392 protein-coding genes, 5 tRNA genes, 7 rRNA genes, 9 pseudogenes and 1 riboswitch (2 of these 414 only partly in view) are annotated in these 461,373 nt (G+C 60.4%); of the genes and pseudogenes, 227 read left to right on the forward strand and 186 right to left on the reverse strand.

From position 1 onward, the window contains the following. Positions 1 to 285, reverse strand: the beginning of a protein-coding gene (locus tag DKB71_RS01050; RefSeq protein WP_323609113.1) for a hypothetical protein. The gene continues 309 nt to the left of window position 1, outside the view; 285 of the gene's 594 nt are visible here — the first part of the coding sequence; its start codon is at positions 283 to 285; its stop codon lies beyond the left edge, outside the window. Further along, positions 251 to 991 carry an SURF1 family protein gene (locus DKB71_RS01055; protein ID WP_408599402.1) on the reverse strand — a complete coding sequence of 247 codons (741 nt, stop codon included), beginning with the start codon at positions 989 to 991 and terminating at the stop codon, positions 251 to 253. Before DKB71_RS01055 ends, DKB71_RS01050 begins: the two co-directional genes overlap by 35 nt. A 70-nt stretch (positions 992 to 1,061) precedes the next feature. Here DKB71_RS01055 and DKB71_RS01060 point away from each other — a divergent pair, with 70 nt between their 5' ends. Next, positions 1,062 to 1,265 (forward strand): twin transmembrane helix small protein, encoded by a 204-nt coding sequence (locus DKB71_RS01060; RefSeq protein WP_075947087.1) that lies wholly within the window; start codon positions 1,062 to 1,064, stop codon positions 1,263 to 1,265. Between the two features lie 76 nt (positions 1,266 to 1,341). On the opposite strand, the gene DKB71_RS01065 is transcribed toward DKB71_RS01060, so the two are convergent. From DKB71_RS01065 to coxB, 4 genes are all read right to left on the reverse strand, one after another. Then, the gene (locus DKB71_RS01065; protein WP_408599403.1) at positions 1,342 to 2,229 is read right to left on the reverse strand and encodes a cytochrome c oxidase subunit 3; all 888 of its coding nucleotides are present in this window, start codon (positions 2,227 to 2,229) and stop codon (positions 1,342 to 1,344) included. A gap of 25 nt (positions 2,230 to 2,254) precedes the next feature. Further along, positions 2,255 to 2,806: a cytochrome c oxidase assembly protein gene (locus DKB71_RS01070; RefSeq protein WP_034149469.1), complete on the reverse strand. Its 552-nt coding sequence runs from the start codon at positions 2,804 to 2,806 to the stop codon at positions 2,255 to 2,257. A gap of 126 nt (positions 2,807 to 2,932) precedes the next feature. Then, positions 2,933 to 4,531, reverse strand: coding sequence for a cytochrome c oxidase subunit I (gene ctaD / locus DKB71_RS01075; protein ID WP_274073841.1), 1,599 nt, complete (start codon positions 4,529 to 4,531; stop codon positions 2,933 to 2,935). Between the two features lie 82 nt (positions 4,532 to 4,613). Further along, positions 4,614 to 5,741: a cytochrome c oxidase subunit II gene (coxB, locus tag DKB71_RS01080; RefSeq protein ID WP_274073842.1), complete on the reverse strand. Its 1,128-nt coding sequence runs from the start codon at positions 5,739 to 5,741 to the stop codon at positions 4,614 to 4,616. Positions 5,742 to 6,111: 370 nt separating this feature from the next. Between coxB and DKB71_RS01085 the strand changes: the two genes are divergently transcribed. Continuing rightward, complete coding sequence (locus DKB71_RS01085) at positions 6,112 to 6,762, forward strand: hypothetical protein (RefSeq protein ID WP_323609111.1); 651 nt, start codon at positions 6,112 to 6,114, stop codon at positions 6,760 to 6,762. 101 nt (positions 6,763 to 6,863) lie between these two features. On the opposite strand, the gene DKB71_RS01090 is transcribed toward DKB71_RS01085, so the two are convergent. The 5 genes from DKB71_RS01090 to prlC form a co-directional block, all read right to left on the reverse strand. After that, positions 6,864 to 8,390, reverse strand: a complete 1,527-nt coding sequence (locus DKB71_RS01090) for a SulP family inorganic anion transporter (RefSeq protein ID WP_406592533.1) — start codon at positions 8,388 to 8,390, stop codon at positions 6,864 to 6,866. A gap of 90 nt (positions 8,391 to 8,480) precedes the next feature. Next, positions 8,481 to 9,212 (reverse strand): carbonic anhydrase, encoded by a 732-nt coding sequence (locus DKB71_RS01095; protein WP_046818688.1) that lies wholly within the window; start codon positions 9,210 to 9,212, stop codon positions 8,481 to 8,483. Positions 9,213 to 9,453: 241 nt separating this feature from the next. Then, the gene (locus DKB71_RS01100) at positions 9,454 to 10,512 is read right to left on the reverse strand and encodes a PA0069 family radical SAM protein (protein ID WP_408599404.1); all 1,059 of its coding nucleotides are present in this window, start codon (positions 10,510 to 10,512) and stop codon (positions 9,454 to 9,456) included. 113 nt (positions 10,513 to 10,625) lie between these two features. Further along, complete coding sequence (locus DKB71_RS01105; RefSeq protein ID WP_046818691.1) at positions 10,626 to 10,913, reverse strand: YheV family putative zinc ribbon protein; 288 nt, start codon at positions 10,911 to 10,913, stop codon at positions 10,626 to 10,628. Then, positions 10,910 to 12,961 (reverse strand): oligopeptidase A, encoded by a 2,052-nt coding sequence (gene prlC, locus DKB71_RS01110; protein WP_408599405.1) that lies wholly within the window; start codon positions 12,959 to 12,961, stop codon positions 10,910 to 10,912. Before prlC ends, DKB71_RS01105 begins: the two co-directional genes overlap by 4 nt. Positions 12,962 to 13,050: 89 nt before the next feature. Here prlC and DKB71_RS01115 point away from each other — a divergent pair, with 89 nt between their 5' ends. Both DKB71_RS01115 and DKB71_RS01120 read left to right on the forward strand, forming a co-directional pair. Continuing rightward, positions 13,051 to 13,596, forward strand: coding sequence for a gamma carbonic anhydrase family protein (locus tag DKB71_RS01115; protein WP_408599406.1), 546 nt, complete (start codon positions 13,051 to 13,053; stop codon positions 13,594 to 13,596). A 28-nt stretch (positions 13,597 to 13,624) separates the two neighbouring features. Next, positions 13,625 to 14,275, forward strand: a complete 651-nt coding sequence (locus DKB71_RS01120) for an HAD family hydrolase (RefSeq protein WP_408599407.1) — start codon at positions 13,625 to 13,627, stop codon at positions 14,273 to 14,275. Positions 14,276 to 14,384: 109 nt separating this feature from the next. On the opposite strand, the gene DKB71_RS01125 is transcribed toward DKB71_RS01120, so the two are convergent. Then, positions 14,385 to 15,461 (reverse strand): aminopeptidase, encoded by a 1,077-nt coding sequence (locus DKB71_RS01125; protein WP_408599408.1) that lies wholly within the window; start codon positions 15,459 to 15,461, stop codon positions 14,385 to 14,387. A 59-nt stretch (positions 15,462 to 15,520) separates the two neighbouring features. Here DKB71_RS01125 and DKB71_RS01130 point away from each other — a divergent pair, with 59 nt between their 5' ends. Together DKB71_RS01130 and DKB71_RS01135 are read left to right on the forward strand one after the other, a co-directional pair. Next, entirely contained in the window at positions 15,521 to 15,943 is a 423-nt protein-coding gene (locus tag DKB71_RS01130; protein ID WP_408599409.1) for a hypothetical protein, read from the forward strand. A 40-nt stretch (positions 15,944 to 15,983) separates the two neighbouring features. Beyond that, the gene (locus DKB71_RS01135) at positions 15,984 to 16,403 is read left to right on the forward strand and encodes a hypothetical protein (protein WP_323609105.1); all 420 of its coding nucleotides are present in this window, start codon (positions 15,984 to 15,986) and stop codon (positions 16,401 to 16,403) included. Between the two features lie 6 nt (positions 16,404 to 16,409). Here the strand turns inward: DKB71_RS01135 and DKB71_RS01140 are convergent, their stop codons facing one another. Continuing rightward, positions 16,410 to 16,643, reverse strand: a complete 234-nt coding sequence (locus tag DKB71_RS01140; protein ID WP_408599410.1) for a DUF1161 domain-containing protein — start codon at positions 16,641 to 16,643, stop codon at positions 16,410 to 16,412. Between the two features lie 146 nt (positions 16,644 to 16,789). After that, positions 16,790 to 17,221 carry an OsmC family protein gene (locus tag DKB71_RS01145; RefSeq protein ID WP_274073853.1) on the reverse strand — a complete coding sequence of 144 codons (432 nt, stop codon included), beginning with the start codon at positions 17,219 to 17,221 and terminating at the stop codon, positions 16,790 to 16,792. 240 nt (positions 17,222 to 17,461) lie between these two features. Here DKB71_RS01145 and DKB71_RS01150 point away from each other — a divergent pair, with 240 nt between their 5' ends. Continuing rightward, entirely contained in the window at positions 17,462 to 18,463 is a 1,002-nt protein-coding gene (locus tag DKB71_RS01150; RefSeq protein WP_274073854.1) for an LLM class flavin-dependent oxidoreductase, read from the forward strand. Between the two features lie 77 nt (positions 18,464 to 18,540). Here DKB71_RS01150 and DKB71_RS01155 read toward each other — a convergent pair whose 3' ends face one another. Then, the gene (locus DKB71_RS01155; RefSeq protein ID WP_408599411.1) at positions 18,541 to 18,765 is read right to left on the reverse strand and encodes a DUF1161 domain-containing protein; all 225 of its coding nucleotides are present in this window, start codon (positions 18,763 to 18,765) and stop codon (positions 18,541 to 18,543) included. 121 nt (positions 18,766 to 18,886) lie between these two features. Beyond that, on the reverse strand, positions 18,887 to 19,102 hold the full coding sequence (locus DKB71_RS01160) for a dodecin (RefSeq protein ID WP_010465710.1): 216 nt from the start codon (positions 19,100 to 19,102) through the stop codon (positions 18,887 to 18,889). Between the two features lie 157 nt (positions 19,103 to 19,259). On the opposite strand from DKB71_RS01160, the gene DKB71_RS01165 reads away from it, so the two are divergent. Next, positions 19,260 to 19,586, forward strand: coding sequence for a YqjD family protein (locus DKB71_RS01165; protein ID WP_077185133.1), 327 nt, complete (start codon positions 19,260 to 19,262; stop codon positions 19,584 to 19,586). On the opposite strand, the gene DKB71_RS01170 is transcribed toward DKB71_RS01165, so the two are convergent. Further along, positions 19,559 to 20,476 (reverse strand): LysR family transcriptional regulator, encoded by a 918-nt coding sequence (locus DKB71_RS01170; RefSeq protein WP_274073856.1) that lies wholly within the window; start codon positions 20,474 to 20,476, stop codon positions 19,559 to 19,561. The two genes, DKB71_RS01165 and DKB71_RS01170, sit on opposite strands and share 28 nt — an antisense overlap. Before the next feature lie 114 nt (positions 20,477 to 20,590). Here DKB71_RS01170 and trpB point away from each other — a divergent pair, with 114 nt between their 5' ends. From trpB to DKB71_RS01185, 3 genes are all read left to right on the forward strand, one after another. Continuing rightward, entirely contained in the window at positions 20,591 to 21,826 is a 1,236-nt protein-coding gene (gene trpB, locus DKB71_RS01175; RefSeq protein WP_323609102.1) for a tryptophan synthase subunit beta, read from the forward strand. Next, a complete protein-coding gene (gene trpA / locus DKB71_RS01180) occupies positions 21,826 to 22,638 on the forward strand; it encodes a tryptophan synthase subunit alpha (RefSeq protein ID WP_408599412.1) in 813 nt (270 codons plus the stop codon). Before trpB ends, trpA begins: the two co-directional genes overlap by 1 nt. Before the next feature lie 121 nt (positions 22,639 to 22,759). Next, entirely contained in the window at positions 22,760 to 23,206 is a 447-nt protein-coding gene (locus DKB71_RS01185; RefSeq protein ID WP_274073859.1) for an anti-virulence regulator CigR family protein, read from the forward strand. A 68-nt stretch (positions 23,207 to 23,274) separates the two neighbouring features. Here DKB71_RS01185 and DKB71_RS01190 read toward each other — a convergent pair whose 3' ends face one another. From DKB71_RS01190 to DKB71_RS01235, 10 genes are all read right to left on the reverse strand, one after another. Next, on the reverse strand, positions 23,275 to 25,236 hold the full coding sequence (locus DKB71_RS01190; protein ID WP_408599413.1) for a DUF4105 domain-containing protein: 1,962 nt from the start codon (positions 25,234 to 25,236) through the stop codon (positions 23,275 to 23,277). Next, a complete protein-coding gene (locus DKB71_RS01195) occupies positions 25,233 to 25,553 on the reverse strand; it encodes a DUF2388 domain-containing protein (RefSeq protein WP_020798084.1) in 321 nt (106 codons plus the stop codon). The genes DKB71_RS01190 and DKB71_RS01195 overlap by 4 nt, the downstream gene beginning before the upstream one ends. 28 nt (positions 25,554 to 25,581) lie before the next feature. Continuing rightward, entirely contained in the window at positions 25,582 to 25,899 is a 318-nt protein-coding gene (locus DKB71_RS01200) for a DUF2388 domain-containing protein (protein WP_274073861.1), read from the reverse strand. A gap of 107 nt (positions 25,900 to 26,006) precedes the next feature. Continuing rightward, on the reverse strand, positions 26,007 to 26,324 hold the full coding sequence (locus DKB71_RS01205; protein ID WP_274073862.1) for a DUF2388 domain-containing protein: 318 nt from the start codon (positions 26,322 to 26,324) through the stop codon (positions 26,007 to 26,009). Between the two features lie 337 nt (positions 26,325 to 26,661). Next, positions 26,662 to 26,877 carry a DUF1127 domain-containing protein gene (locus DKB71_RS01210; RefSeq protein ID WP_007902752.1) on the reverse strand — a complete coding sequence of 72 codons (216 nt, stop codon included), beginning with the start codon at positions 26,875 to 26,877 and terminating at the stop codon, positions 26,662 to 26,664. Positions 26,878 to 27,196: 319 nt separating this feature from the next. Further along, positions 27,197 to 28,690, reverse strand: coding sequence for an acetyl-CoA hydrolase/transferase family protein (locus DKB71_RS01215; RefSeq protein ID WP_323609099.1), 1,494 nt, complete (start codon positions 28,688 to 28,690; stop codon positions 27,197 to 27,199). Between the two features lie 215 nt (positions 28,691 to 28,905). Beyond that, a complete protein-coding gene (locus tag DKB71_RS01220) occupies positions 28,906 to 30,339 on the reverse strand; it encodes an NAD(P)(+) transhydrogenase (Re/Si-specific) subunit beta (protein WP_408599414.1) in 1,434 nt (477 codons plus the stop codon). Then, on the reverse strand, positions 30,336 to 30,692 hold the full coding sequence (locus tag DKB71_RS01225) for an NAD(P) transhydrogenase subunit alpha (protein ID WP_008064823.1): 357 nt from the start codon (positions 30,690 to 30,692) through the stop codon (positions 30,336 to 30,338). Before DKB71_RS01225 ends, DKB71_RS01220 begins: the two co-directional genes overlap by 4 nt. A gap of 11 nt (positions 30,693 to 30,703) precedes the next feature. Further along, on the reverse strand, positions 30,704 to 31,825 hold the full coding sequence (locus DKB71_RS01230; RefSeq protein WP_046818713.1) for a Re/Si-specific NAD(P)(+) transhydrogenase subunit alpha: 1,122 nt from the start codon (positions 31,823 to 31,825) through the stop codon (positions 30,704 to 30,706). Between the two features lie 434 nt (positions 31,826 to 32,259). Then, positions 32,260 to 33,159, reverse strand: a complete 900-nt coding sequence (locus DKB71_RS01235) for a LysR family transcriptional regulator (protein ID WP_408599415.1) — start codon at positions 33,157 to 33,159, stop codon at positions 32,260 to 32,262. A 158-nt stretch (positions 33,160 to 33,317) separates the two neighbouring features. Between DKB71_RS01235 and DKB71_RS01240 the strand changes: the two genes are divergently transcribed. The 11 genes from DKB71_RS01240 (at position 33,318) to rrf (DKB71_RS01290) (ending at position 47,172) form a co-directional block, all read left to right on the forward strand. After that, positions 33,318 to 34,499: an acyl-CoA dehydrogenase gene (locus tag DKB71_RS01240; RefSeq protein WP_008064832.1), complete on the forward strand. Its 1,182-nt coding sequence runs from the start codon at positions 33,318 to 33,320 to the stop codon at positions 34,497 to 34,499. A gap of 12 nt (positions 34,500 to 34,511) precedes the next feature. Further along, positions 34,512 to 35,732: a CaiB/BaiF CoA-transferase family protein gene (locus tag DKB71_RS01245; protein ID WP_274073866.1), complete on the forward strand. Its 1,221-nt coding sequence runs from the start codon at positions 34,512 to 34,514 to the stop codon at positions 35,730 to 35,732. A 580-nt stretch (positions 35,733 to 36,312) separates the two neighbouring features. Beyond that, positions 36,313 to 37,849: ribosomal RNA gene (locus DKB71_RS01250) — 16S ribosomal RNA — on the forward strand. An 80-nt stretch (positions 37,850 to 37,929) separates the two neighbouring features. After that, positions 37,930 to 38,006: transfer RNA gene (locus DKB71_RS01255), tRNA-Ile, on the forward strand. Positions 38,007 to 38,016: 10 nt separating this feature from the next. After that, positions 38,017 to 38,092: transfer RNA gene (locus tag DKB71_RS01260), tRNA-Ala, on the forward strand. 238 nt (positions 38,093 to 38,330) lie between these two features. Next, a 23S ribosomal RNA gene (locus DKB71_RS01265) occupies positions 38,331 to 41,224 on the forward strand. 154 nt (positions 41,225 to 41,378) lie between these two features. Then, a 5S ribosomal RNA gene (rrf, locus tag DKB71_RS01270) occupies positions 41,379 to 41,494 on the forward strand. A 481-nt stretch (positions 41,495 to 41,975) separates the two neighbouring features. Next, a 16S ribosomal RNA gene (locus DKB71_RS01275) occupies positions 41,976 to 43,512 on the forward strand. 276 nt (positions 43,513 to 43,788) lie between these two features. After that, positions 43,789 to 46,682, forward strand: a 23S ribosomal RNA gene (locus tag DKB71_RS01280). Positions 46,683 to 46,832: 150 nt separating this feature from the next. Beyond that, a 5S ribosomal RNA gene (gene rrf, locus DKB71_RS01285) occupies positions 46,833 to 46,948 on the forward strand. 108 nt (positions 46,949 to 47,056) lie between these two features. Further along, positions 47,057 to 47,172: ribosomal RNA gene (gene rrf / locus DKB71_RS01290) — 5S ribosomal RNA — on the forward strand. The 16S, 23S and 5S rRNA genes sit together here with 2 tRNA genes alongside, the layout of an rRNA operon. Positions 47,173 to 47,242: 70 nt before the next feature. Here the strand turns inward: rrf (DKB71_RS01290) and DKB71_RS01295 are convergent. Next, entirely contained in the window at positions 47,243 to 47,950 is a 708-nt protein-coding gene (locus tag DKB71_RS01295) for a GntR family transcriptional regulator (RefSeq protein ID WP_274074995.1), read from the reverse strand. 194 nt (positions 47,951 to 48,144) lie between these two features. Here DKB71_RS01295 and lapG point away from each other — a divergent pair, with 194 nt between their 5' ends. Together lapG and lapD are read left to right on the forward strand one after the other, a co-directional pair. Then, complete coding sequence (lapG, locus tag DKB71_RS01300) at positions 48,145 to 48,837, forward strand: cysteine protease LapG (protein WP_408599416.1); 693 nt, start codon at positions 48,145 to 48,147, stop codon at positions 48,835 to 48,837. Positions 48,838 to 48,851: 14 nt separating this feature from the next. Then, positions 48,852 to 50,798: a cyclic di-GMP receptor LapD gene (gene lapD, locus DKB71_RS01305; RefSeq protein ID WP_408599417.1), complete on the forward strand. Its 1,947-nt coding sequence runs from the start codon at positions 48,852 to 48,854 to the stop codon at positions 50,796 to 50,798. 63 nt (positions 50,799 to 50,861) lie between these two features. Here lapD and DKB71_RS01310 read toward each other — a convergent pair whose 3' ends face one another. Next, positions 50,862 to 51,227, reverse strand: a complete 366-nt coding sequence (locus DKB71_RS01310) for a tryptophan synthase subunit beta (RefSeq protein ID WP_408599418.1) — start codon at positions 51,225 to 51,227, stop codon at positions 50,862 to 50,864. 577 nt (positions 51,228 to 51,804) lie between these two features. Here DKB71_RS01310 and bcsQ point away from each other — a divergent pair. From bcsQ to DKB71_RS01395, 17 genes are all read left to right on the forward strand, one after another. Further along, positions 51,805 to 52,938 carry a cellulose biosynthesis protein BcsQ gene (bcsQ, locus tag DKB71_RS01315; RefSeq protein WP_408599419.1) on the forward strand — a complete coding sequence of 378 codons (1,134 nt, stop codon included), beginning with the start codon at positions 51,805 to 51,807 and terminating at the stop codon, positions 52,936 to 52,938. Next, positions 52,935 to 55,157, forward strand: a complete 2,223-nt coding sequence (gene bcsA, locus DKB71_RS01320) for a UDP-forming cellulose synthase catalytic subunit (RefSeq protein WP_408599420.1) — start codon at positions 52,935 to 52,937, stop codon at positions 55,155 to 55,157. Before bcsQ ends, bcsA begins: the two co-directional genes overlap by 4 nt. Further along, positions 55,157 to 57,430: a cellulose biosynthesis cyclic di-GMP-binding regulatory protein BcsB gene (gene bcsB, locus DKB71_RS01325; protein WP_408599421.1), complete on the forward strand. Its 2,274-nt coding sequence runs from the start codon at positions 55,157 to 55,159 to the stop codon at positions 57,428 to 57,430. Before bcsA ends, bcsB begins: the two co-directional genes overlap by 1 nt. A 7-nt stretch (positions 57,431 to 57,437) precedes the next feature. Next, positions 57,438 to 58,679, forward strand: coding sequence for a cellulose synthase complex periplasmic endoglucanase BcsZ (gene bcsZ, locus DKB71_RS01330; RefSeq protein ID WP_408599422.1), 1,242 nt, complete (start codon positions 57,438 to 57,440; stop codon positions 58,677 to 58,679). Then, complete coding sequence (locus DKB71_RS01335; protein ID WP_408599423.1) at positions 58,655 to 62,581, forward strand: cellulose synthase subunit BcsC-related outer membrane protein; 3,927 nt, start codon at positions 58,655 to 58,657, stop codon at positions 62,579 to 62,581. The genes bcsZ and DKB71_RS01335 overlap by 25 nt, the downstream gene beginning before the upstream one ends. Before the next feature lie 15 nt (positions 62,582 to 62,596). Further along, entirely contained in the window at positions 62,597 to 63,265 is a 669-nt protein-coding gene (locus DKB71_RS01340; protein ID WP_274075003.1) for an SGNH/GDSL hydrolase family protein, read from the forward strand. After that, positions 63,265 to 63,933 carry an alginate O-acetyltransferase AlgF gene (locus DKB71_RS01345; protein ID WP_408599424.1) on the forward strand — a complete coding sequence of 223 codons (669 nt, stop codon included), beginning with the start codon at positions 63,265 to 63,267 and terminating at the stop codon, positions 63,931 to 63,933. The genes DKB71_RS01340 and DKB71_RS01345 overlap by 1 nt, the downstream gene beginning before the upstream one ends. Before the next feature lie 18 nt (positions 63,934 to 63,951). Continuing rightward, positions 63,952 to 65,349 (forward strand): MBOAT family O-acyltransferase, encoded by a 1,398-nt coding sequence (locus DKB71_RS01350; protein WP_408599425.1) that lies wholly within the window; start codon positions 63,952 to 63,954, stop codon positions 65,347 to 65,349. An 11-nt stretch (positions 65,350 to 65,360) separates the two neighbouring features. Beyond that, positions 65,361 to 66,506 (forward strand): alginate O-acetyltransferase AlgX-related protein, encoded by a 1,146-nt coding sequence (locus DKB71_RS01355; RefSeq protein ID WP_408599426.1) that lies wholly within the window; start codon positions 65,361 to 65,363, stop codon positions 66,504 to 66,506. A 240-nt stretch (positions 66,507 to 66,746) separates the two neighbouring features. After that, positions 66,747 to 67,634 (forward strand): TauD/TfdA dioxygenase family protein, encoded by an 888-nt coding sequence (locus DKB71_RS01360; RefSeq protein WP_408599427.1) that lies wholly within the window; start codon positions 66,747 to 66,749, stop codon positions 67,632 to 67,634. 18 nt (positions 67,635 to 67,652) lie between these two features. Continuing rightward, a complete protein-coding gene (locus tag DKB71_RS01365) occupies positions 67,653 to 68,678 on the forward strand; it encodes an ABC transporter substrate-binding protein (RefSeq protein ID WP_408599428.1) in 1,026 nt (341 codons plus the stop codon). A 5-nt stretch (positions 68,679 to 68,683) separates the two neighbouring features. Beyond that, positions 68,684 to 69,544 (forward strand): ABC transporter ATP-binding protein, encoded by an 861-nt coding sequence (locus DKB71_RS01370; protein ID WP_323608097.1) that lies wholly within the window; start codon positions 68,684 to 68,686, stop codon positions 69,542 to 69,544. 21 nt (positions 69,545 to 69,565) lie between these two features. Beyond that, positions 69,566 to 70,432: an ABC transporter permease gene (locus DKB71_RS01375; RefSeq protein WP_323608096.1), complete on the forward strand. Its 867-nt coding sequence runs from the start codon at positions 69,566 to 69,568 to the stop codon at positions 70,430 to 70,432. A gap of 58 nt (positions 70,433 to 70,490) precedes the next feature. Further along, a complete protein-coding gene (locus DKB71_RS01380; RefSeq protein ID WP_408599429.1) occupies positions 70,491 to 71,414 on the forward strand; it encodes a LysR family transcriptional regulator in 924 nt (307 codons plus the stop codon). Positions 71,415 to 71,609: 195 nt separating this feature from the next. Continuing rightward, positions 71,610 to 73,145: an MFS transporter gene (locus DKB71_RS01385; protein ID WP_408599430.1), complete on the forward strand. Its 1,536-nt coding sequence runs from the start codon at positions 71,610 to 71,612 to the stop codon at positions 73,143 to 73,145. Between the two features lie 26 nt (positions 73,146 to 73,171). Further along, complete coding sequence (locus tag DKB71_RS01390) at positions 73,172 to 74,236, forward strand: HlyD family secretion protein (RefSeq protein ID WP_408599431.1); 1,065 nt, start codon at positions 73,172 to 73,174, stop codon at positions 74,234 to 74,236. Next, complete coding sequence (locus DKB71_RS01395) at positions 74,233 to 75,726, forward strand: efflux transporter outer membrane subunit (RefSeq protein ID WP_408599432.1); 1,494 nt, start codon at positions 74,233 to 74,235, stop codon at positions 75,724 to 75,726. The genes DKB71_RS01390 and DKB71_RS01395 overlap by 4 nt, the downstream gene beginning before the upstream one ends. 1 nt (position 75,727) lies before the next feature. On the opposite strand, the gene DKB71_RS01400 is transcribed toward DKB71_RS01395, so the two are convergent. Beyond that, positions 75,728 to 76,486 (reverse strand): slipin family protein, encoded by a 759-nt coding sequence (locus tag DKB71_RS01400; protein WP_033042424.1) that lies wholly within the window; start codon positions 76,484 to 76,486, stop codon positions 75,728 to 75,730. Positions 76,487 to 76,488: 2 nt separating this feature from the next. Continuing rightward, positions 76,489 to 77,022 carry an NfeD family protein gene (locus tag DKB71_RS01405; RefSeq protein WP_408599433.1) on the reverse strand — a complete coding sequence of 178 codons (534 nt, stop codon included), beginning with the start codon at positions 77,020 to 77,022 and terminating at the stop codon, positions 76,489 to 76,491. A gap of 196 nt (positions 77,023 to 77,218) precedes the next feature. Between DKB71_RS01405 and DKB71_RS01410 the strand changes: the two genes are divergently transcribed. Beyond that, positions 77,219 to 77,680 carry an aminoacyl-tRNA deacylase gene (locus tag DKB71_RS01410; protein ID WP_408599434.1) on the forward strand — a complete coding sequence of 154 codons (462 nt, stop codon included), beginning with the start codon at positions 77,219 to 77,221 and terminating at the stop codon, positions 77,678 to 77,680. 130 nt (positions 77,681 to 77,810) lie between these two features. Then, complete coding sequence (locus DKB71_RS01415) at positions 77,811 to 78,056, forward strand: DUF2789 domain-containing protein (protein ID WP_274075020.1); 246 nt, start codon at positions 77,811 to 77,813, stop codon at positions 78,054 to 78,056. Between the two features lie 4 nt (positions 78,057 to 78,060). Here DKB71_RS01415 and DKB71_RS01420 read toward each other — a convergent pair whose 3' ends face one another. Next, on the reverse strand, positions 78,061 to 78,342 hold the full coding sequence (locus tag DKB71_RS01420) for a type II toxin-antitoxin system RelE/ParE family toxin (RefSeq protein ID WP_408599435.1): 282 nt from the start codon (positions 78,340 to 78,342) through the stop codon (positions 78,061 to 78,063). Then, entirely contained in the window at positions 78,339 to 78,617 is a 279-nt protein-coding gene (locus tag DKB71_RS01425; RefSeq protein ID WP_323626496.1) for an antitoxin of toxin-antitoxin stability system, read from the reverse strand. Before DKB71_RS01425 ends, DKB71_RS01420 begins: the two co-directional genes overlap by 4 nt. 198 nt (positions 78,618 to 78,815) lie before the next feature. Between DKB71_RS01425 and DKB71_RS01430 the strand changes: the two genes are divergently transcribed. From DKB71_RS01430 to DKB71_RS01460, 7 genes are all read left to right on the forward strand, one after another. Continuing rightward, complete coding sequence (locus tag DKB71_RS01430; RefSeq protein ID WP_274075021.1) at positions 78,816 to 79,244, forward strand: MarR family winged helix-turn-helix transcriptional regulator; 429 nt, start codon at positions 78,816 to 78,818, stop codon at positions 79,242 to 79,244. Then, positions 79,241 to 81,313, forward strand: a complete 2,073-nt coding sequence (locus DKB71_RS01435; RefSeq protein WP_408599436.1) for an FUSC family protein — start codon at positions 79,241 to 79,243, stop codon at positions 81,311 to 81,313. The genes DKB71_RS01430 and DKB71_RS01435 overlap by 4 nt, the downstream gene beginning before the upstream one ends. Continuing rightward, the gene (locus DKB71_RS01440) at positions 81,310 to 81,519 is read left to right on the forward strand and encodes a DUF1656 domain-containing protein (protein WP_093227920.1); all 210 of its coding nucleotides are present in this window, start codon (positions 81,310 to 81,312) and stop codon (positions 81,517 to 81,519) included. Before DKB71_RS01435 ends, DKB71_RS01440 begins: the two co-directional genes overlap by 4 nt. After that, complete coding sequence (locus DKB71_RS01445; protein WP_408599437.1) at positions 81,516 to 82,403, forward strand: efflux RND transporter periplasmic adaptor subunit; 888 nt, start codon at positions 81,516 to 81,518, stop codon at positions 82,401 to 82,403. The genes DKB71_RS01440 and DKB71_RS01445 overlap by 4 nt, the downstream gene beginning before the upstream one ends. Further along, the gene (locus DKB71_RS01450; protein ID WP_408599438.1) at positions 82,400 to 83,848 is read left to right on the forward strand and encodes an efflux transporter outer membrane subunit; all 1,449 of its coding nucleotides are present in this window, start codon (positions 82,400 to 82,402) and stop codon (positions 83,846 to 83,848) included. Before DKB71_RS01445 ends, DKB71_RS01450 begins: the two co-directional genes overlap by 4 nt. A 92-nt stretch (positions 83,849 to 83,940) precedes the next feature. Next, the gene (locus DKB71_RS01455) at positions 83,941 to 84,576 is read left to right on the forward strand and encodes an NADH:ubiquinone oxidoreductase subunit N (RefSeq protein ID WP_408599439.1); all 636 of its coding nucleotides are present in this window, start codon (positions 83,941 to 83,943) and stop codon (positions 84,574 to 84,576) included. Positions 84,577 to 84,830: 254 nt separating this feature from the next. After that, complete coding sequence (locus DKB71_RS01460) at positions 84,831 to 86,342, forward strand: YdgA family protein (protein WP_408599440.1); 1,512 nt, start codon at positions 84,831 to 84,833, stop codon at positions 86,340 to 86,342. Between the two features lie 96 nt (positions 86,343 to 86,438). On the opposite strand, the gene DKB71_RS01465 is transcribed toward DKB71_RS01460, so the two are convergent. Continuing rightward, entirely contained in the window at positions 86,439 to 87,959 is a 1,521-nt protein-coding gene (locus tag DKB71_RS01465; RefSeq protein WP_408599441.1) for an FAD-dependent oxidoreductase, read from the reverse strand. A 140-nt stretch (positions 87,960 to 88,099) separates the two neighbouring features. On the opposite strand from DKB71_RS01465, the gene DKB71_RS01470 reads away from it, so the two are divergent. From DKB71_RS01470 to DKB71_RS01490, 5 genes are all read left to right on the forward strand, one after another. After that, positions 88,100 to 88,663 carry a YbhB/YbcL family Raf kinase inhibitor-like protein gene (locus DKB71_RS01470; RefSeq protein WP_408599442.1) on the forward strand — a complete coding sequence of 188 codons (564 nt, stop codon included), beginning with the start codon at positions 88,100 to 88,102 and terminating at the stop codon, positions 88,661 to 88,663. Between the two features lie 87 nt (positions 88,664 to 88,750). Beyond that, on the forward strand, positions 88,751 to 90,463 hold the full coding sequence (locus DKB71_RS01475; RefSeq protein WP_408599443.1) for a vWA domain-containing protein: 1,713 nt from the start codon (positions 88,751 to 88,753) through the stop codon (positions 90,461 to 90,463). A 29-nt stretch (positions 90,464 to 90,492) separates the two neighbouring features. Continuing rightward, positions 90,493 to 91,074: an RNA polymerase sigma factor gene (locus tag DKB71_RS01480; protein WP_408601050.1), complete on the forward strand. Its 582-nt coding sequence runs from the start codon at positions 90,493 to 90,495 to the stop codon at positions 91,072 to 91,074. Further along, a complete protein-coding gene (locus DKB71_RS01485) occupies positions 91,071 to 91,685 on the forward strand; it encodes a hypothetical protein (protein WP_408599444.1) in 615 nt (204 codons plus the stop codon). The genes DKB71_RS01480 and DKB71_RS01485 overlap by 4 nt, the downstream gene beginning before the upstream one ends. 20 nt (positions 91,686 to 91,705) lie before the next feature. Continuing rightward, a complete protein-coding gene (locus tag DKB71_RS01490; protein ID WP_408599445.1) occupies positions 91,706 to 91,975 on the forward strand; it encodes a hypothetical protein in 270 nt (89 codons plus the stop codon). A gap of 78 nt (positions 91,976 to 92,053) precedes the next feature. On the opposite strand, the gene DKB71_RS01495 is transcribed toward DKB71_RS01490, so the two are convergent. Continuing rightward, positions 92,054 to 92,130: transfer RNA gene (locus tag DKB71_RS01495), tRNA-Arg, on the reverse strand. A gap of 348 nt (positions 92,131 to 92,478) precedes the next feature. On the opposite strand from DKB71_RS01495, the gene gabD reads away from it, so the two are divergent. The 3 genes from gabD (at position 92,479) to DKB71_RS01510 (ending at position 96,751) form a co-directional block, all read left to right on the forward strand. Beyond that, the gene (gene gabD / locus DKB71_RS01500) at positions 92,479 to 93,921 is read left to right on the forward strand and encodes an NADP-dependent succinate-semialdehyde dehydrogenase (protein WP_046815380.1); all 1,443 of its coding nucleotides are present in this window, start codon (positions 92,479 to 92,481) and stop codon (positions 93,919 to 93,921) included. Between the two features lie 200 nt (positions 93,922 to 94,121). Continuing rightward, positions 94,122 to 95,399, forward strand: a complete 1,278-nt coding sequence (gabT, locus tag DKB71_RS01505) for a 4-aminobutyrate--2-oxoglutarate transaminase (RefSeq protein ID WP_274075035.1) — start codon at positions 94,122 to 94,124, stop codon at positions 95,397 to 95,399. 137 nt (positions 95,400 to 95,536) lie between these two features. Further along, the gene (locus tag DKB71_RS01510) at positions 95,537 to 96,751 is read left to right on the forward strand and encodes an HDOD domain-containing protein (RefSeq protein WP_408599446.1); all 1,215 of its coding nucleotides are present in this window, start codon (positions 95,537 to 95,539) and stop codon (positions 96,749 to 96,751) included. Positions 96,752 to 96,860: 109 nt separating this feature from the next. On the opposite strand, the gene DKB71_RS01515 is transcribed toward DKB71_RS01510, so the two are convergent. Together DKB71_RS01515 and desA are read right to left on the reverse strand one after the other, a co-directional pair. Continuing rightward, positions 96,861 to 97,847, reverse strand: coding sequence for a GGDEF domain-containing protein (locus DKB71_RS01515; protein WP_408599447.1), 987 nt, complete (start codon positions 97,845 to 97,847; stop codon positions 96,861 to 96,863). A gap of 148 nt (positions 97,848 to 97,995) precedes the next feature. Then, positions 97,996 to 99,180: a delta-9 fatty acid desaturase DesA gene (gene desA, locus DKB71_RS01520; RefSeq protein ID WP_408599448.1), complete on the reverse strand. Its 1,185-nt coding sequence runs from the start codon at positions 99,178 to 99,180 to the stop codon at positions 97,996 to 97,998. Between the two features lie 146 nt (positions 99,181 to 99,326). Here desA and dibA point away from each other — a divergent pair, with 146 nt between their 5' ends. The 6 genes from dibA (at position 99,327) to DKB71_RS01550 (ending at position 105,448) form a co-directional block, all read left to right on the forward strand. Then, positions 99,327 to 101,246 carry a phosphodiesterase DibA gene (gene dibA, locus DKB71_RS01525; RefSeq protein ID WP_408599449.1) on the forward strand — a complete coding sequence of 640 codons (1,920 nt, stop codon included), beginning with the start codon at positions 99,327 to 99,329 and terminating at the stop codon, positions 101,244 to 101,246. 157 nt (positions 101,247 to 101,403) lie between these two features. Then, a complete protein-coding gene (oscA, locus tag DKB71_RS01530) occupies positions 101,404 to 101,586 on the forward strand; it encodes a sulfur starvation response protein OscA (protein ID WP_274075040.1) in 183 nt (60 codons plus the stop codon). Positions 101,587 to 101,667: 81 nt separating this feature from the next. Beyond that, positions 101,668 to 102,681: a sulfate ABC transporter substrate-binding protein gene (locus tag DKB71_RS01535; RefSeq protein ID WP_408599450.1), complete on the forward strand. Its 1,014-nt coding sequence runs from the start codon at positions 101,668 to 101,670 to the stop codon at positions 102,679 to 102,681. 69 nt (positions 102,682 to 102,750) lie between these two features. Beyond that, a complete protein-coding gene (gene cysT, locus DKB71_RS01540) occupies positions 102,751 to 103,569 on the forward strand; it encodes a sulfate ABC transporter permease subunit CysT (RefSeq protein ID WP_034148416.1) in 819 nt (272 codons plus the stop codon). Positions 103,570 to 103,582: 13 nt separating this feature from the next. Then, a complete protein-coding gene (gene cysW / locus DKB71_RS01545) occupies positions 103,583 to 104,455 on the forward strand; it encodes a sulfate ABC transporter permease subunit CysW (RefSeq protein WP_274075042.1) in 873 nt (290 codons plus the stop codon). Between the two features lie 3 nt (positions 104,456 to 104,458). Beyond that, positions 104,459 to 105,448: a sulfate/molybdate ABC transporter ATP-binding protein gene (locus DKB71_RS01550; RefSeq protein WP_274075043.1), complete on the forward strand. Its 990-nt coding sequence runs from the start codon at positions 104,459 to 104,461 to the stop codon at positions 105,446 to 105,448. An 89-nt stretch (positions 105,449 to 105,537) separates the two neighbouring features. Here the strand turns inward: DKB71_RS01550 and DKB71_RS01555 are convergent, their stop codons facing one another. Then, on the reverse strand, positions 105,538 to 106,059 hold the full coding sequence (locus DKB71_RS01555) for a DUF962 domain-containing protein (RefSeq protein ID WP_408599451.1): 522 nt from the start codon (positions 106,057 to 106,059) through the stop codon (positions 105,538 to 105,540). A gap of 84 nt (positions 106,060 to 106,143) precedes the next feature. Here DKB71_RS01555 and DKB71_RS01560 point away from each other — a divergent pair, with 84 nt between their 5' ends. The 4 genes from DKB71_RS01560 (at position 106,144) to DKB71_RS01575 (ending at position 108,839) form a co-directional block, all read left to right on the forward strand. Next, complete coding sequence (locus DKB71_RS01560; RefSeq protein WP_408599452.1) at positions 106,144 to 106,830, forward strand: Crp/Fnr family transcriptional regulator; 687 nt, start codon at positions 106,144 to 106,146, stop codon at positions 106,828 to 106,830. Positions 106,831 to 106,887: 57 nt separating this feature from the next. Then, the gene (locus DKB71_RS01565) at positions 106,888 to 107,253 is read left to right on the forward strand and encodes a response regulator (protein ID WP_323626516.1); all 366 of its coding nucleotides are present in this window, start codon (positions 106,888 to 106,890) and stop codon (positions 107,251 to 107,253) included. Positions 107,254 to 107,365: 112 nt separating this feature from the next. Beyond that, complete coding sequence (locus DKB71_RS01570) at positions 107,366 to 107,614, forward strand: helix-turn-helix transcriptional regulator (RefSeq protein ID WP_323608078.1); 249 nt, start codon at positions 107,366 to 107,368, stop codon at positions 107,612 to 107,614. Next, complete coding sequence (locus tag DKB71_RS01575) at positions 107,607 to 108,839, forward strand: type II toxin-antitoxin system HipA family toxin (RefSeq protein WP_408599453.1); 1,233 nt, start codon at positions 107,607 to 107,609, stop codon at positions 108,837 to 108,839. The genes DKB71_RS01570 and DKB71_RS01575 overlap by 8 nt, the downstream gene beginning before the upstream one ends. Here the strand turns inward: DKB71_RS01575 and DKB71_RS01580 are convergent, their stop codons facing one another. Next, a complete protein-coding gene (locus DKB71_RS01580; protein WP_408599454.1) occupies positions 108,840 to 109,844 on the reverse strand; it encodes an AraC family transcriptional regulator in 1,005 nt (334 codons plus the stop codon). It lies immediately after the preceding gene. A gap of 100 nt (positions 109,845 to 109,944) precedes the next feature. Between DKB71_RS01580 and DKB71_RS01585 the strand changes: the two genes are divergently transcribed. Then, a complete protein-coding gene (locus tag DKB71_RS01585) occupies positions 109,945 to 111,018 on the forward strand; it encodes a fatty acid desaturase (protein ID WP_408599455.1) in 1,074 nt (357 codons plus the stop codon). A 132-nt stretch (positions 111,019 to 111,150) separates the two neighbouring features. Here the strand turns inward: DKB71_RS01585 and DKB71_RS01590 are convergent, their stop codons facing one another. Genes DKB71_RS01590 through DKB71_RS01600 form a run of 3 tightly spaced genes read right to left on the reverse strand, consistent with a single transcriptional unit; the run spans position 111,151 to position 115,186 of the window. Next, positions 111,151 to 112,761 carry an arylsulfatase gene (locus DKB71_RS01590; protein ID WP_408599456.1) on the reverse strand — a complete coding sequence of 537 codons (1,611 nt, stop codon included), beginning with the start codon at positions 112,759 to 112,761 and terminating at the stop codon, positions 111,151 to 111,153. A 14-nt stretch (positions 112,762 to 112,775) separates the two neighbouring features. Further along, a complete protein-coding gene (locus DKB71_RS01595) occupies positions 112,776 to 113,591 on the reverse strand; it encodes an ABC transporter ATP-binding protein (protein ID WP_408599457.1) in 816 nt (271 codons plus the stop codon). Beyond that, complete coding sequence (locus tag DKB71_RS01600; protein ID WP_408599458.1) at positions 113,588 to 115,186, reverse strand: ABC transporter permease; 1,599 nt, start codon at positions 115,184 to 115,186, stop codon at positions 113,588 to 113,590. Before DKB71_RS01600 ends, DKB71_RS01595 begins: the two co-directional genes overlap by 4 nt. A 397-nt stretch (positions 115,187 to 115,583) precedes the next feature. On the opposite strand from DKB71_RS01600, the gene DKB71_RS01605 reads away from it, so the two are divergent. After that, the gene (locus tag DKB71_RS01605) at positions 115,584 to 116,597 is read left to right on the forward strand and encodes an ABC transporter substrate-binding protein (protein ID WP_274075054.1); all 1,014 of its coding nucleotides are present in this window, start codon (positions 115,584 to 115,586) and stop codon (positions 116,595 to 116,597) included. Between the two features lie 95 nt (positions 116,598 to 116,692). On the opposite strand, the gene DKB71_RS01610 is transcribed toward DKB71_RS01605, so the two are convergent. Then, the gene (locus DKB71_RS01610; RefSeq protein ID WP_408599459.1) at positions 116,693 to 117,613 is read right to left on the reverse strand and encodes a LysR family transcriptional regulator; all 921 of its coding nucleotides are present in this window, start codon (positions 117,611 to 117,613) and stop codon (positions 116,693 to 116,695) included. Positions 117,614 to 117,796: 183 nt separating this feature from the next. Here DKB71_RS01610 and DKB71_RS01615 point away from each other — a divergent pair, with 183 nt between their 5' ends. Further along, positions 117,797 to 118,717, forward strand: coding sequence for a TauD/TfdA dioxygenase family protein (locus tag DKB71_RS01615; RefSeq protein WP_408599460.1), 921 nt, complete (start codon positions 117,797 to 117,799; stop codon positions 118,715 to 118,717). Positions 118,718 to 118,804: 87 nt separating this feature from the next. On the opposite strand, the gene DKB71_RS01620 is transcribed toward DKB71_RS01615, so the two are convergent. Together DKB71_RS01620 and DKB71_RS01625 are read right to left on the reverse strand one after the other, a co-directional pair. After that, positions 118,805 to 120,421, reverse strand: a complete 1,617-nt coding sequence (locus DKB71_RS01620) for an alkaline phosphatase family protein (RefSeq protein WP_408599461.1) — start codon at positions 120,419 to 120,421, stop codon at positions 118,805 to 118,807. A 195-nt stretch (positions 120,422 to 120,616) separates the two neighbouring features. Continuing rightward, a complete protein-coding gene (locus DKB71_RS01625) occupies positions 120,617 to 121,561 on the reverse strand; it encodes a LysR family transcriptional regulator (protein ID WP_323608071.1) in 945 nt (314 codons plus the stop codon). A 165-nt stretch (positions 121,562 to 121,726) separates the two neighbouring features. On the opposite strand from DKB71_RS01625, the gene DKB71_RS01630 reads away from it, so the two are divergent. The 8 genes from DKB71_RS01630 (at position 121,727) to DKB71_RS01665 (ending at position 130,403) form a co-directional block, all read left to right on the forward strand. Further along, positions 121,727 to 124,093, forward strand: a complete 2,367-nt coding sequence (locus DKB71_RS01630; RefSeq protein ID WP_408599462.1) for a TonB-dependent receptor — start codon at positions 121,727 to 121,729, stop codon at positions 124,091 to 124,093. A gap of 262 nt (positions 124,094 to 124,355) precedes the next feature. After that, entirely contained in the window at positions 124,356 to 125,168 is an 813-nt protein-coding gene (locus DKB71_RS01635; RefSeq protein WP_408599463.1) for an energy transducer TonB, read from the forward strand. 44 nt (positions 125,169 to 125,212) lie between these two features. Next, positions 125,213 to 125,938: a MotA/TolQ/ExbB proton channel family protein gene (locus DKB71_RS01640; protein WP_274075061.1), complete on the forward strand. Its 726-nt coding sequence runs from the start codon at positions 125,213 to 125,215 to the stop codon at positions 125,936 to 125,938. A gap of 1 nt (position 125,939) precedes the next feature. Then, a complete protein-coding gene (locus tag DKB71_RS01645) occupies positions 125,940 to 126,341 on the forward strand; it encodes an ExbD/TolR family protein (RefSeq protein WP_408599464.1) in 402 nt (133 codons plus the stop codon). A gap of 264 nt (positions 126,342 to 126,605) precedes the next feature. Beyond that, positions 126,606 to 127,187, forward strand: a complete 582-nt coding sequence (locus DKB71_RS01650) for an alpha/beta hydrolase (RefSeq protein WP_408599465.1) — start codon at positions 126,606 to 126,608, stop codon at positions 127,185 to 127,187. 56 nt (positions 127,188 to 127,243) lie between these two features. Then, the gene (locus tag DKB71_RS01655) at positions 127,244 to 128,167 is read left to right on the forward strand and encodes a sigma 54-interacting transcriptional regulator (RefSeq protein WP_408599466.1); all 924 of its coding nucleotides are present in this window, start codon (positions 127,244 to 127,246) and stop codon (positions 128,165 to 128,167) included. Positions 128,168 to 128,418: 251 nt separating this feature from the next. Beyond that, positions 128,419 to 129,201 (forward strand): MetQ/NlpA family ABC transporter substrate-binding protein, encoded by a 783-nt coding sequence (locus tag DKB71_RS01660; protein WP_274075063.1) that lies wholly within the window; start codon positions 128,419 to 128,421, stop codon positions 129,199 to 129,201. A 224-nt stretch (positions 129,202 to 129,425) separates the two neighbouring features. Then, entirely contained in the window at positions 129,426 to 130,403 is a 978-nt protein-coding gene (locus DKB71_RS01665; protein ID WP_408599467.1) for an RHS repeat-associated core domain-containing protein, read from the forward strand. A gap of 24 nt (positions 130,404 to 130,427) precedes the next feature. Here DKB71_RS01665 and DKB71_RS01670 read toward each other — a convergent pair whose 3' ends face one another. Further along, on the reverse strand, positions 130,428 to 131,624 hold the full coding sequence (locus DKB71_RS01670) for an AAA family ATPase (RefSeq protein WP_408599468.1): 1,197 nt from the start codon (positions 131,622 to 131,624) through the stop codon (positions 130,428 to 130,430). 190 nt (positions 131,625 to 131,814) lie between these two features. Between DKB71_RS01670 and DKB71_RS01675 the strand changes: the two genes are divergently transcribed. Genes DKB71_RS01675 through DKB71_RS01685 form a run of 3 tightly spaced genes read left to right on the forward strand, consistent with a single transcriptional unit; the run spans position 131,815 to position 137,032 of the window. Next, a complete protein-coding gene (locus tag DKB71_RS01675) occupies positions 131,815 to 132,918 on the forward strand; it encodes an efflux RND transporter periplasmic adaptor subunit (protein ID WP_274075066.1) in 1,104 nt (367 codons plus the stop codon). Beyond that, positions 132,915 to 133,982, forward strand: a complete 1,068-nt coding sequence (locus tag DKB71_RS01680; protein ID WP_323626534.1) for an efflux RND transporter periplasmic adaptor subunit — start codon at positions 132,915 to 132,917, stop codon at positions 133,980 to 133,982. Before DKB71_RS01675 ends, DKB71_RS01680 begins: the two co-directional genes overlap by 4 nt. Continuing rightward, positions 133,979 to 137,032, forward strand: coding sequence for an efflux RND transporter permease subunit (locus tag DKB71_RS01685; protein ID WP_408599469.1), 3,054 nt, complete (start codon positions 133,979 to 133,981; stop codon positions 137,030 to 137,032). The genes DKB71_RS01680 and DKB71_RS01685 overlap by 4 nt, the downstream gene beginning before the upstream one ends. A 138-nt stretch (positions 137,033 to 137,170) precedes the next feature. Here the strand turns inward: DKB71_RS01685 and DKB71_RS01690 are convergent, their stop codons facing one another. From DKB71_RS01690 to DKB71_RS01745, 12 genes are all read right to left on the reverse strand, one after another. Then, positions 137,171 to 137,803: a class I SAM-dependent methyltransferase gene (locus DKB71_RS01690; protein ID WP_408599470.1), complete on the reverse strand. Its 633-nt coding sequence runs from the start codon at positions 137,801 to 137,803 to the stop codon at positions 137,171 to 137,173. A gap of 453 nt (positions 137,804 to 138,256) precedes the next feature. Further along, entirely contained in the window at positions 138,257 to 138,901 is a 645-nt protein-coding gene (locus DKB71_RS01695; protein ID WP_323606558.1) for a methionine ABC transporter permease, read from the reverse strand. Continuing rightward, the gene (locus DKB71_RS01700) at positions 138,891 to 140,012 is read right to left on the reverse strand and encodes a methionine ABC transporter ATP-binding protein (protein ID WP_408599471.1); all 1,122 of its coding nucleotides are present in this window, start codon (positions 140,010 to 140,012) and stop codon (positions 138,891 to 138,893) included. The genes DKB71_RS01695 and DKB71_RS01700 overlap by 11 nt, the downstream gene beginning before the upstream one ends. Before the next feature lie 2 nt (positions 140,013 to 140,014). Then, positions 140,015 to 140,824: a MetQ/NlpA family ABC transporter substrate-binding protein gene (locus DKB71_RS01705; protein WP_408599472.1), complete on the reverse strand. Its 810-nt coding sequence runs from the start codon at positions 140,822 to 140,824 to the stop codon at positions 140,015 to 140,017. Positions 140,825 to 140,942: 118 nt separating this feature from the next. Beyond that, a complete protein-coding gene (locus DKB71_RS01710; RefSeq protein ID WP_408599473.1) occupies positions 140,943 to 142,310 on the reverse strand; it encodes an LLM class flavin-dependent oxidoreductase in 1,368 nt (455 codons plus the stop codon). Continuing rightward, on the reverse strand, positions 142,310 to 143,503 hold the full coding sequence (locus DKB71_RS01715) for an SfnB family sulfur acquisition oxidoreductase (protein WP_408599474.1): 1,194 nt from the start codon (positions 143,501 to 143,503) through the stop codon (positions 142,310 to 142,312). The genes DKB71_RS01710 and DKB71_RS01715 overlap by 1 nt, the downstream gene beginning before the upstream one ends. A gap of 23 nt (positions 143,504 to 143,526) precedes the next feature. After that, positions 143,527 to 144,768: an SfnB family sulfur acquisition oxidoreductase gene (locus tag DKB71_RS01720; RefSeq protein ID WP_408599475.1), complete on the reverse strand. Its 1,242-nt coding sequence runs from the start codon at positions 144,766 to 144,768 to the stop codon at positions 143,527 to 143,529. Between the two features lie 219 nt (positions 144,769 to 144,987). After that, positions 144,988 to 145,749 (reverse strand): hypothetical protein, encoded by a 762-nt coding sequence (locus tag DKB71_RS01725; protein ID WP_323626544.1) that lies wholly within the window; start codon positions 145,747 to 145,749, stop codon positions 144,988 to 144,990. A 454-nt stretch (positions 145,750 to 146,203) separates the two neighbouring features. Next, positions 146,204 to 146,959 (reverse strand): L-cystine ABC transporter ATP-binding protein TcyN, encoded by a 756-nt coding sequence (gene tcyN, locus DKB71_RS01730; RefSeq protein ID WP_408599476.1) that lies wholly within the window; start codon positions 146,957 to 146,959, stop codon positions 146,204 to 146,206. A 4-nt stretch (positions 146,960 to 146,963) separates the two neighbouring features. After that, a complete protein-coding gene (gene tcyL, locus DKB71_RS01735; protein ID WP_274075077.1) occupies positions 146,964 to 147,629 on the reverse strand; it encodes a cystine ABC transporter permease in 666 nt (221 codons plus the stop codon). Continuing rightward, positions 147,629 to 148,429 carry a cystine ABC transporter substrate-binding protein gene (tcyJ, locus tag DKB71_RS01740; RefSeq protein ID WP_077186170.1) on the reverse strand — a complete coding sequence of 267 codons (801 nt, stop codon included), beginning with the start codon at positions 148,427 to 148,429 and terminating at the stop codon, positions 147,629 to 147,631. The genes tcyL and tcyJ overlap by 1 nt, the downstream gene beginning before the upstream one ends. 289 nt (positions 148,430 to 148,718) lie before the next feature. After that, entirely contained in the window at positions 148,719 to 149,711 is a 993-nt protein-coding gene (locus DKB71_RS01745; protein WP_274075079.1) for a D-cysteine desulfhydrase, read from the reverse strand. A 190-nt stretch (positions 149,712 to 149,901) separates the two neighbouring features. Between DKB71_RS01745 and epsC the strand changes: the two genes are divergently transcribed. Beyond that, on the forward strand, positions 149,902 to 150,828 hold the full coding sequence (gene epsC, locus DKB71_RS01750) for a serine O-acetyltransferase EpsC (protein WP_046815348.1): 927 nt from the start codon (positions 149,902 to 149,904) through the stop codon (positions 150,826 to 150,828). Between the two features lie 305 nt (positions 150,829 to 151,133). Further along, a complete protein-coding gene (gene betT, locus DKB71_RS01755) occupies positions 151,134 to 153,089 on the forward strand; it encodes a choline transporter BetT (protein ID WP_406591438.1) in 1,956 nt (651 codons plus the stop codon). 6 nt (positions 153,090 to 153,095) lie between these two features. On the opposite strand, the gene DKB71_RS01760 is transcribed toward betT, so the two are convergent. Then, positions 153,096 to 153,356, reverse strand: a complete 261-nt coding sequence (locus DKB71_RS01760) for a hypothetical protein (RefSeq protein ID WP_274075080.1) — start codon at positions 153,354 to 153,356, stop codon at positions 153,096 to 153,098. Between the two features lie 224 nt (positions 153,357 to 153,580). Here DKB71_RS01760 and DKB71_RS01765 point away from each other — a divergent pair. Together DKB71_RS01765 and mgrA are read left to right on the forward strand one after the other, a co-directional pair. Continuing rightward, a pseudogene (locus tag DKB71_RS01765) lies at positions 153,581 to 153,805 on the forward strand (LysR substrate-binding domain-containing protein); the annotation flags it as partial. 125 nt (positions 153,806 to 153,930) lie between these two features. Next, the gene (mgrA, locus tag DKB71_RS01770) at positions 153,931 to 154,968 is read left to right on the forward strand and encodes an L-glyceraldehyde 3-phosphate reductase (RefSeq protein ID WP_274075081.1); all 1,038 of its coding nucleotides are present in this window, start codon (positions 153,931 to 153,933) and stop codon (positions 154,966 to 154,968) included. Between the two features lie 87 nt (positions 154,969 to 155,055). Here mgrA and tauD read toward each other — a convergent pair. The 7 genes and pseudogenes from tauD to DKB71_RS01805 all read right to left on the reverse strand — a co-directional run. Further along, positions 155,056 to 155,895, reverse strand: a pseudogene (gene tauD / locus DKB71_RS01775) (taurine dioxygenase); the annotation flags it as partial. A 125-nt stretch (positions 155,896 to 156,020) separates the two neighbouring features. After that, on the reverse strand, positions 156,021 to 156,854 hold the full coding sequence (gene tauC, locus DKB71_RS01780; RefSeq protein WP_323606549.1) for a taurine ABC transporter permease TauC: 834 nt from the start codon (positions 156,852 to 156,854) through the stop codon (positions 156,021 to 156,023). Further along, positions 156,851 to 157,645: a taurine ABC transporter ATP-binding subunit gene (gene tauB, locus DKB71_RS01785; protein ID WP_408599477.1), complete on the reverse strand. Its 795-nt coding sequence runs from the start codon at positions 157,643 to 157,645 to the stop codon at positions 156,851 to 156,853. Before tauB ends, tauC begins: the two co-directional genes overlap by 4 nt. Before the next feature lie 16 nt (positions 157,646 to 157,661). Continuing rightward, a complete protein-coding gene (gene tauA, locus DKB71_RS01790; RefSeq protein ID WP_323606547.1) occupies positions 157,662 to 158,639 on the reverse strand; it encodes a taurine ABC transporter substrate-binding protein in 978 nt (325 codons plus the stop codon). A 219-nt stretch (positions 158,640 to 158,858) separates the two neighbouring features. Then, the gene (gshA, locus tag DKB71_RS01795; RefSeq protein WP_408599478.1) at positions 158,859 to 160,442 is read right to left on the reverse strand and encodes a glutamate--cysteine ligase; all 1,584 of its coding nucleotides are present in this window, start codon (positions 160,440 to 160,442) and stop codon (positions 158,859 to 158,861) included. Positions 160,443 to 160,699: 257 nt separating this feature from the next. Then, a complete protein-coding gene (locus tag DKB71_RS01800; RefSeq protein WP_274075087.1) occupies positions 160,700 to 161,083 on the reverse strand; it encodes a PaaI family thioesterase in 384 nt (127 codons plus the stop codon). Next, a complete protein-coding gene (locus DKB71_RS01805) occupies positions 161,083 to 163,407 on the reverse strand; it encodes a Tex family protein (protein ID WP_408599479.1) in 2,325 nt (774 codons plus the stop codon). The genes DKB71_RS01800 and DKB71_RS01805 overlap by 1 nt, the downstream gene beginning before the upstream one ends. Positions 163,408 to 163,767: 360 nt before the next feature. Between DKB71_RS01805 and ompR the strand changes: the two genes are divergently transcribed. Next, on the forward strand, positions 163,768 to 164,508 hold the full coding sequence (ompR, locus tag DKB71_RS01810; protein ID WP_218441155.1) for a two-component system response regulator OmpR: 741 nt from the start codon (positions 163,768 to 163,770) through the stop codon (positions 164,506 to 164,508). A gap of 116 nt (positions 164,509 to 164,624) precedes the next feature. Continuing rightward, on the forward strand, positions 164,625 to 165,938 hold the full coding sequence (locus tag DKB71_RS01815) for an ATP-binding protein (protein ID WP_274075089.1): 1,314 nt from the start codon (positions 164,625 to 164,627) through the stop codon (positions 165,936 to 165,938). A gap of 154 nt (positions 165,939 to 166,092) precedes the next feature. On the opposite strand, the gene rimK is transcribed toward DKB71_RS01815, so the two are convergent. Both rimK and DKB71_RS01825 read right to left on the reverse strand, forming a co-directional pair. Beyond that, entirely contained in the window at positions 166,093 to 166,998 is a 906-nt protein-coding gene (rimK, locus tag DKB71_RS01820) for a 30S ribosomal protein S6--L-glutamate ligase (RefSeq protein WP_034148478.1), read from the reverse strand. After that, complete coding sequence (locus tag DKB71_RS01825) at positions 166,995 to 167,456, reverse strand: ATP-dependent zinc protease (RefSeq protein WP_178134291.1); 462 nt, start codon at positions 167,454 to 167,456, stop codon at positions 166,995 to 166,997. The genes rimK and DKB71_RS01825 overlap by 4 nt, the downstream gene beginning before the upstream one ends. Before the next feature lie 233 nt (positions 167,457 to 167,689). Here DKB71_RS01825 and DKB71_RS01830 point away from each other — a divergent pair, with 233 nt between their 5' ends. From DKB71_RS01830 to DKB71_RS01840, 3 genes are all read left to right on the forward strand, one after another. Next, the gene (locus DKB71_RS01830) at positions 167,690 to 168,094 is read left to right on the forward strand and encodes an RNA-binding S4 domain-containing protein (protein ID WP_274075090.1); all 405 of its coding nucleotides are present in this window, start codon (positions 167,690 to 167,692) and stop codon (positions 168,092 to 168,094) included. 214 nt (positions 168,095 to 168,308) lie between these two features. After that, the gene (hslO, locus tag DKB71_RS01835) at positions 168,309 to 169,211 is read left to right on the forward strand and encodes an Hsp33 family molecular chaperone HslO (protein ID WP_274075091.1); all 903 of its coding nucleotides are present in this window, start codon (positions 168,309 to 168,311) and stop codon (positions 169,209 to 169,211) included. A 179-nt stretch (positions 169,212 to 169,390) separates the two neighbouring features. Then, positions 169,391 to 170,932 carry a phosphoenolpyruvate carboxykinase gene (locus DKB71_RS01840; RefSeq protein WP_323606545.1) on the forward strand — a complete coding sequence of 514 codons (1,542 nt, stop codon included), beginning with the start codon at positions 169,391 to 169,393 and terminating at the stop codon, positions 170,930 to 170,932. Between the two features lie 60 nt (positions 170,933 to 170,992). Here the strand turns inward: DKB71_RS01840 and DKB71_RS01845 are convergent, their stop codons facing one another. From DKB71_RS01845 to DKB71_RS01865, 5 genes and pseudogenes are all read right to left on the reverse strand, one after another. Next, positions 170,993 to 171,847, reverse strand: coding sequence for an EamA family transporter (locus DKB71_RS01845; protein WP_408601051.1), 855 nt, complete (start codon positions 171,845 to 171,847; stop codon positions 170,993 to 170,995). 43 nt (positions 171,848 to 171,890) lie between these two features. Beyond that, positions 171,891 to 172,085 (reverse strand): annotated as a pseudogene (locus DKB71_RS01850) (hypothetical protein); the annotation flags it as partial. 233 nt (positions 172,086 to 172,318) lie between these two features. After that, entirely contained in the window at positions 172,319 to 172,606 is a 288-nt protein-coding gene (locus DKB71_RS01855; RefSeq protein WP_274075093.1) for a DNA-binding transcriptional regulator, read from the reverse strand. Positions 172,607 to 172,608: 2 nt separating this feature from the next. Then, a complete protein-coding gene (locus DKB71_RS01860; RefSeq protein WP_274075177.1) occupies positions 172,609 to 172,923 on the reverse strand; it encodes a type II toxin-antitoxin system RelE/ParE family toxin in 315 nt (104 codons plus the stop codon). A gap of 87 nt (positions 172,924 to 173,010) precedes the next feature. Continuing rightward, positions 173,011 to 173,301, reverse strand: a complete 291-nt coding sequence (locus DKB71_RS01865; protein ID WP_274075094.1) for a hypothetical protein — start codon at positions 173,299 to 173,301, stop codon at positions 173,011 to 173,013. A 344-nt stretch (positions 173,302 to 173,645) separates the two neighbouring features. Between DKB71_RS01865 and DKB71_RS01870 the strand changes: the two genes are divergently transcribed. From DKB71_RS01870 to DKB71_RS01880, 3 genes are all read left to right on the forward strand, one after another. Beyond that, complete coding sequence (locus DKB71_RS01870) at positions 173,646 to 175,574, forward strand: ATP-dependent DNA helicase RecQ (RefSeq protein ID WP_408599480.1); 1,929 nt, start codon at positions 173,646 to 173,648, stop codon at positions 175,572 to 175,574. Positions 175,575 to 175,692: 118 nt separating this feature from the next. After that, positions 175,693 to 176,919, forward strand: coding sequence for a 3-hydroxyacyl-CoA dehydrogenase NAD-binding domain-containing protein (locus DKB71_RS01875; RefSeq protein ID WP_408599481.1), 1,227 nt, complete (start codon positions 175,693 to 175,695; stop codon positions 176,917 to 176,919). 146 nt (positions 176,920 to 177,065) lie between these two features. After that, positions 177,066 to 177,485, forward strand: a complete 420-nt coding sequence (locus DKB71_RS01880; protein ID WP_408599482.1) for an acyl-CoA thioesterase — start codon at positions 177,066 to 177,068, stop codon at positions 177,483 to 177,485. 70 nt (positions 177,486 to 177,555) lie between these two features. Here DKB71_RS01880 and DKB71_RS01885 read toward each other — a convergent pair whose 3' ends face one another. The 4 genes from DKB71_RS01885 to DKB71_RS01900 form a co-directional block, all read right to left on the reverse strand. Then, positions 177,556 to 178,053: a glycine zipper domain-containing protein gene (locus DKB71_RS01885; RefSeq protein ID WP_274075098.1), complete on the reverse strand. Its 498-nt coding sequence runs from the start codon at positions 178,051 to 178,053 to the stop codon at positions 177,556 to 177,558. Between the two features lie 355 nt (positions 178,054 to 178,408). Continuing rightward, complete coding sequence (locus DKB71_RS01890) at positions 178,409 to 180,757, reverse strand: FdhF/YdeP family oxidoreductase (RefSeq protein WP_408599483.1); 2,349 nt, start codon at positions 180,755 to 180,757, stop codon at positions 178,409 to 178,411. Then, a complete protein-coding gene (fdhD, locus tag DKB71_RS01895) occupies positions 180,754 to 181,593 on the reverse strand; it encodes a formate dehydrogenase accessory sulfurtransferase FdhD (RefSeq protein ID WP_408599484.1) in 840 nt (279 codons plus the stop codon). Before fdhD ends, DKB71_RS01890 begins: the two co-directional genes overlap by 4 nt. Before the next feature lie 92 nt (positions 181,594 to 181,685). Beyond that, positions 181,686 to 182,573, reverse strand: a complete 888-nt coding sequence (locus DKB71_RS01900) for a LysR family transcriptional regulator (protein ID WP_408599485.1) — start codon at positions 182,571 to 182,573, stop codon at positions 181,686 to 181,688. A 128-nt stretch (positions 182,574 to 182,701) separates the two neighbouring features. Between DKB71_RS01900 and lysM the strand changes: the two genes are divergently transcribed. After that, on the forward strand, positions 182,702 to 183,151 hold the full coding sequence (lysM, locus tag DKB71_RS01905) for a peptidoglycan-binding protein LysM (RefSeq protein WP_274075102.1): 450 nt from the start codon (positions 182,702 to 182,704) through the stop codon (positions 183,149 to 183,151). Between the two features lie 99 nt (positions 183,152 to 183,250). Here the strand turns inward: lysM and yrfG are convergent, their stop codons facing one another. Then, positions 183,251 to 183,913 carry a GMP/IMP nucleotidase gene (gene yrfG / locus DKB71_RS01910; protein WP_408599486.1) on the reverse strand — a complete coding sequence of 221 codons (663 nt, stop codon included), beginning with the start codon at positions 183,911 to 183,913 and terminating at the stop codon, positions 183,251 to 183,253. A 90-nt stretch (positions 183,914 to 184,003) separates the two neighbouring features. On the opposite strand from yrfG, the gene nudE reads away from it, so the two are divergent. Both nudE and cysQ read left to right on the forward strand, forming a co-directional pair. Next, positions 184,004 to 184,570 carry an ADP compounds hydrolase NudE gene (nudE, locus tag DKB71_RS01915; protein WP_274075104.1) on the forward strand — a complete coding sequence of 189 codons (567 nt, stop codon included), beginning with the start codon at positions 184,004 to 184,006 and terminating at the stop codon, positions 184,568 to 184,570. Further along, positions 184,567 to 185,394 (forward strand): 3'(2'),5'-bisphosphate nucleotidase CysQ, encoded by an 828-nt coding sequence (gene cysQ, locus DKB71_RS01920; protein ID WP_408599487.1) that lies wholly within the window; start codon positions 184,567 to 184,569, stop codon positions 185,392 to 185,394. The genes nudE and cysQ overlap by 4 nt, the downstream gene beginning before the upstream one ends. Before the next feature lie 63 nt (positions 185,395 to 185,457). On the opposite strand, the gene DKB71_RS01925 is transcribed toward cysQ, so the two are convergent. From DKB71_RS01925 to rfbC, 4 genes are all read right to left on the reverse strand, one after another. After that, on the reverse strand, positions 185,458 to 185,913 hold the full coding sequence (locus DKB71_RS01925) for a YiiD C-terminal domain-containing protein (protein WP_274075106.1): 456 nt from the start codon (positions 185,911 to 185,913) through the stop codon (positions 185,458 to 185,460). A gap of 40 nt (positions 185,914 to 185,953) precedes the next feature. Further along, entirely contained in the window at positions 185,954 to 187,348 is a 1,395-nt protein-coding gene (locus DKB71_RS01930; protein WP_274075107.1) for a sigma-54 dependent transcriptional regulator, read from the reverse strand. After that, positions 187,345 to 189,153, reverse strand: coding sequence for an ATP-binding protein (locus tag DKB71_RS01935; RefSeq protein ID WP_408599488.1), 1,809 nt, complete (start codon positions 189,151 to 189,153; stop codon positions 187,345 to 187,347). Before DKB71_RS01935 ends, DKB71_RS01930 begins: the two co-directional genes overlap by 4 nt. Before the next feature lie 82 nt (positions 189,154 to 189,235). After that, positions 189,236 to 189,784: a dTDP-4-dehydrorhamnose 3,5-epimerase gene (rfbC, locus tag DKB71_RS01940; RefSeq protein ID WP_408599489.1), complete on the reverse strand. Its 549-nt coding sequence runs from the start codon at positions 189,782 to 189,784 to the stop codon at positions 189,236 to 189,238. Positions 189,785 to 189,970: 186 nt separating this feature from the next. On the opposite strand from rfbC, the gene DKB71_RS01945 reads away from it, so the two are divergent. From DKB71_RS01945 to ltrA, 5 genes are all read left to right on the forward strand, one after another. Next, the gene (locus tag DKB71_RS01945) at positions 189,971 to 192,883 is read left to right on the forward strand and encodes an aminotransferase (RefSeq protein ID WP_408599490.1); all 2,913 of its coding nucleotides are present in this window, start codon (positions 189,971 to 189,973) and stop codon (positions 192,881 to 192,883) included. A gap of 265 nt (positions 192,884 to 193,148) precedes the next feature. Beyond that, the gene (gene aguB / locus DKB71_RS01950) at positions 193,149 to 194,027 is read left to right on the forward strand and encodes an N-carbamoylputrescine amidase (RefSeq protein WP_046815314.1); all 879 of its coding nucleotides are present in this window, start codon (positions 193,149 to 193,151) and stop codon (positions 194,025 to 194,027) included. A gap of 5 nt (positions 194,028 to 194,032) precedes the next feature. Continuing rightward, positions 194,033 to 195,139 carry an agmatine deiminase gene (gene aguA, locus DKB71_RS01955; RefSeq protein WP_408599491.1) on the forward strand — a complete coding sequence of 369 codons (1,107 nt, stop codon included), beginning with the start codon at positions 194,033 to 194,035 and terminating at the stop codon, positions 195,137 to 195,139. Positions 195,140 to 195,385: 246 nt separating this feature from the next. Beyond that, complete coding sequence (locus tag DKB71_RS01960; RefSeq protein ID WP_274075112.1) at positions 195,386 to 195,598, forward strand: hypothetical protein; 213 nt, start codon at positions 195,386 to 195,388, stop codon at positions 195,596 to 195,598. Positions 195,599 to 196,085: 487 nt separating this feature from the next. After that, complete coding sequence (gene ltrA, locus DKB71_RS01965; RefSeq protein WP_408599492.1) at positions 196,086 to 197,507, forward strand: group II intron reverse transcriptase/maturase; 1,422 nt, start codon at positions 196,086 to 196,088, stop codon at positions 197,505 to 197,507. Positions 197,508 to 197,712: 205 nt separating this feature from the next. On the opposite strand, the gene DKB71_RS01970 is transcribed toward ltrA, so the two are convergent. Further along, entirely contained in the window at positions 197,713 to 199,806 is a 2,094-nt protein-coding gene (locus DKB71_RS01970) for a TonB-dependent receptor (RefSeq protein WP_408599493.1), read from the reverse strand. Between the two features lie 443 nt (positions 199,807 to 200,249). Between DKB71_RS01970 and DKB71_RS01975 the strand changes: the two genes are divergently transcribed. Continuing rightward, positions 200,250 to 201,536: an OprD family porin gene (locus DKB71_RS01975; RefSeq protein ID WP_274075114.1), complete on the forward strand. Its 1,287-nt coding sequence runs from the start codon at positions 200,250 to 200,252 to the stop codon at positions 201,534 to 201,536. 236 nt (positions 201,537 to 201,772) lie between these two features. Here DKB71_RS01975 and DKB71_RS01980 read toward each other — a convergent pair whose 3' ends face one another. Continuing rightward, entirely contained in the window at positions 201,773 to 203,104 is a 1,332-nt protein-coding gene (locus DKB71_RS01980; protein ID WP_408599494.1) for an IS4 family transposase, read from the reverse strand. Between the two features lie 451 nt (positions 203,105 to 203,555). Here DKB71_RS01980 and DKB71_RS01985 point away from each other — a divergent pair, with 451 nt between their 5' ends. From DKB71_RS01985 to DKB71_RS01995, 3 genes are read left to right on the forward strand one after another with little or no spacing between them, the layout of a single operon-like run. Then, a complete protein-coding gene (locus DKB71_RS01985; RefSeq protein WP_056852134.1) occupies positions 203,556 to 203,774 on the forward strand; it encodes a 4-oxalocrotonate tautomerase family protein in 219 nt (72 codons plus the stop codon). Further along, a complete protein-coding gene (locus DKB71_RS01990) occupies positions 203,771 to 204,415 on the forward strand; it encodes a DsbA family oxidoreductase (RefSeq protein WP_408599495.1) in 645 nt (214 codons plus the stop codon). Before DKB71_RS01985 ends, DKB71_RS01990 begins: the two co-directional genes overlap by 4 nt. Before the next feature lie 42 nt (positions 204,416 to 204,457). After that, complete coding sequence (locus tag DKB71_RS01995) at positions 204,458 to 205,168, forward strand: SDR family oxidoreductase (RefSeq protein WP_323606531.1); 711 nt, start codon at positions 204,458 to 204,460, stop codon at positions 205,166 to 205,168. A gap of 89 nt (positions 205,169 to 205,257) precedes the next feature. On the opposite strand, the gene DKB71_RS02000 is transcribed toward DKB71_RS01995, so the two are convergent. From DKB71_RS02000 to DKB71_RS02030, 7 genes are all read right to left on the reverse strand, one after another. Beyond that, the gene (locus tag DKB71_RS02000; RefSeq protein WP_408599496.1) at positions 205,258 to 206,262 is read right to left on the reverse strand and encodes an Abi family protein; all 1,005 of its coding nucleotides are present in this window, start codon (positions 206,260 to 206,262) and stop codon (positions 205,258 to 205,260) included. 229 nt (positions 206,263 to 206,491) lie between these two features. Continuing rightward, positions 206,492 to 206,567: transfer RNA gene (locus DKB71_RS02005), tRNA-Thr, on the reverse strand. Between the two features lie 396 nt (positions 206,568 to 206,963). After that, on the reverse strand, positions 206,964 to 208,193 hold the full coding sequence (locus tag DKB71_RS02010) for a methyltransferase (RefSeq protein ID WP_408599497.1): 1,230 nt from the start codon (positions 208,191 to 208,193) through the stop codon (positions 206,964 to 206,966). Next, a complete protein-coding gene (locus DKB71_RS02015; RefSeq protein ID WP_274075128.1) occupies positions 208,174 to 208,863 on the reverse strand; it encodes an ABC transporter permease in 690 nt (229 codons plus the stop codon). The genes DKB71_RS02010 and DKB71_RS02015 overlap by 20 nt, the downstream gene beginning before the upstream one ends. Further along, a complete protein-coding gene (locus tag DKB71_RS02020) occupies positions 208,860 to 209,555 on the reverse strand; it encodes an ABC transporter permease (protein ID WP_046815302.1) in 696 nt (231 codons plus the stop codon). Before DKB71_RS02020 ends, DKB71_RS02015 begins: the two co-directional genes overlap by 4 nt. A 72-nt stretch (positions 209,556 to 209,627) precedes the next feature. Beyond that, positions 209,628 to 210,374 carry an ABC transporter substrate-binding protein gene (locus DKB71_RS02025; RefSeq protein WP_274075129.1) on the reverse strand — a complete coding sequence of 249 codons (747 nt, stop codon included), beginning with the start codon at positions 210,372 to 210,374 and terminating at the stop codon, positions 209,628 to 209,630. 13 nt (positions 210,375 to 210,387) lie between these two features. Further along, on the reverse strand, positions 210,388 to 211,161 hold the full coding sequence (locus tag DKB71_RS02030) for an ABC transporter ATP-binding protein (RefSeq protein WP_007972784.1): 774 nt from the start codon (positions 211,159 to 211,161) through the stop codon (positions 210,388 to 210,390). A gap of 563 nt (positions 211,162 to 211,724) precedes the next feature. On the opposite strand from DKB71_RS02030, the gene gabP reads away from it, so the two are divergent. Next, positions 211,725 to 213,116: a GABA permease gene (gene gabP, locus DKB71_RS02035; protein WP_408599498.1), complete on the forward strand. Its 1,392-nt coding sequence runs from the start codon at positions 211,725 to 211,727 to the stop codon at positions 213,114 to 213,116. A 77-nt stretch (positions 213,117 to 213,193) separates the two neighbouring features. Here gabP and vapC read toward each other — a convergent pair whose 3' ends face one another. From vapC to DKB71_RS02065, 6 genes are all read right to left on the reverse strand, one after another. After that, positions 213,194 to 213,601 carry a tRNA(fMet)-specific endonuclease VapC gene (gene vapC / locus DKB71_RS02040; RefSeq protein ID WP_408599499.1) on the reverse strand — a complete coding sequence of 136 codons (408 nt, stop codon included), beginning with the start codon at positions 213,599 to 213,601 and terminating at the stop codon, positions 213,194 to 213,196. Further along, positions 213,601 to 213,831, reverse strand: coding sequence for a type II toxin-antitoxin system VapB family antitoxin (gene vapB, locus DKB71_RS02045; protein ID WP_274075132.1), 231 nt, complete (start codon positions 213,829 to 213,831; stop codon positions 213,601 to 213,603). The genes vapC and vapB overlap by 1 nt, the downstream gene beginning before the upstream one ends. A 169-nt stretch (positions 213,832 to 214,000) precedes the next feature. Continuing rightward, positions 214,001 to 214,453, reverse strand: coding sequence for a hypothetical protein (locus DKB71_RS02050; protein WP_274075133.1), 453 nt, complete (start codon positions 214,451 to 214,453; stop codon positions 214,001 to 214,003). Between the two features lie 6 nt (positions 214,454 to 214,459). After that, positions 214,460 to 214,876 carry a hypothetical protein gene (locus tag DKB71_RS02055; protein ID WP_274075134.1) on the reverse strand — a complete coding sequence of 139 codons (417 nt, stop codon included), beginning with the start codon at positions 214,874 to 214,876 and terminating at the stop codon, positions 214,460 to 214,462. 38 nt (positions 214,877 to 214,914) lie between these two features. Continuing rightward, positions 214,915 to 215,877, reverse strand: a complete 963-nt coding sequence (locus DKB71_RS02060; protein ID WP_408599500.1) for an alpha/beta fold hydrolase — start codon at positions 215,875 to 215,877, stop codon at positions 214,915 to 214,917. 62 nt (positions 215,878 to 215,939) lie between these two features. After that, a complete protein-coding gene (locus DKB71_RS02065; RefSeq protein ID WP_408601053.1) occupies positions 215,940 to 216,992 on the reverse strand; it encodes a YhcG family protein in 1,053 nt (350 codons plus the stop codon). Between the two features lie 238 nt (positions 216,993 to 217,230). Between DKB71_RS02065 and DKB71_RS02070 the strand changes: the two genes are divergently transcribed. Then, a complete protein-coding gene (locus DKB71_RS02070; protein ID WP_323606519.1) occupies positions 217,231 to 217,680 on the forward strand; it encodes a carboxypeptidase regulatory-like domain-containing protein in 450 nt (149 codons plus the stop codon). Positions 217,681 to 217,826: 146 nt separating this feature from the next. Here DKB71_RS02070 and DKB71_RS02075 read toward each other — a convergent pair whose 3' ends face one another. Beyond that, positions 217,827 to 218,264: a hypothetical protein gene (locus tag DKB71_RS02075; protein ID WP_408599501.1), complete on the reverse strand. Its 438-nt coding sequence runs from the start codon at positions 218,262 to 218,264 to the stop codon at positions 217,827 to 217,829. 328 nt (positions 218,265 to 218,592) lie between these two features. Beyond that, positions 218,593 to 218,787, reverse strand: a pseudogene (locus DKB71_RS02080) (TSUP family transporter); the annotation flags it as partial. A 423-nt stretch (positions 218,788 to 219,210) separates the two neighbouring features. Between DKB71_RS02080 and DKB71_RS02085 the strand changes: the two are divergent. From DKB71_RS02085 to DKB71_RS02100, 4 genes are all read left to right on the forward strand, one after another. Then, the gene (locus tag DKB71_RS02085) at positions 219,211 to 220,701 is read left to right on the forward strand and encodes an aldehyde dehydrogenase (RefSeq protein WP_408599502.1); all 1,491 of its coding nucleotides are present in this window, start codon (positions 219,211 to 219,213) and stop codon (positions 220,699 to 220,701) included. A 268-nt stretch (positions 220,702 to 220,969) separates the two neighbouring features. Then, the gene (locus DKB71_RS02090; RefSeq protein ID WP_274075141.1) at positions 220,970 to 221,767 is read left to right on the forward strand and encodes a helix-turn-helix transcriptional regulator; all 798 of its coding nucleotides are present in this window, start codon (positions 220,970 to 220,972) and stop codon (positions 221,765 to 221,767) included. Positions 221,768 to 221,815: 48 nt separating this feature from the next. After that, entirely contained in the window at positions 221,816 to 223,198 is a 1,383-nt protein-coding gene (locus DKB71_RS02095) for an aspartate aminotransferase family protein (protein ID WP_323626204.1), read from the forward strand. 172 nt (positions 223,199 to 223,370) lie between these two features. After that, complete coding sequence (locus DKB71_RS02100; RefSeq protein ID WP_406591941.1) at positions 223,371 to 224,750, forward strand: APC family permease; 1,380 nt, start codon at positions 223,371 to 223,373, stop codon at positions 224,748 to 224,750. A gap of 162 nt (positions 224,751 to 224,912) precedes the next feature. Here the strand turns inward: DKB71_RS02100 and DKB71_RS02105 are convergent. The 4 genes from DKB71_RS02105 to DKB71_RS02120 all read right to left on the reverse strand — a co-directional run bounded on the left by DKB71_RS02105 (position 224,913) and on the right by DKB71_RS02120 (position 228,650). Next, positions 224,913 to 224,988: transfer RNA gene (locus tag DKB71_RS02105), tRNA-Phe, on the reverse strand. A gap of 103 nt (positions 224,989 to 225,091) precedes the next feature. Beyond that, positions 225,092 to 225,364 (reverse strand): oxidative damage protection protein, encoded by a 273-nt coding sequence (locus DKB71_RS02110; RefSeq protein WP_008024947.1) that lies wholly within the window; start codon positions 225,362 to 225,364, stop codon positions 225,092 to 225,094. Beyond that, positions 225,361 to 226,428 (reverse strand): A/G-specific adenine glycosylase, encoded by a 1,068-nt coding sequence (gene mutY, locus DKB71_RS02115; protein WP_408599503.1) that lies wholly within the window; start codon positions 226,426 to 226,428, stop codon positions 225,361 to 225,363. The genes DKB71_RS02110 and mutY overlap by 4 nt, the downstream gene beginning before the upstream one ends. Next, complete coding sequence (locus DKB71_RS02120; protein WP_408599504.1) at positions 226,425 to 228,650, reverse strand: AsmA family protein; 2,226 nt, start codon at positions 228,648 to 228,650, stop codon at positions 226,425 to 226,427. The genes mutY and DKB71_RS02120 overlap by 4 nt, the downstream gene beginning before the upstream one ends. Before the next feature lie 401 nt (positions 228,651 to 229,051). Here DKB71_RS02120 and DKB71_RS02125 point away from each other — a divergent pair, with 401 nt between their 5' ends. From DKB71_RS02125 to DKB71_RS02155, 7 genes are all read left to right on the forward strand, one after another. Next, positions 229,052 to 230,716, forward strand: coding sequence for an OFA family MFS transporter (locus tag DKB71_RS02125; RefSeq protein WP_408599505.1), 1,665 nt, complete (start codon positions 229,052 to 229,054; stop codon positions 230,714 to 230,716). A 269-nt stretch (positions 230,717 to 230,985) separates the two neighbouring features. Beyond that, positions 230,986 to 231,579, forward strand: a complete 594-nt coding sequence (hisB, locus tag DKB71_RS02130) for an imidazoleglycerol-phosphate dehydratase HisB (protein ID WP_007939452.1) — start codon at positions 230,986 to 230,988, stop codon at positions 231,577 to 231,579. Beyond that, positions 231,579 to 232,217 (forward strand): imidazole glycerol phosphate synthase subunit HisH, encoded by a 639-nt coding sequence (gene hisH, locus DKB71_RS02135; RefSeq protein WP_077186145.1) that lies wholly within the window; start codon positions 231,579 to 231,581, stop codon positions 232,215 to 232,217. Before hisB ends, hisH begins: the two co-directional genes overlap by 1 nt. Then, entirely contained in the window at positions 232,218 to 232,475 is a 258-nt protein-coding gene (locus DKB71_RS02140; protein WP_095077943.1) for a DUF2164 domain-containing protein, read from the forward strand. It begins immediately after the preceding gene. A 42-nt stretch (positions 232,476 to 232,517) separates the two neighbouring features. Beyond that, on the forward strand, positions 232,518 to 233,255 hold the full coding sequence (gene hisA / locus DKB71_RS02145; RefSeq protein WP_408599506.1) for a 1-(5-phosphoribosyl)-5-[(5-phosphoribosylamino)methylideneamino]imidazole-4-carboxamide isomerase: 738 nt from the start codon (positions 232,518 to 232,520) through the stop codon (positions 233,253 to 233,255). Positions 233,256 to 233,264: 9 nt separating this feature from the next. Beyond that, positions 233,265 to 234,035, forward strand: coding sequence for an imidazole glycerol phosphate synthase subunit HisF (gene hisF / locus DKB71_RS02150; RefSeq protein ID WP_007897430.1), 771 nt, complete (start codon positions 233,265 to 233,267; stop codon positions 234,033 to 234,035). A 78-nt stretch (positions 234,036 to 234,113) separates the two neighbouring features. Continuing rightward, positions 234,114 to 234,869 (forward strand): ABC transporter substrate-binding protein, encoded by a 756-nt coding sequence (locus DKB71_RS02155; RefSeq protein WP_274075149.1) that lies wholly within the window; start codon positions 234,114 to 234,116, stop codon positions 234,867 to 234,869. 51 nt (positions 234,870 to 234,920) lie between these two features. On the opposite strand, the gene DKB71_RS02160 is transcribed toward DKB71_RS02155, so the two are convergent. From DKB71_RS02160 to gpmI, 4 genes are all read right to left on the reverse strand, one after another. Then, positions 234,921 to 235,688 carry a divergent polysaccharide deacetylase family protein gene (locus tag DKB71_RS02160; protein ID WP_274075150.1) on the reverse strand — a complete coding sequence of 256 codons (768 nt, stop codon included), beginning with the start codon at positions 235,686 to 235,688 and terminating at the stop codon, positions 234,921 to 234,923. Between the two features lies 1 nt (position 235,689). Further along, a complete protein-coding gene (locus DKB71_RS02165; protein WP_274075151.1) occupies positions 235,690 to 237,009 on the reverse strand; it encodes a S41 family peptidase in 1,320 nt (439 codons plus the stop codon). A 34-nt stretch (positions 237,010 to 237,043) separates the two neighbouring features. Further along, positions 237,044 to 238,339 (reverse strand): murein hydrolase activator EnvC, encoded by a 1,296-nt coding sequence (locus tag DKB71_RS02170; RefSeq protein ID WP_323606511.1) that lies wholly within the window; start codon positions 238,337 to 238,339, stop codon positions 237,044 to 237,046. 231 nt (positions 238,340 to 238,570) lie between these two features. Then, entirely contained in the window at positions 238,571 to 240,100 is a 1,530-nt protein-coding gene (gpmI, locus tag DKB71_RS02175; protein ID WP_274075153.1) for a 2,3-bisphosphoglycerate-independent phosphoglycerate mutase, read from the reverse strand. 153 nt (positions 240,101 to 240,253) lie between these two features. On the opposite strand from gpmI, the gene DKB71_RS02180 reads away from it, so the two are divergent. Genes DKB71_RS02180 through secB form a run of 3 tightly spaced genes read left to right on the forward strand, consistent with a single transcriptional unit; the run spans position 240,254 to position 241,452 of the window. Further along, on the forward strand, positions 240,254 to 240,667 hold the full coding sequence (locus DKB71_RS02180) for a rhodanese-like domain-containing protein (protein WP_274075154.1): 414 nt from the start codon (positions 240,254 to 240,256) through the stop codon (positions 240,665 to 240,667). A 1-nt stretch (position 240,668) separates the two neighbouring features. Next, the gene (gene grxC / locus DKB71_RS02185) at positions 240,669 to 240,923 is read left to right on the forward strand and encodes a glutaredoxin 3 (protein ID WP_008058538.1); all 255 of its coding nucleotides are present in this window, start codon (positions 240,669 to 240,671) and stop codon (positions 240,921 to 240,923) included. A gap of 43 nt (positions 240,924 to 240,966) precedes the next feature. Next, entirely contained in the window at positions 240,967 to 241,452 is a 486-nt protein-coding gene (secB, locus tag DKB71_RS02190) for a protein-export chaperone SecB (RefSeq protein WP_274075155.1), read from the forward strand. 131 nt (positions 241,453 to 241,583) lie between these two features. Here secB and DKB71_RS02195 read toward each other — a convergent pair whose 3' ends face one another. Continuing rightward, entirely contained in the window at positions 241,584 to 242,039 is a 456-nt protein-coding gene (locus tag DKB71_RS02195) for a tRNA (cytidine(34)-2'-O)-methyltransferase (RefSeq protein ID WP_408599507.1), read from the reverse strand. Between DKB71_RS02195 and DKB71_RS02200 the strand changes: the two genes are divergently transcribed. Beyond that, positions 242,038 to 242,478: a hypothetical protein gene (locus tag DKB71_RS02200; protein ID WP_408599508.1), complete on the forward strand. Its 441-nt coding sequence runs from the start codon at positions 242,038 to 242,040 to the stop codon at positions 242,476 to 242,478. The two genes, DKB71_RS02195 and DKB71_RS02200, sit on opposite strands and share 2 nt — an antisense overlap. A gap of 538 nt (positions 242,479 to 243,016) precedes the next feature. On the opposite strand, the gene ntrC is transcribed toward DKB71_RS02200, so the two are convergent. From ntrC to glnA, 4 genes and pseudogenes are all read right to left on the reverse strand, one after another. Then, positions 243,017 to 244,453 (reverse strand): nitrogen regulation protein NR(I), encoded by a 1,437-nt coding sequence (ntrC, locus tag DKB71_RS02205; RefSeq protein ID WP_274075158.1) that lies wholly within the window; start codon positions 244,451 to 244,453, stop codon positions 243,017 to 243,019. Further along, positions 244,450 to 245,535 carry a nitrogen regulation protein NR(II) gene (glnL, locus tag DKB71_RS02210; RefSeq protein WP_274075159.1) on the reverse strand — a complete coding sequence of 362 codons (1,086 nt, stop codon included), beginning with the start codon at positions 245,533 to 245,535 and terminating at the stop codon, positions 244,450 to 244,452. The genes ntrC and glnL overlap by 4 nt, the downstream gene beginning before the upstream one ends. A 242-nt stretch (positions 245,536 to 245,777) precedes the next feature. Continuing rightward, a pseudogene (locus DKB71_RS02215) lies at positions 245,778 to 246,286 on the reverse strand (DUF4124 domain-containing protein). 221 nt (positions 246,287 to 246,507) lie between these two features. Then, positions 246,508 to 247,914, reverse strand: coding sequence for a glutamate--ammonia ligase (gene glnA, locus DKB71_RS02220; RefSeq protein WP_274075161.1), 1,407 nt, complete (start codon positions 247,912 to 247,914; stop codon positions 246,508 to 246,510). Between the two features lie 328 nt (positions 247,915 to 248,242). Here glnA and thiI point away from each other — a divergent pair, with 328 nt between their 5' ends. Together thiI and typA are read left to right on the forward strand one after the other, a co-directional pair. Continuing rightward, the gene (gene thiI, locus DKB71_RS02225) at positions 248,243 to 249,697 is read left to right on the forward strand and encodes a tRNA uracil 4-sulfurtransferase ThiI (protein ID WP_274075162.1); all 1,455 of its coding nucleotides are present in this window, start codon (positions 248,243 to 248,245) and stop codon (positions 249,695 to 249,697) included. Positions 249,698 to 249,836: 139 nt separating this feature from the next. Beyond that, positions 249,837 to 251,657 (forward strand): translational GTPase TypA, encoded by a 1,821-nt coding sequence (gene typA, locus DKB71_RS02230; RefSeq protein WP_274075163.1) that lies wholly within the window; start codon positions 249,837 to 249,839, stop codon positions 251,655 to 251,657. 195 nt (positions 251,658 to 251,852) lie between these two features. On the opposite strand, the gene DKB71_RS02235 is transcribed toward typA, so the two are convergent. After that, positions 251,853 to 252,290, reverse strand: a complete 438-nt coding sequence (locus DKB71_RS02235) for a YkgJ family cysteine cluster protein (RefSeq protein WP_323606506.1) — start codon at positions 252,288 to 252,290, stop codon at positions 251,853 to 251,855. Between the two features lie 257 nt (positions 252,291 to 252,547). On the opposite strand from DKB71_RS02235, the gene DKB71_RS02240 reads away from it, so the two are divergent. The 3 genes from DKB71_RS02240 (at position 252,548) to DKB71_RS02250 (ending at position 259,657) form a co-directional block, all read left to right on the forward strand. After that, positions 252,548 to 254,998: a glycogen/starch/alpha-glucan phosphorylase gene (locus tag DKB71_RS02240; protein WP_274075165.1), complete on the forward strand. Its 2,451-nt coding sequence runs from the start codon at positions 252,548 to 252,550 to the stop codon at positions 254,996 to 254,998. A gap of 139 nt (positions 254,999 to 255,137) precedes the next feature. Beyond that, positions 255,138 to 258,299, forward strand: coding sequence for a DUF2339 domain-containing protein (locus DKB71_RS02245; RefSeq protein ID WP_408599509.1), 3,162 nt, complete (start codon positions 255,138 to 255,140; stop codon positions 258,297 to 258,299). Next, positions 258,296 to 259,657 carry a DUF3999 domain-containing protein gene (locus DKB71_RS02250; protein WP_408599510.1) on the forward strand — a complete coding sequence of 454 codons (1,362 nt, stop codon included), beginning with the start codon at positions 258,296 to 258,298 and terminating at the stop codon, positions 259,655 to 259,657. The genes DKB71_RS02245 and DKB71_RS02250 overlap by 4 nt, the downstream gene beginning before the upstream one ends. Positions 259,658 to 259,761: 104 nt before the next feature. Here the strand turns inward: DKB71_RS02250 and DKB71_RS02255 are convergent, their stop codons facing one another. After that, a complete protein-coding gene (locus DKB71_RS02255) occupies positions 259,762 to 260,724 on the reverse strand; it encodes an IS110 family transposase (protein WP_408597243.1) in 963 nt (320 codons plus the stop codon). 406 nt (positions 260,725 to 261,130) lie between these two features. Between DKB71_RS02255 and DKB71_RS02260 the strand changes: the two genes are divergently transcribed. Both DKB71_RS02260 and DKB71_RS02265 read left to right on the forward strand, forming a co-directional pair. After that, entirely contained in the window at positions 261,131 to 262,141 is a 1,011-nt protein-coding gene (locus tag DKB71_RS02260) for a class 1 fructose-bisphosphatase (protein ID WP_015093094.1), read from the forward strand. Between the two features lie 3 nt (positions 262,142 to 262,144). After that, positions 262,145 to 262,747, forward strand: coding sequence for a DUF924 family protein (locus DKB71_RS02265; RefSeq protein ID WP_274075168.1), 603 nt, complete (start codon positions 262,145 to 262,147; stop codon positions 262,745 to 262,747). 7 nt (positions 262,748 to 262,754) lie between these two features. Here DKB71_RS02265 and DKB71_RS02270 read toward each other — a convergent pair whose 3' ends face one another. The 4 genes and pseudogenes from DKB71_RS02270 to DKB71_RS02285 all read right to left on the reverse strand — a co-directional run. After that, positions 262,755 to 263,087: a type II toxin-antitoxin system RelE/ParE family toxin gene (locus DKB71_RS02270; protein ID WP_408599511.1), complete on the reverse strand. Its 333-nt coding sequence runs from the start codon at positions 263,085 to 263,087 to the stop codon at positions 262,755 to 262,757. Beyond that, the gene (locus DKB71_RS02275) at positions 263,084 to 263,356 is read right to left on the reverse strand and encodes a type II toxin-antitoxin system Phd/YefM family antitoxin (RefSeq protein ID WP_408599512.1); all 273 of its coding nucleotides are present in this window, start codon (positions 263,354 to 263,356) and stop codon (positions 263,084 to 263,086) included. The genes DKB71_RS02270 and DKB71_RS02275 overlap by 4 nt, the downstream gene beginning before the upstream one ends. A gap of 193 nt (positions 263,357 to 263,549) precedes the next feature. After that, complete coding sequence (locus DKB71_RS02280) at positions 263,550 to 264,314, reverse strand: methyl-accepting chemotaxis protein (protein ID WP_408601054.1); 765 nt, start codon at positions 264,312 to 264,314, stop codon at positions 263,550 to 263,552. A 93-nt stretch (positions 264,315 to 264,407) separates the two neighbouring features. Beyond that, positions 264,408 to 265,583, reverse strand: a pseudogene (locus DKB71_RS02285) (cache domain-containing protein); the annotation flags it as partial. 138 nt (positions 265,584 to 265,721) lie between these two features. Between DKB71_RS02285 and DKB71_RS02290 the strand changes: the two are divergent. Both DKB71_RS02290 and DKB71_RS02295 read left to right on the forward strand, forming a co-directional pair. Further along, a complete protein-coding gene (locus DKB71_RS02290) occupies positions 265,722 to 265,976 on the forward strand; it encodes a lipoprotein (RefSeq protein ID WP_046815262.1) in 255 nt (84 codons plus the stop codon). 31 nt (positions 265,977 to 266,007) lie between these two features. Continuing rightward, entirely contained in the window at positions 266,008 to 266,577 is a 570-nt protein-coding gene (locus DKB71_RS02295; RefSeq protein ID WP_274075170.1) for a lipocalin family protein, read from the forward strand. An 81-nt stretch (positions 266,578 to 266,658) separates the two neighbouring features. Here the strand turns inward: DKB71_RS02295 and DKB71_RS02300 are convergent, their stop codons facing one another. Beyond that, positions 266,659 to 268,023 carry a formimidoylglutamate deiminase gene (locus DKB71_RS02300; protein ID WP_408599513.1) on the reverse strand — a complete coding sequence of 455 codons (1,365 nt, stop codon included), beginning with the start codon at positions 268,021 to 268,023 and terminating at the stop codon, positions 266,659 to 266,661. A gap of 146 nt (positions 268,024 to 268,169) precedes the next feature. Here DKB71_RS02300 and hutC point away from each other — a divergent pair, with 146 nt between their 5' ends. The 15 genes from hutC to mdoH all read left to right on the forward strand — a co-directional run bounded on the left by hutC (position 268,170) and on the right by mdoH (position 287,737). Next, a complete protein-coding gene (gene hutC, locus DKB71_RS02305; RefSeq protein WP_170948611.1) occupies positions 268,170 to 268,880 on the forward strand; it encodes a histidine utilization repressor in 711 nt (236 codons plus the stop codon). After that, positions 268,877 to 269,446 carry a HutD family protein gene (locus tag DKB71_RS02310; protein ID WP_408599514.1) on the forward strand — a complete coding sequence of 190 codons (570 nt, stop codon included), beginning with the start codon at positions 268,877 to 268,879 and terminating at the stop codon, positions 269,444 to 269,446. The genes hutC and DKB71_RS02310 overlap by 4 nt, the downstream gene beginning before the upstream one ends. Before the next feature lie 495 nt (positions 269,447 to 269,941). Next, positions 269,942 to 271,609, forward strand: coding sequence for a urocanate hydratase (gene hutU, locus DKB71_RS02315; protein WP_408599515.1), 1,668 nt, complete (start codon positions 269,942 to 269,944; stop codon positions 271,607 to 271,609). A 147-nt stretch (positions 271,610 to 271,756) separates the two neighbouring features. Beyond that, positions 271,757 to 273,226, forward strand: coding sequence for a purine-cytosine permease family protein (locus DKB71_RS02320; protein ID WP_408599516.1), 1,470 nt, complete (start codon positions 271,757 to 271,759; stop codon positions 273,224 to 273,226). 69 nt (positions 273,227 to 273,295) lie between these two features. After that, positions 273,296 to 274,264 (forward strand): ABC transporter substrate-binding protein, encoded by a 969-nt coding sequence (locus DKB71_RS02325; protein ID WP_408599517.1) that lies wholly within the window; start codon positions 273,296 to 273,298, stop codon positions 274,262 to 274,264. Positions 274,265 to 274,334: 70 nt separating this feature from the next. Next, positions 274,335 to 275,186, forward strand: coding sequence for a proline/glycine betaine ABC transporter permease (locus tag DKB71_RS02330; RefSeq protein ID WP_007989253.1), 852 nt, complete (start codon positions 274,335 to 274,337; stop codon positions 275,184 to 275,186). Continuing rightward, on the forward strand, positions 275,183 to 276,013 hold the full coding sequence (locus tag DKB71_RS02335; RefSeq protein WP_052760638.1) for a glycine betaine/L-proline ABC transporter ATP-binding protein: 831 nt from the start codon (positions 275,183 to 275,185) through the stop codon (positions 276,011 to 276,013). The genes DKB71_RS02330 and DKB71_RS02335 overlap by 4 nt, the downstream gene beginning before the upstream one ends. A gap of 132 nt (positions 276,014 to 276,145) precedes the next feature. After that, the gene (gene hutH / locus DKB71_RS02340; protein ID WP_408599518.1) at positions 276,146 to 277,669 is read left to right on the forward strand and encodes a histidine ammonia-lyase; all 1,524 of its coding nucleotides are present in this window, start codon (positions 276,146 to 276,148) and stop codon (positions 277,667 to 277,669) included. 111 nt (positions 277,670 to 277,780) lie between these two features. Then, positions 277,781 to 279,319, forward strand: a complete 1,539-nt coding sequence (gene hutH, locus DKB71_RS02345; RefSeq protein WP_408599519.1) for a histidine ammonia-lyase — start codon at positions 277,781 to 277,783, stop codon at positions 279,317 to 279,319. A gap of 99 nt (positions 279,320 to 279,418) precedes the next feature. Further along, on the forward strand, positions 279,419 to 280,624 hold the full coding sequence (gene hutI, locus DKB71_RS02350; protein ID WP_408599520.1) for an imidazolonepropionase: 1,206 nt from the start codon (positions 279,419 to 279,421) through the stop codon (positions 280,622 to 280,624). A gap of 10 nt (positions 280,625 to 280,634) precedes the next feature. Beyond that, the gene (gene hutG, locus DKB71_RS02355) at positions 280,635 to 281,438 is read left to right on the forward strand and encodes an N-formylglutamate deformylase (RefSeq protein ID WP_274076125.1); all 804 of its coding nucleotides are present in this window, start codon (positions 280,635 to 280,637) and stop codon (positions 281,436 to 281,438) included. 192 nt (positions 281,439 to 281,630) lie between these two features. After that, positions 281,631 to 282,602: a prolyl aminopeptidase gene (pip, locus tag DKB71_RS02360; RefSeq protein WP_274076124.1), complete on the forward strand. Its 972-nt coding sequence runs from the start codon at positions 281,631 to 281,633 to the stop codon at positions 282,600 to 282,602. Continuing rightward, positions 282,599 to 283,036 carry a D-aminoacyl-tRNA deacylase gene (gene dtd, locus DKB71_RS02365; RefSeq protein ID WP_408599521.1) on the forward strand — a complete coding sequence of 146 codons (438 nt, stop codon included), beginning with the start codon at positions 282,599 to 282,601 and terminating at the stop codon, positions 283,034 to 283,036. The genes pip and dtd overlap by 4 nt, the downstream gene beginning before the upstream one ends. A gap of 320 nt (positions 283,037 to 283,356) precedes the next feature. After that, positions 283,357 to 285,174 carry a glucan biosynthesis protein G gene (locus DKB71_RS02370; protein ID WP_408599522.1) on the forward strand — a complete coding sequence of 606 codons (1,818 nt, stop codon included), beginning with the start codon at positions 283,357 to 283,359 and terminating at the stop codon, positions 285,172 to 285,174. Next, positions 285,167 to 287,737, forward strand: a complete 2,571-nt coding sequence (mdoH, locus tag DKB71_RS02375; RefSeq protein WP_274076122.1) for a glucans biosynthesis glucosyltransferase MdoH — start codon at positions 285,167 to 285,169, stop codon at positions 287,735 to 287,737. Before DKB71_RS02370 ends, mdoH begins: the two co-directional genes overlap by 8 nt. Positions 287,738 to 287,866: 129 nt before the next feature. On the opposite strand, the gene DKB71_RS02380 is transcribed toward mdoH, so the two are convergent. Beyond that, a complete protein-coding gene (locus DKB71_RS02380; RefSeq protein WP_408599523.1) occupies positions 287,867 to 292,291 on the reverse strand; it encodes a phosphatidylinositol-specific phospholipase C domain-containing protein in 4,425 nt (1,474 codons plus the stop codon). A 130-nt stretch (positions 292,292 to 292,421) separates the two neighbouring features. Here DKB71_RS02380 and DKB71_RS02385 point away from each other — a divergent pair, with 130 nt between their 5' ends. Further along, positions 292,422 to 292,571, forward strand: coding sequence for a hypothetical protein (locus DKB71_RS02385; protein WP_408601188.1), 150 nt, complete (start codon positions 292,422 to 292,424; stop codon positions 292,569 to 292,571). A gap of 120 nt (positions 292,572 to 292,691) precedes the next feature. Here DKB71_RS02385 and DKB71_RS02390 read toward each other — a convergent pair whose 3' ends face one another. From DKB71_RS02390 to ubiE, 11 genes and pseudogenes are all read right to left on the reverse strand, one after another. Then, on the reverse strand, positions 292,692 to 293,555 hold the full coding sequence (locus tag DKB71_RS02390; protein WP_408601055.1) for a methyl-accepting chemotaxis protein: 864 nt from the start codon (positions 293,553 to 293,555) through the stop codon (positions 292,692 to 292,694). After that, positions 293,547 to 294,608: pseudogene (locus DKB71_RS02395) on the reverse strand (methyl-accepting chemotaxis protein); the annotation flags it as partial. The gene DKB71_RS02390 and the pseudogene DKB71_RS02395, both read right to left, overlap by 9 nt. Before the next feature lie 179 nt (positions 294,609 to 294,787). Next, entirely contained in the window at positions 294,788 to 295,495 is a 708-nt protein-coding gene (locus DKB71_RS02400) for a 16S rRNA (uracil(1498)-N(3))-methyltransferase (RefSeq protein ID WP_274076118.1), read from the reverse strand. Then, positions 295,492 to 296,286 (reverse strand): twin-arginine translocase subunit TatC, encoded by a 795-nt coding sequence (gene tatC, locus DKB71_RS02405; RefSeq protein ID WP_046816936.1) that lies wholly within the window; start codon positions 296,284 to 296,286, stop codon positions 295,492 to 295,494. Before tatC ends, DKB71_RS02400 begins: the two co-directional genes overlap by 4 nt. Beyond that, positions 296,283 to 296,708, reverse strand: a complete 426-nt coding sequence (gene tatB, locus DKB71_RS02410) for a Sec-independent protein translocase protein TatB (protein WP_274076116.1) — start codon at positions 296,706 to 296,708, stop codon at positions 296,283 to 296,285. The genes tatC and tatB overlap by 4 nt, the downstream gene beginning before the upstream one ends. 10 nt (positions 296,709 to 296,718) lie before the next feature. Continuing rightward, the gene (locus DKB71_RS02415) at positions 296,719 to 296,991 is read right to left on the reverse strand and encodes a twin-arginine translocase TatA/TatE family subunit (protein WP_046816938.1); all 273 of its coding nucleotides are present in this window, start codon (positions 296,989 to 296,991) and stop codon (positions 296,719 to 296,721) included. 25 nt (positions 296,992 to 297,016) lie between these two features. After that, a complete protein-coding gene (locus tag DKB71_RS02420) occupies positions 297,017 to 297,349 on the reverse strand; it encodes a phosphoribosyl-ATP diphosphatase (RefSeq protein WP_007899279.1) in 333 nt (110 codons plus the stop codon). After that, entirely contained in the window at positions 297,342 to 297,743 is a 402-nt protein-coding gene (gene hisI / locus DKB71_RS02425; RefSeq protein WP_160390647.1) for a phosphoribosyl-AMP cyclohydrolase, read from the reverse strand. The genes DKB71_RS02420 and hisI overlap by 8 nt, the downstream gene beginning before the upstream one ends. 80 nt (positions 297,744 to 297,823) lie before the next feature. Continuing rightward, positions 297,824 to 299,428: a ubiquinone biosynthesis regulatory protein kinase UbiB gene (ubiB, locus tag DKB71_RS02430; RefSeq protein ID WP_408599524.1), complete on the reverse strand. Its 1,605-nt coding sequence runs from the start codon at positions 299,426 to 299,428 to the stop codon at positions 297,824 to 297,826. Next, entirely contained in the window at positions 299,425 to 300,048 is a 624-nt protein-coding gene (locus DKB71_RS02435; protein WP_323606491.1) for an SCP2 domain-containing protein, read from the reverse strand. The genes ubiB and DKB71_RS02435 overlap by 4 nt, the downstream gene beginning before the upstream one ends. After that, entirely contained in the window at positions 300,048 to 300,818 is a 771-nt protein-coding gene (gene ubiE / locus DKB71_RS02440; protein WP_033045331.1) for a bifunctional demethylmenaquinone methyltransferase/2-methoxy-6-polyprenyl-1,4-benzoquinol methylase UbiE, read from the reverse strand. The genes DKB71_RS02435 and ubiE overlap by 1 nt, the downstream gene beginning before the upstream one ends. A 155-nt stretch (positions 300,819 to 300,973) precedes the next feature. Between ubiE and DKB71_RS02445 the strand changes: the two genes are divergently transcribed. The 3 genes from DKB71_RS02445 (at position 300,974) to DKB71_RS02455 (ending at position 302,767) form a co-directional block, all read left to right on the forward strand. Continuing rightward, on the forward strand, positions 300,974 to 301,249 hold the full coding sequence (locus DKB71_RS02445; RefSeq protein WP_408599525.1) for a polyhydroxyalkanoic acid system family protein: 276 nt from the start codon (positions 300,974 to 300,976) through the stop codon (positions 301,247 to 301,249). A gap of 245 nt (positions 301,250 to 301,494) precedes the next feature. Then, complete coding sequence (locus tag DKB71_RS02450) at positions 301,495 to 301,917, forward strand: phasin family protein (protein ID WP_274076110.1); 423 nt, start codon at positions 301,495 to 301,497, stop codon at positions 301,915 to 301,917. 10 nt (positions 301,918 to 301,927) lie between these two features. Next, on the forward strand, positions 301,928 to 302,767 hold the full coding sequence (locus tag DKB71_RS02455) for a phasin family protein (RefSeq protein ID WP_408599526.1): 840 nt from the start codon (positions 301,928 to 301,930) through the stop codon (positions 302,765 to 302,767). Positions 302,768 to 302,855: 88 nt separating this feature from the next. On the opposite strand, the gene DKB71_RS02460 is transcribed toward DKB71_RS02455, so the two are convergent. The 10 genes from DKB71_RS02460 to DKB71_RS02505 form a co-directional block, all read right to left on the reverse strand. Next, positions 302,856 to 303,476 carry a TetR/AcrR family transcriptional regulator gene (locus DKB71_RS02460; RefSeq protein ID WP_274076108.1) on the reverse strand — a complete coding sequence of 207 codons (621 nt, stop codon included), beginning with the start codon at positions 303,474 to 303,476 and terminating at the stop codon, positions 302,856 to 302,858. Positions 303,477 to 303,533: 57 nt separating this feature from the next. After that, on the reverse strand, positions 303,534 to 305,216 hold the full coding sequence (gene phaC / locus DKB71_RS02465; protein ID WP_274076107.1) for a class II poly(R)-hydroxyalkanoic acid synthase: 1,683 nt from the start codon (positions 305,214 to 305,216) through the stop codon (positions 303,534 to 303,536). A gap of 129 nt (positions 305,217 to 305,345) precedes the next feature. Further along, complete coding sequence (gene phaZ / locus DKB71_RS02470; RefSeq protein WP_274076106.1) at positions 305,346 to 306,197, reverse strand: poly(3-hydroxyalkanoate) depolymerase; 852 nt, start codon at positions 306,195 to 306,197, stop codon at positions 305,346 to 305,348. A gap of 141 nt (positions 306,198 to 306,338) precedes the next feature. Further along, complete coding sequence (phaC, locus tag DKB71_RS02475) at positions 306,339 to 308,018, reverse strand: class II poly(R)-hydroxyalkanoic acid synthase (protein ID WP_274076105.1); 1,680 nt, start codon at positions 308,016 to 308,018, stop codon at positions 306,339 to 306,341. 256 nt (positions 308,019 to 308,274) lie between these two features. After that, a complete protein-coding gene (locus DKB71_RS02480) occupies positions 308,275 to 308,652 on the reverse strand; it encodes a gamma-butyrobetaine hydroxylase-like domain-containing protein (RefSeq protein WP_046816950.1) in 378 nt (125 codons plus the stop codon). A 154-nt stretch (positions 308,653 to 308,806) separates the two neighbouring features. Beyond that, positions 308,807 to 310,144: an HslU--HslV peptidase ATPase subunit gene (gene hslU, locus DKB71_RS02485; protein WP_274076104.1), complete on the reverse strand. Its 1,338-nt coding sequence runs from the start codon at positions 310,142 to 310,144 to the stop codon at positions 308,807 to 308,809. Positions 310,145 to 310,198: 54 nt separating this feature from the next. Further along, entirely contained in the window at positions 310,199 to 310,729 is a 531-nt protein-coding gene (hslV, locus tag DKB71_RS02490) for an ATP-dependent protease subunit HslV (RefSeq protein WP_408599527.1), read from the reverse strand. A gap of 226 nt (positions 310,730 to 310,955) precedes the next feature. After that, positions 310,956 to 311,663 (reverse strand): SPOR domain-containing protein, encoded by a 708-nt coding sequence (locus DKB71_RS02495; RefSeq protein ID WP_046816952.1) that lies wholly within the window; start codon positions 311,661 to 311,663, stop codon positions 310,956 to 310,958. A 1-nt stretch (position 311,664) separates the two neighbouring features. After that, entirely contained in the window at positions 311,665 to 313,401 is a 1,737-nt protein-coding gene (gene argS, locus DKB71_RS02500) for an arginine--tRNA ligase (RefSeq protein ID WP_323626172.1), read from the reverse strand. 238 nt (positions 313,402 to 313,639) lie between these two features. Beyond that, complete coding sequence (locus tag DKB71_RS02505) at positions 313,640 to 315,859, reverse strand: primosomal protein N' (RefSeq protein ID WP_408599528.1); 2,220 nt, start codon at positions 315,857 to 315,859, stop codon at positions 313,640 to 313,642. Between the two features lie 200 nt (positions 315,860 to 316,059). On the opposite strand from DKB71_RS02505, the gene rpmE reads away from it, so the two are divergent. Together rpmE and DKB71_RS02515 are read left to right on the forward strand one after the other, a co-directional pair. Further along, the gene (rpmE, locus tag DKB71_RS02510) at positions 316,060 to 316,278 is read left to right on the forward strand and encodes a 50S ribosomal protein L31 (protein WP_008047849.1); all 219 of its coding nucleotides are present in this window, start codon (positions 316,060 to 316,062) and stop codon (positions 316,276 to 316,278) included. A gap of 286 nt (positions 316,279 to 316,564) precedes the next feature. After that, positions 316,565 to 317,833, forward strand: a complete 1,269-nt coding sequence (locus tag DKB71_RS02515) for a malic enzyme-like NAD(P)-binding protein (protein WP_323606487.1) — start codon at positions 316,565 to 316,567, stop codon at positions 317,831 to 317,833. A 224-nt stretch (positions 317,834 to 318,057) separates the two neighbouring features. Here the strand turns inward: DKB71_RS02515 and DKB71_RS02520 are convergent, their stop codons facing one another. Then, entirely contained in the window at positions 318,058 to 320,499 is a 2,442-nt protein-coding gene (locus DKB71_RS02520) for a penicillin-binding protein 1A (RefSeq protein ID WP_408599529.1), read from the reverse strand. Positions 320,500 to 320,713: 214 nt separating this feature from the next. Here DKB71_RS02520 and DKB71_RS02525 point away from each other — a divergent pair, with 214 nt between their 5' ends. From DKB71_RS02525 to gspM, 23 genes are all read left to right on the forward strand, one after another. Beyond that, positions 320,714 to 321,775, forward strand: coding sequence for a pilus assembly protein PilM (locus DKB71_RS02525; protein ID WP_408599530.1), 1,062 nt, complete (start codon positions 320,714 to 320,716; stop codon positions 321,773 to 321,775). Further along, positions 321,775 to 322,341: a PilN domain-containing protein gene (locus DKB71_RS02530; RefSeq protein WP_408599531.1), complete on the forward strand. Its 567-nt coding sequence runs from the start codon at positions 321,775 to 321,777 to the stop codon at positions 322,339 to 322,341. Before DKB71_RS02525 ends, DKB71_RS02530 begins: the two co-directional genes overlap by 1 nt. Next, complete coding sequence (locus tag DKB71_RS02535; protein ID WP_408599532.1) at positions 322,338 to 322,958, forward strand: type 4a pilus biogenesis protein PilO; 621 nt, start codon at positions 322,338 to 322,340, stop codon at positions 322,956 to 322,958. The genes DKB71_RS02530 and DKB71_RS02535 overlap by 4 nt, the downstream gene beginning before the upstream one ends. Further along, entirely contained in the window at positions 322,958 to 323,482 is a 525-nt protein-coding gene (locus tag DKB71_RS02540; RefSeq protein ID WP_408599533.1) for a pilus assembly protein PilP, read from the forward strand. The genes DKB71_RS02535 and DKB71_RS02540 overlap by 1 nt, the downstream gene beginning before the upstream one ends. A 13-nt stretch (positions 323,483 to 323,495) precedes the next feature. Further along, the gene (gene pilQ, locus DKB71_RS02545; protein ID WP_408599534.1) at positions 323,496 to 325,541 is read left to right on the forward strand and encodes a type IV pilus secretin PilQ; all 2,046 of its coding nucleotides are present in this window, start codon (positions 323,496 to 323,498) and stop codon (positions 325,539 to 325,541) included. Positions 325,542 to 325,545: 4 nt separating this feature from the next. Next, on the forward strand, positions 325,546 to 326,064 hold the full coding sequence (gene aroK, locus DKB71_RS02550) for a shikimate kinase AroK (RefSeq protein WP_032831512.1): 519 nt from the start codon (positions 325,546 to 325,548) through the stop codon (positions 326,062 to 326,064). 150 nt (positions 326,065 to 326,214) lie between these two features. Further along, entirely contained in the window at positions 326,215 to 327,315 is a 1,101-nt protein-coding gene (gene aroB / locus DKB71_RS02555; protein ID WP_408599535.1) for a 3-dehydroquinate synthase, read from the forward strand. 10 nt (positions 327,316 to 327,325) lie between these two features. Next, a complete protein-coding gene (locus DKB71_RS02560) occupies positions 327,326 to 328,909 on the forward strand; it encodes an SPOR domain-containing protein (protein ID WP_408599536.1) in 1,584 nt (527 codons plus the stop codon). Between the two features lie 349 nt (positions 328,910 to 329,258). Continuing rightward, the gene (gltB, locus tag DKB71_RS02565) at positions 329,259 to 333,704 is read left to right on the forward strand and encodes a glutamate synthase large subunit (RefSeq protein ID WP_406592752.1); all 4,446 of its coding nucleotides are present in this window, start codon (positions 329,259 to 329,261) and stop codon (positions 333,702 to 333,704) included. A 32-nt stretch (positions 333,705 to 333,736) separates the two neighbouring features. Further along, entirely contained in the window at positions 333,737 to 335,155 is a 1,419-nt protein-coding gene (locus DKB71_RS02570; RefSeq protein WP_175389976.1) for an FAD-dependent oxidoreductase, read from the forward strand. Between the two features lie 253 nt (positions 335,156 to 335,408). After that, entirely contained in the window at positions 335,409 to 336,476 is a 1,068-nt protein-coding gene (gene hemE, locus DKB71_RS02575) for a uroporphyrinogen decarboxylase (protein WP_408599537.1), read from the forward strand. Between the two features lie 289 nt (positions 336,477 to 336,765). After that, positions 336,766 to 338,238, forward strand: coding sequence for an N-acetylglucosamine-binding protein GbpA (gbpA, locus tag DKB71_RS02580; protein ID WP_408599538.1), 1,473 nt, complete (start codon positions 336,766 to 336,768; stop codon positions 338,236 to 338,238). A gap of 129 nt (positions 338,239 to 338,367) precedes the next feature. Then, positions 338,368 to 338,865 carry a type II secretion system protein N gene (locus tag DKB71_RS02585; RefSeq protein ID WP_408599539.1) on the forward strand — a complete coding sequence of 166 codons (498 nt, stop codon included), beginning with the start codon at positions 338,368 to 338,370 and terminating at the stop codon, positions 338,863 to 338,865. Between the two features lie 8 nt (positions 338,866 to 338,873). After that, complete coding sequence (gene gspD / locus DKB71_RS02590) at positions 338,874 to 340,802, forward strand: type II secretion system secretin GspD (RefSeq protein WP_408599540.1); 1,929 nt, start codon at positions 338,874 to 338,876, stop codon at positions 340,800 to 340,802. Next, the gene (gene gspE, locus DKB71_RS02595; protein ID WP_408599541.1) at positions 340,799 to 342,256 is read left to right on the forward strand and encodes a type II secretion system ATPase GspE; all 1,458 of its coding nucleotides are present in this window, start codon (positions 340,799 to 340,801) and stop codon (positions 342,254 to 342,256) included. The genes gspD and gspE overlap by 4 nt, the downstream gene beginning before the upstream one ends. A 3-nt stretch (positions 342,257 to 342,259) precedes the next feature. Continuing rightward, entirely contained in the window at positions 342,260 to 343,459 is a 1,200-nt protein-coding gene (gspF, locus tag DKB71_RS02600) for a type II secretion system inner membrane protein GspF (RefSeq protein WP_408599542.1), read from the forward strand. Positions 343,460 to 343,462: 3 nt separating this feature from the next. Further along, positions 343,463 to 343,912, forward strand: coding sequence for a type II secretion system major pseudopilin GspG (gspG, locus tag DKB71_RS02605; RefSeq protein ID WP_408599543.1), 450 nt, complete (start codon positions 343,463 to 343,465; stop codon positions 343,910 to 343,912). 3 nt (positions 343,913 to 343,915) lie between these two features. After that, positions 343,916 to 344,383 (forward strand): type II secretion system minor pseudopilin GspH, encoded by a 468-nt coding sequence (gene gspH, locus DKB71_RS02610; RefSeq protein WP_408599544.1) that lies wholly within the window; start codon positions 343,916 to 343,918, stop codon positions 344,381 to 344,383. Next, positions 344,376 to 344,750: a type II secretion system minor pseudopilin GspI gene (gene gspI, locus DKB71_RS02615; protein WP_408599545.1), complete on the forward strand. Its 375-nt coding sequence runs from the start codon at positions 344,376 to 344,378 to the stop codon at positions 344,748 to 344,750. Before gspH ends, gspI begins: the two co-directional genes overlap by 8 nt. Next, positions 344,743 to 345,285 carry a type II secretion system minor pseudopilin GspJ gene (gene gspJ, locus DKB71_RS02620; RefSeq protein ID WP_408599546.1) on the forward strand — a complete coding sequence of 181 codons (543 nt, stop codon included), beginning with the start codon at positions 344,743 to 344,745 and terminating at the stop codon, positions 345,283 to 345,285. The genes gspI and gspJ overlap by 8 nt, the downstream gene beginning before the upstream one ends. Beyond that, positions 345,282 to 346,112 (forward strand): general secretion pathway protein GspK, encoded by an 831-nt coding sequence (locus DKB71_RS02625; RefSeq protein WP_408599547.1) that lies wholly within the window; start codon positions 345,282 to 345,284, stop codon positions 346,110 to 346,112. Before gspJ ends, DKB71_RS02625 begins: the two co-directional genes overlap by 4 nt. Next, the gene (gspL, locus tag DKB71_RS02630; RefSeq protein WP_408599548.1) at positions 346,109 to 347,215 is read left to right on the forward strand and encodes a type II secretion system protein GspL; all 1,107 of its coding nucleotides are present in this window, start codon (positions 346,109 to 346,111) and stop codon (positions 347,213 to 347,215) included. Before DKB71_RS02625 ends, gspL begins: the two co-directional genes overlap by 4 nt. Beyond that, positions 347,212 to 347,673, forward strand: a complete 462-nt coding sequence (gene gspM, locus DKB71_RS02635; protein WP_408599549.1) for a type II secretion system protein GspM — start codon at positions 347,212 to 347,214, stop codon at positions 347,671 to 347,673. Before gspL ends, gspM begins: the two co-directional genes overlap by 4 nt. Here the strand turns inward: gspM and DKB71_RS02640 are convergent. Further along, positions 347,666 to 348,946, reverse strand: coding sequence for an MFS transporter (locus DKB71_RS02640; protein WP_274076077.1), 1,281 nt, complete (start codon positions 348,944 to 348,946; stop codon positions 347,666 to 347,668). The two genes, gspM and DKB71_RS02640, sit on opposite strands and share 8 nt — an antisense overlap. A gap of 119 nt (positions 348,947 to 349,065) precedes the next feature. Between DKB71_RS02640 and DKB71_RS02645 the strand changes: the two genes are divergently transcribed. Together DKB71_RS02645 and DKB71_RS02650 are read left to right on the forward strand one after the other, a co-directional pair. Further along, on the forward strand, positions 349,066 to 349,962 hold the full coding sequence (locus tag DKB71_RS02645; RefSeq protein ID WP_323626152.1) for a LysR substrate-binding domain-containing protein: 897 nt from the start codon (positions 349,066 to 349,068) through the stop codon (positions 349,960 to 349,962). 455 nt (positions 349,963 to 350,417) lie between these two features. Continuing rightward, on the forward strand, positions 350,418 to 350,681 hold the full coding sequence (locus tag DKB71_RS02650; RefSeq protein ID WP_323606470.1) for a DUF6124 family protein: 264 nt from the start codon (positions 350,418 to 350,420) through the stop codon (positions 350,679 to 350,681). A gap of 105 nt (positions 350,682 to 350,786) precedes the next feature. Here DKB71_RS02650 and DKB71_RS02655 read toward each other — a convergent pair whose 3' ends face one another. The 19 genes from DKB71_RS02655 to DKB71_RS02745 are packed head-to-tail and all read right to left on the reverse strand — an operon-like array spanning position 350,787 to position 368,168. After that, on the reverse strand, positions 350,787 to 352,013 hold the full coding sequence (locus tag DKB71_RS02655) for a beta-ketoacyl-ACP synthase (protein ID WP_046819927.1): 1,227 nt from the start codon (positions 352,011 to 352,013) through the stop codon (positions 350,787 to 350,789). After that, entirely contained in the window at positions 352,013 to 352,741 is a 729-nt protein-coding gene (fabG, locus tag DKB71_RS02660) for a 3-oxoacyl-ACP reductase FabG (RefSeq protein ID WP_323606468.1), read from the reverse strand. The genes DKB71_RS02655 and fabG overlap by 1 nt, the downstream gene beginning before the upstream one ends. After that, positions 352,738 to 353,199, reverse strand: a complete 462-nt coding sequence (locus tag DKB71_RS02665) for a hotdog family protein (protein WP_274076072.1) — start codon at positions 353,197 to 353,199, stop codon at positions 352,738 to 352,740. Before DKB71_RS02665 ends, fabG begins: the two co-directional genes overlap by 4 nt. Continuing rightward, on the reverse strand, positions 353,196 to 354,392 hold the full coding sequence (locus tag DKB71_RS02670; protein ID WP_408599550.1) for a beta-ketoacyl-[acyl-carrier-protein] synthase family protein: 1,197 nt from the start codon (positions 354,390 to 354,392) through the stop codon (positions 353,196 to 353,198). The genes DKB71_RS02665 and DKB71_RS02670 overlap by 4 nt, the downstream gene beginning before the upstream one ends. Beyond that, complete coding sequence (locus DKB71_RS02675; RefSeq protein WP_408599551.1) at positions 354,389 to 354,871, reverse strand: hypothetical protein; 483 nt, start codon at positions 354,869 to 354,871, stop codon at positions 354,389 to 354,391. Before DKB71_RS02675 ends, DKB71_RS02670 begins: the two co-directional genes overlap by 4 nt. 37 nt (positions 354,872 to 354,908) lie before the next feature. Further along, positions 354,909 to 356,156 carry an NAD(P)/FAD-dependent oxidoreductase gene (locus DKB71_RS02680; RefSeq protein WP_408599552.1) on the reverse strand — a complete coding sequence of 416 codons (1,248 nt, stop codon included), beginning with the start codon at positions 356,154 to 356,156 and terminating at the stop codon, positions 354,909 to 354,911. Then, positions 356,143 to 357,303 carry a sodium:proton antiporter gene (locus tag DKB71_RS02685; RefSeq protein WP_408599553.1) on the reverse strand — a complete coding sequence of 387 codons (1,161 nt, stop codon included), beginning with the start codon at positions 357,301 to 357,303 and terminating at the stop codon, positions 356,143 to 356,145. The genes DKB71_RS02680 and DKB71_RS02685 overlap by 14 nt, the downstream gene beginning before the upstream one ends. Beyond that, entirely contained in the window at positions 357,300 to 359,639 is a 2,340-nt protein-coding gene (locus DKB71_RS02690) for an MMPL family transporter (protein ID WP_408599554.1), read from the reverse strand. The genes DKB71_RS02685 and DKB71_RS02690 overlap by 4 nt, the downstream gene beginning before the upstream one ends. Next, a complete protein-coding gene (locus DKB71_RS02695; protein WP_323606462.1) occupies positions 359,623 to 360,315 on the reverse strand; it encodes an outer membrane lipoprotein carrier protein LolA in 693 nt (230 codons plus the stop codon). Before DKB71_RS02695 ends, DKB71_RS02690 begins: the two co-directional genes overlap by 17 nt. Next, positions 360,312 to 360,737 carry a thioesterase family protein gene (locus DKB71_RS02700; RefSeq protein ID WP_274076065.1) on the reverse strand — a complete coding sequence of 142 codons (426 nt, stop codon included), beginning with the start codon at positions 360,735 to 360,737 and terminating at the stop codon, positions 360,312 to 360,314. Before DKB71_RS02700 ends, DKB71_RS02695 begins: the two co-directional genes overlap by 4 nt. Beyond that, entirely contained in the window at positions 360,730 to 362,274 is a 1,545-nt protein-coding gene (gene hutH, locus DKB71_RS02705) for a histidine ammonia-lyase (protein WP_408599555.1), read from the reverse strand. The genes DKB71_RS02700 and hutH (DKB71_RS02705) overlap by 8 nt, the downstream gene beginning before the upstream one ends. Continuing rightward, positions 362,255 to 363,196, reverse strand: coding sequence for a glycosyl transferase (locus DKB71_RS02710; RefSeq protein WP_408599556.1), 942 nt, complete (start codon positions 363,194 to 363,196; stop codon positions 362,255 to 362,257). Before DKB71_RS02710 ends, hutH (DKB71_RS02705) begins: the two co-directional genes overlap by 20 nt. Continuing rightward, complete coding sequence (locus DKB71_RS02715) at positions 363,193 to 363,927, reverse strand: glycosyltransferase family 2 protein (protein WP_408599557.1); 735 nt, start codon at positions 363,925 to 363,927, stop codon at positions 363,193 to 363,195. Before DKB71_RS02715 ends, DKB71_RS02710 begins: the two co-directional genes overlap by 4 nt. Beyond that, entirely contained in the window at positions 363,920 to 365,599 is a 1,680-nt protein-coding gene (locus DKB71_RS02720) for an AMP-binding protein (protein WP_408599558.1), read from the reverse strand. The genes DKB71_RS02715 and DKB71_RS02720 overlap by 8 nt, the downstream gene beginning before the upstream one ends. Further along, positions 365,596 to 366,141 (reverse strand): hypothetical protein, encoded by a 546-nt coding sequence (locus tag DKB71_RS02725; protein WP_274076060.1) that lies wholly within the window; start codon positions 366,139 to 366,141, stop codon positions 365,596 to 365,598. The genes DKB71_RS02720 and DKB71_RS02725 overlap by 4 nt, the downstream gene beginning before the upstream one ends. After that, entirely contained in the window at positions 366,138 to 366,392 is a 255-nt protein-coding gene (locus DKB71_RS02730; protein ID WP_046819912.1) for an acyl carrier protein, read from the reverse strand. Before DKB71_RS02730 ends, DKB71_RS02725 begins: the two co-directional genes overlap by 4 nt. A 9-nt stretch (positions 366,393 to 366,401) precedes the next feature. Beyond that, a complete protein-coding gene (locus DKB71_RS02735) occupies positions 366,402 to 366,677 on the reverse strand; it encodes a phosphopantetheine-binding protein (RefSeq protein WP_408599559.1) in 276 nt (91 codons plus the stop codon). Further along, a complete protein-coding gene (locus DKB71_RS02740; protein WP_274076058.1) occupies positions 366,655 to 367,467 on the reverse strand; it encodes a 1-acyl-sn-glycerol-3-phosphate acyltransferase in 813 nt (270 codons plus the stop codon). Before DKB71_RS02740 ends, DKB71_RS02735 begins: the two co-directional genes overlap by 23 nt. Next, positions 367,443 to 368,168 (reverse strand): beta-ketoacyl synthase chain length factor, encoded by a 726-nt coding sequence (locus DKB71_RS02745; protein WP_274076057.1) that lies wholly within the window; start codon positions 368,166 to 368,168, stop codon positions 367,443 to 367,445. Before DKB71_RS02745 ends, DKB71_RS02740 begins: the two co-directional genes overlap by 25 nt. 354 nt (positions 368,169 to 368,522) lie before the next feature. On the opposite strand from DKB71_RS02745, the gene DKB71_RS02750 reads away from it, so the two are divergent. Then, positions 368,523 to 369,293 (forward strand): ParA family protein, encoded by a 771-nt coding sequence (locus tag DKB71_RS02750; RefSeq protein WP_274076056.1) that lies wholly within the window; start codon positions 368,523 to 368,525, stop codon positions 369,291 to 369,293. Between the two features lie 98 nt (positions 369,294 to 369,391). Here the strand turns inward: DKB71_RS02750 and trxC are convergent, their stop codons facing one another. Beyond that, positions 369,392 to 369,826 carry a thioredoxin TrxC gene (gene trxC / locus DKB71_RS02755; protein ID WP_323626713.1) on the reverse strand — a complete coding sequence of 145 codons (435 nt, stop codon included), beginning with the start codon at positions 369,824 to 369,826 and terminating at the stop codon, positions 369,392 to 369,394. Positions 369,827 to 370,021: 195 nt separating this feature from the next. On the opposite strand from trxC, the pseudogene DKB71_RS02760 reads away from it, so the two are divergent. Continuing rightward, positions 370,022 to 370,316: pseudogene (locus tag DKB71_RS02760) on the forward strand (type II toxin-antitoxin system HigB family toxin). Continuing rightward, positions 370,313 to 370,714, forward strand: coding sequence for a type II toxin-antitoxin system HigA family antitoxin (locus DKB71_RS02765; protein WP_274076053.1), 402 nt, complete (start codon positions 370,313 to 370,315; stop codon positions 370,712 to 370,714). Before DKB71_RS02760 ends, DKB71_RS02765 begins: the two are co-directional and overlap by 4 nt. Positions 370,715 to 370,720: 6 nt before the next feature. Here the strand turns inward: DKB71_RS02765 and selO are convergent, their stop codons facing one another. The 3 genes from selO to DKB71_RS02780 are packed head-to-tail and all read right to left on the reverse strand — an operon-like array spanning position 370,721 to position 377,360. Further along, a complete protein-coding gene (gene selO / locus DKB71_RS02770) occupies positions 370,721 to 372,184 on the reverse strand; it encodes a protein adenylyltransferase SelO (protein WP_408599560.1) in 1,464 nt (487 codons plus the stop codon). A 48-nt stretch (positions 372,185 to 372,232) separates the two neighbouring features. Continuing rightward, positions 372,233 to 375,583, reverse strand: a complete 3,351-nt coding sequence (gene mscK, locus DKB71_RS02775) for a mechanosensitive channel MscK (RefSeq protein WP_408599561.1) — start codon at positions 375,581 to 375,583, stop codon at positions 372,233 to 372,235. 34 nt (positions 375,584 to 375,617) lie between these two features. After that, on the reverse strand, positions 375,618 to 377,360 hold the full coding sequence (locus DKB71_RS02780; RefSeq protein ID WP_323606454.1) for a potassium/proton antiporter: 1,743 nt from the start codon (positions 377,358 to 377,360) through the stop codon (positions 375,618 to 375,620). 300 nt (positions 377,361 to 377,660) lie between these two features. Here DKB71_RS02780 and DKB71_RS02785 point away from each other — a divergent pair, with 300 nt between their 5' ends. The 4 genes and pseudogenes from DKB71_RS02785 to DKB71_RS02800 all read left to right on the forward strand — a co-directional run bounded on the left by DKB71_RS02785 (position 377,661) and on the right by DKB71_RS02800 (position 380,225). Continuing rightward, positions 377,661 to 377,891 (forward strand): hypothetical protein, encoded by a 231-nt coding sequence (locus DKB71_RS02785; RefSeq protein ID WP_046819963.1) that lies wholly within the window; start codon positions 377,661 to 377,663, stop codon positions 377,889 to 377,891. Continuing rightward, the gene (locus DKB71_RS02790) at positions 377,888 to 378,187 is read left to right on the forward strand and encodes a cell division protein ZapA (RefSeq protein WP_046819903.1); all 300 of its coding nucleotides are present in this window, start codon (positions 377,888 to 377,890) and stop codon (positions 378,185 to 378,187) included. The genes DKB71_RS02785 and DKB71_RS02790 overlap by 4 nt, the downstream gene beginning before the upstream one ends. Before the next feature lie 145 nt (positions 378,188 to 378,332). Beyond that, positions 378,333 to 379,361: pseudogene (locus DKB71_RS02795) on the forward strand (cache domain-containing protein); the annotation flags it as partial. 132 nt (positions 379,362 to 379,493) lie between these two features. Continuing rightward, positions 379,494 to 380,225, forward strand: coding sequence for a methyl-accepting chemotaxis protein (locus tag DKB71_RS02800; protein ID WP_408601056.1), 732 nt, complete (start codon positions 379,494 to 379,496; stop codon positions 380,223 to 380,225). A gap of 115 nt (positions 380,226 to 380,340) precedes the next feature. On the opposite strand, the gene DKB71_RS02805 is transcribed toward DKB71_RS02800, so the two are convergent. Continuing rightward, a complete protein-coding gene (locus tag DKB71_RS02805; protein ID WP_406591494.1) occupies positions 380,341 to 382,143 on the reverse strand; it encodes an acyl-CoA dehydrogenase in 1,803 nt (600 codons plus the stop codon). 260 nt (positions 382,144 to 382,403) lie between these two features. Next, complete coding sequence (gene putA, locus DKB71_RS02810; protein ID WP_408599562.1) at positions 382,404 to 386,354, reverse strand: trifunctional transcriptional regulator/proline dehydrogenase/L-glutamate gamma-semialdehyde dehydrogenase; 3,951 nt, start codon at positions 386,352 to 386,354, stop codon at positions 382,404 to 382,406. A 462-nt stretch (positions 386,355 to 386,816) separates the two neighbouring features. Between putA and putP the strand changes: the two genes are divergently transcribed. The 4 genes from putP to DKB71_RS02830 all read left to right on the forward strand — a co-directional run bounded on the left by putP (position 386,817) and on the right by DKB71_RS02830 (position 391,949). Continuing rightward, entirely contained in the window at positions 386,817 to 388,301 is a 1,485-nt protein-coding gene (gene putP, locus DKB71_RS02815) for a sodium/proline symporter PutP (protein WP_274076046.1), read from the forward strand. A gap of 288 nt (positions 388,302 to 388,589) precedes the next feature. Beyond that, positions 388,590 to 390,002 (forward strand): PAAR domain-containing protein, encoded by a 1,413-nt coding sequence (locus tag DKB71_RS02820; RefSeq protein WP_408599563.1) that lies wholly within the window; start codon positions 388,590 to 388,592, stop codon positions 390,000 to 390,002. Continuing rightward, complete coding sequence (locus DKB71_RS02825; protein ID WP_408599564.1) at positions 389,999 to 390,382, forward strand: hypothetical protein; 384 nt, start codon at positions 389,999 to 390,001, stop codon at positions 390,380 to 390,382. The genes DKB71_RS02820 and DKB71_RS02825 overlap by 4 nt, the downstream gene beginning before the upstream one ends. A 730-nt stretch (positions 390,383 to 391,112) precedes the next feature. Next, a complete protein-coding gene (locus DKB71_RS02830; protein WP_408599565.1) occupies positions 391,113 to 391,949 on the forward strand; it encodes a 23S rRNA (adenine(2030)-N(6))-methyltransferase RlmJ in 837 nt (278 codons plus the stop codon). Between the two features lie 110 nt (positions 391,950 to 392,059). On the opposite strand, the gene msrA is transcribed toward DKB71_RS02830, so the two are convergent. The 5 genes from msrA to aceE form a co-directional block, all read right to left on the reverse strand. Beyond that, positions 392,060 to 392,707 (reverse strand): peptide-methionine (S)-S-oxide reductase MsrA, encoded by a 648-nt coding sequence (msrA, locus tag DKB71_RS02835; RefSeq protein WP_323608930.1) that lies wholly within the window; start codon positions 392,705 to 392,707, stop codon positions 392,060 to 392,062. Between the two features lie 62 nt (positions 392,708 to 392,769). After that, positions 392,770 to 395,463, reverse strand: coding sequence for a putative bifunctional diguanylate cyclase/phosphodiesterase (locus tag DKB71_RS02840; protein WP_408599566.1), 2,694 nt, complete (start codon positions 395,461 to 395,463; stop codon positions 392,770 to 392,772). 263 nt (positions 395,464 to 395,726) lie between these two features. Further along, complete coding sequence (locus DKB71_RS02845) at positions 395,727 to 397,112, reverse strand: alkaline phosphatase D family protein (protein WP_408599567.1); 1,386 nt, start codon at positions 397,110 to 397,112, stop codon at positions 395,727 to 395,729. Positions 397,113 to 397,375: 263 nt separating this feature from the next. After that, positions 397,376 to 399,343, reverse strand: a complete 1,968-nt coding sequence (gene aceF / locus DKB71_RS02850) for a dihydrolipoyllysine-residue acetyltransferase (RefSeq protein ID WP_408599568.1) — start codon at positions 399,341 to 399,343, stop codon at positions 397,376 to 397,378. 11 nt (positions 399,344 to 399,354) lie between these two features. After that, entirely contained in the window at positions 399,355 to 402,000 is a 2,646-nt protein-coding gene (aceE, locus tag DKB71_RS02855; RefSeq protein ID WP_323626723.1) for a pyruvate dehydrogenase (acetyl-transferring), homodimeric type, read from the reverse strand. Between the two features lie 383 nt (positions 402,001 to 402,383). On the opposite strand from aceE, the gene glnE reads away from it, so the two are divergent. From glnE to DKB71_RS02935, 16 genes are all read left to right on the forward strand, one after another. After that, a complete protein-coding gene (glnE, locus tag DKB71_RS02860; protein ID WP_408599569.1) occupies positions 402,384 to 405,323 on the forward strand; it encodes a bifunctional [glutamate--ammonia ligase]-adenylyl-L-tyrosine phosphorylase/[glutamate--ammonia-ligase] adenylyltransferase in 2,940 nt (979 codons plus the stop codon). Between the two features lie 306 nt (positions 405,324 to 405,629). After that, positions 405,630 to 406,664, forward strand: coding sequence for a lipopolysaccharide heptosyltransferase II (gene waaF / locus DKB71_RS02865; RefSeq protein WP_274076037.1), 1,035 nt, complete (start codon positions 405,630 to 405,632; stop codon positions 406,662 to 406,664). A gap of 1 nt (position 406,665) precedes the next feature. Further along, the gene (gene waaC, locus DKB71_RS02870; protein ID WP_408599570.1) at positions 406,666 to 407,727 is read left to right on the forward strand and encodes a lipopolysaccharide heptosyltransferase I; all 1,062 of its coding nucleotides are present in this window, start codon (positions 406,666 to 406,668) and stop codon (positions 407,725 to 407,727) included. Further along, positions 407,727 to 408,848, forward strand: a complete 1,122-nt coding sequence (locus tag DKB71_RS02875; protein ID WP_408599571.1) for a glycosyltransferase family 4 protein — start codon at positions 407,727 to 407,729, stop codon at positions 408,846 to 408,848. Before waaC ends, DKB71_RS02875 begins: the two co-directional genes overlap by 1 nt. Next, positions 408,849 to 409,655 (forward strand): lipopolysaccharide core heptose(I) kinase RfaP, encoded by an 807-nt coding sequence (rfaP, locus tag DKB71_RS02880; protein WP_274076034.1) that lies wholly within the window; start codon positions 408,849 to 408,851, stop codon positions 409,653 to 409,655. After that, complete coding sequence (locus tag DKB71_RS02885; RefSeq protein WP_408599572.1) at positions 409,655 to 410,389, forward strand: lipopolysaccharide kinase InaA family protein; 735 nt, start codon at positions 409,655 to 409,657, stop codon at positions 410,387 to 410,389. Before rfaP ends, DKB71_RS02885 begins: the two co-directional genes overlap by 1 nt. Next, complete coding sequence (locus tag DKB71_RS02890) at positions 410,386 to 411,138, forward strand: lipopolysaccharide kinase InaA family protein (RefSeq protein WP_408599573.1); 753 nt, start codon at positions 410,386 to 410,388, stop codon at positions 411,136 to 411,138. The genes DKB71_RS02885 and DKB71_RS02890 overlap by 4 nt, the downstream gene beginning before the upstream one ends. Next, positions 411,138 to 412,589, forward strand: coding sequence for a lipopolysaccharide kinase InaA family protein (locus DKB71_RS02895; RefSeq protein ID WP_408599574.1), 1,452 nt, complete (start codon positions 411,138 to 411,140; stop codon positions 412,587 to 412,589). The genes DKB71_RS02890 and DKB71_RS02895 overlap by 1 nt, the downstream gene beginning before the upstream one ends. Positions 412,590 to 412,807: 218 nt before the next feature. Further along, the gene (locus DKB71_RS02900; RefSeq protein WP_408599575.1) at positions 412,808 to 413,143 is read left to right on the forward strand and encodes a YceK/YidQ family lipoprotein; all 336 of its coding nucleotides are present in this window, start codon (positions 412,808 to 412,810) and stop codon (positions 413,141 to 413,143) included. 130 nt (positions 413,144 to 413,273) lie between these two features. Beyond that, positions 413,274 to 415,031, forward strand: a complete 1,758-nt coding sequence (locus DKB71_RS02905) for a carbamoyltransferase (RefSeq protein ID WP_408599576.1) — start codon at positions 413,274 to 413,276, stop codon at positions 415,029 to 415,031. Then, on the forward strand, positions 415,015 to 416,145 hold the full coding sequence (locus DKB71_RS02910; RefSeq protein ID WP_323608921.1) for a glycosyltransferase: 1,131 nt from the start codon (positions 415,015 to 415,017) through the stop codon (positions 416,143 to 416,145). Before DKB71_RS02905 ends, DKB71_RS02910 begins: the two co-directional genes overlap by 17 nt. Continuing rightward, a complete protein-coding gene (locus tag DKB71_RS02915; protein WP_408599577.1) occupies positions 416,145 to 417,041 on the forward strand; it encodes an antimicrobial resistance protein Mig-14 in 897 nt (298 codons plus the stop codon). The genes DKB71_RS02910 and DKB71_RS02915 overlap by 1 nt, the downstream gene beginning before the upstream one ends. Before the next feature lie 8 nt (positions 417,042 to 417,049). Continuing rightward, positions 417,050 to 418,450 carry a PIG-L deacetylase family protein gene (locus DKB71_RS02920; protein ID WP_408599578.1) on the forward strand — a complete coding sequence of 467 codons (1,401 nt, stop codon included), beginning with the start codon at positions 417,050 to 417,052 and terminating at the stop codon, positions 418,448 to 418,450. A gap of 85 nt (positions 418,451 to 418,535) precedes the next feature. Beyond that, on the forward strand, positions 418,536 to 419,492 hold the full coding sequence (locus tag DKB71_RS02925; RefSeq protein WP_323608919.1) for a glycosyltransferase: 957 nt from the start codon (positions 418,536 to 418,538) through the stop codon (positions 419,490 to 419,492). A gap of 55 nt (positions 419,493 to 419,547) precedes the next feature. Further along, positions 419,548 to 420,309, forward strand: coding sequence for a glycosyltransferase family 2 protein (locus DKB71_RS02930; protein ID WP_408599579.1), 762 nt, complete (start codon positions 419,548 to 419,550; stop codon positions 420,307 to 420,309). Positions 420,310 to 420,357: 48 nt separating this feature from the next. Next, the gene (locus tag DKB71_RS02935) at positions 420,358 to 421,452 is read left to right on the forward strand and encodes a glycosyltransferase (RefSeq protein ID WP_408599580.1); all 1,095 of its coding nucleotides are present in this window, start codon (positions 420,358 to 420,360) and stop codon (positions 421,450 to 421,452) included. Here DKB71_RS02935 and DKB71_RS02940 read toward each other — a convergent pair. Then, positions 421,447 to 422,052 (reverse strand): toluene tolerance protein, encoded by a 606-nt coding sequence (locus tag DKB71_RS02940; RefSeq protein ID WP_274076131.1) that lies wholly within the window; start codon positions 422,050 to 422,052, stop codon positions 421,447 to 421,449. The genes DKB71_RS02935 and DKB71_RS02940 overlap by 6 nt on opposite strands. 110 nt (positions 422,053 to 422,162) lie before the next feature. Here DKB71_RS02940 and DKB71_RS02945 point away from each other — a divergent pair, with 110 nt between their 5' ends. The 3 genes from DKB71_RS02945 to hldE all read left to right on the forward strand — a co-directional run bounded on the left by DKB71_RS02945 (position 422,163) and on the right by hldE (position 426,780). Next, positions 422,163 to 423,335 (forward strand): O-antigen ligase family protein, encoded by a 1,173-nt coding sequence (locus DKB71_RS02945; protein ID WP_408599581.1) that lies wholly within the window; start codon positions 422,163 to 422,165, stop codon positions 423,333 to 423,335. Between the two features lie 15 nt (positions 423,336 to 423,350). Beyond that, positions 423,351 to 425,156, forward strand: coding sequence for a lipid A export permease/ATP-binding protein MsbA (msbA, locus tag DKB71_RS02950; protein WP_274076021.1), 1,806 nt, complete (start codon positions 423,351 to 423,353; stop codon positions 425,154 to 425,156). A gap of 199 nt (positions 425,157 to 425,355) precedes the next feature. Then, positions 425,356 to 426,780, forward strand: a complete 1,425-nt coding sequence (gene hldE / locus DKB71_RS02955; protein WP_274076020.1) for a bifunctional D-glycero-beta-D-manno-heptose-7-phosphate kinase/D-glycero-beta-D-manno-heptose 1-phosphate adenylyltransferase HldE — start codon at positions 425,356 to 425,358, stop codon at positions 426,778 to 426,780. 69 nt (positions 426,781 to 426,849) lie between these two features. On the opposite strand, the gene DKB71_RS02960 is transcribed toward hldE, so the two are convergent. The 4 genes from DKB71_RS02960 to DKB71_RS02975 all read right to left on the reverse strand — a co-directional run bounded on the left by DKB71_RS02960 (position 426,850) and on the right by DKB71_RS02975 (position 430,350). Further along, a complete protein-coding gene (locus DKB71_RS02960; RefSeq protein ID WP_274076019.1) occupies positions 426,850 to 427,818 on the reverse strand; it encodes a metal ABC transporter ATPase in 969 nt (322 codons plus the stop codon). Between the two features lie 33 nt (positions 427,819 to 427,851). Next, positions 427,852 to 428,664 carry an aldo/keto reductase gene (locus DKB71_RS02965; protein WP_408599582.1) on the reverse strand — a complete coding sequence of 271 codons (813 nt, stop codon included), beginning with the start codon at positions 428,662 to 428,664 and terminating at the stop codon, positions 427,852 to 427,854. Then, on the reverse strand, positions 428,661 to 429,836 hold the full coding sequence (locus DKB71_RS02970; protein WP_408599583.1) for an NAD(P)/FAD-dependent oxidoreductase: 1,176 nt from the start codon (positions 429,834 to 429,836) through the stop codon (positions 428,661 to 428,663). The genes DKB71_RS02965 and DKB71_RS02970 overlap by 4 nt, the downstream gene beginning before the upstream one ends. Before the next feature lie 181 nt (positions 429,837 to 430,017). Then, a complete protein-coding gene (locus tag DKB71_RS02975; RefSeq protein ID WP_008004867.1) occupies positions 430,018 to 430,350 on the reverse strand; it encodes a multidrug efflux SMR transporter in 333 nt (110 codons plus the stop codon). A gap of 103 nt (positions 430,351 to 430,453) precedes the next feature. Here DKB71_RS02975 and DKB71_RS02980 point away from each other — a divergent pair, with 103 nt between their 5' ends. After that, on the forward strand, positions 430,454 to 431,368 hold the full coding sequence (locus DKB71_RS02980; RefSeq protein ID WP_274076016.1) for a LysR family transcriptional regulator: 915 nt from the start codon (positions 430,454 to 430,456) through the stop codon (positions 431,366 to 431,368). Continuing rightward, the gene (gene waaA, locus DKB71_RS02985; protein WP_408599584.1) at positions 431,361 to 432,638 is read left to right on the forward strand and encodes a lipid IV(A) 3-deoxy-D-manno-octulosonic acid transferase; all 1,278 of its coding nucleotides are present in this window, start codon (positions 431,361 to 431,363) and stop codon (positions 432,636 to 432,638) included. Before DKB71_RS02980 ends, waaA begins: the two co-directional genes overlap by 8 nt. 84 nt (positions 432,639 to 432,722) lie before the next feature. On the opposite strand, the gene DKB71_RS02990 is transcribed toward waaA, so the two are convergent. Continuing rightward, positions 432,723 to 434,156, reverse strand: a complete 1,434-nt coding sequence (locus tag DKB71_RS02990; protein ID WP_408599585.1) for a TolC family outer membrane protein — start codon at positions 434,154 to 434,156, stop codon at positions 432,723 to 432,725. A gap of 205 nt (positions 434,157 to 434,361) precedes the next feature. Continuing rightward, positions 434,362 to 434,467: riboswitch (TPP riboswitch) on the forward strand. A 164-nt stretch (positions 434,468 to 434,631) separates the two neighbouring features. On the opposite strand from DKB71_RS02990, the gene thiC reads away from it, so the two are divergent. Together thiC and cytX are read left to right on the forward strand one after the other, a co-directional pair. Next, entirely contained in the window at positions 434,632 to 436,521 is a 1,890-nt protein-coding gene (gene thiC, locus DKB71_RS02995; protein ID WP_034148712.1) for a phosphomethylpyrimidine synthase ThiC, read from the forward strand. A 186-nt stretch (positions 436,522 to 436,707) separates the two neighbouring features. Then, on the forward strand, positions 436,708 to 438,000 hold the full coding sequence (gene cytX, locus DKB71_RS03000; RefSeq protein WP_408599586.1) for a putative hydroxymethylpyrimidine transporter CytX: 1,293 nt from the start codon (positions 436,708 to 436,710) through the stop codon (positions 437,998 to 438,000). On the opposite strand, the gene DKB71_RS03005 is transcribed toward cytX, so the two are convergent. Then, a complete protein-coding gene (locus DKB71_RS03005) occupies positions 437,969 to 438,715 on the reverse strand; it encodes an RsiV family protein (protein WP_323608915.1) in 747 nt (248 codons plus the stop codon). The genes cytX and DKB71_RS03005 overlap by 32 nt on opposite strands. A gap of 207 nt (positions 438,716 to 438,922) precedes the next feature. Here DKB71_RS03005 and DKB71_RS03010 point away from each other — a divergent pair, with 207 nt between their 5' ends. The 9 genes from DKB71_RS03010 to DKB71_RS03050 all read left to right on the forward strand — a co-directional run bounded on the left by DKB71_RS03010 (position 438,923) and on the right by DKB71_RS03050 (position 448,332). Further along, positions 438,923 to 439,540 (forward strand): NUDIX domain-containing protein, encoded by a 618-nt coding sequence (locus tag DKB71_RS03010; protein WP_323626742.1) that lies wholly within the window; start codon positions 438,923 to 438,925, stop codon positions 439,538 to 439,540. After that, positions 439,531 to 439,983 (forward strand): DUF1249 domain-containing protein, encoded by a 453-nt coding sequence (locus DKB71_RS03015; RefSeq protein WP_008063540.1) that lies wholly within the window; start codon positions 439,531 to 439,533, stop codon positions 439,981 to 439,983. Before DKB71_RS03010 ends, DKB71_RS03015 begins: the two co-directional genes overlap by 10 nt. Positions 439,984 to 440,086: 103 nt before the next feature. After that, a complete protein-coding gene (gene cpdA, locus DKB71_RS03020; RefSeq protein ID WP_274076010.1) occupies positions 440,087 to 440,902 on the forward strand; it encodes a 3',5'-cyclic-AMP phosphodiesterase in 816 nt (271 codons plus the stop codon). A 195-nt stretch (positions 440,903 to 441,097) separates the two neighbouring features. After that, positions 441,098 to 441,706, forward strand: coding sequence for a YqiA/YcfP family alpha/beta fold hydrolase (locus DKB71_RS03025; RefSeq protein ID WP_323626744.1), 609 nt, complete (start codon positions 441,098 to 441,100; stop codon positions 441,704 to 441,706). A 43-nt stretch (positions 441,707 to 441,749) separates the two neighbouring features. Continuing rightward, complete coding sequence (parE, locus tag DKB71_RS03030; RefSeq protein WP_274076780.1) at positions 441,750 to 443,657, forward strand: DNA topoisomerase IV subunit B; 1,908 nt, start codon at positions 441,750 to 441,752, stop codon at positions 443,655 to 443,657. Next, positions 443,657 to 444,646, forward strand: coding sequence for an esterase-like activity of phytase family protein (locus DKB71_RS03035; RefSeq protein WP_408599587.1), 990 nt, complete (start codon positions 443,657 to 443,659; stop codon positions 444,644 to 444,646). The genes parE and DKB71_RS03035 overlap by 1 nt, the downstream gene beginning before the upstream one ends. Beyond that, on the forward strand, positions 444,643 to 445,167 hold the full coding sequence (locus DKB71_RS03040; protein ID WP_046819858.1) for a TIGR02281 family clan AA aspartic protease: 525 nt from the start codon (positions 444,643 to 444,645) through the stop codon (positions 445,165 to 445,167). The genes DKB71_RS03035 and DKB71_RS03040 overlap by 4 nt, the downstream gene beginning before the upstream one ends. 7 nt (positions 445,168 to 445,174) lie before the next feature. Continuing rightward, positions 445,175 to 447,442 carry a DNA topoisomerase IV subunit A gene (parC, locus tag DKB71_RS03045; RefSeq protein ID WP_408599588.1) on the forward strand — a complete coding sequence of 756 codons (2,268 nt, stop codon included), beginning with the start codon at positions 445,175 to 445,177 and terminating at the stop codon, positions 447,440 to 447,442. Between the two features lie 176 nt (positions 447,443 to 447,618). Next, a complete protein-coding gene (locus tag DKB71_RS03050) occupies positions 447,619 to 448,332 on the forward strand; it encodes a membrane integrity-associated transporter subunit PqiC (protein ID WP_408599589.1) in 714 nt (237 codons plus the stop codon). 248 nt (positions 448,333 to 448,580) lie between these two features. On the opposite strand, the gene DKB71_RS03055 is transcribed toward DKB71_RS03050, so the two are convergent. Further along, positions 448,581 to 450,095: an AhpA/YtjB family protein gene (locus DKB71_RS03055; RefSeq protein ID WP_408599590.1), complete on the reverse strand. Its 1,515-nt coding sequence runs from the start codon at positions 450,093 to 450,095 to the stop codon at positions 448,581 to 448,583. A gap of 135 nt (positions 450,096 to 450,230) precedes the next feature. Here DKB71_RS03055 and serB point away from each other — a divergent pair, with 135 nt between their 5' ends. After that, the gene (serB, locus tag DKB71_RS03060; RefSeq protein ID WP_408599591.1) at positions 450,231 to 451,445 is read left to right on the forward strand and encodes a phosphoserine phosphatase SerB; all 1,215 of its coding nucleotides are present in this window, start codon (positions 450,231 to 450,233) and stop codon (positions 451,443 to 451,445) included. 122 nt (positions 451,446 to 451,567) lie between these two features. Here the strand turns inward: serB and asd are convergent, their stop codons facing one another. The 3 genes from asd to DKB71_RS03075 are packed head-to-tail and all read right to left on the reverse strand — an operon-like array spanning position 451,568 to position 454,843. Beyond that, positions 451,568 to 452,428 (reverse strand): archaetidylserine decarboxylase, encoded by an 861-nt coding sequence (asd, locus tag DKB71_RS03065; RefSeq protein ID WP_408599592.1) that lies wholly within the window; start codon positions 452,426 to 452,428, stop codon positions 451,568 to 451,570. An 18-nt stretch (positions 452,429 to 452,446) separates the two neighbouring features. Further along, positions 452,447 to 453,262, reverse strand: a complete 816-nt coding sequence (gene rhdA / locus DKB71_RS03070; protein ID WP_323607464.1) for a thiosulfate sulfurtransferase — start codon at positions 453,260 to 453,262, stop codon at positions 452,447 to 452,449. 42 nt (positions 453,263 to 453,304) lie between these two features. After that, entirely contained in the window at positions 453,305 to 454,843 is a 1,539-nt protein-coding gene (locus DKB71_RS03075; RefSeq protein WP_408599593.1) for an HDOD domain-containing protein, read from the reverse strand. A 166-nt stretch (positions 454,844 to 455,009) separates the two neighbouring features. Between DKB71_RS03075 and motA the strand changes: the two genes are divergently transcribed. Continuing rightward, the gene (gene motA / locus DKB71_RS03080) at positions 455,010 to 455,861 is read left to right on the forward strand and encodes a flagellar motor stator protein MotA (protein ID WP_008063575.1); all 852 of its coding nucleotides are present in this window, start codon (positions 455,010 to 455,012) and stop codon (positions 455,859 to 455,861) included. 3 nt (positions 455,862 to 455,864) lie between these two features. Continuing rightward, a complete protein-coding gene (gene motB, locus DKB71_RS03085; RefSeq protein ID WP_408599594.1) occupies positions 455,865 to 456,887 on the forward strand; it encodes a flagellar motor protein MotB in 1,023 nt (340 codons plus the stop codon). Positions 456,888 to 457,064: 177 nt separating this feature from the next. Here motB and rsgA read toward each other — a convergent pair whose 3' ends face one another. Next, on the reverse strand, positions 457,065 to 458,096 hold the full coding sequence (gene rsgA / locus DKB71_RS03090) for a small ribosomal subunit biogenesis GTPase RsgA (protein WP_008064125.1): 1,032 nt from the start codon (positions 458,094 to 458,096) through the stop codon (positions 457,065 to 457,067). A gap of 107 nt (positions 458,097 to 458,203) precedes the next feature. On the opposite strand from rsgA, the gene orn reads away from it, so the two are divergent. After that, the gene (gene orn / locus DKB71_RS03095; protein WP_179057346.1) at positions 458,204 to 458,746 is read left to right on the forward strand and encodes an oligoribonuclease; all 543 of its coding nucleotides are present in this window, start codon (positions 458,204 to 458,206) and stop codon (positions 458,744 to 458,746) included. Positions 458,747 to 458,945: 199 nt separating this feature from the next. Further along, positions 458,946 to 459,557 (forward strand): trimeric intracellular cation channel family protein, encoded by a 612-nt coding sequence (locus tag DKB71_RS03100; RefSeq protein WP_274076794.1) that lies wholly within the window; start codon positions 458,946 to 458,948, stop codon positions 459,555 to 459,557. Here the strand turns inward: DKB71_RS03100 and queG are convergent. After that, positions 459,539 to 460,618 carry a tRNA epoxyqueuosine(34) reductase QueG gene (gene queG / locus DKB71_RS03105; RefSeq protein WP_408599595.1) on the reverse strand — a complete coding sequence of 360 codons (1,080 nt, stop codon included), beginning with the start codon at positions 460,616 to 460,618 and terminating at the stop codon, positions 459,539 to 459,541. The two genes, DKB71_RS03100 and queG, sit on opposite strands and share 19 nt — an antisense overlap. A gap of 63 nt (positions 460,619 to 460,681) precedes the next feature. Between queG and DKB71_RS03110 the strand changes: the two genes are divergently transcribed. After that, positions 460,682 to 461,373: the beginning of an NAD(P)H-hydrate dehydratase gene (locus DKB71_RS03110; protein WP_408599596.1), read on the forward strand. Its footprint extends 808 nt past the window's final position; only the first 692 of its 1,500 coding nucleotides appear in the window; it begins with the start codon at positions 460,682 to 460,684; its stop codon lies off the right edge, out of view.

A 461,373-nucleotide genomic window follows, 5' to 3' on the forward strand; every position in this document is an offset into this window, starting at 1 on the left:
TTGCTGACAGTCCACCGCACACTCCTTGGGTGCGGTCACCAGCAACTGCCAGCGTTGTTCATCGGCCTGCACGCCAAGGTTGGCGCGGGTCTGGCCGTTGCCGATCAGTTCGCCGTGGTAACTGCGACCCTCCGGCACCCAGAACTGCAGTTTGTACATGCCGGTGGCGAGGATCATCGGACCGATCACCCCGAGCACAATCAGCAGCAGTTGCAGGCGACCCTTGCGCCGACTCGCCGGCGTTTTGGCCTCAGACATGCTGGGTGGATTCATGGCCGCTCCCATGGTGTTTCTCCTTTGCGTTGTGCCAGCCGAGGTAGAGGTAAAGGCCGAACAGGGCGATCGCCAGGGCGAACCACTGCACGGCATAAGCGAGGTGTTTTTCCGGGCCCATGGCCACGACTGGCCAATCGGCCTGGTACGTGGCGGGTCCGGTTTCTGCGCGTAATTCGTAGGCGTAGCCTTCGCGGTCCAGGGCTTTCCAGAGAGCGTTCGGATCAATGGCCGTCAGCAGTTTTGGCCAGGTACGGGTATTGGGGTCAGCGTGGAGCTGGAAAGTGGCGCCGGGAGGCACGTAGACCCAGGCGTCGAGACTCAAGAGGGTGTCGGGCGTCGCGAATTGCGGCGGTGTACGGCGGTCCGGCCACGGCAGCCAGCCGCGGTTGACCAGCAGCCACAGCCCGGTGGCTTGATCGTGAAACGGTTGCAACAATTCGACCCCGACCTTGCCATCGCGCTGGCGGTTATCCAGCAACAGGCTGTGGCTGGCGTCGAACTGGCCGTGCAGGTGAACCCGGCGGAAGGCCGGATCTGCGGTGTGTTGCAGCTCGGTGCTGGCCATCGGTTCGGCGGCCCGGCGCTCGGCGTAGCTTTGCAGCAGCGCGCTTTTCTCCGCGCCCCGACTCAATTGCCAGAACCCGAGCGACACCAGCAGCGGCAGCAACAGCGCCACCACCAGTGTCGGAATGATGCCCGGCCGAAAGCGCTTCATGGCCTGGCCAGAAAGTCGGTCGTCGCGATAGCTATACTCAAGTGCATCGCTTGTCCCCCGGAGTCCCACCATGCTCAAAACAGCCATCGTCCTGATGCTGATTGCCACGGTTGTCAGCCTGTTCAGCGGCCTGTTTTTTCTGGTCAAGGACGACAGCAGTTCGAACCGCCTCGTCATTGCCTTGAGTGTTCGTGTCGCGCTGGCCGCCATTACCGTCGGCTTGATCGCCTGGGGTTTTTTCAGCGGCCAGCTGGTTTCCCATGCCCCCTGGTAGTTGTAGGAGCGAGCTTGCTCGCGAAGGTATTTCAGTCGAAATCAACGTGTCTGACACACCTTCGCGAGCAAGGCTCCTACAGCACATAGACGAAAACGAACAGCCCGATCCACACCACATCCACGAAGTGCCAGTACCAACTCGCAGCCTCGAAGGCAAACTGGTGCTCGTTGTCGAAGTGTCCACGCATGACCCGCATCAGCATCACGAACAGGATGATGGTGCCGATCGTCACATGCGCGCCGTGAAACCCCGTGAGCATGAAGAACGTGGCGCCGTAGATGCCTGAACCCAGGGTCAGGCCCAGTTCATGGTAGGCATGGATGTACTCTTCGGCCTGGAAGCCGAGGAAGGCACAGCCCAGCAGCACGGTGAGCGCCAGCCAGATTTTCAGCGCGCCGCGATGGCCCTTTTTCAAGGCATGGTGGGCGATGGTCACGGTCACGCTGGAGCTCACCAGCAAAATGGTGTTGAGCAGCGGCAGGCCCCAGGGGCTGATGACTTCCTTGGGCGGCGGAAAGAGTTTGGAGTCCGGGTTATTCAGCAGCGGCCAGGTGAACTGAAAATTCGGCCAGAGCATATGAGCCAGGCCTTTGGCGCCTTCGCCGCCGAGTGCCGGGCCGGACACATGGCGCACATAAAACAGCGCGCCGAAAAAGGCGATGAAGAACATCACCTCCGAGAAAATGAACCAGCTCATGCCCCAGCGGAACGAGCGATCCATCTGCGCGCTGTACAACCCGCTGCGACTTTCCTTGATCACCGTACCGAACCAGCCAAAGAGCATGTAGGCCAGCAGCAGGCCGCCAACGAAAAAGATCAGTGGCCCGTGAGATTCCGGCCGCGCCGCTTTCAGATCGTTGAACCAGGTGGCCAGGCCGAGCACTGTGACGAACATCCCGACCGTGGCGATGATCGGCCATTTGCTCTGGGCCGGAACGTAATAATGTTCATGAGTTGCCATTTATTGTTCTCCTTATCGGGCACGCTCAACCGCCAGTATTGACTGCGACCGGTGGATGTCGGGCGGTGATATCGAACAGCGTGTAGGACAGCGTCAGGTGCTTCACATCCTTGGGCATGTCACGATCAACGATGAAACGTACCGGCATCTCGATCCGTTGACCGGGCTGCAGCACTTGTTGGGTAAAGCAGAAGCATTCGGTCTTGTGGAAGTACGCCGCTGCCGCGCTGGGCGCGATGCTCGGTACCGCCTGGGCGCTCATCGGCTTGTCGGTGGGGTTGTGCGCGATGAAGATCATCTCGTTCACCGCCCCGGGGTTGGCCGTCAATTCATCGTGCTTGGGATAGAAATCCCAGGACATGTCGGCGGAATTGGTCGACAGGAACTGCACGCGAACCTGCCGCGAGGTATCGACCGTCTGTTCGCCCTCATACTGCCCGGCGGTCTTGCCATTGATGCCGAATGCCTTGCACATCACGTCGTAGATCGGCACCAGGGCAAAGCCGAAGACAAACATCGCTACCACCACGAGCAATAGGCGAGTGACGAGCTTCTTCATCGAAATTGAGTCAGCCATGGTTCCAAACCTCAACACAAACCAATGTGGGAGCGGGCTTGCTCGCGAAGCAGGCACTGCGGTTCAACAGGCAAACCGCGTTATCGTTCTTCGCGAGCAAGCCCGCTCCCACAAAGGGCAAGGTGTTCATTTCACTTCCGGCGGCGTGGTGAAGGTGTGATACGGCGCCGGCGACGGGATGCTCCATTCCAGACCCTCAGCCCCATCCCACGGTTTGGCCGGTGCTGGCGGGCCGCCGCGGATGGTCTTGATCACGATGAACAGGAAGAAAATCTGCGTGGCGCCGAACATGAAGGCGCCGATCGACGACACCATGTTGAAGTCGGCGAATTGCAGGTTGTAGTCCGGAATCCGCCGCGGCATGCCTGCCAACCCTACGAAGTGCATCGGGAAGAAGGCCATGTTCATGCCGATGAACGACAGCCAGAAATGCAGCTTGCCGAGGGTTTCGTCGTACATGTGACCGGTCCATTTCGGCATCCAGTAGTAGGCCGAGGCGAAGATCCCGAAGATGGCGCCGGGCACCAGTACGTAGTGGAAGTGAGCGACCACGAAGTAGGTGTCCTGGTACTGGAAATCCGCGGGTGCGATGGCCAGCATCAGCCCCGAGAAACCGCCGATGGAGAACAGGATCACGAACGCCACGGCAAACAGCATGGGCGTTTCGAAGGTCAGCGAGCCTTGCCACATGGTACTGGCCCAGTTGAACACCTTGACCCCGGTGGGCACCGCGATCAGCAAGGTGGCGTACATGAAGAACAGCTCGCCCACCAGTGGAATGCCGACCACGAACATGTGGTGCGCCCAGACGATGAACGACAGGAACGCGATACTCGCCGTGGCGTAGACCATCGAGGTGTAGCCGAACAATGGCTTGCGCGAAAAAGCCGGAATGATCGAGCTGACGGCACCGAAGGCCGGCAGGATCATGATGTACACCTCGGGGTGGCCGAAGAACCAGAACACGTGCTGGAACAGCACGGGGTCACCGCCGCCAGCGGCACTGAAAAAACTGGTGCCGAAGTGAATGTCCATCAGCATCATCGTCACGCATCCGGCCAGTACCGGCATCACCGCGATCAGCAGGAACGCGGTGATCAGCCAGGTCCAGACGAACAGCGGCATTTTCATCAGCGTCATGCCGGGGGCGCGCAGATTGAGAATGGTCGCGATCACGTTGATCGCCCCCATGATCGAACTGATCCCCATCAAGTGGATGGCGAAGATGAAGAACGTCACGCTTTCCGGTGCGTAGGTCGTCGACAGTGGCGCGTAGAACGTCCAGCCGAAGTTGGGTCCGCCACCCGGGGTGAACAGGGTCGAAACCAGCAGGATGAACGCCGCCGGCAACAGCCAGAAGCTGAAGTTGTTCATCCGCGGCAGCGCCATGTCGGGTGCGCCGATCATCAGCGGGACCATCCAGTTGGCGAGGCCGACAAAGGCCGGCATCACCGCACCGAAGACCATCACCAGGCCGTGCATGGTGGTCATCTGGTTAAAAAATTCCGGCTGGACGATCTGCAGCCCTGGCTGGAACAGTTCGGCGCGGATCACCATCGCGAACGAGCCGCCCAGCAGGAACATGGAGAACGCAAACCACAGGTACAGCGTACCGATGTCCTTGTGGTTGGTGGTCAGCACCCAGCGCATCAGGCCTTTGGCAGGGCCGTGGGCGTGGTCGTGGGCCGCGCCGGTATGAACATGGTCATCGACTACAACAGTCATGTCCTGTCTCCTGCAAACAGATGAGCTGGGCAGGCCGGGGCGCGATGCCCCGACCGATTCCTTGGGTGCGCAATAGACCGGGTCATTTGCTTTCCGCCTGTTTCAGCTCCAGCACTTCTTTAGGGGTGACCATGTCGCCCTTATTGTTGCCCCAGGCGTTACGCTCGTAGGTCACGACCGCTGCGATATCGACTTCCGACAGTTGCTTGCCGAACGCCGCCATGGCGGTACCAGGCTTGCCGTGGAAGACAATGCTCAGGTGATCCTTGATGGGTCCGGTGGCGATTTTCGAGCCCTTGAGTGCCGGGAACATCGGCGGCAGCCCTTGACCCTCGGCCTGGTGACAGGCCACGCAGGCGGTGTGATAGACCTTGTCGCCGCGCTCCTTGAGCTCGTCGAGGGTCCATTCCTTGCTGGTCAGCTCCTTGAGTTGTGCGGCTTCAGCCTTGCGCTCGCCCAGCCATTTTTCGTAGTCGGCCTTTTCCTTGACCTCGACCACGATCGGCATGAACCCGTGGTCCTTGCCGCACAGCTCGGCGCATTGACCGCGGTAGATGCCGGGTTTTTCGACACGGGTCCAGGCTTCATTGACGAACCCCGGGATCGCATCGCGCTTGACCGCGAAGGCCGGCACCCACCAGGAGTGGATCACGTCGGCGGAGGTCACCAGGAAGCGCACCTTGGCGCCGATCGGCAGCACCAGGGGCTTGTCGACCTCGAGCAGGTAGTGCTCGGTCTTGGCTTCCTTGTTGTGGATCTGATCGGCGGGAGTGGCCAGGTTGCTGAAGAACTCGACGTCCTGGCCGAGGTATTTGTAGTGCCATTTCCACTGATAGCCGGTGACCTGGATATCGATATCCGGCTCACTGGCGTCGTACATCTTGATCAGGGTGGCGGTCGCCGGAACCGCCATGGCCACCAGGATCACGAAGGGCACGATGGTCCAGAGGATTTCGACGGTGGTACTTTCATGAAATTTTGCCGCCACCTGCCCGGTTGAGCGGCGATGGAGGATCATCGACCAGAACATGGCGCCAAAGACGATGATGCCGATCACTACACAGATCCAGAAAATGGTCATGTGCAGGTCAAACACAGCGTGACTGATTTCAGTCGCTCCAGGCGCCATATTCACAGTCCAGGCCGCTTGCGCCTGACTGAAAATCGACCACAACAGGAGGCCCATCCAGACATGTGGATGTCGCATCATTGCGGGTTCCCCTTATCGTTCTTGTTATCCCGCCGGCTTTCACCTGCGGCAAGGGAGCGGCTGCATCAGACTACGAACTTGAATCGCCGGGCCTTGCTGCAGTGCAGTCGGGCGTCATCAGCTAACTCCATTCCAACCCGAGTATAGACAGCGACTCCCACCTCGCAATGTGCTGGCGTAAATCAACTGAAACAGCATTAACTTGCGTTGCAGGGCACGAATGGAGAAGGATGCAGACGAGTGGTGGCAAACCGATATAACGGAGGCGTCTCAAGGATGAAATAATTATGACAAATGCGTCTTAGCATTTTTCGTAAGCCAGCTAAGTTATGTCTTCCCTATTTCATTGCCTTTGTTTCCTGGAGTTTTCATGAACACCGCCGCATTGCGCGAGCAGATCCAACAAGCCCAACAACACGAAGCCGAGACCGGCCTGCTGACGCGTCAACTCGAAACCAAGCTGCCTCATTTGCACCCGGCTATCCAATTGCCGGAAGCGGACGCCAACGGCGTGCTGACGCGTTTTGTCGCCGCTTACATCGACGAAGTTCCGGATCTGCTGGATGCAGCCAATGAAGTTGCCAGGGAAGCGGGCATCGAGTCACAGATCAAACCGGTGCTGAAAATCGCCGAGCAGTACTTCCTCCAGCCGCCAGCGATCATGGCAGGGCACGTCGGGCTCGACAGCCTGCTGGACGAAGCCTATCTGGCACACCGGTTCGTCGAAGAGGTCAACGACCTGTACATCAAGCATCTTGGCCAGCCACTGATCCCCTTGGACATGACTGTCGCCAACCTGATTGCTCATCAATTGATCGGTGAGGAATTTGCCAACCAACTTGATGAAGCTGTGCATCACGCCATCGACGAGATGCTTAACGAAGAGAGCTTTGCGCTGGAGTCGGTGGAGGCCTACCGCGAGAAACTCAGCAGTCCGGACACCGGCGCTGCCTGGAAGCGCTGGCCGTGCATGTCCCGACGCCTGGGCGTGGGCCTGGAGCTGGATCAGCCCGTCGCCTGACTCCATCCCCTGCAGGAGCCGGCTTGCTGGCGATCCAGACGACACGGTCTGCCTGACACACCGCGTCGCCTGGATCGCCAGCAAACCGGCTCCTGCAAGTTTCAGGTGGTGGAGCCTACGCCGGTGTTGGTCCGCACCCGCCCTTCCAACCTGCGTTTCAACCCCCGCGCCTCAATCAGCAGCCTTGACCCTTTGGCCGCATTCGCCCGACCCCATTCTTCCAGCAACTCCAGGCACGAGTGATCGATGTAGCTCAAGTTATTGAGCGGCACATGCACCGTCGCACCCGCTGGAATGCTGCCCAGTACCTGCGTCAACGCCGGCACTTTGAGAAAAGTCGCCGCACCCACCAGGCGCAGCTCCATTTCCCCGTCCTGCGCCAAGTCGATCAGGCTGATCTTCAGGCGCGAGGCTTTCAACGCCAGTTTCACCAGGGTCAAGCCGAAGCCGACCAGCACGCCTGTCAACAGGTCAGTGAAGATGATCGCCAGTGCCGTCGCGGCATACGTGAACATCGGCATGCGACCATAGCGACCCAAACCGCGAAATGCCTTGAGATCGACCAGCTTGAAACCCGTGTACACCAACACACCGGCCAGGCTCGCTACCGGAATGCTTTGCAGCACGCTCGACAGCAACATCACGAACGCCAGGAGCCACAACCCGTGGAAAATCGTCGAGTAGCGCGTGGTGGCACCGGCCTGGACGTTGGCCGAACTGCGGACGATCACCCCGGTCATGGGCAATGCACCGAGCAATCCGCAAAGCATGTTGCCGACGCCCTGGGCAGACAGTTCGCGATCGAAGTCCGAACGTTGGCCACTGTGCATGCGGTCGACCGCGGCGGCGGACAGCAGGGTTTCGGCGCTGGCGATGAAGGCTACCGCGAACGCCGCGATCAGCAGCGTGGGGTCCGCCAGGTTCAGCAAATCCGCAGGTTTCAGCCAGTCGATGGCTTCGGCCAGGTTGGCCGGCACTTCCACCCGTTTGACTTGCAGCGCCAGGACCAGGCTGGCGACGGTGGCAAGCCCTACGCCGAGCAGCGCACCTGGGACGAAGCGCAGGGAATGAGGGCGCAGCTTTTCCCACAGCCACATCACGGCGATCGTTCCCAGACCGAGCAACCCGGCCTGCCAGCCAAAGGAGGGCAGCGCCTGAGCGACGGCGGCCGGGAAGGCTGCCAGGTTATCCAGCCCCGAGGGCTTGGGCGTGGCGTCCAGCATCACGTGTATCTGTGACAGGACGATCAACACCCCGATCCCGGCGAGCATGCCGTAGACCACGGCGGGTGCTGTCACGCGAAACCAGCACCCCAGTTTCAGCCGACCGGCGACCAGTTGCAGAAAGCCCGCCAACAGCAGGATCGGCCCGAGCATGGCCACACCATGCTGGCGAACCAGTTCGAACACCAGCACCGCCAGGCCTGCCGCCGGGCCGCTGACTTGCAATGGCGAGCCGGCCAGCCAGCCGACCACCAGTCCACCGATGATCCCGGTGATCAGGCCTTTGGCCGGTGGCAGTCCCGAAGCGATGGCGATGCCCATGCACAGGGGCAGGGCGACCAGAAACACAACCACCGAAGCCAACAGCTCCCGTGGCAGCACAGCTTTAAGTTGCGCAGCACGCATGATGATTCTCCCGAAGATTTCTTCAGGCATGGCGAAGCCAGGCTGCCTGATCGGCAGCCTCGGCTGAACCACACGGGTATTTAGGAGGATTTAGAAGCGCGCTTTGGGCGTCGCGACCGGAATAGGCAGGCTGCCATTGAGCGGCAGGAAACAACCCTTGTCGGCGTCGTAGGCTTTTATTTCGCTGGTTTCGATGTTGTAGACCCAACCGTGGATGAACAACTGACCATTGGCCATGCGTGAAGCCACCGAGGGGTGCGTGCGCAAGTGTTGCAACTGGGCGATCACATTTTCCTCGGTGAGGATGTGCATGCTTTCGTTTTCATCGGCGCAGTTGCAGTTTTCCTGGACCATGGTCTTGGCCACTTCGGCATGCCGCAGCCAAGCTTTGACCGTGGGCATCTTTTCCAGGCTCTGCGGGTTGAGTACCGCGCGCATGGCGCCGCAATCGGAGTGCCCGCAAATGATGATGTGGTGCACTCCCAGAGCCAGCACCGCGTACTCGATGGCCGTGGAAACGCCGCCGTTCATTTGCCCATAAGGTGGCACGACGTTGCCGACGTTGCGGGTCACGAACAGGTCGCCGGGGGCGCTGTGGGTAATTAGTTCGGGAACGATGCGCGAGTCGGCGCAGGCGATGAACATGGCGCGCGGGCGCTGGGCCGTGGCGAGTTTCTTGAAGAGTTCTTCCTGTTGCGGAAAGATCTCATGATGAAAATGCAAAAAGCCGTCAACGATATGCTGCAGCGCTGCATCGGCGGTTTCCGCCTCGGGTTGGGCAGAAGCCGACGCAGCCAACGGCTGTTTATCCTTGTCACTCATGATTCATCCTCTTTGGCGGAGTCAGGGATAATCCCGTTTTGTCCGGTGTGAAGCCAGTGGCTGTTTAAAAAACATCCAGGTCGTGAAGCTCGACCCGTCAGTCACTCGATGAACAAGGTAGCCCTCGAATCTTAACTCAAACTGAAAAAACCGCTCTAGAACCTGTGTTCCAGGTCACAAAAAACGTGACTGGCCCATGATGTGCGCGTGTTCCCCGTAATCAACCATAGGCCAATTGTCCTCAAATCAGCGACATTTGGCGACCGGGCGGACAAAAGGCTTCGCAGTCCAGGTTGAAACCCTCCCGATGGTTGAGCCCCAGGCGCTTGATGGCCTTGGCAAAACGTTGGGCCAACAGATCGGCAAAGGGACCTTCACCGCGCATGCGGGCGCCGAAGCGACTGTCGTATAGCTCGCCGCCTCGGGTCTGGCGAATCAGGCTCAGGACATGCGCCGCCCGTTGCGGATAGTGGGCAGCCAGCCATTCTTCGAACAGCGGCGCGACTTCCAGGGGCAGGCGCAACATCATGTAGGCGGCGCTCTGTGCCCCGGCCGCATGGGCCTCTGTGAGCAGGTTTTCGATTTCGCTGTCGTTGATCATCGGAATCATCGGTGAACACAGCACGCCCACCGGAACCCCGGCTTCGCGCAACACCCGGATTGCCCGCAGCCGGGCCTTGGGCGCCGCAGCACGGGGTTCGAGGATGCGTTTGAGTTCGTCGTCCAGCGTGGTCAGGCTGATCATCACCGCCACCAGCCGTTGTCGGGCCAGTTCGGCCAGCAGGTCCAGGTCGCGCAGAATCAACGAGCCTTTGGTCACGATTGTCACCGGATGACGGTAGCGCAGCAGCACTTCGAGGGTTTGGCGGGTGATCTTGTACTCACGCTCGATGGGCTGGTAAGGGTCGGTGTTGGACCCCAGGTTGACGGGGGCACACTGGTAGCCACGCCTGGAAAGCTGTTCCTCCAGTATGTCCGCAGCATTGGTCTTGGCGATCAGCTTCGTCTCGAAATCCAGGCCTGGCGACATGTCCCAATAGGCGTGACTGGGTCGCGCATAACAGTAGATGCACCCGTGCTCGCAGCCGCGATAAGGGTTGATCGATCGGTCGAAGGGCAGGTCCGGTGAGTTGTTGCGGGTGATGATGGTTTTCGCAGTCTCGATGGACACCTCGGTGCCTTGGGTCATCGGCGCTTCCTGAAACCAGCCGTCGTCCTCGGCCACCGAACGATGGGGGGCGAAGCGATTGTGCGGGTTGGTCGCGGTGCCGCGACCGCGAGGGGGCAAGGGCGTGTTCATGGGGATAGCTCGCATGCTGTATGTCTATACAGTATACGGCGAAGGCTTGAGTGACCAGTGCCGTTTGGCAGCTTCTCCCACGGCATTGCGCCGTGGAAGATGGCGCTTTCTACTCAGTGCTGTTCGTCAGGCTTTTTCTTCAGTTTCGGATTCGGAAAAAACTGCACCGCCTGAACCTTGGTGTCCGCAGGCTTGAGCGCGGATGTGTTGACCCGAGTGCCCAGTTCCTTGGGAACGGACAGACCTTGTTCATTCAGCGTATCGGAATAACCGCAGGCCACGCACTCGCGATGCGGTACATCGTCTTCACTCCACATCATCAATTTGTCCGGCTCGCTGCAGGCCGGGCAGACCGCGCCGGCGATAAAGCGTCGTTTGGTAATCACGGGACCCTCACTCATGCTGCCGCGCCCTCACTCAGGCCGCTGTGGCGCAAGAGTGCGTCAATCGAAGGCTCACGACCACGGAAGTCGACGAACAGCACCATTGGCTCCTGGGAACCGCCGCGCGCCAGGATGGCTTCACGGAACGCCCGGCCGGTATCGGCATTGAGCACACCTTCTTCCTCGAATTTCGAGAACGCATCGGCCGAGAGCACTTCAGCCCATTTGTAGCTGTAGTAGCCCGCCGCGTAACCGCCGGCGAAAATGTGCGCGAAGCTGTTAGGGAAACGGTTGTAGGCCGGAGGGCGCATTACCGAGACCTCGTCGCGCACGCCTTCAAGCACTTGCAGCACGCGGCGACCGTCACCGTGGGTGGCGTGCAGTTCGAAGTCGAACAGCGAGAATTCCAGTTGGCGGACCATCATCAGGCCGGACTGGAAGTTTTTCGCCGCGAGCATTTTCTGCAGCAGGTCCTGGGGCAGTGGTTCACCGGTTTCATAGTGACCGGAGATCAACGCCAGCCCCTCGGGCTCCCAGCACCAGTTTTCCATGAATTGGCTTGGCAGCTCGACCGCATCCCAGGCCACGCCGTTGATGCCGGACACGCCGGCATGTTCGACGCGGGTCAGCAGGTGATGCAGGCCATGACCGAACTCGTGGAACAGGGTGGTGACTTCATCGTGGGTCAGCAGCGCAGGCTTGCCGCTGTCGGCCGGCGTGAAGTTGCACACCAGGTTGGCCACCGGGCTCTGCAGCACGCCCTCGGCGGTGCGACGACGATCACGGGCACCGTCCATCCAGGCACCACCGCGTTTGTTGGCGCGGGCGTACAGGTCGAAGAAGAAACGGCCGACGTGCTGGCCGTTTTCCTTGATTTCGAACAGGCGGACATCCGGGTGCCAGGAATCAAATCCTTTTTGCTCGGCGATCTCGATGCCGTACAGACGCTGAACGATGGCGAACAGCCCACTGAGCACCTTGTCGATCGGGAAGTAGGCGCGCAGGGCTTCCTGGGCAACGCTGTAACGCTGCTCGCGAAGTTTTTCGCCATAGAAGCCGCTGTCCCAGCTTTGCAGGTCCGGGCAGCCCTGTTCGGCGGCGTAAGCCTTGAGCTGTTCCAGGTCCTGGGCGGCGAACGGTTTGCTGCGCTTGGCCAGGTCGCGCAGGAAACTCAGTACCTGATCGCTGGATTCAGCCATTTTGGTGGCCAGGCTCAGTTCCGAGAAACTGGCGAAACCCAGGAGTTTTGCCAGTTCCTGACGCAGGTCGAGGATTTCCTGCATGACCGGGCCGTTATCATTCTGGCCGGCATTCGGGCCCTGGTCCGACGCGCGGGTGCAGTAGGCGGCGTAGACTTCCTCGCGCAGGGCGCGGTCGTGGGCGTAGGTCATCACCGCGTAGTAGCTCGGGAATTCCAGGGTGATCAGCCAGCCATCGAGGTCCTTGGCTTGCGCGGCGGCGGCCATTTGCGCCTTGGCCGAATCGGTCAGGCCGGCGAGTGCGGCCTCGTCGGTGATGTGCTTGGTCCAGGCCTGGGTAGCATCCAGCAGCTGGTTGGAGAAGCGGCTGCCCAGCTCCGACAGTTTGCTTTGCACCTGGGCGTAACGTTTCTGCTCGGCTTCCGGCAGGTCGATACCCGATAGACGGAAATCGCGCAGGGCGTGTTCCAGGATAGTTTTCTGCGCTACGTCGAAACCGCCTGCTTCCGGGCTGTTGGCCAGGGCCTCATAGGCCTGGAACAGTTCACGGTTCTGGCCCATTTCGGTGGAGTAGGCGCTCAACGCCGGCAGGCAAGCCTCGTAGGCTTCGCGCAGTTCGGCACTGTTGCACACGGCATTCAAGTGGCTGACCGGACTCCAGGCCGCACCCAGGCGGTCGTTGAGCTCGTCCATTGCCAGCACCAGCCCGGCCCAGGTCGGTTGTTTGCCCTGGGTCTTGAGGATCTCGATAATGGCGGCGCGGTTGTCAGCCAGGATCTGTTCAATGGCCGGTTGCACGTGCTCGGCACGGATCGCGGAGAACGGCGGCAGGTCGTAGGACTGCAAAAGAGGGTTGTTCACGCTCACGGTTGGCACCTTGGCTGGAAGAAACATGCAGCCATCTTAATTACAATCGACGCTCACCGCAGCTATCAGCAACAGAGAGAAATCCTATCGTGAACCTTCGCAAGTACCAGAATCACACGCCATTGCTCGGCAAGGGCGCTTTTGTCGACGGCTCGGCGGTGGTGATCGGCGATGTCGAGATCGGTGAAGACAGCTCCGTTTGGCCCCTTACGGTGATCCGCGGCGACATGCACCGCATCCGCATCGGTGCGCGCACCAGCGTGCAGGATGGCTGCGTACTGCACATCACCCATGCCGGGCCGTTCAACCCCGATGGCTTCCCGTTGCTGATCGGCGATGACGTGACCATCGCCCACAAAGTCATGCTGCATGGCTGCACCGTGGGCAGCCGGGTGCTGATCGGCATGGGCAGTATCGTCATGGACGGTGCGGTGATCGCCGACGACGTCATCATCGGTGCCGGTAGCCTGGTACCCCCGGGTAAACGCCTGGACAGCGGTTTCCTGTATGTGGGCAGCCCGGTGAAACAGATCCGGCCGCTGACCGACAAGGAACAGGCCTTTTTCACCTACAGCGCGGCGAACTACGTGAAGCTCAAGGACCTGCATCTGGCCGAAGGCTACGACCGGATCTGAAACGTCTCGCTATTGCCCAGGAATTTTCATGCATTACCAAACCGTACTGTTCGACCTTGATGGCACCCTGACCGACCCACGCGAAGGCATTACCCGTTCGATTCAGTTTGCCCTGGGCAAGCTGGGCATCGATGAGCCCGACCTGACCAAACTCGAGCACTTCATCGGCCCGCCCTTGTTACAGGCCTTCATGCAGTTCTATGACTTCGACGAGGCCAGGGCCTGGGAGGCGGTGAACTTCTATCGTGAACGCTTCAAGGTCACCGGGCTGTACGAAAATCGCGTATTCGACGGGGTCACGCCGTTGTTGGAAATGCTTGGCGGGCAAGGGCGACAGCTGTACATCGCGACCTCCAAGCCTTGGGTTTTCGCCCGGGAAATCGCTCGGCATTTCGACTTCGCCAGACACTTCAAGGTGATCTACGGCAGCGAACTGGACGGCACCCGGACTAACAAGGTCGAACTGATTGCCCATCTGGTGGCCGAAGAGGGCCTGGATCCGGCCAATACCCTGATGATTGGCGACCGCAAGCACGACCTGATTGGTGCGCGCAGCAATGGGCTGGATGTGGCGGCTGTTGGGTATGGGTTTGGCAGTCGGGAAGAGTTAAGCGCAGAAGCGCCGACCTATCATTTTGAAACGCTGGATGAGATGCATCAGGCGTTTTTGCAGCGTTGATCAGAACGCCTTCGCGGGCAAGCCCGCTCCCACAGGGTATTGCGTCGTCGACACCAATTACTGTGTGAGCGGGCTTGCCCGCGAAGAGGACCTCACCGCCACCGAGGATTCAGGATCCAGCCAACTCCTTCAACGCCGTCTTGCGCTCATCGACCGGCAACGCCCCCAACTTCTTGACCTGCGCATAAAACCTCACCCAATCCCCGCCCTCTTGCCTGAACAACGCCGCAAAGGCCGGCACCCACTGGTCATACAGGCCAAACGGCAGCAACCGCGCATTGTTCATCGGCGCATTGATCCACGCGTCATAACGTTTGTCCCCGGCCCATTGGCTGTCACGCAGCTGTCGGTATTCGCTGCGCAGGCGCTCGAATTCCGCTGCTTTTCGCTGGCGCATTTGCTCAGGCGGCAGCGGCAGGCCGTACAAGTTTTCCAGCCGGGTGCGGGTATCCAGCACCAGCGCAATGAACTGCTCCCGTTGTTGCGACAGCAAGGTGCTGTCCGGCGGCAGGCCCCGAAACGCCCGCCATTGGCGGGTGCCTTCCTGCTCGACGAAGGTGGCGAATGACTCGTTGAACTCAGTGTCGTCCTTCACATAAACGCGCTGGTGCGCGAGCTCATGAAAGATCAGCGTGGCCAGGCGCTCATCGCCCCAGCCCATCATGGAGTTCATGATCGGGTCGTTGAACCAGCCCAAGGTCGAATAGGCCTCCACGCCGCCGATGGACACGTCCATGCCTTGCAGGCGTTGCACTGCCGCCTCGCCGCGAGCCGCGCCCTGGCTGTAGTAGCCGCGATAGGCCACGCAACCGGCGATGGGGAAGCAGTGGTTTTGCGGTTTCAGGGAAAATTCCGGGGTGACAAACACGTTCCAGACGACATAGGGGCGGCCAATGTCGGCATACAAGCGGTAACTCTGATTGTCCGGCAGGTGCAGTTGCTGGCTGGCGAAGGTACGGGCCCTTTGTGATTGGGCCAGGTGCGTACGCAATTTCTGATCGCGCTGTGGATCGGAAATTACCCGGGCAACGGGCTCCCGTGCCCGCAGCAGTTGCAGCTGGCCACTCGCCAACTGACTGTAGTAGCTGATGCTGGAACAACCGTTGAGTAACAAAAACAACACACCCGGAAACAAAATGCGTAAAACGCGATCAAGTAACCCATGGCTTCGACGCGGCCTGATCAAAATAAAAAATCCCTGGAGAGTCTGCTCGCAAGACTATCCCGCTTGACTGGAGCTCCGCTATGCGCAAGTTGATGCTGACGGGAGGCCTGCTGACGCTGGCCGGTTGTGCCGGATTCGGATTACCTCACCATGATCCGACGCAAGCCTGGATCGATCTGGAATCCCATCACGAAGACTCGGCCCTGGTGGCGCTGGAGGTGGACAACAAAGCAGCCACCGACAAGCGCTATTTCGAGGTTCAACCCGGCAGCCATGAGCTGACCGTTCGCTACCAGTTCCCGGTCCAGCCCACCAATATCGGCCCCAATGCGGAACCGCTGTGGCGTGACTGCCAGATGAATGTGAAATTCAGCGACTTCAATGCGGGCGAGCGCTACCAGCTGCAAGCGGGGAATATCGGCTTCCGGCCATGGGCCAAGCTTTATGATCAGCAGCGAAAAGTGATTGGCCAGGGCACACCGGCGGGCTGCCAACGAACCTGATCGGCGCTATTCTGAGTATCCCGACATTGGGACATTCATCATGCGCAGGATGATGCTGTTACTCGCCGCAAGTGCAGTGGCCGGCTGTTCGTCGCCGATGCCGGCGGCCAATCCCAATATGGCGTGGGTCGACTTCTCTACGCCATTCCCCAACGATAAATTGCTGATGGGCGAGCGATTGGATAACCAGCGCTTGCGCGACGGACGATTTTTCCAGGTCACTCCCGGTAGCCATGTGCTCACCGTGCGCTTCGATTTCGAGGTGCCAGGCGGGGGCTCGGACTTGTTCGGCGGCTCCACCGAGCGGCTGTGCTACATGATCATCAAATACGATCATTTCGAAGCCGGTCAGCGATATCTGCTGCAAGCCCGCTCCATGGCGTTCACCCCTGAAGCACGCCTCTATAACGCCAAGCGCGAGATCGTCGCCGAAGACAGCCAGGTCAATTGTGTGCCGTAGGAGCGGTCAGCGGTCATTCTTCTGGTAGATGATTTTTTTGGAGCTGCCGTCGCACGAGCCTACGACCATGTTCTGATCGTGCACTTCGTCATTGGTCACGATTTCCAGGGTATAGGACGTCACCCCCCGGGCCTGGATCTTGGCTTCGATTTCGGCCTTGAGTTCTTCACAAGGTTTGGGTGCCGCCAGGGCCGAAGTGGCCAGGGCGCAACAGATAACCGCCAAGGCAAAACGTTTCATGGTTGAAGCTCCTTCAGGCAGCGCGCACAGGTCATGCGTTTTTGCTGCTGTCATTTATTCGACCACAGTTTTGCCCGGCAAATCTTACATAACGCAAAAAAGATCGCAGCCTTCGGCAGCTCCTACAGGGCTGCGATCTTTTGGATTCAACTGACTAAAGTCGCATCCAGGCTGATTTTCGCGTTCAGCACCTTGGATACCGGGCAGCCCTCCTTGGCCTTGTTGCTCAACTCATCGAATTGCGCCTGGCTCGCGCCGGGGATTTTTGCCTTGAGAATCAATTTCACCGCCGTGATTGCAAAACCACCCTCTACTTGATCCAGGGTCACTTCGGCGTTGGTGTCGATGCTGTCGGCCTTGAGGCCGGCGTCGCCGAGAATCATGGAAAACGCCATCGAGAAACAGCCCGCGTGGGCTGCGCCGATCAACTCTTCCGGGTTGGTGCCCTTGCCGCCTTCAAAGCGGGCCTTGAAGCCATACGGCGCGTCCCTGAGCACACCGGTTTCGGTGGAAATCGAGCCGATGCCGGTTTTCAGATCGCCTTCCCAGTGGGCCGATGCTTTCTTTGTGATAGCCATGCCTGTCTCCTCAAGATCCGGCGCGAAGCGTCGCGCCGTTGTGGTTTCGTTCGCTAGGGTTCTGAGGATAGACCGGGCAGCAAAGTTCAGCGCATCTGATCGCAGCGTCATTTTGTCAGTAAATTTCTCTGTGCTATTGAATCTCGGGTATATGCCCTCATTGCATGAAACACGCTTATGGATTCGGCAGGTTTTCGTTTGTATCAAGAAACCTGCGCCCTCAATTGGAGAAGCAGGTTCATGAAACGACTGTCCGATATCAAGTTTTCGACCCTCGATCTGGTACCCGTTCGGGAGAACGGCAGCGCCGCGCAATCGTTGCGCAACTCGCTGGACCTGGCGCAGCACGTCGAGAAATTCGGCTATAACCGCTTTTGGGTGGCCGAACACCACAACATGGACGGCATTGCCAGTTCCGCGACCTCCGTGCTGCTCGGCTATCTGGCCGGTGGTACCTCGACCATTCGTGTCGGTTCTGGCGGGATAATGCTGCCCAACCACGCGCCACTGGTGATCGCCGAACAATTCGGCACGCTGGAAAGCCTGTATCCGGGGCGCATTGACCTGGGGCTGGGCCGTGCGCCTGGTTCCGACCAGATGACTGCCCGCGCACTGCGCCGCGAGCGCTCCGGCAGTGCCGACGACTTCCCGGAAGACGTGGCCGAACTGGTGCGTTATCTTGGCCCACGCACACCGGACCAGCGCATCATCGCGATGCCGGGCACCGGCACCAATGTTCCGATCTGGCTGCTGGGCTCAAGCCTGTTCAGTGCGCAGCTGGCAGGCGAACGCGGTTTGCCCTATGCCTTCGCCTCGCATTTCGCTCCGCGCTTCATGCATGAGGCTATTCGTGTCTACCGCAATCATTTCAAACCTTCGGCCGTGCTGGACAAGCCTTACGTGATGCTTGGCGTGCCGCTGGTGGCCGCCGACACGGATGAACAGGCCGACTATCTGGCGACCTCGGTGTTCCAGCGCATTCTCGCCCTGATGCGTGGCCAGAGCCTGGTGCAACGTCCGCCGGTGAAAACCATGGACGGGCTATGGCTGCCTCATGAGAAGGAAGCCGTCAGTGATTTCCTGGGGCTGGCGATGATCGGCAGCCCGCAAAAAATCCGCGCCAGGCTGGAAGTGCTGATCGAGCAGACCCAAGCCGACGAGCTGATTTTCACCTGCGACCTGTACGAACACGCGGACCGTCTGCATTCCTATGAGCTACTGGCGCAGGTCATGAAGGGCTGAGCAAGCTAACCGCAAAAAGCCGACGCGATGGCGTCGGCTTTTTGCTAGCAATTGGTTGGGGCCACCGTTTGTCGGGGCTATCGCTTGTAGACTATTTCCTTGCTGCCCTTCTCGCAGGTGCCAACGATTTTTCCGCCAGACGCACTGCCTTTATCGACAATTTCCAGCGAATAACCGGAAACGCCCTTGGCATCGAGCCTTGCCGCGATCTCGGCTTTCAATTCTTCGCAGGACTTGCCGCCTTCAGCGAAGGCAGTACCCGCCAGGCTCAACAAGCCTACCGCCAAAATAAACTTCTTCATCGGTCGCATTCTCTGGTCGGATCAAAAAAAGGCATCCAGCCATTGGCCGGAAACGCATCTAGCGCATTGCCATTCCCTATGGCACTCGGCCAGCGCGCAAGTTCAGAAGACTAGACAAACCTCAACTGCTGGCAATCCGGAACCCGACCTTGAGCGTCACCTGGAAGTGCGCAGCCTTGCCGTCCTTGATGTGTCCGCGGGTTTCGGTCACTTCAAACCATTCCAAGTGCTTGATACTTTTGTTGGCTTCGGCCAAGGCGTTGTTGATCGCGTCTTCGATACTGCTGGTGGATGAGCCGACGAGTTCGACTTTCTTATAGGTGTGATGGTCAGTCATGGCGTTCTCCTTAGGGTGTGAATTACAGCCTAGCAGTGATTTTCCGTCTTACTGCCTTCGGTCGGTGCGACATGGATGCTCACATTTACTGCACTTTCTCGAGTCCCTGAAGTCCCAACCAACACACGCCACTCATCAACAATGCAGGAGAGCCACCATGGCCAACAGCTCGTTACGTAAAGCCTCATTGCAAAGCATGGAAGCGGAGATCGAGAGTCTGCTCAAATCCTTGGAAAGCCTGAAGGACGACGCCTCGGACGAGTCGCGTAAAACCCTAAAGGTGTTGAAAGGCAATGCGGAGAACGCTTTGAGGCATTCGCGCCATCTGCTCACCGATGCCTATGAAGAGGTCAAGGTCAAAACCCGTGAGACCGGCATTGCCACTCGGGACTACGCGCAGGAGCACCCTTGGACGACTGCCGGGGTTGCTGTCGGTGCGCTGGGCCTGCTGGCGGCCTACCTGCTGTTTAAACGCGGGGAATGATCGGTCTGGCGCAGCTCATTCTTGAGCCATTGCGCCAGTTGCCTGGCGCGCCCGTCCGCGGCGCGCTTGGGTAACCACAAGGCCAGGTGAGCGGGGGTTTCACAAAATCCCCATGGGGCAACCAGGCGACCCGCCTTCAAATCCTCGGCCACCAACGGCTCGGGGGCGATCGCCACGCCCAGCCCGGCCACGGCTGCTTCCAGCAAATAATACAGATGTTCGAACCCCTGACCGTACTTCAACGCCTTGGCGTCGAGGTCGCTTTGCTGCGCCCAACTGGGCCAGGCTTGCGGACGCGAAGTGGTGTGCAGCAACGATTCAGTGAGCAGCGCCTGGGCCGGCGCCGTTTGCAGGCGCTCATATCCGGCGAACCGTGGGCTCATGACCGGGCCGATCCGTTCGCTGGCCAATTCGAAGACCTGCATGTCCGCGGGCCAGGGTGGCTCGGCAAACACCAGCAGGGCGTCCAGCCCCGGGCGACGGGGATCGAGATCGCCTTCACCGGCTGACAGGTGCAGGCGCAGGTCGGGCAGGTCGGCGTTCAGCCGTCCCAGACGCGGTATGAACCAGCGCGCCAGCAGGCTTCCCGAGCAGCCGAGGACGAACGGCGCATCCGCGGTGCTTTGCGTGAGTTCGGCGCACACGCTGCGCAAGCGCTCGAACGCTTCGCCGCTGGCGTCACGCAAACGCATGCCGGCATCTGTGAGTTTCAGGCCGCGCCCGTCCTTGATGAACAGACTCACGCCGAGGTGTTCTTCAAGCACTTTCAGCTGCCGGCTGACCGCGCCATGGGTGACGTGCAGCTGTTCGGCAGCCTGACTGACGCTGTTCAGGCGGGCCGTGGCTTCGAAGGCGCGCAGGGCGTTCAACGGTGGGAGGTCGTGGCTCATTTGATCTGTGAGTTTTCCTGACAGGTTGCAGCGATCTTATCGGTTTTCAGCCCGGGGCGTCAGGGGGTAGAGTGGTGCCCATTGTATTCCTACGCAATTCAACTGGAGCGCCCCATGACCCAGACTAATCTGCGCAACGGCCCTGACGCCAACGGCCTGTTTGGCGCGTTCGGCGGCCGTTATGTTGCCGAAACCCTGATGCCGTTGATCCTCGACCTGGCTCGTGAATACGAAGCGGCCAAGGAAGATCCTGCCTTCAAGGAAGAGCTGGCCTACTTCCAGCGCGATTACGTCGGTCGTCCGAGCCCGCTTTATTTCGCCGAGCGCCTGACCGAATTCTGTGGCGGCGCAAAGATCTATCTCAAGCGTGAAGAGCTCAACCACACCGGCGCGCACAAGATCAACAACTGCATCGGCCAGATCCTGCTGGCGCGGCGCATGGGCAAGAAACGCATCATCGCCGAAACCGGCGCCGGCATGCACGGCGTGGCGACGGCCACCGTGGCCGCGCGTTTCGGCCTGGACTGCGTGATCTACATGGGCACCACCGACATCGAACGCCAGCAGGCCAACGTGTTCCGCATGAAGCTGCTGGGCGCCGAAGTGATCCCGGTGGTGGCCGGTACCGGCACCCTGAAGGATGCGATGAACGAAGCCCTGCGCGACTGGGTGACCAACGTCGACAGCACCTTCTACCTGATCGGCACCGTGGCCGGTCCGCACCCTTACCCGGCGATGGTTCGCGACTTCCAGGCCGTGATCGGCAAGGAAACCCGTGACCAGCTGCAAGCCCAGGAAGGCCGCCTGCCCGACAGCCTGGTGGCGTGCATCGGTGGTGGTTCCAACGCCATGGGCCTGTTCCACCCGTTCCTGGACGACAAGAGCGTCGAGATCATCGGCGTGGAAGCGGCCGGCTACGGCATCGAGACCGGCAAGCACGCGGCCAGCCTGAACGGCGGCGTACCGGGTGTACTGCACGGCAACCGCACCTTCCTGTTGCAGGATGACGATGGCCAGATCATCGACGCCCACTCGATCTCCGCTGGCCTCGACTACCCGGGCATCGGCCCGGAACACGCCTGGTTGCATGACATCGGCCGTGTCCAGTACACCTCGGTGACCGACGACGAAGCACTCGCGGCCTTCCACCAGTGCTGCCGCCTGGAAGGAATCATTCCTGCCCTGGAAAGCGCCCATGCCCTGGCTGAAGTGTTCAAGCGCGCGCCGACCCTGCCCAAGGATCACCTGATGGTGGTCAACCTGTCTGGCCGTGGCGACAAGGACATGCAGACCGTGATGCACCACATGGAACACTCTCAACAAGAGCCATCCAAGCAGGAGAAACACTGATGAGCCGCCTGCAAACGCGTTTTGCCGAACTCAAGGAACAGAATCGCGCAGCTTTGGTGACTTTCGTTACCGCTGGCGACCCGGGCTATGACACCTCCCTGGCGATCCTCAAGGGCCTGCCAGCAGCGGGCGCCGACGTGATCGAGCTGGGCATGCCCTTCACCGATCCGATGGCTGACGGCCCGGCGATCCAGCTGGCCAACATCCGTGCCCTGGAGGCCAAGCAGAACCTGGCGAAAACCCTGGAAATGGTTCGTGAGTTCCGCAGGGACAACAACGAAACGCCCCTGGTGCTGATGGGCTACTTCAACCCGATCCACAAATTCGGCGTGCCGCGGTTCATTGCCGAGGCGAAAGAGGCGGGTGTCGACGGCTTGATCGTGGTCGACATGCCTCCCGAGCATAACGGTGAACTGTGCGACCCGGCCCAGGCCGCGGGCATCGATTTCATCCGCCTGACCACACCGACCACCGATGATGTGCGTCTGCCAACCGTCCTCAACGGCAGTTCCGGGTTTGTGTACTACGTGTCGGTGGCCGGTGTGACCGGTGCGGGCGCGGCAACCCTGGAGCACGTCGAAGAAGCGGTGGCGCGTCTGCGTCGCCATACCGACCTGCCGATCAGCATCGGTTTCGGCATCCGCACGCCGGAGCAAGCGGCGAACATCGCGCGCCTGGCGGATGGCGTGGTCGTGGGTTCGGCGTTGATCGATCAGATCGCCAATGCCACGACTGCGGAGCAAGCGGTTGATGGCGTTTTGAGCCTGTGCTCGGCGTTGGCCGATGGCGTGCGTAAGGCCCGTGTCAGCTGAAGGTAAAGTTCCTGATACAGAGGAATTAGAGCCTCCCAACACAGACTAACCAGCAAGACCGAGGGCTTCAGGACCATGTTCTGAAGCCCTTTTTGCTGCAGGTGTTCTGAGGAAAGACCCAATGAAAATGCCGAAACGTCTGATTGCCAGCCTGGGTGTGCTGATGCTCAGTGCCACCCCGTTGCTGCACGCCAGCGCCGATCAGCGCGACGATCATGACCACGGCGGCCCGCAACAGGGCCATTACGATAACCGTGACAATGACCATCGTGGCGGGCAGGACAATCATCGCGGTGGGCCGCCTCCTCGGGACTTTGCCCCGGTGCGTCAGACGATTCATGACCAGCGCGAGTATTTCGTCCGTGGTGCGCCGTTGCCACCAGGCATTCATCTGGAGCGTGGCCGGCCGCTGCCCCGTGGTTATTACGGAGAACGCCTGGATAACAGGGCGTTGGAGCGACTGCCGTATTACCCGGGTTACGAATGGCGTCGTGCGGGCGGGGATGTTGTGCTGATTGCTGCGGGTACGGGGATTGTCTACGAGGTGTTGCAGGGCGTTTTGTATTGATGGGGCCAGCGTGAAAAGATCGCAGCCTTCGGCAGCTCCAGGAGGCTGCGATCTTTGCTTTTATGACCTCAAGGCAACTCCAATCCACCCGATGCCTTGTGCAACTTGCGCAAATGTTCGCCAATCTGTCTCACGTTGGCTTCGTTGGCCGCCATTTCCGCTGCACGGTCTGGATCGAGCAGTGCCCTGACTTCCTTGTCCAGATCTCCGGTCAACGCCTGAAGCTGCTTCTGCCGCAGGCTGGTTTCCGATTCCAGGCGTTGCCATTCAGCAGGTTGCGGCAGGCCATAACCGCCGCTGCCGAGCAGTTCCGCCGGGCGACTGAGGAAACCGCTGTTGTCGAGAATTTGCCTTAGTGTCGCGTTGGCTTTGTCCATTCCGCCGTTTTTCAGCTCACGGGCCCCAAGGTAACGTTGTTTCACCTCATCCTGGGCCAGGAGCAACTGCTGGCGATAGCTTGCCTGCTCGAGCAAGAGCAAGGCCGCGCTGGTGCGCAAGTCTGCCTGATCGAACCATTGGCGGCGCTCTGCTGCAGTCAGGGACAACCAGTCTTCGACCTTTTCCTGTTTGATCGGCAGGCGCTTTCTCAACACCTCGAACATCGCTTGATAGCGATCGCGGAAAGAGTCGAAGCGATAACCCAGGCGAAGGGCTTCACGCGGGTCGTCCAGCACGCTGGTATCCGCCAGCCCGCGGCCCTTCAACACTTCCAGCAAGCCATTGGGCATGATGTTGTCCAGGGCAACCAGTTTTGAGTTGTTGGTGCCCCCACGCAGCAGCTTCAGCTCTTCCACGGCGCAGTTGTTCGACAGGAAGAAGTAGTTGCCGTCGTAACTCCAGTGCATCTCGGCGGCACGCTCCACCACGTTTTCAATCTCGTCACGCGACAGGTTCAGTGGCACGGAGGCGAGGCTGCGCAACTCGGTCTTGGTGTATTCGTCGATCACCTGGGCCAGTGGCAACACGAACAGGCGGGACGGGTATTTACCCACCAGGCCATCCCAACTCGATAGCTGCACGTCGCCCACGAATGCGCGGTAGGACAGTACCAGGTGCTGGTCCAGGTCCAGGCGGCAATCCGGCCCGCGGGGTCTGCCCGGGGCGCAGATCACCAGGCGCAACATGCTGTGGCCCCAACGGCTGACCCAGTTCTGGTTGGCCTCTGCCAGCAAGTAGTCGACGGCGTAGACCCGCTCCGGATCGACCTGGCCCAGGGGGGTCTTGGCGAAGTCATTGCCGGCGTTGAGGAATGCGAAGGTCCTGGCGCAATCGCCTTTGGCGGCGGGAGCCCAGCCGAAGTGCTCCTTGTAGTAGCGGTACAGCGCCGGGCGACGACAGGCGTAGCTCGGGTCGAGGAGGAAATACTCCATGTTGACCGCGACGAATTCCTTCGGGCTGCTGATCTCGTAGATGTCCGGGCTGCGGGCGATCTGGCGGTTGTGCTGTTCGCGCTCGCCACGCCGGCCAACGTATTGCTGCCAACCGGCGAGGTCGAGCAGGCGCGGGTCATCACTGAGTGTGAAGCGCCGGCCCGATTGGCCACGGCATTGGTCGGGAATGCCCACCAGCCCCGAGCTGCTCTCCTGGCGGGTGCAGCGTTGAATCAACGTGCGTTCCGACGTAGGCCACAAGCGCGAGCGGTCATAAATGTGAGTCAGCTCGTGCAACACCGTGGCCAGCAGTTCCCGGCGCACAGTGCCATGGGGGCGATTGGTTTTTTTGCTCGCCGCACTGCCGTCGGTGAGGCTGGCCAGCAGTTTGCGATTCAGGTCGAGTTCGGATACCGGCGACGCCTGGCCATAGGCATCGCTGCGCATGTCATCGGTCCAGCCGACATCGATGCGCCGATCGAGTTGCTCGATGAACCGCGGCGGCAATGCCTGCATGGCTTCATCAAGCAACGCCTGGCTGGCCTGTTGTTGCGCGGGGCTCAGGCCTTCGGTCTTGAGGTGCAGTTCGAGGTCGGCGTGGGCCGTGCTGCCAAACAGCAGCACGACCCCGGCCAACAGCAAGGCAGCTGGCGACCTCACAGTGCGAGGATGGCTTCGGCGAGATCCTGGTCACTGGCATCGCGGGCTTCCGGAACGCGAGTGCGCAACAAATTGAGAGCGGATTCCAGGTGCGCGCCACGAATATCGCCGTTGCTGGCGACGAAGCTCGCAGCATCGTCCTGGGCTTCGCGGACGATTTTCGAGTCGCGGATCGACGTCGTCGTGTCGGAAGTGAAGTCCAGTGTGCGCTGGGTGGCACGAATGAGGATGTTGCTGGTGGCAACCAGGGTTTGGGCCTGGGCCACATCAGCCAACAACAGCAGGCCAAGGGTGGCAACAATCAGCGGGTTACGCATGGAACGACTCCGGAGGAACTTGGGATAACTATTGGACGAGAATTGCCTGTGCCAGTTCAAGGTCGCTGGCATGAAGTTTTGGCTGGGCGTGGCGCAGGTAAGACAAGGCCGATTCCAGTCGTACGCCTCTCATTTGACCATCACTGGCGACGAATGCCGCGGCATCATCCCGGGCGGCGAGCAACAGTTTATGGTCGAAGGGGGCAGAGGTCACCAGGCTTGAGGCATAACTGCTGGCCACAATGCCCTGGGTAGACAGGTTGAACGCATCGAAGGCATGGGCCGCCCCTGAGTAGCTGGCTGCAAGAAATACTGGGGTTATCAACAGATTTGAAAGAAAACGCATGAGACTCGACAGTTGAAAGTGAGTCCCAAGGCTAGCGCAAGGCCCGGGCTAGAGCCAGCGCGGAAACATTGGGACACGGCATGCGTGTCCCACATCAAGGCAAACGCTTAGATGGTCAGGATGGCCTGGGCCAATTGTGCGTCTGTTGCGTTCAGCTGTGGAGCCTGATGGCGAATGTGATCGAGTGCGCTTTCCAGTTTTACCCCACGGATGCTGCCTTCGCTGGCGACGAAGCTGGCAGCGTCGTCACGGGCCGCGAGCACGATCTTGTCATCCTTGAACGAAGACGTGATGTCGGAAGTCGCGTCGGAGGTGGCTTTGAGTGCACCGACAACGGCATCGGTCGTCACGATGAAGCTGGTGGCGTGGGCATTGGCCGCCACGGCAAGCAGGGCTGCAGCGCTGAGCAGACGAAGACGGGACATGGTGTAACTCCTTTGGATGAGACGATAAAGAGGTGGTGCAGTGTCTGATGATCAGACGCCAGACACTCGGGGGGCGCCACGTTCTGGCTTGATATTAGGCCTGAGCAGGACGTTTCGAACAGCCTATAAGAGAAAAGGTTGCTGGAAATCAGTTTGAACGGATGAAAAACTGGTTGCTCAACTGTATCGGTGTAATCGATAAATGAGAAAACTGTACTGGTTATGCGTTAACAGCCGGTGAAACGACAAAGCCCGTCGTGGTTTCCCACGACGGGCTTTGCTTGTTCAATTCGGGTTGCTGGCGGTGGACCCTGAGGTCAGAGCCAGCGACGCTAACTTAGCGCCAGAACGGCTTGCTCAGCTCTTCGTAGCGTTGTGCTTCGCTAATCCCGGCGTCAGCCAGCAGACGCGAATCCAGGCGAGCCAGCTGGTGGCGGCTGGAGATGCGGCGCTGCCACAGCATCAGGTTGGCGATAACGCGCAAAGGCATGGAAGCCTGGGTTTTTGCAGCGGTGTCTTCGAAGAACAGTTCGGAACTGAGTGTACGTTCCATGGTTTACATCCTTCCGCTTATGGCGGGATTAGGTAGTGGCTTGACTGGTGCCCATGATCCTCTCGTTTGCCTAGTCTCTGTAGATACAGTTCATCTGTATTGTGAGAGCTCAGTTAACTGTTTATAGGGGGTGTACTGGTCGAAAATGAGGCAACTGTACCTGTCTGCTCTATTGTGGTGCAATATTGGTGATTTGAGGGGGTGGTGTAGGAAAATTCGGTAGGAAATGACCGGTACAGCAGTACAGTTTTTGTCGGGATTCTGTTCGGCAACGGCAAGCTGACGAAACTGTGTTTGCGTCAGCTGCCATCTGTATCAATTACACGGCGATCATTCTTCCGGTTTCTTCCAGGTTCATGTGCCAGCTCAGTGCATCACGCAGGATATGCGGGGTGTGCCCGCCGATTGCGCAGGCCGCCGTGAAGTAGTCGTTCAGGGCCTGGCGGTAATCCGGGTGTACGCAGTTGTCGATGATGACGCGCGCCCGCTCCCGGGGTGCCAGGCCACGCAGGTCCGCCAGGCCGACCTCGGTGACGAGGATGTCGACGTCATGTTCCGTGTGGTCAACGTGGCTGACCATCGGAACCACGCTGGAAATCGCCCCGCCCTTGGCGATCGACTTGGTCACGAAGATGGCCAGGTGGGCGTTGCGCGCGAAGTCGCCCGAGCCGCCGATGCCGTTCATCATCCGCGTGCCGCAGACGTGGGTGGAGTTGACGTTGCCATAGATATCGAACTCAAGGGCGGTGTTGATGCCAATGATGCCGAGGCGACGGACCACTTCAGGGTGGTTGGAAATTTCCTGGGGACGCAGGACCAGTTTGTCCTTGTAGCGCTCCAGGTTGCCGAACACGTCAGCGTTGCGCCGGCTCGACAAGGTGATCGAACTGCCGGATGCAAAGCTCAGTTTGCCGGCATCGATCAGGTCGAACGTCGAGTCCTGCAGGACCTCGGAGTACATGGTCAGGTCTTCGAACGGCGAATCGATCAGGCCGCACATCACCGAGTTGGCGATGGTGCCGATACCGGCTTGCAACGGGCCGAGCTTGTTGGTCATGCGCCCGGCGCTGACTTCCTGCTTGAAGAAGTCGATCAGGTGATCGGCGATCGCCTGGGTATCCACATCCGGCGGCAGCACGGTGGACGGTGAGTCGGACTGGTTGGTGACCACGATGGCGACGATCTTTTCCGGCGGAATCGGGATGGCGCTGCTGCCAATGCGATCGTCGACCTTGACCAGGGGAATCGGCGTACGAGTCGGACGATAGGTCGGGATATAGATGTCGTGCAGGCCTTCGAGGTTCGGGTTGTGCGCCAGGTTGATCTCGACGATGACGTGCTTGGCGAAAATCGCGAAACTGGCCGAGTTGCCCACGGACGTAGTCGGCACGATATGGCCTTGCTCGGTAATGGCCACGGCTTCGATCACCGCGATGTCCGGCAACTTCAGTTGCTGATTGCGCAATTGCTCGACGGTTTCCGAGAGGTGCTGGTCGATGAACATCACCTCGCCGGCGTTGATCGCCTTGCGCAGGGTGCTGTCCACCTGGAACGGCATGCGTCGTGACAATACGCCGGCCTCGGTGAGTTGTTTGTCGAGGTCGTTGCCCAGGCTGGCGCCGGTCATCAGGCTGATCTTCAGCGGAGTGACCTTGGCCCGTTCGGCCAATGCGTGGGGTACGGCCTTGGCTTCGCCGGCGCGGGTGAAGCCGCTCATGCCGACGGTCATGCCGTCCTCAATCAGAGCGGCAGCCTCGGCGGCGCTCATCACTTTATCCAACAACGAAGGCAGGCGAATACGGTCACGGTACATGAATTGTTATCTCGGGCAACGGGTAGCAGGATGTCCAGTCTAGAGAATTTGTTGATGCCCTGTCCCGCTACCAAGGTCGCAAACGAGGCGTCTATTCCGGCACTTCCAGACAAAACACCATTACCGTTTCGGTAACAAAGCGGCCCTTTTCCCGACGATTAACGCAAACAAAAACGCCCCGACGAGTCGGGGCGTTGTGGTATTGCCAAGCGGTCTTACTCGACGGCTTTAACCATGTCTTCGATGACTTTCTTGGCGTCGCCGAACACCATCATGGTCTTGTCCAGGTAGAACAGTTCGTTGTCCAGGCCGGCGTAGCCGCTGGCCATCGAGCGCTTGTTGACGATGATGGTCTTGGCCTTGAACGCTTCGAGGATCGGCATGCCGGCAATCGGCGATTTCGGATCGTTCTTCGCGGCAGGGTTGACCACGTCGTTGGCACCCAGCACCAGCACCACGTCGGCCTGGCCGAACTCGGAGTTGATGTCGTCCATCTCGAACACCTGGTCGTAAGGCACTTCGGCCTCGGCCAGCAGGACGTTCATGTGGCCGGGCATACGACCGGCGACCGGGTGGATCGCGTACTTCACGGTCACGCCGCGATGGGTCAACTTCTCGGTCAGTTCCTTCAGTGCGTGCTGTGCCCGTGCTACCGCCAGGCCGTAACCCGGAACGATGATCACGGTGTCGGCGTTGGTCAGCAGGAAGGTCGCGTCGTCAGCCGAACCGGATTTCACCGGACGGGCTTCCTTGGCGCCTGCAGGACCTGCGTCGGCAGTATTGCCGAAGCCGCCAAGCAGTACGTTGAAGAAGGAGCGGTTCATCGCCTTGCACATGATGTACGAGAGGATCGCACCGGACGAGCCCACCAGGGAGCCTGCAATGATCAGCATCGAGTTGTTCAGCGAGAAGCCGATACCCGCTGCCGCCCAGCCGGAGTAGCTGTTGAGCATGGATACGACCACTGGCATGTCCGCGCCACCGATCGGGATGATGATCAGCACACCCATGATGAAGGCCAGGGCCAGCATCAAGGCGAAGGCGCTGAGGTCTCCGGTCAACATGAAGGTGATGCCCAGGCCGAGTGTCGCCAGTCCCAGCACGAGGTTCAGTTTGTGTTGACCGGTGAACTGTACGGGTGCGCCCTGGAACAGGCGGAACTTGTACTTGCCCGACAGTTTGCCGAAGGCGATTACCGAACCGGAGAAAGTGATCGCACCAATGGCGGCACCGAGGAACAGCTCCAGGCGGTTACCGGCCGGGATCGCGTCACCCAGCTGCGCAACGATACCCAGCGACTGCGGCTCGACTACCGCCGCAATGGCGATGAACACCGCTGCCAGGCCGATCATGCTGTGCATGAAGGCGACCAGCTCGGGCATCTTGGTCATTTCAACGCGTTTGGCCATGATCGTACCGACAGTGCCGCCGATCAGCAGGCCGACGATCACGTAGACGATACCGTCGTGGGCCAGCTCAGCACCGAGCTTGTAGATCAGGCCGACCGTGGTGAGGATTGCCAGGCCCATGCCGAGCATGCCGAACAGGTTGCCGCGACGCGACGTGGTGGGGTGCGAGAGTCCCTTGAGCGCCTGGATGAAGCAGACCGAGGCGATCAAATACAGGGAAGTAACCAGGTTCATGCTCATGCTTGCTGCACCTCAGCCTTGATTGCTTCGGCCTTGGCTGCCGGAGCCTTTGCTGGAGCCGCTTTCTTCTTGAACATTTCCAGCATGCGCCGGGTGACCAGGAAGCCACCGAACACGTTGACCGCGGCCAGGGCCACGGCCAGGGTGCCCATGGTCTTGCCCAGCGGGGTCACGGTGAGGGCGGCAGCGAGCATGGCGCCGACGATGACGATGGCCGAGATCGCGTTGGTCACGGCCATCAGTGGGGTGTGCAGTGCAGGCGTCACGTTCCAGACCACGTGGTAGCCGACATAGATGGCCAGCACGAAGATGATCAGGTTGTAGATACCGTGAGAGATCAGCATGTCTTCCATTGTTTTTATCCTCAGCCGTTCTTGCGCACGATCTGGCCGTCGCGGCACATCAGGCACGCGGCGACGATATCGTCTTCAAGGTTGATCACCAGTTGTCCTTCTTTATCGAACAACAGTTTCATGAAGTCCAGCAGGTTGCGTGCATACAGGGCCGAAGCATCGGCGCCTACGGCGGCAGCCAGGTTGGTCGGGCCAACGATGGTCACGCCGTTTTCGACGACCACCTGATCGGCCACGGTCAAAGGGCAGTTGCCACCCTGGGCTGCGGCGAGGTCGATGACCACCGAGCCGGGTTTCATCTGCGCCACGGTTTCCGCGCTGAGTAGTGTCGGTGCCTTGCGACCCGGAATCAGTGCCGTGGTGATGACGATGTCAGCCTGCTTGGCGCGCTCGTGCACGGCCACGGCCTGACGCTGCATCCAGCTGGCCGGCATCGGGCGGGCGTAACCGCCGACACCGACGGCGCATTCACGTTCTTCATCGGTCTCGTAAGGCACGTCGACGAACTTGGCGCCCAGGGATTCGATCTGCTCCTTCACCGCAGGACGCACGTCGGACGCTTCGATCACCGCGCCCAGGCGCTTGGCCGTGGCAATGGCCTGCAATCCGGCAACACCGGCGCCGAGAATCAGCACCCGCGCCGCTTTCACGGTGCCCGCAGCGGTCATCAGCATCGGCATGAAGCGCGGATAATGATGAGCGGCCAGCAATACGGCTTTATAGCCGGCGATGTTGGCTTGCGAGGACAACACATCCAGGCTCTGGGCGCGGGAGGTGCGAGGTGCGGCCTCCAGGGCAAAGGCGGTAATGCCGCACTCGGCCATCTTGGCGATGGTTTCGTTGTTGAACGGATTGAGCATCCCCACCACAACGGTGCCGCTCTTTATCAGCGCAAGCTCGCTGTCGCTGGGGGCGACGACCTTCAAAATCAGCTCTGCACCAAATGCCTCACTGGCGCTGCCAATGGTTGCGCCGGCAGCTTCATAGGCACTGTCGACAACGCTGGCATTGACGCCGGCGCCGCTTTGTACAGTGACCTTGTGACCCTGGCCGATCAGCTTCTTGATGGTTTCGGGGGTTGCAGCAACCCGTGTTTCACCGGTCTGGGTTTCGAGAGGAACACCAATGTGCACGTCAAATCTCCTGCGTGATCTTATTGAGTAAACCCATGCACTACGGATGGTGCGGCTGGGGCGGCCGATCAGCACGACCCCGCTAAATTCAGGCGGGGCGCGGCATTTTGCAGGCGAACTTTGTGCCCTTCAAGGGATTATGACGGGTGACGGAAAATTAACTACAAGTCACCCCGTGACCGAATGTCGCAACCAAACGGCTCAATCCCGTCTAGGCCGTGCCTTTCGTGGATTCTGGGGCCAATCCAACAAATTACACATCGGCCATATGAATGATGCGACATGGTGATGAAATAGTGGCGCAAAGCCGCGTCGTCAGGCGCTTGTGGCACGTTTGTACTGCTTGGTTTTACAGTTTTCCTCCATGCGACAAATACTTATATCTGTAGGGTTTTAATTTTTCTGACTACGAGGTCAGATAATTGCCCGGGGCCTTATCCTTCAAGGCTGTAGCCATGGGCCTGAGTTACCAGCCAGTCCCGAAAAGCCCTTAAAGACGCCGATTCGACCTTTCTCTCCGGAATCATCAGGTAATAGGCCTTGATACTGGAGAGTGCCTGGGGGTTGGCGATCACCAGGCGCGCCTCGGCCAGTTCGCGCTGAATCAGGAACGGCGGGATCAGCGCAATCCCCATGTCGTGCATCGCGGCCTGGGCCAGCATGGAGAATAGCTCGTAGCGCGGCCCTGTCATGTCCCGCGGCACATTCAGGTGCTGAGAGGCGAACCATTGGCGCCAGGCATAGGGGCGGGTGGTCTGTTGCAGTAGGGGCAGGTCGGCGATTTCGGCGGGTGTCAGGACATTCTTGTTGCCCAGCAGGGTAGGGCTGCACACGGGCATCGGGTTTTCACCCATCAACCTGTGGGATTCAGTACCCGACCAATCCGCATCACCGAAATAGATCGCGGCGTCGAAATCGGTGTCGGCAAACAGGAATGGGCGCGTGCGGTTGGTCAGGTTGACCGTCACTTCCGGGTGTTTGTGTTGAAAGTCCTTGAGCCTGGGCAGCAGCCACTGGGTGCCGAAGGTCGGAACCACGGCCAGTTCGATTACGTTGGCGCCCTGCTGGCCCATCACGGACAAAGTGTCGCGCTCGACCGCATCGAGTTGAGTGGCCACCCGGCGACTGTAGGAAAGGCCCGCCTCCGTCAGCTTGACCCCGCGCCGGGAGCGTCGGAACAGTTCCACGCTGAGGAACTCCTCGAGGCTGGCGATCTGTCGGCAAATGGCCCCTTGGGTCAGCGAAAGCTCCTGGGCGGCCTTGGTGAAGCTTTCATGGCGTGCGGCCGCCTCGAAGCTGATCAGGGCCGTTGTGCTGGGTATTTTCCTGCGCATGTACGTCAACCTCACTAATACATCGCCTTGAAAGGGATTTGCGACGTTTCGGAGTGAGAAATTAGCACAACAGTATGCGAAATCCTCGTTTGCCCAAGCGTCGAACCCGGCCTAGGATCACTGCACGTTATTTGACCCTGTTTCGAGAGGACACACTCATGGCCGGTAAAGCTAGCTTCAACTGGATCGATCCCCTGCTGCTGGATCAACAGCTCACCGAAGAAGAGCGCATGATCCGCGACACCGCTGCGCAGTTCGCCCAGCAGAGTCTCGCGCCGCGCGTGCTTGAAGCTTTCCGCCATGAAAAGACCGACCCGGCGATCTTCCGCGAAATGGGTGAAGTGGGCCTGTTGGGCGCAACCATCCCGGAACAGTACGGCGGCAGTGGCCTGAACTATGTCAGCTACGGCCTGATCGCCCGTGAAGTCGAGCGTGTCGACTCCGGCTACCGCTCGATGATGAGTGTGCAGTCCTCGCTGGTGATGGTGCCGATCAATGAATTCGGTACCGAAGCGCAGAAACAGAAATACCTGCCAAAACTGGCGTCGGGCGAGTGGATCGGCTGCTTCGGCCTGACCGAGCCTAACCATGGCTCCGATCCAGGTGCGATGATCACCCGTGCTCGCAAAGTGGAAGGCGGCTACAGCCTGACCGGCAGCAAGATGTGGATCACCAACAGCCCGATCGCCGATGTGTTCGTGGTCTGGGGCAAGGACGATGCCGGCGACATCCGTGGCTTCGTGCTGGAAAAGGGCTGGAAAGGCCTGAGCGCCCCTGCGATTCACGGCAAGGTTGGCCTGCGTGCTTCGATCACCGGTGAAATCGTCATGGACAACGTGTTCGTTCCGGAAGAAAACATCTTCCCTGACGTCCGTGGTCTGAAGGGCCCTTTCACCTGCCTGAACTCGGCCCGTTACGGCATCTCCTGGGGCGCACTGGGTGCCGCCGAGTTCTGCTGGCACACCGCGCGTCAATACACCCTGGATCGTCAGCAGTTCGGTCGCCCATTGGCCGCCACCCAGCTGATCCAGAAGAAACTGGCCGACATGCAGACCGAAATTACCCTGGCGCTGCAAGGCTGCCTGCGTCTGGGTCGCATGAAGGACGAAGGTACTGCGGCGGTTGAAATTACCTCGATGATGAAGCGCAACTCCTGCGGCAAGTCCCTGGATATCGCGCGCATGGCCCGCGACATGCTGGGCGGCAACGGTATCTCGGACGAGTTCGGGGTCGCCCGCCATCTGGTCAACCTGGAAGTGGTGAATACCTATGAGGGTACGCATGACGTCCACGCGCTGATCCTCGGTCGCGCGCAGACCGGCATCCAGGCGTTCTATTAATAGGAGAACGTTATGGGCGCGCTTTCGCATCTACGGGTACTGGATTTATCGCGGGTGCTGGCCGGGCCGTGGTCCGGGCAGATCCTCGCCGACCTTGGCGCCGAAGTGATCAAGGTCGAGCGTCCGGGCAATGGCGATGACACGCGCGCCTGGGGCCCGCCGTTCCTCAAGGACGCCTATGGCGAGAACACCAGCGAGGCCGCCTATTACCTGTCGGCCAACCGCAACAAGCAATCGGTCACCATCGACTTCACGCGCCCTGAGGGACAGAAGCTGGTGCGTGAGTTGGCGGCCAGGTCGGACATCCTGATCGAGAATTTCAAGGTCGGCGGCCTGGCGGCCTACGGTCTGGACTATGAGTCGCTGAAGGCGATCAATCCTGAACTGATTTATTGCTCGATTACCGGTTTTGGGCAAACCGGTCCTTACGCCAAGCGTGCGGGTTATGACTTCATGATCCAGGGCCTGGGTGGCCTGATGAGCCTGACGGGTCGACCTGAAGGCGAAGAGGGAGCCGGTCCGGTCAAGGTTGGCGTGGCGCTGACGGATATTCTCACCGGACTCTATTCCACGGTTGCCATTTTGGCGGCGCTTGCGCATCGAGACCACGATGGTGGCGGGCAGCATATCGATATGGCGTTGCTGGATGTCCAGGTCGCGTGCCTGGCCAACCAGGCGATGAATTACCTGACAACGGGCAATGCGCCAAAGCGTCTGGGTAATGCTCATCCGAACATCGTGCCTTACCAGGACTTTCCTACTGCAGATGGCGATTTCATCCTGACTGTCGGCAACGATGGGCAGTTTCGCAAATTTGCCGAAGTGGCGGGGCAGCCCCAGTGGGCCGATGATCCGCGTTTTGCGACCAACAAGCTGCGGGTGGCAAACCGGGCGGTGCTGATTCCCCTGATCCGCCAGGCTACGGTGTTCAAGACGACCGCTGAGTGGGTTGCTCAGTTGGAGCAGGCCGGTGTGCCGTGCGGCCCTATCAATGATCTGGCGCAGATGTTTGAAGACCCACAGGTCAAGGCGCGCGGGTTGGCGATCGAGTTGCCCCACGCCCTGGCTGGCATGGTGCCGCAGGTGGCCAGTCCGATTCGGTTGTCCGAGACGCCGGTGGAGTACCGGTATGCGCCGCCTTTGCTGGGCGAGCATACGCTGGAGGTTCTGCAGCGGGTGCTCGGCCTGGAGGCTGGGGCCGTGTCTGCTTTGAAGGCTTCGGGCGTTCTCTGATGGCGCTTTTCTATATAGAGGAGCGTTTGTCTTTCTAGATAGGGTTCAATCAGGGCGTTTTGGCGCCTCCTGCAAGTTATTGATAGAACGCCGGAATCAATGCTTGACGGCAGATTCTGGAAGCCTATAATTCGCCCCACTTCCGGCGCAGTCGAAACGGAAAACTCCTTGGTAAACAACGAGTTAAGCAGTTTTGACAGCAGGTTGCTTCAGTTCATCGAAGCCAAGAGGAAGTTAAAAAGAGGTGTTGACAGCAGCGTGTAACGCTGTAGAATTCGCCTCCCGCTGATGAGAGATCTGAAGCGCAAGTGGTTGAAGTTGTTAAGGATTCCTTGAAAACTTCTGAAAAATACCACTTGACAGCAAATGAGGCTGCTGTAGAATGCGCGCCTCGGTTGAGACGAAAGATCTTAACCAACCGCTCTTTAACAACTGAATCAAGCAATTCGTGTGGGTGCTTGTGGAGTCAGACTGCTAGTCAACAGATTATCAGCATCACAAGTTACTCCGCGAGAAATCAAAGATGTAACCAACGATTGCTGAGCCAAGTTTAGGGTTTTCTCAAAACCCAAAGATGTTTGAACTGAAGAGTTTGATCATGGCTCAGATTGAACGCTGGCGGCAGGCCTAACACATGCAAGTCGAGCGGATGAAGAGAGCTTGCTCTCTGATTCAGCGGCGGACGGGTGAGTAATGCCTAGGAATCTGCCTGGTAGTGGGGGACAACGTCTCGAAAGGGACGCTAATACCGCATACGTCCTACGGGAGAAAGCAGGGGACCTTCGGGCCTTGCGCTATCAGATGAGCCTAGGTCGGATTAGCTAGTTGGTGAGGTAATGGCTCACCAAGGCGACGATCCGTAACTGGTCTGAGAGGATGATCAGTCACACTGGAACTGAGACACGGTCCAGACTCCTACGGGAGGCAGCAGTGGGGAATATTGGACAATGGGCGAAAGCCTGATCCAGCCATGCCGCGTGTGTGAAGAAGGTCTTCGGATTGTAAAGCACTTTAAGTTGGGAGGAAGGGTTGTAGATTAATACTCTGCAATTTTGACGTTACCGACAGAATAAGCACCGGCTAACTCTGTGCCAGCAGCCGCGGTAATACAGAGGGTGCAAGCGTTAATCGGAATTACTGGGCGTAAAGCGCGCGTAGGTGGTTTGTTAAGTTGGATGTGAAAGCCCCGGGCTCAACCTGGGAACTGCATTCAAAACTGACAAGCTAGAGTATGGTAGAGGGTGGTGGAATTTCCTGTGTAGCGGTGAAATGCGTAGATATAGGAAGGAACACCAGTGGCGAAGGCGACCACCTGGACTGATACTGACACTGAGGTGCGAAAGCGTGGGGAGCAAACAGGATTAGATACCCTGGTAGTCCACGCCGTAAACGATGTCAACTAGCCGTTGGGAGCCTTGAGCTCTTAGTGGCGCAGCTAACGCATTAAGTTGACCGCCTGGGGAGTACGGCCGCAAGGTTAAAACTCAAATGAATTGACGGGGGCCCGCACAAGCGGTGGAGCATGTGGTTTAATTCGAAGCAACGCGAAGAACCTTACCAGGCCTTGACATCCAATGAACTTTCCAGAGATGGATTGGTGCCTTCGGGAACATTGAGACAGGTGCTGCATGGCTGTCGTCAGCTCGTGTCGTGAGATGTTGGGTTAAGTCCCGTAACGAGCGCAACCCTTGTCCTTAGTTACCAGCACGTAATGGTGGGCACTCTAAGGAGACTGCCGGTGACAAACCGGAGGAAGGTGGGGATGACGTCAAGTCATCATGGCCCTTACGGCCTGGGCTACACACGTGCTACAATGGTCGGTACAGAGGGTTGCCAAGCCGCGAGGTGGAGCTAATCCCACAAAACCGATCGTAGTCCGGATCGCAGTCTGCAACTCGACTGCGTGAAGTCGGAATCGCTAGTAATCGCGAATCAGAATGTCGCGGTGAATACGTTCCCGGGCCTTGTACACACCGCCCGTCACACCATGGGAGTGGGTTGCACCAGAAGTAGCTAGTCTAACCTTCGGGAGGACGGTTACCACGGTGTGATTCATGACTGGGGTGAAGTCGTAACAAGGTAGCCGTAGGGGAACCTGCGGCTGGATCACCTCCTTAATCGACGACTCAGCTGCACCATGAGCTCCCACACGAATTGCTTGATTCATTGAAGAAGACGATAGAAGCAGCTCGAAATTGGGTCTGTAGCTCAGTTGGTTAGAGCGCACCCCTGATAAGGGTGAGGTCGGCAGTTCGAATCTGCCCAGACCCACCAATTTTGTTATGGGGCCATAGCTCAGCTGGGAGAGCGCCTGCCTTGCACGCAGGAGGTCAGCGGTTCGATCCCGCTTGGCTCCACCATAACCTGCTTCGAAGTTTGAGAGTTTAGAAATGAATATTCTGCAATGAATATTGATTTCTAGTCTTTTGATTAGATCGTTCTTTAAAAATTTGGGTATGTGATAGAAAGATAGACTGAACGTTACTTTCACTGGTAACGGATCAGGCTAAGGTAAAATTTGTGAGTTGCTCTTTGAGCACAATCGAATTTTCGGCGAATGTCGTCTTCATAGTATAACCAGATTGCTTGGGGTTATATGGTCAAGTGAAGAAGCGCATACGGTGGATGCCTTGGCAGTCAGAGGCGATGAAAGACGTGGTAGCCTGCGAAAAGCTTCGGGGAGTCGGCAAACAGACTTTGATCCGGAGATGTCTGAATGGGGGAACCCAGCCATCATAAGATGGTTATCTTGTACTGAATACATAGGTGCAAGAGGCGAACCAGGGGAACTGAAACATCTAAGTACCCTGAGGAAAAGAAATCAACCGAGATTCCCTTAGTAGTGGCGAGCGAACGGGGACTAGCCCTTAAGTGGCTTTGAGATTAGCGGAACGCTCTGGAAAGTGCGGCCATAGTGGGTGATAGCCCTGTACGCGAAAATCTCTTAGTCATGAAATCGAGTAGGACGGAGCACGAGAAACTTTGTCTGAATATGGGGGGACCATCCTCCAAGGCTAAATACTACTGACTGACCGATAGTGAACTAGTACCGTGAGGGAAAGGCGAAAAGAACCCCGGAGAGGGGAGTGAAATAGATCCTGAAACCGTATGCGTACAAGCAGTGGGAGCAGACTTTGTTCTGTGACTGCGTACCTTTTGTATAATGGGTCAGCGACTTATTTTCAGTGGCGAGCTTAACCGAATAGGGGAGGCGTAGCGAAAGCGAGTCTTAATAGGGCGTCTAGTCGCTGGGAATAGACCCGAAACCGGGCGATCTATCCATGGGCAGGTTGAAGGTTAGGTAACACTGACTGGAGGACCGAACCGACTACCGTTGAAAAGTTAGCGGATGACCTGTGGATCGGAGTGAAAGGCTAATCAAGCTCGGAGATAGCTGGTTCTCCTCGAAAGCTATTTAGGTAGCGCCTCATGTATCACTGTAGGGGGTAGAGCACTGTTTCGGCTAGGGGGTCATCCCGACTTACCAAACCGATGCAAACTCCGAATACCTACAAGTGCCGAGCATGGGAGACACACGGCGGGTGCTAACGTCCGTCGTGAAAAGGGAAACAACCCAGACCGTCAGCTAAGGTCCCAAAGTTATGGTTAAGTGGGAAACGATGTGGGAAGGCTTAGACAGCTAGGAGGTTGGCTTAGAAGCAGCCACCCTTTAAAGAAAGCGTAATAGCTCACTAGTCGAGTCGGCCTGCGCGGAAGATGTAACGGGGCTCAAACCATACACCGAAGCTACGGGTATCATCTTCGGATGATGCGGTAGAGGAGCGTTCTGTAAGCCTGTGAAGGTGAGTTGAGAAGCTTGCTGGAGGTATCAGAAGTGCGAATGCTGACATGAGTAACGACAATGGGTGTGAAAAACACCCACGCCGAAAGACCAAGGTTTCCTGCGCAACGTTAATCGACGCAGGGTTAGTCGGTCCCTAAGGCGAGGCTGAAAAGCGTAGTCGATGGAAAACAGGTTAATATTCCTGTACTTCTGGTTATTGCGATGGAGGGACGGAGAAGGCTAGGCCAGCTTGGCGTTGGTTGTCCAAGTTTAAGGTGGTAGGCTGGAATCTTAGGTAAATCCGGGATTTCAAGGCCGAGAGCTGATGACGAGTGTTCTTTTAGAACACGAAGTGGTTGATGCCATGCTTCCAAGAAAAGCTTCTAAGCTTCAGGTAACCAGGAACCGTACCCCAAACCGACACAGGTGGTTGGGTAGAGAATACCAAGGCGCTTGAGAGAACTCGGGTGAAGGAACTAGGCAAAATGGCACCGTAACTTCGGGAGAAGGTGCGCCGGTGAGGGTGAAGCACTTGCTGCGTAAGCCCACGCCGGTCGAAGATACCAGGCCGCTGCGACTGTTTATTAAAAACACAGCACTCTGCAAACACGAAAGTGGACGTATAGGGTGTGACGCCTGCCCGGTGCCGGAAGGTTAATTGATGGGGTTAGCTAACGCGAAGCTCTTGATCGAAGCCCCGGTAAACGGCGGCCGTAACTATAACGGTCCTAAGGTAGCGAAATTCCTTGTCGGGTAAGTTCCGACCTGCACGAATGGCGTAACGATGGCGGCGCTGTCTCCACCCGAGACTCAGTGAAATTGAAATCGCTGTGAAGATGCAGTGTATCCGCGGCTAGACGGAAAGACCCCGTGAACCTTTACTATAGCTTTGCACTGGACTTTGAATTTGCTTGTGTAGGATAGGTGGGAGGCTTTGAAGCGTGGACGCCAGTTCGCGTGGAGCCATCCTTGAAATACCACCCTGGCAACTTTGAGGTTCTAACTCAGGTCCGTTATCCGGATCGAGGACAGTGTATGGTGGGTAGTTTGACTGGGGCGGTCTCCTCCTAAAGAGTAACGGAGGAGTACGAAGGTGCGCTCAGACCGGTCGGAAATCGGTCGTAGAGTATAAAGGCAAAAGCGCGCTTGACTGCGAGACAGACACGTCGAGCAGGTACGAAAGTAGGTCTTAGTGATCCGGTGGTTCTGTATGGAAGGGCCATCGCTCAACGGATAAAAGGTACTCCGGGGATAACAGGCTGATACCGCCCAAGAGTTCATATCGACGGCGGTGTTTGGCACCTCGATGTCGGCTCATCACATCCTGGGGCTGAAGCCGGTCCCAAGGGTATGGCTGTTCGCCATTTAAAGTGGTACGCGAGCTGGGTTTAGAACGTCGTGAGACAGTTCGGTCCCTATCTGCCGTGGACGTTTGAGATTTGAGAGGGGCTGCTCCTAGTACGAGAGGACCGGAGTGGACGAACCTCTGGTGTTCCGGTTGTCACGCCAGTGGCATTGCCGGGTAGCTATGTTCGGAATAGATAACCGCTGAAAGCATCTAAGCGGGAAACTAGCCTCAAGATGAGATCTCACTGGGACCTTGAGTCCCCTGAAGGGCCGTCGAAGACTACGACGTTGATAGGTTGGGTGTGTAAGCGCTGTGAGGCGTTGAGCTAACCAATACTAATTGCCCGTGAGGCTTGACCATATAACACCCAAGCAATTTGCGAACTCGAGAGAGGCCAGATTGCGGTGTGTGAAGACGAAAGAACCGAAAGTTCGAGATACTCACAAAACACCAGCTGTCACATACCCAATTTGCTGAAGCGAGGCCAACCGGCCACGACTCAGTACCCGAATTTCTTGACGACCATAGAGCGTTGGAACCACCTGATCCCATCCCGAACTCAGAAGTGAAACGATGCATCGCCGATGGTAGTGTGGGGTTTCCCCATGTGAGAGTAGGTCATCGTCAAGATTAAATTCCAAAACCCCTATCTGCGTGTGCAGGTAGGGGTTTTGTTTTTATATAAGTACAGGCTTTGTAAAAAGCATGTGCTGCTAACCAAGTCGTTTACCTGGTTAGTGCTTCGGTTTCTCGAACAAAAGAAGCAGGAATTAAGGTGTTGACAGCAGCGTGTAACGCTGTAGAATTCGCCTCCCGCTGACGAGAGATCTGAAGCGCAAGTGGTTGAAGTTGTTAAGGATTCCTTGAAAACTTCTGAAAAATACCGCTTGACAGCAAATGAGGCTGCTGTAGAATGCGCGCCTCGGTTGAGACGAAAGATCTTAACCAACCGCTCTTTAACAACTGAATCAAGCAATTCGTGTGGGTGCTTGTGGAGTCAGACTGCTAGTCAACAGATTATCAGCATCACAAGTTACTCCGCGAGAAATCAAAGATGTAACCAACGATTGCTGAGCCAAGTTTAGGGTTTTCTCAAAACCCAAAGATGTTTGAACTGAAGAGTTTGATCATGGCTCAGATTGAACGCTGGCGGCAGGCCTAACACATGCAAGTCGAGCGGATGAAGAGAGCTTGCTCTCTGATTCAGCGGCGGACGGGTGAGTAATGCCTAGGAATCTGCCTGGTAGTGGGGGACAACGTCTCGAAAGGGACGCTAATACCGCATACGTCCTACGGGAGAAAGCAGGGGACCTTCGGGCCTTGCGCTATCAGATGAGCCTAGGTCGGATTAGCTAGTTGGTGAGGTAATGGCTCACCAAGGCGACGATCCGTAACTGGTCTGAGAGGATGATCAGTCACACTGGAACTGAGACACGGTCCAGACTCCTACGGGAGGCAGCAGTGGGGAATATTGGACAATGGGCGAAAGCCTGATCCAGCCATGCCGCGTGTGTGAAGAAGGTCTTCGGATTGTAAAGCACTTTAAGTTGGGAGGAAGGGCAGTAAATTAATACTTTGCTGTTTTGACGTTACCGACAGAATAAGCACCGGCTAACTCTGTGCCAGCAGCCGCGGTAATACAGAGGGTGCAAGCGTTAATCGGAATTACTGGGCGTAAAGCGCGCGTAGGTGGTTTGTTAAGTTGGATGTGAAAGCCCCGGGCTCAACCTGGGAACTGCATTCAAAACTGACAAGCTAGAGTATGGTAGAGGGTGGTGGAATTTCCTGTGTAGCGGTGAAATGCGTAGATATAGGAAGGAACACCAGTGGCGAAGGCGACCACCTGGACTGATACTGACACTGAGGTGCGAAAGCGTGGGGAGCAAACAGGATTAGATACCCTGGTAGTCCACGCCGTAAACGATGTCAACTAGCCGTTGGGAGCCTTGAGCTCTTAGTGGCGCAGCTAACGCATTAAGTTGACCGCCTGGGGAGTACGGCCGCAAGGTTAAAACTCAAATGAATTGACGGGGGCCCGCACAAGCGGTGGAGCATGTGGTTTAATTCGAAGCAACGCGAAGAACCTTACCAGGCCTTGACATCCAATGAACTTTCCAGAGATGGATTGGTGCCTTCGGGAACATTGAGACAGGTGCTGCATGGCTGTCGTCAGCTCGTGTCGTGAGATGTTGGGTTAAGTCCCGTAACGAGCGCAACCCTTGTCCTTAGTTACCAGCACGTAATGGTGGGCACTCTAAGGAGACTGCCGGTGACAAACCGGAGGAAGGTGGGGATGACGTCAAGTCATCATGGCCCTTACGGCCTGGGCTACACACGTGCTACAATGGTCGGTACAGAGGGTTGCCAAGCCGCGAGGTGGAGCTAATCCCATAAAACCGATCGTAGTCCGGATCGCAGTCTGCAACTCGACTGCGTGAAGTCGGAATCGCTAGTAATCGCGAATCAGAATGTCGCGGTGAATACGTTCCCGGGCCTTGTACACACCGCCCGTCACACCATGGGAGTGGGTTGCACCAGAAGTAGCTAGTCTAACCTTCGGGAGGACGGTTACCACGGTGTGATTCATGACTGGGGTGAAGTCGTAACAAGGTAGCCGTAGGGGAACCTGCGGCTGGATCACCTCCTTAATCGACGACTCAGCTGCTCCATGAGCTCCCACACGAATTGCTTGATTCATGCGTTTGTAAAAGTGCAGAGCTAAATATTCGATTCGAATACTTAGCTCTGATCTTTTTCAGAACCGTTCTTTAAAAATTTGGGTATGTGATAGAAAGATAGACTGAACGTTACTTTCACTGGTAACGGATCAGGCTAAGGTAAAATTTGTGAGTTGCTCTTAGAGCACAATCGAATTTTCGGCGAATGTCGTCTTCATAGTATAACCAGATTGCTTGGGGTTATATGGTCAAGTGAAGAAGCGCATACGGTGGATGCCTTGGCAGTCAGAGGCGATGAAAGACGTGGTAGCCTGCGAAAAGCTTCGGGGAGTCGGCAAACAGACTTTGATCCGGAGATGTCTGAATGGGGGAACCCAGCCATCATAAGATGGTTATCTTGTACTGAATACATAGGTGCAAGAGGCGAACCAGGGGAACTGAAACATCTAAGTACCCTGAGGAAAAGAAATCAACCGAGATTCCCTTAGTAGTGGCGAGCGAACGGGGACTAGCCCTTAAGTGGCTTTGAGATTAGCGGAACGCTCTGGAAAGTGCGGCCATAGTGGGTGATAGCCCTGTACGCGAAAATCTCTTAGTCATGAAATCGAGTAGGACGGAGCACGAGAAACTTTGTCTGAATATGGGGGGACCATCCTCCAAGGCTAAATACTACTGACTGACCGATAGTGAACTAGTACCGTGAGGGAAAGGCGAAAAGAACCCCGGAGAGGGGAGTGAAATAGATCCTGAAACCGTATGCGTACAAGCAGTGGGAGCAGACTTTGTTCTGTGACTGCGTACCTTTTGTATAATGGGTCAGCGACTTATTTTCAGTGGCGAGCTTAACCGAATAGGGGAGGCGTAGCGAAAGCGAGTCTTAATAGGGCGTCTAGTCGCTGGGAATAGACCCGAAACCGGGCGATCTATCCATGGGCAGGTTGAAGGTTAGGTAACACTGACTGGAGGACCGAACCGACTACCGTTGAAAAGTTAGCGGATGACCTGTGGATCGGAGTGAAAGGCTAATCAAGCTCGGAGATAGCTGGTTCTCCTCGAAAGCTATTTAGGTAGCGCCTCATGTATCACTGTAGGGGGTAGAGCACTGTTTCGGCTAGGGGGTCATCCCGACTTACCAAACCGATGCAAACTCCGAATACCTACAAGTGCCGAGCATGGGAGACACACGGCGGGTGCTAACGTCCGTCGTGAAAAGGGAAACAACCCAGACCGTCAGCTAAGGTCCCAAAGTTATGGTTAAGTGGGAAACGATGTGGGAAGGCTTAGACAGCTAGGAGGTTGGCTTAGAAGCAGCCACCCTTTAAAGAAAGCGTAATAGCTCACTAGTCGAGTCGGCCTGCGCGGAAGATGTAACGGGGCTCAAACCATACACCGAAGCTACGGGTATCATCTTCGGATGATGCGGTAGAGGAGCGTTCTGTAAGCCTGTGAAGGTGAGTTGAGAAGCTTGCTGGAGGTATCAGAAGTGCGAATGCTGACATGAGTAACGACAATGGGTGTGAAAAACACCCACGCCGAAAGACCAAGGTTTCCTGCGCAACGTTAATCGACGCAGGGTTAGTCGGTCCCTAAGGCGAGGCTGAAAAGCGTAGTCGATGGAAAACAGGTTAATATTCCTGTACTTCTGGTTATTGCGATGGAGGGACGGAGAAGGCTAGGCCAGCTTGGCGTTGGTTGTCCAAGTTTAAGGTGGTAGGCTGGAATCTTAGGTAAATCCGGGATTTCAAGGCCGAGAGCTGATGACGAGTGTTCTTTTAGAACACGAAGTGGTTGATGCCATGCTTCCAAGAAAAGCTTCTAAGCTTCAGGTAACCAGGAACCGTACCCCAAACCGACACAGGTGGTTGGGTAGAGAATACCAAGGCGCTTGAGAGAACTCGGGTGAAGGAACTAGGCAAAATGGCACCGTAACTTCGGGAGAAGGTGCGCCGGTGAGGGTGAAGCACTTGCTGCGTAAGCCCACGCCGGTCGAAGATACCAGGCCGCTGCGACTGTTTATTAAAAACACAGCACTCTGCAAACACGAAAGTGGACGTATAGGGTGTGACGCCTGCCCGGTGCCGGAAGGTTAATTGATGGGGTTAGCTAACGCGAAGCTCTTGATCGAAGCCCCGGTAAACGGCGGCCGTAACTATAACGGTCCTAAGGTAGCGAAATTCCTTGTCGGGTAAGTTCCGACCTGCACGAATGGCGTAACGATGGCGGCGCTGTCTCCACCCGAGACTCAGTGAAATTGAAATCGCTGTGAAGATGCAGTGTATCCGCGGCTAGACGGAAAGACCCCGTGAACCTTTACTATAGCTTTGCACTGGACTTTGAATTTGCTTGTGTAGGATAGGTGGGAGGCTTTGAAGCGTGGACGCCAGTTCGCGTGGAGCCATCCTTGAAATACCACCCTGGCAACTTTGAGGTTCTAACTCAGGTCCGTTATCCGGATCGAGGACAGTGTATGGTGGGTAGTTTGACTGGGGCGGTCTCCTCCTAAAGAGTAACGGAGGAGTACGAAGGTGCGCTCAGACCGGTCGGAAATCGGTCGTAGAGTATAAAGGCAAAAGCGCGCTTGACTGCGAGACAGACACGTCGAGCAGGTACGAAAGTAGGTCTTAGTGATCCGGTGGTTCTGTATGGAAGGGCCATCGCTCAACGGATAAAAGGTACTCCGGGGATAACAGGCTGATACCGCCCAAGAGTTCATATCGACGGCGGTGTTTGGCACCTCGATGTCGGCTCATCACATCCTGGGGCTGAAGCCGGTCCCAAGGGTATGGCTGTTCGCCATTTAAAGTGGTACGCGAGCTGGGTTTAGAACGTCGTGAGACAGTTCGGTCCCTATCTGCCGTGGACGTTTGAGATTTGAGAGGGGCTGCTCCTAGTACGAGAGGACCGGAGTGGACGAACCTCTGGTGTTCCGGTTGTCACGCCAGTGGCATTGCCGGGTAGCTATGTTCGGAATAGATAACCGCTGAAAGCATCTAAGCGGGAAACTAGCCTCAAGATGAGATCTCACTGGGACCTTGAGTCCCCTGAAGGGCCGTCGAAGACTACGACGTTGATAGGTTGGGTGTGTAAGCGCTGTGAGGCGTTGAGCTAACCAATACTAATTGCCCGTGAGGCTTGACCATATAACACCCAAGCAATTTGACTACTCGAAAGAGCATCAGATTGCGGTGTGTGAAGACGAAAGAACCGAAAGTTCGAAATACTCACAAAACACCTGGCTGTCACATACCCAATTTGCTGAAACGTTGAAAAACGGTTCAGTACCCGAATTTCTTGACGACCATAGAGCGTTGGAACCACCTGATCCCATCCCGAACTCAGAAGTGAAACGATGCATCGCCGATGGTAGTGTGGGGTTTCCCCATGTGAGAGTAGGTCATCGTCAAGATTAAATTCCAAAACCCCTATCTGCGTATGCAGGTAGGGGTTTTGTCTATTAGTAGAAACATCAAGAATTCGCTGGCACGTCGTAATGACGAACTGGCACACAGAATTTCTTGACGACCATAGAGCGTTGGAACCACCTGATCCCATCCCGAACTCAGAAGTGAAACGATGCATCGCCGATGGTAGTGTGGGGTTTCCCCATGTGAGAGTAGGTCATCGTCAAGATTGAATTCCGAAACCCCTGTCTGCTAACGCAGACAGGGGTTTTGTCGTTCTGGGCCTGCCGTTGCCTTTGCTACGAGGTTTTTTTGTTCTGGGCTTCTGGACTGGCGAGGTACCGGGTGATGACCTCGACCCCGCGATTGAGATGGTTGACCAGCAATTGCACCGATCCTTCGACATCCCGCGCGTCGGCCGCCCGCCACAAGGCCCGGTGATCTTCCTGGGACAACTTGCCCAGGCCCATCGCTTCGAGGTTGAAGCGCAGGAAGCGCTCTTCTTCGTTCAGTCCGTCCTCTACCAGTTTCAGTAACCGGCGATTAGGTGCCCTGCTGTAGAGCGACATATGGAAGAGGCGATTGAGCCGGCCGATTTCGGTATAGTCCTGTTCCGTCTCCAGCTCGTCGATATAGCGCGCGGCCTGTTCGAGATCCGCCGCCTCAAGCAACGGCACCGATAAACGTAGGGCTTCGGACTCCAGTAAAATCCTTAGGGCGTAGGTTTCCGCGGCATCGCCCTGGACGAGCGGGGCAACCACAGCGCCTTTATGGGCGATCACGTTGAGCAATGCCTGGGCTTCCAGTTGGCGCAACGCTTCGCGCACCGGCATGCGGCTGACCCCGAAGAGATCGGCCAGATCCTGCTGGCGCAGTGCGATGCCACACGGCAGGCGACCGTCCAGAATGGCCGAGCGCAAGGTTTCTTCGATCACCGAGCGCGCCAGGTGCGCGGGAATCGGCCCGTTGACCTTGATACTGCTGAGGGGGTTGGGCTTTTGTGTCACTACTACGCACCCTGATTGACTGAAGTTTTGGATCCAATTGACACTAGTGACTGCCTGACGGCTTGTCAAACGCCCCATCAGAGCGTCTTTCCCTTAGTTTAGCGTGCCGTCAGTGATCTCAGTGTGCCATTATTTTTTCCCGAGCTAACCTACACCTTCACTCGATTCCACCTGACTACCCTGGATGCCTCGCCTTGGCGGTACGTTTTCCGATATCCCGGATCTTGCGCTGCTCGTGCGGCGCCTTGCTGCTGGCCGGGGTGCTGCTGGGCGGTGTGCATGCCGATTGGGACTTTTCCCTGATCAGTGCTCGGGCGCAGGCATTGTACGGATCTTTGGGCGAAGGTCAGCAGCGCATAGATGCGTGGCAGCACATGTTGGCTACGCAGAATCAAGTTGGCGAGCTGGAACAGCTCAACGTGATCAACCGCTTTTTCAACAAACAACTGCGTTACGTCGAAGACATCGACCTGTGGCATCAGGTCGATTACTGGGAAACACCCGTCGAAGCCTTGTGGAAAGGCGCCGGTGATTGCGAAGACTACGCAATCGCCAAATATTTCAGTCTGCGCCACCTTGGCGTTTCCAGTGACAAGCTGCGCATCACGTACGTAAAGGCGCTGAGCCTGAATCGCGCGCACATGGTGCTGACCTACTACTCAAGCCCGGAAGCCGAACCGCTGGTGCTCGACAGCCTTGTCGACTCGATCAGGCCAGCCAGCCAGAGAAAGGATTTGCTGCCGGTCTACGCTTTCAACGCAGAAGGGTTGTGGTTACCGGGGGCCAAGGGCAATCAGAAGGTCGGGGACACCAAGCGTTTGTCCCGTTGGCAGGATGTGCTGAAAAAAATGCAGGCCGAAGGATTCCCGGTCGAGACGACTAACTAGGAGCACGCCCACAGATGTCTTTGTTCAAACAGCTTTTGATCGCTATCTGTCTGTTCCTGGTCGTCGCCTTCACCGGCAGCTTCATGGTCAGCCTGGAAAGCTCGCGCTCCCAGTACGTCAACCAGCTGCGTTCCCACGCCCAGGATGCGGCGACGGCGCTGGCGTTGTCACTGACGCCCAATATCGACGACCCGGCGATGACCGAATTGCTGGTCAGCTCGATCTTTGACAGCGGTTATTACGCCAGCATCCGTGTGGTCGATTTATCCAACGACAAGACCCTGATCGAACGCAGCGGCATTGCGGCCGATACCCGGGTGCCTGACTGGTTCGTCAAACTGATTGGCCTGGAGCCTGCCGGGGGCGATGCGATAGTCAGTCGCGGTTGGGTACAGGCCGCACGGGTCGAGGTGGTCAGTCACCCGATGTTCGCGCTGGCCAAGTTGTGGCAAAGCGCGTTGGGCAGCTTGGGGTGGTTGCTGTTCTGTGGCGTGGTCAGCGCGATACTGGGCGCGCTGTTGCTGCGTCGGCAATTGAAGCCCCTCGATTACATGGTCCGGCAGTCCCACGCCATTGCCCGCCGCGAGTTTCTCAGCCTGCCGCAATTGCCGCGCACGCCGGAACTGCGTCGCGTGGTGCAGGCCATGAACCAGATGGTCGAGAAGCTCAAGGCGCTGTTTCAGGAGCAGGCCGAACGCAGTGAAAAGCTGCGGGTCGAGTCCTATCAGGACAACCTGACCGGCTTGGCCAACCGACGTTACTTCGAGATGCAACTGAATGCACGGGTGAGCAATCCCGAGCAGGCCAGCTCCGGTTACTTGCTGCTGTTGCGAGTCAAGGATCTGGCCGGGTTGAACCAGCGGCTGGGCGGCCAGCGCACGGATGCGTTGCTCCAGGCGGTTGGTCAGCAGTTGTCCCGCGAGTGCGCCAGATATCCGGAAACAACCAACCTGGTCACACGGATTCGTGGCGGCGAATTCGCCGTTCTGGCCCCAGGCCTGGTGCGTGAAGAAGCGGTGCAACTGGCGCAGCACCTCGACACGGCCTTGGCCAGTCTGTACGCGACCGGTGCTACTGACGTCCCCTCTGTAGCGGCGATCGGGCTGGCGCCCTTTATTCATGGCGACGCCCCGCAAGCCGTACTCGGGCTGGCGGATCAGGCATTGGCGCAGGCCGAAGGCCAGACCGATTCGAACTGGGTCTGCCTCGATCACAGGGCCCCGACCCATGTCGGCGACGACCATCATGCCTGGCACAACCTGCTGGATCAGGCCTTGGAGCAACGACGATTCAAGTTGTTTTTCCAGCCCGTGGTGGCCAGTCAGGACACGCAACTGGTACTGCACTACAAAGTGCTTTCCCGCCTGATCGACGACCAGGGCGAGAGCATCCCTGCCGGACGTTTCTTGCCGTGGCTGGAACGGTTCGGCTGGGCGGCGCGACTGGACCGGCTGATGCTGGAACTGGTACTGGAGCAGATGGACTCACACGAAGAGACACTGGCGCTGAACCTCTCGTCGGCAACTTTGGAAAATCCGCAGGCGCTGACTGCGCTCTTCGAAACGCTGCGTTCGCACTCCAACCTGGGGCCGCGACTGACCCTGGAGATCGGCGAAGAGCAATTGCCGGAGCAAGCCAGTCTCGAAGAGCTGACCCGGCGTTTGCGAGCGCTCGGGTTCTCCTTGAGCCTGCAGCATTTCGGTGGGCGCTTCAGCATGATCGGCAACCTGGCGCGCTTGGGGTTGGCCTACTTGAAGATCGACGGTAGCTACATCCGTGCGATTGATCAGGAGCGCGACAAACGCCTGTTCATCGAAGCCGTCCAGCGAGCGGCCCATAGCATTGATCTGCCGTTGATTGCCGAGCGGGTCGAGACGCAAGGGGAGTTGGCGGTGCTTAGCGAGATGGGCGTGTACGGCGTTCAGGGACGGTTGGTGGGCGAGCCCAAGCCTTGGCAATAGGGTAATCGCAAAGGTTGCAGCCTTCGCACACCTGTAGCTGCCGAAGGCTGCGATCCCCGGATGTCAGATAAACCCTTCCTCATCATCCTCAACCAGATTACTCAACCCGCCCAACGCCTCACGGGCGTGGAAGCGGTCCATGAGTTTGGTCTGCGCGGGCCCTGGCAGGTCCGTGACGAGGATCACGCCTTTGCTGATCAGCACGGCGATCAAGTCGTCGAGTACCCGGATCATTTCCAGGTCGCTCTGGCGCAGTTGCTTGAGCTGTTTGATTTGCAGCAGTTGTTTGTGGCTGGTGGCCATGACTTCATTGGCGAACCAGGCCTGGAGGTCAGGGTGGTCGGCCGGCAGCGTTTCCGTGGATTCGGCGTAGGCTTCGGCTTCCACGCGCAGCAGTCGGCCGTCTGTATTGCGTTGCACGTAGAACATCGAGCATCCCTCAGAAGTGAGCCGCGTCATGCTGTCAGCAGCATAGTCAACATCTACCCAGTAGAGGGCGTTCGTCATATCCATGGCGCCAACAATTGCACTTACAGTCGTCGCGGGCAGGTCATTGCCGGCAGATCATCGCCAAGTAATAACTAAGACATTGATTTAGAACATATATTTTTGAGTTTGAAGCAAACATGCTTGTAACCATAGTTCATATGGTCCGCGAATTGCTTAGTTTAGTTGAAATAGTTACAGGTGCCGTCCATCTACCGGTCTGCCACCTGGCGCAAATGATGTGCGCACCGGTAATGCTTGCTGGATAATCGCGCGCCGCCGTTCGGGGCCTTGTATTCAGTTGCTTGCGTTGCAGTTCGGCTGTCGGGAATGCGCAGGACGCGCCAAATAAATAAAGCACCTTTTCGTCAATTTTATGGCGATAAAAAAGGTTTTTTTAATCGCGTTCAACTATTACAATTGCGGCATTCAAATTATTGACGATGTCATTTTGATGCTCGCCTCGATGAACCCTCGAGCTACGTGCTCCCTTATGTGCCAGCGCCTCGGATAGTCTTTTATGAATCGTACAGACGATATATCGAACCTGTTCAACAGGTTCGGGGCAAGTGCGGACAGTTATCTCGAGTTCGGCAGCCATTTCGACTACAAGGAAAAGCCGTTGACGCTGGTGCCGGCTGCGCCTGCACCTGTAGCTGAAGTTGATCAGCCTGATGAGCAATACGAGCGCGCTGCAGCCGATGCCACAAATGGCATGGAGACGCCGTTGGTGCCGGCTGATTCTGCGCAGCCTGCTGCGCCGCTTCGCCATTTGCTGGCCGAAGTCGCCCTGGCACGTCAGGCCGAAGCGCAAGCACGTAATGAAGAGGCACTGCGCCAGGCGCTGCCCCATGGTCGTCCGGCCAAGACCAGGGCGCATGTCATTGCGGTGATATCGGCCAAGGGAGGCGTTGGCAAAAGCACCCTCGCCTCTGCGCTGACCACTGCATTGCGCCTGGAGGGCGGGCGGACACTGGCCATCGACCTCGATCCGCAAAACGCGTTGCAATACCACTTGGGTGCCGAGCCGGATGTGGCAGGAATGGCCTACGCCAGCCTCAAGGGTGAGGACTGGAAGTCACTGCTGCTGGCCGGCTCTGCGGGTTCGTTGCTGCTGCCCTACGGTTCGGTGACCGAGGACGAGCGCCGTACGCTGGAGCGCTATCTGGAAAACGATCGTTACTGGCTGGCTGGCCAGTTGGCGAGCATGGACCTGAGCGAAAACGACGTGGTGATTCTCGACACGCCACCGGGTCGTACGTCCTACCTGACGCAAGCCTTGATGGTGGCTGATCAGGTGCTGGTCGTCGCCACCGCCGATGCGGCCTGTTTCGTCACGCTGGACCAGATGGAGCGTTTGCTGGAAGAGCGCGGCGCCCGGGGCCAGGCGCCGCTGTGCAATTACGTGATCAATCAGTTCGACAGCGATCGCCTGTTCTGCCGGGACATGCACGAAGTGCTCAAGCGCCGCCTCGGCTCGCGGCTGCTGGGTGTCGTGGCGCTCGATCATGCCATTGGCGAAGCCCTTGCTTATGGTGAAAACCCGCTGCTGCAGGCCGAGTCCTCCCAGGCTTGCCGCGACATGCTGATGCTGACTGACAGGGTCAAAACGCAGTTGAATGCCATGGCCGTTGCAGAGTCATACGCCTCGTGATCAACACCACCGCTCCAGATACAGCCGCTCCCTCCCGTTCGCAGCGCTGGGCACAATCGCTCTCCGATCGCCTGGACAGCCTGCCAGCGACGTTGCGTCGGGCGCTGACCGTGAGCGTGACGCTGTTCTGCGGGCTGTTGGCCGTGTTCATCATTACGGTGCCGTTCGACCTGTATTCGCAGTGCTTCTTTGCCCTCGGCTGCTTCATCGCTGCGATGGTACTGCGCAAGATTCCCGGACGCCTGAACGTGCTGATGCTCATCGGGCTATCACTGACCGCTTCCCTGCGCTACATATACTGGCGACTCACTTCCACCCTCGGGTTCGAGGGCTGGGTCGACATGCTGTTCGGCTACGGCCTGGTCCTGGCCGAGCTGTACGCGATGATCGTGCTGGTGTTCGGCTATGTGCAAACCGCCTGGCCGCTGCGACGCAAACCAGTATTGATGAGCGGACCGCCGAGCGAGTGGCCGACGGTCGATGTGTTCATCCCGTCGTATAACGAAACCCTCGACATTGTGAAGGTCACCATCTTCGCCGCCCAGGCCATCGACTGGCCCCAGGACAAACTGCGCGTGCATGTGCTTGACGACGGTCGCCGCGAAGACTTCCGCGAGTTCTGCGAACAGATCGGCGTGAATTACATCGTTCGTGACAACAACCGCCACGCCAAGGCAGGCAACCTGAACGAAGCGCTCAAGGTCACCAGTGGCGAGTTCGTGACCATTTTCGACGCCGACCACGTGCCGACCCGTTCTTTCCTCCAGGTGTGTGTCGGCTGGTTCATCAAGGACCCGAAGCTGGCGATGCTGCAGACGCCGCACTTCTTTTTCTCGCCGGACCCCTTCGAGAAGAACCTCAATACCTTCCGTTCCGTGCCGAACGAAGGCGAGTTGTTCTACGGTCTGGTGCAGGACGGCAACGACCTGTGGAACGCGACGTTCTTCTGCGGCTCGTGTGCGGTGATCCGTCGTGCACCTTTGCTGGAAGTCGGTGGCGTGGCCGTCGAGACCGTCACCGAAGATGCCCACACCGCGCTCAAGCTCAACCGCGCCGGTTATAACACCGCCTACCTGGCCATTCCCCAGGCGGCGGGCCTGGCGACGGAAAGCCTGTCGCGCCACATCAGCCAGCGAATTCGCTGGGCACGTGGCATGGCGCAGATATTTCGCACCGACAACCCGTTGCTCGGCAAAGGCCTGAGCATGGGCCAGCGCCTGTGTTACCTGAACGCGATGTTGCACTTTTTCTACGGGCTGCCACGCCTGGCGTTCCTGACCGCGCCGCTGGCATTCCTGTTTTTCGATGCACAGATTTTCCACGCCTCGGCGTTGATGATCACCGCGTACGTATTGCCGCACATTCTTCACGCCAGCCTGACCAACTCCAGTATCCAGGGACGGTTCCGCCACTCGTTCTGGAACGAGGTCTACGAGACGGTGCTGGCCTGGTACATCATGGGCCCGGTACTGATGGCGCTGGTCAACCCCAAGTTCGGTGGCTTCAACGTGACCGACAAGGGCGGAGTGATCGACAAGAAGTACTTCGAATGGAAACTGGCCCGGCCCTACATCGTGCTGTTGCTCTTGAACGCCGCTGGCCTGATCTATGGCGGGATACGCCTGATGGAGGGTGCCGAAGGCGCCACCACCACGATCCTGATCAACCTGGCGTGGACCGTCTACAACCTCATCATCACCAGCGCCTCGGTGGCGGTGGCCAGCGAAACCCGTCAGGTGCGTTCCGAACCACGGGTGGCGGCGGTCCTGCCGATGCGCCTGACCCGTGCCGATGGCACCGTGATCGAGGGCGTGACCCAGGACTTCTCGCAAAAAGGCCTGGGCTTTCGTTTGCCTGATGGCATCGAGATTCCCAAGGGCGAGCGGGTGCAGATTTCGCTGTTTCGCAAGCAACAGCTGAGCGTGTTCCCGGCCGTCATCGTCTTCAGTCGCGGGGATCTGTTGGGGGCGCAATTCGACCAGTTGACCCTGCGCCAGCAAAGCGAGCTGATACGCCTGACGTTCTCCCGCGCCGATACCTGGGCTTCGACCTGGGGCAATGGCCAGGTCGATACGCCCCTGGCCGCCTTGCGCGATGTCAGCGGCATTGCCCTTCGCGGTATCTACGAACTCTTCAAAGCAACGGTCATGGAAGTGCGGAACCTTTTCCGCCGTCGCCACGTCTCCCCGTCCACCCTGGAAAATGTTTTGGACAAGTGATGAACTCGAAGTCTTTCGCTTTCGGTAGCCTGCGCGCGCCCCGCCGCGCACTGGTACGCATGACGTGCGCGTTGCTGGCAATGGGTGGTAGTGCGACGGCATTCGCCGAGATCGCGCCAGTGGATGCGGCGCCGGGCGCCAATGGCTATAGCGTGACGCTCAAGCAACTGGGCCGCAATTATCCGATGAGCTTGCGCGGCGTGGAGTCCACCGACAGCGTCAACTTCGATGTGCGTGCCGATTCCATCGTGACCGGCGCCAGGCTGAAACTGCAATACACCTATTCGCCGGCACTGCTGGCCGACCTGTCGCAGATCAACGTCATCGTCAACGATGAAGTGGCCGCGAGCCTGCCGTTGCCCAAGGAAAACGCCGGTCAACTGCAAACCCACGAAGTCACCATCCCGCCGCAGCTGATCACCGAGTTCAACCGCTTGAGCCTGCAATTCGTCGGTCACTACACCATGAGTTGCGAAGACCCGACGCATTCCAGCCTGTGGGCGAAGATCAGCAACGCCACCGAGCTGAGCATCGAAGTGTCGCCGCTGGCGCTGCCGAACGATCTGTCGATCTTGCCGTTGCCATTCTTCGATCGCCGCGATGCGCGCACCCTGGGCCTGCCATTCGTGTTCGCCGCAGCGCCCGACAACACCACCCTGGAAGCGGCTGGCGCCCTGTCGTCTTGGTTCGGTGCCCAGGCCAGTTACCGCGGGGCGAAGTTCTCTACTCACATCAACCAGATCCCGGCCCACGGCAATGCCGTGGTGCTGCTCAGCGGTCCCGATGCGTTGCAGATCGGCGGGCTGAGCCTGCCGGCGGCCAAGGGCCCGACCCTGAGCTTGATGGCCAACCCCAATGACGAGAATGGCAAGTTGCTGGTGATCACCGGCCGCGATGCCGCCGAACTGAAGACGGCGACCACCGCGCTGGTGCTCGGCAGTCAGGCGCTTTCGGGCAGCAGCGTGGTGATCGATCGACTCGACAGCGTGCAGTCGCGCAAGCCTTACGATGCCCCGAACTGGCTGCCCAGCGATCGCCCGGTCAAGCTCGGCGAGCTGCTGCCGGCCAAGCAATTCAACGTATCGGGCTACAACCCGGGCGACATCACCGTACCGTTGAATTTCCCGCCGGACTTGTTCACCTGGCGTGATGAAGGTGCGCCGTTGAACGTGAAATACCGCTACACGCCGCAAGAGAAGTCGAGCAATTCGTCGTTCATCGTCAGCTTCAACGATGGCTTGATCCAGTCGCAGAACCTGCTGCCCCAGGACAAGCTGGAAAACAGCGTGTTGAAAACCCTCAAGCTCAACGACGACAGCCTCAACCGCGAAACCCGCGTGCGCCTGCCGTTGAACTCGGTGGCCCTGCAATCGCGACTGCAACTGCGCTTCATGTTCGACTACATCAAGCAGGGGGAATGTGGCGACATCATCATCGACAACATGCGCGGCAGCGTCGATCCGGAATCGACCCTGGACCTGAGCGGCTACGACCACTTCATGGCCATGCCGAACCTGGGCGTGTTCAAGGACGCGGGCTTCCCGTTCACCCGTCTGGCTGACCTGTCGCAGACCGCCGTGATCCTGCCGGACAACGCTGGCGCTGCCGAGCTGGATGCCTACCTGACCGTGCTCGGCCGCTTCGGCCAGTCCACCGGTTATCCGGCCACTGGCGTGCTGGTGGCGCAAGCGGCGCAGGTTCAAGCGGTGGCGGATAAAGACTTGCTGGTGCTTGCTTCCGGTAACAACCAACCATTGCTGACCCAGTGGGCCGATCGCCTGCCGGCGACCGATAGCGGCGACCAACAGAGCTTTCACCTGTCTGACTTGCCGATGCGCGTACGCGACTGGTTCAGCCCCGACCCGGAAGCGAACCAGCGCAAGGCACGGTTGGCCATGGCCTTCTCCGGCGGCGCGCGCAGCACTTACCTGACAGGTTTCGAATCGCCGCTCAAAAGCGGTCGCAGCGTCGTGGTAATCGCCAGCGGCCAACCGCAAGGCCTGGCTGAAGCGACCAATGCCCTGATCGGCGGCGAGGATTACACCCAGTCCATCCAGGGCAGCCTGGTGGTAGTGCGTGGCAAAACCATCGAGCCACTGGTGGCGGACGAGCAGTACTACGTCGGCGAACTGGGCCCGTTCAAACGCCTGGAATGGATGCTCTCGCGTCATGTCGGTTTGACGCTGCTGCTGACCGGCCTCGGTGTGGTGTTGCTCAGTTGTCTGGCCTATCTGGCGCTGCGGTCCCGTGCCAAACAGCGGTTGAGCGACTGAGAACACCATGAGAAACCACAGGACCCCTGGATGCAATTCTGCCCAACAGCGCCGCTGGCGCCGGGCCGTGCTTTGGCTGGCTGGCACGCTGGCGACCTTGAGCCTGACACCGGCCATGGCTGACGAGGTCGCGTGCAAAAGCGCCGATTGGCCGCTGTGGCAAACCTACGCCACGCGTTTCGTGCAGAACGACGGTCGCCTGCTGGAGTCCAGCGTCGAAGCCAATCACAGCACCTCCGAAGGCCAGTCCTACGGCATGCTGTTCGCGCTGATTGGCAACGACCGCGAGCGTTTCGATGCCTTGTGGAAATGGACCGCCGCCAACATGGCCGGCGCCGATGTCGGCAACCGTCTGCCAGGCTGGTTGTGGGGCCAGGGCAAGGACGGCAAATGGCAGTTGCAGGACGCCAACTCGGCGTCCGATTCTGACCTGTGGATTGCCTACTCGCTGCTCGAAGCGGCGCGGCTGTGGCAGCGCCCGGACTACCGCGAAGACGCCCTGCGCCTGCTCAGGAACATTGAAAGCAACCTGGTGGTGAGCCTGCCGGGGCTAGGCAAAATGGTCCTCCCCGGCCCCGAGGGTTTCACTCAGCCCGATCATCTGTGGCGCCTTAACCCGAGCTATTTGCCGCTGCCGTTGCTACGCCGACTGGCCAAGGAAGCACCGAGCGGGCCGTGGAAGGAAATCGCCGAAAATACCGTAAAAATGGTCAGTGCCTCCAGCCCGAAAGGCTATGTGGCGGACTGGATCGGCTATCGCGCAACCGCGCCGAAAGCCGGTCTGTTTGTGGTTGATCCGGTCAAAGGCGAGCTGGGCAGTTACGACGCGATTCGCGTCTACCTGTGGGCCGGCATGACGCCCAGGACCGACCCGTTGGCGGCACCGCTGCTGGCACGCCTGGACGGCATGTCGAACAGCACGGCTTCCACCGGTATTCCTCCGGAAAAAGTCCAGGTCATCAGCGGTGCGCTCGAAGGGCAGGGCCCGTTCGGGTACTCTGCCGCACTGATCCCGTACTTCCAGGCCAAGGGCCAACCCTGGCTGGCCGAGCAGCAGCAACGTCGGGCCGAAACGGCTTTGAACGCGGCGCTGGCAAAAGCCGATGGCGAACATGTCGAACCGCTGTACTACAACGCCATGCTTAGTCTGTTCGCACTCGGCTGGGCTGAAAAACGCTATCAGTTTCGTGATGACGGAACACTCAAACTGACTTGGGAGACGTCATGCACCCGCGCCGTCACACGCTAGCCATCGGTATTCTCGCCACCCTCATCGGCACCGCCGCCCACGCCGAAACCAGCGATGCGCAAATGCGCCTGGTGGAGCAGGGCCAATATTGGCAGGCCCGGGATAACGCTGCGCGTGCGTCAGAAGCTTGGGAGAAAGTGCTGCGCCTGGACCCCAACCAGATCGACGCGCTGTATGGCATGGGTCTGATCGGCGTCAAACAGGACAAACCGCGACAGGCGCAGCAGTATCTGGCGCGGTTGCAGGCGTTGTCGCCGCGACCCTGGCAGGCTGCGCAACTTGAGCAGGACATCGCCCTGACCGATCCGCAGAACATTGCGCTGCTGGACGAAGCCCGGCGTCTGGCCGACGGCGACCAGCGTGACAAGGCCACTGAAGTGTTCCGCCAATTGTTTGCCGGCCGCACGCCTGAAGGCAAGATCGGTCGCGAGTTCTACACCAACCTGGCTTTCAATGATGCAGGCTGGCCCGAGGCGCGCAAAGGCCTTGAGCGCTTGCTGCGGGAAACGCCGAATGACTCGATTGTCGCGCTGTTTTTGGCCAAGCATCTGGTGCGTCATGAAGACAGCCGCGCGGAAGGTATCCGGGCCCTGGCCAAACTGTCGACCCGTACCGATATCGCCGGTGACGCCGATGAGAGCTGGCGCCTGGCGCTGGTGTGGATGGGGCCGCCGAATGCCTCGCAAGTGCCGTTATTCGATGACTTCCTGAAAGTACATCCCGAAGACCAGGAAATCCGCGACCTGCTCAACAAAGGCAAGTCGCAGTCGACCACTGCCGGTGCGCCGGTGTGGCAGCAGGATCCGCTGGTGGCGCGAGGGCTGCAAGCGCTGGAGAAGGGTGACCAGGCCGGCGCCGAACAAGCCTTCGCCGCGCGCCTGAAAAGCAAACCCGACGACGCCGATGCCCTGGGTGGCCTTGGCGTCGTGCGTCAGCAACAAAACCGTTTCGGCGAAGCCGAGCAGTTGCTCAACCGGGCCATCGCCAATGGCGGCACACGCTGGAAGCCGGCATTGGATAACGTGCGTTATTGGGCGCTGCTGCAACAGGCCCGCGACCAGGCCAGGACGCAACCGGCCAAGGCGCAAGCCAGCATCGCCCAGGCCATGCGCCTGAACCCGAACGGCGTCGATGCGCGCCTGGCCCTGGCCGACATTCAGGCCCAGGCCGGCCAACTGGACGCCGCGCAAGCCAACTATCGCCAGGTGCTGAATGTGCAGCGCGGTAACCCGCAGGCCGTTCAAGGCCTGGTCAATGTGCTGGCGCAAACCGGTCAGGCCGATGAAGCCCTGCGCCTGCTCGACACCCTGACCCCGGCCCAGCAGGCCGAAATGGGCGGCGGCGCTCGCCTGCGTGCCTTGCGTTCCACGCAGGCGGCCAAACTGGCCGAACAGCGCGGTGATAACCGCGCGGCACAACAAGCCCTGGTGCAAGCCATCCAGGACGACCCGGACAACGTCTGGACCCGTTTCGACCTGGCGCGTTTGTACCTCAAGGCCGGCGAGCCGCAAAAGGCTCGCGACCTGATCGACAGCTATCTGAAAAGCCATCCGACCCACATCGACGCGCTCTACACCAGTGCCTTGCTCTCGGTGGAAATGGAGCAGTGGAACGCCGCGCAAGCAACCATCAGCCGTATACCGGCCGAGCGCCGCACCGCGGATATGAATCAGTTGGCCGACCAGATCACTCTCACGGTGCAGATCAAACTGGCGGCCAGCATCGCCAAGCGTGGCCAACGCCAGGAAGCCCTGGCCTTGCTCGATCGCTTGCAGCCGGTGGCCAGCCGCACGCCTGACGGCATGGCGACCCTGGCTGCGGCCTATGTCGATGCCGGCGACTCGGCACATGCGCAGCAAATGATGCGCAACGTCATCGCCCAGACGCCGACGCCATCCGCGGACCTGATGTTGCAATACGCCAACCTGTTGCTCAAGACCGACGACGACGCTCAGGTCAACTCGATCCTGCACGGCTTGCAAAACCAGCCGATGAGCGTGGCCACGCGCAAACGCTTCGATGACGTGCTGTATCAGTACCGCATTCGCCAGGCCGATATCCTGCGTGAAAATGGCGATCTGGCGGCTGCCTACGATACGTTGGCACCGGCGCTGGCTTCGCGTCCGGGGGACGCGGGCGCCGTCTCGGCACTGGCGCGCATGTACGCCAGCAACGGCGACAATGCCAAGGCGTTCGAGCTGTACAAGCCGTTGTTGCAGCGTCAGCCCAACGACCCGCAGATTTTACTGAACGCCGCTGACGCGGCGGTTCAAGCCCACGACAATGGCTACGCCGAGCGTGCGCTGGAACAGTTCCTGAAACTGGAAACCTACGACCCGCAATCGCTGACCGAAGCGGCGCGGATCTACCGCAGCATGGGCAAGTCCAGCCAGGCCACCGAGTTGCTGCGCAAGGCGGTTGCCATTGAGCAGAGCGAACAGAAACGCAGCCTGACGGCTCAGGCCAATAGCCTGAACGTCGCCCCGAACCCGTTCGTGGGTTTGCCGGGCCAGCGCAACCAGGTGAGCCGAGTACCGGTGGACGCGATTCCCGCCCCGGCACAGGCACAGCTTGATGCAGCCGCGCCGGTCATGGTCGCCAGCGATGCGGCACTGCCGGCCGATGCCTATCCGGGCCAGGCCCAGCCACGCATGGCTGCTGGTGCGCGAACCCAGGCGTTGCCGGCGGGGCGCTTTGCCGGTGCCGGCGGTAACCCGTTCGCGCCTCAGGCCACGGTCAATGTCGCGGTGGACCAAGCCAGTTCCGCCCAGCGCGCGCTGGACAACATCCTGCAGGAGCGCAGCGGCTACGTGACCCAGGGCGTCACCATCCGCAGCAATGACAGCGAGTCGGGCATGAGCAAAATGACCGACGTTGAAACGCCGCTGGAGATCAACGTGCCGTCGGGCGAGAACCGCTACGCCGTGCGCGTGACCCCGGTATCGCTGAATGCCGGCAGTGTCGACAGCGATTCGGCCAGCCGTTTCGGTGGTGGATCATCCGCCGACGGCGCCGGTTCCCAGCGTGACAAAGGCGTGGGCCTGAGCGTGGCCTATGCCCGCCCGGATGAAGGCATCAAGGCCGATGTCGGCACAACGCCAATGGGCTTCAAGTACAGCACCGCCGCTGGTGGCGTGAGCGTGGACCGGCCGTTCGCCGACAACTCGAACGTGCGTTATGGCGTCAGTGTTTCCAGGCGTCCGGTGACGGACAGCGTGACTTCGTTCGCTGGCACCACCGACGACCGCACCGGTCAGTCGTGGGGCGGCGTGACGGCCAACGGCGGGCGGGCTCAGCTCAGCTATGACGATCAGCAGGTCGGCACCTACGGCTACGGTTCGTGGCACAAGTTGCTCGGCCACAACGTCGAATCCAACAGCCGCACCGAACTGGGCGGTGGCGTGTATTGGTATCTGCAAAACGCCGAAGACAGCAAGCTGACCCTGGGCCTGAGTGCCACCGGCCTGAGCTTCGAGAACAACCAGGATTTCTTCACCTACGGCCATGGCGGTTACTTCAGCCCGCAAAGCTACTTCGCCTTGGGCGTGCCGGTGACCTGGTCGCAGCGCACCGACCGGTTTTCCTATCAGGTCAAGGGTTCGGTGGGCGTGCAGTACTTCGATCAGGACGCGGCGGATTACTTCCCGAACGACAAAGACCTGCAAGCTGCCAACAACCAGCGCTACAAAGGCCAGAACAAGACCGGCGTGGGCTACAGCCTGAGCGGTGCAGGCGAATACAAATTCGGTTCGAACTTTTTCCTCGGTGGCAATCTCGGCCTGGACAACGCCCAGGACTACAAGCAATTCACCGGGGCCATGTACCTGCGTTACATGTTCGAAGACATGAACGGCTCGATGGAGCTGCCGGTCAGCCCCTACCGCTCCCCTTATTCCAACTGATTCCTGGAGACTTAAATGCCTTCTTCCGTTCTTGCCGGTATGACCCTTCTCGTACTCGGTGAAAGTCACATGAGCCTGGCGGACCACCTTATGGAACCGCTGCAAGCCAACCTGACCCAGCAGGGCGCAATCGTACATTCGATCGGCGCGTGCGGCGCCAGTGCCGGCGACTGGCTGATCACCAAGAAAGTCGATTGTGGCGCCGAGCAGAAAGGCGACGGCAAGATCGTCATCAAGGGGCGCGAAGCCACCACCACGCCGATCAAGGACCTGATCGCCGCCGACAAGCCTGACCTCGTCGTGCTGGTCATCGGCGATACCATGGCTTCCTACGATAAACCGGTATTCCCGAAAGCCTGGGCCTGGCAGAACGTGACCGCCCTGGCCAAGGAGATCACCGCCAACGGTGCCAAGTGCGCGTGGGTCGGCCCGGCGTGGGGCAAGGAGGGCGGGATGTACAAGAAGAACGATACGCGTACCAAGCTGATGTCGGCGTTCCTGGCGAGCAACGTGGCGCCTTGCACCTACATCGACTCGCTAACGCTCTCCAAGCCAGGTGAGTGGGTGACCACCGACGGCCAGCATTTCACCGTGGCCGGATACAAGTCCTGGGCCAACGCCATCGGTGGCGCACTGGCAAAACTGCCGGCCGATGCGGTCAGCAACAAGGGAGCCAAGCAGTGATGCGTGCCCTGTCTGCGGTATGCGCCCTGGCGGCGCTGGTTTGCAGCGCCAACGCCGTGGCGGCAGAGTTCGCCCTGTACCCCACCGGCCCCAGCGAAGACGCGGCGTTCATCCGTTTCGTCAACGCCGGCAACGCGCCGCTGGATGTGATCGCCCAGGCCGGCCAGCCGCCGATGCGCCTGGAAGCGGCGCAAGCGGTGTCGCTGTTTTTCCCGGTACAGGCGAGCAGCCCGGTCAAGGGCACCCTGGTCAGCGGCGCTCAGAAACTGGCCATGGACCTGAAAATCGAACCCGGCGAATTTGTCACCGTAGTTGCGCTGCCCGACGGCGCCGACATCAAGCAGGTCGCCGTGCGCGAGCAGCCTGACGACTTCAACGGCTTGAAAGCGTCGTTGGCGTTCTTCAACGTCGACGCCGCTTGTGCCGATGCCAGCCTGCGTCCTGCGGGGCGTAGCGCCGACCTGTTCAAGGCGGTGCCGCTCGACAGCCTGCAGCGTCGTTCGATCAACCCGGTGAGCCTGTCGGTGCAGCTGGTCTGTGCGAACGCCAATGTCGGTGCGCCGCTGGACCTGGGCGAACTGAAGGCGGGTGAGCGTTACAGCGTGCTGCTGGTGCCGTCGGCCAACGGCCCGCGTTTATTGAACGCCACGGACACCTTGTCCCACTGATCGGATTTTGCCGCTGCCATGGTCTTCGCCTCACTCGAGTTCCTGACGCTGTTCCTGCCGGCCTTTCTGCTGGTGTATGCCCTGGCCAGACCGGCCTGGCGCAACGTCATCCTGCTGATCGGCAGCTGGCTGTTCTATGGCTGGCTGAGCCCGCTGTTCCTGAGCTTGCACGTGGTGTTGACCATCGTCGCCTGGGTTGGCGGCCTGCTGGTGGACCGTGCACGCGAGGGTTCCAAGGGGCGAGTGAGGTTGTTGATTGCGTTGATCGTGTTCAACACGGCGGTGCTGTGCTGGTACAAGTACGCCAACATCCTGGCCCTGACCTGGAATGACCTGATCACTTACTACGGCGCCATGCCGCTGGAGTGGCAACGAGTGGCGTTGCCGGCGGGGTTGTCGTTCATCGTGTTGCAAGCGATCTCCTACCTGGTGGACGTGCACCGCCACACGGTGCCGGTGGAGCGCAGCTTCATCAATTACGCGACCTACATTTCGATGTTCGGCCACTCGATTGCCGGGCCGATCATTCGTTATGACTGGGTGCGCCGCGAGCTGACCCAGCGATATTTCAATTGGCAGAATTTCTCCCTGGGCGCGCGCCGTTTCATGATCGGCATGTGCATGAAGGTGCTGGTGGCGGACACCCTGTCGCCGCTGGTGGACGTGGCGTTCCATCTGGAAAACCCGTCCTTCGTCGACGCCTGGATCGGCTGCCTGGCTTACTCGCTGCAACTGTTTTTCGACTTCGCCGGCTACAGCGCCATGGCTATAGGCCTGGGCCTGATGCTGGGCTTTCACTTTCCGGAAAACTTCAACCGGCCGTACCTGGCCAGCAGCATCCAGGACTTCTGGCGGCGCTGGCACTTGTCGCTGTCGAGTTGGCTGCGCGACTACCTGTACATCGCCCTTGGCGGTAATCGCAACGGCGCGTGGAAGACCTATCGCAACCTGTTCCTGACCATGGCCATCGCCGGTCTGTGGCACGGCGGTGACAGCTGGAACTACCTGTTGTGGGGCTCGGCGCACGGCATTGCCTTGTGCGTCGATCGCTTGTGGTCGCGCTCCAGCCTGCCGAGCATTCCGCCGCTGCTGTCGCACACATTGACGCTGCTGTTCGTGTTCCTGGCCTGGACCTTGTTCCGCGCTCCGGATTTCCATTCGGCATTGACGATGTATGCCGGACAGTTCGGCCTGCACGGGTTCGCATTGGGTGATGCGCTGGCGGTGACCTTGCGTCCGGTCCACGGCATCGCGGCGCTGCTCGGTGTGCTGTACATCGTTGCACCGGTGCTGCAAAGCCGCTTTGAGCAGCGCTTTGTCGGCCATGCGTTGTTTGCACCGATGCTGGGTTTCCTGCTCGCGTTCGCGTTGGTCGCGAGCCGTGAGTCTGTGCCCTTCCTGTACTTCCAGTTCTGATGACCGCGCCCATGACTTCCTTGTCCAACATCCCGGCCCAATCCAGCGCAGTGACCGCCCCTGTCAGCAAGGCATCGGGTGTCTTTTTCGTGGCTTTCCTGGCGCTGGGATTCGTCTCCTGCACCTGGCTGCTGTTGAGCGGCAAAGTCGAGATGCTGCCGCCCAGGTTGACGCTCGATGAGGCGCTGCACGGCGAGGTCACCCACAAGGTCGCCAAGCAGCTGTCGAAGGCTGCCGTGCCGGAACAGGCCGCGGACCTGGAACGTGGCGCCAGTTGGCTGTTGCTCGGCGATACCGGCCCGCGTGTGCGTTCCGGCTGCCCGGGCTGGCTGTTCCTGACCGACGAGATGCGCATCAATCGTCACGCTCAAGCCAACGCCGAGACCAAGGCGGGTGTGGTGCGAGAAGTCCAGAAACGCCTGGCCAGTCGTGGCATCAAGCTGCTGGTGGCGGTGGTGCCGGACAAGAGCCGCATCGCCAGTGCGCAACTGTGCGACCTGCGCCGACCGCTGCAGTTGCAGCAGCGTGCGGTGGCGTGGGTCGATGGCTTGAACAAGGCCGGCGTCGCCGCGATCGATCTCGCCCCGAACTTGCAACCCCTGGGTGCCGACGCCTACCTGCGCACCGATACCCACTGGAGCGAAACCGGTTCCGCGGCGGCGGCCAGGGCGGTGGCCAGGCAGGTACAATCCCTGGGCATCAGTGCCACGCCACACAAAGAATTCGAGGTGAAGGTCCAGGACCCGGCTCGCCGTCCTGGCGACCTGGTACGGTTGGCCGGGCTCGAGTGGCTGCCGGTGACCTGGCAACCGCAGCCGGAAACTGTCGCTGCCACCCAGATCTCCGAGAAAGCTGGCGATGCGCAAAGCGGCGGAGGCGATAATCTCGATGACCTGTTCGGCGATGACAATTTGCCGAACGTGGCGTTGATCGGTACTTCGTTCTCGCGCAATTCCAACTTCACCGGTTTCCTGCAACAGGCACTGGGCGCGCCGATTGGTAACTTTGCCAAGGACGGAGGTGAGTTCGCAGGTGGCGCCAATGGTTATTTCGATAATCCGGCGTTCAAACAGACTCCGCCGAAGCTGGTGATCTGGGAGATTCCCGAGCGGGATTTGCAGACGCCTTACAGTGAAGTCATCGACTGGGCCAAATAAACCGGTGAGGCTGATGGCCTCATCGCTGGCAAGCCAGCTCCTACAGGGATTATGGCTCAGCGGGAAAAGCCATATAGTTATTCTTTAACGGTATTTAAATTAGTCTTCTTATATCTATAAAGTTAATTCCCTGCGTACCTGCCGACCAATCGGCGCGCCGCACGACACGAACCAACACGACATCCGTGAGTTTCTGATCGACGCGCGCGCCCTTGAGCGTGCCGTGCGTGGGAGTGATTTATGTCTGCAGCTTCAGCATCGCCAAGCATCGCGCCACAATTCTTCGAAATCCGCCCGTTCAGCGGCGCGGTGGGTGCCGAAATCATCGGTCTCGATTTGTCCCGCCCGGTCAACGAGCAGGACTTCGCACGCATTCACCGTGCGCACCTGGATCATCACGTGGTGGTGTTCCGCGACCAACGCATTACCCCCGAGCAGCAAATCGATTTCAGCCGCCGTTTTGGCGTGTTGCAGATCCATGTGCTCAAGCAATTCCTGCTGGCCGGGCACCCGGAAATCCTCATCGTTTCCAATATCATCGAGAACGGCCAATCCATCGGCCTGGGAGATGCCGGCAAGTTCTGGCACTCCGATCTTTCCTATAAGGAACTGCCAAGCCTGGGCTCGATGCTGCATGCCCAGGAACTGCCGTCCGAAGGCGGCGACACCCTGTTCGCCGACATGCACAAAGCCTGGGACAACCTGCCCGAGGCGCTGCGCAAGGCCGTCGAAGGGCGCTCGGCCGCGCACTCCTACACGGCGCGCTACAGCGAGACCAAATTCGAAGGCAACTGGCGCCCGACCCTGACCCCTGAACAACTGGCGCAAGTCGCCGAAGTCATCCACCCGGTCGTGCGCACCCACCCGGAAAACGGCCGCAAGGCGTTGTTCGTCAGCGAGGGTTTCACCACCCGCATCGTTGGCTTGCCGGAAGACGAGAGCAAGCAATTGCTCGACGAGCTCTACGCCCACAGCGTGTTGCCGCAAAACATCTACCGCCATCAGTGGCAGCCCCATGACCTGGTGTTCTGGGACAACCGTTCGCTGATCCACCTCGCCGCCGGATGTCCCAGCCATCTGCGCCGCAAGTTGTATCGCACCACCATCCAGGGCGACGCGCCTTTCTGATTTGCCGGAGATTTGACCATGTCCAAACGTCTACCCTTTGCACCGCTGGCCACGGCCCTCGGCCTGGGTTTCAGCCTGATCGCCGGCAGCCTGGTGGCACCGACCGTGGCCCACGCCGAAGGTGAAATCCGCATCGCCGAACAATTCGGCATCGTCTACCTGCTGCTCAACGTGGTGCGCGACCAGAACCTGATCGAGAAGTACGGCAAGCAGGAAGGCATCGACATCAAGGTCGACTGGACCCAGCTCTCCGGTGGCGCGGCGGTCAACGATGCGCTGCTCTCCGGCTCGATCGACATTGCCGGTGCCGGCGTCGGTCCGCTGCTGACCATCTGGGACCGCACCCACGGCAAGCAGAACGTCAAGGCCGTGGCCTCCCTGGGCAACTTCCCGTACTACCTGGTGAGCAACAATCCCAAGGTCAAGACCATCGCCGATTTCACCGAGAAGGACCGCATTGCGGTGCCGGCCGTGGGCGTGTCGGTGCAGTCGCGCTTCCTGCAATACGCGGCCGCCAAGCAGTGGGGTGACAAGGAATTCAATCGCCTCGACAAGTACACCATCGCCGTCCCTCACCCTGATGCCACGGCCGCATTGATCGCCGGCGGCACCGAGTTGAGCGGGCACTTCTCCAACCCGCCGTTCCAGGATCAGGCGCTGACCAACCCGAACGTGCACGTGGTGCTCAACACCTATGACCTGCTCGGCCCGAACTCGCCGACGGTGCTGTTTGCCACCGAGAAATTCCGTGAGGAAAACCCGAAGACCTACAAGGCCTTCATCGATGCGCTGACCGAAGCCGCGCAATTCGCGCAAAACGATAAAGGCGCTGCGGCGGACACTTTCATCCGCGTCACCAAGGCCAAGATCGACCGCGCCGAACTGCTGAAAATCATCGACAACCCGCAGTTCGAATTCAGCGTCACGCCGAAAAATACCTACCCGCTGGCCGAGTTCCTCTACCGTGTGGGCGCGATCAAAAACAAACCGGATTCGTGGAAGGACTACTTTTTCCAGGATGCCAAACCGCTGCAAGGGAGCTGACCGACATGAACGCCCCCTTGCAAGGCCACACGGTCAGCAAACCGATCGCCGCAGCCCAGGCGCTGTTGTCGGTCGATAACGTCAGCCTGGAGTACCGCACGCCCCAGCGGGTCGTGCGGGCCACCCACCAGGTCAGCTTCGAGGTCGATCCGGCGGACCGTTTTGTCCTGCTCGGGCCGTCCGGTTGCGGCAAGTCGACATTGCTCAAGGCCGCTGCGGGATTCATCCAGCCAGTCGAAGGCGAGATCCGCCTTCAGGGTCAGCGCGTCGATGCGCCGGGGCCGGACCGCATTGTCGTGTTCCAGGAATTCGATCAACTGCCGCCGTGGAAAACCGTCAAACAGAACGTGATGTTTCCGCTGCTGGCCTCGAAAACCCTCAAGCGTAAAGAGGCCGAAGAGCGGGCGCTGCACTACCTGGAAAAGGTCGGCCTGGCGGCATTTGCCGACGCCTATCCCCATACCCTGTCGGGCGGCATGAAGGCGCGCGTTGCCATCGCCCGGGCGCTGGCGATGCAGCCGAAAATCCTCCTGATGGACGAACCCTTCGCCGCGCTCGACGCCCTGACCCGACGCAAGATGCAGGAAGAATTGCTGCTGCTCTGGGAGGAGGTGCGCTTCACGCTGCTGTTCGTCACTCACTCCATCGAAGAGGCGTTGGTGGTGGGCAACCGCATCCTGTTGCTTTCGCCACATCCGGGTCGGGTGCGGGCGGAAGTCCACAGTCATCAATACGATCTACACAGCCTTGGCGGCGTGGCTTTTCAGGAATCTGCGCGGCGCATTCACAGGTTGTTGTTCGATGAAGGCCAGTCACCGGAGACCGAGCGCGAGCTGGATTTCGCTGACATCCGCATCGCTTATTGAGCCGTTTGAGAGGAGGGCCCGATGAGCCATTTATCATCTGCGCGTGAAGAATTCGAAACCGTTTTGCAGCCACTGACCAGCGTACCGCTGGAGCGTGAATTACCGCTCGGCCAACGCCTGTGGCAACAGGGCTGGCTGCGCAAAAGCCTAATCCTGATTCTGCTTGCCGTACTCTGGGAGGCCACTGCGCGTTACACGAACAACGACTTGCTGTTGCCGAGTTTTGTGCAGACCGCTCATGCGCTGTATGACGGCCTGCTCAGCGGTGAGTTGCTGGGCAAGGTGTGGATTTCCCTGGTGGTGCTGCTCAAGGGCTACCTGATCGGCATTGTCCTGGCGTTTGCCCTGACGACGCTGGCGGTATCGACCCAATTCGGTCGCGACCTGCTCAGCACCCTGACCTCGATGTTCAACCCATTGCCGGCGATTGCGCTGCTGCCGCTGGCGCTGCTGTGGTTTGGCCTTGGGCAGAACAGTCTGATCTTCGTGCTGGTGCATTCCGTGCTCTGGGCCCTGGCGCTCAATACTTACGCAGGCTTTCTCGGCGTTTCGGAAACCCTGCGCATGGCCGGACGCAACTACGGCCTCAAGGGCATGCGCTTCGTGCTGTTCATCCTGATTCCCGCGGCACTGCCGTCGATCCTCGCCGGGCTGAAAATCGGCTGGGCTTTTGCGTGGCGTACGTTGATCGCCGCCGAGTTGGTGTTTGGTGCGACCAGTGGCAAGGGTGGGTTGGGGTGGTACATCTTTCAGAATCGTAATGAGCTGTATACGGACAAAGTGTTTGCCGGGTTGGCGGTGGTGATTCTGATTGGGTTGCTGGTGGAGAATCTGGTGTTTGATTCGTTGGAAAGGGTGACGGTGAAGCGGTGGGGGATGCAGCGCTGATCTTTTGATCTGCTAGCATTGCGCCTGAATCAATCCTGATCAGGCACGAGTGCTCGCCATGCAACTACCGGATATGAACCTGTTGGTCGCCCTCGACGCCCTTCTCGACGAGGGCAGCGTGGTAGGCGCGGCGCGGCGGATGAACCTCAGCCCCGCAGCCATGAGTCGTACGTTGACGCGCATCCGCGAGGCCATTGGCGATCCGATACTGGTGCGTGCCGGCCGGGGGCTGGTGCCGACGCCGAAGGCGCAGGAATTGCGCGAACAGGTGCGCGATGTGGTGGAGCAGGCCGCGCAGTTGTTCCACTCGGCCAGGGTGGTGGATCTGGGCAGTTTGCGGCGGCGCTTCAGTATCCGCGCCAATGACTTTTTCATCGGCATCTACGGCGGCAAGCTGTTCGATACCGTGGAGCGTCAGGCCCCGCATTGCGAATTGCGTTTTGCGCCAGAGGGCGATGGCGATGATGAGGCCTTGCGCGAGGGGCGCATCGATCTGAGCGTCAGCAACAACCGGCCGTTGATGCCGGAAGTGAAGGTGCAGAACCTGTTTTCCACGCAGTTTGTCGGCCTGGTGCGCGAGGACCATCCATTGCTCGATGAGGAGATTACTGCCGAGCGTTTTGCAGGGTTTCCCCACATCAGTATGTCCCGCCGCGGTATCGCTCGAGGGCCGATCGATGCGGCACTCAACGCCCTGGGCCTGGAGCGCCGGGTAGCGGTGATCGCCCCGAGTTTCCACGCGGCGATGTTCGCCTTGCCCGATTCCGACCTGATTCTGCCGGTGCCCAGGGAGACGTTATTGAGCGTCCGTCGACTGGGGCTGAAGTTGCGCTCGTTCACCCTGCCAATCCCGTTGCCCACCATCGTGCTCAACCAGGCCTGGCATCCTCGTTTCGACAATGACCCGGCTCACCGTTGGCTGCGCGAAACCCTGAAAACCTGCTGTGACGAGACGTGGCTGGCGGCGCAACCGGTCCTGTAGGAGCGAGCTTGCTCGCGATAGCGGTGGGTCAGACGACTTCATTGTTGTCTGACACGCCCTCTTCGCGAGCAAGCCCGCTCCCACAGGTTATTTATCGTTGCGTCTAGCGCACTTATAACCTGTCGATAAGTCAGTTTTCGTCAGGTCTCGACCTTTTTAGAATGCTCCGATGTTCAAATACCGGAGCTCGCTGTAATGACTTCCCTCACGGTCACGGCCCCTATCGCCGCGGCCAGCCCGACGGCCGCCGCGCCACAGGTTTTTGGTCCGCGGATCATCATCGGCCTGGTGGGCGTATTGCTCGCCGTGCTGGTGTCGGGCTTGAACGAAATGGTGACCAAGGTAGCCCTGGCCGACATCCGTGGAGCCTTGGCCATTGGTTACGACGAAGGCACCTGGCTGGTCGCCAGCTACGCCGCGACCTCGGTAGCCGCCATGGCCTTCGCGCCGTGGTGCGCGGTGACGCTTTCGCTGCGGCGCTTCACCCTGTGTGCCATCGGTGCCTTCACCCTGCTGGGCGTGTTGTGCCCGTTGGCGCCGAACTACGAAAGCCTGTTGGTCCTGCGTACGCTGCAAGGCCTTGCCGGTGGCGCGCTGCCGCCGATGCTGATGACCGTCGCCCTGCGTTTTCTGCCAGCCAACGTCAAGCTGTACGGACTGGCCGGTTATGCCCTCACTGCCACCTTCGGACCCGGACTGGGCACGCCGCTGGCCGGGCTATGGAGCGAGTACGTCGGCTGGCAGTGGACCTTTTGGCAGATCGTCGCGCCGTGCCTGATCGCCATGGTTGCCGTGGCCTATGGCATCCCCCAGGACCCGCTGCGCCTGGAGCGCTTCAAGCAGTTCAACTGGCGTGGTCTGCTCCTGGGTTTTCCGGCGATCTGCATGCTGGTGATCGGCCTCCTGCAGGGCAATCGGCTGGACTGGTTCGAGTCGAGCCTGATCTGCGGATTGCTGGTGGTCGGTACGCTGTTGCTGGTGGCGTTTCTGATCAACGAGTGGTCGCAGCCAATTCCGTTTTTCAAACTGCAGATGCTCGGCATCCGCAACCTGTCGTTCGCCCTGATCACCCTGGCCGGCGTGCTGGTGGTGTTGCTGGCGGTGGTGATCATTCCGTCCAGCTATCTGGCGCAGGTCCAGGGTTATCGCCCGGTGCAGACCGCGCCCATCACCCTGTTGGCAGCGCTTCCGCAGTTGATCGCGCTGCCGTTGGTGGCGGCGCTGTGCAACCTGCGCTGGGTCGATTGCCGCTGGGTGCTGGGGATCGGCCTGAGCATGCTGGTGTTGTCCTGCATCGGCGGTTCGCAGCTGACCTCGGTGTGGATTCGCGACGAATTCTATGCCCTGCAACTGCTACAGATCTTCGGCCAACCGATGTCGGTGCTGCCATTGCTGATGCTCTCGACCGGCAGCATCAGTCCCATGGACGGCCCCTTCGCGTCGTCCTGGTTCAACACCGTCAAAGGCCTGGCGGCGGTGATCGCCACCGGCGTGCTGGAAACCCTGACCACGCATCGCCTGCACTTTCACTCGACCATGCTGGTGGACCGCCTCGGTAATTCGCCCCTGGTCGACAGCGACACCCCGGGCCTTGCCCACCGCCTGCATGAGCAGGCCGTGGTGCTGGCCGCCGCGGATCTTTACCTGTGCATGGCTGGCGTCGCAGTGGCGCTGATCCTGCTGATTTTCTGGCTGCCGACGCGGATCTATCCGCCCCGTGCGCCGACTTGAACGCATCACTGAAACAGAAGGTTTTCATGACGACTCAATCCAAGCAAAAAGTAGCCGTTGGCGTCTGCGTCGTGATCGCGACGGGCGTCCTGATTTATCTGCTGGCGCCCGGCCTGTTCGGCCAGCGCACGCAGCAGAGCACCAATGATGCCTATGTCTCGGCCGACTACACGCTGGTGGTGCCCCGCGTTGCCGGGTTCATCAAGCAAGTGCTGGTGGAAGACAACCAACAGGTCAAGGCCGGGCAGTTGCTGGCGCTGATCGATGACCGCGACCTGCGCGCCGCCGCCGAAGCGGCCGCCGCCGAAGCCGTGATGGCCCAGGCACAACTGGAAAATGCCCGGGCGACGCTTGAGCGTCAGGCTTCGGTGATCGCCCAGGCGCAGGCACAGGTGGTGTCCGCCAAGGCGGAAATGGCCTTCGCGCAACATGAACTGGACCGTTACAACCACCTGGCCGGGGTCGGGGCCGGCACGGTGCAGAACGCTCAACAAGCGCGCACGCGGATCGACCAGGCCGGTGCCCGGTTGACCAATGTCACGGCGGTGCTGGCGGCGGAGCGCAAGCAGGTGGACATACTCACCGCCCAACGTGATGGGGCGGAGGGTGGTTTGAAACGGGCGCAGGCCAAGCTTGAAATCGCCAGTTACGAGCTGTCTTACACACGGATCACCGCGCCGCAGGACGGCATGGTCGGTGAGCGCGCGGTGCGGGTCGGCGCCTATGTCACGCCAGGCAGCAAACTGCTCGCGGTGGTACCGCTGGCGCAGGCCTACGTGGTGGCCAATTTCCAGGAAACCCAACTGACGAATGTGCAACCGGGGCAGGACGTGCAGGTGCATGTCGACACCTTTGGCGGCGCAACCTTGAACGGGCGGGTCGAGAGCATCGCACCGGCTACCGGGGTGACTTTTGCTTCGGTCAAACCGGATAACGCCACTGGCAACTTCACCAAGGTAGTGCAGCGGATTCCGGTGAAGATCGTGCTGGAGCCGGGACAGGCCCTGGCTGCGCAGTTGCGGGTGGGGATGTCGGTGGAGGCGAGTATCGATACGGCCAGCGTCAAGGCTAATGAGGTTGTTCAGCGATGAAGATGTTCGTTGAATGTGCCGACGATTCGACTTGCTCGCGAAGAGGTCATCCGTCTCGACTTACCTTTTGCGCCTTGCTCGTGATCAGTCTCTCAGCCTGCACCGTCGGCCCTGACTTCCAAAAACCACAGGCGCAGCAAGTCACCGATTGGTCGAAACCATCAAAAGTTGCCGCCAGCCAAGCCACCGCCGAAACGATGAACGAACGCTGGTGGCAAGTGTTCAACGATCCGAAACTCTCGGCCCTCACTCAGCGCGCCCTGACCGACAACCTCGACCTGAAGCTCGCCAGCAGCCGCTTGCAGCAAAGCCGTGCGGTGCGCCAGGTGGTGACGGCCGATCGTTATCCCACCAGCGCCGTCGGCGGCAGTTACGCCCGTAAACGCAACAGCGGCGAAGGCCTGAGCGACCCGTCTGGACATGACGGCAACTCCGCGTTCAACCTGTGGGATGCGGGGTTCTCCGCCTCCTGGGAGCTGGATTTCTGGGGCAGGGTACGTCGCGAAACCGAAGCCGCCGATGCCACCCTGGAAGTGGCGGAAAACGACCGTCGCGGCGTGCTGTTGTCGCTGCTGGCCGAAACCGCCCAGGACTACATTCAACTGCGCGGTGTGCAGAATACCCGCGCCGTCAACGAACAGAACCTCGACGTCGCCCGCCATAGCCTGAAGCTGTCGCAACTGCGCCTGGCCGACGGCGTCGCAACTGACCTCGATGTCGCCGAAGCGGCCGCCCAGGTCGCGACCATCGAATCGCGCCTGCCAGCACTGGAGCAACGCCAGGCCCAACTGATCAACGCCCTGAGCCTGTTGATGGGCGAACCGCCCCAAGCGCTGGCGGCCGAGTTATCCGCCGACGCGCCGGTGCCGCAAACCCCGCGCCAGGTCGCCATCGGCCTGCCGTCGCAACTGGCCGAGCGCCGCCCGGATATCCGCCAGGCCGAAGCCCGCCTGCATGCCGCGACCGCGAGCATCGGCGTTGCCAAGGGTGATTTCTACCCGCGCATTACTCTGTCAGGCAGTGTCGGTTCGCAAGCGATGCAACTGAGCGATTTCGGTTCCTGGGGTTCACGCACCTTCGGCATCGGCCCGCAGTTCAGCCTGCCGCTATTCGACGGCGGCCGTCTGCGCGGCGTGCTGGATTTACGCGAGGCCCAGCAACAGGAAGCAGCCATCGCTTACCAGCAAACCGTGTTGCGCGCCTGGCATGAAATCGACGACCAATTGAGCGCCTTCAACGCCAGCCAACTGCGCCGCGACAGCCTCGCCGAAGCGGTGCGCCAGAACCGGATCGCCCTGCAAACCGCGCAACGGCAATACGTCGAGGGCGTGGTGGACTTCGTCAACGTACTCACCGTGCAAGGCGCCTTGCTGGCGACTCAGGAGCAGTGGGTGGAGAGCTCCACCGGTGTTTCGCTGGCGGCGGTCGGGTTGTACAAGGCGCTGGGTGGCGGGTGGGAATCGGTTTATCCGCTGGCGGCGCAACGCTGAGTCAGGGTTTGGCCGACAGATCCGCCATGCCCTTGAGCAATTCGATCGGCAACGGAAAGACGATGGTCGAGCTCTTGTCCCCGGCGATCGAGCTCAGCGTCTGCATGTAGCGCAGCTGCATGGCGCCGGGCTGGCGGCCGAGCATTTCGGCGGCCTGCATGAGTTTTTCCGAAGCCTGCAATTCGCCTTCAGCGTGGATCACTTTGGCCCGGCGTTCGCGCTCCGCCTCTGCCTGTCTGGCGATGGCGCGGATCATCGATTCGTTGAGGTCGACGTGCTTGATTTCGACGTTGGCCACCTTGATGCCCCAGGCGTCGGTCTGGGCGTCGAGGACTTGCTGGATGTCGATGTTCAGCCGTTCGCGCTCGGCCAGCAGTTCATCAAGTTCGTGTTTGCCGAGCACCGCGCGCAAGGTGGTTTGCGCCAGTTGGCTGGTGGCCATGAGAAAATCTTCGACCTGAATGATCGCCTTCTGCGGATCGAGCACGCGGAAGTACAGCACGGCGTTGACCTTGACCGAGACGTTGTCGCGGGTGATCACATCCTGCGGCGGGACGTCGAGGACGATGGTGCGCAAGTCGACGCGGACCATTTGCTGGATCACCGGAATCAGCAGGATCAGGCCGGGGCCCTTGACCTGCCAGAAGCGTCCGAGCTGGAACACCACCCCGCGCTCGTACTCGCGCAGGATGCGGAACGTCGCCCCCGCCAGTGCGATCAGCAGTAGCAGCAGCGCGACAAAACCGATTTGCAGACCCATGACTAACCTCCAACCGTTACCGCGTCAGCCGCGGCCACTTCCAGCAACAATCCCTTGCGCGCCACCACCCGGACCTTTTGCCCGATCTGCAATGACTGGGTGCTCGCTACCTGCCAACGTTCGCCCTGCAAATGTACCCAGCCCAGGCAGGCATCGCCGGCCTGCAATGCCAGCACCGGGGTAACGCTGCCCAGCAGTCCGGCATCGCCGCTGACGGTATGACGCGGCCGGGTCTTCAGGGCGCGGATCAGCAGGAATATCAGCAACAGTGCGCTGATCAGGCCCAGGCCGATCATCAACGGCACGGGCAATTCGGCATTGGTCAGGATCACCGCGCCGATCACGAACATCACGATCCCGCCCAGACCGATCACGCCGTAGTTGGGCAGGGCCGCCTCGGCGATCAGGAACGCGATACCGAAGGTGATCAGCCAGATCCCCGCGGGGTTGGAAGCGGGCAGTCCGGCGGTGTCCGCGGCGATGGCGGATCCGCTTAATGCCAACAGCAATGCAACGGCACAACAGCGAGTGTTCACGTGACCCTCCGGGAGAGTCGCAGGTGGTTCTGTATACAGTCTAGTTGAGGCACTGATTGTATGAATTTTGCCCAGTTGTAAACCTGCCCGATGGGCGGATTTCCCGCTGGTTTGCCCCGGCGGGCCTAGACTTTTACTACGTACAAAAATGTTAACCATCGTCCGCCAGGCGTTATTGCGGACTCCGAGGTGCATCATGCGTATGGCAAGAACCGTGCAGAGAAGCCTGGACCAGGCTCAATGCGAATATGACATCGTCACCCATCCACACTCGGCCAGCAGCCTCGAAACCGCGCGGGTCGCGGGTATTCCCGCGGAACGGATGGCCAAGTCGGTGATCCTCGACGACCACCACGGGCATTACCTGATGGCCCTGCTGCCTGCCAGCCGTCACCTGGACTTGAGCAAAGTGCGCAGCACCGGTGAATGGCAGGTGTCCCGGGAAAGCAATCTGCCGCACCTGTTCGACGACTGCGAACGCGGCGCCGTGCCTGCCCTGGGCGAAGCCTATGGCCTGGACGTGGTCATCGACCCACTGCTGACCCGGCAGAAAGACATCTATCTGGAAGCCGGCAACCACATCAACCTGTTGCATATGGACATGCCGCAATTCCTGAAAATGGTGCCGCATGCGGAGGTGCGGGAGTTGAGTCATTGAATTTTGCGCAGTCAGTCACATCGCCTTCGCGGGCAAGCCACGCTCCTACAAGGTGACGCGTTCCCCTGTAGGAGCGAGCTTGCTCGCGATTGACCGCGCAGCGGTCACCTAAACCACCCAGGAGCCAGACATGGAAAACCCAACCCACAGCCTTCCCTCCCTGTTCAAACAACTCGGCCTTCCCGACGACGCCGAGAACATCGACAAATTCATCGCCACCCACTCACCGCTCAAACCGGACTTGCACCTGGCGGATGCTTTTTTCTGGAGCCCGAGCCAGGCGGATCTGTTGCGCAATGAAATCCTGGATGATGCCGATTGGGCGGAGGTGGTGGATCAGTTGAATGTGATGCTGAGAAAGGGGCGGGGGGTATAGGGATTCAATTCTCTGGCGGCCACTGTCGAGATGTGTGAACCAGGGCAAGTATCCAGATTGCATTCACCGCTTGCTCATAAACGATGCGATAGCTCTGATGTGGAATCAGCTCGCGAGTGCCTGCAATGATTCCCGCGGGGCCGCTTTCCGGGTATTGGGCTAGTTGGGACATCGCATCGCTGAAGCGGTTATCCATTTCGATGGCTGTTTTAGGGTTAACGGTGTGCAGGTAATCCCAGATGTCCGCACGATCCTGTGCTGCTTCTCGCGTCCAGATTATTTTCATTCTTGTATGGCTGCCCGTCCACGCCTGGAGGCGAATTCTGCTTCCACTTCATCGTTCGTCAGGCCGTCGCCTCTGCTCATCGAAACACGAGCGATGTCCACCTTGCGCTGCAGGAATGCTTCGTACTCACGGGAGTCTCGTTGCGTTTGAACAAACTGGCGCATCATTTCCCGAACGATTTGCGAGGCAGGGCGATGAGCGGCCTCTGCTTCGGCCATGAATTGTTCGCGCAACTCCGATTCGAGCTTCATTGTGAAAACGGCTTGCTTTGACATGGCTGTCTCCTTAAATATGTAATGAAAAAGTATATACGTTAGTAGTACTTTGTCTGACTCCATTTGGGCCGTCCTACGACAGATGGCAACCAATTTGTTTCAAAACTTGACTGAAAATCCCCTCCAATGGCATATTGATAGTTAGCAAACTAACAGTGTGTATTGACCCTCGTGCCGAATTCCCTCGACGCTCTCCAGATGAACATCAGCAGCACCATGGTGGTGGCCGCGCGGCATTGGCGCAAAATCTGCCAGGCCACGCTGGCCAACTATGGAATTTCTGAAGCCTGTGCCGTCCCGCTGCTGATGATCGGGCGCCTGGGGGAGGGTGTGCGGCAGGTGACAGTGGCGCAGGCGGCGGGAATGGAAAGCCCGTCCCTGGTGCGATTGCTTGATCAGCTGTGCCATGGCGGCTACGTCTGCCGCACCGAAGACGCCCAGGATCGTCGCGCCAAATGCCTGAGCCTCACCGATAGCGGTCGCATTCTGGTGCAAACCGTCGAGGTCGAACTGGTTCGATTGCGCAATGAGGTGCTCGAAGGTATCGATCCGCGAGATCTGGAAGCCACTCTACGGGTATTGAAGGCCTTTGAAGCGGCCGGGCAACCATCGGACGACAACCCTTGAACGGCTTTTTTTCCGGTTTCCCCCCAGCGCGGGACTGGTTCTACGGCGTACGCACCTTCGCGGCCTCGATGATCGCGCTGTATATCGCCCTGCTCATGCAAATGCCGCGTCCTTATTGGGCGATGGCCACGGTGTATATCGTTTCCAGCCCGTTTGTGGGGCCGACCAGCTCCAAGGCACTGTACCGTGCGGTCGGCACTTTTCTGGGTGCCGCTGCGGCTGTCCTGTTCGTGCCGATGTTCGTGCAGAGCCCTTATGTGCTGGTGGTGGTCATCGCGCTGTGGACCGGGACCCTGCTGTTCCTGTCCATGCATTTGCGCACCGCCAACAATTACGCCTTGATGCTGGCCGGCTACACCTTGCCGTTGATCGCCCTGCCGGTGGTGAATAACCCGTTGGCGGTGTGGGACGTGGCCGAAGCGCGCACCGAGGAAATTTTCCTGGGCATCGCCGTCGCCGCGGTGGTTGGCGCCATGTTCTGGCCGCGACGGTTGGCCCCGGTGTTCAACGACTCGGTGAGCAAATGGTTTGCCGACGCGTCGATCTACAGCGCGCGCTTTCTCGACCGCAATGTGCAGCCCGAGGAAGTCAGCGCGTTGCGCAGCTCGATGGTGGCCACGTTCAATACCCTTGAACTGATGATCGGCCAGTTGCCCCACGAAGGCGCGCGGCCACAAACGGTGCGCAACACCAAGGAGTTGCGCGGGCGGATGATTCACCTGTTGCCGGTGATCGATGCCCTCGACGATGCACTCTACGCGCTGGAAAGACGCACCCCCGAGCTGGTGGACAAGTTCGCGCCCTTGCTCGCCGCCGCCACCGAATGGCTCGAGCACCAGGACGCTGACATCGAGCGCTGGCAAGCCCTCAAAGACCAGCTCGAAGCACTGCAACCCAGCGCCGAAGTGCTGGATGATCGCAAGCAGCTGCTGTTCTCCAACGCCATTTATCGCCTCGGCGAATGGGTCGATCTGTGGCAGGACTGCCGCAGCCTGCAACACGCGATCGAGTGCGAAAGCCAGGACAGTTGGCGCGCGGTCTATCGGCATTGGCGCCTGGGGCGCCTGACCCCCTTCCTCGATCGTGGCCTGATGCTCTATTCCGCCGCCTCCACCGTCGTTGCGATCATTGTCGCCTCGGTGCTGTGGATTCTGCTGGGCTGGACCGACGGCGGCGCGGCGGTGATCCTGGCGGCCGTGGCGTGCAGCTTCTTTGCTTCGATGGACGACCCGGCACCGCAGATCTACCGGTTCTTTTTCTGGACGGCGATGTCGGTGGTGTTCGCCAGCCTCTACCTGTTTCTCGTCCTGCCCAACCTGCATGACTTCCCGATGCTGGTGCTGGCATTCGCCGTGCCGTTCATCTGCATCGGCACCCTGACGGTCAAGCCACAGTTTTATCTGGGCATGCTGCTGACGTTGGTCAACACCTCGTCGTTCATCAGTATCCAGGGCGCGTACGACGCGGACTTCCTCAGCTTCGCCAACTCCAACCTGGCAGGCCCCGTCGGCTTGCTGTTTGCATTCGTCTGGACCCTGATCGCCCGGCCATTCGGGGCCGAGCTGGCGGCCAAGCGCCTGACCCGTTTCGCCTGGCGCGACATTGTCAGCCTCACCGAGCCGGCCAGCCTGGCCGATCACCGGCGCCTGGGCGTGCAGGTACTGGATCGATTGATGCAACATTTGCCGCGGCTGGCCGTGACCGGCCAGGACACCGGCATCGCCTTGCGCGAAGTCAGGGTGGCACTGAACCTGCTGGACCTGCTGGCCTACACGCCGCGGGTTCAGGGTGCACCGCAGGCGTTGCTGCATCAGGTGGTGGCCGAGGTTGGCGAATACTTCACGGCCTGTCTCAAGGCCGGTGAACGCCTGCCGGCACCGAGCCCGTTACTGATGACCCTCGACCGCACCCGCCGAGCCTTGGCCAGCGCGCCGGATGAGCAAACCCGCCTGCACCTGCTGCACGCCCTCAGCGGCTTGCGCCTGGCGTTGTTGCCCGGCGTCGAATTCGTTGGTTCTGCCGAGTCTGAAGAACCGCTTCCCCACGGCATCGATGGAGCGCCTTTATGATCGGTGATCTGGATATCAGTGGGGTGTTCCTGCCCACGCTGCTGGTGCTGATGGGCATTACCTATGTGGTGTACCTGCTGGTACACGGGGTGCTGACGCGCCTGCACTTTTACCGTCTGGTCTGGCACCGGGCATTGTTCAACGTGGCCCTCTACGCCCTGCTGCTGGGCGCCGTGGACTCACTCAGCCGATACCTGATGACATGAAAAAACCGTTTTTAACCCTCGGCCGCGTGGTCCTGACGCTGCTGATCGTCACCTTCGCCGTGGTCGTGGTCTGGCGCATGGTGATGTACTACATGTTCGCGCCCTGGACTCGCGACGGACACATTCGTGCCGACATCGTGCAGATCGCGCCGGATGTGTCGGGGCTGATCCAACAAGTGCAGGTGCGCGACAACCAGTTGGTCAAGCGCGGCCAGGTGCTGTTCAGCATCGATCAGGACCGCTTCAAACTGGCCTTGCGCCAGGCGAAAGCGGCGGTCGCCGATCGCGAGGAAACCCTGGCCCAGGCCCAGCGCGAAGCCAAGCGTAACAGGGGGCTTGGCAATCTGGTGCCGGGCGAGCAACTGGAGGAAAGCCAGTCGCGGGTGGCCCGCGCCCAGGTGGCGTTGATGGAAGCCCAGGTCGCCGTCGACAGCGCGCAACTTAACCTTGATCGCTCGGTGATCCGCAGCCCCGTAGACGGCTACGTCAACGACCGCGCGCCGCGCACCCAGGAATTCGTCAGTGCCGGGCGGCCGGTGTTGTCGGTGGTGGATAGCAATTCTTTCCATATCGACGGCTATTTCGAAGAAACCAAGCTCAACGGCATCCACATCGGCCAAAGCGTCGACATCCGGGTGATCGGCGACAACGCGCGGCTGCGCGGCCATGTGGAAAGCATTGTGGCCGGCATCGAAGATCGCGACCGCACCAGTGGCAACAACCTGCTGCCCAACGTCAATCCGGCCTTCAGCTGGGTGCGGTTGGCCCAGCGGATTCCGGTGCGTATCGCGTTCGATGACGTCCCTGAGGATTTCCGCATGATCGCCGGGCGCACCGCCACGGTATCGATCATCGACGACCAGAAACGGGAGCCCGCGTTATGAGCAAGGCCTCGGGTTTGGCGATCGCCGGATTAGGCTTGCTGTTGTCGGCGTGTCAGGTGGTCGGTCCGGATTATCACTTGCCGGACGAAGCCGCCATCCATCGTGAAGACCTGCAGGGCGAACTGGCGGTGAACGGCAAGCCGGTGGTTTCGGCGCCGGTGCCTGGCGATTGGTGGCGCCTGTATCATGACCCGCGGCTTGACCAGTTGGTGCAGCAGGCCTTGGCCTCCAACACGGATCTGCGCGTAGCGGCCGCCAGCCTGCTGCGGGCGCGCGCTCAGGTCGACCAGGCCGAAGCAGCGGGCGGCTGGAGCGGTGGGGTGAAAATGGGCGCCCAGCGCTTGCAGGAGTCCGGTGAAGCGTTCCTGCTGCCGGAGAAGGTGCCGGTGGCCAACATCGGCGATATCGGCATCAGTGCGTCCTACCAATTCGACCTGTTCGGCACCTTGCAGCGCGGCATCGAAGCGGCCAAGGCCAATGCCGATGCGACCCAGGCGGCGGCCGATACGGCGCGCATCACCCTGGTGGCCGATGTGGTCCGGGCCTACACCCAGGTGTGCGCGGCCAACGAGGAACGGGAAATCGCCCAGCATTCCCTCGACCTGCAAGCCCAGAGCACCACACTCATCCAGCGATTGCGCGATGCCGGGCGTGGTGACGAAACCCAGGTCACCCGTTCGCAAACCCAATTCAAATCCTTGCGTGCCGACATGCCGCGCTATGAAGCGGCGCGGCAGGCCGGGCTGTTCCGCCTGTCGATGCTGCTGGCCAAACCGCTGGATCAACTACCGGCTGGCACCGACAGCTGCGCCGAACTGCCAAAAATCGCGCAATTGTTGCCGGTGGGTGATGGTGCATCGCTGCTCAAGCGCCGCCCCGACATCCGCCAGGCCGAACGTCGACTGGCGGCCGCGACCGCCGGTATCGGTATCGCTACTGGTGAGCTGTACCCGGACATCCGCATCGGCGCGACCATCGGCACGGTCGGTATCCTGGAAAACCTCGGCGAGCCGTCCACCAACCGCTGGGGTTTCGGTCCGTCGCTGACCTGGAACGTGCCGACCAACGACGCCCGGGCACGCATTCGCGAGGCTGAGGCGGTGACCCAGGCCACGCTTGCACACTTCGATGGCGTGGTGCTCAACGCGATTCGTGAAACCCAGACCGGTCTGGCCCAGTACTCCGCCTTGCTGCAACGCCGTGAGGCCCTGGCGGACGCCGAGCAGTCGGCGAAGCTGGCCGCAGACCAGACCCATCGCTTCTTCCAGGCCGGCCGTGCGTCGTTCCTGGCGGATCTGCAGGCGACCCGCACCTACACCGACGTCACCGCGCAACTGGCCGCCGCCAACACTCAGGTGGCCATCAGCCAGATCGATTTGTTCCTCGCCCTGGGCGGCGGTTGGGAAAGCGGACGAACGCAAGCGTCGAACTCCGGCAAACCCTGAGGCCGTTGCTATGCTTTGAAGTGTCGAAAGGGCGTTCGTGCAAAGCGCCCTCGATTCGCACAAGGCATGCGCAGGTCATGGGGAAACCAATAATGAAAAACCCTTATGCTCTCGGCTTCTGGTGCGCCGTTGTGGCGTTGGTGCTGCTCACGGCCACCTATTTCTACGGCATCATGCTGGCCCACCAGATCGACACGGCGCTGACGTTCCTCGACAGCGCCGCACTGTTGATTGCCGTAATGTCCATCGCGGTGGTGGCCTGGGCCTCGGTCCAGGGGCAACGAGTCAAGAAAAGACAGCTTGAACAAGGCAAGACCCTGGTGATGATCTGGGACACCAAGGTGGCGCTACGGCGTGTCGAATCAGTGTTCGATCGGTATTTCTGGGGCAGCTACTGGCAACCTGGCAGGACTTTCCAGGAAGTGATGGGGGAGCTCACGGGCACGCCGTTGGAAAAAAGCCTCGAGATCTTGAAAAAACAATGCCTGGAGCTGGACAAACAAGTGGCCGACGACGGTCGCCATTGGCTCAATAATGCCCGCGAGCTGGCTGACGTCGCCACGGCCATGGCCCGCGAGCGCTATCAACTGGACTTCTGCGACCCGCGCGAGGAAGTGACGGGTGGGGCGGTGATCAATCGGGATTTCGAGGTGCTGATCTATACATGGACGGCGCGGTTGAAAACCTTTGATCATCAGCTTGATGAGATTGAAGTGCAGTATTCCTGATTCAGTGTTGGCGGGACAGACGCCTTCGCTGGCAAGCCAGCTCCTACAGGTATTAAGTGATCCTTGTAGGAGCTGGCTTGCCAGCGAAGGCGATCTTGTGTTCGCCAAGACACTTTTTCACCGTTAACCATTGGGCTGCCCTGCATGCCTGATGCTAACCTGCACCCCACTTTCAGCGCAGTCGTGACCGCCACCCGTCAAGGGTTCAGGGAAGACGACCACACCTTCAACAACGGACATTGAACAGGTCATTCATGAATAAATCAGCAGGCGTGCTCCTGGGAATCGTTGTCGCCATTGGTGCAATCAGCGCCGGCGGCGCCTGGTTCACCGGCACCAAGATCGAAGGTGTGCTCAACACCTCCCTGGCGGATGCCAACAAGCAGTTGCAGGCCGCCATGGTCGGTTACAAAGGCACCGCCTCGCTGGAGCTGGTATCCCTGGAACGCCATGTCTTCAGCAGCACGGCGCATTATCGCCTCAAGGGAGAGGGCGAAATGTTCGGCGAGGCCCCGGTCGAATTGCTGTTTGTCGACCACATCGAACACGGCCCGCTGCCGTTCTCGCGCCTGGTATCGCTGAAGTGGTTGCCGGTCATGGCCACCAGTCACTATGAACTGGAAAAGACCCCGCTCACGGAAAAATGGTTCGCCGCCACCAAGGACGCTTCGCCGCTCAAGGGGGTGGTCAACATAGGCTACGACAATTCCACCAACGGCACGCTTGAATTGCTGCCGCTGGAAACTGCACTGGATGACAAGTCCAGCCTGAAGTTTTCCGGTCTGAAAGTTGACGTCGCGGCCAGCGCCCAGGCGCAGAAGGTCAAGGCCGACGGCTACATGGACAGCCTGAAGCTGACCACCGTCGCCGAAGACCAGACACCGGTGCAGGTCGAATTGAGTGGTCTGACCCTGGCCAGCAACCTGGCAAAAAGCACCTACGGTTATTACACCGGCGATAACACCGTCGAGCTGAGCAACAGCAAAACCACCTTCGGCCCCAAGCAGTCAGTGCTGGGTTTGAAGAATTTTGAAATGAAGAACCACACCGAGGAATCGGGTACCAGCGCTTCCGGGCGTGCCGATTACAAGATTGCCGAAGTGTCCCTGAACGGCAAGGCCGTGGGTTCGGCCCAGCTGGCCATGAGCCTGAAGAACCTCGACATCCCGGCGACGTTGTCGCTGATGCAGATCTACCAGACAAAATTGCAACCCTATGAGCAGGCCGCCGCCGAAGCTGCCGAGGCCGGTCAACCGGTTCCTGAGCTGAAGTTGACCGAAGCGGAAGAGGCGCAGCTTAAAACCGGTCTGGAACAATTGCTGGCGGCCGGCCCGCAGGTGGCCCTGGAGAACCTGTCGTTCAATACTGCCAATGGCGAAAGCCGCGCCAACCTGGTGCTGAACCTGACCAAGCCGCAGTCCATCGACTTGCCCGCCGACCAGTTGGTCCGCCAGATGATCGCGTTGCTGGACGTCAACCTGAAAGTGTCCAAGCCGATGCTCGTCGACATCCTCACCGTGCAGTCGCAAATCGACGGCCAGACCGACGCCAAGCTCGTTGCCGATCAGGCCACTGCCACCGCCGATATGTTCAGCAGCATGGCGGTCGGCTCGCAGCTGGCAAAACTGGACAACAACAACGTCGTCAGCAAACTGCATTACGCCAATAACCAGGTGGAATTCAACGGCCAGAAAATGACCGTCGAGGAGTTTGTCGGCTTCGTGATGAGCAAATTCGCTGGCCCAGGCGTAGCCCAGGAGCCATAAGAACCCTGTAGGAGCTGCCGAAGGCTGCGATCTTTTGATTTTGGTATCGCCGAAGATCAAAAGATCGCAGCCTTCGGCAGCTCCTACAGGTCCGATTCAACCGCGAATCAACCGCCACGCCTCGTCCACGGGCAACGGCTGCTTCATGCGTTCGGCGAGCATCGCCATCGTGCGCTCTTCCTCACAGGCCACCGCCGCCGTCACCACACCGTTTTTTCCAAACAGGCCGATAAAGGGCGGGTTGTTCGGATCACCCTTGAACTCGACTTCATCCCAGCCTTGCGCATGGCCGAGGTAGTCATAGTTCTTGCCAAAGTGCCAGGTCCAGAAGTACGGCACATCGAGGTAATGTTCATCACCACCGAGCATGTTCGCCGCCGCGATTCGCGCCTGTTGTTGCGCCAGACGCCAGTGTTCGATGCGTTGCGGCTGACCGTTGAGGGGGAAGGTAGCGATATCGCCAGCGGCCCATAGCCCGTCGGTCACGCGCATTCCGCCGTCAACCAGCAACGACTGATCCTTTTCCTTCGGTAGATCGGCAAACGCCACGGTCGCCGGGGTAACGCCAATCCCAACCAGCACCAGGTCTGCCGGTACACGCTGACCATTATCCAGCCGCACGGCTTCGACTCGCGTTGTTCCTTCGATCTGCACGGCTTCGCCCGCCGTTCGGTACACCACGCCGTTAGCCTCATGCAGGGCCAGGATCGCCTTGCCGACGCTGTCGCCGAACTGTTTGGCAAAAGGCACCGGTTGCCGGGCCAGGATCGTGACGTCCAGACCGTATTGACGCAGGGCTGAAGCGGATTCCATGGCGATGAAGCTGTCGCCGATGATCACTGCGCGCTGACCGGGTTTGGCGCTATCCAGGATCCGACGGGCATGGTCCCTGGAGCGTAATACGAAGACCTGCGGCAGATCGGCGCCGGGTAACTCCAGTGGCTTGGGAATGCCTCCTGTGGCCAGCAACGCAGCGTCATATTCGAGTGACTGGCCGTCGGCCAATTGCATTGCCCGGTTTTCAGCATCCAGGCTCGTTACTTGCGCGTTGATCCGCTCGATGCGTTGCTCGCCGTAGAACGCTTCATCGCGCAAGGCGGGGACTTCATCCGGTGGAGTCTGCCCGGCGATCACGAATTTGCTCAGCACCGTGCGGTCATAACCCGCCGTTTCGCGGTCGATCAGCAGCACCCGGCCACCAAATCCTTTTTCCCGCAGGGCCGATGCCGCCGCCGTGCCCGCGGCACCCGCACCTACAATCACAAAGACGCGTTCGTCATCGGCCGGTGGGGTGTGGGCGTCCTGCAGCGGTTGATCGCCCACCCAGACTTCGTCGTCACGCACTTCGAGAGGGTAACGCTTGAGGCTGTCCAGGGCGGGCGGCTCGCACAACCCGCCGTCCTCGATCCGAAACTGCGCCTTGTGCCACGGGCAAGTCAGCCGGCCATTACAGAATGCGCCTTCGGCCAGGGGCGCCCCGGCGTGCGGGCATTCGCCTTGATAGGCGCGTAATTGATCGCCGACTTTCAGCAGTAGGATCTTGCTGTCCTGAACGCTGACTTCCAGGCCACGGTCTTCGGGTATATCGGCGGCACGGGCAACGCGATGCAGGGTCATGATTGCTCTCCAGACCGGCGTTTCAATTAAGAGTCTGGCGCTTGACTCGAGGTTCATCCAATTCCCACTGCCACCGCGCGAACGGTCCGGCTATAGTTTGCTCGCCGACCTCGGCCCCACCCGCACAAGGTGCTCCCGGTATGACCCGATTGACCTCTCTGACCCCTTGGCTGGCGGCCGCAGCAGTCGCCCTTTGCGTGCAATTTCCGGCACAGGCGGCCCAGGAGCGTTTCACCCTGAACATCCCAGGCGTCTCGGATGACCGACTGTTCACCGCGGCCGCCGCCAGCGATGCCCAGGGGTGCGGTGGGCACAACGTCTCGCCAGCGCTGAACTGGAACGCCGGCCCTGCAGGCACGCTCAGCTACGCCATCGTCATGCACGACCCGGACGGGCAAAAAGGCCAGGGCGTCGATCATTGGGTGCATTACGGCATCAAGGCCGGCACCCACCAGATTGCGGCGGGTGTCGGCGCCAAGTCCGCGTTCGAGGGCGTGAGTGGCACCAACAGCAAAGGCACGACAGGGTACGTCGGCCCTTGCCCACCGGTTGGCGACAGCGCACATCACTACATCATCCAGCTCTTCGCCCTGGACCTGGCCCCGGATGCCCTGCCGGCCGGCCTGACGCGCACCCAGTTGCTGGAAAAAATCAAAGGTCACGTACTGAGAAACAGCAGCGTGGTACGGCGCTACCACCGCTGAAGATTTTTTAGCGCGGGTTAACCCCAACCGTTCGGGCTGTCCGTCTCACAGGATGAATGGATCAATTTCCTCCTGAGGTCAGCCCCCATGTCCCTCCCTCTGCATGTTCTTCGTCCGCTCGCCCAGGGTTTCGCCGCCGGGCTGTTGCTGGCCGTTGCTGGTTGCGGTGTGTCGTCCAAACCCGATTCCGCCTCTGTGTCATCGCCGGCCCAGGCCGAGTTGAAAACCGAATCGTCGGTGCAACACGAACTGCTCGACGCTGACGCCTCGATGAGCAAGCGCAATGTCAGACCCGCACCGATGGCCGGCTTCGCGCCGATGCCTGCGGGCGAGGCTTATCCACAGGGATATCGCGACGAACAGCGCGAGCAGTACCAGGCCCTGGCAGATAACCCCATCCACAGCGTCACCGAAACACCGGTCTCGACCTTCAGCGCCGACGTCGACACCGGTGCTTACGCCAACGTCCGCCGTTTGCTCAACCAGGGGCGATTGCCACCGGAAGGAGCGGTGCGGCTGGAAGAGATGGTCAATTACTTCCCTTACGACTACGCCTTGCCCACCGATGGCTCGCCCTTCGGCGTGACCACCGAGCTGGCGGCCTCACCCTGGAACCCGCATACGCGCCTGTTGCGCATCGGCATCAAGGCCTCGGACCTTGCGGTCCCGGAACTGGCCCCGGCGAACCTGGTGTTCCTGGTGGACGTGTCCGGCTCGATGGATCGCCGCGAGGGCCTGCCGCTGGTCAAAAGCACCCTGAAACTGTTGGTCGATCAACTGCGCGATCAGGATCGGGTGTCGTTGGTGGTCTACGCCGGGGAATCGCGCGTGGTACTCGAGCCCACTTCCGGACGGGAAAAAGCGAAGATTCGTACAGCCATCGAGCAATTGACTGCAGGCGGTTCAACCGCCGGAGCCTCGGGCATCGAACTGGCTTATCAACAGGCGCAACAGGCGTTTATCCCCAAGGGCATCAACCGCGTTCTATTGGCCACTGACGGTGACTTCAACGTTGGAGTCAGCGACTTCGACAGCCTCAAACAAATGGCTGTGGATAAACGCAAGACGGGTGTATCTCTGACCACCCTGGGTTTCGGTGTGGATAACTACAATGAACACCTGATGGAACAACTAGCCGATGCCGGCGATGGCAACTACGCCTACATCGACAACCTGCGTGAGGCGCGCAAGGTGCTGGTGGATCAACTCGGCTCGACCCTTGCCGTCGTGGCAAAAAACGTCAAGCTGCAAGTGGAGTTCAACCCCGCGCAAGTCAGCGAGTATCGCCTGCTGGGTTATGAAAACCGTGCGTTGAAACGTGAGGACTTCAGCAATGACAAGGTCGATGCCGGTGAAATCGGTGCAGGACATACCGTGACTGCGTTGTACGAAATTGTCCCCAAGGGTGAGAAGGGCTGGCTGGAACCGCTGCGCTACGCTCAACCGGGCGCCGCTATTGCTGAAAAGCATGGCGAATTGGCGATGCTGCGGGTGCGTTATCAGTTGCCGGAAGGTGGGAAAAGTCGCTTGATCGAACGCCCGATCGTTGATTCCCCGATTGGCAAAGCAAGCGATGACCTGCGCTTTGCTGCAGCAGTGGCTGCTTTTTCCCAACAGCTCAAGGACGGACGCTACACCGGCGAGTTCAGCCTCAAGGACACCGAAGCGCTGGCCCACGGCGCCCGGGGCGATGACCGTTTCGGCCTGCGCAGCGAGTTCGTGCAATTGGTGGAACTGGCGCAGAGCCTGCGCACCACCACCGCGTCGAATCCAACTGCCACTGACCGACGGATTGAATAGTGAGCCGATTGAAGGGGTTCATCAGCCAGCTGTTTGCGCCCGCAAGCAGCACCGAGGCCAGCAGCGACGAAGCGCTGCTGGCCCGTTATCGCGAGGGCGACGGCGCGGCGTTCGAGATTCTGTACGCGCGCCACCGCCAGGGTTTGTACCGATTTCTGCTGGGGTTGAGCGGCAGGGCGGAACTCGCCGAGGAGGTCTATCAGGAAACCTGGCTGAGCCTGATCCGCAGCGGCAGTCAGCCACAAGGTCGGGCGACTTTTCGTACCTGGCTCTACCAGATTGCCCGCAACCGCTTGATCGATCACTGGCGCAAACACGGCGTCCATCAGCCGCTGCACGACAGCTATGACGAACAAGCCCATGCCCTGCCCGATGACACAACCGATCCCGAGCAACTGCTGAGCCTGAGCCGTGACAGCCAGCGTCTGGAGGCCGCCTTGCAAGCCTTGCCCGCCGACCAGCGCGAAGTGTTCCTGCTGCGTGCCTACAGCGATCTCGATTTGCCGCAGATCGCCACCCTCACCGAAACACCGCTGGAAACCGTCAAGAGCCGCTTGCGTTACGCCCAGCAAAAACTGCGTCGGCTGCTGGCCGAGGAGGTACTGACATGACTGACGCCAAGCACACAACGGACCGAACGCTAGAACATTACCGCGAGCAGGCCACCGGCGAACCCCCGGCGCATCTCGACGCGTCGATCCTGGCCGCCGCGCGCAGCGCAGTGCCTGCACCGAAGCCAGGCCTGTGGCAACGCTGGCTTCGCGCCTGCCAGCAACCCCGCTGGCAAGTGGCATTCGCCAGCCTGGTCGGCATCGCACTGATGCTCTCAATGGTCCAGCGCACGCCTGAGCAAGTGCCCAGCTACGACTTCGCGCCCGCAGCACCGGTCGCCAAACAGGAAGCCGAACCAGCACCGCCAGCACAGGCCCGTTCCCTCAAAGCCCCGGCTGGCGCGCTCTCCGCACCGGCCCCCGCCGCACCAATGGCGGAATCGGCAGCCCCGGCACAAGCAGAATCCTTCAGCGCCGACATGGCGGACGAAGCCAAGTCCAGCAAGCGCGCCGCGCCCCCGGTGAAATCCCTGGATGAGCAGTTGCGCGAAGTGCTGCACCTGCAAAAAACCGGGCACAAGCAAGCCGCCGACAAACTGCTGGCCGACCTGCACAAACGCTTTCCCGAAGAAAACCTCAGCGCCCGACTCAAGGATCTGCAGAAAAACTGATCGGCCCAACGCTCGACGATTTGGCATCAAGGCCCGAAAGCGCGCACTATCGGGCCATAGTCGATGCGTTGGAGGATGCCGTGACAAAAAAAATCGACCGCATCGCCCAAATGCTCAACTGCCCGGAAAAGGGCGAGGAATTACGGCGGGCAATTACCGAGAGCCGTAAGGATTTTCTGCTGAATCAGCAGGAAGAGGGTAATGCTGAGGAAGAAGACGTTCTTGAAGAGGAAGAATTCGAGGACGACGAGGATGATGAATACGACGAGTTTGATTGGACGACAGAATGAAAAAACCGCTTAGGCGGTTTTTTTGACCCACAAAAAAGCCCCAGACCCTACGGCCTGAGGCTTTCTCGTTTTTACGTATGGTGCACCAGGCGGGATTCGAACCCACGACCCCTGCCTTCGGAGGGCAGTACTCTATCCAGCTGAGCTACTGGTGCAGCGGGCGCCATGATACTCATATGCGTTGCAGGCGTCCATGCTGCTGAATCGCCTGTGTTTTTTTAAAGCGTAACCTGCGTTTGCTACGTTGATCAGAAATTTGCAGCAAAAAAGAGGTTTTCGTTCTTTTTTTCGAACGGCCTATTGTCCTTTACCCCCTTTGATCCTAGGATTCGTTTGAGATTTCAAACGCTCTTGTCTGGGTGCTGAACCGCACGATTTGAATCAGTGCGCTATTTATGTGCTTCAGCCCGGTGAATGATTTCCCTGACGGCAGCCTACTGAGGCGCCTTTCTACAATCATAATTTGCTCCGCGCCTGTCGCGGTGCTGTTAAGGAAAGCCGACATGCAGCTTAAAGACACCCAGTTGTTCCGCCAGCAAGCCTTCATCGATGGCGCTTGGGTTGATGCGGACAATGGTCAGACGATCAAGGTCAACAACCCGGCAACGGGCGAAATTCTGGGCACCGTGCCGAAAATGGGCGCTGCCGAAACCCGCCGTGCAATCGAAGCCGCTGACAAAGCGCTGCCGGCCTGGCGTGCACTGACCGCCAAAGAACGTGCGAACAAGCTGCGTCGCTGGTACGAGCTGATCATCGAGAACCAGGACGACCTGGCTCGCCTGATGACCCTGGAGCAGGGCAAGCCATTGGCCGAAGCCAAGGGCGAAATCGTTTACGCCGCATCGTTCATCGAGTGGTTCGCCGAAGAAGCCAAGCGCATCTACGGTGACGTGATTCCGGGCCACCAGCCAGACAAGCGCCTGATCGTGATCAAGCAGCCTATCGGCGTGACCGCTGCCATCACCCCGTGGAACTTCCCGGCTGCCATGATCACCCGTAAAGCCGGCCCGGCCCTGGCCGCCGGTTGCACCATGGTGCTCAAGCCTGCTTCGCAAACTCCGTTCTCCGCGTTCGCCCTGGCTGAACTGGCCCAGCGTGCCGGCATCCCGGCTGGCGTGTTCAGCGTGGTGTCCGGCAGCGCCGGCGACATCGGCAGCGAGCTGACCAGCAACCCGATCGTGCGCAAGCTCTCCTTCACCGGTTCGACCGAAATCGGTCGCCAGCTGATGTCGGAATGCGCCAAGGACATCAAGAAAGTGTCCCTGGAACTGGGCGGCAACGCGCCGTTCATCGTGTTCGACGACGCGGACCTGGATAAGGCCGTCGAAGGCGCGATCATTTCCAAATACCGCAACAACGGCCAGACCTGCGTCTGCGCCAACCGCCTGTATATTCAGGATTCGGTCTACGACGCGTTCGCCGAGAAACTGAAAGTGGCCGTGGCCAAGCTGAAGATCGGTAACGGTCTGGAAGACGGCACCACCACTGGTCCGCTGATCGACGAAAAAGCCGTGGCCAAGGTGCAGGAACACATCGCCGACGCCGTTGCCAAAGGCGCCACCGTGCTGTCCGGCGGCAAATCGATGGAAGGCAACTTCTTCGAGCCGACCATTCTGACCAACGTGCCGAACAACGCGGCCGTGGCCAAGGAAGAAACCTTCGGCCCACTGGCGCCGCTGTTCCGCTTCAAAGACGAAGCCGACGTGATCGCGATGTCCAACGACACCGAGTTCGGCCTGGCCTCGTACTTCTATGCTCGCGACCTGGGTCGTGTGTTCCGTGTGGCTGAAGCCTTGGAATACGGCATGGTTGGCGTCAACACCGGGCTGATCTCCAACGAAGTCGCGCCGTTCGGCGGTATCAAGGCCTCGGGCCTGGGCCGTGAAGGCTCCAAGTACGGCATCGAAGATTACCTGGAAATCAAATACCTCTGCCTGGGCATCTAAGCTCGAGGGCATAAGCCCGGCAAGGCATTGCTTCAAGCGCAAAGGGCACGAGAGCGCTGTCCCTTTGCGCTGCTTCAAACCGGAATTTTCTCTGTGGTCGGGAAAGCTGTGGCAGTCGATCATCGCATGCTGCCTCAGTTACCTCCCCACCGCTTAATCCTTGAACCACGCCGACCGATGAGCGGCGAATGAGGAATGTAATGAGCAAGACTAACGCTGATTTGATGGCCCGCCGTACCAATGCAGTTCCACGTGGTGTTGGCCAGATTCACCCGATTTTCGCCGAGTCGGCGAAGAACGCGACCGTGACCGACGTTGAAGGTCGTGAGTTCATCGACTTCGCTGGCGGTATCGCTGTACTGAACACCGGCCACGTGCACCCGAAAATCATCGCGGCCGTGACCGAGCAGCTGAACAAGCTGACCCACACCTGCTTCCAGGTACTGGCTTACGAACCGTACGTAGAAGTGTGCGAAAAAATCAACGCCAAGGTGCCTGGTGATTTCGCCAAGAAAACCCTGCTGGTCACCACCGGCTCCGAAGCCGTGGAAAACTCGATCAAGATCGCCCGTGCCGCCACTGGCCGTGCCGGCGTGATCGCGTTCACCGGCGCTTACCACGGTCGCACCATGATGACCCTGGGCCTGACCGGTAAAGTCGTGCCTTACTCGGCCGGCATGGGCCTGATGCCAGGCGGCATCTTCCGCGCGCTGTACCCGAACGAACTGCACGGTGTAAGCATCGACGACTCGATCGCTTCCATCGAACGCATCTTCAAGAACGATGCCGAGCCGAAAGACATCGCCGCGATCATCATCGAGCCGGTTCAGGGCGAAGGTGGTTTCTACGTCGCGCCGAAAGAATTCATGAAGCGTCTGCGTGCCCTGTGCGACCAGCACGGCATCCTGCTGATCGCTGACGAAGTACAGACTGGCGCTGGCCGTACCGGTACGTTCTTCGCCATGGAACAGATGGGCGTTGCTGCCGACCTGACCACCTTCGCCAAATCCATCGCTGGCGGCTTCCCGCTGGCCGGTGTGTGCGGCAAGGCCGAATACATGGACGCCATCGCTCCAGGCGGCCTGGGCGGCACCTACGCCGGTAGCCCGATCGCTTGCGCCGCGGCCCTGGCCGTGATGGAAGTGTTCGAAGAAGAGCACCTGCTGGACCGCTGCAAGGCAGTCGGCGAGCGTCTGGTGACTGGCCTGAAAGCCATCCAGGCCAAGTACCCGGTGATCGGTGAAGTGCGTGCCCTGGGCGCGATGATCGCGGTCGAGCTGTTCGAAAACGGCGACAGCCACAAGCCGAACGCTGCAGCTGTAGCGTCCGTTGTGGCCAAGGCTCGCGACAAGGGCCTGATCCTGCTGTCCTGCGGCACCTACGGCAACGTTCTGCGCGTTCTGGTACCGCTGACTTCGCCTGACGAGCAACTGGACAAAGGCCTGGCGATCATCGAAGAGTGCTTCTCCGAGCTCTGATCACCGAGTGTGACCTGCTTCACAGAAAACCCGCTTCGGCGGGTTTTTTCATACCCCCGAAAACACAACCCGCGTATTAGCGCTGTATCCGGTGGCCGGCTTTGGCTTAAGGTTCACGGATTGCCAGGGAGAGCTGTATGACAGTCGTCATTTTACCCGCGATTCCGCGAGTGTTGATCGCCGAGGCCGACCCCTGGTCCCGCGATCTGCTCAAGGAAGTGTTGTTGAACGTTCGCTGCGATGCACGGCTGGATTTGTGTGCCGATGGTCAGCAGGCGCTGGAGTTGCTGGCGTCAAACCCTTACGACCTGGTCATCGCCGACTGGGAGTTGCCAGGCGTCGATGGCCTGAATGTGTTGCGCAGCGTGCGTCAGCGCAAGCGCAATCCACCGTTGCCGTTCATTCTGATGAGCAGCCGCAACGACAGTGCGAGCGTGCGTGAGGCCTTGCCGCTGGCCCCTGCTGCTTACCTGACCAAACCCTTGAACATGGCCAGCCTGACCCAGCGCCTGCAGGTGTTGCTGCTCAACGCTGGGGAAGAGGTGTCGTGCGAAGTGCCGGCGCTGGCGCCAGGCATGACCTTGCCGGTGTTCCTTGAGCGCCGCCGCGAGCTGGCGGAGGGCGCGCCGCTGATGACTGACGTGCAAGTGGCGGTCAAGCGCAGCCTCAACCCCAACGGCCTGGATTTGACGGTGCTGGAAGACGAGATCCGCACCGATCCGCAAGTCACCGCCGTGCTGATCGCCGCCGCCAACAGCGCCGCCCAACACCATGGCACCGCCGTGCAGACCCTGTCCCAGGCCCTGCACCGGTTGGGCACCGGGCAAAGCATGAACCTGATCCTGGGCCTGACGCTCAAGCGCAGTGCTCGGCTCAGCGATCCGCAGCTGGCGGACTATGCCGAGCGTTACTGGGGTTTGTCGCTGCACACCGCCGAGTACGCGCGAACGCTGGCGCGCTTGCTGGATCTGGACCAGGCGCGTTGCTACTGCGCCGGCATGCTGCATCGACTGGGCGACCTGGCGTTGTTGCGCTGTTTGCAGGAATGGAAACAGGCCGGTGGCGAACTCGACGAGCAGGAGCAAGTGGGCGAGGCATTGGCCGAGTTCAGTGCCGCCTACGGTTCGGCGTTGCGCACCCGCTGGCGTCTGCCGTTGGAGCTGCGACAGCTGATTGCAGCCGCTTACCAGCTCGGTGGCGGGGTTTACTCCCGTGAAGCCCTGGTGATGAACATGGCGGCGCAATTGGCGCGCCTGAACGAGCATGAGGGCCTTGAGACGCTGGCCAATAGCCGGACGGCGCGGTTGCTGAAGATCGGCTTGCCGGAGTTGGTAAGGATGCGCAAAAAATAAGGCTTACACCGCCCTTTGTAGGAGCTGGCTTGCCAGCGAATCCAGACAGCGCGGTGAGTCAGGTACGCCGCTTTCGCTGGCAAGCCAGCTCCTACAGGGACCGTGCCGTTCAGGCGGTGATGATGCGATTCTTGCCCTGGCGCTTGGCCTCGTACATTGCCGCATCCGCCCGGGCAAACAGGTTTTCCACGCTTTCATCCTCGGCCGTCAGGCTGGTCAGGCCCTGGCTGACGGTGATGCCGAACGTTTGGCCATCATGGGTGAAGCTCAAGCCCTGAATCTCCCGCTGCACGCGCTCGGCCACTTGCAGGGCCATCTGCGGCGTGCAACCGGGGAACACCGCGGCGAATTCCTCGCCGCCAATGCGCCCGAACAGATCACCGCGGCGCAGCGCTGCACGGCCGCTGTCGGCAATGTGCTGCAGCACGTTGTCGCCTTCCTGGTGGCCATAGGTGTCGTTGATGACCTTGAAATCATCGATGTCCAGCATGAGAAACGACAGCGGCGTGCCCTGTTGTCGCGCCTGTTCGAATTCCTGCTCGGCGCCTTCGAAGAAATGCCGGCGGTTGCTGCTGCGGGTCAGGGCGTCGGTGGTCGCCAGCCGTTGCAGTTCGGACTCCAGTTGCTTCTTGTCGGTGATGTCTTCGGCGATGCCGACAATGATCACCGGCTGACCAGGCTCGGCCTGACGGTTGATGAAGCACTTGTCGCTGAGCCAGCGCAGCTGCCCGTCGGCGGTCATGATCCGGTATTCGCGGTCTTCGACGGCACCCTTGACCAGCACGTCCGCCAGGCTGCGCTCGGCGTACTCGAGGTCGTCGGGGTAAATGCTGTCGCGCCATTGGTTGTAGTCGGCCAGCAGCAGGTCGGCGCTGCGGCCGAAAATCCGTTCATAGGCAGGGCTGACATACAGCACCTGGCGGGTTTCCCAGTTGAATGCCCACAGCACCGCGTTGACGCTCACCAGCAAGGTGCTGAACAGCTGTTCACGCTCGCTCAGGCGCGCCACCTCACCTTGGGCGTGCATCAGCGCCATCAGGGTTTGCGCGGCCTCGGGCCACTGCACAGGGGATGAGTCTTGCTGATTGTTGACCATCGACACAAATCTCAAAGGGCGTGCGTCGCTCCAGGTTCGAAGCGGCCACGTTCAAGCCCGCCAGGATGGCGAAGTGTCTTTGAGATAAGGGATTTGTAGCGAAGTTCCGAAGGGTGCGCCCTGCTAAAGGGCGCACCGATCAACGGTGTCAGGCAGCGCTTGGGCGCAGGGAATAGGTCTTCAACTGATCGGCAAAGTCACGCAGGGATTGAATCCCGCTGGCTTCCGCTTCGTGTATCCAATCCTTGATGGCGGCCAGCATGTCGTGGCCATTTGAGCTGGTCTTGACCCAGATCTGCTGCAAGGCCAGGCGTTTCTCGTAGATGACCTTCAGCGCCTGGCTGTGCTCGAGCATGGTCTGGATACGAACGTGGTGCTTGTCGTCCAGCAGGCTGGTTTCCCGCGAGAGCAGACGCTTGGCACGGTGGAACTGGTGGCGGACCGAATGATCGACCTTTTCCAGTTCCTGCTTGACCAGCGGCCCGATCACCAGCTTGCGGTACTGGGCCATGATCTGGAAGCGGTTGTTGAGGATCGCCATGGCGGTGTCCATGTCCAGGTTGCCCTTGCCTTCGACACGGTGGGCAATCGGCGCGACCCTCTGGACCTTGGCCAGGCGCAGGAAGCTGAACACCTGGATCCAGGCCCAGCCCAGGTCGAACTCCCACTTCTTCACCGACAGTTTTGCCGAGTTAGGGTAGGTGTGATGGTTGTTATGCAGCTCTTCACCACCGATCAGGATGCCCCAGGGCACCAGGTTGGTCGCTGCATCGCGACACTCGAAGTTGCGGTAGCCGACGGCATGGCCCAGGCCATTGACCACGCCGGCGGCCCACACCGGGATCCACATCATCTGGATGGCCCAGATGGTGATGCCGATGGTGCCGAACAGCAGCAGGTCGATAACGCCCATGATCGCCACGCCCAGCAGTGGGAAGCGGGTGTAGACGTTGCGTTCGATCCAGTCATCGGGGCAGTTCTTGCCGTAGATGCGCAGGGTCTCGGGGTTTTCCGCTTCGGCGCGGTACAACTCGGCGCCTTTGCGCAGAACGGTGGACAAGCCCTTGATCACCGGGCTGTGCGGATCGTCGACGGTTTCGCACTTGGCGTGATGCTTGCGATGGATGGCGGTCCACTCGCGAGTGTTCTGCGCCGTGGTCAGCCACAGCCAGAAGCGGAAGAAATGTTTCAGGCCAGCATTCAGCTCAAGCGAGCGATGGGCTGAGTAACGGTGCAGATAGACCGTGACGCCGATGATCGTGACGTGGGTCATCAGCAAGGTGACTGCCACCAGAGACCAGGGCGACAAGCCGAGAAAACCTTGGTACCACATAGGCTATTGGGCCCTCGAAAAAGAAAAAACAGCCGATGCATTATCACCAAGCGGACAGATAAAACCAGTCGCCCTTTCAGATAAGAGTGGCAGGATGTGTCTTTAAACTATAATCCCGACTTTTTCGTAGGGACATGGACAGCCTTATGTCTGCCAGTTATCGCGATGCCGTGCGTGCAGCGCTGCTCTACCTGCTGATTTCCGTCATCTGGATGCTGTTCAGTGGTTATTTATTGAGCAGTTTATTCGATAACTCGGCCGAGCGCTTACGCTGGCAACTGATCAACGGTTATGCCTGGGTGGTGGTGAGCGCCGGCTTGATCTTCATGGTCCGGACGCGATTGTTGCGTTGCCTGAGTGTCGACGCGAAATTGCCCGAACGAAGTGAAGACCGCGAGCGTCTGCGCCAGGCGGCCGCCGTGTTCGATTGCACCCGTGAAGGCGTGTTGGTCACCGATCACCAGGGGCTGATCGTGCATGTGAACCGCGCCTTCATGGCGATCACCGGCTATCAGCTTGAAGAAGTGCTGGGGCATCAACCCAGTCTGTTCAAGTCAGGGCATCATCCACCGGCCTTCTATCAGGCGATGTTCGCCACCCTCAACAGCGTCGGCGAGTGGAGCGGCGAAATCTGGAACCGGCGCAAAAGCGGCGAAATCTATCCGCAATGGCAGACCATTCGCATGATTCACGACGACCTGGGGCGTTGCAGTCATTTCGTGGCGGTATTTTCCGATATCAGCGCCATCAAGGACTCGGAAAACGAACTGAGGCACCTAGCCCATCACGATCCGCTTACCGGCCTGCCCAATCGCCTGCTGTTCACCGACCGTGCCACGCATGCCTTGGCGTCGGCGCAGATCCACAAGCGGGGTTGCGCGTTGCTGATGATCGATCTGGATCACTTCGTGATGATCAACGACAGCCTTGGGCACTCGATCGGTGACCAAGTACTCAAGGCGGTGGCCGAACGCCTGACTGCGATGCTCGACCCCGCAATCACCTTGGCGCGCCTGGGTGGTGATGAGTTCGCCGTGCTGGCCGAGAGCTGTCCGCAATTGATGCAGGCCGCGGCGCTGGCCCAGCGGATCATCGAGGGCCTCAAGGAGCCTTTCGATATCCATGGGCATCGGCTGTTCATCAACGCCAGCATCGGTATCAGCCTGTTCCCCAGTGACGCCTTGAGTGCCGAGCAGTTATTGCGCAACGCCGACTCGGCGCTGTTCAAGGCCAAGAGCGGCGGGCGTGATGGCTATGCCCTTTACACCGAAGCTTTGACGGCCCAGGCCCGGCAGCGGGTCGAGACCGCTTCTGAACTGCGCAGGGCCCTTGAACAAGACGAGCTGCGGGTGTTTTACCAGCCAGTTCACGATCTCAAGAGTGGTCGCCTGGTCGGCGTCGAGGCGCTGGTGCGCTGGGAGCATCCGCAGCGCGGCCTGGTGTCTCCGGCGCAATTCATCCCGGTGGCCGAACGAACCGGGCTTATCGCCCGAATCGATGCCTGGGTGATGCGCCAGGCCTGCCAGCAGATGTGCCAGTGGCAACAGGCGGGCGTGAAGCTGTCGTTTGTCGCGGTGAATGTTTCATCGCGACTATTCGCCGGCCGCGAGCTGTACCAGCAAGTGGCGCAGGTGCTGCGCGAAACCGGCCTGGACCCGGACTGCCTGGAGCTGGAAGTCACCGAGAGCGCGGTGATGGAAGATCCGGAGGTCGCGCTTGAGCACATGCACCGGCTACGGGAGTTGGGTGTGCGGCTGGCCATCGATGATTTCGGCACCGGTTATTCGTCGCTGTTGCGGCTCAAGCGCTTGCCGGTACAGAAACTCAAGATCGACCAGGGTTTTGTCGCCGGATTGCCGAGGGACGAGGACGACGCAGCCATTGTGCGGGTCATCATCGCCCTGGCACAGAGCATGGGCCTGCAGGTGCAAGCCGAGGGCATCGAGCAGGTCGAACAGGCGGCGTTTCTGCTCGAGCATGGCAGTGATCTGGGGCAGGGTTACTGGTTTGGGCGGCCGGTGCCGGCGATGCAGCTGGATTGGACCAAGATTCCAAAAAACTGCTAAATCCACGCAAACCCTTGTCCCGCCAAATAATGTCTTCTGGTTATATAAACATTCTTAAATAGTCTTTTTAAGAATATCCGCGCCTCTCTACTATTGGTCTCACGCCGCAAGCAGTGCCGCCACTGCCAGGCAACCTCTCAGTTGAAGGAGCAGCACCATGAGCGCATCTCTGCGTAGCGTTGACGGCCAGGACGAAGCAACCATCCTGCGCGAAATCCAGAGCGCCCTGCGCGATCTGCGTTTTGGCGCGGTGGAAATCACCGTGCACAACGCCCAGGTGGTCCAAATCGAACGCAAGGAAAAATTCCGCTTGCAGCAACCGGGCAACAAACCTGCCTGAAGCGATTTTTTGAGCCGACACCGCGATCCCAGAAATCCATAAGAAATAGCCAACACAATTAGAATTCCAGGAGCTTTCACCATGTCGTCGATTCGCCATTTCGCTTTGGCCGCCCTGGCCAGCGCCCTGTTTGCCGGTTCTGCGGTCGCCAAGGATTACGAACTGCTCAACGTGTCGTACGACCCGACCCGCGAGCTCTACCAGGATTACAACGCTGAATTCGTCAATTTCTGGAAGAAAACTAATCCCGGCGACAGCGTGAAAATCCAGCAATCCCATGGTGGCTCGGGCAAACAGGGCCGGGCGGTGATCGACGGCCTGCGCGCCGACGTGGTGACCCTGGCCCTGGCTGGTGACATCGACGAAATCGCCAAACTCGGCAAGACCCTGCCGGCTGATTGGCAGAAGCGTTTGCCGGAAGCCAGCACGCCGTACACTTCGACCATCGTGTTCCTGGTGCGCAAGGGCAACCCTAAAGGCATCAAGGACTGGGGCGACCTGGTCAAGAACGACGTGTCGGTGATCACCCCGAACCCGAAAACCTCAGGCGGTGCGCGCTGGAACTTCCTCGCTGCTTGGGCCTACGGCCTGAAAGCCAACGGTGGTGACGAAGCCAAGGCCAAGGAATATGTGCAAACCCTGTTCAAGCATGTGCCTGTGCTGGACACCGGTGCTCGCGGTTCGACCATTACCTTCGTCAATAACGGTCAGGGTGACGTGTTGCTGGCCTGGGAAAACGAAGCGTTCCTGGCCCTGAAAGAAGATGGCGGCGCCGACAAGTTCGAAATCGTCGTGCCTTCTCTGTCTATCCTTGCCGAGCCGCCAGTGGCCGTGGTCGACAAGAACGCCGAGAAGAAGGGCAACGAGCAGATCGCCGAGGCCTACCTCAAGCACCTGTACAGCCCGGCGGGCCAGGAAATTGCGGCGAAAAACTTCTATCGTCCACGGGACAAGGAAGTCGCCTCGAAATACGTCCAGCAGTTCCCGAAACTGGACCTGGTGACCATCGACAAAGACTTCGGTGGCTGGAAAACCGCGCAGCCGAAATTCTTCAACGACGGCGGCGTATTCGACCAGATCTACCAGGCGCAGTAATCTTAAATAGCCATCAAGGAGCCTCGAATCGCGATTCGAGGCTTTGTGCGTTCTCAACCAGGGACTTTTATGTCGCGTCGTATCTCCCCCGTCATACCCGGCTTCGGGCTGACGCTGGGCTACACCTTGGTGTACCTCAGCCTGATTGTGCTCATACCACTGGCGGCGATGTTCGTGCATGCCGCTCAACTCACCTGGGATCAGTTCTGGGCAATCATCTCGGCGCCAAGGGTGCTGGCGGCGTTGAAGCTGAGCTTCGGCACCGCCCTGTACGCGGCGATCATCAACGGCATCATCGGCACGCTGCTGGCCTGGGTGCTGGTGCGCTATACCTTCCCGGGACGCAAAATCATCGATGCGATGATCGATTTGCCGTTCGCATTGCCCACCGCCGTGGCCGGTATTGCGCTCACCGCGCTGTATACGCCAACCGGCCTGGTGGGTCAGTTTGCAGCGGATCTGGGTTTCAAGATCGCCTACACCCCCCTGGGCATCACCCTTGCCCTCACTTTTGTGACACTTCCATTCGTAGTACGTACCGTACAGCCCGTGCTGGCCGATATTCCCCGTGAAGTGGAAGAAGCGGCGGCGTGCCTGGGTGCAAAACCGTTGCAGGTGTTCCGTCATATCCTGGTACCGGCCCTGTTGCCGGCCTGGTTGACCGGTTTCGCCCTGGCCTTTGCCCGCGGGGTCGGCGAGTACGGTTCGGTGATTTTCATCGCCGGCAACATGCCGATGAAAACCGAGATCCTGCCGCTGCTGATCATGGTCAAGCTGGACCAGTACGATTACACCGGCGCTACCTCCATTGGTGTACTGATGCTGGTGGTTTCCTTCATTCTGTTGCTGCTGATCAACTTGCTGCAGCGGCGCATCGAAACCCCATAAGGAGGCGCGAACAATGTCCCAATCGTCTATTGCTGCCGCCTCTTCGGCCAACGCTGCCCGCCGTGGCAGTGCGACCTCGCGGCGAATCCTGATCGGCCTTGGCTGGCTGATTTTTGCGCTGTTCCTGTTGCTGCCGCTGTTCATCGTGGTGTCCCAGGGTTTGAAAAACGGCCTGGGTGCGTTCTTCACCGCGATCTTCGAACCCGACGCACTGTCGGCGCTGAAGCTGACGTTGATTGCCGTACTGATTTCGGTGCCGTTGAACCTGGTGTTCGGCGTCAGTGCCGCGTGGTGCGTGAGCAAGTACTCGTTCCGCGGCAAGAGCATGCTGGTGACCCTGATCGACCTGCCGTTCTCGGTATCGCCGGTGATCGCCGGCCTGGTCTATGTGTTGATGTTCGGCGCCCAGGGCCTGTTCGGCCCGTGGTTGCAGGACCACGACATCCAGATCGTCTTCGCCTTGCCAGGCATCGTGCTGGCGACGATATTCGTCACCGTGCCGTTCGTGGCCCGTGAGCTGATCCCGCTGATGCAGGAGCAGGGCACCCAGGAAGAGGAGGCCGCGCGCTTGCTCGGGGCCAATGGCTGGCAGATGTTCTGGCACGTCACCGTACCCAACATCAAATGGGGCCTGATCTACGGCGTGGTGCTCTGTACCGCGCGGGCCATGGGGGAATTCGGTGCGGTGTCGGTGGTTTCCGGGCACATTCGCGGGGTGACCAACACCTTGCCGCTGCACGTCGAGATCCTCTACAACGAATACAACCACGTGGCCGCGTTCGCCGTGGCGAGCCTGTTGCTGATCCTGGCGCTCTTCATCCTGCTGCTCAAGCAGTGGAGCGAAAACCGTATCAACCGCCTGCGCGCCAGCGCCGCGGAGGAATAATTCATGTCGATCGAAGTGCGTAACGTCAGCAAGAATTTCAATGCGTTCAAGGCCCTGGACAACATCAGCCTGGACATCCAGAGCGGCGAACTGGTCGCGCTGCTCGGCCCGTCGGGCTGCGGCAAGACCACGTTGCTGCGGATCATCGCCGGCCTGGAAACCCCGGACCAGGGCAATATCGTGTTCCACGGCGAAGACGTTTCCGGCCACGACGTGCGTGATCGCAACGTCGGTTTCGTGTTCCAGCACTACGCTTTGTTCCGCCACATGACGGTGTTCGACAACGTCGCGTTCGGCTTGCGCATGAAGCCGAAAAACCAGCGCCCGAGCGAAAGCCAGATCGCGACCAAGGTGCACGAACTGCTGAACATGGTGCAGCTGGATTGGCTGTCGGATCGTTATCCGGAACAACTGTCCGGTGGCCAGCGTCAGCGTATCGCCCTGGCCCGTGCCCTGGCGGTGGAGCCGAAAGTGCTGCTGCTCGACGAACCCTTCGGCGCCCTCGACGCCAAGGTTCGTAAAGAGCTGCGTCGCTGGTTGGCGCGTCTGCACGAAGACATCAACCTGACGTCCGTTTTCGTGACCCACGACCAGGAAGAAGCGATGGAAGTCGCCGACCGCATCGTGGTGATGAACAAGGGCGTGATCGAGCAGATCGGCGCACCGGGTGACGTCTACGAAAATCCGGCCAGCGATTTCGTTTATCACTTCCTCGGTGATTCGAACCGTCTGCACCTGGGCGAAGACAATCATGTGCTGTTCCGTCCGCACGAGGTGTCGCTGTCGCGCCATGAACTGGAAGATCACCACGCCGCGCAAGTGCGCGATATCCGTCCGTTGGGTGCGACGACGCGGGTGACGCTGAAGGTCGAAGGCCAGAGTGATCTGATCGAAGCCGAAGTGGTCAAGGATCACGACAGCCTGATCGGGTTGGCCAAGGGCGAGACGCTGTTCTTCAAGCCGAAGGTCTGGCAGAAGGTCGCCAACCTCTGACCTGTAGGAGCTGGCTTGCCAGCGATCAACGATGACGCGGTGTGTCATACACACCGCTTTCGCCGGCAAGCCAGCTCCTACAGATCCGCTCAGGCCGCCGCTTTGTTTGGATTGACCCGCACACCCCCCGCCCGCGCCTCGATCTGCTCTTTCAGCTCATGCCGCAACCCGAGCAAAAACGCCAACTCCACCACCACAAACAACGGCCCGACGATCAACCCTGTCACATCATCGACAAACGCCGGTTTGCGCCCTTCATAATGGTGGCCAACAAACTGGATCGCCCAGCCAATCACAAACATCGCCACGCCGCTGCTCAGCCAGACCAGCGTGCTTTGCTGCGCCAGCACCTGGCCTGCCCAAATGCTCAGCCCCAGCAACACCGTCATCAACACCCCGAGACGCAACTCCAGGCGCAGGTAGAACCACGCCGACGCCAGCGCCACCAGTATCGCCGGTGAAAGCCAACCCCCGGCCCATTGCGGACGGGACAGTAACACCGCCACCGCCACCACAATCAATGGGATACCCACGAAATGCGTGGCGATGTTGCGCGGGTCACGGTGGTAGGCGGCGTATTGACTGAGATGGTCAACGAGGCTTTTTTTCATTGTTGTTCCTCCTGTAGGGTGCACGATCATGCCTTGGGGCCATTCATTGCTCTGTCAGCCAGGCGACAATCTCTAGGAGTTTTCATGGATATGCAGGTCTGGCGTCCACGCCTGCTGCGCGGCCAGTGGTTCAGCCATTTGCCTGCTTCCCTACAGGATAGTCTGCTGGACGCTGCCAGGGTGCGGCGCTTATCAGCCGGTCAGCGCCTGTTCCAGCGCGGCGATCAGCCCTGTGGCCTGTACGCGGTGCTCGAAGGCGCGGTGCGTATAGGCGCCGTGAACGAGCAGGGCAAAGAGGCGTTGCTGAGCCTGGTGGAAGCGCCGCACTGGTTTGGGGAAATCTGCCTGTTCGATGGCCAGGCGCGTACCCACGACGCCTTTGGACTGGGCCCGTGCACGCTGTTGCACATACCGCATATCGCCCTGCTCACGTTGCTCGATGAACAGCCGGTGTACTGGCGGCAACTGGCGCTGCTGATGAGTCAGAAACTGCGCCTGACCTTCATCAATCTCGAACAGCTGAGCCTGATGCCGGCCCCGGTGCGGCTGGCCCATCGCTTGTTGATGATCGCCGAAGGGTACGGCGAAATCGACGAACCACGCCGCGTCCTGCAGTTGCCGCAGGAGCAGCTTGCTTCGATGTTGTCGCTGTCACGGCAGACCACCAACCAGATCCTCAAGGATTTGCAGGGGCAGGGGATATTGAATCTGGGGTATGGCGAAATTGAAATCCTCGATGTTCAGCGGTTGCGGGCGTTAGTTGCCGTTTAATGGTGGGCTTTACCGGCAAACGCGCCTAGCCTGTCGGAACGACAATCGAGGTGTGCCATGCGTGTATTGCTAGTGGAAGACGAACCCGAGACCGCCAAACTCCTGGCCAATGGCCTGAGCGAAGCGAGCTATGCGGTGGATGTGGCAGTCAACGGTATGGACGGCCGGCGCTTCATCGAGGCGGGCGAGTATGAGCTGATCATCCTCGACGTCATGCTGCCGGGGCTCAATGGTTGGCAGTTGCTGCAACAGATCCGCAAGCTCGGTGAGACCCCAGTGCTCCTGCTCACTACCAAGGATGGTATCGAGGATCGCCTGCGCGGCTTGGAGTTGCACGAGGATGATTACCTGCTCAAGCCCTTTGCCGTGAGTGAACTGGTGGCGCGGGTGCGCAAGTTGTTGCGGCGGGGTCAGGGACGCTGAAGTTTTCAGGCGCTGTAAAAAGCCAGCTGGACTTAGTCTTTAAACTGCACTAAATACAATGCATATTCCACATTTCGTGGTGCTTTGCACGGTATACGATGCAGGTCGATAAATGGAAAACCTTGGTGAACTGATCCGCTCACTGCGTAAAGAGCAAAAGCTTTCCCAGCAGGCGCTGGGAAAACAGTACGGAATGAGCCGCTCCACGATTTCTGGAATCGAGAACAACACGATCTCCGAAATCGGTCTGCGCAAGGTTGAGGCGATCCTCAACGGGTTCGGCTATGAGCTCATCGCCGTGCCTCGTCAGGCGCAGCGTCCAACGCTGGACTCTCTGAAGAAGGCAAACTTCCATGGCTGAGCCGCAGGAGCAGGACCGGCTATATATCAGTGTCTCGGAAGCCGTGGCCGGCACGCTCGGGCGTGGTCAGTCGCGCAGTGATTCGGTTTTTACCTATGCCGACAGCACGCAGGAAGAAAACGCGGTTTCGTTGACCATGCCGGCTCGTCTCGAAAGCTACACGTGGGAACAAGGTGTTCCGCCAATTTTCGAAATGAACTTGCCAGAGGGAGCTCTGCGCGAAGAGTTGGTTCGTCGTTTCAGTAAAGCGGTCAGGGGTTTCGATGACTTTACAATGCTGGCGATTGTTGGCCCGTACCAGCTTGGTCGAGTGGGCATTGCAAACGCGCAGGATGCGAGCGACCGTCCACCTGAAACCAGCCTCGCGGACCTGCTGGTTCACGACGGTGCGCAAGGTTTGTTCGATGATCTATTGCGCACGTATGGCCAATACTCGGGCGTTTCCGGCGTGCAGCCGAAGGTGCTTGTCCGTGACAGTGCGACGACTGTCGACCGGTTGATTCATCGAGGCGCGACGCACCTGGTCAAGTCCTTCCGGCCCGAGGAATACCCTGAGCTTGCGGCCAACGAGTATTTTTGCATGCGGGCCGCCTTGCATTCAGGCCTTGAAGTTCCGAAGTTCGAACTCAGCGAGCATGGCAAATTCCTGGTCGTCGAACGTTTCGATCTGAATGAGCGAGGTTACCTGGGGTTCGAGGATTTCTGCGTCCTGAATGCCTGGCCTTCGAAGGCTAAATACGATGGTTCATACGAAGGTGCAGCAAGGCAGATAAGGGCATTCGTCTCCCCGCCATTGCTCAACCACGCGTTGGAGTCTTTTTTCAAGATTGTTGCGCTCTCGTCCGGCCTGAAAAATGGCGATGCTCACCTCAAGAACTTCGGTGTGCTGTACGAGGATTGTGGTACGGATGCGCAAATCAACCTCGCTCCCGCCTACGACATCGTGACCACTTCGGTCTACATCAAGAACGACAGTATGGCGTTGTTGCTGGGGGGGTCGAAAGCATGGCCCAAGTACAAGATGCTGATGCGCTTTGGCCGCTCGGCCTGCAATCTTACCGAAGGGAGCTGTCATGAACTATTGCAGCAAGTCGCCCATGGCATGGACGTGGCGATGACCGAAATGGCGGCTCACATCAAGGGCAATCGCGATTTCGCGAGCATTGGCGAAGCGCTGACGGAACAGTGGAAATCAGGCATGGCGCGCAGCCTCGTGAAGAGCTGATCAGCGCAACCCATCGCGAAACTGCCCCGGCGTCATCCCCGTCCAGCGCTTGAACGCGCGGCTGAAACTGCTGGTATCGGCAAACCCCAGCAAGTAGCTGATTTCGCTCAACGAGCATTGCGGATCGCGCAGGTGCAGCAACGCCAGGTTTTCGCGGCTTTCGTTGAGCAGCGTATCGAACCGACAACCCTCATCCGCCAGGTGCCGTTGCAGGCTGCGCAGGCTCAGGTGCAGTGCCTTGGCGATGTGTTCGGCACTGGGTTCGCCTTCCGGCAGTTGCTCTTCGATGGCGTCGCGGACCTTGCGCTCCCAGGTCAGCGGCTTGAGTTGCGCCAGGGTGCGGTTGAGCACGGCTTCGTTGTGTTCGGCCAGTTCCGGGTTGGCGTCGTCCAGGTGACTGTCAAAATCCGCCAGCGCGAACTCCAACCGATCCTCCCCGGTGGCGAAATACACCGGTGAGCGAAAGACCTTGTGCCATTGATGCGGGTCCGCCGGCTCGGGACGACGCAAGTACACCGCCAGCGGTGCATAGTCGCGGCCCAGGCGGTTGCGGCAGGTGCGCACATAAATCGCCACGAAGGCGTCGATGGCCTCATAGGCCGGGGCCGGATTGCCTGGCGGAATCCTCAGGTGGAAACAGTAGCGGTCTTCGCCGCGGGTCAGTTCCAGTTCCAGGGCGTCACTGACCACCTGGTGATAACGCACGATGCGTTCGAAGACTTCCCGCAGGCTGCCGCTGGCCACCAGCGCATACCCGAGTGCGTGAAAGGTGGTGGGGCTGACGAAGCGCGAGACGCGCAGGCCGATCGCCGGGTCGCCGCTGACTTGCACCGCGATTTCCCACAGGCGCGTGGTTCCGGACAACGGATAACGCGCGTTGGGGTCGTCCATCAGTTGCGGGTCCAGCCCGGCTTGCTGGCACAGGGCAGTGCTGTCGAGGCCCAGGGCGTCGAGTTGCTTGCGCAGGGCGCGGGTCCAGCTGGCGAGGGAGGTGGGTTCGGTCATGCTGATTGGCGCTTCCGGTCAACAGGTTGGCGTTCTCGGCTACCGCTCCAGGCGTATGAAGCGGGCAGGATGCGAACATCAATAACCAGAGGATGGAAGCATGCAAGGTACTTCTGCAAGTCCCCAGCGACTGAATGCTGCTCAGCGATCAGCGCATATTCGCGAAGTGGTGCTGGCCAAGGGTGTCGAACTGCGCCAGCGCTACCCGGTTCTCAAGCATCAGGACGCCTTGGGCGCAGGCATTCTGGCCTTCGCCCTGGCCGGCATGATCGGTTCGGCGGTGCTCTACATCGAGGGTTACATGGCGTGGTGGGTGTGCTTGCTGCTCAATGCTTTTTTCGCTTCCTTGACCCACGAACTCGAGCACGACCTGATTCACAGCATGTACTTTCGCAAGCAGCGGGTGCCGCACAACCTGATGATGGGGCTGGTCTGGCTGGCGCGTCCGAGCACAATCAATCCATGGATTCGTCGTCACCTGCACCTCAATCACCACAAGGTGTCCGGCACCGAGACCGACATGGAAGAACGCGCCATCACCAACGGCGAGCCTTGGGGTTTCGCGCGGTTGTTGATGATTGGCGACAACATGATGTCGTCGTTCATTCGCATGCTGCGGGCCAGGACCTGGGCGCAAAAGTTCAGCATCATCCACCGCACCCTGAAAGTCTACGCGCCACTGGCGCTGATGCATTGGGGCGCGTGGTACGTGTTTCTCGGCTTCCACGCCGCGAACGGCATCGCCTACCTGATGGGCACGCCGATCGAGTGGTCGGCAACCACGCTGTCGGTGATGAACGTGATCGATATCGCCGCGGTGGTGATCATCGGCCCGAACGTTTTGCGCACGTTCTGCCTGCACTTCATCAGCTCCAACATGCACTACTACGGCGACATCGAGCCGGGCAACGTGATGCAGCAGTGCCAGGTGCTGAACGCCTGGTGGCTGTGGCCGTTGCAGGCGTTCTGCTTCAACTTCGGCAGCAGCCATGGGATTCATCACTTTGTGGTGAAGGAACCGTTCTACATCCGCCAGTTGACCGTGCCGGTGGCGCATAAGGTGATGCGTGAGATGGGGGTGCGGTTCAATGATTTCGGGACGTTTGCGCGGGCGAACCGGTTTGTGCGTAAGGATGTTGCAGCGCGAGAAGAGGTGCGTGCGGCGCAGGCTTAATGGTTGACTGAGAGGACGCCTTCGCGAGCAAGCCCGCTCCCACAGTGGATCTTCAGCGTTCGCAAAATTTGTGAACAACCGAGATCAAGTGTGGGAGCGGGCTTGCTCGCGAAGAGGCCGGTTGAGGCAACCTCAATCCGGCTGAAACGGCGACTCACTCAGTATCACCCCGGTCTCATCCACATAGTTCTGCCAATGCTCGATCAACAGGTTGAGCTTGGCAGGCTGACTCAACGCCAGGTCATGAATCTCCCCCGGATCGCTGCCCAGATCATAAAGCTGCCAGGTCGCCGGCCCCACCGGCCCCGGGATGTAGACGGCTTTCCATTGCCCCTGGCGAATCGCCCGCCGCCCGAACAACTCCCAACCCGTCACGGTGTGCTCGTCATGCACTTGCGTCGTTTCGCCCGATAGAAACCCCAGCCACGACTTGCCGCGCAACGGCGCCACTGGCTTGCCGCGCCATTGCTTGCCCGGATGACGCACCCCGGCGAGGTCGAGAATGGTCGGCGTGATGTCCATCACAGTGCCGAACCCATGGCTGATCTGCCCCTTGAGCGGCAGTTGCGGGTAGTGCACCAGCGCGGGTACCCGAATCCCGCCTTCGGTGGTGAACGCCTTGAACAGCCGCGAAGGCGCGGTCGCCACTTGCGCCCAGTTCGGCCCGTACCAGACGTAGGAATTGGCGCGGCCGATGTTGTCCAGGCTGTTGTCGTAATGCTGGTTGAGGTAGGTCATCAGTTCAGGGCCGAACTTCGGGAAGGCTTCCAGCAGCGCACCTTCGGCGCCGTTATCGGACATGAACAGGATGAACGTGTTGTCCAGTTGGCCCTGGTTACGCAGGTAGTCGACGACGCGACCGATGTTCCAGTCCATGCGCTCGACCATCGCCGCATACACCTCCATGGCCCGTGCGGAAATCTGCCGTTGTTCGTCGCTCAAGGCGTCCCATTGCGCGCTGAGCTGGATCAGCGGATGCGGCTCGACATCCGCCTCGATCAGCCCCAGGGCCTTGAGTTTTTCCAGGCGCTCCAGGCGCAACACTTCGGGACCGGCGTCATAGCGGTCGCGGTATTTCTCGACCACCTCCGCAGGCGCTTGCAACGGCCAGTGAGGCGCGGAAAACGGCAGGTAAGCGAAGAACGGCCGGGTTTGATCGCGCTCCTTGAGGTATTGCAGCAGCTTGTCGCCGAAGGCATCGGAGGAATAGAAATCCTTCGGCAGTTCGTCGATGAATTTATCGTCTTCGATGTACAGCGCCGGGGTGGATTTCAACAGGCCCGGCGTGTGTTCGTCATAGGTCGGTTCGAAACCGTAATGGTTGGCGGCTCCCGGCAGCAGCGAGAACGAACGCTCGAAACCACGGGCATGGGGCGCCAGTTCGGCGGTCAGGCCCAGGTGCCATTTGCCGCTCATCAACGTCTGGTAACCGGCCTCGCGCAGCAGCTCGGGCAAGGCGGCGACGCGATCGTTCAGGTAGCCCTCGTAACCAGGCTTGCCGATCAGGTCCGGGGTCAGGGCTTCGGCCATGGTGCCGATGCCGGCGATGTGGTGATCGGTGCCGGTCAGCAGCATCGAACGCGTCGGCGAGCAGGTCGGTGCAGTGTGGAAATCGGTCAGGCGCAGGCCGTTGTTGGCCAGGGCATCGAGGTTCGGCGTGGCGATCTCGCCGCCGAATGCGCCGATATCGGAAAAGCCCAGGTCATCGGCCAGGATCACCAGAAAGTTGGGACGTTGCGGCATCAAGAATCTCCTGTTCAGCAGGCAATGAAAGACAGTGGCAAATCACGCACCTGCACCGGCACAGGCGGTTGGTAGTGATCGTCGCTGATGAGTTCGTGCAGCAGCTCTTCGCGCAGCTGGTGGAAGTCGAAACTGCTGCGCAGGCGCGGATGGGGCAGGGCGATGTCGACCACTTTTTTGATGCGCCCGGGACGCGGCTCCATCACCACCACGCGGTCGGCGAGGAAAATCGCTTCCTCGACATCGTGGGTGACCAGAATCGTGGTGATTTTTGCCCGCGCGCGGATCGCCAGCAGTTCGTCCTGCATCTGCTGGCGGGTCAGGGCATCGAGGGCGCCGAAGGGTTCGTCCAGCAGCAGAATCCGTGGGCTGGCCACCAGGCCGCGAGCGATCGCCACCCGTTGCGCCATGCCGCCGGAGAGCTGGTGTGGATAAGCGCGGCTGAAGTCGCGCAGGCCCACCAGGTCAATGAAATCGCTGATGCGCTTGTGCTTTTGCTCAGCACTCAACGGCTCGTTGACCAGGCCCAGGCCGATGTTGTCGGCCACCGTCAGCCAGGGGAACAGGCGGTGCTCCTGAAAGACGATGCCGCGTTCGCCGCCGATGCCGGTGACGGCTTGGCCGTCGACGCTGATCTGCCCACGAAACTGCGTATCGAGGCCCACCAGCAGCCGCAGCAACGTGGATTTTCCACAGCCGCTGGAGCCGACAATCGCGACGAATTCGCCCTCGGCAATGTCCAGGTTGAATTCGCGGATGGCCTCCAGTTCAAAGCCGTCGACGTCGAAGGTTTTGCCTACGTGGTTGAAGCTGACGATGGGTGCGTTCATGCGTGTCTCCAGCGGGTGGCACGGGTTTCGAGGCGTTGGCCAATGAGGTTGAGCAGGGCGCCGGTGAGGCCGACCAGCAACATGCCGGCCATGATCAGGTCCATGCGCAGCAGTTGTTGGGCGCCGATCATCTGGCTGCCGATGCCGCCGTTGGACGGCATGAAATATTCGGCGCCGATGGTGCCCAGCCAGGCGTAGATCAGGCTCAGCCTCAGGCCGGCGAAAATCCCTGGCGCTGCGCCCGGCAGAACCAGGCGGGCGAGGCGTTGCCGCAGATTCAGACGCAGCACTCGGGCGGCCTCGTTCAGTTGTGGCGAGAGGTTGGCGACGCTGCGTTGGGTGGCGATGAACAACGGGAAAAACGCGGCGAGGGCGACGAAGACCCACTTGGCGAGTCCCCCAAGGCCGAACCAGGCGGTGAGCAGCGGCACCCAGGCGAAAATCGCGATCTGGCGCAGCGCTGCGAGGGTTGGGCCGAGGACTCGTTCACTGGTGCGAGAAAGTCCGAGTAGCAAGCCCAGCGCAAAACCGAGGCCGCCGCCGAGCAATAGACCGCCAAGGGTGCGCCCCAGGCTCAGCGCCATGCCGCTGATCAGCGTGCCGTCGAGTAACCCGTCCCAAGTGGTCTCCAGCACTGTCAGCGGGCTGATCAGAATGTTGGCGTCCACCCATTGCTGATTCGTCGCCAGTTGCCACAGCAGTAGCAACACCAGCGGCAGCAACCAGGGCTGCAGGCGTTGCCAACCTTGATATTTAGGGCCACGGCGGATTTCGGCCGTTGCCGGATGCGGCCAGTGCACCAGTTTTTTGTCCAGCAGGCCGATGCCGCGATCCATGGCCACGCCGATCAAGCCGATCACCACGATGCACACAAACACGATGTCGAGCATGAACAACTGCCGCGCCCAGACCATCAGGTAACCGATGCCTTCGCTGGAGGCGAGCAGTTCGACGGCGAGCAATGAGGTCCAGCCAGCGGCCAGTGCCAGGCGCACACCGGCCATGAACGCCGGCAAGGCGGCGGGCAGCACCAGGCGGCGGATCAACAGCCGTGGCGGCAGGCGCAGCACTGCGGCTGCTTCCCGCAATTTGGGTTGTGCATCACGTACGCCCACCAACGTGTGCAGGGTCACCGGCACCACGATGGCCTTGATCAGCACCACCAGTTTCAACACTTCGCCGATGCCGAAAAACACCATGAACAGTGGAATCCAAGCCAGCGTCGGGACTTGCGCCAACCCGGCGAATGTCGGGAACACCAGGCGTTCCAGTGTGCGGCTGAAACCCAGCGCCGCGCCCAATATCGCACCCGCCGTGATCCCCGCCAGCAGCCCCCAGAACAGACGTTGCAGGCTGATCCACAGATGGCTCCACAGCTCGCCGTGGGACAATTCCAGCGCGCTGTTCCAGACCAGCGAAGGCGGCGGCAGGATCTGTTCACTCATCCACTGATTGCGGCTGGCCAGCCACCACAGTGCGAACAGGCTCAGGGGCAGCAGCCAAGGCAACAGGCGTTGGTTCAGTGTTGGCCATAACCGCCGGCCGTTGAGCGGCGGCGCTGCCAGCGGCAGGCTGAGAAGGGAAACACGGGCCATGAACGACCTCCGTTGTCGGGTTGCAATACGGCCTGCCTTTTGTGGGAACGGGCTTGCTCGCGAAGACGGCGTGTCAGGCAATGACGTATCGATTGATCCATCGCCTTCGCGAGCAAGCCCGCTCCCACAGGGTTTTAGGTTGTATGCAAAATTGTTCTATAAAAATTCAAATCAATTCTATTGGGAGATAAGCAAGGCCATTTAAGGCCTCCAGCCAATACGCATCCAATGCATTCGAAGAATATTTTCGATGCTGGTCATGCATACCGCTCCAGGCGCCCCGTACTCGCTCGCTTAGGCCTAAAAGATATAAAAATGTGAATTTATAGTATTTAAGTGCAGGTCACGATTCAGCCTACTTTCAGCTCCTCAACGCCGTCGCCCAGGAGCCGCACCCATGAACATTCCCTTCAAACGCGTCATCAGCCTGATCGCCGTACCGGCCCTGGCGGGCTTGCTGGCGTTCACCGCCCAGGCCGCCGAACTCAAGGAAATCCGCATCGCCGTACCCGACCTCAGCGCCGGCACTCAACACAGTGCAGGCGGCGTGGTGGACGTGCTGCGCGATCAACAGATCTACGAAAAGGCCTTTGCCGACCAGGGCATCAAGATTCAGTGGAATTTCTTCAAGGGCGCGGGCCCGGTGATCAACGAAGCCTTCGCCAACGATCAGGTCGATCTGGCGTACCTGGGCGACCTGGCGGCGATCATCGGCAAGTCCAATGGCCTGGATACCCGGGTGCTGAGTGCCTCGGCGCGCGGGGTCAAGCATTACCTCGGCGTGGTGCCGGGTTCGGGGATCAAGACCCTGCAGGACCTCAAGGGTAAACGCGTGGCGATCTTTCGCGGCACCGCCAGCCAGTTGTCGTTCGATGCGGCGCTGGCCAGCCAGGGGTTGAGCGAGAAGGATCTGAAAGTCATCAACCTGGATTTCAACGCTGCGGTTGCGGCACTCGCCGCCAAACAGATCGATGCGTCGTGGGGTGGTTCAAGTTTGACGGCGTTGCAAGCCAAGGGCTTGGCCGAGTTGCCGTTGAACACCAAGGATCTTGGCGGCGCGGGCAGTGTTCAGGCCGTATTGGTGGGCAACGGCAAGTTTGTCGACGAGCATCCCGAGGTGGTGACGAAATTGCTCAAGGCCCAGCAGCAAGCGGTGCAATGGCTGACCCAGGACAGCAACAAGGAGGCGTACATTCAGTTGGTGTCGGGGCTGGCGAGTTATCCATCGGTGATTCTGACCGAGGATTTGAAGGACCAGAATTTGAGCGAGGTTTTCCCGTCGACCCTGGATCCGGTGTTCCTGGGTAAATTGCAGGATGCGGTGGATCTGGCTTCGCAGCAGAAGCTGATTCGCAAGGCGTTCAAGGTGAGCGATTGGGTGGCGCCTGAGTTGGCTGCGGCCAAGCTCTGAATCGTTGGTGTCAGAGCCGACGCCTTCGCTGGCAAGCCAGTTCCTGCAGGGATCGCCGCGTCCTTGTAGGAGCTGGCTTGCCAGCGATGAGGCCATCAAACCGCGACTGCGATCTCCTGCTTGTCCACGGCAACCAGCATCTCGATCATCGCCCGCGCCGCCGGCGACAACCTGAACCCTGTGCGACTGACAATCCCGCACCGGGCATTCATGCTTTCGATGTTCTGCGGCAGATTGCGCCAGTGCAACAGCACCAGCGAACCCTGGGCAATGTCCTCGACGAATGCTTCCTCTGTGCCCACCCCAATCGCGTTCGACTGCAGCACGATTTTCACCAGTGCCGGGAAATGCTCGGTCTCGATGGTCGGGGAAAAATCCATGCGCCCACTGAGGTTCGCCAGTAGTTTGCGGATGCCCGGTGGGATAAGCGTGGTCGCCAGCGGGTAGTAGAACATGTCGTTGGTCGACAGGCTTTCCTTGGCCAACAGCGGATGCCCGGGACGGCAGAAAAACACCCCGCGCTTGGGGGTCAGGGCCTGGGTCTGGAAGTTCGGGTCGGCTTCGAAATGGCGGATGTCGGCGATGAAGAATTCGATCTCTTCGCGGCTCAGCGCGCGGCTGAGTTTTTCCCAGTTATCCACTTCGAAACAGGTGCGCACTTTCGGGTGTGCGTTGATGAATTGCGCCACCGCATCCGGCACCAGTTTCACCGCCGGGGCGGGTCCGCAACCGAAGCGCAACTCACCGGCATCAAGCTTGGTCATCTGCGTCACTTCGGCGCTGAGCAATGCCGCGCCTTGCACCAGGCTGCGAGCATGTTGCAACACCACCAGGCCTTCGGGTGTCGGGCGCAGATCCTTGTTGCCACGGTCTACCAGCACGCAGCCGAACTCTTGCTCCAGCCCCTGGATGCTGCGGCTGAACGCCGGTTGAGTGATGCCCATGGCGTCCGCCGCACGGACGAAACTGCGGTGTTCGTTGAGGGCGATGAAGTAGCGCAACTGGCGAAGATCCATATGCTTTCCCGGCATCCTAAAAATAGCTCGAAGGCATTTGCGACGAGGGTTGGTTGAGGTTTTAAATGCAAGCTCTTATTCCGTCAACGAAGCATGTGAATATCTATTAGAGCTAAAGAGAATATAGATAGAGCGTTGTTTCGCTGCCGCTCAACCGTCAGCAGTCCGATCGAGGGTCTACCCATGAGCAATGCCGCTTTAGCCGTAAAACCCGCTGTTCACGCGCTTGAAATCCATCCGGTGGCCGGTCGGATCGGTGCCGAAATTCGTGGCGTGAAGCTCTCCGGTGAACTGGATGCCAGCACCGTCGAAGCGATCCAGCAGGCGCTGGTGCAGTACAAAGTGATCTTCTTCCGCGAGCAGACCCACCTCGACGATCAGAGTCAGGAAGCTTTCGCCCATCTACTCGGCGAACCCGTGGCCCACCCAACCGTGCCGGTGCGCGACGGCACCCGTTTTCTGCTGGAACTGGACGGCGCCCAAGGCCAGCGCGCCAGCTCCTGGCACACCGACGTGACCTTCGTCGACGCCTATCCAAAAGCCTCGATCCTGCGCTCGGTGGTGGCACCGGCTTTCGGTGGCGACACCGTGTGGGCCAACACCGCCACGGCCTACAACGAACTGGCGCCGGAGCTGCGCGAGCTGGCGGACAAACTCGTGGCGGTGCACAGCAACGAGTACGACTACGCAGGCGCCAAGCCAGACGTGTCAGAGGAGAAGCTGGAGCGCTACCGCAAGATCTTCACTTCGACCGTCTACGAGACCGAGCACCCGGTGGTGCGCGTGCACCCGATCAGCGGCGAGAAAAGCTTGCTGCTGGGACATTTCGTCAAGCGCATCAAGGGTTACTCCCAGGCCGATTCGGCGCACCTGTTCGGCCTGTTGCAAAGCCACGTCATCCGCCAGGAAAACACCGTGCGCTGGCGCTGGCAGGTCGGTGATGTGGCGATCTGGGATAACCGCTCCACCCAGCATTACGCGGTGGATGACTATGGCACCCAGGACCGCGTGGTGCGGCGTGTGACGCTCAAGGGGGAGGTGCCGGTGGGGGTGGCGGGGCAGCGTAGTCAGACTATCAAAGGGGCTGAAATCTCGGGCGTCTGATCTTGCCTCTTCGCGAGCAAGCCCGCTCCCACATTCGTCCTGCGTACACGGATCAAGTGTGGGAGCGGGCTTACTCGCGAAGCTCTTTCACCACACGCCGATCTGCACCATTTTCTCGGTTTCCGGCTCACCGTAGCGAAACCGCTGCCCACGCAAATCAATCTCCTGATGACTGATGGTCGTGCGCCGCTTCAACCCACGCACCCACTCAAACAAATACCCCGCATGCTCCTCCCGAACCGAGGCATACGCCGGGTCGGCACCCAGGTCCCGTAATTCCTGCGGATCATTGAGCAGGTCGAACAGTTGCGATCGAAAGCCGTCATACGCCAGGTATTTCCAGCGCTCGCTGCGCACCATGGTCATGCGGCAACGGTCGATGGGTTGCTGCAGCCGCTCCCGGGCAGGTGCCTGAAAGGCGTAGTCGTATTCGCTGATCGCAAAGCGGCGCCAGTCGGTTTGCACGCCGTGCAACAGGGGGATCAGCGAGCGTCCTTCAAGGCGATGCTCGGCACCTGGCAAGCCCAGCGCCTCGAGGAAGGTAGGCAGTGCATCGATGGTTTCCACCAGTCGCTCGTCCACCGAACCACGCGTGGCGTCCGCCGTCGGGCGCGGGTCGCGCACGATCAGCGGAACGCCCACCGCCGGCTCCAGCAGAAACTCTTTTTCCCCCAGGTAGTGATCGCCAAGAAAATCGCCGTGGTCGCTGGTGAATACGATCAGGGTGTCGTCCCAACGACCGCTGCTCTGGAGAAAATCGAACAGCCGCCCGAGCTGGTCATCGACCTGCTTGATCAGGCCCATGTACGTCGGGATCACGTTCAAGCGCACTTCATCCCGGGAGAAATTCAGGCTCTCCTCGTGCTGGCGAAACGCGTTGTACACCGGGTGATCACTGGCCTCGCCCTGCGCTGCACGCACCGGCTCTATCACCTGTTCTGCGCCATACAGCGCGTGATAGGGCGCAGGGGCGATGTAGGGCCAGTGGGGTTTTATGTACGACAGGTGCAGGCACCACGGCTGCTCGCCCTGTTCGGCAATGAAGTCGAGGGCGCGGTCGGTGGTGTAGACGGTCTCCGAATGCTGCTCCGGTACGCGCGCCGGCAGATGGGCGTTGCGCATTTTCCAGCCGCTGAGGATTTCGCCCTGTTCGCCTGCGGCCGCGTTGGCCCAGTCGTGCCACGGGTTGCGCCCGGTAAACCCAAGGTCGCGCAGATGGTGGGTGTAGGGCGCGGATTCGCGTTTGTCATCGAACAACGGGTCGTCGGGGAAGATCCCGTCATGACGGAAAAATGGCTCGAAGCCGACTTCGTTCAGGACCGAAGCCTGGTCGCCGAGCGGGTCGATGGCCAGCCGCTGCAAGGCATCGAGATTGGGCGTGGCGTGGGTCTTGCCCACCAGCGCGGTACGTATGCCATGGGGCCGCAGGTAGTCTCCGATGGTCAGTTCTTCCAGCGGCAAGGGCACGGCGTTCCAGGCGACCTGATGGCTGCTGACATAGCGCCCGGTGTAGGCCGACATCCGCGACGGGCCGCAGATGGTGCCTTGGGTGTAGGCACGACTGAAACGCACGCCGGCGGCGGCCAGGCGATCGATGTTGGGGGTGTGCAAGTGCGGATGGCCGTAGCACGACAGGTAATCGCGGCGCAGTTGATCGCACATGATGTACAGCACGTTGCGCACGGGGTTTGGGGTGTTTGGCATGGGGTTCACCGATCGAAAGACAGGCGAGGTTTTTCGCTGTTGGGGCGGGGTTGAGGCAAGTGCGTTTGGGGAATGGTTTTCATGCAGTGAATGCATCTTTGCCTGGGCTGACACCTTCGCGAGCAAGCCCGCTCCCACAATGGATCGGTGTACACCAGCCCCTGTAGGAGCTGGCTTGCCAGCGATGAGGCCAGATCAGACAGCGAAATTCTCCAGCGAACACACTTCATCATCCTGCGCATCAATCTCCTTGATCTGCGCAATCATCGCCTCCGCCAGCGGTGACAACCGATACCCCGCGCGACTGACAATCCCATAGCGGGTGTACAGCTCCTCCAGGTCATCGGCCAGCCCGTCGACCTTCAAGCGCACCAACTCACCCTTGGCATTATGCAGCGCATCCGAATACTCGCCGACGATGCCAATCGCATCCGAGCGCAGCACCACACCGAGCAGGCTGTAGCTGTTTTCGCATTCCACATTGGGTGTGAAATCCGGCCGGCCGCTCAGGTCGACGATGACTTTGCGCAGGTTCGGCGGGCGGATGGTCACGGCCATTGGGTAGCTCATCAATTCGGCGGCGCTGACACTTTCGCGAGCGGCCAGGGGGTGCCCGGCGCGGCAGCAGAAATGCCATTTTCGCGGGCGCAGGCGTTGGGTCAGGTAGTCCGGGTCGGCCTCGAACTGCCGGGTGTCGGCGACGAAAAATTCGAACTCTTCACTCAGCAGGCGCTTGCTCAGGCTTTGCCAGTCATCCACCTGGAATTGCACCCGCGCCTTGGGGTAGCGACCGATGAAGCTGCCGATCGCCCGCGGGATCAATCCCGCCGCGGGCGCCGGGCCGCAACCGAAGCGCAACTCGCCGGCCTCCAGGCCGTTGAACTGGCTGATCTCGTTGGCCATCTGCTGCGCGCCGCTGACCAACCGCCGCGCGTGTTCGAGCAATACCTGACCCTGTTTGGTCGGCGCCAGGTCCTTGCGCCCGCGATCCACCAACTGACAGCCGACGCTGTGCTCCAGCGCCTGGATGCTGCGGCTGAACGCCGACTGCGACAGGTTCACCGCCACGGCGCCCGCGACGAAGCTGCGCTGATCGGCGAGGGCGATGAAGTGGCGGAGCTGGCGCAAGTCGATATGCATTTTTCACATTAAAAATATCGGGGAAATGCATTGGATATGCATTAGGTCGACTCCTTATAAAGGCAATCTCTTATGCAGTAAATCTTCGTAAAAACATAAATAAATAACTTTAAAGAATATGCACTGCTGAAAAGTCGCTGTGTGTTTTTGACCAGGAGCCGCCTCATGAGTCCGTTGAACCTAACGTCACCCCTCACCCCCCGACGGCTCAAACGCCTGCCCCTGGCTCTGCTGCTGGCGGGGAGCGCCAGTTGGACCCAAGGCTACGCAGCCGAGACTGCCACCCCGCAAGAGGCTACTACGAAAGCCGCGTCGGCCAAGGCCGATGGCGCTCAACTGGAAACCGTGACCGTGACCACCCGCCGTCGCGAAGAAAGCTCGCAGGATGTACCGACGCCCATGAGCGTGGTCAGCGGCCAGGTGCTGGAAACCCAGCGGGTCTATCGCATCCAGGATCTGCAGCAACTGGTCCCTAGCGTCAATGTCGCCTACATGCATGCGCGCCAGTCCAGCGTGTCGATCCGTGGCCTGGGCAACAACCCGGCCAGCGATGGCCTGGAAGGCAGCGTCGGGCTGTACATCGACAACGTCTACCTCGGTCGGCCGGGCATGGCGGTGTTCGACTTGATGGACATCGAGCAGCTTGAGGTGCTGCGCGGTCCGCAAGGCACCTTGTTCGGCAAGAACACCACCGCGGGCGTGATCAACATCAGCACGCGGGCGCCGTCATTCACACCAGAGCGCAGCATCGAAAGCTCGGTGGGCGAGGACGGTTACTTCCAGACCAAGGGCACGATTTCGGGGCCGTTGAATGATGAACTGGCGGGTCGATTTTCCGCTTACCGCACCCGCAGCGATGGCGACATCAAGAACGAGTACGACGGCCACGACCTGAACGGCGGCTCACGCGATGGCTTTCGTGGCCAGTTGCTGTTCAAGCCGAACGAGTCGTTCAACCTGCGCTGGATTGGTGATTACAACGAAGAGGATTCCAGCGCCGGCACCCGCGTGTTGTACAACACCGGACCGACCATCAATGGCGTCAACCTTTACCAGAATCGGGCCAACGCGGCGGGCGCCACGCTGGTCGATGGCACCCATCGCAAGGTCAACCTGAACAACGACCAGCACGTCACCGTGCATCAGGGCGGCACGTCGGTCGAGGCCAACTGGACGCTGCCGAGCGACTTCACCCTGACCTCGATCAGCGCCTACCGCTGGTGGAATTTCACTCCGCGCAACGATGACGGCCTGAACGTAACCGCCTTCTACAACGCTGGCGTTTCGGTGGAGGATAAGCAGTATTCCCAGGAGTTTCGCCTGGCCTCGCCCACCGGCGGATTCTTCGATTATGTGCTCGGCGCCTATTACTTCGGCTCCAACCTGGATAACAAATCCTTTACCTACAACGGACCGCAAGCGGACATCTGGAATGGCACGCCCGCGGGTGCACTGGCCAACGTCACCAGCATCGGCAAAGGCCACATCCAGACCGACAGCTTCGCCCTGTTTGCCCAAGGCACCTGGCACCTCAGCGATCGGCTGGAATTCACCGCTGGTGTGCGCGGCACCTACGAAGAGAAAAGCGCCTGGGTCGACCGCAATGCGCCAGTGGGTGGCGCGGCGGTGGCTGGCGCGGCAGCGGCGGTCAGACAAGGTCGTGCCGGGGCATACGACTCCGGCGATTTGAACCAGTACAGCTCCAGCCCCTCGGGTCTGCTGAACCTCAGCTATCACTTCAGCGATAGCCTGCTCGGCTACGCCACGCTGTCCCACGGCGAGAAATCCGGTGGGGTCAACCTGGCCGTGGGCACTGCCCCGGTCGCCGGCGCCGACTCGCTGCTGATCGGCACCGAGCGCGCCAACAACGCCGAACTCGGCTTCAAAAGCACTCTCTGGGACCGTCGCCTGCAGCTCAACGCCAACGTCTTCTGGACCCAGGTCAACGGCTACCAGACCAACGCCTACGACGACGTCAACCGCGTGCAATACCTGACCAACGCCGGTTCCGTGCGCTCCCGTGGCGTGGAATTCGACAGCACGCTGATCCCGTTGCGCGGCCTGACGTTGAACATCAACGGCTCCTACAACGACGTCAGCTACCTCTCCTACAAGGATGCGCCGTGCCCGCCGGAAGTCAGCCTGGCGCCAGGCGCCCCGGCCTCTTGCGATCTCACCGGCCACCAGGTGGTCGGTGCTTCGAAATGGATCGGCAACGCCAACGGCGAATACAAATGGAACCTGGGTAACGGCTTCGAGGAGTACGTCACCGCCAGCTATGCGTTCCGCTCCAAAGCGGTGGGCACGGTGGAGGATTCGCACTTCGGCCAGATCCCGAGCTACGCCGTGGTCAACCTGTCCACCGGCCTGCGTGGCGACTTCAAGCAGGGCCAGTGGGACGTCTCGCTGTGGCTGAAAAACGCCTTCGACAAAACCTATTACACCACCCTCTGGACCGGTGCCAACGGCGGTTACGAAGGTTTGCTCGGGACACCACGGACCTTGGGTGTGACTGGTCGCTACGACTTCTGATGCGCCGAAAACCATGCCTTGGGGGAATATTTTCAATGCCTGAAAAGCATGTGTTTTCGGCCGCCTGGCCGCAGCCCTTGCGCGACAAGGCCTGCAACGAATCGAGCTTTTTTCATATTCGTTTTAGGTCTAGCTATAACTTCAAATATTACTTTCAGAGATAAGCGTCTCACTCAATGATTAACCCGTCGATACGTCGTTCGGGGGAACGTCGGGTTCGTCGTATCGGGTAATTCGCAAAAAGACCGCAGGGAGTAAATCAATGGGCAATGTCCAGAACGCCGCCAGCGCACACGAGGTGCTTTGGCGCCAGGCGCCAGGTGGTGAGTTGGTCGACCTCGGGCGGGTTCACCGCGTGCCTTTGGGCCAGCTGCGTTTGCAGCGTGCGCCCAAGGGCGTCCTGAGCCGACGCGAAGCGATCCTGCTCGGTGTGCTGGCATTGCTGGTGCACGGCGCGGTGATTTACTGGGTCAATCAGCAGCCGACCAAGGCATTGCCGATCGTGCCGCCGGAAATTCCACCGATGACCATCGAGTTTTCGCGTCCGGCACCGCCAGCGGTTGAGCCGCCTCCGCCGCCACCACCACCTCCGCCAGCGGTGGTCGAACCGCCACCCCCCGTGGTGGATGAGCTGGCGGCCAAACCGGCGCCAAAACCGATTCCCAAGCCAAAGCCCGTGGTCAAGCCAGTACCTAAACCTGCGCCCAAGGCAGTCGAGCAACCGCCCGCACCGCCACAACCGGCTACTCCGGTTGCAGCACCGGCACCGCCCGCGCCACCCGCGCCAGCGCCTGTGACGCCTGCCTCGGCCAACGCCGCGTACCTGAAAAACCCGGCGCCGGAATATCCGTCGCTGGCCCAGCGTCGCGGTTGGGAAGGCACGGTGTTGTTACGAGTACATGTTCTCGCCAGCGGCAAGCCCGGCGAGATACAGATTCAGAAGAGCAGCGGCCGCGAGGCCCTCGACGAGGCCGCCCTGAGTGCCGTCAAACGCTGGAGTTTCGTGCCCGCCAAGCAGGGTGACGTGGCCCAGGACGGCTGGGTCAGCGTGCCCATAGATTTCAAGATTCATTAAACCGACACCTATTTAGCGCGAAACGTTTACATGAGGAATTCACCATGACGTTATTGGCATCTCCACTCGAATCCATCGAAAGCGCGGTGATCTGGCTGCTGGTGGTTTTTTCTGTCGCCACTTGGGGCCTGGCGTTGCTCAAGGGTGTGCAGTTCGGTCGCCTCAAGGCCCAGGATCGAAAGTTTCACAAGCAGTTCTGGGCCGCCTCCAGTCTTGATTCGGCCGCGGAATTGGCCGAAACCCAACCCGGCGCAGCGGCGCGGGTGGCGCAGGCCGGTTACGCGGCGATCCAGGTAGGCGAGGCGCCACACGCAGCGGACTTGAGCCAGGCGATCAATCATCAGGATCGCCTTGAGCGGGCCTTGCGTCAGCAGATCGTGCGCGAGCGCCGTTCCCTGGAAACCGGGTTGGCGGTGGTCGCGAGTATTGGTAGTACGTCTCCGTTCATTGGGTTGTTCGGAACGGTGTGGGGAATCATGGAGGCGTTGAAGGGCATCAGCGCGGCGGGCTCGGCGAGCCTGGAAACGGTGGCCGGGCCGATCGGTGCAGCCTTGGTGGCTACTGGTGTGGGGATCGCCGTCGCAGTACCGGCGGTGTTGGTTTACAACTACTTCTTGCGCCGTTTGAAGCTGACGGCGGCGGACCTCGACGACTTTGCCCACGACTTCTACAGCCTGGCGCAGAAGAGTTCGTTCCGCGTGTTGATCCACCCGACGGCGCACAAAGGCGCGGCATCGGGTAACGCGCAGAAAGTGAAGGAGGCGTCCTGATATGGCCTTCTCCACGCAAGACAGTGATGAGGTGCTGAGCGAGATCAACGTGACACCGCTGGTGGACGTGATGCTGGTGCTGCTGGTGGTGTTCATCGTCACCGCGCCGCTGCTGACCAACGCGATCCCGATCAACCTGCCCAAGACCGAAGCCGTGGCGCCGGTGGAGCAGAAGGACTCGCTGGTGGTGAGCATCGACGGGGCCGGCAAGCTGTTTATCAACAAGGATGAAATCCAGCCCGATTTGCTGGAATTCAATCTACAAGCGGCCAAGGCCAAGGACCCGGAGGTTCGAGTGCAATTGCAGGCCGACGACGGGGTGAATTACGGCGAAGTGGCACGGGCCATGGCGTCCATTGAGCGGGCAGGTATTACCAAGTTGTCGGTGATCACCGCGCGCTGAAAGATTTTCGATTTTCCGGGGCCGTCTCCTTGGCAGGGTGCGGCCCTTTTTTTATTTCTGTCAAACACATCACCCCTGTAGGAGCTGGCTTGCCAGCGAAAGCGGTGTGTCAGGCAAGTCGCCTTCGCTGGCAAGCCAGCTCCTACAGTTGAGCGCGGCTCATATTCTATATAGGTCTTAATAAATATCTTCTTATTCCTTAACGAATATAAATCCCGTCCCTATACTCGATCAGGAACAGACACGCAGCAGGAGAGCTCCCCCATGCGCAACGAATCCATTCGCTACCTGATTGTGCCGGGCTGGCAAGGATCGCCGGAAGATCATTGGCAAAGCCACTGGCAGAACAGCCTGCCGAACAGCGCACGGGTGGAGCAGGCCGACTGGCTGACGCCGCGTCGAGAAGACTGGGTGGCGGCACTGGCCGAAGCGATTGCCGCCGACAGTACCCCGGTGATCCTGATCGCCCACAGTCTTGGCTGCATCACCGTCGCGCATTGGGCGGCAACCGCACCTGTGCAGTTTCTGCGTCAGGTACGTGGCGCCCTGCTGGTCGCGCCGGCGGACGTCGAGCGCCCGGCCTGCGCGCCGGCCCTGCGCAATTTCGCACCGATCCCAACCGACCTGCTGCCCTTCCCCAGCCAGGTCGTCAGCTCTGACAACGACAGCGCCGTCAGCGCGCCGCGGGCTGTGGAACTGGCGCGTAACTGGGGCGCGGAAGCGGGAATCCTGGCGGGTGCCGGGCACATCAATGTGAAGTCGGGTCATCAGCGTTGGGAGCACGGTTTTGCCTATCTCTATCGTCTGCAAAACCGCATGGAACACCACGCCCTGCGCCGCGCCTGACCCTTTCGTCTTTTTCAACGCCCCCGTCCTTTGGCGGATTTGGGCGGGAGCCTGCCATGAGTTTTGAAACCTTCGGCCAGCCGCTGCTGACCTTTCCCGACGCGGAAAAAAGTCCCCTGAGCATCCGCGCCAAGGCGCTGGTATTCGTCGATCCGCGTTCGCGGCAACTGCGCCAGGAGCTGGAGCAACTGGCGCCGCGCTCGATCTCGGTGCTGATCCGTGGGGAAACCGGCAGCGGCAAGGAATTGCTGGCGCGGCACATCCATCGCGCCAGTGATCGCGGTGGATTGTTCGTCTCGGTCAACTGCGGGGCAATCAGCCCGACCTACGCCGATGCCGAATTGTTCGGTTATGCCGCCGGCAGTTTCAGCGGCACGGCCAGCAGTCGCGCCGGTTGGTTCGGTTCGGCGAACGGCGGCACTTTGTATCTGGATGAAATCGGCGACCTGCCGCTGCCGATCCAGATCAAATTGCTCGCCGCCCTGGAAAACCACGAAGTGACCCGCGTTGGTGCGCATCAACCGAGCCCGGTGGACGTGCGCCTGGTCGCCGCCACCAGCATCGACCTGGCCCAGGCGGTTGCCGCCGGAAAATTCCATGAGCGGCTCTACCACTATCTCAGCGAAGGCCAGCTCGAACTGCCGGCCCTGCGCGAGCGGGTGGGTGACATCCTGTCCCTGGCCGAATATTTCCTCGGCATCTACAGCCAGCGCCTGGACCTGCCAGTGCCACTGATCAGCGAGGCCGCACAAGCGGTACTTGAGAGACACAGCTGGCCGGGCAATACCCGGGAGCTGGAAAACGTCATTCACTTTGCGCTGTTGGTGAGTACCGGTGACGAGATCCTGCCGGAGCATTTGAATTTGCCTGATGAAGGTTTGGCGCAAATCGAACGGCAACTCCGACAGATTCTTGGCAACGGCTCCGTCGCCGAAATAGAAGCCTTGAAACAACTCCTGAAACACTCCGCCCTCCTGTAGGAGCAAGCTTGCTCGCGATTGGGCTTACGCGGTTTTTCTGGTCGGACGCCATCGCTGGCAAGCCAGCTCCTACAGTTGAATGTGTGGGCCAGAGCTGTATGAACAAAATGGAATATGAAAGTGAATAAAAGATATTGTTCGGGAATAAAAAATCCCGGTATTGTCCGCGTCACGCCAGCGATAGCACTTCACTGGCACCTAAATATCTAGCCGTCGCCACAAGCGACCGTGATTTTCGATAAGGACACTGCATGAAAAAGGTTCTGTTGTTCACCGCACTGGCGGCTGCCCTGACTGCGGGCCTGGCCCAGGCTGGCGAGAAACTGGTGGTGGCGGCGACCCCGGTTCCACACGCCGAGATTCTTGAGCTGATCAAGCCGACCCTCGCCAAAGAAGGCGTGGACCTGGAAATCAAAGTCTTCACCGACTACGTTCAACCGAACGTTCAGGTCGACCAGAAGCGTCTGGACGCCAACTACTTCCAGACCCTGCCATACCTGAAAAGCTTCAATGAAGGAAAAGGCACCAACCTGGTCACCGTGATCGGTGTTCACGTTGAACCGTTCGGTGGCTACTCGAAGAAAGTCAAAACCCTGGCCGAGCTCAAGGACGGCGCGACCATTGCCATCCCTAACGAGGGCAGCAACAGCGGCCGTGCCCTGATCCTGCTGCAGAAGGCTGGCCTGATCGAGTTGAAAGACCCGAAAAACGCCGTGTCCACGCCAAAAGACATCGCCAAGAACCCGCACAACTTCAAGTTCAAGGAGCTTGAGTCGGCCATGTTGCCGCGTGTGCTGGATCAGGTCGACCTGGACATGATCAACACCAACTACGCACTGGAAGCGGGCCTGAACCCGGCCAAGGACGCGCTGATCATTGAAGGTCCGGATTCGCCATACGTGAACTTCCTGGTAGCCCGTCCAGACAACAAGGACAGCGCCGCCATCCAGAAATTGGCCAAGGCCCTGACCAGCCCGGAAGTGAAAGCATTCATCGAGAAGAAGTACAGCGGCGCGGTACTGCCAGCGTTCTGATTCACCAGGTAAACCTCTTCAAGGTTTGCAACGCCGACGGCTGATAGAGCGTCGGCGTTTTTTATCTTCCCACGCTCTGCGTGGGAATGCCTCCAGTCGCAGAGCGTGGGAACGATCCAAGTGCGTAACCGCACATTAAAACCACTCGGCACCTAGCAGTTCTGCTAGGTGCCCGAGGCTCAGGTATGGGTGCAAGATTGGCCTTCGACCAGGAGGCTCCCGCGATGACAGCTGTACCTACCCCTATGTGTCGGTATCACTATGACGCGCTGGACCAGATCACAGGGCTCGAGTGCGCCGACCAGGCCAGCGTGCAACGCTTCTATCGTCATCAGCATCTGGTAACGGAAAGGCAGGGACAGACCAGTCATTCTGTATTTCAGCAAGGCGAGCAACTGCTCGCCTTGCAATCGAGCGAGAACGACACCCTCAAGAGCCAGTTGCTGGCCACCGATCAACAGCGCTCCGTTTTGCAGCTGATTGATTCGGTGGGGCCGTTGCCACAGGTCTACACAGCTTATGGTCATCATCGGGTGGAAAGCGGTCTGAGCAGTCTTCTCGGCTTTAACGGCGAACGTCTTGACCCGGTGACCGGGTATTATTTGCTGGGTAACGGGCATCGGGCGTTCAACCCGGTGCTGATGCGTTTCAACAGCCATGACCGGCTGAGTCCGTTTGGGCAGGGCGAGTTGAATTCGTATGCGTATTGTTTGGGGGATCCGGTGAATCTCAGTGATCCGACGGGGCGGTTTGCCGAAATAGGCCGATTGATCGCAAGCATGATGAGTGTGTTGAATGTGCGACTGGGCATGTCCCGTCCCATCCCCGCCTATAACTTGGCCAAGGATGCCTTGAGATTGGGTGCATTGAGAAAATTACCGGCCAGACAGGCCTTTGCGGCAGCGAGCACGGTGACGGCCAGTAACGCGATACTCACCACAGGTCTGGTGGGGGTTGCAAGTGCCGCTGTGGCAATCGCCGATAAACCTGAGGCAGGCGCAATACTGGGGTATGTCACTTTAGGGCTGACAACGTTGGCGTTAGCATCGAGAGTGGGGACTTATTGGGCTGTGAAAAAGCCCGGGACTGAAGCTGCCTTGATGAGTTTTGTGACGAACAAGGGGCGGGTGCCTTCGAGCTCTATCGAGCTCCTTGCGCAGCAACCAGCTCCCAGAGCGGCCAACATTCGTCGCTCTATCTGAAGGCACATCAGAAAGGTTGGCCGGTCAATCCGGCCAATACCAGGCCGGCTCATCCAGCATCCGCTGCCCCACAATCCCGGTTTGCCCGAGATTCTTCTCCAGCACGATGCAATTGCATTCAGGATCTTCCTGCAACGCCGAAATCAACCGCCGCGCATGGGAAACCACCCACACCTGACACTGTGCGGACGCGCGGATGATCAAGCGCGCCAGCGCCGGCAGCAGATCCGGATGCAGGCTGGTTTCAGGTTCGTTCAGCACCATCAGTGTCGGCGGCCTGGGCGTCAGCAGCGCCGCCACCAGCAGCAAATACCGCAAGGTGCCGTCCGACAGCTCGGCTGCCGACAACGGTCGCAACAGTCCTTCCTGATAAAACTCGATAGCAAAACGCCCGCCGGCCAGCGGCTCGATGTGCAGGCGCGCGCCGGGAAAGGCGTCGCTGATCGCGTTGCGCAATGCCTCGGGGTCGCCGATTTCGATGATGGTCTGCAACGCCGCCGCCAGGTCTCTGCCGTCCTGGTGCAGCACCGGGGTGCGGGTGCCCAGTTGTGGCTGACGCACCGGGGCGTCCGCGTCGCTGCGAAAGTGATCGTAGAAGCGCCAGCGGCGGATGAACTCGCGCATTTCCAGCACTTCTGGCGAGGTACGCAGGCTGCCGACCTGATCGAACAGGCTGTCGAAATTTGGCGTGTGTTGAGCCAGCACGTCCCAACTGCGGTTGGCCCGAGCGCGGATCAGCGGCCCGTCGCGATCCACCAGCAGGCTCGCTGGCCGATAGAACGGCCCGGCCCACAGGCACTCGCGTTTGATCTGCGGGTCGAGGCTGAACCGCGACGGAATAGGCGTACTGTGCCCGGGCAGCATGAAGTGACCGTTGGAGTCGGGCAGCCCCAGGCTGATCGAGTAACCGAAGTCTTCCCCGGAGAATCCCAGCCGCAGGCGCTTCACGCCCCGTGGCACGGTCGCCTCGATCGGCACTTCGCCATTGCGCATGCGCCGGCTGATGGTTTCCGGGCCCGCCCAGAAGGTCGAATGCAGTCCCCCCTCGCGGGCCAATGCATTGACCACGCCGCCCTGGGCGGTTTCCGCCAGCAGGCGCAGCGCGCGGTAGAGATTGGATTTGCCACTGCCGTTGGGGCCCGTAATCAGGTTCAGCCGGCCCAGCGGAATCACCAGTTTATTGATCGAGCGGTAATTGGCCACCGCGAGGGTTTTTAGCATGAAGGACGTTCCCTGTGACCTTGTAGGAGCTGCCGCAGGCTGCGATCTTTTGATCTTTATCATTCAAACGCAAAAGATCGCAGCCTGCGGCAGCTCCTGCAGTGGAAATGATGATTATTGCGTAGGCGAAGATTAAACCCTGTTCTAAGCTGACAGACGAATCGCGCCCGTTAAACGCAAAGGAGTCTGCATGGCTGTTCCCGGATTGAAAATTGCGCTTGGCTTGAGCCTCCTGGCTTTGCTGAGTGCTTGCGACAAAGAAAAGCCGGTCGAGAAGGATCGGCCACGGGTTTTCGTGCAGGAGGTCAAGCTGGCCGACTACGCCGTCAACATCACGTTGACCGGCGATGTCCAGGCCCGGGTGCAAACCGAGCTGTCGTTCCGCGTCGGGGGCAAGATCATCCAGCGTACCGTGGATGTCGGCGACCGGGTTTCGGCCAGGCAGGTGCTCGCCAGGCTCGATCCCAAGGACCTGCAGACCAACGTGGATTCGGCCCAGGCACAGGTCGTCGCCGAGCAGGCGAAGGTCAAACAGAACGCCGCCGCCTTCGTGCGCCAGCAAAAACTCTTGCCCAAGGGCTATACCAGCCAAAGCGAATACGATTCCGCCCAGGCGGCCTTGCGCAGCACCCAAAGCTCGCTGGCGGCGGCCCAGGCGCAACTGGCCAACGCCCGTGAACAGCTGAGCTACACCGCGTTGATTGCCGACGCGCCGGGCGTGATAACAGCACGCCAGGCCGAGGTTGGCCAGGTGGTGCAGGCCACGGTACCGATTTTCAGCCTGGCCCGGGACGGCGACCGCGATGCGGTGTTCAACGTCTACGAATCGCTGCTGGCCGAGCCGCCGTCGGATCGAGCGGTGGTGGTGAGCCTGCTGGATAACCCGGCGATCAAGACCACCGGGACCGTGCGCGAAGTGACCCCGGCCGTCTCCGAGCAAACCGGCACGGTGCAGGTCAAGGTCACCCTCGACGCCTTGCCGCCAGGCATGCAGTTGGGTTCGGTGGTGAGTGCCACCGCCAATACCCGGGGCAAATCCGCCGTGGAGCTGCCGTGGTCGGCGCTGACCAAAAATATCAGCCAGCCGGCGGTGTGGCTGGTGGATGGCGAAGGCAAGGCGCAACTGCACAACGTCACGGTGGGCCGCTACCTGACCGGTAAAGTCATCATCAGCGCCGGGCTCACCGGCGGTGAAAAAGTCGTGATCGCCGGGGGCCAGTTGCTGCACCCCGGTGTGAAGGTGGAAATCGCCGAAGACACCTACAAGGACCTGACTGCGGGGGCTCAGCCATGAAGCGCCTGCTACTGGTGTTCGCCAGTGTGATGCTGGCGGCCTGCTCGAAAGAAGAACCCGCTCCGGAGCCAGTGCGTCCGGTGCTGTCCATCAAGGTCAAAGCCCTCGACGAGGAAAACCTGGGGCGATTCGCTGGCAGCATCCAGGCCCGCTATGAAAGCAACATCGGCTTCCGCGTGCCGGGGCGCATTGCCAGTCGCAGCGTCGATGTCGGTGCCGAAGTCGAAAAAGGTGCCTTGCTCGCCACGCTCGACCCCACCGACCAGCAGAACCAGTTGCGTTCGGCCGAAGGCGACCTGGCGAGTATCCAGGCGCAGCTCATCAATGCCCAGGCCAGCGCCCGACGCCAGCAACAACTGTTCGATCGCGGGGTGGGCTCACAGGCGCAACTCGACAGTGCAATTACCGATCTGAAAACCACACAGGCCTCGCTCGACCAGGCCAAGGCCGCGGTCAGCCAGGCCAGGGATCAGCTCAACTACGTTGAGTTGCGCTCCGATCACAAGGCCGTGGTCACGGCGTGGGCTGCCGAAGCCGGGCAAGTCGTCACCGCGGGCCAGCAGGTGGTGACCCTGGCGCAGCCGGACATCAAGGAAGCGGTGATTGACTTGCCCGACACCCTGATCGAGCAGTTGCCCGCCGACGTGGTGTTTCAGGTCGCCTCGCAACTGAACCCGAGCATTACCACCACGGCCACCGTGCGTGAAATCGAGCCCCAGGCCGAAAGCGCAACGCGCACACGCCGCGCGCGCCTGACGCTGACCGAGACGCCGCCCGCATTTCGTCTCGGCACGGCGATCAGCGTGACCTTGAAGAGCGCGGTCAAGCCGCGCATCGAACTGCCCCTGAGCGCATTGCAGGAGGTCGACGGTAAAAACCGCGTCTGGGTCATCGATGCGCAGACGCAAACCGTTTCCCCACGGGATGTCAGCATCGTCAGCCGCACGGACAGCACGGTGGTGCTGGCCAACGATATCAAGGCCGGCGAGCGAGTGGTCAGTGCCGGTGTGAACAGCCTCAAGCCGGGGCAAAAAGTGAAAGTCGACGAGGGCAGCCCACAATGAAAGGGAGTTTCAACTTATCCGAATGGGCCCTCAAGCATCAGTCGTTCGTCTGGTATTTGATGTTTGTCTCACTGTTGATGGGCGTGTTTTCGTACCTCAACCTGGGACGCGAGGAAGACCCGTCGTTCACCATCAAGACCATGGTGATCCAGACCCGCTGGCCGGGTGCGAACCAGGAAGAAACCCTCAAGCAGGTCACCGACCGTATCGAGAAAAAACTCGAAGAGCTTGATTCCCTCGACTACGTGAAAAGCTACACCCGTCCCGGCGAATCCACGGTCTACGTGTACTTGCGCGACACCACCAAGGCCAAGGACATTCCGGAAATCTGGTACCAGGTGCGCAAGAAGATCGGCGACATTCGCTACTCGTTTCCCCAGGGCATCCAGGGCCCGTCGTTCAACGACGAGTTCGGCGACGTGTTCGGTTCGATCTACGCCTTTACCGCCGACGGCCTGTCGCTGCGCCAGTTGCGCGACTACGTCGAGCAGGCGCGCGCCGATATCCGCGGTGTGCCGGGCTTGGGCAAGATCGAAATGGTCGGCCAGCAGGACGAAGTGCTCTACCTGAATTTCTCGACGCGCAAACTGGCGGCGCTGGGTATCGACGAACAGCAAGTCGTACAAAGCCTGCAGACCCAGAACGCGGTGACCCCGGCCGGGGTCATCGAAGCCGGGCCCGAGCGGATTTCCGTGCGCACGTCCGGGCAGTTCATTTCCGAGAAGGATCTGGCCAACGTCAATTTGCGCCTTAATGATCGCTTTTATCGCCTGGCCGACATTGCCGACATCCAGCGTGGCTACGTCGACCCGTCGACGCCGGAGTTTCGCTTCAATGGCCAACCCGCCATTGGCCTGGCCATTGCCATGCAAACGGGCGGCAACATCCAGGACTTCGGCAAGGCCCTGCACCAGCGCATCAGCGAGCTGACGGCCAATCTGCCGGTGGGCGTCGGCGTGCACAACGTGTCCGATCAGTCTGTGGTGGTGGAAGCCGCCGTTGGCGGGTTCACCAGTGCCTTGTTCGAAGCCGTGGTGATCGTGCTGGTGGTCAGCTTCATCAGCCTCGGCGTACGCGCCGGCCTGGTGGTGGCGTGCTCGATCCCGCTGGTACTGGCGATGGTGTTTGTGTTCATGGAATACAGCGGCATCACCATGCAGCGGATTTCCCTCGGTGCGCTGATCATCGCGTTGGGCCTGTTGGTGGATGACGCAATGATCACGGTCGAGATGATGGTCTCGCGCCTGGAATTGGGCGAAACCAAGGAGCAGGCCGCGACCTTTGCCTACACCTCGACCGCGTTCCCGATGCTTACCGGCACCCTGGTGACGGTGGCGGGTTTTGTCCCCATCGGCCTCAATGGCAGCTCGGCCGGTGAATACACCTTCACCCTGTTTGCGGTGATCGCCGTGGCCATGATGGTCTCGTGGGTGGTGGCGGTGCTGTTCGCCCCGGTGATCGGCGTGCACATCCTCAGCGTCAATGTTAAGCCGCACTCGGCCGAGCCAGGGCGCTTGGGGCGGGCCTTCAATAGCGGCCTGCTGTGGAGCATGCGCAATCGCTGGTTGGCGATTGGCATCACCATGCTGATATTCGCCTTGTCGGTTGTCGGCATGCGCTTTGTGCAGAACCAGTTCTTCCCGGCCTCGGATCGTCCGGAAATCCTGGTGGACCTGAACCTGCCGCAAAACGCCTCCATCGATGAAACCCGCAAAGCCGTGGACAAGCTGGAAGCAACCCTCAAGGGCGACCCCGACATCGTGCGCTGGAGTACCTACATCGGCCAGGGCGCGATTCGTTTCTACCTGCCCCTCGACCAGCAACTGCAGAACCCTTACTACGCACAGCTGGTGATCGTCGCCAAGGACTTCGAGACGCGCACAGCCCTCAGCGATCGCCTGCGTGAGCGCCTGCGCAAAGACTTCGTCGGCATCGGCAGTTTCGTCCAGGCACTGGAGATGGGCCCGCCCGTGGGGCGGCCGATCCAGTACCGCGTCAGCGGCCCGGACATCGACCAGGTGCGCAAGCACGCCATCGACCTGGCGACCGTGCTGGACAAGAACCCGCACATCGGCGAGATCATTTACGACTGGAACGAGCCCGGCAAGGTGCTACGCATCGACATCGCCCAGGACAAGGCGCGCCAGCTTGGCTTGTCGTCCGAAGACGTGGCGAACCTGATGAACAGTATCGTCAGCGGTTCCACGGTGACCCAGGTCGACGACGACATCTACCTGATCAACGTGGTCGGGCGCGCGGTGGACGCCGAACGGGGTTCGCCGGAAACCCTGCAGAACCTGCAGATCCTCACCCCGGGCGGCACCTCGATTCCGCTGCTGGCGTTTGCCACCGTGCGTTACGAGCTGGAGCAACCGCTGGTGTGGCGTCGCGACCGCAAGCCGACGATCACCATCAAGACCGCGGTGATCGGTGATATCCAGCCCACTGACCTGGTGAAACTGCTCAAACCGGACATCGACACATTCGCCGCCGCGTTGCCGGCGGGGTACAAGGTCGCCACGGGCGGTACGGTGGAGGAGAGCGCCAAGGCCCAGGGGCCGATCAACCAGGTCGTGCCGTTGATGGTGTTCCTGATGGCCACCTTCCTGATGATCCAGCTGCACAGCGTGCAGAAGATGTTCCTGGTGGCCAGCGTCGCGCCGCTGGGCCTGATCGGCGTGGTGCTGGCGCTGGTGCCGACCGGCACGCCGATGGGCTTCGTGGCGATCCTCGGTATCCTGGCGCTGATCGGCATCATCATCCGCAACTCGGTGATCCTGGTGACCCAGATCGACGCGTTCGTGGCGCAAGGGTCGTCACCCTGGGATGCCGTGGTGGAAGCCACCGAACATCGTCGCCGGCCGATCCTGCTGACCGCCGCGGCGGCGAGCCTGGGCATGATCCCGATCGCCCGGGAGGTGTTCTGGGGGCCGATGGCCTACGCGATGATCGGCGGGATCATAGTCGCCACCTTGCTGACGCTGCTGTTTTTGCCGGCGCTGTATGTGGCCTGGTACAGGATCCAAGAGCCGAAGAAAGAAGTGCAGTAAGGCGAGCGCTGCGCGCTCTATTCGCGAGCAAGCCCGCTCCCACACTGGATCTTCATTGAACACAGATTTTGTGTACACAAAGATCCAATGTGGGAGCGGGCTTGCTCGCGAAAGCGCCAGTACAGACCCCGCCAATGGTCAGTCTTGAATCTTGCGCCACACACTCGCCAACCAAGGCTGCTGCTCCCGCGGCAGCCCCGCCGGCCGGTAGTAATGCTCCAGCTCCACAAACCCCGCCTCGGTCAGCAACTGCTGCCACGCCTGAAGATCGTGATACGCCCCATACCGCGGCCCGTTCCAGCCTTCCTGATTCTCGCCACGGGGATTGGAACTGAACAACACACCCTTCGGCTTCAACGCCGCACTCAGCTCCTTCAACACCCGAGGCAACTCCTGGCGCGGGATATGAAACAGCACCGCATTGGCAAAAATCCCGTCGAAACGCTCGTCCGGCAAATCCAGCTTCAGGAAGTCCTGCTGCCAGACTTCGCAACCGCTGTCCTCCCGGGCCATCTGCGCAAACTTCTCCGATCCGTCGAGCCCGACCGCCGTGTGGCCCATGCGCGTAAAGGTCTGCAAGTCGCGACCGGGACCGCAGCCAAAATCGAGAATGTCGAACGGCGCCTTGCCCTGAATGTGTCGCAACAGCGCATCAATGTTCTGACTGACATCGTGATCGCGGGTGCCTTCGCGGAAACCTTCGGCTACCGAGTTGTAGTGGCCCAGGGTGATGGACGTGATCTGCTCGAGGTCGTCGGGGGTCTGTTTCATGGTCGGCTGCGCAGGCAATAGGGATTTGCCGAATATACGCCATCAAGCCTGGGGCTGCTGCGCAGCCATTCGCTGGCAAGCCAGCTCCTACAATGGATCGCGTCGGTCATCTGCAGGAGCTGGCTTGCCAGCGAAGGTGCCCCACGCACAGCCACCATATTCCGCATGCGGCAAAGTGCCGACATGAGCATGGAAACGCTATGCGCCTATTGTTCCGGGCTACTAAACCAGATCACTGATGAGCAGTGACGGACCGAGACTAACCACGGAATTTGGCAGGCGCAAGCGAGCGGAATAATCTAGGAAACGTCCTGCAAAGGAAAGGGATTTAGCCTTCAGAATTGCCGATTTTCTTGTACGAAATATCGCCAAGATCGCAGCCTTCGGCAGCTCCTACAGGGTGCACACATTCCCTGTAGGAGCTGCCGAAGGCTGCGATCTTTTGATCTTGATCTAGCGTTTGTTCAACCCCCGAGCCAACCTATCCCCACCCAACTGAATCACCGCCACCAACGCCACCAGCAACACAATCACCGTCAGCATGATCTGACTGTCAAACCGCTGATACCCATACCGATACGCAATATCCCCCAAGCCACCCGCACCGATCGCCCCGGCCATGGCCGATGAGTTGATCATCGTCACCAGCGTGATGGTGAAGCCCCCGACTATCCCCGGCAGCGCCTCAGGCAACAGCACATGCCAGACGATATGCCCACGTCGGCAGCCCATGGCCTGCGCCGCTTCGATCAAACCATGATCGACCTCGCGCAGGCTGACCTCGGCGATGCGTGCAAAGAACGGCGTGGCAGCGATCGTCAACGGCACCACCGCCGCCCACACGCCATAGGTGGTACCGACGATCAACCGGGTGAACGGGATCAACGCCACCATCAGGATCAGGAACGGAATCGAGCGGAACAGGTTCACGAAGGCACCCAGTGCGCGGTTCAGCGCCGGGGCTTCGTAGATGCCGCCCTTGGAGCTGGTGACCAGGACTACCGCCAGCGGAATCCCCGCCAGCAGTGCGATCAACGACGACACGCCAACCATCAGGAAGGTGTCGATGAAGCCTTGCAGCAAGCGATCAAACCACATAACCCAACACCTCTACCTGTTGCGCCCAGTTGCCGGCGCGATGACGCAGTTCATCGGCTCCGAGAGGCGAGCCGGTGACCGCCAGCAGCAGTTGCCCCAACGCATGCCCCTGAATCCGTTCCACACCGCCCTGTAACAGACGCACGCGGCCACCGAGTGCAGCGAACAGCGCGGCAAGGTCTGGTTCGGCATGGGCCGTTCCGGTGAATTGCAGGCGCAGCACCACGGCATCCTCCGAAGACTGCGCTTGTTGATGCAGGCGGCTTTGCAGCTCGGGCGGCAGGGCGTGCTGCAGTGGCGCGAGCAAGGTCCTGCTGACCTCATGCTGCGGGTTGCCGAAGACTTCCCAGACCGGGCCTTGCTCGACGATTTGTCCATGTTCCAGGACCACCACGCGATCGCAGATCTCGCGGATCACCGCCATTTCGTGGGTGATCAGGATGATGGTCAGGCCCAGGCGCTGATTGATCTCGCGCAGCAGGCCGAGGATCGATTGGGTGGTCTCCGGGTCCAGTGCCGAAGTGGCTTCGTCGCACAGCAAAATCGCCGGGTCATGCACTAGCGCGCGGGCGATGCCGACGCGCTGTTTCTGCCCGCCGGAAAGCTGCGCCGGGTAAGCCTTGTGTTTGCCCTGTAGGCCGACCATTTCCAGCAGTTCACGCACCTTCTGCTCGCGTTTTTCCTTCGGCACTCCGGCGACTTTCAGCGGCAACTCGACGTTCTGCCAGACGGTCTTGGCCGACATCAGGTTGAAGTGCTGGAAGATCATGCCGATGCGCCGACGCAACGCCACCAAACGGTCTTCGTCGAACTCGCCAATGTCCACCTGATCGATCAGCACGCGACCCGAAGTCGGTTGTTCGAGGCGGTTGATGGTGCGGATCAGCGACGACTTGCCGGCGCCGCTGCGGCCGATGATGCCGAACACCTCACCGCGCTGGATCGCCAGGTCGATGCCTTGCAGCGCCGCCACCGGTCCTTGCTTGCCGTCGTAGGTTTTACCCAGGCCGATGAAGCGCACATGGGCCCGATTGAGTGCCGGGTGCAGTTCGGTCTGGTCAGCATTCTTGAGCGCTGGAATGTCCAGTCGCCGTTGCGTGGCTGCCGTCATGCTCAGCTCTCCCAGCCGGCTTGGTAGAGCTTGCCGTGGGCTTTATCCAGGGCTGCGCGAACGGCCGGCGAGTGTTGGTAGATGTCGACGAACTTGATCAGGCGCGGGTCGGTTTTGCTTTTCGGCTGGATCACGAACTGGATCACGTATTCCTTGTGGTCGAGGCCGTCGAACAGCAGGGCGGAGCCGGCGTCGAAGGTTTTCGCCAGGCGGATGTAGGCCGGGTAGCCCTGTACCAGATCAGCGTCGTCATAGGCGCGCACCAGTTGCACGGCTTCGACTTGCAGGATCTTGATGTTCTTCGGGTTGGCGATGATGTCTTCTTCGGTGGCCTTGTAGCCGACACCCGGTTTGAGCGTGATCAAGCCGGCCTTGGCCAACAGCTGCAAGCCACGGCCGCTGTTGATCGGGTCGTTGGCGATGGCCACGCTGGCGCCTTGCGGCAGTTCGTCGAAGCTTTTGTATTTCTTCGAGTAGAGGCCGACGTTGTTGATGATCCCCGGGGCGAAGGGCACCAGGTCAAAGCCGGAGGCGTTCCTGGCGTTTTCCAGGAAGGGGATGTGCTGGAAGTAGTTCACGTCGATGTCGCCGGCAGCGAGGCTGACGTTGGGCGCGATCCAGTCGGTGAACTCTACGAGTTCGACTTTCAGGCCTTGTTTGCCGGCTTCTGCTACCGCCGCTTCCAGGGGAATGGCGAAGGCGGCGGTGGTGCCGATCTTCAGTGGGGCGTCGGCGGCGAACACTGCGCAGCTGAACAGGCCGAGGGCCAGGGCCAGTGCTTTGACTGGGTTAGAGAGGTGGTTCTTGGTCATGATGGTTTTTCCAGTCAGTGCATGAATTTGGGGTGTTTATCAGGGCCTCTTCGCGAGCAAGCCCGCTCCCACAGGGGATTGCATTTCAAATGTGGGAGCGGGCTTGCTCGCGAAGCTTTTAGCGTCGAAACGCCGATCCGGTGTGTTGCTCAGGCAAATGCGCCTCGCCATGAAACAGCTTTTCGCGCAAGGACCCGTTGTCATAGGCGGTCTTGTACGACCCGCGCCGTTGCAGCTCCGGAATCACCAGCTCAATGAAATCCACATAGCTTTCCGGCGTGACGATCCGCGTCAGGTTGAAACCGTCCAGGCCGGTTTCGGCGATCCACGATTCCAGCTCATCGGCCACTTGTTCAGGCGAGCCGACCACGGTGATGTAGCGTCCGCCGAGGGCGTGTTGGTCGAGCAATTTGCGTCGGGTCCAGTCGTTGTTCTGCAGGTTTTTGGTGGCGGACTGGATCGCGTTGCTCTTGACGTACTGGATCGGTTCGTCGATGGCGTACTCGGAAAAGTCGATCCCGGTGGAGGCCGAAAAATGCGCCACTCCCGCCTCGGCGCTGGCGTAGCTCAGGTATTCGGCGTGCTTGGCCCAAGCGAGTTCTTCAGTCGCGCCAACGATCACGTTCAAGCCCATGAACACCTTGATGTCCTCGGGATTGCGCCCGGCCTCGACGGCGCTGGCGCGGACCTTGTCCACCTGTACCTTGGTCGACGCCTTTGTCTGCCCGCTGATGAACACGCATTCGGCATGCCGCCCGGCGAACAGCAATCCGCGATCGGAACTGCCAGCCTGGAACAGCACCGGGGTGCGCTGCGGCGAGGGTTCGCACAGGTGATAACCCTCCACCTGATAGAACTCGCCCTTGTGCTCGACCTTGTGCACTTTTTCCGGTTGCGCGTAGATCCGTTGCTGCGCATCGTTGAGCACCGCGCCGTTTTCCCAGCTGCCTTCCCAGAGTTTGTAGAGCACTTGCAGGTATTCATCGGCCTGGTCGTAGCGGCGGTCATGCTCGACCTGTTCGCTCAGGCCCATGGCCTTGGCGGCGCTGTCGAGGTAGCCGGTGACGATGTTCCAGCCCACCCGACCGCGGCTCAGGTGATCCAGGGTCGACATGCGCCGGGCGAACAGGTACGGCGGTTCGTAGGTGAGGTTGGCAGTGAGGCCGAAACCGAGGTTTCTGGTCACGGCAGCCATCGCCGAGACCAGCAGCAGCGGGTCGTTGACCGGCAGCTGGATCGACTCTTTGAGCGGCACGTCCACCGAGTTCTGGTACACGTCGTAGACGCCGACGATGTCGGCGATGTCGGCGATGAACAAGCCGTCGAACAACCCGCGCTCGAGCAGTTGCGCCAGTTCGGTCCAGTATTCGATCGTTTTGTACTGGGTCGAGGTGTCCCGCGGATGCGTCCACAGGCCATGGTTTATGTGCCCGATGCAGTTCATGTTGAACGCGTTGAGCAGGATCTTCTTTTTCGCGTCGGCCATCAGATGGTCCCCCGCAGCGGCGGGTTTTCATCGTTGAGGTAGTAGTTGCCGACCGCGTGGTACTTCCAGCGCACCGGGTCGTGCAGTGTGTGCACCCGGGCATTGCGCCAGTGGCGATCCAGGCCGTGCTCGACCAGCGTGGCCTGGCTGCCGGCCAGTTCGAACAAGGTAGTGCCGGCGGCGAGGGAGATTTCGGTGCTGATGGCCCGGGCTTCGGCGACGGCAATCGACGCGGCGGCGACGCTTTCGGCGTTGGTGTCGGCCTGTGCCTTGTCGAGGAATTCCCCGGCGCGCTCCAGCAAGGCTTCGGTGGCGTGCAGGCGAATGCTCAAGTGCCCGAAGCTCTTGATGGTCAGCGGGTCGTCGGTGGCTTTTTCATGGGTGGCGTCGATCCACGGCCTGGTCTTGGTGCGCACGAAATGCAGCGCATCTTCATAGGCCGCGCGGGCGATGCCGGTGTCGATGGCGGCATGGAGAATCTGCGCCAGCGGGCCGACCGGGGTCGGGCGCTCGAACGCGCTTTGAAACGGGATCACGTCTTCGGCGGCAACAAAGACATCTTCGAACACCACTGAACCGCTGCCGGTGGTGCGCTGGCCGAAGCCGCTCCAGTCGTCGATCACGGTCAGGCCTTTGCTGTCGCGCGGGACGAACGCCAGTTGCTGCACGCCGTTTTCATCGATCACGGAGGTCGGGATGCGCTGCGCGTAGATCGCGCCGGTGGCGTAGAACTTGCGACCGTTGATGCGATAGCCGTCACCATCGCGAGTCAGGCGGGTGACGCGGTCGTGGGCGGTTTTGGTACCCAGTTCGGCAAGGGCATTGCCGAATCGCTGACCGGCCAGTACTTCGGCGTACAGACGTTTTTTCTGCTCATCGCTGCCGTTCACACGCAGCACTTCCAGCGCGTAGAAATGGTTCTGCGGGATTTGCCCGAGGGAGCCATCCGCCTGGGCGATCAGGGCGATGACCTTGGCCAGGGTGACGTTGGAAACGCCGGCGCCGCCGTATTCCTTGGGCACGCTGATGCCCCACAGGCCCGAGCGGGAAAACACTTCCAGCTCCGGGTGTGGCAAACGGCGTTCGCGGTCGCGCAGGGCGCTGTCGCGTTGGAAATCTTCGGCCAGGTCGCTGGCGACGATCAGGGCTTGCTCATCGCTGGTGATGACCGCGACGTGTTGAGAAAGGGTCATGTGTTTCTCCAGATGTCTGGTCGTCAGATCCAGGAATGGCGAGCGGGCAAAGTGCCGTTCAGGTAATAGGCACCCACCGCGTGATATTTCCAGCGCACCGGGTCGTGCAGGGTGTGCACCCGGGCGTTGCGCCAGTGGCGGTCGAGGTTGAATTCGGCGAGGGTGGCGCGGCTGCCGGCCAGCTCGAAGAGCTTTTCGCTGGCCTGTAACGAGATTTCGGTGGTCAGCACTTTGGCTTCGGCCACGGCAATCGAGGCGCGGGCGGCAGACTCGGCGGTGAGCGGCGCGGCGCTCACCTGGTCGAGCACCTGCCCGGCCTTGCGCAACAGTGCTTCGGCGGCGTGCAATTCGATTTTCAGCTTGCCGATGTCGGCGATCACGTACAGGTCATCGCTGGCCCGTTCGACGTTGGCGTCGACCCATGGTCGGGAGCGGGTTTTCACGAACTCGATAGCGTCATCAATGGCGCCCCGGGCGATGCCGGCATCGATGGCGGCCTGGATCAATTGCGAAACCGCACCCTGGGTATTGGGCGTTTCGTTGATCTTCCAGTTATCCACCACCAGCTCGGCGTCGACCCGCACGTTGTTGAGCAAAATGGTGCCGCTGGCGGTGGTGCGCTGGCCGAAACCGGACCAGTCATCGACGATGCGCAGCCCCGGCGTACCGCGACGGACGAAGGCCAGCACCTGCTTGCCATCGTCGTTGAGCGCCTTGACCGCGACCCAGTGCGCGAACAGCGCGCCGGTGGAATAGAACTTCTGCCCGTTGAGGACAAAACCATCGCCGTCGGCGCTTATGCGCGCCTTGAGTTCCAGGGTGTTTTTAGCACCGCGTTCCGGCCCGGCATTGCCGATTCGCCAGCCTTCCAGGACGCTCTTGAACAGCTGTTTTTTCTGCGCCTCGGTGGCGCTGCCGAGCACCAGGTTGAGAATGCCGAACTGGTTCTGCGGAATCTGCCCCAGGGCCGGGTCCACCGCGGAAATGATCGCGAACACCTCGGCCAGGGTGACGAATGAAACCTGCGGGCCGCCGTACTCGCGGGGAATGGCGATGCTGCCCAAGCCGCTTCGGGTGAATTGTTCGATTTCCGACCACGGCAGCTTGCGCTGCTGGTCGCGCCGGGCAGCCTGCAGGCGAGCGACTTGCGCCAGCTCATGGGCGGCCTTGATGGCCTGGGCATCGTTGCGCAGCACGTGCGCGGGCAACAACAAGGGGGCGATGTCCAGGTCACTCTGGACGATTGCATCAGCCAGACTGGACATCAGTGCCACTCCTTGGCTACACGCAATGCCCTGGCGATCTGCACTGGGGTGATTGTGTTCCGGACCATACCTACCTACCTCACATCTCATGGAAACACCGCGGGGTGCGGCGAACGAAAACAAGAATGTCCGGTGGTCCGGTCTATATACCCTAAACGTGTATAAATGTTTTTTGAACTAACTTTTAGGAATATGCATAGAAGGTCAAGCTGCGCCTCATCACTTTCGTCGTTCGGCGGCTTTGAGGTGTTCTTTTTTCGGCACCTTGAGATAGGGATTGGCACAACCAATCTTCAACGCCCGTGCTGGCGCCCAGCGCGAATTGTTGCCGACACGATCAAGGATGCAGTAAGTCACCTCCAGGCGCAGGTCTTCGCCGGCTTCGAGAATGATCGCCGGTGGCACCCAGATCTGAATCGGCTGGCCCACATCACTCTCCTTGAGTGGCGGCAAATCCATGCGGGCATCGCCCCAGCGCAGGGTGATTTCGTCATCGGCGGCCATGTTCAGGTACGGCTCGATAGTGACTGGCACGCCGCGCTTGATCTGGTTGGGATTCACCCCCTGCCGGCAAATCGTTCCGGGAAGTTTTACCGGTGCCAGGCTCTGGTTCTCGTCGCCAGTCAGCGCAGTAGGCTGTCCACCGGGGCACTCGAGTTTTGACTGCAGCCGCCGGGCGGGCGATACGATCGGCGCCTGCCCTATTTGCATGATTCGATAGTGAACGCGAGAAGCGCCACTGGCGATAAAGCTCTCGGGTACCCGTAGCTGAACGGGTTGGCCGATCTCATTGGCCTTCAGGGCCCTCGAGGCGACGTAGCAGTTGTCCCAGAACAGTTCGATCAGGTCGCCTTCGTCCATCCCGGGGTAGGGTGGCACCTCGATCAGCAAGTGCGCGGCCGAGGCGAGGTTGATCCCGGCCTTGTGGGACTGCGCCAGTGTCGGCGCGGCAAGTTCGATTTTGTTTGAGGTGCATGTCATGGAAGTCTCCTTGATGTTTTGCAATGAAGTCCGTTTCGGAAAACAACAGCAAAACCGTTCATTACTTTGATTTGAAATAATGATTTGGCGTGATCAGTGCCGCTGGCAGGAGACTAGATAAGAGTGTGCTGGAGTCAGTGTCAATAGAGTGGACTAGTTAAATGAAGTGTTGGGTGTTATTCAGAAAACTCCTACGCGTTGAAGTTAATAAGCCGTTCCGATGAGTCGACTTTACCTGCTCAAGGCGCCGTTTTATGAGGGGCTGGCGCATTATATGGGTTCACGATGCGCTTGGATGTCCAGTCGGCAAAACTGTTGCGCAATACATATATGTATCGAGTGCGCTGACAAGATGTGCTTGTCGTGCACGTACATTTAATTATGTAAGAGTAAGAGTTTGGTGCGGGGAGGGTGGCACTTCCATCCATGGAAGTTGACCGATGTTACGAGAGGTTTAGTTGTGGGCGTTGTTCAGGAACTTGCTGAGAAACTGTTTCGTGCGTTCTTCCTTGGGGTTGGCAAACAACGCCTTCGCTTCGCCTTGTTCGACGATCACGCCCTTGTCGAAAAACACCACACGATTGGCCACGTCGCGGGCAAACCCCATTTCGTGGGTGACGATGACCATGGTGCGATTCTCCTCGGCCAGGCTGCGAATGGTCGACAGGACTTCGCCCACCAGCTCCGGGTCGAGCGCCGAGGTCGGTTCATCGAACAGGATCACTTCCGGCTCCATCGCCAGCGCGCGGGCGATCGCCACACGCTGTTGCTGACCACCGGAAAGGCGGCGCGGGTAAGCGTCTTCCTTGCCTGCCAGGCCGACCCTGGCCAACAGCTTTTTACCCAGGGCAACGGCCTCGGCGTGCGCGATCTTCCTGACGATGATCGGGCCTTCGATGACGTTTTCCAGGGCGGTGCGGTGGGGGAACAGGTTGAAGTTCTGGAACACGAAGCCCACGTGCTGGCGCAAACGGCGCACCAGGCTCTGTTGCTGGTTAAGCGGGCGGCTGGTATCGATCTCGATGTCGCCGACCTTGATCCGGCCGCTGGTGGGTTCTTCGAGGAAGTTCAGGCAGCGCAGGAAGGTGGTCTTGCCCGAGCCGCTTGGCCCGATGATCGCCACGACCTCGCCTTCCTTCACTTGCAGATCGATGCCGTTGAGCACCACTTGACCCTTGAACTGCTTTGTCAGTTTTTCCACGACAATCATGGGGTCAGGACTCCTGGTCGTGCCGGTTGACCCGTGCTTCCAGCTGGTTCTGCAGGTGCGACAGCACCGTAGCCAGGACCCAGTAGATCAGCGCGGCGGCAAGGTACATGGTGAAGACTTCAAAGGTACGGGCGGTGATCAGCTGCGCCTGGCGGAACAGTTCCGGCACCTGAATGGTGGCCGCCAGCGCGGTGTCCTTGACCAGTGAAATGAAGCTGTTGCCCAGTGGCGGCAATGCGGTGCGCATCGCCTGCGGCAGGATGGCCCGGCGCAGGGTTTGCGCGCGGGTCATGCCGATACTGGCAGCAGCTTCCCACTGGCCGCGCTCGATGGAACTGATCGCCGAACGCAGGATTTCACAGGCGTAGGCGGCCATGTTCAGCGAGAAGCCGATCAGGGCCGCCGGCAGCGGGTCGAGTTCCATGCCCAATTGCGGCAGGCCGTAATAGATCACGAACAGTTGCACCAGCAACGGCGTACCGCGAAAGAACGACACGTAGATGCGGGCGATCCAGCTGATCAGCTTGAAGCGCGACAGGCGCATCAGTGCCAGGCCGAAGCCCATCACCAGGCCGAAGAACATCCCGCCCAGGCTCAAGATGACCGTGTAGTAGGCCCCCTTGAGCAGGAAGGGCAGGGAGTCCAGTGCGAGTTGAAAAGCTTCTTCCATTATTGAGTGACGTCAGCGCTGAAGTATTTTTCCGAAAGCTTTTTCAGCGTGCCGTCGGCGCGCAGCTTATCGATCGCCTTGTTCACGGCTGCCAGCAGTTCAGGCTCGCCTTTGCGCAGGGCAATGCCGGCCTCCTGGCGGGAGAACGCTTCACCGGCAGCGGTGGTGTCCTTGGCTTTCTTGGCGTATTCCAGCGCGGCCAGACGGTCGATCAGGATGGCGTCGATACGGCCGACACGCAGGTCCTGGAACTTGGTCGGATCGTCTTCATAGGTGCGCACGTCAGCGGTCGGCACGTTGGCCTTGACCCATTGCTCGTAGTTGGTGCCCAGGCCCACGCCGACTTTCTTGCCACCCAGGTCGGCCGCGGACTTGATGTTCAGCTCGGCGGCTTTCTTGGTCAGTACCAGCGCCTGGATCCCGGAAACGGTGTAGGGCTCGGAGAAGTCATACTTCTTCTTGCGCTCTTCGGAGATGGTCACCTGGTTGATCACCGCGTCCAGGCGCTTGGATTCCAGTGCCGCGAGGATGCCGTCCCATTTGGTCGGTTGCAGCTTGACCTTCACACCCAGCTCTTTGGCCAGGGCTTCGGAGAATTCGACTTCGAAGCCGGTCAGTTTGCCGTCGGCGTCGACGAAGCTGAACGGTGGGTAGGTGCCTTCCAGGCCGACGTTGATCACGCCTTTGTCCTTGATTTGTTGCAGTTGCTCACCGGCCACTGCCTGGCCAATCAGGCCGGCACTGAGGGCCAGGCCCAGCGAACCCACCAGCAGATTTCGACGTAGTGCGGAAAAATTCATGACAAGCCCCTGTGTTTTCTTATGGAAGACGCTTAAGGAAAGTTGGCAAATTCGGGATTTGGACGACTGCGATATCCTGCCCTAAAGCAGCGTATGCGTCTCGTTGCAAATTCGCCTGCGGCGTGACTATATGATGGTGCTTTTAGATTAGAAAGTAATAAATTCTATTTTTATTATTTCTTAAAGGAATATGCATTGTTTGGTGAAAGATCGCAGCCTTCGGCAGCTCCTACATGATCGGCGTACCCTGTAGGAGCTGCCGAAGGCTGCGATCTTTTGATCTTGGTTCTTACAAGAAGCTCGTATAGGCAAACAACGCCGGCGCCCCGCCGGTGTGCAGGAAGATGATCGGGCCCTCATCGAAACGTGAACGTCCGATCCCGTCCAACAAACCCGCCATGGCCTTGCCAGTGTAGACCGGGTCCAGTAACAGGCCTTCCTGGCCGGCCAGCAGCTTCACCGCTGCCAGCGTCCCGGCATTGGGCTCGCCGTAACGTGGCGAGAAATACTCGTCCCACAACTCGACCTTGAAACTCTCCGGCAGCGTCACCCCCAGCAACTCGGCGGTACGCTCGGCCAGGCCCTGGACCTTTGGCCGCTGGTCTTCATCGCTGCGCGAAACCGTGACGCCGATGACTGGCAATTCCGGCAATACTTCGCTCAACGCCAATGCCAGGCCGCTGTGTGTTCCGGCGCTGCCCGAGGCGAGGACGACGGCGGCGAAATTCAGCCCGGTGTCCTTGATCTGTTCGGCCAGTTCCAGGCCAGCTCGCACATAACCCAGGGCGCCCAGCGCATTGGAGCCACCGATCGGCACCAGGTATGGCTTCTTGCCGTTGCTGCGCAGGCGAGCAGCCAGGGATTGCAATTGCTCGTCGGCGTTATCCAGATTTTCGACCAGCTCGACCTTGGCATCGAACAGATCCAGCAACAGCCGATTGCCGTTGCCGACATAATTGGCGTCGTCGGTGCCCAAGGGGTTTTCCAGCAGGGCCACGCAGCCCAGACCCAGCTTGGCCGCAATGGCAGCGGTCTGACGTACATGGTTGGACTGCAGCGCTCCCGCCGTGATCAAGGTATCTGCGCCCTGGGCCAGGGCATCGGCCGCCAGGTATTCGAGTTTGCGAAGCTTGTTGCCGCCCATCGCCAGTGGGGTCAGGTCATCGCGTTTGACGTAGACGTCGCGCCCCAGCCAGGCCGACAGGCGTTCGAGTTTTTCCAGGGCGGTCGGTTGACCCAGCAGGTCTAGACGGTTGAAGCGGGCAAGCTGTTGTTTGATCATGGGTCCGTACTGGCGGTGGAAGGTCTCTGGACTATAGGCACGCCACTTTGTCGGGGCAACCGTGAATCGCTTATAGCCGATTGTAATTACGACAGCACAATTGGTTCTTAATTTCGCTTGCGAGCCTTGCCGTAAAGTAATCGCCGTCAGTGCGGCCAGACAGTCCGGCCGCCCGTGAGGAGTTTTTACCGTGAGTGAGCGATCCAGCCATTGGCAGTTGCAAACCATCGTCAGCCAGCTGCGTACGGCACGTGAGCAGTGGCGTGCACAAAACGGCCGCGCCAGCGGTGAGCAGGGTGGTCGCGAATTGCCGTCGCGGGCAGCAATGGCGGACATTCTCGAAGCACTCTGCGGGGCGCTGTTCCCTATGCGCCTGGGGCCGGTGGACTTGCGCGAAGAGAGTGAGGATTTCTACGTCGGCCACACCCTCGATGTGGCGTTGAATGCATTGCTGGCGCAGGCGCGGCTCGAATTGCGCTATGCCGCCCGTCACAGCGCCCAGGCCGACACTGAGGTCGAGGCCAAAACTATTCAGATCATCCAGGACTTCGCCCTCGCGTTGCCTGGGCTGCGCAGCCTGTTGGACACCGACGTTCTGGCGGCTTATCACGGCGATCCGGCGGCGCGTAGCGTCGATGAAGTGTTGCTGTGCTATCCCGGCATTCTGGCGGTGATTCACCATCGCCTGGCTCATCATCTATATCGTGCGGGCTTGCCCTTGCTGGCTCGGATCAGCGCGGAAATCGCGCATTCGGCCACCGGCATCGACATTCACCCGGGCGCGCAGATCGGTCGCAGTTTCTTCATCGACCACGGGACCGGTGTGGTGATCGGCGAGACCGCGATCATCGGCGAGCGGGTGCGGATTTATCAGGCGGTAACCTTGGGTGCCAAGCGCTTTCCGGCGGATGAAGACGGCCAGTTGCAGAAGGGCCAGGCGCGGCATCCGATCGTCGAGGATGACGTGGTGATTTACGCCGGGGCGACGATTCTGGGGCGGATCACCATCGGCAAAGGCTCGACCATTGGCGGCAATGTCTGGCTGACCCGCAGTGTGCCGGCGGGCAGTAACCTGACCCAGGCCAATCTGCAGCTGGATGATGGGGCTCAGAAATAGGAGCTGTGTAGGAGCTGTCTCGTGCAACGAGGCTGCGATCTTTTAAGCGCTCCGCAAAACCAAAATCAAAAGATCGCAGCCTACGGCAGCTCCTACAAAAGCATGACCGCCGAGCTCTGGAATTAGTCCTTAGCCCCCTATTCATGTTTAACTTGAACGTTCATTCAAGTTAAACCGGTGGTTCGCTGCCCGCTCACAACAGGAGGCTTGCCTTTGCTGAGTCCGATATCTACAGCCACGATTGACCCCTTCGAGGTGCACCTGCAATGAGTGCATCGTCCATTCCCCCAAGCGGCCTGGTCCGCATGAATCCGCCGGTGTTCTACTTCGCGGCGACCTTCATTCTGCTGTTCGGCGTCGTGGTCATTGCCATGCCCGAACAGGCCGGCGCCTGGTTGCTGGCGGCGCAAAACTGGGCGGCCAACACGGTTGGCTGGTACTACATGCTGGCGATGACCCTGTATCTGGTCTTCGTGGTGGTCACCGCGTTATCGGGCTACGGCAAGATAAAACTCGGTGCCGACCACGACGAGCCCGAATTCAGTTATCTGTCCTGGGCCGGCATGCTGTTCGCCGCCGGGATCAGCATCACGCTGTTTTTCTTCTGCGTGTCCGAGCCCCTGACCCATATGCTGCAACCGCCCCAGGGCGAGGCTGGCACGGCGGATGCGGCGCGGCAGGCGATGCAGATCCTGTTTCTGCACTGGGGCCTGCATGGTTGGGGCGTGTTCGCCTTTGTCGGCATGGCGCTGGCCTACTTCGCCTACCGGCATAACCTGCCGCTGGCCCTGCGCTCGGCGCTGTACCCGCTGATCGGCAAGCGCATCAATGGCCCCATCGGTTACGCGGTGGACGGCTTTGGCATCATCGCCACGGTGTTCGGTCTCGGTGCCGACATGGGCTTTGGCGTGTTGCACCTCAACTCGGGCCTGGACTACCTGTTCGGCATTGCTCACACCCAGTGGATCCAGGTCGGCCTGATCACGCTGATGATGGGCGCGGCGATCATCGTCGCGGTGTCCGGCGTCGACAAGGGCGTGCGGGTCATGTCCGACATCAACATGCTGCTGGCCTGTGCGCTGCTTCTGTTCGTGTTGTTCGCCGGGCCCACCCAGCACCTGCTCAATACCCTGATCCAGAACGTCGGCGACTACCTCGGCGCCTTGCCGATGAAGAGTTTCGACCTCTACGCCTACGACAAGCCCAGTGACTGGCTGGGTGGCTGGACGGTGTTCTACTGGGCCTGGTGGATCGCCTGGTCGCCGTTCGTGGGCCTGTTCATTGCGCGGATTTCCCGTGGCCGCACCATCCGCGAGTTCGTTTTCGGCGTGCTCCTGATTCCGCTGGGCTTCACCCTGGCGTGGATGTCGATCTTCGGCAACAGCGCCATCGATCAGGTGCTCAACCACGGCATGTCGGCGCTGGGCATGTCGGCCATCGACAACCCGTCGATGACCCTCTACCTGCTGCTGGAAACCTACCCGTGGAGCAAGACCGTGATCGCGGTCACGGTGTTCATCAGCTTCGTGTTCTTCGTCACCTCTGCCGATTCCGGCACCGTGGTGTTGTCGACGCTGTCCGCCAAGGGTGGCAACCCGGATGAAGACGGGCCGAAATGGCTGCGGGTGTTCTGGGGCGCAATGACTGCGCTGGTGACCAGTGCGCTGCTGTTTTCCGGCAGCATCGATGCGTTGAAGTCCGCCGTGGTCCTGACTTCGCTGCCGTTCTCGCTGATTTTGCTGTTGATGATGTGGGGCCTGCATAAAGCGTTTTACCTGGAATCGCAGAAGCAGATTGCGCAGATGCATTCCCTGGCGCCGGTGTCCGGTTCGCGGCGCGGTGGTTGGCGCCAGCGCTTGAGTCAGGCGGTGCATTTCCCGTCGCGGGACGAGGTCTATCGCTTCCTCGATTCGACGGTACGCCCGGCCATCGAAGAGGTGTCGGCGGTGTTTATCGAAAAGGGCCTGAAGGTCGTTACTCACCCTGAGCCGGTCAATGACAGCGTCAGCCTGGAAATCGGTCACGGCGACGAACACCCGTTCATCTATCAGGTACAGATGCGCGGCTACTTTACGCCGTCATTCGCCCGCGGCGGCATGGGCTCCAAGGAACTCAACAACCGTCGTTATTACCGGGCCGAAGTGCATTTGAGCGAGGGCAGTCAGAACTACGATCTGGTGGGATACACCAAGGAACAGATCATCAACGACATCCTTGACCAGTACGAACGGCACATGCAGTTCTTGCACCTGGTGCGTTGAGCGGGTCTAGGCCTCGGTGGTCATTACCATGAACAACACCAGCGCCGCCACGGGGATACCGAACACGGCGCTGCCCACCACCAGTTCCGTGCCCAACGGCTGGCCGGCATGCACCATGCCCACCGCGCCATTGATCAGCGTCAGGGCCAGCCACAGCACGATGAAGCTGTAGGCGAGGACCTGGCGGGGGAAGCCGATCTTTTCGCCGATGTACAGCATCAGGGCGAGCAGGATCAGGCCAAAAGTGATGATGATGGTGGTGTGCATGGTGTGTTTTGCCTGCCGGATGTGTATTGACTGGTCGGCCGCCTTCGCGAGCAAGCCCGCTCCCACAGGGTATCTCCTTTGAACATTAATCTTGTGAGCAACCGGGATCAATGTGGGAGCGGGCTTGCTCGCGAATGGGTCACCTCGATATCGGTTTGAGCATAGTTAAACCAACCCACCGTTCACCCGCAGAATCTGCCCGTTGACCCAAGCCGAATCCGGCCGCGGAAATTTATCTCGCCTCAGCGATCGCCGGACTGGGCCTGATCCAGTGCCCGCACTACCGCATGGAAACGCAGATCGCCCAGGGCCTGATCAAGGAAATCCTCACCGACACACCCCCGTCGGCCATGCCGGTTTCAGTGCTGTACCCGCACAACCGGCACATGTCGCCACGGGTTCGGGTGTTTGTGGATTGGTTGGGGGAGGTGTTTGCGGGGGCCGTTTGAATGGAAAAATGTGAAACGTTTCAGCCATTTTTCGAGTCTCAGGGTTTCTGGCGTTTGTCTGGGCGTATGCTGGGCGACTGGCAAAGCAGTCGAGACCAGATTCAAGACAGACAAGAGAGGATTCGATGACTTACACCGCTGCCGAAAACCGCTACGACTCCATCCCCTACCGCCGCGTTGGCCGCAGCGGTCTGGTACTGCCGGCGCTGTCCCTGGGCCTGTGGCACAACTTCGGCGACAGCACGCCGATCGATACCCAGCGCGCGTTGTTGCGCACGGCTTTCGACCTTGGGATCAACCATTTTGACCTGGCAAACAACTACGGCCCTCCGTACGGCAGTGCCGAGATCAATTTCGGCCGTTTGCTGCGTGAAGACTTCAAGCAGTACCGCGACGAGCTGATCATTTCCAGCAAGGCCGGTTGGGACATGTGGCCCGGCCCTTACGGTCAGGGCGGCGGCTCGCGCAAGTACGTGCTTGCCAGTCTCGACCAGAGCCTGCAGCGCCTGGGCCTGGACTACGTGGATATTTTCTACTCCCACCGTTTCGACCCCGACACCCCGCTGGAGGAAACCGCCAGCGCGTTGGCCACGGCGGTGCAACAGGGCAAGGCGCTGTACATCGGCATCTCGTCTTATTCTGGGGTGAAAACCCGTGAAATGGCGGCGTTGCTCAAAGAGTGGAAAGTACCGCTGTTGATTCACCAACCGGCTTACAACCTGCTTAATCGTTGGGTGGAAAAGGACCTGCTGGACACCACCGATGAACTCGGCACCGGTGTCATTGCTTTCACTCCGCTGGCCCAGGGTTTGCTGACGGACAAGTACCTCAACGGCGTGCCGGCGGATGCGCGGGTCAACCGTCCTGGCGGTGGTTCGTTGCAGGCCTCGCACTTGTCCGAAGCCAACATTGCGCATGTGCGTGCACTCAACGAGATCGCCAGGCGTCGTGGCCAGAGCCTGGCGCAACTGGCGCTGGCCTGGACCCTGCGTGACCCGCGGGTGACCTCGGCGCTGATCGGTGCCAGCCGGCCGGAGCAGATCATCGAGAACGTCGGGGCGTTGAAGAACCTGAGTTTCAGTGCTGAGGAGCTGGCGGAGATTGACCGGTTTGCCCAGGAGGGTGGGATCAATCTTTGGGAGAAGCCTTCTACGGCTGAGTAAGCTGTAAAGCAAAAGATCGCAGCCTGCGGCAGCTCCCACAGGGGAACGCATTTCCATGTAGGAGCTGCCGCAGGCTGCGATCTTTGATCTTAAAAACGGCACATCCCCCAACACCGTCGCCCGCTGCATCACCCGCCGCGCCGGGCGATAGTCATCCACCGCGTAATGCTGGGTCACGCGGTTGTCCCAGAACGCGATGTCGTCTTTCTGCCAGCGCCAGCGAATGGTGAATTCCGGCCGGGTCGAATGGGCGAACAGGAACTTCAGGATCGCCTCGCTCTCGGTGTCCGATAGCTCGTTGATCTTCGAGGTGAAGCCCTCGTTGACGAACAGTGAGCGACGCCCACTCACCGGATGCGTGCGGATCACCGGGTGCGACAGCGGCGGATTCTTGCGCCGTGCCTCTTCCCATTGGGCCAGCGCTTCGGGCGTGTTACCATAGCGCTCCAGCGGAAACGAACGGGTGAAGTCATGGGTGGCGGTCAGCCCTTCGAGCAGGGTTTTCATCGGCGCCGACAAGGCTTCATACGCCGCGATGCCGCTGGCCCACAGGGTATCGCCGCCAAACTCCGGCAGCAGCTTGGCGCTGAGCACCGCGCCCATGGCCGGGGTCGGCAGGAAGGTCACGTCGGTGTGCCAGATCGCGTTGTCGCGCACGTCTGTGACGGCGGTGTCGAGGATCAGTACCTCAGGTTGTTCCGGCACGTTCGGGTAGATCGGATGAATGTGCAGGTCGCCGAAATTGGCGGCGAATCGCGCCTGCTGCTGCGGCGTGATCGGCTGATCACGGAAGAACAGCACCTGATGCTTGAGCAGCGCCTGCTCTATGGCGTCGCGTTGTTCCAGGTTCAGCGGCTGGCTGACGTCGACGCCGCTGATTTGCGCGCCGAGGGCCGAGCTTAGAGGGACGATGGTCAGGTGGCTCATGGTGGTTCTCTTCAATCCGGGGCGTGCTTTTTGTGGGAGCGGGCTTGCTCGCGAATGCAGACTGTCAGGCAACAAAAAGTGACTGTCACACCGCTTTCGCGAGCAAGCCCGCACACATTTAAAAATCAGTGAGCCTGGCCGTGCCATGGCACCAGTTTGCGTTGCAGGGCGCGCAGGCCCATTTCCATGGCGAAGGCAATCAGCGCGATCACCAGAATCCCCAGCACCACCACATCGGTGACCAGGAACTGCGCAGCCGACTGCACCATGAAACCCAGGCCGCTGGTGGCGGCGATCAGTTCGGCGGCCACCAGTGTCGACCAACCAACTCCGAGGCCAATGCGCACGCCAGTCAAGATGTCCGGCAAGGCACTGGGCAGGATCACATGGCGAATCAACTGCGCGCGGGTCGCACCCAGTGACTGCGCAGCGCGCAGTTTCGCCGGGTCTACCGTGCGCACGCCGGTCGCTGTAGCGATGGCGATCGGGGCGAAAATCGCCAGGTAGATCAGCAGCACTTTCGACAACTCACCGATGCCGCACCAGATCACGATCAGCGGCAGGTAAGCCAGCGGTGGAATAGGGCGGTAGAACTCGATCAGCGGATCCAGCACGCCCCGGGCAATCCGGTTGGCACCGATGGCGATGCCTACCGGCACGGCGGTCAGCACCGCGAAGCCGAGGCCCAGGCCGATGCGGCTGAGGCTTGCGCCCAGGTGCTGCCACAAGGTCGAATCCATGTAGCCGCTGGTGACCAGCAGCCAGCCTTTTTGCAGCACGGCGGACGGCGGCGGCAGAAACAGTGGTTCGATCATTCCAGTGGCGGTGACCGCCCACCAGATGGCAACGAGCGCGACCAGGGTCAGCACGCTGATCCAGCGAGTGCTCAAACTGCGGCGCAGGGACGTGACCGTGGAGCCTGGCTTGACCGCTGCAACGGGAACTTCGTAGCTGCTCATGCGCGCTCCTGCCGCTGGGCGGCGCTGCGTTGGGAGAACACTTTGGCGAGTACGTGTTCGCGGGTTTCGATAAAGCGCGGATCGGACTTGATCGACCGGGCCGACTCACCCGCGGCGTAGCGCTGGCCGAAATCCAGCTGCAGTCGCTCGACGATCTGCCCAGGATTGGGTGCCAGCAGAATCAGGTCCGTGGCGAGAAATACCGCTTCTTCAATGTCGTGGGTAATCAGGAACACCGGCTTGGCGGTGCGCCGCCAGACTTGCAGCAGCAGCTCCTGCATCTGTTCGCGGGTGAAGGCGTCGAGGGCGCCGAAGGGTTCGTCCATCAGCAACACACGCGGGTCGGCAGCGAGCGCGCGGGCCAGGCCGACACGTTGCTTCTGGCCGCCGGAGAGTTGCCAGATACGGCGGCTTTCGAAGCCGGAAAGGTCCACCAGCGCAAGCATTTCCCTTGCGCGGGCTTCGCGTTGGTCCCGGGCAACGCCGGCCAATTCCAGGCCGAAACCGACGTTGGCCAGCACGTCCTGCCAGGGCAGCAGAGCGTCGTCCTGGAACACCACGCCGCGTTCGGCGCTCGGTCCTTTGACCGGCACGCCGTCAAGGGTGATGCGCCCGGCGCTGGGCTCGACGAAACCGGCAATCAGGTTCAACAGCGAAGTCTTGCCACTGCCGGACGGACCGAGGGCCACCAGCAACTGCTGGGGGCCGAGGGTCAGGGAAATATCCGCCAGCACTGGTGCAGGGCTGCCGGGGTACTGTGCGCTGATGCGCTCCAGCTGTAGCAAAGCCATCGTCATTAACTCCCGATCAATCCGTGATGAACTTGGCGCTGACGTACGGCGCGTAGTCCGGCAGCACAGCGTCGACCTTGCCTTGTTCCTTGAGGAACGCGGCGGTGTCGGTGATGGCCTTGGTGGTCGGCGCGCCGAGGGTGATCACCTGGTCAGCCGCCAGCGGGTAGACGTTGCCTTGCAGCAGCAGCGGAATGTCGCTGGCCTTGGCGCCGGAGAGTTTTACCAGCTTGTCGACGTTGCCTTGATTGGCGAGCCAGGCTTGTGGGTCCTTGCGGTATTCGGCGTAGGCATCCAGGGTGACTTTGGCGAACGCGGTGACGATTTCCGGGTGCTTCTCGGCGAAGTCCTTGCGCACGATCCAGGCATCGAAGGTCGGCGCACCGAACTTGGCCAGTTCGCCGGAGGTGATCAGCACTTTGCCGTTTTCCTTGGCTACACCGAGGGCCGGGTCCCACACGTAAGTGGCGTCGATGTCACCGCGTTTCCACGCGGCAATGATGGCTGGTGGAGCGAGGTTGAGCACGGTGACTTTCGAGGGGTCGATGTTCCAGTGCTTGAGCGCGGCCAGCAGGCTGTAGTGGCCGGTGGACACGAACGGTACGGCGATTTTCTTGCCGATCAGGTCCTGCGGGGTCTTGATCCCGGAACCGTCGCGGGCCACCAGGGCTTCGGCGGCGCCGATCTGGGTGGCAATCAGGAAGGTCTCCACCGGCACCTTGCGGGTGATGGCGGCTGTCAGCGGGCTGGAACCGAGGTAGCCGATCTGCACGTCACCCGAGGCGATGGCGGCGATGATGTCGGCACCGTTATCGAATTTGCGCCAGTTGATGTCGGCCTTGGTGGCTTTTTCATACGCGCCGTCGGCCTGGGCGACTTTTGCCGGGTCTACCGTGGTCTGGTAAGCGACGGTCACGTCAGCCGCCTGGGCAAACAGACTCGCCGCAGCCAGGGAGGCGGCCGCCAGCAAGCGAAGAGGGAAATTCAGTTTCATCGGGAAGCTCCTTGTCAGACGACCGAGAGTCGGTGTGAAAAGGAGACTAAATGATATAAGAAACCGAAAATAAATAACTTTTTCGAATGAGCTTATGAGCGGAAAATTCTAAGAGTCTCTTTGTAGGAGCCGGCTTGCCGGCGAACCAGGCAATGCGGTGTGACAGTTGCACCGCCTTCGCTGGCAAGCCAGCTCCTACAGGTTTTGCGTGATATTTGTCTAATTACTGATCGCCAGGATGCTTGCCTGGTACGACCCGACAAACACATCGAAATCACCGACTTCGTTCTGCTCCAGCTCCGCTTGCTGAGCCAGCGACGAACGCGCCCGCTCTTCAAACTTCGCCTGTTCCTCGGCCGGCAACGGCTCGCTGCGGAAAAACTCCGCGTGGACCCGGCTCTGGCGCAGGGAGAACTGGGCAAAGCTTTCCTTGTGCTCAGCCATGGCCGCCAGTACCTGGGCCGATGGCGTCAGGGCAGGGTTCTGGACCTTGGCCATTTGCGCGTCCAGCGCCTTGCTGTGGGCGTCGCCGCCATGGCTCTGATCCAGCAGCGCGGCCAGCGGGGCAATGCGCTCCAGCAATTGGCCGGCCCACTCCTTCAGGTCGACCGGTTGCCCGTCGCGTTGCAATTGCAGGCCCGGGCGACGACCTTCCTTGACCACGCTGAGGAAGTTGGAGGTCGCATTGCCGCAGCTGGTGTTGGTCAGCAACGGGCTGTCGTTCAGCGCGCAGTACAGCAGGAACGCGTCGAGGAAACGCGACTCGGTGAGGTCGATGCCCATCGGCAGGAAGGGGTTGATGTCCAGGCAGCGCACTTCGACGTACTGGATGCCGCGGGCCACCAACGCCTGGATCGGCCGCTCGCCGGTGTAGGTCACGCGTTTCGGGCGGATGTTGGAGTAGTACTCGTTCTCGATCTGCAGGATGTTGGTGTTGAGCTGGACCCACTCACCGTCCTTATGGGTGCCGACTTCGACATAAGGCGGATAGGGTGTCGCCACCGCTTTGCGCAGGCTGTCGGTGTAGCTGTTCAGGTCGTTGTAGCACGGCGTCAGGCCGGCCTGGGCGTTGCTCTGGTAACCCAGGTCGCTCATGCGCAGGCTGGTGGCGTACGGCAAGTACAGGGTATCCGGGTCCAGCTGTTCCAACTGGTGCGAGCGACCACGCAGGAACCCGGCGTCCAGCGCAGGGGATGCGCCGAACAGGTACATCAGCAGCCAGCTGTAGCGGCGGAAGTTACGGATCAGCGCGATATAGGCCGACGACTGATAGTCGCGGTCGGTGCCGACAAAGCCTTCGGCCTGCTTGAGCAGCGGCCAGAGTTTTTCCGGCAGGGAAAAGTTGTAGTGAATACCGGCGATGCACTGCATGGTCTTGCCATAGCGCAGGGCCAGGCCCTTGCGATAGACGTACTTGAGCTGACCGATGTTGGACGTGCCGTAGTAGGCAATCGGGATATCTTCCTCGGCCGGCAGCGGACACGGCATCGAGGGGCTCCACAGGTACTCGTTGCCGAGCTTGCTGTAGGCAAAACGGTGAATGCTGTCCAGGCTCGCCAGCGTATCGGCCGGGTCGGGCAGGGCCGGGGTGATGAACTCCAGCAGCGACTCGGAATAATCGGTGGTGATCTGTTCGTTGGTCAGCGCGGAACCCAATTCTTCCGGGTGCGGCGTTTGCGCCAGGCGACCTTCATCGGTCACGCGCAGGCATTCACGTTCGATGCCGTGAAGGCACTGTTCGAGCAGAGAGAGGTTTGCGCGCTCGCCGAGCAGAGCCAGGCGGCGGTTGAGAAGTTCGCTCAAGTTGGATTCCTTCACGCGTCAGTCGCCCCAATATGGGGGTGGGCAAGACGGTCTACAAGGGTGAAGTTAAAACTGGCGTTTTCGCCTGGTTTTGGAACTCGCCGCAATCGATGTGGGAGCGGGCTTGCTCGCGAAGAAGTTGTGTCAGCCAACAGATAATTACCTGACACACCGCCTTCGCGGGCAAGCGCGCTCCCACAGGAAATTCCGACGCTGTGGTCACAGCGCCGAAATTAACTCAAATCGATGACATCTAGCTACAGGACAGCGAACGTGCCTTGTGCTTTAGCGACCAGTTTGTCGCCTTGCATCACATCGGCTTCGACCACCAGCGTGCGCCGACCCGGGTGGATCACCCGGGCCGTGCACATCACCTCGCCGTCAGCGACGGCGCGGATGTAGTTGATCTTGCACTCGATGGTCGCGCTCTGCTGGTCAAAGCCGTGGGTGCTGGAGCAGGCCAGCCCCATGGCAATGTCCACCAGGCTGAACAAGGCCCCGCCGTGCAGCTTGTTGGCGCGATTGCGCAGTTGTGGCTCAAGCACCAGGGCGACTTGCGCCACCCCGGTTTCCAGGCTGTGCAAACGGCAGCCCAGCAGCTTGAAAAATGCGCTTTCGGTGTACCCGGCAGGGACGTCCATCAGCGCTTCTTCAGCTGTTTGGCGTTGGCGAACAGCGACGCCATGGCGTTGTTGCTCGGCGCTGCGGCCGTGGTTTCCTTGCGCGGTGCGGTGTTCTGGGATTGGCGTGGCGCCGAACCCGGACGCGCACCACGGGCGCCGTCGATTTTCTCGCCCGGGGTGTCGCTCATGCGCATCGACAGGCCCACGCGTTTACGCGGGATGTCGACTTCCATGACCTTGACCTTGACCACATCACCGGCCTTGACCGCTTCCCGTGGATCCTTGATGAACTTCTCCGAAAGTGCGGAGATGTGCACCAAACCGTCCTGATGCACGCCGATATCGACGAATGCGCCGAAGTTGGTCACGTTGGTGACCACGCCTTCGAGAATCATGCCCAGCTGCAGGTCCTTGAGGTCTTCGACGCCTTCCTGGAATTCGGCGGTCTTGAACTCGGGGCGCGGGTCGCGGCCAGGTTTTTCAAGCTCTTGCAGGATGTCGGTGACCGTCGGCAGGCCGAAGGTTTCATCGGTGTACTTCTTCGGATCGAGGCGCTTGAGGAACGCGGCATCGCCGATCAGCGAGCGGATATCGCGGTCGGTCTCGGCGGCGATGCGCTGTACCAGCGGATAGGCTTCCGGGTGCACGGCGGACGAATCCAGCGGGTTCTCGCCGTTCATGACGCGCAGGAAACCAGCGGCCTGTTCGAAGGTTTTTTCGCCCAGGCGCGCGACTTTCTTCAGCGCCGCGCGGGTCTTGAATGCGCCGTGCTCGTCGCGGTGGCTGACGATGTTCTGCGCCAGGGTCGCGTTGAGGCCGGAGATCCGCGCCAGCAGCGCCACGGAGGCGGTGTTGACGTCGACACCCACGGCGTTCACGCAGTCTTCGACCACGGCATCCAGGCCACGGGCCAGTTTCAGCTGCGACACATCGTGCTGGTACTGGCCGACCCCGATGGATTTCGGATCGATCTTCACAAGCTCCGCCAGCGGGTCTTGCAGGCGGCGGGCAATCGAAACGGCACCACGGATCGAAACGTCCAGATCCGGGAATTCCTTCGAGGCCAGTTCAGACGCCGAGTACACCGAAGCGCCCGCCTCGGAAACCATGACCTTGGTCATCTTCATGGCTGGGTATTTCGTGATCAGTTCGGCGGCCAGCTTGTCGGTTTCACGGCTGGCGGTGCCGTTGCCGATGGCGATCAGGTCCACGGAGTGCTTGGCGCAAAGGGCGGCAAGAATCGCGATGGTCTGGTCCCACTTGTTGTGCGGCACGTGCGGGTAAACCGTGGCGTGATCGAGCAGCTTGCCGGTGGAGTCGACCACCGCAACCTTGCAGCCGGTACGCAGGCCCGGGTCGAGGCCCAGGGTTGCGCGCGGGCCGGCCGGTGCCGACAGCAGCAAGTCGTGCAGGTTGTGGGCGAACACGTTGATCGCCTCGGTTTCCGCGCCGTCGCGCAGCTCGCCCAGCAGGTCGGTTTCCAGGTGGGTGTAGAGCTTGACCTTCCAGGTCCAGCGCACCACTTCGCCCAGCCATTTGTCGGCGGCGCGGTTCTGGTTCTGGATGCCGAACTGCTGGCCGATCATGCCCTCGCACGGGTGCATGGTGCCCGGCAGTTCGTCGCCGACCTTCAGCGCGGAGCTGAGGATGCCTTCATTGCGACCACGGAAAATCGCCAGGGCGCGGTGCGACGGCATGCTTTTCAGCGGTTCGTCGTGTTCGAAGTAGTCGCGGAACTTGGCGCCTTCCTCTTCCTTGCCGGCGATCACGCGGGCACTGAGGGTGGCTTCCTGCTTCAGGTAGCTGCGCAGCTTGTCGAGCAATCCTGCGTCTTCGGCGAAGCGCTCCATGAGGATGTACTTGGCGCCTTCGAGGGCTGCCTTCACGTCGGCCACGCCTTTTTCGGCGTCGATGAAGCGCGAGGCTTCGGTTTCCGGGCTCAGGGTCGGGTCGTTGAACAGACCGTCAGCCAACTCGCCGAGACCGGCTTCCAGGGCGATCTGGCCCTTGGTGCGGCGCTTCTGCTTGTACGGCAGGTAAAGGTCTTCGAGACGGGTCTTGGTGTCGGCGAGCTTGATGTCGCGTTCGAGTTGCGGGGTCAGCTTGCCTTGCTCCTGGATGCTGGCAAGGATGCTGATGCGCCGTTCGTCGAGTTCTCGCAGGTAGCGCAGACGCTCTTCCAGATGACGCAGCTGGGTGTCATCGAGGCTGCCGGTCACTTCTTTCCGGTAACGGGCGATGAAGGGCACCGTGGAGCCTTCATCGAGTAGCGCGACGGCCGCTTCGACCTGTTGTGGGCGTACGCCGAGTTCCTCGGCGATGCGGCTGTTGATGCTGTCCATAAAACCACCTGACAAATTGTGAAAGCAGGCTCGCAGGCGCGCAGATAAAGGCCTGGCGAGTCTGGTTGAGCGGCCTGGCCTGCGCCGCTACCTGGATCAAAGGTATCCCGTTGACCCGTGAAATCGAACAATTACTGCCGGCGCCATGAAAATAAAAAGCAGCTGGCCGGCGTAACGATCAGACGTTGCCTGACACAAAAGGCCGCGCATTATAACCAGCGTTGCGTCCTTCGGGGACATCGCAGGTTGTAGGCATAATCCCCGGATTTCTGGCGATAAAGGAAAAATCTGCTAACAATGCACACGGTGCGTATAACGGCAGCTACGCCATAATGCGCGCCGAGATCAAAGGAGCATCCAATGAGCAGCACTGCACAAACTGCTGAAGGCGAAAAAATTCTTATCGTTGACGACGATCCAGGGCTGAGCAGCCTGTTGGAACGTTTTTTCGTCAGCAAGGGCTACCGCGCCCGCGCCGTACCGAACACTGAGCAAATGGATCGCCTGCTGGCGCGCGAAGTGTTCAACCTGGTCGTCCTCGACCTGATGTTGCCCGGCGAAGACGGCCTGACCGCCTGCCGCCGCCTGCGCGGCGCGAACAATCAAATCCCGATCATCATGCTGACCGCCAAGGGCGATGAGCTGAGCCGGATCAAGGGCCTGGAACTGGGCGCCGACGATTACCTGGCCAAGCCGTTCAACCCGGACGAGCTGATGGCCCGCGTAAAAGCCGTCCTGCGTCGTCAGTCGGCTCCGGTGCCGGGCGCGCCGGGCAGCGAAGACGAAAGCGTGACCTTCGGTGACTACGAGCTGTCCCTGGCCACCCGCGAACTCAAGCGTGGTGAAGAAGTGCACATGCTCACCACCGGCGAATTCGCGGTGCTCAAGGCATTGGTGATGAATGCCCGCCAGCCATTGACCCGCGACAAGCTGATGAACCTGGCCCGTGGGCGTGAGTGGGATGCCCTGGAGCGCTCCATCGACGTGCAGATTTCCCGCCTGCGCCGGATGATCGAACCCGATCCGTCCAAGCCGCGCTACATCCAGACCGTCTGGGGTGTGGGTTACGTGTTCGTTCCGGATGGCGCCGCCACCAAGTGATCGACGATTTGTAGGCGCGGGTTTGTGCGGGCAACGGGCAAGATGGCCTTGCCCGCAGACTCGCGACCGGCAATGTGCGAGCATCGCTCGCTCCTGCACGTGTTTAACGGTTACCCATGAAAACCCCGGTTTGGTTCCCCCAGAGTTTCTTCTCCCGCACCCTTTGGCTGGTGCTGATCGTCGTGCTGTTTTCCAAGGCGCTGACCCTGGTTTATCTGCTGATGAACGAAGACGTGCTGGTGGACCGCCAGTACAGCCATGGCGTCGCCCTGACGCTGCGCGCCTACTGGGCCGCCGATGAAGAAAATCGCGAAAAGATCGCCGATGCTGCAACCCTGATCCGGGTGGTGGGCGCCGGTGTGCCGGAGGGCGAACAACACTGGCCCTACAGCGAGATCTATCAGCGGCAGATGCAAGACGAACTGGGGGCCGATACCGAGGTGCGCTTGCGCATGCACTCGCCACCGGCGCTGTGGGTTCGGGCGCCCAGCCTGGGCGATGGCTGGCTGAAAGTGCCGCTGTATCCGCACCCGTTGCGTGGCCAGAAAATCTGGAATGTGCTCGGCTGGTTCCTCGCCATCGGCCTGCTTTCCACGGCCTCGGCGTGGATCTTCGTCAGCCAGCTCAATCAGCCCCTCAAACGCCTGGTGTATGCCGCGCGGCAACTCGGCCAGGGGCGCAGCGTGCGCCTGCCGATCAGTGATACGCCCAGTGAAATGACCGAGGTCTATCGCGCCTTCAACCAGATGGCCGAAGACGTAGAGCAGGCCGGTCGCGAGCGCGAACTGATGCTGGCCGGGGTTTCCCATGACCTGCGCACGCCGTTGACCCGGTTGCGCCTGTCTCTGGAGCTGATGGGCGACCATAACGACCTGACGGACGCCATGGTGCGCGATATCGAGGACATGGACGCCATTCTCGATCAGTTCCTGGCGTTCATTCGCGATGGTCGTGACGAGTCGGTGGAGGAGGTGGACCTGAGCGATCTCGTCCGCGAGGTCGCCGCACCGTACAACCAGAACGAAGAGAAAGTACAACTGCGCCTGGAGCCGATCCAGCCGTTCCCGTTGCGGCGGGTGTCGATGAAGCGACTGTTGAACAACCTGATTGGCAACGCCTTGAATCATGCAGGCAGCGGGGTCGAGGTGGCGGCCTATGTGTCTGGGGACACCAGTGCGCCTTATGTCGTCCTGAGCGTCATGGACCGTGGCGCCGGGATAGATCCATCCGAGCTGGAAGCAATTTTCAACCCGTTCACCCGGGGTGACCGCGCTCGGGGCGGCAAGGGTACTGGTTTGGGACTGGCGATCGTGAAGCGGATCGCTTCGATGCATGGTGGCAATGTTGAGTTGCGCAACCGTTCGGGGGGCGGCCTGGAAGCGCGGGTGCGCTTGCCGTTGGGGCTGATGTTGCCGCGGGACGCTGTTTAAAACCCGATTTTTCAGTGGAGCTGATGGCCCCTTCGCGAGCAAGCCCGCTCCCACAGTGATCTGGGGTGTATCCAAAGTCTGTATTCACTGGAAATCACTGTGGGAGCGGGCTTGCCCGCGAAGGCGGCTTCCTTGCCACCAACAGATTCGGCGTTTAACCCTTCCCTTTGGTCCGAGTCATATTCGGCCCACCATTCTTCTCAAGATGCTCAATGATGATCCCCGCCACGTTCTTGCCGGTGGTGGTCTCGATCCCTTCAAGCCCCGGCGACGAGTTCACCTCCATCACCAGCGGCCCATGATTGGAACGCAGGATATCCACCCCCGCCACGGCCAGTCCCATGACCTTCGCCGCGCGCAAAGCGGTCATGCGTTCTTCCGGGGTAATCTTGATCAAGCTAGCGCTGCCACCGCGATGCAGGTTGGAGCGGAACTCTCCGGGTTTGGCCTGGCGCTTCATGGCTGCAATGACTTTGTCGCCCACCACGAAGCAGCGAATGTCGGCGCCGCCGGCCTCCTTGATGTACTCCTGGACCATGATGTTCTGCTTGAGGCCCATGAATGCCTCGATCACCGACTCCGCCGCCGTGGCGGTTTCGCACAGCACCACGCCGATACCCTGGGTGCCTTCCAGCACCTTGATCACCAGGGGGGCACCGTTGACCATTGCGATCAGGTCGGGAATATCGTCCGGCGAGTGGGCAAAGCCGGTGACCGGCAAACCGATGCCCCGGCGTGACAGCAATTGCAGCGAACGCAGCTTGTCCCGCGAGCGAGCAATGGCCACCGATTCGTTGAGTGGAAACACCCCCATCATTTCGAACTGGCGCAACACCGCGCAACCATAAAACGTGACCGACGCGCCGATCCGCGGGATCACCGCGTCAAAGCCTTCCAGCGGCTTGCCGCGGTAGTGGATCTGCGGCTTGTGGCTGGCAATGTTCATGTAGGCGCGCAGGGTATCGACCACCACCATTTCATGGCCGCGTTCGGTACCGGCTTCGACCAGGCGGCGGGTGGAATACAGACGCGGGTTCCGCGACAGCACAGCGATCTTCATGCAACACCTGTGGAAGAGGTAGATACCGGGAACACCGGCTTGTCTTGTACATATTTGATGCCCGGATTGACGACCAGCTGGCCATCAATCAGGGCTTTGGAGCCGAGCAACAGGCGATAACGCATGGATTTGCGGCAGGCGAGCGTGAACTCGACCCGCCAGACCCGGTCGCCGAGGGCCAGGGTGGTGCTGATCACGTATCGAACCTGCGCATGACCGTTGGAGCTTTTAATGGTTTTTCTCGTCACCAGGGGTGCCTCGCAGCGGCGGTGACGCAACTGCACCACCGTGCCCAGGTGCGCGGTAAAGCGCACCCATTGCTCGCCGTCGCGTTCGAATGTTTCGATGTCGGTGGCATGCAGGCTGGAGGTGCTGGCGCCGGTGTCGATTTTTGCCCGAAGGCCCGCGACTCCCAAATCCGGGAGCGCCACCCACTCGCGCAGACCGACAACGGTCAAATGGTCAAATGTCTTCAAATTTGCTCAACCGGTAGAAACCGCTCTGGCCGCAAGCGGCAGAATTCGCGGTATTCACGCAGAATAATGGTTAAAAGGCGACAGATATCTACGGCCCGGATTTCCAGCCCCGCGAGGCAGTTCTGGAATGACTGCATTGTAATCCGAGACGGCTTAATTCTTGGTACGAGGAAACGGTAGTACAGTTCATCAATATTTCAGGATGAGGAAATTCCATGGCACAAAAAAACGAAGAGGATGACAAAGTCCGGCTCGATAAATGGCTGTGGGCAGCGCGGTTCTATAAAACCCGTGCCTTGGCCAAGGCGGCGATCGAAAGCGGCAAGGTGCACTGCCGGGGCGAGCGCTGCAAACCGGGCAAGGAGCCGCGTATTGGCGACGAATTCGTGATCCGTACCGGTTTCGAGGAGCGCACGGTGGTGGTCCAGGCGTTGTCGATCGTGCGCCGTGGTGCGCCCGAAGCACAGACGCTGTATGCCGAGACCGAAGCCAGCATCGCCAAGCGCGAGAATGCCGCGGCCGAGCGCAAGGCAGGTGCCTTGGGCGTGAGTACCGATGGCAAGCCGAGCAAGAAACAGCGGCGCGATCTGTTCAAGTTTCGCGGCAGCAGCAACGAGTGATTGACCGGAGCCACCGATCGCGCCAATCAGGCCAGGACTTGTAATTGCGCCTGTGCGTAGCCATATGAGGTAATTAGTCTGCCGTGTTTGTGCCATTCGTCGTAAAGCGCGCACAGCCACTGGACTGCAGGCCATAACCAGGCAGCCATACGCTATAGCCAAGGCGTAACCTCTTTCTGTAAACACTTTTGTCACCTATTCAGATACCAGACTTATGACCGACTTACCGGATAACGACTTCACCCAACGCTTCATCTTCGATGACAGCGACACCCGCGGCGAGATGGTTTCGCTGGAGCTCAGCTACGCTGAAGTCCTGGCCAAGCACGCCTATCCGGAGCCGGTTGCGCAACTGCTCGGCGAACTGATGGCGGCTGCGGCGTTGCTGGTCGGCACCTTGAAATTCGATGGCCTGCTGATCCTTCAGGCCCGCTCCGAAGGCCCGATTCCGCTGCTGATGATCGAGTGCTCCAGTGAGCGCGACATCCGTGGCCTGGCCCGTTACGAAGCGGACCGGATCGCCCCCGATGCCAGCCTGGCCGACTTGATGCCGGATGGTTCGCTGACGTTGACCATCGATCCGAAGCAAGGCCAGCGCTACCAGGGCGTCGTCGATCTGGACGGTGAAACCTTGTCCGACTGCTTCACCAACTACTTCGTCATGTCCCAGCAGATCGGTACGCGCATCAAGCTCTGCGCCGATGGCCGCCGCGCCCGTGGCCTGTTGCTGCAGCAACTGCCCGCCGATCGCCTGAAAGACGAAGAAGAGCGCGCCGCCAGCTGGCAACACCTCACTGCGCTGGCGACCACCCTGACGGCCGATGAGCTGCTGGGCCTGGACAACGAAACCGTGCTCCATCGTCTCTATCACGAAGAGCAGGTGCGTCTGTTCGATGTGCAGAAACTGCGCTTCCGCTGCAGCTGCTCGCGCGAACGTTCGGCCAATGCGTTGGTCAGTCTGGGTATGGAAGACGCGCAAAACCTGGTGGTCGAACACGGTGGAAAAATCGAGATCGATTGCCAGTTCTGCAACCAGCAGTACCTGTTCGACGCCGCCGATGTCACCCAATTGTTCGCCGGAGCGGGTGTCGAGACGCCGTCAGATACCCGGCACTAAAACGGTTCAGCGCAGGTAAATTCACTGGAAAGTGGCGTAATAGCGCCGTTACGACGGGAGGGCCCTACTCTTTTTGGGCTTTTCTGGCATAATCCGGCCCACTTTTTTCGCGGTAGTAGTGCACGACTTTCTACTACAAAACGTTTGGAGCACTCGGCCACTGGCCGACGGGGAACCTCATGACGCAAGCCAATAACGCCGTGTACACCGATCTGAGTGTTGATGATCTGGTTAAAGAAGCCCTCAACCGCGGTGAAGGCGAGCTTGCCGATACCGGCGCACTGGTTGTTCGCACCGGTCACCGTACCGGCCGTTCGCCAGTCGATCGTTTCATCGTTGAAGAGCCGTCCACCTCGGCCGCCATCGCCTGGGGCCCGATCAACCGCAAGTTCCCGGCCGACAAGTTCGATGCCCTGTGGGATCGCGTCGAGGCGTTCAACAACGCGCAAGAGCACTTCGTTTCCCACGTGCATGTAGGCGCGGCCGAAGATCACTACCTGGCCGTGAAGATGACCACTCAGACTGCCTGGCAGAACCTGTTTGGCCGTTGCCTGTTCATCAACCCGGCCCAGTACAACCCGGCTGGCCGTGAAGAGTGGCAAGTGCTCAACGTTGCCAACTTCGAGTGCGTGCCTGAGCGTGACGGCACCAACTCCGACGGTTGCGTGATCCTCAACTTCGCGCAGAAGAAAGTGCTGATCGCTGGCATGCGCTACGCCGGTGAAATGAAGAAAGCCATGTTCTCGGTGCAGAACTTCCTGCTGCCGGCCGCCGACGTGCTGCCAATGCACTGCGCTGCCAACATCGGCGAAGAAGGCGACGTGACCCTGTTCTTCGGTCTGTCCGGCACTGGTAAGACCACCCTGTCCGCCGACGAAAGCCGTTACCTGATCGGTGACGACGAACACGGCTGGGGCGAGGGCGTGGTGTTCAACATCGAAGGCGGTTGCTATGCCAAGTGCATCGACTTGTCCGAGAAGAACGAGCCGGTCATCTGGAAAGCCATCAAGCACGGCGCGGTCCTGGAAAACGTCGTTATCGACGATGCCAAGCACGCCGACTACGCCGATGTCAGCCTGACCCAGAACAGCCGTGCCGCCTACCCGCTGGAGCACGTTGCCAAGCGTTCCGAGAAGAACCTCGGTGGCGAGCCGAACGCTGTGATCTTCCTGACCTGCGACCTGACCGGCGTACTGCCGCCAGTGTCGATCCTCAACGAAGAGCAAGCGGCCTACCACTTCCTGTCCGGCTACACCGCGCTGGTGGGCTCGACCGAAATGGGTTCGGGCAGCGGCATCAAGTCGACCTTCTCCACCTGCTTCGGCGCACCGTTCTTCCCGCGTCCAGCTGGCGAATACGCAGAGCTGCTGATCAAGCGCATCCGCGGCTTCGGTTCCAAGGTTTACCTGGTCAACACTGGTTGGACCGGTGGTGGCTACGGCGTCGGCAAGCGCTTCAACATCCCGACCACCCGTGCGGTGATCGCAGCGATCCAGAGCGGCGCGCTGATCGGTACCGAAACCGAGCACCTGGACACAATCAACCTCGACGTGCCACTGGCCGTACCGGGCGTTGAGACTGGCCTGCTGAACCCACGCAATACCTGGGCCGACAAAGCCGCCTACGACGAAGCCGCCAAAGCACTGGCCGGCCTGTTCATCGAGAACTTCAAGAAGTTCGAAGTGAGCGACGCGATCAAGGCTGCCGGTCCTCAGTTGTAAGTGTTGGTTTGATGCAATGAAAAAGCCGCCCTTCGGGGCGGCTTTTTTGTAGGCGACGTTTCAGGTTTTCAGGTGCAAGACAAACGCGCCTACCAACACCAGTACTACCCCCAGTACCTGCACCTTCGCCAGCCGTTCCTTGAAAAACACATACCCCAGGATCGCCGCTATCCCTCCCGACAGCGTGCTGATCACCGTCACCACCGAAACCGACCCGGCCACTGCGCCCCAGGCGAATGACGAAAACCCGCCGAGGTTCATCAGGCTGGCGCCGGTCAGCGTCACGCAGTTTTTCAGCGGCGGGATTTTCAAGCCGTCGTCGATCCTGAGCACGATCACCACCAGCACCATCAGGCCCACCAGATACGCGAGCCAGAGCATCGTTACCGGTCCGAGTGTCGGCAGGACGAAGCGACCTTGCAGCCAGAAACTGGTGCCGTAGAACGCTGCTGCCAGCAGTGCGTAGGCGATGGAACTGCTGGCTTGGGTGTTGTGTGGCACCTTCGGGTCGGAGTGAATGCTGGACAGAACCACACCGAGCACACAAAGGCCGATGCACAGCAACTGGATCAGGCTGATGTGTTCGCCGCCGGCCCAGGACAACAGCGTGGTCACCACGCCATAGGACGTCACCAGCGGGGCGACGATGGAGGCTTTGCCCAAGGCGAAGGCCTTGGACAAGGCCAAGGCTCCGGACACCGTCAACACGGCGGCGGCGAGGCCGAAGAGCCAGGTTTCCAGCGGTGCGGCCAAGGACCGCAGAATGAATACCGGGAAGGCGACCAACAGCAGGCTCATGATGGTAAAGCCCAGCGCCTGACCGAAATACACGGCACGTTTGACGCCAACCGCGCGGGCGTTCAAGCCCACCAGGAAATCCGTGCCGCCCCACAGCACGGCGGCCAACAAGCCCATCAGAACGTCCACGCAATATCCTTATCGTTATTCGCCGGGGACGCTACAGGCTTTCAAGTTCATCCGTGTCCCAGCGTTGGGCCTTGATGGCCCGGTAGAGCATGCCGATGGTCAAAGGCACCTTGTCGCCGCGACCCTTGGCTTTGCGCTTAAGGAATACATCGTAGCCGTCAGGCTGGAAATAGCGATAGCTGTCGTAATCCACGAAATCGATGGCGAAGTGGTCTTCCAGGGTTTGACTTGGGCAAATCTTATTGTTCGTCAGAGAGGATGGGAAGGGCGGGAGCAGATTGCGGCGAAGCATTTTGCATGTACTTGGCGATGGCTTTTTCTCGAGTGGACAGTGGTTTTTCGAGATCTGCCGGCGACGTGTTGAATCCTGCAAAACGCAAGCTTGCTAGATGTTTGAGCGGCTGACCTTTTCGTAATACGACTGTTTTTGTTTGAGCGTTAGCTTGCTATAACGTTGCTTCAGGTGGCTAATGCATTCAATACATGGACAGGGTCATTATGAATAGCTTTCAGCAAAGCCTTAGCCGGCCCCGTTGGCTCGCGACGGCCCTGCTCCCAATTTCGCAAAGTGCCAAGTTGGACGTCGATCAATGCTGCGAATTTGGCTTGAGTTAAACCAGTGGCCTTACGGATTTCTTTGACGTGCAACGCAACTACTTGAAATTCGCGGGAAGGTCGCCGCTCACCCCGTACAATCTCGTCCATCTGTTGTACGCTTTCCATCAGCTCATCAAAAAATTTGCTCATGGTTATCTCCAGTGTTCAATGACTGCTTTCAACGCTTTGCGCTCATCGGCGGTCAAATCTTGTTGTTCATTTTTAGGGTAGATCATCAATAAAGCGATTTGCGATGCCGAGATGAAATGATAGTAAATCACTCGAGCTCCGCCTCGTTTACCATGTCCCTTCGCTGCGACCCGCATTTTGCGGATCCCGCCTGTCCCTTCGATAACGTCGCCGGCTGAAGGGTTCGACACCAGCAGCTTCTGTAATATCGCGTAGGCATCGTCATCCAATAATTCTTTGGCTCGACGAGTGAAGATTGAGGTTTCAATAAAAATCATCAGTAATGTACGCCATTGGCTTACTTTTTGGCAGTGCCGGCGGTCCTGAATGACCTCCGCTTTTTCAGTTGCGACCATTATTGTTCTTCAGCCGGTCAGTTTCGGCAGGCGTTGCCGGGCGATGTCGAGCAGGTCGTTGCCGTCCTGGGTCAGCAGGTACAGCGCATTGACGATGTTGGGGATATCGCGGGTGTCGGCCTGTTTGAAGCACAGGCAATACAAGGTCTCCAGCAGGTCGCTGGCGGCGCGGATGCGCTGGCGGGCGGCGTCGAGGATTTCCAGGGGATCGGCCTCGGTGTCGATCACCAGTACCGGGGATTCGCTGTTGCTGGATTTGAGCGGGCGATAGCGGTCGGTCAGTGGGTCGGGGCGGATCATCGAGGTGGGTCCTGTGCGAAATCGGCAAGTGCGCCCGGTAAGCCCAGACACGGTTTTTCAGCCTTGCCGGAAACTATAGAAGGGCGTGGTGTTGTGCGACAAGACGGCTGAGATCGACAGGTGTTGTAGGGTTTTGCGCGGTTATTGAGGAAAGGGACTACAGACGCCGCAGAAGCTGTAGGGCATTTCGAATTTCGCTGCCCGCGAAGGCGATTTGCCAGGCGCCGCACTCCCAAGCCATCCGCTGTATCATCCCGTATCGTTTTTGCCCCCGACCTTTTCTCGACTCGCTGCGATCGCCGGCTAGGCTTTGCTCATCGCAGCAGTCAACGGAGTGACAGCTTATGCACAACACCCTGGAACAGGTTTTCGGTTATCCACAGTTTCGGCCCGGTCAGGAGGCAACGATCAGCGCAGTGCTGGCGGGGCGATCGGCGGCGGCAATTTTCCCCACTGGCTCCGGCAAGTCCCTTTGCTATCAGCTGTCGGCCGTATTGCTGCCGCACCTGACGTTGGTGGTCTCGCCCTTGCTGGCGTTGATGCAGGATCAGTTGGCGTTCCTGCAACGCCACGGCATTGCGGCGGGCAGTATCGATTCGGCCCAGAGCCGCGATGACGCCAGCGATGTCATGGCCCGCGCCAAGTCCGGCGAACTGAAAATCCTGATGGTCTCCGTGGAGCGCTTGAAAAACGAGCGCTTTCGTAATTTCCTGCAGCAGGTGCCAATCTCGTTGCTGGTGGTGGACGAGGCGCACTGCATCTCCGAATGGGGGCATAACTTTCGCCCGGATTACCTCAAGCTTCCGGACTATCAGCGCCAGTTCAATATCCCCCAGGCGTTGTTGCTGACCGCCACCGCGACGCCGAAAGTGATCGCCGACATGCAGGCGAAATTCGCCATCGAACCTGGCGACGTGGTGACCACCGGTTTCTATCGGCCGAACCTCAATCTGTGGGTGGAGCCGGTTCGCGGCCAGGACAAGCGCCGACGCCTGGTTGAATGGATGAGCCAGCGACCCGGCCAACCGAGCATCGTCTACGTCACCCTGCAGAAAACCGCCGAGCACATTGCCGAACATCTGCAGCGCCATGGCATTCAGGCCGAGGCCTATCACGCCGGCTTGCCTCACGAGCAGCGCGAAGGCATCCAGAAGCGTTTCATGGGCGGGCAGTCCAATTGTATCGTCGCTACCATCGCCTTCGGCATGGGCATCGACAAGAGCGATATCCGTAACGTCGTGCATTTCGACCTACCCAAATCGATCGAAAACTACAGCCAGGAAATCGGCCGTGCCGGGCGTGACGGGTTGCCATCGGACTGCCTGGTGCTGGCCAACCGCGACAGCCTCAACGTGCTGGAAAACTTCGTCTATGGCGACACGCCTGAACGGGACGGTATCCGCTGCGTGCTCGACGAGATGCGGGCCGCCGCGCCCGAGGGACAATGGGAGTTTCTGCTGGGGCCACTGGCGGACCAGAGCAACATCCGCCAGCTGCCGCTCAAGACCTTGCTGGTTCAGCTGGAGCTTCGTGGTCTGATCGCTCCGCGTTATGCCTACTACGCCGAATACCGGTTCAAGTATCTGCAGGAGCCCGAGCAATTGCTGGCTCGCTTCGAGGGTGAGCGCAGGGATTTCGTCGCGGCGATCATCCAGACGTCCCCGCGCGCGCGTACCTGGGCCACGGTGAATTTCGATGCGCTGTACGAACAGCATCAGGCCGAGCGCAGTCGGGTGGTCAAGGCGCTGGATTATTTCCAGGAAAAGGGCTGGGTCGAGCTTGAAAGCAAGCTGATGACCGAGGTCTACAGCCTGCTGCAAACCGATTTCGACAGTGCCGAGTTGAGTGCAGAGCTGCACGCCGGCTTCACTCGGCATGAGCAGACCGAGGTTGCGCGGATACACGCCATGCTGGATCTGTTCGCCACTGATCGCTGCCTGGGTTATCGCCTGGCCGAGTATTTCGGCGACGAAAATGTGCCCCGTCAGTGTGGGCATTGTTCGGTTTGTCACGGGCAAGTCGCACGACTGCCAGCACCCCCGGAGTTGCCTGCGCTTGAGGATAAAAATTTCGAGGCGCTGTGTAGCGATTTTATCCACAAGCATGAACAACACACGGGGAGTTTGCCGTCGGCCGAGCGTGTGACGCGGTTTCTGTGCGGGATCAGTGTGCCCTTGTTTACCAAGCTCAAGGTGCGGACGATTTCGGGATTTGCGGTGTTGGAAGATTATCCGTATGCCGAGGTTCGAGGGTGGGCCGAGGCACACCTCTAACCCGTGTGTGGGCGCATCCATCCGCTGAATGTTGCTCATCACAGGAATAAATTTCAAAAAAGCGCAGCGGCTGACTATGGTGAGGGCTGTCTTCGGATCGCCAACAAGAGAACAGAACATGAGCCAGACACCGTTCGATATTCAGCGCGCAGCCGTGATCGGCGCGGGCACCATGGGCCGCGGCATTGTCATGTGCCTGGCCAACGCCGGGGTAGCGGTGCAATGGGTCGATAACAATCCGCAGATGCTTGAACAGGCACTGGTCACCGTGGCGGACACCTACGCCCATAGTGTTCGGCAAGAACGCATCGATCAGGCCGAGGCCGATGCCCGTATCGCGCGGGTCACGGCAGCGGCCAATTATGCGGCCATCCGTGACGTCGACCTGGTGATCGAAGCCGTTTACGAAAACCTCGAGCTCAAGCAGTCAATCTTCCGCGAACTGGATGGCCTGCTCAAACCTGAAGCCATTCTGGCGAGCAACACTTCAGCGCTGGACATTGATGCCATCGCTGCCGTCACACGCCGTCCGCAACAAGTCCTGGGCCTGCACTTTTTCAGTCCGGCGCACATCATGAAACTGCTCGAAATCGTCCGCGGAGCCCAGACTGCCCCAGCGGTGCTGGAAGCCGCACTGGCGTTGGGCAAGCGCATGGGCAAGGTCAGTGTGGTGTCGGGCAATTGCGACGGCTTCATCGGCAATCGCATGCTCAATACCTACGTGCTGGAGGCGCGCAAAATGCTGCTGGAGGGTGCTTACCCTTACCAGGTGGATGCGGCGCTGCAAGGTTTCGGTTTCGCCATGGGGCCATTCCGCATGTTCGACGTGGTTGGCGTCGATTTGCAATGGCGTGCCCGGCAACTGTCCGGCGTTGGGCAGGATGCGCCAGAGGTGCAGGTGGATAACCGTCTGTGTGAATTGGGCCGTTTTGGCCAGAAGAGCGGCGATGGCTTCTACCACTATGAACCGGGTAGCCGTCAGGCTGAGCACGATCCGCAGGTCGATGTGCTGGTACTGGAAGTCAGCGAAGGACTGGGGTTCCATCGTCGCGAGATAAGTCAGGAGGAGATTCTGGAGCGATGCCTGCTGGCGCTGGTCAATGAGGGCGCGAAGATTCTTCAGGAAGGCATCGCCGGATCGGCCCATGACATCGATCTGGTTTACCTCAACGGATACGGGTTCCCGGCGGACAAGGGCGGGCCGATGGCCTGGGCGGATCAGCAGGGGTTGGCGGATATTCATCAGCGGCTGTTGGCACTGGAGACCCGCCAGGGCGATCACTGGAGCCCGGCGCGGTTGATTGGTGAGTTGGCGGCGGCGCGGAAAGGGTTTGCCGACAAGTAATTGATGTGGCGCCTGTTCCGGCGCCTTCGCGAGCAAGCCCGCTCCCACAGTTGAAGGCGTTCCACTGTGGAGCGGGCTTGCTCGCGAAGAACGATAACGCGGTTTTTCGCCTTAAATTGGTCATCCAACCTCAGGAATCAACGCTGATGCCCCAACGCTCGGAATACCCGCACCTTCAGCCCATCACTACACGCTGGCACGACAATGACGCCTATGGCCACGTCAACAACGTCACCTACTACAGCTTCTTCGACACGGCGGTGAACACCTACCTCATCGAAGTCGGTGGGCTGGACATCCACGATGGCGAGGTGGTGGGTTTCGTGGTGAGTTCGGCCTGTGATTACTTTGCTTCCATCGCCTTCCCGGATCGGATCGAGATCGGCTTGCGGGTCGGCAAGTTGGGCAGCAGCTCGGTGCAGTACGAATTGGCGGTGTTCAAGCAAGGGGAAGACGAGGCCTGTGCGGCGGGGCGCTTCGTGCATGTGTTCGTCGACCGGGCATCGAATCAGCCGGTGGCGATTCCGCTCGCATTGCGCAGTGCGATGGAGCGCCTGGTAGTTTAAAACGGGCAAAAAAAATCGCAGCCCTTGGGCTGCGATTTTATCTATCAGTGAACCGCCTGGTATTCCGGGATCAGTCACGATGGCGATAGTACTTGTGATGCTTGCGGTGGCCATACGCATGACCGCGACCTGGGTGGCCGTCACGGTAGTAACGACGATCATCATGACCGCGATATCGACGACCGTCATGATCATCGTCATCATCATCGGCTTTGTTGCCCATATAGTTACCCAGCGCGCCACCGGCACCGCCGCCTGCTGCGGAGCCGATCAGGCTGCCGGTGGTGCCGCCAACGCTGCGGCCAACCACGTTACCGCCTGCTGCGCCCAACGCACCGCCAATAGCGGCTTCGCCACGGCTGCGTTTGTCTGCGCCGACTGCGCTACCACCCGCGCCGCCCAGGGCCGCGCCGATGGTGGAACCTGTATTGCCGCCCAGCGATTGGCCGACGACCGAGCCCAAAACCCCGCCCAATGCGCCGCCCACACCTGCTTCGGTGGTGCCGCCAGCAGAGGCCATGCCACTGACCAGGCCAAGGGACAACAAGAGAATCGAGGAGAACTTCATGGAGGAACCTCAAGGGGATGACGACGCGATCCTGAGGCTGTGTCATGGGCGTGACAATCGAAATCCGACGAGTAACACGACTTGAGCACATTTCTATAAGTTGCTGTTTTTTGGGCGGAACTTAATGGTTTTTCGCCGGTCTTTAGTTACTTCGGACAGGCCGTTTTTGAGAAAAAACGGCCTTTTTTGTGGGCGTTTGGAAACTGTTTCATCCGGATTATTCGTTGGATGATCCACCGCTTTCGCGAGCAAGCCCGCTCCCACATTGAATACCAGGCGTACATAAAATCTGTGTTCGCTGAAGATCAAATGTGGGAGCGGGCTTGCTCGCGAAGACGCCAGTCCAGGCGCCGAATCAGGCCGACCTGGCCATGATCAACCCAGTCTCACTCGCCGCTTCCAACCGGATCGCCACGAACTTCGACGTTGGTGTATGGCTGCCATCCCCGGTGCTCTCCAGCGGCACCAGCGGATTCACTTCCGGATAGTACGCCGCCGCTTGTCCTGCAGGAATATCAAATGCCAGCAGCGTGAAGCCCTTCACCCGTCGTACAACGCCATCATCCCAGATCGACACGATGTCCGCCTTCTGCCCCGGCTTGAAGCCCAGGCGAATGATGTCAGCTTCGTTGACGAACAGCACATCACGTTGGCCTTTAACCCCGCGGTAACGGTCATTGAGACCATAGATCGTGGTGTTGTACTGATCGTGGGAGCGCATCGATTGCATGATCAGGTCCGGCAACACACCGGTGGCTCGGGTACGTTCGTGAACCAGATCCCTGGGTAGCGCGTTCGGGCGGAAGTTGGCCCGGCCGGATGCGGTATTCCACTTGCGCGCGCCGGCGCTGTTGCCCAGGTAGAAGCCGCCTGGGTGCTTGACCCTTTCGTTGAAATCCTTGAAGCCTGGGATGGTATCGGCAATCAAGTCGCGGATGCGCCTGTAGTCGGCCACCAGCCAGTTCCAGTCGACCGGATGGCTGCCCAGGGTCGCGGCGGCGATGCCGGCCAGGATCGCCGGTTCCGAGCGCATCTGGTTCGACAGTGGCTGCAACTGTCCGTTGGAGGCGTGGACCATGCTGAACGAATCTTCGACAGTCACCGCTTGCGCGCCTTCAGTCTGGATGTCGATGTCGGTACGGCCCAGGCACGGCAGGATCAGGGCGTCTTTGCCGTGAGTCAGATGACTGCGGTTAAGCTTGGTGCTGATCTGCACGGTCAGGTCGCAGTTGCGCAGGGCCTGGAAGGTGCGCGGGCTGTCCGGGGTGGCTTGAGCGAAGTTGCCACCCAGGCCGATGAAGACTTTGGCCCGGCCTTCGGCCATGGCATGAATCGCCTCGACCACGTTGTGGCCGTTTTCCCGCGGAACCTTGATCTGGAAGCGACGCTCCAGGGCATCAAGGAACGCCACGGGTGGCCGTTCGTTGATGCCCATGGTCCGGTCGCCCTGCACGTTGCTGTGGCCACGCACCGGGCACAGGCCGGCGCCTGGCCGTCCGATGTTGCCGCGCAGCAACATCAGGTTGGTGATTTCCTGGATGGTCGCGACCGAATGGCGATGCTGGGTGATGCCCATGGCCCAGCACATGATGACGTTCTTGCCCTTGGCGTACATGCGCGCCGCGCGCTCGATTTCCACCAGGGGCAGGCCGGACTGCTCGACGATCTGCTCCCATGGGGTTTCGTCGATGGCGGCCAGGTAGTCCAGTACATTGACGCTGTGTTCATTGAGGAAGGCGTGATCGAACACCGCAGGCTCGCCCGCATTCTGTGCATCACGCTCCCATTGCAGCAGGAATTTCGCCATACCCCGCATGATCGCCATGTCGCCGCCCAGCGCCGGACGGAAGTACGCGGTGTTGGTCGGTTTGTCGCCATTGGTGAGCATTTCGATCGGGTGTTGCGGGTGCTGGAAGCGCTCCAGGCCGCGCTCTTTCAGTGGGTTGATGCACACCACCTGTGCGCCGCGCTTCACTGCTTCACGCAACGGTTCGAGCATCCGAGGATGGTTGGTGCCAGGGTTCTGGCCCCAGACGAAAATCGCATCGGCGTGTTCGAAGTCGTCGAAGGTCACGGTGCCTTTGCCGACGCCGACACTTTGTGACAGCGCCACGCCGCTGGCTTCGTGGCACATGTTCGAGCAGTCGGGGAAGTTGTTGGTGCCATAGGCGCGCACGAACAGTTGGTACAAGAAAGCCGCTTCGTTACTGGCCCGGCCGGAAGTATAGAACTCGGCCTGGTCCGGGCTCGCCAAGCCGTTCAGGTGTTTGGCGATCAGCGCAAAGGCAGCGTCCCAACTGATCGGCTTGTAGCGATCGGTCTCGGCGTCATAGCTCATCGGCTCGGTCAGCCGGCCCTGATATTCAAGCCAGTAGTCGCTTTGCTCCAGCAGCGAAGTGACGCTGTGTTTGGCGAAAAAACTGGCGTCGACGCGGCGTTTGGTCGCTTCCCAGTTCACCGCCTTGGCGCCGTTCTCACAGAACATCACCATGCCGGCTTCGTTGGAGTCACCCCAGGCGCAACCGGGACAGTCGAAGCCGCCGTTCTTGTTGGTCTTGAGCATCATGCGCAGGTTTTTCAGCGCGTTGTCGCTGCCCAACCAGGCCTGGGCGACGCTGATCAGTGCGCCCCAACCTCCGGCCGGGCCTGTGTAGGGTTTGTAGCGAGGGACAGGTTTCTGGTCGGCTTGACGGTGTTGACTCACGCTTGGTTCTCCAACGCTGGGCTGTAGACCCGCGGCGCATTCTTTTGTGGCAGATGGATGAGATTGAGGTTGTGGCGACGGGCCCATTGCACGGCAAGGCCCGTGGGAGACGACAGGCTGACCAGGGTCTGGATGCCGGCGCGCAAGACTTTCTGGATCAATTCGAGGCTGCAGCGACTGGTGACGATCGCCAGCCCGCCTGCCGTCGGAATGTTTTGCCGGATCAAGCCACCGATCAATTTGTCGAGGGCGTTGTGCCGGCCGATATCTTCACGGCCCAGCAACAGTTGGCCCTGGTCGTTCATGAACACGGCCGCGTGCACCGCCCCGCAGTGCTGGCCAAGCGGCTGGAAAGCGCCAATGCGCTGGCGCAGGCCATCGAGCCATTCAATGGGTGGCAGCGGGGCGCCCGGCAATACCTGGAGGTCCGGCAATGCCTGCTCGACCGCTTCCACGCCGCACAGCCCGCAACCGCTGGTACCGGCCAGTTGCCGACGCTGTTGCTTGAGGTTCCAGAACGCGCGATTGGCGATGGTCACTTGCGCGTACTGCGCCGAGCCCGCGCCGCTGAGTTGCAGGTCATAGATGTCCGTGGCGTCCTGGATGATGCCGCTGCCCAGGCTGAAGCCGACGATGAAGTCTTCAAGGTCCGTGGGCGTTATCAGCATCACCGCCTGGCTGATGCCGTTATAGGCAATCGCCAGTGCGACTTCCTCGGCCAGCGCGGTGCTGGCCGACTCCGAGTGTTCAAGATTGCTGTAGCTGTACGTTTGGCTGGCGTCGGGCGCGGGCGTTTCGAGGGCAGGCGCCGCGCAGGCTGGGCGCTTGGCGTTCATGGCATCACCGAGGGTTTGATCAGCTTTAAGACTAGGCGCGGCAACTTGTCACGTCTAATCGCTATTACTGATCTGCCGATAGATGCCGTCGATCAAGCGCCGATCAACGATTGCTGATAAAGCGCAAAACAGGCCTCCGCCAGGGCCGAGCGTGGCGCGCTGCGTCGCATGATCAGCCCCAGCCGGCCGAGGGTCTGGGCGTTTTCGATCGGTTGCAGGCGCAAATGATCGGTCAGTCCTTCCAGGCCTCCGTCCAACGGCATCACCGCGCAGCACAAGCCACCGTGCACAGCTTGTAACAGTTGATGGACGGCATCGGTTTGCAACAAAGGCTGCGGGTTGAGCCCTCGACTATGGAAGTTGTGGTCGATGGACTGGCGAAAGTGCATGCCGCTGGTGAGCATGCCCAGCGGCAATTCGATCAGCGACTCCCAACTCAGCGGTGCATCGCCAAAGGTAAAGAAACGCTGATCGTAGAGCAGGCCCATGCGGGTTTCATTGAAGGTCAGGGAATCGAAGCGCTCGGCATCCAGGCGTTCGAGGTAGGACACGCCGAGGTCCAGGCGATTGTTCGCCAGTTGTTCGAGGATCTGCTCGGAACTCAGGGCCGAGAGTTCGAAGCGCAGGTTCGGGTGTTCCGCATGCAGGCGTTGCAGCAGCGGCAAGGGATCGAAGCTCGACAGCGGCACCACGCCCAGGCGCAGGGTGCCGACCAGGTTACCGCGACAGGCGGCCGCCTCGGCGTACAGGCCATCATAGGCCGCCAGAACGGTGCGCGCCCAAGCCAGCACCCGCTCGCCAGGTGCAGTGAAGCCTTCGAAGCGCTGGCCGCGATTGACCAGCGGCAGGTCGAGTTCTTCTTCGAGGCTGCGCAGGCGCATGGACAGGGTCGGCTGGGTAATGTGGCAGCGCGCGGCGGCCTGGCCGAAATGGCGGGTTTCGTCCAGAGCGATGAGGAATTTCAGCTGCTTGATGTCCATCTTCGTTCCTGGAGGCGGGAAGGGGCGATTCTATCGCAAGCGGCGTCATTGGTCGGTTTGGATTGGCAAATGACTGCCGTGGTCTAGGCTTTTGCGTCTGGAACCCGAAACCCAAGGAGAGCGAAACAATGAGCCTGTTCAGTTTTCTAAAAGAAGCCGGTGAAAAAATCCTCGATGCGTTGACGCCGGACAAAGCCGAAGCCAACAGCGAGGCGTTGACCAAGCATGTGCAGAGTGCGTTGACGGGGATCGACACTTCCAAGATTCAGGTCAAGGTCGAGGGCGACAAGGTGATCGCCAGCGGCGAAGCGAATACGCAGGAAGAGAAGGAGAAAATCCTCCTGGCCCTGGGCAATGTGGCAGGTGTCAGCGGTGTTGAAGACGAGATCACTGTTACTGGACCTGTGGTCGTGGCGGCGAAGTTTGTTGTGGTCGAGAAGGGCGACACCCTGAGTGCCATTTCCTTGCGCGTGTATGGCAATGCCAACCTGTACAACAAAATCTTCGAGGCCAACAAACCCATGCTCAAGGATGTGAACAAGATCTATCCGGGGCAATCGTTGCGGATTCCCGAATAATGTGAGGCTCTGTAGGAGCTGCCGCAGGCTGCGATCTTTTGATCTTGTTTTTAAAGATCACAGTCAAAGATCGCAGCCTTCGGCAGCTCCTACAGGGAATCAAAGGCCGGTTATCAAATCCCGATAATCACCCACCGCAGCAAATTCAGCGGTGTCCTTGGGCCCCTTTTGGCTGTCCGGCTCTTTCACGGCCAGCAAATGCCCCACACCAAAATCCCGCGCACTGCGCAGGATCGGCAAGGTGTCATCGATAAACAGGCTGCGCGCCGGCTCGAAGTCGATGTCAGCCTGCAAGGCATCCCAGAACTGCGGGTTTTCCTTGGGGAAACCGTAATCGTGGGAGCTGATCAGGCGCTCGAAATAGGGTGCCAGTTCGATTCTTTCCAGCTTCAAGGACAGCGAATCGCGGTGCGCGTTGGTGATCAGCACCACGCGTTTGCCTGCACGCTTGATCGCGGCCAGGAAGGTGTCCGCATCCGGGCGCAGGGCGATCAGATGAGCGGTTTCCAGTTTCAGCTCGCGCACCGGCAGCTTCAGTTCGGCACTCCAGAAATCCAGGCAGTACCACTGCAGCTGGCCAGCATTGCGTTCAAACAGGGGCTGCAGTTCCATATCGGCCATGGCCCGACTCACTCCGTGCCATTCGGCATAGCGCTTTGGCAGGTGCTCCAGCCAGAAATGGTTGTCGAAGTGCAGGTCCAGCAGCGTGCCGTCCATGTCCAGCAGAACGGTATCGATATCGCGCCAGGGCAGCAGGGACATAAAAACTTCTCCAGCGGTAAAAAAAGGTATCCGGGGACAACAAACAGGATAGGCCGGGTATAGTAACCCGCTATCGCCCAGGAGCCGCTCATGCGCCAGAAACCCACCATCCTCGCCCGCGAGATTGTCGCCACCAGCCGTTTGTTCTGCGTCGAGGAGCTGAAGCTGCGTTTTTCCAATGGCGTGGAGCGCACCTATGAGCGGCTGGTCGGCAAGGGTGCAGGTTATGGCGCCGTGATGATCGTGGCGATGCTCGATGCGGACCATGCCGTCCTGGTCGAGGAATACTGCGGCGGTACCGATGAATACGAATTCTCGCTGCCCAAAGGCTTGATCGAGCCAGGTGAGGACGTTCTGGCGGCAGCCGAGCGCGAGCTCAAGGAAGAAGCCGGTTTTGGCGCGCGACAGCTTGAGCATTTGACCGAGCTGTCGCTGTCCCCCGGTTACATGAGCCAGAAAATCCAGGTGGTCTTGGCCACTGACCTGTACGAAGAACGCCTGGAAGGTGACGAACCTGAGCCGATGGGCGTGGACAAGGTCAACCTGCGCGAGTTGTCGGCGCTGGCGCAGAACCCGAAGTTCACCGAAGGCCGGGCCTTGGCAGCCTTGTACCTGGCCCGTGACCTGTTGACCCAGCGCGGGGTGTTCCAGCCATGAATTTTCCCCACCCATTGATGGCGCCGGTGGTCGAGCTGGCGTTGCAGGCCGGCGATGCGATCCTGCCATTTTGGCGCACCGGCACGCAGGTGACCGCCAAGGCGGATGACTCACCCGTGACGGCCGCCGACCTGGCCGCTCATCATCTGATCCTGGCCGGGCTGACGGCGCTGGATCCGAGCATCCCGGTGCTGTCCGAGGAAGACGCCAACATCCCCCAGAGCGTACGCGCCGGATGGCAGCGCTGGTGGCTGGTGGACCCGCTGGACGGCACTAAGGAATTCATTTCCGGCAGTGAAGAGTTCACCGTCAACATCGCGCTGATCGAGCAGGGGCGCGTGGTATTTGGCGTGGTGTCGATGCCGACCAACGGGCGTTTCTATGTCGGTGGTGCCGGGTTCGGCGCGTGGCGTGGCGATCAAGGTGGCACGCCCGTGGCGATTGCGGTGCGTGATGTTCCGGCCCCCGGTCAGCCGTTCACCGTGGTTGCCAGCCGTCGCCATTCCAGTCCAGAGCAGGAACGCTTGCTGGCTGGGTTGAGCGCCAGCCTGGGGGAACTGGAACTGGCCAACATCGGCAGTTCTCTGAAGTTCTGCCTGTTGGCCGAGGGGGCGGCGGATTGTTATCCACGCCTGGCGCCGACTTCGCAGTGGGATACAGCAGCGGCTCAAGGCGTGCTGGAAGGGGCGGGTGGCGAGGTGCTCGATTTGAAGGGTACGCCGTTCTGTTATCCGGCGCGGGAGTCGCTTTTGAATGAGTTCTTTTTGGCGCTGCCGGCCAAGGCTGCTTGGCGGGAGCAGTTGTTGGCGTTGGCTCGAGGTTAAAATCAAAAGATCGCAGCCTGCGGCAGCTCCTACAGGGGTATTCGTATGGCTGCGATTTTTGCGTTAGCGGTGTAGCACGTATTGCCCGACAAACTTCACTGCATCCTCATCGCTACCCGCATTCACCACTCGCGTATGCAGGCTCAATCGCGCCCGTCCGTACCGCTGATACATCGCCAGGAATTTCTTCCACACCTGCGCACTCGGCGCCTGGCAAATGGCGTGTGCATCGCCTGTCACTGGCAGCGGGTAGTTGATCTGCCCTTCCTGAATAACGATGTGCCCGTCGCTTATCCCTTCTTCTTTCAGGCGTAAATGCAGCCAGCCCCAACCGGCCAGTACCGCGCCGCAATACAGGCTGCCGCCGAACATGGTGCTCTTGTGGTTGACGTTGGCGTCCAGCGGCAAGTACAGGCGCAGTTGCTGATCGTGCCAGTCGAGCACCTTGAGGCCCATGTCCCGTGTGAGGGGAATGTCGTGGTGGAGGACGGATTCCAGTTGACGACTGTCGCGGCTCATTCAGGGGCCTCTTGTTTGTAGTGGATGAGTGGGCGGCGGCTCAATCGAGGTCGTCGCCATGGGTGGAGGTGCCGCTGTCGGCAAAGCTCAGGCCGTGCTTGCGCAATTTGTCATGCAAGGTCTTGCGTGGAATGCCAAGCGCCTCGGCGACGCTGCGTACCGAGCTGTGCGAGCGCGCCAGTTCCGCGGCAATCAGGGTTTTTTCGAAGTTTTCCACCTGCTCGCTCAACCCGCCGCTGACCATGTCTACCGTCGTGCCAACCGAGCCTTGCACCTCGTTGTTATCCAGCGCCAGTTCCAGGCCCAGGGCGAAGCGTTCGGCCGCATTTTGCAGCTCGCGCACGTTGCCAGGCCAGGTGTGGCGCAACAGCAGGGCGCGTTGCCCGGGTTGCAGTTCATGCGGCGGCAAGCCGTGGCGGGCGCTGGCTTCATCGGCGAAATGCTGGAACAGCATCAGCGCATCTTCACCGCGTTCGCGCAGTGGCGGAATGCGCAGGGGCGCGACGTTCAGGCGATAGTACAGGTCGGCGCGGAAGCGCCCCTGATCGGCGGCCTGACGCAGGTCTTCCTTGGTGGCGGCGATGATGCGGATGTCCAGCGGGATCAGTTGATTGCCGCCCAGACGTTCGACCACCCGCTCCTGCAGCAAGCGCAGCAATTTCACCTGGACGTCCAGGCTCATGCTTTCGATCTCATCGAGAAACAGTGTGCCGCCGTTGGCAAACTCGAACTTGCCGATGCGGCGTTTCTGCGCGCCGGTGAATGCACCTGGCTCGTGGCCGAACAGCTCGCTTTCGACCACCGACTCGGCCAGCGCCCCGGCGTTGATCGCCACGAACGGACCATTGCGCCGATTCGACAGGTCATGCAGCGCGCGGGCCACCACTTCTTTGCCGGCCCCGGTTTCACCGAGGATCAACACGTCTGCCCGGGTCGCCGCCAAGGCGCCGATTTGCTCGCGCAGGCGCAGCATCGAGGGCGAGTGTCCGACCAGGCGTGTGCTCAATTCATTGCGATCGCTCAGGGCCAGGCGCAGGCTGCGGTTGTCCAGCACCAGTCGGCGCAGGGCCAGGGCGCGGCGAACGCTGTCGAGCAGGGCGTCGCTGGCGAAGGGTTTTTCCAGAAAGTCATAGGCCCCGGCGCGCATGGCTTGCACCGCCAGCGGCACATCGCCGTGGCCGGTGATCAGCAGCACCGGCAGTTCCGGGTCCTGGGCGTGGAGTTCGGTCAGCAGTTCGATGCCGTCCATGCCCGGCATGCGGATATCGCTGACGACCACGCCCGGCCAGTCGCGCTCCAGTTGCGCGGCCAGGCCCTTGGCTTCTGCCAGCGGCAGAATCTTCAGGCCGGCCAGGTCAAGGGTCTGGCTCAAGGCCTGGCGCAGATGGGGATCGTCGTCGATCAACACGACCTGGATGCGGTTGTCGATGGTCATGCACTTCGGTCCTCGGACGGTTGCAGGCTCACACCCGGTGCGCCTGCGCGCAGTTTCAGGGTAATCAGGGCGCCGCCTTCCTTGTGGTTGGCGAACGACAGTTCGCCGCCGAAGGCGCGCATCAGGGTCTCGCAGATCGCCAGCCCCAATCCAAGGCCCTGGGTGCGGGTCTTGGTGGTGTAGAAGGGCTCGCTGGCGCGGCCGAGGGCCTCCAGGCAGAAACCGGGGCCGTTGTCGCGAATGTACAGGTTGACGCCTTCGGCCGTGGATTGGGCACTCAACCAGAGTTTTCGCGGCGGGCCTTTTTCCGTCAGGGCATCCAGGGCGTTGGCCAGCAGGTTGCCCAGCACCTGACGCAGGCGGGTTTCTCCGGCCTCGACCCACAACGTGGCGGCGGGCAAGTCGCGGATCAACTCGACTTCCATACTGCGCCGACGCTTGGCCAGCAAGGCCAGGGCATCGTCCAGCGCCGGTTGCAGGGCGACGCTCTCCGGGGCATGGCGATCGCGCCGGGCAAAGGCGCGCAGGTGAGCAATGATTGACGCCATGCGGCCGGTCAATTCGCTGATCAGCTTGAGATTGCCGCGGGCATCGTCGGTGCGCTGGTGGTCGAGCAGCACCTCGGCGTTTTCCGCGTAGCTGCGGATGGCCGCCAAGGGTTGGTTGAGTTCGTGGCTGATGCTTGCCGACATCGTGCCCAGGGCCGACAGCTTGCCGGCCTGCACCAGATCATCCTGGGCGCGAACCAGTTCTTGCTGGGCTTGTTCGCGTTCCAGCACTTCCTGTTTGAGTCGACGGTTGAGGCCCTCAAGATCACTGGTGCGCTCGGCCACCCGGCCTTCCAGTTCGCGCCGGGCCTTGGCTTCGAAGGCGATCCGTTCCAGGTAGTGGCGGCGGCGTTGCATCATCAGGCCGAGCAACAGCATCAACACCAGCAGCGTCGCGCCACCGATGGCGAGCACCGTGCGCACCGGGCGATCTATCAGGGTGCGCGGGGCGAGGATGCTGACGTTCCAGCCGGTTTCCGCGATCGCCTGGGTCTGGGTCAACCAGGCGTTGGGATTGAGCTTCAGCGGCTTGGGTTCGCGGGTGGGGTAGGGCTGGATCGCGGTGATTGCCTTGCGCTCTTCTTCGCTCAACTCACGGGTCGAACGAAAGCGCCATTCCGGGCGCGAGGTGAGGATGACCACGCCGTTGTGATCGGTCAGCAGCAGTTGCTCCGGAGTTTTACCCCACAGGCTTTCGGTGTGATCGAGGTCGACCTTGACCACCAGCACGCCGGTGATTTTCTCGCCCTCGCGCACGGCAGCGGCGAAGAAGTAGCCACGTTTGGCGGATGTGGTGCCCAGGCCGAAAAAACGCCCGAGTCGACCGGCCATGGCTTCGCTGAAGTACGGCCGGAAGGCAAAGTTACGACCGACGAAGCTGTCGTGCTTGTCCCAGTTGGAGGCGGCCAGGGTCTTGCCCGTGGTGTCCATCAGGTACATGACTTCGGCGCCGGTCTGGCTGCTGATGTTTTTCAGCAGACGGTTGGCGTTGCCCTGGGTGACGCCATCGTCCGGCGCGCCAAGCACGGCGCGCAGGGCCGGCAGGTCGCCGAGGATCTGCGGCAATACTTCATAACGATGCAGGGTGCCCAGCAGGTTGGCGACGTAGAGATCAAGGGTCTGGCGATTCTGCCCGGCCAGTTCGCTGCGGTAATAGCGCTCGGCCAGATGCTCCAGCGGCCACAGCAAGGGCGCCAGGCACAACGCGAGCAGGGCCAGGCTGCGCCAGCGGGGTCTGCGGGGAAGGGTCGGAGTCATGAGCATCGAGCGCCTGTGGGTACAGGTGCATTATGCCTAGGCTTGCCGACGCAGTCTGCGCGCTGAAAAGGGCGCCGCCGTTTCAGTCGAAGACGTCGGCGTCCTTGAAGAATTCGGCGGCCTGATCCCTGGCCGACAGTTGCGGCGCTGTATCCAGCGGCGGCCACTCGATGGCCAGGTCCGGATCGTCCCAACGAATGCTGCGCTCGGCCACCGGGTTGTAGTACTCGGTGGTTTTGTAGAGAACCTCGGCGAAATCACTCAACACCAGGAAACCGTGGGCGAAACCCTTGGGGATCCACAGCTGGCGATTGTTCTGCGCAGAAAGGCGTACGGCCACCCATTTGCCGAAATGCGGCGAGCTGCGCCGCACGTCGACGGCGACATCAAGAATTTCCCCGGCGCAGGCCCGAACCAGCTTGTCCTGGGTGTTCTCCAGTTGGTAATGCAGCCCGCGCAGCACGCCTTGTTGCGAGCGCGAATGGTTGTCCTGAATGAATTGCGTATTCAGGCCAGTGGCTTCCTTGAAAGCCTTGGCGTTGAAACTTTCGTAGAAAAACCCCCGTTCGTCACCGAAAACCTTGGGCTCGATGATCAAAACACCGGGCAGGTCGGTGGTCACAACATTCATGGGTTTCTCCAACGATGGGCATTGATGGTCGCCATTCTTGCCTAGAGTGCCTGCAAGGGCGAGTGTCATGTGGTTTTTTTCTTGGTAGTTGACCGATCCAGCCGCTTGCCAGCCGTTTCAAGGGGGTTGCGTATCGCCTTGAGCAGTGGCGATATAGGCGCCTAATAAAATTTCAGGGGTCGTTGTATGCCGCTCGCCACGTTGATTCATCGCGCCAGTTTGCCCAGCCCGCAAGTGTCAGCGGAGCAAGCGCTAGAGCTGCTGCAGGCGCATTACGGGCTGAACGCAAGATTACAGCCCCTGGGCAGCCAGCAGGATCTGAATTTTCGCGTCGACAGCGATCAGGGGCGGTTTGTCCTGAAAATCTGCCGGGGCGACTATTCGGCGCTCGAGCTGCAAGCCCAGCATGCCGGGCTCAAGCACCTGGCTGAGCATCCTGACGTCCATGTGCCGCGGGTGATTGCGGCGAAAAACGGTGCGGACCTGTTGTCCCTGGAGGTCGCAAGCCAAGCGGTGCATGTGCGTCTGCTGGATTACATCGAAGGACAATCGCTGACGCACCTCGAACATTTCAATCGCACGGTGGTGGCCGGTTTCGGGCGGCTGTGCGGTGAAATGGACCTCGCACTGGCGGATTTTGACCATCCGGGGCTGGTGCGCACCCTGCAGTGGGACGCGCGCCACGCCCATGCGCTGATCGCCCATTTGCTGCCGGTGATCAAGGATGAAACCCAGCGCCGCCTGATCGTTGAAGCGTGCGAACAGGCAGAGCGCCATTTGTTGCCACTGCAAGACAAGTTGCCCGTGCAAGCCATTCACATGGACATCACCGACGACAACGTGGTTTGGCAGCGCGATGCGCAACGCCATTGGCAGTTGCAAGGCGTGATCGATTTCGGCGACCTGATCCGGACCTGGCGTATTACCGACCTGTCGGTGACCTGTGCCGCGTTGCTGCATCATGGCGGAGGCGATCCCTTCTGCATTTTGCCGGCGGTGCAGGCCTATCACGCGGTCAATCCGCTGCAACACGAAGAACTGCTGGCGCTGTGGCCGCTGATCGTCGCCCGCGCGGCAGTACTGGTGCTCAGTGGCGAACAGCAGGTCAGTATCGATCCGGGCAATGCCTATAGCCGCGACAACCTGGTCCACGAGTGGGAAATTTTCCGTGTGGCCACCTCGGTGCCGTTGGCGCTGATGGAAGCGGCCATCCTGTCGGCCGTCGGACAGCGCCTGCCGGACATTGGCAGCGAAGGTTTCGCACCGCTGCTGCCGAGCCTGGTGGGGCGCGAGTTTGCGTTGATCGACCTGGGCGTGCTCAGCCCGCATTTCGAGGCCGGTAACTGGGAGCAGGAAGGCATCGATCAGCGCCTGTTGGACGAAGCCGCTGCCACCCACGGCCTGGCGGCCAGTCGTTATGGGCAATATCGGTTGTCGCGCACGCGCCCGGACACTGCCGGCGAACCGGACACTTGTCCCTTGCACGTCGAGTTGCGCGTGCCCCATGGCACGGCAGTCGAAGCGCCGTTTGCCGGGGTGGTGCACCAGCCGATGGCCGGGGTGCTGCAACTGGATGGTCCGCAACTGAGTGTGCGGTTGTGGGGCGTAACGCCATCGCTGCACAGCGGTGCGGCGCTGGTAAAAGGCCAGGTGCTGGGCTCGGTCAGCGGGCCGTTGATCGTGCAGTTGTGCCGAGGTGCGTCGATCAGCGCGCCACTGTTCTGCACACCTTCGCGCGCCGCCGCCTGGCAAGCGCTTTGCCCGTCGCCGGCTACGCTGCTGGGGCTGGCTTGCGATGCGCAGGAAGAACTCGATTCGCAGACCTTGCTGGCTCGGCGCGACGCCAGTTTCGCCCGTACGCAAAAACACTATTACGTCGACCCGCCGCGTATCGAACGCGGCTGGCGCAACCACCTGATCGACATGCAGGGCCGCTCCTACCTCGACATGCTCAACAACGTCGCGGTACTCGGTCACGGCCACCCGCGCATGGCGGCGGTTGCCAGCCGTCAGTGGTCGTTGCTCAACACCAACTCGCGATTCAACTATGCGGCGGTGGCCGAATTCTCCGAGCGTTTGCTGAAACTGTCGCCAGAGGGCATGGATAGGGTGTTCCTGGTCAACAGCGGCAGCGAGGCCAACGACCTGGCCATTCGCCTGGCGTGGGCCTACAGCGGCGGGCGCGACATGCTCAGCGTGCTGGAGGCCTATCACGGCTGGACGGTAGGCGCGGATGCGGTCTCGACTTCGATCGCCGACAACCCCAAGGCCTTGAGCAGCCGCCCGGACTGGGTGCACCCGGTGATCGCGCCGAATACCTATCGCGGTGAATTCCGCGGCCCTGACAGCACGCCGGACTACGTGCGCAGCGTCGAACACAACCTGGCGAAAATCGCCGAGCAAAAGCGTCAACTGGCCGGTTTCATTTGCGAGCCTGTGTACGGCAATGCCGGTGGTATTTCACTGCCGCCGGGGTACTTGCAGCAGGTTTACGCAATGGTCGGCGCCCAAGGCGGCGTGTGCATCGCCGACGAAGTGCAAGTGGGTTACGGGCGCATGGGCGATTTCTTCTGGGGGTTCGAAGAGCAGGGCGTGGTGCCGGACATCATCACCATGGCCAAGGGCATGGGTAACGGCCAGCCCCTGGGTGCAGTGATCACCCGCCGGGAAATCGCCGAAGCGCTGGAGGCCGAAGGGTATTTCTTCTCGTCCGCCGGCGGCAGCCCGGTCAGTTGCCAGATCGGCATGGCGGTGCTGGATGTGATGGAAGAGGAAAAGCTCTGGGAAAACGCCCAGGTGGTCGGCGGGTATTTCAAGGAGCGTCTTGAAGCGCTGATCGATATTCATCCGTTGGTCGGCGCGGTGCATGGTTCCGGGTTTTATCTGGGGGTGGAGTTGATCCGCAACCGTGAAACCCTGGAGCCGGCCACCGAGGAAACCACGGCGTTGTGCGATCGTTTGCGCGAACTGGGGATTTTCATGCAACCGACTGGCGATTACCTGAATGTGCTGAAGATCAAGCCGCCGATGGTCACTACGCGCCGGAGCGTGGATTTCTTCGTGGATATGCTCTCGAAGGTGCTCGCGGAGGGTCTGTAAACACATACTCACTGTAGGAGCGAGCTTGCTCGCGAAGAGGCCGTGTCAGCCACGAATTCTTGTCTGAATGACCGCTTTCGCGAGCAAGCTCGCTCCTACAGGGAGTGGTGGTGTTAATTCGATTGTTATCGGGTTTATGTGTGAAATTTCAGACGCATGGCTTATCTGTCGCTTCTAAAGCCGATATTTATCGGCTATAAAGTCGCCAATGCCAGGGTGTGGATCAACCATGCCCGACCGTCACGCACTTGCCCGGAGATGATTCATGAGCCGTAACGTTACCGTCGCCGCCACCCAGATGGCCTGTTCCTGGGACCTTGAAGGCAATATCGAGGTCGCAGAAAGGCTGGTCCGCGAAGCCGCCGCCAAGGGCGCGCAGATCATCCTGATCCAGGAACTGTTCGAAGCGCCGTACTTCTGCCAGAAGCCAAATCCGGATTACCTGCAGCTGGCGACGACGGTCGAAGACAACGTCGCCATCAAGCACTTCCAGAAAGTCGCCAGGGAACTGCAAGTAGTGCTGCCGATCAGCTTTTACGAACTGGCAGGCCGTGCGCGTTTCAACAGCATCGCGATCATCGACGCCGACGGCAGCAATCTCGGGATTTATCGTAAAAGCCACATTCCAGATGGCCCTGGCTACCACGAGAAGTACTACTTCAACCCGGGCGATACCGGCTTCAAGGTGTGGAACACCCGCTACGCGAAAATCGGCGTGGGCATCTGCTGGGACCAGTGGTTCCCGGAGGCTGCGCGCAGCATGGCGTTGCAAGGCGCGGAGATCCTGTTCTACCCGACCGCCATCGGCAGCGAGCCGCACGACAAGACCATTTCGTCCCGTGATCACTGGCAACGCGTGCAACAGGGCCACGCCGGCGCTAACCTGATGCCGCTGATCGCCAGTAACCGCATCGGCAACGAAGAACAAGACGGCTACGACATTACCTTCTATGGTTCGTCGTTCATCGCCAACCAGTTCGGCGAGAAGGTGCAGGAACTCAACGAAACCGAAGAAGGCATCCTGGTTCACACCTTCGACCTCGACCAACTGGAACACATCCGTAGCGCGTGGGGCTCGTTCCGTGACCGTCGTCCGAACCTGTACAGCGCGCTGAAAACCCTCGACGGTTCCCTGGAGTCCTGATCGACATGACCACTTTGAGCAGCACCCCTCGCGCAGACGGCTTCTACATGCCGGCCGAGTGGGCACCACAAACCCAGACCTGGATGATCTGGCCCGAGCGTCCGGACAACTGGCGCCTGGGCGGCAAGCCGGCGCAAGCTGCGCACGTGGCGGTGGCCAAGGCCATCGCCCGTTTCGAACCGGTCACCGTGGCGGTGTCCGCCGGCCAGTACGAAAACGCCCGTGCCCGCCTGGACGTACCCAATATCCGCGTGGTCGAGATGTCCAGCGACGATGCCTGGGTCCGGGACACAGGACCGACGTTCGTCATCAACCACAACGGCGAAGTCCGCGGCGTGAACTGGGACTTCAACTCGTGGGGCGGTTTTGACGGTGGCCTGTATTCGCCGTGGAACCGCGACTCGCAGGTGGGCGGCAAGATCCTCGAGATCGAGCGCAGCCAACGCTACCGCACCGAGGGCTTCGTGCTTGAAGGCGGCTCGATCCATGTCGATGGCGAAGGCACGCTGATTACCACCGAAGAGTGCCTGCTCAACCGCAATCGCAACCCGCACCTGAACCGTGCGGAAATCGAAGCGGTGCTCAGTGCGCATCTGGCTGTGGATAAGATCATCTGGTTGCCGGACGGCTTGTTCAACGACGAAACCGACGGCCATGTGGATAACTTCTGCTGCTACGTGCGTCCCGGAGAGGTGCTGCTGGCCTGGACCGACGATCCACAGGACCCGAACTACCCACGCTGCCAGGCTGCGATGAAAGTGCTGCAAAACAGCACCGACGCCAAAGGTCGCCCATTTACGGTGCACAAGATGCCAATTCCAGGGCCGCTGTATGCGACCGAGGAAGAATGCGCAGGTGTCGACCCGGTGGATGGCACCCAGGAACGCAATCCGAGCGTGCGTCTGGCCGGTTCGTATGTGAACTTCCTGATCGTCAACGGCGGCATCATCGCCCCGAGTTTCGACGACCCGCTCGATGGTCCTGCAAAAGAGATTTTGCAGAACCTGTTCCCCCAGCATGAAGTGGTCATGGTGCCTGGCCGTGAACTGTTACTGGGAGGCGGCAACATTCACTGCCTTACCCAACAACAGCCAGCACCGCACAAAGAGTGAGTGCAGTTGTAACAGCTTGAGTTAGTGGTGAAATCAGAGAGGCAAACGTTTTCGCGCGCAACTTTGTGGGAAGCCCGCAGCCCTTAAGGACTGCGGGCTTTTTTTGTATTCGCTAGTCGACAGCGCGCACGCCTTGGCATAGCTCTTGTATCTGCGAAGGTGTAATGCCGGGAGGGGGAGAACTTAGTTGTTCTGTCATAAACCTTGGATAAGTTAGCCGCTCAAAAACCGGGAGAGAGCGTTGAAATGAACGCCGAAGTGAATGTGGCAAGTGAGCGGGCGTTGCATCCCCTGGCAGTCAATGGCGAGTCGCTGCAGATCCTGGCGCACTGGTTAAAGTCCAATGGAACGCGTCAGATCACACAAAGTGATCCGCGCCGGACGATGATCGAGCGCTACCCCGCTGGTTTGTTCAGCGAAGCGGAACTGGATGCGTTGTGGGATGTGATGGAAGGATAAGAAGAAAAACAACGGATTGAAAAAACAAAAGCGCTGCCGGGATGGCAGCGCTTTTTTTATGGTGCGCCAGGCATGGCGCGTTGCGCGCAAGCGCAACCAGCTTGGCTGTGATGGCCTCGCTGGTGACTTGGAGGTGAAAGTCCTCTACACACCCGGCAAGGGGAAGTGTTAGCCAGAGGCAAGGGTGTCGCGGGCGACTGCGAATCTGAAGGAAGCCCGAGGCAAAATGCTGGCCTGACGAACAGGAAGCGGATGAGGCGGTGCAGCGGGGTAAGGTAGCCATAATTGCCAAAGCCCAATACTTGCACGGAACGCTGTGACGTATATCCGACAGGCATAAGCAGGAAGGTCGCGCGAATTACCCTGGGAGATCTGTAGGTTTGCCACTGTGCTACCGAGCGTCGAGAGGCGACGGGATGAACCTGCAGAAGTCAGCCGAGGCCGTAGTAAGTGGTAAATAACCATGCCACCAAGGGCCGAACAGGTTATGCCGCCAGTAGGCGTCAGAGTCTCGTCGAATGCTGAAACGCAGAATATTCTCCAAGAGGAAACTGTTACCCCAGGTCCCGGACGGTATCCGAGGATGACGGCTGACAGGGCGCAAGCATCGACGGCGTCTGTGACGTGGACGAACGCGGAGCCGGACACGCTGATGGCGCGGGTGCTTGCACCGGCCAACCTCAGACGTGCGTATCAACGCGTAGTCAGCAACAAGGGCGCGCCGGGTGCCGATGGCATGACGGTCGACGAATTGGCGGGCTACGTGAAACAGTATTGGCCGATCCTCAAGACTCGGTTGCTGGCCGGCGAGTATCACCCGCAAGGTGTGCGCGCCGTCGACATCCCCAAACCCAAAGGCGGAACAAGACAGCTGGGAATCCCCTGCGTCGTGGATCGTCTGATCCAACAGGCCCTGCTGCAACAGCTCACGCCGATCTTCGATCCGTTGTTCTCGGACTACAGCTACGGTTTTCGTCCGGGCAGAAGCGCTCATCAAGCCATCGAAACAGCCCGTGCCCACGTGGCAGCGGGTCACCGCTGGTGCGTGGAACTGGATCTGGAGAAGTTCTTTGATCGGGTCAACCACGATGTATTGATGGCCTACATCGAGCGTCAAATCGAAGACAAACGTGTGCTCACGCTGATCCGTCGCTACCTCGAAGCGGGGACGATGTCAGGTGGTCTTGCCAGCCGACGGCAGGAAGGGACGCCGCAAGGCGGCCCGCTCTCGCCGTTGCTGTCGAACATCCTGCTCAACGAACTCGATCGCGAATTGGAACGACGGGGTCACCGCTTCGTGCGCTATGCCGACGATGCGAACATTTATGTGCGCAGTCGCCGTGCTGGCGAGCGAGTGATGGCCGGCGTGGAGCGGTTCCTGAACCAGCGCCTTAAATTGACGCTGAATCGGGACAAGAGCCGGGTAGCCGGATCCTGGAGGTGCGATTACCTGGGTTACGGGAGGAGCTGGCATCAGCAGCCGAGACTGAGAGTAGCTTTGATGAGCCTGGGCCGCTTGCGCGACCGGCTTAGAGACCTGCTGCGCGGAGCGCAGGGCTGCAAGATGGCGAGCGTCATCGAGCGGATTAACCCTGTACTGCGCGGCTGGGCGGGTTACTTCAAGCTCAGTCAAAGCAAGCGACCCCTTGAGGAGTTGGACGGTTGGGTGCGTCACAAACTGCGCTGCATCCTCTGGCGCCAATGGAAGCAGCCCTCAACCAGGGCGCGTAACCTGATGCGTCTGGGGATCGACGAAGGACGCGCTCGTAGATCGGCGTCCAATGGGCAGGGCCCTTGGTGGAACTCGGGAGCGTCGCATATGAATCAGGCGCTGCCGAAGAAGCTGTGGGATCGCCTCGGTTTGGTCTCGATACTGGATACGATAAACCGGCTTAGCCGTGTAACCTGAACCGCCGTATACGGAACCGTACGTACGGTGGTGTGAGAGGACGGCGGATGTGAATCCGCCTCCTACTCGATGGCGACAAGTTGTAGAAAATTACCCCGACCCCCTGTAGGAGCTGGCTTGCCAGCGATAGCGGTAGGTCATTCAACATCAATGTTGAATGTGATGGCCCCATCGCTGGCAAGCCAGCTCCTACAGGGTGATGGTGTTAGAAACTGTAAGTCCCGGTCACCACAACGCTGCGCGGCTCACCCGGCTGAATCTGCGCCGCACTGGTGGCCGACGAGTAATACGTCTTGTCACTGATGTTGTTCAGCGCCGCGCGCAGATCCCAATCCTTCTGCCTGAACCCGGCCAACGCATCCCAGCGGCCATAACCCGGCAGCACGGTGGTGTTGAGGTTGTCGGCATAACGATCGCCAACCAGGGTCAACCCGGTTTCGGCATACCAGCCCATTTCAGGTTTCCAGGTCACGAACAGGCTGCCGTTACGCTTGGCCACGTTGCTGATGCGATTTCCTTCAAAGCCATTGTTGTCTTCCTCGATGGTCGCGTCCTGAAGACCTACGCCACCGCGCACATACCAGTCGCCGGTGATCTTGCCGGTGGCGGTCAGCTCTATCCCACGCGAACGTTGTTTACCGCTCAGCAAGGTAATGGTCGGGTTGTTCGGATCACTGGTGCGGCGGTTGTAGAGTTCCAGTTCGTAGATCGCCAGCGTGGTGCTCAGGCGATCGTCGAGCCAGTCGCTTTTCACGCCGATTTCTTTCTGCCTGGTCAGCTCCGGGCTCAGGTCGTTGGTATTGCCGGCCGCACCCGGAGTGATGCCGATCAAACCACCGCCGACCGGCGAAAACGTCTTCGACCAGGAGGCATAGAAAGAATGATTCTGCAGCGGCGTCCACACCAGCCCTACGCGAGGGCTGGTGCTGTGGCTGTCACGGTCTTCGGAAATGTCCCGCAGCTTGTTGGTCGACTCGATGTCGAACGTGTCGTAACGCAAGCCGGCGAGCAGTTGCCATTGATCGTTCAGTTGCAGCTGATCCTGCACATACACCGCACGGCTTTCGACCTCGGTGTGCGAGCTGCTGGAGACCTGCATGCGACCGGTGTGGCGTAAATCCCGATTGGGGTTGTTCAGGTCCAGCGGCGGCACCGGTGAACTGCCCGGGCCTGAGGTGGCGGCGGTGTACAAGGTCGGATCGCGCCGCTGGCTGCCGATCTCGATGCCGGTCAGCAGGCGATGTTCCAGGCCGAAAGTATCGAACCCGCCTTCCAGTTCAACGTTGTTGTAGACGTTGCGGGTGGTCAGGTCCTGTTGCCAGTGCTGGCGCGTGACCTGGTTGGTGGTCGGGTTGTAGCCGGTCAGGTAGGTGTTGTCGAAATCGCTGTTGAGCTTGAACACGCCCAGGGTCTGGCGCAGTTGCCAGTTGTCGCTGAGCTCGTAGGTGAGCTTGGAGCGCAGCGATTGCGACTTGTCGTCGATGAAATCGTGCTCGCTGCCGTAGGTCGTGTCGCGTCCGACGTCTGCCGGGCGGCCGTTGACCCCGGGGACACCGCGATCCGGCGTACGGTTGTAACGGCTGTATTCGTACTGCACCAGCCAGTTCAGGTCCGGCGTCAGCTGCCAGCTCATCGAGGGTGCAAACAACTGGCGATTACCACTCACGCCATCGCGGAAACTGTTCTGGTCCATGTTGCCCATATTCAGGCGCAGGCTGATGTTCTCGGATGGATCGCTGCTGAGGTCGGCATACAGGCTGCGAAGATCATCGCTGCCGCCCTGGGCTTCGAGGGTCGAGCGGCGGCCGAACTCCGGAAGTTTGCTCACCCGGTTGACGATCCCGCCCTGGCTGCCGCGGCCGTACAACACGGCGGCCGGACCTTTGAGCACGTCGATGCGTTCGATGTTGTGCAGGTCGCGCACGTATTGGCTGTCGTCACGGATACCATCGAGATAGAAGTCGTTGCTTGCGTCAAAACCACGGATGCGCAGGCTGTCGAAGCGGGTGTCGGCGCCGCTGCTGACGTTGGGGATGCCACTGAGTGCGGTGCCCAGGTCGTTGGTGCCGTAATCGACAACGTTGGCGGTCTTGATCGAGTCGATGGCTTGAGGCACGTAGCGCACCGGCGTGTTGGTGCGGGTCGCCGTATTCGTTTCCTTCACACGTGGGTCATCGGCCTCGGCTTCGGCGCTGATGGAGGTGGCAGGTAAGGTGGTAGGCGCAGCGTAGGAAAAACCGGCAGATATCAGAGCAGAAAGCCCAAGGCTGAAGGGCGTAAGGCGAAAAGGGGCAGGCATTGAAGAACGCATCCGTAGGATTTTTAGGGGTGTAACAAGAGCGGCGCGAATGATAATGCTTGCTATTTACTTGTGTTAATTATTCCTGAGAAGGTGCTCTGCTTGATTGTTTCCAATTGTGTCGCAATTGTTGCTTTTGCCTTTTCAACGTTATTTGAAGTCGATAAGACTGCGCGTCCGTTGAGGTTTTCTGCCAAGCAAACTCATTTCTTAGACGAATTTCGCCGGGTTATAGACGATTCATGAAATTGACACATCGTTAAGGCCGCGGCTACGATCCGGTCCAACGCCTGTGGCAGACCGCCATGACCGAAAAATAATTAAAAGGCCCGCCGCGAGAGATCGTGGGCGGGCCTTTTTGTTTGTGGGATGAAAAAAGAGCGCGATAGCGCCGTTTCGGCCGTTGAACACAGCGCGTTTCAACCCGTAATAAGGAAAACAACATGTTGAACAAGCGAATCAGCCTGATCGCTCTGGGGATTTTGAGCGCTACACAGGCCATGGCTAACGACCAGGCCGAATCCAAGGGATTTGTTGAAGACAGCAGCCTCAAAGTGCTGCTGCGCAATGCCTACATGAACCGTGACTACAAAGACGGCAACCCGGATAAATCCGAGTGGGGCCAAGCGGCCATCGGTACGTTCTCGTCGGGCTTCACCCAAGGCACTATCGGCGTGGGTGTGGATGCCTTTGGGCTGTACGCGCTCAATCTGGAGCGCAACGAAGACCGCAGCGGCGCCCAGGGCATCGACTTTTTCAAACAGGGTGCCAGCGGCGAACCGGCTGACGACCTGGCCAAAGCTGGCGCAGCCGTCAAATTCCGTCTGTCCAGCACAACGCTGACCTACGGAGACCAGATGCCGGTGCTGCCGGTACTGAGCTACGACAACGGTCGTCTGCTGCCGGAAAGCTACACCGGTACCCTGATCACCTCCAAGGAGATCAAGGGCCTGGAACTGAACGCCGGTCGCTTCACCGCCGAATCGCGCAAAAGCGCTGAAGGCCATGACAGCGGTGGCCTGAAGTCGATCAACGTGTTGGGCGGTAGCTACCAGTTCACCGAACAATTCAAGGCCGCGTTATATGCCTCCGACGTCGAAGACGTGCTGAAGAAGCAATACGTGAACGCCAACTACGTGTTCCCGTTCGACAAGGATCAGTCCCTGACCCTGGACTTCAACGGCTACCGTACCAAACTGGACGACTCTTACGTCCGTGACAACGGTATTACCGGCGACGACAACAAGATCTGGAGCCTGGCAGCCACCTTCGCCACCGGCCCGCACTCGTTCACCCTCGCTCACCAGCGCAGCACCGGCGACAGCAACCTGGGCTACGCCTACGGCGGCTACCAGAAAGATCAAAACCGCGTCGGCGACGGTGGCAACACCATCTACCTGGCCAACTCCTACTGGTCCGACTTCAACGCCGAAGACGAACGCAGCTGGCAACTGGGCTACGGCCTGGACTTCAGCACCTTCGGTGTGCCGGGCCTGAGCTACAACTTCGCCTATGTACGCGGTGACAACATCACCACCTCCACCAGCGAAGGCGGCACCGAGCGCGAGATCTTCAACCAGTTCAAATACGTCGTACAAAGCGGCCCGGCCAAAGACCTGAGCGTGAAGCTGCGCAGCTCGATCCTGCGTGTGTCGCAGAAGTCGAGCGAGTACAACGTCAGCGGTAACGAAGTGCGTGTGTTCGTGGACTACCCGATCAACATTTTCTGATGACGGGTTGCGGTATCGAGGCCTGATGCAAGGCTGAGAAAAAGAAGAAGCCCCGACTGGTTCGGGGTTTTTTTCGATCGCGAATAATCTTAAAAGGACTTTTGAATCGTTATGTCCTTCGAGATTCTCGGTGAACTGTGACAAAAAGGCATTGAACAAGCATCGGCATGGAAAGTTGATATATCACCAACATCTCATCCCAAAGTAAAAAAGCAGCCTGAATAGGCTAATGCCAGTCAGTTAAGCTGACTGGCATTTTTATTTCTGATCGGATACTTCGGCGATTTGAGCCGGATGGTTCGGGGATAAATACGCTCCTCTCGCCGATGAGGCAGGACATAGTGCGGCGCTGAAGCATGAAGCTCGGCCAGGTATTTGGGGATGTTCCCGGAGCGGTCGGCCGAGACGCTGTTGATAAACCCTAAAATTGCCCAGGTGCAGGCGGTAAAACTCATTTCGCACGGGTAAATTCCCGGACAGTGACGGCTCATTTCTACCATCTGATAGCGCAACAGGTTGTAGCCCAGCAACACGCCCCACAGCTCCTGCTCGATCATCTCGGGTGTCTTGCTGCGCAAGGTATAGCTGCTGTTGAGCAGCGTCTGTTTCATCTCCCGAAAGCCCAATTCGATCTCCCATCGCTGGCTGTACAGGTCGACTATTTCGTCAGACGGGAAGCGCAGCGGGTCGGTCATCGACGTCAGGATCTGACGCACCTTGCCCTTGACGGTTTTGCTCAGAAGGCGCGCAATCAGGCGCTCGGGCAGTCCCGGCCATTGCTTGCGGGCCTGCGGCGAAGTGCTTAACGAGACCATGGCATCCTGACGGCCCAAACGCTGAACAACTTCGTACTGCGCACCCTTGCGCAGTGGCATCAGCCAATGGCGCTCGGTGCCTGCTTGCTGCCACTGGTGCAGCAATCCCAGGGAGTAGAAACCTCGATCGAATAGGGTCAACGAGTGATCGGGCGTGGTGTCGATCAGTTGTTCGGCCAGTTTCATTTCGTTGCTGCGATAGCCATCAAATGCGCTGCCGATCAACATGTGGCTCGTCAATTCCATCTGACAGACCATGCGTACCTGGGGAAAACCGGTGTCGCCGTGCTGGTTACTGGCCGAATCGTAGCGCGCTCGATTTTCGCGGGTGTCAGGCGTTCGCCAGACGACACCGTCGACGCTCAACAAGCGCAAACCGGCCCAAGTCGGATGCTCAGCTGCTTCATGCCAACTTTTCTGAGTCAGGTCGAAGACTTGTCGTACGGCTTCGCTACCTAGTCTCTGACGTGCCTGGACTACGGCGCTGGGGGCCACTAACGGGCGTTGCCCCGGCAGCATGATGTTCATGCGACTGACCACATCCCACGCCGACATGCGCCGGAAGAACGCCATGGAAATCACGCACCAGAGCATCATTTCCAGCGGCAAGCGCCGCTTGCGCAGCGTCGCCACGCCGGCCTGTTCAAGCGCCTGCTCGACCAAAGAAGGATCGAGTAAGGAATCCAATCCCTCGATTGAGTTTGGAGTGGAAGCGAAGTTGTGGGTCAGTTCCAGTGCCCGAGCGAGACGCATAAAAAAATCCGATGCCAGTTCAGGCATCGGATTTTGATTTCTTGCGGCCAAAGGTCAAGCGAGATGGCTTAACTGATCGGCATTAGCCTGAATAGGCTGCTTTTCTGAGAAGGCTGCTTGATATTATGCTCCCTCAAGCGGGGGATAAGAGGTCTCACCCGAGCGTTGATTTCCAGGTAATCAACGGGGTTCCTAACGCCGACTATTGCCACCTGAAGGCAGTCGGTTTCGCGCTCTTGGGCCGATTTTCGGCTACCGATCATGCTTATGTCAACCAAGCATCAAGCAATGCAATGAGGTTGGTAAAAACGGCGAAGTAGCTATAGTAGTAATTACACCACGTAATTAATGATGTTCCCGCGCCCACCTTTATCCCCTCCAGCGAACTCCCTACATTGAGCTCCAACGCCTCTCCCATCATTCCGACGGGAAGGTCACTGGAGTTTCGATCATGCCTTTTGTAAGCGTACGCATCACCCGCGATGGCGTTACCACTGAGCAGAAAGCTCAGGTGATTGCCGAGATCACTGAAACACTGGAACGCGTCCTCAACAAACGCCCTGACCTGACTCACATCGTGATCGAGGAAGTCGACACCGATAACTGGGGCTATGCCGGTATCACCACCACCCAGTACCGCAAGCAACTGGCGGAAGAGGGGCAGTCATGACGGCGTCGGTGACCATCGATTTCGTCTCCGATGTGGTGTGCCCATGGTGCGCATTGGGGGCGACGGCGCTGGAGCAGGCGATCAAGAACGTGGCGGGTGAGGTGGCGGTCGAGCTGACCTACAAGCCTTTCGAGCTGAACCCGGACATGCCGGTTGAAGGCGAGAAAGCCGTCGAGCACTTGATGCGCAAATACGGGCGCACCGCCGAGGACGTCGCCTCTGGCAAGGCGATGCAGATCGCTCGTGGCGAGGCCATCGGCTTCAAGTTCGATCTGGAAAAGCGCACGCACTTCTACAACACCTTCGACGCTCACCGGTTGTTGCTCTGGGCGCTGGAAGAAGGTCGCCAAGTGGCGCTGAAGAAGATCCTGCTGCGCGCTTACTTCAGCGAAGGCCAGAACCCGAGTGATCAGCAGGCGCTGGTGCGGCTGGCGGGTGAAGCCGGGTTGGACGAGGCCCGTGCACGCAAGGTGCTGGCGTCAGGCGCCTTTGCCGAAGAGGTGCGTGAGCTTGAAGCGTTTTATCGCCAGCACGGCATCAATTCGGTCCCGGTCCTGGTGCTCAACGGTCGTCACCTGGTGTCCGGCTCGCAATCGGTCGAGTACTACGAACAGATGTTGAGACAAATGGCACAAGCCTGATTACCAAATTTTTAAATCATCATTTATCAGTAGAGGTTCATCATGAGCAATTCGAAAAAAGTCGTTGTCATCACTGGCGCATCCCAAGGTCTCGGCGACGGCATGGTCAAGGCCTTCCGCGAGCTCGGTTACCAGATTGTCGCGACCTCGCGCTCGATCAAGCCATCCACCGACCCGGACATCCTCACCGTGGCCGGCGACATCGGCGAGCCAGAAACTGCACAGCGCGTGATTCGTGAAGCGATCGCCCGTTTCGGCCGTGTCGATACCCTGGTCAACAACGCCGGGATCTTCATCGCCAAGCCGTTCACCGCGTACACCGCTGAAGATTACGCCAATGTTTTGTCGGTGAACGTCAACGGCTTCTTCTACATCACCCAACTGGCCATCGCCGAGATGGAGAAACAGGGCAGCGGCCACGTGGTCAACATCACCACCAGCCTGGTCGACCACGCCATCGACGGCGTGCCATCGGTACTGGCCTCGCTGACCAAAGGCGGCCTGAACGCGGCAACCCGTTCCCTGGCCATCGAATACGCCAAGCGCGGCATTCGGGTGAACGCGGTATCGCCTGGCATCATCAAGACCCCGATGCACGGCGAAGAAACCCACGCCGCACTGGGCGCACTGCACCCGGTCGGGCATATGGGCGAGATCGATGATATTGCGCAGGCAGTGGTGTATCTGGACGGCGCCAAGTTTGTTACTGGCGAGATCCTCCATGTAGATGGTGGGCAGAGCGCGGGTCACTAAGACCTGGGTTTCCAGACGGCAGAAACAACAAAGCCCTCGTATTTCTACGAGGGCTTTGTTTTGTATGGTGCCGCAGGCGAACGATGTGTTTAGTCTTGGCCCCTTACTCCAGGCCACCATTGCGGCTGACGTTTCCAATCATTAGGAAATCCCATTAGTCTCAAATAACCTGGTTCCTGCTGATCAATGATTTCGGCGAGGCGAAGTTTCCAATGGCTGTCTGGACTGATCAAATCGGTGAGATGGGCTAGCATCGTCAATACGATGTATAGCCGCTGCTTAGGCTGTGCTTGGTCGCCAGGTGCATTCGGAACGACCCATTCTTTTGGTAAGGATGGCCGAATCGAGAGCTCTCGGTTCCATAACCGTGAATGGTGGGCGCAACAGTTTCGGATGAAAGTCAGGGTATGGAGCCAGGAGGCCAATACTTCGAAGGGCAGACTGAATCTGCTAGCGATCGCTTTCTTGTCGGCGCTTTTGCCGATGGCATTGAAGAGGGTGGATACCGTTCCAAGGCTGAGCTCTTCCAGAACAGCCCAGGCGGGCGGGAATTCAGGACGGGTGTAAGTTGACCCGTAGAATCGGAAATAGTTATCGCGCATGCGATTTTCAATCCGTTTTTGCTGGACGTCGGCAGCCTGACGACTCTTCTTTATGCGATCAATTTCACGTCCAAGCTTGTTTCGTTCCTTGTTCAACTGATCTCGCAGGGGGCGCAATAGATCAGAATGCGAATATGACGAGGAGAAGACTGACGCGTCAGCTATCCAGTCAGGCCCATACTTAGGGCACATGTGATTGCTGATAGCCGCTCGTATGGCGACTTCGACACGTTCGATGGCATCCATGGTTATGCGTCGCAACGAACCATCGAAGCGGTAGATTTCGACCACTGCTCCCAGAGTGCTATCGGGCTTGAAGGTGTGTTCGGGATCCGACTCCTGGAAGGGGCGCATGTAGGGGCTCAGGCGAAACAGCGTGACCACTTCTAGAAAACGCACGGCCCGATCGTCGTTGGCGACACGCAGGCCTCGTTGCTTAAGCAGTTCCAATTGCTGTTCTACGCTGAGGGCCGGCTTGTCGAAGGGCCTCATGTAGTTTTCTCCGGGCAAAAAAAACCCGCGCGATTTGAGCTTGCTGACTGGGTCAACCTAGGCTTGGCGGGTGTGTTGGGGTGCATTATAGGTAGGTGTTCGAACCCGTCAACGTTGCGTTGACGTGAAATTGTAACGGGCAGGCGCACGGGCAACGTTTTGGTCAGTGGAGTTGCCAAACCCCAGAAACAACAAAGCCCTCGTATTTCTACGAGGGCTTTGTTTTGTATGGTGCCGGCACCAGGAATCGAACCCGGGACCTACTGATTACAAGTCAGTTGCTCTACCATCTGAGCTATACCGGCATGTCAGGGCGACGATTATAGCGATTGGGAAGGTTCTGTAAACCCCTGAATTCAGACTATTTTTGCGCGGTGCTTGATCGAGTGTTTCCAATGCTTGCCGAGCGTCATCACGGGGTGCAAAACGATGTGCCAGAGCCCGCTGTTTCATGCGTGTGCTGTTGCCCATCCGTCGATGGGTTATGTCTTTTGTTCGAATGCTTATGCACAACGGGATTTGCGGTTCACCCGGTTAACAGTGTTTTTGTGGATCCGTTCTCATTAGCTCGCAAATGCCTGTTTTTCTGGTTTTTTATTCATTGTATGAAATCTGAACAGTGCCGTATCAGGGCTGAAACAGCTGTAAAGATTGGATCCATGAATATTTCATCAACAGAGTTATCCACAGGCTGTGTGGCGTTAAGAACGTTCCGCCAGCAGAAGAATGTTGCGCGGTGTGAGCGAGGTTTCGCAGAAGGTGCCGAGGCGAACGGTGTAACCCTGCTCTTGTAGGAATAATGCCCGATCCAGCACCAGCCAAAGCTCCAGCGGGCGTCGGAAAAGCCCGCGCAGAAGCTCTAGATTGCGGACCTGGGCCAGGCGCTGCCAACCGGCGGCTTCGAGTGTCGGCCAGTCCTGGATGCCGACTGTGGATAACTCCTTGAGATCGGCCAGGTGTTGGCAGTATTCGGCAAAGGGTTTTTCCAGCCAGGCGCTGGCCAGGGATGGGGTCGGCAGGTACTCGTCAACGCCTCTCAGCTGTCTTTGCAGCAAGTCGAAACCCAGGCGTCGGGCCATCGAGGTGTCGCGTTGGCGTCTTACGCGAGCGCCGGCGGTGACGGTTTCACTCATCGGCAGCCCCAGATCGTCGAGGGACAGTTGTAGGTCAGAGCGTTCGGCGGCTGAGGACATCGGTGAGTACCGGCCAAGGCTGGTCCGGTTGTAGCAACAAGGGGCGATGGCGAGTTGCTTGCAACCGGCTGCACTGGCGAGCCGGATCAGTCGCACATGCAAATCGCCGCAGGCGTGCAGAGCGACGGGTGTGTGCTGATCTTCCAACAGCAACGCCGCATCGGCCGCCAGTACGTCCTGTTCGACATGCAACGCGTGCAGTCGATGCCGCAGGCTGAGCGCCTGGCCGCTGGTTACCAGCGCCGGATCGTATTCCAGGCAGGTCAGTTGCTGTCCAGTTTGCAGAAGGCGTCGACCCAGGTGTCCCTTGCCCGAGCACCAGTCCAGCCAGTGCGTGGCGGTATCGTCAAAGTGCAGTCGGCTGGCAAAGGCTTCGATTTGCTGCCACTTGCGCCCCGGCACATCCACATTCAGTCGATGAGCTGGCGCTTCGAGCGCATAAGCAGGCAATTCATCCACCACACTCAGCGCCAGTGACATGGCCGCCAGCGAAGCAAAAGGCTGCGGCGCATCCACAAGGGCAGGGTGGTTGTGAGCGCCTTCCGCCTCGTCCAGCGACCGCCCGCGTAGCCAGGTGGCCAGTTCGGGGTAGGAGGTTTCCCATGGCAGCTGCAGATGAGTGAACGGCCGTGGTTTCCACAGCGCCTGATGCGCTGTCAGAAAAGTGTCCAGCGCAGTGAAACGGGCGAGCAGTTCCTCGCCCGTCAGCACCTGGGGATCAACGCCCTTGGCAGGCATCGACGCGCAACCAGCGCTCCAGCAGCTTGAAGCCGCGTACCAGCACGTAGGCCATCAACAGATAGAACATGCCGGCGGCGAAGAAGATCTCCACCGGCAGGTAGGTTCGGGCGATGATGGTGCGGGCCATGCCCGTCAGTTCCAGCAGGGTCACGGTGCTGGCCAGGGCGCTGGCCTTGAGCATCAGGATCACTTCGTTGCTGTAGGCCGGCAGGCCGATGCGCGCGGCACGGGGCAGCATGATGAAGATCAGCGCCTTGGTTTTGGACATGCCCAAGGCGCGCGCCGCTTCGATCTCGCCCGGTGGAATCGCCTGGATGGCCCCGCGCAGGATCTCGGCGATGTAGGCCGCGGTGTGCAGGGTCATGGTCGCCGTGGCGCACCAGAACGGATCGCGCAAGTAAGGCCACATGGCGCTGGTACGGATCGCGTCGAACTGCGCCAGCCCGTAATAGACCAGGAACAGTTGCACCAGCAACGGCGTACCACGGAAAAAGAAGATGTAGCCGTAGGGAAACGCCCGCACCCACCACAGGCGCGAGGAACGCGCGATACCCAGGGGAATCGCCAGCAGCAGGCCGGCGATGACGGCAATGGCCACCAGTTCCAGGGTCAGGGTTGCGCCCTGAGCCAGTTTCGGCAGCCACTTGATGATGACTTCCCAGTTCATTGAGTGCTCCTCGCGAAGCCGCGAGCGGCGCGTTTTTCCAGGAAGTGCATGCCGGTCATGGCCAGGATGGTCAGGCTCAGGTACATGAACGCAGCAACCATATAGAAGGTGAACGGTTGCTTGGACACGGTCACGCCGATTTGCGCGTGACGCATGATTTCTTCCAGGCCGATCACCGAGACCAGCGCGGTGTCCTTCATCAGGATCATGAACAGGTTGCCCAGGCCCGGCAGGGCGATGCGCCACATCTGCGGCATGATCAACTTGGTGAAGATGCGAAATTTCGACAGGCCCAGGGCCACACCGGCTTCACGGTGGCCTTTGGGGATGGCAAGGATCGCGCCGCGAAACACTTCCGTGGCGTAGGCGCCAAAGCACAGGCCCAGCGCGATCACGCCGGCAGCGAAGGCATTGAGCTCAAGGTCAGGGTTGCCGAAAAACTCGCCCAGGGCGCGCATCAGGTTGACCGTGCCGAAGTAGATCAACAGTACCCAGAGCAGTTCCGGGATGCCGCGAACCAGTGTCGAATAGGTGCCGCCAAGCCATTGCAACGGCTTGTACGGGGAAGTCTTGGCCAAGGCGCCGAGCAGACCGAGCACCAGCCCCAGGCACAGGGCCGAGAGTGCCAGTTTCACAGTCATCAGCGCGCCAGCGGCAAGCGCCGGGCCGAATCCGTAGAGGTCGATAATCATGGATTTCTTTTCAAATCGCGGCAGGCAATACCGTGAACCGGCGCCATCAGGCGCCGGTCAGGCAGGTCAGGATCAATAGATGCTGAACGGGAAGTACTTGTCGTTGATCTTCTTGTAGGTGCCGTCAGCAACGATTTCTTTCAGTGCGAGGTTCAGCTTCGCGCGGATCGGGTCGTTCTTGCGGACAGCAATACCGATCTTGTCGCTTTCTTCCACCGGGTCGCCTTTGAACTCGTAGGATTTGCCGGCGTCGCTCTTGAGCCACTCGTAGTTGACATATTTGTCGGCCAGGATGCCGTCCAGACGACCGGAAGTCAGGTCCAGGTAAGCGTTTTCCTGGGTATCGTAGAGTTTGACTTCAACGCCTTCCATGTTGTCTTCCAGCCAGGTACCCGCCAGCGTCGCGCGCTGTGCGCCGATCACTTTGCCTTTCAGCGAGTCCTTGTCGGTCTTGAAGTCGACGCTTTTAGGCGCGATGAATTGCAGTTTGTTGGAGTAGTACGGGTCGGTGAAGTCCACCGCTTGCTTGCGCTCGTCGGTGATCGACATCGAAGAGATCAGGAAGTCGAACTTCTTGGCGTTCAGGGCCGGGATGATGCCGTCCCAGTCGGAGGTCACGACGGTGCACTCGACTTTCATCTTGGCGCACAGGGCGTCGCCGATTTCCTTGTCGAAGCCGACGACATTGCCGCTGGCATCTTTGTTGTTGAACGGCGGGTAGGCCGCTTCGATGCCCATCTTCAGGGTTTCAGCCATGGCACCGGCGCTGAACGCCAGGGTAACGGCGGCGGCCAGGAAGACCTTCTTGAAATTCTGCATGCGGTTAGCTCCGTTAGCGGTTGCTGGACATGAATTGTTTGCAGCGCGCCGAAAGCGGGTTTTCAAATACCTGCTGTGGCGATCCTTGCTCTTCTACCAGGCCCTGGTGGAGGAACACCACTTCGCTGGAGACCTGACGGGCAAAGCCCATCTCATGGGTGACCAGCAGCATGGTGCGGCCTTCTTCGGCCAGTGCGCGGATGACATTAAGTACTTCCTGGACCATTTCCGGGTCAAGCGCGGAGGTGGGCTCGTCGAACAGGATGACCTTGGGCTGCATGGCCAGGGTGCGGGCGATGGCCGCGCGTTGTTGCTGGCCGCCGGACAATTGCGCCGGATAGGCGTGGCGCTTGTCGGCGATGCCGACCTTGGCCAGCAGGGCTTCGGCGACTTCGATGGCTTCGGCCTTGCTCTGGCCGAGCACGCGGCGCGGGGCCTCGATGATGTTGTCGAGCACGCTCATGTGCGGCCACAGGTTAAAGTTTTGAAACACAAAACCGATTTCGCTGCGCAGGCGGTTGATCTGCTTGCCGTCGGCAGCGACCAGTTCGCCGTTCTTCGCGGCCTTGAGCTTGAGTTCTTCGCCGGCCACCAGGATCTGGCCCTGGTGCGGGTTTTCCAGCAGGTTGATGCAGCGCAGGAACGTGGACTTGCCGGAGCCGGAGGAGCCGAGGATCGAGATCACGTCGCCGTCGCGGGCGGTCAGCGAGATGCCCTTGAGCACCTCCAGCGAGCCGTAGCGTTTGTGCAAGTTGCGGATTTCAAGCGCGGGCGTGGCCTCAGCCATGTGCGTTCCTCATTGTGTATTCGCTCCTGCTGTTGGTCGCCTTCCTAGCGAGGCGGCCAAGCTAGCATAGCGTTTCAAAGGCAGCCAACAGCGCTACGGGCAGTAAACGGGTGGCATGTGGCAGGTTGTCGCATTGGCGCAGCAGACTGTCGCCCCATCAACAACCGAACAGCCGTTTGAACCCTGCTTTCAGATAAAAGCGTGGTGGCTGTCGCGTAAAAAAGGGCGCGATGTTGCCAGCTTTGGCGGGGGGTTGGAAGCGCTAACCGGCCAAAGGTGGCGGATCTGCCCTTTTATTGTGCGTCGAGGGATTTTGGGGTGTGTTTCCGGTGCGCTGGTTCGTCCATAAAGTGAGTCGCAGGGTAACGTTCTGGCAAAGTGCCATTGATATCAATGGCTTGCGATGACTGTCCGGTCCGGGCGAAATTCCCGGGTTAGAAGGGTTTGAAACATTTTGGCGCAAATATTGCGTGCAGATTCCGGAACGCCCCGTTTGTTTCTTTTTACAAGAAGGAACGCAAGCGGGATGCACGCATTCGCTTTTCCATACAAAGGTAGTTTCAATGAGCAGTACCCAAAGCTCTAACGGCCTCGAACAGGGGCTCAAACCGCGGCATGTCACCATGCTGTCGATTGCCGGGGTTATCGGTGCCGGCCTGTTCGTTGGCTCGGGCCACGCCATCGCTGCAGCAGGCCCGGCCGTGCTCCTGGCTTACGCGGCCGCCGGCATGCTGGTGGTGTTGGTGATGCGCATGCTCGGTGAAATGGCTGTCGCCTCGCCAGACACGGGCTCCTTCTCGACATACGCCGATCGCGCGATCGGTCACTGGGCCGGTTTCACCATCGGCTGGCTGTACTGGTGGTTCTGGGTGCTCGTCATCCCGTTGGAAGCCAACGCTGCCGCCACCATCCTGCATGCCTGGTTCCCTGGCGTGGACATCTGGGCCTTCGCCCTGGTCATCACCATGCTGCTGACCGTGACCAACCTGTTCAGCGTGAAGAACTACGGCGAGTTCGAGTTCTGGTTCGCCCTGATCAAGGTCCTGGCGATCATCGGTTTCATTGTGCTCGGCGTCATGGCGATCTTCGGCTTTCTGCCAGGCAGCCAGGTTAGCGGCGTTTCCCACCTGTTCGATACCCAAGGCTTCCTGCCAAACGGCATGGGCGCGGTGTTGGGTGCCATTTTGACCACCATGTTCTCCTTCATGGGTACCGAGATCGTGACCATCGCGGCCGCGGAATCGAAGAACCCAGGCAAGCAAATCTCCAAGGCCACCAACTCGGTGATCTGGCGGATCGGCTTGTTCTACCTTGTCTCGATCTTCATCGTCGTGGCCCTGGTGCCATGGAACGACCCGGTCCTGGCGAGCCTCGGCTCCTACCAGACCGTGCTTGAGCGCATGGGTATCCCGAACGCCAAGATGATTGTCGACATCGTGGTATTGGTCGCCGTGACCAGCTGCCTGAACTCGGCGCTCTACACCTCCTCGCGCATGCTGTTTTCCCTGGGCAAACGCGGTGATGCACCGGCCATGTCCACCCGCACCAACAAGAGCGGCACGCCATACTGGGCAGTCATGCTGTCTACTGGCGCAGCGTTCCTGGCCACATTCGCCAACTACGTGGCTCCGGCTGCAGTGTTCGAATTCCTGCTGGCCAGCTCCGGCGCCATTGCGCTGCTGGTGTACCTGGTGATCGCGATCTCGCAACTGCGCATGCGCAAGCAGCGCATGGCTCGCGGTGAGAAAATCGTGTTCAGCATGTGGCTGTTCCCGGGCCTGACCTACGCGGTGATCGTGTTCATCGTCGCGGCCCTGACCATCATGCTGTTCCAGGAAGCTCACCGCGTGGAGATCCTCGCGACCGGCCTGCTGGCCGTTATGGTCGTCGCTACCGGCTTGCTGGTAGCGCGTCGTCGCAAACTGGAGAAGCGTGGCGCGGTAGTGCTGAGCTGATTCGTACCGCGTAATGCAAAACGGCCGCTGTCAGTGATGACAAGCGGCCGTTTTTGTTTGTGTCGATTGCTTTGTGTTCATTTGGCATGAACCCAGTCTTCTACGCGTAACCCCGAAACGCGCTCAAACTCCCGCAAGTTGTTGGTGACCACGATAAACCCGCGCGAGCGTGCGTGCCCGGCAATCATCTGGTAGTACGGACCTATGGGTTTGCCGGCCTTTGCAAGTTCGGATCGAATCATTCCAGTGTGTGCTGCTGCTTCCTTGTCGAAGGGAAGGACTTCAAGTCGGGCGGCGAATCCCTCGATGACCGCCAGGTTTCTATCGGGGGCTGCCGATTTTTCCGCGCCGTAAATAAGCTCCATCAACGTGACCGCACTGATGCACAGTTGGCCGTGATGACGGTTGAACGCCTCCCGTACCATTTGTGGCTTGTTCTTGATGGTGAAGATGCAAATGTTGGTATCGAGCATGTACTTGATCATCAGAACGAATCACGCTCCTGATCGGCGGGTTGCTCGCGATCGGCCATGAAGTCTGCCGTAATGCTTTCGCCATCGAACCAACTGTCCCAGGTTTCACCAGCGGGCGTGATGATGCGGCTTCGACCGACGGCGACGACGTCGACTCGTTTCACGTCGTTCGGCATGGCTACAGCTTTCGGCAGGCGAACCGCCTGGCTTCGATTGCTCATGAAAAGAGTTGTCTGTTCCATCTGGGCCTCCTGCGCTTTTGCTGGCGCAATAAGTCCAAAGGATAGGTTTTGTTTTGGATATGTCAATGGGATATACGTTGTGGCTGACGGAAGGAGTGCGCTCGATTCAGGACCAAAAACGGCCGCTGTCAGTGATGACAAGCGGCCGTTTTTGTTTGAGTCGTAACCTTTACTCGGCTTTTTCTTCCGGCGCTTCCAGCGACTCGCGGTAGACATCCAGTGCAGCGCTGAAATCGGTGATGAACTGTGGCTCGCTCAACCATGCCTGGGCTGTCTCGCGGTCCATGCCGTCGGCCCACATGCGGTAGTCGATCAGCATGTCGGCGGCCAGATGGGTGGCGGCCATGCCTTCGTCGTCGGCGTTTTCCATGTCCAGCAGTTCTGGATGGTCGATGATGATAAAGGCCAGGTTCGTCAGCAACACCGAGAGCATTTCGCTGCGGCTGACGGCTTCCGCGTCGCGCATTTTGCTGAACATCGCCAGGGTGTATTCCGGGATCGGCTCGGCGAGGTGGCCAAGGTCATCGTCCAGCGCGGCGGGTTTGCGGCCGTGGATGTTGATCTGCTTGGCTTTGGCTTTTGCGCGCTTGGCGCGTTTCTGTTGCTTGTTCAGGGAGGCCATGGGAACTCAGTTCGGTTTCTGTTGGGTTTGCGCAGCAATGGCGTCGGACGCCGCCACGTAGTCAGCCTGGAAGGCTGGGGATTCGATCCACGCCAAAGCGCCGGCTTCGTCGGTTTCGGTGGACCATTGGCGATATTCGATCAGCGCGGCGAGGATAAAGTCCATCGCGCCTTCTTCACCTTCCTGCTCGTACACCAGCTCCAGCAGCGGGTCTTCGAGGAAAGCCGTGCACATGGCCTGCTGGCTGAGCTTCTCGGCGTCGATCATTTTCTTGAACAGTTCGGTCAGGTCCACCGACTCGAAGTCGATGCGATCGTCGTTCGGGTCCAGCTCGACCGGCGCAGCAGCTCGCTGGGTGCGGTTCTGCTTGGCCTTGGCCTTGGCGCGGGAGGCGCGTTTATGTTGCTTGTTGGCGGAGGCCATGGGCGTCGTTCCGTAATTCGATTAAAAGGGCAGGTGACTCAGCGGCGAGGCACTGTCCGCCCGGGTGTGTCGGGGGCCAGCTCGCCGTTTTGCAGCCAGGACAGTGCAATGGGCCATAGTGTGGCTTGGTATGCGCTGCGAAAAAAGGCGAAATGACCAACTTCCTGCTCGCCGATGTCTTCGGGAGTAATGCGCAGGTGAGTGTTGGTGCTGGCGGTGAAGTAGCCGAGCAGGCGTTCGATGGCCGGGATTGTGCCGTAGGGATCGTCGCTGAGGCTGATCGCCAGGGTTTTCGCGGTGACGGCAGCGAAGTGTCTGACATGAATGTCCTGGCCGCTGGGACGCTTCTCGTAACGCGCGGTGGGCGTGCTCCAGTCGCGCACTACACCGGCTGGCGTGTCTTCCAGCCAGCCGAGGCGTTTGCCGGGAAAGTAGCCGCAGAGCATCGTCACCAGCGGCATCACCACATGCCACTTGCCAAACATCCGCCAGCGATGAGCGGGTTCATAGTCGCGCCAGTAAGCGAATTGCGCGCCGACCGTCACCAGGCGACGGATTAGCTGTCCGGACGCTCCCAGCCCCGCTGCACAGCCACCAAAGCTGTGACCGACCACATCGATCGGCTGACCTGGAAACTCACGCTGTGCGCGCTTGAGCATCGCCTCGAAGTCCAGGGCGCCCCAGTCGGACCAGGACGCCTTCAGTCCTTTCATCGATGCGGGCCGTGATTCGCCGATGCCGCGGTAGTCGTAGGTGATGACATCGAAGCCGTTGGCAAACAGGTAATCGGCGAAGCGCGAGTAGTGTCGGCAGCGCACCGATGTGGCGGCGTTGATGATGACGACTGCCCGGGAAGCGTCCGGCTCCGCATGCCGCCAGGTGAAGCCGCCAAGGACGAAACCGTCGGCGGCGGGTTGCTTGAACGGTTCGCCCGAAGCGCCAGTCGTTAGCGGAAGCTCGATTTGAGTGGGGGCGAGGGATGCCATGTCCTGCACATTCATTGGCGTCGGACCTTTGCGGGTAGCTGACAACAATAGTCTTCACGCCGCGTATGAACAATCCATCACGGTTCCTGATGAAGTCGCTCTTCAAGCACTGCCCGCTCTCGATCCAGTTCCGCGCGTAACTCTTCCTCGCTCGGCAGTACCAGTTGGTATTTGCTGGCAAATAATTGTTCGTTGCCCTCCAGCACTGAGTAGCGCACTACGGACTCATCCTTTTGCGCGCAGAGAATGATGCCGACAGTGGGGCCGTCTTCTTCTCCCCGCTTGAGGTCGTCGTACATGCGCACGTACATGTCCATCTGGCCTACATCCTGATGGGTCAGTTCACCACGCTTGATATCGAAGATGACGAAGCACTTGAGCAAGTAGTTGTAAAAAACCAGATCGATGTAGAAGTCCTTGCTCTCGGCGCTGATGCGCTGTTGCCGGGCGATGAAAGCAAAGCCTTTGCCCAGTTCGAGCAGGAAATCCTGCAACTGTTCGATCAGAGCCTGTTCGATCTCGCTTTCCTGAAGCCTGCCGGCACTGGGCAGGCCAAGGAATTCCAGCACAACCGGATCGCGGATGAAGTCCCGAGGGCTGGCCTTCATTTGCTGAATATTGGTGGTTGCTTCCTGAATGACGGGGCAGCGATCGCGGCTCGCCAAAAGACGTTCGTAGTACAGGGTATTGATCTGGCGCTCCAGCGCTCGGCTTGACCAGTTTTGGGTGGCAGACTCGTTCATGTACCAGAGGCGGGCGTTTTCGTTGTCGACTCTTAGCAGCCTGCGGTAGTGGGTCCAGCTCAATTCGTGACGCAGTGCGTCACAAATTGGGAACGCTTGGTAGAACAGGCGCATATACCGAAGGTTGGAGGCGTCGAAGCCCTTGCCGAATTCCGCTGTAAGTACCTTGGCCAAGGTCGAAAGCAATTGTTTTCCATACCCCGCCCGCCGGGCTCCTTCCTGCTCGAATTCGACAATATGCCGACCGATTTGCCAGCAGCTTTGCACTTGAATGGTATCAAACGCGCGCAACACCTTCTGTCGTGCCTGGCGGATCAGCTCACCAAGATTGCCGAGCAGTGAGGTGATTTTTGGGTCTTGTGTGTCATCGGGGACGAGGGCGCTCATGGAGTCTTCCGCAATAAGCTGAACAGGCAGAAGAGAATGGCAAGAGAGCATGGGTCGATGCTGCAGGGCGCAGCTGAAAAGACCGAAGGACCGGACTGATAGGCGTGAAGGGTGACGGAGCGATTCACGTAGTACGTTTCGTAGTGGCTCCAAGTACAAATCGTTCTAGAACACGAAAACGGCGCCGGAAATCAAAATTGAGTAACGATTGGGTTCCATGGAGCCCGGGAGTCGCATCATGAAATCTGTGAAGTCACTGTTCCTGCCCTTTGTCGCCATCGGTGTGTTGATGTTTCCGATTGCACCGCACGCTGCCAGCCTCGAGCCGATCGACAATTCGGGCGTGCAGGTTCAACGGCAGGAACAAAACGGAATTACCTACCTGTCTGGCGGTATCGGTGAGGATGAGGCGAAAGCGATCCAGCAAACCACCGGTTACAACCTGCATATGACGTTCTCTGTCGGCGTCGAGAACAAATACATTCCGGACGTCGATGTAGTCATTCATAACGCGCAGGGACAGAGCGTGTTGACCCTGACTCAAGCGGGTCCGCTGGTTTACGTCCAGCTGCCTCCTGGCAAGTACACGGTGGTTGCGACCCGTGCTGGCGAACAGCGGCGTGATACCACGGATGTTGGCACGGGAACCGCGCGCAATCTGGTATTTCACTGGAATGGTGATGTCTAGCCGAGTGTAGGCGTGAAACGATTTCGTCAGCGTTCAAATCCGCAAACAGCAGCTTTCACTGCTGTTTGCGGAACATCGCGCGCTAGAGTTTTCGGTTTGCCGGCGTGCGATGGATGGTTTGCTGAACAAACACCTGGGGGATGGAGTTAGCGGATACTGCGGATGTTGCCTTTGTTGCCTTTTACGGTGACGGATACTTTCTTGAAGATGAAGTAGTTTTCTTCGTTCACTTCATAGCGAGGGGCGACGATCAGGTCGGCGCCGGAAGATTTGACCGCTTTGTAGGCCACAGCAGATTTAACCGCGCTGACGGGATCCAGACCAAGGCCGCTCAAGGCGCCGCTCTGACCGCCATAGCTGACGCCGTCGGCAAATTGGGAATCGCCGCCGAATTTGAGGAAACCGAACAGAACGTTGACCGAAGACTGGCCGGAGATCGCGTCACCGACAGCGATGTCCGCTTTCAGGTCGGCTTTGACGGTGCTGTCGATTGGCGAGGACGGCTGGCTGTTGTTGTAGCTGACGCAGCCGCTGGCGGTGGCAATGATTGTCGATAGGGCGAGGAACTTCAAAAGCGTGTTCAATAGCTGCTTCCTTACGTTTAAACGTGAATGCATGCAGGCAAATTGGCTGCTGCAGTATTTTCACCGGGTAAGCGTGTGCCCTCTATGAGAGGGATCCTAGAGCGCTGTATGAAGAGTTGGCACAAATCTAGGGAAGGAGTGCCTTGTAGGCGTAGGAATTTTCGTTTGCGATGGATTTGGTTAAATCCCGGGCATAAAAAACCCTGAATCTCGCAATTCAGGGTTTCGTTCACTCAGTGAAGGCTGGCGATCAGAGCGAGGCTACCAAGTGCGTGAAGGCAACGCGCAAGGGATTGGTTTCCACGCTCAGAAGCTTGATAGCCAGCGCGCGGGCAAAGGTAACTGTTGCCGATATGGTCGCCGAAGCCGCCTGGAATTTGTTGGTGGCTATCGCACTGATGGGATCGACACTGGCTAAAAGCAAGGCAGGCAAAGTAATCAGCCCGCCACCACCGGCAATTGCATCAAAAAAGCCGGCGCAAAAAGCAACGAGCGCCAACATGCCAATTACATCCCAGGACATTACATTCCCTCCTTGTAGTTATTGCCCATTAATCCCATGACTGTTCGTTCAGGCAGCTCCGCTTCCGATTCTGCTCAGCTTCATGATCAGGGTATGTCGTCCATTTCCGTTAAATCGGACGGAGAGTTCAGACAGACTCGTGAGACTGGCAAAAATGGCCGATGACCGCACCTGACACTTCTCGGCCTCGCAAGCGTTAAGGCGCTTGCTGGCGTGGCGATAGGGAGGTGGGGGGTTACTGACTTATGAGTTTCGTTCGGACGCTACGACGCGTGGCCTACTGCTCCACACCCCCCGGCACTACCGAGCTTTTTCTTAAGAACCGAGCATATTTTTACTATTTTTCCTCGCCGCCAGAGTCGAGCATGATCCAGCGAAACCAATAATAACTGACCGTTTCAGCGGTCGGCATGGGAGTAGCGTGTGCTCGATCTCAACTACTGGCAGCAGCGGGCTGCCCGGCAAACATTCATTTCAAATGCCTTGATCGCAGGGCAGCAGGTTGCGTGCGCTTCGGGTGCGACTTTCGAGGTGATCAACCCGGCGACCAACCAGCTGTTGGCCTGTGTCACCGCCTGCGGCGAGGACGAAGTGAACCTCGCCGTACGCTCGGCTCGCCGGGCGTTTGAAGAGGGGCCGTGGGCCCGTATGGCCCCGGTGGAACGCAAGAAGATCCTGATCCGGCTCTCCGAACTGCTGCTGGCCAACCGCGAGGAGCTGGCACTGCTCGACTCGCTGAGCATGGGCAAGCCGGTCATGGATGCCTACAACATCGATGTACCTGGCGCGGCCCATGTGTTCGCCTGGTACGGTGAAGCCCTGGACAAGCTCTACGACCAGGTCGCGCCGACCGCGCGCAATGCCCTCGCCACCATCACTCGTGAGGCCCTGGGGGTGGTTGCTGCCGTGGTGCCATGGAATTTTCCGCTGGACATGGCGGCCTGGAAGCTCGCCCCGGCATTGGCCGCCGGTAATAGCGTGGTCCTCAAACCCGCCGAGCAGTCGCCATTCTCTGCCTTGCGACTGGGGCAGTTGGCGCTCGAGGCCGGCATACCGGAAGGGGTATTGAATGTTGTCCCGGGCCTGGGCGAAAGCGCCGGCAAGGCCCTGGGGCTGCATCCTGATGTGGACTGCCTGGTGTTCACCGGCTCGACCCAGGTCGGCAAGTACTTCATGCAGTACTCGGCGCAGTCCAACCTCAAGCAGGTCTGGCTGGAGTGCGGCGGCAAGAGCCCGAACCTGGTCTTCGAAGACTGTCAGGACCTGGATCTGGCCGCGGAAAAAGCCGCGTTCGGCATTTTCTTCAATCAGGGCGAAGTCTGCTCGGCCAACTCCCGGCTTTACGTGCAACGCTCTATCTACGATGAGTTCGTCGAGCTCCTGATCGCCAAGGCTCGGACCTGGATGCCCGGTGATCCGTTGGACCCACAAAGCAGGGCAGGTGCGATCGTCGATAGCGAGCAAGCCACCCGCATCATGAAGGCGATCGAGCAGGCACGGGGTGAAGGCGCGAAGCTCCTGGCAGGCGGCGATCGCCTGACGATCAATGGTTCTTCAAACTTCATCCAGCCGACGATTTTCGCTGGCGTGGGTAGAGACATGAACCTGGCGCGTGATGAAGTGTTCGGTCCGGTGCTGGCCATCAGTGCCTTCGACTCCGAAGAAGAGGCGATTGAGTTGGCCAACGACAGCATCTACGGGCTGGCCGCTTCAGTCTGGAGCGATGACCTGAACCGCGCTCATCGGGTGGCCCGGGCATTGAAGGCCGGGACTGTTTCGGTCAACACCATGGATGCACTGGATGTCGCCATTCCTTTTGGTGGCGGCAAGCAGTCCGGTTTCGGGCGCGATCTTTCCCTCCATTCGTTCGACAAGTACACGCAACTCAAAACCACCTGGTTCCAGCTTCGTTGAGACCGACCACGTCGCAAGGCGTGGCAGGGAAAACCCATCTGCACGCACCCCTCGGGGTGGCGTGCTTTTCCTGCTTGCGGGGCTGCTGGAGCGGTCATTCAGCACCCATTGGTCGACTCACCCTAACGGGTGATATCGGCAGTTTTGCGAGCGTGGGAACATCATTTCAACCCCGACACCCGTAACCTCGTGTCGCTCCCAACCGTTCTTTCGGCGAGTCTTTGAAGTGGAAAACGATCGGTTTTTTTCTGCGCAATGGTTCGAACAGATGGCCAAGGTGACCGAGAGTATCGGCCAACCGGGATTCGCCGCGACGCTGTTCGAAACCCTGGGCTGTATCTGGCCCATTCAGGCGACGACGCTGTACCTGTATCCCCATGGCGGTATGCCCAGCGCGCTGTTCGAACTTGACGGTCCCTGGCTGCCGCAAGGCAATGTGCGCCAGTACCTGTCAGGGTTCTATCTGCTCGACCCGTTCTACGGTGCCTGTGTGGAAGGCGTCAGCTCCGGTTGCTACGACCTCGCTGACGTCGCTCCCGACCACTTCGAACTCAGCGAGTACTACCAGTCGTTCTATCGGCACTCGCACCTGCAGGATGAGTTGAACTACATCCTGCAGTCTGCTCCCGGGCTGAGCCTGGCTGTCTCGCTGGCGTTCACGGAAAAGCTCGACGCGGCTACGACGCAGCAGTTCAAGTGCATTACGCCCTGGATCCTGACCTTGCTGGGCAAGCATTTTGTCGGCCTGGACACGCGCGGCGCTCGATTTGAAAACCAATTGGAGCAGCGCATCCACTCGGCACTGAACAACTTCGGTTCGTCGATCCTGACCGAGCGCGAATGCCGCATCGCCCAACTGATCCTGCGTGGCCATTCGACCCGCTCCCTGGCCGAGCGCCTCGGGGTGTCGGAGGACACCATCAAGTCTCATCGCAAGAACGTCTACTGCAAGCTCGACATCGGCACGCAATCGGAGCTGTTTTCACTGTTTATCGATTCGTTGGCCGAAGCCCAGGGCGTGCTCAGCAAAGACCCTCTTGAAAGCTACATGAGCAAGACCCGCTGAGCGGACTTGCTACCCCTCGCGTGACTACCAACAAAAGAGAAAAAAGCCATGAATGCACCCTTCGAACCGAAACGGCAGACTGAGGATTACCAGAAGTCCGATGCCGCCCACCACATCCATGCGTTTGTGGATCAAAAGGCGCTCAATGCCGAAGGTCCTCGGGTGATGGTCCGCGGCGAGGGCCTGTATCTCTGGGACAACGACGACAAGCGTTACCTGGACGGCATGTCGGGCCTGTGGTGCACCCAGCTCGGTTATGGTCGCAAGGACCTGAGCGCTGCGGCGGCTGCGCAGATGAACCAGTTGCCGTACTACAACATGTTCTTCCACACCACCCACCCAGCGGTGATCGAGCTGTCCGAGCTGCTGTTCAGCCTCCTGCCGGGCCACTACAGCCACGTCATCTACACCAACTCCGGCTCCGAAGCGAACGAGGTGCTGATCCGTACCGTACGCCGTTACTGGCAGGTCGTCGGCAAGCCGCAGAAGAAGATCATGATCGGCCGCTGGAACGGTTATCACGGCTCGACCCTGGCGGCCACTGCGCTGGGCGGGATGAAGTTCATGCACGAGATGGGCGGCCTGATTCCGGACATCGCGCACATCGATGAGCCTTACTGGTACGCCCAGGGCGGCGAGCTGACCCCGACCGAGTTCGGTCGTCGCTGCGCCTTGCAACTGGAAGAGAAAATTCTTGAGCTGGGCGCCGAAAATGTCGCGGGCTTTATCGCCGAACCCTTCCAAGGCGCTGGCGGCATGATCTTCCCGCCCGAGAGCTACTGGCCGGAAATCCAGCGCATCTGCCGTCAATACGATGTGCTGCTGTGTGCCGATGAAGTGATTGGCGGCTTTGGCCGCACGGGCGAGTGGTTCGCCCACGAGCACTTCGGTTTCGAGCCGGACACCCTGTCGATCGCCAAGGGCCTGACCTCCGGCTACGTGCCGATGGGTGGCCTGGTGCTGGGCAAGCGCATTGCCGACGCGCTGGTGGAGCAGGGCGGTGTTTTCGCCCACGGGCTGACCTATTCCGGACACCCGGTCGCGGCCGCGGTGGCGCTCGCCAACCTCAAGGCACTGCGTGATGAAGGCATCGTTCGCCAGGTGAAGGAAGACACCGGGCCGTACCTGCAGCAGATTCTGCGCGAGGTGTTTGGCAACCACCCGATGATTGGCGAGATCCAGGGCGCGGGCCTCGTCGCGGCCTTGCAGTTCGCCGAGGACAAGGCGACACGCAAGCGCTTCGCCAACGAAAACGACCTGGCCTGGCAATGTCGCACCTTTGGTTTTGAAGAGGGCGTGATCATTCGCTCGACGCTTGGCCGCATGATCATGGCGCCGGCACTCGTGGCAACGCGCACAGAGCTGGACGAGCTGGTGGAAAAGACCCGCATCGCGGTAGACCGCACCGCACGGATCGCGGGAAAGCTCTGAAGTCATCTGTGAGCGGGTTGGTGATCGACAGCGTTAAATCACCCTGCGTGCCTATCGATTGAACAAGAGGCTGCCCGACACTGGGCAGCCCGCCCTTCAGCAGACCAATCACTCACGGTATCCGTTCTTCGGATACCGCAGCGTCCTGCATTCAAATTTTCAGGAGTCAGCAATGAATACAATAACAAGCGTGGCCGATACTCCTTCCCATCATTCCCCGTCGGAATCGGTTTCGCCCGGCAGATTTCGACAATCCCTCGGTCTTACCGCCCTGGTCCTCTTCGGCCTGGCGTACATGGTCCCGCTGGCGGTGTTCACCACCTATGGCCTGGTGACCCAGATGACCAAGGGCCACTTGCCCACCGCCTACCTGCTGACCCTCGCCGCCATGCTGCTGACCGCCTACAGCTACGGACGCATGGTGCAGGCGCATCCGTATTCGGGGTCCGTGTACTCCTATACGCGCAAGGCGTTCGGCAGCTACTTTGGCTTCATGGCCGGCTGGACCTTGTTGCTGGACTACATCTTCCTGCCGTTGCTCAGTTATCTGCTGATCGGCATCTACATGTCCGAATACTTCCCCGCGGTTCCCGCTGCGGTGTGGGTGCTCGGCTCCATTGCCCTGGTGACCTTCCTCAACCTGATCGGCATCGAATCCATCACCCGGGTCAACCTGTTGCTCGTGGTTGTCCAGTTGGTCTTCATCGTGGTGTTCGTTGCGTTGTCGATCCACAACCTGGGGGATCAAACAGAGCCGGTTTCGCTGCTCGCACCCTTCCATCATGAAGGCTTCAGTGTTCCGTTGATCATGACCGGCGCAGCGGTCCTGTGCCTGTCCTTTCTCGGCTTCGACGCCGTGTCGACAATGGCCGAGGAGACACCCAACCCACGGCGCCTGATCCCCCTCGCGATCATGGTGGTGAGCCTGCTCGGTGGCCTGCTGTTTGTCCTGGTTTCGTATTTCGCGCAAATGGTCTATCCGCAATGGAACACCTTTGCCGACCCGGACTCGGCGTCGCTGGACGTCATGCGCCGCGTGGGTGGAGAACTGCTGGTGACCGCCTTTACCGCCACCTATGTGGCCGGCTGTTTTGCCTCGGCGATGGTCTCCCAGGCCAGCGTCTCCCGGGTGCTGTTCGCCATGGGTCGCGATGGCGCACTGCCCCGGGTGTTCGGCAGGCTGGTCTCGAAGAAGCGCGTGCCGGCCACCGCGATCATGCTGGTCAGCCTGTTCTCCCTGATTGCCCTGTTCATCACCCTCGATACCGTGGCCAACATGATCAGCTTCGGCGCGCTCTTCGCGTTCTCGGCGGTGAACCTGGCGGTCATCAAGCATTATCTGGTCGACCAGAAGCTGCGCGGCACCCGCAACTGCCTGCTATACGGCGTAGTACCGGCCCTGGGGTTCCTCAGCACTATTTGGCTGTGGACCAGCCTGTCCAGCATGTCGTTCATGATTGGGCTGTGCTGGATGGGGTTGGGGCTGCTTTGTTTGCTGGGCGTAACGCGTGGGTTCCGGGTGAAGCTGCCGGAGTTGCAGATGGCGGAGTGATCGGAGCGCAGAGGCCGGACTGCGCCCGCCGCCCCTCGTGATCGCCGACCAGGCTTTCACGGGGGGCTTACAGGGGAGCAAACCATAGAAAGCAAAAAACCCGCACCAGGCGGGTTTTTTGTGTGCTTTCAGGTGTGCTTGGCATCACCTGAAAACGGAAGGTGGTGCCCAGAGACGGAATCGAACCGCCGACACGGGGATTTTCAATCCCCTGCTCTACCGACTGAGCTATCTGGGCAACGGGGCGCATTAAACTGGTTTTTCAGGGGGTCGTCAAGCAAGTTATCAAAAAATATTTAATTATTACCGTCGCTTACGATCCGACCCCCGATTTCAAGGGCTTACTCCGCAGGCGGAACGTAGCCTTCGGCCTTGGCGTATTCCTCGCCGGAGAAGTACTTGTCCATCTCACCCTGAAGATATTTGCGGTCTTCGGCGTTCATCATGTTCAGGCGCTTTTCGTTGATCAGCAGGGTCTGGTGTTTTTGCCAGTCGGCCCAGGCCTTGGCCGAGACGTGGTCAAAAATGTCCTGGCCTTTGGCACCCGGGAATGGAGCACGCTCCAGGGCGGGCAATTCTTCTTTGTACTTGCGGCACATGATGGTGCGGGTCATGACGACTCTCCTGCGTTCAATACGACGGCCGCGCGTTCGAGCAAGGTCTTGACCGGGGCGGCAAGGCCCAGGCGCGGCGGGGTGGCGAGGTTATACCAGAGCCAGTCGGCCTCGGCCACGTGATGGCCGGCCTCCTGGACCTGAACCAGCCAGGGTTCGATGGATAACTGGAAATGGCTGAAGGTGTGCACCAGGTTCGGCAGTGCCTGCTGGTTGCCCAGCGCCAGCGAGTGCTGCGTGGCGAGGTGTTGCAGGTCGTCGAGGTCATCGAGTTCCGGCAAGCTCCATAAACCGCCCCACAGGCCCGTGGAGGGGCGACGGTAAAGCAGGATCGCACCTTCGGCATTGGCGAGCATCGGCATCAGCGTGCGTTTCTGCGGGATGGCTTTGCGTGGTTTGGGAATCGGGTAGCGGGTTTCCAGGCCGAGCATGTGCGCTTCACAACCCTTTTCCAGCGGGCAGAGCAGGCAGCTCGGCTTGCTGCGGGTGCAGAGCGTGGCGCCCAGGTCCATCATCGCCTGGGTGTAGGCGTTGACCCGATCGTGCGGCGTAAAGCGCTCAGCGGTTGCCCAGAGCTGTTTGGCCACCTTGGGCTCGCCCGGGTAGCCCTCTTGCGCGGTAAAGCGTGCCAGCACGCGCTTGACGTTGCCGTCGAGGATGGGTGCGCGCAGGCCCATGCTGATGCTGGCGATTGCGCCGGCCGTAGACAGGCCGATGCCGGGCAGGTCGGTGAGCTTTTCCACGTCGCGGGGAAATTCACCGCCGTACTGCTCGACGACGATCTTCGCGGTCTTCTGCAGATTGCGTGCGCGGGTGTAGTACCCCAGGCCCGTCCACAGGTGCAGTACTTCGTCCTCGGGCGCCGCGGCCAAGGCCTCGACCGTCGGCAGCGACGCCATGAACCGGTCGAAGTAATTCAGCACGGTGCTGACCTGGGTTTGCTGCAACATGATTTCCGAGACCCACACCCGATACGGGGTGATGCCCTGTTGCCAGGGCAAGTCGTGACGGCCGTGGCGGTCGAACCATTCCAGTACCGCCGATGAAAACTGCTCGGCTCTCATCGCTTGAACAGCCCCTTGAGTGCGTCCTTGAGTTCCGGGCTGACCTTGTCGCCCAGTTTCTCGTCGATTTTTTCGCCGATGCGCTCGCCCGCCAGTTTGCTCGCGACCTGACCCATGCGTTCGTTGTCCAGGCGACAGGCCTTGGCGCCAAGCTCCAGTGGGCCGCGGCAACGCAACGGCCACTGGATGCCGACAAATTTCTCGTTCACCTGGCAAGCCGGGTCCGGCATGTCGCTCTTGTCGCCTTCGACGATGATGCCCACGCGGTAATCCATGCCCAGGACGCGCAGGTCGACGTCGCCGTCGCCGTTGACGGTCATGCCCGGGATACGCACTTTCAGGTCCGGGTTGCTGGCGACGCCGTTACGGAAGGTCAGGGTGCCCTTGAGCTCCTGGAACGGTGTGTCCTTGCCCCGCGGCTCGCCGCTAAGGGACTTGCGGTTGAGTGTGGCGATGCCTTTGCACAACTGCTGTTCGAGGTTGGCATTGAGCAGCACGCCGTTGTTGATGACGAAACTGGCGTTGCCGTTGAGGGTTTCGATCAACGCTTTCTGGCTGTTGCCGCTACCGGTGAGGGTGCTGTTGAGCGTTACCAGGCCCTTGACCGGTGGTTCCTTGCCCTGGCTTTCGAGGATTTTTTCCGCGGGCACCCGGCTGATTTGCGTCTGCATGTTCAACACAGGTGCCTGCTGGCGCACATCGAGGGTGCCTTTGGCGTCGAAGTTGCCCTCGTACAGGTCACCGCGCAGGCTCGTCAGGGTCAACAGTCCGTCCTGGCCGTTGGCCTTGAGTACGGCGTTTTTGATCGGCAGCTTTTCCAGGGTCAACTGGCCGAAGGTCAGGTCGGCGTCTACATCCAGCTTGGCCAGGCGCTCCACCGGCAACAGGCGTTCGTTACTCCATGCTTCCTTGGTCGGGGATTGCGGCAGCGGTGTGCTGCCGGCCCCGGCCATGGCATCGGCTTCGGTGCTGGCGACTTCGGCCTGGCGCACTTGTTTGGCGCTGTTGGCCTCGGCCGATTTCGGCGGCAGGTAACGGTCGACGTTGAAGGTGTCGGCCTTGAGGGTTGCGCGCAGGGATTGCCTGGCAAAGTCCTCGACGGCGATGCGACCAGTGAAGGTGCTGTCGTCGACTTTCAGGTTGAGGTCATCCAGCGTGAGGCTGGAAGGCGTGCCGGCCAGGCGCGTGGCCACTTCGACCTTGCTCAGGCTGCCTTCAGCCATGGCCGGGAGTTTCTGGCCGATGCTGTCGACGAATTTCGCCAGGTCGAACTGGGCAATCGACAGCCCGCCGCTGACCTGTGGGGTCTTGTCCAGGTCATTGACCTTCAGCTCACCCAGCGCTCGCAGTTGGTTGGCGGAGACCTTGATCCCGGTCCATTCGGCGACGTTGGCGGCCTTGTCCAGCAGCAACTGACCCTGAGCGGCGAAGGTCATGGTCTTGCCTTGCAGCGGATCGCCGGCAACTTCGCCGGACAGCTTCATGTCTTCGAGCTTGTAGCGCTGCAGCGCACGCTCGAAACGCAGTTCGCCGGCGAGCTCGGTGCGCACCCGCAGAACCGGCTGGTTGGTGCCCAGGAATGCTGTGAGCTTGACCGGTATATTGGTGGAATCGTGCACCGGGCCGGTACTGAGCTGGATGCTTTCGGCGCTGAATTGCTTGCCGGTTTTCTCGTCGCTGTATTCAACGCGGGCGTTGTTGACGGTCAGGCTGTCGATGTCCAGGCGAATTGGCTGGGCCGGTTTTTCCACCTGGGCAGTGGTAGGCGATTCAGGTTCGCCGGTGGTCTCGGCAGGTGTGCCCGTGGTTGCAGGCTTGGGCACCTTGCCGATGTCTTCCCAGTTGCCGTGGCCATCCTTGTCGCGGTTCAGGCGCAGGTTCAAGCCTTCAACGCGCACGTCGCTCATCTGCACCTCACGGCGCAGCAACGGCAGCACACGGACCGACAGGCCGAGCATCTGCAGGTCGGCGAACGGATCGGCGGGCTTGGCCAGGGTGGCGACCGCCGCATCGTGCAGCTCCAGGCCAAGCCACGGGAACAGGCTCCAGCCGATATCGCCATTGAGCGTCAGCTCGATGTGGGCCTTGTCGCGGGCTATCTGGCGTATCTCGTCTTTGTAGTCGTTGGGATCGAAGAGGTGGGTCAGGGCAAAGCCCAGCGCCACTATGATCAGCAACAGCCCGAGAAGTACCAGACCCAGGATTTTGCCGAACGCTTTCATGGGCGAGTCCTTGTAGTTAGTCGAATTCGAAATTTAGCCGGGGAGTATAGCGCTCCGCCGCGAGCGACCGGGCAGATCACATGACAGAGTGTCGAGCATCCAGGCAAAAAGTAATTTTTCCTACAAATTCGGCGCAGCACCGAAGAAGTTGTTCAGCCGTTCGACAATGCCCGGAAGGGAGGTTCCTTCAGTGGTACGAAAACAGACAACGATCGAAATCGTGATGTCAGTTTGGTTTTTCACGCACTGGCAAATGTTACGCTTCACCCGTTCGTCCGTCCCTGCGCGGCAAGATGTCGCATACAAGCGAGCTTTTCCCAAAAAAACGGTCATGTCTGCGTGCATTAAGGCTGAGGGCGAAGAGTGGCTGGCGAACCTAAATAATAATTGGGGGATACACAATGACCACGAGCATCACGGCGGACGGCCTTCAAGCCGGCCAGCCCGCGTTTCTCTCCAAGGAACGCATCATCGCCAGGCCCGGTTTCAACCGGTGGCTGGTGCCACCGGCCGCGCTGGCCATCCACCTGTGCATCGGCATGGCCTATGGCTTCTCGGTGTTCTGGTTGCCGCTGTCCAAGGCGCTGGGCATCACTGCGCCAGTGGCTTGTGCTCCGGACATGGGCTTCATCGCCCAGGTCTTTTCTTCGCAATGCGACTGGCCGATTTCGATGCTCGGCTGGATCTACACCCTGTTCTTCATCTTCCTGGGCTGCTCGGCAGCCATCTGGGGTGGCTGGCTGGAACACGCCGGGCCGCGCAAGGCGGGTGTTGTCTCGGCACTGTGCTGGTGCGGCGGTCTGCTGATTTCCGCGCTGGGGGTCTATACCCACCAGATCTGGCTGATGTGGATCGGCTCGGGGGTCATTGGCGGTATCGGCCTGGGCCTGGGTTACATCTCGCCGGTGTCGACCCTGATCAAGTGGTTCCCGGACAAACGCGGCATGGCGACCGGCATGGCGATCATGGGCTTCGGCGGGGGCGCGATGGTCGGTGCCCCCCTGGCGGCGGCGTTGATGAGCCATTTCGCTTCACCGACCAGTGTCGGCGTGTGGCAGAGCTTCCTGGTCATGGCCGCGATCTATTTCGTGTTCATGATCGGCGGTGCGCTGTCCTATCGTGTACCGCCTACCGGCTGGAAACCTGAAGGCTGGACGGCACCTGCGAAAAAAGCCTCGAACGCGATGATCACCCACCGTCATGTGCATGTGAATGTGGCGTGGAAAACGCCACAATTCCGCCTGGTATGGCTGGTGCTGTGCCTGAACGTATCGGCGGGCATCGGAATCCTCGGCATGGCTTCGCCTCTGTTGCAGGAGGTGTTCGCCGGCAAGTTGCTGGGCAACGGCCTGGCATTTGGCCAGCTGGATGCCTCGCAACTGGCCTCGATTGCGGCGATCGCCGCCGGTTTCACCGGTTTGCTGAGCCTGTTCAACATCGGTGGCCGGTTCTTCTGGGCATCGTTCTCGGATTACCTGGGCCGTAAAAACACCTATTTCGTGTTCTTTGCCCTGGGCTTCGGGCTGTATGCATTGATCCCGAACCTCGGTCATCTGGGCAACGTTGCGCTGTTCGTGGCGGCGTTCTGCATCATCCTGTCGATGTACGGCGGTGGTTTCGCGACTGTCCCGGCGTACCTCGCCGACCTGTTCGGTACGCAAATGGTCGGCGCGATCCATGGTCGTCTGCTGACGGCCTGGGCTGCTGCCGGCGTGCTGGGTCCGGTGCTGGTGAACTACCTGCGTGAGTATCAGCTGAGCATCGGCGTTGAACGGGCCGCGGCTTACGACATCACCCTGTACATCCTCGCGGGCCTGCTGGTGTTGGGCTTCCTGTGCAACCTGCTGGTTCGTCCGGTGGCCGACAAGTACTTCATGACCGACGCCGAACTGGCTGCCGAACAGGCGCTGGGTCACGACAAAGGGGCTGACAGCAGTACGTCACTGGAGTGGAAAGCGGCGGCGGGTACCAAGCCTCTGGCGATTGCCGCGTGGTTGGTGGTGGGCATTCCATTGGCGTGGGGTGTTTGGGTGACGCTGCAGAAGACGGCGGTACTCTTCCACTAACACCCAACCATGTGGGAGCGGGCTTGCTCGCGAAAGCGGTGTGTCAGATAACATTCATGTGTCTGAAAATCCGCTTTCGCGAGCAAGCCCGCTCCCACATTTGATCTCCACTGGACGCAAATACTGCGTTTCGACTGCTTGTACTGACATGTACACCATTGGCCGTAGTGGATTCACTCCGTCAGCGATATCACCTCCCGTGTTTCTGTTTCGCGCCCGCGCCCCTATAATGGTTGCCTTTTTCGCCCAATGATTTTGCGGAGCTGGTGATGGCCGAACGTATGGCGTCAGTCGAGCGCGACACTCTGGAAACCCAGATCAAAGCCTCGATCAACCTGGATGGCACCGGAAAGGCCCGATTTGATATCGGTGTCCCTTTTCTTGAGCACATGCTGGACCAGATCGCCCGTCACGGGCTGATCGACCTGGATATCGTCAGCAAAGGCGACCTGCATATCGATGACCACCACACCGTGGAAGACGTCGGTATCACCCTGGGCCAGGCATTCACCAAAGCCATCGGCGACAAGAAAGGCATCCGTCGCTACGGCCACGCCTACGTGCCGCTCGATGAAGCGCTGTCGCGCGTGGTGATCGACTTCTCCGGCCGCCCAGGCCTGCAGATGCATGTTCCGTACACCCGTGCCACCGTCGGCGGCTTCGACGTTGACCTGTTCCAGGAATTCTTCCAGGGCTTCGTCAACCACGCCAACGTCACCCTGCACATCGACAACCTGCGTGGCCACAACACCCACCACCAGATCGAAACCGTGTTCAAGGCTTTCGGCCGCGCGCTGCGCATGGCTGTGGAGCTCGATGACCGCATGGCCGGGCAAATGCCTTCGACCAAGGGCGTCCTGTAATGCAGACAGTCGCGGTTATCGATTACGGCATGGGCAACCTGCACTCGGTGGCCAAGGCCCTCGAGCACGTCGGTGCCGGCAAGGTCCTGATCACCAGCGATGCCAACGTGATTCGCGAAGCCGACCGGGTGGTTTTCCCCGGCGTTGGCGCGATTCGCGATTGCATGGCGGAGATCCGGCGCCTGGGTTTCGATTCGCTGGTGCGTGAAGTCAGCCAGGACCGTCCGTTCCTCGGCATCTGCGTGGGCATGCAAGCCTTGCTTGAGCGCAGTGAAGAGAACGACGGCGTCGACTGCATCGGCCTGTTCCCGGGCCAGGTGAAGTTCTTCGGCAAGGATCTGGTCGAGGATGGCGAGCACCTGAAAGTGCCGCACATGGGCTGGAACGAAGTGAAGCAGAAGGTCAGTCATCCGCTGTGGCATGACATTCCGGACCTGGCGCGTTTCTACTTCGTGCACAGCTACTACATCGCCGCCGGCAATGCCCGGCAGGTGGTGGGTGGCGGTCACTACGGGGTCGATTTTGCCGCAGCGCTGGCCGAAGGCTCGCGATTCGCCGTGCAGTTCCACCCGGAGAAAAGCCATACCCATGGCCTGCAGTTGCTGCAGAACTTCGCCGCGTGGGACGGTCGCTGGTAAATGGCCGTCAAGAAGAAGCCGCCGATCCTGACCCTCACTCCCGAGCAGGAGAGCGAGGCCAATCGCAAGATCAAGCGTTTCATGGAAGATCGCTTCGAGCTCGACCTCGGTTCGTTCGAGGCGGCCGAGATTCTTGAGCTGTTTACCCGTGAAATTGCTCCGCACTATTACAACAGGGCGATTTTCGATGTGCAGACGCACCTCAAAGAGAGGTTCGAAAGCATCGAAAGCGACCTGTGGGCGCTCGAGAAAAACTGATTTCCGAGCCAAGCTGAACATTCGAATTTGAAGGTTTGCCAGATGCTGATTATTCCCGCTATCGATCTCAAAGACGGTGCCTGTGTTCGTCTGCGCCAGGGCCGCATGGAAGATTCCACGGTGTTCTCCGATGACCCGGTGAGCATGGCTGCCAAGTGGGTGGAGGGCGGTTGCCGTCGTCTGCATCTGGTCGACCTGAACGGCGCGTTCGAAGGCCAGCCGGTCAACGGCGAAGTGGTCACGGCGATTGCCAGGCGCTACCCGAACCTGCCGATCCAGATCGGCGGCGGTATCCGCTCCCTGGAAACCATCGAGCACTACGTGAAAGCGGGCGTGAGCTACGTGATCATCGGCACCAAAGCCGTGAAGGATCCGGCCTTCGTTGCCGAAGCCTGCCGTGCGTTCCCGGGCAAAATCATCGTGGGTCTGGATGCCAAGGACGGTTTCGTCGCCACTGACGGCTGGGCCGAAATCAGCACCATCCAGGTGATCGATCTGGCCAAGCAGTTCGAAGCCGACGGCGTGTCCTCGATCGTTTATACAGACATCGCCAAAGACGGCATGATGCAGGGTTGCAACGTGCCGTTCACCGCCGCGCTGGCCGCTGCCACGAAGATTCCGGTGATCGCTTCCGGCGGCATCCACAACCTGGGTGACATCAAGACCCTGCTCGACGCCAAGGCGCCAGGCATCATCGGCGCGATCACCGGCCGCGCGATCTACGAAGGCACCCTCGACGTCGCTGAAGCGCAAGCTTTCTGCGATTCGTATAAAGGCTGAGGACTGACCATGGCGCTGGCCAAACGCATCATCCCTTGCCTGGACGTGGACAACGGCCGGGTCGTCAAAGGTGTGAAGTTCGAGAACATCCGCGATGCCGGTGACCCTGTGGAAATCGCCCGTCGTTACGACGAGCAGGGTGCCGACGAGATTACCTTTCTCGACATCACCGCCAGCGTTGACGGTCGCGATACCACATTGCATACCGTCGAGCGCATGGCCAGCCAGGTGTTCATTCCGCTGACCGTGGGCGGTGGCGTGCGCACCGTGCAGGACATTCGCAACCTGCTCAATGCCGGTGCGGACAAGGTCTCGATCAACACGGCGGCCGTTTTCAACCCGGAATTCGTCGGCGAAGCGGCGCAGCATTTTGGTTCGCAATGCATCGTGGTCGCGATCGATGCGAAGAAGGTCTCGGGACCTGGCGAAACCCCGCGCTGGGAAATCTTCACCCATGGCGGTCGCAAGCCAACCGGCCTCGACGCCGTTGAGTGGGCGAAGAAGATGGAAGGCCTGGGGGCCGGTGAGATCCTGCTGACCAGCATGGACCAGGACGGTATGAAAAATGGCTTCGATCTGGGCGTCACCCGCGCCATCAGCGATGCGTTGGGCATTCCGGTGATCGCTTCCGGTGGCGTCGGCAACCTGCAGCACCTGGCCGACGGCATTCTCGAAGGCCACGCCAGCGCAGTATTGGCAGCGAGCATTTTCCACTTCGGTGAATACACCGTTCAGGAAGCCAAGGCATACATGGCACACCGCGGGATTGTGATGCGCTGAACAAACCGCTGCAGGCCAGTGGACATCATGGCGGGCTCAGGGCACTCTTGGGCACGCCATGGATTTCGGTAGCCAGACATGTTTAAAACCATTCTTCTTGTCCTCGCCAGCGCTTCCTTGTTGCTCCTAGGTAGTGCGCGCGCGGCAGACAGCTCCGCCACAGAGCTGGTGTTGCTGACGGAAAACTTCCCGCCCTACAACATGGCCAGGAACGGCAAGAACTTCGCTCAGGACGAGAACATCAATGGCATCGCCGTGGACATCGTCCGTGAGATTTTCAAGCGCGCCGATATCAGCTATAGCCTGACCCTGCGTTTTCCGTGGGAGCGGGTCTACAAGCTGGCACTGGAAAATCCCGGCTACGGTGCATTCGTGATGGCGCGTTTGCCGGACCGCGAGCGGCTCTTCAAGTGGGTCGGGCCGATCGGTCCGGATGACTGGATCATGCTGGCCAAGGCCGACAGCAAAATCTCCCTCGAAACGCTGGAAGACGCGCGCAAGTACAGGATTGGCGCGTACAAGGGCGACGCCATTGCCATGACGCTTGCCAAGCAAGGCTTGAAACCGGTGGTGGTGCTGCGCGACCAGGACAACGCGAAGAAACTGGTCAACGGCCAGATCGACCTGTGGGCCACCGGTGATCCGGCCGGACGCTACCTGGCGCGTCTGGAAGGCGTGAGCGGGCTAAAGACAGTGCTGCGCTTCAACAGCGCCGAGCTCTATCTGGCGTTGAACAAGGATGTGCCGGACGATACGGTGGCCAAACTGCAGGCGGCGCTGGATCAGATGCGCAAGGAAGGCAAGGTGGACGAAATCATGGCGCAGTATCTGTAAGGTAGATCAAAAGATCGTCGCCTGTTGTAGCTGCCGCAGGCTGCGATCCTTTCAGCGGTAAACCCCATCCTTTCCATGCGCAGCCGTCGCGCGATTACCGCGCACGCTGATCATCTGCTTGATATCAATCCACTCGATCCCCTGGGCTTTCAACTTCGGCAACTCGCGCTCCAGCACCGCCAGGGTCTGCGGATACGGATGCCCGATCATCACCGCTGATCCCTGCTTGTGAGCCAGGCTGATCGCTGTCTGCAACTGGGTGAAAATTGCCGCTTCAGTGCGCTCATCATCCAGGAACACATCACGCGAAACGCTCGCCAATCCGATCTTCTGCGCCTCGGCGGCGGCCACCGTCTGTGCGCTGGTGCGGCTATCCAGGAATAGCTTGTGTCGACGCTGCAAGTCAGCCATCAACCAGGCCATGGCCGGTCGTTGGGCGGTCATGCGGCTGCCCATATGGTTATTGATGCCGGCGGTGTAGGGCACCACCTCAAGGGCGGCGTTCAGGCGTTTCTCAAGCTCGTCGATGGGCAAGTCAGGACGCCAGGCGAACGGCCCGGTGGCCGGGTCCATGGGCATGTGGAGGATGACGATCTTGCCGGCGCGATGGGCCTCGCGGGCGAATTCGGTGGCGTGGGGGGTGTCAGGCATGATCGCCGCAGTCACAGGGCCCGGCAGGGCCAGTACCTGGCGATCCCGGGGCAGGCTCTGCCCCAGGTCATCGATGATCAGCGTGATATAGGCCTTTTGCGGGGCGGGCGCTGCGTGAGCAACACTCGCCAGGCAACACAACAGCCCCAAGGCTAACCGCAATAGCATCTCAGCGGCCGGACGTGATGCTCAGCCCTTTGAGCAGGCTCAGGGCTTGGGCCAGTTGGTAATCGTCGTCCTGCGGCATCGGCTTGGCCTTGCCGCCGGAACTGCTCGGCTTGTCGGCGCCGCCGTTGCCATTGCCCAGGTGACCCTGCAGATCGGCTTCCTTGAAGTAGTCGCCGTCTTGCTCGTTGGTGATCTTGGCCCTGCGCACTTCGATGTCCGGGATGATGCCCTGGGCCTGGATCGAGCGGCCGTTTGGCGTGTAGTACAGCGCCGTGGTGATCTTCAGGGCGCGCTCGTTGTTCAGAGGCAGCACGGTTTGCACCGAGCCTTTGCCGAAACTCGGCGTACCCATGACCACCGCACGTTTCTGGTCCTGCAGGGCGCCGGCGACGATTTCCGAGGCCGAGGCGCTGCCGCCGTTGATCAGCGTGACCATCGGCACGGCTTCGCTTTCGTCCTTGCCGGTGGCGGAGAAGCGCAGTTCGGAGTTGGCGATGCGGCCCTTGGTGTAGACGATCAGGCCCTTGGTGATGAAGTGGTCGACCACTTCCACCGCCGCTTGCAGCACGCCGCCCGGGTTGTTGCGCAGGTCGAGGATGATGCCGTTGAGTTTCTTGCCGTTGTCTTTGCGCAGCTTGGCCAGGGCCTTGGACACTTCTTCGCCGGTCTTGACCTGGAACTGGGTGATGCGGATGTAGCCATAGCCCGACTCGAGCAATTGGCTCTTCACGCTCTTCACCTGAATGATGGCGCGGGCCAGGGTCACATCGAAGGGCGTGCCGCCGTCGCGGACCAGGGTCAGGGTGATTTTCTGGCCGATCTTGCCGCGCATCTTGTCCACGGCTTCGGTCATGGTCTGGCCGCGAGTGGGCTGGCCGTTGATCTTGACGATGAAGTCGCCCGCCTGGATGCCAGCCTTGGAGGCCGGCGTGTCATCGATCGGCGACACCACCTTGATGAAGCCGTCCTCGGCGCCGACTTCGATGCCCAGGCCGCCGAACTCGCCGCTGGTGCTTTCCTGCAGTTCAGCGAAATCTTCAGGGCCCAGGTAGGCGGAGTGCGGGTCAAGGTTGCTGAGCATGCCCTTGATCGCGTTTTCCAGCAGGGTCTTGTCGTCTACCGGTTCGACATACGCGGCCTTGATCCGATCCATGACCTCGGCAAAGGTGCGCAACTCTTCCAGCGGCAATGGCGCCTTGGTGGTCGCGGCAGTGCCCGCAGGCGCGACTGCCGGGGCCGGCTGAGCGGCAAACGCCAGAGGCGCGCCGATCACCAGGGCGATCGTCAGGGCCAGCGAGGTAAGGCGGGACAAATACAGCATGTCGAACGAACTCCTAATGTAGGTGACTCAGCGCCTATCCTTGCGCGCGGCACCATTGCGCCGGATCACTCGGGTGACCCTGCTGACGAATCGCAAAATACAACGCTGGTGTGTCCTGCCCGCCACTGTTACCGACAGTGGAGATGGATTCACCGGCTTTTACCACGTCACCCGCAGACTTGAGCAGTGTCTGGTTGTGACCATAAAGACTCAAAAAACCGTTACCGTGGTCGAGAATCACCAGCAGCCCGGCACCGCGCAACCAGTCGGCGAACACCACGCGACCGCCATGCACCGCGTGCACGGTGCTGCCGGCAGAAGCGCCGATCATCACGCCGTCCCACTTGGTCCGGGTATCGTCGCCACGGCTTTCACCGAAGCGTGCCAACAGTCGACCATCGACAGGCCACGGAAGTTTGCCGCGGGTAGACGCAAATGCACCGCCAAAAGTTTCGCCTGAGCTTGAAACCAATGCGCCGGGTGTTGATTTAACGGGTTTGCGTGGGGCGTCATCGCTGGCATCTGCCTGCGCCTGGGCCTCACGTAAACGCTTTTTTTCGGCTTCCTGCTGGGCAATCAGCGCTTTCTGTCGCGCCTCTTCTGCCTCACGAGCCTGGCGGGCCAGGGTTTCCTCAATGGTTTTAAGGACTTTAGACAGGTCTGCCTGATCCTGCTCACGGGCTGCCAGTTTCTGGTCGCGAGCCTTCACGTCTTCGTTGAGCTTGGCCAGGACTTGCTGGCGCTCCTGGCGAACCTTCTCGAGTTCGCCACGCTGGGTTTCGAGGCTGCTCTGCTGCACCAGCAATTGCGCTTGCTGCAGACCGATGTCTTTTTCGACATTGGCCAGCTGGCGCAGGGTTTCGTTGAAATTCTTCAGCTGCTCCAGGCGGGCCTGGCTCAGGTAGTCGTAATAAGTGAGCGTGCGGGCGAACTTCTCGGGGTTCTGCTGGTTGAGCAGCAGTTTCAAGTACTCCTGGCGGCCGTTCTGATAAGCCGCGCGGGCCTGGATGGCGATCAGTCGCTGCTGTTCAGTGCGCGCGCTCTGGAGTTTTTTTTTCTCCGCATCGAGTCGCTGCAACTCGGATTCGCTTTTCTGCAGCTCTTTTTGCAGGGCTTCGACCTGCTTTTCGAGCTTGCCCATCTCGGTTTCGGTGCCCTTGAGGTCTTTTTGCACGCCGGACTTTTCTTGCTGCAGCTTGCCCAGCAGTTTTTTCAGCTCGGCAATGTCCTGACGCGTGGCGTCCAACTGTTGCTGGGTTTGCGCGCGCTCGTCGGCGAAGGCCGGTTGGAGCAGGCAAGTCAGGGCAAGGGCTATCAGGACGCGGAGCATAGAGGCGGGCGACACCAGGGAAAGGGACGTCCTAGTATGCCCGCCAAGCGCAGCAAAAAAAATGCCCATTTCTGACTGTGTGATGACTGGACCCAAAAACACCCTAAAACCAATGTGGGAGCGGGCTTGCTCGCGAATGCGATGGGTCAGGCGACGACGATGTCGACTGATACTCCGCATTCGCGAGCAAGCCCGCTCCCACAAGGTTTTACGGTGTTCGGGATATCCTGGTCAGACCAGAATCGAAGTCCCGGTCATTTCCGCCGGTTGTTCCAGGCCCAGCAGTTTCAGCATGGTCGGCGCCACGTCCGCCAGCACGCCGCCTTCGCGGACTTTCAGGTCGCGCTTGCCGACATAGATGAAGGGCACCGGCTCGGTGGTGTGCGCGGTATGGGCCTGGCCGGTGGCCTCGTCGGACATTTGCTCGACGTTGCCATGGTCGGCGGTGATCAGGGCTTCGCCGCCGACTTTATCCAGCGCTTCGACGATGCGGCCGACGCAAAGGTCCAGGCACTCGACCGCCTTGACCGCCGCTTCGAACACGCCGCTGTGCCCTACCATGTCGCCGTTGGCGTAGTTGACCACGATCACGTCGTAACGCTGGTTTTCGATGGCGTCGACGATGCGGTCGGTGACTTCCGGTGCGCTCATCTCCGGCTGCAGGTCGTAGGTGGCGACTTTCGGCGACGGGATCAGGATGCGCTCTTCGCCCGGGAAAGGTTCTTCACGACCGCCGGAGAAGAAGAAGGTCACGTGGGCGTATTTTTCGGTTTCGGCGATGCGCAGCTGGGTCTTGCCGTTTTTCGCCAGGTAGTCGCCCAGCACGTTTTCCAGGCTGCCGGCAGCGAAGGCCGAAGGTGCAGGAATGCTGGCGGCGTATTGGGTCAGCATGACGAAGCCGGCCAGTTTTGGCTGACGGGCACGCTCGAATTCCTTGAAATCGTCTTCGACGAACACGCGGGTCAGTTCTCGGGCGCGGTCGGCGCGGAAGTTCATGAACACCACGGCGTCGCCGTCTTCGACCTTCACCGGCTCACCGATGGAGGTGGCTTTGACGAACTCGTCGCTCTCGCCACGCGCGTACGCGGCCTGCAGGCCTTCCTGGGCGGTGGCGGCGTTGAATTCGCCATGGCCGTCGACGATCAGGTTGTAGGCCTGGGACACACGGTCCCAGCGGTTGTCGCGATCCATGGCGAAATAACGGCCGATGAGGCTGGCGATGCGGCCTTTGCCCAGGGCCTGGAAGGTGGCGTCCAGCAGTTCGATCGACGATTGCGCGCTTTTCGGCGGGGTATCGCGGCCGTCGAGGAAGGCGTGCAGGTAGATTTTTTCAGCGCCACGCTTGGCGGCCAGTTCGGCCATGGCGACCAGGTGATCCTGGTGGCTGTGCACGCCGCCATCGGACAGCAGGCCCATGAAGTGCACGGCTTTACCGGCGGCGACGGCTTTGTCCACGGCGGCGCAGATGGTCGGGTTCTCGAAGAACTCGCCGTCGCGGATCGATTTGGTCACGCGGGTGAAGTCCTGGTACACCACGCGGCCGGCGCCGAGATTCATGTGGCCGACCTCGGAGTTGCCCATCTGGCCGTCCGGCAGGCCAACGTCCATGCCGCTGCCGGAAATCAGGCCGTTGGGCACGGTGGCCCACAAACGATCCAGTACCGGCTTCTTCGCCGCAAAGATGGCGTTGGATTCAGGGCTCTCACTGTGACCGAAGCCGTCGAGAATAATCAGGACCAAAGGTTTAGGCGTGGTAGTCATGGAGTCCGCTCGTGGCTGAATTAAAAGAGGGCGATGGAAAAGGGAGTGGCAGTTTAAAGCGAAGTTCCGGCCACGTCACCGCCGGACGGGGTTTGGCCCACCATAGTGGCTGTGTATACTGGCCGACATTTTAACGCCCTGGAACCTCCTTCGATGGTTGCTCACCTGATTGAATTTGCCACTAACCACTACATCCTCGTCGGTATCTTCGTCGTACTGCTGGCGTTGCTGATCGCCTATCAGATGCAGGGCGGCGGCCGTAGCCTGAGCACTGGCGAACTGACTGGCCTTGTCAACAAGGATGCCGGCGTGGTGATCGACATTCGTCCGACCAAGGACTTCGCCGCCGGTCATATTGTAGGCGCGCTGAGCATTCCTCACGACAAACTGGCTGCACGCGTCGGCGAGCTGGAAAAACACAAGGCCAAGACCATCATCCTGGTCGACGCCATGGGCCAGACGGCCGGTACCCACGCCCGCGAGCTGGTGAAGGCAGGTTTCACCGCCGCCAAGCTGTCCGGTGGTGTGTCCAGCTGGAAAGCCGACAATCTGCCGCTGGTGAAGTGATATGAGCAACGTCGTCGTCTATTCCAGCGATTACTGCCCTTATTGCTCCCGAGCCAAGTACCTGCTCGAGAACAAAGGCGTGGCCTTCGAAGAGATCAAGGTCGATGGCAAGCCGCAGGTGCGCGCCGCGATGGCTCAGAAAGCCGGACGCACGTCCGTGCCGCAGATCTGGATCGGCAGCACCCACGTTGGCGGTTGTGATGATTTGTTTGCCCTGGAGCGCGCCGGCAAGCTCGACGCGCTGCTCAAGGCCTGAACTCCATACCCTATAAAAAGCCCAAGATCAGAAAGGATCTGAGATGACTGACCAACAGAACACTGCAGCCAGCGAAGAAGAAACCGCACCGCAATTCTCCTTGCAGCGCATCTACGTACGTGACTTGTCCTTCGAAGCCCCGAAAAGCCCGGCGATCTTCCGCCAGCAGTGGGAGCCGAGTGTCGGTCTGGATCTCAATACCCGTCAAAAGGCTCTGGAAGGCGACTTCCACGAGGTCGTGCTGACCCTGTCGGTCACCGTGAAGAACGGTGACGAAGTGGCATTCATCGCCGAAGTGCAACAGGCCGGTATCTTCCTGATCAAGAATCTCGACGACGCTTCGATGAGCCACACCCTGGGTGCATTCTGCCCGAACATCCTGTTCCCGTACGCTCGCGAAGCGCTGGACAGCCTGGTGACCCGTGGTTCGTTCCCGGCCCTGATGCTGGCTCCGGTGAACTTCGACGCGCTGTACGCGCAAGAACTGCAACGCATGCAGGCAGCGGGCGAGACGCCGACCGTCCAATAAGCGTTCCTGAGGTCGAAGCAAGTCCAATGTGGGAGCGGGCTTGCTCGCGAAAGCGGTCTATCAGTCGACATTGATGTTGAATCTGATGGCCCCTTCGCGAGTAAGCCCGCTCCCACATTTGTTTCGGGATGTTATTTGAAATCGTTTTGGCGCCAGGCCTCGTACACAGCCACCGCGACAGTGTTGGACAGGTTCAGGCTACGGCAACCTTCCCGCATCGGCAGGCGCAGGCGCTGTTCGCCGGGCAGGGCATCCAGCACCTCGGCGGGTAAACCACGGCTTTCCGGGCCGAACAGGAACGCATCGCCCGGTTCGAAGCTGGCGTCGTGGAACGGTCGCGAGCCCTTGGTGGTGAAGGCAAACACCCGCGGATGACCGAGGCTTTCCAGGCAGCTGGCCAAGTCCGCGTGGCGTTGCAGGGTGGCATACTCGTGGTAATCGAGGCCGGCCCGGCGCAGGCGCTTGTCGTCCATCTCGAAGCCCAGCGGTTCGATCAAATGCAGGTGGCAGCCACTGTTGGCGCACAGCCTGATAACGTTGCCGGTGTTCGGCGGAATTTCTGGTTGGAAAAGGATGACGTGAAACATGCACGGCTCCGAAGGTAAAGATGAGCGGCATTCTACGCCGCAAGCCGACCCTCGTTCGAAACTATTCCCGCGTGTGATGGCTTCACTGGCAATCGTCGGGGTCATGGTGGGGCTGATGATCGGTCGCCTGACCACTCCCGACCCCAGTCAATTGCAGCAGGTCGAGGTGACCGGTGACGGGCTGGTGGTGTGGTTCAACAACGAACCCAAGACCCACGGCGAAATAGTCGATGGTAGCGTTGCTTTGCTGTTCGAGGCTGAGGGCACGGCGCAGAAGGGCCAGCTCAAGCTCCATGACAAGGACGTGAACTGGCGCGTGCGTAAAAGTGATGGGGGATTGTTGCTGACGCTGGTGGCGGCCCGGCCCCTGCAGGGGGAGTGGACCGGTAGCGAGGTCGATGACCGCTGGCGGCTGGAGATCCATCTCCGTGAGCAATAAAAGAGGGGAATCCCCGGCCTGCCTGTACCAAGGTCCCCAAAACGGGAGGGTTCGCGCATCGCGCCTGAACCCGGTGTAAAGAGGGAATCCCCGGCCTGCCTGTACCAAGGACCCCAAAACTGGGGGGCTCGTCGCTTGTGCGGTGTGAGCCCGGTGTAAAGAGGGGAATCCCCGGCCTGCCTGTACCAAGGTCCCCGAAACTGGGTAGTGATCTGAATCACTGATGAGACTATTGCAGGGGGCGTGCCAGCTTTTAACAAGTTGAAACAGAAAGTTGCCCGCAAACGTCGAAAGCCCCGCAATCCGGGGCTTTCGTGTTTTTTCGATAGGGGTTCGATTGCGAACGCAGGCGTGATTTCAGATCAGTTGCCGTGCGCGATTGCGGGTCACTGTGCATTCAGTCGGTGCGCGCGGATCTGAATGTGGGAGCGGGCTTGCTCGCGAAAGCGGTGTGTCAGTCCACATTGATGTTGAATCTGATGGCCCCTTCGCGAGCAAGCCCGCTCCCACATTGTTCGGTGTAAACCATCGGCCCTACTTAACCCTCATCCCCCTCATCATCATCCCCACCATCAACCTTCATCCCCAGCTCCTTGATCTTGCGAGTCAGGGTGTTGCGCCCCCAACCCAGCAAGACGGCGGCATCTCGGCGGCGGCCGGCGGTGTGCTTGAGGGCGGTTTCGATCATGATCCGCTCGAAGGTCGGCACCGCACTGTCCAGCAGGCTGGACTGACCGCGAGCCAGGGCCTGGTCGGCCCATTGGCGCAGCGCCTGTTCCCAGTTGGTCACCGGCGCCGAATCCTGCGGAAGGCTCAGCAGCTCCGGTGGCAGGTCGCCGATGTGCACTTCGCGACCCGAAGCCATCACGGTGATCCAGCGGCAGGTGTTCTCCAGCTGGCGCACGTTGCCCGGCCATGGCAGGTTCTTCAGGTATTCCTCGGTTTCGCTCTTCAGCAGTTTCGGCTCGACGGCCAGTTCCTGCGCGGCGCGGCTGAGGAAATGCTTGGCCAGGGTCGGGATGTCTTCGCGACGGTCCGACAGGCGCGGTATGTGGATGCGGATCACGTTGAGGCGGTGGAACAGGTCTTCACGGAATTTCCCGGCATGCACCAGGGTTTCCAGGTTCTGGTGCGTCGCGGCGATGATCCGCACATCGACTTTGACCGGGACGTGACCCCCGACACGGTAGAACTCGCCGTCGGCCAGTACGCGCAGCAAACGGGTCTGGGTGTCGGCCGGCATGTCGCCGATTTCATCAAGAAACAGCGTACCGCCATCGGCCTGCTCGAAACGCCCGCGACGCAGGTTGGCCGCGCCAGTGAAGGCGCCTTTCTCATGGCCGAACAGCTCGGATTCCATCAGGTCTTTTGGGATCGCCGCCATGTTCAGTGCAATGAACGGCGAAGCCGCGCGTGGGCTGTGGCGGTGCAGGGCGTGGGCCACCAGTTCTTTACCGGTACCCGATTCGCCGTTGATCAGCACGGTGATGTTGGAATGGCTCAGGCGCCCGATGGCGCGAAACACTTCCTGCATCGCCGGCGCTTCGCCGATGATTTCCGGGGTGCGGGTCAATGCGACCGGGACTTCCAGGCCTTGCTGTTCCTGGGCGTGCTGGTTGGCGCGCTTGACCAGCGAGACCGCCTCGTCGACATCGAACGGCTTGGGCAGGTATTCGAATGCGCCGCCCTGATAGGACGCGACAGCGCTGTCCAGATCGGAGTGCGCGGTCATGATGATCACTGGCAGCCGTGGGTGTTGCTCGCGAATCCGCGCCAGGAGGTCCAGGCCGCTGGCACCGGGCATGCGGATGTCGGAGATGATCACGTCCGGCTGCTGGCGCGCCAGGCGGCTCATCACGCCATCGGCGCTGTCGAAGCTTTGCGTGGTCATGCCTTCCTGCTGCAAGGCTTTTTCCAGGACCCAACGGATAGAACGGTCGTCATCGACGATCCACACGGTTTCACTACGGCTCATGTCGATGTGGCTCCTTGTTCCAGTGGCAGAAAGATCGAGAACGTGGTGTGGCCGGGGTGGCTGTCACATTCGATCAAGCCCTGGTGCTGGCTGATGATGTTCTGGGTAATGGCCAGGCCCAGCCCGGTACCGTCCGGACGGCCGCTGACCATGGGGAAGAAGATGGTTTCCTGAAGATCCGCAGGAATGCCCGGACCGTTGTCGATGATTTCGATCTTGGTCACCAGGCGGTGGCGCACATGACCAATGGTGAACTGGCGCATGGCCCGGGTGCGCAGTGTGATGCGGCCCAGGCGCAACTCGTTCTGGCTGCTGATGGCCTGCATCGCGTTGCGCACGATATTCAGCACGGCCTGGATCATCTGTTCACGATCGATCAGGACGTCAGGAATGCTCGGGTCGTAGTCGCGCACCAGCGTGATGCAGCCCTGGCTTTCGGCCTCGACCAGATGGCAGACGCGCTCCAGCACTTCGTGAATGTTGCACATGGCCAGCGATGGCAACTTGTTCGAGCCGAGCATGCGATCGACCAGGTTGCGCAGGCGATCGGCCTCTTCAATGATGACATTGGTGTAATCGCGCAGGCTTTCTTCCGGCAGCTCGCGGGCCAGCAGCTGCGCCGCGCCGCGGATACCACCCAGCGGATTCTTGATTTCATGGGCCAGGCCGCGGACCAGCATCTTGCTGGTTTCCTGCTTCGACAGCTGGGCCTCTTCCTTGGTGATGCGCAGCAAGCGGTCGCGGGGATGGACTTCGAGCAGGAGCAGGGTATCGCCATTGCTCAGGATCGGCGTTACCGCGTAATCGACCGTCAGGGTCTGGCCGGTGAGGGCGGTGAGCATGGCTTCGCGCTTGGTGAACGGATGCGCCTGCTGCACCGCCTGGCGCAATGAATTGAGCGCCTCGGTGGATTCGGTAAACAGCTCGCTGATGAACTGCCCATGGCTGCGCTGGCCGCTGATGGCCAGGAGCATTTCCGCCGCGGGGTTCATGTACTCAAGGCGCAGTTCGGCGTTGAGCAGAATGGTGGCGGTGGTCAGGTTGTCGAGAAGCAAGCGATGCAGTGCGTCACTGATGGTCATTCAGGACCTCTTTTGGAGCAGGGCGCGCGCATGAATAAAGCGCTGATACGAGGAAAATGCAAAAACCAAACCAAGGCTCCGAAAAGAAGCGTTTAACCCCTGAAACGGGTGTTTAACGCTCGATTGCGTGGCGTTCTGCCAGCTTCAGCGGGTAATTTCGAACCAAAATGGGCTGCAATGTGCGCGGAGTGCAACCATTCGCACCAATATAGTGCGCAAGCCGATACAAGGTAAGAAGTCCTTCAACGCTTGTGCACCCGCTGCACGGTGAAGGTGATGGTAGGGCTTTGCTGCACGATGGTTTCGCCGCTGACGACCTGCACGGCGAGGCTGTGCAGGCCACGGTCGATGTTCACCAGTTGCAGGCTCGGTACGTTGCTGGGTTGGCCATAAGGCTGGTCATCCAGCAACAGCTGCAGTAGATGCGGGCCTTGCAGGCGCGGTTCGATCAGTACGTTGACGGTGAAGGTGCCGTTGTTGGCGCGCAGGGCTTCGGTGGTGGGCAGGCCCGTGAGTTCCAGTACGTTGTAGGCGATCCTGGGCTGATCTTGCGACTGGGTGGGGGTGGGAGGTGCTTGCGTGGGCTGGGGCTGGGCGCGATTGAGCGGTGGCAGTTCGACCGGCTGCGCGGTGACGCCATCGGGTGGTTGATTGCTATACGCCGTGTTGCCCTGGGCGTCGATGTACTTGTAGTCTGCGCTGTGGCGGGCAGGGCGATCAGCAGCAGGATGAGGAGAAAGCCACGAGGCATGAAATCGACCGGAAGCGAAAGCATTGGAGTGCAGCATAGGTCAGGGGGGTGGTTGTCCCAAGTGAATCAAGATCAAAAGATCGCAGCCTTCGGCAGCTCCTACTATGGGAATGGCGTGCACCCTGTAGGAGCTGCCGCAGGCTGCGATCTTTTGACTCATGAAAAAGGCCTCCCGAAGGAGGCCTCTTTTTTGTCACGCCGCGTGTCGCAGCGCTACCGGATCAGCAGCTGTAGTACAGCTCGTATTCCAGTGGGTGTACGAAGGTACGTACCTTGATTTCTTCTTCGCTTTTCAGGGCGATGTAAGCGTCGATGAAGTCGTCGCTGAAAACGCCGCCTTTGGTCAGGAACGCACGACCTTTGTCCAGCTCTTCCAGGGCTTCTTTCAGGCTGCCGCAAACTTGTGGGATCTCTTTCGCCTCTTCAGGCGGCAGGTCATACAGGTTTTTGTCAGCTGCATCGCCAGGGTGGATCTTGTTCTGGATGCCGTCCAGGCCGGCCATCAGCAGTGCGGCGAAGCACAGGTACGGGTTGGCAGCCGGATCCGGGAAGCGAGCTTCGATACGGCGGGCTTTCGGGCTCGACACGTAAGGAATACGGATCGAAGCGGAACGGTTGCGAGCCGAGTAGGCCAGCATTACCGGCGCTTCGAAGCCTGGAACCAGACGCTTGTAGGAGTTGGTAGCCGGGTTGGTGAAGCCGTTCAGGGCCTTACCGTGCTTGATGATGCCGCCGATGAAGTACAGGGCGGTATCGGACAGGCCGGCATAACCTTCGCCAGCGAAAGTGTTCTTGCCTTCTTTCCAGATGGACATGTGCACGTGCATGCCCGAGCCGTTGTCGCCGTACAGCGGCTTAGGCATGAAGGTAGCGGTGCGACCGTAGGCGTCGGCAACGTTGTGCACGACGTACTTCAGGGTTTGGGTTTCGTCGGCTTTCTTCACCAGGGTGTTGAATTTGACGCCGATTTCGTTCTGGCCGGCAGTTGCCACTTCGTGGTGGTGAACTTCGACGGTCAGGCCCATTTCTTCCAGTGCGTTGCACATGGAGGTACGGATTTCGTGGTCGTGGTCGAACGGTGGAACCGGGAAGTAGCCGCCTTTGACGCCTGGACGGTGGCCCTTGTTGCCGCCTTCGATGTCCTGGTCGGACATCCAGGAACCTTGTTCGGAGTAGATCTTGAACATGGAGCCGGAAATGTCGGACTTGAACTTCACCTGGTCGAAGATGAAGAACTCTGGCTCTGGACCGGCGAACACGGTGTCACCGATACCGGTGGATTTCAGGTGCTCTTCGGCGCGCTTGGCGATCGCGCGTGGGTCGCGGTCGTAGCCTTGCATGCTCGAAGGCTCGATGATGTCGCAGACCAGGATCAGGGTCGGCTCTTCGGTGAACGGGTCCAGGACAGCGGTGGAGTCGTCTGGCATCAGGATCATGTCGGAGGCTTCGATGCCTTTCCAGCCAGCGATGGACGAACCGTCGAACATCTTGCCGACTTCGAAGAAGTCATCATCCAGCGCGTCGCGAGCCGGCATGGTCACGTGGTGCTGAGTGCCTTTGGTGTCCGTGAAGCGCAGATCAATCCACTTGACGTCATGATCTTTAATGAGTTGAACCGACTTCGACATAGTGTCCTCCGGGTGGCTTAGGGCTGGTAGTGGATGCCCTTAATAGTTGGTGATGCCGGCGCGAATACTCTGCCAAGGCAACCTGCCTCACAAGGGAGCAAATTGCATGCCAGTGCCCCACCATGGGTTTTTTGCCCCAAATTCACGCCTGTCAGGCGGAAAAGCACATTAAAGCGGAATAATGCGCCCTACAATGTGGCGTTCATTTCAATAAATGACCTGTTTTGGTGCGCTAAAAACCTTCTGCACATTAACTGGTTAAACCTTGAGCAATTTCCGCTATAATCCGCGCCCCCCTTTTTCGGCAGGCCCTGCGCGCGCTGTTTCCATGAAATTAATCGTAAAAGTCTTTCCCGAGATCACCATCAAGAGCCGCCCGGTACGGATGCGTTTCATCCGTCAGTTGGCCAAGAACATCCGTGCCGTGCTCCGTGACCTGGACCCGGCTGTGGTGGTGAACGGTGTGTGGGACAATCTCGAGCTGGAAACCCGCGTCAGCGAGCCCAAGGCCCTGAAGGAGATGGGCGAGCGCCTGAGCTGCATGCCGGGCATCGCGCATTTCCTGCAGATCGACGAGTACCCGCTGGGTGACTTCGATGACATCGTCGAGAAGTGCAAGCAGCACTACGGCGATGCACTGGCTGGCAAGATTTTTTCGGTACGTTGCAAGCGCGCCGGCAAGCATCCGTTCAGCTCGATCGATATCGAGAAATATGTCGGCAGCCAGTTACGCCGCCAGTGCGGTGCCGCCGGAATCGACCTGAAAAAGCCTGAAATCGAAGTTCGTATCGAAGTTCGCGACCAACGGTTGTTCGTGATCCACAGCCAGCACAATGGCATCGGCGGTTATCCGCTGGGTGCGCTGGAGCAGACGCTGGTGCTGATGTCCGGTGGTTTCGACTCCACCGTCGCGGCCTACCAGATCATGCGCCGCGGCCTGATGGCGCATTTCTGCTTCTTCAACCTGGGTGGACGTGCCCACGAATTGGGCGTCATGGAAGTCGCGCATTTCATCTGGAAGAAGTACGGCAGCTCGCAACGCGTGTTATTTGTCAGTGTGCCGTTCGAGGAAGTGCTGGGAGAAATTCTCGGAAAAGTCGATAACAGTCATATGGGCGTAGTATTGAAGCGTATGATGTTGCGCGCTTCCTCGCAGATTGCCGACCGACTGCACATCGAGGCACTGGTCACCGGTGAGGCGATCTCCCAGGTATCGAGCCAGACGCTGCCGAACCTGTCCGTGATCGACTGCGTAACCGACAAGCTGGTCTTGCGTCCGCTGATCGCCAGTCACAAGCAGGACATCATCGACCTGGCCAACGAAATCGGCACCGCCGACTTCGCCAGGCACATGCCGGAGTACTGCGGGGTCATCTCGGTGAACCCCAAGACCGCTGCCAAGCGCTATCGCGTGGAGCACGAAGAGAAAGAGTTCGACATGGCAGTCCTCGAGCGTGCACTCGAGAACGCCAAACTGGTACCGATCGATCGCGTGATCGACGAATTGGGCCAGGATCTGCAAATTGAAGAAGTCAGCGAAGCGCTGGCCGGTCAGATCGTCATCGATATCCGTCACCCGGATGCCGCTGAAGACGACCCGCTGGACCTTGCTGGCATCGAGGTACAAACGATGCCGTTTTATGCACTGAACGCTCGTTTCAAGGAACTGGACCCTACTCGCCAGTACCTGCTTTATTGCGACAAAGGCGTGATGAGTCGCCTGCATGCCCACCATTTGCTCAGTGAGGGGCATGCCAATGTGCGCGTTTATCGACCGAGCTAAGTGCCCGGGGCTGTTTGCCTGTGGCTTGCGTCACCGGCCCCCCGACGCCGCCGTCAAGCTGTAACGGCAAGGCCTGACTCTACTGTAAATCGCTGCCAAGACTTGTCAGCGCACCGAATCCTCTGATCGAGATACACAAGTGATCGAAAATCTACGCAACATCGCCATCATTGCTCACGTTGACCATGGTAAAACCACCCTGGTAGACAAACTCCTGCGTCAATCCGGCACCCTGGAGCGCAACGAGCTCAACGACGAGCGCGTGATGGACTCCAACGACCAGGAAAAAGAGCGCGGTATTACCATTCTGGCGAAAAACACCGCCATCAACTGGAACGGCTACCACATCAACATCGTGGACACCCCGGGCCACGCCGACTTCGGCGGCGAAGTTGAACGCGTAATGTCGATGGTCGACTCCGTTCTGCTGCTGGTTGACGCTCAAGACGGCCCTATGCCGCAAACCCGTTTCGTGACCAAGAAGGCTTTCGAAGCCGGCCTGCGTCCAATCGTGGTCATCAACAAGGTTGACCGTCCAGGCGCGCGTCCGGACTGGGTTCTGGACCAGATCTTCGACCTGTTCGACAACCTGGGTGCCACCGAAGAACAGCTGGACTTCCAAGTCGTCTACGCCTCGGCCCTGAACGGTATTGCCGGTCTGGACCACACCGCAATGGCTGAAGACATGACCCCGCTGTACCAAGCGGTCGTCGACCACGTTCCGCCGCCGAAAGTCGACCGTGACGGTCCGTTCCAGATGCAGATCTCCGCACTGGACTACAACAGCTTCCTGGGTGTTATCGGTGTTGGCCGTATCGCTCGTGGTCGCGTCAAGCCGAACACCCCGGTTGTCGCTATCAGCGCCGACGGCAAGAAGCGTAACGGTCGCATCCTGAAGCTGATGGGTCACCACGGTTTGCACCGTATCGACGTTGAAGAAGCGGCTGCCGGCGACATCGTGTGCATCAGCGGTATGGACGAGTTGTTCATCTCCGACACCCTGTGCCAGCTGGACACCCCAGAAGCGATGAAGCCTCTGACCGTTGACGAGCCAACCGTTTCCATGACCTTCCAGGTAAACGACTCGCCATTCTGCGGTAAAGAAGGCAAGTTCGTGACTTCCCGTAACATCAAGGATCGTCTGGACAAAGAGCTGCTGTACAACGTTGCCCTGAAAGTTGAAGAAGGCGACACCGCTGACAAGTTCAAGGTTTCCGGCCGTGGTGAGCTGCACCTCTCGGTACTGATCGAAACCATGCGTCGCGAAGGCTTCGAGCTGGCCCTGGGCCGTCCGGAAGTGATCATCCGTGAAGTCGACGGCGTGAAGCAGGAACCGTTCGAAAACGTGACCATCGACATCCCTGAAGAATCCCAGGGCAAGGTCATGGAAGAGATGGGTCTGCGTAAGGGTGACCTGAGCAACATGGTGCCGGATGGCAAAGGCCGTGTTCGCCTGGAATACAACATCCCTGCTCGTGGTCTGATCGGTTTCCGTAACCAGTTCCTGACCCTGACCAACGGTGCCGGCATCCTGACCTCGATCTTCGATCGCTACGACACCGTCAAGTCGGGCCACATGTCCGGCCGTCAGAACGGAGTTCTGGTTTCGGTTGAAACCGGCAAGGCACTGACCTACTCGCTGGAAACCCTGCAGGCTCGCGGCAAGCTGTTCGTAGAACACGGCCAGGAGATCTACAACGGTCAAATCGTTGGTCAGAACAGCCGCGACAACGACCTGGGTGTAAACCCAACCAAAGGCAAGAAGCTCGACAACATGCGAGCTTCGGGTAAAGACGAAACCATCGCTCTGGTTCCACCTGTTCGCTTCACCCTGGAACAGGCTCTGGAATACATCCAGGAAGACGAGCTGTGCGAAGTAACGCCTAAGTCCATCCGTCTTCGCAAGAAGATCCTGGACGAAAGCGAGCGTACCCGCGCTGCCAAGAAAGCCAAGGCATAAGATTTAGCCCAGGCTGAACGAAAACGCCCCCGGTCGCGAGACCGGGGGCGTTTTTGTTTGTCTGCAATTTAGGGGGTGTTTGTGCTGGCCCCTTCGCTGGCAAGCCAGCTCCTACAGGGTTTCGTGTCGTACGCTTTGTAGGAGCTGGCTTGCCAGCGAAGGCGGCCGATCAGCCACCGCCAAAATCAGAGATGATCAGAACCGCTCAATCGACCGCGAACTGGTTTCACGCACCACTTCTTTCGGCTTGTAAGCGCAATACCCCGGCCGTGGGCCGATTTTCGGGTGGTTACGGCAAGTATCCGGGCGCTTATCATAAATAGTGCACAGACGGCTCTTACGATCCAGGTACAGGCAATCGTTGTTGCTCATGCGCTGGAGGGTGAAGATTCCTGACTTCTGATTGAAGCGCTCGACCAGACCTTCCTTTTGCAGGCGTTTGGCGATGTTCTTCGGTGGATCACCCAGCTCGAACTCATCGACCACGCCGATGCGGATCAGATCCTTGATCTTGACCTCGACGGGCAGGGTGCAGCAGCTGGACATGCACGAGCCGCACATCGGGGCAGAGTACTTGGCCCAGGTATCGAGTCGGTCGATCTCCGCGGCGGCGATCAGGTTGGGCTTCATCATCGGTTGTTACCAGCGTGTGCATCAGGGCGCGCGATCATACCGGGACTGGTGGATTTTTGAACAACCTTTCGCCAGTTTTTTTTCGCGAGCATCCAGTTGCACCGTTAATCCGGCACGGCCCCTGCATTGATTCAGGCACATGACAATGTATTGCCGGCTTGACGCGCATTAACAGGAAAAACTGCCGAACCAGAGTCTATACCGTCTGTCAGACCGTCTAGTCTCAGACAATTCCAAGCTCGCTCGAGGTCCTATCGATGACTCAAGAACCACTTGTTCGCGAAGCAGAGGTGGCCGCATTCCGCGACGCCGTCTTGACCAAACTCACCTACGCGGTGGGCAAAGACCCGGATCACGCCTTCGACCATGACTGGTTCGAAGCCATTGCCCTGGCAGCGCGTGATCACATGGTCGAGCACTGGATGGATCACACTCGGCAAATCTACCGCAAAGGACAGAAGCGGGTTTATTACCTCTCCCTGGAATTCCTCATCGGCCGGCTGCTCTACGACAGCCTGAGCAATCTCGGCCTGCTCGACGTCGCGCGCGAAGCCCTGACCGAACTCGGCGTCGACCTTGAACGCATTCGCTTGCTGGAGCCCGATGCGGCCTTGGGTAACGGTGGCCTCGGGCGACTGGCAGCGTGCTTCATGGAAAGCATGTCGACCCTGGGCATCGCCGGTCACGGTTACGGCATTCGTTACGAACACGGCTTGTTCCGTCAGGCCGTCGTCGACGGCTGGCAACAGGAGCAGACCGAACACTGGCTGGATTTCGGCAACCCCTGGGAGTTCGAGCGGCCGGAAGTGGTTTACACGATCGGCTTTGGCGGCGGTGTTGAGACCGTGACCGATGAAGCCGGCAAGTCCAAGCAGGTCTGGCACCCGGCGGAAACCGTGCGAGCCATTGCCTATGACACGCCGGTGGTCGGTTGGCGCGGGGCGAGCGTGAACACGTTGCGACTGTGGCGTGCACGGGCCATGGAGGATTTGCACCTGGAACGCTTCAATGCCGGTGACCACCTGGGTGCGGTGGCCGAAGTGGCCCGGGCCGAAAGTATCTCGCGGGTCCTCTACCCGGCGGACAGCACTGAGGCCGGGCAGGAACTGCGGTTGCGCCAGGAGTACTTCTTCGTCGCCGCATCCCTGCAGGATTTGCTGCGTCGCCATCGCAACATGCACACCTCGGTGCTGACCTTGGGCGATCACGCGGCGATCCAGCTCAACGACACCCACCCCTCGATCGCCGTGGCGGAGTTGATGCGCCAATTGGTCGATGTCTACGACGTGGCATGGGATGCGGCGTGGCAGGTCACGGTCGACACGCTGTCCTACACCAACCACACCTTGCTGCCCGAAGCGCTGGAAACCTGGCCGGTGGGGTTGATGGAGCGCATGCTGCCACGGCACATGCAGATCATTTACCTGATCAACGCCCAGCATATCGATTCGTTGCGGGCCAAGGGCATCCACGATTTCGACGTGCTGCGCGCGGTGAGTCTGATCGAGGAAGACAACGGCCGCCGCGTGCGCATGGGCAACCTGGCGTTCCTCGGCTCCCACAGTGTCAACGGCGTATCGGCCTTGCACACGCAACTGATGCGCAAGACGGTTTTCTCCGAGCTGCACAAGCTCTATCCGCAGCGGATCAACAACAAGACCAACGGCATCACGTTCCGCCGCTGGCTGTACCAGGCCAACCCGGAACTGACCTCGATGCTGGTCGATGCCCTCGGCCCGGACCTGCTGGACAATCCCGAGGAGCGCTTGCTCGAGCTGCAGCCGTTCGCCGACAAGCCGGCGTTCCGCAAGGCATTCGCCGAACAGCGCCTGCACAGCAAAAAAGCCCTGGCCTACCTGATTCATGAACGCCTCGGGGTGGCGGTCAACCCGGCGGCGATGTTCGACGTGCAGGTCAAGCGGATCCACGAATACAAGCGCCAGCTGCTCAACCTGATGCACACCGTGGCGTTGTACCAGGCGATCCGTGCGGAACCGGAAATCGACTGGGTACCGCGGGTGAAGATCTTCGCCGGTAAAGCGGCGGCCAGTTATCACCAGGCCAAGCTGATCATCAAGCTGACCAACGACATCGCCCGGGTGGTGAACAACGACCCGACCGTACGCGGGTTGCTCAAGGTCGTGTTCCTGCCCAACTACAACGTCAGCCTGGCGGAGAGCATCATTCCGGCCGCTGACCTGTCCGAGCAGATATCTACCGCCGGCTTTGAAGCCTCGGGCACCAGCAACATGAAATTCGGCCTCAACGGTGCATTGACCATCGGCACGCTGGACGGTGCCAACGTGGAGATGTCCGAGCGTATCGGCGTCGAGAACATGTTCATCTTTGGTCTCAGCGCCCAGCAGGTTGAAGCGCGCAAGCAGAACCACGAATTCAGCGCGGTGCCGGACATTGCCGGGTCCCATCGACTCAACGATGTGCTGCAAGCCATTCGCGGCGGGGTGTTCTCGCCGGACGATCTGTCCCGTTACACCGGGTTGATCGATTCGCTGGTTGAGTATGACCGCTTCCTGGTCTGTGCCGATTTCGATTCTTACTGGAATGCGCAAATGCGCGTCGAAGCCCTTTGGCACGATTCCCAGGAATGGTGGCGCTCGGCGGTGTTGAACACCTCGCGCATGGGCTGGTTTTCGTCCGACCGGACGATTCGTGAGTACGCCACGGAAATCTGGAAGGCGTTGGAGTAACGCTGCCAGCGGTTCGATATACTGACGGCTGCAAAAGATCGCAGCCTTCGGCAGCTCCAGCTAGGGGCTGCCGGGGGCTGCGATCTTTTTTGGAGCTGGCTGCGCTAATCTTCCTGGATTGCGTTTAGGGATATCGACCATGCAATGGATGTTCATGCTTGTGGGCCTGGTGCTCGGCTGGATACTCGACGAGTCGTTCAGCGATGCGTTGCTGGGCGCGCTGCTCGGGCTGGGTATCGGCCAGGCCGTTCACATCGGCAGGCTGGGATCGCAGGCCAACGAGCAACGCCGTCTATTTGAGCAGGCGCAACTTGCACTGCAGGCGGTCGAGCAACGCTTGGCCATGCTGGAATCCACTGGGGTCAAGGCGCCTGAATCCAGCGCAGCCGTTCCAGCTCCTGACATTGATGTCGCTCAAGCCCCCGCCGAAACCCCGGAGCTGATCTGGGAGCTGCCGCCTGACCTTGAACCGGTCGCGACAGCGCAGCCCTTCGACGCCTGGAAATCAGCGCCCGCCAAGCCCTCTGAACCCAACCTCATCGAGCGCGCCATCAACGCTACACGTGCGTGGCTGTTGGGCGGCAATACCGTGCTGCGGGTCGGTGTGCTGCTGTTGTTCCTCGGCCTGGCCTTCCTGCTGCGCTACGCCACCGAGGGCATGGTGGTGCCGATCGAGTTGCGCTACGCCGGTGTCGCGGCTGCTGCATTGGGCTTGCTCGGCCTCGGCTGGTGGCTGCGAACGCGTAACAGCGCTTACGCCTTGATTTTGCAAGGCGCCGGTATCGCCGTGCTGTACCTGACAGTATTTGCCGCCATGCGCCTGCATCCGTTGCTCGATCCCTCGGCGGCGTTTGGCCTGCTGGTGGCGGTGACGGTGTTTTCGGCGATTCTCGCCATTACCCAGGATGCCCTGGGCCTGGCTGCCGCCGCGGCGCTGGGTGGATTCGCCGCGCCCCTGCTGGCGTCCACCGGTGCCGGCAGCCACGTCGCGCTGTTCAGCTACTTCGCCTTGCTCAACGCCGGCATCCTTGTCATCGCCTGGTTCAAGGCCTGGCGCTTGCTGAATGTCATCGGCTTCACCGGCACCTTCAGTATCGGGGTAGCCTGGGGCTTGCGCTCTTATACGCCAGAGTTGCTGTGGAGCACCGAACCGTTCCTGATTCTGTTCTTCGTGATGTACCTGGCCATCGGCTTGTTGTTCACTCGGCGAAAACTGCTGCTAATGAGCGACGCGCCCGAGGATGACGGCCGTGAAGCGCTGTTGCTCTGGTCTGCGCGCAAGGGTGACTACGTTGACGGCACGCTGCTGTTCGGTCCGCCGTTGGTGGGCTTTGGGCTGCAGTTCGCCCTGGTTCAGCATCTGGAATTCGCCGCCGCGTTCAGCGCCTTGGCCTTGGGCCTGATCTATATGGGCCTGGCACGACTGCTGATGCCAGGTCGAGCGTTGCTGCTGGGGGAAACCTGTCTGGCCCTGGGCGTCATCTTCACCAGCCTGGCGATTCCGTTGGGGCTCGATGCGCGCTGGACCACAGCCGCGTGGGCGGTGGAAGGCGCGGGTATCTGCTGGCTCGGCCTGCGTCAGCAACGACCTGTAGCCCGGGCTTTTGCGTTGCTGCTGCAACTGGGGGCGGCGCTGGTATTTCTCAGCGAGTTGGGTCGCGCAGAAACCAGTCTGATCAGCGGCGTGCCTTTGGGCGCGTTGTTGCTCGGCGGCGCGCTGCTGTTCAGTTTTTACCAGTTGCGCAAAGCGTCGCCCGAGCAGACGCAGGCGTGGGAGCGCAAGGGCTTGCCGGTGCTCGCCTGTCTCGGCCTGACGTTCCTGTATCTGCTGGCGCCGCTGTTCTTCTTCAGTCATGGCACGACGATCAGTTGGGCATTGGCCGGATTGGTGACGTTGTGGGTCGGCCTGCGCCTGCCATCACGCACGTTCCTGTTCACCGCGGTTGCCGTACAGCTGCTGGCAGGTGGGTTATTCCTGTTGGCCGGGCCACCCCTCAGTGATGAGCTGCGGCCGTTGGCCCATGGCGGATTCTGGGCGCCGCTGGTGTTGGGGCTGTCTGCGTTGGTCGGGGCCTGGCGATTACAGCTCGGTAACTCCACCAAGTCGCCAGATGGATTGAACGTGCAGCGTTTGTCCCAGGTCGGGCTAGCGTGGGGCGCGGGTTGGTGGGCGCTGGCGTGGCTCAGCGAAGTACTGCGCTTTGCACCCTTGCCGCTGCAAGCGACATTACTGCTGGCTGTCGCGGCCACCAGTGTTGCGTTGTGGGCAGTGTTGGCACTGCGCCTGAAATGGCCGTCGCTCGGGCTGCTCTGCACCTTGCTGATGCCCGCTGCCGCGCTGGTGTTGCTGGCGGCCTGGCACTCGCGGTATCACCCGGCGGCCCATTTCGGTTGGCTGCTGTGGCCGACGGTGTTCGTGGTGCATTTCATTTCCCTGCGGCGCCTGGCGCCGATGCTGCCGGCGCTCGCGCTGGGTGCCGCGCATGTAGTCGGTTGCTGGTTGCTGATCGGTGTGCTGGCCCTGGAGTTGCGTTACGGCCTGCTGCTGTTGTCCGAGCAGTACAACGCCTGGCGCTGGTTGGGTTGGGCGATTCTGCCGGGTTTGTATCTGTTGTTGATGGCGTCCCCGCGTGCCTGGCCTTGGCCGGTATCGGCTTATCCGCGCGAGTACCGCGTGTATACCGCTGCACCGTTGGCACTGTTGATGCTCGGCTGGTTCTGGCTGGCTAACAGCGTCAGTGACGGCACCGCCGAGCCGCTGCCTTACGTGCCGCTGATCAACCCTTTGGAGTTGGGTTTGTTGTTCGCGCTGTTCGGCGTTTATGTGTGGTCGCGTAGCGCCTTGACGCAACTGGCGATTCCCAAGGCCTACGCCGCATACGCCATGCAAGCGGTCACTGGCGTGTCCCTGTTCGCATTTTTCACCGCACTGGTGATGCGCACGGCGCACCATTGGGGCGGTGTGCCGTTCGAGCTCGACGCGCTGCTCGAGTCCATGTTGGTCCAGGCCGGCCTGTCCATCATCTGGACCCTGATGGCGCTGGGTTTGATGATCGGCGGCCATTTGCGTCATCGCCGTGAAGTCTGGTTGATCGGTGCGGCACTGATCGGCGTGGTGGTGGCGAAACTGTTCTTTGTGGAGTTGAGCAACCGTGGCGGGCTGGCGCGGATCGTGTCGTTTATCGGCGTTGGCGTGTTGCTGCTGGTGGTGGGCTATTTCGCCCCGTTGCCGCCCAGGCGCGTCGAAACCGTGGCGGACACCGAGAAACCGGCACCGCAAACCGAAGGAGTGTCGTCTTGAGTCAGAAGTTGAGCCTGGTCTGGTTGGGCGTCGTTGCAATGGGCGTGGTACTGACGGCTATTGCTCAGGAAACACCGGCGGACTTCGCCACGCAAGTGCCGTTGTCCGTGAGTGGTGAAGGTCCATGGTATCGCCTTGAGCTGCCCCTGGCCGTGCAACTGAGTGCTCGGCAGACCGACCTCAGTGATGTGCGCGTATTCAACGCCGCTGGCGAACCGCAAGCCTATGCCCTGTCACGGGCAACCGCGCAAGCTGACGACGATCCCATGCTGACCGACGTCAAATGGTTCCCGCTGTACGACTCGGCGGACGCCACCGGGCATGCCCCGAGCGTTAAGGTGCAATCGAGCGCCAATGGCACTTTGGTCCAGGTGCAGCCCTCCACTGAGCTGGAGGTGGGCGAAGAAGCTTTGCGTGGCTGGCTTCTGGACGCCAGCGCCATCAAGGCCCCGTTGCAGCAGCTGATTCTCGACTGGACCAGTGAGCGTGATGGCTTCCAGCGGTTCAGCATCGAAGCCAGCGACGATTTGCAGCATTGGCAGTCGTGGGGCGAGGGGCAACTGGCGCGATTGACGTTTGCCGATGAGCGGGTCGAGCAGCATGAGGTCAGCCTCCCGGGGCAGTCGGCACGCTATCTGCGTTTGCTGTGGGATATGCCGCAATCGGCGCCGATACTGACATCGGCGCAACTGCAAAGTGTGCGCAATTTGCCGCTGCCGTTGGTCTGGTCCCACGGGTTGGCCGGCAGCAGCGTGAAAGCGGGCGAATACACCTGGCAACTGCCGAGGGTGCTGAACGTCGAGCGTTTGCAGATCGAACTGAGCCAACCCAACAGCCTGGCGCCGGTCATCCTGTCCGGTCGTCGCGACAGCACCTTGCCGTGGCAACCGTTGAGCAGTGGCTTGCTCTATCGCCTGACCCAAGGTGGCGAGGACGTGGTGCAAAACGAATTGCAGGTGCCGGGGCAGGCCGTGCAGCAGTTGAAACTGACGGTGGACGAGCGCGGCGGTGGCCTCGGCGCGCAGGCGCCAACGGTGAAGTTCGCCGTGCGCGCGACGCAATTGGTGTTTCTGGCGCGCGGACCTGGGCCCTATACGCTGGTGCTGGGCAATGCGACGGTGAAGGCGGCGAGTCTGCCGTTGTCGACGTTGATCCCCGATTACAGCCCGGCAAAGCTGGCGACGTTGGGCCGGGCGTCGGTGGATGGCGGGGTGTCGGTTACCCCGGTGTCTACAGGGCCGGTATCGACGGGCTCCGACTGGAAGAAATTCGGCCTGTGGGCGGTGCTGCTGCTCAGTGTTTTGTTTCTGGCGACGATGGCCTTCAGTCTGCTGCGCAAGCCGCCCGCCAATCCCTGAGAATGGCTGGCGCTGCGCGCCAGTTCGCGAGCAAGCCCGCTCCCACACGGGATCTGCTTCGTGACATGGATTATGTGTGCGCTACAGATCAAATGTGGGAGATTCTATGTTTGGGGGGAAGCCCCCAAGACTGGATTTGGCTGATACTCGCTCTGGTTCTTCATCAGGGCGAACGCCACTCGTGCCAGCTTTCGAGCCAGGATGACCAGCACTTGAGTCGTCTTTAATCCTCGCTCCAGATAGCGTTCGTAAAATGGCTTCCAGGTCTTCGAGCGACTGGCAGCCATCGCGGCGTTATGCAGCAGACGCCGTATTTCTGAGTCACCTTTCTTGGTCAGCTTTCGACGTCCGTTCATCTGCCCCGAATCAGAGACTCTCAAATCCATTCCAAGAAACGCGATATAGGCGTCACCACTGGCGAAGTCGCCACGTTGAAATGCCATCGTCAGTGCGGTGGCGGTAAGAAAACCGACCCCCTCTACGGCCTGGCAGCGTTTGACTTGATCCAACAGACCCGCCTCTTTGACGACTTCCAACAGCTTCTTCTGGATGAGTAAATCCAATCGACCCATGGCAGCTATCTGTTGTTTGAATGCCGCTTTCAGCAGCGGCTCGTCGTTCCAGCTTTGAGTCAGGCTGACACGCGCCTGGACCAATGTCGCTCGTCTTCGAAGCAGGCTTTGAAGCTTGGTATAGACCTTCGGCGGCGGGCTCCAAGGACGTAGCTCTTCCTCTTCGTTCTTCAAGTAACGCGCCAGTAAACGCGCGTCGCTGGCATCTGTTTTGGCGCGGCCACCCACTCCTTTGCGGTAGTTACTCAAACGGAAACCGTCGATGACATAGACGACATGTCCCATTGCATGAGCCAGCTCAACCGTATCCAGGTGATAGATATTGGTGGCTTCAATCGCGATGGCGCTGTTTGCAGGTAACGTTTTCAGCCACTTTGTAAGAGACGGTTTATCGTTTGACACGGGCAACAGCAGATCCGTGTCGGCCTGATAGACCACCACTTCGGCCTTGGCGACATCCACTCCGACTACAGAACGCGAGACACTCATTGCCACAAAGAAAGCTCCGGGTTAGGGTTTAAAGGCTTGTCGGGGCTTCACCATTGCGCTGGCTTGCTTCTATCGTCGGTCATGGCCGATGCATTCCTTATCGGCGCTTTGGTGAAGGGGTGGGGCGAAGTCTCCCACGGTCTGTACTGGCTAGAGTCAGATGCTGGCTTTTAGTCCCACCACCCCTACAAGTCTAAACATACAAGCGGGCTTGCTCGCGAATGCGGTCTGCCGGCAGCCAAAAAATAGCGAAACCTGTGACCCATCAAAGGCTCACATTCATCCCATTTCCTACTACGCTGAACCCCGCGCATGAACTCTCTTCGGTCGATCACGTCTGATAGGAGGAAATGCGCCCCGACTCGCGTTAAACTGCCCGGGTTTTTAGTCCCCCATTCCACCGGAGCCTTCCATGTCCCGCGTTACCTTGAGTCGCTATTTGATTGAGCAGACCCGCAGCAACAACACTCCTGCCGATCTGCGCTTCCTGATCGAAGTGGTGGCGCGTGCCTGCAAGGAGATCAACCACGCCGTATCCAAAGGCGCCCTGGGTGGCGTTCTGGGCAGCATGGGCACCGAAAACGTCCAGGGCGAAGTGCAGAAGAAGCTCGACGTGATCTCTAACGAGATCCTGCTCGAAGCCAACGAATGGGGCGGTCACCTGGCCGGCATGGCGTCCGAAGAAATGGACAATGCCTACCAGATCCCGGGCAAATACCCGAAAGGCGCCTACCTGCTGGTATTCGACCCGCTGGACGGTTCGTCGAATATCGACATCAACGCCCCGGTCGGCACCATCTTCTCGGTACTGCGTTGCCCGAACGAATACCTGAGCCAGAACGAGCCCTTGAATGAAAAGGCTTTCCTGCAGCCAGGCACCCAGCAAGTGGCCGCCGGTTACGCGATCTACGGTCCACAGACCATGTTGATCCTGACCCTGGGCGACGGCGTGAAAGGTTTCACCCTGGACCGTGAAATGGGCAGTTTCGTCCTGACCCACGAGAACATCACCATTCCTGAAGCCACCCAGGAATTCGCCATCAACGCCTCCAACCAGCGTCACTGGGAAGCCCCGGTACAGCGCTACGTCGGCGAATTGCTGGCAGGCGATGAAGGCCCGCTGAAAAAGAACTACAACATGCGTTGGGTCGCCGCGATGGTTGCGGACGTGCACCGCATCCTGACCCGTGGCGGTCTGTTCATGTACCCGCGCGACAGCCGCGAGCCCTCCAAGCCGGGCAAACTGCGCCTGATGTACGAGGCCAACCCGATGTCGTTCCTGGTGGAACAAGCGGGCGGCGCGTCCACCGACGGCCACCAGCGCATTCTCGACATCCAGCCTGAAGGCCTGCACCAGCGCGTAGCGGTGTTCCTCGGCTCGAAAGAAGAAGTCGCACGCGTGACGGCCTACCACAAGGAATAAACCATGGACGCGCCCTGGCAGCCGTTGCTCGATTGGTGGTTCGGTACAGCCGAAACAGCCAGGGCAATCGCGGCTGACAAGGGCAAGTTGTGGTTCGGCAAGCGTGACAGCCAGGACCTCGAGGCGCGTGAGCGTTTCGGGGCCCAGGTCGAGCAGGCACTGACCGGCGGATTGACCGAGTGGATGCAACGTCCCGAAGGTTGGCTGGCACTGGTGCTGTTGCTCGATCAACTCCCGCGGATGATCTTTCGCGACTCCCCCAAAGCCTTTTCCGGTGACCTGCGGGCCCAGAAACTGGTCGCCCAAGGCATTGCCGCGGATTTTGATCGGCAGTTAACACCCATTCAGCGAGTGTTCATCTACCTGGTGTTCGAACACAGCGAGAACCTCGCGGTGCAGAACGAAGGGGTCTCGCGCTACATCGACCTGGTGGCGCAGCAGCCTGAGACTGATCGGGCCTTGTTTGCCGATTACCTGGATTTTGCCGAGCGGCATCAGAAGGTGATTGCGCAGTTTGGACGGTTTCCCCATCGCAATGCGGTGTTGGGGCGCGAGAGTACGGCTGAGGAATTGGTGTTTCTTTCGAAACCCGGGTCGCGCTTCTAAACGCTGCCTACGGATTGTCTTGAAGCAGCCGCTTCATCAGTAATGCTGACAGACTTTTTCGCGTATCGGCAATGATATGGACGAAGACTGTCTGTTCGCGAACCTCATAAATGGCTCTGTTCATTCCTGAGAGGATATGTCGATACTGGCTGAGATTCAGCTTCTCGATTTCTTCCGCTATCGACCCTGAATAGGGTTGCTCCCCCAAATGGCGGATGGCCGCCTTCAGGCTGGAGTAAGTGCTTTGCCAGGCTTGGCTTGAGAAATTTTTAACGAGATAGGCACGAAGTTCTTTCAAGTCTGTTTCGGCGGACTGAAGAATGACGACCTTTAAACTCATTGGTGGTCAGCCCTGTCCAGGTCGGCGAAAACATCCTCGGCCTCGCGAAACTTGCCTTCTTCAATTTCACGATTGCCCATCGCCAGAAGCTTTAACAGGGCCATTGTGTCTTCCTGCTCTTCAAAGCTTTTTACGTCCATGACGACAAGCTTCGCTTCACCGTTTTGGGTGATCACCAATGGCTCGCGGCTTTCTGTGAGTGTTTTGACGATTTCCGCGGTATGACTTTTCAAATAGCTGATGGGCTTGATTTGAGATGAAAACTTCATGGCGGGGCTCCCGTCAAAATGAGTAAGACCGAGTTTAGTCTTAATTCAGTCTTGTGTCAGTGTGGGCTGACCGATGATTTATCAGCGTTACGGATGTTGCCTTCGCTGGCAAGCCAGCTCCTACAGGGATCTTTGTCGCACCGCCGATCACTGTAGGAGCTGGCTTGCCAGCGAAGGGACCGGTGATAGTGACTTAGATCCTGAAACTACCCACCAACTGTTTAAGCCGCGCCGCCTGCTGCTCAAGATCGGCACACGCGCGCAAGGTCGACTGCAGGTTCTCCACGCCTTCCTGGTTCAGCGTATTGATCTCGGTAATGTCGACGTTGATCGACTCCACCACGGCCGTCTGCTCTTCCGTCGCCGTCGCCACGGATTGGTTCATGCCATCGATCTCGCCGATGCGCTGGGTCACGCTGCCCAGGCGCTCGCCAGCCTGGTTGGCGATGCCGACGCTGCTTTCGCTCTGGCGCTGGCTGTCGGTCATGATGGTGACCGCTTCCCGGGCGCCGACTTGCAGTTCCTCGATCATCTTCTGCACTTGCTGTGCCGAGTCCTGGGTGCGGTGGGCGAGGTTGCGCACTTCGTCGGCAACCACCGCAAATCCACGTCCGGCCTCACCGGCACGAGCGGCTTCGATCGCGGCATTGAGCGCCAGCAGGTTGGTCTGCTGGGAGATGCTGGTGATTACTTCCAGAATCTGCCCGATGTTGACGGTGTTGCTGTTGAGCGTCTCGATGTTGCCGCACGAGTCGCTGATCTTGGCCGACAGCTGGTGCATGGCCGAAATGGTTTTATCCACAACCTGCTGACCCTCTTCGGCCAACGCGCGCGCATCGCTCGAATGCTGCGAGGCGAGGGCGGCGTTCTGGGCGATTTCCTGGGCGGCGGCACCGAGCTCGTTGATCGCCGCAGCCACACTACTGGTGCGCGAGGCTTGCTGGTCGGAGTTGAACATCGACGAGTTGGAGGCGGCGACAACGCGCAGGGCCACTTCGTTGACCTGGCCCGTGGCCGAAGACACTTCGCTGATCGAGGTGTGGATGCGTTCGACGAAACGGTTGAACGACAGCCCCAGTGCGCCGAATTCGTCATGGCCATGGATGGCCAGGCGTTTGGTCAGGTCGCCTTCGCCTTCGGCGATGTCGTGCATGGCACGGCCCATGGTCAGCAGCGGCTGCATCAGGAAGCTGATCAGCATGCCCAGCAAGGTGATGATGATCAGCACTGCAATCACCATGGCGATGATTGCCGAGGTGCGGAATTCGCTCAGCATCGAGAACGCGGTGTCCTGATCCAGCACCAGTGCCACGTACCAGTCTGCCGACGGCACACCGTTGACGTGGGTGAAGGAGATGAACTGGCTTTTGCCGTCGATCTCGACTTCTTTCATGCCCGGGCTGACTTTCGGCGCTCCGTTGGGGTAAGCATCGCTCAGGTTCTTGAGCACCCATTTGCTGTCCGGGTGAATCAGGATCTTGCCGTCGGCGCCCACGATGAAGGCATGGCCGTGGCCGCCGAAGTTCAGCGAGTTGATGATTGCACTGACGCTGGACAGGTCGATGTCGGCGCCAGCAACGCCGATCATCTGGCCCTGGCGCTGGACCGGCGTTGCCACCGTGATCACCAGTTTGCCGGAGGAGGCGGCGATGTAGGGTTCAGTGACGATGGTCTGTTGCGCGGTGTTGGCCGCTTTGTACCAGCCGCGGGTGCGCGGGTCGTAGTCTGACGCGCGATTGCCCGCAGGGACGGAGAACATCACGCCATCTGTGCCACCGAAGTAACTCAGCTGGAAGTTGCCGGTGTAGGCGGGCAGGTCGATGACCCGTTTCAGGCTGGCGGGGGCATTGCCGTCGGCGCTGACCTGCTGGGCCATTGATTGCAGCAACTGCATGCGGCTTTCCAGCCAGGTCTGGATGTTGCTGGTGGTCAGGCTGCCCAGTTCCTGTATCGAAGCTTCGGTGCTGCTACGCAAGGTCTGGCGCTGGCGATAGTCGTTGAACAGGATGAAACAAGCGAATGCGACGGCCACCACGAGGGCGGCAGCCAACAGGATCTTGTGGCTGAATTTCATGTTTCTGGTCATTGGATGGGCTACCGCAGGAGATCGGGTCGACAAAAGGGGGGCAAAGGCCACGGACGTGGCTTTGCGTTGCTTGTATGTCGACTGAGCGGCGCCAAAGATTAGGCACTTTGAGCAAAAAACGACGAAATACCCGACAGCCATACGAAGCGGCTGATAATTCGCGCAAAGGTAGACGAGCGGCCTGACAAATAGCCCGTCGGGCAGGGAACCAGACAGGGGTTTTCTCTTCTAAGGTTCAGCTTGGCAGTCATGCCAATCCCTTCGTCCGTGGAGTTTTACATGTCGCTGCGATCCATCGCCCTGCTGTCGTTTTGCGTGTTGCTGGCTGCGTGCAGCAAGGTCAACCAGGAAAACTACTCGAAGCTGTCGTCAGGAATGGCCAAGGCCGAGGTTGAGTCCCTGTTGGGCAAACCCGCCGATTGCTCAGGCGCGCTCGGCATGTCCAGTTGCACATGGGGCGACAAGAATAGCTTTATCAGCGTGCAGTTCGCCGGTGACAAAGTGTTGATGTTTTCCGGCCAAGGCCTGAAGTAAACCGGGGCCACGCGCCCACGGGAGAAAAACAATGAAGCGGTTATTGATCATGCTTTTTGCCGGCCTGGTGTTGGCCGGCTGTGCCAGTTCTGGCCAGGATCCGTTGGCGCCCAAGACCGTCAACAGTGTCAATCTCAAGCGCTACCAGGGGACCTGGTACGAGCTGGCGCGAATGCCGATGTACTTCCAGCGCGATTGCGCGCAATCCGAAGCCCATTACACGCTCAAGCCTGACGGTAACGTCGCGGTGTTGAATCGCTGCCTGACGGCGCAGTGGCAATGGGAAGAGGTCAAGGGCACGGCGTACCCGCAAGTACCAGGCAAGAGCGACAAGTTGTGGGTCGAGTTCGATACCTGGTTTTCCAGGCTGATTCCGGGCGTGGCGAAGGGTCAATACTGGGTGTTGTACGTCAGCGATGACTACAAGACCGCCATCGTCGGCGACCCGAGCCGTCGTTACCTGTGGCTGTTGTCGCGCACCCCGACCGTCAATGGCGTAGTGCGTGAAGAATTGCTGAGCAAGGCGCGTCAGCAGGGTTATGACACCACGCGGCTGATCTGGCGGGCGTCGGATACGCAGATGGCCAAGACCTCGAACTAAAAAGATCGCAGCCTGCGGCAGCTCCTACAGGGTAAACATCAAGCCCATGTAGGAGCTGCCGCAGGCTGCGATCTTTTGCTTTTAGCCGAGCAAATCGCGCAGTACTTGGGTGAAGGCGCGATTGCTTTCCTCTTCCCCGGCATGCCGCCCGTCACGCACGACCCACTGGCCATTGACCAGCACATCGCGCACCTGGCGATCGCCACCGGCAAACAACCAACGATTGAGAATCCCGTCGCCACTGGCGGTCGCCAGGTACGGATCGTTGCCGTCCAGCACCAGCCAATCGGCACGCTTGCCGACTTCCAGTGCACCGATCGGTTGCCCCAGCGCCTGGGCGCCGCCGTCCAGCGCCGCATCAAACAGCGTGCGGCCGACCATCGGCTGGTCCGCGCCATACAGGCGGTTGCGCCTTTGATCACGCAGGCGCTGGCCGTATTCCAGCCAGCGCAACTCTTCGACCACGCTCAGAGACACATGGCTGTCGGAACCGATGCCCATGCGCCCGCCCTGGGCGAGAAAATCCACCGCCGGGAAAATTCCGTCGCCGAGGTTGGCTTCGGTGGTCAGACACAGGCCGGCGATGGCGCGGCTCTTGGCCATCGACGTGACCTCTTCCGGGTTGGCGTGGGTGGCGTGCACCAGGCACCAGCGCTGGTCGACTTCGACGTTTTCGTACAGCCATTGCAACGGACGACGACCGCTCCAGCTCAGGCAGTCGTCGACTTCTTTCTGCTGCTCGGCAATGTGGATGTGCACCGGGCATTGCTTGTCGCTGGCCGCCAGCACTTCGCTGATCTGTTGCGGCGTGACCGCGCGCAATGAGTGGAAACACAAACCCAGGGACTGAGCCGGTTGCTGCGCTAGCAACGGTTGCAGGCGCGATTGCAGTTTGAGGTAGTTTTCAGTGCTGTTGATAAAACGGCGCTGGCCGTCATTTGGCGTTTGACCGCCGAAACCGGCGTGGCTGTAGAGCACGGGAAGCAGGGTCAGACCGATACCCGCAGAACTGGCCGCCTGGCTGATCCGCAGGGCCAGTTCGGCCGGATCAGCATAAGGCTGGCCATCGATGTCGTGATGCACATAGTGAAATTCCGCCACCGAGGTATAACCGGCCTTGAGCATTTCGATGTACAGCTGGCGGGCAATGACGCCCAATTGCTCGGGACTGATTTTTCCGACGAGGCGATACATCAAGTCGCGCCAGGTCCAGAAACTGTCGTTCGGATTGCCTGCCACTTCCGCCAGCCCGGCCATGGCCCGCTGGAACGCGTGGGAGTGCAGATTCGGCATGCCCGGTAGCAGTGGACCGCCCAACCGTTCGGCGTCATCTGCATGAGAATCGGCCTGGATATGGGTCAAGACGCCGTCGGCGCTGACCTCAAGACGTACATTGTTGGCCCATCCGTTAGGCAGCAGCGCGCGTTCGGCAAAGAAGGCGGACATGGTTCAGCACCCCATCGTGTGTTATTTGTATATACATATACAGACGTTTGCCTGCCCGGTAAACTCCGGCAAGCTAGCGACATCAACCAAACGACCAAGGATTAACCGTGCCGACTCCGCCTCCAGTCTCTCCGTTGGCCGCGAACATGGGCGACAGTCCGGCGCCCCTGTACGCTCGCGTCAAACAGATGATCACCCAGCAAATCGACAGCGGTAACTGGCCGCCGCACTACCGCGTTCCGTCGGAAAGCGAGCTGGTCAGCCAGCTGGGTTTCAGCCGCATGACCATCAACCGCGCCTTGCGCGAAATGACCGCCGACGGTCTGTTGGTGCGCATGCAGGGTGTCGGCACCTTCGTTGCCGAGCCGAAGAGCCAGTCCGCCCTGTTCGAAGTGCACAACATCGCCGACGAAATCGCCTCCCGTGGCCATCGCCACACCTGCAAGGTGATCACCCTTGAAGAAGAAGCTGCGGGCTCCGAGCGCGCCCTGGCGCTGGACATGCGCGAAGGCCAGAAGGTTTTCCACTCGCTGATCGTGCATTTCGAAAACGATATCCCGGTGCAAATCGAAGACCGTTTCGTCAACGCGCTGGTGGCGCCTGAGTACCTCAAGCAGGATTTCACCCTGCAAACGCCCTACGCCTACCTGAACCAGGTCGCGCCGCTGACCGAAGGCGAGCACGTGGTCGAGGCGATCCTGGCCGAGCCGTCCGAATGCAAGTTGCTGCAAATTGAAAAAGGCGAGCCGTGCCTGCTGATCCGTCGCCGCACCTGGTCTGGTCGTCAGCCGGTGACCGCCGCTCGCTTGATCCACCCTGGTTCCCGTCATCGTCTGGAAGGTCGGTTCCACAAATGAATGATCTGAAAGTTTTACGCGCCGAAGATTACCCGCGCATGCCGTGGAAGAACGGCGGCGGCAGCACCGAAGAAATTACCCGCGATGCCGGTACCGGCCTGGATGGGTTCGGCTGGCGCTTGTCGATTGCCGATATCGGCGAGTCGGGCGGGTTTTCCACCTTTGCCGGTTACGAGCGGGTGATCACCGTTTTGCAGGGTGACGGCATGACCCTGACGGTGGATGGCCGGGACGCTCGGCCACTGTTACCGCTGGACCCGTTTGCCTTCAGTGGTGAAAGCAAGGTGTCCTGCACATTGCTGGGTGGGCCAATTCGCGATTTCAACCTCATTTATGCCCCGCAACGTTACGCGGCGCGGTTGCAGTGGTTGAGCGGTGAGCAGCGGTTTTTCAGCGAGGCTGGGACTGTGCTGGTGTTCAGTGTCAGTGATGCGCTGGAAGTGAAGACCGGTAACACCGTCTCGCAGCTTGGTCGGCATGATTGTCTGCAGCTCGACGGTAACGCCGGGCTGCTGGAAGTATCCAGCAATGGCGCCTGCTGCGTGATCGAACTGACAACGCGCTGATCCCCTCGCAGGAGCGAGCTTGCTCGCGAAAAACCCAAGGACGTCGCGGAGCATCTGGTTTTACGCGTTATCGTTCAAGACCATCGCGAGCAAGCTCGCTCCTACAGGCGGGAGGGCTTGCTCGCGATGTCGTTTCCCCTCTCGGATTACGTTTCCCACAGCGCACCACTTTGTTACCGAACGCCCCAGCGTGGCGCAAAACCTCGCTCAAGTAACAAAATCCTCTCGCCACAAAAATCCCCCCAGAAAAATTTCATCCACGCCAGAACCCTTATTCCAGGCGCCCTCCAGCCCTTTCAGAATTTTTCTTGAATGCTCATCCAACAAGTTGGCCGCTTGATTGCATATGCTTGTATGTACAAGTAAAGACGTATGCGTATGAGTCACGAGGACTCAACCATCGTCCACTGATTTGCCGGTGTGCACTGATGCCCATTGGCTTGCTCGCCCACTGCCTGGGTTGGTTTTTGGATTGATTGCTGAGGAGTTCTTTTCGTGACTAAATTTCGTGACGTTGAAATCCGCGCTGCCCGCGGTAACAAGCTGACCGCCAAGAGCTGGCTGACCGAAGCGCCGCTGCGCATGCTGATGAACAACCTCGACCCGGAAGTCGCCGAGAACCCTAAAGAACTGGTGGTTTACGGTGGTATCGGTCGTGCGGCACGTAACTGGGAGTGCTACGACAAGATCGTCGAAAGCCTGACCAACCTGAACGACGACGAGACCCTGCTGGTGCAATCCGGCAAGCCGGTCGGCGTGTTCAAGACCCACGCCAACGCCCCGCGCGTACTGATCGCCAACTCCAACCTGGTGCCACACTGGGCGAGCTGGGAACACTTCAACGAACTCGACGCCAAGGGCCTGGCCATGTACGGCCAGATGACCGCCGGCAGCTGGATCTACATCGGCAGCCAGGGCATCGTCCAGGGCACCTACGAAACCTTCGTCGAAGCCGGTCGCCAGCACTACAACGATGACCTCAAAGGCAAGTGGGTACTGACCGCTGGCCTGGGTGGCATGGGCGGCGCGCAGCCTCTGGCAGCAACCCTGGCCGGTGCCTGCTCGCTGAACATCGAATGCCAGCAGGTCAGCATCGATTTCCGCCTGAAAAGCCGCTATGTCGACGAGCAAGCCAAAGACCTCGACGACGCGCTGGCTCGCATCGCCAAGTACACCGCTGAAGGCAAGGCGATCTCCATCGCGCTGCTGGGCAACGCGGCAGAAATCCTGCCGGAACTGGTCAAGCGCGGCGTGCGCCCGGACATGGTCACCGACCAGACCAGCGCCCACGACCCGCTCAACGGCTACCTGCCAGCCGGCTGGACCTGGGAGCAGTACCGCGCTCGTGCCCAGACCGAACCTGCTGCTGTGATCAAGGCCGCCAAGCAATCGATGGCCGTGCACGTCAAAGCGATGTTGGACTTCCAGAAAATGGGCGTACCGACCTTCGACTACGGCAACAACATCCGCCAGATGGCGCAAGAAGAAGGCGTGGAAAACGCATTCGACTTCCCGGGCTTCGTACCGGCCTACATCCGCCCACTGTTCTGCCGTGGCATCGGTCCGTTCCGCTGGGCGGCGCTGTCGGGTAACGCTGAAGACATCTACAAGACCGACGCCAAGGTCAAGGAACTGATCCCGGACGACGCCCACCTGCACAACTGGCTGGACATGGCCCGCGAGCGCATCAGCTTCCAGGGTCTGCCGGCACGTATCTGCTGGGTTGGCCTGGGCCTGCGCGCCAAGCTGGGCCTGGCGTTCAACGAAATGGTGCGCAGCGGCGAGCTGTCCGCGCCAATCGTGATCGGTCGCGACCACCTGGACTCAGGTTCCGTAGCGAGCCCGAACCGCGAAACCGAAGCGATGCAGGACGGTTCCGACGCCGTCTCCGACTGGCCACTGCTCAACGCCCTGCTCAACACCGCGAGCGGCGCGACCTGGGTTTCCCTGCACCACGGCGGCGGCGTCGGAATGGGCTTCTCCCAGCACTCGGGCATGGTGATTGTCTGCGACGGTACCGATGAAGCGGCCGAGCGTATCGCTCGCGTGTTGCACAACGACCCGGCGACCGGCGTGATGCGCCATGCCGATGCCGGTTACCAGATCGCGATCGACTGCGCCAGGGAGCAGGGGCTGAACCTGCCGATGATTACCGGTCAATAAAAAACCGGCCTTGGCCGACGCAAACCTGTAGGAGCTGGCTTGCCAGCGAATGACGCACCCAAGTGTGTCAGGAAAGATGCCTTCGCGAGCAAGCTCGCTCCTACAGGGGATCACCAACCCAGAATAACAATCCACAGAGGTTGAATCATGGCTGTCAGCAGCGAACGTGCAGGCAACAAACCGTTGATCGAGAAGCGCTCGATCGACTACATCCCGGAGGCGGAAAGACACGGTCGTCTGTTTAGCCAGTTCACCCTGTGGATGGGTGCCAACCTGCAAATCACCGCGATTGTCACCGGGGCCCTGGCCGTGGTGCTCGGCGGTGATGTGTTCTGGTCGTTGATCGGTCTGTTGATCGGCCAACTGATCGGTGGCGGCGTCATGGCGCTGCATGCGGCGCAAGGGCCCAAGCTGGGCCTGCCGCAGATGATCTCCAGCCGTGTGCAGTTCGGCGTGTATGGCGCGGCGATCCCGATCGTGCTGGTGTGCCTGATGTACCTGGGCTTCACCGCAACGGGGACCGTGCTTTCCGGCCAGGCGCTGGGCCAGTTGTTTGGCGTCAGCGACACCGTCGGTATCCTTCTTTTCGCCAGTGTCATCGTGCTGGTCACAGTGCTCGGTTACCGGGTGATCCATTGGATCGGCCGTGTTGCCAGTGTCGTTGGCGTGATCGCCTTTGTGTATCTGTTCAGCCGTCTGATCAGCCAGGTTGATGTTGGCGCGCTGTTGCAGATCCGCCACTTCAGCTGGAGCAGTTTCCTGCTCGCGGTGTCGCTCGCGGCATCCTGGCAGATCGCCTTCGGCCCTTATGTGGCTGACTACTCTCGCTACCTGCCGAGCAAGGTTTCCTCGGTGAAAACCTTTTTCGCCGCAGGCGCAGGTTCGGTGATTGGTGCACAGGTGGCGATGGTCCTCGGCGTGTTCGCTGCCGCTTCGGCCAACGGCCAATTCGCCGGCCACGAAGTGGCCTACATCGTTGGCCTGGGTGGTACCGGTGCCACCGCTGCGCTGCTGTACTTCAGCATCGCGTTCGGCAAGGTCACCATTTCCACGCTGAACTCCTACGGCAGCTTCATGTGCATTGCGACCATCATCAGCGGCTTCCAGGGTGACCTGAAAGTATCGCGCTTGCAGCGCCTACTCTTCGTGCTGGTCATCGTCGGTGCTGCGACCCTGATGGCGTTGCTTGGCCAGCACTCGTTCCTCGGTGCGTTCAAGTCCTTCATCCTGTTCCTGCTGGCGTTCTTTACGCCATGGAGCGCGATCAACCTGGTGGACTACTACTGCATCACCCGCGAGCGCTATGACGTGCCAGCGCTGTCCGATCCGAACGGTCGCTATGGCCGTTGGAACGCCCTCGGTATCAGCGTCTATGTTTTCGGTGTGCTGGTGCAGCTGCCGTTCATCTCCACCAAGTTCTACACCGGTCCGCTGGTGGCGGCCCTGGGCGATGTGGATATTTCCTGGATCATCGGCCTGGTGGTTCCCGCAGCCCTGTATTACGTGTGTGCGAAAAAATGGCACGGCTCAGTGCCCGATCATTTGATCCTGCCGGTCGAGCAGGTCGTGGTCACCGAACAAAAGCAGACTGTCGGTCGCGCTGCGGCGCAGGCCTGATTGGACGTGGACAGGGCTGGATGCCTCTTGACTGCCGTAAGCCAATTCATGATTAGGAGCGTCACTACAATGAAATCGAACAAGACCCTGCTGACCACATTGCTATCCATGGGCCTGCTGGCCAGCGCCGGTGCCACTCAGGCAGCGGGCTGGTGCGAGTCTGGCAAACCGGTGAAATTCGCCGGCCTGAACTGGGAAAGCGCCATGTTGCTGACCGACGTGATGCAACTGGTGTTGGAAAAAGGCTACGACTGCAAGACCGACAGCCTGCCAGGCAACTCCATCACCATGGAAAACGCCTTGGGCAGCAACGACATCCAGGTGTTTGCCGAAGAGTGGGTGGGCCGCAGCGAGGTCTGGAACAAGGCCGAGAAGGCTGGCAAGGTCGTCGGTGTCGGTGCTCCGGTCGTCGGCGCGGTCGAAGGCTGGTACGTGCCGCGCTATGTGATCGAAGGCGATGCCAAGCGTAAGCTGGAAGCCAAGACCCCGGACCTGAAGAACATTGCCGACCTGGGCAAATACGCGGCGGTGTTCAAGGACGCCGAAGAACCCTCCAAAGGGCGTTTCTACAACTGCCCGGCCGGCTGGACCTGTGAGCTGGACAACAGCGAAATGCTGAAAAGCTACGGCCTGGAAAGCACCTACACCAACTTCCGCCCAGGCACCGGCCCGGCACTCGATGCCGCCGTGCTGTCTAGCTACAAGCGTGGCGAGCCGATCCTGTTCTACTACTGGTCGCCGACGCCGCTGATGGGCCAGGTCGACGTGGTGAAGCTGGAAGAGAAACCAGGCGTGAACAAGACCGTGACCATCAAGGTCGGCCTGTCCAAGACCTTCCACGACGAAGCGCCGGAACTGGTGGCCGTGCTGGAAAAGGTCAACGTGCCAATCGACCTGCTGAACCAGAACCTGGCCCGCATGACCAAAGAGCGGATCGAGTCGCCAAAACTGGCCAAGATCTTCTTGAAGGAACATCCTGAAGTCTGGCACGCATGGGTGAGCGAAGACGCAGCCAAGAAAATCGACGCGGCCTTGTAGGTTGGGCTTCTCCGGCTGCCGACGACGGCAGTCGGATGCTTGATCGCAACCCCTTGATTGAGAGTCTCTTATGTTTCCCGAAAGCTTTACCTTTTCCATCGCCGACTGGGTCAACGGTTGGGTCGATTCGCTGGTCACCAACTACGGCGACGTGTTCCGGCACATCTCCGACACCCTGTTGTGGGCCATCGTCAATCTCGAAAGCCTGCTGCGCGCAGCGCCCTGGTGGCTGATGCTGGCCATCGTGGCGGGCGTGGCCTGGCACGCGACCCGCAAGGTCGTGACCACCGCCGTGATCGTCGGCCTGCTGTTCCTGGTGGGCGCGGTCGGCCTCTGGGACAAGCTGATGCAGACCCTGGCGCTGATGATGGTGGCCACGGTCATCTCGGTGCTGATCGGCGTGCCGCTGGGCATTCTCTCGGCCCGCAGCAATCGCCTGCGTTCGGTGCTGATGCCGTTGCTGGACATCATGCAGACCATGCCGAGCTTTGTGTACCTGATCCCGGTACTGATGCTGTTCGGCCTGGGCAAGGTCCCGGCGATCTTCGCCACCGTGATCTACGCGGCGCCGCCGCTGATCCGCCTGACCGACCTGGGGATTCGCCAGGTTGACGGCGAGGTGATGGAAGCGATCAACGCCTTCGGTGCCAACCGTTGGCAGCAACTGTTCGGCGTGCAATTGCCGCTGGCCCTGCCGAGCATCATGGCGGGGATCAACCAGACCACCATGATGGCCCTGTCGATGGTGGTGATCGCCTCGATGATCGGTGCCCGTGGCCTGGGCGAAGACGTGCTGGTGGGGATTCAGACCCTCAACGTCGGACGCGGCCTCGAAGCCGGTCTGGCGATCGTGATTCTGGCCGTCGTGATCGACCGCATTACACAGGCGTACGGTCGTGCACGGCATGAGGTGAGCAAATGAACAACGCAACCGTGAGCAAGATCGAAGTCAAGAACGTCTTCAAGATTTTCGGCAACCGTTCCAAGGAAGCGCTGGCCATGGTCGGCCAGGGCAAGACCAAGGATCAGGTGCTGGCTGAAACCGGCTGCGTGGTCGGCGTGAACGATTTGTCCCTGAGCATCGGCAGCGGCGAGATCTTCGTGATCATGGGCCTGTCGGGTTCCGGCAAATCCACTCTGGTGCGCCACTTCAACCGCCTGATCGACCCGACCAGCGGCGCGATCCTGGTGGACGGCGTGGACATCCTGCAATACGACATGGAAGCCTTGCGCGAATTTCGTCGTCGCAAGATCAGCATGGTGTTCCAGAGCTTCGGCCTGTTGCCGCACAAGAGCGTGCTGGACAACGTCGCCTACGGCTTGAAGATCCGCGGCGAGAGCAAGCAGATGTGCGCCGAGCGCGCGCTGCACTGGATCAACACCGTGGGCCTCAAGGGCTACGAAAACAAATACCCGCACCAGCTTTCCGGCGGCATGCGTCAGCGTGTGGGACTGGCCCGTGCGTTGGCGGCGGACACCGACATCATCCTGATGGACGAAGCCTTCAGTGCCCTCGACCCGCTGATTCGCGCCGAGATGCAGGACCAGTTGCTGGAACTGCAAAAGACCCTGCACAAGACCATCGTCTTCATCACCCACGACCTCGACGAGGCCGTGCGCATCGGCAACCGCATCGCGATTCTCAAGGATGGCCGCCTGATCCAGGTCGGCACGCCGAAAGAGATCCTGCATTCGCCGGCGGATGAGTATGTCGACCGCTTTGTGCAGCGTCGGGCGGCGGTGGTTTAAAGATTTGCGGTGAATGTGCTGGCCTCTTCGCTGGCAAGCCAGCTCCTACAAGGTGTACGCAATCCCCTGTAGGAGCTGGCTTGCCAGCGAAGGCGGCGGTGAAGCTGCATCAATATTTGGATGAGGTTGAAGATGTCCCAGGCTGAAAAAATCGTTATCACCGAGAAGCAGGTCACCTGGCAGGACGTGGTCGCCGTCGCCCGTCATGGCGCGCAACTCGAGCTGTCGGCGCCGATCTGGTCGCGGATTGAAAACGCCCAGGCCATCGTCCAGCGCATCGTCAGCAGCGGCGAGCGCGCCTATGGCATCAACACCGGGCTGGGCGCACTGTGCAACGTTTCGTTGCAGGACGAGCAGCTCAGCCAGTTGTCGCGCAACACCTTGCTCAGCCACGCCTGTGGCGTCGGCGCGCCGCTGAGCAACGAGCAGACCCGCTCGATCATGTGCGCCGCCGTCGTCAACTACAGCCACGGCAAGTCCGGCCTGCACCGCCAGGTAGTCGAGGCGCTGCTGGCGTTGCTCAACCGTGGCATCACCCCGCAAGTGCCATCCCAGGGCTCCGTGGGCTACCTGACCCACATGGCCCACATTGGTATCGCTTTGCTGGGTGTCGGCAATGTCAGCTATCGCGGGCAGATCGTTTGCGCGCAGCAGGCCCTGGCCGAAGAAGGGCTGCAACCGGTCAAGCTGGGCGCCAAGGATGGTCTGTGCCTGGTCAACGGTACGCCATGCATGACCGGCCTGAGCTGCCTGGCTATTGCCGATGCCACGCACCTGCTGGAATGGGCCGATGTGATCGGTGCCATGAGCTTCGAGGCCCAGCGCGGGCAGATCGACGCGTTCGATGCCGAAATCATCGCGCTCAAGCCGCACCCGGGCATGCAGCAGGTCGGCATCAACCTGCGTGCGTTGCTCGACGGCAGCGAAGTGATTGCCCAGAGCAAGGGCATTCGCACACAGGATGCCTTGAGCATTCGATCGATTCCGCAGGTGCACGGTGCTGCTCGCGACCAGTTGCTGCACGCGACCCGGCAGATCGAAACCGAACTCAACAGCGCCACCGACAACCCGCTGGTGCTGGGCACCGCGGACAACTACCGCGTCGTTTCCCAGGCTAACCCGCACGGCCAGTCCGTGGCGCTGGCGGCAGACCTGCTGGCCATCGCCATGGCCGAAATCGGCTCCATCGCCGAGCGTCGTCTCGACCGTTTGATCAACCCGCATGTCAGCGGTCTGCCGGCGTTTCTGGTGGCCAACCCGGGCGTGAACTCCGGGATGATGATCGTGCAATACGTCGCTGCCTCGCTGTGTGCAGAAAACCGCCAACTGGCGCAACCGGCGGTACTCGACAACTACGTCACCTCTGGCCTGCAGGAAGATCACCTGAGCCTGGGCACCAACGCCGCGCTGAAGCTGCATCGTGCCCTGGAAAACTGCACACAGATCCTCGCCATCGAGTACCTGCTGGCAGCCCAGGCGTTCGAGTTCCTGAAAGAACAGCGTTTCGGCGCTGGCACCGATGCGGCGTGGCGTCTGCTGCGTCAGCGCGTCCCGGCTTACGATCAGGACCGTTGGCTGGCGCCGGACATCGCTGCCGCTGCTGGGGTTTTGAAAGAACCGAATTTGCTGCGCAAGGCTTTGCCGAACCTGAACTGATTTCTAAATAAGCCAGCGTGCCAAGGCGCCAGCCCCCCAAAAGGTGGGAAGCGACGGACAACGGACATCTCCGGAGCGTCTGGTTAGTTAATAAAAACTCTCAAAAGGAGAATGAATGTGACTGCGCTTAATTTGATCCCTGGCCAACTGACCCTCGCCCAACTGCGTGACGTGTATCAGCAACCGGTGAAACTGACCCTCGACAACAGCGCCGCGGCCCAGATCGAAGCCAGCGTTGCCTGCGTGGAACAGATTCTCGCCGAGAACCGCACCGCCTACGGCATCAACACCGGTTTCGGCCTGCTGGCCTCGACCCGCATCGCCAGCGAAGACCTGGAAAACCTGCAACGCTCGCTGGTGCTGTCCCACGCGGCCGGTGTCGGCCAGCCGATCAGCGACGACCTGGTGCGCCTGATCATGGTGCTCAAGGTCAACAGCCTGAGCCGTGGTTTCTCCGGTATCCGCCGGGTAGTCATCGATGCGCTGATCGCCCTGATCAACGCCGAGGTTTACCCGCACATACCGCTTAAAGGTTCGGTGGGTGCCTCCGGTGACCTGGCGCCTCTGGCCCACATGTCGCTGGTGCTGCTGGGTGAAGGCAAGGCTCGCTACAAAGGCGAGTGGATGGAAGCCACCGAAGCGCTGAAAGTTGCTGGTCTGACCCCGCTGACCCTGGCGGCGAAAGAAGGCCTGGCGCTGCTCAACGGCACTCAGGTTTCCACCGCGTTTGCCCTGCGTGGCCTGTTCGAAGGCGAAGACCTGTTCGCCGGTGCCTTGGCACTGGGTGGCCTGACCGTTGAAGCGGTGTTGGGCTCGCGCTCGCCGTTCGACGCACGTATCCATGCTGCCCGTGGCCAGAAAGGCCAGATCGACGCCGCTGCCGCTTACCGCGACCTGCTGGGCGAGCGCAGTGAGGTCTCCGACTCTCATGAAAACTGCGAGAAGGTCCAGGACCCGTACTCCCTGCGCTGCCAGCCGCAAGTCATGGGCGCGTGCCTGACCCAGTTCCGTCAGGCCGCCGAAGTGCTGGCCATCGAAGCCAACGCCGTATCGGACAACCCGCTGGTATTTGCCGCTGAAGGCGACGTGATTTCCGGCGGTAACTTCCACGCCGAACCGGTGGCCATGGCTGCTGACAACATGGCCCTGGCCATCGCTGAAATCGGCTCCCTGAGCGAGCGCCGTATCTCGCTGATGATGGACAAGCACATGTCGCAACTGCCGCCGTTCCTGGTGGCTAACGGTGGCGTGAACTCCGGCTTCATGATCGCCCAGGTGACCGCCGCGGCACTGGCCAGCGAAAACAAGGCGCTGTCCCATCCGCATTCGGTGGACAGCCTGCCGACTTCCGCCAACCAGGAAGACCACGTATCGATGGCTCCTGCGGCTGGCAAGCGTCTGTGGGAAATGGCCGAGAACACCCGTGGGATTCTCGCCGTTGAATGGCTGGCGGCAGTGCAGGGCCTGGACTTGCGCAACGGCCTGAAGAGCTCGCCGAAACTGGAAAAGGCCCGGGCGATTCTGCGTAACGAAGTGCCGTTCTATGAGAAGGACCGTTTCTTTGCGCCGGACATCAACGCTGCGAGCGAGTTGCTGGCTTCGCGTTGCTTGAACGAGTTGGTATCGGCGAAGTTGCTTCCTAGCCTGTAAGGGCCTCTTCGCGAGCAAGCCCGCTCCCACAGGAGAACGCATTCCAATGTGGGAGCGGGCTTGCTCGCGAATCGATTTTGAATAACACGAGGATTTGGGATGAAAACCCTCTGGCAACACTGCCACGTCGCAACCATGGCGCAAGGCGTCTACTCGATCATCGAGGACGCGGCCATCGTGACGTCCGGTGCGCTCATCGAGTGGGTCGGCCCGCGCGCTGAACTGCCGGCGGGCGAATACCCGGCGGTCAATGATTTGAACGGGGCCTGGGTCACGCCAGGCCTGATCGACTGCCACACCCACACGGTGTTCGGCGGAAACCGCAGCGGTGAATTCGAGCAGCGCCTGCAAGGCGTCAGCTACGCGGAAATCGCCGCCAGCGGCGGCGGCATCGCCAGCACCGTGCGTGCCACTCGCGCGGCCAGCGAAGACGAGCTGTTCGCCAGCGCCGCCAAGCGTCTGAAAAGCCTGATGCGCGATGGCGTCACCAGCATCGAGATCAAATCCGGATACGGCCTCGACCTCGCCAACGAACGCAAGATGCTGCGCGTGGCTCGTCGCCTTGGCGCCGAACTGCCGGTCAGCGTGCGCAGCACCTGCCTGGCGGCTCACGCCTTGCCACCGGAATATGCCGATCGCGCCGACGATTACATCGATCACATCTGCAGCGACATGCTCCCGGCCCTGGCCGCCGAAGGGCTGGTGGACGCGGTGGATGCGTTCTGCGAATACCTGGCGTTTTCCCCTGCCCAGGTCGAGCGCGTATTCATCACCGCCCAGGAACTGGGCCTGCCGGTGAAGCTGCACGCCGAGCAACTCTCGTCACTGCACGGCTCGAGCCTGGCGGCGCGCTACCACGCACTGTCGGCCGATCATCTGGAATTCATGACTGAAGACGACGCCATCGCCATGGCCAGGTCCGGCACAGTGGCGGTGTTGCTGCCCGGTGCCTTCTACTTCCTGCGCGAGACCCAGTTGCCGCCGATGGAGGCCTTGCGCAAGCACGGCGTGAAAATCGCCATCGCCACCGACCTCAACCCCGGCACCTCGCCGGCGCTGTCGTTGCGCTTGATGCTGAACATGGCCTGCACCTGTTTCCGCATGACCCCGGAAGAGGCCCTGGCTGGCGCGACCCTCCATGCCGCGACCGCGTTGGGCATGGCTGACACCCACGGTTCGCTTGAGGCCGGCAAGGTTGCGGATTTCGTTGCCTGGCACATCGATCGCCCGGCCGACCTGTGCTACTGGCTGGGCGGAGACCTGGAAAAACGCGTCGTGCGCCACGGCGTCGAATCAAGTCTGTAGGAGATCTGTTGTGGATAAGGTTCTGAACTTCAAACAAGGCCGCGTACCGCTGCTGATCAGCATGCCCCACGCCGGCGTGCGCCTGACCCCGGCGGTCGAAGCGGGATTGATCCCTGACGCGAAAAGCCTGCCGGACACCGACTGGCATATCCCGAAGCTCTACGATTTCGCCGCCGAGCTGGGTGCCAGCACCCTGGCCGCCGAGTATTCGCGATTCGTCATCGACCTGAACCGGCCGTCCGACGACAAGCCTTTGTATGTGGGCGCCACCACCGGTCTGTACCCGGCGACACTGTTCGACGGCATCCCGTTGTTCCGCGAAGGCCTTGAGCCCTCTGCCGATGAACGTGCAACCTACCTGGAGCAGATCTGGACGCCGTACCACAGCACCTTGCAGAACGAGCTGGCGCGACTGAAAGCCGAGTTCGGCTACGCGCTGTTGTTCGATGCGCACTCGATCCGCTCGATCATCCCGCACCTGTTCGACGGCAAGCTGCCGGACTTCAACCTCGGTACCTTCAATGGCGCCAGTTGCGATCCGCAGCTGGCCTCGCAGCTGGAAGCTATCTGCGCCGGTCATCCGGATTACAGCCATGTGTTGAACGGACGCTTCAAAGGCGGCCACATCACCCGACATTACGGTAATCCGGCAGAAAATATTCACGCCGTGCAACTGGAGCTGGGGCAGTGCACGTACATGGAAGAGTTCGAGCCGTTCCGTTATCGGCCGGACCTGGCGGAGCCGACGCGGGTGGTATTGAAAGAGTTGTTACAAGGTTTGCTCGCGTGGGGTAAGGAACGCTACAAACGCTGAATGCCAACGCAATTCCCCGGTAGGAGCTGCCGGCTGCGATCTTTTGATCTTGAAAAATCAGAATCAAAGATCGCAGCCTGCGGCAGCTCCTACAGGGGGCATGCTCATTGACGTAATTCGGGTTTATGATGCCCAACGGCAGAATAATAGAAGTCCCCCCAGGGATGACCTCGACCCCTTACGGAGCGCGCAATGCAGACTTTGTACCCGCAGATCAAACCCCACGCCCGGCACGATCTGGCCGTCGACGAGACCCACACGCTGTATGTCGACGAAAGCGGTTCGCCGAAAGGTTTGCCGGTGGTGTTCATTCACGGCGGCCCCGGTGCCGGTTGCGATGCCGCGAGTCGGTGTTACTTCGATCCCAACCTGTACCGCATTGTCACCTTCGACCAGCGCGGTTGCGGTCGTTCCACCCCCCACGCGAGTCTGGAAAACAATACCACCTGGGACCTGGTCGCCGACCTCGAGCGGATCCGCCAGCACCTGGGCATCGACAAGTGGGTGCTGTTCGGCGGTTCCTGGGGGTCGACCCTGGCGCTGGCCTACGCGCAAACCCATCCGGAGCGCGTGCACGGGCTGATCCTGCGCGGGATTTTTCTCTGCCGCCCGCAGGAAATCGAATGGTTCTATCAAGCGGGCGCCAGTCGCCTGTTCCCGGATTACTGGCAGGACTACATTGCGCCGATCCCGGCGGACGAGCGCCATGACCTGCTCAACGCCTTCCACAAACGCCTGACCGGCAACGACCAGATCGCCCAGATGCACGCGGCCAAGGCCTGGTCCACCTGGGAAGGTCGCACCGCCACCCTGCGTCCGAACCCGATGGTAGTCGATCGTTTCTCCGAGCCGCAGCGTGCGTTGTCCATTGCCCGCATCGAATGCCACTACTTCACCAATAACGCCTTCCTCGAACCGAACCAGCTGATTCGCGACATGGGCAAGATCGCCCATTTGCCAGGCGTGATAGTCCACGGTCGCTATGACGTGATCTGCCCGCTGGATAACGCCTGGGAACTGCACCAGGCCTGGCCGAACAGCGAACTGCAAATCATCCGTGACGCGGGGCATGCCGCTGCCGAGCCGGGAATCACCGATGCATTGGTGCGTGCGGCCGATAAAATGGCGCGGCGCTTGCTCGACCTCGCCCCCGAAGAAGCATGAAAGGTCTGCTGCAACGCGTGCGCGGCGCGCGAGTCGAGGTAGAGGGGCAGGTGGTCGGTGCGGTCGATCAAGGTTTGCTGGTGCTGGTGGCCGTCGAGCCGGACGACACGCGGGCCAGCGCCGACAAACTTCTCAATAAGCTGCTTAACTATCGAGTGTTCAGCGACGCTGAGGGCAAGATGAACCTGTCCCTGGCGGATGTGGGTGGCGGGTTGCTGCTGGTCTCGCAGTTCACCCTGGCTGCCGACACCAAGAGCGGGCTGCGTCCGAGTTTTTCGACTGCGGCCCCTCCGGCCTTGGGTGAGGAGCTGTTCGACTATCTATTAAGCAAAGCGAAACAGGTGCATGGCACTGTGGCATCAGGTAGATTCGGCGCGGATATGCAGGTGCACCTGGTCAATGACGGCCCGGTCACCTTCCTGTTACAGACCTGAAAGCGTTTGAAACATCTTTTTAAGCGCTTTTCGACTGAAAGCAGGCGTTTTCCCCGATAAATACTTTGTTACCCCTGATGCGTTGTAACGCGGCCTACTAGATAATCGCGCGCTACGGGGATCAGCGTTCGTTGGTCCATTTTGACTTAGGTAGAGACTTGTCCGGATCCGATTGGGGAATCATTTTGCCCCAGCGGAGTCGGAACAATGCTCGCCAACTTGGCAAGAGTGGTCTGCAGGACCGGTTTTTTCGTACCGGATGCCTATAGGCCCTTTAACTGGCCGTTGGTTTTTTGATCTGTTTTCGGCGAGGGTTGCTCGTGATTGTTAGTCCCTGTAACGCACCAAAATTGACTGCCAAACGGTTTCGTAGCGCATTGGTAGCGGGTTCGGCACTCCTGTGCCTGCTCAGCGCCGGCCAGCTTTGGGCATTCAATCTGGATGATGTATCGGTAAAGGCAAAAGAGCTGGCCGGGCAAAAGTACGAAGCGCCGCGCAGCAACCTGCCGAACGAATTTCGCGAGATGAAATTCGCCGACTATCAGAAAATTCGCTTCCTGACTGAAAAAGCCGAATGGGCCGATCAGAAGACCCCGTTCAAGCTGTCCTTCTATCACCAGGGTATGCATTTCGATACGCCGGTGAAAATCAACGAAATCACGGCGAACACCGTCGAAGAGATCAAGTACGACCCAAGTCGTTTCGATTTCGGCGACGTCAAGTTCGACCCCAAGGCCACCGAACAACTCGGTTATGCCGGTTTCCGTGTGCTGTACCCGGTCAACAAGGCTGACAAGCAAGACGAAATCATGACCATGCTTGGCGCGAGCTACTTCCGCGTTGTCGGCAAGGGTCACGTCTACGGTTTGTCCGCTCGCGGCATGGCGATCGATACCGCCTTGCCGTCCGGCGAAGAATTCCCGCGTTTTCGCGAGTTCTGGATTCAACAGCCCAAACCGGGCGACAAGCACCTGGTGATCTTCGCCCTGCTGGATTCGCCACGGGCCACCGGTGCCTATCGCCTGACCCTGCGTCCGGGCAGCGACACCATTGTCGACGTCAAGGCGCAGATGTTCCTGCGTGACAAGGTCGGCAAACTGGGCATCGCACCACTGACCAGCATGTTCCTGTTCGGCGCCAACCAGCCGTCTAAAGTGCTCAACTATCGCCGTGAATTGCACGATTCCAGCGGCCTCGCAATCCATGCCGGCAACGGCGAGTGGATCTGGCGTCCGCTGAACAACCCGAAACACCTGGCGGTGAGCAACTTCTCGGTCGAGAACCCGCGCGGCTTTGGCTTGCTGCAACGTGGCCGTGACTTCAGCCACTACGAAGACCTCGACGACCGCTACGACAAGCGCCCAAGCGCCTGGATCGAACCGAAGGGCGACTGGGGCAAGGGCTCCGTCGATCTGGTAGAGATTCCGACCGCCGACGAAACCAACGACAATATCGTGGCTTTCTGGAGCCCGGAAAAGATGCCGGAGCCAGGCCAGCCGTTGGACTTCGCCTATCGCATGCACTGGACCATGGACGAAGCGGCGCTGCACGCACCGGACAGTGCCTGGGTCAGCCAGACCCTGAAATCTACCGGTGACGTCAAGCAGTCGAACCTGATTCGTCAGCCGGACGGCAGCGTTGCCTATCTGGTGGACTTTGAAGGTCCTTCCCTGGCGGCACTGGCACCGGATACCGATGTGCGCAGCCAGGTCAGCGTCGGCGAAAACGCTGAACTGGTCGAGAACAGCGTGCGCTACAACCCTGAAACCAAGGGCTGGCGCCTGACCCTGCGCATGAAGATCAAGGACCCGAGCAAGTCCACCGAGATGCGTGCTGCACTGGTGCAGAACATCGTGCCAGCCGATCTGGCCAAGACTTCGCTTCCAGTGTCTAACTCTTCCGTTGCCAAGGCAGACAAGGTTGCTGCCAAGCAAGCGGAGAAAGCCGACAAGGAAGCGAAGGCCGCCGAAGCCAAGCAGGCCGAAGCCAAGCCAGTTGCAGATGCCAAGGATGCGGCGAACAACAAAGACGCCAAGCAGCCTGCTGCTGCTGACGCGGCCCAAGCCACACCGGAATCGGCATCGACTGAAGAAGTCCTGACCGAGACCTGGAGCTACCAGTTGCCTGCCGATGAGTAATTCTCAAGTACAGCCAGAGACGCTTTCCGAGTATCTGGCACATCTGCCAATGACCGACCAGCAGCGCGCGGAACTCGCGGGCTGCCGGTCCTTCAGCGAATTGCACGAGCGTCTGTCGTCTTCCACATTCGACGCTCCGGCCGAGGCCGCCCAGGCATCGGTCGGCAAGCGCCTGACCCTGAGCACCGCCGAAGAATTGCAGGACGCCGAAATGCTGGCGCTCGACGTCAGTGGTCGGGTCGTCCTCAAGGCGACCCCGCCAATTCGCCGGACCAAGGTCGTGCCGGAACCGTGGCGGACCAATATCCTGGTGCGAGGCTGGCGACGCCTGACCGGCCGCACCAACCCGCCGAAGCCGCCGAAGGATGAGAACGTATTGCCGGCAGCGCGCTGGCGCACGGTCGGTTCGATCCGTCGCTACATCCTGTTGGTACTGATGCTCGGCCAGACCATCGTCGCCGGCTGGTTCATGAAAGGCCTCATGCCGTACCAGGGCTGGTCGTTCGTCGACCTCGAAGAAGTCCTGCACCAACCGTTGCTGCAAACCGCCACGCAAGTGCTGCCGTATGCGTTGCAGACCAGCATCCTGATCCTGTTCGGGATTCTGTTCTGCTGGGTCTCGGCCGGTTTCTGGACCGCGCTGATGGGCTTCCTCGAGCTGCTCACCGGTCACGATAAATACCGTATCTCCGGTAAAAGTGCAGGCAACGAGCCGATTCCGAAGGACGCGCGCACTGCATTGGTGATGCCGATCTGTAACGAAGACGTGCCTCGGGTATTCGCCGGCCTGCGCGCGACCTTCGAGTCGGTAGCCGCCACCGGTGACCTGGATCGCTTTGACTTCTTTGTCCTCAGCGACAGTAACGACGCCGACATCTGCGTCGCCGAACAGCAGGCCTGGCTGGACGTCTGCCGCGAAGCCAAGGGCTTCGGCAAGATCTTCTATCGCCGTCGCCGTCGCCGTGTGAAGCGCAAGAGCGGCAACCTCGACGACTTCTGCCGTCGCTGGGGTGGTGACTACAAGTACATGGTCGTGCTCGACGCCGACTCGGTGATGAGCGGCGAGTGCCTGACCAGTCTGGTACGCCTGATGGAAGCCACGCCGGACGCCGGGATCATCCAGACCGCACCACGTGCGTCGGGCATGGACACCCTGTATGCACGCATGCAGCAGTTCGCCACTCGTGTGTACGGTCCGCTGTTCACCGCCGGCCTGCACTTCTGGCAGTTGGGCGAATCCCACTACTGGGGTCACAACGCGATCATCCGCATGAAGCCGTTCATCGAGCACTGCGCCCTGGCGCCGTTGCCGGGTAAAGGCGCGTTCGCCGGTGCGATCCTGTCCCACGACTTCGTCGAAGCTGCGCTGATGCGCCGTGCCGGCTGGGGCGTGTGGATTGCCTATGACTTGCCGGGCAGCTACGAAGAGCTGCCGCCGAACCTGCTGGACGAACTCAAGCGTGACCGTCGCTGGTGCCACGGCAACCTGATGAACTTCCGCCTGTTCCTGGTCAAGGGCATGCACCCGGTGCACCGTGCGGTGTTCCTCACCGGCGTGATGTCCTACCTGTCCGCGCCGTTGTGGTTCTTCTTCCTGGTGCTGTCCACCGCGCTGTTGGCAGTCAACACGCTGATGGAGCCGCAGTACTTCCTCGAACCGCGCCAGCTTTATCCGCTGTGGCCACAATGGCACCCGGACAAGGCGATTGCGCTGTTCTCGACCACGGTCGTGCTGCTGTTCCTGCCGAAACTGTTGAGCATCATCCTGATCTGGGCCAAGGGCGCAAAAGAGTTCGGCGGCAAGTTCAAGGTGACGCTGTCGATGTTCCTGGAAATGCTGTTCTCCATGCTGCTGGCGCCGGTGCGGATGATTTTCCACACCCGTTTCGTGCTCGCCGCGTTCCTCGGCTGGGCCGCGACCTGGAACTCGCCGCAGCGTGACGACGACTCCACGCCGTGGAGCGAAGCGGTCAAGCGTCACGGGCCGCAGACCTTGCTGGGCTTCTTCTGGGCCTTGCTGGTGATCTGGTTGAACCCGAGCTTCCTGTGGTGGCTGGTGCCGATCGTCGGATCGTTGATGCTGTCGATCCCGGTGTCGGTGATTTCCAGCCGTGTCGGCCTGGGCCTCAAGTCCCGTGACGAGAACCTGTTCCTGATTCCTGAGGAATACAATCCACCGCAGGCACTGCTGGCCACCGACCAGTACACCCACGAAAACCGCTGGCATGCGTTGAACGACGGCTTTGTCCGTGCGGTGGTCGATCCACAGCAGAACGCCCTGGCGTGCTCGCTGGCGACCTCGCGTCACCGTGAGGCCGAGCCGATCGAATGGCTGCGGGTCGAGCGTGTCCGCCACGCCATTAAAGTCGGGCCTGAAGGCCTGACCAACGATGAGCGTGTGCAGCTGCTGAGCGACCCGGTGGCATTGGCTCGCTTGCATGAGCAGGTCTGGAGCGAGGGTCATCCGGAGTGGCTGGGCGCATGGCGCAAATCGGTCCAGGCCGATCCGCATGCACCGCTGTTGCCGCTGCAGCCTTTGAGTGTGCAGGCCCAGCTGGCCTGATACAAGACCGCATCTGCGGTGGTGTGAAAACCTGACAGTCTGCTGACTGATTAAAGAAAATGCCCGTATCGCAAGATACGGGCATTTTTCTTTGTTGCTGTATTCAGGTGAACGTATCCCCTCTTCTCCTTACGTAGTTATTTCGGCGAGCAAAGGTAGAGATTTTCCCGCTGCGTTACTGGCTATGATGCTCACCTCATAGCGGGTGAGTGGAAACAGCACCGGCTGAAGAATGGGTGTTGTCGAATCATAATCGAGTTTGTTCCCTTGTGGGCCAGTCAGGGTGATGTCATAGCGGTTCACAGGCTCGACGGGGGCATCCCACTCCAATTTTGCGATCAGTCCACGGGTGAATCGAAAGTTGCTGGGGGCACCAGGCGGTGGACCGGCTTCAACGAGGATTGAGGCAGGCTCAGAGGTGTTGCCGGAATTGTCCAGCGCTCGTACCTCAAAGGAATTAATGCCAGGCATCAAGCCTGTGGCGTGGTATTGGGTCTGTTGCGTGCTACCGAAGTACACCTCATTGTTGTCGATAACGTACCCGGAGACCTCAACGTCATCCCTTGATGCCACCCAGGACAGCGTGACAGAGTCCGGGGTCTTGTCTGACATTTGCAGATTCCCTGGAACGCTAGGAGCAGTGGTGTCCTTGAGTACATGAGTCAGGATCGTGGGCTCCGATAGCTGTCCGTAGATGTCAAACGACGACACACTGATGGTGTATTCAAAGTCTGGAAGCAGATCACTTATTCGTGTAACTGGGACAATATACTTATCACCCCAGTGCTCGTCATTGAGCAGAATCCTCACACCAGTAGCTCCACTTGGTAGTTCCCACGTCAAATCTAATGATTTGGCTGTTTCAGCAGTGATGCTCACGTCTGGCGCGGATGGAGGCGGCCCTGGGGGCGTGCCTGTTGTTTCAAATGTCGTATTTTTGCTTTTTTCAGACAAGTTCCCGTCCTTGTCCCTAGCACGCACTGATACGTAGTACCAAGCACCACTGGTCAAGTTCGGGATCGTGAAATGGGTATCCGGAGTATTGAAGACTCGAAAATTGTTCAGCTTGACCTGATAACCTGTCACGCCAACGTTGTCACTGGCAGGCTCCCAAGTCAGTGTCGCTGACGTATCGGTTATATCGCTGACAACCGGATCGCCAGGTCGGGTGGGTGGCACGCCATCGGTCAAGGTTTTCTCCAGCAGACTTTCTTTGGAGGTGGCGCCATCCAACTGTGCACGAACCTTGAACCTGAAATGGTGTGGTCCGGGTCCCGGCGACAGATCAGACAATTTGAAAGCATATCCCCAGAGTCCCGGCCCCGTGGTGAACACCTTATCGTTGATTGTCACCTCGTGGGATGGGAAATGCCTGAAAACAGGGCTCCAGCGCAAGCGGCAGCGGCCGTTGCTGTGGCTGAATGTCAGGTTGGCGGGCGGAGCGAGCAATGTTTTGAACGCTTTGGCGGCAGGCTCGGACTCTCCAGCGGCATTGAAGGCGCGGACTTCTACGAGATAGTCTGTATGGCTTCTCAGATGAGCTGCGGTGAAGCTCAGATCGTTAGTTTGAGCAACGAGGTGTCGATTCAGAAAAACCTTGTACTGAACGTTAAGGCCGCTTGCGGCTGCCCAGCGAAGCTCTGCTGATGAGTGGGTGATGTTGCTGCTTTGTGGAATGCCAGGTTTGCCAGGGGCTAACAGTTTTGTGGTGAATGAGGCCGATGAGGGTTCTGAGGCATTTCCAACAGCGTCCAAAGCCTTCACTGCGACAGTGTAAGAATTGGCTTCGCTTAACCCGGTGAAGGTGTGTTCGTTTTTACCGACTGTGACGGGGGATGCATTGTTGATGGAGACGCTGTAGCCAATTACCGCGACATTATCTGTGCTTTGACTCCAAGTGACTTTTACAGTGTTGTGTGTGATGTTTGTGAAAGTCGGGGTGCCAGGTTTGCTGGGGGCTAATGATTGTATAGTGAAAGATGCAGATGAAGGATCTGAATTATTTCCATCGGCATCAAAAGCAATTACTTCAATGGTGTATGAAGAACCTTCCGTCAACCCGGTCATGGTGTGTTCGTTATCGGTGACTGTAATGGCCGCTCCATTGTTGATAGTAACTAAGTAGCCGATTGTAGCATGGTCGTCGGTGCTGGGTGTCCAGGTTGCTTTTACCGAGTTGCCTGTGATGCTTGTGAAGGTGGGAGTTCCAGGTTTGCTGGGGCGCTCAGGGTGAAGGGTGGGAAGTCGCAGGGGGTCGGAGTCACTGTAGTTTGAATTACTATCCAGCGCTCTTACTATATATGTACAAGGTCTGAAACTGTCTTCGGTTACGAAGCCCTGCAAATCAAGATCTAAATGCTCTGCCGAGCCTAATAGGTTGGTGTTTCGACGAATTTCATATTTTACGACCTTGACGTTGTCAGTTGAACTGTTCCATATCAGGTAATCTTTGCCCTCTATGTAGAGAGCTTTAAGGTTGGTTGGTTTGGAAGGTGCCATTCCATCGAGTGTGCGTGTAAACAGAAATTCAGAGTCGGTAAAGTTTCCAGCGGCATCCAATGCGCGAATTTGGTGAGCGTATGTCGTAGATTCGTCGAGGCCTCTGTCGAAAAAAGAAGTGCTGGTAACTCTGTCGATCACGTCGCCGTTGCGAAGAACGTCATAGCCAATAACTGCAACGTTATCAGTGGAAGCCTCCCACTGCAGATCAATAGAGTTGGCCGTAACTGCAGAAGCTTTAAGGTTGTTCGGTTTGGAGGGAGCAATCCCTTCTGGCGTCGTGATGTCGAGCGGATCGGAGTTGGTTTCGTTTCCACTAAGATCAAACGCCTGAACAATGTATCTGTAGTTAGTAAGTGGGGCAAGGTTAAGATCACGATATGAAGTCGCGGAGGTCGTGTCGATTGGTGTGGTGTTGCGGTAGATTCTGTAGCCGGCTATGGCGCCGTTATCAGTTGACGGAGTCCAATTCAGGTTGGTGGAGCGGGCCTTGATTTCGGATGCTGTAAGGTTGATAGGTTTGCTGGGGGGGGTAGTGTCTGTATTTTTGACTTTAATTTCGGAAGGGTTGCCGTCTCCAGAGTTAAAGTGAGCCACTACTTTATAATGGTATTCCCTGCCGGGCGTTAGCTCATGGAATGTATGTTCATTGTTTTCAATTTTGAAAGCATATCCATCGATAAATAAATTGTAGTATTCAACCTGCTCGCTATCCTCTGGGTTACTCCAGACTAACGTTGTCGAGGTATCTGTCACCTCGCGAGCCCGAAAATTCAAGGTGGTGCTTTTATGAGCGGCCAACGCCCTTGCTCGCGTGGCGCTGATGCATCGGTCGACTACGCCTGTTGATGCAAAAAAATCAATGTTGATCATGTTGCCTTTAGTTGGCGTTCTATAACGACCAGACCCAATGCTGCTAAAGAAATAGTCCCAATGTATTTCGTTCGGTGTAAAGCGGGTGGGTCCTCCTATTGGAGTGTAGCCAGCAGCAAGCATCGACCATAGCTGATTCTTTGGTGGCGTGGCCATGATTTCAATCATATGGTTCTTTAGTGTGGTCGGTGTATTAGTGTTTTGGCTGTTCCAAGTCTGATAAACTTTCCCCCAAAGATACAGTCTCGATGGTTGCCAATCATCCCAGGCAATAATAATATTCCTGCCAGGGTGTTGCTGCCGGATTTGCCCGATCGTCAAGCCGCGTGCGGCCCACGGAATACAACGATCACTCAGAGCTGCTTCTAGCATGTCTTTGACGGTGTTGACAGCGTCGGGGAGAACCTTTTCATGAAAATCCATTATCACGATTTCTAAAGGATTTTGTATTGCAAATTGACGAACTTCTTGGATGCAGTTGTGCAAATAGCGGCCGGCATGGTACCCCTCGTGTTCAAATCTAAACTCTTTAATTGTGCCCGCGTGATCTATGTGTCTGTAAACTCTTAAGTCCAGAACTCGCATGCCGCCTTGTAGTTGATTGGTGAATGGTTTATCTTGACAAGCGCCCCACCGAACACCTGGAAATCCTGACCCTTCCTTGTCCACGCCAGCATTATGAGCTTCTGGCAGTATCAGTTCGTGTATTTTCAGAAGTTCTATGAGTGGGCCACTATCTGTCATCCATCGGCTGTAATTTGTCGAGGCTTCATTGTGGCGGAATTCCAAGTGGTGACGAACGACGTGGAGTGAGTGTTCATTTAGAGTGCCGTCGGTACTTATCATCAAGATCATTGTGATCTTGGTGTCGTCACCAAGCTTGGCAAGTTGCTCGAGCGGTAGTTTGCAGGTGAATGCTGTTTCGCCTGTCGAGACGCCAGTGGATGCTGCTTCGGCCAGGGTTAGAATGCCAGGATATCCATTGGCGTAAGTGCATTCACAATGCAGCCATAGCTTTGTTTTGCTATTGAAGCCAGTCAGCGACTGGATGTTGATAGTTGGGCTATTTACCAGGTTGTTGTAGATTAAAACATTGTTTGCTGTGTCAGATACGGTAAGACGGGGTAGAAAGTTGTCTGAAAGGTCAACGTCGGAGGTTTGGCTCTGCTGCTGAATGGTCATGTTGGTCACCGCTCAAATGTAGGCGGGAACAAGTGGAGCACAAGTAACGTAGTTTGAGACCTATCAGTTCTGATAGGCGGTCAAAGTCCTGATAATGATTTAGTATTCAAAGTTTTTTAGGCGGATTTTAGTGTTATCGATTTCCCTGATCGCCAAGGTCGCGCGCAACAGCCTGCAAGTCGCCCAAGGCGATGACGTGCCCGAAATCAATGTGATTGACGTCACCCGTCATGGGGTCGCCGGCCGCCCTTTCGACCATTACATCGAGCGAACGAGGTAATGATGACTTCATGAGCGCTGTTGAGCAGTTCGGTAATCCCGCACATGACCGTACTGGAATACCTCTGCCTGGCTAAATGCATCACCTCGGTCCATAGCGAACCGAGGCATATGAATCACCTCAAACCTTGAACCTGCCCACGAGCATCTGCAAATGCGTCCCCAGCCGCGCCAGCTCAATGCTGGACGCCGCCGTCTCTTCACTTGCTGCGGACGTCTGATCCGACACATCGCGCACGTTCAGCACGCTGCGGTTGATCTCTTCGGCCACAGCGCTCTGCTGTTCCGCGGCGGCGGCAATCTGCTGGTTCATTGCCTGGATCGCCGACACCGTGCGGGTGATGTTCTCCAGTGAGCCGCCGGCGCGACGGGTCAGTTCCACGCTGCTGTCGGTCAGGGCGCGACTGTTGTCCATGATGGTCGCCACGTGCTGGGTGCCGTTTTGCAGGCCGACGATCAGCTCTTCGATCTCCTCGGTGGATTTCTGCGTGCGTTGCGCCAGGCTGCGCACTTCATCGGCGACCACGGCAAAACCGCGTCCCGCTTCACCGGCGCGAGCGGCTTCGATGGCCGCGTTGAGCGCCAGCAGGTTGGTTTGCTGGGCGACGGACTTGATCACGTCGAGCACGCTGCCGATCTTGTCGCTTTCGCGCTTGAGTTCGCCCATGGCTTCGGTGGAGTGTCCCACTTCCTTGGCCAGGCGCTCGATCTGTGCGATGGCTTCACCCACCACCTTGTCGCCTTCGCGGGCCTGTTGATCGGCGGCGACGGCGGCCTCTGAGGCTTCCTCGGCGTTACGCGCGACTTCCTGCACGGTGGCGGTCATTTCATTCATGGCGGTGGCCACCTGGTCGGTCTCGACCTTCTGGCTGGTGACGCCGGCGCTGGTTTGCTCGGTGACGGCGGACAGTTCTTCGGCGGCGCTGGCAATTTGCGTAACGCCGTCGCTGATGCCGCCGATCAGTTCACGCAAGCCCTGGGTCATGCGCTGGATGGCCCGTTGCAGCTGGCCAAGTTCGTCCTGGCGCTGGGAGAGCAGGTTGTGGGTCAGGTCGCCGGCAGCGATGCGCTCGGCCGCCTTGAGGGTCTGGTTCAGCGGAATCACGATCTGCCGAGTGATTGCCCAGGCGGCAAACAAGCCAAAGACCAGCGCCAGGACGGTGGCCAGCAGCAGCATGTTCTTGGCGTGCGCTACGTCGGTATCGCGTACCAGGGTTTGCGAGACGGTGAGCTTGTTGCTGACCTCGAGCAGGATCTCGCCTTGGGCGGCCATGCGTTTGAAGGCGTCGGCGCTGGCGGTCTGGGAATCGCGGTACTGGCTGACCGCGGCGCGGTAGGCCTTGAGCGAGTCGGTCGCTTGCTGCAGGTTGCCGATGTGTTGTTCCGGCAGCTGCGACGGCAGGCTTTGCAGATATTTCAGGGCGTTGTCGATGGCGTCCAGCGCTGGCTGCTCAGCTTCGGCCTTGCCGCTGTAGGTGTAGCCACGCACCTGGAAGCGCGCCTGCTGGATCAGCTTGCTCAGGTCGATCACGCTGTTGAACTGCGCCACGCTGTCGCCTTGCAGCATGGCTTTTTCCACTTCGGCAACTTTGGCCACGGCATTGTCGGCGGTGGCGCCCAGTTTGCTGCGGGCGTCTTCGCGGCTGGCGCCGGCCTGGGTCATGGCGGCGAAGGCTTGCTTGTATTGGCTGACGGCGGCCAGTTGCTGGTCGATCATGGCCACGTCGGCGGATTGCTCGATCATCTTGCGAGCCGCTTGCAGGCTGGTGTCGAGCTTGCCCAGCAGATCACTGACGGCACCGGGGCCTTGTTCGCCGCGACGCATTTCGTAATCCAGGCGGGCGATGCGCAGGTCCTTGGTCATCCCGTTGATCTCGGAGATGAACCCCAGCCCATCACCGCGACGGGTGACGTCGCTCAGGCCGGTCCAGCCGGTGAAGGTGATCAGCATCGTCAGCAGCAGCACAAGACCGAAGCCGACGCCCAGCTTGCGGTTTACGCTCACGTTACCCAGTTTATCGGCCAGCCATTGGTACATGCTGCAACTCCCTTGGACCACACATTGGTTTCATGGGAGGTGTATCGGCAGGCGGGGAGCATTCTGTAGGAGCAAGCTTGCTCGCGATGGACGTTAACGATGACGAGGGCTTTCTGAATGAGCGCGGCGCCGTCACGTCCTTCGCGAGCAAGCTCGCTCCTACAGGAATCGCGATTTGGCTAGAAGAGTCGTGCCAGCAGTGCCGTGACGGCGGTTTCCACGCGCAGGATGCGCTCGCCCAATTGCACCGGTTGCAGGCCGGATTTGCCCAGCAAGTCGATCTCGTAGGGGATCCAGCCACCTTCCGGGCCGATGGCCAGGGTCACCGGCTCGGTCAGGGCGCGGGGGCAGGGCGGGTATTGGCCCGGATGGCCAACCAGGCCGAGGGTGCCCTCGGTGATGGCGGGCAGGCGATCTTCGACGAACGGTTTGAAGCGCTTCTCGATCACCACTTGCGGCAAGACACTGTCCCTGGCCTGTTCGAGGCCAAGGATCAATTGCTCGCGAATGGCCTCAGGCTCCAGGAACGGCGTCTGCCAGAAGCTCTTCTCGACGCGGTAGCTGTTCACCAGCACGATTCGTGGCACACCCATGGCCGCAACGGTCTGGAACACCCTGCGGAGCATCTTGGGCCGTGGCAGGGCCAGGACCAGGGTCAGCGGTAGCTTGGCAGGCGGTGGCTGGTCGAGGGTGACGCGCAGTTCCGCCTCGCTGGCGTCCAGGCGCAGGACCTCGGCCGAGCCCATCAGGCCACCGATACGGCCGACACGCATGCTGTCACCGACTTCACAGCGGTGGACTTCCTGCATGTGGGTCAACCGGCGATCACGCAGCACGACCCGGTCGGCCGCAATGAAGTCGGCCTCTTCAAGGAGCAGCAGGTTCACGGTTGGGTCGCTGGCGGCTGGTCGTTGTGATCGTCGGCAGGCTGGTCGTCCGGGTGTTCGCCACGCTTGCTGATCAGGCTGCCAAACAGGATGCCGATCTCGAACAGCAGCCACATCGGTACGGCCAGCAGGGTCTGCGAGAAAATGTCCGGCGGGGTCAGGATCATGCCGACCACGAAGCAGCCGATGATCACGTACGGACGGATTTTCTTCAGGTACTTGACGTCGACCACGCCGATCCACACCAGCAGCACCACGGCCACCGGGATCTCGAACGCCACGCCGAAGGCGAAGAACAGCGTCATGACGAAATCGAGGTAGCTGGTGATGTCGGTCATCATTTCCACGCCGGCCGGGGTGGCGGCGGCGAAGAACTTGAAGATCAACGGGAACACCAGGAAATAGGCGAACGCCATGCCGGCGTAGAACAGCACGATGCTCGAGCACAGCAGGGGCACGGCGATGCGCTTCTCGTGCTTGTACAGGCCCGGTGCGATGAAGCCCCAGATCTGGTGCAGGATCACCGGGATCGCCAGGAACAGCGACACCATCATGGTCAGCTTCAGTGGCGTCAGGAACGGCGACGACACATCGGTGGCAATCATCGTCGCGCCGGCGGGCAGGTACGCCCGCAGCGGCGTCGAGACGAAGGTGTAGATCTGCTGGGTGAAGGCAAACAGCCCGGCAAAGATGATGAAAATCGCCGCTACGCAGCGCAGCAGGCGGGTACGCAACTCGGTGAGGTGCGAAACCAGCGGCATGTGCTGGTCGTTTTCAGGAAGATCGCTCATGGGGCTCGCGGCGGCAGTGTTGGGTCATGAGGGGCCGGCGCAACGGGCGCAGCCGCGGGTGCAACGGGCGCGACCGGTGTCGCTGCGACAGGTGCAGCTTGCACAGGCGCAGATTCAACGGCAGGCGCATCAACCGTCTGCGTCGCCACAGGCTCGACGGGCGTCGGCTGCTGCTGGGTCGGCGAGAAGATCTTTCGGGCCTCCTGTTCAAGCGACAGGATGTGCTCGTTGTGCAGTTGCCGACGAATCTCGTCGGCACCGATTTCACGTTCAACTTCCTGTTTGATCGCATTGAAGCTGCGCTTGAGGCGCCCAACCCACAGGCCGGCGGTGCGCGCAGCGCCCGGCAGGCGCTCGGGACCCAGCACGAGCAGGGCGACGAGGCCGACGAGCAGCAGTTCAGAGAAGCTGATACCAAACATTAGTCAGTGCTCACACGTCTTTGCGGATCGGCTCTTCGACTTTCTGCGCCTGCACGTCGATGGTGTGCGGCTGGTTCACCGAAGCCTGAGGCTGTACCGGCGGCACCGGTTGGGCCGGGGTCACGGTTGGCTCGGCGGGTTTTTCGTCGTCGTTCATGGCTTTCTTGAAGCCCTTGATCGACTCGCCAACGTCGGTGCCGAGGTTTTTCAGTTTCTTGGTGCCGAACACCAGAACCACGACGACCAGGATGACGACCCAGTGTTTCCAGTCAAAAATGCCCATGCTGCTGCTCCTCTCTAATCGTTATTCAGGCGGACGGGCGCGAGGCTTTCTCGGCGTGTCCGGACAGACCGAAGCGACGGTCCAGTTCATCGAGTACAGCCTGGGGATGCTGCCCCAACTGGGCGAGCATGACCATGCTGTGGAACCACAAATCGGCGGTTTCGTAGATGACATCGCTGCAGTCGCCGCTGATGGCGGCGTCCTTGGCGGCAATGATGGTCTCGACCGACTCTTCGCCGACTTTTTCCAGAATCTTGTTCAAGCCCTTGTGGTACAGGCTGGCGACGTACGAGCTGTCGGCGGCGGCGCCTTTGCGCTCTTCCAGCACCTGGGCCAGACGGGTCAACGTGTCACTCATGTTTGTGTCCTGCGCTATAGATGGCGTGCGGATCTTTCAGTACCGGGTCGACGGTTGTCCAGTCGCCGTTCTCATAGACGCGGTAGAAGCAGCTCTGGCGGCCGGTATGACAGGCGATGTCGCCGATCTGCTCGACCATCAGGATGATCACGTCGGCGTCGCAGTCCAGGCGCATCTCATGCAGGGTCTGCACGTGGCCGGACTCTTCGCCCTTGCGCCACAGCTTGCCACGCGAGCGCGACCAGTAGATGGCGCGGTTCTCGGCCGCCGTCAGTTGCAGTGCTTCGCGGTTCATCCAGGCCATCATCAGGACGCGCCCGGTCTTGTGGTCCTGGGCAATCGCCGGCACCAGGCCGTCGGCATCCCATTTGATCTCGTCCAGCCAGTTTTTCATCTTCGACTCCGACAGCGAGCCCGACACTTCATGAGTCAGGCTCAACGTTGAAACAGTGTGCCAGTGCGCAGCACAACTGGCTATCGGCGAACGACCAGATACAAGCCGACAGCCATCATGATACCCGCCGGCCAGTAGGCCAGATCGTTTAGCGGCCCGCCCGCGGCGAGGATCGCGCCACCGGCCAAATGCGCTGTGCCGAGCAGGCGCAGGAACCAGTCGTCGCGGCGACGGTGCCAGGGTGGCGGCGGGTCGTAGGCGTGCGGCTGGGACATGCGTTCGAGCAGGTCGCGGGCCATGTTGGCCAGGTGCGGCAGTTGCTCGAACTGGCTCTGCACGTTGCCGAGCAGGGTTTTGGGGCTGACGCGTTCGCGCATCCAGCGTTCGAGGAAGGGTTGCGCGGTGTTCCACAGGTCGAGGTCCGGGTACAGCTGACGGCCCAGGCCTTCGATGTTCAGCAGGGTTTTCTGCAGCAGGACAAGCTGCGGCTGCACTTCCATGTTGAAGCGGCGCGCCGTCTGGAACAGGCGCATCAGCACCTGGCCGAATGAAATATCTTTTAACGGTTTTTCGAAGATCGGTTCGCAAACTGTCCGGATCGCCGCTTCGAATTCGTTGAGTTTGGTTTCCGCCGGCACCCAGCCTGAATCGATGTGCAGCTGTGCCACACGCCGGTAATCACGCTTGAAGAAAGCGAACAGGTTGCGCGCCAGGTAATCCTGGTCTTCCGGGGTCAGGCTGCCGACGATGCCGCAGTCGATCGCAATGTACTGCGGGCTCCACGGATTGACGGTGCTGACGAAGATGTTGCCGGGGTGCATGTCGGCATGGAAAAAGCTGTCGCGGAACACCTGGGTGAAGAAGATCTCCACGCCGCGTTCGGCGAGCATTTTCATGTCGGTGCGCTGGTCGGCCAGGGTCGCGAGGTCAGTGACCTGGATGCCGTAGATGCGCTCCATCACCAGCACTTTCGGCCGGCACCAGTCCCAATAGACTTGTGGCACGTACAGCAGTGGCGAACCGTCGAAGTTGCGCTTCAGTTGGCTGGCGTTGGCTGCTTCGCGCAGCAGGTCGAGTTCATCGTAGATGGTTTTTTCGTAGTCCTGGACCACATCTACCGGGTGCAGCAGGCGCGCATCGGCCGAGAGTTTTTCGGCGGCGCGGGCGAGGATGAACAGCCACGCCAGGTCCTGGGCAATCACCGGCTTGAGGCCCGGGCGGATCACCTTGACCACCACTTCTTCGCCGGTTTTCAGCTGTGCGGCGTGCACCTGGGCCACCGACGCCGAGGCCAGCGGTTCGACGTCGAAGCGGCTGAACACTTCACTGATTTTCTTGCCCAGCTGCTCTTCGATCAGCTTGACCGACAGCTGCGAGTCGAACGGCGGCACGCGGTCCTGCAACATCATCAGCTCGTCGGCGATGTCTTCCGGCAGCAGGTCGCGGCGGGTGGACAGGATCTGCCCGAACTTGATGAAGATCGGTCCCAGGTCCTGCAACGCCAGGCGCAGGCGCGCGCCACGGCTCAGGTCCAGGGTCTTGCGCGGGAACCAGCGCCACGGCAGGGCATAACGCAACGCCCGCAGAAACCAGGGCAGCGGCAGGGCGAACAGCAGGTCATCGAGGCGGTAGCGGATCACGACGCGCTGGATGCGCAACAAACGGCGGACGGCAAGCAGCTTCATGCGTTATCGCTTGGGTCGAGGGATCGGGAAAGGCGCTCGAAACGCGCCTCGAGACGTTCCAGATCGAGTTTGATCTGGTCCAGTTCACTGAAACGGGCTTCGGCTTCGCGCTGACCGACAAGGGTGCGCGACTCTTCGGCCAGGTATTCGCCCAGGTTCTGGCCCAGGCTGGCGAACCCTTGCTGATACCAGCGGGCGCGACTGCGCAGGTGACCGCCGAGCAGTTGCGTGGCGACCGGCCCCAGCCAGCGCGAGAGTTCGTACTCCCAGTCCAGCTCCAGGTCCTGAAGGATCGCCGCCAGTTCCAGCAGCACGCCGCTGTCGCCGTCGAGTTCGACTTCAGGGCTGTGCAGGATCGCAGTCTTGTCCTTGCTCATGGCCAGTTTCAGCAGGCTCGAAGCCGGTGCACGCAGGGTGCAGTCGGCGCCGGTTTCCCACTGGGAGGCGAGCATCAGGCCTTCGTCGCTGGGCAGGATGAACACCTGCAACGCCGGGCTGCGGCAATCGACGGCAATCACCCTGCCGCTCAAATGCGCCAGCCGCGGCAGCGCCGTGCTGTCGAGACGCAGCACCCGGTTCAGGCCGAGTTCAACGCTGGCGAGCAGGCCGGCGAGCAGCATCAGGGCTTGATGCCGCGGTGCAGGGCGACGATGCCTGCGGTCATGTTGTGATAGGTCACGCGGTCGAAACCGGCCTCGACCATCATCGACTTCAGGGTTTCCTGGTTCGGGTGCATGCGGATCGATTCGGCCAGGTAGCGGTAGCTTTCCGAGTCGTTGGTGATCAGCTTGCCCATCAGCGGCATGAAGGCGAACGAGTAGGCGTCGTAGGCCTTGGACATCAGCGCATTGGTCGGCTTGGAGAATTCCAGCACCAGCAGGCGACCGCCTGGCTTGAGCACGCGCAGCATGGAGCGCAGGGCATCTTCCTTGTGCGTCACGTTGCGCAGGCCGAAGGCGATGGTCACGCAGTCGAAATGGTTGTCCGGGAACGGCAGTTTTTCCGCATCGGCCTGGACGAATTCGACGTTGCCGGCCACACCCAGGTCCAGCAGGCGATCACGACCGACCTTGAGCATGGATTCGTTGATGTCGGCCAGCACCACCTGGCCGGTCGGGCCCACGAGGTGCGAGAATTTGCGGGTCAGGTCGCCCGTGCCGCCGGCGATGTCCAGCACCCGGTTGCCGGTGCGCACGCCCGACAGTTCGATCGCGAAACGCTTCCACAGACGGTGCATGCCGCCCGACAGGAGGTCGTTCATCAGGTCGTACTTGGCGGCTACCGAGTGGAAAACCTCTGCGACTTTTTCCGCTTTCTGGCTTTCCGGAACGTTTTTGAAGCCGAAGTGAGTGGTGGGTTCGGCGTCGTTGCCTTTGCGCTGATCAGTCATATCGCTGTCACCAAAAGAGAATGCGCGACATTCTAATCCCCAAGGCATGCTTTGTCTTGGCAAGGCTGAAGGTAAGATGGGCAACCATCGGGACGTTTTGACGCAGCAGAGGTCAAGATGTCTCGGGAAAGCATTCATAAAGCAGGAGTCATTCGATGGCCCATATTAGTGTTGAACGGGCCCACGGCCTGGGTAAGGAAGCGGCGCGCGAGAAGGCCGACAAGCTGGCGCAGAAACTTCAAGATCAGTATGGCCTGGAGCCGCAGTGGTCGGGTGACACCCTGAATCTCAAGCGTTCGGGTGTGAAAGGTGCGGTGCATGTCACCGATGATTCGATCAAGGTTGATGTGGAGCTGGGCCTGATGATGTCGGCCATGAGCGGCATGATCAAAGCGGAAATCGAGAAGGCGCTGGATAAAGCCCTCGTCTGATTTTTCGGACGAAATAAGACCCCCTGTGGGAGCGGGCTTGCTCGCGAAAGCGCCAGGTCAGTCGACATCAATGTTGAATGACACACCGCTTTCGCGAGCAAGCCCGCTCCCACATTTTGATTGCGGTGTGTCTAGAGGTTTATGTCAGTTGTTAGGGTGCCGTTTCTAATTTTTCTCCCTACTTTGTGCCTGAGCCCGACACTTTCGCGGGCAGTTCCTCAAACCTTCTGCGCGTGAGGTGCACCATGGCCAAAGTAATTTTGAAGAAAAAAATCGACGCATCGGCGACCGCTGTGCGTGACGTCAAATCCTATGCACGCCGGATCTGGCTGGCAGGCCTGGGTGCCTACACCAAGGTCGGCCAAGAAGGTAGCGAGTACTTTCAAGAGTTGATCAAGGCTGGGCAAGCAGTTGAAACCAAAGGCAAAAAAGTAGTTGCCGAGAAGCTTGAAGCGGCCAATGCCGAGATCGATGAAGCCAAGACTGAAGTCAGCACTTTCAAAGGCAAGGTCGAAGTTCAGCTCGACAAAGTCGAGAGAGTGTTTGACTCGCGTGTCGCAAGTACCTTGAATCGTATCGGCATTCCGTCTAAACATGACGTTGAGACACTCTCTGCCAAGCTCGATGAGCTGACGGCACTGCTCGAACGCGTCGCGCGTAAATCTTAAGGAGAACGGGATGGCTGGTAAAAAGAACACCGAAAAAGAAGGCAGCTCGTGGATCGGGAAAGTCGAAGACTACTCCCGCAAAATCTGGCTGGCTGGTTTAGGCGTGTACTCGAAGATCGACACTGACGGCAGCAAACTCTTCGACTCACTGGTTAAAGACGGCGAGAAAGCCGAGAAGCTGACCAAGAACGCTGTTGGCAAAACTGTCGACGCCGCCAAGGACTCCGCTTCTTCGGCCAAGTCGCGCATCAGCGGCGTGAAAGATCGCGCAATGGGCAAATGGGATGAGCTGGAAGGGGCTTTCGACAAGCGCCTGAACAGCGCCATTTCGCGTCTGGGCGTACCAAGCCGCAATGAGGTCAAGGCGCTGCACAGCAAGGTCGATACCCTGACCAAGCAAATCGAAAAACTCACCGGTGCCAAGGTTGCGCCTGTTGCGGCGAAAACCGCGGCAGCCAAGCCGGCCGCCAAAACCGCAGCCAAGCCATTGGCCAAGCCTGCGGCTAAAACCGCTGCCGCCAAACCTGCTGCAAAAACTGCCGCTGCCAAGCCAGCCGCCGCCAAAGCAGCGACCAAACCGGCAGCCGCTAAAACCGCCGCCAAGCCTGCAGCGAAAACCGCTGCCGCCAAACCGGCAGCCAAGCCAGCGGCAAAACCTGCTGCTGCGAAGAAACCAGCAGCGAAAAAACCGGCCGCTCCCAAAGCTGCCGCACCCAAACCAGCAGTGGCTGCCGCCAAACCGGCAACCCCGGTAACGCCGGCAAGCACCTCGAACTCCGCTACCGCGCCGACCCCTGCTGTGACCCCGACTGCCGCGCCAGCTCCATCGACGCCAACCAGTCAGTCCTGATTCCAGGGCTCAAAAAAACGCCCGGCCTGCCAAGGTCGGGCGTTTTTGTTTGTGCAAGATTCCCTGAGCACCACAGGCCTCACATTTGTTAGTCGTGATCTTCCAGGTACTGCATCGCCATCTGCTCGGTCGCCGCCTTGATCGACGGCAACAAATGCGGCGCCACCAGCATCATGATCTGGTAGACCACCAATCGCACTTCGCCTTCGCGGCCGAGAATCCGCTGGTAGTCCAGTGAGAACAGCAGCGTCAGGGTGATTTGCTCCACCAGTTGCCCCAGCGCCTGGGTGTCGCTGACCAGCTGCCCCAAGGCCTTCAATCGGGCCAGCAATGACGCCAGGGTGCGCTTGAGTGCATTGAGCAGGTTGCGAATGCCCTTGGCCAGTTTCGGCAGGCGCCCGGCCAGGTTCGACAGGTCCTGGAACAGAAAGCGATAGTGGGACAGGCGTTCGACGATCAGGTGCAGGAACAGCCAGTAATCCTCGGGGGCCAGTTCGACGTCGGCCGGTGGGTCGAGCAATGGCGACAGTTCGGCCTGGAAACGTTCGAACAGGCCGAGAATCAGTGGTTCCTTGCCGTGGAAGTGGTAGTACAGGTTGCCCGGGCTGATGCCCATTTCGTTGGCGACTTCCATGGTGGAAACATTCGGTTCGCCCTTCTCGTTGAACAATTGCAGGGCACATTCGAGGATCCGGTCGCGGGTTTTCATCCAGTCTTCTTATGATCGGGTCATGCCACGGCCGGCAGGGGCCGTGGTCGTTGAACATCAGCGCACGCGTACGTAGGTTCCGGGCGCCGCTTCCATCGGTGGATAATTCTGATTGCCGAGGGCCATGTGGGTTTCTTTCTGCGCGCCCGAGCGCTCCTGAATCCAGCTCAGCCATTGCGTCCACCAGCTACCGGCGACGGGCTTGGCGTCGTAGTACCAGGCCCTGGGGTCGCTGCTCAGTTTTGTGCCTTCGACGTAGTTGGCTTTCGGATTGTTCGGCGGGTTGAGAATGCTCTGTATATGACCGCTGTTGGACAGGACGAAGCGGCGTTCGCCACCGAGCAGCAGGGTCGAGCGATACACGGCGTCCCACGGTGTGATGTGGTCGTTGATGCCGGCCACGCTGAAACTGTCGACATTGACCTTCTGCAAATCGATCGGGGTGCCGCACACTTCCAGGCCACCGGGATGGCTCAGCGGGTTGTGCTTGAAGAAGTCCAGCAAGTCACCATGCAGGGCGGCCGGCAGGCGTGTGTTGTCGTTGTTCCAGTAGAGAATGTCGAACGCCGGCGGCTCCTTACCCATCAGGTAGTTGTTGACGAAGTAGCTCCAGATCAAATCGTTGGGGCGCATCCAGGCGAACACCTTGGCCATGTCGCGGCCGTCCAGGACGCCTTTCTGGTAGGAGCGGCGCTTGGCGGCTTCCAGGGTCTGTTCGTCGGCGAAGAGCGTGGCCGGGCTGTCCAGTTGACTGTCGAGCAGACTCACCAGGTAGGTCGCGCTGGAAACGCGGCGCAGCTGGCGCTTGGCTTGCAAGTGACCCTGCAAAGCGGCAATGGTCAGCCCGCCGGCGCAGGCGCCCATCAGGTTGACTTCGCGCGCGCCGGTGATCGCCCGGCACACGTTCATGGCTTCTTCCACTGCTTCAACGTAAGTCGACAGGCCCCATTCGCGGTGCCGCACATCCGGATTGCGCCAGCTGATCACGAAGGTCTGCAGGCCGTTCTTGAGCGCGTACTGGACGAAGCTGTTGTGCGGGCTGAGGTCGAAAATGTAGTACTTGTTGATCTGTGGCGGCACCACCAGCAACGGTTTCGAATACTGCTTTTCGCTCATCGGCTTGTATTGGATCAGCTCCAGCAGTTCGTTGCGAAACACCACGGCGCCGGTGGTGGAGGCGACGGTCTTGCCGACCTCGAATGCGTGCTTGGTGACCTGCCGGGGCAACCCGTCGTTGTGCAGGAGGTCATCGACCAGATGGCCGATCCCGCGCACCAGGCTGTTGCCGCCGGAGTTGAAGATTTCCTTGATCGCCAGGGGATTGAGCAGGCTGTTGGACGGCGACACGGCATCGTTGAGCAGGGCGAACGCGAAGTGCGCGCGGGCGCGGTCGTCCGGGTTCATGTTGCTGTCGTCGATCCAGCTTTTGACCTGCTTCTGCCAGCTCAGGTAGGCCTGCAGGCTGCGACGGTAAAAGGGGTTGAGGCTCCACGCCGGATCGTCGAAACGACGGTCCTGGGGGTTGGTCGGGTGCAGGGTATCGCCCAGCAGCACGCGGCCCAGTTGACCACCCAGTTTCAAGGCGTGTCGAGCGGTGTGCACGGGGTTGCGCAGGCCATGGGCGGCCACACTGCGCAAAGTCGAAACCAGATCCCGGCCGCGCAGGCCGGTAATCGCACTTTGTGCGTTGATGAACGCGGCGGGAGTGGGTAGTGACTCCCTCGCAGTTTTATCGCGCATGACTCAACACTCCTTCGTCTTCCAGGCCAAATACAAAACACCGAACCAGAACACCATAGACGCTGTAACGGGTTGTTGCGCGGTGCGATGTGCCGCCGCCCCCTCTTTCCTATACAAAAAATGGGCCGATCAGCTCAGTGGCGCCGGATGCGGGTGCATCACTGCACGCAGGCGCTCCTCCTCGAGGAACTTCATGATGATGGGTGCCACCGCTTCGGCCCGGGTAATCAGGAACAGATGGCCGTCATCGATAATGTGCAACTGGGCATTGGGAATCCGCCAGGCGAGCAAGCGCATGTTGATCAGCGGGATCAGCGGATCGTCGTCGCCGGCCAGGACCAGGGTCGGCTGATTGATCTTGTGCAGCCAGTGGATGCTGGTCCAGCCGAAGCCGGCGAATAGTTGCCAGTAGTAACCGAGCTTGCCTGCCGAACGGACCTTCGCTGCATGGCTCGCGGCCAGCGTCGGGTCGCGACGGAACGCGCCGCCGTAGATCATCGGCGCAATGCGGATCACATGGGAGGGCTGGATGTAGCGCCGTGGGCTGGCCATCATCCACAAGACTTTCGGCTTGCCCGGCACCATCACCGCGCCTGCTGCCGTCGCTGCCAGGACAAGCTTCTTGCAACGCTCCGGATAGTCAAAGGCGAACTGTTGCGCAAGCGCACCACCCCAGGACACGCCGATCACATTGACTTGCCCGTAATCGAGGTAGTCGAGCATGCGTGCCGTGAGTTTCGCCAGGCTTGGAAAGCGATAGGGAAGATTCGGCGTCGACGAACCGCCGACACCGGGTACGTCGAAGGCGATGACTTCCAGGTCCGGGTCCAGCGCTGCGACGAATGGAAACACCAGCTCCAGGTTGGCGCCGATGCCGTTGAAAATCAGCAAGGGCGTCAAGTGAGGCTTGCCGGGGCGCACCGCCGTGCGGAGGGTCTGGCCATCCAGGTCGACGGTGCGGAATATGAACGGTTGCGGCATGCTTCTGGCCCTGTGGGTGGATCTTGGTTCCTGACACACATCCTGTAGGAACCGGCTTGCTGGCGATGCGATCACCGCGGTTTGCCAGTCTCACCGTGGTGATGCAATCGCCAGCAAGCCGGCTCCTACAGGTTTGTGGGTTTAACGCTCGTGTACGTAGGTACCTGGCGCCGCCTCGCCTGCCGGGTAAGCCTTGCTGCCCAGCTTTACCGGGGACTTTTTCAGCTCGCCCGAGCGCTGGGCCTGCCAGGCCTGCCAGTGCAGCCACCAGGAATCGGTGTGCTTGGTGGCATTCTGTTGCCATTCATCGGCACTGCTCGCCGGTTCGGTGCTGGTCATGTAGCGGGATTTCGGATTACCTGGCGGATTCAGGATGCTCTGGATATGTCCGCTGCTCGACAGCACGAATTCAACATTGCCGCCGAACAGTTGCGACGACTTGTAGCAGGACCGCCACGGGGTGATGTGGTCGTTGGTGCCGGCCAGGGAAAAGATGTCGGCCGTCACTTGCTTGAGGTCGATGGCGGTACCGCACACTTCCAGTGCATTCGGGCGAATCAGTGGGTTGTTTTTGAACAGCTCGATCAGGTCGCCGTGGAACGCGGCGGGCAACCGGGTGGTGTCGTTGTTCCAGAACAGGATGTCGAACACCGGCGGCTCGTTACCCAACAGGTAATTGTTGACCCAGTAGTTCCAGATCAGGTCGTTGGGACGCATCCAGGCGAAGACTTTCGCCATGTCGCGGCCTTCCAGTACGCCGGCCTGGTACGAGTGGCGCTTGGCGGCTTCGAGGGTCTGCTCATTGACAAACAGGGCAACGTCGCTGTCCAGGGTGGTGTCCAGCACGCTCACTAGCAAGGTCAGGGCATTGACCTTGTTCTCGCCAATCGCCGCGTAGTGGCCCAGCAGCGCGGTGCAGGTGATGCCGCCGGAGCAGGCCCCGAGCATGTTCACGTCTTTGCTGCCGGTGATCGCAGTGACGACGTCAACCGCTTCCTTGAGGGCTTCGATGTAGGTCGACAGACCCCACTCGCGCTGTTCCTTGGTCGGGTTGCGCCAGCTGACGATGAAGGTCTGCATGTTGTTGCGCAGGCAGAACCGCGCCAGGCTCTTGTCCGGGCTCAGGTCGAACACGTAGAACTTGTTGATCTGCGGCGGCACCACCAGCAATGGTCGCTCGTGTACCTGCTCGGTGATTGGCTTGTACTGGATCAGTTCCAGTACATCGTTGCGGAATACTACCGCGCCTTCGGTCACGCCCAGGCTCTTGCCGACTTCGAACGCACCCATGTTGACCTGGCTCGGCATGCCGCCGTTGTGCACCAGATCCTTGGCCAGGTGCGAGAGACCATCGAGCAGGCTCTTGCCGCCGGTTTCGAAAAAGCGTTTGACTGCCGCCGGGTTGGCCGCGGTGTTGGTCGGCGCCATGGCTTCGGTCATGAGGTTGATCACGAAGTGCCCGCGCGCCACATCGCTGGGGCTGAGGGTGCTCTCGTCGATCCAGGCGTGGAGCTCCTTGCGCCACGCCAGGTAGGTTTGCAAATAACGTTTGTAGAGCGGGTTCTGACTCCAGGCCGGATCGGCGAAGCGACGGTCATCGCTGGTCGGTTGCAGCCCGGATTTGCCAAACAGCACGTTCTTGAGTTCAAGACCAAAATGCGCGACATGCTTGACGCTGTGCACCGGTTGCCTGATGGCCTGCCTGAGCACCATTCGAGCAGAAGCCAGTAGATCCTTTCCACGCAGCCCAACGACAGGATTGAGCCCCAAGGTGTTCTCCGAGGCTTGATACTTCAACTCATCGTTACTCTTGTCACTCATCTACGACGCTCCATTGCCCTGAGACGAGTACCTTGGTCCTGCTGTGTAGTCACACAGCAACGGCCAGGTACTACTGCTCGGGTGACGTTAATTCTGCATCACTGCTTTTTAGTTCAGAGAGCACTGCAGGGAACTTGCCAATCCATTGGTTACCCGAGTTTAATTTTTTTCGCAAGCGGGCCAAGCGTCGGCCCTGAAGCCGAGCATTCAAACAGATGAAATTAGAAAATGCCCTCTAAAGAGCAAGAGGCTCGGGCTAGAGCATCAGCTTGACGACGGATTCGTTCGGGTCGCGGGTTTTTCCTGCGGCTTTGAGCTCGGCAAGATAATCCTCCCAGAGTGCGTCATGACGTCGCCCCAGTTCGTAGAGGTATTCCCAGGTGAACAGGCCGCTGTCGTGGCCATCGTCGAAGGTCAGTTTCAGTGCGTACTGACCGGCCGGTTCTATCTTGCTCAGTCCTACGTTGATCTTGCCAAATTGCAGGATGGGTTTGCCGTGGCCCTGGACCTCGGCGGAAGGGGAGTGCACGCGCAGGAATTCGGCGGGCAGGGTGTATTCCTCGCCGGACGCGTATTTGAGCGTGAGGGTTTTCGAGGCTTTGTGCAGCTTGATGTCGGTGGGGAGTTGGGTCATGGCCGGATGTCCGATTAAGTGTGGGACCCCGTTTCAAATGTGGGAGCGGGCTTGCTCGCGAAGGGGCCTTAACATTCAACATTGATGTTGATTGTCAGACCGCTTTCGCGAGCAAGCCCGCTCCCACAGGGTCCGTCATCGCTGTAAGTATGGCTTACAGGATATAACGGGACAGGTCTTCGTTCTGCGCCAATTCGCCCAGGTGGCTGTTGACGTAGTCGGCGTCGATCTGGATCACCTTGTCGTCATGCACGCTGGCCAGGTCGCCGGCACTGAAAGACACTTCTTCCAGCAGGCGTTCAAGCAAGGTGTGCAGGCGACGGGCACCGATGTTTTCGGTTTTCTCGTTGACCTGCCAGGCGATCTCGGCGATGCGCTTGATGCCGCTCGGCAGGAACTCGATACCCAGGCCTTCGGTTTTCAGCAGCGCGCAATATTGTTCGGTGAGCGAGGCGTGAGGCTCGCTGAGGATGCGCTCGAAATCTTCAGGGCTCAGGGCCTTGAGTTCGACGCGGATCGGCAGTCGGCCTTGCAGCTCGGGCACCAGGTCGCTCGGCTTGCTCAGGTGGAAGGCACCGGAGGCGATGAACAGGATGTGGTCGGTCTTGACCATGCCCAGCTTGGTGTTGACGGTGCAGCCTTCGATCAGCGGCAGCAGGTCGCGCTGCACGCCTTCACGGGACACATCGACGCCGCCGGAATTACCACGCTTGGCGACCTTGTCGATTTCGTCGATGAACACGATGCCGTGCTGCTCGACCGCTTCCAGGGCCTTGGCCTTCAACTCTTCATCGTTGACCAGGCGGCCGGCTTCTTCGTCGCGCACCAGCTTGAGCGCTTCCTTGACCTTGAGCTTGCGGGCTTTTTTCTTGCCCTTGCCCATGTTGGCAAACAGGCTTTGCAGCTGGTTGGTCATTTCTTCCATGCCCGGTGGCGCGGAAATATCGACGCCGGCCATTTCGGCGACTTCGATCTCGATCTCCTTGTCATCCAGCTGACCCTCGCGCAGGCGCTTGCGGAACAACTGGCGGGTATTGGAATCGGCAGACGGGGTATCGTCGTTGCTGAAGCCCATGCGTGCCGGTGGCAGCAGGGCATCAAGGATGCGCTCTTCGGCGGCGTCTTCGGCGCGGTGGCGAACCTTGACGATTTCCTGCTCGCGCAGCAGCTTGATCGCGGCATCGGCCAGGTCACGAATGATCGATTCGACGTCACGGCCGACATAGCCGACCTCGGTGAACTTGGTCGCTTCGACCTTGATGAACGGCGCGTTGGCCAGTTTGGCCAGGCGACGAGCGATCTCGGTTTTACCGACACCGGTCGGGCCGATCATCAGGATGTTCTTTGGCGTTACTTCAACGCGCAGCTCTTCTGGCAGCTGCATGCGGCGCCAGCGGTTGCGCAGGGCAATGGCGACGGCGCGCTTGGCATCGTCCTGGCCGATGATGTGGCGATTGAGTTCGTGGACGATTTCACGGGGAGTCATGGACATAATATTCAAAGGACCTCAAGCAAGAATGAGCCGTGGCACGGGGCCGAATCAGGCTTACTCGGCGCAGTCCTGCTCCTCAATGGTCTGGGTGTGGTTGGTGAATACACAGATGTCGCCGGCAATGCCGAGTGCGGTTTCGACGATTTCCCGGGCCGACAGGTCGGTTTTTTTCAGCAGTGCGCTGGCGGCCGCCTGGGCGTAGGCGCCACCGGAACCCATGGCGATCAGGCCGTTTTCAGGCTCGACCACGTCGCCGTTGCCGGTGATGATCAGGGAGGCGTCTTTGTTGGCGACCGCGAGCATGGCTTCCAGGCGGCTCAGGGTGCGGTCGGTGCGCCATTCCTTGGCGAGCTCGACAGCGGCGCGTACCAGGTGACCCTGGTGCTTTTCAAGCTGGCCCTCGAAGCGTTCGAAGAGGGTAAAGGCGTCAGCGGTGGCGCCGGCAAAACCGGCAATGACCTGGCCGTGGTACAGGCGACGAACTTTTTTCGCGTTGCCTTTCATCACGGTATTGCCAAGGGAAACCTGGCCGTCGCCGCCCATGACGACTTTGCCGTGGCGGCGAACTGAAACGATGGTGGTCAAGGGAAGAGTCTCCACGCTGCGGGGCGAAAATGCCTTATGCCCATTCATATGGGGGTGGTGGAGTGGATTTCAACTGTGGGGCGGGAGAGGGGACGGGCGGTGTGAATCAGATGGGGCTGAGTTGCCGGGGCTGACGGTCTTCGCGAGCAAGCCCCACATTGGAATGCGGTCGAATGTGGGAGCGGGCTTGCTCGCGAAGAACGATAACGCGGTAATTCTGACGGAATCAGCGACTCTGGCGTTGTTGTAACAACAAATTGCTGAAGCCTGCGCCCGCCAATTGTTTCTGCGCAGTGGTCAGTTGCTCACGATTGCTGAACGGTCCAACCAGCACCCGATACCAGGTCTCGTCCTTCACCGTGCCGGATTCAACCGCCACAGCCTGCCCCAGCAGAATGATCTGCGCGCGAACCTTGTCCGCATCAGTCTCTTTGCGGAACGAGCCCGCCTGCAGGAAAAACTTCGTCACCGGCGCAGCCTTGACCGGTGGCGCAGGTGGCGGGGTAATCCCGGACAAAGCAGCCTGGGCGCGCGCCGTATCGATCTTCGCCGCTTCCGCCGGTGTAACCGGTGTCGTCGGAATCGCAGGCACTTGCGGCGTCGGCAGGGTTTTCTCCGGTACGGCGTCCGGCGGCACGATGACTTCCGATTCCGGCAGCAAAGTGTAGAAGTCGTATTTCGGCTTCACCGGTTGCGTCGGGCTCGGCGGGGTCTTGTTGGCCTCGGCGATCTTGGTGGCTTTCTGTTGCTGTTCCACCTTCTCGCGCTTGACCGTGTCGCTGCCCTTGCCCGGCTCCAGTTTCATCAGGAACACGATGAATGCACCGACCGTCAGGCCGATGGCCATCCACAGCCAACCCGGGATCGGTTGCTTCGCTGGAGCTTGGTAACGGCTGGCGCCACGCTTGGGTGCAGGTTTTTTCTTGGCAGCCAACTTACATACGCTCCAGAGTTTCCAGGCCCAAGAGTTCCAGGCCTTGCTTGAGAGTGCGACCGGTCAGCGCGGCGAGGCGCAGGCGGCTCTGCATTTGCGCCGGGGTGTCGGCGGCGAGGATCGGGCAGTTCTCGTAGAAGCTGGAGAACAGGCCGGCGACGTCGTACAGGTAGGTGCAGAGGATGTGCGGCGTGCCTTTCTCGGCCACATTGTTCAGCACTTCGCCAAACTGCGCGAGTTTTGCCGCCAGTTCGTGTTCGTGCGCTGCTTCGAGCACGATCTGGCCTTCGACTTCGCTGAAGTCCTTGCCGAGTTTGCGGAACACGCCAGCCACGCGGGTGTAGGCGTACAGCAAGTAGGGCGCGGTATTGCCTTCGAAGTTCAGCATCAGGTCGAAGTTGAAGCTGTAGTCGCTGGTGCGGTGCTTGGACAGGTCGGCATATTTCACCGCCCCTATGCCCACGACCCTGGCGATGTTGCGCAGGTCGGCTTCAGCCAGTTCAGGGTTCTTGTCCTTGACCAGGGTGTAGGCGCGTTCCTGGGCTTCGGTCAGCAGGTCGATCAGCTTCACGGTGCCACCATCACGGGTCTTGAACGGACGGCCGTCAGCGCCGTTCATGGTGCCGAAGCCCATGTGTTCCATTTCCATCGGATGGGTCACGAAACCGGCCTTGCGGGCCACGGCGAACACCTGCTGGAAGTGCAGGGCCTGACGCTGGTCGACGAAGTACAGCGCGCGGTCGGCCTTGAGCTTGCCGCTGCGGTAGCGCACGGCAGCCAGGTCGGTGGTGGCATAGAGGTAGCCGCCGTCGGCCTTGACGATGATCACCGGCAGCGGGTCGCCATCGGCGTTCTTGAACTCGTCGAGGAACACGCACAGGGCGCCGTTGCTCTCGACCAGCATGCCGGCGGCCTTGAGGTCGTTGACCACGTTGATCAGGTCGTCGTTGTAGGCGCTTTCGCCCATCACGTCGGCCATGGTCAGCTTGACGTTCAGCAGTTCGTAGATCTTCTGGCAGTGGGACAGCGAGATGTCCTTGAACTTGGTCCACAGGGCCAGGCAATCGGCATCGCCGGCCTGCAACTTGACCACCAGGCCACGGGCGCGGTCGGCGAATTCTTCGGATTCATCGAAGCGTTGCTTGGCGGCGCGGTAGAAGTTTTCCAGGTCCGACAGCTCGTCGCTGGTGATCGGGTTTTCCTGCAGGTACGCCATCAGCATGCCGAACTGGGTGCCCCAGTCGCCGACGTGGTTCTGGCGGATCACTTCGTCGCCGAGGAATTCGAGCACGCGGGCCACGCCGTCGCCAATGATGGTCGAGCGCAAGTGGCCGACGTGCATTTCTTTGGCCAGGTTAGGGGCCGACAGGTCGACCACGGTGCGCTGGACCGGGCCGGCCTTGCGCACGCCGATGTTGGCGTCGGCCAGGGCGGCGTCCAGGCGCGAAGCCAGGGCGTCGGTGTTCTGGAAGAAGTTCAGGAAGCCTGGACCTGCGATTTCGGCCTTGGAGACGTTTTCGTCAGCTGGCAGCGCGGCGATGATTTTTTCCGCCAGGTCGCGCGGCTTCATGCCGGCCGGTTTGGCCAGCATCATGGCGATGTTGCTGGCGAAGTCGCCGTTCTTCTTGTCGCGGGAGTTCTCCACCTGGATCGCCGGCGACAGGCCTTCAGGCAACACACCTTCGTTGACGAGTTGGGTGATGGCTTGTTGGATCAGCTGGCGAATGGTGTCTTTCATGGTCTTCTCTTTCGACCGCTGGCGCGGCGGCGCATCGTGCGCTGGTGGAAAAACTGGGCATTATCCGTTGCCGGGGCGGGCTTGCCAACCTTAGCAGGCAGCTTGTGGATATGTGGTAACAATTAGGGCCCCTTCGCGAGCAAGCCCGCTCCCACAATGAATCTGCGGTGTTCATACCTTATGTGTCAGGCACAAAACCCATGTGGGAGCGGGCTTGCTCGCGAATGCGATCTCAAAATCAATACAAATCGACGGGATCCACATCGAGCGACCAACGCACCGCCCGCCCACTCGGCATCTGCTCCAAAACCAGCAACCAACTGGCAAGCAACCGATGCAGCGGCGCCCTTGCCGTAGCCTGCAACAACAACTGCGCACGATAGCGCCCGGCCCGCCGTTCCATCGGCGCCGGCACCGGCCCGAGCAGTTCGATGCCGGTCAGATTCTGTTCGGCCAGCAGGCGTTCGGCCTCGCTGCACGCTTCATCCAGAAAGCCTTCGGCCTGCCCTGGCTTGTGTGCCTCGGCCCGCAGCAGCGCCAGATGCGCAAACGGCGGCAATCCCGCCGCGCGCCGCTCGCTCAAGGCCTGCTCGGCAAAGGCGAAGTAACCCTGTTCGGTCAATTGCACCAGCAGCGGATGGTCGGCCAGGTGTGTCTGGATGATCACCTTGCCCGGCTCTTCCGCCCGGCCTGCTCGACCGGCGACCTGGACAATCAGTTGCGCCATGCGCTCGCTGGCGCGGAAGTCGCCGGAGAACAGCCCGCCATCGGCATCCAGGATCGAGACCAGGGTCACCCGTGGAAAGTGGTGGCCCTTGGCGAGCATCTGCGTGCCCACCAGGATGCAGGGCTGGCCTTTCTGGATGGTCGCGAACAACTGGTTCATGGCGTCCTTGCGCGACGTGCTGTCGCGGTCGACTCGCAGCACCGGATAGTCCGGGAACAGGATCCCCAGGCGTTCCTCTGCCCGTTCGGTACCGGCCCCCACGGGGCGCAAGTCGACCTTGTTGCACTTGGGGCACTGGCGCGGCACGCGTTCGACATACCCGCAATGATGACAGCGCAGCTCGCCGTAGCGCTGGTGGACGGTCATGCGCGCATCGCAGCGTTGGCACTCGGACATCCAGCCGCAGTCGTGACACAGAAGGGTCGGCGCAAATCCGCGGCGGTTGAGGAATACCAGCACCTGCTGGCCGGCAGCGAGTGTCTGGCCGATGGCTTGTTGCATGGGTCCGGAAATGCCGCTGTCCAGTGGACGGCTTTTCACATCCAGGCGCAGGAAGCGTGGTTGCTTGGCGCCGCCAGCGCGCTCGTTCAGCCGCAGCAGGCCATAGCGGCCGGTGTAGGTGTTGTGCAGGCTTTCCAGGGAGGGCGTGGCGGAGCCCAGGACAATCGGGATGTTTTCCTGTCGAGCCCTGACCAACGCCAGGTCGCGCGCGTGGTACCGCAAGCCTTCCTGCTGTTTATAGGAGCCGTCGTGCTCTTCGTCGATGATGATCAGCCCCGGGTTTTTCATCGGCGTGAACAGCGCCGAGCGGGTGCCGATTATGATGTCGGCTTCGCCGTCGCGGGCGGCGAGCCAGGCTTCGAGGCGTTCGCGATCATTGACCGCCGAGTGAATCAGCGCGATGCGCGCGTTGAAACGCTGCTCGAAGCGCGCCAGGGTCTGCGGGCCGAGGTTGATTTCCGGGATCAGCACCAGCGCCTGCTTGCCGGCTTCCAGGGTTTCGCGGATCAGTTGCAGATAGACTTCGGTCTTGCCGCTGCCGGTAACGCCGGCGAGGAGGAACGCGTGGTAACTGTCGAACCCGGCGCGAATGGCTTCATAGGCTGCCCGCTGTTCCGGGTTGAGTGGCAGTTCGGGTTGGGCCAGCCAGTGTTCGTGTCGGGCACCGGGGGCGTGCCTGCGGATTTCGACCTGGACCAATTCCTTGGCCAGCAACAGATCGAGGCTGTCCTTGCTTAGCATCAGCTTGCTCAGCAACTGATGGGCGACGCCGTGGGGGTGCTGGGCCAGCGTTGCCAGGGCTTCGCGCTGGCGCGGGGCACGGGCGATTCGCGGGTCGTCGAGGCTGGCGCCTGGTGCGGCGGACCAGAAGCGCTCCTGGCGCGCCTCGGCCAGTTCGCCCTGGCGCAGCAATACCGGCAGCGCCCAACTCAACGTGTCGCCGAGGCTGTGCTGGTAGTACTGCGAGGTCCACAGGCACAGCTTGAACAGCGCAGGCGGCAACGGCGGCGTGGCATCGAGCAGTGCGAGGGCGGGCTTGAGTTTTTCCGCCGGCACTTCGCTGGTGTCGGTGACTTCCACCAGGATCCCGATCATCTCCCGCCGGCCAAACGGCACCCGCAAGCGCATGCCGGGGTGCAACTGCGCACGCAGCACGCCGGCGGGCGCCCGGTAGTCGAACAGGCGGCGCAGGGGCGAAGGCAAGGCGAGGCGCAGAATGGCGTCGGGCACGCGGGGGAGTCTCGATTAACAGGCAATGAAGGGTTTGACACATAACCACAAGGATCGCGCTTTGGGTCGGGAGCCTAGCAGACGACCGGTTTGAGGGACAGCTTGCGTGATTGGCATTGTCTGGTAGAATCCGCGGCCTAATTACGTGCGGTATTCAACAATAGTGTTGGGTGGCGGCACGCTAGCCTGAGGAAAACACCATGAAAGCTGATATCCATCCAGAATACCCAGCAGTTGCTGTTACCTGCAGCTGCGGCAACAAGTTCGAAACCCGTTCGACCTTCGGCAAAGCCCTGGCGATCGACGTTTGCAACGAATGCCACCCGTTCTACACCGGTAAGCAGAAGACTCTGGACACTGGCGGCCGCGTTCAGCGCTTCGCAGACCGTTTCGGTGCTTTCGGTGCGAAAAAGGCCTAAGGCCGATCAACCTGGGAAAACCTCACCGTTTTTCCATGCTGATGAAAAAGGCGTCCCCCGGGACGCCTTTTTTGTGCCTGTGATTTGGCTGCAAAGGTCAATCTAAAAATATTGTAGACATTTTTCAATGGGATTGTGAACAGTCTATCCCTTGTGTTCCGTGGCTCTTGGCCCAAAGTCGTAGGGGCGGGCGCTTGACAGGGGTGACCGGTCAGTCTTGTGGGGATTTTGCTAGGCGCGTATCCTCGCTGACCAGTCTGTCCAACAGTAAAAGCGGAATGCCAAAATGTCTGATCTGAAAACTGCCGCTCTCGAATATCACGCCAATCCTCGTCCAGGGAAGCTGAGTGTCGAGCTCACCAAGGCCACCGCTACCGCCCGCGACCTGTCGCTGGCCTACAGCCCCGGCGTAGCTGAACCAGTACGCGAGATCGCCCGCGATCCTGAGCTGGCCTACAAATACACCGGTAAAGGCAACCTGGTTGCAGTCATTTCCGATGGCACCGCGATTCTGGGCCTGGGTAACCTCGGCCCATTGGCTTCCAAGCCAGTGATGGAAGGTAAGGGCGTGCTGTTCAAGCGCTTCGCCGGCATCGACGTTTTCGACATCGAAGTCGACTCCGAAAGCCCGCAAGCCTTCATCGACACCGTCAAGCGCATCTCCATCACCTTCGGTGGCATCAACCTGGAAGACATCAAGGCACCTGAGTGCTTTGAGATCGAACGTGCCCTGATCGAGCAGTGCGACATCCCGGTATTCCACGACGACCAGCACGGCACCGCCATCGTGACCGCGGCCGGCATGATCAACGCCCTGGAAATCGCCGGCAAAACCCTGGCTGACGCCAAGATCGTCTGCCTGGGTGCCGGTGCGGCCGCCATCTCCTGCATGAAATTGCTGGTGAGCATGGGCGCCAACATCGAAAACATCTACATGGTCGACCGTACCGGCGTGATTCACTCCGGCCGTGACGACCTGAACCAGTACAAGGCCGTCTTCGCTCACGCGACCGACAAGCGCACCCTGGCAGACGCCCTGCAAGGCGCAGACGTGTTCGTCGGCCTGTCTGGCCCGAACCTGCTGAGCCCGGAAGGCCTGAAGTCCATGGCAGCCAACCCGATCGTGTTCGCTTGCTCGAACCCGGATCCGGAAATCTCCCCGGAGCTGGCGCACGCCACCCGTGACGACGTGATCATGGCCACCGGCCGTTCGGACTACCCGAACCAGGTCAACAACGTCCTGGGCTTCCCGTTCATCTTCCGTGGCGCCCTGGACGTTCGCGCCAAGCGCATCAACGAAGAGATGAAAGTGGCTGCGGCCAACGCCCTGCGCGAACTGGCCAAGCTGCCAGTGCCTCAGGAAGTGTGCGACGCGTACGGCGGCATCGCGCTGGAATTCGGTCGTGAGTACATCATTCCGAAACCAATGGACGCCCGCCTGATCACCGTGATCTCCGATGCCGTGGCCAAGGCTGCAATCGAGACCGGCGTTGCAACCCTGCCGTATCCGAAGAACTACCCGCTGAAAAGCGTGGATGACGTGTTCAACGGCTAAGTCGTTGTAGCGCTTCAACCAAAAGCCCCGGCTTGTGAAAGTCGGGGCTTTTTTATGCCTGATGGTTTTGTATTGTCTGTCAGGCCATCGCCAGCAGGCTAGCTCCCACATTGGAATGCGTTCCCTGTGGGAGCCAGCCTGCTGGCGATGGTCTGACAGGAAGCCCGGGTAAAAAGAAGCCCCGCTTTCTGAAGAAGAGCGGGGCTTTCTGTTGGGTCCTGCGATCAGAACAAATCGATCGGTGCCGCTTCATCCGCCGGCAGCGGGCTGCCTGGCGCATTGCCGTTGCCCAGCTCATTGCCCGTCGGCGGCGTATCTTCGACCTTGAACAGTTCGAAGTAGGCTCCTGGCGTGCCTGGAGTGGCTGCACGGCCACTGACAGGGTCTACCCGCAGGCTGAGGATGCCTTCCGGCTCTGGCTGGGTGTGTGGCGGCATGTCTTTGAGCGCAGCGCCCATGTAGTTCATCCAGATCGGCAGGGCGACGGTGCCGCCAAACTCCTTGCGACCCAGGCTTTCGGGCTGGTCGAAGCCGGTCCAGACGGTGGTGACGTAATCGGCGTTGTAGCCGGAGAACCAGGCGTCCTTGGATTCGTTGGTGGTGCCGGTCTTGCCGGCGATGTCGCCACGACCCAGGGCCAGCGCGCGACGGCCAGTACCGAGCTTGATCACGTCTTCTAGCATGCTGTTGAGGATGTAGGTTGTCCGTCCATCGACAATGCGCTCAGCCACGGCAGGCGTTTGCGCTGCCGATTGCTCGCCCGGCGCCTGGCCAGGTGTTGCATTGACCGTAAAGGCTTCGGCGGCAGGTGCGGCGATACCGTCGGTCGCGACAACGCCTTTTGGCACGCTGGGCGGGTTGGCGACGAACAGCGTGTCGCCGTTGCGGCTTTCGATCTTGTCGATGATGTACGGGGTGATCTTGTAGCCGCCGTTGGCGAAGGTGCTCCAGCCCGTGGCGATTTCCATCGGCGTCAGGGTCGCGGTACCCAGGGCCAGGGACAGGTTGGGCGGCAGGTCCTGCTTGTTGAAGCCAAAGCGGCTGATGTAGTCGATGGTCTTGCCAACGCCCATCGCCTGTAGCAGGCGGATCGAAACCAGGTTGCGCGACTTGTAGAGCGCTTCGCGCAGGCGGATCGGACCGAGGAAGGTGTTAGTATCGTTTTTCGGACGCCAGACCTTGTCCAGGTACTCGTCGACAAACACGATCGGTGCGTCGTTCACCAGGCTGGAGGCGGTGTAGCCGTTATCCAGTGCCGCGCTGTAGACGAACGGCTTGAAGCTCGAACCCGGCTGGCGCTTGGCCTGAAGGGCGCGGTTGTAGTTGCTCTGCTCAAAGGCGAAACCGCCGACCAGCGAGCGGATGGCGCCGTTTTGCGGGTCAAGGGAGACCAGTGCGCCCTGGGCCTGGGGGATCTGGCTGAATTTCAGCGAGTTGTCCGCCTGGCGCTGCACGCGAATCAGGTCGCCGACCTGGGCTACGTCCGACGGTTGTTTCGGATTGGCGCCCATGCTGTTGGTGTTCAGGAACGGGCGAGCCCATTTCATGCTGTCCCAGCCAACGTGTTCGCTGCCGGTGCGGGTCAGCACCTGCAGGCCGCTCTTGTCGACCTGGGTGACGATGGCCGGTTCAAGGCCGCTGATGGTGCGTTGCTTGGTCAGTTCGGTTGCCCACGCCTCGCGCGTCTTGCCCGGCAGGCGGGACTCGGGGCCCCGATAGCCATGACGCTGGTCATAGGTCATCAAGCCTTCGTGGACGGCGGTGTTGGCCATTTCCTGAAGGTTGCTCGGCACCGTGGTGATAACGCGGAAACCTTCGGTGTATGCATCGCTGCCATAGCGACCGACCATTTCGGCGCGGGCCATCTCGGCGATGTAGGGCGCGTTCACTTCCGGCGTCGGCACGTGATAGCTGGCGTTCAGGGGCTCGTTGACGGCGGTGGTGTAGTCGGCTTCGCTGATCTTGCCCAGCTTGTACATGCGCCCCAGGATCCAGTCGCGACGCTCCTTGCTGCGGGCCGGGTTGGCCAGCGGGTTGAATCGCGAAGGGGCCTTGGGCAGGCCGGCGATCATCGCCATCTGCGCCAGGCTGATGTCGCGAATCGACTTGCCGTAATACACCTGCGCCGCCGCTTCGATGCCGTAGGCACGGTTGCCCAGATAGATCTTGTTGACGTAGAGCTCGAGGATTTCGTCCTTGGTCAGCTGTCGTTCGATCTGCAGGGCCAGGAGGATCTCGGTGGTTTTGCGCGAGAAGCTGCGTTCGCTGGTCAGGAAGAAGTTTTTTGCCACCTGCATGGTGATAGTGCTGCCGCCGGACTGGATATGGCCGCTTTTTACCAGTTGCGTGGCAGCGCGCATCAGGCTGCTGGGATCGACGCCGTAATGGTTGGCGAAGTTGTCGTCTTCAGCACTTAGTAACGCATTAATGAAATTGGGGGGAATGTCGGCGAAACGGATCGGTGTGCGGCGCATTTCGCCGAATTCTGCGATCAACTTGTTATCGCTGCTGTAGACCCGCAAAGGGATCTGCAACTGGATGCTTCTCAGTGCCTCTACGGACGGTAATCCGGGACTAAGGTAAAGAAACGCCCCACTCAGACCCAGAAGCAGTCCGCAGAATACGGCGACGATGGACCAACCGAAAAATTTCAGCAGACGAATCAAGGCTTTTGGACATCCAGGGTAAAAAATGAATTTGGCATCAGGGTTCAGGCTAAAGGCGAACGACCCGCGCTTGAGAAAAAGCGGAAAAAAACGCTGGGCATTATAAGCATTTTTCCGTCCATGGCGTTATTTGCGCTGCTGTCAAGACGGGTGGTTTGAACGCAACCCCCGTTATGGAGTCCGTAACACACGGAAAGTCATAGGGAATTTGGTAGTGCCAGGACTCTTCAATAAAAAGGCCAGGTCGCTCCTGGGCATCGATATCAGCTCGACATCGGTGAAGCTGCTGGAGCTGAGCCGGCAGGGCAATGGCTATCGTGTCGAAGCCTACGCGGTCGAGTCGTTACCCCCCAGTGCGGTCATCGAGAAAAATATCGCCGAGCTCGATGGCGTGGGCCAGGCCTTGACGCGTGTGCTGGCCAAGGCTCGCACCAGTCTCAAGGGCGTTGCCGTGGCCGTGGCCGGTTCGGCGGTGATCACCAAGACCATCGAGATGGATGCCGGCCTTTGCGACGACGAGATGGAAGACCAGCTGAAGATCGAGGCCGATCAGTACATTCCTTATCCGCTGGACGAAGTGGCCATCGATTTCGAAGTCCAGGGCGCGTCAGTGCGCAATCCTGAGCGGGTCAACGTGTTGCTGGCCGCCTGTCGCAAGGAAAACGTCGAAATCCGTGAGGCAGCCTTGGCCCTGGCGGGCCTGACTGCGCGTGTGGTCGACGTCGAGGCCTATGCCCTGGAGCGATCGTTCAGCTTGCTGAAGAGCCAGGGAGGGGGCTTGCAAGGGCGACTGGTGGCGGTGGTCGATGTTGGAGCAACCATGACCACCCTGAGCGTGCTGCATGACGGGCGGATCATCTACACCCGCGAGCAATTGTTTGGTGGCCGCCAGCTCACCGAGGACATTCAGCGCCGATACGGCCTGACCGTCGAGCAGGCCGGCCTGGCGAAGAAGCAGGGCGGTTTGCCGGACGATTATGTCAGCGTTGTGTTGCAGCCGTTTCGTGAGGCCCTGGTGCAGCAAGTGTCGCGTTCGTTGCAGTTCTTCTTTGCTTCGGGCCATTACACCGCGGTCGACCACATACTGCTGGTGGGCGGGACCGCGTCGGTGTCCGGTCTGGACCAGTTGATCGAGCAGCAATTGGGCACGCCGACCCGGGTGGCCAATCCGTTTGCCGACATGACCTTGAGCAGCAAGGTCAACGCCGCGGCCCTGGCCAGCGATGCGCCCGCGCTGATGATTGCCTGCGGGCTGGCCCTCAGGAGTTTCGACTGATGGCCCGGATCAATCTATTACCCTGGCGCGAAGAGCGGCGTGAGCAGCGGCGCAAGCGCTTTCTCCTGGTGTTGGTGGGTGTGCTGGCGGGATCGGCAGGTGCACTGGTCATTGCCAACCAGGTCATCAGCAGCGCCATCGAGCGGCAGATTGCGCGTAACGATTACATCGGCAAGCAGATCGCCGTGGTCGACGAGCGGATCAAGCAGATCAGTGATCTCAAGGCTCGTCGTCAGCAATTGGTCGAGCGTATGCGCATCATCCAGGACCTGCAGGGCAATCGCCCGATCAGCGGGCGAATTTTTGATCAGCTGGCGCGGACCTTGCCCGATGGCGTGTATTTCACTGAAGTCAAAATGGCCGGCAAGACCTTGTCCATCACCGGTGCGGCGCAATCGAACAACCGTGTTTCAGACCTGATGCGTAACCTGGACCAGTCCGACTGGTTCGACGCGCCCAGTCTCACTGAAGTCAAGGCGACGGCCGCGGGGCAACTCGACCAGGCCAATGTTTTTCAGTTGACCGTTCGTCAGACCCAGCCTGCGGCTGGGGAGGACAGCGAATGAGTCCGTCCGAATGGATTGAAGGGTTGCGCCGGATCGACATCACCGAGCTGGACAGCAGCAACATGGGTTCCTGGCCGCCCGCGATCAAGATCCTGATGGGCATTGTGGTCGCAGTACTGGTGCTGTCGATCGGCTACAACTTTTCCACGAGCGAGCTGGAACATCAGCTCGAACTCAAGCGCGAGGAGGAGTCTACCCTCAAGGAGCAATTTGCCAGCAAATCCCACATGGCGGCGAATCTGCAGCTCTACACCCAGCAGATGAAGGAGATGGAAAACTCCTTCGGCGTACTGTTACGGCAACTGCCCAGCGACACCGAAGTCCCCGGCTTGCTGGAAGACATCACGCGAACGGGGCTGGGCAGTGGCCTGGAGTTCGAAGAGATCAAGCTGCTGCCGGAGGTCTCCCAGCCGTTCTACATCGAGTTGCCGATCCAGATCACGGTCACCGGCGCCTATCACGACCTGGCCACTTTCGTCAGTGGCGTGGCCGGATTGCCGCGTATCGTCACCCTGCATGATTTCGACCTGGCGCCGATCAATCCCGACGCCGGTCCGAAGTTACGCATGAGCATCCTGGCCAAGACCTACCGTTACAACGACAAGGGGCTGCAATGATGAGCCGGCTTCGTGGTTTTTCGCCAGTGATGTTGATGGTCGTATTGGCGGGCTGTGGCGGCGGCGATGATGTCAGTGACCTGGACGCCTACATGAACGAAATGCGCCTGCGGGCACCGGGCAAGATTGAACCAACGCCGACATTCCGGTCTTACCCCACATTCACCTATAACGCCGCCAACCTGCGCAGCCCGTTTTCCCGGCAGATCAAAGTCGATCTGGCATTCAAGCAGGGGGCGCGTTATGTCCAGCCGGACCCCAACCGGGTAAAGCAGTACCTCGAGGGCTTCAATATCGAGCAGTTTGAAATGGTCGGCACCCTCTCCAATGCCACGGGCTCCTTTGCCCTGTTGCGCGGCGCCGGTGGGGTGCATCGGCTGAAAGTCGGTGATTACCTGGGGCGTAACGATGGCCGGATTGTCGCCATCAGTGGTTCGCAAGTCGATGTGGTGGAAATCGTTCCCGACGGCGAAGGTGCCTGGCTGGAGCGACCGCGGACCCTTCCTTTGAAAGAGCATTCATAGTGGAACCCGTACGATGAACAGGATTTTCTCCGCCCTCGGAGTATCGCTATGGATAGCGTTGCTGTCGCCGATGGTACAAGCGGCCACCCTCAAGACGCTGGATGTCGCCGCGTTGCCGGGAGATCGCGTCGAGTTGAAGCTGGTGTTCGACGAGCCACCCCCGGCGCCCCGTGGCTACACCACGGAATCTCCCGCCAGGATTGCCCTGGATCTTCCCGGCGTGGTCAGTCAGCTGGCGAGCAAGACTCGCGACCTGGGCAATGGCAATGCCCGCAGCGCGACGGTGGTGGAGGCCAAGGACCGTGCGCGGCTGATCATCAATCTCAACCAGCTGAGCCCCTATGACTTCCGGGTCGAAGGCAACAACCTCTTTGTAGTGGTCGGGCAGGGCGGCAAAAGCCCGACCCCGCGAACGGCCGCTACCGCCGTCCCGGTTCCGGCGCCCAAGCGCGCGGTTGCGCCGGCGGGCAAGGCCATTCGTGCGGTGGATTTCCAGCGTGGTACCCAGGGCGAAGGCAATGTCGTGATTGATCTGTCGGACCCGTCCATTGCACCGGATATTCAGGAACGCGAAGGCAAGATCATTCTCGGATTTGCCAGGACCCGATTGCCCGAGCCATTGCGCGTACGCCTGGACGTCAAGGATTTCGCCACCCCGGTTCAGTTCGTCAATGCCAGTGCCAGCGGGGATAAGGCGACGATCACCATTGAACCCGGCGGCGCCTTCGATTACTCAACCTATCAGACCGACAACAAGCTGACCGTCAGCGTCCGCCCGATGACGGTCGACGACCTGCAAAAGCGCAACGCCGACCGCAATGCCTACACCGGTGAAAAGCTCTCGCTGAATTTCCAGGACATCGACGTGCGCTCAGTGCTGCAACTGATCGCCGATTTCACCAACCTCAATCTGGTCGCCAGTGACACGGTGCAGGGGGGCATTACCCTGCGCCTGCAAAATGTACCCTGGGACCAGGCACTGGACCTGGTGCTGAAAACCAAGGGCCTGGACAAGCGCAAGGTGGGTAATGTGCTGCTCGTCGCGCCAGCCGACGAAATTGCGGCCCGTGAACGTCAGGAGCTGGAGTCGCAGAAGCAGATTGCCGACCTGGCGCCGCTGCGTCGGGAGCTTTTGCAGGTCAATTACGCCAAGGCGGCCGATATCGCCAAACTGTTCCAGTCGGTGACCAGTGCCGAGGCGAAAGCCGACGAACGGGGATCGATCACCGTCGATGAGCGCACCAACAACATCATTGCCTACCAGACCCAGGACCGTCTCGACGAACTGCGGCGAATCGTTGCGCAGCTGGATATCCCGGTGCGTCAGGTGATGATCGAGGCGCGCATAGTCGAAGCCAACGTCGACTACGACAAGAGCCTTGGCGTGCGCTGGGGTGGCGCGATCAAGAAAGGCAACTGGAATGCCTCCGGTGTCGGTAACGGCGCCAACGACAGCAGCGCCAGCTCGCCGTTCGTCGACCTGGGGGTCGCCAACAATACGTCGGGCATCGGCATTGCCTTCATCACCGACAACGTCTTGCTGGACCTTGAATTGACGGCCATGGAAAAGACCGGTAACGGCGAAATCGTCTCGCAACCCAAGGTGGTCACCTCCGACAAGGAGACCGCGAAGATCCTCAAGGGCACCGAGATTCCCTACCAGGAAGCCAGCTCCAGCGGCGCAACCTCGGTCTCGTTCAAGGAGGCGTCGCTGTCGCTGGAGGTGACGCCGCAGATCACGCCGGACAACCGGATCATCATGGAGGTCAAGGTCACCAAGGATGAGCCGGACTACCTGAACAAGGTCCAGGATGTGCCGCCGATCAAGAAAAACGAGGTCAACGCCAAGGTCCTGGTCAACGATGGCGAGACCATCGTCATTGGGGGTGTTTTCTCAAATACTCAGAGCAAGGTTGTAGATAAGGTGCCATTTCTTGGCGATGTGCCGTATCTTGGCCGCCTTTTCCGGCGCGACGTGGTTTCGGAGAAAAAATCCGAGCTGTTGGTGTTTCTCACTCCGCGTATCATGAATAACCAGGCGATTGCTGTGAGTCGTTGATTCTGTGCGAAATTTGATACTTGTAGGACCGATGGGGGCTGGAAAAAGCACCATCGGCCGATTGCTGGCCAAAGAGTTGCGCTTGCCATTCAAAGATTCCGATAAGGAAATTGAATTACGCACGGGCGCCAATATCCCATGGATCTTCGACAAGGAAGGCGAACCGGGCTTTCGTGAGCGCGAGCAGGCAATGATCGCCGAGCTGTGCGATTACGACGGCGTGGTGCTGGCGACCGGCGGCGGGGCAGTCATGCGCGAAGCCAATCGTCGGGCGCTGCGCGCCGGCGGACGGGTGGTCTACCTGCATGCCTCTGTCGAGCAGCAGGTCGGCCGCACGTCCCGCGACCGCAATCGGCCATTGCTGCGCACGGCCGATCCGGCCAAGACCCTGAGGGATCTGTTGGCGATCCGTGACCCCCTGTATCGGGAAATTGCCGATCTGGTGGTGGAAACGGATGAACGACCGCCGCGAATGGTCGTGCTCGATATCCTGGAGCGTCTGCAGCAATTGCCGCCCCGTTAAAGCGCCGCCCGAAATGCGCTATCCTCGGCGTCCAGCCATGACCGCTCAAGGTTGTGGCGAACGGCCGACGAACGGCGTCACACAACAGTGGCCGTAGACATTCGTTAACTCAAGGCAGGTTGCCTGATTCCATCTTCACTGTGGGGACACATGCAGACACTCAAGGTCGATCTAGGCGAGCGCAGCTACCCGATTCATATTGGCGAAGGTTTGTTGGACCAGCCCGAGCTGCTGGCCCCGCATATTCGCGGACGGCAAGTGGCGATCATTTCCAATGAAACCGTCGCGCCGCTCTACCTCGAACGTCTGACCCGCAGCCTTGCGCAGTTCTCGGTGATTTCCGTGGTGCTGCCCGACGGCGAAGCCTTCAAGACCTGGGAAACCCTGCAGCTGATCTTCGATGGCCTGCTGACCGCGCGGCATGATCGACGCACCACGGTGATCGCCTTGGGTGGCGGCGTGATTGGCGACATGGCCGGTTTCGCGGCGGCTTGCTACCAGCGCGGTGTCGACTTCATCCAGGTTCCGACCACGCTGCTGTCGCAGGTCGACTCTTCGGTGGGTGGCAAGACCGGGATCAACCATCCGCTGGGCAAGAACATGGTCGGTGCCTTCTATCAGCCGAACGTCGTACTGATCGACACCGCCTCCCTCAATACCCTGCCGGCCCGCGAGCTGTCCGCCGGCCTGGCCGAAGTCATCAAGTACGGGCTGATTTGCGACGAGCCGTTCCTCACCTGGCTCGAAGAAAACGTCGACCGCCTGCGCAATCTGGATCAGCAAGCCCTGACCTATGCCATCGAGCGCTCCTGTGCGGCCAAGGCGGCCGTGGTCGGCGCCGACGAGAAGGAGACCGGCGTGCGGGCAACGCTCAACCTGGGTCACACCTTCGGTCACGCCATCGAAACCCATATGGGCTATGGTGTCTGGTTGCATGGTGAAGCGGTGGCTGCTGGCACTGTAATGGCTCTGGAAATGTCCGCGCGCCTGGGATGGATTACCGAACAGGAGCGCGATCGCGGCATTCGCCTGTTCCAGCGCGCCGGCCTGCCGGTCATCCCGCCTGAAGAGATGACGCAAGCCGATTTTCTCGAACACATGGCAATTGACAAGAAAGTGATCGACGGTCGTTTGCGCCTGGTGCTGCTGCGCCACATGGGCGAAGCGGTGGTGACCGACGATTATCCGAAAGAGGTTCTACAGGCCACGCTGGGAGCGGATTACCGCGCCCTGGCTCAGCTTAAAGGTTAATAAGAACGCGATGACTAGTTTGCATGCCGACGAGGCTTTCCTCGGCCATTACCAGTTGAGTCATGACCCTTTTGCTCCACGGGTTCCTGGCTTCAAATTTTTCCCAGCCCAGCGCAAGCCGGTGCTGGGGCAGTTGCACCATCTGGCGCGGTATAGCCAGTTGCTATTGGTGGTTACAGGTCCACATGGCAGCGGCAAGACCCTGCTGCGTCAGGCCCTGGTGGCCAGCACCAACAAGCAGACCGTGCAGAGCGTGGTGGTTTCCGCCCGTGGTGCCGGTGATTCGGCTGGCCTGTTGCACCAGGTCGCCCAGGCACTGAACGTTGCCCAGGCCGAGATCGGTGCAATCCTCAAGCAGGTGGTGCAGCTGGCTCTCACCGGGCAGGAAGTCTATCTGCTGGTCGATGATGCCGAGCAGCTCGACGAGTCCGCGCTCGAAGCCTTGATGGCCCTGGCCGCGGGTGCGCCGGAAGGCCGTCCGCATGTGTTCCTGTTCGGCGAGTCGTCGATGATCGCCCAGCTCGAGGCTTTGCAACTCGAGGAAGAGCGCTTCCACGTCATCGAGCTGCAGCCTTACACCGAAGAGGAAACCCGCGAATACCTCGACCAGCGGCTCGAAGGCGCTGGCCGGGGTATCGAACTTTTCACCGCAAATCAGATCTCTGATATTCACGAAAGCTCCGAGGGTTGGCCTGGCAACATCAACCAGGTTGCCCGCGATGCGATGATCGAAGCCATGATTGCCAGCCGCTCCGCGGTAAAGCGTCCAAGTATGGGGTTCAATATGCCGAAGAAACACGTATTGGCGATTTCCGCCGTCGTTGTGGTCGCGGTAGCTGCCGCCTGGTTGATGCCGGGTCGCAGCAAAGCACCGACCACGGGGGCGCCTGCCAACGAACAGGCGCAACTGCCGCTCGGCCAGGGTTCGCCACAAGCGGGTGGTGCTCCGGCCGTTGAATTCGCCGGCAACACGCAGCCGACGCCATTGCCGTTGGTCGGCAATTCGCAACCGGTCATGCGTGAGCCGCTGGCCGAAGCGGCGGGTGGCATCACCGAGGGCGATGACGGCGTGCCGGTCGAGGGTTCCAGCGCGACACCGCCGACCGTGACCACCATTGCACCGCCAGCAGGCGTTCCGGCCGGTCCTGCACCAACGCCAACCGCCAAGCCGACGCCAGCGCCGACCCAGGTCGCTACCGCCAAGCCAGCGCCTGCTCCGGCTGCCAAGCCGGCCCCAGCGCCGGCCAAGCCAGCCGCCGCTGCCGCCAAACCGGCCGAGAAACCAGCGACCGTCGCCAAGGCAGCCGGTGGCACCTGGTACGCAGGTCAAGCGCCGGGTAATTACGTGGTGCAGATCCTCGGCACCAGCTCCGAAACGGCCGCGCAAAGCTTCGTCAAGGAGCAGGGCGGCGAGTACCGTTACTTCAAGAAAGTCCTCAACGGCAAACCGCTCTACGTGATCACCTACGGCAATTTCGCCAATCGTGATGCAGCCGTTTCCGCCATCAAGGCCTTGCCAGCGAAGGTTCAGGCTGGTAAACCTTGGCCACGCTCTGTCGCCAGCGTCCAACAGGAACTGGCAACAGCTCGCTGAAGATTCGGCGGCCTTACCCAGGCCGCCTCTCCAAGCACCTCAATATTTCTGCACGGCATGCCGCCTCTACAGGCCGCGTGCCTTGTGGTGTCTGCGTCACAGTAGTCTTTGAGTCGTTGCGGTCAAAATTAAAAAAGTTTTGACTAGCACAGCGGATCGCTTTAAACCTTTCACAAATGCGACATAGATTTGCGACATTTCGTCGCCAAATTTGTGAGGCCAAGTGTCGGTGTGTACAATGACCTCCCTTTTGCCCCCGCAAAGCTGGCGTACGTTCGGCGCGGATGGTAAGTGGTTGAATTGAAAAGAAATTTGCCTCGACAAGAGGCAGCCTGGTGAGAAAGTGTCTATGAAAGCAGGTCTGTACCAACCAGATGAATTCAAGGATAACTGCGGTTTCGGCCTGATTGCCCATATGCAGGGCGAGCCCAGTCATACCCTTTTGCAAACGGCCATCGAGGCCCTGACCTGCATGACCCACCGCGGTGGGATTAATGCTGACGGCAAGACCGGTGACGGTTGCGGTCTGCTGATTCAAAAGCCGGACGTATTCCTGCGAGCCATCGCCCAGGAAACGTTCGGCGTCGAACTGCCCAGGCAATACGCGGTGGGCATGGTCTTCTTCAACCAGGACCCGGTCAAAGCCGAGGCTGCTCGCGAGAACATGAACCGCGAGATCCTGGCTGCCGGCCTGTCCCTCGTCGGCTGGCGCAAAGTGCCGATCGACACCAGCGTCCTAGGCCGCCTGGCCCTTGAGCGCCTGCCACAGATCGAGCAGGTGTACATCGGTGGCGAAGGCCTGAGCGACCAGGACATGGCCGTCAAGCTGTTCACCTCCCGTCGTCGTTCATCGGTGGCCAACGCCGCCGATACCGACCACTACGTCTGCAGCTTTTCGCACAAGACCATCATCTACAAAGGCCTGATGATGCCGGCGGACCTGACCGCCTTCTATCCAGACCTGAGCGATGAGCGCCTGCAAACTTCGATTTGCGTGTTCCACCAGCGCTTCTCCACCAACACCCTGCCGAAATGGCCGCTGGCTCAACCGTTCCGCTTCCTGGCGCACAACGGCGAAATCAACACCATCACCGGCAACCGCAACTGGGCCGTGGCCCGTCGCACCAAGTTCAGCAACGACCTGATGGACCTGGAAGAGCTCGGCCCGCTGGTCAACCGCGTCGGCTCCGACTCCTCGAGCATGGACAACATGCTGGAGCTGATGGTCACCGGTGGCATCGACCTGTTCCGTGGCGTGCGGATGATCATTCCGCCTGCGTGGCAGAACGTCGAGACCATGGACCCGGATCTGCGTGCGTTCTACGAATACAACTCGATGCACATGGAACCGTGGGACGGCCCGGCCGGCGTGGTAATGACCGACGGTCGCTACGCGGTGTGCCTGCTCGACCGTAACGGTCTGCGTCCGGCGCGTTGGGTCACCACCAAGAACGGTTTCATCACCCTGGCGTCGGAAATCGGTGTCTGGAACTACCAGCCTGAAGACGTGATCGCCAAGGGCCGCGTTGGCCCGGGCCAGATCTTTGCCGTGGACACCGAAACCGGTCAGATCCTCGACACCGATGCGATCGACAACCGCCTGAAGTCCCGTCATCCGTACAAGCAATGGCTGCGCAAGAATGCCCTGCGCATCCAGGCGACCATGGAGGACAACGACCACGGTTCGGCGTTCTACGACGTCGATCAGCTCAAGCAATACATGAAGATGTACCAGGTCACGTTCGAAGAGCGCGACCAGGTGCTGCGTCCACTGGGCGAGCAGGGCTACGAAGCCGTGGGCTCGATGGGCGACGATACGCCGATGGCCGTGCTGTCCCAGCGCGTGCGTACGCCGTACGACTATTTCCGCCAGCAGTTCGCGCAGGTGACCAACCCGCCGATCGACCCGCTGCGTGAAGCCATCGTCATGTCGCTGGAGATCTGCCTCGGTGCCGAGCGCAACATCTTCCAGGAGTCGCCGGAACACGCTTCGCGCGTGATCCTCAGCTCGCCGGTCATTTCCCCGGCCAAGTGGCGCTCGCTGATGAACCTCGATCGTCCGGGCTTCGAACGCCAGAAAATCGACCTCAACTACGACGAAAGCATCGGTCTGGAAGCTGCGATCCGCAACGTTGCCGATCAGGCTGAAGAAGCCGTGCGCGCCGGTCGTACGCAGATCGTCCTGAGTGACCGTCACATTGCCCCGGGCAAGTTGCCGATCCACGCCTCCCTGGCCACCGGTGCGGTACACCACCGCCTGACCGAGAAGGGCCTGCGTTGCGACTCCAACATCCTGGTGGAAACCGCAACCGCGCGTGACCCGCACCACTTCGCCGTGCTGATAGGTTTCGGCGCCTCTGCCGTTTATCCGTTCCTGGCGTATGAAGTGCTGGGCGACCTGATCCGTACCGGTGAAGTGCTGGGCGACCTCTACGAGGTGTTCAAGAACTACCGTAAAGGCATCACCAAGGGCCTGCTGAAGATCCTGTCGAAGATGGGTATCTCGACCATCACGTCGTACCGTGGTGCGCAGTTGTTCGAAGCCATCGGCCTGTCCGAGGAAGTCTGCAACCTGAGCTTCAAGGGCGTACCGAGCCGCATCAAGGGTGCGCGTTTCGTCGATATCGAAGCCGAGCAGAAAGCCCTGGCCACCGAAGCCTGGAGCCCGCGCAAGCCGATCCAGCAGGGCGGCCTGCTGAAATTCGTCCACGGTGGCGAATATCACGCCTACAACCCGGACGTGGTCAACACCCTGCAAGCCGCTGTGCAGCAGGGTGACTATAGCAAGTTCAAGGAATACACATCGCTGGTGGACAACCGCCCGGTGTCGATGATCCGCGACCTGCTGAAAGTCAAAACCCTCGACACGCCATTGGATATCAGCGAGATCGAACCGCTGGAGTCGGTGCTCAAGCGCTTCGACTCCGCCGGTATCTCCCTGGGCGCCCTGTCGCCTGAAGCTCACGAAGCCCTGGCCGAAGCCATGAACCGCCTTGGTGCGCGTTCCAACTCCGGCGAAGGCGGCGAAGACCCGGCGCGCTACGGCACCATCAAGAGCTCGAAAATCAAGCAGGTTGCCACCGGCCGTTTCGGTGTGACTCCGGAATACCTGGTCAACGCTGAAGTGCTGCAGATCAAGGTCGCCCAGGGCGCCAAGCCAGGCGAGGGCGGTCAGCTGCCAGGGGGCAAGGTCAACGGTCTGATCGCCAAGCTGCGTTACGCAGTGCCGGGCGTGACCCTGATCTCGCCGCCACCGCACCACGACATCTACTCGATCGAAGACTTGTCGCAGCTGATTTTCGACTTGAAACAAGTCAACCCGAAGGCGCTGGTTTCCGTGAAGCTGGTAGCGGAAGCGGGCGTCGGCACCATCGCCGCCGGTGTGGCCAAGGCCTATGCGGACTTGATCACCATCTCCGGCTACGATGGCGGTACCGGTGCATCGCCGCTGACCTCGATCAAATACGCGGGCGCTCCGTGGGAACTCGGCCTGGCCGAAACCCACCAGACCCTGCGCGGCAACGACCTGCGCGGCAAAGTCCGGGTACAAACTGACGGCGGCCTGAAAACCGGCCTCGACGTGATCAAGGCGGCCATCCTCGGCGCTGAAAGCTTCGGCTTCGGCACTGCGCCAATGATCGCCCTGGGCTGCAAATACCTGCGCATCTGCCACCTGAACAACTGCGCCACCGGCGTCGCGACCCAGAACGAGAAGCTGCGCAAGGATCACTACATCGGTACCGTCGACATGGTGGTGAACTTCTTCACCTACGTCGCCGAAGAAACCCGTGAGTGGCTGGCCAAGCTGGGCGTGCGCTCCCTCGAAGAGCTGATCGGCCGTACCGATCTGCTGGAAGTCCTCGAAGGCCAGACCGCCAAGCAGCATCACCTCGACCTGACTCCGTTGCTGGGCAGCGACCACGTGCCGGCGGACAAGCCGCAGTTCTGCGGCGTGGAACGTAACCCGCCGTTCGACAAGGGTCTGCTGGCCGAGAAAATGGTCGACATGGCCACCTCGGCGATCAACGACAAGAGCGGCGCCGAATTCGCCCTGGATATCTGCAACTGCGACCGTTCCATCGGCGCGCGGATCTCCGGTGACATCGCCCGTAAGCACGGCAACCAGGGCATGGCTAACGCGCCGATTACGTTCCGCTTCAAAGGCACGGCCGGTCAGAGCTTCGGTGTGTGGAACGCCGGCGGCCTGAACATGTACCTGGAAGGTGACGCCAACGACTACGTCGGCAAGGGCATGACCGGCGGCAAGCTGGTGATCGTTCCGCCCAAGGGCAGCATCTACAAGACCCAGGACAGTGCCATCATCGGCAACACCTGTCTGTACGGCGCCACTGGCGGCAAGCTGTTCGCCGCCGGTACCGCGGGTGAGCGTTTTGCCGTGCGTAACTCCGGTGCCCACACCGTCGTGGAAGGCACTGGCGATCACTGCTGCGAGTACATGACCGGTGGTTTCGTCTGCGTCCTGGGCAAGACCGGTTATAACTTCGGCTCTGGCATGACCGGCGGTTTCGCCTACGTGCTCGACCAGGACAACACATTCGTTGACCGGGTCAACCACGAACTGGTGGAAATCCAGCGGATCAGCGGCGAGGCGATGGAAGCCTACCGTAGCCACCTGCAACGCGTGCTGAACGAGTACGTCGAGGAAACCGACAGCGAGTGGGGTCGTGAGCTCGCCGAGAACCTCGATGATTACGTGCGTCGTTTCTGGCTGGTCAAGCCCAAGGCTGCCAACCTGAAGTCGTTGCTTTCCAGCACCCGTGCCAACCCGCAGTGATATGCGCCTGAAGAGTTTGATGAGGTTTTAAAATGGCTGAACGTCTGAATAATGACTTCCAGTTCATCGAGGTCGGGCGCAAGGATCCGAAGAAGAAACTGTTGCGTCAACGCAAGAAAGAGTTCGTGGAAATCTACGAACCGTTCAAACCCCAGCAGTCGGCCGACCAGGCCCACCGCTGCCTGGGTTGCGGTAACCCGTATTGCGAATGGAAGTGCCCGGTGCACAACTTCATTCCCAACTGGCTCAAGCTGGTGGCCGAGGGCAACATCCTCCAGGCCGCCGAACTGTCGCACCAGACCAACACCCTGCCGGAAGTCTGCGGCCGGGTGTGCCCGCAGGACCGTCTGTGCGAGGGTGCCTGCACCCTCAACGACGGCTTCGGCGCGGTGACCATTGGTTCGGTGGAGAAGTACATCACCGACACCGCGTTCGCCATGGGCTGGCGCCCGGACATGTCCAAGGTCAAGCCGACCGGCAAGCGTGTCGCGATCATCGGTGCGGGCCCGGCGGGCCTGGGCTGTGCCGACGTGCTGGTGCGCGGCGGCGTGACCCCGGTGGTGTTCGACAAGAACCCGGAAATCGGCGGTCTGCTGACCTTCGGCATCCCCGAGTTCAAGCTGGAAAAGACCGTGCTGAGCAATCGCCGCGAAGTCTTCACTGGCATGGGCATCCAGTTCCGCCTCAACACCGAGGTGGGCAAGGACGTGACCATGGAGCAACTGCTCGAAGAATACGATGCCGTATTCATGGGCATGGGCACCTACACCTACATGAAGGGCGGCTTCGCCGGTGAAGACCTGCCGGGCGTGTACGACGCGCTGGACTTCCTGATCGCCAACGTCAACCGCAACCTGGGCTTTGAAAAGTCGCCGGAAGATTTCGTCGACATGAAAGGCAAGAAGGTCGTGGTACTGGGCGGTGGCGACACGGCGATGGACTGCAACCGAACCTCGATCCGCCAGGGCGCCAAATCGGTGACCTGCGCCTATCGTCGTGACGAAGCGAACATGCCGGGCTCGCGCAAAGAGGTGAAGAACGCCAAGGAAGAAGGCGTGAAATTCCTCTACAACCGCCAGCCGATCGCCATCGTTGGCGAAGACAAGGTCGAAGGCGTGAAAGTGGTCGAGACCCGTCTCGGCGAACCGGACGCCCGTGGCCGTCGCAGCCCCGAGCCGATCCCGGGCTCCGAAGAGATCATCCCGGCCGACGCCGTGGTCATCGCCTTCGGTTTCCGCCCAAGCCCGGCGCCGTGGTTCGAGCAGTTCAGCATCCAGACCGACAGCCAGGGCCGTGTCGTCGCCCCGGAACAGGGTCAGTACAAGCACCAGACCAGCAACCCGAAAATCTTCGCCGGTGGCGATATGGTGCGCGGTTCCGACCTGGTGGTGACGGCGATCTTCGAAGGCCGTAATGCGGCTGAAGGGATTCTGGATTACCTGGGCGTCTGATCACTTTCTGAAGCTGGAATGCGGTCAAAATGTGGGAGCGGGCTTGCTCGCGAAGAGGGAGTGCCAGTCGACAGTTTTGTTGCCTGACACACCGCATTCGCGAGCAAGCCCGCTCCCACAGTTGTTTCGTGGCGTTACCAATGCCGCGTTTACAGCGCGACAAATTGACCCGATAGACAAAAGGCTGACCTGCATCCGTGCCTTTTACGTCCGGCTCTGAGAAAATGCCCGCACTTTTTTTCCGGATGCCGACATGACTGCCCTGAAGAACGACCGTTTCCTGCGCGCCCTGCTCAAGCAACCCGTAGACGTCACCCCCGTGTGGATGATGCGTCAGGCCGGTCGCTACCTGCCTGAATACCGCGCCAGCCGTGCCAAGGCCGGCGATTTCATGAGCCTGTGCATGAACCCGGCGTTCGCTTGCGAAGTCACGATGCAACCGCTCGACCGCTATCCGCAGCTGGACGCGGCGATCCTGTTCTCCGACATCCTGACCATCCCCGATGCCATGGGCCAAGGCCTGTACTTTGAAACCGGCGAAGGTCCGCGCTTCAGGAAAGTCGTCAGCACCCTGGCCGACATCGAGGCCCTGCCGATTCCTGATCCGCACAAAGACCTGGGCTATGTGATGGACGCGGTCAGCACCATCCGCCGCGAACTGAACGGCCGCGTGCCGCTGATCGGCTTCTCGGGCAGCCCGTGGACCCTGGCCACCTACATGGTCGAAGGCGGCTCGTCGAAAGACTACCGCAAGACCAAAACCATTCTCTACGACAACCCGCAAGCCTTGCACCTGCTGCTGGACAAGCTCGCGCAGACCGTCACCAGCTACCTCAACGGCCAGATCATGGCCGGTGCGCAAGCGGTGCAGATCTTCGACAGCTGGGGTGGCAGCCTCTCGGCGGCGGCGTACCAGGAATTCTCCCTGGCCTACATGAAGAAAATCGTCAGCGGCCTGATCCGCGAGCACGAAGGCCGCAAGGTGCCGGTCATCCTGTTCACCAAGAATGGTGGCCTGTGGCTGGAAAGCATCGCCGACGCTGGCGCGGATGCACTGGGCCTGGACTGGACCTGCGACATCGGCAGCGCCCGTGAACGTGTCGGCAGCAAAGTTGCCCTGCAAGGCAACATGGACCCAACTGTGCTTTACGCCAAGCCGGAAGCGATCCGCGCCGAAGTCGGACGCATCCTCGCCAGCTACGGCAAGGGCAGCGGCCACGTGTTCAACCTCGGCCATGGGATCACCCCGGAAGTCGATCCGGAACATGCCGGCGCTTTCCTGCGCGCGGTGCATGAGTTGTCGGCGCAGTATCACGAATAATTGCGTTCAAATTGTATATAGCCCGTCCGGCCTGGTGCCGGACGGGCTTTTTTATACTAAGTTTTTCTCTCCAATCTAATGGTTGCCTCTTGTAAGATTTTTTTCATTCTGTGTCAGATAAACAATTAAATGGAAAAGTCCTCGTGTAAGTAGCGATTTTCCCTACATATAAATCGCTTTCATCCAAGTAGATTTACAGATCAGTGCTCACCATTGTTGAGCTCAATTGCATTTGACGGCGCCAGCAATACGCGCCCTGATCTTCGATAAGCAATCTGGAATTTATTGGATGAAAAGTACTTACTACAAGGGAAGTGCGTTGGCCGGCTGCACTTCTTCAATGATCCTGTTATCGGCAATGTTGGTGTCACAAAGTGTTTCCGCGCATGGCTACCTGGAAGTACCGCCTTCCCGTGCACTGCTTTGCCAAAAAGGCGTGAATACCAATTGCGGTGGCGCCCAATACGAACCTCAAAGTGTCGGTGAAACCTTCAAGGGTTTTCCAGGAGGGGTTGGCGGGGCGCCTCTGCAAGGGCCGGTCGATGGCAAGATCCCGAGTGGTGGTCACTCGTTGTTCTCGGCGCTGGATGCCCAATCGGCCACCCGTTGGCACATGACGGAAATCAAGGATCGCAACATCGATTTCCAATGGCGCTACACGGCTGTGCACCCGGCCACCAAACATGAGTATTTCATCACCCGCAACGGCTGGAACCCGAACGAAGCACTCAAGCGGGCAACGTTCGAAAGCACGCCGTTCTGCACCATCGATGGCGGCAACCAGAGGCCGGAGTCGGGTGCCAAACACAACTGCAACATCCCCAAGGACAAAACCGGTCAACACGTCATCCTGGCGATCTGGACGGTCGGTGATACCGATGCAGCTTTTTATAATGCCGCGGATGTGAACATCCTGGCCGAGCCGGAACTTCCGGGCGGTTGGTCCTCCGTGGGCAGTATCGCGCCGTCAACCTCGTTGCTGGTCGGTGACAAGGTCAAGGCCCGCGCGTTCACCGCTAATGGCGAAAGCCCCGACTACAGCGTTGAAATCTCCATCAATAGTGCAGAGGAAGGCGCGCCAAACAACTGGTCGTTCAAGTTGGCAGAAGCCATCAACAAGGCTCATGCGCTTATCCGTGCGGGCGTACGAGATGAAAACGGCACGATCGAACCGGTCAAGGGCAACAACAGCGTGTATGCGCAAAAAGACAGCGGCGTAATACGCTACGAAGTGCAGTTGAAGATGCAGGAAGATGCTGCGGCTCGACTGTCGGTCGCTTCCCGGCAAGCTGAGTATCTGTTGGAAAAAGGTGTGGCCAGGATCGATTTCAGTATCCTTTCCAATCGCAAGATGAACGTCGAAGCGACGCTGTTCGATGAGGGCAACAAGCCGGTAGGTTCCACTTCCGCGCAAGCGGACAGCGGCTCGTCCTGGCTGGCCATCGATGTTCGCAGCAACCCCGGCAAGCACACCCTGACGCTGGTCGGCACGACCCTGGATGGCCGGACCATCCGCCAGGATACCCAGGTGACCCAACTGACCGGTGAAGGCGCCGGTGCCGACTACGACTTCGTGATCCCGGAAGGCCTCAGCGAGTACACCGCCGGTACCAAGGTGTTGCAGCCGAAGACTAATGAAGTCTTTGAGTGCAAGCCATTCCCCGCGTCCGGTTATTGCAAGCAGTACAGCCCGTCTGCCAATGGTTTCGAACCTGGTACTGGCATCGGTCCGCATTGGCACATGGCCTGGGACAAACTCTAAGTCCCTCGCAGTACTTCAGGTGACCTGAAAAGGTTGCCTGAAGCTTCACTTTTTTATCGAGTTGCGAATGACGGTTTCGGGTTATCGAACGGCTCGAGTGAGCCACTCGTGAAGAATTCGGGGAAGGTGATGAGCCGTCTTGGCCTGCTGGTCATGCCGCTGGGTTATGCAGCGCTGCTGATCTGGCAGGAGTGGCACTTTCGTGAGCGCCTCGCCTCGCCGCCGCTGCGGGTGGTGGCGCCAGCCTCTGTTCCCGCCCCTGTAGCGCTGGATGCTACTGCGGTGGCAGCGGTGCTGGGGCTGACGCAAGGCACCTCATTGCTGGCCAGTGCCGAGCCGCTGACCTTGCAGGCCAGTTTTATCCTCAGCAGCGGTTTGTCCAAAGCGTTGCTCGCCGATGCCCAAGGCTCGCGTATGTACCTGGTGGGCGAACGCTTGCCCGGTGGCAGCGTCCTGCGTCGCGTCGAAGCCAATCAAGTGGTGCTGTGGAACAAGGGGCGGGAAGAGCGATTAACGCTGCAACCGCCTGTCGCGCGTTTCCTTCGCCGACTCGGGTCGCCAGGCGACAGCCAGGCTTCGGCTATTTCTACGCGTTATCTACGCCCGGTTTCCGGGCCGTCAGAGTGATCAACATCATGAACTGTTTCATTGGCGTGCAGGCCTTGCGCTCCATGCTTGTACTTGTCGTTCTGGTGAGCCTGGCCTTGTCGGGTACGTCGCAGGCGGCGCAAGAAAAGTGGCAGCTGGCGATGAACAACGCCGAGCTGCGCGACATCGTCGAAGAGATCTCCGGCATTTTGGGAACCACCGTGGTGCTTGATCCCAGGGTCTCGGGACGCATCACCGTCATGTCTCAACAAGCCCTTGATCGCGAAGGCGTCCGCCGCTTGTTCTACGGGGTGCTCGACGCCCACAACTTCACGGTGATCGATGAAGGTGACCGGATCCTGATCACGCCAGTAACCGAAGCCAGGACGCGCGCCGGCACCAGCCCTGCAAAAAACGCAACGCCCTCGCAATTTGTCACCCGGGTGATCGAGCTCAATAACAGCAGTGCCGCCGACATCGCCGGGCTGGTCCGGCCATTGGTCTCGGCCAACGGCTATGTCGGGCCATCCGTGTCGGCCAATGCGGTAGTGGTCACGGAGACGGCGGCCAACGCGCATCGCATCGTCCAGGTCATCCGCCAGCTGGACTCCGGACAAGGCAACATGCACGCGGTGGTGCAATTGCGCCACGCCCGGGCCAGTGACGTGGCCCCCGTGATGGAAGCTTCCCTGGGCAAGCGCACTGCCGAGAGCGCGATCCAGGTATTGGCCGACAGCAGAACCAACCGCCTGATCCTGATTGGCCCGTCAGCCGTTCGCCAACGCTTGGCCGAGTTGGCACGCGGTCTCGATGTTCCTGCCACGGCGACTGCGGACAATGCCCGGGTGATCCGCCTGCGTCACAGCGATGCCAAGCAATTGGCGGAAATTCTGGAAAGCATGGGACAAGGCCGAAAAGCGCCTCCAGCCCTTGGCAGCAGCAAGGACACAGCGCCTGGAACGGCCTTCATGATCAAGGCCGACGAAAGCCAGAATGCGCTGGTGCTGATCGCCGAGCCGGAGCAGGTCAGGACCATCGAAAGCATCGTGCGCCAGTTGGACCAGCCGCGCGCGCAGGTGCTGATCCATGCCGCCATCGTCGAGATTTCCGGGGACATCGCCGAGGCCGTTGGCGTGCAATGGGGCTTTAGTACGGGGGATGCGAAAGGCTTCATCAATTTTCCCGGCACCGATATCCCGATTGTTGGCGGCCTGAATTTCGACGAGAAAAAATCCGCACCCGAAGGCGCGATTTTGCGCCTGGGCAGTGATCGCTTTGGCGCGTTGATTTCGGCCCTGGCCAGCAACACACACAGCAACCTGCTTTCTACACCAAGCCTGTTGACCCTGGACAACCAGGAAGCGCACATCATCGTCGGCCAGAACGTCCCGTTCAAGACCGGCTCCTACGCCACCAACAGCAACGGTGCGGACAATCCGTTCACCACCGTCGAACGCAAGGACGTGGGCATCAGCCTGAAGATCAAGCCTTACATCAACGAAGGCTCGACGCTGCGGCTGGAGGTCGAGCAGGAAGTGTCGGACATCGCGCCCTCGGTATCAGGCATCGACTCTTCGGACCTGATCACCAACAAGCGCGCCCTCAAGAGCACCATCCTGGCCGACGATGGCGAAATCATCGTGATTGGCGGGTTGATCAGGGACAGCGTCAGAACCCAGAAAAGCGGGGTGCCGCTGCTGCGGGATATTCCCTACCTGGGCGCTCTGTTTCGCTGGAACCGGGACACCCAGAGCAAAAGCAATCTCATGGTGTTCCTGCGGCCCACGATCGTGCGCAGCAAGGAAGACCTGAGCGGCATCAGCCAGCAACGTTACAACGCGCTGCGCGATTTGAGCCAGTCCGGGGCGCTGGATAACAACTCGTTGCTGTTGCCGGCGGATTCACGTCAGCTGTTCGAACCGGTTTCCGATGCGCCGGTGTTCGACCTGCGCAAGCCGGCGCCGAACATGCCATGAACCAACTGCCCTTTGGTTTCGCCCGTCGGTTCGGTGTGCTGCTGGAGTGCGAAGGCGGCGAGTCGAGCCTTGCGGTGCGGGCCGATACGCCGCTCACCGCTTTGGCGGAAGCCCGCCGGGTATGTGCTCGCGAGCTGCCGCTGCGGGTGCTGGCCCCCGAGGTATTTGCCACACGCCTGGCGGCCGCCTACCGCGAGGGCCAGAGTGCCGCCGAGCAGGTGGCCCAAGGGCTCGACGAAGAGCTGGACCTGCTCAGCCTGGTGGACAAGGTGCCGCAAACCGCTGATCTGCTGGAACAGCAGGGCGATGCGCCGATCATCCGCTTGATCAATGCGCTGCTCAGCGAGGCTATGCGCGAGCACGCCTCCGATGTGCATCTGGAAACCTTCGAGCAGTACCTGTCGGTGCGCATGCGGGTCGACGGGCAATTACGGGAAATGCTCCGGCCTCGACGCGAATTGGCGACGCTGCTGGTGTCGCGCATCAAGGTCATGGCGCGCCTGGATATCGCTGAAAAACGCGTGCCCCAGGATGGCCGGATGGCCTTGCGCCTGGCCGGGCATGAAGTCGATGTGCGGGTCTCGACCCTGCCCTCGGCACACGGCGAACGGGTGGTACTGCGCTTGCTCGACAAACAGGCCGGGCGCCTTGAGTTGTCGCGCCTGGGCATGCCGGAGGACATCCTGCGCGACCTGCGTCACTTGCTGGGCAAACCCCACGGCATTCTGCTGGTGACCGGGCCCACCGGCTCCGGCAAGACCACCAGCCTGTACGCCGCGCTCAACAGTCTGAACGACCAGACCCGCAACATCCTCACGGTCGAAGATCCCATTGAGTACCACCTGCCGGGCGTGGGGCAGATGCCGGTCAACCCGAAAGTCGACATGACCTTTGCCCGGGGCTTGCGGGCGATCCTGCGCCAGGACCCGGACGTGGTGATGGTCGGCGAAATCCGTGACCGCGAGACAGCTGAAATTGCCGTGCAGGCTTCCCTGACCGGTCACCTGGTGCTCTCGACGCTGCACACCAACAGTGCGGTCGGCGCGGTGACGCGCCTGGTGGACATGGGAGTCGATGCCTACCTGCTGGCTTCGTCGCTGGTGGGGGTTTTGGCCCAGCGATTACTGCGCACCTTATGCCCTCATTGCAAGGCGCCTTATAGCGCGGATGCGACTGCCTGCCAGCGTCTGGGGCTGGGCGCATCACCGCTGCGGCTGTTCCGCGCCGTGGGCTGTGAGCAGTGTCAGCACGGCTATCGCGGGCGCGTTGGCATCTATGAACTGATCAGCGTGACCCCGGCAGTGGCCGCGCTGATTCATCAGGGCGCCAGTGAACAGGCCATGGCCAACGAGGCGCGCCAGATGTCGCGCAGTCTGTTCCAGGACGGTCGCCAACGGGTGCTGGACGGGCTGACCAGTCTCGACGAGCTGCTGCGCGTGACTCGGGAGGACTAGTCAGTGCCGACATTCGATTACCGGGCCGATGACTATCAGGGCCACCGGCGCAAGGGGCGGCTGGAGGCCGACAATCCCCGGCATGCGCGGCAACTGTTGCGTGAGCGCGGATTGTGGCCGCGCGACATCAAGGAAATCCGCGTCGCTGCTGGCGACAACAGGCCTGGGCGGTTGAGCGCCGCCGACCTGGCACTGCTGACCCTGCAGTTGTCTACGCTGGTGCAGGCCGGTTTGCCCCTGGAAGAGTCCCTTGAGGCCGTGGCTAAACAGAGTGCCAAGCGCCGGGTTGCCAGTCTGCTCTCAGCGGTCAGGAGCCGGGTCATGGAAGGTCATGCCCTGGCCACTGCATTGGAGCAGTTTCCCAAGGCGTTCCCCGAACTGTTCCGCGCCACCGTGGCCGCCGGCGAGCGTTCCGGTCATCTGGGACATGTACTGGAGCAATTGGCCGCGTATACCCAGGCCCGCCAGGCCTCACGGCAAAAAATCCAGATGGCGCTGGTGTACCCGTTGATCCTGATGTTGGCAAGCGTAGTCATCGTTGGCTTTCTGCTCGGCTACGTGGTGCCGGACGTGGTGAAGATTTTCGTCGACAGTGGCCAGGCGTTGCCGTGGTTGACTCGGGCGTTGATCCGCACCAGTGACGGCTTGCGCCACCATGGCCTGTTGTTGATCGCCGCGCTGGCGCTATTGGTCGCCCTCTGGCGCTGGAGTCTGAGGCAACAGGCCTGGCGCCTGCGCTGGCATCGCCTGGCGTTGAACCTGCCGGTCTGTGGCGACGTGCTGCGCGCGATGGAAGCCGCACGATTTGCCAGCACCCTGGCCATCCTCGGCAAAAGCGCCGTGCCCCTGGTCGATGCACTGGAAATCGCCGCTGCGGTGATCGGCAACCTGACCATCCGCGCGCGCATGGCCGATGTCGCCCGCTCGGTCCGCGAGGGTGGAACCCTGACCCATGGCCTGGAACTGAGCGGCGACATTCCGCCGATGATGCTGCACATGATCGCCAGTGGTGAACGGGCGGGCGAACTCGATCGCATGCTGGCCCGTGCCGCCGAACAACAGGAAACCAGTCTGGCAGCGCGTATTGCCCTGGTGGTGAGCCTTTTCGAGCCGGCCATGCTCGTGCTGATGGGCGGCGTCGTGCTGCTGATCGTCCTGGCCATTCTGCTTCCGATTCTCAGCCTCAACCAATTGGTGAATTGACCCATGAATGCTCTGCGTCACAGAACGTCCCAACACGGTTTTACCCTGATCGAGATCATGGTGGTGGTGGTCATCATCGGCATCCTGGGGGCCATCGTGGTGCCGCAGTTCATGAGCCGTCCCGATCAGGCCAAGGTCACCGCTGCCAAAGTCGACCTCCAGGCCATCGGTACCGCCCTGGAAATGTATCGCCTCGACAATCTCCACTACCCCTCCACGCAACAAGGGCTGGAGGCCTTGAGCAAGCGTCCTTCCGGGGTGCCGACGCCGCGGAGCTGGAACCCGCAGGGTTACCTGAAAAGCTTGCCCGTTGACCCGTGGGGCACGCCCTATCAGTACCTCAATCCCGGCGTGAAATCGGACGATGGCGGCTATGACCTGTATTCCCTTGGCTCCGATGGCGTAGCGGGTGGCGAGGGGCACGCGGCGGAAATCGGCAACTGGGGTGGTTGAAGCATGCCACGCCGATGTCGGGGATTTACCTTGCTGGAAATGATGATCGTGATCGTCCTGATCGGCGTGCTGGTGGGCATGGTGAGTCTGGCTGCTGGCGTTAACCCGGCTCAGCAAGCCAGGCAGGAAGCGGGTGCGCTGGCTGGTTTCATCCGCCAACTGCGTGAACAGGCAGTGCTCGAGGGGCGGGAATACGGTGTGCGACTGAGCGTCGAAGGATACCGGGCAATGCGCCTCGATGGGCGTGGCTGGGAGCCGCTGGCAGCCTTCTACCGATGGCCCGACGGCTTGCGCCTGAGCCTTGAGCAGGAGGGATATTCCGTGAGCCTGGGCGCTGATGCCGGTCAACCCCAGATTCAGCTGTACAGCAGCGATGAAACCAGCACCTTCTCCCTGACGTTTGCTGGCAAAGACAGAGTCTGGGCGAGCCTGTCCAGCGATGGCATCGGTGAGGTCATGATCGATGACTGAGCCATCGCGCATGGGTGGCTTCACCTTGCTTGAAGTCATGGTGGCCCTGGCGATTTTCGCGACCCTGGCCACCGCCGTGCTGTCCGCCAGCCAATACGTGGTGAGACAGGCGGGCGCTGCCGAGGAGCGCCTTCTCGCGGCCTGGGTGGCGGACAACCAACTGAACGAGTTGCGCCTGCAATCGTCCCCGGTGATTTCACAGTCCCAACGGGTGGTGAGCATGGGAGATCGCGACTGGGTTGTACGTCAATCCGTACGTATGGCGAGTGATCCGCATGGGTTGGCGGTCGAGGTCGAGGTCGGCCTTGCCGGTCGTGCCCACAGCCTGTTCCGCGCCACCGGCTGGATGGCCAATCGGCATGAATGAGCAGGGCGGATTCACCCTGCTGGAACTGGTTATTGCCATTGCGATTTTCGCATTGCTGGGGCTGGCCAGCTGGACGCTGTTCGACAGCGTGGTGCGCGTGCAGCAGGGCACCCAGATCCACGAACGAGAACTCAGAAAGCTGCAACGCGCCGTGGCAGTGATCGAACGCGACCTGCTACACATCGCCCAACAGCCTGTGGTGCCTGACCCGACGCAGCTGCAACTGGTGCGCAGCAATTGGCGTAATCCACTGGACTTGCCACGCAGTGAGCGCCAAGTGCTGACCTATCGACTCGACAACGGCGTGCTGTGGCGCGACAGCCGGGCAGAAGGGGCGCAGAGCGTACAGCGACAAAAACTGCTGGACGATGTTCGAGACCTGCGTTGGCGACTGTACGACAGTCAGGTCGGCTGGCGCGCTGATTGGCCGTCCGGACCGCACCAGAAGGCGCCCCTGGCGGTGGAAATGCAGGTGTCGGCAGGGCGTTTCGAAGCGATACGCCGAGTGCTGTCATTGCCGGGGTCATTTCCATGAGGGCCAATCAACGCGGCGTTGCATTGATCAGTGTGTTGCTGGTCATGAGCCTGGCGCTGTTGATCATCGGCGGCATGCTGCGCAGCCATCGCGCGTTACTGCAAAGCACCGGGCAACAGCTGCAGCAGATGCACCTGCGGCAACTTGGCGTCGCCGGGGAAACCTGGGGCCTGGGCTTGCTCGAGGCCCAGCAAAAAGATAGCGACCCGATTGCCCAGCCATCCAGCGCTTTCGCTATTGAAGACGCGCAGATCCTTGTCGATATCGAGGACCTGGCCGGGCGCTTCAACGTCAATGCCCTGTTGATTCAGGGCCAGATCGACCAAGTCACGCTCAATCGCTGGACGCGTTTGCTGGCGCTGCTCGAACGGCCGCCGCTGCAACTGGAGCAAGTGGGGGCGTTGCGCGAGCTCAGCCAATTGCGACTGCTTCCGGGTGTCGACGGTGAGTTGTTGAGTCGCCTGGCGCCCTGGGTCGCGCTGTTGCCGGTAGAGGCCGCGACGAACATCAACACGGCACCGGCGCTGGTGTTGCGCACGCTCGACGGTATCGAGCCTGCAACGGCCGAAGCCCTGGTACGCCAGCGTTCCACGGCAGGCTGGCCAAACGTTCAAGCGTTTACCCAGGACCCGCTGTTATCCGGCTTGGGCTTGAGCAGCCATGGCCTGGGCGTTGACAGCCGCTGGTATCGGATCACCGTGCAAGTGACCCAGGGCCAGGGCCATCTGCGTCTGGCCACCGATGTCGAACGCGACCCGAAGACGCGACAACTGCACATCCTGCAACGGCGTGTCCTACCCTCGACCCTCAACGAGATACCGCAATGAAAACCTGGCTTTACCTGACGGCCGAAGGCTTGGCCCTGCCCACGCTCTCCTGGCCTTGTTGCCTATGGACCTCGACCGGCGAACGGCAGCTCTTGCCCTTGGACCAAGCGGCACAGGCACTGGTTGGGCAGGAGGTCGATGTGTTGCTGCCCATGGAGCTGTGCAGTTGGTTAATCAGTGATCCATGGCCGTCCAGGCGCCAGCCTGATGCCCAAGCCATCGCCTTCGCCGTCGAAGAGCAACTGAGCGAAGCCCTGGAAAAGCTGCACCTGAGCACCGGTCCGCGCGATGCACAAGGTCGCTACCCGGTGATGGTGATCGACCGCGAACGATTCGCCGACGTGCTCGCGCTGCTTGCCGGAGTGGGTGTTGTAGTGCGATCCGTGTTTGTCGATGCCGATGTGTTGCCCCGTGACCAGGCGCTCGGTATCCGCTGGTTTGGCCGCTGGTTGCTCGGGGGCGGCTTGCCGGCTCGCCTGACCTTGTCGGATGAGGATTTGCTGGCGCTCAAGCCGGGCTTGCCCATGGACGTGCAGTGGCGCGATGAGCGTCAGGACTGCCCTGATTTCGATCAATGGCTGGCCTCGGTGCATGGACAGGCAATCAATCTGTTGCACGGTGATTTCGCTGCGCGTCGCAAGCGCCTGCCCTGGCGGCTCGGCGGACTGGTCGTACTGGCGCTGTTGCTGCTCGACTGGGGCGCCAGTGCGGCACGTATCGGTTTTCTCGAAAACCAGATCCGTCAGCTCTACAGCCGCAACGAGCAGCAATTCAAGACGTTTTACCCGGACCAGACCCGCATCGTTGACCTGGGGTTACAACTCAAGGCCTTGCAAAGCCCGAATGCGGCCTCCCAGGATGGTCATATCGCCGGGCTGGTCAAGCTCGTCGAGCAAGTCATCGGTGCCAGCAACGTCGATGTCCAGCGCATTGAGTTTCGCGAAAGCGATGGCTGGAAAGTCCAGCTGACCGCCAACAGCTTTACCGAACTGGAGTTACTGCGCGAGCGTGGCCGTCAGCAAGGTTTGCCTGTGCGACTCGACAGCGCGAGCAAGGAAGGCGATCGGGTGCGGGCGACCCTGACCCTGGAGCAAGGCGCATGACTCTGAATGGTTTAATCCCATGGCTGGCGCTCCTGCAGCGCTGGCAACGCCTGTCGCTGCGCGAACGTCGGCTGTTGCTGATGTTGGGGGTGTTTGTCTTTGGCGTCGCGGCATTCAGCCTGGTCTGGCAACCGACGCAGCAGCGCCTTGCGACTGCCGAGCGTCAGTACCATCAGCAACTGGCACTGGCGGCGCAACTGCAGCTGGCGCGTCCGCGCAGCACACGCGAACCTGTCACCCAGCCGCTGTCGCTGCACGTCAGTGAAAGCGCCACCGAGGCGGGGCTGGAACTGCATCAGGTCAACACCGACGGCGATCAGTTGCGCCTCAGTCTCAGCGGTGATGCCAAGGCCTTGCTGGCCTGGCTGGACCGCATCGAACGCAATGGCACCGTGTTGCAATCCTTGACCCTGGAAAAGCGCAACACGGTGCTGGAGGCGCGGATGGTACTCAGATAGTCGCGCCGGCTCCCGGCAGCGGCGGCAACTTCGCCAGTTTCAACGCCACCAGCAACGCCACCACCAGCAGCCCACCAATGAACAGACCGATGCCATTCCAGCCGCCCAGGTGCCAGAACACACCGCCCGCCGTACCGGCAATGCTCCCCCCGGCGTAGTAGCAGAACAGGTACAAGGACGACGCCTGGCCCTTCGCCTTGATGGCACGGCGGCCGATCCAGCTGCTGGCGACCGAGTGGGCGCCGAAGAAACCGAACGTGAAGATCAGCATGCCGATGATCACCAGCGGCAATGGCGTGAACATCGTCAGGGCGAGACCGCCGAGCATCAGCGCGATCGTGCTCCAGAGCACTTTGCGGCGGCCGAGCCGGTCGGCCAGCGAGCCGATTTTCGCCGAGCTGTAGATACCCGAGAGGTACACCACCGAGAGCAGTCCGACGAAGGCCTGTTCCATGTGATAGGGCTCGGCCAGCAGGCGGTAGCCGACGTAGTTGAACAAGGTGACGAACGCCCCCATCAGCACAAAGGCTTCGAGGAACAGCAGCGGCAGGCCGGCGTCGCGAAAGTGCATGGTGAAACCGTCGACCAGGCTACGCGGGTGCAGTGAGCGGGGGCGGAAGTTGCGTGATTCGGGGAGGATTTTCCAGAACACCGCTGCCGCCATCAGCGCCAGGCCGCCGATCACCAGCATTGCCGTGTGCCAGCTGACGAAGTCGATCAGTACGCCGGTGATAAGACGCCCGCTCATCCCGCCAATGGCATTGCCGCCGATGTACAGGCCCATGGCGAGGCCGATGTGCTGCGGGTGAATCTCTTCGCTCAAATAGGTCATCGCCACCGCTGCCAGCCCGCTCAACGACAAACCGATCAACGCGCGCATGACCAGCACGCCGTGCCAGCTCGGCATCATCGCGCTGGCCATGGTGCACAGTGCGGCGGCAAACAGTGCCGCCACCATCACCGGTTTGCGGCCGATGCGGTCGGATATGGGGCCCGTGATCAGCAGGCCGATGGCAAGCATGCCTGTAGCCACCGAGAGGATCAGGCTGCTCTGCGCCGCGTTGATGGAATATTCGTGGGACAACAGCGGCATCATCGGCTGCACGCAGTAGAGCAGGGCGAAGGTGGCGAAGCCGCCGCAGAACAGCGCCAGTACCGTGCGCATGAACGCAGGCGTGCCTTTTTCGATGTAGATCTCCGCCAGCTCGGCGACGACTTCGCCCTGTGCGGCAGGTGGAACTTCATGGGCGAGTGGAGCAACAGCAGTTTTCACGGTGGACCTCGGAGGAGCGCAGCCGGTCAGGCAATGAAAAAAGCATATAGCCGGCTAATGATTCAATCCAATATATTGTTCGACCTGTTTGATAGCTTTAACGACCTAATGGAGTATTCATGGAATTGCGTCATCTGCGCTACTTCATCGCCGTCGCCGAAGAACTGCACTTCGGCCGCGCCGCGCAGGTGCTTGGCATCTCGCAACCGCCGCTGAGCCAGCAGATTCAGGCGTTGGAGCAGGAAGTCGGCGCACGCTTGTTCGAGCGTACCAATCGTCGGGTCGAGCTGAGCGAGGCTGGTCGGCTGTTCCTGGAAGAGGCGCGGTTGGTGCTGGCGCAAGTGGACAAGGCGGCGGATGTCGCGCGGCGGGCACAGCTGGGCGAGCTGGGCGAACTGAAAATCGGCTTCACCTCTTCGGCACCGTTCAACTCGACCATTCCCCAGGCGATTTTTTCATTTCGCCAGCGTTTTCCGGCAGTGCACCTGAACCTACGGGAAATGAGTAGTACCCAGGTGGCCGATGCGCTGGTGGATGAGTCGATCGAAGTCGGCATCATGCGCCCGCTCGGGCTGCCCGATTCGCTCAGTGTGGTCGAGCTGATGCGCGAACCGCTGGTCGCCGTTCTCAGCTCAAAGCATCCATTGGCCAATGGCAGTGAAGACGGCTTGTTTCTGTCAGCACTGGCCCTAGAACCCTTCGTGTTCTTCCCGCGCAGCTACGGCAGCGGCCTGTACGCGCAACTGCTAAGCCTGGCCCGGGACGCCGGTTTCAGCCCGCACTTCGCCCAGGAGGCCGGCGAGGCGATGACCATCATCGGGCTGGTAGCGGCGGGGCTCGGTGTTTCGGTGCTGCCGGCGTCTTACCAGCGCATGCGCATCGACGGCGTGGTCTATCGGCCGCTGCTCGATCCAGCGGCGGTGTCGGCGGTGTGGCTGGTGCAGCGCAAGGACCAGAAATCGCCGATGGCGCGGGCGTTTGTCGAACTGCTCACACGCAAGGTTGAACCGCTGTAGGAGCGAGCTTGCTCGCGATGAACCGAAGAACACAGCGTGCACCCAGGAACCCCACGTCATCGTTAACGACCATCGCGAGCAAGCTCGCTCCCACAGGCTCAGATTTTTCGCCGCTGCTTGTGGGACATTTCTGAACTATCCCGGAGGGGCTACAGCGCCTTGCGGCGTTGCCTACAACTACTCCAGAATCGGCCGGCTTGTGCGTTTTGAGGGCCATCGGTAGCTTGAACCGGGTCACTGATTGTCAGTGATCGGGTTTAGTAGCCCGTTGTTTATACGAAGCGCATTGGCGCTCCCGATAGGCAGGTATGCCAATACCTGCCCTTGACGGTAGCTGTGCGCAGGGCGCCTTTGGGCGCGCCGGTTCGTGTAACCCGGTCTACTAACCTGCGTACAGCTGCCACCCTTTCATCAGTAGCGATTCGGTGTGGCCCCCACTGTCAGGACGCTGAATCATGACCAATACCTCAAACCCACCGGACTCCGACCCAGACACTCCACACCAACCCAGCAATATCTTCCTCATCGCCCCCGAAATCGACAACCACACCCTGCTGGAGTACGCCTGCGTTTCACTGGCATCAGCCAATGTCATGGCGAGCGACTTCGCGAGGAGCCTGAACGCCACGCAGAGCCACACACTGCTGGGGATCCAGCAATCGATCATGCTGGGGGAACTGGCGGTGAATCGGGTCCTGGATAATCTCGATCCACCCTGAAAAAACCATATTGCACGTTAGAAAAGATCGCAGCCTGCGGCAGCTCCTACAGGTGTACACCATTCCCTGTAGGAGCTGCCGCAGGCTGCGATCTTTTGATTTTGCTTACGCCCAGCGCTTGAAAATCAGCGAAGTATTCACCCCGCCAAACGCAAAATTATTGTTCATCACATACTGGTTGCTCATCTGCCGAAACTCGCCACGCAGGTAGTCCAGCTTGCCGCAGTGCGGGTCGACCTCATCAAGGTTCAGTGTGTGCGCATACAGGTCGCGGTTCATCATTTCGATGCTGAACCAGGACTCCAGCGCACCACAGGCGCCAAGGGTGTGGCCGAGGAAGCTCTTTTGCGAGCTGATCGGCATGTGTTCGCCGAACAGGCTGCTGGTGGCGAGGGTTTCGGCGATGTCGCCCTGTTCGGTGGCCGTGCCGTGACCGTTGACGTAGCCGATGTCGGCAGGGCTCAAGCCCGCGTCTTCCAGGGCCAGCTCCATGGCCCGGCGCATGGTGACTTGCTCCGGGCGGGTGGTGTGTTGGCCGTCGGCATTGCTGCCGAAGCCGACGAGTTCGGCATGGATACGGGCACCCCGCGCCAGGGCGTGTTCCAGTTCTTCGAGCACCAGCATGCCGCCGCCTTCACCGATCACCAGGCCGTCGCGCCCTTTGTCGTAGGGGCGTGGGGTGGTGTGCGGGGCGCTGTTTTTCAGGCTGGTGGCGTAGAGCGCGTCGAAGACCATGGCTTCGGTGGGGCACAGTTCTTCGGCGCCGCCGGCGAGCATCAGCGGCAGGCGGCCGAACTTGATGGCTTCGTAGGCATAGCCGATGCCCTGGCTGCCGCTGGTGCAAGCGCTGGAGGTGGGGATCAGGCGGCCGGTGAGGCCGAAGAAAATGCTGATGTTGGCCGCCGTGGTGTGCGGCATCATGCGCACGTAGGAATTGGCGTTCAGGCCTTCGGCCACCGAGTTGAGCAGCATGTTGCCGAATGCCTTGATCTCGTCGGTGCTGCCGGTCGAGGAACCGCAGGCGACGCCCATGCGCCCGTCCTTGATCGATTCGTCACCGAGCAGTCCGGCGTCGGCCAGCGCCTGTTCCGCCGCGCCGACGGCCAGCCGTGAAACGCGGCCCATGCTGCGCAGTTGTTTGCGCGTCCAGTGGCTCGGCACCTTGAAGTCATCGATGGGCCCGGCCAGGCGCGTATTGAGTTCGGTGAAGCGGTCCCATTCATCCATTCGACGAATGCCGCTGCGGTTGGCCGCGAAGTGGCCAGCGATGGTTTCCCAGTCGCTGCCCAGGGAGGTAATGCCGGCCATGCCGGTGACGACGACGCGCTTCATCAGCACAGGCCTCCATTGACGGCCAGAACCTGCCGGGTGATGTACGAGGCTTCCGCGGACATAAGGAAATTCACCGCGCCGGCCACCTCTTCAGCGGTGCCCATGCGCCCTGCGGGGATCATTTTCATCAGTTCATCCACCGGCACGTTTTCATCGAGCATGGCTGTGTCGATCAGGCCGGGTGCGACACAGTTGACGGTGATCTTGCGCTTGCCCAGCTCGATCGCCAATGCTTTCGCCGCGCCGATCAAGCCAGCCTTGGAGGCGCTGTAGTTGACCTGGCCGCGATTGCCGATCAAGCCCGACACCGAGGTGATGCATACAATCCGCCCGGCGGCGCGACGACGAATCATCGGCATCATCACCGGGTGCAGCACGTTGTAGAAACCGTCGAGGTTGGTGCGCATCACCACATCCCAATCATCCTCGCTCAGCGCCGGAAAAGCACCATCACGCGTCAGCCCGGCGTTGAGCACCACGCCGTAATAGGCGCCATGGGTTTCGACGTCGGCTTCAAGCTTGGCCTTGCAACCGGCGCGGTCGGACACGTCGAATTGCAGGATGCGCGCAGTGCGACCCAGGGCCTCGATCTCGCCTTGCACGGCTTGGGCGTCCGCCAGGCCACTGCGGCAATGCAGCACGATGTCATGCCCGGCCCGTGCCAGGCGCAGGGCGATAGCGCGGCCGATGCCACGGCTGGAACCGGTGACCAGTACGGATTCAGTCATGACTGGACTCCTTCGGATTCATGAAGATATTGAGCCGCCTGAGGCGGGCGATACACGTTCAGCCGGGCGCTGGCATGAATGCCGGGTGCGTTGATATGGCACTCGAACACGCCCATGCCGTTGTCGTCTTCCAGCGAACGGATGCCGTGCAGGGTCAGCTCGGTGCCGGCGGGGAAACGGTCGACGTTGCATTCGAACTTGCGCGAACCGAGCAAAAAGCCAAGCTCCACGGCATCGCCGCGCTGGCGTGCATGGCAACCGGCGAAGGCCGCCACGCTCTGGGCCATCAGTTCGATACCGACCCAGGCGGGCAGGCTGCCGTCGGGCAGGTTGAACAGGCCGTCTGGCTTGACCCTGAGGCGGGTATGAATCTGTTCTTCATCGAATGCCAGGATCTGCTCGATGAGGATCATGTCGCCAGCATGGGGCAGCAGTTCGGCGAGCGGCCAGTCAATCATGGGGCGTCTCCGATAATCAGGCTGACGTTGTTGCCACCGAAGGCGAAGGAATTGCTCATCAGGTAGCGAGGTCCAGTGGACGCCAGGCGATCGGCGGGAGTCACCCATTTCAGGGCCGGCAGTTCCGGGTCGGGCTGGCCGTCCCAGACATGCGGCGCCAGACGGTGCTCGCGGTTGTCGCTGCTCAGGCTCAACCAGCAGAACGCGGCTTCCAGCGCGCCGGCCGCGCCAAGGGTATGACCGGTCATGGGTTTGCTCGAAGAACAGGGCACGCCGGCCGGGAACAACGCCGCCACCGCATGGCTTTCCATGGCGTCGTTGTGTTGGGTGGCGGTGCCATGCAGGTTCAGGTAGGCGATCTGCTCAGGCTCAAGTCCGGCCCGGCTCAACGCCTTGCGCATCGCCTGCTGGGCGCCACGGCCGGTGGGTTCCGGGGCGGAAATGTGGTGCGCATCGGAACTGGCGCCACTGCCCAGCAGGGCAATCGGCTGGGTGTCGCCAGGCTGTTTGCTCATCAGGAACAGCACGGCTGCTTCGCCGATATTGATGCCGTTGCGGTTCACCGAAAACGGATTGCAGCGTTGCCCGGACACCGCTTCGAGTGCCGAGAAGCCATTGAGGGTCAGCTTGCACAGGGTGTCGACACCTCCGCACAAGACCACGTCGCAGATGCCCAGGTCGAGCAGGCGCTGGGCACTCATCAGCGCGCGTGCGCTGGAGGTGCAGGCGGTGGAGATCACATAGGCCGGGCCGCTCAATTGCAGCCAGTCGGCGAGAAAATTCGCCGGCGCGCCGAGTTCCTGTTGCTGGTAGTCGTAGTCGGCGGGGAATTGCTGCTCACGTACGTAACGGGCCAGGCTTTGGCTGGCTTCGTCGATGCCCGACGTGCTGGTGCCCAGCACGATACCGATGCGCTCGCGGCCGTAAGTCTGGATGGCCTGGTCGATGTCGTGGCGAATCTGCAGCGCGGCCTCCATCAGCAGTTGATTGTTGCGGCTGCGTTGGCAGGTCAACTCTGCGGGAATCGGTACGAGTTCGCCAGTGACCGCGCCCACCGGCAATGACTTCTGCGCCACCCAGCCGACCTCGGTGCGCATACCGGAGCAATCGCCGGCAAACAGGTTGCGGGCGACTTCGTGCTTGTCGCGGCCCAGGGCGCAGACGACGCCGAGGGCATTGAGGTAGGCCGTCATGGCGTGTCACCGCTCAGGGACGTGATTTGATATTTCGGGCCTTTGGGCAGGTTCAATTCGAAGCTCAATGGTTGTGAATAACGGACATCCCAGCGCTCTGGCAGCGAGCGTTGTGCGCCATGTTGCCATGCGTCCGGGTAGTTGCCAGACAGCTCATTCCTGGGGGTCAGCGCAAACAGCAGTGCGGCGAACAACTCCCGGGCTTCCGGGTTGGGCGGCAACAGGCCATCGGCGTGCCAATGGCCGTCGATCAGTTTCTGACGGGCCTGGGGAATGCCCAGCAGGTCCATCATCGACCAGCGTATTGCCGGGCCTTCACGCTGGATGACCAATACCCAGTCCTGGCGCTGTTCGGCCTGCAGGCGCTGGATGTGCAATTGCAGCGGCAACGCCATGCTCGGGGTCTGCTCGGGCAGCGGCGCCTGGCTGGCGCAGGCACTCAGCAGCAGGAGGCAACCGAGCAGCAGGCATCGAATCATCAGACGCACCCTTCAACGGGCTGGCGCACCACGTTGCTCATGTCGCTTCCCTTGCACAGAGTTCTGACAACATCCGCAGCCGGCGTTTCGGTTCAGCGACGAATGGATTGCGCTCGTCCCAGGCATAACCGGCGAGGATCGAGCTGATCATGCGGCGGATTTCCGGATTGCCATCCGGGTAGTAGATCACGTCCTGGAAAGTCCCGGCGTACCAGCCCTCGACGTAGCAGCGGAACGTATCGACCCCGCGCTTGAGCGGTTCGGCGAATTCACGCTGCCAGTCCACGGACTCGCCTTGCAGCTGGCGGTGCAGGACGCTTGCGGCCATGCTCGCCGAGCGCATGGCGATGGTCACGCCGGAGGAAAACACCGGGTCGAGAAATTCCGCGGCATTGCCCAGCAAGGCGAAACCGCGACCGTGCAGGGTTTTGACGTTGGCCGAGTAGCCGCCGATGGTGCGTGCCGGCGTATCCCACACGGCATTGTCCAGTACCCCGGCCAGGCTGGGGGTCTCGGCAATGAAGCCGCGCAGGCAATCGTCGAGGTTGTCGCTGCGGCCCTCGAAATGTTCCGCCGCGGCCACCACACCGACCGAGCAGCGGCCATTGCTGAACGGAATGGTCCAGAACCAGACGTCACGCTGGATGGGATGGGTGGTGATGAGGATCTTGGTGCGGTCGAAGTTCGGGTGGTCGATATGGTCTTCGACATGGGTGAACACCGCCTGGCGCACCGGGAAATTCGACGGTGCTTCAAGGTCGAGCAGGCGCGGCAGGACACGGCCGTAACCGCTGGCGTCGAGCATGAAGTCAGCCTCGATGCGGTACTCGCTGCCGTCTTCGCGCCGTACGCCGAGCAACGGCTTGGGCTGTTCGATATCGACGCTGACGATGGTTTCGCCATAGCGGATTTCCACGCCCTGCAGCGCTGCCTGGTCAGCCAGCAGTTGGTCGAAATCGGCGCGCTGGACCTGGAAAGTCGTCGGCTTGCCCTGGGTGAAGGTGTCGCCGAAATCGAAGGTGCTGTAGCGCTCGCCCCAGGCAAACGCCGCGCCGGTTTTCAACTGGAAACCCGCCGCATTGACGGCGTCGAGCATGCCCGCTTCCTCGACGAAATCCAGGCAGTGGGACAACAGGCTTTCGCCGATGGAAAACCGCGGGAAATGCTGGCGTTCGATCACCAGTACGTCATGCCCCTTGCGCTTGAGCAGCGCGGCGGCGATGGCCCCTGAGGGACCCGCGCCGATGACCACGATCTGACGACGTTGCGTTTCAACGGTTGGCATGGGGGCTCCTTGCCTGGGCGGCAGCTATCAATGGGATCCGGTGCATGCCGGCCAATGCCGGCAGCAGGGTCGCGACCAGGCCCATCAGCATCAGCGCAAAGTACAGCGCCGGGCTGATGAGCTGTTGTTGCAGCAGCAGGTTGAGAAAGACGATTTCGCTCAAGCCGCGAATGTTCAGCAATACGCTTTCGCGCCAGCGACTGGCGCCCTGGAACGAGGCGCCGGCCCAGCCAAGGCCGAGCCAGTTGCCGAGCAGCTTGCTGGCGATCGGCAACAGCAGCAGGGCCGCCAGCTGCACCCAGCCGAGGCTGTCCATGGCGCTGTGAACGTTGATCTGCACGATACCGAAGGTGAGTATCAGCGGAATGGCGATGTACGTCTGCAAGCGGTTCATCCAGATCGCCGGCAATGGCAGCACCAGCGGCGCCTTGAGCGCCGCCATGACCAGTACATAACCGATGCCGAAAATCAGCGCATTGAGCTTGTAGTGTTCGGCGACCACCAGTAACGCGAAAAAGCCCAGGCTGTAGAGCCAGGTTTGCCGCAGGCCCAACAACCGCAGCAGCACGGGCAGGCAGGCGCCGGCCAGGGGCAGCAACAGGCTGCTCAGGTGCAGGCTGCCTTGAGCGATGGCGAACAGGGTCCAGCAGGCCAGGTCGATGATGATCGCGGTCTGCACCAGTCGCCGGGTGGCGCTGTGCGGGTAATTAATATGCCGCAGGTACAGGTATAACACCGGGATCGCGGTGATGGCGAACAGCAGGCCGACCGCCAGCGAACTGATCCAGGGTTGCGGCGGCAACAGCCAGATGGCCGTGGCCAGGCCGCACGCGAACGGAATGCAGAAACTCGGCAGGGCGATTTTCAAGCTCTGGCGGTCCAGTTGCAGATCGATCACATCGCTGAGGATATAGCCCAGCAGCAGGGCGAAACTCAGGCTGTAGAGGTTCTTCAGCCAGCCCGGTGATACCAGTGCTGCGCCGCTCATTTGCCATTGTGGTTCGATCCAGAAGTACATCAGCAGGGGCAGGCCGAGGGTTGCCAGCAACAACTGGCTGACGATGGGGATCAGGCCGAAATGGCGCCCGACCCGGGTCGCTACGGCGAACAGTACCAGGGCCATCGCCCAGAACAGCCCGATCATCATTGAGTTGGCTCCGTGAGGCTGGCGGCGTGTACCTGGCGACCGGCCCAGGGCGCGAGCAGGAAGCTGAAGACCAGGCCCAGGCTCACTGACAGGCCGAAGTTGCTCACCGCTGGCGTGCTCGAAACCGCCAGCAGGCCGAACGACAGCCAGGTGGTCAGCGCGGCCAGCAAGGTGCCCAGCAGGCTTACGGCGGCGCCGCCGACCTGTTCGCGCATGAGGATGGCGTAGTCGACACTGATCGCCGTCACCAGCAGCAGGCCGAACAGGCTGAACAGGGTCAAAGGCTGCCCCAGCCAGCCAAGACTGGCCAGGCTGCACAAGGCCGCCAGCAAGGGCAGGGAAACAATTCGCAGCGCACCGCCAAGACCGAACGGCAGGATCAGCACCAGCACGATCAGCACGCAGGAGGCGAGTTTCAGTTCGGAGGCACTGATCTGGGTGGCGGCGAACACGCTGTTCAACTCGCCCAGGCGGTCCACCAGTTTCACGCCTGGCAAATCCTCGGCCTGTACCCGTAACAGGGCAGGATTGTTCAGGCCCTGCAAGCTGACCATCGCCGCCACGCCGTCCGCGGTCGGCCCCAGCCACAACAGGCGATAAGGCTCGGCCAAGGGACCGGCCAGCGCGCTGTCGATATCTTCGACAGGCAGCGCCTGCAATTGGCTCAGCTCCGCCTGCAGCGCCTGGGCCGGTACGCCGACATCGAGCAACGGCTGCCAGAACGCCGGCAGTTTGCTCAACGCCTCGCGAACCTTGTGCTGTTCGCTGGGCGGGCTGACCAGTTGATTGAGTGACAGGTAACCCTGGAGTTTCTCCAGGCCAACCAACTGATCCAGGCGTTCACTCAGGGCGCCCTGGCGTTCGAGCAATTGCTGTTGGTCGGCCGCCTGCACGAGGAAGAACTGGCTGGTGGGTTGATAACCGGTGATTCGCGCAATGGTCTTCGCTTCGTCGGTCAACTGCTGGGGCGCGCCGACCCATTGGCGGATGTCGTTACGGGTCTGGAGCTGTACCAGGCCGCCGGCACAAAAAGCGATCAGCAGCGCCAGTAATACCGGCGTGCTCAAATACCGCAGCAACGCTTCGCGGCACGCCAGTAAATATTCGCAAAGCCGCAGTGGCCATAGCGCCGGGCGCAGCTCGGCACCCTTGAGCAGCGCCGGTAGAAGGCACACTGCGGACAAATAGGCACCCAGCAGGCCTGCCGCCGAAAACACGGCGATCTGGGTCAAGGCCGGGAAGGGCGTCCAGGCCAGGGCCAGGTAGCCGATGGCGCTGGTGACCAGGCTCAGGGTCAGGCCCGGCAAGGTCAGGCGCAGCGCCGGCCAACTGTGCCAGGGTTTCAGGCTCCAGCTCTTGGACAAATAATGCAGGGGGTAATCGACGGCGACACCGATCAGGCTCGAACCCAGTACCAGCGTCATCACATGCATGTGGCCGAACAGTGCCACGCAGGCCACCGCGCCGAACAGCATGCCCACCAGCACCGGAACGAACGCCAGCAGGACACGCCAGCGGCGGAAGGCCAGCAACAGCAACAACAGGATCCCGACGGTGGCACCGCCCCCGACCCAGGTCATCTCCCGGGACGCCTGGCGCTGGCCGTTGGCTGCGTACAACAAGCCACTGGCGGCGAGCAGTTGCACGTCGGCCCGGGCGGCTTCATCGCGGCTGTGCTGGAGCAGGTCGGCCACTTGCAGCGGCAGGTTCATGTCGAAGGCGTTGCCGGTGGCCCGCGCTCGCAACAGCACCCAGTGCTTGCCATCAGCCTCGGCGATCAAGGCGCCACTGCCAATGTCCAGTTGCACGGCACCGTGCTGTGGCTGGCTGTTCTGGATGCGCCCGGTCAGGCCCAGCCAGTCATCCTGGCTCGGCACCAGGCTGAAGCCGGTGAAGGGGTCGAATAGCGCTTGCACCCGTTGCTGGATAAAGGCATCGGGGTGCTCGATCAATTGCTCGCGATCGTCGGCCGCGAGCATGGCCAGTCGGCCTTGCAGCAGTTGCGTGCGCAACGCCGGCAAGTCGGCTTGCAGGTTCCATTGGACCTTTTCGAACAGGCCGCTGGCTTGCCACTGATCCCCCAGCGTTTGCGCCATGGCGATGGCTTGCTGCCTATCGCTATGGCCAACCAGCACCAGCATGTCGCGGTTCAGCGGCTCCTGCATGCGTTGTTCGGCGCGCAATTCCAGCGCATCCGGCGCGGTGCCGGGCACCAGTTCCATCAGGTTGGCCGACAGTGGGGCGCCGTTGCGCCATTGCCAGCCGGCGAGCGCCAGCACTGCCACCAGCAGGATCAGGAATAGCCACGGCAGCCTGCGTTCACTCGGCAAAGTCATGCTGCTCCGTGTCGCTCAAGGGTTGCGCGCTGGTGCTGTCCTGCATGCGCAACAGGGTGCTGTCGCCCTGGGTTTCCAGCAACTCGATGCTGTGCACCAGTTCGCCGCCGGTGATGTTGATCTGGTTGAACACCTGCTTGAGCAGCATCGAGCGCGGCGTCAATGTCAGTGTCCAGTTCTGCGCGTCGCCCGCGAGAGACAGCTCGAAGTCCCGTTGCAGCCCGCTGCTGTCGCCTTGCAGGACGGCCAGGAACAAGCGGTTCTGCTCGGCGCCGGCACTCTTGCCCGGCAGCATCTGCCAGCCGCTGGCGTCACGTCGGGCAATGCCTGCGGCGTTGATGCGGTAGTCCTGTTGCAACGGCGTTTTCAGCAGCCACAACAGGCCATGATTTTTCGCCAGGACGAAAGTGCCCTTGCTGGTCAGTGGCTGGGGCAGGGCGCGCAGGTGTTTTTCCTGGATGAAGTTGCCGTGGATCACCTCGGGCCTGGCCAGTTGCTCGCTGAGTTGCTGCAGGTCGAAGGCGTTGGCCAGCCCTGGAATGCCCAGCAACACGCAAAACACTGTAGGAGCGAGCTTGCTCGCGAAAAACCTGAGAGCACCGCGGAGTGTCAGGTGCCCAGCGTCACCGTTAACGACCATCGCGGGCAAGCCCGCTCCTACAGGGGACACAATCATGGCAGCGCCCTCGCTACGGCATCGGTGAACACCTTGGGTGAGGCCAATTGCATTTCGCGATTGCTCATGTCGACGGCGACCTGCACGGACACGGCGCGAGTCAGGCGCTCGCCGGTTTCCAGGTCACTGATCAGGTAGTTGATCTTTAACCGGTTCTCCCATTCCACCAGATTGGCGCGCACGTTGAGCTTCTGCCCGAACTCCGCACCGCGTACGTAGCGCAATTGCAGGTCGATCACCGGCCACGCATAACCGGACTCGGACATCGCCGTGTAGTTGTGGCCGATCTTGTCGAGCAATGCGCAGCGGGCGATTTCCAGGTATTTGACGTAATGACCGTGCCAGACGACGTTCATCCGGTCGACGTCGAAGAACGGCACGACGATTTGTGTATCGGTGTGAAGCACTCCCTTGCTACGCATGCAGCCTCCAGTGTTGTGCGGCGATTCGTTGCAGACACAGGCGCAATTCGCCTTCCAGCGCGCGGTCTTCGATGACCGGCGGAAAATCCTTGGCCAGTGCTTCGTGCATGGCCGCCAGGGCCGGTGGCAGCGGCCGTGCATCCTCGGCCTGGGCGCGCAGCCACACGCCCTGGTTGGCGGCCAGCAAGGTGGCGGCGGCGACCTGCTCGGTCAGCTCCAGCACGCGGATCGCATCACGGGCCGCGATGGTGCCCATGCTCACCTTGTCCTGGTTGTGGCATTCGGTGGAGCGCGAGAAAACGCTGGCGGGCATGGTGTTTTTCAGCGCTTCGGCGGTCCAGGCGCTGGTGCCGATCTGCACGGCCTTGAAGCCGTGGTTGAGCATGGCGCGCTCGGCCGTGGCGCCGGACAGGTTGCTTGGCAAACCGTGGTTGTAGCGCTCATCCACCAACAGGGCGAGTTGTCGATCGAGCAGGTCGGCGACGTTGGCCACGAGGTTTTTCAGGCTGTCCATGGCGAACGCGATGTGCCCGCCGTAGAAGTGCCCGCCATGCAGCACGCGCTCGGCCTCGGCATCGATGATCGGGTTGTCGTTGGCGCTGTTGAGCTCGATTTCAATGAACGAGCGCAGCCAGTTCAGGCTGTCGGCCAGCACGCCGAGGACATGGGGCGCGCAACGCAGCGAGTAGCGGTCTTGCAGGCGATGCAACGGCGCGGTCGGTGCGTCGATGGCCAGGTCCTTGCGCAGCCACGCGGCGACTTGCATCTGCCCCGGGTGCGGTTTGGCGGCGAACAGGCGCTCATCGAAATGCTCCGGGTTGCCTTGCAGCGCCACCACATTCAGTGCGGTGATGCGCGTGGCCAGTTGCAGCAGGTAATCGGCGCGGGCGTAGGCCAGGCAGGCGAGCCCGGTCATCACGGCGGTACCGTTCATCAGCGCCAGGGCTTCCTTGGGCCGCAGCACCAGCGGCTGCCAGCCAAGTTCGCGGTGCACATCGGCGGCTTGCCGGCGCTCGCTGCGATACATCACTTCACGCTCGCCGGACAGTGTGGCGGCGACGTACGACAGCGGCGTCAGATCGCCGCTGGCGCCCACCGAACCTTCTTCCGGAATCAGCGGCAAAATGTCGTGTTCAAGGAACGCCTGCAGGCGTTCCAGCAGTTCCACGCGCACCCCGGACACACCCTGGCAAAGCGACTGCAAACGGGCCGCCAGCACCGCGCGGGTGGCCTGCGCGTCCAGCAGCTTGCCCAGGCCGCAGCCGTGGAAGGTGTACAGATGACGCGGCAAGGCCTCGACGTGATGCAGCGGCACCGCGACCACGCAGGAATCACCGTAGCCGGTGGTCACGCCGTAGATCACGCCTTCCTTGTCCAGCAGGGAATCGAGGAACTGCGCGCCTTTGGCGATGCGCTGGCGGAACGTCGGGTCGCCCTGCAATTGCGCCGGCGCCTGGCGGTTGGCCAGGGCCAGCACATCGTCGATGCGCAAAGGGCGTTCGCCGAAGATTACAGGCTCAAGCGTTGGCGTCGTCATCGGTCTTCCAAAATGGGTAAAAGTTGAACCATTGTTGAGGCGCTTCGAGGCAATAGTGACTCAGGCGCTCGGCATAACGGGCGGCCCACTGATGAATGACCTGTTCGCGCTCGGTTCGTTTCCAGGTGATCGCGTCAGCGAAGGGTTCGAGGGTCAGTCGATAGCCGCCATCGGGTTTCTTCAGGCACAGCAGCAGGTTGACCGGGCATTTCAACAGCCCGGCCAGCAGCCACGGCCCTTGCGGGAATTTTGCCGGATGACCCAGGAAGTCCACCGTCACACTACGCCCGCCGTGCAGCGGCACGCGGTCGCCGGCAATCGCCAGCCATTCGCCGCGTTCCAGGCGTTCGTGCAGTTGCAGCATAATCACCGGGTCCAGCTCACTGACCTGGATCAGCCGCAGATTGGTCGCACCGGCTTCGCCCAGCAAGCGATTGAAGCGTTCGGCATGCTTGGTGTGCACCAGCACGTTCATGGTGACACGTTCGCCGATCTCCGCCAGGGCGCGGCAGACTTCGAGATTGCCCAGGTGAGCGCCCACGAGCATTTGCCCGCGAGTGCCGCGCAGCTGGTTGCGCAGCAGCGCCGGGTCGATGATTTCGATCTGCTCGATGCTCAGCTTGCCGTTCCACACGTCGAGCTTGTCGAGCAGGGAGTCGGCGAAAGCCATGAACTGGCCGAACACCCGCCAATGGCTCGGGCGCAGTTCGTCGCGACCGCTCCAGTCGGCGAGCCGTTGCTGGTACTGCCAGGCACTGTGGCGGGCACTGCGGCCGAACAGGAAAAAGTACAGGACAATGCCGTACAGCAACGGGCTCAGCAGTCGACGACCCAGCAGTTTGGCGGCGACGGCGGTGAATTTCATCAGCCAGAAGCTGCCGCGTTCCTCGCGATCGGCCCAGTGCTCCTTGTTGACGCTCATGGGCGCCACCGTCGCCAGAGAATCACCGGCGAGCGAAATAACATGCCGAAGAACAACCGGGTGTGCATGCTCGAAATCAGCACGTTGTCGTGGAACATGCGGAAATGTGAAACACCGTCCATCGGGTAATGCACCCTGGTTTGCAGCCATAACATCGGCAGTCCGCGCCAGGCCAGGCGCACCAGGATGTCCGAGTCGAAGTCCATGCGCTTGCCGATCTTCGCCGATTCGATCAGCGCCAGCACCGGCGGCAAGGGGTAGACGCGATAGCCGCACATGGAATCGCGAATCTGCAGCGACAGGGTGTTGATCCAGACCATGACGTGGGTCAGGTAGCGGGCGTACAAACGACCCTTCGGCACGCTGTCATCGTAGAGCGGATAGCCACAGACTACGGCTTCGGGATGGGCGCGGGAGCGTTCGATAAAACGTTGCACATCCTGCAGGTCGTGCTGGCCGTCGGCATCCACCTGCAAGGCGTGGCTGAAACCCAGGCGCGAGGCTTCGCGAAAACCGGTCATCACCGCACCGCCCTTGCCCTGGTTGGCGGCGAGGCGGATCAGGTGCACGTTGTCGCGCAACGCCAATTGATCGAGCACCCTGGCACAGGCCGGGCTGCTGGCGTCGTCCACCAGAATGCACGGCAGGTGGCTGGCGAGCAGCGCATCCACCACGGTGGTGATCGCGGTTTCGTGGTTGTAGACCGGCACCACGGCGCAGGGATTATGCATGCGCCGCCACCAGCAGGATCCGCCCGCTGGAGCAGGTGGCGATTTCGTTGCGATAGGCGAAATACAGTTTGCCGCGGCTCGGGTCGAAGCGCAGGTGCAACTGGACTTCATCGCCGGGACGGATCAGTTGCTGGAACTTGAGTACTTCCATGCCGGCGAATGTCTCCGGCAGGTTCATCAGCTGTTGGCCCAGATGCATTGCCCACTCCACCTGCACCACACCGGGCAGCACCGGCGCGGTAGGGAAGTGCCCGCTGAAATAGGCAAGGTCCGGGGGTACAGCCAGTTGCAGGCTCCACTCACCGTTGGCTTCGACCTGTTCGAGCACCACAGGTGCCTTGGGGCGCGGCGCCAGCAGCAGGGCTTCGACGTCGGCCTGGGGCAGTTTGCCCTGGGCGTTGAGCGGCAGTTGTTGCAGCAGGCGCCAGCGCCTTGGCAAGGCCAGGGTTTCGCAATGCAGGCTCAGGTGTTGCCGCAATTGTTCCGTGAGTGTGCGTCGTCCTTGATTGCGCAGTACATGCAGGCCCGCGTCAGTCAGGACCACCAGCGCGCCCAACGAGGCGCGGTTTTCCTGAACGACACCCAGGCGCGCTTCGGCCACCCAGTCGTGGGCCATCAGCGCCTGCTCCAGCATCGGCAGCGAGATCCGTTTCTCTTCCAGCTTGACGATCCGATCCAGGCGTCCGAGCAGTTCGAAGCGGCCGTCAGCCGCAATTCGCGCGGCATCGGCCGTGTGCTCGATATGGCCGTCAGGCAAGTAGGGCGAGGTGATGAGCAAGGCCCCCTGGTCGTCCTGGCTCAACTGAACGTTGGCAAAGGGCTGCCACAGGGACTGACCCTGGCGCCAGGCGATGCCGCCCGTTTCCGAACTGCCGAAAATTTCCGTCGGCCATTGGTGAAGGCGTTGTTGCAGGCGCTGCGCGGCCTCGGCTGGCAGTGCGCCACCGGAGGAAAATACCCGACGCACCGCGCTCAGCGCTGCCCAGTCGAGGTTGTCGCCCATGCGCTTGAGCAGGGCCGGGCTGGCCACCCAGGCGAAGGCCGGGTACTCGCGACTGGCGCGCTGCAGGTCTTCCGGGAAGGCCAGTTGCCTGCGCACGAACGGGCGCCCCGCGCACAGTGGCCACAGTACCCGGAACAGCAGGCCATAGATGTGCTGGGTGGCGACGCTGCCAATGATGCAAGCCGAACCCAGGTCGGCGCCCCACAGCTGTTCCAGGGCCTCAACTTCATTGACCAGTTGGCCCAGGTTTTTTTCGATGCGCTTGGGTTCGCCGCTGGAGCCGGAGGTGCACAGGCTCAGCGAGCAGCCTTCAAGGTCGAGGGCGGCGGCGCCAAGGGGGGAATCCTGGTAATCGCCCAGGTGTGCATCGTCCGGCTGATCGGTGAGCCATACATCCACTTCGCCGGACCAGCGCTGGCGGGTCTGCGGTTGCAGGTCGGCCGGCAGCAGCACGCCTACCCCGGCACGCCATGCGCCCAACAGGGCAATCGCCAGGTCGGCGGCGTCTTCAAGATGCACGGCAATGCGCCGCACACCGCGGTTTTGCAGGCTGGCGGCCAGGCGCAGGGCCTGCTCGCGCAATTGTGTGTGATCGAGCTGCGGTTCGGCCGTCACGGCACGCTCCGGCTCGGCCTTGAGCAGCAGGTGCTCAAGTTTTATCCAGTTCATGGGCGGCCTCGTACCCGTTGTCGTATCAGCCATTCAATGGCAAACATCAGGCCTATCAATCCGTAGGAGATCAGGCCGGTGTACAGCATCCACCAGCTCAGCGGCGCCCACAGTGTCAGGGCTGCAGCGCAGATCCCGTTGCACAGGAAAAAGACGCACCAGGCGATGGTCACCTGGCGGGTATAGCGGATGGCCTTGACCGGCAAATGCGCTTCGCGCAGGCGGGCCAGGCGTTCAACCATCGGCGGGCCGTATTTCAGGCTCAGCCCGAACAGTCCCAGCATGAACCCGCTGATCAGTACCGGATACCAACGCAGCAGCGACGGACTGTCGAACAGCGCCAGCAACAGGCAGAACAGGATGGCCACGCATGCCATCCACAAGCTGCCTGGTCGTCGCTTGCCGGTCAGCGCTCGGGCCAGCCACAGGCTGCCCAGCAGCAGCCCGAACTGCCACGGCGCGAAATGCTCCATGCCGAAATACACCGCAAAAGGGTATAGCAGGCCCGCCAGCAGCAGGCTGAGGCCGATCAGTCGACTCATGCGGCCGGTTGAACCAGACGGTAGACCGCCTCGACCACGTCGCTGACGGTACGCACCGATTTGAATTCTTCGGCCGCGATCTTCTTGCCGGTCTGGCGCTTGATGTGATCGATCAGGTCGACCGCATCGATGCTGTCGATTTCCAGGTCCTGATACAGGTTGGATTCGAGGCTCACCCGTTCGGGGTCCAGTTCGAACAGCTCGACCAAGGCATCGCGCAGGGTTATGAAAATGTCGTCACGAGTTTGCATGGTCCGGTCTCAAGCTGCCTGTTTTGCGGTGACGAAGGCCGCAAGGCTCGCCACGTTACTGAAGTGATTGCGCGTGTCCTTGGCGTCGGCATCGATCTTGATGCCGTATTTTTTCTGGATGGCCAGGCCGAGTTCCAGGGCATCCACCGAGTCCAGGCCCAGGCCTTCGCCGAACAGCGTCTGCTCGTCGCCGATGTCTTCGGCGCTGATGTCTTCGAGGCCGAGGGCGTCGATGATCAGGGATTTTATTTCCAGCACCAGGTTATGAGTCTGCAGATCGCTCATCTTTGGCGAGCTCCTTAGTAAAATAGGTATGCAAGTAATCGTTGAGCTTGCGCGAGGCCTGAGGGGCAGGGCCTAGCGCTGCGAAAGTCTGGGGGTCCATATCGGCCCCGACGCGAATACTGAAGTGTACGCGGCGCTTGGGGATCCGATACCAGGGTTCGGCCTTGGTCAGTGTGGTCGGGCTGACCTTGATCACCACGGGGGTGAGGATTTTCGCACCCCGCAGGGCAATTGCCGCGCCCCCCCGATGAAAGGCGGGTGCCTGGCCCGGCTGGGTGCGGGTGCCTTCGGGAAAGATGATCAGGGGCTGGCCTTGTTTGAGCGCATCGGCGGCGGCATCGAGCATGTCCATGCTGCCGTCGTTGCTGATGTATTCGGTGCGACGCAGGGGGGTGCGAGTGAACGGGTTATCCCAAAGGCTTTGCTTGACCACGCAGTTGGCGTGGGGGACCAGCCCGATCAGGAACACCACATCGATCAGCGATGGATGATTGGCGATGATCATCTGGCCCGGTCGCCCGAGTTTGTCCGCACCTTGAATCTCGTAGGTCAGCACGCCAGTGCGGGCCATGAACCGGACGAACAACCAGAAGCAGCGGCTGACGGTTTGTCGCGCGCGCAACCGGTGGGTCCGGGCATCACCCGGCAGGCAGGCCAGCAGCGGGAAAACCACCAGGCGCAGGCACAGGCCGCCCAGCCCGAACAGGGCAAAGCTGGCGGCCGTGGCCAGCAGCCGCCAATAATAGGCATCGCGGTTTTTTTCAGTCACAGGCTGCGTTGCCAGGTCCATACACGATTTTTCCAGGCATGTTGGCAGGTGGTTTGCGGGCCGAGCAGCGTGCACAACAGATTCAGCGCGTGAGGCCAGCGAGCTTTGGACAACGCATCCGTGGCGCTGTTCAGGGTCAACTGCCAGTCATTGCCCGGGGTAATCAGCAGGCCGACGGCATAGGGGAAGGGCACATCGTCGATCCAGGTCGAATAGGCCTGCGGTGGCTGCTCTTCGGTGATCACCAGCAATACCGCAGGTGCGCCTTCAGCCAGCAGGGCCGCGGCCTCCAGCATGCCGTGCTCCAGGCCGTCGCCAGCGGCGGCCAAGGCAGTCATTTCGCTGGTTTCACCGCGCATGATCGACCACAGGCCGATGATCGCGTTATGCACTGACAGGCTGAACTGGGTCGGCGACAGCGGCTGGTCGACGGCCAGGTCGCTGAGAATATCGAAGGTCCGTGGGGTTTCGCCGTGACGGGAAACAAAGACCAATGGCAGGTCCTGACGACCTTCGGCCAATGGCCAGCCGACACTGAAGGCCATCCTCGCCAGACGGCTGAGCCGCCGACGCTGCATGGCCGGCAGGAACGAGACATCGGGTGCGGCATCGCTGCCCGGCAACATCGAGGGTTGCCGGCACCAAGCCTGCCAGTCATCCACGCTTTCAAGCCCCGGGGCCCAAGCGCGCCACTGGGCGATGTTGAAATTGATCACAGACATTCAATCCCGCCCTTGCAGGCTTCCTGACGCGGTGAGTGACGCATTGGCACGGCACACCCTACGTGGCGCTTGGCGCCGAGTGGTGCGCATTATCCCGGTGCGGCGAACCTGTAGCAAATGCTGGTTACATTTTGCCCAGTGGGATTTACCGGTCAGTTCGCAAAAACTGAACGATTGGCAATCATTCACGTTTTCATGGGCCGTCTGTCGGCTTTGGACTCGGTTCAATAAGGCGCCAGCGGCTTTTTCAGCAGGAAAAGGCTGATGACCGTGTAGTCCCTGTGTTTGTGAGGTAGCGAAGCCATGCCGTGGACCACTACACTCGGTCATTCTTTGATACACGGAGGTTTTGCAATGCGGCGCGTGGTGTTCAATCAGAAAGGTGGCGTGGGCAAATCCAGTATTGCCTGCAATCTGGCGGCGGTCAGCGCCAGCGAGGGTTATCGCACCTTGTTGGTCGATCTCGATGCCCAGGCCAACTCCACTCAGTACCTGACCGGCCTCACCGGTGACGATATCCCGATGGGTATTGCCGATTTCTTCAAGCAGACTCTGTCCTCCGGGCCTTTCTCCAGGAAGAACCAGGTCGACATCTACGAAACCCCGTTCGAAAACCTCCATGTCGTGACCGCTACTGCCGAATTGGCGGACCTGCAGCCAAAGCTTGAGGCCAAGCACAAGATCAACAAGCTGCGAAAATTGCTTGAAGAGCTGGACGAGGATTACGACCGGATTTACCTCGATACCCCTCCTGCTTTGAATTTCTATGCTGTTTCAGCATTGATTGCCGCCGATCGTGTGCTAATTCCCTTCGATTGCGACAGTTTCTCGCGTCAGGCGCTATACGGTGTGCTGGCGGAAATCGAAGAGCTCAAGGAAGACCATAACGAAGGGCTGGAAGTCGAAGGCATCGTCGTCAACCAGTTCCAGGCCCGCGCCAGCCTGCCACAGCAAATTCTCGATGAGCTGATCGCCGAGGGCCTGCCGGTGCTGCCGGTGTACCTGGCCAGCTCGGTGCGTATGCGCGAATCCCACCAGGCGAATACGCCGCTGATCCATCTCGATCCGCGGCACAAGTTGACTCAGCAGTTTGTCGAGTTGCACAACCTGCTGGAAAACACCTGAAGATCAAAAGATCGCAGCCTGCGGCAGCTCCTACAGAGATCGTTTCAACACTGATTTCTATGTAGGAGCTGCCGCAGGCTGCGATCTTTATGGCGGTCTCAGATCCCCTGGCTACGCAACCAGCTCATCAGCTGCGGTAGCGGGAACGCCCCGCTCTGACGCGCCACTTCCCGGCCGTTCTTGAACAGAATCAGACTCGGAATCGAGCGTATGCCCAGCTGTGCCGACAATTGCTGGTTCGCCTCGCTGTCCAGCTTGGCCAGCCGGCACTTGCCCGCCAATTGCCCTGCCGCCTGCTCGAACACCGGCGCAAACGACTTGCACGGCCCGCACCAGTCTGCCCACACATCCACCAAAAGTGGCAGATCGCCCTTGATCTGACTGGCGTAATCGCCTTGCTTGAGTTCGAAAGGCTTGTTCAGCAGGAGTTCGGCCTTGCAGCGTCCGCATTTCGGATGGTCGTTGAGGCGCTCCGCCGGAATACGGTTCAGGCCGTTGCAGTGGGGGCAGGGGATGAGGAGTGGGTCGGTCATGAGGGAGGTCCTGTTGAGAAGCCGATCACTGCTATTTGGAGACGTTTGCTCATATTTTCAATTGTGCGGTGTCGCTCGATAAAACTAGGCTGAGTCGTACTAAGCGAGACCACTGGTCTGGTTTGGGTTATCGCATATTGCGATATTTTCAGTCTGTGATTAACTCACCATTGCGCAATGCGATAAGGATGTTGCATGCGAGTGTTTTCCGAAAAACGAATCTGGGATGCCAAGGAAAAGTGGCCGCAGGCGGCCAGTGCACTGGACCAGTGGTATCGAACGGTAAAGCGCGTCACGCCAAATGATTTTGCAGCAATGAAGTCTTCATTTCCCGCAACCGACAAGGTTGGTGAGCTTCATGTTTTCGATATTGGTGGTAACAAATTACGGCTGATCGCCTACGTTCGATCGGCATCAAAAAATCTACATCAAGCATGTGCTGGATCACCGCGAATATGACCGCGGTAAATGGAAGGAGGGTAGGGTATGAGCATTCTGATAAAAAACGCAGCGGAGCACTGGGAGTTTGTAGCGCCATTGCTACGCAAACCCAAAAACGAAGACGACTATGACACGCTGGTGCAGGCACTCGACGAGTTACTCGAGATGACCGGAGTTGACGAGTCGCATCCTCTGATGAGTCTGGTGGACATCATCGGTGACTGGATTGAGGAATGGGATCACAAGCATCACCCAATGCCCCAAGCCACAGGTGCTGAAGTGCTTGGATACATGATGCGCGAACATGGTTTGACTCAAAGCGACCTGCCAGGCGTCGGGCCTCAGTCGGTCGTTTCCGAGATCCTGAGCGGCAAGCGCCAGCTCAACCTGCGGCAGATCCGCTGGTTGGCCGAGCGCTTCAATGTGCCGGTGGACGTCTTTATCTGACGCGTCTCACGACGAACAACTGATCTCCAGATGCTTGCCCCACTCCGGCGGCCGTTCGGCGTAGCTTTCCATCCCCGGCTGTTCCTCGAACGGCTTGCTCAGCACGGCGTGCAGTCGGCGAACCTCCGAGTAGTCGCCACTTTCCGCCGCATCGATAGCCTTCTGCGCCAGGTAGTTGCGCAGGATGTACAGCGGATTCACGGCATGCATCCGCTTGCGACGCTCCTCCTGATCCACCTCGCCTTCTCGGGCCACGCGGGCGACATAGAGCTCGCCCCAGGCATCGAAACCCTTGAGGTCAACGAAGTCATCGCGCAAACGGGCGATAGCCGCTTCGGGTGAGTCTTCACCCAGGCGCCGGAAGAACAGGCTGTAATCGACGCCGCTGTTCTGCATCAATTGCAGCAGATGCTCCAGCAGCTTCTGGTCGTCGTCCTCGGCGGTGGTCAGGCCCAGGCGGCGGCGCATCAGGTCCAGGTAATGGGCCTGGAACAGCGGCAGGTACAGGCCCAAGGTTTCGCGCAGCGCTTCGACACTGATGAACGGTGTCAGGGCCTGGGCCAGGGCGCTGAGGTTCCACTGGCCGATCGGCACCTGGTTGCTGAATGAATAGCGACCCTGATCATCGGAGTGGTTGCAGATGAAATTGGCGTCGAAGTCATCGAGGAAGGCGAACGGGCCGAAATCGAACGTGATACCGAGGATCGACATGTTGTCGGTGTTCATCACCCCGTGGCAGAAGCCATAAGCCTGCCACTTGGCGATCAGTTCGGCGTTGCGCTCGACGATTTCACGGAACATCGCCAGATACGGTTCCGGTTGTTCCAGGCACTCGGGAAAGTGCATGGCCAGAACATGCTCACCCAGCACTTTCTGCTGCTCGGGGCGTTTGGTGTAGTAGAAATATTCGAAATGCCCAAAGCGCACATGGCTCGGTGCCAGGCGCAGGACCATGGCCGCGCGCTCCTGTTTTTCCCGCCAGACCGGGGTGTCGGAGCCGATCACGCACAGCGCCCGGGTGGTCGGGATGTTCAGGGCATGCAAGGCTTCGGAGGCGAGGAACTCGCGGATCGAGGAACGCAGCACCGCACGGCCATCGCCCATGCGCGAAAAGGGCGTCTGGCCGGCGCCCTTGAGGTGCAGGTCCCAATGTTCGCCGGCTTCGTTGTACACCTCGCCCAGCAACAGGCCGCGACCGTCGCCCAGTTGCGGGTTGTAGGAGCCGAACTGATGACCGGAATAGACCATCGCCCTGGGAATCGCGTCGGCCCAGAGTTTGTGGCCGCTGAACAGCTCGGCGAACTCTGGGGTCTCGGCCACTGCGGGGTCGAGGTCGAGTAGGGCCATGGCAGCCGGGCTCGCGACTACCAAGCGTGGGTTATCGATAGGTTCGGGCAGCACGTGGGCGGAAAACGCATCGCCCAGGCGGTCGAAGCGGTTGTCGAAGGTCAGTTCGTCGAGGGCTTTCAAGGGCCGGCTCCAGCAGAATGTCCGAGCATTCTGCTGGGGATTGGCCGGTTAGTCGAGTTTGGCGGCGGGCGGTTCCTGCGCCGGCTTGCCGTCGACCATTGGCACGATGGTTTTCGTTTCCGGTTCGATCGGCACCAGTTTGTATTCCTGGCCGTGAAGGTTCTTGAGGTAGACCTCCATCTGGCGGAACGAGATGTTGATGTGCTGCTTCTTGAACTCGCGGTTGATGAAGCGGTTGACCTCATCGAGCACCGGGTTGCGGTCGCCCAGGTCGCGCACATGCATGCGCAGTTCGTGGTCGAGGGTGCTTTCGCCGAAGTTCAGGAAGTACACGTGCGGCTCGGGTTCCTTGAGCACCCGCGGGTTTTCCCGTGCGGCTTTCAACAGCAGTTCTTTCACCAGGTCGAGGTCCGAGCCGTAGTCGACCCCGAGCTTGAGGGTGACTCGGGTGATGGTATCGGTCAGCGACCAGTTGATCAGTTGCCCGGTAATGAACGTCTTGTTCGGGACGATGATGTCCTTGCGGTCGAAGTCGGTGATGGTGGTGGCGCGGATGCGGATCTTGCTCACCGTACCCGACAGGTTGCCGATGGTGATGGTGTCGCCAATGCGCACCGGGCGTTCGAACAGGATCATGATGCCGGAGATGAAGTTGGCGAAGATCTCCTGCATGCCGAAGCCAAGGCCTACCGACAGTGCCGCGACCAGCCATTGCAACTTGTCCCAGCTCACGCCGAGGGTCGACAGGGTCGAGACGAAGCCGATGCCGGCGATCACATAGGACAGCAGCGTGGTGGTGGCGTAGGCGCTGCCCTGGGCCAGGTTCAGCTTCGACAGCACGAACACTTCCAGCAGACCCGGCAAGTTACGCGCCAGGGCAAAGGTGATGCCGATGATGATCAGCGCGCCGAGCATGTCGCCGATGCTGATCGGCACCATGCTCATGTTGGCGCCGGTGCCGCTGGTGTATTCGTAGAGGGTGACGTTGTCCAGGTACGAGAACACCGTGATCAGGTCGGCCCAGACCCAGTAGAGCGCGGCGATGAAGCCGCCCAGCAGCGCCAGGCGGATCAGGCGCAGGGACTGTTCGTTGACCTTCTCGATGTCCATCGTCGGTTCTTCGATGACCGCTTCGCCATCGCCAGCTTCCTTCGCCGCCTGGCGTTTGGCCAGGGCGCGCTGGTAAGCCAGGCGGCGCGCCGCCACGCTCAGGCCGCGCACGAAGGTCGCTTCGATCACCAGCCAGAACATCAGCAGGTAAAGGGTGTTGATCAGCCGGTCACTGAGTTTCAGCGCGGTGTAGTAGTAACCAAAACACACGGCCACGAACAGCGCGATGGGCAACGCGGTAAACCCGATGCCCAGGACCTTGCGGAACAGCGAGGCGTTTTCGTGGGTCGGGCTGCTGATCAGCAAGCGGCTGAGCAGCCAGGTCATCAGTGCGTAGCAGATCAGCACCACCGGCATGCCGAGCACGTCATCGGCCAAAGCCGCTGGTTGCAGCTCGGCAACCGCCACCACGGTGACCAGCGCCATCACCACCATGCCAAGGCGACGAACCCAGCCGCGGAGGAATTCGACCTGGGGTTTTTCCCAGCGGAAATGCAGTTCCGCTACGCCACCTGGCGCCAGGATGCGGTAGGCGGTGTAGAACACCAGCCAGGCCCCGGCCATTTGCAGCAACGCCGCGCCCATGCTCGCGTTCTGCCCGCGGGCGTCGATTTGCAGGGCCAGGCCACACAGGGCGAGGCCCAGCGACACCGGCATCGCCAGCAGGATGTTGATCAGGATGGCCTGGGGCGTGTGCCACTGGCTGTCGCGCTTGAAGTGGCCGATGTCCTGGTGAACCTTGTTGAGGCGCGCATACAGCTGCTTGCGTCGCCACAGCAGTGCGCCAATCAGCAACGCCAGCGGCAGGAATAGCAGCGGGCGCTGGGTCAGGCCGTCGACCAGTTCACTCAGGCTCGAGGCCCAGGGCAGGGTGTCGACCTGACGGTTCAGGCGTTCCGGCACAGCCCGCATCCACTCCAGATCCAGTGGCTTGTTGCTGGGAATCCAGAACATCTGCTCGTCGAGGGTCGCGCGCAGGCTTTGCGCCGTACTGAGCAGTTGTTTCTGGTTCAGTTGCAGGGTGATGGATTCGTTGAGCACCGCGCTCAGTTCGCGGTTAAGCCGCTCCAGCAGGTCGGCGCGGGTGGTGGCCAGTTCCAGCAGGCTCTTGCGCAGCTGCGGCGTGACTTGCTCCGGCGGCTGGGTCGACAGCAGGTTGTCGACGTAGGCGGCCGGGTTGCTGAGCAACTCCCGTTGCTGGCTGACTTCGAACTGATACAGGCGAATGTCGGCGATCTGGTCCGCCAGGTCACGGTCGACCCGAAGGCGCGGCAAGGCCTGTTTCTGTTTGTAGAGAATCTTGGAGAGCAGCAGGCTGCCCTTGAGCACGTTGATCTGTTCGTCCAGGGCGGAATCGCTCTGGGTCAGGCTGTCCAGTTGCTGCTTGGTCTGCAGGTTTTTCTGAGTGACTTCGTTGAGGCGGTCGGTGCTTTTGAGCAGGTAGTCCGAGAGCTTCAGGTTGGCCGTGCTTTCGATGGCCAGCAGGCTGCTGCCGCCGGCCTTCTGGGCTTCGATCGATTGCTGGGTGACCGTTTCCTGGGACTGCGCGAGGCGCTTCTGGTTGATCAGGTTTTGCAGCTCTTGAATTTCCTGGTCCAGGCGATCTGATTTTTCCGACAGCAGATCATGCTGGCTGTTGCCCAGGTCTTGCAGCTGAGTGTTGCCCGCCAGTTCCTGGCGGCGCAGCGGGATCAGGGCGTTCAAGGCCGCGAGCTCGGCATTGAGCTGGTCCCGTTGCTCGCCGCTCAGGGTCTTGCCGGCGTCTTTGCCGGCCTTGAGGATGTTGTTGATCTGCTGGATGCGCGTCTGGCTGGCGGAAATTTCCGCCTGTGCGCGTTCGGGGCGAGTCTGGGCGGTGATGATCAGGCTGTTGGCGTCGCCCAGGGCTTTTTGCAGATCGCTTTGCTGGGTTGCCCGTTCGGTGAGCATTTGCTCAAGCTGCTGGATCGACTCCTTGGCAAAGCGTTGCGCCACCGGCACCACGCTGCTGGCTTTCAGGCGGGCCAGTTCACGCTGGTTCTCGATGGTCAGTTTGGGCGCGGTCGCCAGTTGTTGCTTGAGGTCGACCAGCTTCTGCTCGTAGTCGCGCTGGTTGTTGAGCTGTGTCAGCGTGCTTTGCAGGACCGATTGCAGGGCCTTCTGGTCGGCTTCCGGCAGTTTGCGGTCGGCGATCTTGTCCAGGCTCGCCTGCACGGATTCGCGGTTCGGCGGTTCGGCGGCTTGTACTGTACCGACAGAGAGGCTCAGCCCCAAAAGGACCATGACGAAAAAAGTGCGCAGGCTTGACATAGAGACCGATCAAAAACAGGACGAAGAGTGGAGTTTAGAGGAAGAGTCCCGGACCCGGGCGACTTCCTTCGGGGAATCTGACGCCCACTTTGCCGATCTTGTTCCCCTCCATGACCGCGACGGTCCAGATGGTATTGTTCCATTCCACCTGGTCACCGACCACGGGTGCACCCCCCACCTTCTGGGCGATGAAGTGGCCCAGCGACATGCTCGGATCGATGCCTTCGACCTTCAACCCGTACAGGGCAGCAACCGCGGCCAGCTGGGCGTCTCCTTCGAGTACGAAGTCGCCGAAGAAGCGCAAATCGAGGCCGCGTTGCGGTGCCTGGCTGAACAGTTTTCCGAGGGCCGCCAGGTTGTGTTCGTGGCCGATAACACACAGCAAATCATCGACTTCCAGCACCGTACTACCCGACGGATGGAGCAGTTGCTGGCCACGAAACAGGGCGGCGATGCGCGTGCCTTCCGGCATTTTCAGTTCGCGAAGGGGCGAGCCGATGCACCATTTTTCGGCGCCAAGACGATAAACGAACAGTTCCCACTCGCTGGTGACGTGCACTTCCAGGGCGGAGCGGGAAATTGGCGCAGGCTCGGGCGGCACGGTTACCTTCAGGAGCTTGGCGATCCATGGCAGGCTAGTGCCTTGCACCAGCAGCGACACCAGCACGATAAAGAAGGCGAGGTTGAAGTACAGTTGGGCGTTGGGCAGGCCCGCCATCAGCGGGAACACCGCCAGAATGATCGGAACCGCACCGCGCAGACCAACCCAGGAAATAAACGCTTTCTCTCGCCCGTGGAAGGCCTTGAACGGCAGCAGGCCGACCATCACCGACAACGGCCGGGCAAACAGGATCATCCACAGCGCCAGTCCCAGCGCCGGCAATGCAATCGGCAACAGGTCGTGGGGCGTGACCAGCAGCCCCAGCACCAGGAACATGCCGATCTGCGCCAGCCAGGCCATGCCGTCGAGCATGTGCAAAATGCCGTGGCGGCTGCGCACCGGCCGGTTACCAATGACCAGCCCGCACAGGTACACGGCCAGGAAACCGCTGCCATGCAGGGCGTTGGTCAGGGCGAACACCACCAGGCCGCCGGCAATCACCAGGATGGGATAGAGGCCGGTGGCCAGGTTGATCCGGTTGACCAGTTGCAGCATGAGCCAGCCACCGCCGAGGCCGATCACACCGCCGATGCCGAACTCGCGCAGCAGGTGGGTCAGCAGGCTCCAGTGCAGGCCGGTCTGGCCACTGGCAAGCATGTCGATCAGGGTCACGGTGAGGAACACCGCCATCGGGTCGTTGCTGCCGGATTCGATCTCCAGGCTGGCGGTCACCCGTTCGTTCAGGCCTTTGCCGCCCAGTAGCGAAAACACCGCCGCGGCATCGGTGGAACCGACGATGGCGCCGATCAGCAGGCCCTGGATCAGGTTCAGGTCGAACAGCCAGGCCGCGGCCATGCCGGTCAACCCGGTGGTGATCAACACCCCGACCGTGGCCAGCGACAGCGCCGGCCATAACGCCACGCGGAAACTCGACACGCGGGTACGCAATCCGCCGTCGAGCAGGATCACCGCCAATGCCAGGTTGCCGACCAGATAAGCGGTGGGGTAGTTGTCGAAGATAATACCGCCGCCATCGACGCCGGCCGCCATACCCACGGCCAGGATGATCACCAGGATCGGGATGCCGAGGCGCGACGAGAGTGAACTCACCAGAATGCTCGCACCTACCAGCAACGCGCCGATCAAGAACAGGCTGTTGATGGTCGTCGCATTCAAAGGCAGTACTCCGGAAGGCTGGATAGCGGGCACAAACTGACCATGCAGTCTGCGTGCCAGCGATTCTAACCTGTTGAAATGTGATGCTGTCAAAAAGCTTTGCAGGGGCACACGGTCGATGCTCGTGGATTTGCACCATGGCGACGAAGTGCAGGAACCAGATCGGCCAATCACAGTCTCTACAGTTCGCGAGAATGGTCACCGGCCAGGAAAATCAAGGCCTTGCGCCCGCATAACCCTGGCATCCATCGTGACTTTTCTTTATCGTACGCGCCCTTTGAAAATGCCCGGAAAATCAAAATGTTGGAAGCATCCCTAAGCCAATTGGAACAACTGGTCAGCGACCTCGTGCAACAGAACCAGGCGTTGGTCGGCACCAACCAGGCCCTGAGCGCCGAACTGGCCCAGGCCAAGGACGAAAACGAAAGCCTGCAACTGAGCCTGATGGAACAGGAAGAGAAGCAAGGCGCCACCGTAGCACGCATCCAGGCCCTGGTTGAGCGCGTCAGCGCTGGCCCTGTCAACGCATGAGTTACGGCCCAGGTGTGAAAGTCGTCTCGATCCTGGGGGAAGACTATTCGATCAAGGCACCGGCCGGGGAAGAGCAGACCCTGCTGGACGCTGCGTTGATGCTGAAAGCTGCCCTGGCCGACACCAAAAAGAAGTACCCGACCCTGATCGGTGACCGACTGCTGGTGCTGGCGGCGATGAATCTGTGTTCCCAGCAGATCGAAATGCAAAAGCAGCACAAACAGGAACTCGACCGTTACCAAGAGCAAGTCAGCGCCACGGTTGAAGTGATCTCCAAGACGATCAATCAGGCCTGATCGGCTTTGCGCACAACCAAAGAATAAATTGTCGGTTTAGTTGTATACAATCGGCACGGCTGTTGCAGTGTTTCAGCCTCTTATTCTTTGGGGGTGCTCCATGCAGTTCTGGCGTCGCAGTATTCAGTGGCAATTGATCCTGAGCATGGGCACCGCCCTGCTGGTCAGCATCGTGATCGTGGTTGGCGTTTATACCCTCGTGGTCAACCGCCTCGCCCAGCGCTATCTGGTCGAACAGGCGCTGCCGTCGAGCATCGAAGCGATGCGCAACGACATCGAGCGCATCCTCGTCCAACCCCTCACCGCCGCCAAGGACATCGCCAGCAACAGCATGGTGCGTGACTGGCTGGCTGCGGGTGAAGACAGTGCCCAGGTCGACACCTTTACTGCCTATCTCGAAGGCATCCGCGCCGAGCACAAGGCCTTTACCACGATTATCGTCGGTACCGCGTCCAATCATTACTTCAACGAAAAAGGCCTGGACCGGACCCTCAGTCGTTCCAATCCGAAAGACGCCTGGTTCTACTCGTTTCTCGACAGCAACCAGCCGCGCACGCTCAATATCGACAACGACACGGCCACCGGAGAATTGGCGCTGTTCATCGACCTTAAAGTCGAGAAGGCAGGAAAGGTTGTGGGCGTCGCCGGGCTGGGACTGAGCATGAAAGGGCTCTCGGAGCTGATTCACAATTTCAGTTTCGGTGAGCGCGGCAAGGTCTATCTCGTGCGTTCCGACGGTTTGATCCAGGTCCATCCTGAAGCGCAATTCAGTGGCAAACGCACCTTGGCTGAGCAGGTGGGTGGCCCTGCGGCGCAAGCGGTCATGAGTCAAGGAAACGCAGCGAGCAGCAACTTCCAGCGCGATGGCGAAGATTTCCTGGCATTGAGCCTGCCCCTGCGCGATCTCGGCTGGACCCTGGTGGCCGAAGTGCCACAGGCGCAAATCTACGCCGAGGCCCGTCGCGCCATGTGGATGAGCGGCGGTATTGGCCTGGCGGTGGCACTGGTGTGCCTGCTGCTGGTGGTGTTGCTGGCCCGTGGCCTGGTACGGCCGATTCGTCAGGTAACAGCGGCGCTGGTCGCCATCGGTAGCGGTGGTGGAGATTTGACCCATCGGCTGGATGCCAGTCGCGCCGATGAACTGGGCGATCTGGCGCGTGGCTTCAATCGGTTCCTTGATAGCCAGCGCGAGATGATCGGCGAAGTGCTGGCCACCAGCGAACGCTTGCGCACCGCAGTCGGTCAGGTGGCGCGGGTGGTGGACAACACCGCAGAGCGTTCCGGGCGCCAGCAGGAGATGACCGACATGGTTGCCACCGCTGTTCACGAAATGGGCCTGACCGTGCAGGAAATTGCGCAAAACGCCGGCAACGCGGCAGTCGCTTCGCAAAACGCCCGGGATGAAGCCCTGCAGGCTCGGGAAGTGGTCGGCGGTTCGATCCGCCATATTGAAAGCATGTCCGACGAAATCGGTGTCGCCGCCAGCGCCGTGGGCGAGCTGGCCAATCAGGTGGCCTCGATCGATCAGGTGCTGGCGGTGATTCGCGGGATTTCCGAACAGACCAACCTGCTGGCGCTCAATGCCGCCATCGAGGCTGCGCGGGCCGGGGACATGGGTCGCGGATTTGCGGTGGTTGCCGATGAAGTGCGCACTTTGGCTCGACGTACCCAGGCTTCCACCGATGAGATCCAGCAGATGATCGGCAGCCTCAAACAGGGCGCGGAGAACGCGGTGTCTTCGATGCATTCCGGGCAAGCGGCCACGGGCACGGGGGTTGAGTCGAGCCAGCGCACCGGGGCCTCGTTGACGGCGATTACCGGGCAGGTCGAACGCATCAGCGACATGAACCACCAGGTGGCGACGGCGACTGAAGAGCAGTCGGCGGTGACCGAGGAGATCAATCGCAACGTACAGGGGATTTCCGACCTGGCGCGGGCGACGGCGGGGGAGGTCAGGGCTTGCCGGGAGGATTGTCAGACGTTGCAGCGGTTGGCGGATGATCTGGCGCGGCAGATGGGTGGGTTTCGCTTGAATTGATGGGTTGTCGGTGCGGGCCTCTTCGCGAGCAAGCCCGCTCCCACAGTGGATCGCATTTCAACTGTGGGAGCGGGCTTGCTCGCGAATGGATTTCAGCTGCACCTCAAGACTTGGATCAGAACCACTCATCCTGCATGTTCAAGCAAACATCATCCCGCGCCTCAAGAATCGCTAGTTCATGGTGACAACCCGGCACTTCCCAGGTCAGGAAGTACCGTGCCGCCTGCAACTTGCCTTTATAGAAACTCACATCCGCCGCATTCCCCTTGGCCAGCCCTTCCTCGGCGCGAATCGCCTGTTCCAGCCAGCGCCAGCCAATCACTGCATGGCCAAACACTTTCAGGTACAGCGCCGAGTTGGCCAGGCTGCTGTTGACCTTACCCTGGGCCAGGTCCGTCAGCAGGCCAATGGTCACGGTTTGCAGGCGCGCCACCAGTTTCTCCAGCGGCTCACGCAGTGCAGTCAGCGATTCATGGGCCTGTGCGCGCTCGGTGGTGTCGGCGATCAGGCGGATCAGTTGCTTAAGCCCGGCACCGCCGTTCTGTGCCAGTTTGCGCCCCAGCAGGTCCAGCGACTGGATGCCGTGGGTGCCTTCGTGGATCGGGTTGAGGCGGTTGTCGCGGTAGTACTGTTCAACCGGATATTCGCGGGTATAGCCGTGACCGCCGAGGATCTGGATCGCCAGCTCGTTGGCTTTCAGGCAAAACTCCGACGGCCAGGATTTGGCGATGGGCGTCAGCAGGTCCAGCAGTTCATGGGCCTGCTTGCGTTCGGCTTCGGTCTCGAGGGTGGTGGTGTCGTCGAACAGGCGGGCGGTGTACAAACCCAGGTCGAACGAACCTTCGACGTAAGCCTTCTGGGTCAGCAGCATGCGTTTGACGTCGGCGTGCTGGATGATCGCCACGGGCGCAGTGTTCGGGTCCTTGCTGTCCGGCACGCGACCCTGCGGACGCTCGCGGGCGTACTCCAGGGAATACAGGTAGCCGGCGTAGCCAAGCATCACCGCGCCCATGCCGACGCCGATCCGCGCTTCGTTCATCATCTGGAACATGTAGCTCAGGCCGTGGTGCGGCTTGCCCACCAGATAGCCGACGCACTCACCGTTATCGCCGAAGTTCAGCGCGGTAGACGTGGTGCCGCGCCAGCCCATCTTGTGGAACAGCCCTGCCAGCAGCACGTCGTTACGCTGGCCAAGGCTGCCGTCATCGTTGACCAGGAACTTGGGCACGATGAACAGCGAAATGCCCTTCACCCCTGCGGGTGCATCCGGCAGCTTGGCCAGGACCATGTGCACGATGTTTTCCGACAGCGGATGATCGCCGCCGGAGATGAAAATCTTGTTGCCCTTGAGTCGATAGGTCCCGTCCGGCGCAGGCTCGGCCCGTGTGCGAATATCCGACAGCGACGAGCCCGCATGGGGTTCGGTCAGGGCCATGGTGCCAAAGAAGCGACCGTCGATCATCGGTTGCAGGAAGCGGCGCTTCTGTTCTTCGGTGCCGAAACTTTCGATCAGGTTCGCCGCGCCCATGGTCAGGAAGGGATAGGACGTCGTCGCCGCGTTGGCCGATTGAAAGTGGGCGAAGCAGGCCTGGGACAGCAGGGTGGGCAGTTGCATGCCGCCGGCGTCGAAACTGCGTGCGGCATTGAGGAAGCCCGCTTCGAGGAAGGCATCCACCGCCGGTTTCACTTCGGGAATCAGGATCGCCTTGCCGTCTTCATAACGCGGCTCGTTCTCGTCGCCCTTGCGGTTGTGCGGGGCGAAGAACTTCTCGGCGATGTTGCGGGCGGTGCCGAGGGCGGCATCGAAGGTCTCGCGATTGTGCTCGGCGAAACGCTCACGCTGGGTCAGGCCCTCGGCATCGAGGACTTCATACAGCTCGAAAGCCAGATTGCGGGAACTGAGCAACGTCTCGGACATGGCGGCCTACCTTTTGTTGGGATGGGCCGAGTCTAGGCGTGGGAATAGTGGTTGAACAGGATGATTGATGAGCGTGATGGTAGGACAGAGCAGGGCCTTAGCTGGCGCCACAATAACAAATGTGGGAGCGGGCTTGCTCGCGAAGAGGCCGGCAAATTCAACATCTTTGTTGAATGACACACCGCCTTCGCGAGCAAGCCCGCTCCCACAGGGGTATTGCATATCGGGCAGCCATTGCGGCTGCCCGATCGTGTTGCGGTTTATCCGATCGTCATCAAGCTGGCATTACCGCCCGCCGCAGCCGTGTTAACACTCAACGCCCGCTCAATCACCAGGCGCTCCAACGCAATGTTGGTTTCACCCTGCGACAAGCCCTGAACCCCGACAATGGCACCGGCACGCTTGGCCACTTGCTGGCAAACCGCGCGCAACTGGTCGGAATGGCCGTGATGCAGCACCGCATCAATCACCACTTCGTCCTTGTTCCAGTCGGACACAAGCTTGATGCGTGCCTGAATATCTTTCGGCAGGCGGGCGAACAAAGCCTTGGTCAGCTCAGCTTCCGGCCATACCGCCGAACCGCCGACAGCCAGTACTGCCGCCAGTTGCGTCAGCAGATCGCCTTCGACTTCCGCCAGGCACAGCACGTGCTCACGCGGCAGGATCGCATAACTGTTGCGCTCGCCGGTCGGGCCAGCCAGCACGCGGGTGATACCGCTTTGCGATTGTGCGGCGAACTGTACGCACAGGGTGCTCAGGTCGGCGAACTTGTTGCTGTCGGCCCAGGCTTTCAGGACGGTCAGCGGCTTGCTCATGGCGTCGCGCAGACGAACGTCCGGCGCTGCGATGGCGTCACCGCGAGCGAAGGATTGTTCGATCGCATCGGTAGGACGGGTCGACAGCAGGCGGTACAGGTACAGCGGGCCACCGGCTTTCGGACCAGTACCCGACAGGCCTTCGCCGCCGAACGGCTGCACGCCGACCACGGCACCGACGATGTTGCGGTTCACGTAGACGTTACCGGCATTGACGTTGTCGATCACCTTGGCGATGGTCTCGTCGATGCGGGTGTGCACACCCAGGGTCAGACCGTAGCCGGAAGCGTTGATCTGCGCGATCAGTTGATCGATGTCCTTGCGCTTGTAGCGCACCACGTGCAGCACCGGACCGAAGATCTCCCGTTGCAGTTCGTCGAAGCTTTCCAGTTCGATCAGCGTCGGCATCACGAAGGTGCCGCGTTTGACTTCTTCGGCGTCGGCGATGGCCACCTGGTAAACGCTGCGACCTTTGTCGCGCATGGCCTGGATGTGCTTCTCGATGCCAGCCTTGGCTTCGGCGTCGATCACCGGGCCGATGTCCACGGACAGGCGCTCAGGGTTGCCGAGGCGGCTTTCAGCCATGGCGCCCTTGAGCATTTCGATCACGCGGTCGGCGGAATCTTCCTGCAGGCACAGCACGCGCAGGGCCGAGCAACGCTGACCGGCACTGTCGAAGGCCGACGACACCACGTCGATCACCACCTGTTCGGTCAGTGCCGAAGAGTCGACGATCATCGCGTTCTGGCCACCGGTTTCGGCGATCAGCGGAATCGGACGACCCTGGCTGTCTAGGCGACCGGCAATGTTGCGTTGCAGCAGACGAGCGACTTCGGTGGAACCGGTGAACATCACGCCTTTGACGCGATCATCACCCACAAGGCCAGCGCCGACGGTTTCGCCGCGACCCGGCAGCAGTTGCAGCACGCCCTCGGGAATGCCGGCTTCGAGCAGCAGGCGCACGGCTTGAGCTGCGACCAGCGGCGTCTGTTCCGCTGGCTTGGCCAAGACCGGGTTACCGGCTGCCAGTGCCGCAGCTACCTGGCCGCTGAAGATCGCCAGCGGGAAGTTCCACGGGCTGATGCACACCACCGGGCCCAGCGGGCGGTGGGCGTCATTGGTGAAATCGTTGCGTGCCTGCACCGCGTAGTAACGCAGGAAGTCCACGGCTTCACGCACCTCGGCGATGGCGTTGGCGAAGGTCTTGCCGGCTTCGCGAGCCAGCAGGCCCATCAGCGGCTGGATCTCGCCTTCCATCAGGTCGGCGGCGCGTTCCAGGATCGCGGCGCGTTCGGCCGGCGGGGTGGCCTGCCAGATTGGCGCGGCGTTCAGGGCGCACTGGATCGCGTTGTCGACGTCTTCGACGGTCGCTTCCTGTACATGGCCAACCACGTCACGCAGGTCGGACGGGTTCAGCACTGGCGCGGGGGTTTCGCTGCTGGACGCGCAACCGAGCATCGGCGCGGCCTTCCAGTGGTTGTGCGCGGTGGCCAGCAGGGCGCAGGACAGCGACGCCAAGCGATGTTCGTTGGCCATGTCGATGCCGCTGGAGTTGGCGCGCTCGGCACCGTACAGGTCACGCGGCAGCGGAATGCGCGGGTGCGGCAGGCCGAAACCACCTTCCACGGTCGCCATCTGCTCGATGCTGGCTACCGGGTCGGCTACCAGTTCCTGGATCGAAATCGACTGGTCGGCAATCCGGTTGACGAACGAGGTGTTCGCGCCGTTTTCCAGCAGGCGACGCACCAGGTAGGCCAGCAGGGTTTCATGGGTGCCGACCGGTGCGTACACGCGGCACGGACGGTTCAGCTTGCCTTCGGAAACTTTGCCTACAACCTGTTCGTACAGCGGTTCACCCATGCCGTGCAGGCACTGGAACTCATACTGGCCCGGGTAATAGTTCTGACCGGCGATGTGATAAATGGCCGACAGGGTGTGGGCGTTGTGCGTGGCGAACTGCGGGTAGATGACTTCCGGCACCGACAGCAGTTTGCGTGCGCAAGCGATGTAGGACACGTCGGTGTACACCTTGCGGGTGTAGACCGGATAGCCTTCCAGGCCTTCGACCTGGGCGCGCTTGATCTCGCTGTCCCAGTACGCGCCTTTCACCAGGCGGATCATCAGGCGATGACGGCTGCGGCGAGCCAGGTCGATCACGTAGTCGATCACGTACGGGCAACGCTTCTGGTAAGCCTGGATGACGAAACCGATGCCGTTCCAGCCAGTCAGTTGCGGCTCGAAGCACAGGCGCTCGAGCAGATCCAGCGACAGCTCCAGTCGGTCGGCTTCTTCGGCGTCGATGTTCAGGCCGATGTCGTATTGCTTGGCCAGCAGGGTCAGCGACAGCAGGCGCGGGTACAGCTCATCCATCACGCGCTCGTACTGCGCACGGCTGTAACGCGGGTGCAGGGCGGACAGCTTGATCGAAATGCCCGGGCCTTCATAAATCCCACGACCGTGGGACGCTTTGCCGATCGAGTGGATGGCTTGTTCGTACGAGGCCAGGTACTTCTGCGCATCGTGCTCGGTCAGTGCGGCTTCACCGAGCATGTCGTAGGAATAGCGGAAACCCTTGGCTTCGAACTTGCTGGCGTTGGCCAGCGCTTCGGCGATGGTTTCGCCGGTGACGAACTGCTCGCCCATCAGGCGCATGGCCATGTCGACACCCTTGCGGATCATCGGCTCGCCGCTCTTGCCGATGATGCGGCTCAGGGACGACGTCAGGCCGGCTTCGTTGTGCGTAGACACCAGCTTGCCGGTCAGCAGCAGGCCCCAGGTCGCGGCGTTGACGAACAGCGACGGGCTGTTGCCCAGGTGCGGGTGCCAGTTGCCGGTGCTGATCTTGTCGCGGATCAGGGCGTCGCGGGTGCCTTTGTCCGGGATGCGCAGCAGCGCTTCGGCCAGGCACATCAGCGCCACGCCTTCCTGGGACGACAGGGAGAATTCCTGCAGCAGGCCCTGAACGATACCGGCACGGCCGCCAGCGCTCTTCTGGTTGCGCAGTTTTTCCGCGATAGACGCAGCGAGCTTGTTGGTGGCTTCGGCCATAGGCGCCGGCAGGCGAGCCTGCTCGATCAGCATCGGCACCACTTCCGGCTCGGGGCGACGGTAGGCGGCAGTGATCGAAGCGCGCAGTACGGATTGCGGCAGGATGCTTTCGGCGAATTCGAGGAAGCACTGGTGGGCGTGATCCAGAGGCGCGTCGACGTTGTCGTCGGAATCCTTGGTCAAACCATTCAGCTCGGACAGGGTTGCACCACCCTCGAGTTTTTCCAGGTAATTGAAGATTGCCTGCTTGATCAGCCAATGCGGCGTGCGATCAATCGAGGTCGCGGCAGCCTTGAGGCGTTCGCGGGTCGGGTCGTCAAGTTTGACCCCAAGGGTGGTGGTAGCCATGTTTTTATCCTCATGTTTGCCACGACTGCGTGGCATCAGCTGGCGGCAAGATTAGCCGTGCGACTGTTGAGGTGCAACCGGGTGCAACCCTTTTTTTGTCGGAATGTTACGCAGCTCGTCAGGAAATAAATTCTGGTACGCAAGTGCCGCCCCTGCTTGGTGCTTTTTAGGGTGGCTGATCCTCCTTCTTGCTCCGAAAAGGAGCAAAAAACCGGGTTTGAAATTTATTTCCGACTAGGTGCAACTTATTCTCGAGAAACTGGTTGCACCTTATTTGCTTTGTTGAATAGCATTCGTGCCCAAGGTGCAACCCGAATTGAATTCAGGTGCTCCGGCTGATGGCTTTCCTGGGGAAACATCAGTCATAAATGCGCGGGATCCCGGATCGTCTGTCAAACGTCACCGTTTGCCAGCGGTTCACCAGCCGCTGCTACATAAAAACAAAGCCAGGGCGTCACTTAAATGAGCGTAAGCAATCCAACCCTGATCACGTTCGTGATCTACATCGCAGCAATGGTGCTGATCGGCTTCATGGCCTATCGCTCTACCAACAACCTTTCCGATTACATCCTGGGCGGTCGTAGCCTGGGCAGCGTCGTGACCGCACTGTCCGCCGGCGCCTCCGACATGAGCGGCTGGTTGTTGATGGGCCTGCCGGGCGCGATCTACATGTCCGGTCTGTCCGAAAGCTGGATCGCCATCGGCCTGATCGTCGGTGCGTACCTCAACTGGCTGTTCGTCGCCGGCCGTCTGCGTGTGCAGACCGAGCACAACGGCGATGCGTTGACCCTACCGGACTACTTCTCAAGCCGTTTCGAAGACAAAAGCGGCCTGCTGCGGATCATCTCCGCCGTCGTGATCCTGGTGTTCTTCACCATCTACTGCGCTTCCGGCATCGTGGCCGGCGCCCGCCTGTTCGAAAGCACCTTCGGCATGTCCTACGAGACAGCGCTGTGGGCCGGTGCTGCGGCGACGATTGCCTACACCTTCGTCGGCGGTTTCCTGGCAGTGAGCTGGACTGACACCGTACAAGCGACCCTGATGATCTTCGCCCTGTTGCTCACGCCGATCATCGTGCTGCTGGCCACCGGTGGCGTCGACACCACGTTCCTGGCCATCGAAGCGCAAGACGCCAGCAACTTCGACATGCTGAAGAACACCACCTTCATCGGCATCATCTCGCTGATGGGTTGGGGCCTGGGCTACTTCGGCCAGCCGCACATCCTGGCGCGTTTCATGGCAGCCGATTCGGTGAAGTCGATCGCCAAGGCCCGTCGCATCTCCATGGCCTGGATGATCCTGTGCCTGGGCGGCACCGTGGCGGTAGGCTTCTTCGGTATCGCCTATTTCTCGGCGCACCCGGAAGTAGCAGGTCCTGTGACCGAAAACCACGAGCGTGTGTTCATAGAGCTGGCGAAAATCCTGTTCAACCCATGGGTTGCCGGTGTACTGCTGTCGGCCATTCTGGCGGCGGTCATGAGCACCCTGAGCTGCCAGCTGCTGGTGTGCTCGAGCGCCCTGACCGAAGACTTCTACAAGACCTTCCTGCGTAAATCCGCTTCCCAGGTTGAACTGGTCTGGGTCGGCCGCGCCATGGTGCTGCTGGTTGCCCTGATTGCCATCGCGATGGCCGCCAACCCGGAAAACCGCGTACTGGGCCTGGTGAGCTACGCCTGGGCCGGTTTCGGCGCTGCATTCGGTCCGGTCGTACTGATCTCCGTGATCTGGAAAGACATGACCCGCAACGGCGCACTGGCCGGCATCCTGGTCGGCGCGATCACCGTGATCGTCTGGAAGCATTTCGAACTGCTGGGCCTGTACGAAATCATCCCTGGCTTCATCTTCGCCAGCCTGGCGATCTACATCGTCAGCAAGCTGGGCACGCCGACTGCCGGCATGCTTTCGCGCTTTGCTGCTGCCGAGGCGGATTTCCGTTTGAACAAGTGATAAGTGATGGGGTGAACGCTCCCCGTCGCTGATGAAAGAACGGCTCGCAGCCTCAAGGTGCGGGCCGTTTTTTTTGGCGCGCCAGGACCGAAAACCGGCGTTAGTCATCCCGTTTCCGTGGTCCTTTTCCGTCCAGCTCGTAAGGCATTTCCTGATTTTCTAGACCGTCTTGAGTTTCCTCTTTGTCCACGTACTTTGCGTTAAGCCGCTCATCCCGAGTCGGCTTATCGATGGTTAACAGTGGTGCGCTTTCCATGACTGGGGCGCCAGCAGAGAGGGAGATCAGCAATGGCCAAAGGACATTTCATTCGCCTGGGTGACGAGACCACTTGCGGCGGCAAGGTGTTGGAAGCCGACACACGCGTCATGATGTTTGGTATCGCCCATGCGCGTGAAGGCGACCGCGTTTCCTGCGGCAAAAACGACGAAACCTACAAGATCGTGGGAGGCGTCTCCTACATCAACAGTCATGGCAGGATCGTGGCGGGCTCGCTGGACAGCTACAGCACCTGCCCGTGCAGAGCCAGGTTGATCCCGTCGGTTTTTAACGCCACTTATGAGTCGCGTAGCAGTGCTGCGCCCCAGACCACAGGGGCCGCGCCCCAACCGACCACACCTTTCGCCGGCAACCCGGCAGCACCACGTCCAGCCGGTTTCGCGTCTGCGTCGAGCACTCCCAAGCCGGTTTCCTTAGGCAGTGCAGCAACCCAGGAACCAGGCTTCTACATCGTGCCCAAGAGCACCACCCGCGAACAACTTGAAGCCTCCTTGTTCACCGTGCGTGACCCGGCGGTGATGGGCAAATTCAAGCTGCTCAATCCCAACTTGCGTGACGTCAAAGCCGGCTCGATGATCGTGCTGAGTGACCCCAACAACTACCAGTGCACCCGTGAAGAAGCCCTGCTCATGGACGTGGCGGCCAAGACCAACCAGATCATTGAATCGCTTAGCCCGGAAGAAGCGGATTTCATGGTGCAACACCGTGATGTCATCCAGGCCTTCCTGACCTATGGCTCGAACGCTATTGGCGTTGGCGCGAGTATTTTCAAGAACAACCTGGGTAACGTAGGCAATGCCTTGAGGGATATTGAAGCGTTGCAACAGAATACGCTGCAGAGAGATGGGCACCTGCGTTCGCCAGCATTCTTTGCAGAGCGCCAGCGTCTGCTTGCACAACTGAACAGCCATATGACGGCACTGACCCGCAAGGGCATTGGATTCCCTGACCATATCAACTTGAAAAAAATGTTGGGTATTTCCAGCCAAAGCCTGGTCCACCACTGGACCAATGCCAGTCCAGCGGGGCAAATACCGGGTCATGTCACCCATCTTGAAGGTGTGGCGAAGGCTTCTAAATACGTCAAATACGGCGGTTGGCTCGGGACAGCCGTCGGCGGAGGAGCATCTGTCTTGAAGGTTCGAGAAGTGTGTACTGCGGGAAACACCGAGGCATGCGAACGGGTTAGATTTACTGAAACAGGAAGTTTTGTTGTTGGCGTCGGCGGCGGTATGGGGGCTGGCTGGATGTTAAGTGCCCCAGTTGTCGGTGCACTGTGTATTGGATTAGGGGTGCCTACAGGCGGGATAGGCACTTTGGCATGCAGCATCGTCGTGGCTGGCGCTGGAGCTTACGCAGGTGGCGAAATGGGTGGAAAGCTTGGTGAACTAATTGGTGAGGTGGTGTATGAGGCGACGAAATGAGTACCGCAGGAATTGTTGTTGGTATTTTGAGTTGTTTCGTAGGCGTTGGTCTTTTCATGTGCATCGCCATTGCCCTTTACTTGGGTTATACCCAAGGTGAGCAGATGTCTAAGTGTTTCAAGAATAGTGCTTCAAGTATAACTAGTGCTACGCATAGGCACTCAGGCCCTTACGGAAAAATACAGCTTGTGGGAGGAATTTCTTTTGTGGTGACATTTCCTCGGTTTTTTTTAAAACACGGAATCCTCGATGCTGCAGATGCTGGAAACTTCCCCTTGCATTACAAACGAAAGCTTATAGCGCTGCAATGGAGCTTTATAGGGGTTTTTATCTCTATGGCGTTACTAGCCTGTCTAGGCTGGTCAGGAATACTAGATTAGCTAGCAAATTGGCGAGGATTTTCCGAGATCACTCAATGAGCATAAGCGTTGCAGACGCACTATTCCTAGCATCAGGACTGGTAGTTTTTGGTGGGGCACTTGTTGCTTTTGGAGTCGCACTGTACTTGGGTTACACCAAGGGTGACGTCTTGTCCGAGCATTTCCAAAACAGCTCCTTCCTCCTGACTCTCGGCATAAAAAGGCGTTCAAGTTTTTATGGCAGGATACAGTTGATAGGGAACATCTCTAGCATTCTTACATTTCCCGGATTTTTCCTTAACGAGGTCTGGCCAGCGCTGAGGACATAGACAGCTTCCCGCTAAAACTTAAGCAGCAGCTTGTAATGCTGCAATGGAGTTTTATCGGACTTATCGCTGCAACGGTATTGCTGGTCATAATAGAAAAATCAGGAGTGCTTAGCTGAAACACACAAAGTCCATACCGAGAGCGGCTGGGGACTGCGGGGGGGCTATACCAAGATGGATGTTCTCTTTGGACAAAGTGGGTGCTAGTTGCGGGGGCGGTCTTCGGCGGGGGGTAGGTGTTGTCACAAGATCAAGATCAAAGATCGCAGCCTTCGGCAGCTCCTACAGGTGTCAGATCCATCTTGCGCGATCCCTGTAGGAGCTGCCGAAGGCTGCGATCTTTTGACGTTGAGGGCCACTCAGCCCCCAACCCCTGACTTGCTGGCCGGTAAAAGGTAAACTTGCCGGCCTTCGCAGGAGCAACCATGAATTATCGCCACGCCTTCCATGCCGGCAATCACGCCGATGTGTTCAAACACCTGACCTTGACCCGCCTCATCGCACTGATGTCGCGCAAGGAGCAGCCGTTTGCCTATCTCGACACTCACGCCGGCATTGGTCTGTACGACCTTCAAGGCGATCAGGCCAGCCGTACCGGTGAGTACCTGGAAGGCATCGCGCGTTTGTGGGATCAGCCGGATCTGCCGATCCTGACGGCTGATTACATGCAGGTGCTGCATGAGATGAACCCGGATGGACAGTTACGCTATTACCCGGGGTCGCCGGAGTTGGCGCGGCGCCTGACGCGTGCGCAGGACCGTGTGTTGCTCAACGAGAAACACACGGAAGACGGCGTGTTGCTCAAGGACAATATGGCCGGGGATCGGCGGGTCAAGGTGCATCTTGGTGAAGGTTGGCATGTGCCGCGGGCGTTGCTTCCAGTGCCCGAGAAGCGCGCGGTGATGTTGATCGATCCGCCGTTCGAAAAGCTCGACGAGATGCAGCGCTGTGCAGCGTCCTTGAAAGAGGCTGTGGGGCGGATGCGCCAGACCGTGGCGGCGATCTGGTACCCGGTGAAGGATCAGCGCGCGTTGCGCCGTTTCTACCAGGACCTGGCCGGTACCGGTGCGCCGAAGTTGTTGCGGGTCGAGTTGCTGGTGCATCCGTTGGATACGCCTAACAGCCTGAACGGCTCCGGTTTGGCGATTGCCAATCCGCCGTGGGGGCTGGAGGAAGAGTTGCGTGAGTTGCTGCCGTGGTTGTCCGAGAAGCTTGGGCAGACGCAGGGCGGGTGGCGGATGGATTGGTTGATTGCCGAGTAATGCTCGGCCTGTAGGAGCCGGCTTGCCGGCGAAGGCGTCCGGGAGATCACCGTAAGGCTTCCCGCCGCCTTCGCTGGCAAGCCAGCTCCTACAAAAGATTTTGCGTCAGATCAGATAGGGCAGGTCACACCGGTACCGCCAATCCCGCAATAGCCTTCCGGGTTTTTCGCCAGATACTGCTGGTGATAAGCCTCGGCGAAGAAGAACGTCGGAGCTTCGTCGATTTCGGTGGTGATGATGCCCTTGCCGGCCTTGGTCAGTTCGACCTGGAACACCTGCGCGCTTTTTTTCGCGGCTTCCAGTTGGCTCGGGTTGGTCGCGTAGATCACCGAGCGATACTGGGTGCCGAGGTCATTGCCCTGGCGCATGCCCTGGGTCGGGTTGTGCAGTTCCCAGAACATCTTCAGCAGCGCTTCGTAGCTGACTTTTGCCGGCTCGTAGACCACCAGCACGACTTCGCTATGGCCGGTCAAGCCAGAGCAGACTTCTTCGTAAGTCGGGTTCGGGGTGAAGCCGCCAGCGTAACCTACGGCCGTACTGACCACGCCTTCACGCTGCCAGAACCTGCGTTCCGCGCCCCAGAAGCAGCCAAGGCCGAAGATCGCGAAATCCACGTCCATCGCGAACGGACCCAGCAGCGGGGCGTCGTGGACGAAGTGTTTTTCCGGCACGGTCATGGGGGTTTCACGGCCAGGCAGAGCTTGTTCTTTGGTAGGGAGCACGTTTTTGTTCACCAGAATTTCCGAGCGCAGAACCATCTTCAGTCCTCTCAGTCATTGAAATAGTTAGAGATGCAGTGTGCCCGAGTGTTGGCTCGCTGTCAGGCGATCGGGCCGCGCGGATAGCGTTTGAGCCTGTCGATCAGGTCGAGGCCCGGGATCGGTTTGTCGAACAGGTAGCCCTGGCCAACGTCGCAACGGTGGCGACGCAGGAAGGCCAACTGCTCGGCGGTCTCGATGCCTTCAGCCACGACCTTGAGTTTCAGGTTGTGGGCCATGGCGATCACTGCGGAGGTGATTTCCATGTCGTCCTGGTTATCCGGGATCTCGTGGATGAAGCTTCGATCGATCTTGATGATGTCGATGGGGAATTTTTTCAAGTAGCTGAGCGACGAGTAACCGGTGCCGAAGTCGTCCATCGCCAGGGTCAGGCCCAGGCGCTTGAGCTGGTCGAGCTGCAGGTGAGTGTCTTCGGTGGCTTCCAGCAGCAGGCCTTCGGTCAGTTCCAGCTCCAGCAGGCGCGACGGCAGCGCTTCTTCCTTGAGGATGTTGGCGATGGACGCCACCAGGTCCGGGTCGGAGAACTGCTTGGGTGACAAGTTGATGGCCACCTGCAGGTTGCCCAGGCCGGCGGCCGTCAGCGCCTTGCTCATGCGGCAGGCCTGGCGGGCGATCCATTTGCCGATCGGTATGATCAGGCCGGTTTCTTCCGCGACGCTGATGAACTGGTCTGGGCGGATCATGCCTTTTTCCGGGTGATTCCAGCGCAACAGTGCTTCCATCCCCAGCAGGCGTCCGCTGCGCAGGCAGAGCTTGGGTTGGTAGAACACGTCCAGTTCGTTCTGGGTCAGGGCGCGGCGCAGGTTGTTCTCGACGAACAGCTTGTAGCTGGCCTCGGCGTTCAGGGCTTCGGTGAAGATCTGCACCTGATGTTTGCCGTTGGCCTTGGCCTTGTGCAGGGCCAGCCCGGCGTTGCGCATCAGGGTCTGCGGGTCGCGCCCATGCAAGGGGGCACAGGCCAGGCCGACCGAGCCGGTCACGCTGATCAGCTGGTTGTCGACGAACATCGGTTTGTCGAGGGTCGTGAGCAACTGGTTGGCGACCTGCTGCCCGAGTTCCAGGCCCGTATTGTCCAGCAGCACCGCGAATTCGTTACTGGCAAACCGCGCCAGGCTACCACCCGGGTTGAGGCTGTTGCGCAGACGCCGGGCCAGGCTGATCAGCAGCTTGTCGCCGGTCTGATGACCGAGGCTGTCGTTGATCCGCTTGAAGTTGTCGATGTCGACCAGCAACAGGCTGATGGGCGCGTCGCTGTCGCGGGCGAAGCGTTCGTCGAGGTTGCGAATGAAGGCCGGGCGGTTGCCAAGGTTGGTCAGGTTGTCGGTATAGGCCAGGCGCTCGATGCGTTGCTGGGCGAGCTTGGTCTGGGTGATGTCTTCATAGATGCCGATGTAATGGGTCAGCTCGCGGTTGTCGCCATAGACCTTGGAGATCGACAGCTGGCCCCAGTAGGGTTCGAGGTTTTTGCGGCGGCTCTTGAACTCGCCCTGCCAGCTGTTGCTCTTGGCCAGCGCGGAGGGCGCGTCGAACAGCAGTTCACTGAGGTTCTCCAGTGCCGGCAATTCCGCCAGGCGCTGGCCGTGGACTTCTTCGGTGGTGTACTGGGTAATCGCCGTGAAGCTCGGGTTGACGTACTCCACGATGCCATCGCAATTGACCAGCAAAAAGGCGTTGGCGCTTTGCTCGACCGCCCGCTGGAACAGATGCAGGGCGCTGGTGGCGGTCCGTCGGTTGTGATTGTTGATGACCTGGGCAAACTGATCCGCCAGCTCGCCGGCGAAAGCGATTTCGTCCGACTGCCAGGCGCGGGTCGCACCGGTTTGTTCCAGGCACAACACGCCGACCACCTGGCCGTCGACACGGATGCTGGCATCGAGCATCGCATTGACATCCCGCGGACGCAGGCTTTCGGCCATGTCCCGGGTGCGCGGGTCGCGCATGGCGTTGTGGGCATCGATGGCGCGGCCGGTATGCAGGGCGTCGAGGTAATCGGGGAATATGCTGACGTCGATCGGCGCCGGCAACAGGTATTCCTGGGTCGAGCGGTGATAGGCCGAGATGGGCGCCAGCATCGAGCCTTCCAGGTGCCACAGGCTGGCGCAGTCGATCTGGTAAATCTCGCAGGCGCTGCGCGTGATCAGTTCGGCGGCTTCCCGCAGGGAATTGTTGCTGCTGTAGCGCTGGCGGGTCAGCAGCAGGATCAGGTCCTGCTGGGCACGCGCCCGGTCCAGATGTTGCAGTTGTTCCTGCTGGGCGCGCTGGTTGAGCTCCAGGGCGATTTGCAGGCGCGAGTTCTGGGTTTCGAGGTCCAGCGCCGGCAGCAGCGGGTCATCCTCGAACAGGCCGTCAATGACCAGCAGGTAACCGCGCAACAGGTGTCGATTGTGTTGTTTGTAAGCTTCGCCCAGTTCCAGCAGGCTCAGCGAGCCAGAGGCGGTGTGCAGGGTGTAGCGGATCAGATAGTGGGTGCTTTCGCTCAGCTGCGCCTGAATCGCATCGTGCAGCTGATAGCGAGCTTCCGGCTCCATCAGGCTGGCGTAGGGCGAGCCGACCAGGGCGCACAGCTCCACCGCCGGCAGGCCGAACTGGCGTTCGCAATTGGGGTCGAGAAACAGCAGCGCCCAGCTTGGTTCATTCAGCCGTTCGAAACGCAGCATGCCGAGCCGCGAGGGCACAGGCAGCTGCGTCACTACCTCGGCCACCATACGGCTGGCGGCATCGGGTTGGCTTTTCATGGAGGGAAACTCGCTTCGAATATGCTGATCGCGCCGGGCTCTCGCCCTCTTTACTGTTGCCTGCGGCAAGGTTGCATCATTGCGACACTGACTGACAAGAGAGATGAAGGCCAAGTGCTATAAGAATATGTCGGCAGCAGTGAAGATTTCTCCAGCGCACGACTGAAAGATTGTATTAGGCCGAAATGTTCGCAGCCTTCGGCAGCTCCTACAGGGGGTTGTGTACTCCTGTAGGAGCTGTCGAAGGCTGCGATCTTTTGCGTTTAACGCAGCAAAATACTGACCGCCTGTAACAGGCCGCCATCCCGGTCGTGATAGCGCACATGAACCTGCTCCGAATCGACGATCAGGTGCGCGAAGTTATCCTGGCTGATCACATCACTGGTCAGCGCGTGTCGGTAATCGCCCCCAGCGGTTCGGGCCAGGGGTTTATCGAGGATGAAGGTGGAGGCCTTGGCATAGGGCAGCAGCTTGCTGTTGCACAGGGGCGAGGAGACGATGGTATGCACTTCGAAGCTCGGGTCCGTGCTGTGGGTCAGACGGCTGGTCAATGAGCCGTGGACGTCGCCTGAAATGATGAAGACATTTTTGATGGCGTGTGTGCGAATCGTTTCAAGCAGCCGTAGTCGTTGCGCGGGAAAGCCTTGCCAGGCGTCGTTGTCCGGGCGTTTGTTGTCGGGGTAGAACATGACGCTGGTGACCACGAATTTGACCCGGGCCGAACTGTTGATCAGCCAGGCGCACAAGGCCTGCTCCTGCTCGATATCGAGGATGCGTCGGTCGTTGGCTGCAAGATTGCGTCGGGTACGGGTGTCGGTGACGAACCATTCGATATCACCGTCGGTGAACTGGTACCAGTATTTGTCCAGTTTCCTGTTGATTTGCCCATCGGCGCAGAGTTCGTATGCCGGGCCATGGCTGGCCTGGTACAACTCATAGGCGTTCATCGCATTGGCATATAGAAAGTCATCGGACTTGTTTCTGTTGGCTGGCCAATTGTCCTCGATCTCATGATCATCGAGGGTCATATAAGTTGGCAGGGCTGACATTAACTTTGCGATGTGTGGCTGTGAAAAGGCCACGCGATATTTGCGAAGAATATCCTTGAGTTCGCGGTCCGGGGCAATGAAGTTCAGATCATCGACGTAGATCTGGTCACCGGTCATCAACATTGCACTGACAGGCGGATCGGCCTGCTCGGCCAGTCTTGCTATTGACGCGAATATCCTGTCACCCAGATGCGGTTCGGCCGCAATGCCTGCGGTCAGCCGCAGATAGCGGCAAGAACCCATAACATAGGCCCTGGGTTGTGTGGCCTGGCTTGAACGGGTGCGCAAGCGATGGATCTGCCGCGGCCACTGCAAGGTCAGTTCCTGAATTGTCCCTGCAGAGTGCACCGGGTTGAACCAGCCTGCCTGATATTCATGCACGGTGTCGGCGGTCAGGTCGTTGAGAACCAGGACGGCGGACATGTCACGGGCTTTCTCGAGTTCGGCGAAAGTACCCTTTGACCAGTTCTCGTCACCGAGGCGCCGATAACGAATGCCGGCAAATGCACGTGCGTCTTTATTTGCCTCTCCACGCAAAAAGATACGTGCGTGGTTAGTTGTGGTGTGGCCAATGATTGGCCCGACTGTAGGTTTAAACATGTTCGAATCCATTCGGTTGGTATTAACGAGCAATCGGCTTTAAATGGCCGTGCAAGCAGGCTAGTTATTTGGCCTTGAAAAATACCGGGCTGAAATGGACTCGACTTGTGGGGGATATCAGCCACAAATGTAGGAACTCATCTAATGAGTAAAAAACACCGGGCAAAAAAAGCCCCGCCAAATTGGCGGGGTTGAGGTACGAGCGTGGCGCTCGGAAAACGTGAAACGCGACAGGCCCTCCGGTAAGGGAGGGCCGGCCGGTGTTACAGCAGGATGGTGCGGATGTCCGCCAGCAGGTCGCTCAGACGCTTGGTGAAGCGTGCAGCAGCGGCGCCGTTGATCACACGGTGATCGTAGGACAGCGACAGCGGCAGCATCAGTTTCGGCTGGAAGGCTTTGCCGTCCCAGACTGGCTGGATGGTTGCCTTGGAAACACCGAGGATCGCCACTTCCGGCGCGTTGACGATCGGCGTGAAGCCGGTGCCGCCAATGTGCCCGAGGCTGGAAATGGTGAAGCAGGCGCCTTGCATCTCATCCGACGAGAGCTTCTTGGTCCGGGCTTTTTCAGCCAGGGAAGCAGCTTCGGCAGCCAGTTGCAGCAGGCTCTTCTGGTCGACGTTCTTGATGACCGGTACCAGCAGGCCATCCGGAGTGTCGACGGCGAAGCCGATATTCACGTATTTCTTGCGGATGATCGCTTTGCCGCTTGGCGCCAGCGAGCTGTTGAAGTCCGGCAGTTCCTTGAGCAGGTGCGCGCAGGACTTGAGCAGCAACGGCAGGATGGTCAGCTTGACGCCGGCCTTCTCTGCGACGGCTTTCTGGGCGGTACGGAACGCTTCCAGCTCGGTGATATCCGCCGAGTCGAATTGCGTCACGTGCGGCACGTTCAGCCAGCTGCGGTGCAGGTTGGCAGCGCCGACCTGCATCAGGCGGGTCATCGGCACTTCTTCGATTTCACCGAAGCGGCTGAAGTCCACGACCGGAATCGGCGGGATGCCCGCGCCACCGGTAGCGCCAGCAGCAGCGGCCGGTGCTTCCTTGGCCTTCTGCATCATGGCTTTGACGTAGACCTGCACGTCTTCCTTGAGGATGCGACCGTGAGGACCGCTGGCACCAACGGCGCTCAGCTCGACACCGAATTCACGGGCCAGTTGACGCACGGCAGGGCCGGCGTGAACCTTGGCGCCAGGTCGGGCTGGAGCGGCAACCGGTGCGGCGGCGGCAGGTGCTGCAGCAGCAGCAGCAGGAGCAGCAGCGGCTGGCGCAGGAGTACTCGGCGCGGCAGCGGCAGGTGCCGCAGCAGCGGCCGGGGCAGCGCCTTTGACTTTCAGCTTGAGGATCAGGTCGCCGGTACCGACTTCGTCGTCCAGCTTGACGGAGACGCTCTCCACCACGCCAGCGGCAGGCGATGGAATTTCCATGCTCGCCTTGTCGGATTCCAGGGTGATCAGCGACTGGTCGGCTTCAACGGTGTCGCCGGCCTTGACCAACACTTCGATGATCTTGGCCTTGCCCGCCGAACCGATGTCCGGAACGTGGATGTCCTGGACGCTGTCGGCAACCGGAGCAGCCGGAGCGGCAGCGGCTGGCGCAGGAGCAGCGGCAGCAGGAGCGGCAGCCTGGGCCGGAGCGGCAGCAGCCGGTGCCGCAGCACCCGCCACTTCCAGGTCCAGGATCAGGTCGCCGGTACCGACTTCGTCGTTGAGCTTGACGCTGATGGCCTTGACCACGCCAGCGGCAGGCGACGGGATTTCCATGCTGGCCTTGTCGGATTCCAGGGTGATCAGCGACTGATCAGCTGCGACGGTGTCGCCGACCTTGACCTGGATCTCGATGATCTGGGCCTTGCCCGACGAACCGATGTCCGGCACGTGCACTTGCTGAACCGAAGCGGCAGCAGGCGCAGCAGCAGGAGCGGCCGGCGCTGGTGCAGCGGCCGGTTTCTCTTCTGCTTTTGCAGCAGCAGGCGCAGCTGCAGCCGCAGGAGCAGCAGCGGCACCTTCGACTTCCAGCTCCAGCAGTTCGTCGCCTTCTTTCAGGCGATCGCCCAGCTTCACTTTCAGGCTCTTGACGATACCGGCCTTCGGCGCAGGCACTTCCATGCTCGCCTTGTCCGATTCCAGCGTCAGGATGCTCTGCTCGGCTTCGATACGGTCGCCGACCTTCACAAACAGTTCAATTACTTCACCTTCACCGCTGCCGATGTCAGGTACGCGAATGAGTTCGCTCACAGAATCTCTCCTCAGCAGTCCAGTGGGTTGAGTTTTTCCGGGTTGATACCGAACTTGGCAATGGCTTCAGCCACGACCTTAGGTTCGATGTCACCACGGTCAGCCAGTGCTTCCAGGGCTGCCAACACCACGAAATGACGGTCAACTTCGAAGAAATGACGCAGTTTCTTGCGGCTGTCGCTGCGGCCGAAACCGTCGGTGCCCAGGACTTTGAATTCCTTGGACGGTACCCACTGACGGATCTGCTCGGCGAACAGTTTCATGTAGTCGGTCGAGGCAATGACCGGACCTTTACGGCCGTTCAGGCACTCTTCCACATAGCTCAGCTTAGGCTTCTGGCCAGGGTGCAGACGGTTGGTGCGCTCAACGGCCAGGCCGTCGCGACGCAGTTCGTTGAAGCTGGTAACGCTCCACACGTCGGCGCCGACGTTGAACTGTTCACGCAGGATCTTCGCTGCTTCACGGACTTCACGCAGGATGGTGCCGGAGCCCATCAGCTGGACGTGGTGCGCCGCTTCGCGGGTGTCTTCCTCGAGCAGGTACATGCCTTTCTTGATGCCTTCTTCGGCACCGGCCGGCATGGCTGGCTGCTGGTAGGACTCGTTCATCACGGTGATGTAGTAGAAGACGTCCTGTTGCTCTTCGGTCATCTTCTTCATGCCGTCCTGAATGATCACCGCCAGCTCGTAGCCGTAGGTTGGATCGTAGGTGCGGCAGTTCGGGATGGTCGCGGCCAGCAGGTGGCTGTGACCGTCTTCGTGTTGCAGGCCTTCACCGTTCAGGGTGGTACGGCCGGCGGTACCGCCGATCAGGAAGCCACGGGTACGGCTGTCGCCAGCGGCCCACGCGAGGTCGCCAATACGCTGGAAGCCGAACATCGAATAGAAGATGTAGAACGGCAGCATCGGCTGGTTGTGGCTGGAGTACGAAGTACCGGCAGCGATGAAGGAGCTCATGGCGCCCGCTTCGTTGATGCCTTCTTCGAGGATCTGGCCCTTCTTGTCTTCCTTGTAGAACATCACCTGGTCTTTATCGACTGGCTCGTAGAGCTGGCCGACGGACGAGTAGATGCCCAACTGACGGAACATGCCTTCCATACCGAAGGTACGGGCTTCGTCCGGGATGATCGGCACGATGCGCGGACCGATTTCCTTGTCCTTGACCAGTTGCGCGAGGATGCGCACGAAGGCCATGGTGGTGGAGATTTCACGGTCGCCCGAGCCGTCCAGGATAGCTTTGAGGGTATCCAGTGGCGGCGTCGGTACGCTGAAGCTTTGTGCGCGACGTTGTGGCACGAAACCGCCCAGTGCAGTGCGGCGCTCGCTCAGGTAGCGGGCTTCGGCGCTGTTTGGCTCCGGCTTGAAGAACGGCAGGTTTTCCAGCTCTTCATCTTTAACTGGAATGTCGAAGCGATCGCGGAACAGCTTCAGGCTTTCAACATCAACCTTCTTGGTGTTGTGCGCGGTGTTCTTCGCTTCGCCGGCACCGGTGCCATAACCCTTGATGGTCTTGGCCAGGATGACGGTCGGTTGTTCCTTGTGGTTGACCGCTTCGTGGTACGCCGCGTAGACCTTGTACGGGTCGTGGCCGCCACGGTTGAGTTTCCAGATCTCGTCATCGGACAGGTCTTCGACCATCGCCTTGAGTTCTGGCGTGTTGAAGAAGTGTTCACGCACGAACGCGCCGTCTTTGGCTTTGTAGTTCTGGTATTCGCCGTCGATGACTTCGTCCATGCGACGTTGCAGGATGCCGTCGACGTCCTTGGCCAGCAGTGGGTCCCAGAAACGGCCCCAGATGACTTTGGTCACGTTCCACTGAGCACCGCGGAACACGCCTTCGAGTTCCTGGATGATCTTGCCGTTGCCGCGAACCGGGCCGTCGAGGCGCTGCAGGTTGCAGTTGATGACGAAGATCAGGTTGTCCAGCTTCTCGCGGCCAGCCAGGGAGATCGCGCCCAGGGATTCCGGCTCGTCGCACTCGCCGTCGCCCAGGAAGCACCAGACTTTCTGCTTGCCGGCAGGAATGAAGCCACGGGCTTCCAGGTACTTCATGAAACGCGCCTGGTAGATCGCCTGGATCGGGCCCAGACCCATGGATACAGTCGGGAACTGCCAGAAGTCAGGCATCAGCCAAGGGTGCGGGTAGGACGACAGGCCCTGACCGTCCACTTCCTGACGGAAGTTGTTCATCTGGTCTTCGGAAATGCGGCCTTCCATGAACGCACGGGCGTAAACGCCTGGCGAGGTGTGGCCCTGGAAGTAGATCAGGTCGCCGCCGTGTTCGTCGGTCGGGGCCTGGAAGAAGTAGTTGAAGCCGATGTCATACAGGGTCGCACTGGAAGCGAAGCTGGAGATGTGACCGCCGAGGTCAGAATCTTTCAGGTTCGTACGCATTACCATGGCCATCGCGTTCCAGCGTACCAGCGAGCGAATGCGGCGTTCCATGAACAGGTCGCCAGGCATGCGTGCTTCGTGGGTTACCGGGATGGTGTTGCGGTAAGGCGTGGTGATGGCGTAAGGCAACTGCGAACCGCTGCGGGTTGCGAGTTCACCCATACGGGTCATCAGATAGTGAGCACGGTCTTCGCCTTCTTTGTCGAGAACCGATTCCAGGGCGTCCAGCCATTCCTGGGTTTCGACGGGATCGAGGTCTTGCATGGCTTGCTCCAGGGCGGAAAGGCTACCAGAATCGGTTGCCTGAGTTAGCGACTGGCCTTGTGGGCAGACGTTATGAATTCTTGGATTGCCGATAGGTTGGTCCGGCGGTGTGTAGTTTTACTACAAATCATCCGGCATTTCAGCCTTGCTAATGTATATACGAGTAGTAAAACTACAGATGAGCGGCTTGTGGCCCCCGGCTGCGTTGTGAGAATAATCGTTAAGGTTGGTATTTTGCCAACCGAAAAAGGTGAAAGCTTGATGTTCGCTGCCGATAAAAAAGTATTTTCAGCTATTTCTAACCTTTGTTCGACACTCCTTCAGGTAGTGGGTTTGCGAGATTCACTACATGCTGCCCGTCACACGCCGATCAAGGATAGACCATGAGCCTGCCCCCGCTTGCCGACCTGCCCGCCATTCTGTTGCCGTTTGTCACTCGCGCCGAGCAGTCGTTCCGTACTACCGTCGAGGCATTGGATGACGACCATCGCCTGTCCGCGTGGACACCTGAACGCTGGGCGCAATTTGCCCGCGTCACCGCTGCCAGCGACTTCGTCACTGAACAAAGCGTGCGTGATCCGCGGATGCTGCTGGAACTGGTGCAGTCCGGCGAGCTGGACCGAAGCTTTGCCTCCGGCGAGTTGTGCGCGCAAATTGCGGCAGCCGTGAACCTTGCCGAAACCGATGATCAACTCGGTCGGGCGTTGCGCCGCCAACGGGCGCGCCACCAAGTGCGAATCATCTGGCGGGACCTGACCCGCCAGGCTGATCTGATCCAGACCTGCCGCGACCTTTCGGACATGGCTGACGCCAGCATCGATCAAGCCTATCAATGGCTATACGCGCGGCACTGTCAGCAGTTCGGCGTGCCGACCGGCCGCCGCAGCGGCGAGCCGCAGCAGATGGTCGTCCTTGGCATGGGCAAGCTCGGTGCCGTTGAGCTGAATCTGTCGTCGGATATCGACCTGATTTTCGCCTACCCCGAAGGCGGCGAAACGGTCGGCGTTAAACGCTCGCTGGATAACCAGGAATTCTTCATTCGTCTCGGCCAGCGCCTGATCAAGGCCCTGGACCCGATGACCGTCGACGGTTTCGTGTTCCGCGTCGACATGCGCCTGCGACCTTATGGATCGTCTGGCGCGCTGGTATTGAATTTCAACGCGCTGGAGCAGTACTACCAGGACCAGGGTCGCGACTGGGAACGCTACGCGATGATCAAGTCGCGGGTGGTCGCCGGCGATCAAGTGGCCGGTGCGCAGCTGCAAGAGATGCTGCGACCCTTCGTCTACCGGCGCTATCTGGACTTTTCCGCCATTGAAGCGCTGCGCACCATGAAGCAGCTGATCCAGCAGGAAGTGCGGCGCAAGGGCATGGCCGACAACATCAAGCTCGGCTCCGGTGGCATCCGTGAGGTGGAGTTCATCGCCCAGGCCTTCCAGCTGATTCATGGCGGTCGCGATCTGAGTCTGCAACAGCGTCCATTATTAAAAGTGCTGAGTACGCTGGAGGGTCAAGGTTACCTGCCGCCAGCGGTGATCAGTGAACTGCGCGAAGGCTACGAATTCCTGCGTTATACCGAACACGCGATCCAGGCGATTGCCGATCGCCAGACGCAAATGCTGCCCGACGGTGTCCAGGACCAGGCGCGCATTGCCTTCATGCTCGGCTTCGCCGACTGGTCGGCGTTCCATGAGCAGTTGATGTACTGGCGTGGCCGTGTGGCCTGGCATTTCGGTCAGGTGATCGCCGACCCCGATGAAGAGCAGGGCGCCGAAAGCGAAGTGGTGGTGGGCGGTGAATGGCTGCCGTTGTGGGAGGAAGCCCAGGATGAGGAAGCCGCCTGCCGTCAGTTGCAGGAGGGCGGCTTCCTTGATGCCAGCAAAGCATTGAAGGCCTTGGCCAACTTGCGTGGCAGCCCGCAGTTGCGCGCCATGCAGCGTCTGGGGCGCGAACGTCTCGATGCCTTTATTCCGCGCTTGCTGGCTCAGGCCGTAGAGCATGCCAATCCGGATCTGGTGCTGGAGCGGGTATTGCCACTGGTGGAAGCCGTGGCGCGTCGTTCTGCCTACCTGGTGCTGTTGACCGAAAACCCCGGCGCACTGCGACGCTTGCTGACCCTGTGCGCGGCGAGCCCGTGGATCGCCGAACAGATCACCCGTTTTCCGCTGTTGCTTGACGAGTTGCTCAACGAAGGCCGATTGTTCAAGCCGCCGTTGGCGCCGGAGTTGGCCGCCGAGTTGCGCGAACGCCTGACGCGGATTCCCGAGGACGACCTCGAGCAGCAAATGGAAGCCTTGCGTCATTTCAAGCTGGCGCACCGCTTGCGGGTCGCCGCTTCGGAAATCGCCGGCAGCCTGCCCCTGATGAAAGTCAGCGATTACCTGACCTGGCTCGCCGAAGCGATCCTGGAGCAAGTGCTGGCCCTGGCCTGGCGGCAAACGGTCGCCAAGTACGGCACACCGCTGCGCACCGATGGCACCTTGTGCGATCCCGGCTTCATCATTGTCGGTTATGGAAAAGTCGGTGGCCTGGAATTGGGGCATGGTTCGGACCTGGACCTGGTGTTCATCCATGATGGCGATCCACAGGCAGAAACCGACGGGCCGAAGTCGATCGATGGCGCGCAATTTTTCACCCGGCTGGGGCAGCGGATCATTCACTTGCTGACGGCGCAGACCAACTCCGGTCAGCTCTATGAAGTCGACATGCGCCTGCGGCCGTCCGGTGCATCGGGGCTGCTGGTGAGTTCGCTGGGGGCCTTTGCCCGCTATCAGGAAAATGAAGCCTGGACCTGGGAGCATCAGGCGCTGGTCAGGGCGCGGGTGCTGGTGGGGAGCGAGGATGTCGGTCGGGCGTTCGAGCAGGTTCGCGCGGCGATCCTGGGCAAGGCACGCGATCTGCCGACCCTGCGCCAGGAGGTCAGCGAGATGCGCGCCAAGATGCGCGATAACCTGGGCAGCAAGAGTACCGCGGCCGGCACCGGGGCAAATGCCTTCGAGGCCACGGCGCCCTTCGACCTCAAGCAGGACGCCGGAGGTATCGTCGATATTGAATTTATGGTGCAATACGCGGCCCTGGCGTGGTCCGAAACACACCCGCCACTGCTGCGCTGGACGGACAACATCCGCATTCTGGAAGAGCTGGAGAAGGCAGGGCTGATGCCCGTCGAGGATGCCAGCCTGTTGCGTGAGGCTTATAAAGCCTACCGCTCCGCCGCCCACCGGCAGGCCTTGCAGAAGGATGCCGGGGTGATACCGGGCGACCAGTTCGCGGACGAACGGCGACAGGTCATGCGGATCTGGCGTGAGCTGGGGCTAAGCTGAAACGCGCCTGTCGGAGCGACTGGATTCAAATGTGGGAGCGGGCTTGCTCGCGAAAGTGGAGTGTCAGGCAACATCAATGTTGGATGTGATGGCCCCTTCGCGAGCAAGCCGCTCCCACAGTAGATCTGCAGTGTCATGCAGGTCGAGGTACACCAATACCCAATGTGGGAGCGAGCCTGCTCGCGATAGCGGAGTGACAGTCGACAGCAATGTTGGAGGTGATGACCCATCGCAAGCCGCCTTGCTCCTACAGTGATTCTCGAGGCGGGGAGGCGTAGGCCTCCCCGGTTCGTTTATGGAAACCACATGAAAATTCTGATCGTTGGGCCCAGTTGGGTCGGTGACATGGTGATGGCGCAGACACTGTTTCAGTGTCTCAAGCAACGCCACCCGCAATGCGAAATCGACGTGCTGGCCCCCGAGTGGAGCCGGCCGATTCTTGAGCGCATGCCCGAAGTTCGCCAGGCCTTGAGCTTTCCGCTCGGCCACGGTGCACTGGAACTGGCGACGCGTCGACGCATCGGAAAATCCCTGGGCGGCCAGTACGACCAGGCGATCCTGCTGCCCAATTCCCTGAAGTCGGCACTGGTGCCGTTCTTTGCCGGCATCCCCAAGCGCACCGGCTGGCGTGGCGAGTTCCGCTACGGCCTGCTCAACGATGTGCGCACGCTGGACAAAGAACGTTACCCACTGATGATCGAGCGCTTCATGGCCCTGGCCTATGAGCCGGGCGTTGAACTGCCCAAGCCTTACCCGCGCCCGAGCCTGCGGATCGATCCGGTGACTCGCGAGGCCGCATTGGCCAAGTTTGGCCTGGCCCTCGACCGTCCGGTGCTGGCCCTGTGCCCCGGTGCCGAGTTCGGCGAGTCCAAGCGCTGGCCGTCGGAGCACTACGCCAAAGTCGCGGAAGCGAAGATTCGCGAAGGCTGGCAAGTCTGGCTGTTTGGTTCGAAGAACGATCATGCCGTGGGTGAAGACATCCGTTCGCGGCTGATCCCCGGCTTGCGTGAAGAGTCGGTGAACCTCAGTGGCGGCACCTCGTTGGCCGAGGCCATCGATTTGTTGTCCTGCGCCGATTCGGTGGTGTCCAACGACTCTGGCCTGATGCACGTTGCCGCTGCGCTGAACCGCCCGCTGGTGGCGGTCTACGGCTCGACGTCACCGGGCTTCACGCCGCCGCTGGCCGAGCATGTCGAGATCGTGCGCCTGGGCATCGAATGCAGCCCATGCTTTGATCGCACATGCCGTTTCGGCCATTACAACTGCCTGCGCCAGCTGATGCCGCAAGCGGTGAACGAAGCCTTGCAGCGTTTGCAGGGCACTGTGGTCGAGGTCAAATAGTTTGCGGGTACTGCTGATCAAGACTTCATCGCTGGGCGACGTGATTCATGCGCTGCCGGCCCTGACCGACGCCTCGCGGGCCATCCCCGGCATCACGTTCGACTGGGTGGTGGAGGAAGGCTTCGCCGAAATTCCGAGCTGGCACCCGGCGGTGGGCAAGGTGATTCCGGTGGCGATCCGTCGCTGGCGCAAGAACATCTGGCAGACCATCAAGAGTGGCGAGTGGAAGCGCTTCAAACAAAGCGTTCGCGCCACGAAATACGATCTGGTCATCGATGCCCAGGGCCTGCTGAAAAGCGCTCTGCTGACCCGGTATGTGAAAGCCCCGGTGGCGGGTCTCGATAAAAGTTCGGCACGCGAGCCCGTCGCCGCGCGGTTCTATAACCGTCGCCTGGCGGTTGCCCGCGGACAGCATGCGGTGGAGCGGGTGCGTCAGCTGTTCGCCATCGCCCTGGGTTATGACCTGCCCAAGGGCCTGGGCGACTACGGCCTGAGCGTCGAACGCCTGGTGGAGCTGCCGCGCAAGAATCCGTATGTGGTGTTCCTGCACGGCACCACCTGGGACACCAAGCACTGGCCCGAAGCCTACTGGCGCGAGCTGACCGAACGGGTCGGATATCTCGGGGTGGGCGTGAAACTGCCGTGGGGCAACGCGGCGGAGAAGGCCCGCGCCGAGCGCATCGCCGCCGGCTTCAAACACGCCGAGGTATTGCCCAAGCTGAATCTGGCCGGGGTCGGTAAAGTCCTGGCTGGCGCGCAAGCCTGCGTGGCGGTGGATACCGGTCTCGGTCATCTGGCCGCGGCACTGGATGTGCCGACGCTGTCGCTGTTCGGCCCGACCAATCCGGGCCTGACCGGGGCCTACGGCAAGTCGCAGATACACCTGGCCAGCGACTTCCCCTGCGCGCCGTGCCTGCAAAAGAAATGCACCTATCAACCGACGGCCGAAGATGCCCGTCAGTTTGACCTGAAACGCGAGTGGCCATTGTGCTTCACGCGTCTGAATCCCGAGCGTGTCGCGAGCCGACTGAGCACGTTATTACTGGCTGAGGAGCTGCGCTGATGCAATTGGCATTTGTCCTGTACAAGTATTTTCCCTTTGGTGGCCTGCAGCGCGATTTCATGCGCATCGCCCTGGAGTGCCAGAAGCGCGGCCATCAGATCCGCGTCTACACGCTGATCTGGGAAGGTGAGGTGCCGCCGGGTTTCGAAGTGCTGGTGGCGCCGGTCAAGGCCTTCTTCAACCATCGACGCAACGAAAAGCTCAGCGAGTGGATGGAAGCGGACCTGGCCAAGCGTCCGGTGGACCGCTTGATCGGCTTCAACAAGATGCCGGGCCTGGATGTCTACTACGCCGCCGACGGCTGCTTCGAAGACAAGGCGCAGAACCTGCGCAACTCGCTGTACCGACGTTGGGGCCGCTACCGCCACTTCGCCGAGTACGAGCGGGCGGTGTTCGCCAAAGAGGCGAAGACCGACGTGCTGATGATTTCCGAGGTCCAGCAACCGCTGTTCATCAAGCATTACGGCACGCCGCTGGAACGCTTCCACCTGCTGCCACCAGGCATTGCCCAGGATCGTCGTCGGCCGGCGGATGCGGACGAGATTCGCGCCGGGTTCCGCGCCGAATTCAATCTGAAGGACGATGACTTGCTGCTGGTGCAGATCGGCTCCGGGTTCAAGACCAAGGGTGTGGATCGCAGCCTCAAGGCCTTGGCCGCATTGCCCGCTGATCTGAAGAAGCGCACCCGGCTGTTTGTAATTGGCCAGGACGACCCCAAGTTATTCCAGATGCAGAGCGCCACGCTGGGGCTCGGCGACAACGTGACGTTCCTCAAGGGCCGCAGCGATATTCCGCGTTTCCTGTTGGGCGCCGATCTGTTGATCCACCCGGCCTACAACGAAAACACCGGTACCGTGCTGCTTGAAGCGCTGGTGGCCGGGTTGCCGGTGCTGGTGAGCGCGGTCTGCGGGTACGCCCATTACATCGCCGAGGCCGACGCTGGCCTGGTGCTGGACGAGCCGTTCGATCAAGCCCAGCTGACCCAGTACCTGACCGGCATGTTGAACGACGCTCAAGCAAGGGCGGCCTGGAGCCGCAACGGTGTGGCCTTCGCCGAGACGGCCGACCTCTACAGCATGCCGCAGCATGCGGCCGATGTGATTCTGGCGGAGCACGCTTAAATGAAGTTGATGCTGGCTGAACCGTTCAAGAGCCTCTGGGCCGGACGCGACCCGTTCGCCGAAGTCGAGGGCTTGCAGGGCGAGGTGTACCGTGAGCTCGAAGCTCGCCGTACCCTGCGCACCGAGGTGGACGGCAACGGGTTTTTCGTGAAGATCCACCGTGGCATCGGCTGGGGCGAGATCTTCAAGAACCTGCTCACCGCCAAGCTGCCGGTATTGGGTGCCGGCCAGGAGTGGAAGGCCATCCAGCGCCTGCAGGAAGTCGGCGTGCCTACCATGACCGCCGTCGCCTATGGCGAAAAAGGCAGCAACCCGGCGGACCAGCATTCGTTCATCGTCACCGAAGAGCTGGCGCCGACCGTCAGCCTTGAAGATTTCAGCATCAACTGGTCCAAGCAGCCGCCGGAGCCAAAACTCAAGCGCGCGCTGATCGCTGAAGTGGCGCGCATGACCGGCATGATGCACCGCGCCGGGGTCAACCATCGTGACTGCTACATCTGCCACTTCCTGCTGCACACCGACAAGCCGGTGACCGCAGACGATTTCAAACTCTCGGTGATCGACCTGCACCGCGCCCAGACCCGTCCGACGATCACCTCGCGCTGGCGTAACAAGGATCTGGCGGCGCTGTATTTTTCCGCCCTGGACATCGGCCTGACCCGGCGCGACAAGTTGCGTTTCCTCAAGGGTTATTTCCAGCGGCCGCTACGCCAGATCCTGGGCGAAGAAGCGGGGCTGCTGAGCTGGCTCGAAGGCAAGGCCAACAAGCTTTACGAGCGTAAACAGCGGTACGGAGACGCGCTCTGATGGCGGGTTGGAGACTGGAGCCTGCTTATCGCGATCTGGCACAAGACTTCGGCAGCCTTGATGCCGTGTTTGCGCTGCAGGGCGAGCGCCTGACCCGCGATCCGCTGTCGGAGGTCATTCGCGTCCAGCGCAATGGCGTCAACTATTACGTCAAGCGCTACGTGGGGGCAGGCAAGGGCTTGCGCCGCTACCTGGGCAAGCCACGCGTGAAGATGGAGTGGCAGAACCTCAAGCGCTTTGCCAAATGGGGCATCCCCACCGCCGAGGTGGTGGCCTGGGGGCTGGAGCGTCGCGGTGCAGCCTATGATCGTGGGGCGATGATCACCCGCGAACTGCCACATACGGAAGATTTGTCGGCCCTGGCCGAGCGGCACGATGCGAAACTGGCGGACCGCGCCTGGGTCGACAGCATCAGCCGACAACTGGCCAATTACACCCGCACGATGCACGAGCATCACTTTACCCATAACGATTTGAAGTGGCGCAACCTGCTGGTCGACGATCAGGCCCGGCTGTTCCTGATCGACTGCCCCAACGGTGATTTCTGGAGAGGTTTCTGGCTCAAGTACCGAATCACCAAGGACCTGGCCTGCCTGGACAAGGTCGCCAAGTATCAATTGTCGGCCACCCAGCGCCTGCGCTTTTACCTGCAATACCGCCAATGCAGCCGGCTCAATGCCGCCGACAAGAAACGCATCCGGCACGTGGTGAGATTTTTCGAGGGACGCGAATGACTGATTTCCTGGCCGCTGAAGACCGGGCGCTGCTTGAGCGTCACGGCCTCGGCACGTTCGATGCGCTCTGGGCCCGGCAGCTCGATGCCGTGGACGAACCCAACACCCTGCGGGGTGGCTGGAGCAGCGTGTTTCGACTGGATCTGGAAGGTCGTGGCTACTACCTCAAGCGCCAGAGCAACTACCAGATGCATACCTTGCATGCGCCGTTTGGCGAGCCGAGTTTTGCCCGGGAGTTTCGTAACATCAGCCGTTACGAAAAGCTCGGCATACCGGCGCTCAAGGCGGTGTTCTTCGGTGAGCGCAAGGTGGACGGTGAAACCCGGGCCATTCTCCTGACGCGCGCCCTCGACGGTTGGGATGATCTGGATTCGCTGTTGCAACGCTGGACGGATCTCGGCGAGGCGCAGCAGGTAGCCATTCTGCAAGCTTGCGGGCACCTGGCGCAGCGTCTGCACGGCATGCGCCAGGTGCATGGCTGCTTCTACCCCAAGCATATTTTCCTGCGGGCCACCGGCGACGGGTATCAGGCGCAACTGATCGACCTGGAAAAGACCCGGCACCTGTTGTTCGGGCTGCGCGACCGCGTAAAGGACCTGGAGCCGTTGCTGCGTCGGGCGCCCGAGTGGAGCGAAGGGCAATTGCGGGTGCTGCTGGGCGCTTATCTGGATCAACCCCAGGACAGCTCGTTGATCGACACCTGGCTGACGCGCCTGACCGCGCGACGCAGCCATAAGGAGAAGCGCTGATGCGTTTATCCGAACTGAAAAGCGCTGGCCGTCACCCGAGCCTGCCGCTCAGTCTTTCACTGGCCGATGCTGCCGGGCCGGCGCAGCTACAGTTGCTGACCCTGTTGCGGGTCTTGCCCGGGCAGCGTTATGTCGGTGCGGGTGTCTGGCGCGGTCGGCCCGTGCTGGCCAAGTTGCTGGTTGGCAGCAAGGCGGCGCGGCATTTCCAGCGCGAGCTGGACGGTGTGCGACTGCTCGCCGCCCAGGGCCTGACCACGCCGCTGCTGTTGGCTGACGGTCTGAAGGATGGCGAGGGTGGCTGGCTGCTGTTTGAATTCCTTGAGGGCGCCCAAAGCCTGGGGGATGCCTGGCAGCAGGTGGAAGGCCTGCCGGTGCTGGCCGATGAGCAGTCAGCCGTTTTGGCGCAAGCCTTGGGCGCGATCGGTCAAATGCATCGCAAAGGTTTGTGGCAGGAAGACCTGCACCTGGACAACCTGCTGCGCCAGGGCAATCGACTGTATTTGATCGATGGTGCCGGTATCTGCAGCGAAACGCCAGGCAAGCCGCTCTCGCGGCAAAAGGTCCTGGAAAATCTCGGGGTGTTTTTCGCCCAGTTGCCCAAGTCGCTGGAGCCGTTTACCGAAGAATTGCTGGTGTACTACCTGCTGAGCAACGGCGAGCATGCGCTGCCCATGGAAGCGCTGCAGAAACAGGTCGACAAGGTTCGCAGCTGGCGCCTCAAGGACTTCCTGATCAAGGTCGGTCGCGAATGCACGCTGTTCAGCGTCCAGCGCGGTGCATTCGGCTTGCGGGCGATTCGGCGTGAGGAAGAAGCGGCGATGCTGCCGGTACTGGCCCAGGCTGATGCCTTGCTGGATCAGGGGCACCTGTACAAGACCGGGGGCGCGGCGAGCGTCGGCAAGGTCGAGGTGGATGGCCGAACGCTGGTGATCAAGCGCTACAACATCAAGGGTTTCGCCCACTGGCTCAAGCGCTTCTGGCGCCCGAGCCGTGCCTGGCACTCCTGGCGCGAAGGCAATCGCCTGGCATTTCTCGGCATCGCCACGCCCAAGCCCTTGGCGGTGCTGGAGAAGCGTTTTCTCTGGTTGCGCAGCCGTGCTTATCTGATCACCGAGCATTTGTCGGGGCCGGACATCATCGAGCGTTTCGCACCGTACATCGAGAGTGGTGATGCGCCAGAGGCCGAGTTGCTGGCGCTGGATCAGCTGTTCGCCGAATTGATTGCCGAGCGCATCAGCCACGGCGACTTCAAGGGTCACAACCTGTTCTGGCAGCAGGATCGCTGGGCGCTGATCGACCTGGATTCGATGTGCCAGCACGGCTCGCTCGCCAGTTTCGCCCCGGCGTATGCGCGGGATCGGGCGCGGTTCATGCGCAACTGGCCTGAGAGTAGTGCGCTTTATCAGGTCCTCGATCAGCGTCTTCCGAAAGATATCTCCAGCGCAGTCTGAATCTCTTCGCGAGCAAGCCCGCTCCCACATTTCAACCGCGTTCACATAGATGAAAGCGGTCGAAATGTGGGAGCGGGCTTGCTCGCGAAGGGGCCGGAACAGCCAGCGAAGAAAAGGGACAATTTCTTAAGCATCGTCCTACAGGAACTTGGGAAGCCATGAACTGTGGCCTGAATGACCACGATGCTAGCTTGCCTGACGTTCACGGAGGGCAAGCTTTGACGATCAAAAAGGCAGTCACATCAGGTGTCATCTCACTGGCTTTGACAGGGTGCGGGACCGTCTCGACGGTCTTGCAGGACGATGCCGACGCGGCCCAGGCGCTTCGTCGGCACAAAACCTACTGTCAGACCATCCCGCGGGTCTACAGCGGCCTGGCCTACGACTTTTGCGTATTGAATGGGCCTCCCGATCCAACGGGTATCTTCGTTCCAGTCATTTTGCTGGACCTGGCGATGTCCGGCACGCTGGATACCGTAGTCTTGCCCTACACCCTTTACCGGCAGGGCACGGATGGCAACATCCGTATTTACTGGCGGCCTGCCCGAGGCTGATAACCGTAGGGTCATTCCCGGCATCTTTAAGCTATAATCCCGCCCTTTAGCTGTCTCTCGCCCGTTGCGAGGGCACATTAATTTTTGAGGCGCATTGCGCCTGCACGCAGACTAAAGAGGCTAGACCCCTGTGGCATTGACGATTCTTGGCCTGTCCGGCGCCCTTAGCCATGATCCTTCCGCAGCCCTGTACATCGACGGCAAGCTGGTCGCGGCGGCGGAAGAAGAGCGCTTCGTACGCGATAAACATGCAAAGAACCGCATGCCCTACGAATCGGCGAAGTTCTGCCTGGAACAGGCCGGCATCAAGCCTTCCGACGTTGACGTGGTAGCGATTCCATTCGCGCCGATCAGCCTGTTCGGCAAGGCCCGCTGGCAGTACGCCAAGCGTTACTGGTACGCCCCGGATCGTGCACTCGACGCGATCCTGATGGGCAACCGTCGCTACAAGCGCTATCGCAACAAGATCGTCTGGTGCCTGGAGCAACTGGGTTTTGATCCGAAGAAGATCAAGATCGAGCCGGTCGAGCACCACCTGGCCCACGCTTCCAGTGCCTACCACTGCTCCGGCTTCAAGGAGAAGACCGCGATCCTCGGCATTGACGGCAAGGGCGAGTACGCCACGACCTTCTTCGGTTATGGCGAAAACGGCAAGATCCACAAGATCAAGGAATTCTTCGATCCGGACTCTCTCGGTGGCCTGTACGGCGCGATCACCGAGTTCCTCGGTTTCGATATGCTCGACGGTGAGTTCAAGGTCATGGGCATGGCGCCGTACGGCGACGCCAGCAAATACGATTTCTCGCGCCTGGCCTCGTTCGAAAACGGCGAATTGGTGATCAACACCGACTATGCCAACGTCATCGGCCTGCGTCGCTACAAAGAGAAGGGCAAGGGTTACTACTTCTCGCCGAAGCTGATCGAGTGGCTGGGTCCGAAGCGCGAAGGCGACATCGCCGACGAGCCGTACATCCACTACGCCGCGAGCATCCAGGCGCTGTTCGAAAAAATTGCGCTGCAGATGATCGACCACTACCTGGGCGACGTGCTCAAGGAAACCGGCAAGCTGGCCTACGCCGGTGGCTGTGCGTTGAACGTCAAGCTGAACCAGAAAATCATCGCCCGCGACGACGTCAAGGAACTGTTCGTCCAGCCTGCATCCGGCGACGCCGGTACCGCGGTGGGCGCGGCAGCCTATGTGTCCCACGCCCGTGGCGTCCCGGTCGAGAAGATGGAACACGTCTACCTCGGCCCGTCGTACAGCAACGAAGACGTGATCGCGGCCTGCGCCCGTCACGAGAACAAGCCGACCTGGCGCAAGCTCGACAAGATGCCGGAGCAGATCGCCAGGATCATGGTCGATGGTAACCCGGTGGCCTGGTTCCAGGGCCGCATGGAGTTCGGTCCGCGTGCACTGGGTGGTCGCTCGATCATCGGTTGCCCGAGCATTCCCGGCGTGGCCGACCGCATCAACCACCAGATCAAGTTCCGCGAGCGCTGGAGGCCTTTCTGCCCGTCCATGCTCGACACCGTGGCGCCGCAGATGATCAAGATCGATCACCCGGCTCCGTTCATGACCTTCACCTTCGAAGTGGCTGAAGAGTGGAAAACCCGCGTGCCGGAAGTCGTCCACGAAGACGGCACTTCCCGTGCCCAGGTGCTCAAGCGCGAATACAACCCGCGCTACTACGACATGATGAAGGCGCTGGAAGTCCTCACCGGCAATGGCGTGTCGCTGAATACCTCGCTCAACCGTCGTGGCGAGCCGATGATCTGCTCGCCGACCGACGCCTTGAACATGTTCTTCGGTTCCGATCTACAGTATCTGATCATGGAAGACATCCTGGTGGTCAAAGAGGGCGCGGACACCTATGACACGCTCGGCTGAACGCCATGTGCTGCAGTTCTGCCACGGCTATGACGGGCCGTTCCTGGACTGCGCGCGGCAGTACGCCAGCCTCTTCGCGGGGACCGGTTACCGGGTGACCACGGTGTTCCTGACCGGGGTCGCCGATGCCGAGGTCGCCGCCGGTTGCGCCAGCGATGAAGTGTTGTTCATGGAGTACAGCTCCAAGGCCATTCGTGGCTTGAAGCTGGGCGCCATCGGCGATCTGCGCAAGATCGCCGCTTCGCGCAATTTCAGTTTCTGCATTGCCCATCGCTTCAAGCCCATCTACATCGCCTTGCTCGGCACCTCGTTGCCGGTGATTGGCGTGCACCACGCGTTTGATGATTACAAACGCGGCACACGCAAACTCTTCGCGCAGGTTTTCCGCAAGCGCCTGAGCCTGCTCGGGGTGTCCGACGCTGTGCGCGATGACATGCGCCAATGCCTGCCGAAGTGGCCGGCGGCACGGATTCAGACGCTGTATAACCGGATCGATGTGCCGGCCTTGCAGGCCAGCCAGGTATCGGTTCGCGAGGCGCGCGAGACCCTTGGCCTGTCGGAGGACGCCTGGATTGTCGGCAACGTCGGGCGCCTGCATCCGGACAAGGACCAGGCCACCTTGCTGGACGGTTTTGCCCAGGCGCTGCCCGGGTTACCGGCCAACAGCCAGCTGGTGATCCTCGGTAGCGGTCGACTGGAGCAGGATCTGAAAGCCCAGGCGCGCGAGCTGGGGATTGGCAACCGGGTGCTGTTCCTTGGTCAGGTCCCTGAGGCCCGGCGGTATTTCAAGGCATTCGATGTGTTTGCCCTGAGCTCCGATCATGAACCTTTCGGCATGGTGCTGCTCGAAGCCATGGCGGCGGGCGTGCCGTTGCTTGCAACGGCGTGTGGCGGCGCGAAGGAAGTGGTCGAAGGCGTGGGCATCCTGTTCCCGCTGGGCGATGCCGAGCACCTGGCTCAAGGCCTGCAACATCTGGCCGCAATGGACGAGCAGCAACGTCGCCAGTGTGCCGAGCTGATGCTCGAGCGTCTGCGCGAACGCTTCTCCGACCGCGCGGTGCGCGATGCTTTCTGGCACTTGCCGCACGTTACCGAACTGGCACAGAGGGGCTGATGCTCAACCGATTTCAAGGCTGGCGCGAACGTGGCTGGTCGCTCTCCGATGCCCCGACCTATGCCCAGGCCTGGCAGCGTTATGGCGGCAGCGTCGCCACTCACCCACTGGTGGTCGAGCGCCTGGCGCAGCTGGCCGGTATCCCCGTGCGATACCTGGCCTGGGAGCAGGACGGCGAAATCAAGGCCGCAATCCCGACCTGGGGGCGCGACCTCGCCTTGTCCAAGGACGTGCTCAAGCGTAACGGCAAAAAGGGCCTGTTCGACCTTGGCAATGCCGAGATCATCCTGCCGGCTGCGGCCGATGCCCAGGCACCTTTGCGCCATCGCGGGCGTTACCTGTCGGCGCTCAACGAAAACCGTTTCACCGGCATCCGGCTGCAGGCCGAGCAACTGGCCATGGCGCGCACGCCCGAAGAGTTGTCGAAGAAGTTTCGCTACAACCAGCGCCGCGAACTCAGGTTGCTGGAAGAAGCAGGCGGCGCAGTACGACCGGTCAGCGAATTTTCCAGCCAGGAGCTGGGGGCGATCTATTGCGATCTGTTCCAGCGCCGCTGGGGGTTCCCGGCGACCGGTGCCGAGCGCATGGCCGAGGTCATCGAGTTGTTGCGCGAGCTGCTGATCGGTTCGGTGATTTTCCTCAACGATGCCCCCATTGCCATTCAACTGGTGTACCGCGTCGAGACGCCGCAGTGGATCAGCGTCGAATACATCAATGGCGGTGTCGACCCCGAAACCCGCGAGTTCAGCCCCGGTAGCGTGCTGAGTTTTCTCAACACCCAAAGCGCCTGGGAGCACGCCAGGGCACTGGACAAGCCCCTGCGCTTTTCCTTTGGCCGCGCCGACCGGGAATACAAGGATCGCTGGTGCAACCCTGTGCCGGTCTACACCGTATGAGTCAGCCCATGAACCGCAAACAGCAATTGCTCAAGCGCCACCGGCGCAACAAACGCATCGGTCTGCTGGTCGCACTGGTGCTGTTGATCCTTTGCGGCATCCTGGTGGCGTGGTGGTTGCCGCTGGTGCTGGCGGTGGTGGGCTGGGTGGTCCACGAAGCCTGGTTTGCCGATCACCTGTTCTATTCGCCGAACGACCACTATCAATACACGTTTGCGCCCTACACCCCGCAGCCCAAGGTGCACCTGAACGGGGAGCATCTGCGCCTGGACGAGGGTGTCATGCTGGTCGACGACGCGACGCTGGTGCTGGCCCTGAAGGTAAAAAGCACGTGGCTGGGACGCTTCTTCGATCCTGTGGTCGAGTTGTTGGGTGGCGATAACCCGGACCGGCAGACCTTCGAGCGGGGTGTGAACGGCCTGCGTTACCTCAATCTCAGTGGCCAGGCTCAGGTGCTGTCGCGTGGTGAGTTGCGTCTGCGCGGGCGTTTCTGCCGGCTGGTGGGCGAGCCGGTCCTGTGGGCATTCGAGCATCCGGACTTTCGCCGGCAACGGGTGATGGTCATCGCCCCGCACGCCGATGATGCCGAGCTGGCCGCCTACGGTTTGTACAGCCAGGCGGACGAGACCTGGATCGTAACGCTCACCGCCGGTGAAATCGAAGCCGAACATTATCAGCGCATGGGCATGGACAAGGTCGAGGCGGCGCGCCTCAAAGGCCGGTTGCGCGCCTGGGACAGCATCGCCGTGCCGCGCTGGGCCGGTGTACCGCAAGCCCATTGCGTGCAGTTGGGATATTTCTGCCTGCAACTGGCGGCCATGCAGGCATCGCCCGCCAAGCCGATAGGCTCGCGGGAAGCGGATTTGGACGACACCCGGTTGTTTCGCCAGTTGAACCCGTTTGGCCTGCCGGGCGATGTCGATGGCGCGCCCACCTGGAACAACCTGCTGGCGGATCTGCAAGCCCTGCTGCTGCGGGCTCGGCCTGAGGTGATCGTGTTGCCGCACCCGACCCTCGACCCCCATCCCGATCACATTTGCGCGCAGGCCGCGGTGCTCGAAGCGCTAAAGGGTCTTGATTGGCAGCCGACGTTGTTGGGGTATGCCAATCACCTGCACGACAACGATCGCTGGCCCATGGGTGACACCGGAGCCGGTATTGCCCTTCCTCCTGTGTTCGATCCGGGCCAGCAGATGCATCCCTGGTGTCTGCAGCTTTCCCTGGCGCAGCAGCGTGACAAGGCCATGGCATTGGCAATGATGCACGACCTGCAGCCACCGGCTCCCTTCAAGCGTCGCCTGCGGCGTGGTTTGCAGCGGTTGCTGGCGGGGCGGGGCGGTTCGCCATACGGCGATAATGAATTTTTTCGCAAGGCTGTGCGACGCCAGGAACTGTTTTGGCGTTTGTAAGGTGTCATGGGCCTGAAGGTCGGCTGCCTGGCGGCAGGTTCGGATTCAGGTGTTGCTCCATTTGCCTGTTGTGGCAAGGAAGACGATGAAAGTTCTATTTCTGGTGCAGAAAGATCAGCGGGCCATCCTGGACCGTCTGTACGACGGGGTCGCGGCTCATTGCGAGTGCGACTTGCGGTGGTTGAGCAGCAAGGAACAGCGCAACCTGCGCAGTTATTTCCGGCGTGAAGTCGATGTGTCCCGATACGACCGGATCGTGTTTTTCCTGCGTTTCAAGCAGGAGATCCGCCAGGTCGGATTTATCCGCACGATTCCCAACCTGGTCATTCTCGAACACGATGCTTACCAGAACTACATTCCTTGCAAGTACACCGGCAAGTTCAGCGCGCACTACCGTCGCCTGCCCTGGGCGCGGGTCATCAGTTCCGGCTTCGTTGTCACCGAGCGCCTGCGTGCAGAGGGTTTCGATGCGGTGTTCGTGCCCAAGGGCTATGACCAGACGCAACTTGCGGATCAGGGGCGCGAGCGGGATATCGAACTGGCGTTCGTCGGCAGTACCAACAGCGTTGCCTACAGCGGTCGCAAGGCTTTGCTCGATGAACTGGGTCGCGTCGAGCCTTTGGTGGTGACTCGCACCAAATCCGGCGAGGAGTACCGCGATACGCTCAACCGCATTCGCTTTTTCGTCAGTGCCGACGTCGGCATGGGCGAGTTCATGATCAAGAATTTCGAGGCCATGGCCTGTGGCTGTGTCTTGCTGGCCTATGATCAGGGCGCAGCGGAAAACCAGGCGCTGGGTTTGCAGGACATGCACAACGTAGTGTTCTACCAGGACATTGCGCAGCTTCAGGAGAAACTGGCCAGACTGCGCAGCGAACCGCAACTGGCGCAGAGCATCGCTCGCAATGGTCGGGAGTTGGCGGTCAACCAATTCAGCTTTGCCCGCATCGGCCAACGTATCGTCGAAGAACTTGAGCCTGCACTGCGCCCTCGCGCGCCGTTGAGTCTGTTGGAAAGAATTCGACTCAATTTGGGTGTTTGACAAGCGTTGGCCAGCCATTGATATTGCTGGCCACTTCTACTTTGTTGAGACAACCGTGCATTTTTCCCACGAGAGTGACATCACGCTGGTGGTCACAAGCTGTGGTCGCCTGGACCTGCTCAAGACCACCCTCGAGAGCTTCGATCGATTCAATACGGCGCCCATCCGCGAAGTGTTCATCACCGAGGATGCAGGTGACGAAGGGGTTCACGCGGTGATTCCAGCCCACTGGAAGGATCACTGTACGGTCTTCGTCAATCGACCCAAGCTGGGTCAGCTGGCGTCGATCGACCTGGCGTACGAACACGTCAGCACGAGCTATATCTTCCATTGCGAGGATGACTGGGAATTCTACCGCCCAGGGTTTGTGGAGGACTCCATGACCGTTCTCCAATCTCGCCCGGAAATCCTGCAAGTATGGTTGCGTAGCTATACTCATGATCTGCGGGTTCACAGCCCCTACATTCATCTGGGGCCGCGTGAAGTCGTCGGTGGAGTGGCTTGCCATCCATTGATTTCCGACAAGCCGGAGTGGCAGGGGTTCTCGCTGAACCCGGGCCTGCGACGGGTCAAGGAATATCGATTGTGCGCGCCTTTTTCCGGGCACGCTGGCGAGAAAGCGCTGTCACAGCGATACGCACAGTTGAACCTGGCTGCCCTGACGCTTGAAGCGGACGCAGTCATGCACACCGGGTTTGGCCTGCACGTGCAAACGCCTGTAGAGCGACAGCGCAAGGCGCGTCGCAGCCGGCGCGAACAGGTCAAGTTCGTTTTGTTTTTGTTGTTGGGAGTCTGCATTGGCTGGTCCATCAAGTAGCGACACCGCAGCTTATCCCCATAACCTTTTGTATTGGCTGCTTGCCCTATGAGTATTCTCAACGTGATGTGGGCAGGTGGTGCTCCGTTTGCCTCGATCCACAAGGTGCATCAGCAGATACTGTCTCAAGCCTTGCCCTCGGCCCCGGTGAAAACCTGGTTGCTCCAGGGAGGCGCCGCCGAATGCGGAGTGGACGTCGGTGAGATACGCGAGTGGGGACTGTCTTCTGCCCGATTGAAAGGGCGGCATTTCTGGCGACTGACCAAACCCTGGATGCGAGCCCGCTTTCACCGCGCCCTCCAGGACAGCGACGCACGACTGTTGTTGCTCGACGGATTGGGGGTAGCGCGCACGCTGTTACCGATACTCAAGTCCTTGCCGCATATCCGCGTCGTGGTCATCTTTCATGGGGCGACTCGGCTGCATGCGGGTGATCGAGTGCTCTTTCAACAGCTCCCGGCTTCCCAGCTGGCCTTGGCTGCAGTGTCGAACACCCTCGCAGCCTCACTGAGCAGTGACTTGCAAATACCGGTCATGACCTTGCGCAGTGCCTTTGAGCCTGCCGCCTTCTGTTGCGCTTTGCTTCCTCGGGAGGAGGCGCGGGCCCGATTGGGCTTGCCTGCGGACGGTGGGCCGGTATTGGGAGCGGTGGGGCGCCTGGTTTCGGAAAAGGGCTTCGGCTGCCTGCTTGATGCTTTTGCGGCGGCATTGCGGGAGCGCCCCGACCTGAGATTGGTCATTGTCGGGGAAGGCAGCACCCGCGCCTCGCTGCAGGCTCGTATTGATGAGCTGGGGCTGCATGGGCAAGTCTTGCTGCCGGGCCATCTTGATGATGCGGCGCGTCTTTATCGTGCGTTCGACTGGGTCGCGATCCCGTCGCGGGAGGAAGGTCTGGGGCTGATCATGCAGGAGGCGGTCATGGCGGGGGTTCCGGTACTGTCCAGTGAGCTGGCGGTATTTCGCGAACAGCTGGCCGATAGTGGCTGGTACGCCCCGGTTGATGACGTGAACGCCTGGCGCGACGCGATCTTGCGAGCGTTCAGCGTCTCTGCCGCAGCGGTCGCCGCTGATCAGTTCCAGGCATTAGGGCCGGATCAAGCCTGGCTGAGCTTCAGCCAGACCGCCCGTGCACTACTCTCATGAGGGCAGCACTGCCTGCTCCAATGCTTGCATCGGAAAGGTGTCGTTCAGGTTCTCGCGTGCAATATAGCGCGCGAAGTGTTGCAGGTTGCGTTTGATCAGATGCCGAGGCAAAGGGGCTCGCAGGAAACGCATGTCAGCCACATCGATCAGGCCCATTTGATTGTCGGGCGTGATCACAATGTTGCCCAGGTGCAGTGAGCGGAAGTAGATCCCCGATTGATGCAGTCGGCGTATCAGTCCGGCCAGCTCAGGCAAGGCTTGCGGCCAGTTGAAACCGTCCTTGCTGGCGATCTGGCGCAGGGTCTGGCCTGGCAGCGGCTGGTACAGCACGGCTGTCATGCCGGGCGCCTGCAGTCGGTAATACTGCAGGACCTGCAAGGTCGGCACGCCGAGCTTCTGCAGTTCGACGGCATTGTCGATGAAGCGTTTCGAGTAAGGCCGAAACAAGGCGGATGAAAATATACGCTTGCGACGAAACAGTTTGAGGATATTCCCGTCTTGCAACAGGTAGACTTTTGGCCCGTAACTGTCGGCCTCCAATACTTTGGCACCGTCAATCATTTGATTCAGGGTGGCTTGAGGGAGCCGGGAACATTGCATCGTAGAAAGCCTTGTTGGAAGAACGGGGCGCCATGGCGGGCAATGATGCCGAAAAAATTCAGCTTTAACCATGTCGGGTTGGGTGAGCGAACGCTTACAGGAGCAATTTGATGCAAGAAACTCGTTGGGCGCAAGCATGGATGACAGTAGGTCTTTTGTGGTTTTTGTTGGCCATCGCCATTGCGCCTACCAACAAGCTCTATCAGCAAGGCTTGGTGGTGTTTCTCTGGTTGCCTGCAATCATGTTCTGCTGGTCCGCACGGGCCCGGCTTCGGGAATTGTTCCATGAACAGCGCTGGATCTACCTGCCGTTGCTGGGGCTGGTGATCTGGTCACTGCTCAGTCTTTCATGGTCGAACACGCCTGATCCTGATCGCGCAGCCAAGCGCGTGCTGTACATCGTGGTGTTCCTGTTGTTCTTTCCGGTTTTCGCCAATGCCCGACCCGAGCGCGTGATCCGCGTCATGCAATGGGGAGGTATAGGGCTGGCTGTCACGGCGCTGGTGGCGATCGTCAAATTTTATGGAATGCATGGCAACGTCTGGGTTTCACGCGTGGAAGGGCTGGGCGAATTGTCCCATCCGATCCTGGGCGGCTACGTCATCGGGCTGGCAGCCGTGTGGCTGGTACTCTGGACACCGCGTACGGGCTTGATGCAGGTAGTCTATGCCCTTGCATTGGGCGTTCTGGGGATATTTGTCCTGCTCAGCCAGAGTCGCGGCGCGGCCCTGGCACTGTTTCTCACGATACTGGCCATGCCGGTCTGGTGCCGTGACCGACGCAGTCGTCTCGTCGCGGCGCTCGCACTGATCATCGCGATGCTGGCGTTCTGGCTTTTCGAATCCCTGGTCCTGTCGCGCGGTGTTTCCTATCGCCCGCAGATCATGATGGCCAGTTTGCAAATGATCGCGGAACACCCATGGCGCGGCCTGGGCCTCGGCAGTAACTACAGGGTGTTCGCCGATGGGCAGTCTTTTGACCACGCCCATAACCTGTTCACCCACGTGGCCATCGAATTGGGCCTGCCAGGGTTATTGTTGTGGGCGGCGACCTGGATCGCAGTTCTGCGCGAGGCCTGGAAGGTTCGGGAAACGCTCTATGCCAAGGGAATCATCGGCATCTGGTTGTTCTCTACCCTGGCGATGCAATTCGATGCCGCCAGCCTGAACGGCACACCGAGGGCCGAATGGTTTATCAGCTGGTTACCCATTGGCCTGGCCAGTGTTTTGGTATGGGCGCGGGCCAATCCCGGCGCTTGTGATAAAATTTCGCGTTCTTCCTAACCAGTGAGCTCTACGATGAGTGACGCACCGCCCAAAGCGGGACAGGACTCCAGCCTGAAAATCTATTTTCGGCTGTTGGGGTATGTAAAACCTTATCTCGGCCTTTTCTTGCTGAGTATCGTGGGCTTCGTGATCTTTGCCTCCACACAGCCGATGCTGGCGGGGATTCTCAAGTATTTCGTCGATGGCCTGAGCAATCCTGAAGCGGTGCTCTTCCCCAACGTCCCTTATCTGAAGGACTTGCAGCTGCTGATGGCCGTGCCATTGCTGATCATCCTGATCGCGGCGTGGCAAGGCCTGGGCTCCTTCCTTGGCAACTATTACCTGGCGAAGGTTTCGCTGGGGCTGGTGCATGACCTGCGGGTCGAGTTGTTCAACAAGTTGCTGGTTCTGCCAAACCGCTATTTCGATACGCATAATTCCGGGCATCTGATCTCGCGCATCACGTTCAACGTGACCATGGTGACCGGTGCTGCTACCGATGCAATCAAGGTGGTGATTCGCGAAGGCCTTACCGTGGTCTTCCTGTTTGCCTACCTGCTGTGGATGAACTGGAAACTGACCATCGTGATGCTGGCCATCCTGCCGCTGATTGCACTCATGGTGGGTAACACCAGCAAGAAATTCCGCAAGCAGAGCAAGAAGATCCAGGTGGCCATGGGCGATGTGACCCATGTGGCGTCCGAGACCATCCAGGGTTATCGCGTGGTGCGCAGCTTCGGTGGCGAGAGCTATGAAGAGCGGCGTTTTGCCGAAGCCAGCCAGGGCAATACCGACAAGCAACTGCGCATGACCAAGACCGGGGCGGTCTACACGCCGATGTTGCAGTTGGTGATCTACACCGCCATGGCCGTGCTGATGTTCCTGGTGCTGTTCCTGCGCGGTGATGCCACCGCCGGTGACCTGGTGGCCTACATCACGGCGGCGGGTCTGCTGCCCAAGCCGATCCGGCAGCTGTCGGAAGTCAGTTCGACCATTCAGAAAGGTGTCGCCGGTGCCGAAAGCATTTTCGAGCAACTGGACGTCGAGCCGGAAGTCGACCACGGTACCGTTGAGCGCGACCGCGTCAATGGCTACCTGGAGGTGCGCAACCTGAGCTTTACCTATCCTGGGACAGAGCGTGAAGTGCTGAAGAACATCAGCTTCACTGCGGCGCCAGGGCAAATGATCGCACTGGTTGGTCGCTCTGGCAGCGGCAAGTCGACACTCGCCAGCCTGATACCGCGCTTCTACCATCATGAAGTCGGCGAGATCCTGCTCGATGATGTCGAAATCGAAGACTACCGCCTGCGCAACCTGCGTCGGCATGTAGCACAAGTCACACAACATGTGACCCTGTTCAACGACACTATCGCCAACAATATCGCCTACGGTGACCTGGCTGGCGCACCTCGCGCAGACATTGAAAAGGCTGCTGCGGACGCCTATGCCATGGACTTCATCGCGCAGATGCCGCAAGGCCTGGATACCCAGGTCGGGGAAAACGGCGTACTGCTGTCCGGCGGCCAGCGCCAGCGCCTGGCGATTGCCCGGGCCTTGCTGAAAAATGCCCCGTTGCTGATTCTCGACGAAGCCACCTCGGCGCTCGATACCGAGTCCGAGCGGCACATTCAGGCAGCCCTGGATCAAGTCATGAAAGGTCGTACCACGCTGGTCATCGCTCACCGGTTGTCGACTATCGAAAAGGCCGACCTGATTCTGGTGATGGATCAGGGTGAAATCGTCGAGCGTGGCACCCACACGCAATTGCTGGCGCAAAATGGCTACTATTCGCGCCTGCATGCGATGGGGCTCGATACGCCGGCCGAAGACATCGCCTGACACCGACTTCAGGGTGAGCCTGGCTCACCCTGATGCTCAGCCGGCGTGCAATGCGCCGCTCGAGTGAATCCATGCGCGATTCTTGCTCAATAATTGATCAAAAAGCCTTGGCGCAAGATCCCGTTGCAGCCGTCACACAAGCCTGTGCCCACCCTGTGTTAATATCGCGCCCCTGTTCATTTTGTATGTGGGTTGCTCCATGAAGTTGTCCATGCCGCGATTCGATCAAGCCCCTGTCTTGGTGGTCGGCGATGTCATGCTCGACCGTTACTGGCATGGTGGTACCTCACGGATTTCCCCTGAGGCGCCAGTACCGGTAGTCAAGGTCGAACACATCGAGGACCGCCCGGGCGGTGCCGCCAACGTTGCGTTGAACATTGCCGCCCTTGGCGCGCCGGCCTCGCTGGTCGGCGTCACCGGCGACGATGAAGCCGCCGACAGCCTGGTCAATAGCCTCAAGGGGGCCGGTGTGCGCGCGTTGTTCCAGCGCATCGCGCACCAGCCGACCATCGTCAAACTGCGGGTCATGAGTCGTCACCAGCAATTGCTGCGAATCGACTTCGAAGAACCGTTCGCCACCGACTCCCTGGCGTTGTCCGTGCAAGTCGACGAACTGCTCGAAGGCATCAAGGTGCTGGTGCTGTCCGACTACGGCAAGGGCGCACTGAAAAACCATCAGGTGTTGATCCAGGCCGCCCGCGCCCGTGGCATTCCGGTGCTGGCCGATCCCAAGGGCAAGGATTTCTCCATTTATCGCGGAGCGAGCCTGATCACGCCGAACCTCAGCGAATTCGAAACCATCGTCGGTGGTTGCGCCGATGAGCACGAATTGGTCAGCAAAGGCGCGCAGCTGATGCACGACCTGGACCTTGGCGCCTTGCTGGTGACCCGTGGGGAACACGGCATGACCCTGCTGCGGCCTGATCATCCGGCATTGCACCTGCCGGCACGCGCCCGTGAAGTGTTCGACGTGACCGGTGCTGGCGATACGGTGATTTCCACCCTGGCAGCGGCGATTGCTGCGGGTGAGGAACTGCCGCACGCGGTGGGCCTGGCCAATCTGGCGGCAGGTATCGTGGTCGGCAAGCTTGGTACGGCGGCCATCAGCGCGCCGGAATTGCGTCGGGCTATCCAGCGTGAAGAAGGCTCCGAGCGCGGCGTGTTGGGCCTGGAGCAGCTGTTGCTGGCAGTCGATGATGCGCGTGCGCATAAAGAGAAGATCGTTTTCACCAACGGCTGCTTCGACATCCTGCATGCCGGGCACGTGACGTACCTGGAGCAGGCGCGGGCGCAAGGCGATCGCCTGATCGTCGCGGTCAACGACGATGCGTCGGTCAGCCGCCTGAAAGGGCCCGGCCGTCCGATCAACAGTGTCGACCGGCGCATGGCGGTGCTGGCAGGTCTGGGCGCGGTCGATTGGGTGATCAGTTTCGCTGAAGGCACACCGGAGAACCTGCTGCGCGAGGTCAAGCCGGACGTGCTGGTCAAGGGTGGGGACTACGGGATTGACCAAGTGGTCGGTGCGGACATCGTGACCGCTTACGGCGGGACCGTGAAAGTGCTGGGACTGGTGGAAAACAGCTCAACGACCGCCATTGTCGAGAAGATCCGCAAGTCCGAATAAACCCAAAACAAATCGCAACCTGCGGCACGTGACCCTGTAGGAGCTGCCGCAGGCTGCGATCTTTTGCTTTTAAGAGTTGACCTTTTTACGCGGCACGATCTTCTTCAGCAGTTGCCTGGCCTTGCCACGCAACCGCGCCAATCCCGAAGCCTTCCCCGGCGGCGTCAAACCCTGCTGACGCACCCAGTCCTTCCAGCGAATCCGCTCATCTTTCACCAGCCAGCCTTCCTGCCGGGCAAAACTTTCGGCCAGGTACAGTCCGCGGGTGCTTGCCGGGTGCAATTGATCCTTTTTCAAGGTGTAGAGCTCGGCCAGGGGGTGGCCATCCTGCAAAGGCATCAGGTACAGGTCGGGACGCTTGCGATCCAGGCGGGCGACCAATTGATCACCTTCCAGGCGTTCGTCGACGTGAAACAGGCTCAGGGACTTGGCTTCCTTGGGCACCTCCAGGCGCAAGTCGTAGATCAACTGCAGCGATGCGGTCGGCAAGTGCACGTAGGCCCGTGGCCGTTCGATCAATGGCAGGTTGGCGCAACGCACCGGACGTGCCGAGCCGGACAGCGGCGACAGGCGAAACGGCAGGGCTTCGCGGTAGTGCAGGGCGCTGGAGTAGGGCGCGGGTAGCCAGGTGTCGTTGAAGCGTCCGCCGAGCCAGCCTTCCGGGGTTTCCAGCAGGCATTCCTCGGCAATTTCCTGGATGGCCGTGTGCAACGGCAGGTTCAGCTCATGGGCCGGCACGTAGCCGGAAATCAGCTTGAGCACCACGTCTCCACGGTCCTGCCGCCGCTGGCGCACCAGTACCCAGTAATCGCGATTCTGCCAATGCAGTGTCAGGCGAACCGACACCCCGAGGTTGGCCAGCTCCAGGGAAAAGCGTTGCGTATCGGCGACGGTCACCGGGCGCCGACGTTGCAGGATCTGGGAGAAATTCAGCGGCCTCCCGACGCTCTGATAACTCAGGCCTTCGGGAGTCGCTTCGACGAATAACGGCAGGGTCTTGAAGTTGCTCGGGTTCTTTCTAATGAGCGTACGCGGCATGTCGGCTCCTGCTTTAGGCCGCGTGGGGCGGCATCAGTGGCTACGTAGGACCTGGGCAACGGTCGCCACGTTATGGGCGAGGTGCAGCGGGTTGATCGTTCCGACAATAGCACTGGCCACGCCGGGATGTTCGAACAACAACTTGAAACTGGCGCGCACAGGGTCCACGCCTGGGCTCAGGCACACATGACCGCTGGCGAGGGCTTTCTTGACCAGAATGGCTTTGCCGTGAGCAGCAGCATAGTCAATCACGGCCTTTTCGCTTTGCTCGTTCAGATTGTAGGTGACCATGGCGCAATCACCTTGCTCCAGCGCCTTCAAGCCGCCTTCGACGGTTTTGCCGGAAAAGCCGAAGCCGCGAATCTTGCCTTCGGCCTTGAGTGCGGCAAGGGTTGCGTAGACTTCGCAGTCGTTGAGGATCGCCAGGTCGTTGCCGTCGGAGTGCACCAGCACCAGGTCGATAAAATCAGTTTCAAGGCGTTGCAGGCTGCGCTCCACCGAGAGGCGGGTGTGGGCGGCGCTGAAATCATGGCGGGACTGCCCGTCGGCAAATTCTTCGCCGACCTTGCTGACTATCACCCAATCCTGACGCTGACCTCGCAGCAGCGGGCCGAGGCGCTCTTCGCTGCGACCATAGGCCGGCGCGGTGTCGATCAGGTTGATGCCCATATCACGCGCGAGTTTGAGCAGCATGCGCGCTTCGTCATCATCGGGAATCTGGAAACCGTTGGGGTACTTCACCCCTTGATCGCGGCCGAGTTTTACCGTGCCCAGGCCTAGTGGCGATACTGTCAGGCCAGTGCTGCCCAAGGGGCGGTGAAGGTCGTGCAAAGTCGGTTGGCTCATGGCAGCAGTTGCTCCCAGACCGGGACGCCCATCGGCGGTTTTGGCAGCGGCGGCAATGCGCTGGCGGGACCCGGTTGAATGCCATCGCGGGCGAGGCTGGCGATCACCCGGTCGGCGAAGTCCGGCGCCAGTGCCAGTTTGGTTGGCCAGCCCACCAGCAGGCGACCTTCCTCGGCCACAAAGGCGTTGTCGGGGCGGGTCAGGCCTGATTGCAATGGCTCCGCGCGGTCCACGCGCAGGGTTGCCCATTGCACCGTGCTGAGGTCGATCCATGGCAGTAACTGGCCAAGCTCTTTCTGTGCAGTGGCGATCTGTTCGGCGGGTTCACGGGCCACGCCTTCGGCTTCGGCGATATCTCCGCCCAAGTACCAGACCCACTGGCCATCGGCCGCCGGGTGCGTGGTCACCGTGATGCGCGGTTTGGTGCCGCCACCCAGGCAATGGGCGTACAGCGGCTTGAGGCTCGGGCCCTTGGCGATGATCATGTGCAGCGGGCGACGTTGCATGGCGGGCTGGGTCAACCCCAGCGCTTCGAGCAACGCCGCCGTTCCGCCACCGGCGCTCAATACGATGCGTTGGGCGCGGATCTCGCGTTCATCCACCTTGAGGCCGACCAGCACACCACCCTCCAGCAGCGGTTCGATCTTCTGGCCGGCGAGCAGACCGTCACCCGCGAGGTCTGCCAGGCGCTGGATCAGGCTCGGTACATCGATCACCAGTTCCGCGAGGCGATAGACTTTGCCCTTGAAGCGTTTGTCTTGCAGGGCCGGTGGCAATTGGTCGCCCTTGACCTGATCGACGCGACCGCGCACGGCCTTGCTGGCGAAGAAGCTGGTGAGGTTGCCGGCAATGGTCCCCGGTGACCAGAGATAGTGGGCCTCGGACAGCAGACGCACGCCCGACAGGTCCAGTTCGCCGTTGCCAGCGAGGGCTTCACGCCAGCGCCGCGGCATGTCGGCAATGGCTTCCGAGGCGCCGGTCAGTGCGCCATGCAGAGCATATTTGGCTCCGCCATGGATGATGCCCTGGGACTTCACGCTCTGCCCGCCGCCGAGGCTGGCGCTTTCCACCAGCACGGTCGAAAAACCCTCGCGGCGCAGGCGCGCATTCAGCCAGAGGCCGGCGACACCAGCGCCGACAATGAGAACGTCGGTGGAAATAACGGATGGCATGCGGCGACCTCAGTGTTCAAGACGAGGGCGCAGTATACAGACTCGAAGAAGCGTGGATTTGTTGGTGATCAATTGTGGGAGCGGGCTTGCTCGCGAAGGCGTCGTGTCAGTCGGCTTCAATGCTGGATGACACACCGCATTCGCGAGCAAGCCCGCTCCCACATTGGATTGTGCGTGAGTCTTAGTGTCCGGCGGTTTTGGAGAACAACTGAATCACCACGACACCCAGGACGATAAGCGCCATCCCCAGCATCGCCGGCACATCCAGCTTCTGCCCGTAGATAAACAGCGCCGCGACGCTGACCATTACGATGCCCATGCCGGCCCATACCGCGTATGCCACGCCCACCGGTACGCTGCGCACCACCAGGGTCAGCATCCAGAAGGCGATGCCGTAGCCGACGATCACCAGCAGCAGCGGCAGCGGGGTGCTGAAGCCTTTGACCGCTTTCATCGAAACAGTGGCAATCACTTCGGCGCAGATGGCAATGGCCAGGTAGTAGTAAGCGGTCATGGGTCAATCCTCGTATGAAGTGTTGCTTGCTGAGTTCGGCATTCTAGAGATTCTCCAGATGCGGTAAAGTCATTACCTATCTGTTCTGAAGATGGGTTTGTCGATGCAATGGAACCTTGAACAACTGCGCCTGTTTGTCGGCGTGGCGGAGCAACGCTCGTTTTCTGCCGTGGCACGGGACCAGCGCAAAGCCCAGTCGGCGGTCAGTAGTGCAATTGCGCTGTTGGAGGAAGACTTGGGCGTGAGCCTGTTCGACCGCAGCAGCGGCCGCCAGCCGAAACTCACCGAGGCCGGCAACGCCTTGCTGGAAGAGGCGCGGGAGGTGCTGCGCCAGTGTGAGCGTCTCAATGGCCGGGCGCTGGCGATGATGCGCGGCCAGGAGGCCCGTCTGCGCCTGGCCCAGGATGAGGCGATGCCGTACCAGCCGATCATCGAAAGCTTCGAAGCCCTGGCGGAAAAATTTCCCAGCATTGAAGTGCAGCTGACCAGCGCTGCCCAAGGCGATGTGGCGCGCAAACTGGTGGAGCGTCGGGCCGATCTGGGTTTGCTGTTTTACCATGATCAAATTCCTGAAGCCCTGGAGCGGCGGGTGCTGGGCAGTGTCGAGATGGTCACGGTATGCGGCGTCGGGCATCCATTGGCGGCAAAGGCTGAAGTGAACTGCCAGGAACTGGCGCAGCATCGCCAGTTGCTGATGTCCACCCAGTCCAGCGTCTACCCCGGCAGCGAACCGGCCAGCCCGCAGGTCTGGCGGGCCGACAGCTTTTATGTGATGGCTGAATGGTTGGTGCGCGGTCTTGGCTGGGCCTGGCTGCCACGGCACGTAGTTCAGTACCCGGCGTATCAGGATTTGATGGTCGAACTGGTCAGCGAATGGACCCCGCCGGCCCTGGTGGTGGAACTGGTCTGGCGGCGCGATGAGCCGCTGGGTCCGGCGGCTCGCTGGTTGGCGGAACGTTTTGCCGTGCATCTGCAGGCGATCGGCGAAAAAACCGATAAACTCCGCCGCCATGAATAGAACTCTCTACACCGTGCTGTTTTACCTGGGGCTGCCATTGGTGGCGATTCGGCTGTGGCTGCGCTCGCGCAAGGCGCCGGCCTATGCCAAGCGCATCGGCGAGCGTTTCTCCTACGGGATGCCGACGATGAAACCCGGAGGAATCTGGGTGCACGCGGTGTCCGTAGGCGAAAGCATTGCCGCCGCGCCGATGATTCGCGCCTTGCTGCAACGTTATCCACAGCTGCCGATCACCGTGACCTGCATGACCCCCACCGGTTCGGAGCGCATCCAGGCGTTGTTCGCCAACGAGCCGCGCATCCAGCACTGCTATCTGCCGTACGACTTGCCGTGCGCCGCCAAGCGTTTTCTTGATCGCGTCCAGCCAAAGCTGGCGGTGATCATGGAAACCGAACTCTGGCCCAACCATATCCATCAATGCGCCAAGCGCGGGATTCCCGTGGCGCTGGCCAATGCGCGGCTGTCCGAGCGTTCGGCCAGGGGCTATGGTCGCTTCAGAAAACTGACCGCTCCGATGCTCGCCGAGATGAGCCTGTTTGCGGTGCAGACCGAAGCCGAGGCCCAGCGTTTTCGTGAGTTGGGCGCGCGGGGGGAAACCGTCGAAGTCACCGGCTCGATCAAGTTCGACCTGACCATCGACCCACAACTTTTACAGCGTGCTGCCGAGTTGCGCGGGCAATGGCAGGCGCAGGAACGCCCGGTGTGGATCGCCGCCAGTACCCACGATGGCGAAGACGAGGTGGTCCTGGCAGCCCATCGCCAGTTGCTCGCGGGCCATCCCGATGCCTTGCTGATTCTGGTGCCGCGCCATCCTGAGCGCTTTAACCCGGTTTTCGAATTGTGCCGTCAGCAGGGTTTCGAAACAGTCCGTCGCTCCACGGGCGAACCCGTTACCGCTAAGACTTCGGTGCTGCTGGGTGACACCATGGGCGAGTTGCTGTTTCTCTATGCCCTGGCCGACAGCGCGTTCGTCGGCGGTAGCCTGGTGCCCAATGGCGGGCATAACCTGCTTGAGCCGGCGGCACTCTCCAAGCCAGTGCTGAGCGGCCCTCATCTGTTCAACTTCCTTGAAATCGCAGCGCAGTTGCGCAGTGCCGGGGCGTTGCAGGAGGTTGAGGATGCGCAAGGTCTGGCGGTGGCGGTGCAGCGCCTGTTCGAATTGCCGCGCGATGCGCAGCGGATGTCGGAAGCGGGGTTGAAGGTGATGCGCGCCAATCAGGGGGCGCTGCAGCGGTTATTGGATGGGTTGGGGCGGTTGATCGACCGTTAGAAACAAAAAGATCGCAGCCTGCGGCAGCTCCTACAGGGGGATGCATTCCAATGTAGGAGCTGCCGAAGGCTGCGATCTTTTGCTTTAAGGCCTTGCCTTGAGTTGCTCAGCCGCGGCCTTCGCCAGATCCGGCGGCAGGAAGTCCTTGTCCGGGTTGTAGTTGGGATTGAGCCAACGTGCCAGATCCTGCAAGTCCCCCGGGTTCAACGTACCGGCCTGCTGCTTCAAGCGCAGGTTGTCGAGGATGTAGTCGTAGCGGGTGTTGTTGTAGTCACGCACCGACGTGTAGAGCGAGCGCTGTGCATCCAGCACGTCGACGATGTTTCGCGTGCCCACCTGATAGCCGATTTCGGTCGCTTCCACCGCGCTCTGGTTGGAGATGATCGATTGCTTGCGCGCCTGCACCTGCTCGACATCGGTATTCACCGCGCGGTGCAGGTCACGGGTGTTTTCGACGATTTGTCGACGCAGGGATTCGCGTTGCTGCTCGGTCTGGTCCAGCTGCGCATAGGATTGGCGCACCTGGGAATTGATCAGGCCACCGCTGTAGATCGGGATGTTCAGTTGCAGGCCCACGGTCGTTTGCTCGACGTTGCCGCCATACGCCTGGGGAAAGCCGTTCGGGTTGCTGAAACCCAGCGCATCGTTGTCGCCTTTCTCATATTGCGCCACGGCGTCGAGGGTCGGTGCATGACCGGACTTGCGCTGCTTGACGGTTTGCTCGGCGGCACTGACGGCGTAGTTGCTGGCCAGCAGGTTGAGGTTCTGTTTGGCCGCCGTATCGACCCAGGCCTTGGCGTCGTTCGGCGCGGGCGGCAGGATCGGCAGGTTGTGGCTGATGCCCTGGATCGAGTTGTACTGACGGTTGGTCAGGGTGATCAGGGCTTCGAAGGCGTCATCCACCTGGCGCTGGGCAACGATGCGGTTGGCGCGTGCCGTGTCGTAGCTGGCTTGCGAGTTCAGCACGTCGGTCTTGTCCGAAAGGCCGACATCGAAGCGCTCGTTGGACTGGTCAAGTTGACGCTTGAACGCGGCTTCCTCGGCCTTGGTCGAGGCCAGGTTGTCCTGGCTGCGCAGCACGTTGAAGTAACTGTCGGCCGTCTGCAGGATCAGGTTTTGCTGGGTCGCGGAGAGTTGCAGCGCTGCCTGTTCGTTGACGTCCTTGGCGGCCTGGAACTGGAACCAGCGGTCGGCGCGGAACAGTGGCTGCGCCAGGGTCGCCTGATACGAATGGGCATTGCGGTTGGTCGTGGCCGAAGGCTGGTCGATAGCGGTGCGCACGCTGGCAACATTGGCGCCGCCCGACAGGTTGGGCAGCAACCCGGCGCGGGCCTGGGGCACGACTTCCTTTTGGGCGCCATATTGGGCGATGGCGGCGGCAAGGTCGGCGTTGTTGTTCACCGCTTCCTGATACACGCTGACCAGGTCGGTCCTGGTCGATAAGGGCGCTTCTGCTGCCCAGGCCATTCCATTGGACGCACAAGACACGGCAAGGGCCAGTGAGAGTTTGCGCAGCATAGGCGTTCCCTAGTAAAAATATTACACAAGTAATTTGAGCGCCAAGGCTAAGGCGCTGCCTGTGCAACGTCAATGCGCAGCTTGGCGTAGCGAGTGTAGTTGTGCATTGGAGCGGCAACAATCCTGGCAATCGCGCTAATTGCGCCATTCATCACGGTGTTTGCAACGGAGTTGGCGTTCTCTGCCAGTTGTGTCTAGACTGGCCGGGTTCTTGTCGGGGTGCCTTGCTATGAGGCTGAGATCGAATAATTTCGGATCCCGTTGAACCTGATCAGGTTAGCGCCTGCGTAGGGAACAAGATTTCTCGTCACCCGGCGAGTCCTCTTGTGCTTCGTCCGGGATGTTGTTCGACAATCGAACACCCCTCGAGCACTGAGCACAGCACAGCTGGTTTTTTCAGCGCCCGTGCGTCCATTCGTTTACAGGTTCGCTCCGACAAAATTCCACTGCCTGGATGCTGTCTGGAGAGCCCGTGATGACTACAAAAGCAAAAATCGCCACCAACCTGAGTGACTCGGCCAAGGTCGATCAACAATCGGTGCAGCCGTTTACCCGCTCGCAAAAAATCTATGTCCAGGGCACTCGCCCGGACATCCTCGTGCCGATGCGCGAAATCAGCCTCGACGTGACGCCAACCGACTTCGGTGGCGAGGTCAACGCGCCGGTCGTGGTCTATGACACATCCGGCCCGTACACCGACCCCAACGTCATCATCGACGTGCGCAAAGGCCTGGCCGATGTGCGCTCGCCCTGGATCGAATCCCGCGGCGACACCGAGCGCCTGAGCGGCCTGAGCTCCAACTTCGGCCAGGAACGTCTCGCCGACCCGGAACTGACCAAGCTGCGTTTTGCCCACGTGAACAACCCGCGCCGTGCCAAGCCGGGTGCCAACGTCAGCCAGATGCACTACGCGCGCCAGGGCATCATCACCGCCGAGATGGAATACGTCGCCATCCGCGAAAACATGAAGCTGGAAGTGGCCCGCGCCGCCGGCCTGCTGGACCAGCAACACGCCGGCCACAGCTTCGGCGCCAGCGTGCCGAAAATCATCACCCCGGAATTCGTCCGTGACGAAATCGCCCGCGGCCGCGCGATCATTCCGGCCAACATCAACCACACCGAACTGGAACCGATGATCATCGGCCGTAACTTCCTGGTGAAGATCAACGGCAACATCGGCAACAGCGCCCTGGGTTCGTCCATCGAAGAAGAAGTGGCGAAACTGACCTGGGGCATTCGCTGGGGTTCGGACACGGTCATGGACCTGTCCACCGGCAAACACATTCACGAAACCCGCGAGTGGATCATCCGCAACTCGCCGGTGCCGATCGGTACCGTGCCGATCTACCAGGCCCTGGAAAAAGTCGGCGGCGTCGCCGAAGACCTGACCTGGGAGCTGTTCCGCGACACCCTGATCGAGCAGGCCGAGCAGGGCGTCGACTACTTCACCATTCACGCCGGCGTGTTGCTGCGCTACGTGCCAATGACCGCCAAGCGCGTGACCGGCATCGTCTCCCGTGGCGGTTCGATCATGGCCAAGTGGTGCCTGGCGCACCACAAGGAAAACTTCCTCTACACCCATTTCGAAGACATCTGCGAAATCATGAAGGCCTACGACGTCAGCTTCTCGCTGGGTGATGGCCTGCGTCCTGGCTCGATTGCCGATGCCAACGACGAAGCGCAGTTCGGCGAGCTGGAGACCCTCGGCGAGCTGACCAAGATCGCCTGGAAGCACGACGTGCAGTGCATGATCGAAGGCCCGGGCCACGTGCCGATGCAGTTGATCAAGGAGAACATGGACAAGCAGCTGGAATGCTGCGACGAGGCGCCGTTCTACACCCTCGGCCCGCTGACCACCGACATCGCGCCGGGCTACGACCACATCACCTCCGGTATCGGCGCGGCGATGATCGGCTGGTTCGGTTGCGCCATGCTCTGCTACGTCACGCCCAAGGAGCACCTGGGCCTGCCAAACAAGGATGACGTCAAGACCGGGATCATCACCTACAAGATCGCCGCGCATGCCGCCGATCTGGCGAAGGGGCATCCGGGCGCACAGATCCGCGACAATGCCTTGAGCAAGGCGCGCTTCGAATTCCGTTGGGAAGACCAGTTCAACCTGGGCCTTGATCCGGATACCGCCCGTTCGTATCACGATGAGACGCTGCCGAAGGATTCGGCCAAGGTCGCGCACTTCTGCTCCATGTGCGGGCCGAAATTCTGCTCGATGAAAATTACCCAGGAAGTCCGCGAGTATGCGGCCAACCAACGGATCGAGGCGGTCGACGTGGATGTTGCCCAGGGCATGGCCGAACAGGCTGAGCGCTTCAAGCAGGAAGGCAGTCAGCTGTATCAGAAAGTTTGATCTGACCTGTGATTGACGGCGCCTTTGCTGCCGTCTTCGCGAGCAAGCCCGCTCCCACACTGGATCTCCTGTGAACACAAATTTTGTGTACGACCGGGATCAATGTGGGAGCGGGCTTGCTCGCGAAGGCGTTGGAACAGGCACCGGATTTCTCAATGACACACTTATCCCTCTGAGATAACACCCTTGAGCATTCAACCGAGTACTTATTCCCCCGACATCGCGGTGCCTACCGACAAACGTGTGTTCGGCGGCCGCGATCTGTTTTCCCTGTGGTTCTCCCTCGGCATCGGCCTGATGGTCCTGCAGACCGGCGCACTGCTCGCGCCAGGCCTGGGCCTGTCCGGCTCGCTGCTGGCGATCTTCCTCGGTACGCTGGTCGGCGTTCTACTGCTGGCTGCCGTCGGCGTGATCGGCAGCGACACCGGCCTGTCATCCATGGCCGCGCTCAAACTCAGCCTCGGCAACAAAGGCGCTAGCCTGCCGGCGGTGCTGAACCTGCTGCAACTGATCGGTTGGGGCTCGTTCGAGATCATCGTCATGCGCGATGCCGCCAGCCTGTTGGGCGCCAAGGCCTTCAGCGAGGGTAGCGTACTGTCCAATCCAGTGCTGTGGACCTTGTTCTTCGGCGCACTGGCGACCCTGTTGGCCGTCAGCGGTCCGTTGACCTTCGTGCGCCAGATCCTGCGTAAATGGGGCATCTGGCTGTTGCTGGCAGCGTGCATCTGGCTGACCTGGAACCTGTTCGCCAAAGCCGACCTGGCCGCCTTGTGGGCGCAGGCCGGTGACGGTTCGATGCCGTTCGCGGTGGGCTTCGACATTGCTATCGCGATGCCGCTGTCGTGGCTGCCACTGATTGCCGACTACTCGCGTTTCGGCAAGCGTGCGAAGAATGTCTTCGGCGGTACGGCGATTGGCTTCTTCATCGGTAATTTCTGGCTGATGAGCCTGGGCGTGGCCTACACCCTGGCGTTCGCGCCGAGCGGTGAAGTCAATGCCTTGCTGTTGGCGCTGGCGGGCGCAGGCCTGGGCATTCCGCTGCTGCTGATCCTGCTCGATGAGTCGGAAAACGCCTTTGCCGACATTCACTCGGCAGCCGTTTCCAGCGGGATCCTGTTGCGCCTGAAAGTCGAGCACCTGGCCTTGGCCATCGGCGTGATCTGCACCCTGATCGCCTTGCTGGCGCCACTGGCCCAGTACCAGAACTTCCTGCTGTTGATCGGATCGGTGTTTGCGCCGCTGTTCGGCGTGGTGCTGGTGGATCACTTCATCCTGCGCAAACGCAGTGGCCAAGTGGCGTCAGCCGCATTGCGCTGGCCGGCGCTGCTCGCCTGGTTGGGCGGGGTGAGCACCTATCATTTGCTGGCCAATCTGTATCCGGACATCGGCGCAACCCTGCCGGCGTTGATCCTGGCAGGGCTGCTGCAACTGGTGCTGGGTCGGGCCTTCAGTTACGACCGGGAAACAGCTCGGGCTTGATGATGCCGTTCAGGCGAGGGTAGGGGATCTTCAGTTCGACATGGCCCAGCGCGTAAGGCGCGATGCTGCTGGTTTCGTACTTGAGGATCACCCCGCCGTAGGTCAGCGCCACGTTCTGGGTTTTCTGGAACGGCCAGCTCTTGACGAACTCCGGTTCCTGATCGAGCTTGGTGCTGATCAACCAGCTGTTGTGCGCCACCTGCGCGGCTTTCCAGAACGCCTCTTCCTGCCCGGGCACCAGCATGTCCGACAGTGTCAGCACTTTATGCTGCTGACGCGAGTAGTTGATGAACCCCCGACCCGGCGTGCCATGGGCGCCGCCGGTGTCCAGGTAGCTGGACAACTCGATGATCACCAGTCCGTCATGCTGCTCACGTACCTTGGCCTGCAGGTAAATGCTGTTGCGCGGACCTGCGGTGCGCAAAAACTGTTCGCGATAGGCCGCCAGCGTCGGCGCCACCGGGGCGTCGGGTGAGGTGCGGGTCATTTGCAGCAGGCGTTTTTCGATGATGCCGTCCAGTTCAGGCTCGGCGGGGAAGTGCAGGGTGTCGATGTTCACCAGCGGACAGTCCTGGTCCGTACAGCCTGGCTTGAGTTGCTCGGTGGCGTCGCGGGTAGTTTCCAGCGGCGCGCGATAGTTAGGCTGGAACAGGCTCTGGCAAGCGCCCAGGGTCAGGGCGAGAGCGGCCACGGAGGCAATTTTAAAAAGCGACATGGGCGTCCTTCATAAAACAGGGAAAGGCGAAAAGTTACCCGCTTCGACTGTCAACGGAGCAGTCAGTTCGCCACTAAGCTAATTAGAGTGGGTTTCGCCCTCACCGTCCATCTCGATGAAGGTAAAGGGGCTGCATCAAACCTCACGGGCGCGTTAGGATGGCGCGAAGTCGAGGTTGGAGCCTCGGTGTCAGATACGAGGATAGTCATGACTGATTTTGCCAAAGCCATTCCGACCGCCGTGGATATCGTTCGGCGCGAAAAGTGCTTCGAGGGTTTCTACAAGCTCGATCGCGTGCACTTGCGCCACGAACTGTTCGCCGGCGGCATGAGCCGCGAAATCAGCCGTGAACTGTTCGTGCGCCACGATGCGGTGTGCATGCTGCCCTACGACCCCCAGCGCGACGAAGTGGTGCTGATCGAGCAGTTTCGCGTCGGTGCCCTGGGCAAGACCGACAATCCATGGCTGATCGAACTGGTCGCTGGTCTGATCGACAAGGATGAGCAACCGGAAGAAGTTGCTCACCGCGAAGCGCAGGAGGAAGCTGGGCTTGTCATCGGGGCGCTGTGGCCGATGACCCAATATTTTCCATCGCCGGGCGGCAGCAACGAATTCGTGCATTTGTACCTGGGACGTTGCGATAGTAGTGGGGTAGGCGGCCTGCATGGGCTGGAGGAAGAGGCTGAAGATATTCGTGTCACGGTGTGGGCGTTCGAAGATGCCCTGCAAGCCGTACGCGACGGACGTATTGCCAACGCGGCCAGCATCATTGCCTTGCAATGGCTGGCACTGAACCGCGTTGAAGTGAGGGGGCTATGGTCGTAAACAAGCTGCGCGATCGCTATCGGGTGGACCTCGTGGGGCTACAGGCATCCTGCGAGGCGAACTACGCGCGCCTGATGCGATTGTTGCCGGACATGCGCAGCGAGCCGGCGGCGCGGCGTATCGCCGTGACCCATGGCGACCAGATGCTGGGCGTGCTGGCGCTGGAGGTGCTGCAGGTCTGTCCCTACACCACCACCCTGCAGGTGCGCCAGGAGCACAGTCTGCCATGGCTGCCGGTGCCGCAACTGGAAGTGCAGGTCTATCACGACGCGTGCATGGCCGAAGTGGTCAGCGCCGAACATGCACGGCGCTTTCGCGGCATCTATCCTTACCCGAACGCCTCGATGCACCAGCCCGACGAAAAGGCCCAGCTGAACATGTTCCTGGGCGAGTGGTTGAGTCATTGCCTGGCGTTGGGGCACGAGTACGAAGTGGTCCGTTGACGTTCTTGTGAACTGCGTCAGGTTCGCGGATTCCCCTTTTTGATCATCCCCCAGCATAATTGCGCCATCCTCCAACCCCGCGATCACGCCCTGGGAGAACGCCTTGCCGAGCGTATCCAACTTGACCACCGCCGATCCGGCGTTGCTGGTGCAGCTCTCCGACAGTCACCTGTTCGCCGAAGCGGACGGGATGCTGCTGGGCATGAATACCCGTGACAGCCTGCAAAAAGTCATCGACTTGGTACGCGAGCAGCAGCCTCGCATCGATCTGATCCTGGCCACCGGCGATTTGTCCCAGGACGGCACGCTCGAGTCATACCAGCAGTTTCGCGAGTTGACCCGACAGCTCGACGCGCCAGCGCGCTGGATTCCCGGCAATCACGACGAGCCGCGGATAATGGCCGAGGCCGCGGTGCAGAGCGCCTTGCTGGAGCCGGTGGTGGATGTTGGCAACTGGCGGGTCACCCTGCTCGATTCGGCCGTGCCGGGCTCAGTACCGGGGTATTTGCAGGATGAGCAGTTGCAGTTGTTGGCCCGTTCCTTGAGCGAAGCGCCGGAGCGGCACCATCTGGTGTGCCTGCACCATCACCCGGTATCGATCGGCTGTGCGTGGATGGAGCCGATCGGTCTGCGCAATCCTGAGGCGTTTTTTGAAGTCCTGGATCGTTTTCCACAGGTGCGTGCCGTGCTGTGGGGCCATGTGCATCAGGAAATCGATCAATTGAGTAACGGCGTGCGTCTGATCGCCTCGCCATCGACCTGCATTCAGTTCGAACCGGGCAGCGAAGACTTCAAGGTCGGGGAGCAGGCGCCGGGGTATCGCTGGTTGCGTTTATTGCCGGATGGGCGGCTGGAAACCGGTGTGGAACGCCTGACCGGGTTCGACTTTCAGGTCGATTACGGCTCCAACGGCTACTGAGGGACCGAGGCGCGTCCTTCGCGAGCAAGCCCGCTCCCACACTGGATCTCCTGTGTTCATAAATAGCGCGTTCACTCAGATCCCATGTGGGAGCGGGCTTGCTCGCGAAGGCTTCCCCACAGGCAACCTGACTTCCACGTATATCCCCGATTCCCTGTAAACTCCGCCTCTTTACCCGAAGCTCAGGGAGTTCAAATGTCCGGCTCGATCCTTTATATCCACGGTTTCAACAGCGCGCCTGCGTCGAAAAAGGCCACCCAGTTGAGCGAAGTGATGGAACGCCTGGGCTTGAGCGACCAATTGCGTGTGCCGGCCCTGCATCACCACCCCCGCGAGGCCATCGGTCAGCTGGAGCAGGCGATTGAAGCGCTCGGACGGCCACTGCTGGTCGGCAGCTCGCTCGGCGGCTACTATGCGACTCACCTGGCCGAGCGCCATGGCTTGAAAGCCCTGTTGATCAACCCTGCCGTCAGTCCGCACCGGATGTTTGACGGGTTCCTGGGTACACAGAAGAACCTGTATACCGACGAGACCTGGGAAATGACCCACGACCATGTGACGGCCCTCGCCGAGCTGGAAGTGCCGGCACCCCAGGACCCGCAGCGCTATCAGGTATGGTTGCAGACCGGTGACGAAACACTGGACTATCGCCTCGCCCAACAGTATTACCGGGCCTGTGCCTTGCGCATCCAGGCCGGTGGCGACCATGGTTTCCAGGGTTTTGCCGAGCAGCTTCCGGCGATGCTGAGTTTTGCCGGCATTGGCGCAGATTTGTATCAGGCGATTGATTTCACCGCGCTGTGAAACCTTGCCCCTATTTTCAATGAAAGACTGACGACGAGACCCCATGGCCACTCCCAGCGCTAGCTCTTATAACGCCGACGCCATCGAAGTCCTCTCGGGCCTCGACCCGGTGCGCAAACGCCCCGGCATGTACACCGACACCAGTCGGCCGAACCACCTCGCCCAGGAAGTCATCGACAACAGTGTCGACGAAGCCTTGGCCGGGCATGCCAAATCGGTGCAGGTCATCCTCCACGCCGATCACTCGCTGGAAGTCAGCGATGACGGCCGTGGCATGCCAGTGGACATTCACCCCGAAGAAGGCGTTTCCGGGGTCGAACTGATCCTCACCAAGCTTCATGCGGGTGGCAAGTTTTCCAACAAGAACTACCAGTTCTCCGGCGGTCTGCACGGGGTGGGTATTTCGGTGGTCAACGCCTTGTCGACCGAAGTCCGGGTGCGTGTAAAACGTGACGGCAACGAATACCAGATGACCTTCGCTGACGGTTTCAAGAAAACCGAGCTGGAAATCCTCGGTACGGTCGGCAAACGCAATACCGGCACCAGCGTGTTCTTCGCGCCGGACCCGAAATACTTCGATTCACCGAAATTCTCCATCAGCCGCCTCAAGCACGTGCTCAAGGCCAAGGCCGTCCTGTGCCCGGGGCTGCTGGTCAGTTTTGAAGACAAGGCCAGCGGCGAGAAAGTCGAATGGCATTACGAAGACGGCCTGCGTTCCTATCTGGTCGACGCGGTCAGCGAATTCGAGCGCCTGCCGGACGAGCCGTTCTGCGGCAGCCTGGCCGGTAACAAGGAAGCCGTGGACTGGGCGCTGCTGTGGCTGCCGGAAGGTGGCGACGCGGTGCAGGAAAGCTACGTCAACCTGATCCCGACCGCCCAGGGCGGTACCCACGTCAACGGTTTGCGCCAAGGCCTGCTCGACGCCATGCGCGAGTTCTGCGAATTCCGCAGCCTGTTGCCACGCGGCGTGAAGCTGGCGCCGGAAGACGTCTGGGAACGCATCGCTTTTGTGCTGTCGATGAAAATGCAGGAGCCACAATTCTCCGGCCAGACCAAGGAACGCCTGTCGTCCCGCGAAGCGGCGGCGTTCGTCTCCGGTGTGGTCAAGGATGCGTTCAGCCTGTGGCTCAACGCGCACCCGGAAACCGGCCTGGCGCTGGCGGAACTGGCGATCAACAACGCTGGTCGTCGCCTCAAGGCCAGCAAGAAGGTCGAGCGCAAGCGCATCACCCAGGGGCCGGCGTTGCCGGGCAAGCTCGCCGACTGCGCCGGGCAGGACCCGATGCGTTCCGAGCTGTTCCTGGTGGAAGGTGATTCCGCCGGTGGTTCTGCCAAGCAGGCGCGGGACAAAGAGTTCCAGGCGATCCTGCCGTTGCGCGGCAAGATCCTCAATACCTGGGAAGTCGACGGCAGCGAAGTGCTGGCCAGCCAGGAAGTGCACAACATTGCCGTGGCCATCGGCGTCGATCCGGGCGCCGCGGACATGAGCCAGCTGCGCTACGGCAAGATCTGCATCCTCGCCGACGCCGACTCCGACGGCCTGCACATTGCGACCCTGCTCTGCGCGCTGTTCGTCCAGCATTTCCGCCCGCTGGTGGATGCCGGTCACGTCTACGTCGCCATGCCGCCGCTGTACCGCATCGACCTGGGCAAAGAGATCTACTACGCCCTCGACGAAGCCGAGCGCGACGGCATTCTCGATCGCCTGGTGGCCGAGAAGAAGCGCGGCAAGCCGCAGGTCACCCGATTCAAGGGCCTGGGTGAAATGAACCCGCCGCAGCTGCGCGAAACCACCATGGACCCGAACACCCGGCGCCTGGTGCAACTGACCCTGGGCGATAATTTCGACGCGACCTCGGAAATGATGGACATGCTGCTGGCGAAAAAACGCGCCGGCGACCGCAAGACCTGGCTGGAGTCCAAGGGCAACCTGGCGGAGGTGCTGGGCTGATGCGGCTGGGCTTTGCCCTGGCGTGTGCGTTGCTGCTGACCTCGATGACGGTGTCTGCCAAGCCGACACCGCAGCTGCGCCTGTTGTCCGAGCACGCCGTGGACGGCATGCGCGGCGGCAACCTGTCCGGGCTGGCCCAGTGCGGCACGGAGTTGTGGACGGTCTCCGACCGCGACGACGACCAGATCTACCGCCTCGAGACGGGCGCGGGTGTCTGGCGTGCGGAAGCGGTGGGCATCGGCGTGCCGCCCGTGCCGGAAAGCGGCTTGCCCTGGGGCCTGCGTTCGCGGGCCTGGGTGTCGTCGTTCGTGCGTGGCGGTGACCTGGATTTCGAAGGGATCACCTGCGACAGCGCTGGCAATCGCTACGTGGTCAGCGAGTCTCATGCGGCGGTGCTGCAAATTCCGCCAACCGGGCCAACCTTCTGGCTGAAGATTTCGCCGCTCATGGTGCGCGAGGCGCGGGCCAGCGGTATGTTGCTGCGCTTTAATGCATTGTTCGAGGGCTTGGCGATCAATCCACAAGGTGACCAGTTGTGGTTGGCTGCCGAGCGCGAGAGCCGCGGGTTGCTGCTGGTCAAGCGCAAGCAGACCGTCTGGGACTGCGATGGCGGCTGTGTGCTGCTGAGCGAAGGCGGAAAGGAGATGCAACCGGCACAATTTCCCAGCGCCAGGCCGATGCCCCGGGATTTTGCCGACCTGTCATGGTTCGACGGCAAGCTGTTTACCCTCGAGCGCAATGCGTACGAGATTTGCCGTCGTGATGCAGTGACAGCCAAGGTCGAGCGCTGCTGGTCGTTTGCCGATGAGGCGTTGCAGGAAAATCGTCGTTATCCCCAGGACTTTGCCCTGACGGAAGCCTTGATCGTGGACGCCGAGGGCGCCTGGATCGGCATCGACAACAACACCGGCGCCCGCGCCGATGGCGAGGTCCGTCCGATCGTCTGGCGCTTTGCTGTACCTGAAGGTGGCTGGAGTGCCAAGTCATGAGCCAGCAAACGCCGGGCAAACGTGCCGGTCGGGTATTGATGGTACTGGCCTGGTGCGCCGCTTTGTTTCTGGCCACGCGGTTTTTCGGCCAGTGGGAAGAGCGTCAGCAAAATCCGAATGTGGTCGTCAGCTCGGAACGCGGCGAGGGTTTCGTCGAGGTGAAACTGGTGAGCAATGGCCAGGGGCATTTCGTTGCCAGCGGCCATATCAATGGCCAGCCGGTGAATTTCATGCTCGATACCGGGGCGACCGATGTGGCGATCCCGGCGCAAATGGCCGAACGGCTGAAACTGGAACAAGGCTTCGGGGTGACCCTGAGCACCGCCAACGGTCGCACCGAGGGTTATCGAACCCGGGTCGACCGGCTGCAACTGGGCGACATTGTGTTGCGTGATGTGCGCGCCATCGTCGTGCCAGGCCTGGATGGCGAGCAAGTGCTGCTCGGTATGAGCGCGCTGAACAAACTTGAATTTACCCAGCGCGGTGGCACCATGCTGCTGCGCCAGACAACGAACCGATGAGGCCCGCATGAGCGACTCCCTTGATCTCAGCCTGGACGGTGTAGAACGCCGGTCACTGGCTGACTTCACCGAAAATGCCTACCTCAACTACTCCATGTACGTGATCATGGACCGTGCCTTGCCGCATATCGGCGACGGCCTGAAACCGGTACAGCGCCGCATCATTTATGCGATGAGCGAGTTGGGGCTGGACGCCGATTCCAAGCACAAGAAATCGGCGCGTACCGTCGGTGACGTGCTCGGTAAATTCCACCCCCACGGCGACTCGGCCTGCTACGAAGCCATGGTCCTGATGGCCCAGCCGTTCAGCTATCGCTATACGCTGGTGGATGGCCAGGGTAACTGGGGTGCGCCGGACGATCCCAAGTCCTTCGCCGCCATGCGTTACACCGAGGCACGGTTGTCGCGTTACTCCGAAGTGCTGCTCAGCGAACTGGGCCAGGGCACGGCGGACTGGGGCCCGAACTTCGACGGCACCCTCGACGAACCGCTGGTGTTGCCGGCACGTTTGCCGAATATCCTCCTCAACGGCACCACCGGTATCGCCGTGGGCATGGCCACCGACGTGCCGCCGCACAACCTGCGCGAAGTCGCCAGCGCCTGCGTGCGTTTGCTCGACGAGCCCAAGGCCACGGTCGAACAGCTCTGTGAACACATCCAGGGTCCGGATTACCCGACCGAAGCGGAAATCATCACGCCGCGCGCCGACCTGCTGAAAATCTACGAGACCGGCCGCGGTTCGGTGCGCATGCGCGCCGTTTATCACATTGAAGACGGCGACATCATCGTCACCGCGCTGCCACATCAGGTTTCCGGCGCCAAGGTGCTGGAACAGATCGCGGCGATGATGCAGGCCAAACCCTCGAAAGCTCCGCAAATCGCCGATTTACGCGACGAGTCGGACCACGAGAACCCGTGCCGGATCGTGATTATTCCGGGCGCCCGGAAAAACTTTGACCACGATGCGTTGATGCAGCACCTGTTCGCCAGCACCGAGCTGGAGTCGAGCTACCGGGTCAACATCAACATCATCGGCCTGGACGGCAAGCCGCAGCTGAAAAACCTGCGGGCCCTGCTGGTCGAGTGGCTGGAATTCCGGGTCCGGACCGTACGCCGCCGCCTGCAATTCCGCCTGGACAAGGTCGAGCGTCGCCTGCACCTGTTGGACGGTTTGTTGATCGCTTACCTCAACCTGGATGAAGTGATCCACATCATCCGCACCGAGGAGCAGCCTAAAGCCGCGCTGATCGAGCGTTTCGCCCTGAGCGAAATCCAGGCCGACTACATCCTCGACACGCGTTTGCGCCAATTGGCGCGGCTGGAAGAAATGAAGCTGCGTTCCGAGCAGGACGAACTGCTCAAGGAACAAGCCAAGCTGCAAGCCCTGCTGAGCAGCGAAGCCAAGCTGAAGAAGCTGGTACGCACCGAGCTGATCAAGGATGCCGAGACCTATGGCGACGACCGTCGCTCACCAATCGTCGAGCGCGCCGAAGCCAAGGCGCTGACCGAACACGATCTGCTGCCGAACGAAAAAGTCACCGTGGTGCTGTCGGAAAAAGGCTGGGTGCGCTCCGCCAAAGGCCATGACATCGACGCCACCGGGCTTTCCTACAAGGCCGGGGATGGTTTCAAGGCCCTGGCGGCAGGGCGCTCCAACCAGTTTGCGGTGTTTATCGATTCCACCGGCCGCAGTTATTCGGTGGCGGCACACACCTTGCCTTCGGCCCGTGGCCAGGGAGAGCCGCTGACCGGCCGTCTGACGCCGCCGCCAGGGGCGAGTTTCGAATGCGTGCTGATGCCCGAAGACGATGCGCTGTACGTCATCGCCTCGGACGCCGGTTACGGTTTCGTGGTCAAGGGTGAAGACCTGCAGGCCAAGAACAAGGCGGGCAAGGCCCTGCTGAGCCTGCCGAACAACGCCAAGGTGATCCTGCCGCGTCCGGTGGCCGATCGTGAGCATAACTGGTTGGCTTCGGTGACCACCGAAGGTCGCCTGCTGATCTTCAAGATCAGCGATCTGCCACAATTAGGTAAGGGCAAAGGCAACAAGATCATCGGCATTTCCGGTGAGCGTGTGGCCAGTCGCGAAGAATATGTCACGGACATCGCCGTTGTGCCGGATGGCGCCACTTTGGTGCTGCAGGCTGGAAAACGTACCTTGTCACTGAAAGCGGACGACCTCGAACACTACAAGGGTGAGCGTGGGCGTCGTGGGAACAAACTGCCACGTGGCTTCCAGCGGGTAGATGCGCTGTTCGTCGAAAACCTCAATTAAGCGTCCTAGAGGCCTCGATCTACGATTTAACGCGTAGATCGACGCTTTGGCGCTGGAGTCGGAACGCATATTCACGGATGATATGGCCTTTCAAGCGCCGGCGTGGCCGAGCGTTCTTCATATTTATTGAGTATTTTCACTGTGATTAGCCTTGTGGCAATCACCTGGATGGGACGATGACTGCTCTGCGCCTTCCTTTTATTTTGATGCTCGCCGGCGTACTTGGCCTGGCGGGTTGCAGCGTTCACCAGCCGGTGTCGCTGTATCAACTGGACAGCGGAAGTCCGGTTCAGCCTGCGCAAAGCGCGGGCATGGCGGTTTTGCTGGGTCCGGTAACCGTGGCGGACTACCTGCAGCGCGAAACCCTGTTGCAGCGTCAGTCTGATGGCAGCCTGCAGGCCTCGACCGACGGCCGCTGGGCTGGCAGCCTGTCCTCCGACATCGACCAGCTGTTGCTGCGGCAGGTGGCGGGCCACCTGGACAGCCAGCGTGTCGTGCTGGCGCCTGCGACCACAGGCTTCACGCCGGATGTCCAGGTGCTGTTGACCATCACGCGCCTGGATTCGGGGAAGTCGCAACCGGCGATTCTCGATGCGCAATGGCGTTTGATCGATCGTCGCGGCCAGGTGCGCGATAACCGCATCATTCACCTGCAGGAACAGCACGCCGGCAACACGGCGGCTCAGGTCCAGGCACAGGGTGTATTGCTGCAGAAGCTCGCTGAACAGCTCTCGGTAGCGCTCAAGCCACTGGCCAACCAGCCACCGATCGCCGAAGCACCACGCAAGCCGGCAGCCAAGCCTGCAGCACCGGCGGCGGAGCAGGAAAAACAGCCGAAGATCCCGATGGCTGCGCCGATTCGTACGGATATGGAAGTGTTTCGCTTCTAAAGCTCGATGGATTGGAAACAAGGCCCGCGTTGATGCGGGCCTTGTTGTTTCTGCCGGTTGGAGATCTCTAGTGCCTGTCCCGGCCTCTTCGCGGGCAAGCCCGCTCCTACAGTGATTGATGTCGTACACAAGACCTGCGTTCGGCATGGAACCCTGTAGGAGCTGGCTTGCCAGCGATAGCGAAAGGACAGGCAACAAAAAAGCCCGCAGACGATCACTCGCCTGCGGGCTTCTTCATGACAGGGCTTTTACGCCCGACGTTCGTGCATCCGCGCCAGCTGTCGCTCCAGCATCGACGGATAAGGCTCCATCAGCCGCTCCACGCAGCAGGCGCCTTCAGGGCTTGCAATCGGGCGGATCCGTGCGCGCTGGCGGATCAGCGCATCGTCACTGATCTTGCGCTCCACCAGCAGCAGGTTGCGGCTGTGTTGCGACAGGGCCAGGGCATCCTGCGCGGCGTCGGTCAGCAACAGGTCGATCTGGCTCAGGCCGAACAGCTCCTCGCCCAGAGTCAGGCCCAGCTGCAATTGCAAGGTGATGCCGCTGTCGGCGACTTCGATCTGCAATTGATGCCCCAGCGCTCGCAGCAGCTCACCACAGCAGATGGCGTTGGTCAGGTAATCGTCGCCACTGTCTTCGGCGTGGAACAGCATCAGGGTGCTGCCATCGTTCAGGGTGTGCAGTTCGCTCTGGTAGAGCGAGGCCGCCTGGTCGAGGCAGTCGCGGTAGCGTTTGAGCAGTTCTTCCAGGCGTGTCCGCGGCAGGCGTCGCAACTGTTCCTGTGAGCCCAGCTGCACGGCCAGTACGGCGCTGTGCTGCGGCACGTTGGAAGCTACGGGCTTGGCCAACGGTTTCGCCACACTGTCTGGCGCATCATCAAGCAAGTCTGCGAACGCATCATCGTCATCATCTTCAACGGTGCTGACGACACGTCGTGGCGCGGCTTTCATCGCGGCCATCGGGCGACTTTCATCGAAACTCGGATCACGCAGGTTGCGCACTTCGAAGCCCGGTTCGCCGTCGTCGTCATCGTCGTATTCGGGTTCCGGCTCGGGTTCCGGTTCGGCCGGTTCCGGCGCGAAGTCGGCATGCAGCTGGCGCGCCAGGTCGCCGATCTCGTCATTACGCTCGGTGGCCGGGGTGTATTCGTCGATGTTGCGCAGCCAGACCCGCAATTGCAGCAGCGGCGTGGACAGGTATCGACCCATGCGCAGGCTCAAGGCCAGGGACAGGGCCAGCAGGATCGCACTCAAGATGCCCATGCTTTGCAGGCTGATGGTCATCGGCTGCTGGAACTGATCCATGTCCAGGCTGATGCGCAGCTGACCGGCGGTCACATCCTGGAAGGTGATCTTGCTCTGGTACATGCCCTCGGCTTCGCCCAGCAGGCCATGCTTGGGACGCTGGCCGGCTTCGGCGAGGATACGATTGTCCACGCTGTAGATGGCGGCGTGGGCCACCAGCTTGTTCTTGGTCAGGTTGTTGAGCAGCACGTTGAGGCTGAGGATGTCGTTGGACACCAGCAGCTCGGTGGCCGAGGTGGCCGTCTGCATGGTCAGGCTTTCACCCAACGCATCCGCCTGCTCGTGCATGGCCTGCTTGAACTGCAAACCCATCACACAGGCGTAGATCACCAGGGCCAGAGCGACCAGGATCACGTTATGGCTGGCAATGCGCAATGCAATCGGTACACGGCGGTGGCGCAGTGCACGGAAGATCAGCAGGAAGAAGTTATCGGTTTTTACTGGCGTGGGCCGGTTCACTTGAGCTCGGCTCTTTTGTCCGTGAAGTTGACGCGCAGTATAGCGACAGGCCCTAGGCCGTCAAAGCGCTCACGGTGCCCGATGGTCACTGAATGTGGGTAGAATGCGGTTTTTTTCCACCTGCGGGGGTGCGCCTTGCGCGAAATCGTCCTGATAAACATCACGGGAGTCGACCGTCCGGGTCTGACTGCGGCCATTACCGGCGTTCTGGCCCAGGGTGGTGTAAACATTCTCGACATCGGTCAGGCGGTGATCCACGACACCCTGTCGTTCGGCATCCTGGTTGAAATTCCTGATACCGAACAAGGCAAGTCGGTGCTCAAGGACATCCTGTTCAAGGGCTATGAGCTGGATCAACAGGTGCGTTTCACGCCGGTGTCCGAAGAGGATTACCAGCAGTGGGTCGGCAACCAGGGCAAAAAACGCCACATCGTGACCCTGCTGACGCGCAAGGTCACCGCCGGACAATTGCAGGCCGTGAGTTCGATTACCGCCAAATATGGCCTGAACATCGACCATATCGATCGCCTGTCCGGGCGCATGCCGCTGGACACCCCGGCTGATAAAGGCAAGGGCTGCATCGAGTTTTCCGTGCGTGGCGAGGCGGCTGATCCGCAGGCGCTGCGGGCCGAATTTCTCAGCGTCGCCCAGGAACTGAACGTCGACATCGCCTTCCAGGAAGATTCGCTGTTCCGTCGTAATCGCCGCCTGGCGGTGTTCGACATGGACTCGACCCTGATTGAAGCCGAAGTCATCGACGAGCTGGCCAAGGCGGCCGGTGTGGGCGACAAGGTGTCGGAAATTACCGAACGGGCGATGGCCGGTGAGCTGGACTTCCGCGCCAGCTTCAAGGAACGCCTGGCGTTGCTCAAGGGGCTGGATGTCGGCGTGCTGGACTCGATCGCCGCCTCGCTGCGCCTGACCGAAGGCGCTGAAACCCTGTTCGCCGAACTCAAGCGCCTGGGTTACAAGACCGCCATCCTGTCGGGCGGCTTCACCTACTTCGCCAAGCAACTGCAGGCCAAGCTGGGTATCGACTATGTGTTCGCCAACGAACTGGAAGTGGTCGACGGCAAGGTGACCGGCGTGGCGGTCGAGCCGATTGTCGATGCCCAGCGCAAAGCGGATCTGCTGAAAGAACTGGCACACAAGGAAGGTCTGCGTCTGGAGCAGACCATTGCGGTCGGCGACGGTGCCAATGACTTGCCGATGCTGGCGATTGCCGGGTTGGGCGTGGCGTTCCGGGCCAAACCGCTGGTCAAACAGTCGGCGAAACAGGCGATTTCCACCCTTGGGCTGGATGGCGTGCTGTATCTGCTGGGCTTTCGCGATCGCGACGGCCACCTCTGATACACCCGAAACAAATGTGGGAGCGGGCTTGCTCGCGAAGGCGTCATCACATTCAACATTAATGTTGACTGTAAGTCCGCTTTCGCGAGCAAGCCCGCTCCCACAGGAATGCAGCTCGGTCTTTAGGCTTTCGGTGAGCCCATACCCTGACCCATCCGCACCGGCGAACCGGCCAGCAACTCTGCATCCCACTGCACTTGATCCGGCCCGAACAGCACGACAGCGGTCGAACCCAGTTTGAAGCGGCCCAGCTCCGCACCTTTTTCCAGGTGGATCGGCGCGCGCGCGGCTTCGTCGTAGCGGAAGGTTTTCAGCTCGCGTTTCGGCGGCGTCACCAGCCCGGCCCACACGGTTTCGATCGACGCCACGATCATCGCGCCCACCAGCACTACGGCCATCGGCCCGCGCTCGGTGTCGAAAATGCACGCTACGCGCTCATTGCGGGCAAACAGTTCCGGAACGTTTTCAGCGGTGGTCTGGTTGACCGAGAACAGCCGGCCCGGGATGTAGACCATCTCGCGCAAGGTGCCGGCCAATGGCATGTGCACGCGGTGATAGTCCTTCGGCGACAGGTAGATGGTCGCGAAATCACCGCCCATGAACGGCGCAGCATTCGCCGCATCGCCACCCAGCAGTTCCAGCACGCTGAAGCTGTGGCCCTTGGCCTGGAACACCCGACCGTGTTCGATCGGGCCGAGCTGGCTGACCGCGCCGTCGGCCGGGCTGAGGATGGCACCCGGGGTCTCGTCCAGCGGACGGGCACCGTCTTTCAATGCGCGGGTGAAAAACGCGTTGAAGTGCTCGTAGGCGGTGAGGTCTTCGACCAGCGCCTCGGACATGTTCACCTGGTAACGCTTGGCGAACCACGCGGTGAACGCATTCTTGAACCAGCGCACGCGGCATTCGGCGATGCAGCCGGCCAGTCGCGAGAGCAGGTTGTGGGGCAGCAGGTATTGGCTGACGATAAACAGACGCTTGTTCATTAACTGTCCTTAAAAACCTTAAATCTCTACGGGCGTGTCGGGGTGGTTGCCCCATTCGCCCCAGGAGCCGGCGTAGCCTTTGACCCGCGGATAACCGAGAGCCTTGGCCACCAGATAGGTGAAGCCAGATCGATGGTGAGTCTGGCAGTGGGTAATCACTTCTTTGTCAGGCGTAATGCCGAGCTGTTCGAGGATCTGCGGCATGTCGCTGCGGATGCGCAGCTGGCGAGACTTGTCCATGCCGGCGGTCCATTCGAAATTGACCGCGCCAGGGATGTGCCCGGCCTTGGCCGCGAGGACTTTCTCGCCGGAATACTCCAGCGGCCCGCGCGCATCCCAGATCGCCAGGTCGGCAGCGCCGAGACGGCTTTGCAGGTACTCGCGGGTGGCGATGGGTTCGTCGTGCAGGGTCAACGCGACCGGGCCGCCTGCAGGAGCGGGGACCTGGATCGACATGGGCATGCCTTCAGCCAGCCAGGCCGTCAGGCCGCCGTCGAGATAGTGGTATTGGCTGTGGCCAATGACATCCAGCAGCCAGATAAAGCGCCCGGCCCAACCGCCGCCTTCGTCGTCATAGACCACATAGACGGCATCGGGGTTGTGTCCCAGCTCACCGAACAATGCTTCGAGCGCCGCTTGCGGCGGCATCAGCCCCGGCGCGGGTGCCTGGCCGAGTTGTGTGCGTTTCGGATCGACAAACCGCGCACCGGGAATATGCCCTTCGGTGTAGCGGGCATGGCTGGTCAGGTCCACCAGGATCAGTTGGCGGGCTTCGAGGCGAGGGAGCAAGTCGCTCGGCTCGATCACCAGCGGCAAGCCAGAGAAGTCAGACATGTGAGGTCTCCAGGGCACAAAAGGGAGGATTGTAGCGCAGCCTTATTGGCCGCGCTGACTAAAGCTGTGCAGCGCTTTTTCGATGCATTGCGCGGTTTTGCCGAAGGCTTGCACGGTGATGTCCGAGAATGGCCCGCCACCCTGATCCGCCACGACGATCATGATCACCCGCCCATTATTGAGCAGCGAACGCAGCAACAGGTGCTCGCCGCTGAACTGGCTACGCAGGTTGTTGGGCAGCAAGGCGGAAAATTGCGCGTTGTTGAGCGGCGTCAGGCGTACCTGGGCCTGTTGCGAGAGCAGGCGTTGCAATACCGCGCTTTGACTGACGTTAAAATTCAGCCCGGCCACTTCATCAGGCAGGCCGGCCGTCTGGTGCACACGCAGATTGGCGTGGGTGCGGTCGGCCATCAGGATCATCACCCGACGCATGCCACTGGCCACCAGCGCGTCGCGGGCAGAGGTGGTCAGGTGGATGGCATTGGTGAAACGACTTGGCTCGTGCAACAGCTCGGCACATTGTTTGCGCCATTTCGCCAGGTCGTCGGCAGTGGGTGCCGGGGCTGGCTGCAAACCGGCATGTACAGGGTTCGTACCCCATGGCCAGATCAGTGCGACAGCGGGATGCCAAAGATCGGGCATGGCGTGATAACGCGCACTGTTGGCGGCTTGCTGGTGCAATTGTTGTTGCACCTCGTCCATCGGTATTTGCAGGTAGAGGCCGGTCAAGTACTGCCAGCGCTCACTGTGCGGACTGTCCCAGGCCTGCTGCGCCGAGAGGGCCAGGCCGTTGGCCAACAACACCGTGTTGGCCGGTTGATTAAGCCAGCGACGCAGGGTCGGGTCGTCATCCAGGCGGTTCTGCTGGCGTAGCGGATGTTCGCTGTCGCGGGCAATGCGCAGCACTTTCACCAGTTCCCGTTGCTCGGTGAGCAGCAGTCGATAGCCCTGTTGCACCCAGATCGGCAGGTGCCAGAGGTCCACCAGGGCCTGGCCGATTTCCAGCAGGCGCGCGCCAAACAGTTGCTGTTCGACTGCGCGCGCCGACTCGCCTTTATGAATGACCCGCAGCTCCCAGTCTTCGAGCAGCTGCGGATGCGTCATGGCCAGCGGCCACAGCGGCGACAGGAACAGCAGGCTGCCCCAGTGGATGTCCTGCCACAGGCGCGCCAGGCGGCCGGCAAAAAAACCGTTGGCCTGTTGGCTGGCGTGTTGGCTGATCATCTGCAACTGGCGCAGGGCTTTCGGTATCTCGGCCTGGGGCATGGCGGGCAATCGCGCGAGCAGCTCCTCGGTGCGCTTCAAGCCAAGGCGGTTGATGGCGACCTCAAGGTTTTCCGCAGGCTCGCTCATGGCGCCATGGCTGTGCCGGTTGGCTTCGCGAATCACGCTCAAGGCCAGGGCCGGGCTGCCCTGCATCAAGTCGGCGATGTTGCGCAGCGAGCTGCGACTGTCGCGCATGGCCCGGCACACTTGATCGTGACTGGCCTGCGGAACCGGCAGGCGCACGCCGTCGAGAAGCTTGACCCAGCCTTCGAGCGTGTTCGGTGTTGGCGTCGGGGCGTTCGTTTGTCTAGCCATGTCTGGAGGCGATCATCGTCAACAATACCTGGGCCCGGAGGGGGTCAAATTGGCTTTTCGCCTGAACTGGCTATAGTCTGGCGCAGTTTTGCCGATAAGTAGAAGAAGAGATTTTTTAACTTCCGAATATGACCTTGAACCCGACTCAGTAAGTGCTCTCCTACCTATGGCTAAAATTATCGGCATCATCGTCGTATTCGCGAGCGTTCTCGGCGGATACGTGCTCTCCCATGGCAAGATTGCCGCCCTGATCCAGCCTTTCGAGGTCATGATTATCGGTGGTGCGGCCCTCGGTGCATTCCTGCAGGCCAACCCCGGTTACATGACCATGCACGTGCTCAAGAAGTCCCTGAGCATGTTCGGTTCGCGTTTCAGCCATGCCTTCTATCTTGAAGTGCTGGGCCTGATCTACGAGATTCTCAACAAGAGCCGCCGCGAAGGCATGATGGCCATCGAAGCGGACATCGAAGATGCTGCGGCGAGCCCGATCTTCGCCAAGTACCCGACGGTCCTGAAGGATGAGCGCATGACCGCATTCATCTGTGATTACCTGCGCATCATGTCCTCCGGCAACATGGCGCCCCATGAGCTGGAGGGCCTGTTCGACATGGAACTCTACAGCCTCAAGGAAGACCTGGAGCACCCGTCCCACGCGGTGAACGGCATCGCCGACGCCATGCCCGGTTTCGGTATCGTCGCGGCGGTCCTGGGTATCGTGGTGACCATGGCCTCGCTGGGCGAGGGCGACCAGAAGTCGATCGGTCTGCACGTCGGTGCGGCACTGGTGGGTACCTTCTTCGGTATTCTCGCCGCCTACGGTTTCTTCGGCCCGCTGGCGCATTCCCTGGCCCACGATGCCAAGGAAGAACTCAACGTCTACGAAGCCATCAAGGCCTCGCTGGTGGCTTCCGCCTCGGGCATGCCGCCATCGCTGGCCGTGGAGTTCGGGCGCAAGGTCCTGTACCCGGCGCACCGGCCAAGCTTCGCCGAGCTGGAACAAGCGGTTCGTGGTCGTTAAGTGATGGAAAATAACCAGCCGATAATCATCAAGCGCGTCAAGCGCATCGCCGGTGGGCATCACGGGGGCGCCTGGAAAATCGCCTTCGCCGACTTCGCCACGGCGATGATGGCGTTCTTCCTGGTGTTGTGGCTGTTGTCCACCGCCACCCCGGAACAGAAAATCGCCATCGCCGGTTACTTCAAGGACCCGATCGGCTTTTCCGAAAGTGGTACGCCCTACATCATCGATCTGGGTGGCACGCCGACCATGGCGCCGGAGAACACCCTCAACCCCGAGATGAAGACCCAGCCGCAGCCGGACAAGCTGACGGTGGACGTCGATCAGGTCGAGGGCATGGCCGAGACGGTGGAGAAGGAGCGCCTGGAACTGCTTCTGCAAGAACTGCAGAACAAGGTCGAAGAGAACCCGCAACTGCAGAAATTCAAAGACCAGATCCTGTTCGAAATCACCCCGGACGGTTTACGCATCCAGATCGTGGACGCCGAGAATCGACCGATGTTCGACTCGGGTTCGGCCCGCCTGAAGCCGTATTTCGAAGACATCCTGCTGGCCATGGCCGACACCATCAAGGCGGTGCCGAACAAGATCAGCATCAGCGGCCACACCGATGCCACGCCGTACAGCGGCAGCGGCGAATTCGGCAACTGGGAGCTGTCGGCCAACCGTGCCAACGCCGCGCGTCGTGCGCTGGTGGCGGGCAGCTACCCGGAGGCGCAAGTAGCGCGGGTGGTCGGTTACGCCTCGTCGGCCCTGTTCGACCGCGAGCATCCGTTCAACCCGGTAAACCGCCGTATCGACATTGTCGTGCTGACCAAGAAGGCACAGCGTGCCATCGAAGGTTCGCAAGGGGCGGAGCCAACTCCCGATAGTTCACAAGAGGCTTTGGGAGCAACGCCGGCTACGCCAGCCGACCCGCACGCCTTGCCCGCAGACAAGGAACCGTTGCCGGCCCACGAACTGCGGGAACGGTTGAACCTGTTCGATGATCCGGCGCCGAAACCGGGTGAAGCGCCCAAACCCTGAGATCGGAGGCGGCGGTGAGGCCGCTTTCGCGAGCAAGCCCGCTCCCACATTTTTCCTGCGATCGCAGATCGAATGTGGGAGCGGGCTTGCTCGCGAAGAGGCCGGTCCGGGCAATGCATCTTCAGCAGACAAGAAAGCCGCGAAATTCGCGGCTTTCTTGTCTCTGCGGGAAGCGGCTCAGTAACCGTTTTCCGGCAGGCTGGCGATGATCGAGCGGTAGCTGTTCATCCGTTGCTGTTGCACGCGGCCGTCTTCCAGGGCCTTGAGCAGGGCGCAACCGGGTTCGCGGTCGTGCTTGCAGTCGCGGAAGCGGCAGGTGCCGAGCAGGTCGTTGAACTCGATGAAACCGGCTTCGACGTCGGCGCGGCTGACGTGGCCCAGGCCGAATTCGCGGATGCCCGGGGAGTCGATCAGCTCACCGCCACCGGGGAAGTGGAACAGGCGTGCGGTGGTCGTGGTGTGGGTGCCCTGGCCGGACAGCTCGGACAACGGGCCGACGCGGGTTTCGACCTCTGGCAGCAGGCTGTTGACCAACGACGACTTGCCGACGCCGGACTGGCCGACGAACACGCTGATGCGACCGTCCAATTGTTTCTGAAGCTGTTCCATGCCGTTGCCGTGGTGGGCCGACACTTCCAGCACCGGGTAACCCAGGGTGCGGTAGACCGCGAGCAAGGCGTTCAGGGCCGGGGCGTTGTGCTCGTCGATCAGGTCGAACTTGTTCAGCAGCAACAGCGGCTTGATGCCGGCATGTTCGGCGGCGACGAGGTAGCGGTCGATCAGGTTGGCGTGGGGCTCAGGCAGCGGCGCAAACACGATGACAATCATGTCGACGTTCGCCGCGACGGGCTTGAGCTGGCCACGACTGTCCGGGCGGCAGAGTTCGGTATTGCGCGGCAATTGCGCCACGATTACGCCGATACCCTGGTTGCCGGCACGCCAGACCACCTGGTCGCCGGTTACCAGTGCGGGCAGGTTCGCCCGCAGGTGGCAACGAAACACCTGGCCGGCCAGCTCGCCATCACGGGCTTCGACTTCGACCTGCACCCCGAAGTGGGCGATCACCAGGCCGTGTTGTTCCGGGCCCAGGTCGCCACCCTCAAGTGCCTCGACGGCCGAGGACTCGCGTTTGGCGGCGCGGGCAGCGCGTTCGCCCTGAATCTTTTCGATGCGCCAGTTTTGACGACGATTGAGTTGGCGTTTGGCCATGGGTGTTCCGTATCAAGAATGCAGCGATTAGGTAAAACGGCCGCGAGTTTAGCACGCCCGGCCACCGGCCTAGGCTAAACTGCGCAGCATTGCCTAGGAGCCGACTCATGCAAAACCCGCAGAACCTGATCTGGATCGACCTGGAAATGACCGGTCTGAACCCGGATACCGACGTCATCATCGAAATGGCCACTATTGTCACCGACAGCGACCTGAATACCCTGGCCGAAGGTCCGGTGATCGCCATTCACCACAGCGACGAAATCCTTGCCGGCATGGACGAGTGGAACACCCGTCAACACGGCGGTTCGGGCCTGACCCAGCGCGTGCGCGACAGTCGCATCAGCATGGCTGAAGCCGAAGCCCAGACCATCGCCTTCCTGGAAAAGTGGGTGCCGAAGGGCAAATCGCCGATCTGCGGCAACAGTATCTGCCAGGATCGTCGCTTCCTTTATACCCACATGAAATCCCTGGAAAGCTATTTCCACTACCGCAACCTCGACGTGTCCACACTCAAAGAGCTGGCTGCGCGCTGGGCACCGGACGTGCGTGACAGCTTCAAGAAGGGCAGCACCCACCTGGCGCTGGACGACATCCGCGAGTCGATCGCCGAGCTGCAGCACTACCGCCAGCACTTCATCAAGGCCTGATTGTGTAGCGTCTGTTATGGCCCTTTCGCTGGCAAGCCAGCTCCTACAGGTTTGCGCGGTTCTGTAGGAGCTGGCTTGCCAGCGAAGGGGGCTTTGAAGACGCTATCGCCAGCGAGCCGGCCCCTACAGATGGCGGCGCCCTCTTTTGGTGCCTCGGCGAAGTGCGTAGACTGCGCGCCTTTTTGCAAGGATCGCCACCATGTTGCTGATGCTCTACCTGATCGCCATCACCGCCGAGGCCATGACCGGTGCGCTGTCTGCCGGTCGTCGCGGCATGGACTGGTTCGGCGTGGTGCTGATCGCGTGCGTCACGGCGCTGGGCGGTGGTTCGGTGCGCGATGTGTTGCTTGGCCACTATCCGCTGACCTGGGTGAAACACCCGGAATACCTGGTGCTGACCACTATCGCGGCGATGATCACGGTATTCACCGCGCGCTGGATGCGCCATCTGCGTTCATTGTTCCTGGTGCTCGACGCCGTCGGTCTGGTGGCGTTCACCCTGATCGGCTGCATGACCGCCCTGGAAATGGGGCATGGCATGTTGGTCGCGTCGGTCAGCGGGGTGATCACCGGCGTTTTCGGTGGCATCCTGCGGGACATCTTCTGCAATGATATTCCGCTGATCTTCCGGCGCGAGCTGTACGCCAGCGTGTCGTTCGCGGCGGCGTGGTGCTACATGTTTTGCCTATACCTGAACTTGCCGGGAGAGCAGGCGATCTTGATCACTCTGTTCGGCGGTTTCCTGCTGCGCTTGCTGGCGATCCGCTTCCATTGGGAAATGCCCAAATTCGTCTACAACGACGAGGCCTGACGCTCGGCGTGTTGCTGCAACGCCCACTCGACATGCTCGCGGACCAATTCGGACGGATGTTCACGCCTGGCCTTCAACGCTTCCAGCACCGGAATGGTTGAAGGTGCATTGCCGAGACCGACGGCCAGGTTGCGCAGCCAGTTCTCGTACCCTGTCCGGCGTAGCGGCGAGCCTTCGGTGCTGCTCAGGAATTTATCCTCGTCCCACATGAACAGCTCGGCCAGTTCGGCGTTGTCCAGGTTGTGCCGTGGCTTGAAGTCGTTTTCCCCGGACGGGCGGGCGAAGCGGTTCCACGGGCAGACGATCTGGCAATCATCGCAACCGAACACCCGATTGCCGATCAGCGGCCGCAATTCCTGCGGAATCGCACCCTTGAGTTCGATGGTCAGATAGGAAATGCAGCGCCGGGCGTCCAGCACATAGGGCCCGACGAAGGCATTGGTCGGGCAGATGTCGAGGCAGGCGCTGCAGCGGCCGCAGTGTTCGGTGGCATGGGGCGGGTCCACCGGCAGCGGCAGGTCGACGAACAGCTCGGCGAGGAAGAAATAACTGCCAGCCTTGCGATTCAAGACCAGGGTGTTTTTGCCGATCCAGCCCAGGCCTGCCTGTTCGGCGATGGCTTTTTCCAGGACCGGGGCACTGTCGACAAAAGCCCGGAAACCAAACGGGCCGATTTCTGCCTGAATCTTGTCCGCCAGTTGTTGCACGCGTTTGCGGATCAATTTGTGGTAATCGCGGCCCAAGGCATAACGCGAGACGTAGGCTTTTTCCGGCTGGGCGAGCAGTTGCGCCATTCTGGTATCGCCCGACAGGTAGTCCATGCGCAGCGACACCACGCGCAAAGTGCCCGGCACCAGTTCTTCGGGGTGCGAGCGTTTGCTGCCGTGGGCGCCCATGTACTCCATTTCGCCATGGTAGCCGGCAGCGAGCCAGCGCTCCAGGTGCTGCTCATGCTCGGCGAGATCGAGGCCGCTGATGCCGACTTGCTGAAAGCCCAGCTCGCGGCCCCAGTCCTTGATGGATTGGGCGAGGGCGGGCAAATCTGTGGTAATAGCGGGCATGAGGCGAGAGAAACCGGAGCTGAGGTGCGTATAATTCTGCCAGACATCGGAGCCCATAGACGCATGCCGCACGCTAAAGATGATTTACCCGACGCGCTGTACAGCGCCGCGCAGGTCCGCGGGCTCGATGCGAGCCTGATCGCGGCCGGCACACCGGGCTTCGAGCTGATGCAGCGCGCTGCGCGAGCCACCTGGCGGGCGCTGGTCCGGCAATGGCCGACGGCCAGCGAACTGACGGTGGTTACCGGTCACGGCAATAACGCTGGCGACGGTTATCTGGTCGCCGTGCTGGCCAAGCGTGCCGGGTGGACGGTACGGGTGCTGGCGGCGGGCGATCCGCAGCAACTGCGAGGTGATGCGGCTTCGGCCCATGCCGAAGCGGTAGCTGAGAAGGTTGTGATCGATGCATGGAGTGCGCAATCGGACTTGCGTGGAATCATTCTGGACGCATTGCTGGGTACCGGCCTCACTGGCGAGGTGCGCGAGCCGTACGCCAGTGTCATCGCCGCGATCAACGCCAGCGGCCTTCCCGTGGCGGCAGTGGATATCCCCTCGGGGCTTTGCGCTGATACCGGTCGCATCCTCGGTTGCGCGGTGCGAGCCGATCTGACCGTGACCTTTATCGGGCTGAAACTGGGCTTGTTCACCGGTGATGCGGCGGATGTCGTGGGTGAGCTGGTGTTTAACGACCTGCACGCCGATCCGCAGCTGCTGGAGGGCGCGCCGACCACTGCCCGTCGCCTCATGGCTGGCAA

This window comes from Pseudomonas sp. PLMAX (assembly GCF_046042685.1).
Lineage (GTDB): Bacteria > Pseudomonadota > Gammaproteobacteria > Pseudomonadales > Pseudomonadaceae > Aquipseudomonas > Aquipseudomonas putida_AE.

Bases quoted from the DNA above. Each gene is read 5' to 3' on its own strand.
- DKB71_RS02420 (WP_007899279.1), bottom strand. From the start codon at position 297,349: ATGAGTGACACGTTGACCCGTCTGGCCCAGGTGCTGGAAGAGCGCAAA.
- DKB71_RS02270 (WP_408599511.1), bottom strand. From the start codon at position 263,087: ATGAGTTTAAAGGTCGTCATTCTTCAGTCCGCCGAAACAGACTTGAAA.
- bcsZ (WP_408599422.1), top strand. From the start codon at position 57,438: ATGAGAAACCACAGGACCCCTGGATGCAATTCTGCCCAACAGCGCCGC.
- DKB71_RS02055 (WP_274075134.1), bottom strand. From the start codon at position 214,876: ATGGCCTCCGCCAACAAGCAACATAAACGCGCCTCCCGCGCCAAGGCC.
- DKB71_RS01580 (WP_408599454.1), bottom strand. From the start codon at position 109,844: ATGACCGAACCCACCTCCCTCGCCAGCTGGACCCGCGCCCTGCGCAAG.
- DKB71_RS02000 (WP_408599496.1), bottom strand. From the start codon at position 206,262: ATGAGGCCCTTCGACAAGCCGGCCCTCAGCGTAGAACAGCAATTGGAA.
- DKB71_RS01440 (WP_093227920.1), top strand. From the start codon at position 81,310: ATGATCGGTGATCTGGATATCAGTGGGGTGTTCCTGCCCACGCTGCTG.
- tauC (WP_323606549.1), bottom strand. From the start codon at position 156,854: ATGAGCAGCTACGAAGTTCCCGTTGCAGCGGTCAAGCCAGGCTCCACG.
- DKB71_RS01170 (WP_274073856.1), bottom strand. From the start codon at position 20,476: ATGAGCCACGACCTCCCACCGTTGAACGCCCTGCGCGCCTTCGAAGCC.
- DKB71_RS01610 (WP_408599459.1), bottom strand. From the start codon at position 117,613: ATGGATCTTCGCCAGTTGCGCTACTTCATCGCCCTCAACGAACACCGC.
- DKB71_RS01945 (WP_408599490.1), top strand. From the start codon at position 189,971: ATGCCGCTCGCCACGTTGATTCATCGCGCCAGTTTGCCCAGCCCGCAA.
- DKB71_RS02990 (WP_408599585.1), bottom strand. From the start codon at position 434,156: ATGCTGCGCAAACTCTCACTGGCCCTTGCCGTGTCTTGTGCGTCCAAT.
- tcyL (WP_274075077.1), bottom strand. From the start codon at position 147,629: ATGGAAGAAGCTTTTCAACTCGCACTGGACTCCCTGCCCTTCCTGCTC.
- DKB71_RS01990 (WP_408599495.1), top strand. From the start codon at position 203,771: ATGACGGCGTCGGTGACCATCGATTTCGTCTCCGATGTGGTGTGCCCA.
- cysQ (WP_408599487.1), top strand. From the start codon at position 184,567: ATGAATTTTCCCCACCCATTGATGGCGCCGGTGGTCGAGCTGGCGTTG.
- DKB71_RS01870 (WP_408599480.1), top strand. From the start codon at position 173,646: ATGCACAACACCCTGGAACAGGTTTTCGGTTATCCACAGTTTCGGCCC.
- DKB71_RS01805 (WP_408599479.1), bottom strand. From the start codon at position 163,407: ATGGACAGCATCAACAGCCGCATCGCCGAGGAACTCGGCGTACGCCCA.
- DKB71_RS01060 (WP_075947087.1), top strand. From the start codon at position 1,062: ATGCTCAAAACAGCCATCGTCCTGATGCTGATTGCCACGGTTGTCAGC.
- mgrA (WP_274075081.1), top strand. From the start codon at position 153,931: ATGACTTACACCGCTGCCGAAAACCGCTACGACTCCATCCCCTACCGC.
- DKB71_RS02745 (WP_274076057.1), bottom strand. From the start codon at position 368,168: ATGTCTGTGATCAATTTCAACATCGCCCAGTGGCGCGCTTGGGCCCCG.
- hldE (WP_274076020.1), top strand. From the start codon at position 425,356: ATGAAGTTGTCCATGCCGCGATTCGATCAAGCCCCTGTCTTGGTGGTC.
- hslU (WP_274076104.1), bottom strand. From the start codon at position 310,144: ATGTCCATGACTCCCCGTGAAATCGTCCACGAACTCAATCGCCACATC.
- pilQ (WP_408599534.1), top strand. From the start codon at position 323,496: ATGAACAGGATTTTCTCCGCCCTCGGAGTATCGCTATGGATAGCGTTG.
- msrA (WP_323608930.1), bottom strand. From the start codon at position 392,707: ATGGTTCTGCGCTCGGAAATTCTGGTGAACAAAAACGTGCTCCCTACC.
- DKB71_RS01185 (WP_274073859.1), top strand. From the start codon at position 22,760: ATGAAAATGCCGAAACGTCTGATTGCCAGCCTGGGTGTGCTGATGCTC.
- motA (WP_008063575.1), top strand. From the start codon at position 455,010: ATGGCTAAAATTATCGGCATCATCGTCGTATTCGCGAGCGTTCTCGGC.
- DKB71_RS01715 (WP_408599474.1), bottom strand. From the start codon at position 143,503: ATGACCCTTTCTCAACACGTCGCGGTCATCACCAGCGATGAGCAAGCC.
- DKB71_RS01960 (WP_274075112.1), top strand. From the start codon at position 195,386: ATGAACGCCGAAGTGAATGTGGCAAGTGAGCGGGCGTTGCATCCCCTG.
- DKB71_RS01140 (WP_408599410.1), bottom strand. From the start codon at position 16,643: ATGAAACGTTTTGCCTTGGCGGTTATCTGTTGCGCCCTGGCCACTTCG.
- DKB71_RS03035 (WP_408599587.1), top strand. From the start codon at position 443,657: ATGCGGCTGGGCTTTGCCCTGGCGTGTGCGTTGCTGCTGACCTCGATG.
- oscA (WP_274075040.1), top strand. From the start codon at position 101,404: ATGAGCGCATCTCTGCGTAGCGTTGACGGCCAGGACGAAGCAACCATC.
- DKB71_RS01630 (WP_408599462.1), top strand. From the start codon at position 121,727: ATGAGTCCGTTGAACCTAACGTCACCCCTCACCCCCCGACGGCTCAAA.
- aguB (WP_046815314.1), top strand. From the start codon at position 193,149: ATGAGCCGTAACGTTACCGTCGCCGCCACCCAGATGGCCTGTTCCTGG.
- DKB71_RS01070 (WP_034149469.1), bottom strand. From the start codon at position 2,806: ATGGCTGACTCAATTTCGATGAAGAAGCTCGTCACTCGCCTATTGCTC.
- DKB71_RS01220 (WP_408599414.1), bottom strand. From the start codon at position 30,339: ATGAGCATGAACCTGGTTACTTCCCTGTATTTGATCGCCTCGGTCTGC.
- DKB71_RS01985 (WP_056852134.1), top strand. From the start codon at position 203,556: ATGCCTTTTGTAAGCGTACGCATCACCCGCGATGGCGTTACCACTGAG.
- DKB71_RS02685 (WP_408599553.1), bottom strand. From the start codon at position 357,303: ATGATGATCGGGCTGTTCTGGGCGATGGCCCTGGTACTGTTCGCCGTA.
- DKB71_RS01460 (WP_408599440.1), top strand. From the start codon at position 84,831: ATGAATAAATCAGCAGGCGTGCTCCTGGGAATCGTTGTCGCCATTGGT.
- DKB71_RS01760 (WP_274075080.1), bottom strand. From the start codon at position 153,356: ATGCACACCACCATCATCATCACTTTTGGCCTGATCCTGCTCGCCCTG.
- DKB71_RS02290 (WP_046815262.1), top strand. From the start codon at position 265,722: ATGTCGCTGCGATCCATCGCCCTGCTGTCGTTTTGCGTGTTGCTGGCT.
- DKB71_RS01570 (WP_323608078.1), top strand. From the start codon at position 107,366: ATGGAAAACCTTGGTGAACTGATCCGCTCACTGCGTAAAGAGCAAAAG.
- hutH (WP_408599519.1), top strand. From the start codon at position 277,781: ATGAATGTGACTGCGCTTAATTTGATCCCTGGCCAACTGACCCTCGCC.
- DKB71_RS01980 (WP_408599494.1), bottom strand. From the start codon at position 203,104: ATGCGTCTCGCTCGGGCACTGGAACTGACCCACAACTTCGCTTCCACT.
- glnE (WP_408599569.1), top strand. From the start codon at position 402,384: ATGAGCCTGCCCCCGCTTGCCGACCTGCCCGCCATTCTGTTGCCGTTT.
- gspI (WP_408599545.1), top strand. From the start codon at position 344,376: ATGACTGAGCCATCGCGCATGGGTGGCTTCACCTTGCTTGAAGTCATG.
- hisA (WP_408599506.1), top strand. From the start codon at position 232,518: ATGCTGATTATTCCCGCTATCGATCTCAAAGACGGTGCCTGTGTTCGT.
- DKB71_RS01635 (WP_408599463.1), top strand. From the start codon at position 124,356: ATGGGCAATGTCCAGAACGCCGCCAGCGCACACGAGGTGCTTTGGCGC.
- desA (WP_408599448.1), bottom strand. From the start codon at position 99,180: ATGTGGTACCAAGGTTTTCTCGGCTTGTCGCCCTGGTCTCTGGTGGCA.
- DKB71_RS02195 (WP_408599507.1), bottom strand. From the start codon at position 242,039: ATGTTTCACGTCATCCTTTTCCAACCAGAAATTCCGCCGAACACCGGC.
- dtd (WP_408599521.1), top strand. From the start codon at position 282,599: ATGAAAGGTCTGCTGCAACGCGTGCGCGGCGCGCGAGTCGAGGTAGAG.
- DKB71_RS02180 (WP_274075154.1), top strand. From the start codon at position 240,254: ATGGTTGCTCACCTGATTGAATTTGCCACTAACCACTACATCCTCGTC.
- hutH (WP_408599555.1), bottom strand. From the start codon at position 362,274: ATGACGACGCCAACGCTTGAGCCTGTAATCTTCGGCGAACGCCCTTTG.
- DKB71_RS02785 (WP_046819963.1), top strand. From the start codon at position 377,661: ATGTTGGAAGCATCCCTAAGCCAATTGGAACAACTGGTCAGCGACCTC.
- DKB71_RS02730 (WP_046819912.1), bottom strand. From the start codon at position 366,392: ATGCAAACTCGTGACGACATTTTCATAACCCTGCGCGATGCCTTGGTC.
- DKB71_RS02265 (WP_274075168.1), top strand. From the start codon at position 262,145: ATGGACGCGCCCTGGCAGCCGTTGCTCGATTGGTGGTTCGGTACAGCC.
- DKB71_RS02155 (WP_274075149.1), top strand. From the start codon at position 234,114: ATGTTTAAAACCATTCTTCTTGTCCTCGCCAGCGCTTCCTTGTTGCTC.
- DKB71_RS01430 (WP_274075021.1), top strand. From the start codon at position 78,816: ATGAACATCAGCAGCACCATGGTGGTGGCCGCGCGGCATTGGCGCAAA.
- DKB71_RS02435 (WP_323606491.1), bottom strand. From the start codon at position 300,048: ATGCTGCTCGCCGGCCTGCTCGCCAGCGTTGAACTCGGCCTGAACCGG.
- DKB71_RS02650 (WP_323606470.1), top strand. From the start codon at position 350,418: ATGACCAATACCTCAAACCCACCGGACTCCGACCCAGACACTCCACAC.
- DKB71_RS02910 (WP_323608921.1), top strand. From the start codon at position 415,015: ATGACACGCTCGGCTGAACGCCATGTGCTGCAGTTCTGCCACGGCTAT.
- coxB (WP_274073842.1), bottom strand. From the start codon at position 5,741: ATGATGCGACATCCACATGTCTGGATGGGCCTCCTGTTGTGGTCGATT.
- DKB71_RS01600 (WP_408599458.1), bottom strand. From the start codon at position 115,186: ATGGCCCGTGTTTCCCTTCTCAGCCTGCCGCTGGCAGCGCCGCCGCTC.
- DKB71_RS02065 (WP_408601053.1), bottom strand. From the start codon at position 216,992: ATGAGCGCCCTCGTCCCCGATGACACACAAGACCCAAAAATCACCTCA.
- DKB71_RS03100 (WP_274076794.1), top strand. From the start codon at position 458,946: ATGTTGCTGATGCTCTACCTGATCGCCATCACCGCCGAGGCCATGACC.
- waaF (WP_274076037.1), top strand. From the start codon at position 405,630: ATGAAAATTCTGATCGTTGGGCCCAGTTGGGTCGGTGACATGGTGATG.
- ubiB (WP_408599524.1), bottom strand. From the start codon at position 299,428: ATGAAGCTGCTTGCCGTCCGCCGTTTGTTGCGCATCCAGCGCGTCGTG.
- DKB71_RS02935 (WP_408599580.1), top strand. From the start codon at position 420,358: ATGAGTATTCTCAACGTGATGTGGGCAGGTGGTGCTCCGTTTGCCTCG.
- DKB71_RS02820 (WP_408599563.1), top strand. From the start codon at position 388,590: ATGGCCAAAGGACATTTCATTCGCCTGGGTGACGAGACCACTTGCGGC.
- DKB71_RS02695 (WP_323606462.1), bottom strand. From the start codon at position 360,315: ATGATTGTGTCCCCTGTAGGAGCGGGCTTGCCCGCGATGGTCGTTAAC.
- DKB71_RS02895 (WP_408599574.1), top strand. From the start codon at position 411,138: ATGCGTTTATCCGAACTGAAAAGCGCTGGCCGTCACCCGAGCCTGCCG.
- nudE (WP_274075104.1), top strand. From the start codon at position 184,004: ATGCGCCAGAAACCCACCATCCTCGCCCGCGAGATTGTCGCCACCAGC.
- ltrA (WP_408599492.1), top strand. From the start codon at position 196,086: ATGCCGCCAGTAGGCGTCAGAGTCTCGTCGAATGCTGAAACGCAGAAT.
- gabP (WP_408599498.1), top strand. From the start codon at position 211,725: ATGAGCAGTACCCAAAGCTCTAACGGCCTCGAACAGGGGCTCAAACCG.
- DKB71_RS02015 (WP_274075128.1), bottom strand. From the start codon at position 208,863: ATGAACTGGGAAGTCATCATCAAGTGGCTGCCGAAACTGGCTCAGGGC.
- trpB (WP_323609102.1), top strand. From the start codon at position 20,591: ATGACCCAGACTAATCTGCGCAACGGCCCTGACGCCAACGGCCTGTTT.
- DKB71_RS02885 (WP_408599572.1), top strand. From the start codon at position 409,655: ATGGCGGGTTGGAGACTGGAGCCTGCTTATCGCGATCTGGCACAAGAC.
- DKB71_RS01555 (WP_408599451.1), bottom strand. From the start codon at position 106,059: ATGAAAAAAAGCCTCGTTGACCATCTCAGTCAATACGCCGCCTACCAC.
- phaC (WP_274076107.1), bottom strand. From the start codon at position 305,216: ATGCGCGATAAAACTGCGAGGGAGTCACTACCCACTCCCGCCGCGTTC.
- DKB71_RS01515 (WP_408599447.1), bottom strand. From the start codon at position 97,847: ATGGTCAACAATCAGCAAGACTCATCCCCTGTGCAGTGGCCCGAGGCC.
- DKB71_RS01365 (WP_408599428.1), top strand. From the start codon at position 67,653: ATGTCCAAACGTCTACCCTTTGCACCGCTGGCCACGGCCCTCGGCCTG.
- putP (WP_274076046.1), top strand. From the start codon at position 386,817: ATGAGCGTAAGCAATCCAACCCTGATCACGTTCGTGATCTACATCGCA.
- DKB71_RS01930 (WP_274075107.1), bottom strand. From the start codon at position 187,348: ATGACCATCGACAACCGCATCCAGGTCGTGTTGATCGACGACGATCCC.
- DKB71_RS02715 (WP_408599557.1), bottom strand. From the start codon at position 363,927: ATGCATAATCCCTGCGCCGTGGTGCCGGTCTACAACCACGAAACCGCG.
- DKB71_RS01335 (WP_408599423.1), top strand. From the start codon at position 58,655: ATGCACCCGCGCCGTCACACGCTAGCCATCGGTATTCTCGCCACCCTC.
- glnL (WP_274075159.1), bottom strand. From the start codon at position 245,535: ATGACCATCAGTGACGCACTGCATCGCTTGCTTCTCGACAACCTGACC.
- DKB71_RS02245 (WP_408599509.1), top strand. From the start codon at position 255,138: ATGCAATGGATGTTCATGCTTGTGGGCCTGGTGCTCGGCTGGATACTC.
- DKB71_RS02680 (WP_408599552.1), bottom strand. From the start codon at position 356,156: ATGCCAACCGTTGAAACGCAACGTCGTCAGATCGTGGTCATCGGCGCG.
- DKB71_RS01245 (WP_274073866.1), top strand. From the start codon at position 34,512: ATGGGCGCGCTTTCGCATCTACGGGTACTGGATTTATCGCGGGTGCTG.
- DKB71_RS01710 (WP_408599473.1), bottom strand. From the start codon at position 142,310: ATGGCCGACGCGAAAAAGAAGATCCTGCTCAACGCGTTCAACATGAAC.
- tauB (WP_408599477.1), bottom strand. From the start codon at position 157,645: ATGGCTTTGCTACAGCTGGAGCGCATCAGCGCACAGTACCCCGGCAGC.
- DKB71_RS02235 (WP_323606506.1), bottom strand. From the start codon at position 252,290: ATGATGAAGCCCAACCTGATCGCCGCCGCGGAGATCGACCGACTCGAT.
- aguA (WP_408599491.1), top strand. From the start codon at position 194,033: ATGACCACTTTGAGCAGCACCCCTCGCGCAGACGGCTTCTACATGCCG.
- DKB71_RS01100 (WP_408599404.1), bottom strand. From the start codon at position 10,512: ATGAACACGCCCTTGCCCCCTCGCGGTCGCGGCACCGCGACCAACCCG.
- motB (WP_408599594.1), top strand. From the start codon at position 455,865: ATGGAAAATAACCAGCCGATAATCATCAAGCGCGTCAAGCGCATCGCC.
- DKB71_RS01390 (WP_408599431.1), top strand. From the start codon at position 73,172: ATGACGACTCAATCCAAGCAAAAAGTAGCCGTTGGCGTCTGCGTCGTG.
- DKB71_RS02170 (WP_323606511.1), bottom strand. From the start codon at position 238,339: ATGCTCCGCGTCCTGATAGCCCTTGCCCTGACTTGCCTGCTCCAACCG.
- DKB71_RS01970 (WP_408599493.1), bottom strand. From the start codon at position 199,806: ATGCCTGCCCCTTTTCGCCTTACGCCCTTCAGCCTTGGGCTTTCTGCT.
- DKB71_RS01345 (WP_408599424.1), top strand. From the start codon at position 63,265: ATGCGTGCCCTGTCTGCGGTATGCGCCCTGGCGGCGCTGGTTTGCAGC.
- phaZ (WP_274076106.1), bottom strand. From the start codon at position 306,197: ATGCCGCAACCGTTCATATTCCGCACCGTCGACCTGGATGGCCAGACC.
- DKB71_RS01355 (WP_408599426.1), top strand. From the start codon at position 65,361: ATGACTTCCTTGTCCAACATCCCGGCCCAATCCAGCGCAGTGACCGCC.
- DKB71_RS02725 (WP_274076060.1), bottom strand. From the start codon at position 366,141: ATGAGTCGACTGATCGGCCTCAGCCTGCTGCTGGCGGGCCTGCTATAC.
- DKB71_RS02975 (WP_008004867.1), bottom strand. From the start codon at position 430,350: ATGACCGCTTACTACTACCTGGCCATTGCCATCTGCGCCGAAGTGATT.
- DKB71_RS01210 (WP_007902752.1), bottom strand. From the start codon at position 26,877: ATGGAACGTACACTCAGTTCCGAACTGTTCTTCGAAGACACCGCTGCA.
- DKB71_RS01885 (WP_274075098.1), bottom strand. From the start codon at position 178,053: ATGAAGTTCTCCTCGATTCTCTTGTTGTCCCTTGGCCTGGTCAGTGGC.
- rsgA (WP_008064125.1), bottom strand. From the start codon at position 458,096: ATGGCCAAACGCCAACTCAATCGTCGTCAAAACTGGCGCATCGAAAAG.
- DKB71_RS02335 (WP_052760638.1), top strand. From the start codon at position 275,183: ATGAACAACGCAACCGTGAGCAAGATCGAAGTCAAGAACGTCTTCAAG.
- DKB71_RS02090 (WP_274075141.1), top strand. From the start codon at position 220,970: ATGGCCAAGGTGACCGAGAGTATCGGCCAACCGGGATTCGCCGCGACG.
- DKB71_RS01620 (WP_408599461.1), bottom strand. From the start codon at position 120,421: ATGCCAAACACCCCAAACCCCGTGCGCAACGTGCTGTACATCATGTGC.
- DKB71_RS01445 (WP_408599437.1), top strand. From the start codon at position 81,516: ATGAAAAAACCGTTTTTAACCCTCGGCCGCGTGGTCCTGACGCTGCTG.
- DKB71_RS02960 (WP_274076019.1), bottom strand. From the start codon at position 427,818: ATGCCGCGTACGCTCATTAGAAAGAACCCGAGCAACTTCAAGACCCTG.
- DKB71_RS01815 (WP_274075089.1), top strand. From the start codon at position 164,625: ATGAAAACCCCGGTTTGGTTCCCCCAGAGTTTCTTCTCCCGCACCCTT.
- ctaD (WP_274073841.1), bottom strand. From the start codon at position 4,531: ATGACTGTTGTAGTCGATGACCATGTTCATACCGGCGCGGCCCACGAC.
- DKB71_RS02805 (WP_406591494.1), bottom strand. From the start codon at position 382,143: ATGTCCGAGACGTTGCTCAGTTCCCGCAATCTGGCTTTCGAGCTGTAT.
- dibA (WP_408599449.1), top strand. From the start codon at position 99,327: ATGTCTGCCAGTTATCGCGATGCCGTGCGTGCAGCGCTGCTCTACCTG.
- DKB71_RS01535 (WP_408599450.1), top strand. From the start codon at position 101,668: ATGTCGTCGATTCGCCATTTCGCTTTGGCCGCCCTGGCCAGCGCCCTG.
- DKB71_RS01855 (WP_274075093.1), bottom strand. From the start codon at position 172,606: ATGAGCAAATTTTTTGATGAGCTGATGGAAAGCGTACAACAGATGGAC.
- lapD (WP_408599417.1), top strand. From the start codon at position 48,852: ATGTCTTTGTTCAAACAGCTTTTGATCGCTATCTGTCTGTTCCTGGTC.
- DKB71_RS01565 (WP_323626516.1), top strand. From the start codon at position 106,888: ATGCGTGTATTGCTAGTGGAAGACGAACCCGAGACCGCCAAACTCCTG.
- DKB71_RS01880 (WP_408599482.1), top strand. From the start codon at position 177,066: ATGCCCCAACGCTCGGAATACCCGCACCTTCAGCCCATCACTACACGC.
- DKB71_RS03075 (WP_408599593.1), bottom strand. From the start codon at position 454,843: ATGGCTAGACAAACGAACGCCCCGACGCCAACACCGAACACGCTCGAA.
- DKB71_RS02970 (WP_408599583.1), bottom strand. From the start codon at position 429,836: ATGCCATCCGTTATTTCCACCGACGTTCTCATTGTCGGCGCTGGTGTC.
- DKB71_RS02325 (WP_408599517.1), top strand. From the start codon at position 273,296: ATGAAATCGAACAAGACCCTGCTGACCACATTGCTATCCATGGGCCTG.
- DKB71_RS02275 (WP_408599512.1), bottom strand. From the start codon at position 263,356: ATGAAGTTTTCATCTCAAATCAAGCCCATCAGCTATTTGAAAAGTCAT.
- DKB71_RS02665 (WP_274076072.1), bottom strand. From the start codon at position 353,199: ATGATTGACTGGCCGCTCGCCGAACTGCTGCCCCATGCTGGCGACATG.
- DKB71_RS01745 (WP_274075079.1), bottom strand. From the start codon at position 149,711: ATGATCAAACAACAGCTTGCCCGCTTCAACCGTCTAGACCTGCTGGGT.
- DKB71_RS02300 (WP_408599513.1), bottom strand. From the start codon at position 268,023: ATGTCCGCCTTCTTTGCCGAACGCGCGCTGCTGCCTAACGGATGGGCC.
- DKB71_RS02100 (WP_406591941.1), top strand. From the start codon at position 223,371: ATGAATACAATAACAAGCGTGGCCGATACTCCTTCCCATCATTCCCCG.
- DKB71_RS01640 (WP_274075061.1), top strand. From the start codon at position 125,213: ATGACGTTATTGGCATCTCCACTCGAATCCATCGAAAGCGCGGTGATC.
- DKB71_RS01845 (WP_408601051.1), bottom strand. From the start codon at position 171,847: ATGGGCTTGTTGGCCGCCGTGCTGTGGGGCGGCACGGATTTCCTGGTG.
- DKB71_RS02980 (WP_274076016.1), top strand. From the start codon at position 430,454: ATGCAATGGAACCTTGAACAACTGCGCCTGTTTGTCGGCGTGGCGGAG.
- orn (WP_179057346.1), top strand. From the start codon at position 458,204: ATGCAAAACCCGCAGAACCTGATCTGGATCGACCTGGAAATGACCGGT.
- gabD (WP_046815380.1), top strand. From the start codon at position 92,479: ATGCAGCTTAAAGACACCCAGTTGTTCCGCCAGCAAGCCTTCATCGAT.
- DKB71_RS02720 (WP_408599558.1), bottom strand. From the start codon at position 365,599: ATGAACTGGATAAAACTTGAGCACCTGCTGCTCAAGGCCGAGCCGGAG.
- DKB71_RS01645 (WP_408599464.1), top strand. From the start codon at position 125,940: ATGGCCTTCTCCACGCAAGACAGTGATGAGGTGCTGAGCGAGATCAAC.
- DKB71_RS02840 (WP_408599566.1), bottom strand. From the start codon at position 395,463: ATGAAAAGCCAACCCGATGCCGCCAGCCGTATGGTGGCCGAGGTAGTG.
- DKB71_RS01485 (WP_408599444.1), top strand. From the start codon at position 91,071: ATGACTGACGCCAAGCACACAACGGACCGAACGCTAGAACATTACCGC.
- DKB71_RS02530 (WP_408599531.1), top strand. From the start codon at position 321,775: ATGGCCCGGATCAATCTATTACCCTGGCGCGAAGAGCGGCGTGAGCAG.
- DKB71_RS01465 (WP_408599441.1), bottom strand. From the start codon at position 87,959: ATGACCCTGCATCGCGTTGCCCGTGCCGCCGATATACCCGAAGACCGT.
- DKB71_RS03015 (WP_008063540.1), top strand. From the start codon at position 439,531: ATGGTCGTAAACAAGCTGCGCGATCGCTATCGGGTGGACCTCGTGGGG.
- rhdA (WP_323607464.1), bottom strand. From the start codon at position 453,262: ATGTCTGACTTCTCTGGCTTGCCGCTGGTGATCGAGCCGAGCGACTTG.
- DKB71_RS02050 (WP_274075133.1), bottom strand. From the start codon at position 214,453: ATGGCCTCCCTGAACAAGCAACAGAAACGCGCCAAGCGCGCAAAAGCC.
- mutY (WP_408599503.1), bottom strand. From the start codon at position 226,428: ATGAGAGCCGAGCAGTTTTCATCGGCGGTACTGGAATGGTTCGACCGC.
- gbpA (WP_408599538.1), top strand. From the start codon at position 336,766: ATGAAAAGTACTTACTACAAGGGAAGTGCGTTGGCCGGCTGCACTTCT.
- DKB71_RS02700 (WP_274076065.1), bottom strand. From the start codon at position 360,737: ATGCGTAGCAAGGGAGTGCTTCACACCGATACACAAATCGTCGTGCCG.
- DKB71_RS03050 (WP_408599589.1), top strand. From the start codon at position 447,619: ATGACTGCTCTGCGCCTTCCTTTTATTTTGATGCTCGCCGGCGTACTT.
- DKB71_RS02390 (WP_408601055.1), bottom strand. From the start codon at position 293,555: ATGACCCAGGGCTTGCGTGAACTGATCGGCGGCATCAGCGACGGCGTT.
- DKB71_RS01240 (WP_008064832.1), top strand. From the start codon at position 33,318: ATGGCCGGTAAAGCTAGCTTCAACTGGATCGATCCCCTGCTGCTGGAT.
- DKB71_RS01225 (WP_008064823.1), bottom strand. From the start codon at position 30,692: ATGGAAGACATGCTGATCTCTCACGGTATCTACAACCTGATCATCTTC.
- DKB71_RS02070 (WP_323606519.1), top strand. From the start codon at position 217,231: ATGAAATCTGTGAAGTCACTGTTCCTGCCCTTTGTCGCCATCGGTGTG.
- DKB71_RS01160 (WP_010465710.1), bottom strand. From the start codon at position 19,102: ATGACTGACCATCACACCTATAAGAAAGTCGAACTCGTCGGCTCATCC.
- DKB71_RS01215 (WP_323609099.1), bottom strand. From the start codon at position 28,690: ATGTACCGTGACCGTATTCGCCTGCCTTCGTTGTTGGATAAAGTGATG.
- gspG (WP_408599543.1), top strand. From the start codon at position 343,463: ATGAATGCTCTGCGTCACAGAACGTCCCAACACGGTTTTACCCTGATC.
- vapB (WP_274075132.1), bottom strand. From the start codon at position 213,831: ATGGAACAGACAACTCTTTTCATGAGCAATCGAAGCCAGGCGGTTCGC.
- DKB71_RS01685 (WP_408599469.1), top strand. From the start codon at position 133,979: ATGAAAGGGAGTTTCAACTTATCCGAATGGGCCCTCAAGCATCAGTCG.
- DKB71_RS02380 (WP_408599523.1), bottom strand. From the start codon at position 292,291: ATGACCATTCAGCAGCAGAGCCAAACCTCCGACGTTGACCTTTCAGAC.
- DKB71_RS01200 (WP_274073861.1), bottom strand. From the start codon at position 25,899: ATGCGTTTTCTTTCAAATCTGTTGATAACCCCAGTATTTCTTGCAGCC.
- fabG (WP_323606468.1), bottom strand. From the start codon at position 352,741: ATGACTGAATCCGTACTGGTCACCGGTTCCAGCCGTGGCATCGGCCGC.
- rfbC (WP_408599489.1), bottom strand. From the start codon at position 189,784: ATGAATGTTGTGACCACCGACCTGCCCGGTGTTTTGATCATCGAGCCC.
- DKB71_RS02790 (WP_046819903.1), top strand. From the start codon at position 377,888: ATGAGTTACGGCCCAGGTGTGAAAGTCGTCTCGATCCTGGGGGAAGAC.
- DKB71_RS02165 (WP_274075151.1), bottom strand. From the start codon at position 237,009: ATGCTGTATTTGTCCCGCCTTACCTCGCTGGCCCTGACGATCGCCCTG.
- tatC (WP_046816936.1), bottom strand. From the start codon at position 296,286: ATGAGCGATCTTCCTGAAAACGACCAGCACATGCCGCTGGTTTCGCAC.
- bcsB (WP_408599421.1), top strand. From the start codon at position 55,157: ATGAACTCGAAGTCTTTCGCTTTCGGTAGCCTGCGCGCGCCCCGCCGC.
- DKB71_RS02095 (WP_323626204.1), top strand. From the start codon at position 221,816: ATGAATGCACCCTTCGAACCGAAACGGCAGACTGAGGATTACCAGAAG.
- DKB71_RS01575 (WP_408599453.1), top strand. From the start codon at position 107,607: ATGGCTGAGCCGCAGGAGCAGGACCGGCTATATATCAGTGTCTCGGAA.
- DKB71_RS01560 (WP_408599452.1), top strand. From the start codon at position 106,144: ATGGATATGCAGGTCTGGCGTCCACGCCTGCTGCGCGGCCAGTGGTTC.
- DKB71_RS01410 (WP_408599434.1), top strand. From the start codon at position 77,219: ATGCGTATGGCAAGAACCGTGCAGAGAAGCCTGGACCAGGCTCAATGC.
- DKB71_RS01470 (WP_408599442.1), top strand. From the start codon at position 88,100: ATGACCCGATTGACCTCTCTGACCCCTTGGCTGGCGGCCGCAGCAGTC.
- DKB71_RS02125 (WP_408599505.1), top strand. From the start codon at position 229,052: ATGACCACGAGCATCACGGCGGACGGCCTTCAAGCCGGCCAGCCCGCG.
- rfaP (WP_274076034.1), top strand. From the start codon at position 408,849: ATGAAGTTGATGCTGGCTGAACCGTTCAAGAGCCTCTGGGCCGGACGC.
- DKB71_RS02740 (WP_274076058.1), bottom strand. From the start codon at position 367,467: ATGGACCTGGCAACGCAGCCTGTGACTGAAAAAAACCGCGATGCCTAT.
- DKB71_RS02670 (WP_408599550.1), bottom strand. From the start codon at position 354,392: ATGACGGCCTACCTCAATGCCCTCGGCGTCGTCTGCGCCCTGGGCCGC.
- mdoH (WP_274076122.1), top strand. From the start codon at position 285,167: ATGAGTAATTCTCAAGTACAGCCAGAGACGCTTTCCGAGTATCTGGCA.
- DKB71_RS01800 (WP_274075087.1), bottom strand. From the start codon at position 161,083: ATGGACGTCCCTGCCGGGTACACCGAAAGCGCATTTTTCAAGCTGCTG.
- DKB71_RS01155 (WP_408599411.1), bottom strand. From the start codon at position 18,765: ATGAAGAAGTTTATTTTGGCGGTAGGCTTGTTGAGCCTGGCGGGTACT.
- gabT (WP_274075035.1), top strand. From the start codon at position 94,122: ATGAGCAAGACTAACGCTGATTTGATGGCCCGCCGTACCAATGCAGTT.
- DKB71_RS01090 (WP_406592533.1), bottom strand. From the start codon at position 8,390: ATGCGTGCTGCGCAACTTAAAGCTGTGCTGCCACGGGAGCTGTTGGCT.
- DKB71_RS01830 (WP_274075090.1), top strand. From the start codon at position 167,690: ATGGCACAAAAAAACGAAGAGGATGACAAAGTCCGGCTCGATAAATGG.
- DKB71_RS02030 (WP_007972784.1), bottom strand. From the start codon at position 211,161: ATGGCTGAGGCCACGCCCGCGCTTGAAATCCGCAACTTGCACAAACGC.
- DKB71_RS01085 (WP_323609111.1), top strand. From the start codon at position 6,112: ATGAACACCGCCGCATTGCGCGAGCAGATCCAACAAGCCCAACAACAC.
- ntrC (WP_274075158.1), bottom strand. From the start codon at position 244,453: ATGAGCCGTAGTGAAACCGTGTGGATCGTCGATGACGACCGTTCTATC.
- ompR (WP_218441155.1), top strand. From the start codon at position 163,768: ATGAGCAGCACTGCACAAACTGCTGAAGGCGAAAAAATTCTTATCGTT.
- msbA (WP_274076021.1), top strand. From the start codon at position 423,351: ATGAGTGACGCACCGCCCAAAGCGGGACAGGACTCCAGCCTGAAAATC.
- DKB71_RS01900 (WP_408599485.1), bottom strand. From the start codon at position 182,573: ATGGACATCAAGCAGCTGAAATTCCTCATCGCTCTGGACGAAACCCGC.
- DKB71_RS01145 (WP_274073853.1), bottom strand. From the start codon at position 17,221: ATGGCTATCACAAAGAAAGCATCGGCCCACTGGGAAGGCGATCTGAAA.
- DKB71_RS01595 (WP_408599457.1), bottom strand. From the start codon at position 113,591: ATGAACGCACCCATCGTCAGCTTCAACCACGTAGGCAAAACCTTCGAC.
- DKB71_RS02710 (WP_408599556.1), bottom strand. From the start codon at position 363,196: ATGAGCGTCAACAAGGAGCACTGGGCCGATCGCGAGGAACGCGGCAGC.
- secB (WP_274075155.1), top strand. From the start codon at position 240,967: ATGACTGACCAACAGAACACTGCAGCCAGCGAAGAAGAAACCGCACCG.
- yrfG (WP_408599486.1), bottom strand. From the start codon at position 183,913: ATGTCCCTGCTGCCCTGGCGCGATATCGATACCGTTCTGCTGGACATG.
- DKB71_RS02260 (WP_015093094.1), top strand. From the start codon at position 261,131: ATGTCCCGCGTTACCTTGAGTCGCTATTTGATTGAGCAGACCCGCAGC.
- DKB71_RS01665 (WP_408599467.1), top strand. From the start codon at position 129,426: ATGACAGCTGTACCTACCCCTATGTGTCGGTATCACTATGACGCGCTG.
- DKB71_RS01510 (WP_408599446.1), top strand. From the start codon at position 95,537: ATGACAGTCGTCATTTTACCCGCGATTCCGCGAGTGTTGATCGCCGAG.
- DKB71_RS01860 (WP_274075177.1), bottom strand. From the start codon at position 172,923: ATGATTTTTATTGAAACCTCAATCTTCACTCGTCGAGCCAAAGAATTA.
- DKB71_RS01395 (WP_408599432.1), top strand. From the start codon at position 74,233: ATGAAGATGTTCGTTGAATGTGCCGACGATTCGACTTGCTCGCGAAGA.
- DKB71_RS01475 (WP_408599443.1), top strand. From the start codon at position 88,751: ATGTCCCTCCCTCTGCATGTTCTTCGTCCGCTCGCCCAGGGTTTCGCC.
- DKB71_RS01150 (WP_274073854.1), top strand. From the start codon at position 17,462: ATGAAACGACTGTCCGATATCAAGTTTTCGACCCTCGATCTGGTACCC.
- DKB71_RS02330 (WP_007989253.1), top strand. From the start codon at position 274,335: ATGTTTCCCGAAAGCTTTACCTTTTCCATCGCCGACTGGGTCAACGGT.
- DKB71_RS02025 (WP_274075129.1), bottom strand. From the start codon at position 210,374: ATGCAGAATTTCAAGAAGGTCTTCCTGGCCGCCGCCGTTACCCTGGCG.
- trpA (WP_408599412.1), top strand. From the start codon at position 21,826: ATGAGCCGCCTGCAAACGCGTTTTGCCGAACTCAAGGAACAGAATCGC.
- tcyJ (WP_077186170.1), bottom strand. From the start codon at position 148,429: ATGAATTTTTCCGCACTACGTCGAAATCTGCTGGTGGGTTCGCTGGGC.
- DKB71_RS02415 (WP_046816938.1), bottom strand. From the start codon at position 296,991: ATGGGCATTTTTGACTGGAAACACTGGGTCGTCATCCTGGTCGTCGTG.
- DKB71_RS02450 (WP_274076110.1), top strand. From the start codon at position 301,495: ATGGCCAAAGTAATTTTGAAGAAAAAAATCGACGCATCGGCGACCGCT.
- gpmI (WP_274075153.1), bottom strand. From the start codon at position 240,100: ATGACTACCACGCCTAAACCTTTGGTCCTGATTATTCTCGACGGCTTC.
- tatB (WP_274076116.1), bottom strand. From the start codon at position 296,708: ATGTTTGGTATCAGCTTCTCTGAACTGCTGCTCGTCGGCCTCGTCGCC.
- DKB71_RS01655 (WP_408599466.1), top strand. From the start codon at position 127,244: ATGAGTTTTGAAACCTTCGGCCAGCCGCTGCTGACCTTTCCCGACGCG.
- trxC (WP_323626713.1), bottom strand. From the start codon at position 369,826: ATGACCGACCCACTCCTCATCCCCTGCCCCCACTGCAACGGCCTGAAC.
- DKB71_RS01095 (WP_046818688.1), bottom strand. From the start codon at position 9,212: ATGAGTGACAAGGATAAACAGCCGTTGGCTGCGTCGGCTTCTGCCCAA.
- tauA (WP_323606547.1), bottom strand. From the start codon at position 158,639: ATGAAACTGAATTTCCCTCTTCGCTTGCTGGCGGCCGCCTCCCTGGCT.
- DKB71_RS02735 (WP_408599559.1), bottom strand. From the start codon at position 366,677: ATGAGCGATCTGCAGACTCATAACCTGGTGCTGGAAATAAAATCCCTG.
- DKB71_RS02010 (WP_408599497.1), bottom strand. From the start codon at position 208,193: ATGCCTGCCAAGGGCGTTGATCCCCAGGTGCTGACGGGCGAGGAACTG.
- pip (WP_274076124.1), top strand. From the start codon at position 281,631: ATGCAGACTTTGTACCCGCAGATCAAACCCCACGCCCGGCACGATCTG.
- DKB71_RS02455 (WP_408599526.1), top strand. From the start codon at position 301,928: ATGGCTGGTAAAAAGAACACCGAAAAAGAAGGCAGCTCGTGGATCGGG.
- DKB71_RS01065 (WP_408599403.1), bottom strand. From the start codon at position 2,229: ATGGCAACTCATGAACATTATTACGTTCCGGCCCAGAGCAAATGGCCG.
- vapC (WP_408599499.1), bottom strand. From the start codon at position 213,601: ATGATCAAGTACATGCTCGATACCAACATTTGCATCTTCACCATCAAG.
- DKB71_RS01720 (WP_408599475.1), bottom strand. From the start codon at position 144,768: ATGTCCAGTCTGGCTGATGCAATCGTCCAGAGTGACCTGGACATCGCC.
- betT (WP_406591438.1), top strand. From the start codon at position 151,134: ATGAATCCGCCGGTGTTCTACTTCGCGGCGACCTTCATTCTGCTGTTC.
- DKB71_RS02655 (WP_046819927.1), bottom strand. From the start codon at position 352,013: ATGAAGCGCGTCGTCGTCACCGGCATGGCCGGCATTACCTCCCTGGGC.
- hisH (WP_077186145.1), top strand. From the start codon at position 231,579: ATGCAGACAGTCGCGGTTATCGATTACGGCATGGGCAACCTGCACTCG.
- DKB71_RS02920 (WP_408599578.1), top strand. From the start codon at position 417,050: ATGAACCGCAAACAGCAATTGCTCAAGCGCCACCGGCGCAACAAACGC.
- DKB71_RS02240 (WP_274075165.1), top strand. From the start codon at position 252,548: ATGACTCAAGAACCACTTGTTCGCGAAGCAGAGGTGGCCGCATTCCGC.
- DKB71_RS01205 (WP_274073862.1), bottom strand. From the start codon at position 26,324: ATGTCCCGTCTTCGTCTGCTCAGCGCTGCAGCCCTGCTTGCCGTGGCG.
- hslO (WP_274075091.1), top strand. From the start codon at position 168,309: ATGACCGACTTACCGGATAACGACTTCACCCAACGCTTCATCTTCGAT.
- cysW (WP_274075042.1), top strand. From the start codon at position 103,583: ATGTCCCAATCGTCTATTGCTGCCGCCTCTTCGGCCAACGCTGCCCGC.
- DKB71_RS02585 (WP_408599539.1), top strand. From the start codon at position 338,368: ATGAGCCGTCTTGGCCTGCTGGTCATGCCGCTGGGTTATGCAGCGCTG.
- DKB71_RS01975 (WP_274075114.1), top strand. From the start codon at position 200,250: ATGTTGAACAAGCGAATCAGCCTGATCGCTCTGGGGATTTTGAGCGCT.
- hutI (WP_408599520.1), top strand. From the start codon at position 279,419: ATGAAAACCCTCTGGCAACACTGCCACGTCGCAACCATGGCGCAAGGC.
- DKB71_RS02320 (WP_408599516.1), top strand. From the start codon at position 271,757: ATGGCTGTCAGCAGCGAACGTGCAGGCAACAAACCGTTGATCGAGAAG.
- DKB71_RS02965 (WP_408599582.1), bottom strand. From the start codon at position 428,664: ATGAGCCAACCGACTTTGCACGACCTTCACCGCCCCTTGGGCAGCACT.
- DKB71_RS01840 (WP_323606545.1), top strand. From the start codon at position 169,391: ATGACGCAAGCCAATAACGCCGTGTACACCGATCTGAGTGTTGATGAT.
- gspE (WP_408599541.1), top strand. From the start codon at position 340,799: ATGAACCAACTGCCCTTTGGTTTCGCCCGTCGGTTCGGTGTGCTGCTG.
- DKB71_RS01385 (WP_408599430.1), top strand. From the start codon at position 71,610: ATGACTTCCCTCACGGTCACGGCCCCTATCGCCGCGGCCAGCCCGACG.
- gltB (WP_406592752.1), top strand. From the start codon at position 329,259: ATGAAAGCAGGTCTGTACCAACCAGATGAATTCAAGGATAACTGCGGT.
- DKB71_RS02875 (WP_408599571.1), top strand. From the start codon at position 407,727: ATGCAATTGGCATTTGTCCTGTACAAGTATTTTCCCTTTGGTGGCCTG.
- DKB71_RS02460 (WP_274076108.1), bottom strand. From the start codon at position 303,476: ATGAAAACCCGCGACCGGATCCTCGAATGTGCCCTGCAATTGTTCAAC.
- phaC (WP_274076105.1), bottom strand. From the start codon at position 308,018: ATGAGTGACAAGAGTAACGATGAGTTGAAGTATCAAGCCTCGGAGAAC.
- DKB71_RS02925 (WP_323608919.1), top strand. From the start codon at position 418,536: ATGAAAGTTCTATTTCTGGTGCAGAAAGATCAGCGGGCCATCCTGGAC.
- DKB71_RS01865 (WP_274075094.1), bottom strand. From the start codon at position 173,301: ATGATCCGCCCCGACCCACTGACCGACCGCTATCGCCCGCTCAAATCC.
- DKB71_RS02140 (WP_095077943.1), top strand. From the start codon at position 232,218: ATGGCCGTCAAGAAGAAGCCGCCGATCCTGACCCTCACTCCCGAGCAG.
- hisF (WP_007897430.1), top strand. From the start codon at position 233,265: ATGGCGCTGGCCAAACGCATCATCCCTTGCCTGGACGTGGACAACGGC.
- DKB71_RS01995 (WP_323606531.1), top strand. From the start codon at position 204,458: ATGAGCAATTCGAAAAAAGTCGTTGTCATCACTGGCGCATCCCAAGGT.
- aceE (WP_323626723.1), bottom strand. From the start codon at position 402,000: ATGCAAGACCTCGATCCCGTCGAAACCCAGGAATGGCTGGACGCCCTG.
- DKB71_RS01605 (WP_274075054.1), top strand. From the start codon at position 115,584: ATGAACATTCCCTTCAAACGCGTCATCAGCCTGATCGCCGTACCGGCC.
- grxC (WP_008058538.1), top strand. From the start codon at position 240,669: ATGAGCAACGTCGTCGTCTATTCCAGCGATTACTGCCCTTATTGCTCC.
- DKB71_RS01370 (WP_323608097.1), top strand. From the start codon at position 68,684: ATGAACGCCCCCTTGCAAGGCCACACGGTCAGCAAACCGATCGCCGCA.
- DKB71_RS01675 (WP_274075066.1), top strand. From the start codon at position 131,815: ATGGCTGTTCCCGGATTGAAAATTGCGCTTGGCTTGAGCCTCCTGGCT.
- DKB71_RS02310 (WP_408599514.1), top strand. From the start codon at position 268,877: ATGAATGATCTGAAAGTTTTACGCGCCGAAGATTACCCGCGCATGCCG.
- DKB71_RS01875 (WP_408599481.1), top strand. From the start codon at position 175,693: ATGAGCCAGACACCGTTCGATATTCAGCGCGCAGCCGTGATCGGCGCG.
- DKB71_RS01235 (WP_408599415.1), bottom strand. From the start codon at position 33,159: ATGCGCAGGAAAATACCCAGCACAACGGCCCTGATCAGCTTCGAGGCG.
- asd (WP_408599592.1), bottom strand. From the start codon at position 452,428: ATGAACAAGCGTCTGTTTATCGTCAGCCAATACCTGCTGCCCCACAAC.
- DKB71_RS01105 (WP_046818691.1), bottom strand. From the start codon at position 10,913: ATGAGTGAGGGTCCCGTGATTACCAAACGACGCTTTATCGCCGGCGCG.
- DKB71_RS01360 (WP_408599427.1), top strand. From the start codon at position 66,747: ATGTCTGCAGCTTCAGCATCGCCAAGCATCGCGCCACAATTCTTCGAA.
- tcyN (WP_408599476.1), bottom strand. From the start codon at position 146,959: ATGATTGTCGTGGAAAAACTGACAAAGCAGTTCAAGGGTCAAGTGGTG.
- hisB (WP_007939452.1), top strand. From the start codon at position 230,986: ATGGCCGAACGTATGGCGTCAGTCGAGCGCGACACTCTGGAAACCCAG.
- DKB71_RS01680 (WP_323626534.1), top strand. From the start codon at position 132,915: ATGAAGCGCCTGCTACTGGTGTTCGCCAGTGTGATGCTGGCGGCCTGC.
- hutH (WP_408599518.1), top strand. From the start codon at position 276,146: ATGTCCCAGGCTGAAAAAATCGTTATCACCGAGAAGCAGGTCACCTGG.
- DKB71_RS02845 (WP_408599567.1), bottom strand. From the start codon at position 397,112: ATGTTTAAACCTACAGTCGGGCCAATCATTGGCCACACCACAACTAAC.
- DKB71_RS02160 (WP_274075150.1), bottom strand. From the start codon at position 235,688: ATGCTATTGCGGTTAGCCTTGGGGCTGTTGTGTTGCCTGGCGAGTGTT.
- DKB71_RS02890 (WP_408599573.1), top strand. From the start codon at position 410,386: ATGACTGATTTCCTGGCCGCTGAAGACCGGGCGCTGCTTGAGCGTCAC.
- fdhD (WP_408599484.1), bottom strand. From the start codon at position 181,593: ATGAACGCCAAGCGCCCAGCCTGCGCGGCGCCTGCCCTCGAAACGCCC.
- DKB71_RS02295 (WP_274075170.1), top strand. From the start codon at position 266,008: ATGAAGCGGTTATTGATCATGCTTTTTGCCGGCCTGGTGTTGGCCGGC.
- DKB71_RS01670 (WP_408599468.1), bottom strand. From the start codon at position 131,624: ATGCTAAAAACCCTCGCGGTGGCCAATTACCGCTCGATCAATAAACTG.
- DKB71_RS02765 (WP_274076053.1), top strand. From the start codon at position 370,313: ATGAGCATTCTGATAAAAAACGCAGCGGAGCACTGGGAGTTTGTAGCG.
- DKB71_RS01420 (WP_408599435.1), bottom strand. From the start codon at position 78,342: ATGAAAATAATCTGGACGCGAGAAGCAGCACAGGATCGTGCGGACATC.
- bcsQ (WP_408599419.1), top strand. From the start codon at position 51,805: ATGAATCGTACAGACGATATATCGAACCTGTTCAACAGGTTCGGGGCA.
- aroB (WP_408599535.1), top strand. From the start codon at position 326,215: ATGCAGACACTCAAGGTCGATCTAGGCGAGCGCAGCTACCCGATTCAT.
- parC (WP_408599588.1), top strand. From the start codon at position 445,175: ATGAGCGACTCCCTTGATCTCAGCCTGGACGGTGTAGAACGCCGGTCA.
- cysT (WP_034148416.1), top strand. From the start codon at position 102,751: ATGTCGCGTCGTATCTCCCCCGTCATACCCGGCTTCGGGCTGACGCTG.
- DKB71_RS02825 (WP_408599564.1), top strand. From the start codon at position 389,999: ATGAGTACCGCAGGAATTGTTGTTGGTATTTTGAGTTGTTTCGTAGGC.
- gspJ (WP_408599546.1), top strand. From the start codon at position 344,743: ATGAATGAGCAGGGCGGATTCACCCTGCTGGAACTGGTTATTGCCATT.
- DKB71_RS02540 (WP_408599533.1), top strand. From the start codon at position 322,958: ATGAGCCGGCTTCGTGGTTTTTCGCCAGTGATGTTGATGGTCGTATTG.
- DKB71_RS01455 (WP_408599439.1), top strand. From the start codon at position 83,941: ATGAAAAACCCTTATGCTCTCGGCTTCTGGTGCGCCGTTGTGGCGTTG.
- DKB71_RS01055 (WP_408599402.1), bottom strand. From the start codon at position 991: ATGAAGCGCTTTCGGCCGGGCATCATTCCGACACTGGTGGTGGCGCTG.
- DKB71_RS01615 (WP_408599460.1), top strand. From the start codon at position 117,797: ATGAGCAATGCCGCTTTAGCCGTAAAACCCGCTGTTCACGCGCTTGAA.
- DKB71_RS01935 (WP_408599488.1), bottom strand. From the start codon at position 189,153: ATGACTCCGACCCTTCCCCGCAGACCCCGCTGGCGCAGCCTGGCCCTG.
- DKB71_RS02800 (WP_408601056.1), top strand. From the start codon at position 379,494: ATGGTTGCCACCGCTGTTCACGAAATGGGCCTGACCGTGCAGGAAATT.
- hutC (WP_170948611.1), top strand. From the start codon at position 268,170: ATGGGCGACAGTCCGGCGCCCCTGTACGCTCGCGTCAAACAGATGATC.
- DKB71_RS02515 (WP_323606487.1), top strand. From the start codon at position 316,565: ATGTCTGATCTGAAAACTGCCGCTCTCGAATATCACGCCAATCCTCGT.
- DKB71_RS01660 (WP_274075063.1), top strand. From the start codon at position 128,419: ATGAAAAAGGTTCTGTTGTTCACCGCACTGGCGGCTGCCCTGACTGCG.
- DKB71_RS01585 (WP_408599455.1), top strand. From the start codon at position 109,945: ATGCAAGGTACTTCTGCAAGTCCCCAGCGACTGAATGCTGCTCAGCGA.
- DKB71_RS02675 (WP_408599551.1), bottom strand. From the start codon at position 354,871: ATGATTCGATGCCTGCTGCTCGGTTGCCTCCTGCTGCTGAGTGCCTGC.
- DKB71_RS02750 (WP_274076056.1), top strand. From the start codon at position 368,523: ATGCGGCGCGTGGTGTTCAATCAGAAAGGTGGCGTGGGCAAATCCAGT.
- lysM (WP_274075102.1), top strand. From the start codon at position 182,702: ATGAGCCTGTTCAGTTTTCTAAAAGAAGCCGGTGAAAAAATCCTCGAT.
- queG (WP_408599595.1), bottom strand. From the start codon at position 460,618: ATGCCCGCTATTACCACAGATTTGCCCGCCCTCGCCCAATCCATCAAG.
- putA (WP_408599562.1), bottom strand. From the start codon at position 386,354: ATGGCTACCACCACCCTTGGGGTCAAACTTGACGACCCGACCCGCGAA.
- DKB71_RS01690 (WP_408599470.1), bottom strand. From the start codon at position 137,803: ATGAAACAGACCCCCGACGACCTCGAGCAGATCACGTCCATCACCCTG.
- DKB71_RS02020 (WP_046815302.1), bottom strand. From the start codon at position 209,555: ATGATTATCGACCTCTACGGATTCGGCCCGGCGCTTGCCGCTGGCGCG.
- DKB71_RS03040 (WP_046819858.1), top strand. From the start codon at position 444,643: ATGAGCCAGCAAACGCCGGGCAAACGTGCCGGTCGGGTATTGATGGTA.
- DKB71_RS01705 (WP_408599472.1), bottom strand. From the start codon at position 140,824: ATGACCAAGAACCACCTCTCTAACCCAGTCAAAGCACTGGCCCTGGCC.
- DKB71_RS02535 (WP_408599532.1), top strand. From the start codon at position 322,338: ATGAGTCCGTCCGAATGGATTGAAGGGTTGCGCCGGATCGACATCACC.
- DKB71_RS02625 (WP_408599547.1), top strand. From the start codon at position 345,282: ATGAGGGCCAATCAACGCGGCGTTGCATTGATCAGTGTGTTGCTGGTC.
- DKB71_RS02200 (WP_408599508.1), top strand. From the start codon at position 242,038: ATGCACGGCTCCGAAGGTAAAGATGAGCGGCATTCTACGCCGCAAGCC.
- DKB71_RS03025 (WP_323626744.1), top strand. From the start codon at position 441,098: ATGTCCGGCTCGATCCTTTATATCCACGGTTTCAACAGCGCGCCTGCG.
- mscK (WP_408599561.1), bottom strand. From the start codon at position 375,583: ATGTCAAGCCTGCGCACTTTTTTCGTCATGGTCCTTTTGGGGCTGAGC.
- DKB71_RS01340 (WP_274075003.1), top strand. From the start codon at position 62,597: ATGCCTTCTTCCGTTCTTGCCGGTATGACCCTTCTCGTACTCGGTGAA.
- DKB71_RS02940 (WP_274076131.1), bottom strand. From the start codon at position 422,052: ATGCAATGTTCCCGGCTCCCTCAAGCCACCCTGAATCAAATGATTGAC.
- DKB71_RS02110 (WP_008024947.1), bottom strand. From the start codon at position 225,364: ATGACCCGCACCATCATGTGCCGCAAGTACAAAGAAGAATTGCCCGCC.
- DKB71_RS01195 (WP_020798084.1), bottom strand. From the start codon at position 25,553: ATGCGTAACCCGCTGATTGTTGCCACCCTTGGCCTGCTGTTGTTGGCT.
- rimK (WP_034148478.1), bottom strand. From the start codon at position 166,998: ATGAAGATCGCTGTGCTGTCGCGGAACCCGCGTCTGTATTCCACCCGC.
- gspD (WP_408599540.1), top strand. From the start codon at position 338,874: ATGAACTGTTTCATTGGCGTGCAGGCCTTGCGCTCCATGCTTGTACTT.
- DKB71_RS02945 (WP_408599581.1), top strand. From the start codon at position 422,163: ATGCAAGAAACTCGTTGGGCGCAAGCATGGATGACAGTAGGTCTTTTG.
- gspM (WP_408599549.1), top strand. From the start codon at position 347,212: ATGACTCTGAATGGTTTAATCCCATGGCTGGCGCTCCTGCAGCGCTGG.
- DKB71_RS01425 (WP_323626496.1), bottom strand. From the start codon at position 78,617: ATGTCAAAGCAAGCCGTTTTCACAATGAAGCTCGAATCGGAGTTGCGC.
- rpmE (WP_008047849.1), top strand. From the start codon at position 316,060: ATGAAAGCTGATATCCATCCAGAATACCCAGCAGTTGCTGTTACCTGC.
- DKB71_RS02690 (WP_408599554.1), bottom strand. From the start codon at position 359,639: ATGACTTTGCCGAGTGAACGCAGGCTGCCGTGGCTATTCCTGATCCTG.
- DKB71_RS01695 (WP_323606558.1), bottom strand. From the start codon at position 138,901: ATGTGGTTTGATCGCTTGCTGCAAGGCTTCATCGACACCTTCCTGATG.
- DKB71_RS02645 (WP_323626152.1), top strand. From the start codon at position 349,066: ATGGAATTGCGTCATCTGCGCTACTTCATCGCCGTCGCCGAAGAACTG.
- parE (WP_274076780.1), top strand. From the start codon at position 441,750: ATGGCCACTCCCAGCGCTAGCTCTTATAACGCCGACGCCATCGAAGTC.
- DKB71_RS02480 (WP_046816950.1), bottom strand. From the start codon at position 308,652: ATGACCCAACTCCCCACCGACATCAAGCTGCACAAAGCCTCGAAAACC.
- gspL (WP_408599548.1), top strand. From the start codon at position 346,109: ATGAAAACCTGGCTTTACCTGACGGCCGAAGGCTTGGCCCTGCCCACG.
- DKB71_RS02830 (WP_408599565.1), top strand. From the start codon at position 391,113: ATGAATTATCGCCACGCCTTCCATGCCGGCAATCACGCCGATGTGTTC.
- hisI (WP_160390647.1), bottom strand. From the start codon at position 297,743: ATGAAAAACTGGCTGGACGAGATCAAATGGGATGCCGACGGCCTGGTG.
- DKB71_RS01925 (WP_274075106.1), bottom strand. From the start codon at position 185,913: ATGAGCCGCGACAGTCGTCAACTGGAATCCGTCCTCCACCACGACATT.
- glnA (WP_274075161.1), bottom strand. From the start codon at position 247,914: ATGTCGAAGTCGGTTCAACTCATTAAAGATCATGACGTCAAGTGGATT.
- DKB71_RS01650 (WP_408599465.1), top strand. From the start codon at position 126,606: ATGCGCAACGAATCCATTCGCTACCTGATTGTGCCGGGCTGGCAAGGA.
- DKB71_RS01375 (WP_323608096.1), top strand. From the start codon at position 69,566: ATGAGCCATTTATCATCTGCGCGTGAAGAATTCGAAACCGTTTTGCAG.
- DKB71_RS03005 (WP_323608915.1), bottom strand. From the start codon at position 438,715: ATGTCGCTTTTTAAAATTGCCTCCGTGGCCGCTCTCGCCCTGACCCTG.
- argS (WP_323626172.1), bottom strand. From the start codon at position 313,401: ATGAAAGACACCATTCGCCAGCTGATCCAACAAGCCATCACCCAACTC.
- ubiE (WP_033045331.1), bottom strand. From the start codon at position 300,818: ATGACTGATCAGCGCAAAGGCAACGACGCCGAACCCACCACTCACTTC.
- thiC (WP_034148712.1), top strand. From the start codon at position 434,632: ATGACTACAAAAGCAAAAATCGCCACCAACCTGAGTGACTCGGCCAAG.
- DKB71_RS02560 (WP_408599536.1), top strand. From the start codon at position 327,326: ATGACTAGTTTGCATGCCGACGAGGCTTTCCTCGGCCATTACCAGTTG.
- DKB71_RS02445 (WP_408599525.1), top strand. From the start codon at position 300,974: ATGGCCCATATTAGTGTTGAACGGGCCCACGGCCTGGGTAAGGAAGCG.
- DKB71_RS01350 (WP_408599425.1), top strand. From the start codon at position 63,952: ATGGTCTTCGCCTCACTCGAGTTCCTGACGCTGTTCCTGCCGGCCTTT.
- DKB71_RS01725 (WP_323626544.1), bottom strand. From the start codon at position 145,749: ATGACATGCACCTCAAACAAAATCGAACTTGCCGCGCCGACACTGGCG.
- DKB71_RS01165 (WP_077185133.1), top strand. From the start codon at position 19,260: ATGGCCAACAGCTCGTTACGTAAAGCCTCATTGCAAAGCATGGAAGCG.
- DKB71_RS01135 (WP_323609105.1), top strand. From the start codon at position 15,984: ATGCGCAGGATGATGCTGTTACTCGCCGCAAGTGCAGTGGCCGGCTGT.
- DKB71_RS01625 (WP_323608071.1), bottom strand. From the start codon at position 121,561: ATGCATATCGACTTGCGCCAGCTCCGCCACTTCATCGCCCTCGCCGAT.
- DKB71_RS02280 (WP_408601054.1), bottom strand. From the start codon at position 264,314: ATGTTCAACTCCGACCAGCAAGCCTCGCGCACCAGTAGTGTGGCTGCG.
- DKB71_RS01130 (WP_408599409.1), top strand. From the start codon at position 15,521: ATGCGCAAGTTGATGCTGACGGGAGGCCTGCTGACGCTGGCCGGTTGT.
- DKB71_RS01310 (WP_408599418.1), bottom strand. From the start codon at position 51,227: ATGTTCTACGTGCAACGCAATACAGACGGCCGACTGCTGCGCGTGGAA.
- DKB71_RS02060 (WP_408599500.1), bottom strand. From the start codon at position 215,877: ATGAATGTGCAGGACATGGCATCCCTCGCCCCCACTCAAATCGAGCTT.
- DKB71_RS01415 (WP_274075020.1), top strand. From the start codon at position 77,811: ATGGAAAACCCAACCCACAGCCTTCCCTCCCTGTTCAAACAACTCGGC.
- gspH (WP_408599544.1), top strand. From the start codon at position 343,916: ATGCCACGCCGATGTCGGGGATTTACCTTGCTGGAAATGATGATCGTG.
- DKB71_RS01380 (WP_408599429.1), top strand. From the start codon at position 70,491: ATGCAACTACCGGATATGAACCTGTTGGTCGCCCTCGACGCCCTTCTC.
- DKB71_RS01550 (WP_274075043.1), top strand. From the start codon at position 104,459: ATGTCGATCGAAGTGCGTAACGTCAGCAAGAATTTCAATGCGTTCAAG.
- DKB71_RS02915 (WP_408599577.1), top strand. From the start codon at position 416,145: ATGCTCAACCGATTTCAAGGCTGGCGCGAACGTGGCTGGTCGCTCTCC.
- DKB71_RS01120 (WP_408599407.1), top strand. From the start codon at position 13,625: ATGCATTACCAAACCGTACTGTTCGACCTTGATGGCACCCTGACCGAC.
- DKB71_RS01400 (WP_033042424.1), bottom strand. From the start codon at position 76,486: ATGGGTCTGCAAATCGGTTTTGTCGCGCTGCTGCTACTGCTGATCGCA.
- DKB71_RS03010 (WP_323626742.1), top strand. From the start codon at position 438,923: ATGACTGATTTTGCCAAAGCCATTCCGACCGCCGTGGATATCGTTCGG.
- waaA (WP_408599584.1), top strand. From the start codon at position 431,361: ATGAATAGAACTCTCTACACCGTGCTGTTTTACCTGGGGCTGCCATTG.
- DKB71_RS02570 (WP_175389976.1), top strand. From the start codon at position 333,737: ATGGCTGAACGTCTGAATAATGACTTCCAGTTCATCGAGGTCGGGCGC.
- DKB71_RS01700 (WP_408599471.1), bottom strand. From the start codon at position 140,012: ATGACGGCAGCCACGCAACGGCGACTGGACATTCCAGCGCTCAAGAAT.
- DKB71_RS01450 (WP_408599438.1), top strand. From the start codon at position 82,400: ATGAGCAAGGCCTCGGGTTTGGCGATCGCCGGATTAGGCTTGCTGTTG.
- DKB71_RS01590 (WP_408599456.1), bottom strand. From the start codon at position 112,761: ATGCCGCAACGTCCCAACTTTCTGGTGATCCTGGCCGATGACCTGGGC.
- DKB71_RS02120 (WP_408599504.1), bottom strand. From the start codon at position 228,650: ATGAAAGCGTTCGGCAAAATCCTGGGTCTGGTACTTCTCGGGCTGTTG.
- hemE (WP_408599537.1), top strand. From the start codon at position 335,409: ATGACTGCCCTGAAGAACGACCGTTTCCTGCGCGCCCTGCTCAAGCAA.
- thiI (WP_274075162.1), top strand. From the start codon at position 248,243: ATGAAATTAATCGTAAAAGTCTTTCCCGAGATCACCATCAAGAGCCGC.